The organism is uncultured Roseibium sp., from assembly GCF_947494555.1.
GTDB lineage: Bacteria > Pseudomonadota > Alphaproteobacteria > Rhizobiales > Stappiaceae > Roseibium.
In genome coordinates, this window is the sequence record NZ_CANLVF010000002.1 from 861,069 (window position 1) to 1,322,441 (window position 461,373).

Here is a 461,373-nt window from a genome sequence, read left to right on the forward strand (position 1 = left end):
GTCAGCTTCTTTCTCAAAACGACGGTCAGAACACGTTTGCGCTCGATGTGGCGCCGGTATGGTCCGGCAAGAACGTCGCTGAGGATTGCTCTTTCCATGCGGGAGAAGAATTCCTCGGAAAGCAGCCGAAGTTCTTCCGGCGACTGCGCGCACCGGCGAAAGACGTTTTCCTCGAGCGTGGTCTGAAGAATAGGACGATCGGATAGCATTTTCTTTCGCGCATAGACCTCCGGCTGATCCAGGAAGCGGGCGTATGGATCGCTTTCTTCGCGTGAGCGCGATCTCACCTGAACAAGTTCTATGTCGCAGCTCGCAGCCAGTTCCTCGTTCTGCAGGATCGCTTGTCTGGCGTCTTCCTTGGTGAGGTACCAGACCGGAAAGAGAAAGTTGTTCAGGAAAACCTGATCCAGTATCCCGTCGGCCACCATGTCCTGGAGAACTTCCCTGGTAAAGGGAACCACCACGTTGTTTGAGGGAACGATCCCGTTTGGTGCCGTTTCCGCTGAGGACGACCCCAAGGTCGAAACGAGCAAGCTGCCTCCAGGAACGAGTTCATTGACGCGTTTCTTGACGAAGAGGGCAAAGTCGGCCATCGCGACCTGCCTCAAGCGCTGATATTGATGCGCTTGCAGATCGGAAAACCAAAAAGCGTTCTGAGACTGCAGATAGACCGGATTGCGAAGCCAGTGCGTGGCAAAAAAGGAGATTGCCAACGAGACGGATTCGCCGGACAGCATCTGGTTGTAAAAGTCACCGGCCAGCATTTCGATCTGCGGCACATTGTGACCGGAAACCAGTCCCTGTTGCCCGAACACCGTTTCGCGCAGCACGCCCCAGTCGTTGCCTGGAAGGTCTGCGAAACACGCCGATAGCTGTTTCCTCGGAGCCTCGCCGGCCCAGGTCTCCAATACCGGACGAACAGCCTTCAAGCTGCACAGTCCCGGACCACAGCCGAAATCAGCCACTTTTGGCGTTTCGGCAATATTGAATGTGCGAAGCGCGAGCTCGCGAAGCAACTCGCCGTGCTCGTCGATGTCTTTCAGGCGATGTGCTGAATTTTCGTTATAATCTTCAAGCGCACTTGTCGCGGCAGCATAGGTTACCATCCCGACTATTCTCCATATGTCTCATGACAATCTGTCCCTGCGGAGAATTTGGGTATGGTTTGCCAACGTACAAATTAAGGCTTTGTAATCTTTACGTTAAGCTACGGAACCTGCTGCAAAGGCCGGGCTCAGCAGTCCGCATTTGCCACACCGGATGACGGGGGGCTTTGGTCCGGGAATGGTTGGACTCAGGCTTCAGCAAGCTCTTCGCGGCTGTGAAATGCGAGGGTTGTCACGCGTCCGTCCCGGACTTCGATCATGTGGCCCTGCGGCACTTCAACCCAGCGATCGGAGGCCTCGTCCAAGGGTTCTGAGACAACCATGACGCCGTCCGGAAATTCACGAAAATAAAGCGTCGGGGCAAAGTTGTCGGACGCGTAGCGCGCAGCATAGAGCGTCTTTCCGTCCGACCAGGCCGACGCAAAGCGCATGTTCGGCGTGACCCCTGCGTACCGAGACAGCGCCTCTGCTTCGTGAACCGCACGCGCCATTGCCGCTCGCGGATGCAATTTCAGACCATAGGCAAGCGCTATCAGAAACAGGCACTCGCTGTCTGTCCCGCCCATGCGATGCCTGTAGAGGTCATCGGGGATCATATTGTCGAGGCGCCGGCGGACCTTGTCATATCCCCCGACCTGGCCGTTGTGCATGAATGCCCAGCGCTCATGCGTGAAAGGATGGCAATTGTCCCGCGTCGTCGCAGTTCCGGTTGAGGCGCGCACATGCGCCAGAAAGTGTCCGGACCGGATGTGCCGCGCGATTTGAAGGAGGTTCGGATCTGACCAGGCAGGACGGACATCCTTGTAAAGGCAGGGTGTCTCCCGGTCACCGTACCAGGCAACCCCGAAGCCGTCGGCGTTGACCGCGGTTTTGCAGGATAGCGCATTCCGGCTTTGATCAATCAGGGAGTGCGCCGGATCGCAGATCACCTCTTCCAGATATCTTGGAGCTCCGCTCCAGGCTGCCCAGCGGCACATATTGAAATACCTTCCTATGCAGCCGCCTGAGCGACACTGAAGCGTGCTGTTTCCTCATCGCAGGCGTATCCGTCAGCGAGCGGATAAGGATTTCGAGCCAGTTCTTCGACCGCTGCGATGATCCTGTCTGCCTTTTCCTCTGTCAGCAGAACCGAAAAATTCAACCGTGTCCATCCGGGTTTTTTGAGTTCTTCGCCGGACAGAATTCCTTCGCGAAGCGCTTGAGATTCCTCCCGTCCGATACCGAGCAGACGATGCGCATAGGGCCCGGCACAGGCGCAACCGCCGCGCGCTTGAACCCCATAGGCATCCGACAGCATTCTTGTAACAAGTTGCTGATGAATATAGCCGCCGCGTTCGAGATCGCGGACCCTGAAGGAGAAAACCGGCAGGATATGGCGGGCGTCCTGATTGCCCATGATTTCGATCGCCGGGTTTTTACACCACACAGTAAGCGCCTTGTCTCGCAGCGCTCTGTTTCGAATGTCCATGAAACGCTGACCGATTGCCTCCTTGACGAGAAAGGCCAAGGCCGCACGAATGTCGCCAATTACATTCGGCGTGCCCGCTTCTTCGCGCACTGAAATGTTCTCCGCAAAATCATGCCCCCACGGGGACACGAAACGCACGGTACCGCCGCCCGGAAAGACCGGAGCCGTTCTGCGCACGGCTTCTTTTCGAACGATCATGACGCCTGAAGACGCCGGACCGCCGATAAACTTGTGCGGTGAGGCAACAACGGCATCCTTTTGCGCGTTTTCGGCCGGCTGCATATTTATCGGCAGATAAGGGCCGGACCCGGCACAATCCCACACGCTCAAAGCGCCATACTTTTTCAGAAGGCGGGTGACATTAAGGTCATCAGTTACGATGCCGGTGACATTCGACATCATCGAAAAGGCCCCGACAATCAGACGGTCGCCACCTGCCGTGACAAGCACGCTCTCCAGCTCGTGCAAGTCTGGACCGCCTGTTTCGTCCTCGCCGACCTCGATGACCTGCGCACCGCTTTCGCGCCACGGCAATATATCGGAGTGGTGCTCGTAAGGACCCAGGATCACCAGCGGATTTTCGCCTCGTTCCACCGCATCGGACACGCCGAGAAGATGAACCAGACGATTAAGACCCGCAGTCGCGCCTGAGCCACAAAACACGGTGGCAAAGCGGTCGTCTGCATTGCAAATGCGTGCAATTTCGGAGCGTGCAGCCTCGCGCATCCGGGTCATGACGCTGCCGCAATACGACGCCTCGGTGTGGCTGTTGGCATAAACCGGCAGGATTTCTTCAAGGACAAATTCCTCGACCTGACGAAGGGCTCTGCCGGACGCCACATAGTCTGCATAGATCAGCTCGCATTCGCCCATCGGCCCCGCAATGCTCGCACCCTCACCGATCAGACCAGCGCGCAGTCTGTCAGCCAGATGCGGTCCCTTCAGCGCCGCCTTGAAATGATCGATTGCCGTTCCCGTAATACGCGTCATATGTGTCTCCGAATTTCTTCGAATCAATCATATGACCAACCAAGCTTGGTAAACTTCACCTATTTCCTTTGCGAATGGACCGTTTCTGTGTCATTTGATTGCCAATGGAGAAAGTTTTCGATCAGATTGACAGGTCCTTGCTGCGTGCCCTGCAGCGGGACGCGCGACTGTCGCAACGCGAACTCGCCGATATCGTGGGTCTGTCGCAAAACGCCTGCTGGCGCCGGCTCAAGACGCTTTATGAAAGCGGTCTTATCGAAGGACACACGGTCAGGCTCGATCCGGCGCGTCTCGGTCTCAACCTTACGGTCTTTGTGATGATCCGTACGCGTCACCATTCCAAGGACTGGCTGCAAACCTTCAGGCAGGAAGTTTCCGCCATTCCCAACGTTATCGACTTCTACCGAATAGCGGGTGACTACGACTACATGTTGAAGGTCGTTGCGGAGGACATGAACGCCTTCGACCGCGTCTATCAACGTCTTATCGAAAAAATCGATCTGGATACGGTAACGTCCTACATGACGATGGAGGCGATCGCGGATTCCCGCGACCTGCCGATCTGACCCGCCGGGCACGGCTTAAGATCTGATGCCCTCAGCATTCCGATTGTGGCAAGCAGGCTCAGCGCCTGCGGTGCCCGCCGCCCCGGCGCTTCACGTTGCCGCCGCCACCGCGGTTCGGGCGGGCCTGCTGCGGCCTGCTTTGCTTTGGCCGGGTCTGCTGCGGCCTGGTCCGTTGAACGTTGCGTTGCCGGTTGACCTGACGGTTGCCAGCATTCCGGGCCTTCCCATCCCGGTTCAGGTGGGCTGGCGCGGGCCGTGTCTGCGGAGCCGGGCGTGTTGCCGGCCGCTGCGCGGGGCGTTGCACATTCGGTCTCTGGACATTGGGCTGCTGTGCAGGCCGCTGGACATTCGGCCTTTGTCCAGCCGGAGGGTTCGCCGGACGGTTCACGTTAGGGCGTTGGCCAGCGGGACGGTTCTGAGGCCGCTGGAGATTGCCCTGCCCGGCATTCGGCCGGTTCTGCAATCGGTCTCCCGCCGGACGGTTGGCAATCGCAGCCCCTGCCCCGGCCCCGATAGCAGCACCGGCACCGATGTCACCCAAACGGTTCTGCAGGTTTTCACGCGACGGAGCAGCAACGTCTCCCCAGCGGCCACCTTCGAACTTCTGCCAGTTTTCGCCATCGCGCCTGTAGACGGAGCCATCACGACCGGCAAAGACGTCGTTGCGCCGGTCAAGGCTGGCAACACGCCCGAGATTCCCGTCCTGTTTCCACCTGTTCACCGCATCCGCCTGGATATCCCGCGTGCGCGACCATTGCGGCCCGGACACAGCGGCACCGCCCCAGGATCCGTAAATGCCGCGGGCACCGCCGGCAACAATCCGGTTGCCGGTGCGCGGATTGTAGGCGGTTATGAAGCCGGCGCTGCCGCGGGGCCCGCTGATCGCGGCACCTCGAATGTATCCGCCGGTGCGTGGATTGTAGATACCACCTCCGGCAATGCCGCGCCGTGGGCCATACGCATAGCCGTAGCGCCCGTAAACGCCCCGAACAGGGTTATAGAAGGCACCAATGCCATAGGTTACGGGTCTTGGAAAATAGATCGGCCGGATGCCCGGCCGGTACCACGGGCGATAATACCACCCGGTTCCATAGACAAAGACGCCCCACGCAAGGAAGCCGGTCACATACCCCATCGTATAGCCGTACCAGACCGCATTGGGTTCGGTTTCGTAAACGCGAACATATGTGGTGTTGTAGACGGGAGACGACGGCGGAATCGTGTAAATCTCGTCAGGCACAGACGTTGCCACGACGAAAGGCCCTTCCGGACTGTCACCGACGAACCAGACACCGTTTTGTAGAACGTAATATTTCGCGCCAACCTGAATGACCTGGTCGTTGGTGTTGACCGCATAAGACATCGAAGTGCCTTCGATCGGCTCGAATTCCGGATCGCCGGCATAGGCAATGTCTGCACTGACAGACCCGACTTCCACGCGGGCGGTTGTCGGAATACTTGCCTTGAGACGTGCCTGCGAGGCTTCTGAGGTCCCCGGAATGGTCGACCTCACGGAGTAGTAAGGCGCATCTTCGGGGATATTCAGAAAATCGGACGGCATGTCGGGGGTTGTGAATTCCCACGGTCCGTCGAGCGAGGCCGACTTGAACCAGCGTCCGGACACCAGAATGTACCAGGTTGACGTGGTTTTCAGGAAAAAGACGTCGCTGTCTGTGTTGGATGCCCATTCAAGATTGGTGCCCTCAACGGGTTCAAGCTTCGGCTCGCCTTCGAAAACGATCATTTCAGCGGGCTTGTCGGAATAAATGACCTTCGGCGCCGTGTTGTCCGCGAAAGGTTGCGGCGGGATCGCTTCGCGTGTTTCCGACCAGTTGTCGTCTTCGGGCAGGTTGGAAATAAGGTCCGGTAGCTCCGAAACCGTTTCCCAACCGGTAGAAACGTCCTTGGTCATCAGCCAGGATTTCTCGTCGCGAAGATAGAATTCTTCCGTATCGTCTATCCTCAGGATGTCCCAGTTGGTGTTGACCACGAAGCTCAGACCCTGGTCCCCCTTTACAGGCGCCAGGATGGGCGCGCCTTCGGTCTGAACCAGGATCGCGGGCTCTGTCGATACGAAAATCGGAGGCGCTTCAGCGTTAAGCCCCTTCACGTCTTCCATGCGCTGATATTCAGCAAGGCCCGCGGTGATCCTGTCCTCTTTCACCGTAATGGTTCCGGTGGGCATGATCTTGCCGACCTGCAACGTGAGGTCTGTCAGCGAGGCCCTGTCCAAAGCCGAAAAATCCAGCTCCGTGACGCGAATGTTGCTGACGGCAACCTCACCATTCGCCGGATCGGCAACCGTTTCGCCGCTGGCGCCGATTACCCCGAAAACCGGCTGTGCATCCTTGTCTTTGATGTATTCGGCAGCCACCAGCGCGTTGAGCGTCTTGAAATCGTCCCAGGCCGTGAACTGCGGCTGATAGAGGATGAGCGTCGCACCGCCATCGGTTTCAAATGATCGCGGCCAACCGGTCGTCTGTTCAGGTTCGGTCAATTGCAGATACTGGCCGCTGATAAAGCCATTCTGCCCGTTATAGCTGACCGTGCACCAGGCTCCGGTGTCGTCACAGTTCTCAAGCTCGACCTGCGCTCCGTTCGGCACCGTACCCAGGGATCCAAAACCGGTCCCCGGGCCCTGCCGGAAATTCACTTTGGCCGTCGTGACTGCCGGAGCGGCAAATGCTCCGTGCACAAAAACGGTCTGAACAATCAATGCCGAAGACAGAATTACCGAAATTGTCTTGCGCATATGGCCCTCCCAAAGGCGGAAAATGCTTGTTTGCCAATGACGCTCACAGCCTCCGGTTACTTTTCCGAAATCTGCAATCCGAATTATCAAACCGATCTTTCGCAGCATTCTTTCCCTGTGTCCAGCGTCACAGGTCATGAAACGAACGCGGCATTAAGTTCGTTCTCACAGCAGCATGACACAGATTTCAAAGGCCTGTAAGGCTAGGAGGTTTTGACAATGATGCCCGGAAAATTCGCTTTGAGAGCCTTGTTGAGCGGTGCGGGTCTTGCCCTGCTCGCAGCGACCTTCGCACCTTCAGAGGCAGCAGCCGAAACATTTTTCTGCGAGAGCACACAGACGCCCAACGGCAACGCCAAATACTGTAATTTTCTTCTGTTCGATGCCGATTTCCACCGCCATCGCCAGATTGTTGTCGCCCAGGGAGCTCGGCGCAACGTCGTGATCAACGGCCGATACGACGTCTTCTGTGTTCTGGTTCAGAACCACAAGGGGGTGCCGAATAACGTCGCCCTTCGCAAACAGCAATGCAAAAACACCCATAGTGGACGTGAATACAAAGTCGCAATCCGCGAATACAATTTGCGCCGCGGACGAAACGGTTTCAGCACGAATACAGCCCCCATCGTGCGTCCCGTCGATCGTTGGTAGCAAATGCGGACCGGCGCGTCCGCATTCGCGCCGGTCCGTTTAATCTTTCAAAGCAAGTAGCGTCTGCCGCACTCCCTGACTGGCACTCATGCCCTAGCGGGTCTTTCAGCAGGCAACCGAAGAAACACCTGGCGTAGAGAGCGTGACCACCTGACCGGAGCGCGCAGACTGCTGAGCCGCCAGTCCCATTTCCACAGCGCGCCAACCATCTTCGAGGGTCACTTCCGGCAAGTCGATTTCACCGCGCACGACAGCCACGAAGCGTTCATGCTGATAGAACGTGGACCCGTTGTGATCCCCAGCGTCCAGGAGCGCAGGATCCACTGGGATATCGATGCTGTGCGGTCTCTTCGGGTTACGCGGAGAAACGACAAGTTGCGCAACGGGCGGCTCGCCGAGATCTTCCGGCCAGAACCGGCCGGGACCGGGAACAAATGCTTCGATTTTTCCGTCGGGACCGATGGCCACGACCTCTTCCTGATACTTCGAGCCTTCTGCGAACATGCAAAGATCCAGCAAAGCGCGCGAGCCGTTTTCGAAGTCGACGATCACGTAACCATTGTCGAGGACATCCGGCTGTTCGCCGTCATACACCTCATCCTTATGGTTGGCGTCCTGTCCGGCGGAGGCCATCACGCGAACCGGTTCGGACTTCGTCATCAGACGCATCAAATCGAAAAAGTGGCAGCACTTTTCAACAAATGTGCCACCCGAATAGCGGTTGAAACGGTTCCAGGCACCGACTTTTTGCAGGAACGGGAACCTGTGCTCGCGGATCGTCAGCATCTTGATACCACCGGTCGCATCTTCGACGCGATCGATCAGTGCCGCAATTGCGGGCATATACCGATATTCCATCGCGACCCAGATCGGTGCCGGATAGGCAGCCTTGAACGCTTCAAGTTCCGCCTGCTCCTTCGGATCCGTGAACAGAGGCTTTTCGACAAGCAACGGCAAGGGGCGCTTCTGGCGGATCTCCTGCATTTGTGGGACATGACAGTGGTTGGGGCTCGCGATCAGGATGCAGTCCAGCTCATCCACCTCAAGAAGATCGCTGACGGAGGAAACGAATTTCGCCGCCGGGGTGATCTCGGCGGCTCTCGCCGACATCTCTGCGTCGGGTTCAAATATCACCGAGACCTCAGTGTCAGGCAGCAACGCGATATTCCGCAGATGCTCCTGACCCATCATTCCGCAACCGATAACACCGTATCTTACCTTCGCAGGCATCCAAGTCTCCTACACGGCAGGCTTCTCGCGGCCCGCCTATTTCAACCGCTGTACGTAGTGCGCCCTGTTCGTATCGAACCAGGTGCGTGAATATTCGACCGGCTCGGATCTGTCCGACCAACTGAACCTTTCGATGAAACCTGTGAGTGTCCCCGGCTTCATCGTGAAGTCTTCCGGGGCCCAATCGGGCACCTCGCCTATCGTCACACGATCTTCCGCGCGCGTGATCCAGAACCCGAGATGCTTCTGATAGAACCTGTAGAGGGAGTCCGAAAGCAGGTCTCGTTTCACAAAACCCGCATCTCCGTCAAGCCAGATTTCCTCGACTGCAATTATGACATCGTTGAGATATCTCAGCCTGCGAATCCGCGTGCCTTCCGGACTTTTGCCGAAATCAGGAAACTCATCCGGCTTCCGCAGGCGCTCCAAGCTCAGGATGTCGGCCCGGGGCAATCCGCCTCCGCTCAGGAGTTCCAGCCGGAACATCGCGTAGATGCTTTCCTGGGTACGGCCCTGGCGTATGTAGTTTCCCGAACCCTGAACCCGCTCGAGTAGGCCTTTCTCCGTAAGGTCGGCAAGCGCCTTTCGAAGTGTTCCGATGGAAATCCCCAATTCGTCCGCCATGTCGCGTTCGGGTGGCAAACGCTCTCCGTCGATCAGTCGCCCTGCGGCAATATCCCTGATCAAAAGCTCGCTGATCTGCAAATAGAGCGGCAGCGCATTTGAGGTCTGCGACGATGATTGCATGGGGTCAAGCGGCCTGGCTTTTTAAATTGATACACTATTGATTTACATCAATGCGGATGATAAGCAAGAATAAATCGACGGTAAAGTGAACCCGTTCGAAATCAAATGAAACCTCGATCTGAAATCGCCTAAGCCGCACGCGGTCCTGTCGCTGAAAACGGATCGATTTGAATGAGTTAGAGCCAAAGGTGTGCGTTCGAACCAGTGCGGACGGCTCCAGGGAGAAATTTTATGACAGTTGTCCCAGTGACATCTCCAGACCTCGACGCCGCGGAAGTTTCCTGGTTCTCCGCGCTGTGCTCAGACGATTATCAGTTTCTGGGATTTCCGGAAGGCGACCTGCGGTCATCGTGGAAACATTGTTCCGAAATCGTGACAACTGCGGAAGAACAGGGATTTCGCAATATCCTGTGCCCGTCTTCCTATCAGGTCGGTCAGGACACGCTGTCATTCGTCGCCGGATGCGCTCCGATCACCGATAAAATCAATCTGCTCGCAGCTGTGCGCTGCGGAGAAATGCAGCCGATCATGCTCGCCCGCACGATCGCAACTCTCGACCACATGCTGGAAGGCCGGCTGACGGTCAACATCATCTCTTCAGATTTTCCGGGCGAACAGGCAGACAGCGGATACCGTTACCAGCGTTCGCGCGAAGTTGTTGAAATCCTGAAACAGGCGTGGACCCGGGATGAAATCAACTACGAAGGCGAAATTTACAATTTCAAGGGTTTGACGACAGATCCGGCGAAACCCTACCAAACAGGTGGCCCGCTCCTTTATTTCGGCGGTTACTCGCCGGCGGCGCTGGACCTGTGCGGACAGCACTGCGACGTTTACCTGATGTGGCCTGAAAAGATCGAGGAACTCGAAGGCCGCATGAAGGCGGTCAACGAGGTTGCCGAGAAATACGAGCGCACCCTGGACTATGGCCTGCGCGTTCACATGATTGTCCGCGATACGGAAAAGGAAGCGCAGGAATACGCCGACTACATCGTCTCGAAGCTGGACGACGTGCAGGGTACGGCCATTCGCGAACGTGCTCTGGACGCAAAGTCGCTCGGCGTCAGCCACCAGGCCAAGAACCGGGAAGTCGCAGACGAATTCGGATACATTGAGCCGAACCTCTGGACCGGCGTTGGCCGGGCCCGGTCCGGATGCGGCGCTGCTCTTGTCGGCTCCACCGACCAGGTCATGTCGAAAATCGAGGCCTACCAGAAGATGGGCATCCGTGCGTTCATCTTCTCAGGCTATCCGCACATCGAAGAAGCAAAGCATTTCGGCGCGCGCGTGTTGCCGAACCTGAAGACCTGCTCGCTTCCGCATGCATACGGCCGTGTTCCGGCCGAAACACCTGCAACCCCGCTTGGCAATGGAGTCCGCCGCTAATGGAACGTGTCAAACTTTCCGACACCCTGCAATTTTCCCGTCTCATCTATGGCATGTGGCGGCTTGGTGACGATGCGGACACGTCGCCCGCGTATGTGGAAAAGAAAATCCAATTGTGCCTGGATCAGGGCATCTCCACGTTCGACCAGGCTGACATTTATGGCGGCTATGCAGCGGAAGCCGTCCTTGGCGGTGCGTTGAAGGCCAATCCCTCCCTGCGCGACAGCATGGAAATCGTCACGAAATGCGACATTGTCGCGCCGGTTGGCCGCTACGCTGACGCGAAGGTGAAACACTACGACACCTCGCGTGCCCATATCGACAGATCGGTCGAGAACTCGCTGAGTGACATGGGTATCGAAACAATTGACCTTTTGCTGATTCATCGTCCCGACCCGCTGATGGACCATCATGAAACGGGCGCTGCGCTCGACAATCTGGTCAAAAGCGGCAAGGTGAAAAACATCGGCGTTTCCAACTTCCGTCCGTGGGACTGGGAGTTGCTGCAATCCGCCATGTCCAACACCCTTGTGACGAACCAGATTGAGATTTCGCTGTCGGAAATTTCTCCGTTTACAAACGGCGATCTCGCATTTCACCAGCGTCTTGGCAACAGGCTCATGGCGTGGTCACCACTCGGTGGCGGAGCCCTGATCTCCGAGAGTGGGGAACTCGGCGGCATCCTGGATGAGCTTGCGGCTCAATTTGGCGTCGACAGGTCTGCCGTTGCGGTCGCGTTCCTTCTTCACCACCCGGCCAAACTGCTGCCGGTGATGGGAACCAATAACCCGGAGCGCATCGCGAAAATCTCCGATGCTCTCAAAGTCACCCTGGATCGTGAAACCTGGTACCGGCTCTACGAGGCCGCCCTTGGAAATGAGGTACCCTGATGACCATGCAAAATGCCAATCATCCCGTTACCTTTGCGCCGCATACCGAAAACACCCGGCTCCTGCGTGATGCGTTCGGCCGTTTTGCCACCGGAGTGACCGTTGTCACCACGGGTTCGCAAGACGGACCTGTCGGCATTACAGCCAACAGCTTTTCGTCCGTCTCGCTGGATCCTCCGCTCGTTCTCTGGATGCCGGACAAAGGCTCGCGCAGGTTCCAGTATTTCGAGACTGCGGAAAACTACGCCATTCATGTTCTCAGCCATCATCAGGCTGAAGTGTGCAACGGTTTCGTGCGCAACGCGCACGCGTTCGACCAGTTGCCGCACACAATCGACGAAAACGGTGTGCCTTTGATCGAGCATTGTCTTGCCCGTTTCGAATGCAAACGTTTTGCCGCTTATGAAGGCGGCGATCACCTGATAGTCTTGGGTCAGGTTATGCAGGCAGAAATGCGCCATGGGGAGGCGCTGACATTTTTTGCAGGCAAACTCGGACAAATCGCTCCAGAGTGAGAGCACACGGCCGGACGGAAGCGCCCGGCCGGATAAGAAGTACAAGGGAGGAGCCCGGATGGGGGCATTGCTGGCGGTTCTTGCACCGCTCGCTTACGTCAATTCGCAGCTGTTGCGGATTGGCCGGGCGATAGGCATCGTAGCGGTAGCCTTGATGGTCGTTGCGATACTGATACAGGTCGTTTTCCGATACGTGTTCAACAACGCGCTGCCCTGGCCTGACGAGGCGGCGCGTTTTTGCATGTTGTGGATGACCGGGCTCATGGCGCCGACGGCTTTCCGGCGCGGCGGTTTCGTGGCGATCGACATGCTCGGTCACGCGCTGCCCCAGTCCATCGGACGGCTGCTCTCGCTCTTCCTCCTGCTCATATCGTTTCTTGTTCTCGTGATCGCCGTACAGATCGGCTATGCCGAGGTGACGGGTTTCGGCGGCAAGTTTGCGACCGCGTCCCTCTATGTCCCAGGCAGTTTCACCTTGACGGAATGGATCCGCGTGCCGCGAAGCTGGATGATGATGTCGCTTCTTGTCGGGGTCGTTCTGCTGACGCTGGTGAACATCGAGCTTATCCTTCGAAACGTGATTTCGATTGTCGGCGGCGATGACCGCCTGCCGGCCATTCCGGATGCTGACATGGCGGGGGCTGACTGATGCTGATCTGGTTCCTCCCTGTCTTCCTGTTCTTCCTGATGATCGGTCTGCCGGTCTTCTTCGGCCTGCTCGCAGCGCCGGGCATCCTGTTGTGGATGAGTGGACAAGAACGCGACATCACGCTGCTGTACCGCAACGTTTACAACGGTATGGACAGTTTTCCTCTGATGGCGATTCCGTTTTTCATGCTCGCCGGCGAGCTCATGAACAAGGGCGGCATCACGACCCGTCTGGTTGAATTCAGCCAGGCGCTCATGGGGCACCTGCGTGGCGGCCTTGCGCATGTGAACATTCTGTCTTCCATGCTCTTTGCAGGCCTTTCCGGGTCCGCCGTTGCCGACACTTCGGCGCTTGGCTCCATGCTTATTCCGGCCATGGAAAAGCAGGGATACACCCGCCGGTTTGCAGCCGCCGTTACGGCAGCCTCCTCCGTCATCGGGCCGATCATTCCGCCGTCCGGCATCATGATCATTTACGCCTATGTCATGGGTGAGAGCGTGGCCGCGCTCTTCCTCGCAGGGATTGTGCCCGGCGTGATGGTCGGTGTCGGCCTCATGATTGTCGTCCGTCTGATGGCGGACAAATACGATCTGCCCAAGGCGCAGCGGATCGTAAACCCGGGCCAGAAAATGGCCACGGTGGAATACTGGGTTTCGTTCGCGCTTTTGCGGATCAACCTGGCATCCGTGCTGCTTGCCATCGCCTTTGCCATTGCCGGCCAGATGTCACTTGAATTGACGGGCGGCACGACGGCAATCCTCTTCGTGGCGCTTCTGGGCATGTCGCATTTCATTCTGATGGGTCTGCGCGGAGCTGTTTCGGACGATTTCAGAATGGTATGCAAGAAGGCTGTTGCCCCGCTGCAGACGCCGATCATCATTCTTGGCGGCATTCTGATCGGTGTTTTCACACCGACGGAAGCAGCGGCGGTCGCCGTGGCCTACGCGCTGATCATCGGGTTCTTCGTGCTGCACTCCCTCAAGATGAAAGAAATCCCTGGCATCCTGAACCGAGCCGGCATCACGTCGGCCGTGGTATTACTGCTGGTGGGTGCCGCAATGGCGTTCAAGACTGTCGTCAGCCTCAGCTACGCACCGCAGATCATGGCGGATTTCGTGCTGTCGCTGTCTGAAAACCCACTGATCCTGCTGTTCCTGATCAATCTGCTGCTTTTCATCGTCGGCATGTTTTTGGACGCAGGCCCGGCCATCATCATTCTCGGACCGATCCTTGGGCCCATCTTCGTGGAATTGGGCGTTGATCCCATTCACTTCGCGATCATCATGAGCGTGAACCTGACCATTGGTCTGGCCACACCGCCCATGGGACTGGTCCTATTTGTTGCAGCGTCGGTTTCAAAGGAAAGGGTTGAAACCATCGCCAAGGCTATTCTGCCGTTCCTGGCGGTAGAAATCGCGGTGATCTTCCTGATCACCTACATACCGGCACTTTCGATGACGATCCCTCGATTGACCGGATTTGCCAACTGATCTTGAGCTTAATATGGGAGGTACCTGATGCTCAAATCTGCCCTTAAAACACTCACTGTCGCGGCAATGCTTGCCGGATCGTCATTGAGTGCCGTTGCCGCGGATTACACGCTGCGCGCAACTGCAAACTCCAACGAGAACGACGAGGATTATGACGGTCTTGTCGTTTTCAAGAACTTCGTGGAAGCCGCATCCAACGGCGCGATCGAAGTTGAACTCTTCATCGGCACGCAGCTCTGCTCGAACGGTGCTGAGTGTCTTCAGGGTGTTGCAGGCGGTGCCATCGACATCTACATCTCCACGTCGGGCGGTGCCTCCGGTATCTTCCCGTATGTGCAGGTTCTCGACCTGCCCTACATGATGTCCGACGACCGCATCGCAGAGCACGTTCTTTCCGGTGACTTCGTCCGGACCATGCGCGGCATGGCTCTTGAAGATTCCGACAACACGATCCGCCTCATGACGGTTGGCAACACCGGCGGCTGGCGGAACTTCGCCAACACCAAGCGCCGTGTCGCAGCCCCTGCGGACATGGAAGGCCTGAAGATCCGGACCGTTGTGGCTGACCTGCCGCAGGAACTGGTCAAGGCACTGGGTGCTTCTCCGACCCCGATTCCGTGGCCGGAGCTGTTCACGTCGTTCCAGACGGGCGTTGTTGAAGGATCCAAGAACGGCATCACAGACATCATGGGCATGAAGTTCCCGGATGCCGGCCTGCAATACGTCACGCTTGATGGCCACGCCTACATGGGCGCCCTGTGGTGGATGAGCAACGAGAAGTTCCTCTCCATGCCTGAAGACATGCGCCGTGTTGTTGTGGACGGCTTCTATGCCCTTCAGCAGGCAACCTTCGCTTCGCCGAAGCGCAAGTCCATCCAGGCTTACGAAGACTTTGTCGCCGGTGGCGGGGACCTCTACGTTCCGACCCCGGATGAAAAGGCCGCTTTCAAGGAAGCTGCTTCTCCGGTCTATGACTGGTTCAAGTCGAATGTTACGCGCGGCGGAGAGATCTTCGGCGCTCTGGAAGAAGCCGTCCAGGCAGCTGAAACCGACATCAACGGCGCACGTGACGCCGACCTGAACTAAGGTTTGTTGAACAGGCGCGTCCGGCCACAGCCGGGCGCGCTACCGCGCTGCTTTTCCGTCGTCATCCCGGACGAGGCTCAAGCCGAGATCCGGGATCGGAGTGCCCGAGACAACAGACCGCCGGCGCGTTACACTTTCCCGAAGCTCCCCGATCCCGGCTCGCGCTCCGCTTGGCCGGGATGACGAATTCCCAGTGAATGCTTCACCGGAACGGATACATCCACACCTTGTAGTCATCGACCAGAATATGCGCCTTTTCGATCTCTTCCTTGGTCATTTTCTTTACAACCTCCTCCAGCGAGATCGCGGCGTCGGGGTCGCCGCCGATGGCCGACAGCGTGTACCACATGTAGGCGCGCACGAGATCCGGCGCGGGCATTCCCCGGCCAACCTCGTAGTACCAGCCGATCCCGGACTGAGCGCCCGGGTGCCCTTTCATGGCGCTTCTGAGATACCACTCGAAAGCCCGCTGATCGTCCCGTTCAACGCCGAGGCCCATGGCGTACATGACGCCAATAAGCTCCTCGGCATCCGCATTCCCGGAACGCGCCGCCGGCCAAAGTTCCGCTCGGGCCCGCTCGAATTGTCCGGCCTCCATCAAATCGCGGGCGGCTTCAATTTCGGCCCGGGCAGGAACCGACATCAGGGCACATCCGATCAAGGCGGCTGTCAGCGTTTTCTTCATCTGCTTCGTTCAATCCCACTTGTTGTTTTTCTGTCCGCGCCAGCACTTGCAGCGGACCTGCCCCCTCCTCTGAGCGAAGACGATTTCATCGCGTTCGACAGGAAGCAGGCCGCACTCGGCCAGCTCCTCTTTTACGACAAGATCCTCTCGGGAAACAGGAATATTGCCTGCGCCACCTGTCATCATCCGACCCTGGGGACCGGCGACGGGCTTTCTCTGGGGATCGGTGAAGGCGGCGAAGGTCTCGGACGGAACCGGACCGCCCTTGTCTCTGAAAACAGGATTAAGAAACGGATTCCGAGAAATGCGCCAGGCCTCTGGAATTTAGGCGCAAAAGAGCTTCACACCCTGTTTCACGACGGCCGTCTTTCGATTTCCGATGACTATGAAAACGGATTCAATTCTCCCGCAGAAGAATGGTTGCCGGAGGGGCTTGAAACCCTGTTGGGAGCCCAGGCCATCTTCCCGCTGGTCGCCCAGTTCGAGATGGCCGGCAATCCGAAAGAAAACGAAATCGCAGGTGCTGTTCATGACCGGATTGACGCTTCCTGGCCGATCCTTGCCAAGCGCGTCCGCGTGATCCCCGAATACGGCAGGATGTTCGTTGAGGCCTTTGACCACATCGAAGAGCCTGAACAGGTCACGATCGCTGAAGTCGCCAATGCGCTGGCAGCTTTCCAGGCAATCGAATGGACAAGCTTCGACAGCCCGTTCGATCAGTATCTTTCCGGCGACGTCAACGCACTATCGGCTGAGCAGAAACGCGGACAGGACCTCTTTTACGGCAAGGCCAACTGCGCGAGCTGCCATTCGGGCCAGCTGTTCAGCGATCAGAAGTTCCATGCCCTCGGCCTGCCGCCCTTTGGTCCGGGCCGCACCCGACGCTTCGACCCGATGGTGCGCGATGTCGGGCGCATGGGCGAAAGCGACCTGCTCGAGGACGCCTACCGGTTCCGAACGCCCATGCTGCGCAACGTCGAACTGACCGCTCCTTACGGCCACAACGGCGCTTACCCGACGCTGGAGGGAATTGTCCGTCATCATCTGGACTCATACGCAATGCTTGAAAGCTGGCAACCGGATATGGCAAACCTCCCTGAGGCACCGTGGCTGGAACCTATTGATTTCGTGGTCTTAAACGACAAACGCGAAATGGCAAGACATGCTCGCTTCAGGGATATCGAGCCAATATCCCTCACCGACCGTGAAATCGCAGACCTCGTCGCCTTTCTTCAAGCATTGACGGGAACAAGGTCCGTTTCCGAACCGCCCTTTGGCATTCCAGAGAGCGTACCAAGTGGTCTTCCGGTCGACCGACCGTAAACAGGACTCTCATGATCGAAGCTTTCAAGGACCGGGCAAATCAGCTTTTTCCCGGCATTGCAATTGCAGGCCTTGTCGCCATCTCCGCCCAATTTCTTAACGAACACTACGGTGCGCCTGCCATGCTGATGGCGATCCTGCTCGGCATGCCCCTCAATTTCCTGTCGGAGGAACCGCGCACGTCAGACGGAATCGCGTTCGCAGCCCGGACGCTCTTGCGCATCGGAGTTGCTTTGTTGGGCGTTCGGATCAGTGTTGAAATGGTCCAGGCGCTGGGTCTGCCGTTTCTGCTGCTGGTCATCCTTGGCGTCCTTGCAACCATCGGCTTTTCCCTGCTGATCGGACGGTTTTTCGGAAAAGACAGGCTGTTTTCGTTTCTGTCCGGCGGTGCCGTCGCGATCTGCGGCGCGTCTGCTGCCATGGCGATCGGCTCCATACTTCCAAAACGGGAAAACGCCGAACGCGACCTTGCCTTCACGGTTATTACCGTGACCGTTCTGTCGACACTCGCCATGATTTTTTATCCAATTCTCACCGGCAGCCTCGGTCTTTCGGTCGACGCAACCAGCGTCTTTTTGGGCGGAACCATTCACGATGTCGCTCAGGTTGTCGGTGCCGGCTTCTCGATCTCGGACGAAACAGGCGATCTGTCCACACTCGTCAAACTGATCCGGGTAACGCTTCTGGCTCCTCTCGTTCTCATCGCTGCCCTGATCTTGCGCAGTGCGAGTAAAGTCGGATCTGCCCGGCCACCGCTCATGCCGCTTTTCGTGCTCGCATTCCTGATCCTGGCGGCCATCAATTCCTTCGGCCTCATCCCTGAAACCGCCAAGGACCTGGCGGGTCAGGTGTCCCGTTGGGCCTTGCTGGCGGCGATTGCGGCAGTTGGCATGAAAACATCGATCCCTAAGCTTCTTGAAGTCGGTGGCCCGGCGATCTGGATGCTGGTGACGCAAACCGTGTTTTTGGCTCTCTTCGTTCTCGCGGGCATATGGGTGATCGGGTAGCGGCGTTTGGTCCGCTCACTCGCGGCCTGATCGTTGGGGCGCTACTTTGGCCCTGCGGACTAAGATGGGTGACTTTCGGGTTGTCGTCCCGGCTTGGCGCGTAAGCGGCAAAACCGGGACCCAGTACTCCGTTTGGGCGGCAATTGAACAAGACGGTCAGACAGGAGAATACTGGATCCCTGCCTACGCAGGGATGACAAGGGAGGAGACGATCGTCCCCTCTTTTGAGAATTCCGAATTCGTACCCTTTTGTCATCCCGGCCGGAGTTTTACCCCGTGAAAACAGGTGCAGGTATGACAGTCAAAGCAGACCTGACCGGAACATTGCCTTTCGGCCTGGAACCCCCACATTGATGTCAGAAACCCGACCCGGGGCTTTCCTTGATCCCTTGAGTGTGAAATATAGCTGCGGTCCCATTCACGGGCACGCCGCAGCATGCGGAAAACGTTTGAGTGCGTTTTCCGGCAAGGCCCCGAAACTTCGAAAGCGTTTGGATGAAAAGCTACATCACGACCCCGATCTATTACGTCAACGGTTCTCCGCATATCGGTCACGCTTTCACGTCCATCATGGCCGACATCCTGAAGCGCAACCGGCTTGCGCTCGGATACGAGCTCAAGCTCTCCACCGGCGTTGACGAACATGGCCAGAAAAACCAGGAAGCCGCGCAGGAACTCGACATGCCGGTCGAGGAATATCTCGACATGCGCTGTGCGGAGTTCCGGGATGTGTTCGAGAAGCTAGGCGTTGAATTCGATTATTTCGTGCGTACCAGCCGCGAAGGCCACAAAAAGGCTGTCGCCGAGATGGAACAGCGGATCTTCGACAAGGGCCTGATCGTCAAAAAGCAATACACCGGGACCTACTGCAAGGGCTGCGAGGAGTTCAAGAAAGAGAGCGACCTCACCGAGGACGGACAATGCCCGCTGCACCCGACGATGAAGGTCGAGCAGACGGACGAGACCAACTACTTCCTGAAGATGGAGCCGTTCCGCGAAAAGCTCTTGAAGCATATCGACGACAATCCGGAATTCGTGCAGCCCGAGCCGTTCAAGAACGAGCTCAAGAAAATGCTTGCCGAACCGCTCGACGATCTGTGCATCTCAAGGCCGAAATCACGCGTGACCCTCGGCGTGGAACTGCCGTTCGACACTGACTTCGTCACCTATGTCTGGTTCGATGCACTCGCCAACTACCTGACCAACATCAACTGGCCGGATGATGGCTACCAGGACTGGTGGGCCGTTTGCGAACACATGATCGGCAAGGACATCCTGAAGCCGCACGGTGTCTATTGGCCGCTGATGCTGATGGCCGCCGATCTGCCATTGCCGAAAAAGCTCTCCGTGCACAGCCACTGGGTCGGTGCCGGCGGGGTCAAGATGTCGAAATCCATCGGCAACGTGGTCGATCCGATCGAGGTGATGGACAAGCTCGGCGTTGATGCGCTGCGCTGGTATCTTGCCCGACATATGCGCGCGGACAGCGACAGCCAGATCTCGGTTGAGCTGATCGCACAGACCTACGAGAGCGAGTTGAACAACAAGCTCGGCAACCTGCTTTCACGCGCTGCCAAGTTCGCCAAGTCCAAGTTCGACGGCAAGCTGCCGGTCGAGGGTACGCTCGCGCCGGAAGACGAGGCCTTGCGTCAGTCGGTGCTGGAGGCGACAGCGGGCATGGGGGAATGGATCGATCTGGCCGACATTCCGGCGCGGATGCAGTCCATCATCGATGCCGCGGCTGAGATGAACAACTACTTCGACAAGCAGGCCCCCTGGACGCTCTTCAAGTCCGAAGACACCCAGGACCGCGCCCGCACCGTTGTTTATGTCGGTCTCGACTGCCTGCGCATCGTCATGGAGGCGCTGCAACAGGTGATCCCGGTGTCCGCCGGCAAGGCACTCGCTATGCTGAACGTCACCGATGTCGCGCGTCCGTGGAAGCCGGAGCTGGACAGATTGCCCGGCGGCACCGAACTCGGCGACATCCAGCCGCTGTTCCCGCGGGTTCAGTAAACAACAAAACCTACGAATACAAAAAGCGCCCTTTTCGGGCGCTTTTTTCGTTCTGACATGGTTCAAAGCCTCGATGCTTTCAGAGGACTACGCCGCCAGAAACTGCAGGCGCTCGTCCAGGCGTGCGGGGGTGATTTCGAGGATTTCTGCCTTCACGACCTGTTCGGCCACGAAAGGATCCTCCGCGACGAAGGCTTCCAGGTCTTCGCGTGTCGTATTGTGGGCGATGATACCGCCGCCCGCGTTTGGCTGAAGGCTGCCGACCATCAGAAAGAGGCCTTGATCAAAGCCTTTTTTGATCCAGTCCTTGTGCCCTTCCATGAGCTCACCCGCCCTCGCCTTGTTGTCTGCAAAAGTCAGCGTAACGACAAACATCTCTTTCTCCTTGATACCGATCTGCAAAGTGTTTCAGCGACCTGTCGCACTTTTCGGCGCATGGCCAGTCTGATTCTTGACCGCCTCGGCCCAGTCGAGGATCTGTTCCACCTCGCGGCGTACGAAGGCCTCGTCCTTGAAGGCTTGCGCCAGCGTGGCAACGCCCTGGCTCCAGCTGAGCACATGAAGGGCGTGCGCAGACGCTTCGCCGCCGCAGCCAAGTTCAAGAAACTGCCTTGTCAGCCAGTCCCGGAACAGGGCCAGGATCTCGTTGGCCTTTGCTCCCGATCCATGATCGATCTTGGCGAGTTCGGCCGTCAGCGTGCCGACCGGACAGCCATAGGCCATGATTTTGGTCTGGTTCACCACGACGATCTTGATGAAGCATTCGATGCGTTTCAGCGGATCGTCAGATGTCTCGCCCCAGTTTGCGAGAAGCCGTTCCCGGTCCACCAACCGTTTTTCGATAACGGCGTCCAGGATCTCATCCTTGGATTTGAAGTGGTAGTAGAAATTGCCGCGCGAAATGCCGACCGCTCCGGCGATATCGGCAAAGGATGTCTCGCCAAATCCCTTTGCATAGATCAGCTCATCCGCCCTTTCGACGATTTTTTGCCGTGTGGCTTCGGCTTTCATTGGCGCTCCTGCAACATCACAAAACCAAGTGGTCAACTGTCGGCTTGTGAATTTAGGCCAGTTGACCTAGAAGAGGATTAGGACATTTGACCTAATATGTCAACGTACCTCTTGTGTGTCTGGGATTGAACCTCGCCTCGTGGATCGCAGAAGGGTGCCGGGAGAAAACTCAGGCGCGAAATTTGCGCGCCTCACACGTTTGTGAAGTGAAGACCTAAGCAATCCTGACAGGCAGCTGTCAGGAACACTTTTCTAAATTCAGGCTCAGATGAGGCGCGTAAGTCCCTCATCGAAAAGCAAGAAAACCCGCCGAATATCAAGGATTTGCTGAATTAATGCTAATCAGGAGCGAATTTCGATGATTTCTGAAATCATGGTGATTTTCATAAACACCAAGCGCATTGCCACTTTATTTGCGCATTTTTGCACCGGTGTGGTGCGTTTCCCAACGTTGGAATGCCAACTTTGCTTCCTACGTTCAGGTCGCTTGGTGGCAGTCACAGGGCCGGTGGAAGGCAATCTTGCCGATGCCCTCGTGGAGGGAAATACATGACTTACCTGGATGAACGGAGCGACCCATCCTCCGCTTCTGATGTATTGGATTTTTTCTACGCAACAAGGACACAGACGGAAAAACTTACCGCCCCGCTCAGCGACGAAGATATGGGGCTTCAATCGATGGAAGACGCCAGCCCGCCCAAATGGCATCTGGCGCACACGACGTGGTTTTTTGAAGAATTTATCCTGAAACCACATCTGCCCGGCTACCATCCGAAAGACGACAGGTTCGCCGTTCTCTTCAATTCCTATTATGTGCAGGCCGGTCCTCGGCACACGCGATCGAAACGCGGTCTTTTGTCCAGACCCAGCGTGACCGAAGTCACTTCCTATCGCGCCCATGTCGAGGACGCCCTGCGCGAAGCGATGATCTACGACAGGTTCGCGCTGGAACAGGATCAGCTGAATGCACTGATTACTTTGGGGTGTCATCACGAGATGCAGCATCAGGAGCTGCTCGTGACCGACCTCCTGCATGCCCTTTCATACAACCCGCTCCTGCCGAATTACATTACGCCCCAGCCTGCCGCCGTTGAGACCCCATCGGAGACCAGCTGGACCTCCTATGACGGCGGCCTTCTTGAGATCGGACATGAGGGGACCGATTTTGCCTATGATTGCGAAGGTCCCAGACACAGGGTCTGGCTTGATCCCTACAAGCTTGCAAATCGACCGGTGACCAACGGGGACTGGATCGCCTTCATGAAAGACGGCGGCTACGACACCCAGACACTCTGGCTGATGGAAGGCTGGGCGGTGCGTGAGCAAAACGGCTGGGATTCACCACTTTACTGGTGGAAACAGGATGACCAGTGGTGGACTTATACCTTGCAGGGCCCGCGTCCTGTCGACCTGACCGCTCCTGTTGTTCATGTCAGCTACTACGAGGCGGACGCCTTTGCCCGTTGGAGCGGGCACCGGTTGCCGACGGAAGCCGAGTGGGAATCGGCGGCGGCGCATACTGAGATCGACGGAAACTTCCTCGAAAGCGGCAGCTATATGCCGGTTGGCCGGCGCGATGGCCTTTGGGGAGATGTCTGGCAATGGACCAGCAGCGCCTTTTCGCCCTATCCGGGATTCCGGCCGCCCGAGGGTGCGATCGGTGAATACAACGGCAAGTTCATGGTGAACCAGATGGTGCTGCGCGGTGGCTCCTGCGCAACCCCGAAGCTTCAGATGCGTTCTTCTTATCGAACCTTCTTCTACCCACATCAGCGCTGGCAAATGCTGGGGCTCAGACTGGCGGCAGACCAATGACCAAACATGTTCCCCCTGTAGATCAGGTGACTGAATTCAGGTCCGATATCCTGGCGGGTCTTCAAGCGCCTCGGAAAACCATCAGCAGCAAGTGGCTCTATGACGATGTCGGTTCGCATCTGTTTGAAGCCATTACGGAGCTGGATTCCTATTATCCAACACGTACCGAACTTGGCCTTCTGGAAAAGGAAGCACGCAATTTCGGGCGCCTTCCAGGGGCACGCGGCGCCATGGTGGAACTCGGCAGCGGATCAAGCCGCAAGACGAATCTGCTGCTCGATGCTTTTCCGGATCTGTCGGTCTATATGCCTGTCGACATCTCGGCCAATCATCTGAAAGACGCTGCCGAACGTGTTCGGCGCGCCTACCCTTCCCTCGCCGTGATACCCGTTGCGGCCGATTTCACCCAACCTCTTGGCAAGCTTCCCTTGCTGCCCGAGTTGCCGGTTCTGGTCTTCTTTCCCGGTTCCACGATCGGAAATTTCGAAAAGGCGGACGCAATCGTTTTGTTGCGTTCCGTACAAGAGGCAATGCCGGGTGCCACGATGATCGTCGGTGTCGATCGCCCGAAAGAAGAACACATTCTTCTTGAGGCCTACGATGACCCTGCCGGCGTGACCGCTGCCTTCAATCTCAATTTGTTGCAACGGATCAACCGCGATCTTGCAGGCACCTTCGATTTGGAACGTTTTGCCCATAGAGCCGTGTGGAACGCCCCGGAAAGCCGCATTGAAATGCATCTTGAAAGCCTTGCGGACCAATCCGTGCAGATCGGTGAAGCCGTGGTTTCCTTTCAGGAAGGCGAAACCATCCATACGGAGAACTCGCACAAATATGACGAGACCGCGTTTTCCGAGATAGCCAACAGGAGCGGCTGGCGGATCCTCGATGAACACCGTGATGCGAAGTCCTGGTTTTCTGTCTACGTCCTTCAGGCGGTCTGAGCCGCGCTAGCCAAGATTGCCCGGAATCGGCTGTCGTTCCGCTTCCGGGCAGATCCAATGCGTGATCAGCGCTCTGCGATGGCAAGGCGGGCGGCCAGCACGACAAAGACGGTGCCCGCCAGGCGATTGAGCCAGACCTGAGCCTTTGCCGAGCGCCGGAGATAGCTTCCAAGCAAACCGCCTCCCAAAGCCACGCCTCCAAAAACGAGAAGTGTTGCAACGATGAACAGAGCGCCCAGCACGAGGATCTGGAGCGGGACGGATCCTCGTGCCGGATCCGCGAATTGCGGCAGGAAAGCCAAAAAGAATATCGCGACCTTCGGATTGGTGACGTTCATCACGATGCCGCGCCGGTAAAGCGCCAGTCCCGTCAGGGCCGGTCCGTCGCCTTTCGGCAAATCCGCACTGCCTGCCCTGAATGCCTGAAAAGCCAGATATAGGAGGTAACCGGCACCCACGATCTTCAGGACCGTGAACGCCAAGGCTGACGTTTCGAAGATCGCGGCAACACCGAACGCAACCGCAATCGTATGGACGACAAGCCCCGTGCAAAGGCCAAGTGAGACAAGCAGGCCGGCAAACCGGCCATGAAGCGCCGACTGTGTCAGAACAAAGATGTTGTCCGGCCCCGGCGAGAGGCCAAGCGCGACAGCGGCAACAAAGAATACACTCAGCACTTCAAGCGGTATCACGGTACGCCTCCCCAAAGTCTTGGGGAGGTTTGACGATTGCGCTGAAAAAGATCAAGCCCACGACGGCGTTCAAAGGATCGACTCCAATGGATGCACACGAAGGACGCAATGCTGCTCATCAGGATATCCGGTCATGCCGGGGAGAAGCCGGGTTCGTTTTGGGAAACAGACAATGGCAGCACAATCCTGGCAACATGAAACCACAAATTCACCCGGTGACAACGTCTCAAACAACAAGGCCCAGGGCTCGTTTGAGAGGAGACTGTTTGAACTTCCGCGAGCGGCTGCGGCGGCCTTGAAAGCTGCGTCACCGAAACATTTGTTTCAGGGTTTGACAAGAGAAAAAACAAATGAAACAGTAAACAAATGGAAGCAAGTCCACAGCCAAAAATCCGCACGGCGATTTCAGGCAGCTATGCAGAGCTGAGTGAAACGCTGCGTGTTGCTGCGGACTATATAGCTGAAAATCAAGTGGAAATCGCAACAAGAAGTCTAAGATCCGTGGCGAGCGCGAGCGGCGTATCGCCTGCAAGCTACACAAGGCTTGCCAGAGCGCTCGGCTATTCAGATTACGAGGCGCTTCGGGAACAGGCGCGATATGAGCTCAGCGAACGCGAGCAGGACAGTTTTCAGGACAAAGCCCGCCGCCTTCGCAGTGACGCGGATCAACCGTTGCTCCCGCGCCAGGTTGCGGCTTGCATCGACAACATCCAGGGCCTCGTCGCAGACATCGATCCGGCGACGCTTGAAACCGTGGTTGACCGGCTTGCCGCCTCTCGCAAGATCGTGCTCATAGGCGCGCTGGCTTCAGCTGGCTTCACGGATTACTTCGCCTACCTTGCCAAGTGGTTTGATGACCGCTGGCTGGTCGCCGGGCGGAACGGTACCACTCTTGGAAGTACGCTTGCCGCTCTTGGGGCGGATGACACCGTGCTGATCATCTCAAAGCATCCATATGCGCACCGGTCCGTCAGAGCGGCCAAACTTGCATCCGGTTGTGGTGCCAAGGTGGTCGTTCTGACCGATAGCCGGGCCTTTCCCGGTCTGCAATATGCCGACTTTCACTTTATACAACGCACTGAAAGTCCACACTTTTTTTCGTCTTACGCAGCCACGCTTGTGCTCATAGAAACCATAACAGGCATGCTGGTTGCGCGAGCCGGGTCCGAAGCAGACGCAAGGATCCAGGAGGTCGACAAGTATAATCGCTTGCTCGATGAGTTTGAAAATGTCTAGGGTGTTGAACCACGCTTGACTTGAGAATTTTAACAAGAGGGAAGCCTAGTCAAATGATGATGAAATTGAATCTTGCAGGTGCCGTCCTGGCATCCAGCATTGCACTTACCGGTGCAGCATCGGCTGAAGAATTCATCACGATTGGTACCGGTGGTGTCACAGGCGTCTACTACCCGACAGGCGGCGCGATCTGCCGTCTGGTCAACAAGGGCCGGAAAGACCATGGCATCCGCTGCTCCGTCGAATCCACCGGTGGCTCGGTCTACAACATCAACACCGTGCGCGAAGGCGAACTGGAATTCGGTGTTGCACAGTCCGACTGGCAGTATCACGCCTATAACGGCACTTCGAAATTCGAAGACAAGGGTGCGTTCGAAAACCTTCGCGCAGTCTTCTCTGTGCATCCGGAGCCGTTCACCGTCGTGGCACGCGCTGATTCCGGCATCGCGAACTTCGAGGATCTCAAAGGCAAAAGGGTCAATATCGGCAACCCAGGCTCCGGTCAGCGCGGAACGATGGAAGTCCTGATGGACGCCATGGGCTGGACCACCGGCGATTTCGCACAGGCCACCGAGCTCAAGGCAGCCGAACAGTCTGCAGCTCTTTGCGACAACCAGATCGACGCCATGGTCTACACCGTTGGCCATCCGTCCGGTTCGATCCAGGAAGCGACCACCGCTTGCGATTCCGTTCTGGTGAATGTCGGTGGTGACGCCGTCTCCAAGCTCGTCGGCGACAACAGCTACTACCGCACGGCGACCATTCCGGGCGGCATGTACAGAGGCAACGATGGCGACACCAACACGTTCGGTGTGGGAGCGACCTTCATTACATCTGCAGACGTTGCTGACGACACGGTCTACACGCTGGTCAAGTCGGTCTTCGAGAACTTCGACGCGTTCAAGAAGCTGCATCCTGCATTTGCCAACCTGAAGCCGGAAGAAATGGTTGCTGACGGCCTGTCCGCACCGCTGCATCCGGGCGCAGCCAAGTATTACAAAGAACAAGGCTGGATCAACTAAGCCACGATTTTTCAGGGTCCGGAGACATTTCTCCGGACCCATCCTTTTGCGCCGGAAGAAGCCGTTTCAAAGGCTCAGGTGCACTCCAATTGCACGACATGTGATTTCAAGGGCCCCGAGGCCCTGAAGACCCGAAACCAGTGGGCAGCGGCTCGAGACAAGAGCCGAAAGATGGGGAACTTTCATGGCGGACCAAAACCAAGCGAACAATCAGGACACGAAACGAGGTCTTTCCGAAGAAGAACTACAGGAACTGGTCGCCGCTTCTGATTCCGGATCCCGCAATCCGGCCGGCAGTGTGGGCTTGATGCTCGCGGCAGTCGCCTTTGCCTGGTCGGTCTTTCAGGTTCTGCTGGCCTCCCCCGTCGCCTATTACATCCTCCCGGGAGACCTGATCAACAACAGCCGCCAGTTTCACCTAGCGTTCGCAATGTTCCTGGCGTTCATGGCTTATCCGGCACTGCGAAGCAGTCCTCGCCACTACATTCCGATCCAGGACTGGATCCTCGCCCTCTTCGGTGCGTTCATCGCCCTATATGGCTTCTTCTTTTACGACAAGATCGTCAACAACGGTGGTCTTGCCGATGACATGGACAAATGGTTTGCGCTAGCTGGCATCATTGTGCTTTTCGAGGCCGCGCGGCGAGCGCTTGGCCCGGCCATGGCCGCTGTCGCCACCGTTTTTCTTCTTTACGTATTCTTCGGCTCTTCGGAATGGGTTCCCGAGGTCATCCGCTGGAAGGGCGCTTCGCTGAAGAAAGCAATGAGCCACATGTGGATCACCTCTGAAGGTGTCTTCGGCATTGCGCTCGGTGTTTCAACCAAGTTCGTGTTTCTCTTCGTTCTCTTCGGTGCACTGCTCGACAAGGCGGGTGCGGGAAACTACTTCATCCAGATGGCGTTCGGTGCGCTCGGTCACCTGAAGGGCGGCCCTGCGAAAGCCGCCGTCGTCGGTTCTGCCGCGACCGGCCTGATTTCCGGCTCCTCGATCGCCAACGTTGTCACCACCGGTACGTTCACCATTCCCTTGATGAAACGCGTCGGCTTTTCATCCGAACAAGCCGGGTCGGTTGAAGTCGCGTCATCCGTCAACGGACAAATCATGCCGCCCGTCATGGGCGCCGCGGCCTTTCTGATGGTCGAATATGTTGGCATTTCCTATGTCGACGTGATTACGCACGCCTTCCTGCCGGCCGTGATTTCGTACATCGCGCTGGTCTATATCGTGCACCTTGAAGCTGTGAAGCGGAACATGCCCACTATCGGGCACAAAACCGTTTCAACGCTGCGCACCGTGCTTGGCATGTTCTTCTTCTTTGCCGGTTTCGCCGCGCTTTGTTACGGCGTGAAGTTCCCGGTCGGCTGGATCGTTGCAGCCGTTCCTGAAGGCGCGAGCTGGATCCTGGCCGTCCTCGTCTTCGTCGCTTACCTGGCTCTCTTGAAGCTTGCGGCAACCGTCGACGACCTGCATCCCGACGATCCGAATGAAACTGAAATCACTCTTCCTGAGATTTCGGAAATCTACAAAGCGGGCCTCTACTATCTGCTGCCGATTGTCGTGCTCGTCTATTTCCTCATGATCGAACAGAAGTCTCCGGGTCTTTCCGCTTTCTGGGCGACCGCGCTTCTTTTCGTCATTCTTCTGACCCAACGGCCGATCAAAGCGATCTTCCGCGGCGAAAGCGAAACCTTCAATGAGCTGAAGGAAGGCGTCAACGACCTTGTCCACGGCATGATCGACGGCGCGCGCAACATGATCGGTATTGGCCTGGCGACCGCAACCGCCGGCATCATCGTCGGCACCGTCACGCTGACAGGTATCGGGCAGGTGATGGCCGACCTGGTTGAATTCGTGTCGGGCGGCAACCTTGTCCTGATGCTGATGTTCGTCGGCCTGCTGTCGCTAGTGCTTGGCATGGGGCTGCCGACAACGGCGAACTACATCGTGGTGTCATCGCTGATGGCAGGTGTCGTGGTTGAGTTGGGCGCCCAGTCCGGCCTGATCGTGCCCCTCATCGCGGTTCACCTATTTGTCTTCTATTTCGGGATAATGGCGGATGTCACACCACCGGTCGGATTGGCGTCCTTTGCCGCCGCGGCCGTGTCCGGCGGCGATGCGATACGAACCGGGTTCACGGCCTTCTTCTATTCGCTGCGAACGATCGCCCTCCCCTTCATGTTCATCTTCAACACGGACCTGCTTCTCATCGATGTCGGCTGGCTTCAGGGGACGCTTGTCTTCTTCGTGGCGACGATAGCGATCCTCGTCTTTACCGCGGGCACGATGGGCTATTTCGTCACGAAAAGCCGGATCTATGAAAGCGTCGCGCTGGTGCTGATTGCATTCATCCTGTTCCGGCCAGATTTCTTCATGAACCGGATCCAGCCTCCGTTCGAGCAGATTGAGCCGTCACAGTTCGTACAGGCCGTCGGAAACGCGCCTGCGGGTCAGGAGATCCGGGTCACGGTAAGCGGGCCCGATTTCGACACAGGAAACACCACCGAAAAGACAATCGTGGTGAAACCCGGTTCAGAAACCGGCGGTGAAGCCAGGCTCGAGGCTCTCGGCCTAACTGTATTCGATGAGGATGGCGTTCTGAAAATCGACGAACCGTTCCCCGGTACTGCATATTTCGAGGAACTCGGAGATTTCGATTTTTATGCCGACAACCCTGTTGTTGCAAAGACAGCTCAAATCGAGGTCGAGCAACTTCCCAAGGAGCTTATCTATATCCCCGGCCTTCTGCTTCTTGTGGTGGTCTATCTGATCCAGCGCGCACGCGCTGGTCGCGAGAAAGGAGTGACGGCATGACGGTCAAATCTGTGTTGTGTGCGGTCGACGTTTCCCACGAGGACGATATCCGGGTTCTCGAGACCGGCGACAAGATCGCGCGCCTCGACGGCGCGCAGCTCGATGTCATAACCGTGGTTCCAAACTATGGCGTGACGCTTGTGAACTCGTATTTCGACGAGAATTTTCAGGGCGAAATGGTGTCGAAAACCAAGGAAGCCTTGACAGATCTTGTCAGCAAAGTGCTCGGTGAAGAGCGCAACAAGGACGTCCGCCACGTCGTCGCGGCGGGCTCGATCTACGAGGAAATTCTGCAGGCCGCCAAACAGGCCGGATCTGACCTGATCGTCATAGGTGCGCACAAGCCCGATCTCAAAGAGTTTCTGCTCGGCCCAAACGCTGCCCGTGTCGCGAGACACTCGGAATGTTCTGTATACATCGTCCGCGACTGACACCGGTCATCAGACGACGGGGCTCAAATGGCAGAAAAACTTTCCTGAACCGGCGGACTCCCGTGTATCACGGCAGTCCGTCGGCAAACGCCCCGGTGCATCCAGATGACCGCGCTCAAGTAACTGACAATAAAGGGAATACCCGGTCGCTGCGATGTAAGCAGAACATGCCCGCATGACAGCATTCGATGCACTTCCCAGCAATTCTTAAAATGTAAATTGAATTGAATTTAGCGAATCAGGCTATGTTTTTTTCAGCTGATCGCTGAATAACCATAACATTTGCAGCGACAAAACAGACAATACGCAACACTTCTCAACCACAAGAGAAGCAATTTGTTTACCGCAACCGGGGTATTCTTACTCCATGCTGAGACTGATTAGGACATCAACGCAGCGGAAGTTTCTCGCAATCATGTTTGCGGCCCTGATCGCCGTGAACGGACCCTTGCTCATCACCTTTTTCATTGTCACGAAAGACACGCTGGAGGGTGAGATGCTCGCCAAGAAGCGTGTTTTTCTGGATGCAAACAGCAAGGCCCTCAGCAAGGTGCTCTGGGATTTCGACTACGAAAACCTGAGAAAGTGGGCCGGCGCGATCGCAAACGACCGCGACATCTTCAGCATCGAAATCCTGGATGACAATGGCATTAGCCTCACGCGCGTTACCAATAGCGAGAGTGAACATACGGTCCCAGGAAACGATGAAGCGTTTTTTTCCAAGGAAATCACGCATTCGGTCGATGGTGCCGAGCACATAGTCGGCACGCTGCGCATCAGGTTCATGTCCGATCACATCAGCAACGCGGCGATACGGGAGGTCGGCAAATCGGCAATCCTGTTCATCGTGTCAACGATCTCGGTTCTCGTCGCAGCGCTGATCGCCAACCGTTTCATGATCTCCCGGCCTCTGACGCGCCTGAATGCCGCCATTGAAGCCACTCACCGTTCGGGAACGCGAAAGAAGGTCGACTGGACGTCTTCAGATGAACTGGGCCGGGTAACGAACGCGTTCAACGAGATGCAGGAAAGTCTGGACCAGGACGAAGCGCAGCTCATCAAGGCAAACAAGCGGCTGGCATTTCTCTATAACAACACGCCGGTCATGCTCTATTCGATCGACAGCAAAGACCGGATCATCAAGGTTTCGGACTATTGGCTTCATGCGACCGGTTACAGCCGCAAACAGGTCATCGGACGGAAGTTCTGCGAGTTCATCCACGAGGAGTTCAAGGATGACTATCTGACGAACCGCGGAATGCTCTCGGTGGGAAAAAACGAGACGCTCGAGGTCACATCCGTGTTTCAAAAGGCGGACGGATCACGCCTCGATGTCTTGATAACCGAAACCAAGGACTTCGACGACAGTTCGGGCGGCCGGCGCTCGCTTTCGGTCATGACGGACATCAGCAAGCTGAAGGCAGCGGAGGCCAAGATCCTGCGGCAGGCTCGTACGGACTTCCTGACAGGCCTTTTGAATCGGGAAGGCTTTGCAGACCGCTTGAACGCAGCAATCGAAAACACCGACGGCGAAGCCGATATTGCAGTGCTGTTTTTCGATCTCGATCGTTTCAAGTGGGTCAACGACAACCTGGGACACTTTGCAGGTGACCGCGTCTTGCAATCCGTGACCCGGGAAGTGGCGCAACTGCTCGACGAAGGCGACAGTTTTGGCCGGTTCGGCGGCGATGAATTCGCAATCATGCTGTCGTGCGAATCCACCAAAAAACGCGCTGTCGAACTCGCAACGAAGATCAACCGGACCCTCAACCGGCCGATCGACCTCGGCGGCCGAACCCTGCAGATCTCCGCCAGCGTCGGTATCTCTTTCTACCCGGAGAACGCAAAAAGTGCCGAAGAGCTGCTGAAGGCATCCGATGTCGCGATGTACCGGCAGAAGAACAGCGGGCGCAACGGGTTTTGCGTTTTCAACGAACAGTTCGGCAAGGAAGCAGCGCAGCAGCTTGAAGTGAAAGAGATCATTTCCGAAGCGCTGAAGAATGACTGGTTCGAGTTGCACTTCCAGCCCATCGTCAATCTGAAGAGCGGAGCACCCGTCGGCTTTGAAGGATTGTTGCGGCTCGTTCATCCCGAAAGGGGTGTCCTTCCCCCGCTTGAGTATATTCGCGCGGCGGAACAAACCGGCGGTATCCTGGAAATCGGGGACCTCGTCCTCGAACTGGGGCTTCAAGCTCTGGAACGCCTGCAATCAGACAGCCGGTGGCGGTCGAACTACGTTGCGCTCAATTTTTCTGCCGCACAGTTTCTTCCCGACTTGCCAGCGAAGCTCGACGGTAAACTCTCGGCACATTCCATTCGCCCTGGTCAACTGGTGCTTGAGATCACGGAAACGACGCTCATGCAAAACAGCATGGGATTGGACGGTCTCATCGAAGATATCCGGCAACTGGGCTGCGCATTTGCCCTTGACGATTTTGGCACCGGCTTCTCGTCCTTGAGCTACATGAACCGTTTCCCGGTCGACATCGTGAAGATCGACAGATCGTTTATCAACGGGCTTGACGCAGGCAACGGCAGCGAACGCTCCCTGAAGAATTCCGCGCTGATTGAGGCGATTGTCGGGCTGGCGCGAAAGCTGAACCTGAGTGTCATCGCTGAAGGTATTGAAAGCCAGCGGCAGCTCGAGTGTCTTATCGATCTGGGCGTTGAGACGGGCCAAGGCTTCCTGTTCGGGAAAGCGGCTCCCCTGGACGTTCTGCTTTCGAGTGAGAGCGGCGCACAAGTCGAGACATCGACGTTGCCGGACGTTGAATACAAAAACACCGGATTTGGTTAGGACAACCAGAAGAACGAGGGTCAACCGATGCGAGACTTGACGAGGAGATCCGTTGTCGCCGGCCTGGCTGCCTTCTCTGCCCTGCCATCGGCGCGTACGTCTTTCGCCCGCTCGGAACTGAATGCGCTCAAGGTCATGACCGAGGAATATCCGCCGTTCAACTATCAGGACGGATCGGGCTTGAACGGGATCAGTGTCGAGATCATGGCTGAAATCTTTCGGCGGACGAACTCCGGGCACGGTCGCGGCGATATTGAACTGCTTCCCTGGGCACGCGGCTATAACCTCACGCTGCAACGCCCCGGACACGCGCTTTTTTCCACAACACGCACACAGGACCGCGAGGAACTGTTCAAGTGGGTCGGGCCATTTGTGCCAACCGTCGTGGGTCTAACGGCAAAGAAGAGCCGTGAGCTGGATATCAAAACCGTGCACGACCTAGCCAATATCCGGATCGGTGTCGTAAAGGACGATGTCGGACAGCTGCTCCTGCGGGCACAAGGCGTTCCGGACGACAGGATCGAAGCGGTCCTGTCGAACGAGCAGAACTTCAGGAAACTGATGGCCGGCAGGGTCGATGCAATTTCCTACGAAACCAAGGTCACGCGCTGGGGATTGCAACAATTCGGCGCCAATCTGGACGACTATGAAACTGTCTACGAACTGGACCGCGGGCAATTGTATCTGGCGCTGCATCACCAAACGTCTGATGACGTTGTCGAGAGTTTGCAAAGTGCCTTCAACTCGCTCGTCAAAGACGGAACGCACAACATGATCCTGAAGAGCTACGGGATCACGTCATAAGGCGGCGTTTCGCGCAGTTTTTCCGTGAACGATCTCTTGAAGCGGTTCAACTTTCCCTCACAAGCGCTTCTTTCAACCTCTGCGCTTCGACGCTAAGCGGTCGGGTTTGGGGCCAGGCAATGAAGTATCCCTTGCCTGTCGTGTGCTTTCTTTCAGTCATGGCAACGAGAGACCCTGACGATATCTCGTCGCGCAGCAGCGGCAAAGCGCCCAGGGCAAGGCCTTCCCCCTTGAGAGCCCTGCCGATCGTCTGGTTGTAACTTGCACATTCCAGAACAGGCCACTGGGCGAACTCCGACCATCCCGTTCTCTGGATCCAGACCGGCCAGTCCGTCCAATTGGGTGCCATTCGTGCGAAATTCAAAAGCGTTGGAGCCTCACCCGGAGAAACCTTTTCCGCCAGCTTCACAATGCGCGACGTACCGACCGGAACAATGTCTTCGGGAAACAGCAGCTCGGCATTCCATCCGGGCAGTCGATCCTCACCGTGCAGAACAACAAGGTCATGCTCGGGCCGCAAGAGGTCGCCAAGTTCGTCGGCAGTGACAAGATTGAACGGGCATGCATCATCCGACAACGCAAACTCTCTCAGTTTCGGCTGCAGCCAGAACGTTGCCAGTGCCGTTACGGATGCGATGCGCACGACCGGCCTTGCGGGTACTTTTACGGTTCGCAGCGCCCAATCGAGATAATCGAGCGTCATTCCCGTTTTCTCCGCCAGATACGCGCCCGCCTCCGTTGGAACGAGTTTGCGGCCCGTTCGCTCAAACAGATCAACGCCCAGCCAGCTTTCCAACTGACGGATTCGCTTGCTCACCGCGGCCTGCGTCACGTACAGCTCATCCGCAGCTTCCGTAAAATTCAAATGTCTCATGGCGGCTTCAAAGAAGACGAGCGTATCAAGCGGCGGCAAGGATTTACGGTAGCTTTGCATAACCAGAGGTTATCCAATTGGCAGAGTTTTTCCAGACTTTTCGTGTGCCTTCCGGATGTGGTTATTCCGTATTGTGTGTAAACGGAGCTATTCACCATGGCGGAAATCGACTGGCACGCAGAACGCAGCGATCTGGATGGTCTTGCCCAACTGGACCTTGTCGGGACAAGCGAGGGCATCGACCTTCCCGCCGTTCGTGGCTACAGGCAGTCCCGCGTGCGCCGGAAAATGGCAGAATACGGTGTCGATGCCGTCATTCTTTCCGATCCGGTCAACATTCGCTATGCCACCGGTGCACGCAACATGCAGGTCTTTTCCATGCGGAATACGCCTTCGCGTTATCTGCTCATGACCGCAGACAAAAGCATTCTCTTTGAGTTCACCGGGTGCCGGCATCTTGCAGAAGGTCTGGAAACGATCGACGAAGTCAGAACCGCCTCGACGGCCAGCTACGTCGCTACCGGTCCCCATATCGTGGAACGGGAACGCACGTGGGCGGCGGAAATGGCAGATCTCATCCGCGAGCTTGTTGGCGGCGAAACGGCGGTTGTCGGGCTTGAACGGCTGAATGCCGGCACCAGCATCGCGCTTCAGGAAACCGGCCTCAAGATTGTCGACGCACAGCAACCCGTTGAGATGGCGCGGGCGATCAAGTCGCCTGAAGAAATGAAATGCGTGATCGCCTCCTTGCGTGCAACCGAGATCGGGGTCGGGAAACTGCGCGATGCGATCCGCCCCGGATTGACGGAGGCGGAGTTGTGGTCGGCGCTCCACAAGTCCATCATCGAGCAGAACGGCGACTACGTCGAAACGCGTCTTCTAAACGCCGGCGCACGGACAAATCCCTGGTTTCAGGAAACCTCGTCCAGCGTCATTGCCCCCAACGATCTGATCGCGCTCGACACGGATGTCGTCGGTTGCCACGGATACTACGCGGATTTTTCCCGCACCTTTCATGCCGGTCCTGACAAGCCCAGCCCCACGCAAAAGGATCTCTACAAGGTCGCCTTTGAGCAGGTGCATCATAATATGGATATCCTTTTTCCAGGCATGACCTTCCGGGAATACGCAGACAGGGCGTGGGATATTCCAGAGCGGTACTACACCAACCGCTACTATCTTTCCGCCCACGGCGTCGGCATGACCGGTGAATATCCATATCTTTATCACCACGGTGATTTTCCTGACGCCGGCTATGACGGCGTGCTGGAGCCGGGCATGACGATCTGCGTGGAAAGCTTTATCGGCGAAGACAACGGTCGCGAAGGCGTCAAGCTTGAGCAACAGGTGCTGATCACGCAGACGGGGATCGAGCTCTTGTCCGAGTTTCCCTTTGAAGACGAGTTGTTGTCTTAAGGTGCGTGTTCACCCGTGGGCGAAGAAAAGCGCGAAGGCCCCTACGAGAACGAGACTGACTGCCCACACCCGGTCGAGATTGAACCAGGCCTTTTGCAGAAACGAAAGGCCCAGCCAGTGGTAGACACCAACGGCGAGTAGCCCACCGGCAGTCGCCATCGCGAGCGTATGCACGACAGCGACCAGCAGTGCCATTTGAACGTCTGCCGCCATCAACATCCCGGCAGCCTGATGCCCCTGACTGTCCTGGATTGAACAAATACCCAGATAGATCGGGACAAGCATCAGGCCTGCTCCGTGGGCGATTGCAACCAGGAAGGACCAGATGCCGAGCTTGGCAGGCGAAACTCTTGCGAGAAACCTCGGATGGCGATTGGTGATGAGCAGGTAAAGCCCCAGACCGATCACAAGACACGCTGCAACGATCTGAATTTCACGCTCAAGACTGACAAGCACGATCATTGCCGAAAAAGGCAACAGGATCGCGAGCATTGCCAGAAAATGCCCGGCTGCCAGCGACACCAGCGCCCGTGGAAGCGCTTGCGTCTGCCGCTCCATGAGAGCGGCTGACACCGCCAGCGGCCACCCCATTCCCGGGTTGAGGCCGTGATAAAGGCCGGATCCGATGACGGCCAGCCAGAGGGCCGTCACGCTCATCCCGTCCAAGTTCAGACCGAGGGATAGCAGAAACTGTCAGTCGAACAGTCTCCGCCTTCCAGCCGGATCTGGTGCGAACGGTAGCCTTCGGGAAACTCGACCCAGAACTTGTTGTCGAGCGTCAGCCCGCCGTCCGGTCCCGCATTCGCCATGACCATGGCAGCGCCACGCTCGCCCGGATAGAACTGATCGTCCCAGATGGAATAGAGGGAATTGGTCCAGTAGACCCGCTTGCCGTCCCGGCTGATCTCGACCATCTGCGGCCCGTAACCGAAGTCTTTTCCGTTCGAATGCTTCGTCTTTTTCACGATCCCGCCGATTTCCACCTTGCCGGCGAGCGTGGGGTTCATCGGATCGGAGACGTCATATTGATGCATTTCACCCGTGCCCCAGCACGCGACATAGAGGAACTTGTCGTCAAGGCTGAGATCAATATCGGTTACGAGCGGCGGCACCGCCGAAAACCCTTTCAAAAGCTCCGGCAAGTCGTTCGGGTCGGCAGGCTGCGGATCTATGGTGACAGTTTTCTTCGCCTCGAATGTCCCGTCATCATTGCGCCACCAGGTAAATATTGCTCCCTGCAAGTTGGTCGTATCAACCACGACGCCGCAGAAGCCATATTGTTTCGCCGGATCATGCGCCGGGCGTATTTCGAGGGCCATCTGATGGTTCTCACCAAGATCGATCGTCTGCACATTCTTGCGCGCGCGCAGGTCCCAGAAATGGATCCGATGGCCGTATTTGTTGGACAAGAGATCTTCAGCGACAATTCCGTTCTCAAATTGCGGCGGCAGGCCCCACTCGGAAGAGACCATGTAGTCACGCGGCAAGTTCCACCAGAAATCGTAGTGCTTGTCCTGAATGCCCCGATCCATCTCGTAGCGGCCGAGGATCTCGAAGGTCTCGCAATCCATTATGAAAATGCCCGGAGGACCATCGGTGCCGTCTGCTCCACCACCGCCGAGCGTTGACACATAAATTCCCTCAGGTCCGCAATGGATCGTGTGCGGGCGCGAATATCCCGTTTTCGCAAACACTTCTTCAGGCTCGATGATCTTGTGGATCTTTGCCTGCAAAGGCTCCTTCACATCGATCACGTAAATCCGCGAGGATCTGATGCCCGGAATGATAAGGTAGCGCCGCTCGAGAAAGGCGTGACCGGTCAGCGGAGAGAGAGCCGACGAGCAGGCATTCCAGCCGAAATGGTGAAATTCATCTCCCTTGTTCGGCATCATCACCGTGTGCACGATCTGCCCGTATTCCGCGCTCTCCGGATCGACATTCACGATGGCCAAGCCATCCGGCCTGCTGAAATCCGGACTTAGCATCAATGTGAAGGCCAGCTTTTCAACCGGTGCCTCCATCGCCATTTGCGCTGTCGGATAAAAACTCGGATCTGGCCTCAAGTTCATGTCGTCCTCCCTGAATTGCGACAATTATCAAGACGGGTTTTCTTTTTGTTTTTTGGTCCCGCAAAGTTCTCCTGATCTCGATTTCAAAGATCTTTCCTCAATAAGGACCAGTGTCAGTTTTGATCTTTCTTTCCAGTCCTCATACATAGAGAATGCCCTAACGTTAACCGCCGGTCGAGAGCAAAAGCGACAATAAATCTTAGTCTTAGCGGCAATGAACGAGACCGTTCATGGTTCCGTGAGAACCCGCCGGAAGTTTGAAATCGGCTTTTTGTAAAAAAACCGTCCCCGACGCAAACTTGCCCTAGGCAAACATCACTCAGCGTCCTATCTAATCGTAACATTGCGATGGGTTTCGATGCCTACACCGGAACTCACGCAGACCCGTCCAACGTGATCCGAGCCGGAGAGCCTTCCCGATGAGTGAGACCTCAACCTACACGCCGCCCAAAGTATGGACCTGGGAGCAGCCGAACGGCGGCGAGTTTGCCAGCATCAACCGTCCCGTGTCCGGATCTACCCACGAAAAGGACCTGCCGGTCGGTGAGCACCCCCTGCAGCTTTACTCCCTCGCCACTCCTAACGGCGTCAAGGTCACGATCATGCTGGAGGAGCTTCTCGCCCTCGGACATGAAAGTGCCGAATACAATGCATGGCTGATCCGCATCAACGAAGGCGACCAGTTTTCCAGCGGCTTTGTCGGCGCAAACCCCAACTCGAAAATCCCGGCCCTGGTCGACCACAGCACCACACCCCCGACCCGGGTCTTTGAATCCGGTTCGATACTGCTTTACCTGGCTGAAAAGTTTGGCGCGTTCCTGCCCAAAGATCCCGCTGCTCGAACCGAAACGCTGAACTGGCTGTTCTGGCAAATGGGGTCCGCGCCTTATCTCGGCGGCGGCTTCGGACATTTCTACAAATACGCACCGGAAAAGTTCGAATATCCGATCGATCGTTTCACCATGGAGACCAAGCGCCAACTGGACGTGCTTGAAAAGGCGCTCGCCGACCAGCCTTATGTCGCAGGTGAAGAGTACACCATCGCCGACATGGCAATCTTCCCCTGGTACGGCGCACTTGTACTCGGACGCCTTTACGATGCCGCCGAATTCCTAGCCGTCGACGACTATAAGAACGTGAAGGCCTGGGCCGAAAAGATCGACAACCGGCCGGCCGTTGTTCGCGGGCGAAAAGTGAACAAGGCCTGGGGTGAAGAGCACGAACAGGTACACGAGCGCCACAGCGCCGATGATCTGGAACCGAAGCCTGCTGTTGAAAGCGCAGCGGAGTAAGCGAAGTAGCTAGCGGCCTGCGTCCACAGGTCGCTACCTAGTCTTTCGTGAGATACATTGTTCGTGCAACTCGACAACAAACCAAACTGCTGAGAAAAAAATACTAAAGTAGTTGGAATTGCGAGTATTCCAGCTGTATTTCCGTATTTTCGACAAGCATCCGATCCTAATGAAACCCGTTTTCGCAAACTTTCTCATTGCTCGCTTGCACAGGATCAGTTCCGAAATACCCTTCAGATCACCCGCAAACACATCTTGTCATAAGTAAATTTTTCGTCTCTATATGCCAGCCGGCACACAAGATCCGGGGGGCAGCGGTGATTTCCTATGCCGTAACCTCCGGATTCTCTCTCGTCAGGCCACGTCCCGGTCACCATCTCGGAGCGACAAATGTCAGAAGCCCTTAAGATTGGCACACCAAAGGAAGTCTTTCCCGGGGAGGCCCGTGTGGCCATGACCCCGGAGTCGGCGAAACAGCTGCAGAAACTCGGTTACACCTGTCTTGTGCAGAGTGGGGCCGGGAAGGCAGCTGGTTTTTCGGACGAGGCTTACCAGGAAGCCGGCGTTGAAATCGTGAAAACGGCGCCCAGTCTTTGGAAGAAATCGGATATCGTCGCGAAGGTCCGCCAGCCGGACGACAAGGAAATGGGTTACCTGACAAAAGGCAAGACCCTGATTTCCTTCTTCAATCCCGGCGGCAACGAAAAGGGGCTTGAGGGCGCGAAGGAAACGGGCGCCAACGTCATTGCCATGGAGATGGTTCCGCGGATTTCGCGCGCGCAGAAGATGGATGCGCTTTCCTCCATGGCCAATATTGCCGGCTATCGTGCGGTCATCGAGGCGGGAAACAATTTCGGGCGTTTTTTCACCGGCCAGATCACGGCTGCGGGCAAAGTTCCGCCAGCCAAGGTACTGGTTGTTGGAGCAGGCGTTGCCGGCCTCGCCGCCATTGGCACCTCGACGTCTCTCGGGGCGATCACTTACGCGTTCGACGTGCGCCCGGAAGTCGCCGAGCAGGTCGAATCCATGGGCGCAGAATTTGTCTACCTCGACTTTGAAGAAGAACAGCAGGATGGTGCTTCGAGTGGTGGCTATGCCAGCGTCTCCTCGCCGGAGTTTCGCGAAGCGCAGTTGGCAAAGTTCCGTGAGCTTGCGCCCGAGATAGACATTGTCATCACCACGGCGCTGATCCCCAACCGCCCTGCCCCGAAACTCTGGCTGGAAGACATGGTCAAGGCCATGAAGCCGGGGTCGGTCATCATCGATCTGGCTGCCGAGCGCGGCGGCAACGCGGAAGGAACTGTCGCGGACGAGAAGGTCGTGACGGACAATGGCGTGACCATCATCGGCTACACCGACTTTCCGTCCCGCATGGCGGCGCAGTCCTCCAGTCTTTATGCAACAAACATTCGTCACATGATGACAGACCTGACCCCAGAAAAAGACGGGCAACTGGTTCACAACATGGAAGACGACGTCATTCGCGGCTCAACGGTGACGCATGAAGGGGAAATCACTTTCCCACCACCGCCACCAAAGGTTCAGGCGATTGCGGCAAAATCCAAGGAAAAGCCCAAAGAGCTGACGCCCGAAGAAAAGCGCGCACAGGAAGTTGCCGCGTTCAAGGCGCAGACGAAGCAACAGGTCACGCTCCTGGCCGTCGGGGGTCTCTTCATGCTTCTGGTCGGTCTGGTCGCACCTGCCAGCTTCCTGCAGCACTTCATCGTGTTCGTGCTCGCGGTCTTTGTCGGCTTCCAGGTCATCTGGAACGTCAGCCATTCGCTGCACACACCTTTGATGGCGGTGACCAACGCCATCTCGTCGATCATCATTGTCGGCGCGTTGCTACAAGTGGGGTCGGGTTCGTTCCTGATCATCCTGCTCGCAGGTCTTTCCATATTCATGGCCGGAATAAACATTTTCGGCGGTTTCCTCGTCACACGGCGCATGCTCGCCATGTTCCAGAAGTCCTAAGGAGGCCGAACCATGGAATTTGGTTTCACCACTGCCGTTTATGTGGTTGCGGCTATCTTGTTCATTCTCTCGCTTGGCGGCCTGTCCGGTGAAGAAAGCGCAAAACGTGCCGTCTGGTACGGCATTGTCGGCATGGCGCTCGCTGTTGTCGCGACGCTTATCGGGCCTGGCTCCGGCCTTTGGCTGCTGTCGCTGATTCTCATCGCCGGCGGCGGTTTGATCGGTTATTTCGTCGCCCAGCGCGTCCAGATGACTGAAATGCCGCAGCTGGTCGCTGCCATGCACTCTCTGGTCGGTCTGGCTGCTGTCTTCGTCGGCTTCAACGCCTATATCGAACTTGGGCGCGTGCTGGCCATGAGCGACGAAGAGCGCAAGGCACTGGAAGGCTTCGCCGCCATTCTGGCCAAGAAGACGGCCGCCGAGCAGGCCATCCTGAAGGTCGAGGTTTTCCTTGGCGTCTTCATCGGTGCCGTAACATTCACCGGGTCGGTCGTGGCGTTCGGCAAGCTGGCCGGAAAGATCACCTCCAAAGCGGAAAAGCTGCCCGGTGGCCACGCCCTCAATGCAAGCGCCGCGATCCTGTCGTTCATTCTGCTGATCCTGTTCCTCAATGGAGCCGGCATCTGGACGCTCATTCTCATGACGTTGCTGGCCTTCTTTATCGGCTATCACCTGATCATGGGCATCGGCGGGGCGGATATGCCGGTCGTCGTCTCGATGCTGAACAGTTATTCGGGCTGGGCAGCGGCGGCCATCGGCTTCTCGCTCGGTAACGACCTCCTGATCGTCGTCGGCGCGCTTGTGGGCTCGTCCGGTGCGATCCTGTCCTACATCATGTGCAAGGCAATGAACCGGTCGTTCATTTCCGTCATCCTTGGCGGCTTCGGCAATACCGCGGGACCGGCGATGGAAGTTGAAGGCGAACAGATCGCCATCGATGCCGATGGTGTGGCCGCGGCTCTCGACGACGCGGACAACGTCATCATCGTTCCCGGCTACGGCATGGCGGTGGCCCAGGCGCAGCAGTCGGTCAGCGAACTGACCAAGCGCCTCAGGGCCAAAGGCAAGAATGTCCGGTTTGCCATCCACCCGGTTGCCGGCCGTCTTCCCGGCCACATGAACGTGCTACTGGCGGAAGCCAAAGTTCCGTACGATATCGTTCTTGAGATGGACGAGATCAACGAGGACTTTCCGGAAACGGACGTCGCCATCGTTATCGGCTCCAACGACATCGTCAATCCGGCCGCCCAGGAAGATCCAAACTCTCCGATTGCCGGCATGCCGGTCCTGGAAGTCTGGAAGGCCAAGCAGGTGTTTGTTTCCAAGCGCGGTCAGGGTACGGGCTATTCGGGCATCGAGAACCCGCTGTTCTACAAGGAAAACACGCGGATGTACTATGGCGACGCCAAGGCCAGCCTCGACAAGCTGCTGACCATGATCGAGTGATCGCCTGACCCTTTCAAAATGACGGCCGCCCGGGGAGACTTGGGCGGCTTTTTTGTTAGGCAGCACCAGGCTGAATAGATTTCTGAGATTTTTTTGAACCTTTTCCGGCCAGCCGGGAACACACAGGTACTCGCACCTCGCGAGCGCACCGGCACACTTTCCCAATCACAGTTTTGAACAGACCCGCCGCACCCGGCGGGCCGATGCAGGTGCTTTTTTCAAGACGACTGGAGATCTGAAATGAGCTTCCTTTATTCCTTCCTGAATTTCTTCCGCCCTCAATTCATCAACGGATCCAATCAAGGAGATCTTCTCTTTGGCGGCTTTGGCAATGACCTGATATTCGGTAACGGCGGCAACGACAAAATCTTCGGCGGGTTCGGCAACGACCTCATCTTTGGCGGCAAGGGTAACGACCACATCTTCGGTGGTTTCGGAAATGATCTGATTTTCGGCGGCTATGGCAACGACAAGATCTACGGCGGCTTCGGCAACGACCTGATGTTCGGCGGCATGGGTAACGACAAGATCTTCGGTGGATATGGCAACGACCTCGCCTTTGGCGGCGCAGGAAATGACAAGATTTCAGGAGGTCGCGGCAACGACAATCTGAACGGCGGCGACGGCGAGGACACCCTTCGCGGGGGCAAAGGCGATGACCGTCTGGTCGGCAACAAGGGCAACGACCGGATGTTCGGCGGTGCCGGCGACGACATTCTGGTCTGGAACAACGGTGATGGGTCGGATCTTATGAACGGCGGTCGCGGATACGACCGCGTTCAGGTCAATTTCAACACTGACCTCGTCAATAACGACCTTCAAAACAAGGATGTCGCCGAATTTTCCGTCACGCCCAAGGGTGTCCAGTTTGCAAGGGTTGAACTGAACGACCAGAACATCAACGGTCTGTTCCAACTCGACATTCGCAAAACGGAAGTGCTCGAGACCAATTTCGGCGGCGGTGACGATACGGCACAGATCCTCGATACGGTTCTTGATGAGATCAAACTGGATCTGGATGGCGGTGATGGCATCGACACTCTGGATCTCGCCAGAGCTGCCGAAGGCGTCGAGGTCGACTTGAGCGCGGGCACGGTAGAGAATTCCAAGGCCGTCAATTTCGAGAACGTTATCGGCACGGAGTTCGACGACAAGATTACCGGAGACGATCAGGACAATGTCATTTCCGGGCTTGGCGGCGTCGACACGATCTATGGTCGTGCCGGCAACGACACGCTGGTCGCCAACAAGGGCAACGATTTTGTCTTCGGTGAAGACGGTGATGATTTGCTTGTATGGAACAACGGCGACGGTTCGGACCTGATGGATGGCGGCGCCGACTACGACCGGGTCCAGGTCAACTTCAATACAGATCTCGTCAACAACGATCTTCAGAACAAGGATGTTGCTGAATTTTCCGTCACACCAGACGGCGTGAATTTCGCGCGAGTTGAAGTCAATGACCAGACCGTCAACGGGCTCTTCCAGCTCGACATCCGCGATACGGAAGTGCTTGAAACCAATTTCGGCGGCGGAGACGATACGGCACAGATCGTCGACGACGTTCTGGACGAGATCAAACTGGATCTGGATGGCGGCGACGGCATTGACACATTGGACCTGTCGCGGGCTGCTGGCGGTGTTGATGTCGACCTTGCCGCTGGCACCCTGGAAAACTCCAGGGCCGTCAATTTCGAGAACGTCATAGGCACTGAGTTCGACGACAAGATTGCCGGAGACGATCAGGACAATGTCATTTCCGGGCTTGGCGGCGTCGACACGATCTATGGTCGTGCCGGCAACGACACTCTGGTCGCCAACAAGGGAAATGATTTCGTCTTCGGCGAAGACGGTGATGATTTGCTTGTGTGGAACAATGGTGACGGTTCGGACCTGATGGATGGCGGCGCCGACTACGACCGGGTCCAGGTCAACTTCAATACAGATCTCGTCAACAACGATCTTCAGAACAAGGATGTTGCTGAATTTTCCGTGACACCGGACGGCGTGCAGTTCGCGCGAGTTGAAGTCAATGACCAGACCGTCAACGGGCTCTTCCAGCTCGACATCCGCGATACGGAAGTGCTTGAAACCAATTTCGGCGGCGGAGACGACACGGCACAGATCGTCGACAACGTTCTGGACGAAATCAAGCTGGATCTGGATGGCGGCGACGGCATTGACACATTGGACCTGTCGCGGGCTGCTGGCGGTGTTGAGGTCGATCTTGCGGCCGGTACGCTGGACGGTTCGACGGCAGTGAACTTTGAAAATGTTACCGGCACAGACTTCGATGACGTCATCACGGGCGACGCTCAGGACAATGTCATCCGCAGCGGATCTGGCTTTGATATTCTGGCGGGCGGCGAAGGCGCGGATACGTTCGTGTTTACTGCCGAAGACACGGGAGTGAAGATTATCACCGACTTCGACCTCAACGAGGACCGGCTCCTTTTCATCACGGATGAAAACCTGACGGCGTCTGATCTTGTGAACCAGCTTGTGCAGGATGGCGATGACGTACAGCTCGACGTCAACGGCAAGCTGATCACCTTTGAAAACGCAAGCGTCGACGATTTCAGCACGGACGACTTCCTCTTCGCATAACTCACTCGACAAAACTCTGTTGGAAGCCTCGCCGGTCTGCCACCGGCGGGGCTTTTTCTTTGCCGCTTCCCTTCAATCTCCTTTTTAAAGCCCTGCAGCCGACGAACTCAACGCGTTGCGATGATTCTGGTGCATCTCGTGACAGCACAGTTCTTTGGTTGTGACGCGCGTCATAAGTGCTGAGGCGGAAGATCGCCATCCTAGGCTCAGGTTCTGCAGAGAACTGCGAACTTCAGATTGGAATTGGACAGGACTGCGAGAGCGCCGGCTTATCCCCCGAGCCTGCGAACGCAACTCCTTTGCTTAAGGATTGGCGCTGAAGATGGGACATATTCACCCGGTCAATAACGCGAGAGAACACACACCTTGGTGCGACGATGATCAGCTGCTGCACGCCGTTACAAAGGGCGATCAGATCGCATTCGAGACAATCCATCGAAGGCATTCGTCGAGATTGCTGCATTTCGCGCGCCGGGTCACGGGAGACCATCAATCTGCCGAGGAAGTCACGAACGACACCTTCCTGGTGGTCTGGCGGACGTCCGAAAGGTTTCAGGGCCGCTCAAAGGCAACCACATGGATGTTCGGGATCGCCTACCGGCTCGCGATCAAGCAGCGGCAAAAACGAAACCGGCGGACACAAGAACTCGATATCGATTCATGTGAGATCCCTGCCGGTGATGATACAGCCGATACCATCATCCAACGACGCGATCTGAGAGATGCTCTTCAAAAGCTGAAGCCGGACCTCAGAACGATCGTCGAACTCACCTTCTTTGAAGGCTACCTTTATTCCGAGATTGCCGACATTCTCGAATGCCCGGTCGGTACCGTAAAGTCGCGGATGGTGACGGCGAAAAACCAGTTGCGCTGGCTGCTAAGCGAAACACCCGCCAACGCCAGTTTCGCTGTTGCCGCGTAAGCGCGATCACGCATTCAAACGATCACCTGCTGCATCAAAATAAAAAGACTTGCCATCTGAAATAGAGAGATCCAGTTCCCTCCCCGGCTCAATCGCATGCTGCCCGAAAAGCCTTGCGGTGACCTGGTGTCCCCTCAATCTGGCAATGACATTGGTGTCGCCGCCCAAATGCTCGACATGTTCCACGGTCGCCTTCAACGCTCCGCTGTCAGACAGAACGAGATCTTCCGGACGCACGCCGAGGGTCCGCTCGTCGCCCTCCTTCAGCAAGCCGGCCGGCAGGAAGTTCATAGCCGGGGACCCAAGGAATCCGGCAACAAACTTGTTGACCGGATTGTTGTAGAGTTCCATCGGACTGCCGATCTGTTCCACATACCCGTCACGCAAGACAACGATCTTGTCGGCAAGCGTCATCGCCTCGGACTGATCATGGGTAACATAGATCATCGACGCTTCCAGCTGGCGGTGCAGGTTGGCAATCTCCAGCCGCGTGTTCATTCTGAGCGCGGCATCCAAATTTGATAGAGGTTCATCGAACAGGAAAAGCTTCGGATGGCGCACGATGGCCCGGCCGATTGCGACACGCTGGCGCTGGCCGCCGGAGAGTTCGGACGGAAACCGCTCAAGATATTCCTGCAAGTTCAGCATCCGCGAGGCTTCGGCGATCCGCTGTTCGATGACGTCCTTGCTTTGCCTTTCCTGCTTCAAGGCCAGCGACATGTTGCCTCTGACGTTCAAGTGCGGGTAAAGCGCGTAGCTCTGGAACACCATGGCGATGCCGCGTTTCGAAGGCGGTGTGAAATTCACCTGTTCACCGCCGATGTGGATGTCGCCGGAGGTGACATCCTCAAGTCCGGCAATGACGCGAAGAAGGGTGGATTTGCCGCAGCCTGACGGGCCGACGAAAACAACGAATTCACCCTCATCGACCTCAAGATTTACATCCTTGAGGACATGAACCGAACCAAACGACTTGTTGACGTTTTTCAGCGTGAGCGCCGTCATGGCGTTGGCTCCTTCAGTGATACAGGCTTTCCTGTGCGCACGCTCTGGTCTGCGGCCAGACAAATGGCGAGCGAGCGGACGGCATCCTGCATGTGCCGCGTCAAATCGATGTTTTCTGATATTGCGCGCAGCATATAGACCTGCTCGGCATCGCAGAGCTCCTGGTGACCGGGCTCATCCGGCAGATCGATATTCGTGTCTGCGCCTGGGCGATGAACAAGCAAGCCGCCGACTTTGGTGTGGCCGTCGACGTCAGCAGAATCACCCTTGTTGCCCTCTACGATGGACACAGACCCGGCAGGTGAAACGACGTCTTTCACGAAGAACGCCGTCTCAGACATCATCGGGCCCCAGCCCGCTTCGTACCAACCGACGGATCCGTCGTCGAAAGTCACCTGAAACTGCCCGTAATTGTACATGTCCGGTGCGATCTCGTCGGAAAGCCGCAATCCCATGCCGTTGACCGTGACGGGAACTGCGTCCGTGATCTGGCACCAGACATCGACATAGTGCACACCGCAGTCGACAATCGGCGCTGTTGTCTGCATCAGAGCCTTGTGCGTTTCCCATTCGGCACCAGTGCTCTGCTGGTTGAGGTTCATGCGGAATACGTATGGGCCGCCGAGGGCCCGGGCTTCCTCAATCAGCCTCACCCAGGACGGGTGATGACGCAGGATATAGCCAACAACCAGCTTCTTGTTTGTCTCCTGGGCACATGCCACGACCCGCCTGGCGTCTTCAACCGTCGTCGCCAGCGGCTTTTCGACAAAGACATGTGCCCCGGCATGCATGGCCGCGACTGCATAATCGGCATGACTGTCTGAATAAGTGGCGATCACCACCAGGTCCGGCGACGTCTTTTCAAGGGCGACTTCGTAGCTGTTGAAGACCGGATATCCGCCCAGCTCCGCATGATCGACCTCTCCAGAACGGTTCACAAGAGCGACAATCTCGGAGGCGTCATTCCGATGGTGCGCGAGCGCATGAGAAAGGCCCATATTGCCGAGCCCGGCAATCAGTACACGGCTCATTTGACAGCTCCTGAAGTGATGCCGCGGATCAGCTGCCGGGAAAAGATCACATAAAGGATCAGCACCGGCAGGATGGCCATGCTGAGCGCTGACAACACCGCGTTCCAGTTGGTGACGAACTGGCCGATGAAAACCTGGCTTCCGAGCGTCAGGGTCTTTGTCTCTTCCGCCGGCGCCAGAATCAGCGGGAACCAGAGGTCGTTCCAGATCGGGATCATGTTGAAGACCGCAACGGTCGCCATCGCCGGACGCACCAGCGGCAGAACGAGGCGGTAGAAAATCGTGTATTCGGAAAGGCCATCGATCCGGCCCGCATTCTTGAGGTCGTCGGAGACCTGGCGCATGAACTCGCTCAAGATAAAGACCGCAAGCGGCAGGCCTTGAGCCGTATAGACCAGGATCAGGGCGAACAGTGTATTCACCAGCCCTGTCGCAACCATCATTTCGAGGATGGCGACGGTTCCGATCCGGATCGGGATCATGATCCCGAGAGCCAGATAAAGCCCCATCAGCAGATTGCCGCGAAACCTGTATTCGCTGAGCGCGAAAGCTGCCATGGCTCCGAATAGCAGGATGAAGAACAGCGAGACGACAGTGACGATCATTGAGTTCTGGAAATAGAGGAAGAAGTCCCCCTGTTTCATCACTGTCTGGTAGCCGATCATGGAAAACGTGTCGGCGTTCGGCAAGCTCAACGGTTCACGGAAGATCGCCTTCCGGTTCTTGAAACTGTTGATCAGGATCACGAAGACCGGAAACAGGGCGATCAGCGTGTAAAGGATCAGCGCGCCATGCATCGCGGCTGTGTTGAAAGGGTTCGTGCGGGCTTTGTTCATCTTTCCCTCCCCTTACAGCTGATATCTGCGCATCCGCGTCTGGATGCCGAAAAGGTAAATACAGACACCGACCAGAATGATCGCGAACATGGCGCTGGCGATTGCTGAGCCCATATACGGATCGCCCAGCTGAAGCTGAAAGCCGAAGAAGGTGCGATAAAGGAACGTGCCAAGAATATCGGTCGAAAAATCCGGCCCCGCGAGGGCACCCTGAGCAGCATAGATCAGATCGAAGGCGTTGAAGTTGCCGACGAATGTCAGGATCGAGATGATACCGATCGAGGGCAGGATGAGCGGCAGCTTGATTTTCCAGAAGGCGGACATTCCGGTGATGCCGTCGATCTCTCCTGCTTCAAGAATTTCTTCGGGAATGGAAAGCAGCGCCGCATAGATCAGCATCATGGGAATGCCGATGAATTGCCAGACCGAGATCAATGACAGGGCCGTCAGCGCGTATTCTTCTTTGCCAAGCCAAGGTGCGTAGAGCCATTTCAAGCCAACCGCATCGAGCATCGAGGGCGCGATGCCCCAGATCGGCGACAGAATCAGTTTCCAGGCAAATCCGACAATCACGAACGAGAGAATCGTCGGAATGAAAATCGCCGAGCGATAGAACGCGGCGAAACGCAACCGCGGATGAGAAAGTATAGCGGCAAGCGCAATCCCAATCGGGTTCTGGACGAGCATGTGAACCAGGAAGAACCAGAAATTGTTACCCAGGGCATTCCAGAACTGATCCGCCCAGATCGCGTCCCCAAACAACGTCGTGAAGTTCTGAAGTCCGACGAAAACACGCTCTTGATCAATCTTGCTGTAAAGAGCAAGCCGCAACGTGTTGAAAAGCGGGAAGATCATGACCGCCGTGTAGACGAGAACCGCAGGGGCCAGGAACACGACAATATGCCAGCGAAAACGAGGCTTGCTCATCCGAAGCTCCGGTCGAAGGGGTCCGGACGAGCTGAACTCGTCCGGATATGATCGCAAGATGTGAAGTTTTACTGGTGCGGCGCGTACCAGTTCGCGAGACCGTCCTGCAGCTTCTTGCCGAGCGCTTCAGGCGAATCCGTACCCTTGATTGCCGCTACAGAGGCGCCCCAGGTATCGTTTTCAAGGTTTGGTGTTCCACGGGAAAGGATCTGGTACGTCGAACGGATCGTGCTTTCGCACTCTTCACGCCAACCGACAAACTCCTTTGCGAGCGGATCCTCGAGTTCGACCGGCGTCTTCGAAAGTGGGAAAAATCCGGGAAGTGCATTCCCGAAAATGGAAGCGAAATCCGGAGACGCAACCCAGGCCAGGAATGTTTTGGCCGCATCAGGGTTCTCTGTGGCCGCGTTCATTCCGATGCCGATATCCGTGTGATCGGAGATGTAGCAGGTGTCACCGGCATTCCGGACAGGCGGCTTGAATGCGCCCATTTCAAAATCTGCCTGTGTGTTGAAGCCTGCAATTTCCCAGCTTCCCGCCGGATAGATCGCCGCACGCCCCAGCGTGAACAGGTTCTGGCTGTCCGGGTAGGTCTGCGCCTCGTAGCCGTCGCCAAGGTAAGCCCCCCACTTTGCGAGCGTCGCATAAGGCGCGACCCACTGCTCATCGGTGAGTTTCTGCTCGCCTTTGATAAGAGCGTTTCGGCCTTCCTCGCCTTTCCAGTAGTTCGGACCGATGTTGTTGTAGCCCATCGTAGCGGCTTCCCACTGATCATTGGTGCCCATCGCCATCGGGATATAACTGCCGTCTTCCTTGAACTTGTCCAAAACGGCGAAGAACTCTTCTTCCGTCGCGGGAACGGAAACGCCAAGTTCGTTAAACGCGTCCTTGTTGTAGATGAACCCGTGAATCACCGATGCCATCGGCACACAAAAGCTTGCTGACCCGTCGTCCGACTGCCAGGCGGCTTTGGCAACGTCGGAAAAGTTGCTCATCGCCTCCATGTCATCGAGATCGACCAAATGACCGGCATCGAAAAGTGCCAGCGACGCGTCGAACGGACGACAGGTAATGAGATCGCCGGCAGAACCGGCATCCAATTTGGAATTCAGCGCCGCATTGTACTCTGTGGGTGCGGACGGCGTGAACTTGACCTTGATGCCGGGATGCGAAGCCTCAAATGCAGGAATGATCTTTTCCTGCCAGAGCGCGAGATCGTCATTGCGCCAGCTCTCGATTGTCAATGTGACGTCATCCGCATAGGCACTGCTTGTCACAAGAGCCGTGCTGACCATTACCAAGGATAAAAACTTACGTGTCATTGCGCTGTTCCCTGTTTTCAAGCGATTGTGTCTTTATTCTCTTGTTTCAGTCTGACGGTGCGATGCCGTTCTCGCAAAACCATGACATTCGCAGCTTTGTTGCCACGCCCGCGCTTCCTTGCACCCAAGCAAACGACGATATTGCGGCTGAGCGAGCCCCGTCAGTCCCGCAAATATAATACCTATTTAATACCATTTGTCGACCGTTAAGTTTCATTTTGAGAAATTTGCGTAATTTGAGGAGCATTAAGCGCCCTACAGTGACATTTTAGCGATGTAGAGGCGTTTGCTTCGCAGCAAAGGCATTGTAAAGGTATTACGCGAAAATTGACTGAACTGCAGATCTGCACCCGCTTTTCGCAGCCTGGTTGCGCACGCTCATCGGGCCTCATCAATTTCCAAAGACATCTTTTCGCGAGGCGAAGCGTTATGAATTTCCTGGTATTTCTTGGCACGGAACGCGCGAGCACACCGCCGCGACCGCAACGGCTTGGAGAGCGTGTCGCCGCAGCTTGCCGCCGCAGGCTTGATGCCAATGGCGCGACCCATAGTCTGATAGATCCTCTGGAGATCGATCTTCCCCGACCCTTCAAGCCCCACTTTTCATTTGCGCGCGGCAAAGCACCGGCTCAGCTTGAGCAGCTCGAAGCCAAAATTGCTTCTGCTGACGGCTATGTGATGGTTAGCCCGGAATACAATCATTCCATGTCGCCCACCCTTGCGCATTTGCTCAATCATTTCGGCAGCTCGCTGTTCTCTTATAAACCGAGCGCGATCGTGACTTACTCGGCAGGACAATGGGGTGGCGCAAGGGCGGCCGTGAACATGCGCACCTTTCTTTCCGAACTCGGATGCCTGCCGGTTTCGGCAATGGTGCATGTGCCAAGGGCGCAAGACGTTTACGACGACAACGGTATCTGTCTCGAAGGCATCGACCAGGAAAGTTGGGATAGTTATCTCGACCGCACGGTCAAGCAGCTGTTTTGGTGGGCAGAAGCCGCGAGCCGCCAACGCCACTCAGGTGAAACCCACGCACCCGACGCTTTCAGGACGGCGCCATCTCAAAGAAACGCGCCGAAATGAGAACGGACCGTTTCGACTGAGAGATTATGCCTTGTGGCCTCAAGACTGGCGACCAGCAGGTCCAAAAGCAACCGTTCCAGAGACACCACCAATCGGGCCATTTACCCCTGCCCGGTTTCTCAAAAGCACGTGATTGACCATTTCCCCTTCCTATTTCTTGTTCATCGTTATATTCTATTAACCAATTTCGCCGCACCAGATGGCAGGTTCATTCGGAAAGCTGGCCCACAGGATTTTAAGATGTTGCTTCTTATAGGTTTCGGGATTTTTGTTTACCTGGCCGTAGCTTTGGCGTTCTTCACACTGAGTGCCATGGAATTGGCAGAAACCGGACGCGCCGCGCCGGCCTCACTCTCGGTCGCCCTGATTACGGCCGTCTTCTGGCCCCTAACGGTGTCGCTGATGTCGGCCTTCGTATTCTTTCAAAATGCGCGTCACTCGGGCCGGACTCAGTCCTGAAGAGTTCTAACCCCAAGCGATAGACCCAGCCCAGACAACGCTGATACCCAAAAAGGCTGCAATTGTGATTAGGTTTTGTGCGCAAAGAAGACGTTGCGAGGCGCACAACCATTCCCGGACGGTGATTTGCGCTGGCATATGAGAGAACGCTTCTTTCGCCGGCAGCCCGCTTGAGCAACGCAATTCTGATAGTGAACCGAGCCGGTTTTCTGCAGTGCGAGGTATGCTGCAACGCAAACCGGCGACGTGTATCCCGGTTGCATCAACTGATTGAAAGGCTGCCTGCAGCATGAGGGTGTGGAGAAACCCGGACAATTTTGACAGGGGTGGTTATTTGTTTAATACAAACAAGGCCGTGGCAATCGCCGCCTGAAAATTAAGCATTTCACCACGCAAATTGTTCAGTTTTCTGAAAAAATCCGTTTGACTTTACCTCCTTTTTTTGGTTTACATCGGGTTAATGCGGTATATGAGGTTTGCTGCCCTGCAGCGGGAACACACTTTATTGTAGTGAAAGGGTTGTATAGAATGAACGTATTTCGAACTCTGAAAATGGCGGCAATTGCAGCTGTTGCAGGCGTTGCGATGCTCGGTGCTACTGTCACCGCAAATGCGATGCCGATTGTCGGCACGATTTCGATCTTTGGCTTCGTCAATGATCCGTCTGACACGACCGGTATCGACTTCATCGGTGACGGCACGGTGCTTGGCGCTACGGGATCCTTCTCTGGTCTCGTTGGTGCAACTGCCACCCTGACCGACGTTGACTTCTCTTCCTTGCCGGGAACGGTTTGGACAGCTGGTGCATTCAGCTTCACGCTCGAATCAATCATCGGTGCGATCGAGAGTGCTTCTGATGGTATCTCCTTCGATGCGATGGGCACACTTAGTGCAGCTGGCTTCGACGACACCTCAGGCATCTTCTCGTTCTCAAGTAACGAGATCGGTTCCACGGGTCAGGGTACCTTCTCTGCAGCAACTGCTGTTCCGCTTCCGGCTTCCGTGCTTCTGCTCGGTGGTGCGCTCATCGGCGCTGGCGCGATCTCGCGTCGTCGCAAGAACGCTGCCTAAGCTGGGGCATCTACCTCGGTCCTAGGCTAGTCCGGATCGGGAGCTAGAACTAAAAATTGAATGGGGGATCGTTCGAGTATTGAATGATCCCCCATTTTCTGTTTGTCTAAGGGTCAGTCAGGGAACGGGATTTTAGTCCCCTCATCACTTTAACCCTGACTCAAATTTTACAAATTGGTTACTCGAACTTTAATGCTTGTCCCCCTATTTTGGGGATAGAAGATTTTTGAAATTTGCAGGAGTTTGTGCGATGCCCCTGTCGCCGCGGTTTAAGCAGGTTGGCGCTTACGTTGTGCTTTCGCTAAGTGTTTTGGTTCTGGCGGGTTGCAGCTCATCAGAGGAACGGGCTGAAGAGCACTACAAACGGGGGCTGGAACTCGTCGAGGAAGGCGAGCTCACCAAAGCCAGCCTGGAGTTTCGTAATGCTCTCAAACTCGATTCCGAACACATTGATGCACTTTTTGCGTTCGGCGAGTTGCAGGAACGTCAAGGTGAATTCCAGTCAGCATATGGCGTCTACAACGGCGTTGCGGAGCAGGATGCCACGCACCTGCCCTCGCGACTGAAGCTTATGTATATGTTGCTGACCGCTAACCAGGTCGAGCAGGCCCAGAAATACCTGGACCAGGCGATCGAACTCTCCCCCAACGATCCGAAGGTGCTCGTTGCCAAGGCAACGCTGCAGCTCAGAAACGGCGAGCGCGAAGAAGCTGAGAAATCGGCGCAGGATGCTTTCAAGGCCGACCCTGAACTGACAGACGCACTCGTCGTGCTTGCCTCGGCTCGCATGGCTGCTGCCGACCCGGTTGGCGCACTCGGGTATCTCAACCAGGCTCCCGACAGCGCTGCAAAAGACGTCGGACTTCAGGTACTCAAACTGTCTGTCCTGGAAGCACTTAATGATGAGGAAGGGATCGAGAAGCTCTTTGGCGAACTTGTCGAGCTGTTCCCTGAAACACCTCAGTTCAGCCAGGCATGGGTGCGCTGGTATCTGGCGAACGGACGCAAGGACGACGCCGAACGCGTCATAAGACAATTCGCCGCCGACAGGCCGGCAGAAGACGACGCGCAACTGGCGCTTGTTTCCTTTGTCATTGCACAAAAAGGCCAACAGGAAGCACGCCAGGAACTTGAGAACATCATCAAGACACGTAACGAGCAAGGTGGCGACGCCTTCCCGCTGCGTATTGCACTGGGTGAATTGCTGTTCAGATCCAACCAGCACTCCGACGCCATTGATTCGCTGCAAGCGGTCGTCTCTGAAACGAGCGACGAGGGTCAGAAAAATCAGGCCAGGATCATGCTGGCAACAATCCTCGGCCAGACGGGGGATATGGCTCAGGCGGAAACTCTGGTCAATCAAGTCCTTGAAGACGATGCCAAAAACGTCGATGCCCTGCGTCTTCGCTCGAATATCAAGATCTCGCGAAACGACAATGCGGGCGCGGTCGATGATATCCTCGTTGCGCTAAACGAAGCACCAGAAAATGCGCGGCTGAGGACACTGCTCGCAAGCGCATACGAGCGTGACGGTTCTTCCGTTCTTGCCGAAGAACAATTCGCTCGTGCCCTCGCGCTGGATAACAATTCACCCGAAGTCGGTCTGCCGATGGTTCGGTTCCTGCTCCGCCACGGCAAAGGAGAGCAGGCAGAGCGCGTGCTGGACTCGGTCAGGGAACGCAATCCGTCGAATCGCGAGGTTCTGACCCTGCTTGCCCAGCAACGGCTGGCGCGGCGCGACTGGGTCGGCGCTCAGGAAATATCGGATACACTTCGGAAAATCGACGCCGGAGATACTGAGACAGCTGACAAGATCGCAGCGGCGGCGCTCGGTGGCCTGGACAGGCACGAAGAAAGCATCGCCTTGTTGCAAAGCTCTGCGACCGTTGCCGGCGACGAGCAGGCGCTGCTTCCAGACCTTATTCGTGCCTATGTGCAGGCAGGACGCCAGGATACCGCCATTTCGCATCTGTTGACGGTACTTGACGAAACGCCGGACAACACTCTGGCGCGGATCCTCCTTGGCTCGGTCTATTTGTCGCAAAACAAGGTGGCCGAGGCTGAAGAAACCTTCAAAACGGCCACCGAAAATCCTGACAGTGTTTTGGGAGACACTTCGCTTGCGCAGTTCTATTCCGCGACGAACAGGCTGGAGGAAGCCGAGGCCGCAATCCGTGCAGGGCTGTCAAAGGCCGAGGACAACGCGGCACTGCGCCTGATGCTGACAACCGTCCTTCAGCAGACACAACGGTTCGACGAGGCAATCGAACAGTACGAAATCCTGTTTGCATCCGATCCTGAATCCACGATCGTCGCGAACGACCTTGCCAGCCTTCTTTCCGAGCGTCGCGGCGATCCCGCTTCACTGGAACGTGCCTTCGAAATCGCACAGCGGTTCCGCACGTCCGAAGTGCCTCAGTATCTCGACACCCTGGGATGGATCTACTATCTCAGGGGCGAGCACTCGTCCGCGCTTCCACTGCTGCGAAATGCATCTCAGAGCTTGCCAAATCTCGGGCTTGCCCAGTTTCACTACGGAATGGCGCTGGCAGCGCTCGACCAGAAGGAGCAAGCCATTACATCTCTGGAAAAGGCACTCAGTCTTAAGTCCTATATGACAGAAGAAGACATGGAGTTGGCCCGCGCTACAGTGGAAAGACTTGAAAATCTGGCAACGCAGACGCAGTCAAACTGAGATAGGGAAGCCCCCCTCCCCGTCTCTCACTCAGTCGCAAACGGTTTGAATTGATGGAACAGAGTTTTGACCTTGGAATGATATGGGCGATCGTCAAGCGGCGGTATTTATACTTCGTCCTGCCGTTTGTCGTGATTTTCGCTGCCGCAGTTTTTGTTGCCTACTCACTGCCCCGAAGCTATGAGGCAAAGGCAACAATCCTGATCGAATCTCAACGTATTCCGCGGGAGTTGGCTTCAGCGACGGTCACAGCAAGCCCAAGCGAACGCATCAAGGTCATCGAGCAGCGCCTGCTTGCGCGCGACAACCTTCTGGAAATTGCGGGTAAATTCACCCTATATCAGGGTCAAAAGGACGGTGCCCTTTCACCGACCGAAATTGTCGAAGAAATGCGGAGCTCCATCCGCATCAAACAAATCGGCGTCGCCACCTCCGCGCGGAATACCCAGGTCATCGGCTTCGACGTGGCCTTCCAGTATTCTAATGCCACTATGGCGGCGCGCGTGGCCAACGAACTGGTCACTTCAATCCTGTCTCAGAACCTGGAAACGCGTCTCAGCAGAGCCGCAGAGACAAGCGAGTTCTTCCAGCAGCAGCTTCGAACCCTGGATGGCGAATTGCTCGCGCTGGAAAACAAAATCGCCGGTTTCAAGCGAGACAATGAAGAATCTCTGCCGGAAACTCTTCCGATCCGGCGCGAAAAACTCACGGAATTGAACGCAAACGTTGACGTGATAACCCAACGGCTCAAACTCGCCAGACAGGCAGACCTCGGCACCGGGGCAAACGAAGATGCAGGGGCTCAACAACTTGCTTTTCGTCTTCAATCCCAGGAACTGAACTACGAAGCCTTCGTGGAACGGCGGGAACTGCTGACACCTCTTCTGGAGAAAGGCTTCGTTTCTCAGAGAACGATGGACGATCTGGACAGGCAGATTGCGCAAGCGGAAATCGATATTGCGGCAACCAAATCCCAGATGGCCCAGGAAGGCTTCACAGCTGATCCCGACACCAGGATCAAGCTGCTTGAAGCACAGAAGCTGGAGTTTGAACGCAGAGCTGATGAGCTCAAATCAAGCATCTCCAAAACCCCGAGCATCGAAGTCGAACTGGCTGCCATGATGCGCGATTATCAAAATCTGCGCGACGAGTACAGCCAGACCAAAGCGAAACTCACGGATGCGGAAATTGGTGAAAGACTTGAGCAGGACCGGCAGGCAGAACGCTTTGAGGTTCTTGAACAGGCAACCATACCGGAAGCACCCACTGCACCCAATCGCATCCAGATTGTTGCAGCCGGAGGCGGTGGCGCCATGGCCGTCGGACTGGGCCTTGCCATATTGCTTGAATTTCTGGACAACAGTATCCGCACAGCGCGCGATCTGGAGCGGCGTTTGAAGGTCCGTCCGATCGCCGTCATTCCCTATGTCACGACAAGACGGGAAAGAGTGGGGCGGATTACTCGGCGCTTGTTAATTTTTTGCGCTGGTATTCTTGGTATTCTCGCCGTGCTCGCGGTTGCGCATCTCTACGTTTTGCCGCTGGACCTGCTTGGCGAACGGGTGTGGCAAAAGCTAGAACCCATGCTTGCAATCTTTGTTTCGCTTTAAGCGCATTTAACATCAAATCGGAGAAACTGCGTGGAACACATTAAGAGCGCGCTCAAAAAGGCGGGTGTATTGGATGAAACCAATGCGCCTGCAGCGCCTGTTTCCAATGCGGAAATCAAGCCACCCATCAAGAAAGTCGAAATAGCAGCCAAATCCAGTGACCTGGAGGTTCCTGAACTTCGGAAAATCGAAATAGACCCGAAGCATCTGGAACGCCGACGCATTGTGTCCAAATCGATGGACGATCCGAATTACATTGCTTTCAATCTGCTGCGCACACGCATCCGCCAGGCAATGTCCGACAATAACTGGAAGTCTCTGGCGATCACATCGCCGACACCTGGATGCGGCAAGACGATGGTGACGCTGAACCTCGCTTTCAGCCTGTCCAGGAACCCGGGTTTGCGTACAGTGGTTGTTGACCTCGACCTCAGGCGGCCTTCGGTAGCGCCAACACTCAATATCGAGCCCGACCGGTCAATTGCACAATTCCTGTTGGGAAAAGCGGAAGCCAAGGACTGCTTCGTTCAAGTGGACCCCAACCTGGTTCTGGGTCTGAACAGCGGACACACGCCGGCATCCTCGGAATTGCTCCAGGCGCCGAAGATGCTGGAGCTGTTTGAGTTCATTGAAACGACCCTCTCACCCGAAATCATCCTCTTCGATCTGCCGCCAATGCGTAGCAGCGACGACGCCCTTGGATTTCTTCCGCGCATTGACACGTCATTGCTCGTGGTTGCTTCCGGTACCTCTACCACTGCCGAGGTGGACGAGTGCGAACTCCATATTAGCGAACTCGACAAGCTGCTCGGAATTGTTCTGAACAAGTGCGAAGACACCCAGAGTGAGGATTACTATTATTAGACAAGCGGGCGCTTGACAGCCGTCGTCGACTTCACAAGCAGCCGCGCAGATCCGAAAAATATTGCTTTTGCAGGCTCAACTCCGTCGCACACCAAATTCGATAACTCTGAAGGCCGTATTTCGCTGACTTCAGTTCATTTTGAAATCAATGTTGGAGGCCTTGTATTTTTAAACCTTCGCAACAAAAATGGAAGTAAAGACACTTAGTTTTGCAGCTATGCATATTTTTTAGACTATTACCGAAATCAAAACTGCGTTATAGTGCGTTGAATTCAAATTTTTTCTAAGTTTAGACCAACGTAGTGCTCAACAGTTTTCAGATACAAAGAAATCGCTGCTATTTTGCCGCAATCTAAACTTATATACGTTAACAGTTGAATATTTCAGGCATTGCCTGCCCTGCGTTGCAGGCATGTTTGATTTGTCGTTCAACGATGTGCACGCGGCACGTGGTTACGGATTTACCTTTTTTGGAGTAAACTCTTGAAAACGTACCGCAAACTTGCTTAGTGAAAAACAAAATGAAACGGTAGAAGTAGTTTCAACTCGTTTGTTCGATTTGTCGCGATTTTACCGGTTGTAGACAATGCAACAAGAACCGAAATTTAGACAATCACGCACCTCGGGGTCGATGATGTACGAGCCGTATTACGGTCTCTTGACGAAGCCATTTGCGCTGGTTCCGGATCCGCGTTTCATTTATTGGGCGGGTCCGCACAGCATGGCGTTTGCCATGCTGGAATACGGCATCGTCAACCATGCCGGTTTCACGGTGATTACGGGCGAAGTCGGTGCCGGCAAAACGACGCTTATTCAACACCTCTTGAGCAAATTACCGGGTGATATCCGCGTTGGCCTGCTGGCGAATACAGGCGGTGCCGGAGAACTTCTGCAATGGGTCCTGATGGCTTTTGACCAGGACTTTGAAAGCGACTCCCACGTCAAGCTCTACAAACAGTTCAGAGACTTTCTGATCGAGCAATACGAACAGGGCCGCCGCACAGTTCTCATTGTCGACGAGGCGCAGAACCTCGGGTCGGAAGCTCTTGAAGAGCTTCGAATGCTCTCCAACATCAACACCCATGACCGCGAGCTTCTTCAAATCGTTCTGAGCGGGCAACCGGAACTCAAGACACTTCTTGCAGCTCCGAGCCTGAGGCAATTCGTGCAACGTGTAACCTCCGACTTCCATCTCTCCTTTTTGGAGCAGCAAGAGGTAGCCGGTTACATTGCGCACCGATTGAAGATCGCCGGTGCGAAACGCTCACTGTTCACACCCGGTGCCTGTGACCTTATTTATTACGCGACCCAGGGGACACCGCGCCTGATCAACACCTTGTGCGACACCGCCCTGCTCTACGGATTTGCCACCGAGGCCGACGAAATCACACCGGACATCGTCAAGCGTGTTCTCGACGACAAGCGCCGCTTTGGCGTGTTTGCGGTTCAACCCGACCTCGCGCTGCCGCAATAGCGCGGAGTCTCTTGCCTGTGGTCAAAAGGTCTGGCTCTTGCCCGTCCTGAGTATCAACAGGTACCGGTTGGCCGATGTATCCGACAGATACTGGATCGGGTCGGCCTCACGCAATGCCTCTGCGCATTGATTGCACTGCCCAATTCCTGCGAAACGCGAACAATCCGTTTGAATTCTGCGCAGCGTTCTTCGGCACAAAACAGTCAATCGCAGACTTGATGAGACAAGAGCTCACCCAAGGCAACAGAGCTGATTGTCTGCCGGGACACCAAACAAACCATTCTTCCAATTCCCGTTTCACGGTCGCATGTGCATATAAATGCCGACGGACCCGCTATGGCGATGCAACGGGTACCAAGCCGGTTCGGACGAGACAGTCGGCACGCTGCACGGCGCGTTTGAGCGGCGACGCTCCTCCAGGGAGCGACCCTGCATGTTAACGCCCGTATTGGAAGAATTATGCCTTTTGGTGTTTCTTCTCGCGTTTCAAAAGCGACCGCAGGAACTTGCGCGCAGGCACTTCGACCGCGTGATAGAGCAAGACCGAACAGACATAGATAATTATCAGAGACAATATATTGGTGAGCGAAGCGGGCAAAATCGCTCTTGCCGACATCAGTACGAGGATGTGCACCATGTAAGTCGCGTAAGAGATTTCACCCAGGTAGACAAGTGCAGGATGGCGCAGGAAATTGGAACGTTCTTCGCGGCTTAAAAGTGCGACACAGAAAATAAGTGCAGCCAGCATCAAGACAATGATGCTCTCATTGACCTGAAAATAAACGCCGAGAAGGATCCCCAGGAGAACGACCAACAAGCCTGGCCTTGCAAACTTTACTGGAATTTTGTTTTCCAGGAACAATTGGCACAAGGCGATCCCAACAAGGAACTCGCCTGAGATCCTGAGAATGCCGAAGTCGTACATCATCTTGGTCAGGGCCTTGCCCTGAGAGGCCGCCAGCGCATGTGTTGCCGCAAAGATGAGGAGCGCAACAACCAACGACACATTGGCAGGCATCCGCAGCATCAAGAGGATGGCAAGCGGAAAGAGAAGATAGGCGAAAAACTCCGCGCTGATTGACCAGGATGGAAAATTCCAGGCGTGCGCATCCGTGAAGCCCCACGCATGAAGCCCCAGGATGTGGAAGGGTAAGGCCTGATAGTCCGCGCCTTCAAATCCGGATCTTCCAAGGATTGCAGCCGCCTGATAAGCGGCCAGGAAGAGCAAAATCACGAAAAGATGCAACGGATAGACACGCGCAATCCGGTTCGTGAGAAAGTCACGATAGCTGAATGAACCGTTGGACCATGCGCTATGATAGACATACGTCAAAATGAAACCGCTCAGGATGAAAAACAAATCCACGCCCAGATGGCCGTTGGAGATCATCCGATGCAGAAAACCCTCTGAGCCTTCTTTGAAATACATATGAAACAGCACGACAATCAGTGCCGCAAATGCTCTCAATGACGTCAATTCTTTTATATGAGCCAATATTAACCCTTTCAAAGATTTTGTCCCGACGCTAACGCATCTATTACTGCTTAAAAAATTCAAACGGCTATCGAATATGTATCTCTTAGCCGTGATTGGACTACAAGACCAGACCTTATCTACAAGTTTGCTGCTTACAGGGTGAACACAGCTGGAGCCATAATCCCCTTCCCCAATAAACCGTCATTCGGTTTCAGGCCTTGGTCACCAGCTCGCCCTTCAGGCCACGGGAAGCAATTGCATTGCGGGTATCGACGATGGGTAAGCCGAGATCAACAAGACCTTCGTAGTCAATCGCGTCGTGATCTGTCGAAATCAGAACCGCGTCGTAATCCGCTGCGGTGACGTCCTTTAATTCGATGTTTTTGCGGCCATACAAGTGCGGAAACTCGCGCATGCGTGGAATGGTTTCGATGTGAGGGTCCAGAAAATCGACGGCTGCGCCGTTCTTCAGCATCATGTCCATGAGGACAACGGAAGGGCTTTCACGCATGTCCGGCACATTTTTCTTGTAGCTTATGCCAACCAGAAGAATCCGAGATGTCGATAGTCCCTTGCCGCATTGACGATCCAGAACTTCGCGCAATTTGGAAATCACATATTTGGGCATGTTCACATTGATTTCACCCGCCAGCTCCACAAACCGTGTTGCATGACCAAATTCACGTGCCTTCCAGGTCAGGTAGAATGGGTCGATGGGGATGCAATGCCCGCCCAACCCCGGCCCCGGATAAAAAGGCATGAAGCCGAATGGCTTGCTCGACGCCCCGTCGATAACCTCCCAGACATCAATGCCCATCGCGTCGTAAATGACCTTGAGTTCGTTCACGAGCGCAATGTTGACGGCGCGAAAGATGTTCTCGGTAATCTTGACGGCCTCGGCCGTTCCGGTCGAAGAAACCGGCACGACTTCGTCAACGACCTTGCTGTAGAAGGCTACGACCAGACTTCGAGCCAGATCGGTATCACCGCCGACGATCTTCGGGATGGAATGCGTGCGAAAAGTCGCGTTCCCCGGATCTTCACGCTCCGGACTGAAGGCGACCCAAAAGTCATCTTCCACCGAAAGCCCACTCGACGCCAGTATCGGCGCCAATACTTCTTGGGTTGTTCCGGGGAAAGTCGTTGATTCCAACACGACAAGCGTACCCGCCGTCATGTTCGCCGCTATGTCTTCAGCAGTGCCTTTGATAAAAGAAAGATCCGGTTCCCGGTGACGTGTCAGCGGCGTCGGGACGCAGATGACAATGACATCACACTCTGCAAGCCCGGAAAACTCGGTTGTCCAGCTCGCTGAAGCGGCGCGTGTCGTTTCTTCGAGCATGCCGTTGTCGACGGCCGCAATGTAGCTCTGCCCCTTTTTCAGCGCCTCCGGCTTGGCTTCGTCAATGTCAAAACCGGTGACCTTGAACCCGCGCAGCGCGGCTGTCACTGCAAGCGGCAAGCCAACGTAACCCAGTCCGATAACCCCAATTCTCGCCGTCTTGTTTTCCAGATTCTCAAGGAGATTTGCGTGTTTCGTGTTTTGTGCGTGCATTTCAATTTCCATGGGCTCTCAGCTGAGCCTGTTTTCTACATCACCGGAATGAAATCCTTAGACAGTTTTTTCTGTGATGCAGGAAAAAATGCACGACACGAAAGAGCTTTCCGGGCGAGCGTGAACACAATCAAATAAGGGCATTTGACAAAACAAACCGGCAGCGGTCCCAAGCTGCAGCAATCTATTCTACCAAGGTAGCTTTGCTGCGGTTACGCGTGTGGATTGGGACCACGACAGAGGGCGACCTGATGGACCTGACAAAAAAACGGCCCGCGTCAGCGGGCCGCGCTTTTAATTCGCCGATGAAATATCAGGCTTCGATCGCCGGGAAATAGGTCGGCAATTGCGGCACGACACCACCGAGGAACGACTGAAGGCGCTCATCGGCAATCTCAACGTCTTCGCCCGGTTTCATCGGTGTGACAACACGAATAAGACCACCATCGGACCGACCGGCGTTGAAAGTATCCCACATGGAAACGAACTTCGCTTCAAAGTCGTTCGTGATCTGGCGGCCACGCTGCTCAAACCAGAAGTAAACCAACTGGCGCTCGAGCCCGCGCTGGATGATCGCGCGGTTCACGTTGATCGTCTTGGCCTGATCACCAGCGCCAACAGTAACCGCCTTCTGCTCCCATTTGGAAACTTCCCAGCCACCACCCGGAAGGCAGATCTCAGGCGAGTGAATGCCCGACCCTTGCGTCTGCGACTTGTAGAATGTCATCAGCAGATTGACATTCTCGTTGCCGGACTTGAAGTCCGCCAGCAGGTACTCGTCGGCGCCCAGAACATACTCGATTTCACGATCAAGGATCGTTGCGCGTCCCTCCCAGTTGTCGACCTGCATAGGGAAAATGCCCAAGGGCAAGCGGTCAATGGAGGCCGGTGCCGGCGTCGGGGTCATTTGCCAGGCGATACCGGCGACCAGAGCGATGATGGATGCTGCAACGAACGACTTTCCAGCCTTGAGTGATGGCAGTTTGCGCAGCGGCCCAAGAACGCCTTCATAGTCCATTCCAATGATGTATTTTGGACGTTCCTTACCGAAAGAGCAAAAACGCGACAGGATCCATGCGATGAGATACAGGATCACCGTGCAGGATATGAAAATGACCCAGCCTTCAAAATAGTGAATGAAGCCCTCTGCGTGGCCGATCCCGAAATAGTTGACCAGAACGCCGATCATACCGACCCGGAAGCTGTTCATCAGGATGGTGACCGGTATCGTTGCTAGGAAAATCACCACTCTGTGCCAGTTGGGACCGTTGTAGAGGACGGCCATGAGCCAACCGAAACTGAACAGCGGGAAGAGGTAGCGCAGGCCACTGCAGGCTTCGGCGACAAGCAGCTTGTATTCGCCAAGATCGATCACGGTACCATCAAGCAACACGGGAATACCCATGAACTGGATGACGGCGACACCGATTTCTGCTGAGACCGCCTGTAGGTGCGTGGACACGCTGAGATAGATGAACTGTGGCAGCGGAAGCATGAAAATCAGGTGCAACCAGCCCGGCCAGAAACGGAAACCCTCGCGCGTGCCCGCGAGAATAAGGATCAAGGCTCCGACATAAAGTATGAAGCCATAGGTGATGATATCCGGGATCTCCACGAGATTCCCGAGCAGTCCGACCAGCAGCGCGAGGCCCAGAACCACAAACCCTACGATCCGACTGCCATGATCCGGCTTGACCGGATGACGATTGATCTCAAGAAGTGTCATATATGCGGTGATGAGCGGAACGAGAGGACCGTAACTGTATTCTGGCCGCGACCAGGCAGCGCCAAGTGAAATCAAACCATCCCAGTAAAATGCTGCAGCACCCAGGGAAGCAACCAAGATCCAGGGAATTGCGCGCATGAAAAGAGACCCATAGTCTCCCGGCAGCGCTGCGCCGTTTTCACGAATATCGACAGTCATGAAATGTTCCGTCCAAATATTTTAACAATTGGTCGTTCAAAACAACCACACTGAACTATGGCCTTTTATTTCTCACATTCAGCACCCATTTGTAACTAAATTATTGGTGAAAATGCGAGGATCATGCAAATTTGACTAAAAGGTTTGATGAATTAATCTTAATTTCGTTTCGAATTTGAATTCAGGCAGACTCCGTTTGACCTAGCAAACACGTTGGCCGTATATCAAGCATGTTTGAATATTATATTTTCCCGTTGAGGAGTTGATCGTTGCCTGATGCGCACAAAATACCGCTGCCAGTGGCCGGTAAAGTCCTGATTATTGTTGAGAACCTGCCCGTTCCATTCGATCGCCGGGTCTGGCAGGAAGCCACCGCGCTTCGCGAGGCGGGCTACGAAGTTTCCGTTATTTGCCCGACCGGGAAGAAACATACTCTCCTAGAGGAAACCTTGGACGGTATTCATATTTACCGTCACAATCTGCCTTTGGAAGCTTCAGGTGTACTTGGTTATCTTGCCGAGTATTCAGCTGCTCTCTTCCATGAGATGCGGCTGTCCATCAAAGTGCTTCGCAAACACGGCTTTGACGTCATTCATGCGTGCAATCCACCGGACCTGATTTTTCTGGTTGCCGCCTTCCACAAATTATTTTTCGGCAAGAAGTTTCTTTTCGATCAACACGATATCAATCCTGAACTCTACGAAGTCAAGTTCGGGAAAAAAGGGTTTTTCCATAAACTTTTGACTATATTCGAGCGGTGCACATTCAAGCTCGCTGACGGCAGCCTGGCCACGAACGAAACGCTCAAAGACAGGGCTATCGACACCGGGAAAATGCCACCTGAAAAGGTCTGGGTTGTCAGAAGTTTTCCGGATATCGGGCGCTTTAAAAGAACGGAGCCGGACAAAACGGCAAAACGCGGACGCCGCTATCTGGCAGGATATGTCGGCATCATGGCCGAACAGGATGGCGTGGAGTATCTGGTCAGGGCCATGGATCACATCGTCAACGTTGAGGGACGGGACGATATCGGCTGTATCATCATCGGCGACGGCCCGGACTACGACCGCCTGCGCGCCCTGTCAGCAGAACTGAACCTGACAGAACATGTCGAATTCGCCGGCTATGTGTCAGGTCAGCCCCTATTGGAAAAGCTCTCCGCATGTGACATCGGTGTGATCCCGGATCCCTCGAATGTCTGCAATGACAAGCTTTCGATGAACAAGGTGTTCGAGTATATGGCGCTTGGAATGCCATTCGTGCAGTTCAACCTCGAACAGGCAAAGATAGATGCCGGCGACGCTGCACATGTCGTTGAAGAAAGCACTCCCGAGAGCCTTGCACAGGGAATGATGGATCTTCTGGCCGACCCGGAACGGCGCGAGCAGATGGCGGCATATGCCAGGGACCGCGCACAGCGCGAATTCCACTGGGAAATCGAGAAACACTCTATGCTCGACGCCTACCGCACGCTGTTGCAGTCGAAGGAGCCTGCAAAAATAACGGGGTCTGTGAGCGTATCGCAATAATCACCGACGCCGGAATACGATAGCGTACCGGAACCTGCCACACCCCTCGGTGTGGCGGCAGCGCAGCGCACATGAGTTACCTGTGTACCGCTCTTCGAGCATGGCTACTCTGTTCCGGCGAACGCGCCCATCATCGAAGTCTTATATGTGGACACGACGCTTTCGCGCTGGAAGTGGCTTAGTTTTCCGGTTTGCTGCCACTGCGACAACTCGGTTTTCAAGCGTGACTGGTCGACAACCAGTCTTTCCATAGCAGCTTCAATGGCGGGAAAGTCCTTCGCCGACACCCCGAGCGCGAAAGAAGCATCATCGAAAAAGCCGTCGATCGCCCAGTCCCTGGGAAATACGACCGGGCATCCGCCAAGAAGCGCTTCCAGGAAGACCATCCCGAACGTCTCGCGTTTGGAGACCATTGCAAAGCCGCACACACCATTCAGCATTGCCTGCACGTCCTTGTGCGGGATCGGCCCTTTGCGAACGAACGAAGTCGCCTGATGTTCGGCGATCAGGCTGTCGATTTTTTCTTCCTGTTCTTTCGTACCTCCACCGTAAAGGTGGAACGCATACCCCTCATGCCGCTTCTGGAGACCGCTGCTTGCCTTCACCAGCGCTGCCGCGTTTTTATTCTGGAGATCGCGCAGGTGGAACACGGAGGCCAGGACCGGCTCGACAATCTGCGGCGCAATGATCCTGTCTTCCGGCGAGGTACACGGCAAAAGAACCGTCGGCTTCTGACGCGGGCCAAGCGTCTCATCGCAGACGCGTTGCCCCGTGACCGAAAAGGGAAAGACAACAGATGCGCCATGATAAATGCGTCGATAGTGTCGCAGAAGATCAGGACGGTACTTCATGATCTTCCGATCCGTGTTCACCTGGATCGAAAGCGCGTAAGGGCACTCAAGGCGCCGGCTCAGCTTTTCGGCAATCAACCCCTCGAGAGTCAGCTTGTGCGCGTGGATGATGTCCGGCTTTATGTCGCGCCGGATCATGTCGTCCGCGATCCTGTCGGCCAGATGCGAAAGCGAGCCTTTCATGTAAAGCCCCGCCGGCAATCCTTCGTAGCGGATCGCTGTTACGCCGTCCTCGTCCTGGCTAAACTGAAGATCGAAGCCTGGTTTCAAAGGATTCCTGAGCAGTCCGGCAACGAGCGAGGCTGATGACGGTTTCCCGCGATTGATCGAATAGATGTGCTGATCGAACGTATCGCGGACAGCGTCGACAAGACTGCTGACCGCTTTGGTTTTTCCCGGAACAATACTGTCGGGATAGTCGCCTGAAATGTGGACAATCACTTTCCTCATCTTCAGACGTCACCTCTTGCCGGCTTTTCTGGTCTGGCTTTTGCGCGGCCCGGGTTTGAAACGCTTCAGGCCTTTCCTTGCTGTTTCCAGAGCGTCGGAGAATGGTGTCGAGATCTCGTTGCGCGCGTTGAAAATGCCGCGACCCATCAGCATCGGTTGAAGCCTTTGCTCCCGGATCGCTGCGACAAGTTCCTGCTCCAGATCCGCTCCCGCTACCTCGGTGCGATGTGTCAGGGGCCAGTAGTGGCGCAGACGGTGAAAATCGACACCGACCGTTGCGGGCAGGCCTGAGCTGGCAATCAGTGACTTCGCCTCTTTCCCGGGCGCGACGCCATCCGATTTCCGGTTCCAGACTTCAATACCGTCCAGGTAAGGAACAAAGGCCGCGTCGAATTTCTGGTACGCCTGTCGCCTGATCGGGTGGGCGAATATTGCCACACCGCCCGCCTTCTTGACCTTTTCAAGCGTTTCAAGGACGGGGCGATGCTCAGTTAGGAAGCGGGAAAGACCCCATGTCAGAATGTGAATGTCATTGTCGGGTGATGAATACTCAATACCAGGAATGAGCGTGCATTTCTCAGTCGAAGCGCTCGCGCATTCAGCCCGGTAGTCATCGAAATGCGCCGGATCGAATCCCGTGTCATGTTCGCTCATCATGACAGCGTCCACACCGCGGGCACCGAAGAAGTCCGCAATTTGCGCCAGGGTCCAATGACCGTCATAGGACCAGAGCGAGTGGGCGTGCAGCACCACGTTAAGCGTTCGCTTCATCTCTTGCGCTTCCTAATGCCATTCATAACAGTGGTCATCGCTTCGCGCAGGAAAAACGAGGGGAACCTTCGGTCGTAGTTATAGAACCGCGCCGGAGAATGAAGAGAAAACACGCCTAAGGCAGAGCGGAGGATATTCGGCCACTTTTGCGCATGGAACTTGCTTTTCGGTCCTTTGACAACAAACAACAGGTGCAAGATTTCACGCCCAAGGTGGCGGACACCTTGGCCGCCGGTGACGTCTGCCAACTCCGCAGGACGGAACTCAGGATCAAAGGCCTGCTCCACGGCCCAGAGTGGATATTCAAATCCGTGACGACGCGACAGTGCTGTGGATCCCCAAAGGCGTCCATTCAATTCGATGAACCAGCTGGTGCCCTTCTCATCCGTCAGTAGTTCGACCATGAAAGGCCCTTGCCAACCAACAGAACCGATAAAGGCCTTTACGGCCTGGACAAGCTCACTGTCAGGCTCAATCGACCGGCATGCGCTCGCGCCCGATCCGTGCGGGTTCATCATGCGAATTCGGCGGTGTCCGAATATGTGGGTGACACCGTCCTTTGAAGCAAATCCAAACACGCCCTCCCCGGTGCCGTGTATGAGCGGTTGCGCAAGTACCGGAAATGAAAACGCGTTGTCGTCCGGTAGTGTTTCCAAATCGCTCTCATCGAAAAGGTAGAAGGCGTCGCCCTTTCTGATCCGACCATTTTCGTCCAGCGAAATTGCCTTTGCCGGTTTGATAATTGCCGGAAACAAAGATGTTTCGAGAATCTCTTCGCGGGAATTGGCGACAAGTGTGGGTGGAACCGTCAGGCCTGCAGCTTGTGCTGCTTCGATCTGTACAGCCTTGTTAAGTGCAGTTTCCTTTTGCGCGCCGGTGGCATTTGCCAAAACCGGTATTCGGTCAAAGTCCTTGAGGGAACCGAAAGCCTCATTTGCCAGCCACAGGCTCGTGTCGTCGAGCGCCAGCAAAGCATCAATGTCCAGATTTTCACGAAGCAATTCCACGAGATCGTTTTTCGCCTGCTCGGCGTTTTGCTCAGGTGCGGTAATCAGATAAGGATCACCGACCGGCAAGTGTTTTGCGAGCGGTGCCGCAACGCCTCTTCTTTGAAAAACGCGCACCTTGTAGCCATTGCCATGCAAACTGAAAAACACTTCAGGCGCAGCCAGGGCATCTGCGAAGCCAATGAGAACGGTCTTTGCGTTTGGCTCGGTGTTCATTTTACAGCATCTGCTTCTTGGCTTTGGCAAGCGAGCGTCTCATGCGCCGAGCAACACTTTCATGACCGGCCAGAAAATTCTCCACGTCCTGTTGCGACGTGTCGGCCCGCACAGACCAGCGCGGGGTTGGAAAAGGTTTGCCGCGATAGCTTCCGCCGTCGCTTGAATAGGCGCGCTCATACCCGGCGGCCTTGAGCCGCTCCAGCGTGTTCTTGCCATATTGCCCGAATGGGATTGCGGCTTCCGTGATCTTTTCGCCGATACTGTCTTCCAACTGCGATCTTGCGTCCACCAGCTCCTTTTGCGCGCCGGCATCGTCAAGATTTTTCCAGCTCACATGATCATAGCCATGATTGCCAATCCGGTGCCCGAGGTGCAACAGCTCAAGCAAGTGCGAACGTCCAAGCGAGCCTTCGCTCTCCAGCCGCCCGGCCAGCGGGAAGAATGTTGCCGTCAGTTGCCGTTCACCCAGTTCCTTTGCTCCGATCTCGAGATCCGAGAGATTGCCGTCATCGAAGGTGATGATGGTCTTGTCTTTCACCGGTACGATAAGATCAAGAAACTGCCTGTATTGCTGCTCGCTGATCCAATAAGGCGCTTCCCCCTCCTCCAGAACCCGTTTCGGAGACCCAATTCCGTGAAAGTTTATGATCGACAATCTGCTGTTCTGCATGACGTCTAACACCCGCATTCATTGGCAAGACGATCAGCGCACAAGGTCAGATCAGGCGTTGCGCGTTCAGCAAGGCGTCCGACAGCGCTACGAAGGCCGGCAACTATTTGGAAAGTGACTTCCGGATCAAACACGTTCACATTCATCGGGTGTCTCAGCCTTCCTGCACAGTCTCACCAGACCCAAGGGTTTTCCTGTAGATCTTGATCAACCGGTCCGCCTTTTGCTCCCAGAGAGCTTCCTGCAAAACTTTTTGCCTTGCTGCGGTGCCAAGTCTTTGGCCAAGCTCGGGATCGAACGCGATCTTGCGTATGGCTGCGGCGAGATCTTCAGCAAGCTGTGACGGTGTCTTGACGTCCACCTGAAGTCCGCAGGTTTCGTCGACGATACTTCCCGGCCCTCCAAGACGCGTCGTGATCACCGGCAAGCTCCACCGCATGGCTTCATACAGGACGGCTCCCATGCTTTCGCGAAAACTCGGGAAAATGAGCAAATCCGACTGCCTGTAATGCGCTTCCACCTGGTCGCGCGGCAGACGACCCAGAAAAGTCACCCGATCCTGAACGCCCAGCTTTTCGGCCTCTGCGCGGCATTCCGGCAAATCATCACCATCACCTACGCAAACAAGCCGGACATGCGGCAGATCCTTGAGCAAGGCCAGGGCACGAACGCTATCTCTAAGCCCTTTCGTTCGTGTGACCCTTCCCACACTGAGCATTGTGAGTTCGCCGGGTTTGCGCGTTCTTGTGATCGGGTCGGGAACTTCATCGAGACCTATCGTCAAAAAGGGCTCGAACTTTCGAATTGGGGCCGCAGACATGACGTCTTCCATGTAGGGCGCTACTCCCATCACGAGATCCGCCTTGCCATAACTTGCGCGCAGCCAGGGGTCATAGCGGAAGCGAAATGGGTCCAGAAATCTAAGCTTTGTTGAGAGTTTCTCCGTGGTCGCCTCGTTCTGAAAGGCCGCAGGTGTCGGCAAGGATCCGCCGAGAGAGCCGATAACATAGGGGATTGGGAAAAACCGCAAAGCTGTCGGATAACGTGGTGCGGCCGGCAGCATCTGGTGGGCAATATCAAACTGCCTGCCCTTGGCCAGTTCCGCCGAAAGCCATTTTTTGACCTGGCGAGACAAATAAAAGACGTGCGGCTTGATCATTGTGCGGACAAACCTGTTTTTTGCCAGCCAACTCGGTTCCTGCCAGGTCACCACTTCCGCCTCGGGCAATTGACTGGCCAGTGGGGGGCCATTCGCAGCCTCTAGCGCCAAGATGGTCACGTCAGCATGCTTACACATCGCCTTTACAAGATGATGTGCCAGCGGTCCTTCACCGACATCGTGAATGCTCAAGTGCGGAGCGATGACAAGAACCTTAAGTCTCAAGTCGTTTCCCATTCAGCGGCTCAATCAATCGAAAACAGCGGGATTTGCTTCAAATAGACTTTGGCATTTCCGCGACGACTTTGCGGAAATGCTCCGCGCGGTCCCGCGCAGATGCCTTTCGTGTGAGTAACCCGTACGTCTTCCAGAACACAAACCGGCTTCCGTTAAAAAACATCAAAACAATCCAGGCACATGTTGCACTGATGTGGCCGTGATGCTTTCGATGCAACCGTATTGTGGCATCTGTCAGCATCACGTCGCGCTTGAAATTCAACTTTCGAGCGGAGCCCCCGCCCAGATGCGTGATCTCACCGACCGGAGCGCAGTGAACGCGCCACCCTGCCTCACGGAAGCGAACACACCAATCCGTCTCTTCGCCGAAGAAATAGAAATCCTCGTCCAGGACGCCGACTTCATCCATGGCGCTTTTGCGGACGGCCATGTAACAGCCCGCGACGACATCCACGTCCCGGGCATCGAGGCGATCCCAGTTCAGCATGCGGTATCGATCAAAGAACGGGATCGACTTGATGCGCCATAAACCTGTCGACAGGATCAAAAGGTTCAACAGGGAAGGAAACTGGCTCGTGTTCGGCTGCATGGTGCCGTCGGGGTTCAAGACGCGGCAGCCAAGAACCCCAATGTCGGGATGTTCGTCGAGATAATTGACCGTTTTCTTCAGCACATCGCCATGGACGATCGTGTCGGAATTCAACAACAGTACATGCTGGCCTTTCGCCAGCGCGAAACCTTGATTGTTTGCGGCGGCAAAGCCTCTGTTTTCCGTATTTTTAATGAGAATCGCACTGGGAAACTCGTTCTCCACCATCTCCGGGGAGCCGTCGGTGGATGCATTGTCGATGACAATGATTTCGGCGTCGATGCCGTCAAGATTTGGGTAGCAACTGCCCAGGCAATCCCGCAGCATGTCAATTGTATTCCAATTGACAATGACGATTGTAAGGTCCATTCGGCAATCCTGCTTAAGAAATCAAATCTATGTATGCAATAGTGACCCTTCCTCTAGATGACTTTTCAATGATTTTCCAGAGGTTTCAGCACCGGGTGGAAAAAACTCAATTCCATGGTAAAGGTTCGTCAGACACACAAATAATTCCAGCAAGTTTGACGGTTTCGATCCAATGCTGAGCATTGGAAGCAGTTTGATAGAAAACTACCTTTAAGATCTCTTCGTGTTCAAAAAAGAACTTTGCAAATTCAAGGAACTGAACCCGACAAGCTGCGGCAGCGCAGCCCCAGTCGATGACCCGGGCGCTGCCTCGCCGGACGGTTTCCCAGGTTGGACAAAATAAACCGAAAATGTAATTACTCCTGCCGGAAAAAACCCATGGCTGAATTGTCGCCTACCTGCTCAACGCACGAGAAAGCAAACATTCATGAATAGCTTAAAGGCGCGCGCGCGCGAGGCGATGCCCCCCCAATTGCGCGAAGTCCTCAGATATTTCCGCCGGGCGCTGGACCCGATCCCGATTGAAACGCGCGTTATTAGACCCAACACATTCAAGGCCGATCCTGACGAAAAACCCAGGCTGACGCTAATCCTGCCATCCCTTTCCAAAAAGAAGGCATTCGGTGGGGTCACGACGACAAGAGACTTCTTTTTCGAGCTGACGGCCGCAGTCAACCGGGATCTTCCACTTGATGTCCGGATTATCGTCGAGGATCCTTACGATCCCGAAGACTCAATCCTCGCGGACACGACGGGGATTACGATTGAGAGCCTTCAGTCGACGAACCGCTCGATCTCGACGCGCAAGCGGGACCTTTTTCTGGTCTATAACTGGTGGATTGCTCTTAATCTCGACCCTGTTCTTGAGGCGCAGGCGGCTCACTTTTCACAGCCGATCCTGACAAAATTCTATATCTTCCAGGAATATGAACCAAATTTTTATCCATTTTCCTCGGCCAATATTATGGCAACCGCCGCAATCAACGCCAAAAATCCGCAGAATATTATCTTCAACACAAAAGAGCTTCTTGATTACTATCACGCACTGAACAACCGCTGTGACAGACACTACGTTCTGGAACCTGTTCTCTCGCCCGCGATCCGGCCGTTTCTGGACCGCCTTTCGTCGACGGAGAAGGAACGGATCATACTCGTCTACGGGCGGCGCAATATCGACCGCAACTGCTTCAGCATCCTGGAAGAAGGGCTGAAGGCTTTTGCGAAGCAAATGCCCGAAAACAAATCGGTTGAAGACGGCGGTTGGACGGTCTGCTCCGCCGGCCTGAAACACCGCGACATTCCCCTCGGCAACGGCTTTACACTCAAGTCTCTCGGCAAACTCAGCCTCGACGATTACGGCGCTTTGCTGTGCCGGTCGGCGGTCGGCGTGTCACTCATGGCATCCCCTCACCCCAGCTATCCGCCATTGGAAATGGCCCATTTCGGGATGCGCACAATCACGAACAATTATGCCAACAAGGACATGACGAAGCGCCACGAAAACCTGCTACCGCTTGAACAGGCCCTGCCTGCCGATCTCGGAAACACGCTGGCTGAAACGTGCCGAACCTTCGAGGAAACGCCTGAACTCGGCCTTAAGGCGCAAACGCATATGCCAAGTTTTATTGAAGGTGGAAACTTCTCCTGCCTGGAAGACGTAGCACAGGATTTCAGAAACATTTTGGCGCAGTAAGGCTTCCTGCCCCAAACGTTTGCCTGGGGCCAAAACCGATACATCATCATGCGTCGAGCAAAGGACTCGCAGCAAAAAAGCATGTTCGGCACCGATCGGGATATTGAGATTAACCCTGTTGACGGAACGATTTTGGAGGTCTTTTCAAATGGGCGTCCCTCAACTACGGTAGGGTAATAGTAAGCATACAGCAGTGTCTTGACGTGCACTTTCATTCCGGCAGACACTTATTGGTGTGCCTCGCCGGGCAGTTTGCACCACGTGCTATTGATTAGATTTATGAAGCAGCCGCGCTTAAGGATCGAATTCGACCGGCTAAACCTATTGGTTTTCGTTTATGATACTTGAAGACGTTTCAAAGGGACGCGACAACAACCTCAACCTGTTGCGCATGCTGGCTGCAACAGGTGTGCTTGTGTCCCATGCATGGCCTATTGCCCTGGGTCCTGACACGCTGGAACCACTTTATGGTGCCACAGGTCATTCGCTCGGCTCGATCTGCGTTCACATCTTCTTCGCGATCTCGGGCTTCTTGATCGCGGCGAGTTTTCTGCGCTCTTCAACGCTCACCCGGTTTACACTAGCACGCGTCTTGAGACTGTTTCCGGCTCTGGCTGTTTCCTTGCTGTTTGTCGCACTTGTCATGGGACCAGCGGTCACCAGTCTGCCGGTTATGGAGTACCTGTTCGCCTACGAAACTTGGTCCTTCATCATACGCAACCTTGGTCTCGTTCAGCTGCAGTTCGAACTGCCGGGCGTGTTCACGGACAACCCCTACCCCAAAGTTGAAGGCTCCATTTGGACACTGGTGCATGAAGTCGCCTGCTATCTTTGCGTCTTTTTGGCAGGCATTTTCGGTGTCTTGAAAAACAGGCGCCTTGCGAGTCTTTTTCTTTTGGCCGGGCTTGGCGGATGGCTGCTGATTTTTTACGCCTCGCTGCCGCTACCGGTTAAAGTCGACTCATTCCTGAAACTCGCTCTACCGTTCGCGATTGGCACTGCGGCCTGGCTCTGGCGCGACCGGATAAGGCTCTCGCTTCCTGCGGCCGCCGGCCTCTTTCTTCTATGGTATTTGTTGTTCTGGCTTATCGGAAAATCACCGATAACGGATGTCGCGTTTTCTGTTGCCCTCACCTACGCCGTGTTTTGGTTCGGCTACGCACCTTCAGGTCTCCTGCGAGTTTATAACAACGTCGGTGACTATTCTTATGGAATGTATGTTTATGCCTTTCCGCTTCAGGGATTTGTCATATGGTATTGGGGTCAGCAGTCACCGGCCATGAACATCGCCTTGTCTTTCCCGCTCACCCTGGCTTGCGCAGTTGTGTCTTGGCACCTGGTGGAAAAACCGGCGCTCGATAGCCTGAAGCCGCTCATGAAGCGGCTTGAGCCGGCATCAACATGATAGGCAATCGAAATCGGTGCAGGTAACACGCGCCTTTTTCATCACTCCTTGAAATTCGCACCAGGTCACCCCTGACCGTCGAAAACGCACGCTGGTGCGTGCTCGTCGGAACATGTTCGTCAATGCCCTGACACTGATTGTGTCCTCGTTTGTTGTGATAAGCGTGCTGCTCCAGCGAGACGTGTGTGATCAATCTCTTCCTGGTTTTCTTTAGCGGCCACCCGATGTTGCCGGCTGAGAACTTGTTGCCTGCCAGCCAAACACAAGAAAGAAGATAATCCAGCGCATGTTGCTGTTACATTTCAGCTTCTTTACGCAGCGCAATTTCTCGTCTAACCTCCATTTGATTTAAAAAATTATAGTATAAATGGAGTTATTGGCATGCGTTTATACAGTTTGTCCAAGCACCGATTTAAAGGGCTTATTCGGAAGTTCATCCCGTCAACGGTCAGAGACAAAATACAGAACTCCGTCCCAATCAAATTTGAAGTTCATCATGCAAGTCCCGACACATGGACTGCCAATCACTTACCAAAGTTCTTTGTCGATGCTCCTGAGTTTTCTGAGACGTTCGCGCACATTGACGAGCAAACACGAAAAACAGCAAAGATGGGTGCTCACCCGCTTTGGGAGGGTTATGAAGGCCTGAAGGACTACCCGGCAGCAACAACTGCATCGTCCAGAGACGCACAGCAAGTCAGCACCAAACAGAAAACAGGTCGCTTTTTCTCCTGGCTGGTGAACTCACTCAAGCCGAAAGAGATCGTCGAGATCGGAGGGGCTTACGGTGTATCAGGCATGTATTGGTGCGCGGGTTTGAAAGCCAATGGAACCGGCAATTTTACAAGCTTTGAGCCCAATGAGGTCTGGGGCAAAATCGCTGAGGCGAACATACAAAGCGTTCTTGAAAGAGGCCGCCTGGTAACCGGTCCCTTTGAGGAAAATCAGGACAAAGCGCCGAGTGAAATCGATCTGGCCTTCATTGACGCGATACACACGCCCGAATTTGTTGAACCGCAATTGAACCTCGTCCTTGAAAGAGCCAACCCGGGCGCATTGATCGTGTTGGACGACATCGAGTTTTCAAAGCCGATGCTCGATTACTGGAAGGACCTGAGGAAAGATCCACGGTTTGCCGCAGCATTTGAGCTGACATCGCGCGTCGGCGTCCTTGAGTTGGCCAAGCATCACTAGCTTACGACCTGCAGCCGCATTTCGGGGCCAACAGGCGCCCGTGTTGCATGTTGTTCGATCTTTGTGGCGTTCCCTTTGGATCACAATTGCCAAGCGGTGCTTTGTGCAGAGACCCTCATTCGAGATGCCTGAGTGCCGCTTGTGAAGCGGCCTCAGCCGGCTTCGACGAAACAAAAAAGGCACGGAATACTCCGCGCCTTTTTGCAGTTCGTCGATGCTATTGACCCAACCTAACCCGCCTGGGGCATCAGGTCCGAACCTGTTGTCTAGAACAAGTTGATATCATCAAAACCTTGCAGAAGATGGTTGTTTTCGATCGTCAGATTTGAGTCGATCAGGACCTGCTGACCACTCTCCTGAGACACGGCTACGCGAAAGAAATCCCTGCCATCAACCGTCTCGGTCGCGAGGTAGTGCAGTTCCTCATGGATTACCAGGGTGTCCAGATCATCGCCGCGCACCATCGCGTCGCCATCATTGTTGTCGACCAGTCTGAAGGTCCACATATCCATGGTATTGGCGACACCATTCTCCATATCGAAACGTTCTACTGACCAGTGTCCGCTCGTCGGCCTGATGTCTCCGGCCTGATCGAAATAGATCGTATCGATGCCGGCACCACCCCAGTAGGTATCATCCTCATCGTAAAGGAAGGTATCTGCTTCGTTTGTACCCGCCAGCTTTTCACGTGCAACCGAACCGCGCAGCAAGTCGGAGGCATCGATCCCTCGCTCTTCAAGCTTGTCAGCGGCATGTTGCTCAATTTCGTGAAGAGCAGAACCGTTGAAGGTCACATTCATCGCCGCATCGACGTAGACCTCCCGCGCACTGTCATATGGGTTTTGATAGCTCACGACGTGGAAATCATTGCCATTTATTTGGGTAACGCCCTTGTAGTACGCGTGCCCGCTAATGTCGGCTGTGTCGATGCTTTCACCGAAGACAAAGAAGCCACTTTCCCATCCTTTGCTGTAGAAAGTGTCATTCACCTCGATCAGGTTTTCCTTGCCGTTGACGAGACTGAAGCCCTCAATGCTCTGCTTCCTGATGCCGTTGTTGACCTCGCCGGCCTCGTTGAACTGAATGACGTCAAAGCCCTCACCACCCCGATAGAAATCGACGATGCTGTTATGGACGAACAGGTCGCTGTCATCGGTGCCCCAAAGGTTGTTGACCGAATTGTAGGTGCCGATGTTGGTCTCGTTTCCTTCGAATGTGTTCTCAAAGCCGGCCGCTATCATTTGCTCCAGCTTCGTTTGATAGTCGACCGGATCTACTGAAACCTGATCATCGTCGTCTGAAGACACATCGTCGTCATCCGAATCCGATCCAGGATCATCCTTCGGGGCTGTACCCGGATCGCCATCGTCGGTCTTTGAACCGCCATCATCGGAAACCCCGTCATCGACATCGCCTTCTGATGTCAGCAGCGCGTTCGCAATTTTTTCCTGCGAAACTTCACCGTTTCCATCATTTTTGTCAGCCAGGAACAGACTGGAAGCGACTTTTGCAGCATCCGCGTCCGCGGCGACTGAAAGCATGGTCAGGGAATCGACGTTGGCGTTTGCCGTGTCGAGGTACCCAAGCATCAGGTTCCAGCTTTGCAGCGGCTTCACTTTGCCGCTCATCTCACCGGATGCGACCTCAGCACCGTCAATATACATCGTGACCGTGTTGTTGGTGCTGTCCATTGAAACGGTAAAGTGGTGCCAATCAGTGTCCGTTATCGCGACATCTGAAACAAGGTCGGTCCGGCCCCCGTCATCGGTAAAGACCGTGAACTTGACAGTCCCATCGTCCTGAATGCTTGCCTGATATGAGGTGTAAAGGTTCAGGAAGTCACCGCCACCGCCATCTGTTTCATTACGCTGAAGGCCAATGGAAATCGTCATTTCTTCGTGGTCGAAGATCTGCAGATTCTTACTGCGGCTGAAGACGACGAGTTCTTCACCATCGGAGATGTTGATGCCATCATCGGTAACCGAATTTGCATCGTAGGTGTAACCGGATGAAAAGTAATCGGCGAAATCGACAAGCTTCCCGTCATTGACCGCAACGCTTACGAGCAACGGGCTTTTCGCCTCAACAGAGCCAACGCTGGAATCGCTGACACCATTTTCCGTTTCCACCGTCAGTTCGACTTTCTGGATACCGGCATCGCCGAAATCATGTTCGATGACTTTGCCGGTTTTTACCGTTCCGTCCTCGAAAACCCATTTGTATGTCGCATCACCGTCGCCCAGATAACCATCAGGTCCCGAAGAGAGGCCCGCGTCGAACGTGAACGTGGTTTCCGATCCCGCCACGGCGCTGACTTCAAAACGGGCAACTAAGGCGTCGGACGCAGCATCGATGGTCGACATGTCGGCACCGATGTCGACACCACCCAGGGGGCCGTCAGGATCGATAGCGAGCTGGTCGTAGCTTGTTTTTCCGCCGGCACCCAGGTTTACAAGAACCTTGTCAGCGTAATTGTCCGCTTTCTCGTTCGTATAGTTGACATCGTAGTTGTTGCTGAGATTGCTGCCTTCGGGGGCTGAAACCGTCGTCGCGATGTTGTTCGTGATGCTCACGTCCGAATTCGTCGCGTCGATATTGATCGACGGCGGGTACAATATGTGCTCAACCGACGTTTGCGGATTGTAGATTACGGTGTTGTTGTTCACCTCAACGCCGTTTGCCTTGCCGACGGTAATTCCATGGACCGAGTTGGTGTAAACGAAGTTGTTCTCGATCGTGATGTCGCTGAAATAAAGGTCGGCTGTGTCAACATCATCGCCTGCCAGAAACCCATCGGCCGCTTCGTTTCGCAGGAAGATGCCCTGCGCGGCAGCACCGCTTCCAGAATCGAGTATGTTGTTTGAGATCGTAATGTTTTCAGACACTTGCTCCGGGCGAATAGCCCAAAGCTGTATAAAGTCCGTGTGGTTGATATCGGCAGCAGCTCCGAAGAAGTCGTGGATGTAGTTGCTGTCGATGACAACGTTCTGCACCGACCCCATGCGGATGCCGTCACCTTGCAACTCCGTTATCTCATTGTCGGAGATGCTGATATTGTCGGACTCTGAAACGGAAAGACCGTGGAAGTAGTGTTCGACCAGGTTGTTTTCGAACACAAAACCATCAACGTATTTGACGTTTGCCATGGTTTCTGCGGGCGACTGGGTGTCGAGATCCGTCAGTGCTTCCGTCGCATCACCGTGGAGATAGGAATTTGTGATCGAGACGTCTTTTGAAAACTCAATTCTTACGTCCGGCTTCCACTCGGCGCGCTCGTCCTGCATGGCGTCAGAATTGACTTCGATGCCATCGAAATGCACACCGGCTGAGTCCCTCACCACGATATTTCCGATCACCGATTTGCTGTCGGGATTCTCAGATGTAATAGTGATACCAGTCGCACCAAAATCCGAGTTCAATATTATGATGTCATATGGATCGTCAGCGCTGTTTTCAGCAAGTATGATGGTGTCCCCATCAGATACTTTACTGACGATCGCATTGAACTCATCTGTATTCGATACGTAATACTGGTTAGCCATTATTTAGCCGCCCTTGTTCTCACACTAAAGCTGATCACGTTTTCCAACAGATTCATTGAGATTGGTTTTGAGCAGATACTAAAATTTGAATCGATATTGAGGACGGACGGATTGCCACGACAGGCGGTGCTCCCAAGCCAGTTTCTTGCCATGGCGCGGTTATAAATTTCCGCTGTTGAGGATGAATTTAATTTTGGCTGTCCGCGGGAGTTTCAATGCGTTTATCCCGGCTTAATTTCCGGGACCTGTTGACGACCCTTCTTTGGAGATTTCGGCGTGAGGAAATTTTGGAATAAGTTGCGACGTCCGCAGATCTTTACGCGGTCGCCGGTCTGCTCTCAGACGGGCGAAATCACAAGAAAAACCCTAAACTGCAGATGCAATAAAACTATTTTAGATCAATATTCTATATTGTTTTTTGAAACTATCCGTTGTCGTGAGGCTCGTCCGGACACCGTGGAGAATGAACGACTATCCGATGTTAGAATCTCATCATGCAACGGCGTTTTGAATCCCGGAACAAGTTGCCATTCACCGCCTTCATCCAGGCCATATTCCAAGCAGCTGATCAGGTGTGTCAAGGCGTCAAGGAACGGTCTATAAAACGCTACCCGGCAAGATGAGAAACACGATTCTTACCGCAGCGCGGAATCCAAGTTAACCTTCTTGACGAAAAGGGAATGAAAAATCCGATTTTCAACTTGCGCGGTGTCGGTGGCGGGTGCTCGAGAGTCAAAGAGTGAATTGATTTCTTAACTTATGAGGATCAGTCGCTCGATATCCTGTACGCCCGACCTGCGAAAGACTTCGATGAGAGCTTCCTTGTGACCTTGTTGGGATTCAGGGAAAAGGCTTTGACTGCCCGGCTCCAATGCTGCCCCCTGTTTCTTTTCTTCTGCCGACAACCGCAGACCTGCCTTTTACTGCCGGAAAAACGCAGAAAAATGCCCCTATTTCTTGCTGTTATGTTTCTTTAAATCATGTATTAAGTGCACCGTGTCATTACTCATCCGTTGGATATGAAGCGCGTATCACCTGCGCCCAACAGGAACCCTAACTAATAGAACCATTTCATCAGTCTAATGAATGATGCATTTTTCTCGGTTGCTCTTCTGCGATTGCAGACGGCATCACCGCGGCAAATTGAAGAGCGGTGCGAAAACATGTTTAGATTAGGACATTCTTCCTCTTCGCATTCCATGTGCGGAATCGTAACTCCATGAGTGACGGTCCGACACAAGATCTGACGGCGGCGTCGCGCTCAACCGGCCACGGGCAAAAAGTGCTCGGCAGCGCCTCTTGGCTCGTAGCCGGTTCAATTTTGATCAGGCTTTTCAGTGTTCTCAATATCTTTGTCCTGTCGCGCATCCTTTCACCGGATGACTTCGGAACAATGGCGCTGGCACTTATCGCCGTCGGCTTGTCGACCGCCTTCATAAACCGGCAGTTCGACTTGATCCTCATCCGCACCCACGATCTTGAGCGGGAGCATTTCGACAACGCATTCACAATGTCGATTTTGATGGGAGTATTCCTGGCCGGTGCTATCTGCTGCGCGGCGGCGGTTTTCTCCTGGTTCGGAAACGACAAGTTTTCCCTGATCTATCTTTCCGTTGCCGCCCTGCCGCTCATCGACAGCCTGAAAAGCACCCGGTTTCTCAAGTTCGAGCAGGCCAATAACATGCGGCCCAACGTCATTGTGGGTCTCGTCGGCAAGATTGTTCAGATTGCTGTCGGAATCGGATTGGCCCTGTGGCTGCAGAATTATTGGGCTCTAATTATTGCGGCCTATGGGTTCAGTATTACCCGGGCGGTGCTGACATATGTCTTTGCGCCTTATCGCCCACGCATCTGTTTTACCCAGTGGAAAATGTTTTTAGGTGTAGGTGGCTGGCTGAGTGGTGTCGGTTTTATCGGCTACGGCATGACAGCCGGAGACACCGTTATCGTTGGCATTTTCATGACCACGACCGCTGTCGGTTATTTGAGTATCAGTCTGGAACTCATCCGTCTCACGTCCGACTTCGTGGCGAACAGCCTCAGCCGCGCAATCTATCCGGCATTTGCAAGAATGCGGGACGACAAACAGCGTGTGATGAACGCATATGCCAAGTCTCAGGCGCTGGTGATGTTTTTGATGTTTCCGATCGGGTGCGGCCTCGGCCTGACCGCATCGGAGTTTATCCCGCTCTTTCTTGGCACCAGCTGGCTGGCCGCCGTCCCTGTCATTCAGATAATAGCTCCGTTTAATGCGCTTGGAATGCTGGTCTACATGATCCAGCCGATCCTGATTGCTCAAAATGACGTCAGAAGCCTTTTCCTGCGCAATCTTGCGGTTTTCGTGGTTTTTGTTCTTGGACTATTTCTTCTCGTTCCCACGCTCGGTCTCCTTGGAGCGGCCTTGTCCCGGATACCAACGGCATTCGTGCATGTGATACTGTCGATCAAGCGCGCCGAGACTGCCACGCAATTGAATGTTGCCGGGCATCTCCGGCTCTTGTGGCGAAGTCTGGTCGCGACTTTCACAATGACAGCTGTGTTGCTCGCCCTATGGCCTATTTCGAACGAGGGCGATAGTGGTGGGACAACCCTCGCTTTTATCCTGGCAGCCAAGATATTCATGGGCGGGACAACATATTGCCTCACTCACGGTCTCCTCTGGCTCGTGTCAGGAAGGCCGAAGGGTGTCGAGACTCATATGTTCGAGATCGCCTCGGGCGTCGTCAGCAAGGTTCGGAGCAAATTGTGAACGATACTAGCGGTGTCAATTTCCGCTGCCAAATTGTTGTTTTTAAGATTTTGTTTTTGAGCACATGAGAAACGATAATGTGTGGTTCAAAATGCACGTGACGGCAAAGCGATAGATAGCCATGAAGCAGATGACAAGTGAGAACACGAGCTGGCTACCGGTTTTACTGGTGCTTTCGCTTCTGGTCCCTGTCTTCTTCTTCCTCGGTCCCGTTCGGCTTACGCCTTACCGGCTCATCCTTGTCGTGATGATTATCCCGCTTATGCTGAGACTCTTTTCCAGCGGGAAACCTGTATTCGCCTTTGATTTTCTGTTTATTTTCTCATTCTTTTGGAGCGCAATCAGTCTTTCGGTCGTGCATGGGTTTGGCCAAACCATAGAAACAAGTGCGATCTACATTATCGAAGGGCTCGGGGCCTATCTCGTCACAAGGATTCTTATCGATAACAAGCAGTCCTTCTATATTTTCGTCAAGATCTTTTACTTCAGCGTGCTTTTTCTGTTGCCCTTCGCCGTCTTCGAAGCAGCGACAGGCCAACCGATTATTCTCGATGTGCTGCGCAAGGTCCTGCCCGTTCCCGGTTCTGTTTCGATGAACAAACGCTTTGGTCTGGAACGCGCGCAAGTCGTTTTTGAACACTCGATCTTGTTCGGGGTTTACTGCTCGTCGGTCTTCGGGCTGGTATTTTACGTTTTGAATAAGCCCGGCAGCAGCCCGGTGACGGGATTGATGAAGCTTCTTCTGGTTACCTTCACATCGTTCCTGTCCGTGTCGACCGGAGCTGTTCTGGCGATCAATTTTCAGCTGTTCCTGATCGCCTGGGACAAGATCACCGCCATGATGAAATTACCGAGGCGCTGGTTGATTTTGGGCGGGGGCTTTGCAGTTCTCTATGTTTTGATTGATATTCTTTCAACACGGTCACCGTTCCACGTTTTCGTCAACTATCTCGCCTTTTCAAGCAGGAGTGCCTACAACAGGATTCTGATCTGGCAATTCGGCACGGAAACAGTTTGGAGCGCGCCCGTATTCGGCATTGGCTTCGGTAGCTGGCTCGGTCCTGCCTGGATGGGCGACAGTGTCGATAACTTCTGGCTACTGCTCGTGATGCGCTATGGACTACCGGGCGGCATCGCGTTCATAGTCGCGATCTACCTGATCATGAAAAGGCTCGGCAGCTGCGACTTCAAGGATCCCGATCTCGACAACTACCGAAAGGGCTATCTGGTGAGCCTTGGCGGGATGTTACTTGCAGGTGCCACCGTCCACTATTGGAACGCAACATATGTTCTGTTCATGGCGATGATCGGTTCAGGCGTCTGGATGCTCAGTGCGAAAGATCAGGATCAGGCAACAACGGATCAGGAGGTCGTTCCTAAAAGAATCGGATTTACACGTGCAGCGAGGCCAGCGGCCGCTTACCGGGAAAAGGTTGAACCTGTGCTGGAAAGCAGCATGGAAGACATACCGAAGCCTGACAATCGCAATGCAATGCCAGAGCTGAGCACAACACCGCGGGATCGGTCGAGCGAGCGTCAACGGCCCAACTTACCTTATACGCGCCGAGGCTGAGGTTTCCTGTGCCGCAGCACGCCCGGCTCCACGACCAGAGTTCGCATTTCGACAATAAACTGTAATCTGCTGGACTGCAGGACATCGCTGCTCAAATTAACAGCAGTCCAAGCTGACATGGTACGTGGATTTTCTGTTGATCTGGCCGAACTTCGGGCGAAGCGCCGGACGTTTCATCCTACCCGGAATAGTTCTGGCGCATTGTCTCCAAGGCAGCGTTCAGTCTTTCTATTTTCTCTGACTTTACGGCATCGGTGCTCAGGAAAGACGGTCCTGACTTGAGATTTTGAAAGTACTGACTGACCGCGTCACTGCGCTTTTCATTGAAGCTGTTCATCAACCTGGTCGTACGCATGAACTTAAGGCTCTCAAGGACACTCGATCTCATCGAACGCAGGGCTGGCTTGACCTTGTTCTTCAACTGTCCGAGAGCGCTCGGGTTATGAACCTGAAGCGTGCCGTGAAACCCCGTCATGTTGTCCGGCACGGGTATGCTCTCTGGGTTCGCGGAGCCTATGGCCGTCGGTTGTTTTCGAAGAACCGCATCCCAATAGTCAGAGGCAGGCAACACATAGGGTTTGTATTCCAGTTCCAGAGAGCTGCACCAATCAACCCACTTCCATTGCGAAATGGTATTTTGCGAGGCCACCGGGATCCAGGGTGTGCCGTAATAGTCGGCAAAGATCGCACCGTGCAGAGATTCAACGATTGCAAGTTCTGCACCGGCCAATGCAGGAAAAATATCATCACATGAGTCGAGTGGATTTATGAGGGTCACATCGGCCTTGGCGCAAATGGTTTCCCAGTTTCCATACAACATGCTTTCCCAGTGGGGTACGAAGACGGTCCCGCTTCTGTCTCTTGAAAGATCAGCATATTTGGGGACGTTGTTTACAAGCCAGGCTCCATCGGTAATCGCCAGTTTGGGATCGAGACCCAGCGCTCGGGCCGTGAGTGGTCCACGAACGGCATAGATATCCCACTCACTCACCTCTTCCGGCGAAGGCAAACTCCGATATCCGGATCCAGTGCCGAAAATAATCTTCTTGCCAGGCATGATGTTCAGGCTGTGCGAAATAATAGAGCCAACACCGATTAATACAATATCGTCTTCTTTTTCCAATAATTCCGGTATTAACGCGGGCCAGAGCCAACTATTCAAGTGATCACCAAAATTAGTATTTGCATCATAATGAAATACTATCATGATTTATTTTCCATTTTTTTGATAACTACTCAAAATGACCTATGACGCCCATTAATCAAAGTTCATCATCCGATGCAAGCGCAAAACCATGGCGGTGAATGAATCGACCGGTTGTCTGGTAGCAAGTGAAAAGGGATGAACAAATTCCGACTTTGGAGCCTATCTCACGCGTTCGCCTGGTTCGTTGAGAACCTGTTTCTGAGCTGCCTCCCGGAACCCTCCAGGATCGCGCAGATATGGTCCAATCGAACCATTTGTTGGCGGATCATGGCCAGTCCAGATTGATTTCAGGCTTCTCCAGAAAACTGACCGCCTGACGAAGCTTTTCAATTCGCTCGCGCAACTCGGCCATATTCACTTCGTGGGTCTCAACAAACATGGCGTCCACAGCGGTCAGCAAAGGTGACTTCAGAAAGTGTTCCAGGACGTCGACCTCAGCGCCCTCAATATCCATTTTCACGATGTCGATCCGGCGATTGAGACCCTTTAAGAATCCCGAGAAGCCAACCATTTTCACCGGGACAGTGCTCCAGGTATCGTCAGCACCTGCGACGATGGAACATCCGACGGACGCTGTCTTTGGATCATTCTCGAATTCGGGCGGGCGACGCAACTCGATCGTGCCATCCTCCACGCCGATCGCGGCCTGGTAAAGGGTCACGTTCGGCAGATGGCCCACGCGTTCCTTGAGCTGTTCGAAGGTCCAGGGATCCGGTTCAAAGGCGTGGACATGTCCTGCCTTGGCGGCGAGTTTCTCGGTGAATTCACCGACATTCGCCCCAAGATCAAGGCACAGCGAATCTTCTGAAAGTGCGCCGAGCAAAACGTCAAACCGATGAACGGCGTCGACCCCGGCGGCTGAGCGTCTGCGCCTCAGGAACCGGGTCGTGGCTTCTTCGCCAACAGAACCGGGTATCGACGAAGCGGCTCGTAACAAACCGAGCTTTAGATTGTGCATCAAAGAGTTGTCCAACGCGAACCACGCTCCCCTTTTGATCATTAATCGAAAATCAGCCAACCCTTCAAACGAGTTGGCTTTGTGCTTTCCAAACCCTATGCCAACGCCGCCAGGTACTTCCCGTAGTCCGTCTTTCCAAACAAATCCGCGTGCTCAAGAAGCCTGTCGCGGTCGATCCAGCCGTTCGCATATGCAATTTCTTCCGGGCAGCCGGACTGCATGCCTTGCCGAATGGATAGCGTCCTGACAAAGTTCCCGGCGTCCAGCAGCGACTGGTGGGTTCCCGTGTCAAGCCAGGCAAAACCGCGTCCCATGCGCTCCACACTCAAAGCGCCTTCGCGCAGGTACATTTCCAACAATGTAACGATTTCAAGTTCACCACGCGCAGACGGTTTGACTTCCCGCGCCCTGCGGGGCGCGTCACCGTCGAGGAAATAGAGCCCGGTGACGGCATAATTTGAGGGCGGCACGGCTGGTTTTTCAATGATTTCCTGGGCGAGACCATCCTCGTTGAATTTCACCACGCCGTAGCGCTCAGGATCGGCGACATGATAACCGAATACGGTGCCGCCCGCCTCTCGCTGATCGGCGGCGAGCAGAACTTCCGGCAGGCCGTGACCGAAGAAGATATTGTCGCCAAGGACCATTGTAGAAGAGGCGCCACCGAGGAAATCTTCGGCGAGAATGTAGGCCTGCGCCAATCCGTCCGGTGAAGGCTGCTCAATATATTCAAAGCGCATGCCCCACTGACTGCCATCCCCCAACTGGCGCTTGAACTGGGGCTGGTCTGCCGGCGTCGTGATGATCGCAACTTCACGAATGCCCGTCAGCATCAGGACGGATAGCGGATAGTAGATCATCGGCTTGTCGTAAATCGGCATCAGCTGCTTCGACACGGCCATTGTCAGGGGATAAAGCCTTGTTCCGGACCCGCCCGCGAGAATGATGCCTTTGCGCTTTGTCATGAAGTCACACCCAATTTGGTCAAAGTATCTGCAACACCAGTTTTCCAGTCGGGACGATCCACGCCAAATGCGGCCAAGGACCGGCAATCCAGCCGGGAGTTTAGCGGACGTTTTGCCGGGGTTGGATAGGCCGAGGTCGGAATGTCTTCCACCTCGACAGGCCGTCCGGCCTGACGGAAAATTTCACGCGCAAAGTCGGCCCAGCTGACATCCGGTGCCCCGGAAAAGTGGTAGATCCCGGATTTTGACCGGTCATCTTTCAATACACGCGCAATTGTGACGCACGCCTCAGCAATCGCAGCCGCCGGTGTCGGTCCACCGACCTGATCAGCAACGATCGTCAGATGCTCGCGTGATTCCGAAAGACGCAGCATGGTTTTCAGGAAATTGGCGCCTTGCGCGGAAAAGACCCAGCTTGTGCGCAGGATTGCATGGTTGGCCGTCTCGCCAGTGATAGCCCGTTCGCCCGCGAGCTTCGATCGTCCGTAGGCTCCGAGCGGAGCGGTAACGGCGTCTGGTGCAAACGGCGCTTCTCCGCTTCCATCGAACACATAGTCGGTCGAAATATGAACCAGCGGGATGTCCAGGCTTGCTGCAGCGCGGGCCATCTGGCCCGGCGCATGACCGTTGACCTTCAGAGCCAACGCTTCTTCTTCTTCGGCCTTGTCGACGGCGGTATAAGCAGCTGCGTTGATAATGGCTTCGGGCCGCACTTCCTCTATCAGCTGCGAGATATCCGTATCCGCACCGAGATCTGCCTGCGCCCGTCCAAGGAATACCGCATCCGGCAGCAGCGAACGAAGTTCGGTCGCCACCTGTCCGGATGAGCCAAAAACCAGCATCATGCCTTCGCGCCTGCTGTCACACCAAGCCTTTGACCGACGCCCTTGCGGTCCTGCAACGCGCGCCACCAGCTCTCATTGTCCAGGTACCACTGGACGGTTTTCTCCAGACCTTCCTCGACATTCACGCTTGGTTTCCAGCCGAGTTCCTCACGGATTCGCGTCGGATCGATCGCGTAACGCATGTCGTGGCCGGGTCTGTCCGTCACAAACGTGATCTGTTCGGCGTAGGAACCGTCCGCCTTGGGCCGCTTCTGATCGAGCAAGGCACAGATGGTTCTGACAAGGTCAATATTCCTGCGCTCGTTTTCGCCCCCGACATTGTAACTGCGACCCGGCGTACCCTTCTGCAACACGAGCAGCAGCGCATCGGCATGGTCTTCGACATAAAGCCAGTCGCGAACATTCTCACCCTTTCCGTAAACCGGGATGGGCTTTCCGGCGAGCGCATTCAAGATGACGACCGGGATGAGTTTTTCTGGAAAATGATAGGGCCCATAGTTGTTGGAGCAATTGGTGACGACAGCCGGAAGGCCGTAGGTCTCGTGCCATGCCCGCACAAGATGGTCAGATGACGCTTTCGAAGCCGAATACGGGCTGCGCGGATCGTAGGCGGTCTCCTCCGTGAACAGGCCCGTCTCGCCGAGTGAACCGAAAACCTCATCCGTGGAGATATGGTGAAAGCGGAACGCCTCCGGCTTTCCTGCTTCTTCCCAGTATGTGCGGGCGGCTTCAAGCATATTGAAGGTTCCGCCAATATTGGTCTCGATGAAATCGGACGGACCGTCGATCGAACGGTCGACATGGCTTTCCGCGGCGAGATGCATAACGGCATCTGGCCGATGTTCGGCAAAGATACGCTTCAGTGCGCCCCGGTCGCGAATGTCCGCCTGCTCGAAAGCATATTGCGGGCTGTCGGCGACAGGCGCGACATTGTCGAGGCATGCAGCGTATGTCAGCGCATCGACGTTTACGACGCTCAGACCACGCTGAACAGCGAGGCGGATGACAGCAGAACCGATAAAGCCCGCTCCGCCAGTGACAAGAATTTTCATGGAAACCCTCAATATTCGAAAGGTGTTTCAAACTCGGCGAGTGGCGGTGCCACGGCATCCTTGTCTGACAAGACCGGTTCGATGTCCGCAAGCGGCCAATCAATGCCGCAACTGTCCCAACGAACGGCTCCGTCGCATTCGGGAGCATAGAAGTCGGAACACTTATAAATGATTTCACTGCCCTGTTCGAGTGTCATGAAACCGTGCAGGAACCCTTCCGGGATGAAAAGCTGCTTGCCGTTCTCAAAACTCAGTTCCGCTCCGAACCAATTCCCGAATGTCGGCGATCCACGCCGGATATCGACAGAAACATCGAAAATTCGACCGCGACCGCATCTGACAAGCTTTGCCTGCGCATGTGGCGGGGCTTGAAAGTGGAGCCCCCTTACGGTTCCCTTCGTCGTGCTAAGCGAATGGTTGTCTTGAACAAACTCAGTGGCGACACCGATCTTTTCAAAGGATCGTTTGTTCCAGCTTTCTGAAAAAAAGCCCCGGTCATCGCCGAAGCGTTTCGGGGTCAGCACGAAAACACCGTGCAAGTTGGTTTCTTCAACAATCATCTAAACACCAAATCAGTCCGCAATTAAAAGTTCTTTGCCGGCAACGGGTCTGACCAAACGCATCTGCTGAGAAGCGGTGCGCGAGGTTTCGACCATCATTTAAAGTGTTGCGCACTGCAGATTTTCGCAAACTGCACCGCACCCGGTTCAATTTCCGCAATTGGCTACACCGAAAACAGAGTTAGGAGCAAGTCCGCCAAGCGCCGGCGACTATAGCGACTAAGATACAAGATGACGAAAACTAATTGACCAAATTAGGATTTTGGTAAATTTAACGAAATGTGAATACACGCGAGTCCAAAAAGCTGTTGCTTCGTTTTGAAAGGGCCCAAGGACCGGCAGTTGCTGGAAATTTGCTCTTTTGTCAATTTCAAATCACCAACATGCCCTGTGGCCTCCAATCCAATTTAACCACTCAGGATAGTTTCAAGGAAGGACGGACAGCAGACATGATCGAAAGTCGGCACAAATTTCGAAATGTCCCGTTCGGGCACGTCCTCTCGCATGCTGACAAACTTGCCAGACCGCTCAGGCAGCATTTGCGCAACAGTACGAAGACCGGAAATGCAGGGCAAAAAAGGCCCTGTTTGGCTTTGAAACACCAAATGATTGCATGGCTAACCAAGTGCCATTTTTCGGGCTTAATGGGCTGCTCTAAGAAAAATTCGGATCGTTTGTTTTATTTATGTGACTGAATGCATACGTTAATTTTAGTTCCCTACTCAACCAGCGGAAAATTTGAAGTTGCATCGCTGCGCGCAATCGATTAACGTCCGATTAACCAAATTTATGGGGACCACAGTTTTTTTTAGTGGTCGGCAGATTGATGACAATACTTGCATCCGGCGTTTTGCCAGGAGTTTTGCGGTAAAAGTGTAAGAGTTTTGAGAATGACTGACGACGTTTATGGATTTCATAATACTGATTTGGGTCGCGCGATTGAACAAGCCGATCCCTCCTACAGCTCCAGGATATTCAAGCGTGGCTTGGACCTGACCGGGTCTTTCCTCGGTCTTTTGGCGCTCATTCCTCTTTTCACGTTCCTGGCAATCGCGATCAAATCGACCAGCAAAGGTCCGGTTCTGTTCAAGCAGAAACGCCACGGACTGAACGGCAAAGTTTTTACCACCTACAAATTCAGGTCGATGTATGTCGATCACTGCGATGCGTCGGGTGTGCGACAGACCGTTAAGGACGATCCGCGGATAACGCCGATCGGCCGGTTCTTGCGTCGGAGCAACTTCGACGAATTGCCGCAGCTGATTAATGTCTTCAAAGGCGAAATGTCTCTCGTTGGACCGCGCCCCCACGTTCCGGGGATGCTGGCAAACGGTATGCCCTATGAAGAATTTGATCCCCGCTACCAGTTGCGCCACCGCATCAAGCCGGGCATTACCGGACTTGCGCAGGTCAACGGCTTCCGCGGTGAAACACGCGATGCCTACGCTGCCTCCATGCGCCTCTACTATGACCTCAAATACATTGAGGTTCGCTCTACGCTCCTGGACCTGAAAATCATTATTAACACCGTGATTCAGGAGTTCTTCAAAGGCAAGGGCTACTGAGCTTTCCGAAAGCTTGAATATAAGATTCTGAAAACGGCTTTGACACTTTCGTCAAAGCCGTTTTTGATTCCGACCAGCGCAGATGCCGGCAACAACAGAGTGCAAAAAATCTTTCGACCTGAGCCTTGGACGCTGGAACGCAATCAGAAGATTGCAGCGATGTTTTTGCCGAATCCCGATAGCGCCCATGCGCGGTCGGCACTACGGTAAAACCCCAACCAAAACACTCTACAAGCGCGGAAAGGCAATGCGACGCCCGGCAAACCTCCCAAGGCGGTATTTCGCTCACTCTGGCAAGGCATTTTTTGCTGCTGCATTGATGACGCTCGCAGCGGCAAGCGGATATGCTCAATCCATGAATGCGTCAACGGACTGGATCGACCTATCCATTGCACGTGTTTGCGGCCGGCCGGACATGACGGGTTTGGAGGTTCAAAGCGCCCTCCCCGGAAGCTGGCTTATGGAAGAGCGCCGCCTGCCACGGAACGGCACGCCCGGGCGCATATTGATCCGCCTCATTCTGCCTGGCGGAGATGAGCTCGCGCTTGAGTCCCGATTGAACGATGGTGTGCTGCGTCAGTTTCGCGCAAGCCTTGCCGCTGCCAACGGACAGGAGATCAATCCGGTTTTCCTTGCAATTGCCGATGGCAGTTGCACCGTGCGCTCCGCGCGAGCCATCCGAAAAGGAGACCCGCCCTGGATCTTTCTCGATCAGTTGGACGGAGACTTGACCACCTTGCGCTGGACGGAAGTCCTGCAGGCTCCCTGGCCACCGGGCGAAGATCCAGGTGGCGTTCGGGTGGCGATGGTCGATTCCGGCCTTGCGTACGACCTTCCCGAGTTTCGCGACCGTCTCGCGCGGGACGAGACCGGCACTCCTGTCGGGTTCGATTTCTGGGACCTGGATCCCTGGCCCTATGATGGTGACACGTCCCGGGGGGCTTTTCTGCCGATCCGGCACGGAACGGCCGTCGCTTCGATCCTGGTGCGGGAGGCACCCCAAGCGGCCCTTATTCCCTACAAGTATCCGCGCCCGGACATGACACGGATGGGGGATCTGGTTGAGCGCGCGCTGGCAAGTGATGTGAAAATCCTTGCCATGCCGCTTGGAAGCCGGAATGCTGAGGATTGGGAAACCTTTGCAGCCGCCATCAAGGGTCAAGAAATACTTGCTATCGTTTCCGCCGGAAATGACGGCAGGGACATTGACACAGAACCCGTTTATCCTGCGGCACTGGATCTCGACAATATCCTGACGGTGACATCGGCAGATGCTTTTGGGCGGCTCGCACGCGGGTCAAACTGGGGCGCTCAGCATGTCGATATCATGCTCCCTGCGGAAAACCTCAGCGTCGTGGACTTTCGCGGAGCCACGGTAGTCGCTTCGGGATCGAGCTATGCCGTTCCGCGCCTTGCCGCACTTGCCGCGCGGTTGCTGGCGGAAGATCCAAATCAATCGGTTGCCGATCTCAAGGAACGTATCCTGTCGCGCGCAGTACCTTCCCCGTTCGAGCGCGAAGGCATTGTCTCCGCGGGATGGATCGCTGACCCGGAAACGGATTGACATTCAGCGCCGCTGAGGTGCAGGCGGGGCATTGTCAATGAAGCGGCGTGCTGCTTGTGCCTGCCTTGGGTCTGCTTGCAACAGGGCCTGATATCCTCTTTCGGCGAGCGGCAGGTCTCCGCCCCAGACACCCGACTGGATAGAGAAACGCAGCGCCTGGGGGTCGTTGGGCGCTGCTTCCAACAGCCAGCGGGCGTGTTCGGTCATGTCTTCAAACCGAGCGCCAAGCTGAAGGGACACCAGCAGCGACATCCTGGAATTGATCGAATTCGGGACCTGCTCGGACGCAAGCCGGTGGAGGCCGACAGCCGCGTCGAATTCGCCCGCCTGGGCCAAGAGGCGTCCAGCTTCCAGAAGCTGGCCGTGGTTTGACGACGCAGTACACGTCTTTTCAAGCATTTCCAGGTTTTCCGGTTGCCGATCACCCGCTGCGACAGCATCGACCGACGCAGCACAGGCAGCAAAGTTGATGCCGAGCCGCCGCGTATTCCTAGCTGCGGCCGGGTCGTCACGACGTTGAAGAAGTGAATTGACGGCAGATAGTGGGATAGCTTCAAAACGACCATCTCCACCGCCAACCGCAACTCCCGCCAGTCGGCCGTCCCGGTCCACAAGAGCGCCACCGCTTACGCCGGGCTGCATCCGGGCTCCGACATGGAGACGACCGAGTTCCGCCCCGTCCGCAGGAGGCAAGATGAGGTCGCCCGGATCAAAGACCCGCACTTCCCGACGGGCGATGTCGGCGCCGATTGTGTAAAAAAGCTCTGACGGTTCCGATGCGGTTGCGAGATCGAACACCTGACCGTTGTCCGGCAATCCCTCTGCTTCCAGAAGGACAAGGTCACCGCGAAAGGCCGAGGGAACAACCTTTGCTGATTTCGGTCCGTCCGGCGTGTGGACAGTTGCCTCCAGACGATCGCCAATTACATGCCTGTTGGTGACAAGGAGCGTCTCGCCGATCCGTGTCGCGCTTGCAATCGGATCGAAGCTCGATATCGGAAACACGGCCTGACGCTGCCGACAGACGGCAATCGGATGCGGACAACCGGGGTCTTCCACATCCGCTCCTGCCACCTGCGGCTTTGCGTCAGGGGCCGCAAATTGCAGGCTGACCCTCCTCTTTTCGCCGTTTCTGCTCAGGACGACGTCGACTTTTTCCGTGTTGTCCGGAAACAGCGCCAACGCGGCAGTGGCGTCCCTCGGGTCTTGTGTCCTCCGGCCGCCGATTTCCAGAACAAGGTCGCCGGCGAGAATGCCGGCGATTTCCGCTGTGCCCCCTGGACGCACGGACCTAACGACCGGGGCGGCGACCTCCGCAAGCTGCGACCGGTCCGCAAAGCCAAGCTGCCAACCGGGTGAGAGATAGGATACTCCGCCCTCAGTCCTCAGCGCGTCGGCGACACGCAGAAGCAGCTTGGTGGAAACTGCAAAGTTCACACCGATATTGGTGTCCGCGCCTGAGGCGAAAATCGCTGAAACCATGCCGATCAGCCGGCCATCCCAATCAACCAGCGCGCCGCCCGAGCTTCCCGGGTTGGCGGCGGCGTCTGTTTGGATGAAGTCCTCGACGGCGTTGAAACCCGCATTGGTCACGCCGGTTGCCGACACGACACCGCATGTGACTGACAAACCAAGCCCGAATGCGTTTCCAATTGCGCAGGCCGGTTGCGCGAGATCGGGTTCGGGGCCCACCTCGATCGGTGTCAGCTCCGAATCGACCGCCAGAAGCGCGATATCGCTCGCCTCATCACCGGCCACGAGACGTGCCGGCAGCACTCTGCCGTCTGACAACCGAACATCTATGCGTTCGGCCGGTTCCACGACGTGAAAAGCAGTCACAACCAGACCCGGACGCACGACAACACCGCTTCCCTCCGGCACTGACCCCGGTTCACCACCTTGACCGCCCTGCCCATGACCCGGCCAGACCGGCAGAACCGACACGACATGCTGCAAGGCTTTGTCCGGCGTTGCTTCTGCTGACCGCGGTGCAAACAACAAGAGCGCAAGCGTCGCGAGAAAGACGGCGGTCAGATGATATTGCGGCATCAAGTTCTCCGTTGCGTCGCAAATTGCCAATCCGCAACCACCTGGCGACTGCAGAATTTCATTTTTCAGGTCTCATAAATCAAGGTCAATTTTTTGCCTCTGCCGCGAGAAACCTGGCAATTCGCGCCAGAGCCTCAAGTTTGGCGTCTAGCCTCTCCATATTCAACGCCATCAACAATGCCAAAGTCGTGTCCCGACCGGTTTGAGCATTGATACTCGTGTGATTTGCGTGCTGACGGCTTCGTGCGTCCGGAAGCGCGGAGATCAATTTGCCAACCGCGTCGGGATTGCGCGACAGGGACTCGGCAACAGCAACTGCCACGATAGCATCGTTTAGCATGCATCGCTCACGCTCCGTCCTTTCACCGGCATTCCGGATCAGGTCGTCCAACAATGCCTGCGCTTCCGCAAGACAGGTGTTGGTGCCGGTTTCTCCGCGCGCTGCAAATCCACTTGCGCAATAGCCGTAGACCGATGCCAGCGTATCCTGGGCATTAGCTTCTTCTGCCAGATCTTTTGCAAGCGTCCAGTGGCCTGACCGAGCGGCGGTGTGCACCAGTCCACCCAGGATATGCTTGCGCTCTTCGTCTGATGCGGTGGTGCGGGCAAGCTCCAGCGCCCGTTCGGTCTCACCTTGCCTGATCCTGAACTCCGCGGCGCAGGACAGCGGAAGATACCGTTTTTCCGGTGGCAGTTCTTCTCTCAACACAGCGGCTTCGGCCAACAAGGCGTGTGCTTCATTCTTGTGTCCGCCCTGCGCCCGGCGCGTCGCCAATTCAATTAAAGTGATCGCACGGTTTGACGGATCTGCTATCGCGCGCGCAGCTGTCTTGGCAGCTTCGTGGTCGCCAGCCAGATCGAGCGCGCTGGCAAGCCTGTAATGACCATGCGGCGCTTTTGTTCCGGCCTCGATATCAGTGGCAGCCTCACGAGCCAGATCCAGGAAAACAAGCGCTTCGTCGGCCTTGTACCGCCGAAAAGCCGCCTCCGACATCATGGCATATTCAACAACACGCCTTTCGGGCCCTATGCTCTTATCCAGGAGAGTATTCTTGGACTGCCCGTCGCCCTTGCCCGGTTGTTGTGCGGCCAGAGTCGTCAAAACTTGATTGCGGCTCCACTCACTGGTAATGCGCTCTAAAATCACAGCTGCTTCGTCTTCGCGCCCGGTCAAGGCGAGCGCACGAGCATAATCGGCCAGAACGGTATCGGCGCGGTATCCGCGGCCAAGGTTATTGATCCCCGATCGCACCGCCGGCCCCCAAAATGCCGATTGCGCACGTTGATCTGACAGCACCTCATCAACAAACAGCGAACTTGATGCACATCGGGGTGCCCAGTTCGATCAGGGCCGGACCCGGCGTAAGCCGACCGTTTTGTTCATCGCGGGCAAAGACTGCGATGTGATCTGAATCCTGATTTGCTGACAACAGCCAATTTCCACAAGGGGTCAGCGCTAATGCACGCGGCGTTTCACCGCCACAGGAAATTGTCTGGACGGCGGTCAGGCGTCCATCCGTTTCAACGGCGAAAACGGTAATAACATTTGCACCTCGGTTCCCCACGTAGAGAAAACGATCATCCGGTGAGATCTGGATATCGGAGCAGTGGTTGTCCTCGGCAGCTTCCTGATCGATCGCCAGGACGATGTCCACCAGCTCGAGCGGCTGGCCCGGGCTGACGGAGAGGCTGGCAAGCGTGCTGTCAAGCTCACCGACGACAAACATTTTCCTGCCGTCTCCTGTCCAGGCCAAGTGGCGTGGACCCATGCCGTTCGGCATATCGAAAGAGCAGTCCCATTCGAGCGCTCCGTTGGGGCTCAGGTGATAGAGAATTATTTTGTCGATCCCCAGATCAGCGACCGCGAGCCTGCCGTCGGGCATCTGCCGTATGTAATGTGCGTGTGATCTTTCCTGCCGCTCCGGATGCACGCCCGTTCCCTCATGTTCGGCGCTGGAGCAGGCGGGATGGATGCCGTCCGTCTCGGTAATCGGAAAGATGGCGACCGACTTGTTGGGGCCTTCCGACCCAAGCGCATAGTTGGTGACCAGCAGGTGCCGGCCATCATTGCTCAGGGAGTTATGCGACGTGATGCTGCCACGGCTTGAGACCATGTCCAGATGAGCGATTTCTCCGCTCACCGGATCAAATTCAAGCGCCGTAACATGGCCCTGCGCTTTGCCGAAGAGTTCCGAGTTTGCAAAGATCCGCCTGCCTTCGGGCGTTGTTGACAGATAGGTTGGATTGTCAATGCCGTTGTAGCTTGTCACCAGCGTTGCGTTTCCAGTGCTCGCGTCAAACCGAAAGACGGAGACACCATCGCCGTTCGCGCCGCCGAAATAAGGCGTCGGAACGTTGCAGCTTCCAACAAACATATGCAAAGCCATCTGCTATCCCTCTTTTGAGTTCAGATCGCGGTGCGAAGATGCGGTTGTCGCCCATAGATCGCCACGACGCAAACGATCAAAACACCCAAAAGCGCCTGGACAATCGACTGATCGAACCCGAGCCCAATGAGAACGGTGTTGAGCTGAGTCAGCACCAAAGCGCCCGCCACGGTCCCCGTGATACCACCCTGCCCGCCTGAAAGCGCGGTTCCGCCGATCACTGCAGCCGCGATGGTTTGAAACAGATAATGCCGGCCAACATCGGCAAAAGCAGCACCTGAAAATCCGAGCAGCAGAACCCCGGTCACTGACGCCAGCAATGCCGATGCGCCAAAGCAGAACACCCAGACTTTCAAAGAGCTGATACGTACCAGCGGTGCGGCCGTTGGATTGGAGCCATAAGCAAAGATCTGCCGCCCGAGGAGCGTGCGCCGCTCCAAAAGGAAAAGCAGTAGGGCTAGCAAGAGCGTTGCCGGAACGAGCATTGGCACCGGGATCGGACCGATCGACTGTCCGATAGACACAAAATCGCTGATGTAGGCCGGCGCACTTCCTGTCGGATAACCCCTGGTCCACAAAAGCACGGCTCCCAGCAGAGCAGTTCCCGTTCCAAGGGTGATGATGAGAGGATGAACCCTCAATACCGAAGACAGTGCACCGTTGAACATGCCGACCGCAAGACTAAGCGCGAAGGTGATGATCATTGCCACGCCGAACGGTATCCCCTGGGAAGACAATTGCGCCACGGCGACATTCGCGAACCCGACAACAAAGGGAATTGACAGGTCTATGCCGCCGATCAGCATGACAAGCGTCTGCCCGGCTGCCGCTATGATCAGGAAGGACGCTATGACAAGTATTGCCCTGATGGAAAATACGGATGTGTATCCCTCGACAGTGATCGCTCCCATCGCGAAGATCACCGCGACCATGCCATAGGCGAGAACTGCCTTGTTGACGTTCTGTTGCATGATCAAAGTGCCCGCCTCTTCTTGAATTTTCCAGCGATCACCTGCGAGTTCAATGACACGGCAACCACGAGCACGAGGCCGTAGGTGATCTGCAGAAAAAACGGTGACACATTCAGATAGGTGATCAGGTTCTGAATGAGGAAAATATCCAGCGCACCAAGAGCTGCTCCTGCGATGCCCCCTTTTCCACCGGCAAGGCTGACACCGCCGAGCGCGGCAGCAGCGATCGCCAACAGGGTATAATTCGGCCCGACCTGGGCATCTGCGGATCCGAGAAGCGCGGTCAGTGAAATTGCCGCCAGCCCGGCAAACAGACCACCGAGAACATAGGCCAGAAACCTCACGAGACCGACATTCAGCCCTGCCGCGTAGGCCGCCCTGTCCTCGCCGCCGATGGTCAGGATGTGCCCGTGCAGCGGGGAGACCTTGACGGCGAGCCACAAGGCGGCAGCAGCGATCAAGGGCAGGATGGACCATTCCTCGGAAAGGGACACCAGCCATCCAGGCGCAGGACCAATCGGCGACGGCAGATACCAAGTCGCGAGGCCCGCCAGAACGAGGTAGGTGCCGAGTGTCGCCACAATGGGCTGGACACGCAGGAAAATGGCGAGAAAACCGTTCACAGCACCGCCAATTGCGCCGAAGGCAAGTGCTGCCGGCACAATGATAAGTGGCGAAGCGATCCCGAGGTCCAGAACCAGGCCTTTGACAATGAGAACCGAAATCATCCCCATCAGCGGACCGATCGAAATGTCGATCCCTTCCCGTCCCGCCAGGATCACCGGTGTGGCCGCCGCCGCGGCCAGCATAAGCGGCGCGACCAACCCCAAAGTGGTGCCCAGGTTTTCGACCGCAAACCGGTTCGGGGTCACAAGGATGGTCACGAAAAGAAGGATCACGAAAAGACCCAGGGCAAACTTGGCCTCTACAAGACTGCCGGGATTGAACTTCATGAGCCTGCCCCCTCACCGAACATGGCTTGCATCAGGCCATCAAGGGAAAGCTCCGCGCGGTTCAGCCTGGCAAATACCCCGTTGTCCCGAAAGACAAGTACCTCATCGCAAAGCTCTGTCAGTTCTTCAAGCTCGGTCGAAAACACGACAATTGTTGTGCCCAAATCGCTTATCGCGCGCCGAAAGTAGCGGTAAAGCGCATGACGTGTCTGAATATCGACACCGCGTGTGGGATCGTTCAGCAACAGCACGTGCGGATTTGAAGCCATGACGCGTGCCAACAGAACCTTTTGCTGATTACCTCCCGACAGGTTGCGAATGGGTGTCTTGGAAGATGCAAAGGAAATGGCGAGTTCCTGTCGAAACTTTTCAAGTTTGTCGCGGACACGTGCGCTGCGGATCCATCCATTTGGTGCAAACTCCCTGGCCGCGCCCAGCAGAAAATTGTCGGCAACGCTCAGCATCGGGAAAATGCCGTTCTTCTTCCGGTCCGATGGCAAATAGGCAAGCCCGGCACGCTCGGCATCCGTATATGAGCCAATTGTTTGACTCCCGGTTTCGAAATGAACCTGTATCGAGCCGGTGTGGGATGCGTGCAGTCCTGCGAGCGCTTGCAAGAAAAGATCCTGACCGTGACCGTCCAGCCCGGCCAATCCGACAATATGGCCGCCTCCGATGTCGACATTTATTGGGGCGTCGCCAGGCAAAAGGCAAAGGCCGGAAACGGTTAGGACGGCCGGACGGCTAAGCATTGGCTGCTTCCTGCGTCAGCTTTTCCAGAAGTGTCGCAGGATTGATGTCTTCTCCCCGCAACTCAGCAATTACCGCCCCGTTTTGCAAAACATGGACTTTGTCGGAAAGTTCCACAATCTCGGGCATTCTGTGCGACACGAACACGACAGACTTTCCCGCGTCGCATATCGCGCGAAGCGTCTTAAAGAGCTTTTGCCGATCCGCCAGGTCCAACGACGCCGTCGCTTCGTCAAGAATGAGTACGTCGGGTTTGCGTGCCAATCCGCGCGCGATAACGACGATCTGCTGCTCGTGAAGCGGCAATTCACCAACTGGACGATGCAAAGCAATCTCCCGATCGGTCAACGCACCCAGTATGTGCAACGCAAGATCGGTTTTCTCGTTTTTGGTCATCGTGCGGCGGAAGATCCCGTCTTGCCCAAGCACAATGTTGTCGAGCACTGAGCGGTTCGGAACGACGAGAACTTCCTGGAGAACGATCGCCACCCCCCTTGCAAGCATCCTGCGCGGGCTTGTGCCCCCCCGCACGGCTTGCCCGCCGACACGCAATTCACCCTCGTCGGCGGGTATGATGCCGGCAAGGACTTTTGCCAGCGTGCTCTTTCCCGATCCGTTTTCTCCCAGAATTGTATGGATCTGGCCTGCGTGGACATCCACAGACACGCTGCGGAGCGCCTGCGTTTCTCCGAAACGCTTCGATACGCTACCGCAGCTGAGTCGCACCTTACTCATGCCAAGCGCTCATGCTCATCCTTGGCGTCTGGTTAGTTACAGGCGCCGGGAACGTCGGCATAGTTCCAGCCCGGAGCAAGGTCGGAACTGCCGAAATACGCATTCATGACTTGCGACGGAACGGGATCCTCGGGATTGACGGGGAATATCTCGGCGGAATCGGGTTTCATACAATCCGCGTACCATGCATCAAATGACGACATGGGAACTTTCGGTATCGGGATCATCAAGGTGCTGAGCTTGGGTTCCTGACCGGCAAGAATGCGCGAGGAGACCCGGAACAGGTTCTGTCCCATCCATTGCGGCAACACCGCATGACCTTCGAATTTGAACGCATCGGGATTGGCTTTCCAGTACCCGAGAGCATCGCCGGTAACCGAACCTGTAACAAAGGGAACCGGACGGCCTGCCTGGGCAAAAGCCTCCGCAATGACCCGTGTTTCAGATCCTGTCGTCCACACGCCGTCGATCGGGGACGGGTTGGTTGCCAGCGTCTGCAGGATAACGGACTTGGTGACGCTGGGGGTCCAGTTGCCGTTCACCATCCGCACGACCTTCACGTCCGGATATTCTGCAAACGCAGCCTGCGCTCCCTGTCTCTGCTGATCGACAATCGAGACACCCGCAATACCTTCGACCATAACGACATTGCCCTTGCCTCCGATCGCCTCGGCAAGGCTGCGCGCCATGTCGTATCCCCATTTGTAGTAGTTGGAGTCCACGTTTACGGCGTTTGGAGAACTGACGGTCGATGCTGCCGTTACAAAGGGAATGCCTGCCTCGGCCGCCGCATCAACCACCGCATTCAGGCCGGTAGGCGAGCCGGGAACAGAAGTAATGATATCGCAATCCGCATCGATCAGGCTTCGGATGTTTGAGATCTCCAAACCGACGTCACCGTTTGAATCCGTCATCTTGAACTCAGAAACCTTGCCCTCATCGACAAGGCCCTGAACGAGCCTCTTCAACTCGTTGGTCAGAGCCACGCGCCAGGGATTTCCCTGATAGCTCTCCGAATGGCACCAGAGCAGCGCCCCGTCTCCGGCAACTTTCGGGACTTGAGGCAATCCAACGGGCGTAGATGAGTTTTCGTATTCAGCCTGCAGTTCGGGCGGTAGAGCTCCGATGACGTCGCCGACTTCCATTGCGCTTGCCGAACCCGTCGCGGCAACCATTGCGGCACCCAAGACAGCATACCGGATCAAATTCATGACGATCTCCTCCAGTTTTGGCGCGTCTGCGGGGTTTCATCTTGCGCGAAACTCGCCGAATTCGATCTCTTACTCCCCAAAGATCGACGGACGCCCTCCAGTATGGATTACCATCAAAGAATTCACTTGTAAAACTTAATTTTAAATATGCGTCAGAAACATCATGCATTCGATTGGCCGCTTCACGCGGTTTGATGCTCAGGATTGCGTTGCGAGCATCGCCTCTGCCTTGGGAGCTGACAGGTGTCCCAAAAGCAAAACGCTCCCGCCACACGCCTTGGGTGGCAGGAGCGCTGACAACGGTATCTTGTGCAAATAGAGGGAGTTATCTCCCCATCCAGCCACCATCGACTGTCATCACGGTTCCATGCATATAGTCCGAGGCAGAAGAGGCCAGGAAAACGGCTGGTCCGGCAAAATCCGTCGCATTTCCCCAGCGACCAGCGGGGATGCGTTCCAGGATGGATTTTGACCTGACCGGGTCGTTGCGGAGCGCTTCAGTATTGTCTGTCGCAATATATCCTGGTGCGATTGCATTCACGTTGACGCCGCTAGAGGCCCACTCGTTTGCAAAGGCCTTGGTCAGCTGGCCGATCCCGCCTTTGGAAGCGGCATAGCCGGGAACGGTAATCCCACCCTGGAAGGTCAAAAGCGAAGCTGTGAAGATAATCTTGCCGCTGCCACGCTGAACCATCCCGACACCGATTTCCCGTGTCAAAATGAACTGAGACGACAAGTTGACTTCGATGACCTCATCCCAGATGTCGTCATCATGCTGGTCCAAGGGCGCGCGTTTGATTGTCCCGGCGTTGTTGATCAGAATGTCGACGACCGGATGCTCTCGCTTTACCGTCTCGGCAAACGACCTCAACGCCTCTCGGTCGGCAAAATCGCACTGGTAGCCATGAAACTTCCGTCCGATACCGGCGACCTCCCTTTCGACATCGCTGCCTGACGGCTCGAGTGTTGCGCTCACGGCGATGATATCCGCGCCTGCCTCGGCCAACGCAACCGCCATCGCCTTGCCAATGCCACGCTTTGCCCCCGTTACCAGAGCCGTTTTTCCTGAAAGGTCAAAACTCTGCAGAACACTCATGCGTCACTTTCCTTGCTTATTCGGATCATGGACTTGATGGCTTCGGGATTTGTCGTGAGCGCTTCAAAGGCGCTCTGAATTTGCTCCAGCGGCCTGATATCCGTGATGAATGATGCGCAATCGACGACGCCTTCCGTTAAAAGCCTGATGGCTTCGTCATAGTCTTCGGGCTGGTATACCCGCGCGCCCAGAAGTTCCAGCTCGCGCCAGAAAAACTGAAACATGTCGACTTCCGGTTTCTTTGCGTGGATCGCGACCATAACGATCCTTGCCCGGGCAGCCGCCGCTGCCGTCATGAGATCGACACCGGGCTGACTGCCTGATACCTCGAAAACAACGTCTGCTCCCTTGCCGTTGGTCATTTCGTTGACGACGTGAACCGGATCCTGCGATTTCGGGTCGATGGTGTTGAATCCAAGCTTACCGGCGTAGGCAAGACGAATGTCGTTGATCTCGCTGATGACCACATTTCCCCCGGCTTCCCTGGCAACCAGTGCCACGAGCAAACCGATGGGGCCGCCCCCGATGACGAGGACATTTTCTCCGGCCGCGACTTCTGCCCTTTGAACGTCGTGGCAGGCGACCGCCAACGGCTCTATCAAAGCCGCGTGGTCGAGCTGCAGCTCATCCGGCAAAGGATGAAGCGTATGAGCCGGGACGTTCCAGACCTCCTGCATGGCGCCATCGGTATCCAGGCCCAGAAATTTCAGATTGTGGCATATGTGCTTGTGGCCGGCCTTGCAGGCCGGGCATTCACCGCAATGGTCCAATGGACGCACAACAACCTTCTGTCCGATCGTGAAGCCACGAACCTGTTCGCCCAACGCCTCTACGGTGCCGGACATTTCATGACCGATGATCCGGCTGAAGCCGACGCGGGCATCCATATTGCCGTGATAGACATGCAAATCCGTGCCGCAGATACCGCAATAGCCAATTCGGACGGCAACTTCATCCAATCCGGGTGCCTCTGCCGGTCTAAGCTCCACAGAGAAGGTTTTGTCTCCTCGATAATAGGCAGCCCGCTGTGTGTTCTCAGACATGGAAACTCCCCAGGTTCTTGAAAGGGTGCAAAAATTCAGCGTGAGGAAACTTGAACCAAGGCGCACGCCGATGTATTGGTATATAAAAATCTGTTTTATATACGATTGATACGGAGTCAAGACCGTTGCTGCCCCTAGAAGGATTGAGAGTACTTGATTTCGCGCAGTTTCTGGCGGGGCCGATGGCGGCCCTCCGGCTGGCGGATCTTGGCGCTGAAGTGATCAAGATCGAGAGGCCGGGCGTCGGCGATTTGTGCAGAACACTGGTCATATCCGATCAGAAAGTCGGTTCCGACAGCCTCTTGTTTCACACAATCAACCGGAACAAGGCGAGTGTCGCAGCTGACCTGAAAGACGCTTTTGACCTTGAGAAGGTCAAGCATCTCCTGAAGACCTCGGATGTGATGATCCACAACTTCCGGCCCGGCGTCATGGAACGAATAGGGCTCGGCTGGGAAGACGTCCGGGAGATCAATTCCAGATTGGTATACGGTGCCGTGACCGGCTACGGCACGACAGGTCCTTGGGTTAAAAAGCCGGGCCAGGACCTCCTGGTGCAGTCGTTGACCGGCATGCCATGGCTCTCGGGAGACCAGGATCATCCCCCTATCCCGGCGGGTTTTGCAGTTCTTGACATCACCTGCGGAAACCATCTGGTTCAGGGCATCATGGCGGCCCTGCTTCGGCGCGAAAAAACCGGCGTCGGAGCGCAGGTTGAAGTCGACCTGATGTCGTCCGCGATTGACATGCAATTCGAGCTGTTTACAGCATTTTTGAATGGCGACGGGTCGATGTCGAAACGCAGTGCGATCAGCAATGCAAATGCGTCTGTTGGAGCTCCTTATGGGATTTACGCCTGCAAGGATGGCTATCTCGCGATTGCTATGGCACCGATTGCTGCCCTGGCAGATTTGTTAGATTGCGATGCACTTACGCCTTTTTCCGATCCGGAAGTGGCCTTTGTCCGACGGGACGAGATCAAGTCCATCCTGCGGGATCATCTGTTGACGCAGACTGTTGCCCATTGGCTGGAAAGACTGGAGCCGGCGGATATCTGGTGTTCGAAGGTACTTGATTGGCCGGAACTGATAGCCACCGAAGGTTTCGCCGCGCTCGATGTGTTGCAGACGATAACGGCGCCCGATGGTTCACTGATCAGAACAACCCGGTGCCCGATCCGGATTGATGGCGAAACCGGAAAATCGGAAAGAGGTGGCCCGGCGCTCGGCGCTGATAGCAGCGCCTATCTGGACTAACCGAACGCGAGGAGCGGACCACCTTTAATCGGTCATGCCTCCGGCGTGAAATTTTCCGGATGACGGTATTTCACCGTTTGGAGATGCTCGGCATACAAAGCCAGCTCCCCCTTGTTCTTGTAAACCTGATAAGACACTTTCACGAGGCCCATTTCTTCGTATTTCGGGCGCTTTTCCAGGTTGGTGCGTACAGTGTAGATGGTGTCGCCTATGAATACCGGCTTGATGAAACGAAGCTTGTCGTAGCCATAGGAAAACGTGTTGATGTTGTTGTTGGCCATCAATCCGAGCCCGTAGCTGAACACCATTGCACCAGCCACAAGCCGTTTGCCGAAAATACCTTCTTCAGAGGTGAAGATGTCATCGGCGACATAGGGATGATTGTCCAGCACAAGACTGTTGAACAACATGGCCTCACCTTCGGAAATTGTCCGCCGGATGGAGCGCCTTTTTTCACCTATCTCAAAGTCTTCATAGAGCCAGGTTTCAACATTGTACAATTTGGCATCGCCATGTTCTTCGTAATAACTTTGCTCACTCATCAAAACACCTCCCGCCACTTATCCTCTTCACGCATTTCGGACACATATCTCCGGAAATATTCAGTCTTTTGAACCGGTTAACTCCGTGTCCTGGCCCTTCATCTGAACGAGATAGATGTGTTCGGTGAAAAGGACGACCTCGTCTCTCTGGTTCAGGACTTCGCATTTCTCGATGACTTGTCCCATCCCTTCCCGCTTCGGGTCGGGCGACTTGCGGTCGATGGTCAAACGGGTCCGTATCGTGTCATTGATGTGCACGGGACGTATGAACCGCAGCCGGTCGTATCCGTAGGAAAACGCGACAGGATTGATGACACTTGCACTCAGGCCAATGCCGATCGAGAACACCATAGTTCCGTGTGCGATGCGTTGCCCGAAGTCCTGCGTTCCGCACCACTCGGCATCCATGTGATGCGGAAAAAAATCACCCGTGTGGCCGGCATGAACGACGAAGTCGGTTTCGGTAATGGTCCGCCCGAACGTTTCCCGAACATCACCGATCCTGTAATCCTCGTAGTAGATTGTCTGGATGTTCATTGCGGTATCCTTGCAATCGGAGTGGCGGGTGCGGCACTGCTTTCATAGGCGGCTTCGACCAGTGCCATCGTCTTCCAGGCGTCTTCGACACTGCTGATGAGCGCATCTTCTTCGCCGGTGGCGAAGCGTTGAAGCTGGTGCATCCGGCTGGCGAAAGCATCAGGAAACCAGGTGCCGTCGAGGCCTACTTTGCGCCAGCCGTCGCCCGTGTTGATTTCCAGAATGTCCGGCTCGCCCTTGGGATAATCGAGATTAACCCCCAGTTGCAGGTAAGCGGCACCTTTCGTGCCGCAGATGCGGAACTCGCATGCCTGATGTTTACGGCCGAATGCGTGATTGTGATTTATCGAGAGCGCGCAGCGGACACGATCGCCGTAGTCCAGGATTGCGGCCGTTCGGGTCTGAGAAATCTTCGAAGTGGGATGCCCGATCGACTTCGCGTGAACGCCCAGAGGGTCTCCAAGCAGGCCACGAATGAAGTCCAGATAGTGGATAGAGTGAAGACTTATTTCCACGCGCGGAAGCGGTTCGAGAAACTTCCAGAGGCCCCAGGGCGTGTTCAGCGCAAGCCACGCATCAAAATCCAGAATTTCGCCCAAAACGCCCCGGCTTACCGCATCCTGCAGGGCGAGCATCATGGGTGCGAACCGAAGCTGAAAGTTTACGGCCGCCGAAAGGCTGCGTGTGCGGCAGATCCGTAAAATCTCAGTTGCGCCGGACAGGTCGCTGCCCATCGGCTTTTGGATCAATGCCGCAGAGCCTTCAGGCAGTTTTGAGAGTATGCCCGCGTGCGCGTCAGGGGGCGTGGCAAGATCAAATATCACGTCCTTCCTGGAAGCCGCCTCTTCGGCTGAAGTGAGCAGCGGTATTTTATGCAGCTCAGCCACAGCCCTGGCCTTGTCGAGGTCAGGGTCATAGAGGCCCGCGACCTGATAACCCGATTTGGCATAAGCCGGCAGGTGGGCGTCGGTCACGATGGAACCGGCACCAAAGATGACGATCGGTTTCGGATTGGCGGGCCTCGGCCAGTGCTGTCGGAGAGTGTCGAACATCTGTGTTGCTCAGTCTTTGAAGCCTGCGGCTAGTCGAGGTGAAATACTTCTTCCATCATCGCCCACCATTCCCCGTCCTTTCGGGTGTCCAGCGGGACCTGGCAGGGCATGCAGACATCCCACCAACGCTGCGTTTCAGGGTCGGCCGCCATTTTCGCTGCATCGGCCGCAAAATCGTCGCCGTGATACTCCCAATACCCGAAGAGGAGGTTCTCCGGCTCCTTCAGATAGATGGAATAGTTCCGGATATTGCAGTCGGAGATCATTTTCAGGACACCAGGCCATACATCGGCATGAAGCTTTTTGTACTCGGCGACCTTCTTTGCCTCCAGGCCGATCATCATGCCCATCCGTTGCATGACCTTCCTCCTACGCTGAGATTTCGCTGTTGAACGTTGTGATAGAGGCCGCGGCCAACTTGTCATCGTCCCAGTCAATGCCCAGCCCGGGAACATTTGACGGAATCGCGCGGCCGTTTTCCATGTGCATCGCCGAGGCGGTCAAACTGTCGAGTTGCGGAATGTATTCAAGCCAGGGCGCGTTCGGTATCGCACAGACAAGGCTGACGTGAAGTTCCATCAGAAAGTGCGGGCAAACCGGCACATTGTGAGCTTCTGCAAGGTGCGCGACTTTCATCCACGGCGTGATGCCGCCAATGCGCGCGACATCTACCTGGACAATGCTGGCGCCACCTGCCACGAGATAGTCCTTGAACTGACTGAGCGAATACATGCTTTCGCCAACCGCGATGGGTACCGATGTACTCGCAGCCAGGCGGGCATGTTCCATCACATCGTCGGCCGGCATCGGTTCCTCGAACCAGCCGATGTTCAATTCCTCCAGGACCTTGGCCCGCCGGGTCGCTTCTGCACGGGAGAAGCACTGGTTGGCATCGACCATGATTTCATAGCTGTCGCCGACCGCCTCACGGACCGCTTTCAGACGAGCACGGTCTTCGCTCAGATGCGGTCTGCCGATCTTGATCTTGGAGCCCGCAAAGCCCTTTGACTGCGCTGCGAGTGCATCTTCGACAAGATCTTCCGTGGGGATATGAAGCCAGCCACCTTCGGTGGTGTACATCGGGACAGAGTCCTTGGCCCCGCCAAGCATCCGCCACAGGGGAAGCCCAGCCCGTTTGCAGCGCAAATCCCACAAAGCCGTGTCAACGGCCGCCAGGGCCAGGGAGGTGATGGCACCGACGGCTGTTGCATGCGTTGAGAACAACAGGTCCCGCCATATGCGCCCGATCTCCTCGGCTTCCCGCCCGATCAGCTGTGGTGCGAGCGTTTTTTGCAGGAGCGACATGACGGCCGGACCGCCCTGCCCGATCGTATAGCTGTAGCCCAGACCGGAGACACCGTCCGAATCCGAGATCCTGACAAAGGGCGTTTCCTGACTGACAAAGCTCTGAATGGCATCGACACGCTTCACCTTCGGCTGAAGGTCGGCCATGAACATCTCGACACGGGTGATCCTGGCCATCGCGTTACCTCAGTGCTTGCTGGCTGTCGGCGTCAAACAGATGGCAGCGCGCGAGGTCGAGGCGGAACTGCAATCGCTCTCCATCAGCTACTGGACGCGGGTTCAACATTTTCGCCTGGACTTCTTTGCCGGCGAGCGATCCGAAAAGGAGCGTTTCTGTGCCGAGGGGTTCGGAGAGATTTACTGTCATGTCAAATTCGGCGCAGCCGCTTTCCATCGGCATTGCGTGCCCGTACGGCATGAGATTATCTGCACGGAAACCCAGAATAACCTTCTGACCTTCCTGTACTTTTCCGGTGAAAGGTTCTGGAACGCCAATCGCCGGTCCGCCGTCGATGGCGATCTCATTGCCGGTCACGCGGCCATGCAGAAGGTTCATGGGCGGAGAACCAATGAAGGTCGCAACAAAGGTGTTCGCAGGGGTCTCGAAAACATCGAGGGGTGTCCCGACCTGCTCGATGTAACCATCCCGCATGATCACAATGCGATCTGCAAGGGTCATGGCTTCGACCTGATCGTGCGTGACATAGACAATCGTTGATTTGACCTTCTGGTGCAATTTCTTGATCTCCGTCCTCATCTGCGTGCGCAGTTTGGCATCGAGGTTCGACAGCGGCTCATCAAACAAGAATACTTCTGGGTGCCGGACGATGGCCCGGCCCATGGCGACCCTCTGACGCTGGCCGCCGGACAGCGCGCCTGGCTTTCGGTCCATGTATTCCGTCAAGCTGAGTATTTGCGCGGCTTCGTCGACAGCCTTGTCGATCTCTTGCTGCGGCCGCTTTGCGATCTTGAGCGAGAACCCGAGATTTTCGCGCACCGTCATATGCGGGTAGAGCGCATAGTTCTGGAAAACCATCGAAATGTTTCTGTGGCGCGGTGGCAAGTCGTTGACCAGGCGCTCTCCGATCTTGATTTCACCGCCGGAGATCGCTTCGAGCCCGGCAATCATTCTGAGCGTCGTGGATTTTCCGCATCCGGACGGGCCGACCAGCACAACGAATTCGTTGTCGGCGATCTCCAGATCAATCCCGTGAACGACCTGCAACGAGCCGTATTTCTTGACAACCTTCTGCAGGTGGACTTGAGCCATCGTGTCTTATCCTTTGACGCCGCCGAAGGTGAGGCCGGCAATGAGATGTTTCTGGACGAGGAAGGTGAGGATAAGCGCAGGAATGATCATCAGAACCGCCAGAGCGCACATACCGCCCCAGTTGATCGTGAACTCGCTTGTGAAATCGCGAAGCCCCACCGGCATCGTCTTGGAAAAGGTCGAGCGCGTCAGCTGGCTGGCAAGCGCGTATTCGTTCCAGCTGGTCAAAAAGGCAAAGATGCCAGCAGAAGCGACACCGGCGCGGGCGACCGGAAATTCGACTTTCCAAAAGGCCTGCCAACGCGTGCATCCGTCGATTTCGGCCGCTTCCGCCAATTCGACCGGCACCTGGCGAAAGAAGCCGTCGATCAGCCAGATCGTGAAGGGTACGTTCAGGGCCACATAAACCAGGATCAGTCCGATATGCGTATCGATCAGTCCGGTCTTGGCCATGACGATGAAGAGCGGCAGCGATAGCGAAACGCCCGGAACAGCGCGCGTCAGCATCAGCCCGATAAAGATCGACGCCTTGCCTTTGAACCTGTAGCGGGCAAAGGCATATCCGCCCGCCATTCCGACCAGGATCGCGATCAGAGTGGACGTCACGGAGATGATCAGCGAATTGGTGAAATACTGGAGCACGGGCACCCCGCCCTCCCCGACCGCGCCGAACATGGCGCGATAATTGTCGAGATTAAGCTCTCCCGGGACCCACACGGGCGGCTTGGCCATGATCTCGACCGTTGGGCGGAAGGAATTGAGAACCACCCAAAGCCCGGGCACGCAAATGATGGCCATCGCGATGAACAGCGTCACGAAGTGCAACGCCTTCAAGAGGCGCCCGCGAATTCGGTGAAGAAGATTTTCGTTCATGTCTCAGCCCGCCATACCAAGTTCGCTTCGCGCAGCGTTCAGCTTGCGGAAGAAGTAGATGGTGAAGAAGATTGCGAGGAAAATGGAGATGTAACCCATGGCATTGGCGTAGCCCATTTTTGCATCAACGTAGCCGGTCCGTCCGATCAGGGTCCAAAGCAGCTCTGTTCTTCGTGCAGGCCCGCCGTTTGTCATGATCTGCACGATGTCATAGGCCCGGGCGACGTCGAGCGAACGGATCGCCAGTGCGATATAGATGAACGGCATGATGTAGGGCAGCGTGATGTGCCGGAAGCTCTGCCAGGGCGTGCAGCCATCGACCTTTGCCGCCTCGATCGGATCCCGGGGCACTGCAAAAAGGCCGGCCAGGATCAGGATCGCGAAGACGGACGTGGACGACCACATCTCGGCCACAAGGATTGCGGTGAATGCGAGCTGACCATCGACCAGCCATGGGATCGCCACGTTGGAGAGACCGAGAGACTGCAAGGCATTGTTCACCAGGCCGACATTGTCGTTGAAGATGAACTTGAACTGGAACCCGACAAGGATCGGTGAGAACATCATTGGGAACATCATGACGGTTCGCAGGGCCCGTTGACCGTATGTCACCTTGTTGACCAGAAGCGCCAGCCCCAGACCCATCAACATTTCAAGATTGAGCGCAATCGTCAGCAACAGGATCGTTCTGCCGAACGCCGCCCAGAAATGCGCGCTTTTCATCGCCTTTTCGTAGTTGAAGGTTCCGATCCACTTGTACAGCGTTTCCGGCCGGGTCAAGCGGTAAGGCGTGAAACTCGAATAGAGCGAAAGCAGAAGCGGAATCATGACCACCGCCGTCAGAATGATTATGGCTGGCAGCAGCAGAACAAGCCACGGAGGCGGCCGGAAGCGGGACATTGCTTGCGTCCTTGAAGGCTGAAACGGTCGTTGTTACGAAGATTACGCTTTAAAGCAGGCATCTGCCCGGAAAGACCGACGTCTTTCCGGGCAGGCTTTGTCTTAATAGACGCCGTTTTCCTGCATCATCTCGTCAACGGCTTCCTGGGCATCGCCCAGAGCTTCGTCGATCGACTTGTCGCCCAGGATCGCTGCCTGAAGTTCCGGATAAATGAGGTTTGTCGCCTCGATCCAGTATGGCGTTTGAGGAGCCGGGAACGCATGGGAAGCGGCAGCCTGAAAGGCTTTCAGCACTTCAGTTCTGTATGCGTCGCCCTCAGCCGAACTCACCACATGATCCCATACCGCGGTACGTGTCGGGAGCGGTCCCGCCGAACTCTCAAGTTTCTGACTGTCCTCGTTGGTCAGCCAGGCAACCAGCGATGCTGCGGCTTCCTTGTTCTCGCACGCTTCGGTGACGGAAAAGCCATGGTGCCCGGACCAGCCCGTGCGCACACCGGCGCTACCGGCAGGCTGTACCTTCACGCCGACATTTCCGGCCGCTTTCGATGAGTCCTCGCCATTGAAGAAACCGGCCCAGCCCGGCCAGTCCAGGTTGAGTGCAATCGTCCCGGACGCAAAGCCCTGACCGAGGTCGTCCCAGAGGTAGGAGGTTGTGCCGGGAGGAACGGCTCCAGCCTCATAGAGGTCGACAAACCATCCCAAGGCGCGCTTACCTGCGTCCGAGTTGAATGCCGGCGACCAGTCGTCGTTAAAGAGCTGACCACCTTCGGAGATCACCAGCTCATAAAAACGTCCGACAATTGCCTCGTCTTTACCGGCGTATTGCGTGCCGTAGAAGTTTGGCGCGTCGGTGAAGAAGATCGCCTGCTCCTTGTACTCGTCCCAGGTGTCGGGAGGAGCCAATTCGCGCCCGGTCTTGGCCTTGTAGGCGGCTTTGTTGTCTTCATCCTCGTAGATTGATTTCAGATAGTAGAGCGCGGAGACATCGAACTGAGCACGCGGCAGCATGACCAGCGCGTCCCCGATCTTCGAGGCAGCAATGTTGGACGGCACATATTCGCCGATGAACTCGGCTGTGAGGTAAGGCGTCAGATCCGTGTAGAGACTTGGATATTGGGACGCAAATGAGGAGTGGTTGGAACCAACGCACCAGCCCAGCGTACCTGCCGCAAGATCCGACTTGAATTCCTTGTCCAGTTCGAAGTGGTTTTTCTTCGAAATTACATCAACCTTGGCCCCTGTCTTGGCTTCCCACTCACCAATGCGGGCATAAAGCGCCTCGTATTGCTGACCACCAATCAGCTTGGCCTGGAGCGTCACGCCGTCAAATTCACCGGCACCGGCATGTCCGGAGACGGCTACCAAAGCAGTGGCGCACAGTAATGATTTCAGTTTGCGAATTCTCATCAGTTCCTCCCGTCAAACAAGCAAGGTGCAGACCCACTCCTCGCTTCATTTATTTCATATATAAACTTGACTTTTATATGTAGTCAACGATTATCTGGCCGAAGGGAGGATGCTCAAAATGCTGTTCGATACCCACCTGCACCTGATCTACAAAGACCGGCTGGAGTATCCGTGGCTGAACGATTTCGAGGTGCTGAACAGGGATAGCCACTTCGATACCTACTGCCGCGATGCCGCGCGTTTGGGGATCGGGGGATGCCTGCATATGGAAGTGGATGTTGCGGAGCATCACATCGAGAAAGAGGCCACGCTGATTAACGATCTGATTGACGCGCCAGGCAGCCTGATGCGCGGAATGATCTCGTCCTGCCGGCCTGAAAACGACGATTTCGACGCGTTTTTGGAGCGCGCCAGGCTCAATCCCAACATCAAGGGTTTCCGGCGGGTTCTCCATGTTGTGCCGGATGAAGTGAGTACGACTGTCACCTTCCGGGACAACATCAAACGGCTTTCGGGAACGGGCCTGACATTTGATTTATGCGTACTGCCCCGCCAATTGCACCTGGCGCTTGACCTCGTATCGCATTGCCCGGATGTCACCTTTATTCTTGACCACTGCGGCGTGCCGGACGTTGCAGCTGGAGCGCCCGAGCCCTGGCGCGCAGGCGTTAGCGCCCTGGCAGACCGGCCAAACGTCTTCGCCAAGATCTCCGGAGTGGTTGCCTATGGCAATCCGGACACCTGGACGCTGGATGACATCAGGCCCTTTGTCGAAGAGACCGTGGATGCCTTTGGTACAGACCGAATACTCTGGGGCTCGGACAGCCCGGTGTGCAACCTTGGCGGTGGATTGCCCACTTGGGTAGCTGCAACGCACGCACTGACGGAGCGATGGTCCGTCAGCGATCGTGAGGCGCTTTACCACATCAACGCTTGCAGACTGTGGCGGCTATGAGGCACACCATCTGAGTTTGTCTTGATAGCACCGAGGAAATGGAGGCGCACAGTGGCGGGAAAACTGGCAGAGACCAAGGATACGAGCGACGTTGAAACGAATCTCAAATACAGCGCTCCAGCCCTGTCCAAGGGGCTCGACATCCTTGAGCTTCTTGCTGAGCAGTCTCAAGGTCTCAAAAAGACAGAAATCGCCCAGGCTCTGAATCGTTCAGTGAGCGAAATCTACCGGATGCTGGCAGTGCTCCAGAGCCGTGGCTACGTGATACTCGATACCGCAAGCGAGCGTTACTCGCTCACAATGCGCATGTTCGAACTTTCTCATCGTTTTCCGCCGACGAAGCGTTTGACGGCAGTTGCCGGAGAAATCATGGCGGAGACTGCGATCAGGCTCAATCAGTCTGTGCACATGGCCATTTTGAACGGCAACGAAATTCTCGTGATTGCGCAGGTCGATCCCCCGGGAAACAACATCACGTCCGTGCGCCTCGGCGCACGCGTCCCGATGGTTTTCACTTCATCGGGAGCATGTTTGAGCTTTCAGATCCCGCCTGAGAAGCGGGCCGCGATGTGTGAAAAAAATCCGAACTTTTCGCCCAAGGCATTCGAGATGTTCGAAAACGCTGTCCAGCAGGTGGAAAAGACCGGGGTCTGTGAAAGTCCTTCGGCGATCGTTCAGGGCGTACACAATGTTGCCGTTCCCATCATTGGCTACGGCGGAGAAGTGGCTGCCTCGCTAACGGTTCCCTTCGTCAAGCGCCTGATCAAGACCAGCGACCCTAACATCAAGGAATGCAAAGAAATCCTGCTGGAGGCGGGCCAGCAAATTTCAAAGAAAATCGGTGCAGGTGCAGCCGTCTGACGCCTGCGCGAAAAAACTGGGAAGTCGAAACACATGACGCACGCCATCAATCTGAAGGGAATGACCTGGTCGGACCCGCGCGGATATGATCCTCTGATTGCAGCAACTGCCGTATTTGAAGAGCAGAACGCCGGCGTGTCGATCACATGGGACAAACGCTCGCTTCAAGAGTTTGAAAGTACTCCGATCGAGGAACTGGCTGCGAAATACGACCTCATGATCATCGACCACCCTCATGTCGGTGAGGCGGCGCGGCAAGGGTGCCTCCTGGCTCTTGATCACTGGGTGCCGGAACAGTCGATGACGGCGATTGCAAACGAAACGGTTGGAAAGAGCTTTATCAGCTACACAATAAACGGACACCAATGGGCTTTGCCTGTCGACGCAGCAACGCAGGTGCAGGCCCACAGGCCCGACCGAGGAGCGCGTGCAGAAACCTGGGCCGATGTGAAACAAGCCGCACGCGAGGGCGCGGTCATCTTGCCCATGCGCCCGCCGCACTCGCTCATGTGCATCTATACACTGGCGGCCAACATCGGCTGTCCGTGCGGGTCTGAACGCACACGGCTTCTTCCCGAAGAAGTGGCGAGAACCGTCTTTTCGGAATTGAAAGCTGTCACCGATCATATCGACCCTGCCTGCTTTGGCATGGACCCGATTGCTGCGATGGACCGGTTGAGCGAAGCAAAGACCCTTCGCATAGCTCCCTTTGTATATCTTTACAAAGGCTATTCGAACGCAGGTTACCGGAGCCACCGTTTGGCCTTCACCGACATCCCTGTCCTCGGCAAGTCCGGTCCGATAGGTTCCGCGCTTGGCGGCACCGGCCTTGCAGTCTCCAGCAAAACCTCAGAGCCTGAGGTTTGCAGTGAATTTGCTGCTTGGGTGGCGGGTTCAGATTGCCAGTCGGGTATCTACGCAAATGCAAACGGCCAGCCTGGCAATGCCGTTGCGTGGGCCAATCCACGCGTAAACGAACCGGTTCTTGACGCCTATCACAATACCAGGGCGACCCACGAGGCCGCTTGGCTGAGGCCACGCCACGACGGCTACATGGCCTTTCAGCAGACAGCATCTGAGATCGTAAACGCCGCTCTTACGGAAGAGATGGGCATCCAAGAAGCAATCTCTGAGCTGAATGACGCGTTTGCTGCCAGCTTTAACGAAGGTCGCTGAAGATGAGTATTTCTGCCCCTTTGGACGGATTGAAGGTTGTCGATTTCAGCCAGTTTCTCGCCGGCCCCTACGCCACGCTCCGCCTTGCTGACCTCGGCGCGGATGTCATCAAGATCGAGAAAAGTGGGAAGGGTGATCTCTCCCGGTATCTTTACGTATCGGATGTGCTGATTGATGGAGAAAGCACGATCTTTCATGCCATAAACCGCGGCAAACGCTCCATTGCAGTCGATCTGAAATTGGAGTCCGATCGCGAGAAGGTCTGGAAGCTGATCGAAGATGCCGACGTGGTTGTCCAGAATTTTCGACCCGGTGTCATCGAGCGTCTCGGGTTTGGAGCGGACGCCGTTCGTGCCAGGAACCCGCGGATTGTCTACGGCTCGGTCTCCGGATATGGCGGTGACAATGACTGGGCAGCGCTGCCGGGTCAGGATCTCTTGGCCCAGGCCCGGAGCGGGATCATGTGGTTGTCAGGTGCGGAACAACACGGGCCCGTCGCAATCGGCTTGCCGGTGGCTGACGTTCTTGCCGGAGCAGCGCTGGCACAGGGCATTTTGGCGCTGCTGGTCAGGCGCGGAATAACGGGTGAAGGAGGTGTCGTCGAGACCAGTCTGATTGAGGCGATTACCGATCTTCAGTTCGAGTTGCTGTCGACGTTTCTCAACGATGGGCGGCAGACGCCCAGACGACCACGCAACAATCCTGCTCATTCTTATCTTTCAGCGCCCTACGGCGTTTATGCGACTGCAGACGGACACATTGCGGTTGCCATGAATGACCTGCAAGACCTGTTCGCCTGTCTTGGTATAAACCAGTCCCTGGAGGGCCTCGATCCGTTTGACGACCGGGACAAGATAGCGGCGCTTCTGAACGATCACCTCGCGACGCAACCGACATCGACGTGGATAGAGAAAATGGTGGAAGCGGACCTTTGGGCAGCACCGGTCATGGACTGGCATGGTCTGATCAACTCCGGAATTCTTCAGAAACTGGGCATGATTGGTGACGTTCAACGCGGCGAACAGTCGTTCCATTCGCTGCTTTCGCCTCTCAGGGTCGATGGAACCCGTCCGGCCGCATTAGGGGCAGCACCTTACCTGACTGCCGATGCCGTGAACTGGCTCGACACAGACCGATAACCGGACCCGACAACGGACTTTGCGCGCTGAGCTCGCCAGCACAACTAAGACAGACACCCAGATGTTACGCGAAACACACGTTTCTCAGCTTCGCTTTTTAAGGATTTCTTCGCGGAGCGCGCCTTTGATGTCTCTGAGGGCATAAAGCGTAATTGTGCTGCTCACTCCTTTGTTCCGCAGATCCACGACATAGGGCAGCACATCGTCTCCATGCCAGCGCATCAGATCCCGCAGGCACCACCCTACCCCGGTTTGTACCAGGCGTTCCGGGTCCTCGATCAAGGCATCACAATTGGCCAGCGCGACGTCTTTGTATCGACCCGACTTTGCGGCTTTGCGTGTGAAGGCGACGACACTTGCCCTGCGCAGCCATAGATCGTCGTCGTCAACCCAGGAACGGAGCAAGTCAATGAATTCGGCCTCATGGGCTTCAAGAACAAGCCTCAGGAACGATCCGGTATAGGCATCGATCTTGCTCCATCCGTGGAGACCTCTCACCAGTTGCTCCAAGGCGTCAAATCTCGCTGGCGAAAAATAGTCTGAAATCCGCTCCAGCAAGGCAAGTGCAACGGTTTTTTGTTCGCCATAACCTGAAGAGATCAGCCGCCTGGCCAAATCGACCTTTTGCTCCACGCTCAGCTCGCGAAAGTCGGCCTTGTAGCTTGAAACAAATTGCTTCATCTGCGGCGCTCGAACACCATATGCGCGGTAACGCGGGTCAGGCTCATCGGCATCCGACGCATAAGGCGAGACCTTGCCTAAAGCACAAAGCCTCTCGGCTATGGTCTCGTGGAGGGTGCCGACGACGGGATCATTTTCGCGCTTTTCCATCGAAGCAATCTAGGTCGGGGATTGGCGGGCGGCAATCACACCAAGCACAACACGGCTTCATAGATATCTGACATTCCCGGGACGCGTCACGAAAAGGAAGAACCCGTCTCAATGCCGCGGTATTAATGTAATCAGTATGTTGGCCTGTCCTGACTGACGACTTCCGACGCAGGTGCGCCCATTTTTTCTGCAGGGAGACTTATTCCGGGCAAAATTTCGAAGTCTTCGTCAGACGCAAATTGAAATCCCAAAGACGTGTAGAACCTGCGTGCGGAAACGCTGCTTTTCAAAACTGTAAGTTCGACCGAATTTTTCGAACCATGGGCCCTCACCGCTCTTTCCACGAGTTCGCGCCCGATCCCTTTTCTTTGAAACTCTTGCAAAACATAGAGCCCCCAAAGGTAGGTTATGCCATGTCTTGCAGCGGAGGTCACACAGCCCCTAAGGCCATTTCTGCCTCGCGCGAGAAAGACTGTTTCATCTGCGCCCGGCAATAGTCCGGTCATGTCGTCCCGGTCAAGCTGATCCAACAATCGGGCGGCAATATCTGGACCCAGTTCACTTACATATGTTTCAATCCAGCTTTTCGCGACCAGGCGCGCGACGGCTACCCGATCCATCGGCTGCATCTCGACAATGGAAAACGGTGAGTTTGTCATGAAAGGCAGTCTGTCAAATTCAGAGCATGCGTGACAGAGGTTCTACAAGTCGAAGGTGACCGACTGAACTCAGGCTGGCCAGGCCTGACCGGCGTTCGAAAAACAAGTCAATCCGAAACGGAAATGTGAATTCGGGCGGCACCGCTGTTGTAATAGGCGCGGTAGTACTCGAGAGGAGAACCGTCTTTTTCGAAACCGATCGACTCGATCCAGATCAGGGGATCCTGACTTTCCAGTTCCATGCGCTGGGTCACTTCAGGTGGTGGCATGACGGCGGAAAGCCAGCGTTCAGCTCTTACTATTCTGCGTCCATAAAATTCGCGGATAGTCCCCTGGATAGACTTGCCTTCAATCGGCACCCGCTCGAAGCCAGGAACCTTTTCAGCCGGAAATGACATGATCGAGTGCGTTATCGGTTGACCGTATGCCCAGAACACCCTGCCGGCCCGGACAACACACGCCTCTGCCTTCAGCTGAAGGGCTTCTCGCTCCTCGTCATCGGCAAGCACTTTGACGAATTCGAATGTCTGTGTCCTGAGCTTGGCCCCGCGGGCCAACATGTCATCAAACAAACTGACATTCGATGTGACGAACCCGCTCTCTCGAGGGCGATCGCCGACAAACATTCCTTTTCTCGGAATTTTGACCACGAGCCCGCGCGCAGCCAGCGAGGTAATCGCGTGACGCACGACTGCCTTTGAAACTCCGAAAAGGTCACACAGCGCCGGCTCCGACGGAATACGGCTGCCGACTGCCAGTTTGCCGCTTAAGATCAAGTTTTCAAGTTGAACGCTGAGTTGCTCCCACAAGGGGACGGAAGCGCCGCGTGAGAGGACAATTCGGCGGCATTCGAAAAGAAAGATCTCGACCGCAAGACTGTCCTGTTCGGCAAATCCGGGACGGCCGACTGCCTTGCGGGTATTCTGCATTCCTTTCAAACAGCCGCTCCTCTTTGGGCTGGATTCAACACCATGGTCTAGTGTTCAAGCATTCCCCACAGCTTACGCTTGATGTCCAGAAACTCTGATTCAAGGCGCATAGCATCTTCACGGGGACGCGGCAAGCTGACTTCCTCGATGTGCCGGATACGGCCTGGCCGTGCTGACATCACGATAATCCGGTCAGAAAGAAAGATTGCTTCTTCCAGGTCATGCGTGACGAAAATGACGGTTTTCTTTGTCTGGTTCCAGGTCTTCAGGAGATCGGACTGCATGCGTTCCTTGGTCTGCGCGTCAAGCGCTCCGAAAGGCTCGTCCATCAGGAGCACGTCCGGATTATTGGCATAGACCCGGCCGATATCGACACGTTTGCGCATGCCTCCCGAAAGCTCTCTCGGCCAACGATCCTCAAAACCTTTCAAGCCGACCATCTCCACCCACTTGGCTTCGATTTCGGCCTGCTCGGCGCGGCTTGCACCCCGTAGACGCGGTCCGTAGGAAACGTTCTTGGCAACTGTCATCCAGGGAAAGACAGCATCCTGCTGGAACACCATCCCGCGCCTGTTGTCCGTCCCGTTGATTACGTCACCGTCGAGCGTCATTTCGCCGTCGGAGGGGACAAACAGGCCCGCCATCATCTTTAGCAGTGTCGACTTTCCGCAACCTGACGTTCCCACGATGGAGGTGAAGCTGCCGGAAGGAAACGTGAGGTTTATGTCGTCCAGGACGGTCAGGGCTGCCGGTGTGTTCTTGCCGAAGGTGTGGCTGAGATGATTGACTTTAATTTCAGGCATTATTCACGTGCCTCCGACCAAACCATCAAGCGCTTCTGGATCGCACGAAACGCCCGATCCATCGAGAACGCACAGACACCTATGATGACGATGATCATCATGACCTGATCCGTAAGGAAATAGCGTCGGCCTTCCTGCAGCAGATATCCGAGACCGTTAGGCGCTGCGATCAGCTCGGCCGCGACCAGTGTCGTCCAGGCGGCTGCCAGCGCTATCCGGTATCCCGTGATGATGAACGGAGTGGCCGCTGGAATGGCAACGGTACGGAAAATCTGGATCCGCGAGGCTCCAAGCGTTGCGGCTGCGTCAACGTAGACCTTCGGAACGTTTTTCATGCCCGCGATCACATTGACGACGCACACCATGAAGCACGCTATTGAGATGAGCAGAACGCGGCTGAACTCTTCAATACCGAACCAGATGATCACGATTGGGATATACGCGAGCGGCGGAATGGGACGCACGGCCTCGATCAGGGGGTCGACGAGATATTCTACCGTTTCGTACCATCCAACCAGACACCCGATCACCAAAGCTGCGGTCGTTCCACACAGGAACCCGAGAAAGATCCGAAACAGGCTGGCCGACAAAGCGTCCAGCAACGTTCCTGCTTCCAGGTTGGTGAAGAAAGACCCGATAATAAGCGAAATGGGCGGCAAAAGGCTCGGATTGTTGTCAGGCTGGTTTGTCACAACCACGTAGATTACCAACACGGTTGTGATCGACAGGGCGCCCAGGAACAGGCGCCCTCGCAGAAGGTTTTTCATAACAAGCCTATTCGTTCGGACCGGCTTTTAGATCTGCCGGACAATCTGATCGGATACCAGAGCCGGAAGATCCGGAACACCGCCGATCCGCTCATTTGCGACCAGGAACTCAGACTGTACTTTCAGAGAATTCTCAAGAATACCCTTTGAGTAAACGTCCTTGATCTCAGGCTTGTCAAAGTAGAAGTAACCGTTGAGCAAAGGCTCGACGTCAGCCGGTGTCACCCCTGCCCGGCCGACCTGCTCCTGCCATGCGACCATGCGGTCAACGACAGCGGCATTGTCCTCGCGCAGCATCTTCACCGCTTTCTCGTGAAAGGCCCGGACCAGCTCAACATAGGCTGCTTCGTTTGCATCCATGTTGTCTTGCGTGGTCATGAAGACATCCATGATGGACGGCCGGATATCGATCGGCAGCTTGGACCCGTCAACAAGCAGATTGGCGTCCGGCATCGCGTCGTAAATCAGCTTGCGGGATGTTGCCAGCGGCACGGTTGCGTCGACAGCGCCAGCGATGAAGGCGGACTGTCCGTCGATCGGCTCCATGTTCACCCGGGTTAACGGCATGTCTGACAGACCGTTTACGCGAAGCGCTGTGTCGAGGAAAAAATCAAAGTTGGAGCCCGACGTAACGGCGATTTTCTTGCCTTCCAGATCGGCAAGTTTCTTCACATCCGGCGCGCCGACAATCTGGAAAAGGCCGGACGCATCACCGCAGACCGAAATTTCCCGGAAGTCCGCGACCTTCCTGTACATGGCTGCGAGAGGCGGTACGGAACCGACTGTGATCGCGTCCACCGAACCGCCAACCATCGCCTCAATTGCGGGCGGACCCGACGGGAAGACAGCAAACACCTGCTCAACATCAGGAGCAAACCCCTGATCCTCGATCAACCAGTAGAGACCGAATGAATACGCAGGAATAATGCCGATCCTCAGCCTTGCGCTCTTTCCGAGTGCACCGCTTGAGATTACCGCAGGCGCAGCCAATGCAGCAAAACCCGCCGCACCACCTTTCAACACTGTGCGGCGACTAAAATTTCCAGTTCTAATTTTGCCCATCACGCATCTCCTCCCTATGACCATGTAGCGTCGAAATGCCACATGTAATGCGACCAGGATTATTATTGATTATAATCAGAATTAACGAATGTCAAGCTTGCAAAAAATAGATTTTTTCATTTGACATAATTCTGATTATAATCAAAAAGAAATGAGGCGACTTCGAATTGAACGCCTCTCCAAACTGCAAATCTGCCTACAGCTGCTGGGAGGGCGCTGTGAACATTATTCTTATTCTGGTGGACAGCCTGAACAAGGAAGCACTGCGGATCTACAACCCGTCCACAGTATGCGAAACGCCCAATATTCAGGCGTTCGCCGGAAGGTCGCACGTATTTGACGGTCATTTCATTGCCAGCCTGCCGTGCATGCCTGCACGAAGGGAGATCTTTGCCGGCCGCAAGGAGTTCATGTGGCGCCCCTGGGGCTCCCTCGAGGTTTTCGATCCGCGGCTGCCGCGAGAAGTGCAAAAACAGGGCTACAACACCGGCCTGGTGACCGACCACTACCACTACTGGGAAGAAACCGCGAACGGCTACATGCAGGGCTTCATGTCACTTGAAATGATCCGAGGACATGAAACCGACTACCACACGCTCCCGGACAGCGGACCTGCCCCCAAGTGGGTGGAGAAGATGAGTGAATTCCGCTCGCCCTATCACATGCGCCAGTACTGGGAAAACGTGAAGAATTTCAAAGGTGAGGAAGACTATTTTCCCGCCAAGACATTTACGGCGGCGGGAGACTGGCTCGAAAAATATGCAAAGCGCGCGCCTTTCTTCCTGCAGGTCGAAAGCTTCGACGTCCACGAACCGTTCCACATCCCCGAGCCATATGCGTCAATGTACACGCAAGGGATCGAAGGCAATGCGGACGACTTCAACATCTGGCCGCCCTATCAGGTCTACAAGGATCTGGACGCCTTCATGGACCAGACAACACCTCAGGAACTCGCGTATCTGAGATCCCAGTACTACGGCAAGACCACGATGGTCGACAAATGGCTGGGCAAGTTCTTCGACAAGATCGGCGAGCTCGGCTTGTGGGGCGACACGCTGGTCATATTCACGACCGATCATGGGCATGATCTGGGTCAGCGCGGTGTCTTCGGCAAACAATACCCCCACTACGACAGTCACGCGAATATTCCGATGATCGTTTGGAACCCTCATCATCATGGCGAGGGACAGCGCGTCCCCCATCTTACCCAGACCGTCGACATCTTTTCGACCGTCATTGAAGCCGCCGGCGGAAAACCACCGGAAGAAACGCGGCATTCCAGAAGCATACTGCCGTTGATGGAAGGCAAGGATGCCGTCCGGTCGGAGATTACCTACGGAACTTTTGGGCAAGGCGTGTGCATTACCGACGGCGAATGGACGCTCTTCAAGTCGCCGATCAAGGACAAGCCGCTCTTCAGCTATTCCACCATGATCGCCCGCCCACTTCTGGTGGACAATCCCGTGGATGGGCGCGTTGGAGCAATGCCTCCCCAACCGGTTGACCAGAACAGGTTCGATCCGAGCATCCCCTTCCCGCTCTGGAAACTGCCAATCAAGATTGATCCGAGAACGCACGATGATTTTCTGTTTCATCGCTCGGTCGATCCGGATCAGACCCAGAACCTTTGGGACCAAGAGCCTGAACAACGCAAACGCATGCTGAAACTGCTTCGGACCACTCTGGATCACGAGGGATATCCGCCGGAGCAACTCGCGCGGCTCGGTCTTGAGGAATTTGAACCCGTCGCAGCACAGTGAAAGCAAGACGATGACGGATGCAGTTCTTTGGCAGCCTCAACCGGAAGCCTTGTCGGAGAGTTCTCTTGCAAGGTTTGCGATGGCGGCCGGATTTCAACCAGAAGACTACGTCAGCCTTCATCGCTGGTCAGTAAGCGACCTTGGCGCATTCTGGGGGGCTGTCTGGGAGTTCACAAAAGTAATTGGCGACAAGGGAACCATCCGTTTCGCGCCCGATGACGCTGCCTGGATGACAGGCGCGCGGTTCTTCCCCGAAGCCCGTCTTAACCTCGCTGAAAACCTGCTTTTGCGCGGAGCCCCGTCTGATATCGCGGTTTGTGCGATGGATGAAACCGGCACTTACCGGGAGTATACGCGTGAAGACCTCTCCGTGCAGGTCGCGCGCGTCGCAACGGGCCTGAAAGAGTGTGGTATCGGCCCCGGTGATCGTGTTGCAGGCGTTCAGACAAACGGCATTGACGCGCTCGTGGCAACACTTGCCACATTGAGCATCGGCGCCGTGTGGACGTCCTGCAGTCCCGATTTCGGCAAATCCGCAATCATTGACCGGATCGGACAAGTTGAACCGAAAGTCTTGTTCGCGACGTGCCGCTACACCTATGCCGGCAAGGACCACGATATCAGCGATCGCTTATCCGATGTGGTTGCGTCGGTGCCCTCCATTCAGACCGTGATCGTCAGCGGCAATTCTGCGCTTGATGCAATCGATCAGGAGACGTTCGGACACGGAAAGACATTGGAATTCGAACAGGTCGCATTCGATCATCCGGCCTATATTCTTTATACATCCGGCACGACTGGCGTTCCCAAGGCGATCGTTCATCGCACCGGCGGTGTCCTGCTCCAGCATTTCAAGGAACATATCCTTCACGGAGATGTCCGCGGCGGTGACAGGGTAATCTGGTACACCAACACGGCTTGGATGATGTACCACTGGATGATCTCGGCGCTCGGGACGGGCTCAGCGATCGTCCTTTTCGATGGCGCGCCTATCCTGAAAACGGACCGAGGTCTCGACTGTTCTCCCCTTTGGAGACTGGCTGAGAATGCTGGCGTGACCCATCTGGGCATCAGCCCGAAATATCTTGCCACGCTGGCTGCCGAAACCTACCGCCCCGGCGAAAGACAGAACCTTTCTTCATTGAGAGCCCTCCTGGTTTGCGGAGCGCCCTGCCTGCCGCACCAGTTCGACTGGGTCTATTCAGCGATCAAGACGAACATGATGTTTGCCTCCATTTCGGGAGGCACTGAGATATTGGGGTCGTTCCTGATCGGATCACCGACACACCCCGTCCGGCGCGGTCAGCTAACGGTTCCGGCACTCGGTCACGCCGTCGGCGTGATGGATGAAAGAGGGGCTCCGGTCATCGGCAAGCGCGGCGAGCTTGTATGTACAGAACCGTTTCCCTCCATGCCGCTTACCTTTTGGGGTGACAAGGGTGAGCAGAGATACCGTGACACCTATTTTGCCGACCGCACCGAGATCTGGACCCATGGCGATGTCGCCGAACTGACCCATACCGGCGGCGGATATGTTCATGGACGTTCCGACAATACGCTCAAGCCGGGCGGCGTCCGCATCGGAATTTCTGAAATCTATTCTGTGTGCGAAACTTATCCCGAGTTCAGCGATTTCCTGGCCTTCGGGGCAGATCATGCCGGCGACGAAGAAGTCGTGCTCGCGTTGAAACTCGCGGATGGTGCGACAGGATCAAAGGACACCTTGAAAAGACTGCGGGCGGATATCCGCATGTCCGCGTCTCCGCGTCATGTCCCGGCACGAATTCATTTCGTCAGTGACGTTCCTTACACGATCAATGGCAAACGGGTGGAAGGTGCTGCCCGCACGACCGTGAATGGCGGAAAGGTCAAAAATCTCGGGTCGATAGCAAATCCCGGCTGTCTTGCCGAATTCGCGGCCCTGAAACGGGAGGATGCCCTATGAGGCACCTTTCTCCCCGCACGGCCATTTCCGGGATTGGCGAACTGAAACCGGTCCGGCGCACGGAAGGCGTAACAACGCTGGAACTTCTGATGCAGGTTTCGGCGCTTGCGCTACAGGATGCGGGAATTGGTAGCGACCAGGTCGATGGACTGCTGGTAGGACCGCAAGTCGGAGAAACGCCCCAGCACGTGCCCGCAATGGTGTCTGAATATTTCGGGCTTCAACCCACCATGTCGAACATGGTCGACCTTGGCGGGGCCTCCGGTCCTGGCATGATCTGGCGCGCCGCCGCAGCCATAGCCGCCGGACAATGCGAGACCGTTCTATGTGTCCTGGGAAACCATCGCAATACACCGGCCCCGCGATCCCCCAACAGGAACCCTGCCAGAGAATTTGACCCTCCATTCGGAGCATCCGGCGCAAACACGTCCTATGCCCTGCTCATGCAGGCGCATATGGACGCGTTCGGCTGCACGGCTGAAGACTACGCGATCATAGCGGCTGGTGCGCGAAGCAATGCACAGCTCAATCCCGATGCAATCTTTTACGGGCAGCCTGCGGATGTCGAAGAGGTATTGGCCTCGCCGATGGTCGCTTCACCGCTCCATCTTTTCGAGATCGTCATGCCGGTTGCCGGCGGAGACGCGGTCGTCGTTACCACCGCGGAAAATGCAAAAGAAGGCCCCCATCGTCCTGTCCACCTTTTGGGTGCGGGCGAAAAAATCACACACCGCGTTGTCAGCCAGGCCCCGAACCTGACATCAGGCCCTCTTAAGCCAGCGATGGCACGGGCACTTTCCCAGTCGGGCCTCGGCATCGAGCAGATCAAATTCCTGAGCCTCTATGATTGCTACACGATCATGGTCGCGACAACGATTGAGGACGCCGGTCTTTGCGGACCGGGGCAATTCGCAAACTGGCTTCGTGACAATGGCGGCATGGGTCCTGAGGCCAACCAGCCGATCAACACACACGGCGGACAACTCGGATTCGGGCAGCCAGACCTCGCAGGCGGAATGACCCATGTTGTTGAGGCCGTCAGGCAAATCCGGGGCAATGCGGGCGAGCGGCAGATCGCCGGATGCGAAACCGCTCTCGTCACCGGAAATGGAGCCACGATGAGCGAAGCCGTTGCACTTGTGCTGGGAGGCGCCCAATGAAGGACCTGTCGCAACTGGACGTGCCTGGACCGACGAAAACACCGCTGACCGCGCCTTTCTGGGAAAATGCGGCCGAAGGCAAACTGACGATCCAAAAGTGTGGCAGCTGCGGAGAGCACTTTTTCTACCCTCGTCCGCTTTGCCCAAATTGCTGGAGCAGCGACGTTGCCTGGACCGAGGTCAGGGGCTTCGGTCGGCTTAAATCCTATTCGCAGATCTGGAAGCCGGGTCATCCCGGCTGGTTACCCGCCACCCCTTATCTGGTGGGGCTCGTTGAGCTCGATGAAGGCCCGACCCTGCTCAGTCACATTCTCGTGGAGGGGCATGAGGCCAAAATCGGTGACCGGCTCGAATTCATTCCGCAGAACATCGGTGGCCAAATGCTGCCCTGCTTCAAGAACCCGGACAACAAGGAGGAACCGGCATGAGTGAACTCAAAGACGGCTGGAAAGGTGTCATCAAGGGGAAGCCCGCCAACGGCCAGATCGCAACGAGAAGCCGGACGACGAAGATTGAGGACATCCATTCGTTCACGGCTATGACAGGCGATCGCAATCCCGTTCACTACAATGAAGAACTGGCGAAGAAATCGCCCTTCGGCAAGCTGATCGTGCAAGGTGGCGTAACAACCGGGCTCCTGAATGCGTGCGTTGCCGAGGACCTGCCCGGTCCGGGAACCGTGTTTTTGAACACCAACTTGAATTTCAAGAAAGCGGTTGGCGTCGGAGAAACGATCACAGGCAAGGTTGAACTCACCTCCGTGCGGGATGACAAACCGATTTGTCAGATGGCAGTCGAGATTAGAGACAGCGCCGGCGACATCTGTGTCGAAGGCACTGCGACGACCTACACGATGCCGCTGGATGGCCTTTGAGTTGCCCGGACCTGTCTTTGGACTGCGGGCCATGTGGCGCCTTTGCCTGATGCCCGAAGCGGCGGTGATTGCCGCCGGGCGCCACTAAATCGAACCGAAATATAGACCATGAGTATCGATTTCACAGAACTGGAAAAACGGCAGTTGATCATCGAGCACTGCCTGAAATTGAATTCAAGCGGCCTCAACCAGGGCACGTCCGGCAACGTCAGCATCCGCCACAATGACGGATTGCTGATCACGCCCTCAAGCATGCCCTACGACCAGATGGGCGTCGACGATATCGTCTACCTGGATACCGACGGTTCAGCCTTTGGCCAGAACAGGCCCTCAAGCGAATGGCGGTTTCACAGAGACATCCTGAAGGCAAGACCAGATGCTGAAGCCATCGTTCATGCTCACCCCGCCTATTGTACGATCCTGGCCATCCACAAGATGGAGATTCCGGCAATTCACTACATGATCGCAGTGTTCGGTGGTCCGTCAGTCAGGGTCGCACCCTACGCGATTTATGGCAGCCAGGAGCTTTCCGATTTCGCGGTCGAAGCGCTGGCGGACCGCAAGGCCTGCCTTCTTGCCCACCACGGCATGATTGCCACCGGTTCGTCCATACAACAGGCCTTCTGGCTTGCAGAAGAACTTGAAACACTCGCGCGACAGTATTTTGGCGCATTGCAGCTCGGCAAACCGCCTCTTTTGACCGACCGGCAAATCCAGGACGTCAGCGATAAGATCGCAGGCTACGGCCTCACTGATGAGGGAAACAGCAAATGACCCACTCCGATCTATCTGCGGTCGGCTTTCTTGTTCTCGACACGCTTTGCGCCCACGCCGATGAAATGCCGCCGCGTGGAGGCGCCACCTTTGTTGATCAGATGACAATGACCGTAGCGGGCACAGCCGGCGCGACAGCTCTCGACTGTGCAATGCTGGGCCTTAAGGTGAAGGTGGTGGCAGAAGTCGGCTGCGACCCGATGGGCGATTGGTTGCTGTCGGCCATGCAGTCCGCCGGGATCGACACCAGCCTTGTGAGGCGCAGCCCGTCCCTACAGACGGCAATGTCCATGTTGCCGATCGCAAGGGACGGTGCCCGATCCGCATTCTTTGTGCCGGGGACTTCCAACAGTTTCACTTTGGACGACGCCGGCATTGAGGCGGCCTGCGACGCTTCGATTGTCCACCTGGGCGGCACGGGACTGCTCGCAAGTTTCGATGGCGCTCCGTCTCTCAAGCTTTTGAAACGCGCAAAGGAACTCGGCAGAACAACTGTGTTCGACCTGATCTTGGCGAATGAGGAAACGGTCAGGCTGGTCGAGCCGCTTTTGCCCTATATCGACCATTTCGTTCCCTCGATCGAGGAGAGCCGGGCCATGGCTGGAGGTGGCACGCCTGCTGAAGTCGCCGGCTGGTTCAAGGCGCGAGGCGTCAAAAATGCGGTCATTACCCTGGAAGGGGACGGTGTCTGGGTGGATCCTGAAAATGCTGCTGCATTTCAGCTCCCTGCCCACCAGATCGACGTTGTTGACACGACCGGCTGCGGGGACAGCTTCACCGCCGGGATCATCACCGGTCTGTTGAAGGGCTGGGACCTGAACCAATGCGCCCGGTTTGCAAACACCGTAGCCGCGCACGTAGCCCAGGGTCTCGGCAGCCAAGGCATCCTGAAAGATTTTGAATCGGTAATGGCCGCAATGGAAAGCTGGCCACTGAAGGAACTGGAGGCAGCACAATGATCCTTGAAGGAAAGACCGCTCTTATCACAGGGGCGTCCCGCGGTATCGGTGCAGCCCTTGCTGTCGGGCTGGCAAAACATGGAGCGAACACCGTAATCACCGACCTGGATCGTCAATCGGACGAGCTTGCGAAGGTTGCCGCTCAAGTCGGCGAGACGGAACAGAAATGCCTCGCACTGCCGTTGGATGTAACAAACAAGAGCGTCGTTGAGAGCGTCGTCGGTGAGGCGACGGATGCCTTCGGGCAAATCGACATATTGGTCAATAATGCAGGCATATTACTGCCGAAACCGCTCGAAGAGCTGGATGAAAAAACATGGGACGCCCATTTCGACGTCAACGCCAAAGGCGTCCTGTTGTGCACCAATGCGGTTCTCCCCCAGATGCGGCAACGCAAGTCGGGAAGAATTATCAACATTGCTTCGATTGCCGGGCGTCAGGGTGTTCCGACACAGGGGCATTATGCGGCCACCAAGGCAACAGCGATCACGCTGACGCGCGTCTACTCACAGGAAGTCGGCATGGATGGCATTACCGTCAATGCGATCTGCCCGGGGATCATCTTGACCGAAATGGGCAAAAACAACCTCGGCAGCCAGGAAAACATCGACCACTGGACCAACGTGGCCGCGTTGAAGCGTCTGGGAGACCCTGACGACATCGTCGGGCCTGCCGTCTTCTTCGCCTCCGATCTGTCGAACTTTGTCACCGGACAGGCGCTGAATGTGTGCGGCGGGATCTATTTCCACTAAAACAGTCGACGGTTGGTCATGACAGATATCGCGATCATTGGTGCAGGACCGGGCGGGATTGCCGCCGCCAGATGGCTCAAGGAACAAGGCTTCTCGCCGACAGTCTTCGAAGCCCACACGGAAGTCGGGGGACAATGGTCCGTCAGCAATCCGATGAGCGGCGTCTGGCCGCAAATGGTGACGAATACATTTCTGGAAGCAACCCGGTTCTCTGACTTGCCCTACCCAAAGGGCACACCGCTTTTCCCCCACAACGGAGCGGTTCGCTCCTATTTCGAGAACTATGCACACGAATACGGCATTCTGGATCTGGTTCAATTCCGCACGCGTTTGACCAAACTTGCACGAAAAGACGGGACCTGGTCCTTGCTGCTGGAAAGAGACGGCGAGCAGTTCGAAAGACGTTTCGACCGTGTCGTTATCGCGACGGGCCGTTTCAACAAACCGGTCATACCTGAAATTCCAGGTCACGAGACCTTTTCCGGCGATCTGGGGATCATTCACTCCTTCAACTACAAGGATCCCTTCGCCTATCAGAACCGAAATGTCGTCGTTCTGGGCGGCGCCATATCATCGCTCGAAATTGCCTCCGATCTTTCCATGCTCGGGGCGGCCAGCGTTCATCTTGCTCAGCGGCGGCAACGGTACGTGAACCCCAAGATGGTCCGGGGACTGCCGATTGAATATCTCCTGTTCACCTATGAGCGCGGTGCGCTTGCCCTGGATGACCCGGAGGCGCTGATGCGAGACAGCGAAGAGAAAATCCTGCGCTATTCAGGTGATCCCAGCCGCTATGGCACGCCGAAACCGCATCCTGAATTCACGAAAGCCGGAGCGACCGGGTCACAGCACTATCTCAATCTCGTTGCGGAGGGGCGCGTCACGCCGGTCGAATGGCCGGAACTGATCAGCGGACGGACACTCCGGTTTCCGGGTGGGTCCCACCTGGAAGTTGACGGCATCATCTCGGGCACCGGTTTCGCGCTCAACCTGCCGTTTCTCGATGAAGCGACCCGGGACACACTTCGATTGACCGACACCTATATCGAGCTTGACGAATTCACCTTGCATCCGGACCTGGCCGGGCTTGCCTTCCTGGGGCTCTGGAGCCAGGCCGGCTCCTACCCGACGCCTTTGGAGCAACAGGCACGATATCTTGCCTACAGCTGGGGCGGCGCGATCAAGGCACGAAGCGAAGAGACCATGCGCAACGGCCTGCGGGAATGCGCACAAAACGGCCACCACACAGGCTATCGGACCCAGTCCGAGATGGCGCTCAGATTCGCACGCCTTTGCGGCACTGACCCGAAAGACCGGCTTTCAGAAGACCTCGCTGAGACCATACGAAAAAGCGCAACGTCAGGACTTCTCTACCGTTTGGTTGGTCCCGACGCGTTTGACGACGGGCCGCAACAACTGACCGCACAGTTTGCCGCTTTTTGCCCTGGGGAATAAGCAGAAGTTGATGGCCTCGACGTAAGCAAAACCCGTTGGTTTTCCTGGCCTTGAGAGCTCCAGCTTCATCTTGTTCAGACAGACACACTTATCAAGCAGCCGCCCGGCAAACTCTGGCCCGTTGTCAAAGCTTACTAGGAGTCCAGGCGAAGGCTCCGAAGGGATTTGGAGAGTATCCGGCACAAGGCATTTTCGATCGGCGTCTGATGGCTGCGAGAGGGGATGAGCAGTCCGATTTTCAGATCCTTCAGGAAGCTTGACTTGAGCGGGAGATATCGCAGTTCTCCAGCTTCGATTTCGCTTAAGAAACCAATCTTCGAATATAGGCCAATTCCATGACCCTTCAGGATCATCGAGCGAGCCAAAGGCAGCGAGTTGGTGAAACATGCCGTCTTGAGCGGAACCTTGTCGTCCTCGATCGCAAGATTTACAAGCGAGCGCTCCGTTAAAGCATCGTACGACCGGATCAAGGGAAACGGGATCAGATCCTCGATATCCAGCGAGTCGCGCTCAGCCAGCGGATGATCATTGTTCAGTATGGCGCCGATCGGAGCCGATTTTTCGGTGCGTGTACGAACGCCCGGGTGCAGATCGTTGCAGAAGGAAATACCAATTCCAGCGTCGCTTTCCGCGACCGCGCGCACAATTTCGTCCGGCTGGGCAGTTCTGATTGTGTAGGTAATGTTCGGATATTGCCGTGCGAATTGGTCGACCGCGGTCGGCAGCAGACTGAGCGCGACCGAATCCAGCGATGCGATATCAATATGGCCCGCGCGCATCTCGCGAATGTCTGCCACAAGATGCAAAATCTTGTCGTAGTCGAAAATCGTTCTGCGGCAATGTTCCAGGACAACGGCTCCGGCCGCAGTCAATTCCACGCCTTCCGCATGCCTGTCGAACAGTTTGACACCCAACCGTTCCTCGATGTCGAGAATCTTGCGATTCACGGACGACGAAGACACATGCAGAACGGCCGCTGCGCGACGGATGGAACCTTGCCGGGCGACCTCGTCAAAATAGTTCAAAAACTTGCTGTGCATGCGGCTTGACTCCCTAGCGATGCAAAAAAGGCATCGCTATGTGCAGAACTTAATTCTATCTGCAACGCAAAACCCGCGTCTAGGCTGAAAAGAAAAATGGGAGATACCAAAATATCACCATCCAGGAGACGGGTAATATGAAGAACAGGGGACTTAACCGCCGGCACATTCTTCAGGGAATTGGCGCGGCCGCGGGACTGGCGACAACAGGAACATTCATTTCAATCGAACCTGCTACGGCTGCCGATTTCAAGATCAGGATGCAGCTCGGCTGGTTGGCATCAAACGGCATCATGGGCGAAGTCCTGGCGGACAAGATGGGCTACTTTGCCGAAGAAGGCCTGGAGCTGGAAATCGTTCCGGGTGGACCGAACATCGACGGTGTTGCTTCGGTCGCCTCGGGTGCGAACAATTTCGGCTCAATCTCCTCCTCACCTTCGCTCATGCTTGCGCGGGCTGCGGGCCTGCCGATCAAGTGCGTCGCAGCGGGGTATCAGCAGCATCCCTTCACGTATTTCTCCATGGAAAGCAATCCGGTTCGCACGCCTGAGGACCTGATCGGCAAAAAGGTCGCGACCCAGGGCACCGCGCGCATATTGCTGCGTGCGCTACTTGCCAAGAACGGCATTGAAGAAGACCAGGTGGAAGTGTCGGTCATGGGCGGCGATATGGCGCCGCTAAAGGTTGGACAAGTCGATGTCGCGACCGGCTGGCAGACCAATGTCGGCGCTTTGTCCGTCCTTGGCGATGAGCGGGTCGACATGAAACTGTGGGATGCAGGCATCCAGCTTTATGCCAACCCCTATTACACGACCGATGACGTTCTCCAGGAACACGGCGACAAGATCACGGCTGCCATTCGCGCCATTTCAAAAGGCTGGGGCGCTGCCTATGAGGATCCGACCGCTGGTGTCAACGCGCTGGTGGAACGCTATCCGAACCTGGACAAGGACAGCGAAATGAAAGCTGTCGATCTGGTCCTTGGATTCTCCTTCAACGACAAGACCAAGGCCGGCGGCTGGGGCATCATGACTGCGGAAAACTGGCAGGAACAGATTGATACCTATGACAGTCTCGGGCAGTTCACCGAAGGTGCGCCAAAACTGTCTGACATCATGACGCTGGACATTCTTGAAGCCACTAAAGATGTCCGTCCAACATTTGGTTGATGTTGCGGACACACACCCGCATCAGGATTTGGCAAGCCGCAACGTTGCGGCCTGCCTGTCCGGAGCCTCGGTGAAGTTCGGCAGCTTCACTGCCCTTGAAGACATCAGCCTTGAAATCGGTGAAGGCGAATTCTGGACAATTCTCGGACCGTCGGGGTGCGGTAAGTCGACGATGCTGCGGCTTGTGTCGGATCTCGTGCCGGCGGCCAAGGGCAATGTCGAGATCCTCGGCAAGACAACGGAAGCCGCGCGGCTTGCACGTGAGTTCGCATTTGTCTTTCAGGACGCCACCCTCCTCCCCTGGCGCAGCGCTCTTCAGAACGTGGAACTGCCGCTGGAGATCGGACGGAAGAGAGGCGTGCGGATACCGCACTCCGACAAGAGCCCGCGCGAACTTCTGGCCCTTGTTGGCCTGAATGGGCGCGAGGATGCCTTGCCGCATGAATTGTCCGGCGGCATGCGGCAGCGGGTTGCCATTGCGCGCGCACTGGTCTGCAAGCCGAAGCTTTTGCTGATGGACGAGCCGTTCGGCGCACTCGATGAAATGACGCGTGACCACCTGAACCTGCAATTGCGGGACATCTGGCGGGAGACCGGGGTCACAATCTTGTTTGTCACCCACTCCATTCCCGAAGCGGTCTTCCTCGGTCAAAAAGTGCTGATGCTTCGGGCCAACCCGGGACGCGTCAAGGAGGTGATCAATGTCGATCTGCCGGCAAAACGCGAAATCGCTTTGCGCGAAACACCGGAATTCAACCGGTACTGTGGTCGGCTTCGCCAACTTCTGGAGGAGTGCTGATGTCTCTTGCGCAAATCTCTCCGGACATTGAAGAAAACAAGGTGGATCGTCTCGCGGAAATGCGCAAACGGGCCGGCAACGTGGCGATCCCGCTCGGGACGGCGATATCCTTGCTTCTCATTTGGCAATTGGGGGTCAGGCTCTTTGAGGTCCCGACCTATATTGCACCGGCGCCCACGGACGTTCTGGCAGTGTTCAAAAACGAGTTTCCGCTCTTGCTGCGGAACTTCTGGCCGACCCTGGTTGAAAGCCTTTCCGGCTTCGTTGTCGGCAATTTGGCTGCAATCCTGATCGCGGTCGCCTTTGTTCACAGCCGGACGATCGAGAAAGCATTCTTTCCGATTGCCGTCTTCATCAACACTATTCCGATACTTGCGATCGCGCCGATCCTGGTCTTGATTTTTGGCGCGGGCATGACGGCGAAAGTCGTGATCGCCGCTCTGATCTGTTTTTTCCCGACGCTTGTGAACATGGTCCGGGGCTTGCAGTCGGTGTCGCCACAAACCCTGGAGCTGGCGCGGATCCTTTCTGCATCAAAGTCGGAAGTGTTCTGGAAGATCAGGCTGCCGTCATCGCTGCCGTTTTTGTTTTCTGCGCTGAAGATTGCGGCAACGACCTGTGTCATCGGAGCGATAGTCGGTGAATGGATTGGGGCCGATGTCGGCCTCGGTGCCCTGATTATCGACAGCACGTTCAATTTCCGCTCACCGCTTCTCTACGCAACTGTCTTCGTGTCCTCCGGACTGTCGGTGCTGCTTTTCACCGCTGTTACGGTCGCGGAGAAGCTCGTCATTCGCTGGTAGCTGCCCGCAAGGGCCGGATTAAAACAAGGAACAAGGATTATGGCAGAGCGTCATGGAATGACTGTTCAAGTGGAAGGGGGTCAGGTCCCCGTTGTTGCCGATTGTGACGTCGTCGTCATCGGCGCAGGACCAGCTGGCCATGCCGCCGCCGTATCTGCCGCCCGTAACGGTGCTTCGGTAACGCTGCTCGAGCGCTACCATCACCTTGGCGGCATGGCGTCGGGTGGCATGGTGCTCGTTCTGGACGACATGGTGAACGAAGGCAACGAAATCGTCACAACGGGTATTGTCAGCGAATTCGTCGAGCGATTGGAACGTCAGGACGGTGCGGTCTATCCGCCATCTGAAGACTGCCAAACCAATTGGGAGATGTGGCAAAAGTGGTCCCGCTGGGGCTGCATCGATTTTCACAAGGCCATGATGCCGCAACCGATCATCCACGCAGTCGCGTTCGATCCGGATGCCTGGAAACGGGTCAGCCTCGACATCGTGGTCGAAGCAAAGATCAATCTGCGCACGCACAGTTGGTTCTCTGACGTTCTGATGGAAAGCGGCCGCATCACAGGCGTGATTGCCCAGACGAAAATGGGTCGGCAGGCGATCAAGGCAAAGTACGTGGTGGATGCGACCGGCGACCTCGATGTCGGTGTAGCTGCCGGCGCTGAGTACATCGACGGGCAGTACATTGTGACAACGGTGTTCCGAATGGCCAATGTCGACACCGACAAGGCCGTCGCCTTCGAATTTGCAAACCCTGACGAATACAAGAAGCTCGACCGCGAAGCCCGCCGCCGGATCGGCGGGGCTTGGGGCATGTGGTGGCTGAAAACGCCTATCCCGGGCGTAGTCTGGTGTAATTGCCCGCACATGCCGGGCTATGACGGACTGTCGGTGGAACACATGGTCGCCTCGGAGGTCGAGGGCCGGGAGCGGATGATGAAGCTCTACCACTTCGCCAGGGAAAACATTCCGGGCTTTGAGAATGCCACCATGTTGGGGGCCGCCGAGCAGATGGGCATACGTCAGACAAGGCTGCTGCAGGGCGAATATGTCGTCAACAAGGATGACGTGAAATCACGCCGCTACTTTGAAGATACGGTCTGCCGGGGACGAGATTACTACACGCCGTACCGCGCGCTCTTGCCTAGGGGCATCGACAACCTGATCGTTGCAGGCCGTCACTATTCGGTGGAGAGCGATGCCCAAAAGCTCTCTCGCGAAATTCCGCCCTGCATGGCGCAGGGTGAAGCGGCCGGCGTCGCCGTCTCACTGGCGCTCAACGCAGATGTGCCTCTTCGCATGGTGGATCACAAGGCGATCCAGAAACAGATGCGCGCTCAAGGTGCGGACCCAGGGGACAGGCCGTCGCCAAATGCCTTGATCGAAGATCACGTCGCGGCGGAATAACAGAGGCTTACATGTCAGAGAAAATCATGCCACTCGATGGCATTCGCATCATCGACTTCACACAAGTCATGCTCGGACCATGTGCGACTCAGACGCTGGGGGACTTCGGTGCGGACGTCATCAAGATCGAACGGCCCGGGGCCGGCGACCTGAGCCGCGGCTTCTATGGCCTGCGGAGCGAAGAAGCAATGAACAATGCGGTCTTCGCATCGCTGAACAGGAACAAGCGATCGGTCGAAATCGACACCAAGTCCGAAGAGGGCCGGCAGCAGGTTCTTGACCTGGTCAAAACCGCAGACGTGGTCGTTGACAATTTCCGGGCCGGTGTGATGGACCGGTTGGGATTTGGATATGACGCCCTGTCCAAAATCAATCCGAGGATCATCTGCGCATCGGGAACCGGATTTGGCTCGAGCGGACCGTATGCCCACAAGGGTGGACAGGACGTTCTGGCGCAGGCCATGACCGGCGTCATGGAGAAGACCCAGGATCCGTCGATCCCGAAATCGATCTATCCGACAACCCTGTGCGACTATTCTGCCGGCATGCATCTTGTGCAGGGTGTCCTCGCGGCACTTTTGATGCGCGACAAAACCGGTCGTGGCCAGAAAGTCGAAGTCTCGCTTTACGACAGCATGATTGCCATGCAGATGCAGGAAGCAGCGCAATGGTCGAAACACAAAGAGGTGCTGAACTGGGCAGCCATGCCGCTGACCGGCGTCTTCGATGCGCGTGATGGTGCCCTCGTGATTGTCGGAGCCTTCAAGGCCAACCCGCTGCAGGATATTTGCACGGCACTTGAAATCGAAGATCTGTCCCCCGACTATCCGACCCTCGATATTCAGCGCCGCAACAAACCCTATTTGCAGAAAAGGTTCCGCGACGCCATCGCCGCCAACACGTGTGAGTACTGGCTGAACCGGCTTGAGGCACAAGATCTCCTGTGCGCCCCCGTTCGTTCTCTGGGTGAAGCACTTGCCGATCCGCAGACCAAGATCAACGGCATGCTCCATTCGATCGAGCACCCGGTGATTGGCGACATCACACTCGCAGGATCGCCGGTTCATCTGAGCGAAGCGCCGGTTTCGATACGCCGGCATCCTCCGCGTCTCGGCGAACACACGCAAGAGGTTCTGCAGGAGCTTGCTGTTCTCCTGTCCAACGAGGCGGCGGAATGACCGTCGAATTCGAAGTTGCGGGCAATGTTGCGCGGGTGACGCTAAATCGGCCCGACAGCATGAATGCGGTCGATTTGGCCGGCCATAGGCGACTTGGTGAAATCTGGGCCGAAGTCGAAAGCAATCCGAATATTCGTTGCGCCGTTTTGACGGGCGCGGGAACCAGGGCCTTTTGCGCAGGCGCGGACCTCAAGGAAGACACGGGGCTGACGGGTGTGGAATACTGGAAAAGCATCGCCGAGACGGGATTTTCGGGGATCGCGCTTCGACAGATGTCGACACCGGTGATTGCCAGGGTCAACGGATTGGCACTTGGCGGCGGACTGGAGATGGTGTTGGGATGTGACATTGTCATCGCCTCCAGAACAGCCCGGTTTGGACTGCCGGAGGCCAAGGTAGGCCGCGTTCCGCTTGATGGGGGCATGGTTCTGTTGCCTCGCCTTTTGCCGCGAAACATCGCCATGGGCATGATGTTGACAGGACGGTTGATTGAGGCGTCTGAACTGGAACCCCACGGCCTGCTCAATGCGGTAGTCCCGCCCGAACAGCTTGACGACGAAGTCGAGCGCTGGCTCGCCGATGTTCTGAGTTGCGCGCCGCTGAGCTTGAAGGCGATCAAGGCCGTGGCGCGGAAAACGGCTCACATGCCGCTGCACGAGGCCTTCCAACATCCGGTGGAGGAGCTGGAAACAGCGCTCTTGTCCGAAGATGGCGACGAGGGTGTTGCCGCGTTCCGCGAGAAACGGGCACCCGTCTGGAAAGGATGCTGACCGGATGACCCTTGTGATCACCAGCACCTGCATTGATGTAAAAGACGGTATCTGCACCACGGTGTGCCCTGTCGACTGCATCTATGAGGGCGAGCGTATGTTCTATATCCATCCAACCGAATGTATCGAGTGCGGAATGTGCGAGAGTATCTGTCCGGTGGACGCGATCCGCTACGCAGACGAGGTCGAAGAGGAGCAACGACCGTTTCTTGCGTTGAACGAAGATGCGTTTCGCGGCGCGTCCGGTGCAATTGAAGAGCCCGGCGGCTGGAAAAAGGGTGATCAACCGTTCAAGGACCCAGCCGAGCTTGCAAACCTCGCCAGGCATTTTTCGATCAATGAGCCGGTTTGATGGAGGGTGTGATTGCTGCGGTACCGACACCAATCGACGACGCTCTTATGCCGCTTAGAGAACCGTTTCTGAAGCATTGCCGTTGGCTACTCCGGAACGGTTGCGACGGACTGAATATTCTCGGCTCGACAGGTGAGGCCAATTCGCTTGACACGTCCTGCAGGAAGGACGTGATGGCGTGGGCAGGCGAGGCGTTCGGAAGGGAAAGGCTGATGGTCGGGACCGGAACGCCATCGCTCAAGGAAACGATTTCCCTGACCAGCCATGCTGACGTGCTGGGGTATCCGGTCGCACTTGTGCTTCCCCCCTACTACTACAAGCCCGCCGATCCGGCAGGGCTGAAAGCCTGGTACTTGGCGCTTCACGAAGCTCTGGGCGATCGCAAGATCCAAATCTATTTCTATAACTTCCCGCAAATGACCGGACTTGCCCTTCCAGTCGACTTGATTGCAGATTTGGCAACTCACGCTCCAGAGCGATTTACAGGCATCAAGGATTCCAGCGGAGATCTCGACTACTGCAGGCAAATCGTGGCCGCGGCTCCCTCAATCAAGGTCTACCCAAGTTCGGAAACAGCATTGCGTGTCGCCGATCGTGACGGTTTTGCAGGCTGTATTTCCGCAAGCGTCAATGTAACGGCGCCGCTTGCCGCGCAGGTCTGGTTGGAGCGGTCTGCGCCTCCCGAAAAGCTGTGTCAGGAGATGGATCGGCAACGTGCCCTGCTTGCAGGTCCACAGCTGATACCCGGTATCAAACATCTTGTCGCCGTCCGATCCGGGGATGAAAACTGGAGGCGGGTCCTGCCCCCATTCATGCCTCTTTCCGACGACGCGGGACAAGTGCTGCAGGACGGCCTTAACCGGGATGTCAATTGACCATGGCAGATGAACAGATATGGACACGTCGCTTCATGGGTCTGTGTGACCACATTGCCTCCTGGTCGGAAGACCCCGACTTTCAGGTTGGCTGTGTCATTGCCTCGCCAAGCGGCCATGAAGTTCGCGCCACCGGATACAACGGGTTTCCGCGGGGTGTTCAATCCTACGATCCAGCCCGGTTTGTCCGGGAAAACGGGGAGAAATTTTTCTGGTTCGAGCATGCTGAACGGAACGCAATATTCAATGCGGCCAGGGCTGGCATCTGCCTTTCGGGCTGCACGCTCTACGTGAACAGGTTTCCCTGCGCGGATTGTGGACGCGCGATCATCCAGGCAGGCATTCCGCAGATTGTAGCGCCGCCAATCCCTGACGCGGACGGCGCGCTTGACTACAGCTTCCAGGTGTCACGGCAAATGCTGCGTGAAGCCGGTGTCCAGGTAACGGAATTCAAGTGAAATTTGGAACGATGAGAGCTCGGTGGTGAGTTGCACAAGCGTGGCTCACAACGGGAGAATTGTTTTCAAACGAACCGGTCGGCGGCGCGGTGGACTTGTTCCCTGCCCGTGCGTTGAAGATGATCAATAACGAATGAGGAAGGCGCATATTGAGGCTTATCTAACGCCTTACGGGCTGAGCGCGTTGCCTTACTGCGCGAGGTTACGGCTCGATTTGACGCAATTAGCGCTGAAACCGCGTCCCGAGTCAAACAAAGGTGTGATGCAGTGATGACCTGGTGCGCAGCTCATTGCTAAGTGCTGGCAAGCCCGGTCGGCGTCGTCAGCCAGTTGCTTCCCAAACAGCCAGGCAAGCGCGAACGCGTTACCAATCAGCTTGCTGTGCCCTGGCGCTATATCCCGGCCTTCGTGCGGGATGTCCTACACCGGGGGCTCAGAACCCCCTCAAAACTCATGCTGGAGGTGTTGATCCTGACGGCGGCGCGCTCTGGTAAATCCGGCAGATGGAGTGGCCGGAGCTTGATTTGAAGAAAGGCATCTGGACCTTACCGGCCCAGCGCATGAAGGCGAATGTCGCTCACCAAGTGCCTGCGCGATCAAAAAGTTCAAAGCGATACACCAGGGCGGCTCGCAACAGTGCATGGTTTCCGCTCCAGTTTTCGCGATTGGGCATCAGAGAATGGATACGCCAGAGAACTTGCAGAGCGCGCGCTCGCCCACATGATCAAGGATGCCACCGAGGCAGCGTACCATCGCACGGACCTGTTAGAGCAAAGGAGGCAGATGGTGTCGGAATGGGAAGCATTCGTGCTGATGCTTTAGGGCTCGAAACCCAGCAGAAGAAGCAAGTCATAAAAACTTACTGCAACACTTGTTTGTATGTCGTTGAGCTTCGGCGTCACAATCCGCGTGTCGGGGGCTCAAGTCCCTCCTCCGCTGCCAATTCAGTCATCACGATCCATCCCCATCAAATGCCTTTCAGGATAAACCGCAGGCGTTCATAGGTTTCAGTTTGGCGATTGAGCGAATACTTAGATGGTTGCTTGCTCTTGTGTCGTTTCGGCACCGAATAGGCATAGCCTCGAAAATCCACCAGGTCTTTTTTGAATAATTTTGAATCGAACACTTAACTTAGAAATGGATCATTTTAGGTCAGTAAATTTGGATAGGTGAGTTTCAATTTCTGTACTTAGTATGACTAATTGCACTTCTTACAATTTGTGAACCAGAGTCCCAACTCTTCGCTGCGGAAAAAACTGTTTTTCCGGCAACGCAACTCTAGGCGGAGGGAATACATGCCAGTTTTTAGTGAATTCGACGAAGGCTCCAGCATCGGAGATATCCTGTTTTCCAACATTGAACGCTTCGGACCGCTTCTGAAACTTGCCGAAAACATCATGCGAAGCGATGGCCCAATCCCTGTCCCAGACAGGGAGTTGATTGCCGCCTATGTTTCCGGTCTGAACGCCTGCAAATTCTGCCAAGGGGTTCACAAGGTGACCGCTCAGCAGTTTGGCGTGCCAATTGACCTGCTCGGTGACGTTCTTGCCGAGCGTGACAATGCCGACATCGATCGGAAGCAACGCGCATTATTGAATTTTGCGAGGAAACTGACACTGGAACCGAGCAAGGTCACGGAGCAGGACAGAGCGTTAGTTGTGGATGCAGGCAATGACCCGGATGCATTGAAGGATCTTATAGCCATTGTCTCTCTCTTCAGCTTCTTTAACCGGCTGGTAGACGGGCACGGGATCGAAGGCGGCCCGATCGTTTTTGATCGGGACGCCGGAATGCTCCGGACTTACGGATACATGGCGCCCGCGCAGTAATTGTATTGGCAATAGGCCTGGTGCGCACCTGTTGCATGATTGGTGCGCATCGGGCGTTGCTCATAATTTTCCATTAGTACTATTTTGCTGCCTATATACAAAAATACTGCCTACTTGTGAATTCTTCCTTGATAGCTAATTTCTCCTGAAGTTGACGAATTTCTGGCCAGGACGCTTTGCGAAACCTGGAACCGACACTTCGAGAGTCAACAAATTGAATCACAAAATCTGAAGGTACGAACATGCTACTCAAAGGAAAAAACGCCGTCGTTTTCGGGGCCGGCGGACATCTTGGTCGACACATTTCTGACCACTTCGAAGCTGAAGGCGCCCGGGTTTTTCGGGCAAGCAACAGCCCGGTAGAAGGCAACTCGCTTGAGAGGGCACAAGTGGACGCAACCGATGAAGGCGCCGTGGATGCCTATCTCGACAAAGTTGCCGACGCACAGGGGTCGATTAATGTCGTGGTCAACATGGCAGGCGTTGCGCCAGCGAATTACAATCACGGTAAACCCGCCGCCGAAGTTACGCATGAGCAATTCATGATGCCCATGGCCGTGGATACAGCTTCTCAATTTATCACCGCGAAATCTGCGTATCGGCATATGTCCAAGAAAGGCAGTGGTGTCATCATTTTGAACACATCGACTCTTGCGAAAGTCGGGTCGCCATGGTCGCCGGCTCTGACGGCATCACACGCCGCAACCGAAGGGCTGATGCGATCTTTGGCTCACGAATACGGGCCCGCCGGTGTGCGCGTTCTGGGCGTACGGTCGGAGGCAATGCCGGATTCACCGACCATCGAATACACGTTTGCTACCATGGGAGCGAACATGGGCATGGGCTTTGATGAGATGCGAGCTTTCATTGAACAGCACAAGACAGCGCTGAAAAAGCTGCCAGAAGCAAGCGATACCGCAGCCGTCTTTGCCTTTGCCGCGTCCGACATGGCCCGGTTCCTGGCAGGGACAATGATCAACAACTCTGCCGGTCATATTGTCGACTAACCAGCTTCGGGTCGATGTGAACGCCGCATCGACCCAAATTCCAAGGAGTGCAGCTTTCTGCGAGTGCTATTGCAGGAGCGTTTTAGCTAAGGACCTTCGGAGGACTTCGGATATTTTCTCTGCGCTCCAGGACCGGTCGTTGTGCAGAACATCCCAAATCTGGATCGATGTGCTGGCCCAAAGATAATCCGTCGCATCTTCGGCACTCCAATCACCGGAGAGAGCACCGTCGTCGATTAAAGACTGCACGAGCTGCCGTTCCCAGGCCCGAAGATCAGCCATTCGATCAGACCATGCAGCGTTTGCGTCATCGTCTGTCTTTCTAAGCCGAATAAGATCACTTGCAACGGGGTGGATTTTGACTGCGAAGTCAAACCAGATTTTCATGCAGGCATCCAGTCGGCTCCCAGGCTCATCAATCGCCATTGCTGCAAAGAAACCCTCTTTCACCTCAAATCGCTCGTCAGCCCTTTGAACCAGCGCGAGCAGCAGCCCGCCACGGGTCTTGAAATGCAGATAAACCGACTGTCGGCTGACATCAGATTCCGCTGCGATTCGGCTCATGGAGATGTCAGCGCCCTGCTCCGAGATTAAATCCCAAGCCCGGTCCAGAATTTCATTTCGGGTAACGCCTCTCGCTTTTTTTCTTGACACGTGTAAAGCAGCCTTATTATTTACGTATGTAAAGAATAATCGATTTATGAAGGAATTCCAACACTATGGATGAACAACTTACGCAACTCACAACATGGTACAGCGACGCTCCGGACGACAGTCGCCCGTCAGCGGAGCAATGGCAAAGCATCTTGCGGAGGCCATCGGACGCACCAATCACGCTCATCAACTTCTTCAAGCTCCGAGAGTTGGCGGACTACAAGAATGCAGGCGCAACAGGTCAGGAGGCCTTCAATGCTTACGCTGAGGTTAGCATTCCAACAATGGAACGAGTTGGCGGAAAATTCCTGTTCGTGGGCGCATTTGGCGGCATGTTCCTCGGCGCTGCGGAAGACTGGGACGTGATTGCAATAGGTTCGTATCCGAACCTTCAAGCGTTGATCGATCTGTATTCTGATGCCGACTATCGCAAAGCCTTCGGGCACCGGACCGCTGCATGTGAGCGCCAAAAGGTGATTGTCGGCAACGCAATGGGTTAAGCTGGATGCAGGATCTCACAAATTGAGCGAGCAGAAACCATAGTGGGCATAGACAGCAGTCAGCAGAACAAGACGGTCATGGTAATAGGCACCGGCGGTACGATTTCGTGCATCGGCGCCGATCCGTTTGACTTGCATGACTATCCCGTCTCGGGCAAGCGGCTTTCCACCGGTGAAATGCTGGATAGGTTCAAGTTGTCATTTGACGATATTCATGTCGTTACCTCCGGATTTGAGCCGGTTTCGAGCACCGAGCTTGGGCCCGAATTTTGGTTCGCACTGCAATTTGAGATACTGGACGCGGCTCAGCGTTTCGAAAACCTCGCGGGTGTGGTGGTCACTCATGGTACCGCCACGCTGGAAGAAAGCGCATTCGCACTCGATCTTTTGTATAAATCCGAGATGCCGGTTGTGTTCACCGGAGCTCAAAGACCCGCAAACGCGATTTCTACAGATGCTCCGCATAATCTCTGGAGCGCGATACTGGTGGCGGCCGACCCGAAGGCACGGGGTCGTGGTGTGCTCGTCGTGATGAATGGGTCAGTTTTCGAGGCGTCCGAAGTGACCAAGACAGACAACTTCACCCTGGATGCATTCAACGCGCCAAACTCAGGACCGGTCGGACAGGTCATTGGGCAGTCGGTCAAGTTTAGAACGGAACCACACCGTTGTTCGCAGCCGCTGGACGTCAGGCAAAACACAGCTTTGCCCAGAGTTGATATCATTGCAGCTTATGCTGGATCCGATGGAATGCTTGTCGAAGCTGCTGTCGCGTCCGGGGCACGGGGTTTGGTTGTGGCCGGGCTGCCTCCTGGCTACGCGACACCTGACCAGCGGCGTGCCCTGCGGGAAGCGCGGCAAAAAGGTATCGTCGTCGCCATGGCCTCGCGCGCCCTGTCAGGAGCAACCGTGTCTTTGAGGCAAAACGATGTTCCCGACCTCATCGGTTCCCGGCGCCTGAGCCCTCAAAAAGCCAGGATACTCCTGGCGCTGTCGTTGATGCATACCAATGAAACCAAAGAGATCGAAAAGCTCTTTGCGCAGTTTGACTAACCGCTCAATTCACTATCTGGCATCCATGATTGCCGTATGGACGATCAACCAGGTTCCTGCCTGTCTTTCCAGCACAAGGTGGATATGTGTTCGGCGCAAATCTTCGGTGTCTTTCCTTGACACACCCCGGTCTCCATCGGTGTACATGTGAATAACGGCTCCACCGTCACCGACATACCTCCTCGATATGGTTTTCATGTTGTCGATCTCACGCACTGATACGTTGGGATCGAACTGAGGAAACAGCCTGTCATCAAGAAACTCACCAAGAAGCTCCCTTCCGCGGAATATCCTCGCGTAGGCGTTAATCCATTCGGTGTCCGGAGAATGGAGCGACATTAGTACCGCTGTGTTTTGAGCGCTCCAAGCGGTCTTATAAGCGAAAATCAATTGATCTATGGCATTCGGATCGTTTTCACTAGCCGGCACGCCGAGTGTCATCTGAGGCAGGATGTCTCTGCGTTCTTGGGAGATTGCAGGCTCCGGCCAAAGGGCCGCAACAAGTGATACGAGTAGGAGTGACGGCAGGTTGTTCATGAGGTCTTGTCTTTGCGGCAGGGCAGAACCACCACTCAGATCCTGTGTTGGTTCAACCGTTTATGAGAGATTTGGAAGACCTTGCTAACGGAGGAGGTGCCTGTCTTGAAAGTTGCATGTCGCCAGATGTCCGGATTGTTCGTGAGTAGTCCGGAAGCGGACAGAATATCGTCAATAGGAACCGCATTGCTCCCGTATTTGGTCGCAACCGTTGCTCTTTCGCTAACGTTTACATTCAGTGGCGCTTACGACACCGACAACCTGACCCTCTTACACCGCCTGTCTCTTTGGATAATTGTATGCGGCCTGATTGTATTTCAGACACTCATTGCGGCTTCATGGTTAGAACAACTGGTGAAAATCGGCAGGCTCTCCGGTTTGGTGAGTGTGCTCGTCACTGTCTTGGCAACAAACCTTTTGGTCAGCGCCGAGCTCTACGCGCTCAAATACACACCGTTGCTACCTAAGGCCCACGACCCGTTCTTGGAGTTGTTTTTGTTTGTGCTGCTGCCGGTTTCGACAATTGCCATTTCGGTCATCATGTATAGAAGCACATCGGTGCAGCCCTTTCATAAATCTGTGCTTCAGCGAGAGATTGACGCCTTTTCAGGACCCGTGTCTGACACGAAACGCGAGCGGTCCAGCCGACCGGCCGGTTGGCCGTTAGCGCCCATACTTCTGGTCCACGCCTGCGATCACTATCTCGAAATCCGTACAAGCGAAGGCAAGGTCTTTTTGAAAGGTCGGATGAAGGACGCTGTTACCTATTTAGCGCTATTCGACGGTGCGCAGGTCCACCGGTCCTGGTGGGTGGCAAAGTCTTTTGTCACGACCATCGAAAGACAAGGGCGGGATTGGGTCATCTTCTCTGAATTTGGAGATCGAATTCCAATTGGCCGCGGACGCACAAAGCTGCTGCGGGAGTTGGATTGGCCATTTGAGTAACTTCGGAGTCGTTAGCTCTACTTCCCCATTCTGCTCACGAACTCGCGTCAAAAACCGGCCTCCGGTTACACCATCTTGCTGCCATGCTCAGGGCCCCAGTCACAGTCACACAAAACCGTGACGCAGACTTCTTCGCAATTGCCATGGTCCCGTCATTGGATGTCACTGGACCCCGGACTGCAATGATATTGAATTACTTCAGATATCCAATAGTATGATTTTTGATACTATATACAAAAATTCTGCCTACTTGCCCTAATGTACCGGACATCTATTCTCCCGTTCAGGAAAACCACTCATTGGACACAGGCTGGAATTTTAATGACGAGATTGGATGGAAAATTAGCGCTGGTAACCGGCGGATCGACTGGAATTGGCTATTCGACCGCCAAGATGTTTATGGATGAAGGTGCGTCAGTCTGCATCACCGGGCAAAATCAAGAACGGCTAGACGCCGCAATTGCATCACTCGGTAAAGACGCTATCGGCCGAAAAACCGACCAGACGGATTTGGCTGAAATAGATCGGCTTGTTGAATATTTGGACACTGAGTTTGGCAGGGTCGATACGGTGTTCCTCAATGCCGGCATTACCCTTCCCTGCCCCATCGGATCTGTCACCGAAGAACAGTTCGACCACCTTTTTCGCACCAATGTCAAAGGCCCGTTTTTCACGCTGCAAAAACTGATCCCTCTGCTTTCCGGCGGCGCAACCGTTGTGATCAACGCCTCAAATCTCGCTGATTTGGGAGTTCCCAACACGAGCGCCTATTCCGCCACGAAGGCATCGCTCGTCTCCATGACAAAGACATTCGGTGTGGAGCTGCTGCCGAAAGGGATCCGGGTCAATGCAGTCGCACCCGGTCCGATCGCTACGCCGAGTATGAGCAAGCTTGGAATGAGCGAAGAAGAGCTTCAGGGTCTGATGCAGATGCTTGAAGGCACGATCCCAATGGGCCGCATTGGTGCGGCGGAAGAAATTGCCAAAGCCGTCCTGTTCCTGGCAACGGCCGATTCATCCTATATGGCCGGCGAAACAATTACACTTGACGGCGGCTGGTCCAGCTTCTGAGCCATCGGAGTTCTTTGTAATACAGCGCCTTTAACATGCTCGAAGGCGTTCTTTTTTCGGTGTGAATATGAATACTAGTTTATGGAAACTGGGAGCTGTATTAGGTCTTCTGTCGAGCGTAGGTCCCTTCGCGATCGACATGTACCTGCCGGCATTACCGACGATTGCAATTGATCTCGGGACTTCGGTTTCAGCCAGCCAAGCTTCGATCATGGTCTTCCTGATTGCTCTCGGTCTAGGTCAGTTGGTTTATGGCCCCCTTTCTGACCAGTACGGACGCAAGACACCTCTCTTTGCTGGGCTCATCATCTTTCTGGCTGGCTCGCTAGGATGTCTCTTTGCACCCACTGTGGAATGGTTGATCGGAGCACGGTTCGTCCAAGGCGCGGGTGCCGCCGCAATGAGCGTCATTCCTCGGGCGATTGTGAGAGATAGACACACCGGGCATACCGCAACCAGGCTGATGTCGACCATCATGATTGTGGTTAGCGTATCGCCTTTGTTTGCACCACTCATCGGGAGCGGCTTGCTTCAGCTCGGAAGCTGGCGAATCGTTTTTGGCCTGCTTTGCCTGTTGGGGATCCTCGGTCTTTTCCTGACAAGCTCGGTGCTTTCTGAAACGCTACCGGCCGAAAATAGGCGCCCTGTCAATGTCGGAACCATGACCTCAGGGATGGCAACCCTGTTATCACACCGTCAATTCCTTTGCATGTCACTGGTGAACAGCTGCGGACTTGCCAGCTTCTTTGTGTTCATTGCGTCAGCACCATTCATATATACTGAAGTTTTCGGCTTAACGCCGACACAGTTCAGCTTAGCCTTCGCAATTAATGCGGTTGGATTCTTTGGAGCCAGTCAGTTTGCAGCGCCGCTGAGCAAACGTTTTGGCCCTCAGCCGCTCGTGTTCGGCGCTATCCTCGGATTTGCGTCGCTGACGGTATTGCTCATGACCTTGAGCATTATGAGCCAAACAGGACTTGTCACTATTTCCGTTGTGCTGGTTATTGCCAACGCTTGCCTTGGTCTGGTCATCCCAACCGCGTCAGTTCTTGCGATCCACGACCATCCTAAGATTGCGGGCCTCGCGTCATCGGTAGGCGGTGCAATGCAATGGATGTCAGGTGCCGCGGTGGTGCTCATAATGGGCCCATTTCTTGATGAAACGATCGTCACATTGACGGTATCGATCGCCCTTTGTGGATGCGCTGCGCTAACCTGCGCACTCCTTGCGACCCGAACGTCAAACGTCGTACACCTTTGACCGGCAGGGCTTACTTTCTGAATCCCGTCAAGGAGGGGCGTCACTCGACAGGCCCTTGTTCGAACTACCGTCTATAGGCATCATCTGAACTAGCGAACCAGTCGATGGACACCTTTTTCCTGTTATTGTTGGTGGCTGGCCTGCAAATCGCAGCAGCAGCGAGTCCTGGCCCAAATTTCATCTTAGTAAGCAGTTTCTCGACGCGTGAATCATTGCGTTCCGCGCTTATCGCGACAGGTGGAATAACCTTGGGAATCGCGATCTGGTCAAGCCTCGCCGTGCTTGGTTTGGGTACCCTGATCACATCTTCGCCAACGATGTTTCATATCGTGCAATACTTGGGTGCATTTTATCTCGCTTGGCTCGGCGCGAACATGCTCATTTCCAGCTTTAGGAACACAAAGCCGGACGCCGAGAGCGAAAACGTTTCCGGTACATCTTCGCCATTCCTCAAGGGCTTTCTTGTCAATATCGGCAATCCGAAGACGATTGCCTACTATACAAGCCTGTTCGCGGTCCTGATTCCGCCGGATGCACCGCTCTGGCTGCTTGCGGTGGTTGTTTTCGTTGACACCTTCGCTTGCGGTGCTTGGTGGGTCTTTGTCGCACTGCTGTTTGGTACCGCACCGGTCAAACGGGCCTTTTCAAAGTCACGCAAACTCATCGACAAGCTTTTTGGAAGTGTGCTGATTGCGCTCGGATTGAAACTCGCACTGGACAAACATTGATTTCAGCTTAGAGGGCTCCAGCCTGTTAGAAAGAAAATCGATATCGATCAGAAGGCTTCCAACCAGTGTCCGAGTCGTTGCTGAATTTTGGACCGGCAATCTGGGTAAGCTTAAGGACAAGTTTGAACCAGATGTCTGAGATTTATACGCAATCTATAGACATCAACACCTTTCCGGAATCGGTTTACGATCACTTTGTGAATCCCAAACAACTTGTGTCCTGGGGCGACGAACCTCAAAATTGAACTCTCCAAAACGGAAAATGGTTCAAAGCTGACTTTGGTTCATTCAGGACTTTCTCCAGAGGAATCATCCGGGCATGGAACTGGATGGAAGCATTTTCTGGCGCGTCTTGCGCTCGCAGCGTCTAGGGCATCGCCCGGAGAGGAACCCTGGAAAACGACGCCTCCGGTCCACGAATGATGATGGCCCTTCCCGGCTCATTGGCCGCTGTGATTTAGCCACCAACTGTGCATCGCTTCGAACATCTCCTCGAGGTCTAAAGCCCTCTGTGTTGCCGTGTATTCAACCCGTGGCGGCACTTCAGCATAAACCTTGCGCTCGACCAGGCCATCTCTTTCCAATGCGCGAAGCTGGTTGGTCAGCATCGTTTGAGTGACGCCATCACATAGCCGCCGTAGCTCATTAAATCTCTTGGTACCCTGAAATATCAGTATCTGAAGAATGATGAGCTTCCATTTCCCTCCGATAAGCTTGGCGATGTCCGGCATCGGGCAAAGCTCAGGCTCTGACGCATTCGCAGCGCCAGATTTCTGATCCGACGGTTTTGAGGTTTTTTCGAGCATTCGTTACCGCTCCATTCCATTAGTATCTTTTTTCGTACTATATACAAAAATTCTGCCTTCTTGTCGATGAAGACTAGGATGCAATATGGTTTCCGTCAAACGTTATAGCCCCGCAGATCTTCAATCTCCGGGCTAATCCGGAAAGGAAACCAGCATGCAACCGCTCAAAACAGGATCTCGGGAAGAATGGCTCGCAGCGCGCAAAGCACTCCTTGAGAAAGAGAAAGCACATACGAGACAGAAGGATGCGCTATCGGAAGAGCGCCGCTCCCTCCCTTGGGTGAAGATTGACAAAAACTACCTGTTTGAGACCGAAACTGGCGAAGTATCTCTTGCAGAGTTGTTTGGCGAAAAGCGCCAACTGATTGTCTACCATTTCATGTTCGGTCCTGAATGGACTGAGGGCTGCAAAAGCTGCTCCTTCTGGGCTGACAGCTTCAATGGCCTCGAACCTCATTTGAACGGCCGCGACATTGCATTCGTGGCGATTTCACGGGCTCCAATTAGCCTTCTCATGCCGTTCAAAAAACGGATGGGATGGAACTTCAACTGGGTGTCTTCGCATTCGAACAGCTTCAATGCGGACTTCGATGTCAGCTTTGGCTCTGACCACAAGCCGGAATACCCGGTGACCTACAACTTCAAGGAAAAGACATTCTATCCAATGGACGAAGCACACGGCACGAGTGTCTTTGCCAAGGACGACGCAGGCAACATCTATCACACATATTCAACATATGGCCGTGGGCTAGATGTGACCAACGCGGCCTACAGCTATATCGACATGGTACCCATGGGGCGGAATGAGCCCGCAGAGGGCAACCCTATGGAATGGGTCAGGCATCATGACGCCTATTGACCTGGGCGTCAGACAGATGCTTCGCAACGTACCCATGGCTGGGTCAGGCCTCATCATCATCACCCTGGCTTGCTGGATATTTTTCTTCTCTGGTGCAGGAACCGGTATGGACGTTTGGCGAATGTCCGTACCAGGGTTCCCTGATGTCACCAATCATGATGCAATGACGGGATCCCCTGCCAGCATCAGCGTGTTGTCAATGACATTCATGTGGTGGACCATGATGCTCGCGATGATGATGCCTGGGGCCTTTAGGCATCTACCGTCGCAAGGCACGGGGGACCTGTCTGCGACTGCAAATCTGCTCCGGTTTTGGATCAGCTACGCTGGCGTCTGGCTTGGGTTTTCCATCTTGGCAACCGCAATGCAGTATCTGCTTGTGGGTGCCGGCCTACTACATGGCATGAAAATGTGGAGCACCAACAGCTGGTTCAGCAGTGCGCTCCTCGCAGTAGCCGGGATTTATCAATTTACGGAGCTTAAGGCTCACAGTCTGGCAACGTGCCACGCCGCCCCATCTGATCGGACTCCCGTTCCGAATGGCGCCGTTTACGGCCTGAACTGCCTTATTTCCTCATTTCCTCTCATGCTGCTGCTCTTCATTGGCGGCGTCATGAACATCTATTGGGTCGCTCTACTGACTACTGTCGTGACACTGGAGAAGACCCTCCCAAACCCGAAGCCCCTCAGTATCGCCATCGGTGTCGCCTGTCTCTGCGCAGCCGTTGCGATGCTCACTTAATAAAACAAAACAAAGGCGAAACCCATGAAACCTAATTATGAACGCGCGCTTGTCATCGGCGGCAGCCGTGGCGCTGGCAAAGAGCTTGCGCTCTCACTCTCGCGTGAAGGAACAAATACCACTGTAGTGGCCAGGGGAGAGGTCTCTCTTGCAAAGCTGAAGGCTGACTCGCCAGACCTCAACACAATGGCGATGGACGCAACCTCTGACGGGGTGGCGGACAAGTTGATGAAGGAGATTGATCCCGATCTTCTGATCCTGACGGTTGGCTACGAGCCTAAAATGATCCCATTTTACAAGCAGTCGTGGGATGAGTTCAGTGGTGCATGGAATACTGATACCCGAATTGCTCATGCTTTCTCATCTGCCGCCCTTACCCAGCCTATGAAAAAAGGCGGCATTGTCGTGAGCTTTTCGAGCGGTGCCGGCCTCTCCGGTTCGCGGCTATCGGGAGGGTATGCCGGCGCAAAACGGATGCAGCACTTCCTGACTGACTATGCGCAAAAGGAATCCGAGCTTCTGGATCTGGGACTCACGTTCTATTCAATCATACCGAAGCAACTGATTCAGGGGACGGTCCTAGGCCTTGCGGCAGCTGAAGCATATTCAGCCGCAGTTGGCAAACCAGTCGCCCAGTTTCTCAATCAATGGGATGAGCCGCTAACTGCAAACAAGATTGCCAATCACGTTGCGTCGCTGTTGAGACACACTGAACCAACAGAAAACAAAGCCTATGTCATCACCGGCACAGGGATGGCGGCCGCATGAACTCCCGGTTTCTGATTACGTGGATCGGAGCGTTTGTCCTGACTGCGGTGACCAGCATCGTCTGGCATGTGGCCCTGTTTGAGCAGCGTTATGTCGAGCTTGGCGTTTTTACTCGCATGGCCGATCCGATCTACGCATTCGGTTTTCTTGCATGGATCATGGAAGCAACCGCAATTACCACTCTTTACATCCACTCCAAATGGGCAAACGACGGCCTTTGGGGAGCGCTTAAACTCAGCTGGTGCGTCAGCTTGTATGCAGCTGCGTCGGCTTTGGTGGGAACCGCTGCGAAGGTCGATATAACCGATCTGACGGGATGGTTCCTGATTGCGGGAGGTTTCATATTCCTGCACGGGACGATACTGGGTACCTGGTTGTCATTTGCCCCTAAAACCAAGGCGTCGCCAACCGGCTAAAGTGGATTCGATGATCCCAGCCGCCCATGTTGTGCAAGTTTCAGAAGGATCGGCCGTGTGACCGATCCTTCGTTTTTCTTGAACTGACCCAATACAAGTGGCCGATTGAACACATCTGCTCCGACTTGACCCGAAGCTCCACCTGATGACCCGATACTTTTGCCGTCCTTACCAGCATAAAGACTATCCACGTATTTGCGACATCCACGATGCCGCTCGTTTGGATGAGCTGCGACTGTCAAATCTGCAGGAAGCGTTCATTCCGCTTCGCATCGCTGCGGCGCGGGAAGGTCTTTTCGAATACCAGTTGCTTGTTGCTGAAATGAATGGCCGTGTTGATGGGTTTGTCGCATTTTCAGCATCTGAACTCACCTGGCTTTATGTTAATCCAGACTGCTATCGAACCGGTATCGGCTCACTTTTGGCGCAAGCCGCGGTTGACCGAAGTGGGCCCGAGATTTTTCTGGAGGTGATTTCAGGCAATGAGCCTGCGCTTGCCTTCTACAGATCAGTCGGCTTTGAGCATGTTCATACCGCTTCAGGAGCGATGCCGGGCAATGAGGCCTTTCGTATCACAGCTCATGTCATGAGCTACGACAAGACAAAGAACAGTGCTTGAGATTGTGCCTTGCTGACGATTTGCAGTTATTTTGAATGTCAGGGCACCTTTGCGCGCCATCCTCGGCCTCTTTCACTATCGCAATGCAGGAAACGAGGGCACTGAAGGTGAGCGTTCTCGCGCGCTTTTCACCTTCTTTTCTCGGTTATTCAGATAATGCAACAGGTTTTCCAGCGTTGGTGTCCAACCGTCTTCATGGAATATCCGGCTGGCTTCATCCATCAGCCCATCGTGTTTAAGCACCAGCTCCGTCTTGTCACCCCTGGAGGCAAGTGTGATCGTCACTTGACTGGTTTCGTTCCGCCCTTCCCACGCCCAGGAAAAGACCAACTCTTTCTGAGGTTCAATATGCTGATAGGTGCCATAGGCTGTCAGGAAGTTCCCCATTTCCGGTGGCGGCCGCATCGGGGCATCACTCGCATCCATGACAATACGAAAAGAGCCACCAATTTCCAGATTGGCCTCAACTTCGACAGCCTTCATACCCAGCGGGCAAAACCATTGCTTCATAAGCTCTGGCTGTGTCCAGGCATCCCAAACCTCTTCGGGCGCAGCATTCAAAATACGCGTTTGCAAAACGCTGTGGCTGGAGCTCATTTGCCTGTATTCTTTCCTGTGTCCTTGGCGCTGATTTGACCAAGAAACGTATCCAGCCTGTCCAGGTTGTCTGACCAGAAGTGCCGGTAGAAAGACAGCCAATCGAAGGCTGCACGCAATGGCTCCACATTCAGGCTGCAAATGTGTTTGCGGCCATCAAGCTGCTTCTCAACCAATCCCGCAGACTGAAGAACTGACAGGTGCTTGGAAAACCCTGCTGCCGAGAGTGCAAACGGTTCTGCCAGTTCTCCCACAGTGGCTGGTCCTTCGGCCAGCCTGGCGAGCGTTGCCATCCGCACAGGATCGCTGAGCGCAGAAAAGGTGCGCACAAGTTCTGGGGTTATCTCTTGCATCTATGCCCTCGTTGACCGCGGAATGGGAAGAATGCCCGTAGGCTAGGCGGCTTGCTCGTCGGGGAATTGTTTTGAGTCTGTATAGAGTTCTTGCCTCGCGATTTTATCGCCGACAAAGGTGAAAATATCGCACATTTCCAACTCCTTCTCACCGTCAGGCATCGTTGCCACCAACGTGAAGACATGCACGACATGATTGCCTTGGGCGATATGGCGTGAATCCTTCACATAGCCACAAAACCCGACCAGATGCGCAACATAGGCATCTGGTTCATCGAAGTTCATCATCGGAGCTTTGAACGTAAAGTCATCGGTCAACAGCGGGCGGATCATAGAAGCATCTTGCGCGGTGGCACCCGCGTAAAATTGATCAAGTGCTGCCTTTTGGGTCGGGGTCATGGGATTGTCCTGATATTTCTTTTCGCTACCTGGCTAATATTTCGCTAAACAGCTTAGTTGTCAAGCCCTACCTCTGTTGACCGTCATTGTGAATCCGAATGCCATGACGGCACTCCTCACAAACTCTGGTTTTTACAACATACTCATGAGGAGACCTTTGTGGCGGTTCGTTGCCATCGAACGCAGCTGCTTTTGGCTCAAACACAAACGCCTGTTACCGTCGCAGGGCATCGCCTACGGGAACAGAGATCGTCGCATATGTTTCAGCAATGGCGGGCTCAAAGCGTGTTTCGTGACAGCACGCCACCATTCAGGCAGCCGCAGGAACCGGGAGCACATCGGCGATTACCAGCGGATGAGCCGGCATGTCTAGAACGTGAGCGCGTCGTCCGCCATTTGAGTTCCAGGATGCACGAACCCGGTCAAGGGTTTCAGGAAAACGGCTTCCCAATGCCGGTATCAAGATACGCTTTCAGGCTGTCGACAAAGAACATGTCCCAGCCCGCCTCGCAAATCTCATAGCAATGCAAGTCCGGCGTCAGGCCCTCATGTTCAAGCTGGATGTCGGTAACGCCGTCTTTCTCTTCGATCGACCAGACTGCCCGGGTGCCGAGCCATTCCGTCTCTATCTCATCCGGCAAGCCATCATGAATATGCAGGGCCTCAACGCATTCCCACTCAACAAGATCTGGATCCAGCTTCGTCGCCTTGAACGACCAATAACCCTTGCGGCCGGCAAAACCGAACTTGGCAACATCGCCCTCGTTCTCGAATTTACCTGCTTCACTCGTCCACCACCTGTCGATACCAGTTGTAAGAGCGTCGAACGCAACCTCTTTAGTCGCAATCACGCGGATGGATTTCTTGTAGTTCCGGCCGTTCATTTCTTCCCTCTTTCGTTCAGTGTCTTTAGCGCGGGCTCTTTACCTGCCTGGTACACCCACAAAATTTTAACTTGCAAACCTGCACTTTGTTTTCGAGTCGAGCGGATGCGTGCCTATTCAGCTTTCTGGTAAATATTGAGATTTCTGCATTTTAGTAGACTCATTTTTCAGAGAGATCAATATTTAACTTGCATTAAGAAAGTGATTTGGATATTTGAATCTCATGATATCCATTCCCCAGAAGACAGGCTCGATTGCCCACGGCGCTTCGCAGCTTTCATCTTGGGCGTAAGCTGGAGCCTCATCATTTTGCGCGACCAGCTGTTCAAAGAACCATTGCATTTTGTTGGGCTCGCAAAGTCTGCCGAAGACATCTCGACAAACCATCCCATCACTCGGCTGAACAAGATTCTACAAGGAGGGTTGATGAAGAAGCTGGAAGGAGAAAGCGGCTCGCTGCACCTCGAATTTGCCCTGACTGAAACGGGCGACGCGCGCCTGCCAGTCTTCGCTGACAGAATCGCCTGGGCGGAAGCCGGGACAAAGACTCCACCGTTCCGGGTGGAGATCCAAACCGCATCAAGACAGATAGAGCCCCTGTCCAGGTTCCAGGTCGCCACGAAATGCACAACTCCACGGAAGGTAATTGAGTATGGAACCCACCATCTACACAATCAGCGGCTCTCCGCGTGGCTGGCGAGTACTCCTTGGCATGGTCATCAAGGACCTAGATTTGAATGTGAAATATCTCAGCTTGTCGGACGGCGAGCACAAGTCAGACGACTACCTTGAAATTAATCCGCGCGGCCGCGTCCCTTCTCTCGTTGCCGGCGATGTTGTTATCACCGATTCACTGGCGATCCTGTCTTGGTTTGATCAGCAATATCCTGACCGTCCACTGTTCGGCGGTAGTCCGCAGGAACACGCGAAAATCTGGTCCACCACCCGAGATACAACAGACAAGCTGCGGGATGGCATGAACGCCCTGCTTCTCCCGATCTTCTTCAAAGGTGCAGACGAGGTGACGTCAGAGCTGCAGGATGCCGCCGATACGGTCATGTATGAACTTCAGTGGCTCGAAAACCGGCTGGACGGTCAGAACTTCATGGCCGGTGACACCCCAACTGCGGCCGATGCAGTTACATATCCGGAAGTCCGCATTCTGGCTCGAGCGCTCGAAACACATTCAGATCTCATGACACAGCTGGGCTTCGTCGATCTCGATCAGAAATTCCCCAAAGGACATGCATGGGCGCGGCGCCTTGAAGCCCTCGACGGCTTTGAGAAATGCCTGCCGGTCCATTGGAACAGCTAAACAATCAGCGCTGCTGCAAACGTCGATGACACACGGAGGCAATGAATGAGCATACTTGTGCACAATATCAGTGGCTCTCCCATGGGTTGGAGAGTCTTGCTGGGGTTCGCGTTCAAAGGCGTCGACTATGAGGTGAACTACCTCAACGGGTCAGAAAGGGAGCACAAACAGCCCCGCTATTTGGCCATCAATCCGCACGGCAAGGTTCCTGCTGTCGAGTACAATGGTGAGATCTTCCTGGAGTCACTTAGCATTCTGGGATTGCTCGACAATTGGTTTCCGGAACGCCCGCTCTTCGGGAGCAGTCCCGACAGCATGAAACGAATATGGCGAACAACCACACGGCACAGCGACTATCTGCTCAACGCAACGAACGCGGTTGTGTTTCCGGTCTTTAATGGTTCCGAGGGCGAGCCCAAACTGGACCCTGCCGACCCCAACCAGATTGCCCGCGCTTCCAAGCTTCTCAAAACCGAACTCGCCGTTCTTGAGCAACTTCTGCAGAATGGCGCATTTCTATGTGGCGAAGAACCGTCGGCGGCCGATGCAGTGGCTTTTCCGGACGTTGCGCGGGTGATGCGGGCTTGGGAGACGAAACCCGCTTCAATGAAGCTGTTTGGAATTGAGAATTTCCATGAAATGTTCCCGCTTCTGTCGGCCTGGCAAGGAAGAATATCGGTTCTTGAGGGTGTCGCCTCTACCCGACCACCACATTGGAAATAAACATGAAACTTTATGATGCTCAGGCAGCAAACGCGAAACGCGTAAGGATTTTCATAGCTGAAAAGGGGATTGAAGTCCCAAAGGTGGAGCTGGTGTTGGGCGACGACACGCGGACCACCGAATTTAGAAAGCTCAACTCGCTCGGCGAGGTCCCTGTTTTGGAGCTCGACGACGGGAACGTCATAACCGATAGCATCGCCATTTGCCGGTATTTGGATGCTCTCTTTCCCGACGCTCCCCTCATGGGGCGCAGTCCTGTTGAGATCGGGCTAATTGAGATGTGGAGCCAGAGGATCTATCAGGAGCTGTTCCTTCCCATAGGCCTGATGGTGCGTCACCAGTTGCCGCTCTTTGCAAGTGTTATCGAACAAGTCCCGGACTTTGCCGCCGCCCAACGGCGTGTGATGCCAAAAAAATGGCAATGGTTGGATCAAGAGCTCTCAGATGGGAGGCCGTTTATTGCTGGCGATACTTTCACGTTCGCAGATGTGCAGGGCATGACCGCGTTGATGCTTGCCGACATTTTTGACCTCGCTGCGCCAGAAGATTGCCACCATGCCATCAGATGGTCTGCTGGCGTTCGCAACCGTGAAAGTTGGAAAGCGTAGCGGGTTTTTGGCTCTTATTGACAAAGGACATAACTTGACGCCTGAGAAAACCGGCGCTGCTAGTACACCTACTTCGCCTTTGTATTTCGATCATATCGCGGTAGGTGCCACTACTCTTGATGTGGGGGCGGCTTATATCCAAGAAACCTTAGGCATAGTCATGCCACCTGGCGGGAAACATCCCCGTATGGGGACACACAACTTGCTCACGTCGTTGGGACCGACCTCGTTTCTAGAGGTAATCGCCATCGATCCAGACGCCCCCAGTCCAATGACTCCCCGTTGGTACAATCTTGATAGATTTCAGGGTCCGCCACGGATTCTTACCTGGGTCGTGGGAACAGACTCGATCCATCGAGAGATTGATAGGCTAAATGGTCTCGCCGGAGAAGTTACGCAGGTTTCACGCGGCAACCTTACCTGGGACATCTCGGTGCCAAGCGATGGCTCGATGCCGCTTGATGGTGCGTTCCCAACTTTGTTGCAATGGCCGCGCGGCGCGCACGTGGCTGCCAGTATGGGCAGTCGCGGATGCAGCATAAAATCCCTCAATGTGCGCCATCCGGAAGCTCAGTTCATTACAAACTGGCTTGGTAACAGGTACAAAGGAACCAGCATCGAAGTCACAAGCGGCTCTTTCAAGCTGGAAGCAGAAATCGAAACCCCACAAGGATCCAGGATACTTGATTGAACGTCCCAACGACTTCATTTTTACAACTTAGTTTGGCTGTGTTACGTAGGACTCATGGCTAAAATATCCAAAGAACAATGGGTTGGTTGCCCCTTCCGATACGCTGCGGCTGCATTTGGTGACAAATGGAGCTTGCTAATCCTTCGCGACATTATGTTCGGGACGGCAATGCGCTATTCGGATTTCGTGAGCTCGGAAGAGGGTATCGCCACGAACGTGTTGGCAAACCGGCTGGAGCACCTGGTAAACAAAGAGATCCTCGAAAAGACGCCCGATCCGGACGATGCCCGAAAATCGATCTACCTGCTGACGAGCAAAGGAAAAGATCTGGCTCCCGTGTTTCTGGCTATGGTCCAATGGTCGCAGAAGTGGGACGACAAGACATTGGTTCCGCAGGATTACCTCGCCAACTTGGTTGCGGGGAGCGCTCCGAATCCTCAAGGTGAAGCATGAGCACGAATATTACTTTTGATTTGCAATCCAAACGCATTACCATTTTCAACAAATTGTCGTGCCTCCGCGGCTCGCTTCAAAGCACACAAGCACCAGAATGAAATCCGAACGAGAGAAAATGGCGGCAGGAGATTGGTATTCCTGCCTGGATCCCGAGCTGGACGCACTCAGAAAAGTCGCGCAGTCTGCGGTCCACGAGCACAACCTTATGCATCCAGCCGATCGCGATGGTATGGGCCCATCATTGCGAAAGTTGCTTAACGCTCCAAGGGCCATTATCGAAGCCCCCTTTTATTGCCCATACGGTTTCAACATAGCGCTTGGCGATGATACGTTCCTGAATGCAGGTTGCACAATTTTGGATAGTGCCTCCGTTACGATTGGCAACCAGTGTCAGCTTGGACCGAATGTCCAAATCTATTGCGCTGAACATCATCAGGACCCAGACAAGCGGGCTGCCGGTCTCGAAATCGCCCTGCCAGTGACGATCGGCAATCAGGTCTGGATTGGTGGCGCTGCTGTGATCCTTCCAGGTGTCACGATTGGTGACCGTGCTATTGTTGGCGCTGGCAGCGTCGTGACGAAGAACGTCGCTGCAAACACAATAGTAGTAGGAAATCCGGCCAAGCCTATAAGCCGCTCCCGAACGGCAGGCCCATGACATCACTTACCAGATTTCACCTGACGCCCAAAGACCTCGTGGGGCAAAGGTTTGCTCCCAACACGTTTGGCGGTATCCGAATAGCTCTGATGGGATTTTGCCCTCCACCTCGAAGTTTGGACGCGTATCAACCCCAGTCAGAAACCGATCAACACTTCATCCACGTTTCCCCACGCAGCGTGAGGACCATCAAGCATGGATCACTGAAGCTCCTCTCTCTTGAGCATGTCTATGGAGGGCCTGTAGCATCTTCAACTGTGGAAGAGCTGGCTTTTTACGGATTTGACTACATTCTTGCCTATGGTCTTGCAGGTGGGCTGGGAACGAAGGGCCTGGCCATGGGGGACTTCTATGTCGTTAATTCGGCAACCGCCTTCGATGGTACTTCTCGTCATTATTCACCCGATAGGAAATTCAAACCAGACTTCCCCCTGGCAGACGAGGTCGCAGACCTGTGGGACCAAACGCAAGAGGTGAAAATGCATCCTGTAAACGCGGCTACTGGCGATGCTATCTATCGCGAAGATGACCGAATGCTGGATGAATTTCGCTCAAATGGATGCGATATCGTCAATTTGGATTCCTCTCATCTGTACGCAGTTTCAAAAAACAACAGCGAAGGCAAAATCCTCAAGACTATCCAGTGCGGGGTTATCTCAGACGTGATTTCCGCGCAGGTCGAAGAGGTGGCAGAGAGCACCTTATCAGTCATGCTCTCAAATGAGCCCACAGGTGAACTTAATCCGCTGGAAAGAACCGGCGATGTCGTTTCCTTCTATATTGAAAAATTAGCTCCTACGCTCGCAATCACGTGAGCTGAATGTACTTGCCATGAAAATCCCTAAACTTGACAGCGAGCGGCTACCGTCGGTCCCACCAGGCAAACGCGGGCTCGATGCCTATCAAAGGTTCTACACTGACAAGGATGCCTCAAGGACATATGTCGGGCCATTATCACCCGGCCAGACGCGACCGCGCCTCAAATCGGATTTGGGATCATAGCGCCTGTCGGATTTCGGCGTTTGGATGATGGAACTCAATCAAACAAGCGAGATTCTCGGCACATGTGGATACTCGCATGGATTGGGGGGAAAAAATTCGGCGAGCGGACTTTCCTGACGGTCTGCAGCGTGATTTTTTCTCTGCTCTGCCCCGGACCTAAACCGTAGCGTGAGCAGGCTCAACGCTTACGGACGTTGCAACAAGGTTCTCTGGTTTCAAGGAGGGTCTACATTGAACCGCGAAAGCCACACTGTATGCTGGCCGCATTCAGGGTCTTCAATGACATGGGATATCACGTCGAAGCCATTCAGATTTAGCAAATTTGCATACTGTTCTGTGCTTAAACTGGAGTGGTAAAGAGGATCCCCTTCAAGTTCTCCCTTAACCTCTCCACGAGCCGGACCGCTTGTAAACATCAACGCAGTGCCTGGCAACGCGTGCTGTTTAAAGGTTGAAAACATATGGCTCTGTTCGTCCGGTGAGAGATGAAACAGACTATTCCAAGCCAAAATTCCGTGAAATTTTAAATCCAGCCGAAAGGCGCGCATGTCTGCGAGGAGCCAGTTGGCCTCTGGAACCCTTTTTTTTGCAATTTCAATCAATTCCGGTGCAGCATCAATGCCTGTCACCTTGCAGCTCAGGTCTACAAGGTGCCGACCGATAGGTTCTCCCGAACCACAGCCCAGGTCGAGTACGGAGGGAGCCTCGGGCATAACCGATACGAACCGGTTGATCCATTTGCGCTCCGGCATATCCGTTCCGCGCAAATTGGTCCACGTATTGGCATGGCGGCGATACACATCGATTACCTGGTTGCCCTTACTCGCCATAGGTTATTCCTAACTATACAGTTGAGGGCAGAAACCGGCCGATGATTTGCCTCGGCCCGCTGAACTTACAGATTCGTATTTCGTTCAAATGCCATTCTTGAACGACTGCTGCTAACCTTGAATTGAAGGTGCAGACTTCTGCTTTTCCGGATCGCTGTCAAAGTACATTTGCAATCTCCTGAAGGAAGCTCTCCAAAGACGTTCAGCCTCCTTAAGATCCACATCTATTGTCGATGTATTAGAGGTGCTTTTGTCGCTTTTGCGACCTGATTCTGAATTGTGATCTGTCAAAGCTAACTCCTGTGTGCAATCCAGTTCGGCGGATAGGTTCTTTCGACCGATGGAAGAGTGCGAAGTCGTTCCTCCCACTCAGACAGCCTGGGAAACTTGCTGCGCCAATTCGACAGGCCGATTTCGTTCATGTCCTCGGGGTTCATCACCACCGATAGATCCAGCATCGCCAACTCCGGAAACACGACCGCATCAACAGCAGTCGGGTTCGGACCTGTGAGATGAGAGTAGTCCTTGAGGAGCGTATCGAGATGTGTAAGTTCCTGAAACAAATCGTCCAATGCGATGCGATACGTCAGGGCATCCGGACTGCTCCACAGCATTTCGTGCGCCGTGGTGGACTGCTTCAGGAAAGGGTGAACGGTTTTCGCGCAGGCTTCGCCCAGGTTCTTGGCGAAGCCGATGGTTAAATCCCAGATGAGAGCGGCCCCGTCAGCGGTCGCTCCAAACAACGGTATCTCCGGATACTTTCGATCGAGCCAGGCCAGGATAGGAATCGCACCCCGGATGACGTGGCCATCCGCCTGAAGCACCGGCATCGTGCCCCGTGGGCTCAGATCAAGCACTTCGACAGGGAGATCGTCTCCCAGGAGATTCCCGACAAACGCCCCTTCCCAGGACAGTCGCTTAAAGGCAAAGCCCAAGAGAACCTGCCAGCTCTGCGGTGCGCCGCTGTCCAGATGAAGGACATGATCGTTATGCATCAAACTGGTTCCGTTCGACCGAATTTGGTGACGGCCTGGCGAATAGGGTCGCCCGTCTGAGGAGGCTAGAAACAACGTTTGAGGATCACGGATATGAACCCGTCATTCTCTAACGGCTTAAGGTCGCTGTTTGCGCCATGAGGGACGAAGAACTGGGCATCGGCATCCAGGGCGAACGCTTCGCCAATTCCGGTTTCAAATTCGACGCGGATAGCCGCCGAGCCATTGTCGAGATTGATCGTATCGCCCAAAAGAGCAGAGGTGTTACGCTGGTCGTTCGCAGCATGTCCCAGGCCAAGAAACACGTCGTAGTCATAGGACGTAAACGGATGAAGATCTTTCCGTCTGTCATAGACGTATTCACCGGCCAGCCGCAGATCACCATCCGAACAGGCAATCTGCGAGAGAGTGAATTCTGCGCCAGTTACCAGAGCACCGAATGTGTCCCCTGACCATACATCTGAAGCGGACGATACAAACAGCAACCCGATCAACAATAGAAAGTGTCAATCGCTCCTCCATCTTCATAAATATAGACTCTATAGCTTGCTTTTTACAAGTTATATATATTAAATTTGCTATTTGCAAGTGAATTTTCCACCTGACACAGATCCATCCTAAGAGGATAATTATTTGAAATTTTTCAATTAATCCGGTCATTTCCCATCAATTACTCAAAACCGACCAACGATGGTGTTGATTATTTTACTTTTAAAAAACAATTTTAATAAAGTAACCTTCTCTGCCTCGGCACTCCTACCCAGGTATCCAGAATAAACATTCGAGAGATAGGGCTAATTTTGAAGGGGAAGAACAAAACGCTAGAAATTCCCACTCGCCGCTCCACACGTGGCCATTGGCTTCCCACTTAGTTTCAAACATTTGCCTTCAATGAGAACTGTTGCCCTTCGAAAAATTGGAACAGAAAGTTACGGTTTCGTATAGACACCAAAATTTGTGCAAACCATGCCCAAACTACTCGAAATGAGGTACTTCGCCGCTGCCGCTGCAAAGGGGAGCTTACCAATGACCTTCGAAGAGCTTGATGTCGAAAACCCTGTGTATCTCGTGCGGTATTTGACTAATGAGTAATCTGAGAGTTTTGCGACAGAAGCTCAGCAACACCGAGTTGTGCCTTGTGAACGTGAAACACTGTTATTCCCGCGAGCGAAAATTTCTCCCGCAACCAATCAGGCACTGACGAAGCGCAGCTTCACTCGTTTCTAACAGACGGTAAAGATTGCATGAAGCCACAACCCAGAAGAAACGCAACTTTTTCGAGTTAGCTTTAAAGCGGTAGCGGTTCTCCGCTACCAATTTTATCTAACGTAATCCAACTGTATCGAAAACGAGTGACCGACCGAGTTCTCGTTTGGCGGCGAAACGGCTGCTGCAAACGAGATCACTCGCAACTACAACAAGTTTCTGGAACAGACCGTGTATGCAATCTAAGGCAACTCATGCTCTTGCGAGTGCCTAAGTGCAAATACCGCTTTCCAGACACACAAGCACAATTGATCGCGACCAAGCCTTTCACCCCTTATGACGACGCTCCGCATCGCGGTGCGTAAGAGCGGCGAAAAACGCAATGGGCGTTCGGCGATTCTTGCGTTGACCACCGGCTGTTTCATTGCCGCTAACTCCCTGATCGATGATACCGGGGAACGTGTTGTAGGATCGACCGTTGGCTTTAATGGCGAGTTGGTGCTTAGGACGACATGTGTTTTTGCGTCCCTAATGGATTAATGGAAACGGTCTGTTGTGCGGGAAGAAATCGTGGTGCGAATGATGATTGGTCTTATTGGACAGCAGCGCTCTGTTCATCGCTTTTGCCCAGGATGCATAGGCTTTTCGCCAAGGCGCCCATTGCTCTGGTCACCGAGCGCCGGGAAAAAAGCCTTGTCTTGGCGCCGCTGATGCGGGTCTTCGTTTTCAAGGAACGCCTCGATCTCGCCAAATTGGCAGCGACCATGATGACTCTATTAGGCGCTGCTGCAGTGAGATTTTCGTAGTCTTGCAATGAGATGCCATTCGCCTTCGGTTCAATTGGCGTCGGATCTAAGATACGCAGATTCAGTTTGCTTGCCATCCTGTTACTTTGATTGAAGAACAAGTGTCGGAAGGACTGAAACAGTCACCGACCCTTGTTGATTGCTTTCAAAAACCAGGTTGTCGCTTTTTCAGTCTGTAAGATCGGTTTTGCTCAGTTTTCCAAGCTCGCTCAAAAGGGCAGAACCCGTTTTGATGCCATCGACAAACCGCACCACTTCAAGGTTTTCATTCGGGGCATGATTGGCTTCGTCGGCATTGGCGTAAGGGATCACAAAGGCAGGAAGACGCAGGATCTTTGTGAATACATAGTCAGGCAAGGACCCACCGACGGTTGGGTATAACAAGGGGTCAACGCCGCGCGCAGCCTTTACGGCCGCGATCAACGGTGTGGCGAACGGGCTGGTCAGCGGCGTCTTGGAAGGCAGCATTCCATTGTGGCGGATCACCTCGACCTCCGGGGCAAAACGCGCCACATGCGCCTCCACCCGTTCAAACACATAGTCGGGCGTAAGTGGCTCAACGAGCCGGATATCGCATTTGGCGATCGCCTGGTTCGGGAGAACCGTTTTGCTGCCAGGGCCGTTATACCCGCCGCTTATCCCGTTGATCGTTAGTGTGGGGTGGAACATCAACCTATCCCAGTAAGGCCGGTCCCTCGGCCCGTCCAGCTCGTCGATGGCAAGGTCCGCCTTCACGGCGGTTTCATCGTCGGGAAGCCGGGAAATAACCTCCCGTTCCAGATTGGTCGCCGGAATAACCGGTTCGGTTATTCCTTCAACGGAGATGTTTCCGTCCGCGTCTTTCATGGTTGCAAGAAGCTGCACCAGCGTCCAGATCGGGTTGGGCACCACTCCGCCGAAGTTGCCAGAATGCACGTCCCGCGAAGCGCCTTTTGCCAACAGATCGAAGGACGCAACTCCACGCACTCCGAACGTAATAACCGGCTGACCGCTTTCATGCAGCGGGCCATCGGACGTGACCACGAGATCTGCTTGAAGCCGGTCCACGTTTTGCTTCACGAAGTCCGCGATTTGCGGCGAACCGATTTCCTCTTCTCCCTCGAGCAGAAAAATCACGTTGCATGGCAATGTACCGTGGACCTTCAAATGCGTTTCGATCGCCAGCAATTGGGCGAAGTGCTGCCCCTTGTTATCACCGATGCCGCGCGCCCAGATCCGCCCATCCCGCAATGCCGGCTCGAACGGAGGACTTATCCAGGCCTCCAGAGGGTCAGGCGGTTGCACGTCGTAGTGTCCATAGAGCAATACCGTCGGCTTCGCAGGATCCACATCGAAACGGCCCAGAACGAATGGATGCCCGGGTGTCTCCACAAGACCGGCCTCGAAACCCAGCTCTTCCAGATGCGCCACCAGCATCCCGGCGACTTTACGGATGCCGATGTCATGGGCAGAGATGGAAGGATGACGGACATAGTCCATCACGCGCGCCACGAACTCGTCCGCATTTGTGTCGATGTGATCGAAGAGCGCCTCGTTCATGCGGCATTCCTTTTCAGCAGAAGCGCACCGGAAGCGTGGACTTGTGCGGTCCAGCCTGGCGAGATGACAGACGTTGTATCCAATTGTGTAAGGATCGCAGGACCGGAAATTTCAACTTCAGCGCCAAGGGCAGCCCGGTCATAGATCGGCGTTTCCAGCGTCCCGTCAGGCCAATGGACCATTTGAGTTTGAAGCGGGTCAGGTTTGGTTGCCGGGTCAAGCGCCGGCACTCTGATGGGTTCGGTGCGGCCCAGCGCTTCCACGCGGAGCGTCACCAGCTCAATCGGAGCGTCGAGCACAAAGCCATAAAGCGCTTCATGTGCAGCTCTGAAGTTCTCTTCCGTTTCTGGCGCGGAAAGGCCCCAGTCGACGGCAATTTCACCGCCCTGTCCGTGAAATCGCAAAAGCGCCCGGGCCTTCAACACCCTTTGCTCAGCTGGAACACCCTCGGTATCCAGCCACTCCTCAGCCTTGGATGTCAGCTCGCTCACAATCGCATCGCCGACACCCTGATCCACCGGTCCGGGCATGGGCAGAGCCCGTGTAAACTCCGCTTTCATATCCGCCGCCAGCAACCCGGCTGCACAAAGCAGACCGGGCGCGGGAGGAACCATCACATTCGAAATACCCAACAGCTCGGCAAGAGCGCAGCCATGCAAAGGCCCGGCACCGCCAAAGGGAACCAACGTAAATTCGCGCGGATCATGACCGCGTTCAACCGACACGGTCCGCACCGCGCCGATCATGTTGTTGTTCATGATCGCAAGAATGCCTTGTGCGGCGTCTTCTTCGCCAAGTCCCAAGGGCTTGGCGACACTTTCGCTGACAACACGCCGGGCCGCCTCCACATCGAGCGACATCGAGCCGCCAAGCAGAGCATGGGGCAGATTCCCGAGCGTGACATGTGCGTCGGTGACAGTTGCTTGCCCACCGCCATGTCCATAGGCGGCCGGACCTGGGCGCGCACCAGCGGAATGCGGCCCGACGGCAAGCGTATCGTTGTTGACTTCGGCAATGGAGCCGCCGCCAGCACCGATCGTGACCATATCCACCATGGGCAATGACAATGGCCATTCGCCAACCTTACCCTGCTGGGTCAATGCAACGGTGCCGTTGCGTATGAGGCAGATATCCGCGGACGTACCGCCGATATCGACGGTGATTATGTCGCGGATACCGCAGACGGCGGCCGCATCGATAGCGCCGACAACACCGGCGGCAGGACCGGACAAGGCGGTCAACGCCGGTGCAACCCGGATGGCTTCGGTTCCCGCCACACCACCGTTCGATTGCATCAACAACAAAGGAGAAGCTGCTTCGGCATCATCCAAACGCTCCTGCAAGCGAGAGATGTAACTGGAGACACCAGGCATGACGCTGGCATTCAAAACGGTCGCCAGGGACCGTTCAAACTCGCGGACAACCGGCAGCACGTCCGTGGAACAGGTCACGGCAACGCCCGGAAGCGCATTTCTAAGTATTTCAGCCACGCGGATTTCGTGGTCCGGGTTGGCGTAGGCATGAAGCAGACAGACGGCAACTGCTTCCACAGCCTGGGTTTTTAGGGCGTTAACGACCTGCCTCACGCTATCTTCGTCGAGCGGTTCAAGAACAATTCCGCCGGTACCGATCCGCTCCACAATCTCATGAATTCTATCTGCCGGAACAGGGCGTGCAGGTTTGACCCAGGTGAAGAGATTTGCATGGCGCGGGATATCCTGGCGCCCGATCTCAAGCACATGCCGGAAACCGCGTGTCGTCACAAGCGCGGTTCTGGCTCCCTTGTCTTCAAGGATCATATTGGTGGCAACGGTCGTGCCATGGAGTACGCGGGACAGGTCCTTCGCGCTGATGCCGGCATCCTCCATCACGCTCCGGACTCCGGTCATGAAGGCCTGGGAAGGATCGGAAGGGACCGACGGCGTTTTCGCCCGCCACATCGAGCCAGAATTGCGGTCCAGCAACGAAATATCGGTAAAGGTGCCGCCGATATCGACGGCAACGGCGTAGGATGGGTACTGTTTCACATCAAACGAAGGCATCGACATACTCCTGACGGTGAAAACGCCGGACTTCCGGGCGGTCATTGCGCAGCGCCTGGGTGGCAAATACGTCGATTTCACCACGCTCAATCACAACGCCATATTCGCTTCTTGCTGCTTCCCGGGTGACGAAACCTCCGAGGACGTCGCGCAGCACCTCTTCAGCCGGGCGGTCATACGGGTGGCCGTAACCGCCACCTCCCCCGGTCTCTATGCGCAAGATATCTCCCCTTTTCAGCATGTTGCCGTCGGAGAGCGGATCGAGCCGGATTTCCGCATCGGCTCCCGGATTGACAACCGCGACACCGTGCCGACCCGATTTGCCGCCATGGATGCCCCAAGGCGGATTTTTGACGCTGTCGATACGGATCGCCACCATGGTTTCCTCTGCAAGGATTTCATATTCCCGAACAATGCCGCAGCCACCTCGATAACGACCTGCACCGCCGGAATCCGTTGCGATCCCGTATGCCCGCATCGTGACCGGGTAACCGGCTTCTAGAAATTCGACCGGATAATTCTCCTGGGCGACAAAGTAGACGGCATCGATCCCATCGGCTGTCGAGCGCGCGCCATAGCCAACGCCGATCCCGTCCGCCAGAAGATAGGGTTCGAGCCTGCCTTCCACTGTCCGGTACTTGCCGCGCATGATGTTGACCACGTAGGCGGAGTTCGCAGCCGGAGCCTCGCCTTCCCCAGCATTCAATAGCCCGCACATGGCCGAGATCATCCGCATGGCTGTCAACCCGCGCAGCCCAAGCGGGGCCGGGTACTCCGGCCGCAAAAAGCTCCCCTTGCGAAACAGCACCTCGTCCAGCGCGTTAGGCCCGCCCGCATTGCAAACCTGACTGGGATCACCGCCAAGGTAGAAAAGCCCAAGCGCCATGCCTGGAACGCCCTTGTTCATCAGGTAGTTGATCGGTCCCGGTGCCTGATCGTCGCTCTCGCGGGCATCGAAGCTGTAAACGTCATCTCCATTCTCGCCTTTGGAGCGGGTGAGCGAAAACCGCATATGAAACGGCCCGTTTCCGTGCCCGTCTGTATCAATCGCATCGGTAAAGCTATGCGTGCCGTAGTCAAAGCTTTCAGCCAACTTTCCGCGCACCAGTTTCCGGGTACGCTGCAAAAGCTGCGCAAGCGCATCTTCCATGATGTCCGGTCCGAACCGGTCCAGAATTTCACCCACCCTGCGCACACCTAGCTCGACGGAAGCCATCAGGGCACGCATGTCGCCAATGCTTTGATCGGGATATCTGGAATTGCGGTGAAAGATATCGAGAACGGCCTGATTGACCTGGCCCGCTTCGATCATCTTGGTCACGGGGATCATGATCCCTTCCTGAAAAATATCCGTCGCATCGGGGCTGATGGATCCCGGGCGCAGCCCGCCAATATCGGCGAAATGTGCCCAGCTCATCACAAAGGCCCGCACCTTGCCGTCGCGAAAAACGGGAGCGAGCAAAACCTGATCGTTGGAATGGGAAATCGCGCCGTAGGAACCGTAGCAATCGTTGTACCAGTAGACATCGCCTTCCCGCATGGTTTCCATAGGAAACTTTTCGAGGACGGGACGTGTCATGTCCCCGAAAATGGGAACCATCGACCCCACCGCCATGGTGCCGTTGCCGTCGAATAACGCAGTGTAGAAGTCCTTCTTTTCCCGGATAAACGCCGAGATAGCGGTCCGCTCGATAAGCGCTTCCATTTCAGATTGGGCGGCGGCGATCGCGCCACGAATGATCTCAAGCGAGACAGGATCGCAGAGCGCCTGTTCAATCACACGCGTTTGCTTATTCATGATCAACTCCAGTCAAAGCGGGAAGTGTGAGCACCGTTTGCCCCAGTCCGCCTGCTTCAACACGGGCGTGCGCGGCAGCAATTTCAGACAGTGGGTGAATTGCACCGATGCTGGGCGACAAAGTGCCCTCTCGCAGCATTCTTGTGATTGTGGCTTGGGCTTCGGTCCGCTGACCGGCTGTGAGCCGGAAACCCTGAATGAAACGGATCTGCGCACCAAGCTCGGCAAAGACATAATAAGGTAGCACCGGCGCCGAGTTTGAACTGCAAGAGTAACTGGCAATGGTTCCATGGGGCGCCAGACAGGTGGCATCGATTTCCAGATTGGCAGCCAGATCCACTTCCACAATGAGATCGGCGCCTGCGCCGGTCGTCTCACGGGCCACCTCTGCCGGAACCTCCTGACGATGCCGGTCGATCACCGCGACATCTCCGAATTCGGCCACCGCCGCCGCCCCCTCTTCGGAACTGACCGTCGCAATAACCTTCGCACCATGCGCCACCGCAATTTGGACACAGAGCTGGCCAACGGCTCCGGCCGCGCCCTGTATCAGTACCGTTTTGCCTGAGACGCTTCCGGCACCCAGAAGCGCCAGCCAAGCCGTCAATGCCGGGACCCCGAGGCAAGCACCAGTTTCAAATCCCGTGTCATCGGGCAACCGGATCGCCTGCGGTGAAGGCAGGACCACATATTCGGCGGCCGTCCCGAAAGCACGCCCGGCCTCTCCGTAACCGCCCTGCGCATTCCAGAGCCAGACCCGCTCTCCGATCCTCTCGGACGAGACCCCTTCCCCGACAGCTTCAATCACGCCCGCACCGTCCGAATGCGGAATGATCAAGGGATGAGCCATGGAAGAGGCATTCCATCCGGCGCGCCGCTTGGTGTCTGCAGGATTTATTCCCGATGCCACGACGTGCACACGCACCTCCCCCTCACCGGGCGAGGGCACCGCAAGGTTTCCAAGCTGAAGAACCTCAGCCGCATCGCCTGTCTGGGTGTAATAAGCTGCTTGCATCATGAGCTCACAAAGTGACAGGCGACCAGCCGTGTATCGATGCGCCGAGGCTCAGGAATTTCGCTGGCGCACCGGGATTGGGCTTTGGGACAACGGTCTCGGAAGACACAGCCGGAAGGCGGATTGCGCGGATCGGGTGCTCCGCTGCCGATGGGCAGGGGATCGTGGCTTTGGTTCACATGCGGGGTCGGCACAGCTGCCACCAAAGCCTGAGTGTAGGGATGCAAAGGATTGTGGACGATGTCCTCCGTCGGACCATCCTCCATGATCTTTCCCAGATACATGACAATGGTGCGCTCACACACATAGCGCACCAGAGCGAGGTCGTGGCTGATATAGATGGCCGTCAGACCCAAACGGTCACGCACATCGCGAAAGACATTCAAAACACCCGCGCGGACCGAAACATCGAGCATGGAAACCGGTTCGTCAGCGACGACAAAATCGGGCTCAAGGATCAGAGCCCGCGCCATGACAACCCGCTGAAGCTGACCTCCCGAGAGCTGATGGGGAAACCGCTCCAGGAATTGCTCGGGATCGCCAAGGCCGACAAGAGCCAGAGCTTCGACGACACGCCTGTGCCAGGTGCCCCGTTCGATCCTGGCATTGGCAAGAGGCTCTTCAAGCGTTTTGCGTATCGAATAACGCGGGTTAACCGCGTCAAAGGGATTTTGAAAGATCATTTGCGAACGGCTGCGGAACCGTTGCAGGTCGATACCTTTCAGGTCTCTAATTTCATCTCCTTCAAATCGCGCGGACCCACCGGTTATTTCTTCAAGCCGCACCAGGATCCGTCCCATGGAGGTCTTGCCGCATCCCGATTCACCCAACAGGCCGACACTTTCTCCCTTCTTGAGGGAAAAGGTCACACCGTCGACCGCCTTGACCGTCGTCGACAGGCCCATCATGGCGGAAACCGCATTGCCGATCTTGTAGTGTAGTTGGGCGTTGTTCAGTTCGATGATGGTTTCGCTCATGCCGCCGTTCCCCAGGTAGCAGGCACCTTGGCGTCTTCCCGCAAAGCCGGAGCATCGGAGACGCGGTGACAGGCAACGAAGTGGCCTGGAGCACCCTCGATCAGCGGCGGCTCGTCCGTCCGGCACTGATCGAGGGCAAAGGGGCACCTGGCTGCAAATCGACACCCCGATGGCGGGTTGGCAAGGTCGGGCGGGCTGCCAGCAATGGGGGTCAGCACGCCGGTTCCCGCCGATTGAAGATCGGGAAAGGCGTTTTTAAGGCCCATCGTGTAGGGATGAAGCGGTTCGCTCAAAAGGGTCGCAGTATCACAGTCCTCGACCACCTTTCCGGCATACATTACAACCGTGCGGTCACATGTGTACGCTACGACAGATATGTCGTGCGTTACCATGATGACGGAGAGACCAAGCTCCCGCTGCAGATTGCGCAACTGATCCAGGATCTGGCGCTGGATGATGACATCGAGCGCGGTAACGGGCTCATCGGCAACCACCAGTTTGGGCTGCAGAGCCAAAGCAAGCGCGATTGCGGCACGCTGGCGCATACCGCCGGAAAACTGGTGGGGAAAGTCGCGCAAGCGCCCCGGATCGATTCCGACCATTTCGAAGAGTTCGACCGCGCGCTTACGCGCTGCGGATTTGCTCATGCCGCCGCGGTCCCGCAGAACCTCCATGATCTGATATTCGACCCGGTAAACAGGATCGAGCGAGTTCATCGCCGATTGGGGGATAAACGCAATATCGCGCCAGCGGAGCGCATTCATTTTGCGCTCCGACAGGGAGACGATGTCTTGACCATCGAAGTGCATCTGACCGTCCGCGATTCGCGCGTTATCCGCAATCACCCGGGTCAATGCCCGTGCCATCGTGGTTTTGCCGCAGCCGGACTCACCAACCAGCCCGACAATGGATCCCTGAGGCACATCGAAGCGGGCCTTGTTGACGGCAACGATGTCGAGCGTTCCGACTTCATAGGCAATGGTCACATCTCTGACCGACAAGAGTGGTCCCATCATCTCAGCGCCCCAGCTTTGGAAAGAGCAGATTTTCATATCCGCGCGAAATGAAGAAACCGGCGCTCACCACCAGAATGATGGCAAGGCCCGGAGGAATGAACCAGTAGTAGGCCTGACGGGCGAGCGCCTGGCTCGCAAAGGCGTCCTGCAGCATGAAGCCCCAACTGATAGCGTCCGGATCACCGAAGCCCAGAAAACTGATGGATGCCTCCGTCAGGATCGCCCAGCCGATCGCAATTGAGCCGTAAAGGAAGGAAAGAGGCAGGATGTTGGGCGTGATATGACGCAGAATGATTTTCATATCGGACGATCCGACCACCCGCGCCGCCTCCACATACCCACGCGAACGGAGCGACAGAACCTGCGAGCGGATCACCCTGCCCGTGTCGCGCCAGAGCACAAGCCCCATGGCGATGACAGTGTTCCAGATGGATGGTTCAGAGAACGCGGAAATCACGATGACGAATGGGAGAAACGGAATGCCGAATGCCACATCCGCAAGGCGCATCAGAACGGCATCGACCCATCCACCAAAGTAACCGGCAAGCAAACCGACAATGGAACCGATAAAGGCCACCATGAACGCAGCGGTAAAACCGACCAGCAGAGCAGAGCGTGCGCCCCACACAATCTGGGAAAAGATGTCACGGCCAAGCGACGTCGTTCCCAGAATATGGCCCTGGGTACCGGGAAGCAGATCGGATGCGAGATCGTAATCGGCGGTGTAGAGGATTTCGGCGGGATCATAGGGCGCGATATAGGGTGCGCATAATGCTGTCACCACGAAGACTGCATAGATAACAAGTCCGGCCAAAGCAAACGGATCGCCGACCGGCAAACGGATTGCAGCAAAGACACGGGCGATGCCGCTTTCGCGTTTTTGTATCGCGGCCTCAGGCATGAGAAATCCTTGGATCGAGGAATGTGTAAAGCAGATCCGCAATCAGGTTCATGGCTATGACGACGATGGCGATCATCAGGAAAGCCCCCTGCGCCAGCGGGTAGTCGGATGCCAGAACAGCAGCAACCAGCTCGCGGCCCAAACCCGGCCAGGAAAACACGCTTTCCACGACCACATTGCCTTGGAGCTGGTATCCCACGGCGATGGCAAAGGAGGTGATCACGGGCAGCAGTGCATTGCGGGCACCGTGACGTATGACCACGGCGGAGGGTGACAGCCCCTTGACCTTGGCCATGGTAACGAAATCCTCCTTCATCACATCCAGCATATTGGAACGCATCAGAAGCAGCGGCAGCCCTTGGGAATAAATTGCAAGGGTCAGCATGGGCAAAACCAGGTGAGACAGAAAATCCGCCGATGTGTAAAGCGCCCAGAGGCTGCTGTAGTCGGCACCGGCCGACCTTGTTCCGCCCGCCGGAAACCACCCAAGCGAGAACGAGAAAATCGCCAGCAGAACCATGCCGAGCCAGAATTCGGGCATGGCCCGGGTTGCCAGCACGACCGGCAGGGCGGCAACCTCCACACGGGACCCCCTCCGCCAGGCGAGCCAGGCCCCTGCCAGTATACCGAACGCATAAGCCACGATCAGTGAAGAGAAGGTCAGCACAAGCGTGTTGGGAAGTAACAACCAAATTCGCTCCGCGACAGGAGCGCGATACCGGAAGGAATACCCGAGCTCACCCTGAAGAAGGTTTCCCAGATAGGTAAAATATTGCTGCCATAAAGGCTTATCGAGGCCAAACTGACGGATGAGCGCCTGCTGCTGCTCCTCCGTGAATGTTGGGTCGATATAGGCAGCCAAAGGACTGCCCGGCATCAGCCGGAACATCAGGAACAAGATGGTCACCACAGCCCAAAGGACCAGCGCCAATTGCAGCGTTCTGATGAGCAGGGGCTTAAGTGAATTCATCGCACGTTCCGAGAGGCCGCCGGCAGTAGCGGCAAGAAATTGCCCAAGACTTTGGGGGTGGACGCGCGGCGCCTCAGGCAACCGCGCGTTGTTTAGTTTACGGCGTTATTTTGCAAGTGTTTCCGAGACGCCTTCCGGATAGGTCAGACGGTCCCCGACGCCGCCATACCCGGCTTCTTCAAGAATGCTCTTGGCAACATCCGCACCGGCTTTGAAGCCATCGACGACATCGGCCGCATGCCAATATTCAAGCGCGGGTGAAACCACCGAATTGGACGGCACCGCGAACTTCTTGAATGCAGCGTTGACGATCAGGCGGCGGTCGACAGCGCTGGATAACGCCCGACGGAACGCAGGATCGTCAAAAGGCGGACGGCGTAGATTGAAGGCCACATACCGGAAGCCGATATCGACGGTCGAAACCACCTCCAGATCGCCGTCTTCCTCAGCGGCCGTGATGAGCACCTGCGGGTCTCCCTGAAAATCGGAGAGGAAGTTCAGTTCGCCGGAGCGAAGCATGCCGAGCGCCGCTTCCGCATTCGGAACGATCCGCAAGATAAAGCGTTCGGCCTTGGGTCCGTTGAAGTGATCGGTATTGGCCTCAAGCACGATCTCTTCGTTGGGCAGCCAGCGCACGAACTTAAAGGCGCCTGACCCGATCGGTGTGTCTTCCTGATGGGATTCGGCGTTTTCTTCCTTGGAAGACAGGTCGGTGAGGATTGGCTCCCAGACATGCTTCGGAATGATATTGATCTTGGCAAGGCTGGAAGTCAGGAAAGAGGCTGATGGCGTCGCCAGGGTGAAAACAACAACGTTGTCACCCTCGACCTCAATGTTGGTCACGTTCTGGCCGAACGGAGCGTACATTGGCGCTTCGCCGCCCGTGGTCGCCTGATAGGAGAACACCACATCTTCAGCCGTGACCGGTTGCCCGTCATGGAATTTCAAACCATCGCGTAGCGTGACTGCAATCGTGGTGTCGTCGCGCCATTCATGACTTTCCGCTGCCCAAGGCGTCGGCAATCCATCCGGTCCGACGCGGAACAGCCGGTCATATATGAGTTCGGTCAGCCAATTGTCGGTGACGCCCGAGATGTAAAGCGGGTTCACGGCAATCACGTTGTCCGAACTGTTGACGATGATATCTTTCTGCTCGCCCGTCGGCGCCAATGACAACCAGGTCCAGTAGCTGCGGATGCCAATTCCGGATTGGTCGACGACGGACGCCGGGTCGAACACGGTCTTGTCAAAGGCGAAAGCCTGCTGCGGATGCACAAGCATCATATTCGGTTGATCGGCGTCGAGCATCTTCTGTGCCTCGACAACAAGCGCCTTGCGCTTCTCCGGATCGACCGTGATGCGCTGCTCTTCTACCAGCTTGTCGTATTCGGGGTTGTTGTAGCCGATGAAGTTGTACCCCTTCTCGGCAGTCGACGAATGAAAGAGGTTGTAGATGATCTCATCCGGGTCGGAACGCTCGGGCCGCCCCGTCATCTGCCAGGCCGTCACATCCCAGTCATTCCGGTTATACCAGACCGTGTCGGCCATCTGCGACCAGGGCATCACGTCGACTTCCACATCAAGACCCAGCTTGCGCCATTCCTGTGCGATGAGCTGGATCGCCTGGAACTCTGCCGGTTGCGCAGCCTGGGGCCGTGACAGCAGGTGAATTGTGCGGATTGGATCTTGCGCAGCGACGGACGTTGCATAGAGCGACGCTCCCAGCACACTCCCGACAGCAATTTTGAGAAATGTCTTCAAGTCACTCTCCTCTTACTGGGCCCGCACGCAAGCGTGTTGAGGCCATTTCATTCAGGGCGAAACCACTGCCAGCTCTCCCGGTGCACGTGACTGACTGCCTGCCCATACCGTCCATCTGCATAAAAAATGATCACCACTGGTCTTTTTGCATGCATATTTTGTTTTATTGAGTGAAACATTTTTGATATACTTCAATGAGTAGAACACATCGAAAATTAAAATCAATAGAGTGCAGAGAAGAAAATGGCAGGACCGACAGCAACAGATGCAGCCGGACGCAAGTCCTACCGGATCGATGCGGTGGCCCGCGCGCTTCGAGTTCTGGAGGCTTTGGGAGACACGCCCGGCATTGGCACGACCGCTCTTGCAGAAAAGCTTGGCGTGACAAAATCCATCGCCTTCCGGCTACTGCAGACGCTGGAAGAGGACGGTTACGTGCAGCGGGATGAAGAGCGGGCAATTTATTCGCTTGGCTACCGTGTCGCGCTGCTCGGCGAGCGCGTTGGACGCAAGGGCGCCTTGTTGCAGGTGGCACGCCCAGTCATGGACACCCTAAGGGACGAGACGGGCGAAAATGTGAATCTGGTCGCACGAGAAGGCACATCATCTGTTGCAATCGCGACCCGCGAAGGTCTTCATAGCATTCGTCTTTTTGCGCAAACTGGAAGACGAGGTCCGCTGCATGCCGGAGGCGCATCCATGGTACTTTTGGCTTATGCCGAGCCCAGCATCCGCGATCGCGTACTCGAGGGGCCGCTCGAGCGTTTCAGCCCTCATACGATTACAGATCCCGAACGGTTGCGCGAAGCGCTCCTACTTATTCGCTCAAACCGTTACAATGTCGCAATCAACGATCTCGACGACGGCGCCTTTTCCGTCGCCGCGCCGATCCAGAACACTGCTGGGGAAATTATCGCTGGCATCTCGGTCGCCGGCGCATCGGCCCGCTTGGATGAAGTGCGGCGGGCAAGTTACATCGAAAAAGTTGTCGAGGCCGCAGACGAGATCTCGAAACGCCTGACCCTTAGCTGACACTTTTTACTCTCCTCGCAACTGTGGTCCTGGTTCAAGCCAGCCCCACTTCTTTGAACGCATGGGTTGCGGCTCATGACGAATTACTGCTAATGTTTTATTCTGCATCACATTGTTTCATTCAGTAAAACATTGGAACTTACCCATGAATGCCACAGAGTCCAATCTTCTTGATCAAGTCACCATCGATGAACCCTGGGCACTGGTTGAAAGTTTTTCGACTTTCAAACGTGAACATCCAGATGATGTTAATCGTGGCATGGACGAAGTGGTCACCCGCCTGAAGGCGCATGGAGTTGAGGTTAAGGTTCACGAACCGGAGCTCTTTTTAAGCTTGCCAGGACAGGCTCGGGTCGAAGCAGACGGCCAGACGTTCCGCGCGAAGCCGCCTGCCTTTAGCGCCGACGCCCGGGCAGGCTTCACGGGAGCACTCGTCTATATTCCCGGCACCACAAACATGGACGAGGAAGACGCCTTCGAGAGCCAGCTTGAAGCAGGCCCTGAAATGGAAGCGAAAGTGCGCGACAAAATTGTCCTCACTGAAGGTTTCGCAAGTCCAGCCATAATTTCCCTGATGGAAGCCTGTGGCGCCGTTGGTGTGATCGCCATCAACCCGGGCGTCGATATCCACTGGGGGATCTGCACCACCATCTGGGGAATTCCCGGCGCGGCCGATCTGCACCGGAAGCCGCGCATTCCGGCAGCTGCTGTCAATCTGGAGAGCGGCAAAGCACTGATCGAAATGGCGCGTGCCGGCAAGAACGCGACAATCTATACCGAAATGGAGGAAGGCTGGTTCTGCTCCAAACTCCCCGAAATCACCATCCGAGGCAGTGAAGAGCCCGAAAAATATGTCCTGCTGCATGGTCATCTCGACAGCTGGGATGTCGGCGTTGGAGACAATGCGACGGGCGATGCAACCATGCTCGAGGTTGCCCGCGTCCTTTGGGCAAACCGGGACAAGTTGCGGCGTTCGGTGAAAATCTGCTGGTGGCCCGGCCATTCAACAGGAAGATACGCGGGATCGACCTGGTATTCAGATACATTCGCGCTCGACCTGGATGAAAACTGCGTCGCGCAGGTGAACTGCGACAGCCCCGGCTGCCGGTGGGCGACGGAATTCATCCATGTGTCCGTCATGTCCGAAGCGCATGATTTTCTGGCTGATGTCATCAGGGAAGTCGCCGGAAAAGAGCTCCAATCCGAACGTCCGCACCGGGCAGGCGATTATTCGTTCAACGACATCGGCCTTTCAAGTTACCTCATGTTGTCGTCCGCAATGACCGATGCCCATCGCGAAGAGCTTGGATACTATGCTGTCGGCGGCTGCGGCATGAATATCGCCTGGCATACGGAAAACGATACGCTGGAAATTGCCGATAAGGATATTCTCTTGCGGGACATCAAAGTGTATCTCCTCGCGGTCTTCCGGAATGCAAACGCTTCCATACTGCCCATGGACTGGCGGGCAACGGCCCGTGAGTTCCAGACGACTATTGCAGACTATCAACAACAGGCTGGGGACGCTTTTGATCTTTCAGCTTGCAGCGTTACTGCTGCCGCCCTTGCTGGGGATCTGGACAGCTTTTACAAAGACATAGATCAGGGCGGAGTGTCCGAAGATACGGCAAACACCGTAATCCAGGAGCTGGCACGTATTCTGGTGCCGCTCAACTTCAACAGAAGCGCACGCTTCCGCCACGATCCGGCCCTCACAATCCCGCCCCTGCCCGCCCTGGAAGAAGCAACGAAGATCGCAAAACGGCCCGCTGACCTGCAAGGGTTTTCACGCACAGAACTCGTGCGCGGCCAGAACCACGTGATTGCCGGCATGCGCGCGGCCCAAAAACTGATCGCCAGTGCAGCCGGAAGCTAATGGTTTACTCCTTGAATACTGCCAAATTCAGGCTTGAAACGAAGTCCGCAAATTGTTGCAGAGCGACTTTAGCGAACCTGACCCAGCACCCTGAATTCCGGCCATGTAGGTGTTAGCGATTCATCTGAGGAAACGATGGACCATGAAGCGCAGATTCAGCGACGAGCAGATCATCGGAATTATCAAGGAATACGAAGCCGGGATGAAGGCTTCTGACATTTGCCAGAAGTATGGCATCAGCGATGCGACCTTCTACAAGTACAAAGCCAAATTTGTCGGCATGAACGTGTCAGATGCTAAGAAGCTGCGATCTCTGGAAGACGAGAATGCCCGGCTCAAGCGAATGCTGGCGGAGGCGATGCTCGACAATGCCGCACTCAAAGATCTTGCGACAAAAAACTACTGACGCCTGACGTAAAGCGCCGTGCTGTGCGGGACGTTATGGACCGGCATGGCCAGAGCGATGCCATTGGCCGGCAGGCGATTGCCTGCAATCGCTGAGAGGCGTCGAGCATGCCGTCTTGCGGGCCTGGACCGCTCAACGTTCCAGTACCGGAAACAGGATCAGGGTGACGCGGCCTTGCGCACGAGGCTGCGGAAGTTGGCGACCGAACGCCGCTGGTTTGGGTTCGAAGGCTGTTGTCATCATTGTAAATCGTCAAAGTGGAATTGGTTGACCCGTCCGAGGCAACCGTGATCGCATGCTCTTCGCGTATGTCATCATCGCCGTCGCCATCAAGATCACGCAGGATCGTCTTGGTCCGTCCATCCGCGCTGACATCTTCCTGAACGCCGGCACGCAACGAGCCGTCGCGGTTGGTCGTCGCAACGGTTTCCGTGCGGCTGTCATCTGCATGCACCGTCACCGTGTGGGTCACGATGGTCTCGTCCAGACTGTCGCCGTCGGCGTCAGTACCGTCGGTGCGGACAGAACCGTCGCTCGTAACGGTTTCGGAGCGGCTGGTGATCACAGAGCCGTCCTGCGCCAGATCACTGACAACAATCGTCCAACTGCCACCGAGGTGTTCGGTGCGCACCTCGCGCTGGTCGTACCAGCCGCCGCCCATCAGATCGCGCTCGATGGTCTCAATCTTGTCGCCGGTTCCAGCGTCCACGCTCGTCGTGGTCACGATGCGTGTCTCAAGCACCGCCGTCGCCGCGTTGCTGCCGGAAAGGTTCGTTTCCGTTTCCGTTCGGCTCTGGTCCGGATTGACCACTGTCACGATCGTCTGGATCCGGTCGACAACCCCATCGCCATTGTCGTCATAGCGGTTGGTGATATTCAGCCCGTCCGTGCTGGTGACCGAGTGGATCTCATAGGCCTTGCTGCCGTCCGCCGCATAGGCGGTTGAGGTCAGCACGCGGTTGCCGCTGCCATCCGTCGTTTCCACCTGCTCAACCCGATGCCCCTGGGCCTCCGAGGCCAGCAACATGTCACCGACAGTACCGGTGGTCCCATCAGAACGGGTGAACGTCGTCTTGCCGGTGATCACCGAGCCGTCGGAAAGCTCGATGTTGGTCGCATCCGCCGTCAGGTCCAGTGCGGTAATGCCTAGCTCGGCCAGGGTCTTCGATACGATCGACCCGTCCGCATTGGTCACCATCAGCTTGAACTTGGAAAAATCCGCATCGCCGGCATCCAGAACGCCGTCGCTGTTCGTGTCGAACACGGAAGCAATGGCTTCAAGATCGCTCGTTGCCGTTGGGTCCCACTCGGTGAAGATAAACTGCCGCTTTTCCGTGATCTCGTTGCGGCCATCCGGGTCGAAATACAGGACCCCGTCGCCCTCGCCCGCCCAGGCCGTGCGGCGCAGGAAGCCGTCACCTTCTGAATCAAGGAAGACGGTCGACCGGTCCAGCGCCGTGACCTCAAGACCGTCACCATCAAGATCAAGAAGAACAGGCTTGCCCTGACCACCACCATTGCCGCCAGACTCGCCGTCGCTTTTGTTGTTTCCGTACTTGCCTTCGTGTTCCGCGCGGTTGTGCTCGCGTGCGCTGACTTCACCATCATTGTCGTAATCACCAAGACCACCACTGCCGATGCCCGTCTCACGCGAACGCGTCGTGTCAACCGTCGAACTTTCGGAGTCGCGACCGGAATTCTGGTTGGAGCCGGGAGCAGCGCGCTCACCTTCTCTAATGCTTTTTGCAAACCTTGCTTCTTGCTTCGAAAATGCTCTTGGATCAGAGATCGCTTCTGGGAGAATACCATTAACACTTCTATGAAGCGTGTGTTCACGCCAAGAAGCATAATAGATATCAGAGTTGCTAAACCCGCCGTCCCTTGCCATGCCAAAAGCAAGTGACTCCCCATGAGCGCTTGGCGTGTCTCGATAACTGCTAGGTAGGCCAAGTCGATAGCCAAGGACGTCTTCTCCATTGAGCGATTGATGCCTTCCGTCGATCAGTTCGACAGTCGCATTCCCGTCCCGAGTCAGCCAGTTGGCATACTCAAAACCACTACCATCACTCCAGGAATCGTTGTGCACGCGCACACCGCCAGCGACATAGGTATGGAAATCCTCAACCTCAAAATTGTAGGTTTTCCAGCCCTTCTTGTAGACCGGCTTCAGTGCAAGGTTGCCGTTTTCCGGATAAACATACCCTTCGGCCTGCTCAAACATATCAGCGGTTTCGGAAGAATAGACGATACGCTCAGAAGTAACTTCTGCTTCGGAGCCGTCAGCAAGCACAACCGTGCCGCGCCCACCCGAAACAAGGCTCTCAATTTCCTTAAAACCACCTTGCGCCGCAAGAAACTGATGACCGGGTGTAGTCACAAGCTCCTTTTTCTCACCACCTTCAATCCAGGTCAGGCGCAACCATTCTTCTGTAACATTTGTGAATGTGCGGACGACTTTATTTAAGACAAGCTCACCACGCCCCCCTCCCACGAAAGGATCGAATGCAAGTATAGTATCGCCAGTTTTTATGTGCTCAATTGCCTTCTCTGCGCCTCCAAACAGAGAAATCGGCGTCCCACTGACAAAGCACTTCCTTGTAGTAAAAACTTCAATATTCTTAATAATGTCGTCCACTAATAGATTGTCAGTCAGAAATGATCTTGACATTTCGACTGCCATTGGGCCTGAAATAATCCAAGTATATTCGAACTCAAAAGCTCCATTACGAAGCACTTTCTTATCCATGCTTCGTACAAGATACACTTTGGTTCCTGGGTCGCCGGGAAGTGAACCGAATGGCACTGCCATTCCACCGCCAACAAACTTTCCTTTCTTTATTAATTGACCTTCAACAGCAATACTTAACTTACCCAGATGTTCGTAGTGACCGACACTAATCCCTCCCTCAAAATCTAGTCCGCCAAAGTTGCCAATACCAATTCCAGCACCGAATGTAATAGCAGCATACGGTTCAAACTTTGGGACTATTGCGACACCAGGCGCTACCCCAACCATTAGCCGCTCAAAAAAATTCATACTCGAATAGTCTGGGTGACTGACTTCCAAACGCGCTGAGGTTCCAGCAGAGAATGTGACTTCAATAAAGTCTGGCGAACCTAGTACTTCAGCGACTGGAAAGGGCGTATTTTCTGACAAGGCACGAAGCAATTTTTGTGCGCCTGGTGTATTTATTGGTATTTGCCTAGCAATGCCGACACCTAAGGAAATATCTCCCGTAGTTTCCGAAACCCTGCTCGTATAACCTGTCATTCTGCCCACCGTATTGGATTGGATTTAAATGAATTACACTTCGCTCAAAATCGAATAATCCAAATTCTCGAAAATATTAAATAGTATTTACCGCCTATTTTTTAAGAATTCTCGCTAGAAAATCAAAAAACAACAAAGAGAGGAAAGAAATAATTGTAATTACACTCACAATCAAGGAAGCATTGTATGATAGTTCAGAAACTTCAATGTATTCCTCCCCGTTCTTTAAGTAAAAACCACCTCCATCGGAGTATCCGTTCAGCGCCACACCACCAAGTAAAAAATACAAAACAACGAAAACAAAGAAGCAAAATATGGAAATAAATAACAAGTAGGCACTCATGTTACTGAATAATTTTTGCAAAAAAACAACCATGTGAACTCGCATTCAGAAGAAGAAATACTTTCAATCCAGCTTCTTTATCTTCATCCCATCCAAAGTGTAATGGAAGCTACAGAATACAGTCCAAACCAACCCCATTGAACACAATTTTTGCAAGAGTCTAAGTTACCTCAACATAATTCCCCCCAACCGTCTTCAGACCACACCGCCTAAAGAACTGGTCACTCTCCGCCGCGCTGATGCCATTGGTAACGTGCACCAGGATATGGCTGCAATTCCGCTCCTTTGCCCATTGCCGGATAGCCTGCATCAGCCGGAGGGCGACCTTGCCTGCCAGCATCGTTCCAGAGAGAGAACTGTCGTAATAGAGCCCGGTTACGGAGCAGACGAGCGCGCCTTCACCCAGGAAGTACTCACCGGCATTGAGCGAGGCAAAGCCGACCGGCTTTTCTTCCTCATTGAGCGTCGCGAGCAGCAACCCGTGCTGATCCGGCTGCCGGACGACCTTGTCGAATAGGGCGCGCGCCTTGCGCTCGGAAAACGGAATGTCGCGGAAGATGGTTCTATTGTGGGCGTCCCTGACGAGGTCAAAGGCGGCATTGAAATCCGCCTCGCTATCCCGCGCGAGCCGAACCAAGATGCGGCCTGAATTGCGCGTGGCGTCCGGCTGTTTGGACCCGGACATATCGCTTCCTCGCACAACGTTTGTCGGCACAGTTTCGCCCGCTCCGCCGGACGCAATCTGCTCGCGCCCGGAGAGATCAGAATTGCTTCTGTCCACCTTGCCCCATTCCCCAATTTGACCGGCAAAAGCACGCTGCCTCATGCGCACTTAAAACGGTCAGGGCTGCCTGGCGGCAACCCAAGATAAGTTAACAAAACCTTAGCAATAGTACTAAGTGACGTGCAACCGAATTTATTCGATTTCCGGTTGAATTTTGAACTTCCGCAGCGTTCTCAATCGGGTATCCGAACAAATCGCGCCTCACGCCGTGTCACTGGTTGCAAGGCCTCTGATGATTTCGCGTTGCCGCTCACGCGGCACCGGCATGTAAGCGGTAACTGTTGTTGCCAGATGCTCATGGCCCATGTTCTGGGACCAGGCCTTGCGCTGTTCGATTGTGGCGCAGATCTTGTCCATCATCATAGCATGGGTTTTACGCAGCCAAAGTAGTGAGCAATTGAAAAGCCTTTTCGCACTGAACCTATTTTTTGGAAATTCCCCGAATAGAACCAACAGGACCACAAAAAAATATTGGTAGGAAAGTTAAGACTTGGAGTGATTTTAGCGCCTTCAATTTTAATCGTTGGAGCTTGACCATTGAAAAGGTCAAATCTCCCGATTACCAGATCCTTTCTCTTTATCAATCTTCAACTTTACCGATCCGATTTCGAGATTTTACGGCTGCAAATATGCCCCGTAATAAGCGTTATCAAAATTACTGAGATCTCAGTAAATAACGGTATAGACATAAAAATAATCATCCTAACAATTAATAAGTAAATTATCAATACCGCAATGCAAATGAATAATACTTTAAGGAAATTTAACACAGGTAATCTCATTTTTCTACTTTGGAAATCCAGCCTCCTCAAGGCACAACGCTTAATTGAGACTGCCATGTAATGGATTTCAAAAAAAGTATCCGATTTTTTCTAGGGTTCGCAGAATTCCTCAATCCCCGCTTCGAACCAAACAACGTTACACACACTGGACCAAGTCAGTCGCGGACGTCCACACCGAGGTCACGTTGGGTCGCACTCCACACGTTCACAGATAAAGATACAGGTAAATTTTGCAGCTATAATGCCAGCAAAGTTTGGAGCAAACCCGCGAAAAGAGACGAGAGTTCCAAACATTCATCTAGACGTGAGGATGTAGTGTTAGAGATTAAGTCAATAGATATGACCTGCTCAACAGAAAGAGGTCAATTGTATTTTAACGCCGCGGACCTTCCTGAATTAGATAAGGGAATTATCACAGTAACACTAGATATTGGAGATGAACACGAAGAGGCATCTTCTCTCTTTTCGTTTTATATCGTAATCGGTGAAGATCAAGAAGCAAAACAAATGTACGAGAGTTATGTTTCTGACAATTATCCGGCAGTGTACTTTTGTAATTTTAGTAAATCATCAATCACTGATACAATAAGCGAAAGATTTAAAGATGCGAACAAAGGTAACTTTGAAGACAGCTTACCATTTTTGAGGAAATTATTTTTATGGGAATTCGAGGGTGAGAAAATTCTGGACTAGATTTTGAATAAGCATTTGCCCGTATGTGCACTATTGAAAGTTGAATTTGTCGCACGTGAAGAAACCGCAGGCTACTGATTTGCATTGATTTGAAGCCTTTTCGGGTACTAGTTGTTGCAAGTTTTCTGCTTCAGACGAGCATTTCCTTGCAACTTTACCCAGCGACCTGGCTCGAGTCCGTCTTTAGTGAGACGCACCATTTTTTCTATTGAGTGTTTCTTGTAGGTCGGTAGGGACAGCGTGCTGATAATAATAGCGCGCTCCGATCTTGTTTAGACGCTTCAAACCTATTCCCCTTGGGCGAAATCCAAACTGTATTCCACCAGGTTCCATCAGGAAATCGACCAAAACTCCAGGGTTTCCGGCAATTGTTTGATATAGGAAGGAAAATTAGGTAGATGGCGGAGAGGAAGGGATTCGAACCCTCGAGACGGTTGCCCGCCTACTCCCTTAGCAGGGGAGCGCCTTCGACCACTCGGCCACCTCTCCGGCTCGACCCGTGTACGAACAAAAGCCATCAAGTTCAAGGCGTAATTTTTGCCGCGATAACTTTTTCCACGTCGTGCGATCAGGTTGCCGATCGTCAACGCGCAGGGCGCGCGGTTCCACAAACGCGGTTTTCAGTGAGTGCGTGGATATTTCCATGCGGGCCCAAAGCGGCTTAGGGTATCCATGTTGCAGCCCTGCCAACGCCGCTAAAGCACACGGGCGGTGGGCTCGGTCAGCTCCCGCCGTCGCGGGGCAGGTTCCGCGCGCGGCAGCCGGCTTCACGCTGCCGCGTCAGAACAAATGCAAGGGTTCAGGTGCCGTCGGGCCGGCGGCCCTTGACCCCATCAATGCATCGACAGCCATTCACGCGCGGAGCGCTGTGCTTCGGCGATCTCGGACGGGCTCATTTCGCCGGAAATTTCCTTGCGGTACTGGGCGGCGTCCTTGTTGCCTTTCAAGGCGGCGATGTTGAACCATTTATGAGCTGTCACCAGGTCGGTCGCGCCATTGCGGCCACAGGCGCTGTCCAGACCCATCTGGAACAGGATGTCAGCAGTAACGGGCTTTTCGCCCATGGCGGCCATATCAGCCGAATGAATTTCAAAACGAGCCATAACGCTCCCCTTTCGTCCTCTGTTAGACTTCCCCAGAAACGCAAGTATTTGCGAATTTTTCCCCGGCGTTTCTTGAGGTCTACTTCAACAGGAGCAGTTAAACGGCTCGTAAAAAAACAGGTTTAACGCAAAGCGAACAAAACTTTAAACAAGTCTGAAATTTACACTGTGGTAAGCATGAGAGGGCGATTTCCTCAAATATTTCAAGCAAATTACCCCGGAAATTCACTGACCGCATAAACGCTCTGTTCACCAAGCCGAGAGTTTGGTTTTCTGGTTGAGCGCAGCAGAGGCCATTCCAACCCCATTCAAGAGACGGAGCCGGAAAGTGTCAGAAAATGTCATCGTCTTTCTTCACGGAACCAATGCCGCTTCCTGGACGCTGGACCCGATCCGCCACTTTTTCGAGGCTGAAGGCTATGCGTGTCACAGCCCTGTCTATCGTTTCCACGACCTTGCGGAGGGAGACCAGCGGACACGGGCGCTGAAAGGCACAAGCATTGCCGATTATGTCGAGGACATTGCCGCCTTCATCACGAAGCTCGACCGCAAGCCCATCGTAATCGGGCATTCCCTTGGAGGCCTGATTGCGCAGCTGCTGTCCGCGCGCGGGCTGATAGAGGCAGGCGTTCTCATCAACAGCAGCATCATCAATGGAACGGTCCCGACCACGGAGATGGAACGTGCTCTTGGGAAGATGTTCATGTCAGCCGGTCCCTTCTGGGAAGATGTCCCCGGACAGGATTTCGACTTGCTGGCGGCATACGGGCTCAACACGATGCCGGTGGAACAGCAGCACGAGATCTGCAACCGGCTCGGCACAGAAAGCGGACAGGTGCTCTTTGAACTTTTCTTCTGGATGTACGACGTCAATCAGACGACCAGGGTAGACTTTACCCGTGCAACTGCGCCCCTGCTGTTTCTCTCTGGGAGCGAAGACAAGGTTGTGCCGCCGACAACAGCCAAGACGATGGCGGATCGCTACGGTGCACAGGCGACCTTCGTCGAGGTTCCTGGAAGATGTCACTATATGAAGCTGGAAGAAGGGCGCGAAAAGCTCGCACAACACTGCCTGGAGTGGATCCGCGCGCTTTGACGTAAGCCGAAATTCTCCTCCCGCAGACGATCCGGGCCAGTGACCTCACGAAAAAAGCCGATCACGCGACCTTAGGTGACGGGTTTTCAAGTCCAGATCCCCCCGCGATTTGGCCCTACCCCGTCGCATCGTAAAGGCCGAAAGTGTGGCGTAATCGGTCCTGCAGATGCGGCGGGGTTTTGTTTTGAGATGGCGCGCGTGTGCTCGCGGCGAGCTCAATATTCCTAAATCAGAGCAGCATTTTCTTGTAGCCGAGATGGCTTTGGTCATAGCCGAGCCGCCGATAGAAGGGGTGCGAGCCTTCGCGTTCGCGGTTCGATGTCAGCTGCAGCATGCAGGCATTGGCTTGGCGCGCGAGGTCTTCAGCGTGCGCCATCATCTTGCGGCCAACACCCTTGCCGCGCTGATCAGCGCGCACATGAACGCTTTCAAGTTCGACGCGCGGCCGGCCCATGAAGGCCATCCCCTTCAAAAAGTGGATCTGATATGTGCCGACAACCTCGTCTGCCTCGTTGAGCGCAACATAAATATCAACCTCCGGAGCTGCGATGAGGGCATCGAGAGCAAACCGGTAATCCTGCCAGTCGTCGAATTCCCTGTCCTTGCGCACGCTCGTCGCACCGGCGTTGATGATTGCCACGATTTCGCGGAGATGGCTGACCGCCGCTTTTTCGATTCGGATCTCAGGTTCCACTGTGCGCACCAATTTCCCTTGAAGAACAATGGACTGCACCGCGAAGCAGACCGCATTGCGGAGCCCGGGCGCCCGATTGCTAAAACTTGATTCAAATGCGTTTCACCTGATGTACCAAGATTTAAACCGGCGTCCATACCCTTAGGTTGAATTTCGATCAGCTTGTGGAGCTTAGGCGTGACTGACTTGGGCGGTTTGGCAATGGCGGCCGGATGCGGTGCAATCGGAGCAGCTTCCGTTTGGGGGCTGTCCGCGTCTGCACATCCCAACGCCATCAGAAGGGGGCATATCTGCTTCCTGAGCTACAGCTGGCCTGTGAAGTGCCTGGCCGCGTCGCTCGTGCCGATGGCGATTTTGTTTGTCTATGCGATGGCGCATGCACCGGCGAAACAGATCGCATTTGCCTTTGTCATCACAGCCGGCTTTCTCGCGATGACGATCTTCGTCAACTACCAGGTGTTCTTTGTCCGCCTCGGTTACGACCGCAACAACATTCACTTCAACAGTCCGTTCTTGAAGAACAAGTCGGTGTCGTGGGACAATCTGGAATATGTCGGACGTTCCGCCCTCGTCCAGGCAGATTATATCGAAGTCGCCGGGATCGGCCGGATCTGGTGCTCCAGCTTTTCGAACGGTTATGACGAGCTCGGGCAGTTCCTGGAGCGCAAGACGGATACATTGCTGACGTCTCAAAGCTAGTGCGTTCTGCTTTATCGGCAGAGTGCTTCGTTCGAACCCAGTTCCGCAACGCCCCACCATGTGGTTCGCCACCCATCCTCTTTCCAAAGATGCGGCCATGACCCGGTCAGATATTCCACAGAAACAGGCTCACCGGTTTTTCCGAAGACAACTTCCTTGTAGCGCTGATCGGCCGGTTCATCAGGCCGCTTGTCGCCCTCCTCCCAGATGAAGAAGCATTTTTCACGCGGAGGCACCCGCGCCGGAATGGCGTCTGTAACCACGCGTGCGCCCGGGAAAAGCACCCGCAGATTTCCGCCGGTATAGCCGTCATCGGCGACCAGGGTCGCCTCGCCCGCACCAAGTGCCTCAAGCGGTGACTTGAGGTCTGCGTAAGGCTTCATGTGCCGGCACTTGCCGCCGCACCAGAACTTGTCGGGTGCCGCAAGGCCCGGGACACGCGCAAGGAAGACGACCGCAACTGTCGCGATGACAATTGTCGCAAGCCAGCGCCATTGCCGGTCAAAGCCGAACCGTTCAAGATCGGCGAACAGGTAGATCGGCAAAAGCAGCATCAAGGGGTGCATGTGGCGCTCCTTGACGTAGGTTGCGCCGGTAATCGCAATCATGACCGCCGTCAGCAGAACCATCGCCAGCACCGTGCGCCCGCACAGGCGGGCAACATCATTGACCGCGAGCGTTGCCGGTTCCTTCCTGCCCAGGTAGCGCGGCCAGAAGATCAGCAGCAGCACAGGCACCAGGATGACAGAAAAACCCAGGAGGCCGAAGGCAAGTTTGCCAAGCCCCTCTCCTACCCGGGCGATGTGGGAGGTCTCCGATGCGACACCCATGGTTTTCGAGACGGAGGCAAAGAGTTGCAACCCCTCGGTCAAAATCCACACCGCGTATGGGCTGTAGACGATTGCGGCGGCGACTGGCACGAGAACCAGACCCGACAGCCTGATTTTGGCGCGCCACGCACCGTCGCTGAGCGCGGCCAGAACGAGCGCCACAACAAAGATCGGATAGGAGTGCTTGCCAAGCAGACCAGCGCCGGCGACGGCGCCAAACAAAAGATAAAAACCCAACCGCCCGGTATCGAGCGCCTTGATGAAGAAAAACGCGCTTGCCGCACACGCCGTGGTCAGGACGACGGTATGGGTTACACCTTCGTGAAGGTTCCAGCCGAACTGGTAATAGAGGGAATAGGAAAAGGCGCAAAGCGCTGCAAGCCGTGGATTTTCAAGCGCCTTGCGCGCTATCAGAAACAGAAACAGCGCGGCAACTGAAATCAGGCAGTATTTGACGAAAAGAGCCGACCAGATTGTCGGACCGAAGACCTGCTGCGCGGACCAGAGCAGCCACTCATAAAGCGGCGGCTGGCGAAGCATGTAACCCGGCTCCAGTGTCTGAACGAGCACGTTTTCGAACATGTCGTCGGTGCCGAGAACCGGTGTCGACATGGCGCGCAGAAAAAGGTGTGCCAGGCCCCACAAGGCAACGATGCCCCAGACGGCCAAGGGTGTGGCATAGAACGGAGTATCAGCGCCGCGGATTGGTGCTTCTGGCAAAGACTTCATAGCAAGCGGGATACATGATTTCCGATCCCATGTAACCCATCAAACAAATGCGGCACCGGGAGAGCGCCTGTGCAAGAGACGCCCTCCGCCGGTTTGGTTCGTGTCAGAGCGCCGGAAGCGGCGGCAGCGGTGTTTTCAACCACTTCTGCGACAGTTCATCGAGCTTGCCGTTGAGCTTCTTGTGCAGGACGAACACATTGACCCATTGCAGCAGATCAATGTTGCCGGTCTTCACGCCAATATAGGACGGTGAGTTGGCGATGATGAACTTGGTTTCCAGGTTGAAGTCCGGATTGTCATTCGAAATTCCGAGCGCAACCATGTTGCCGGTGACGATTACGTCGGCCTGTCCCGAGACGTAGGCTGCGATCGTGGCTGCATTGTCGCCAAATCGAATGATCTCTGAGCCTTCCGGCGCGTCATCGGTAATCGCAAGATCCTCCAGGGTCCCGCCAGTGACTGCAATTTTCTTTCCGGCAAAGTCGGCAATCGTTGCCACCGAAACGTCCGGTTTGGCAAATGCGCCGGAAAAGAAAGGCGCATAGGCATGCGAGAACCAGATCGACTTTGCCCGTTCAGGATTGGCACCGAGCGTTGAAATGACCAGATCCACCCTGTCGGTTTCAAGGAACGGAATTCTCTGCTTCGACGTCACCGGGACCAGTTCGAGTTCGACACCGAGATCTTCGGCAATCATCTTGGCAACGTCGATGTCATAGCCTTCGTATTCGCCGTCCGCGCCAAGGGACCCGAAAGGCGGGAAATTCTCGGGCGTTGCGATCTTGATCGTTCCGGCCTGCAGGATGTCCTTGAGCTCGGCAGTTGCCGGACTGGCGAAAACAAGCGCAGCCGACAGTAAAACTCCTCCAAGACCAGTTAGTTTCTTCCACATTTCGCGACCCTCCTTTTTGGTTGAACAAGAGCGATGTTTCAGGCGGCAGCCTTGCGCCCGCCCGCCGATGATGCCGATCCGAGCCGCTTTTCCAGGCGGCGCGACCAGACGGACAATGGAAAACAGAGACTGAAATAGATGATTGCCATCAGCGGATAGATGACGAACGGCTGGGTGCCGGGCACCGGCGAATTCGCCCAGCGCTTCCCGATCGTCATCAGATCATGGAACCCGATGATATAGGCAAGCGAAGTTCCCTTGATGATCTGCACCATGAAGCCGATTGTCGGCGCGATCGCCAAACGCACGGCCTGCGGCAGTATGAGCAGGATCATGATCTGCAGCAGCGTGAGACCGAGGGCCTTGCCGCCCTCGTGCTGGCTGCCGGGTACTGCAAAAATAGCACCGCACCAGACCTCGGCGAGATAAGCGCTGGTGTAAAGTGTCAGGGCAAGACCGGCAGCATGCCAGGGATCGACGCGCAGGGAAAAAAGATGCGGCACCCCCAGTCCCAACAGGAACAAAAGCATCAAGAGCGGAACGGACTGGAACAGCCACGTGTAGACGGTCGAGAGACCGGACAGATAGCGGCCAGGGGTCACGCGCGCCGCAGTGACAATCATGGCGATCAGGCCGCCCCCGACAAAGGCGATCAGCGACAGATAGATCGTGTACTGGGTCGCCTCCAGCAGCTGAAACAGGACAATGCCGAAAGGCTTGCCCAAAACATCGGCGAACAGGTCTTTCAACGGACAACCTTCCACCTGAAGAGCCTGTCGTGCAGAAGACGCAGCGCGCTTTTGAACATCAGCGACATGAGGACGTAGATCACGGTCAGGGTGAAAAAGACCTCAAAGGAGCGAAAGCTCCGGCTGTCGATATAGACGCCTGCCCAGGTCAGGTCGGTCACACCGATTTCTGAAATCACACCGGTCGTCAAAAACAGGAATATGAACTGGCTGTTGAGCGAGGGGTACATGGCCGCGACGGCCTGCGGCAGGCTTACCTTTACGAAACTCAGCCATCTCGGGATCCCAAGCGCATCCGCCGCTTCGCCTTGCCCTGTTTCAATAGAGGCAAGGCCCGCGCGCAGGATTTCTGCGAAATAGGCAGAAAAATTCACCGAAAGCGCCAGCAGAGCATGTCCCCAGAACGGCCACTGGTAGCCGAACAGGAGCGGCAAGCCGAACGCGATGAAGAACATCTGGACGATCAGCGGTGTGTTGCGGATGAATTCGACCCATGCCGTCGCAAGGTGCATCAGAACCGGCACCCGGTAGTGCCGGAAGGCCGCGAGAAACAGCGCAGCGATAAAGCCGAATATACCGCCGCCGATCGTGAGAAGGCCGCTGACCAGCGCTCCCTGAAAGAGAAGCCAGAGATACTCAGGATTACGATAAATTTCGAAAAATCTCAGATCAGCCACTTCGACTGATCCGCCAAATTGTATTGTACAAGGACGCCCCCAAGCCCGCTTGAAACCCAGGGATCTTCTGCAACGTGCGTGCCAAGAGGAAATTGACTTAACGGCCAACGCTTCGCCCTGCTTAAGGGCGCATTCCAGCGCGCAAACGCTCAGAAAAAAGGCAGCCAGCTAAACAATTGACCAGTTATTGCCGCAGGTGCACGGGCAGTTTACCGGTTCGCGAAGCCGGTCGTATTCCGGTTCTTTCGCTGATGGCAGCGCTGCCGATTGTTGAAATCAGGTGCCGCTCGGTCTTCGGCTTCAGCTGCGGTAGGTCGCCAGTTTGAAGGCCGCAAACGAGAAAAAGACACCCAGTCCGGTTTCGATCCAACGCCGCTTGCGACGATAAAAATCAACGACAGGCCGCGTTGAAAAGGTCAGGGCATAGGCAAGGTGGCCGAAGACAGACATCAACGTGCAGCTGACGATGAGCGCAAATCCGACCCATATCGGTGCGTCCGGACCCAAGCCGATGCCAACAATCGCAATCCAGTGAAGGGCTGCCTTCGGGTTGGTCATCTGAATGACGAGACCCTGAAGCAAGAGCCGCTGCCCGGTCGCCGGCTTTGCAGCAAGATTTGCGCCCGGCGATGCCGCGGAACGCAACGCCTTATAGGCAAGCCAAAGAAGGTATAGTGCACCCAGCACTTTCAGGATCGTGATCGCATGCGCGTAAGCTGCAATGAGCGCTGTCAGGCCGGCAACGGTCAGTGTTGCCCAGATGCCGGATCCGAGCCCTACGCCAAGCGCGAGCTTTGCGCCGGAGGCGCGCCCGCGTTCCATGGACGTCCCGATGATTGCGAGTATGTTCGGGCCAATGCTGACAAAGCCGACCGCGAAGATACCAAGCGCCAGCAAAAGACTTGTAAGATCCGCGTTCATGTTAGGTCCCGGCACATCCTGGTGTCATGCAGCGTAGTGGGAAATCCTGTTGCCCTAGATGCAGCGTAACAAATCTTTCCGCCGGACCTCAATCGAGGAATGTCCAGGTGTCCGCGCCATCAAAATGGCGCAGGCCAATCGCTTCGATCGTCCCAGGTTCTGCGAGACGCAGATTTACTGCCATGCGTCCAATGCCCTGCTCTGCGATCCCCTCCCAGTGGGTCGTCGTACCGCAAGTCCGGCACGTGTGGAAAGCAATCTCCTTGTCACCGTGCGCGTAACGGATCGTTGCTTCGGGTACGGCTTTTACCGTGATGTCGCACGCTTCCCCGTGTCCCCAGACAGCGCCGAGGCGGCGGCAGATGGAACAGTTACATGCAACAGCATGCCTCGGCAGCGCCCTCAACTCGAAAGAGACGGCGCCGCAGTGACAGGTTCCAGTGATGGGCAACTTTAGTTCTGACTGGCCGCCGTCACTGGACATGGGTCACTCCAAGCCGATTTTCTGCTTCAACAGGTCGTTGACCGCCTGCGGGTTGGCTTTGCCCCTGGATGCCTTCATCACCTGCCCGACAAACCAGCCGACGAGGTTGGGCTTTTCTTTCGCCTGTTCGACCTTGTCTGGATTAGCGGCGAGGATCTCATCGACGATCGCCTCGATCGCGCCGAGATCGGTAACTTGCTTCATTCCGCGATCTTCGACGATCTGAGCCGGATCACCACCTTCGGTCCAGACAATCTCGAACAGATCCTTGGCGATCTTCCCGGAAATCGTCCCTGCCTTGATCAGGTCGATGATAGACCCGAGTTGATCAGCAGATACAGGGCTTTCGGAGAGGTCATTACCTTCCTTGTTGAGGCGGCCGAAGAGTTCGTTGATCACCCAGTTGGCCGAAAGCTTCGCATCGCGGCCCTTGGCAACCTCTTCAAAAAAATCAGCGGATGCTTTCTCAACCACCAGGATATCCGCGTCATAGGCGGTCAGTCCGTAGTCGCTCACGAACCGGGCCTTCTTGTCGTCCGGAAGTTCCGGAAGGTGACCGGCAAGCTCAGTGACAAAGTCCTGGGTGAACTCGAGCGGCAGCAGGTCCGGATCCGGGAAGTAGCGGTAGTCGTGCGCCTCTTCCTTGGACCGCATGGACCGTGTTTCGCCTTTCGCGGCATCGAAAAGTCTGGTTTCCTGATCGATTTCTCCGCCGTCTTCCAGGATCGCCACCTGGCGGCGGGCTTCATATTCGATTGCCTGGCCGACGAAGCGGATGGAGTTGACGTTCTTGATCTCGCAACGCGTGCCGAATTCGCCACCCGGGCGGCGAACCGAGACGTTGACGTCCGCGCGCATGGAGCCCTGGTCCATGTTGCCGTCGCATGTGCCGAGATAGCGCAGGATCGTGCGCAGTTTCGTAAGGTAGGCCTTTGCTTCATCGGAGGAGCGCAAGTCCGGCTTGGAGACGATCTCCATGAGCGCGACACCTGATCTGTTCAGGTCGACAAAGGACATGGTCGGATGCTGGTCGTGCAGCGACTTGCCGGCATCCTGCTCCAGATGCAGACGCTCGACACCGATCTCAACCTGCTCGTCAGGCATGTCGAGCAGGATCTTGCCCTCACCGACAATCGGCTGTTTGAACTGGGAGATCTGGTAGCCCTGTGGCAGATCCGGGTAGAAATAGTTCTTGCGGTCGAACACGGACTTCAGGTTGATCTCCGCTTTCAGACCCAGACCGGTGCGGATCGCCTGCCGCACGCACTCTTCGTTGATCACAGGCAGCATGCCGGGCATGGCCGCATCGACGAGGCTGACATTGCCATTCGGATCCTTGCCGAATTCGGTCGAGGCGCCGGAAAAAAGCTTGGCTTCGGAAGTCACCTGGGCGTGGACTTCCATGCCGATCACGATTTCCCAATCGCCGGTCGCGCCCTTGATGAATTTCTTCGGATCGGGTGTGCGTACGTCGACAATCGTCATCTTCGTCAAAAATCCTGTTCTGTTCGATTTCGCGCCAGGCCAAACAGCTCAGCAGTCATGTTGCGGCGCGATTTTTGTCCGCCTGTTGACCTATTCGGGAATTGCCCCGGCTGCAAGGATTTCCTTATGCGTGGTACCAGCTTTCGCACAAACAGCGCGCGAGGCGTGCCGGCTTGCGAAAACGAACCGACGTCTAACTGTCTTTGAGGGATTCCTGCTGCGCGGTAAGTTCTGAAAGCAACTTCTTTGCTTTTTTCCACTCTCCCGCCCGGATCAATAGTTGCTCGGCGCGTGCGAGGTCCTGTTCGATCCCATCGCCATTGATCAACAATCGCGCCAATTCGTAGGCGGCGTTTTCCTGATGCCCAAACGGCTTGCTGTACCAGCGTGGCATGGTTCCAAGCCGGATCGCGTGATCGGCGTCCAGCGTGATCACAGGCGGTGTGAATAAGAGCGGCGGTCTAAGTGCAATCTCGTACCATTTAATCGCTTCGGTGACGTCGCGTTCCCGGCAAAAGTAGAACTTGTGATTATGACAATTGCCGAGCCTGTTTGCGGCCTGTGTTTCGCCGGCTTCTGCCGCCTTGACCAGCCACTTTTCAGCCTCCTGATATTCGGACTCAGAATTCAGAATCAATGACCAGCCAAGCTCTCTCATTGCCTGAAGGTGACCTGCATTCGCAGCTATCCGAAGTGCGTTGTGCTTTTCGGTCAGGCTCAGGCCGGAATCCCTTTTCCAGGTAAGCGCTGCACCGGGATCACCGTCATTCATCAAGACCCTGACGCGATCCAAATCTCGATTGCCGGCGTTCAGAAGACGGTCGGCATCACCAATCCCTGCCTTTGCCGCGCGCTCAAGCCAGAACGTGTTCTTGTCGCGTTCCTTGCGATTGTCCTGACCGTAATTGACGCTGAACATGGCAATGTTCCAGTACGAAGCACCGACACCCGCAGCGCCAGTCTTCTTCCAGGCGCCAATGGCGGATTTCGTTGCCTCCTTGCGAATGTCGCGGCCAGCATTGATGGATGCGCGGTATCTGAGCGCATGATAGTTGCTGTTGCCTATCGGGTCTCTTTGCAGGCGCAAGACCCAATAGACCCATTGGGCCTGCTCAAGACTTCCAGCACGCACCAATTCGGCAGCTTTCGCACGTTCCCAGACCCGAACGAATTCCGGCGGAAACACAAAGACGGCCAAAAGCGCGATCGCAACAAGGGCGGCAGAGATCCTTCCAATCATCTTGCCGGAATATCACGCGCATCTAAACAACCGTTTCAGATTGATGAGAAAATCGTCTGCAATCTGGAAATCAACCCGGGTGTCATCCGTTTTCCGGCTGGTTCTGCGCCTGTCCGGTACGCATGATGAAGCCGATCAGAACGGCGACTGCCTGATAGAGCTCGACCGGAATTTCCTGGTCGATTTCGATCTGGGACAAGGCCTCCGCCATCATCGGGTTCTGCTCGATGGGAACACCGGCTTCTTGTGCGAGCCTTTCGATCTGTTCCGCGATCGATCCGGTTCCCTTTGCCGTTACGACGGGCGCGCCTTCGTTTTCATAACTAAGGGCGACGGCGAGCTTCTTTTCGGGTTCGTCTTTTGGTTCCATGCCAGCCCCCTATGACTGCCTGTCGATCAAACCGCCGGACTGGGCGGCAGACCTTGGTGGCAACCCGCGGACCAGCCGCAGCTCCTGCAGATCCAACCCGGCGTCCGAGAATGATGCCTCAATCGTTTCGCGAACGGCGTCGAGATTGTTGAAGGTCTCCTTCCGTTCGACCCAAAGGCTGACAAAGGTGCCGCCGCCCCGAAGGCTGACAGCTGCTTCAAGCGGACCTGTCGCGGTCAGATCCAGTGCGAAGCGCAATCGCCATGCAGGCTCAGCATCTTCGTTCTCATTTTGACCGGTGCCATCCCTGCCGACCTGCATTTGCAAAACTGCCGTTTCGTGCCCCAGCGCCAGCGGCAATTCCAGAACGATATCCATCGGACGGGATGCGGCTTGTGGCCGGTCATCTCCCGTGAGGCCGGAATTGACAAGTTGCGTCATTCGCACCCGGGCGAGTGCCGCGTTTGTTTCCTTCATCAGGGACTGCAGGTTTCGAGGTGCAGCGCCCGCCCAGAACCCGGACCCCGCCTGCTGGGACTGAGCTTGGGGCGGGTCCTGCCTGGACGGAGGAGCGGGTTGACCGGCGGGTCGTGTCAACTGTTCACCCGTCCCCAATTGCTTCAAGAGCGATTTGAAAGACAAGAGCGCCGATTTGAGGTCCAACGGGGTGCCGCTTGCAGGCATTTGAGGTGTTGCAAGGGACGCCTCTCTGAACTGCCCTGACATGCGCACTGCATGTTGCAGGTCCCGGCCAGAAATGTTCTGCGCCGTGTTCAGCCGCAGGCCCAGGATCTGCTGCATGGCCTTGGTAACGGCGTCAGGCAGGGACACCTGGCCGGATGACTGTGCGGACATCAGGCTGCCTATCTGCGCATAAAGACTTCCGAGACCCGATTGCTGTTCACCCAGCGGCTGCATGACCTCACGGGCAATCTGGGCTGCAGGCGAAGGATTCACGGCGTTACCTGCGGCCGGTTGCGCAGACGCCTGCTGTGTTCGAACCGACGCTGCAGGCTGATAGGACTGGGTTGACGCAGATCTCAGCCCGTCGCTTGCCTTCATACTGTGCAGCAGGAGCGTTTCTTTAAATGGGCCCGAAGACTGAACCGGCTGGTTTCCCTGTTGTACCGGCAAAGGTGCACGTGGAGGGGATGCCGCCGTCGTACTCGCCGTCGTCGTGCTTGCCGTCGTCGTGCTTGCCGCCACCATTGCCCTGTCGGTATGCGGACCAACGGGTGTCTTTCCAGCCGGAAGAAACGGGCCCTGCTCCGTTTGCACGACTGGTCTTTCAAGTGCCGACGGTCCTGGTGTGCCTGGTGATATTGCCGGAGCACCGGGTTTTACTGTTGATGCCACTTCCGGAGTTTTCGCCTGCGTTACAGCACCGGTTACCGGAGGTGTATGGCCAGTTGATCCTGCGGACGCGGGTGTGGCTGATGACGTTATGGATGGCTGCGATCCGGTTTGTGCCGGTGTTTGCCCGGAAACTCGCCCCGCCGACGCTTCTCCCGACACGGGCACAGAGAGCGCGGCACCCGCGTGCGCCGCCACGTGAGTCCCGGCGGCAGAGGCCGACACTGATGGAAGGATAGGAGGCGCGCCGGGCGAACCGGAAGCTGCCGGCGCAGTTGCGACCGGCGCGGCGGATGTACGAGCAGGAGCGGCTTGTGGTCCAGTCGAAGGAGTGGACCGGGCTGACGGTGCAGGCAGTGCGCCGCTGCCATGGCCGGCATTTGGCCTGATGGCCGGGTTTGCCGGCTGCGCGCCGGGGACAGGTGCTGCCTGGCGCACCGGCGATGCAGGACTTTGCAGCACAGCTTCAGCCGTTGACGGTGGCACAAAAGTGGCGCGCTGCAAAGGTGACCCGCCAGGCTGAGTCCCGGTTGCTTGACCGGCTTGCGGTGTCGTCCTGGCAGTAGCTGGATTGGCCAGCCCCTGAAGCACCTGACTCGTTGCTGGCGGTCCTGCCCCGGCCCCGCCGCCGGGAGCGGCTGATATCTGAGTCCCTGTTGGTCCTTGCGCAGGCGCATGCCCGGAGCCGGCTGGCGAAGGTGTCGCTTTTATCGCATTTGAAGGGACAGCGTTTGCCTGAGACAATCCGGTCCTTGCCGCCGTCGCCGGTGGGTTTTCCTTGGCTGCAGCTGTGCCGACTTGATTACCAACCTGTGCCTGAGGCGGCAGGGCGGTGTCCTGTCCCACCGTCCCGGAGGGTTGGGAAACCGCGATTTGCACCGCTACGTTCTGGCGGCTCCCCGTGACGGTTACGGTCACCTCGGCGCCGGGCGGCAGCGGCGTTTGCACGCGCAGCTCGACTTTCGCGTCTGCGGTTGCGAGGCGCACAATGCCACCCGGCAGATTGGCTTCCACTTTTGCGCGGAACTGCGTACCAGGCTCAAGACGAAGCGAAGTGGAAGCAGCCGCGGAGCTTTTTGGGAGCGGTTGAGCGCTAACAGTTTCGACCATTGCCTCGTCTCGCACATGTGCGCAATTGCAGATTCGCAAGCTGGAAGTATGGCCGGATTCTCAATCCGTGCACAGCCTTGACACTGATCAATGCTGCCGAAGCGTTAACCTCTCACAGTACTTACGTTATGTCCTGAAGGAGACGAATCCCGTTCAGAACAATCGAAACACTTGCACAGCCTGTTTGAACAACAAGGCCGCAAAGGAGAAACAGCGTGAACTGGATGGACCGCCTAAATGAGCGCGCTGAACTGATGGGCAGAATGCTTGACACAATCGGCGCGATGAAGAACATGCCGGCCGGAATTCACTCCGATGCCGCGATACGCTCCGCTGCGATCCGATGTATCAATTGCGGTAACACCGAGGCCTGCAAGAGATGGCTTCAGGAACATCCTGACGGTGCAGCAAGCCCAATGAAGGGCTGCCCAAACGAAGAGCTGTTCAAAAGCTGGCTGGAAGACTGAGCGCGCCGGAGTTTTAACTCACGTTCGATTTCTTCTGCGCTGCATCCAGAACGCCAGGCTTCCAGCGGCCGCGCCACCTACAAAGCGGAACGGGAACATGGCCAGCGCACCCGCGTCCTGCGAGATCGGTTGCGGCAGCTGCAGCATGCCGACCGCCGCTTCAAGGATCAGCGAAAGCGCAGCAGCGGCAAAACCCGCGATCCAAAGTTTCTGCGGAGAATCTGCCCGCCATCCGAGATACGCGCCGATGAGCAGAGCGAACGGATTCAGCAGCCCGGACAGGCCGAATAAATCGATCCAAGTATCTGACAAGATTTCCATTGCGTTTTCATAACTGTGCTCTTCTTGAAAAGCGAGACCTAATCCTTTCTGTTTTTGTGCAATGTTTTTCTATTTTTTTCTAAACGGTCAAATAAATTTCCAGTTTATTTCCGAATTTTTCTAATCAACAAATGATTTCAGACGAATTCATTGCGACATGAATACTCACTCACCTGTATTTTCTGTATTTTACTTTTTTAAAACTTGTGTTATCCTAAATTTCAACCTCGGTTTTGCATCCGACCTCATTCGGACGCACTTTCTATTTGCACGAATTTTCATCATGTCTTTGACCTCAACTGTTCAAGCCGACGATCCCACTATTGAAGCCCTGGGCAAGTCCGATCGCAGACTTGGCATACTCTGCGCCCATTGTGGCCGCTTCCGCTATATGAATGGTTCGCGCTTCTCGCAGGATCAGAAAGTTTCCACATTGAGCGGATTGCTGTCGTGCAATTCCTGCGGTTCAAAAGACGTCGCGGCGATCGCGGTTTCAAGAAACCCCGAGAACGGCTACTGGCCGGCGGAACACAGCTGACGACCGCAGCAGAACCGCAACACTTCTTCGCGAAATTGCATTAAGACAAGTTGGCTGAGCTCAAGGTGTTGCGCGGGGCATTTTGCCGTGCTACCCGGCCCTCATCGACTAACGAGGTTTTATGTCCGGACAACAAGAGTCCTGAAGGCACCCGGCTAAGCACGGCCGGGTTATGCATGACGTCGCTGCTTGCGAATAGCGGCAGCGAACGGAGAATTGCATTCAAAATCAGGTTCTTCCGACAAATGGACATATCGAAAGCCGAACAGCGGGTGCTACACCTGCTGGCGCAAGGTGGCTGCATACGCGTAGAAAAAGACGAAGCCGGCCGCATCACCAATCAGGAAACAATAACGCGGGATGGATGGTACTGGGGTGGTTGCTCCCTGCGTCTGTTCCGTAAACTCAAATACAAGAGACTGATCGCCTCCAGAAACAGCGGTCCCTACAGGATTACGCAGCTGGGGCTGAAACGGGTTAGATCGCAACTGGACAACCGTTGACAGTTTCAACTTCTAAAAGACAAGCAAGCGCACCGGTCGCCTGCGCGCTTGCGGTCCACGGTTTCCAACCACAAACCGCAATCATCGGCTTCACGTTTCAATCACATCGGGACTGTCACCAAGCAGATAGCGTGGTCCCCTGCCGTGGCGCGCGGCGGCGTCGCCGGCGTTATAAAGCTGGCACGATTTCATTGAAAGACAGCCGCAACCGATGCAGGCATCCAATTTGTCTCTCAAAGTCTCCATGCGTTCGATCCGCAGATCGAGGTGTTTTCGAAATTCTCTGCTAATGCGGGTCCAGTCGGCCTTGGTCGGCGCACGCCCCTCCGGCAAGCGGCCAAGTTGAGCAGCAATCTCCGAAATCGTGAAACCAAACTCCTGAGCCACAAGCACAAACGATAGCCGCCTTATGTCAGCGCGCAGAAATCGTCGCTGCCCACCCTTGTTGCGGATAGGATGGACGAGTCCTTTTTCTTCGTAAAAACGGATCGCCGAAACGGCCAAGCCGGTTCGTTCGGCAAGCTCGCCGATGGAGAGAAGATCACTCGCTTTCATAACCTTTTTCAAAATATTCTCTTTTTCGCCCTTGACCTCAAGTTTACTTGAGGAATTATCTCAAGTGTCCACGAGGAGTCAAACCTTGAAAGGACGCAATCATGAGCACTGCATTTCTGGAACATGTGAACGTGACGGTGACAGATCCGGAGGCGACGGCCAAACGTCTTGAAGCCTGGTTCGGCTGGAAAGTGCGCTGGAAAGGCGCAGCGTTAAATGGCGGTACCACCTATCACATCGGCAATGAGACGAGTTACATTGCAGCTTATACTCCCTCAAACGACACAACACCGGTCAGGGGTGAAAGCTACAGCCACCATGGCGGGCTCAATCATATTGCCGTGGTCGTTGACGATCTCGACGCGACCGAAGCGCGTATCAAGGCCGGCGGATACGAAACGCACAATCACCAGGATTACGAACCGGGGCGCCGTTTCTATTTCGATGACGATGACGGGATTGAATTCGAGATCGTCAGTTACAAATAACGGGTTGCCATTCGTTTTCGCACTGAAGCAAAAAGGGACTGACCGAGATAGTTCCATGGCGTTGATGGCTGCAAACTGCTGAGGTTTTTTTGTGCAACTCGGCAGTTGCAGCGGCCATATTTTGGCACTTTCTTCTGAAACACTCACCCCTTCAAGGACGAAACCCAACGTGGACTACGGCCAATCAATCGCCGCAGTCCTCAAAGGGTTCGCAAGGGAGGGATGGATGAAGCTTGTGCGCAACGAAGAGGTCGCCTGGACGAATGGTTCAGGATACAGAAAGAAGATCCTGTTGCAGGATCGGGACGTCAATCAAGACGGGGCTGTGGTGCAACTGGTCGAGATAGCGCCCCATACACAGGTCAAAGAGCACTATCACGAGTCCTGTACAGAAGTTTTCCACGTCCTCTCGGGAAAGGGCGTGTTCCGGATCGGCGGCAAACAATTCGATATGGAAGCCGGACAAACCCTGACATGCGAACCTTTCGAGGTTCACGGGACCGAAAATCCTTTCGACTTTCCATTTACCTACATTGTTTTCAAAACGAACGTCGTTGAGAACGACCTGCACTGGTGCAATTGACGGCTGATGCGCACCAGCACCAAAGCATACGTTGAGAGCGAGTGAAGGCCAATTTCGTGCCGCGAGTGGAAGTCCCACTCGCAGCTGTATTGCGTAGCTTAGTGCCCTGTCAGAACCAGAGCCGAAATCGGGTACCTCAGGGCCTGGCCGCGGATCATGATTGCGTGGACGAGGCCGACTGTGTCGACGACATGCAAAAAGACGAATTCGCCTGTGCCGAGGTTTTCGTCTGTCGTCAGACGCTCGTGATTGCTTGTATAGGCATTCACTGAACAGCTTGCTCCGGGAGGCAGCTTCTCCAACCCGTTTTCATAAAGCGGCTCGAGGATCACGGTCACGGTGCCCTGTTTACGGGGTGTTTGCGACGTGTCGAACAACTGGCTGCCCGTCGTTATCTGGCCAGACGCGATCACATTTTGAACGTCTGTGACGATCAGTGGGATGATCGTGAATGGCACGGATGGGCAAAACGCTTCCGCGACCATGCCCGGTTTCATGACCTGAGCCTCGATCTGACTGAAACCGGCAACGATGCGTTCCTGCTGTGAATCCCTCGGGATCAGCACACCAGCCGGCCGCATGAGCGGGTTGACGATGTCTCCCGGGCGAAGAACAAACTGGCTCACCGTTCCGTCGACGCCCGCATAAACGGTCATTTTTGAAAGTTCAACTTCCGCTTCCTGTTCCCTTGCCCGCGCGCTTTCAAGACTTGCCGGCAAAGCAATATTGATCTTCGTTTCCACCAGTTCCTTATTTGCTTCTGCTGCCGCCAGAGCACCTTCGGCCGCGTCGACGGTCGTTTGAAGCGTCTCTATTTCGCGCTCGCTGACCACGTTGGAGTTCCGGTCGAACAGTTCCTGCTTGGTGTCGAGTTCATCCTGCGCCTGCTTCACAGACGCTTGCGCCTGCTCGACCTGGGCGGTCGCAACCGCAAGCTCTCCCTTCGCCAGGGCGATTTCACCCTCAATTTCGGCAATCTGCTGCTTCGCCGTATTGACGTCGGCTTCCTGCCGGCTGCTGTCCAGCTTGAAAAGCGCGTCGCCGGCCTTGACCTCCGTATCCAGCGACAGCGGAACAAAGACTTCCGCGACACGTCCCGACCCTTCCGGAAGGATAGGCAGGACACGGAAAGTGGACACCGCACTTGTTGAGGAGGGATGGAAGTAAAAAATCAGAGTTATCAGCGAAATCGTGAGCATCAGGCAGGACACGATCCCATAGCGCAATTCGTACCAGACCGAATAAAGCGTGATCTCGTGACCGATGCGTTTTCCCTGGACATAGCGGCGGAACAGGTAATCGGGAAGGATCGTGACCATGGAACAGAATAGGGTTTCAAACACTTATCCTGCCTCCTTACGCTTTTTCTTTGATTTCTTGAATTGGAGCCGGCTCGCTCGCGGGCTCCTTGACGGCTCCGGCTGCAGGCGTGGGGGCTTCGAATTCCACCTCCTCCAGTGTCTCATCCGGCTCTGTATATGGTGCTGCGTCTGCTTCGCCTTTGCCTGCGTATTTTCGTGCGGCTTTGCTTGCAGAACTTGCGATTGTCTCAAGCGGCGTCATGAAATCCGGCAATTGAACGAATGCGAGCACCAACGCCGCCACCCAGAAAATCTGATTGTGGGTAAAGAGTGCCAAGAGACCCAGGACCGCAACAAGCTCAAACTGAATTCGGCCGTGCTTGTGGGCAAGGCGTTCAGGCAAAGAGTGCAGATAGAGATAGAAGGTGCCAAGCAGCAGGATGATCACTATCAGCGCGATCAGGACCGTGACCATCATCTGATCGCTTCCATCTGCCTTTGGAATGAAAAAGGGCAAATGATGAGGCGCAAGCTCGTGCATTTTCTCAGTCATTTTCAAATCCGTAAATAAACGCGACGAGACAACGTGTTCCAGTATCCACCCGGCGTCAAACAAAAAGGAATTTGAGTTTACCGGTGCACAGGAAAGTGCGCGCGCAATGGCGCGGCCCCGCTCATGAGTCGCCCAGCAGGCTCTCAGCTGGCGAAAAGTTCAGTGTGCCGAAAGGAGCGCCTGCCCTAACGAGGCGCCATACGGATTGCGCCATCGAGGCGAATGGTCTCGCCGTTCAGCATGTCGTTTTCGCAAATCGCTTTCACAAGCTGGGCATATTCGTTTGCCTTGCCGAGCCTGGACGGAAACGGCACCTGCTGACCGAGCGAATCCTGAACTTCCTGCGACAATCCGAGCAGCATAGGCGTCTCGAAAATGCCCGGTGCGATTGTCATGACACGAATGCCGGACTTCGACAGATCCCGCGCAACCGGCAACGTCATTCCCGCAACGCCGGCTTTCGAGGCGGCGTAGGCCACTTGACCGATTTGTCCGTCAAAGGCTGCGACGGATGCTGTCGACACAATGACACCTCGACCGCCGTCCGCGGTAATCGGGTCCAGTGCTGCCATGCCGGTCGCAGAGATCGAAAGACAACGGAACGAGCCGATAAGGTTGACCGCAACAACCTTTTCAAACATATCCATCGCGTGGGGCTCGCCGCGTGAGGTGGTTTTCGCGACCGGTGCTATGCCCGCGCAATTGACCAGAATTCGTTCCTGGCCGTGAGACTTGCGCGCCTCCTCGAAACCGGCTTCGACACTGGGCTGATTTGTGACATCAACTTCGACAAAGACACCGCCGATTTCAAACGCAGTCTCCTGTCCCTGTTCGGAATTGCGGTCAAAGACAGCCACCTTGACGCCCTGCCCTGCGAGCATCCTTGCCGTTGCCGCGCCGAGACCCGACGCACCGCCGGTTACGACCGCTGACAATGTTGAATCCAACTTCACGAAACTCTCCTAAGTCGGTCAATCAATTGATTTTATTTTTCTTTTTTATACCAATTGACTATTACGTCAAAATCAACCGACAAATTGACCCAGAAACAATCGCGGGTCAAGTGCATTCCGGTGACCATGTGAACCAGCCTTGGGCGACACAGGCGAGGGTCAGCAACAAATCAAACTACTGCTCTGCAACAACAACCAAATCGATCGGCTGGCGTATCCCTGCGACATTCACACAAGGCCGGACTTCCAAAAGCGTCGCGTGATATCCCTGGCGCAGCGCAAGCTCCCATGTCGGCTGGTCTGTCAGCGAGGCGGAATTCTGGTCCTTGTTGGCGTCTTCCAACTTGGCGGCACGGTTTACCGCGTCGCCGATCACGGTGAATTCGAGCCGGTTCTTGGACCCGATGACTCCAACGGTTACGGTTCCGGCAGCCGCAGCGGTCCCGATCCGGAGCTGACCCGGCCACCCCGCCGATGTAAATCGCTCTTGCTCGGCGGCCACACAGGCAACCAGTCTTTCTGCCGCTCTCAATGCGTCTGCGGCATAGGTTTCAGAAGGGTAGACCGCGCCGAATGTTGCCAGGATGCCGTCGCCGAGAAACTTATCCACTCGGCCACCTTCCTGATTGATCACCTCGACCGCGAGGTTCTGATATTCGGCGAGAACGGCCAGCACTGTCTCAGGTTCCAGTGTCGCGGAGGTCGATGTGAAAGAGCGGATGTCGGCGTAAAGGATCGCCGCATCGCGCAAACTCCCCTCACCCGCCTCCAGAGCGGTGTGGGCATCGGTGATCGATGCCGCTACTTCCGGCGCAAAAAAACGGCGCAGATCCTGCGCTGCCGCCTGATCCCGCGTCGCCTCGAAAAGCATCGACCGGCCACGGTACAAAGCGACCGACAAAATGATCGTCACCGCGAAGATGACCATGGTTTTGTCGAGTTCCGCGCCGATCAGGATCGAGTTCCCGGTCAGGTACTCCACGTAATTGCGCGTGACGCGCATGGAATCCATGTCGGCAAAGGCTGCGTAGAAGACAAGCCCAAGCCATCCCGCAACGGCGACAAGTCCCGTTGTCAGAACAAAGCGCGGATCGAACCTGAGCGCCCTGAGGCCGATGAAGATGAACACATACATCAGTGTCGGGGTTTTCAGGTAAAACGAAGGATGCTGGTCGTACTGAATGTGAAACGAAAAAATGAGACCGACGAGAAGCGCCATGTCCACACCGATTGAAATCAGCAGGTACCACTGCGGCAACTCGAACCGGTAGGAAAGAACCAGGCGCAAAACGGTAAAAAGGAAGTATGCACCAAGCGCTATCGGCACGAAGTTGAAGCCGGCAGTGCCCTCTGCGCGCGGCGCTATGGCATAGAGTACCGAGAAAAACAGGACGAGACCCAACTGAACCCAGCTGATCAGGCGTTCCGACGACGCCTCACGCGCGCGGATTTCCGCACGCACCCGGTTCGGAATGCCTGTCTCAGGCGGACCGCCCTGAAAAATGTAGCGAAGTGATTGCGAAATAGAGCTCATGTCGATCCACTATCAAAAACAGACCGGAGTTTCTCCCTTCGGCGGAAATTTCGCAACAAGCTGCGCGTGAAAGTGACCGTTCGTGAAGGTTCAGACCTACCAGCCGCCGGTTAACCTCAATTGTTCCACCTTTTGCAGCAGTTCACCTTGTCTTCTGCAACCGGATTTGGATAGCGCCGATTTGATCTGATTTCGCACGGTGTGAATACTGACGCTCCGCGCTGCGGCAACCTCCGCCGGAGACAGTCCGTTGGAGAGCATCAAAACGGTTTTTGCTTCCGCGTTGCTCAAGGAAAGATCCCGTTGCAGTCGCTCCGCCGAAGACGACGTGTTGTCGACCGCTTTGAGAGCCAGCAACACCGCGTTCCCGCTACCATTCAAAAACGCACCAAATGGCGACCGATCCAGATCGCCCAAACTCATTGCCAGGGTCCGGCAGATCCACTCGCAGCCGTTCGAGTCGATCAATCTTGCATTGCTGAATACGTCCGAGTTGCCGTTGGCCGATCCGCGCAACAAGGAGGCGAACTGTGCCTGCATCTGATCAGCGCCGAATTTCACACGGCGGAACATGTCGCAGCCGATCAGCGAGCCTTCAGCGAGCAACTGCTGCCCCCCCGGACAGGCATACTGAACCGTCATGGCCGAATCCACGACCAAAACCGATGTGCCTGCGCCAAGCATATGTCTTTCAGTCGCCCACTTTTCGAACTTCAGCCCCATGATCATTCGATTGACCTCCAGGGATTGTCTGATAACGGGGGCCAGCCTAACGCACAGCTTCAGCCAGTCGTCCTCATGCTTATCCTTGTCTTTCGCGCGCATGTTGCCGCCTATCAGAAACATACGGCTGGCATCGAAGGCGAGCATGGATCCACCGCCGGCGTAGAGGTCTTCGAGCGGCTGCAGAATATCGGCGTAAAACTGCGTGCGTTTCAGTTTGTCCGGCGCGCACAGCTCATGTGTTGTGATCGATTCTCCGATGCCGCACCGGCCGAAATTCTCGGCAAACGGATTCCGGTCCGCGAAATGAGTCTCGTAAAGATGGAGAATTTCCGGGTCATAACCGGAGGCGTATGCCAGTGGAGCCGCCTTCGTAAGCTGGTCGTAGCCGATCAGCTGCGTGCAAACCTGCGTGCCCAACGCGCGGCCCATCGCATCCAGGAACACCTGCCATTGAGCCGGGTCAATGGATGCGGCGGCAGCGAGGTTGGAAAGTTCGACAAGTTTTTCGGCCGTTACGACCACGTGCTCCCCCAAATGTGGTCCTGGTTGCCTTTCGGGCACACCGCCGCACTACAACCTTCGTGCAACCCGTAATTTATAGTCCGATATAGTCCATTTGGACCATGCAATTAATGCATACATCTAGTAAACAACTCTTGATCGTGTTGTTCAGTCTGAGGCAGCGTTCTTTTTGCTGCTCGGTCTGTAATCCGAGTGCATCATGGGAATTCCCGCATTCCCGCACAAGGCGAGCGATCAATTTTTTAGCTGTGTTGTTTTTTGGGCGGCCATTTGGGCCGCCATTTTTTCTTCTGGTCTTCTGGTCTTCTGGTCTTCTGGCCTTACTCAGCGCAGCTTGATCGGACTTGCATCGCCGATATCACTCAAGACCGCACGCCCTTCTCCAGAAACAGGAAGGCAAACGAAAAGGGCGGCCCAAGTGTGGACCGCCCAATCAAATTCTGATGATGTTGCTTATCAGGCTTTCTGGCGCTTGCGCGCGAAGGCAAAAACGCCAAGACCGCTCAGAAGCAGCAAGCCACCGGCAGGAAGCGGCACGGTCGTCGGCGGCTCGAAGTGAACCGTAACGGCATGAAGCTTCCAGTAGTCTTTTTCTTTTCTGCCTTTGTCAAACGCACCGAACATGAACAATGAGCTTTCTACACCACCGAATTCCGAAAACGGATTGTCGTCTTCTCTGTGGCTCAGAAAGTCGCCATCGCCGTAGGATCCGTCACCGCTCAGGTCGTAACCCCAACGGAAATCGTCCCGGCTGTCAAAAAAGCTGAACGAAACCGAGGACATCGCCACATCGACGTCTTCGCCGTTGTAACTGAAGCTCGCCGTGATGAAGTCGTTCCAACCGCTGCTGTCCACCTGGTGACTGTTGTCGCCGGGACTGTTGGTAACACTCGCGCCACCATAGTAGCGGCCAATCCGCGCATCATCCGTAGCGTTCAAAGTGTTGCTCGGTCCACCGATGGTGAAACCGTTCGAACCGTTGGAGGTGATGTTGCGGTTGCCACCGGTGCTGTCGAGATTGTTTGTAAAGGCACCAGCCGTGAACGTCGCCGTCAGCCCATCCACCGTCAGCGTGAACGAATTCGACAGATTGAAGTAATTCGTTGAATCGCCAGGGTGTTTGGACAAATTGAATGTCACAGGTGAAGCCTGGACGATACCGACGCTTGCAAGCAGCAAAGCTCCACTTAAAATTATCTTCTTCACGTTATATTTCCCGGTGTCAAAATTGCCTAGAAAACACTACAACCATTCATTAACACATTGGTTGCAATACCGCAATATCCCCAGGACTGCAAGTGCCTTAATAGACCGCAAACAATCGGCAAGGCTCCCGCAACTCAGGCGGCCACTTGCCGGATAAGAAATTCAAATCGCCGTATTCAATTGCCCGGCGGTAAAAGGAATGCGACGAGATCGAAAGGCCACCTGCGAAGCAGCGTCTTGAAACACGTCCTGTGGCTGGCTGGCCGACGATACCCGATCGACCTTTTTGAGGTGCGCGTGCGGCAGGCTTTACAGCCCGAACGTTAATGCGAGCTACGGAAGTCGCACCTTAGGTCAAGGCCTTAGGATCATGCCTTCGCTGGCGACAAGTGTTCCCGGGTAGGCGCTTTGCGCAGCCAGGCCGATCTCATCAAGTTCATCGTCGGAACGCCGGGGGTCATGGTGGAACAGCACAGGCGTCTTGACCTTCCCGACACGCGCAAGCTGGACGGCTTTTTGCCAGGTGGAATGCCCCCATCCCTTGAAATTTTCGTATTCCTCGTCCGTGAACATGGCATCATAGATCATGATGTCGGCCCCTTGAACGAATTCGGGCAGCGCAGCATCCACTTCTGAATCGCCGTGTTCGTGGTCCGTAATGATGCAAATCGACTTGCCGCGATAATCGAAGCGATACCCGCATGCCCCGCCGGGATGATTAAGCTTTGTTGTGCGGATCTCCAGATCATCCGACCGCGGAATGTTGTCGCCGGCCCGAAAAGACTTGAACTCGACCGCCTTCAAAGTCTTTGCGGCAACCGGGAATATTGGCGGCGACATGATGCGGCTGACAATATCGACAAGCTTCGTACCGTCCTGAAAATGGCCGGCCCAGGCCGTAACGGCGAAATTCGGGTCGTAGGCGGGTTTGAAGAAAGGCAACCCGCAGATGTGATCAAGATGCGTATGCGTGAAAAGAAGATCGAACTTACGCGCCTTTGCCTTGCAGAGTTCCATGCCAAAGTTACGTGCGCCTGAACCGCAGTCCACGAGCACCAGTGCGTCTCCGGCCCGAATTTCAAAGCAGGAGGTTTCTCCCCCGTAACGCAGCGTGCTTGAACCCGGTGTCGGTGTTGATCCTCTCACACCCCAGCAGCGAAGTAAGAATTCCTCTGCCACGTTTTACTCCCTAAGCACCGGAAGCTCCCCGGCGGGCGTCAGCCAAGTCGCGGGTTGTCCGCTCAAGGCGCAATGCCAATGTTCGCATGACTTCCAGTGAAATATCCGGAAATTCTTTCAATAGTTTCAAGAAATCGTCTTTGGACACCGTTAATACGTCCATATCGTTTGCAGCAACAAGCGTCGCGGTTCGCGGTACATCGCACAAAATGGCGATCTCACCGACGATGGAGTTCTCTGCAACCTGGGCGACTTTTTTCTCGCCTTCCGGAGTATCGACGAGCACGTCTGCTGAGCCGGCAAGAATGATGAAGGCGCAGTCTCCCTCCTCACCTTGCGAACAGAGGCGCTCACCGGTGGTGTATTCCGTTCGTTCACTAATGAAGGCCAGCAGACGCAACTTGGTTTCATCAATACCGTGAAACAACGGCACCTTTCGAAGGGCTTCGACTTCAGTTTCAAGCGTCATGCTTTGCTCCCGACTTCATTGTTCTTCTGACATATTTTTATCTGGGCATGCAATCGGTGTTGCAGGTCTTCTGCTTTCCCACACACACCGGCAATCATCTACCCTTTATCTGTAATCCGTCCCTGATCCAAAACGAAGCGTTGATCAAATTCGGCGGCGATCTCCGCGTTCGATGTTCCGTACAAGAAGGTTTTTTCGGACAGGACCTGCCGCAAGGCACTGCGCAGGGTCTTGTCATCTTCGGTCAGGCCAGTCGCAATATCATCCAATATGGTGATTTTTGCGTTCTTCAAAAGACCGCGCACCAGCGCGATGCGCCGACGCTGACCGGCAGAAAGCCGCGACCCGGACACACCGACGTGATATCCGAAACCTGCGTAGATAATGGGATGACGCAATCCGGTCTCCTCGACGATCGTTCGAATGACGTTGTCAATGCGGCGGCGCGCGTCCCGGCGGTCGACGCGTGCGCGGCCGAAGAGCAGATTGTCTTCGATCGTGAGCGGCGGCAGATAGACATCCGGATCAAAGGCGACAAAGCTGTCTCCCCTTTTGACGACACTTTCCAGGAATCGTTTCCGCGCCTCAATAACTTCATCGCGCAGATCGTCGGTCATGACCCCCAGACGATGGCGGGCGGGAACAAGCTTGAAGGCAAGGCCGGTAAGGCGCGAGCGGTCCGCATCGGTCAATCCGGGACGCTGCTGCCCCGACTTCGCGATCCTGACTATTCTCTCGAATTCCGGCAACTCGTCCTGATTGATAAACGAATATGCGCCAAGCAGACCGCTGTCACCGGACACGTTTGCGAAAAGTTCCAGCATGGTTTCGGCAATTTTCAGGCCGATCTGCTGGAGCTTCTGATCGAAGCCGGTTTCCGACAGGAAGGTCTTGACCTCTTTCAAATCCGGCACTTGATCCATCGTGATCTCGGGGTCGGACGGCACGGCGAAAAAGAGGTTTTCCGCCAGACTGGCGCTGGCGTTGAAGCTGTCCCGGTTCCAAAGTTCCACGAGACCGCTCAGCTTAGGCTCGTTGGCGATCCTGCCGGCCAGGCTCTTGCGGACATTGAGAATTTTTTCCGCAAAAGCGTCGTTCATCGATGGGTCGAACCTGGATTGCAGCCCGAGCCGGTAGATATCGTTGTCGAGGCGCACCGTCTCCAACAGCTCAAGTGCTTTTTCGTCCAGCTCCGCATCGTTATTAACGCCTGCGGCGGCAAAGTCGTTCCATTCGGCAGCAAGGTCGTAGACGGGATTCCTGGTCTGGTTGGCTTCGTTGACGCGCCGCTTGTATTTCTTGTTTTCTTCAGCGCTGCGTTCGGGGGGGACCAGCGGTCTGTGACGCAGACCATAATAGAGATTGTCTCGAATTGTTCCTGTCCACACGTGAACGGCTCCGCCCACGTAGGCGATTTCGCGGCCGAGTGTTGAATCGGTAAGCTTGTCCAGATCGTGATCGCCGATCAAAACCTTTCCCGAAGACGCCGAAACAAGTCCTGCGGCGAGCTGCAGCACTTCGGACCGGCCCGACCCGTCCGGGCCAACGATGGCGCTGGAGGATCCCGCCGGTACAGTCAGCGAAATATCCATGACCTCCTGGCCGGCTGCACCTCCCGAAAAGCTGACGCGATCGAATTTGACATCGCCATCGAGTTTGACCTCGCCATCGGCGGTCAGGCGCTCCGTGTCGTATATGTCCGGCGGATCAAAATTCTCGACGACCGTCTGATACTTGACGCTGACATCCGCGGTCATTTGATAAAAGGACAAAAGAAGTTTCCAGGGTCCGGCAAGGTCCTTGTAGGCGGCGATCACGGCCAGAAGTGCGCCGATACTGAGATTGCCCTGAATGACCAGATAGCCGCCGATCAGGTAGAAAAAGAACGGCGTCAACTGGTTCATGAAGTTGTTCAGGAACTTGATGAGGAACTTTCGATTGAAGATCTCGTAGCGGATCTTGAAGTTCTCATAGAGGCGATCGGATATGTCAGCAGAGTGCCAGGCTGCGGCATCATTGGCGTGAATTTCGGCGACCCCCGTGATGCTCTCGCCAACCTTGTCAGCTATCACGCGCACATTCTTGACCCGCTTGCGCGACAGCAGAATGACCTTCTTCTGCAGCATCGGGATCACGTAGCCCTGGATCGGATAGGAACTGACCGCCGCAAGTCCAAGCAGCGGGTCCTGCATGAAGATGAAGCCAAGCTGCACGATGAGCATGCCGCCCTGGTAGGCCGGCAGCGCGAATGCCTCGCCGATGTAACCACCGACATCTTCAACTTCCGATGTGATCATGGGAATGATTTCACCGGAGCTTACTTTACGGAAATGCGGAAGTCTAAATCTCAGGACACGCTGGAACAGCTCGAACCGCAAGCGCCGCAACATCCGTTCGCCGAGGCGTCCTTTGTAGATGTTCAGATAGAATTTCAGCCCGTTCGAGACGACAACGAGACCGAGAAAAGTGAAGCAAAGCAGCACAAGATAGGGAATCTGATCGAAATCGAACCCGAAAACATTGCGCGGAAAATTGTCGCCCTGAACGGCATCGTTAACGATCAGCTTCGGTAGTTCGAGCAGAAAATAGACCACCGGATAGGTAAGAACGGTGACCATGAGTATAAAAATCTGCTGGCGAGCACTATACTTCCAAATAAATCCAAAAAGGCCTTTTTCCATTCGTTCGTCCAAACACTTATGGATCAATTATGTTCAAGCAGATCATTTTTGGTATATTAGCCATCCAAATACGATGCGCCAGCCAGGATTAGCATTTGCCACAAACAGTTTATATCTGCTCGAAGCCGAAAATTGCACCTTCGCAGATATCCGGACGTGACAACCATTGGCCAGTTGAGACATAAGCTTCCTAGGGCAGCATTACAAATCAGGGGCAGTATGAGTTCCAAAACGCCGAAAATTCTGATCTATAGCCACGATTCCTTCGGGCTGGGTCACCTGAGACGATGCCGTGCGATTGCGCATTCACTTGTCGGAGACTTCGACACGCTCTCCGTGCTGATTCTTTCCGGGTCTCCGATCATCGGCAGTTTCGAGTTCCGGTCACGCGTCGACTTCGTGCGCATTCCAGGCGTCATAAAGCTGCGCAATGGCGAGTACACTCCCCTGTCTCTCCATATCAATATCGACCATACGCTGGCGATCCGCTCATCGATTATCGAACATACGGCAAAGGTTTTCGAACCCGACATCTTCATCGTCGACAAGGAGCCTCTCGGGCTGCGCGGCGAGGTTCTTGGGACATTGGAAGCCTTGAAACAGACAGACACACGCCTGGTCCTGGGCTTGCGCGATGTCATGGACGATCCGCAGGTTCTCAAAGAGGAATGGGAGCGGAAGAACGTTTATCCCGCGCTGAAGGATCTCTACGACGAAATCTGGGTCTATGGGCCGCAGGACATCTGTGATCCGCTAGAGGGAATATCGGTGCCGGACGGCGTTCTGGAGAAGCTGCGCTACACGGGATACCTGCGCCGCGACCTGCCGACCTCCGCTCTGGAACAACATGCCCCATCCCCTTTCGGCGAAGAGCCCTACATTCTGGTAACGCCCGGTGGCGGCGGCGACGGTGTGGAAATGGTCGACTGGGTCATGCGCGCCTATGAGACCCGGCAGCGACCGCTCTTTCCGGCACTGATCGTGCTCGGCCCCTTCATGCCGGCAGCCGCTGCAGCGCAGTTCAGCGAACGCGCCGAACATCTGCGCGACGTCGAAATCATACGCTTCACACCGCAAATCGAACCCTATCTGGCGAACGCGACGGCGATTGTCGGCATGGGCGGATACAACACGTTCTGCGAAATCCTCTCATTCGACAAACCGACCCTCATGGTGCCGCGCGTGATACCACGCAGGGAACAGGCGATCCGTGCGGAACGGGCGGAACAGAGCGGCCTGTTGAAGGTTCTGCCGATCGACCGTTATCCGGATTCCGACCTGATGGCCGCGGCCCTGTCCGACCTGCCGACGCTGAAACCGCCGTCTTCTGCAGGCGTCGACAATCTTCTTGACGGACTGGATGTTATCTCTGGGCGTGTCGGCGAGATTTTCGGTACATACCAGTCGGAGGATGCCGCCCGAAAACTGGTCAATTTCAAGTCGGCGCAAGCTTAATCCCAAACGTCTGGAACCGTCCCGCATATGTCCCGTATCGCCGTCGTGGTCAAAGGCTACCCGCGTCTGTCCGAAACCTTTATTGCCCAGGAGATGCTCGGCCTTGAGCGACGGGGCATCGAGATTCTGATTGTCGCGCTTCGCAGACCCTATGATCCGTACATTCATGACCTTCACAGGCAGATCTCGGCCGAAGTCATGTATTTGCCGGAATATGTGAAAGATGATCCCGCGCGCGTTGCAAAAGCAAAGAAATGGGCGAAGAACCAGCCGACATACAGCGCGGCGAAAGCGCTGTTCGACGCAGACTTTGCGCGTCAACCGACCGCCGATCGCAGGCGGCGATGGGCACAAGGGTGCGTATTCGCACATGAACTGCCGAATGACGTTAGCTGGATTTACACCCACTATCTGCATACGCCGTGTTCTGCAGCGCGTTATGCCGCGCATCTTTCGGGCCGCAAATGGTCGTTTTCCGCACACGCCAAGGACATCTGGACAAGTCCGGTGTGGGATCTGGAAACAAAGATCAACGATGCCGCCTGGGGCGTGACCTGCACCCGGGTCAACGCGGACTATCTCAGCGGATTGTCCGCCATTCCCGACAAGGTCGAGCTTCTTTATCACGGCCTCGATTTTTCCGGATTTCCGGAGCCTGCAGCAACTGCTTCAACACGTGACGGCAGTAGCGAACCGGTCAGATTGGTGTCCGTCGGCCGCGCGGTGGAAAAAAAGGGGTATGACGATCTGCTTGTCGCGCTTTCAAGATTGCCGAAGTCGCTCAACTGGCGGTTCACGCATATTGGCGGCGGCGAACTTTCCGACATTTTGAAGGCCAAGGCTGAAGATCTCGGGCTGTCCGACAAGATCGTCTGGCGCGGCGCGCAACCGCGTGAAGAGGTCATTGCGGCCTGTCAGAACTCAGATCTTTTCGTTCTTCCATCCAAACTCGCCAAAACCGGCGATCGCGACGGCTTGCCCAATGTTCTGATGGAAGCCCAGTCCATGGGAGTTTGTTGTCTCTCGACTGAGGTATCCGCAATCCCGGAGCTGATATTGCACGACGAAACCGGCGTCCTTGTTCAACCCGGCGCGCCGGAAGAACTCGCCGAGGGTCTGCAAGGGCTGATAAAAGACCCCAAACGCAGGCGCGCATTGGGCGTTGCAGCTGCCAAGAGAGTGCGCACGCATTTCTCGACCGATCCGGGCCTCGACCGGCTTGCTGCAAAATTTCGGCCGGTGCTCTGAGCAGTCTGAACGGAAGGGCTTCATGAAAATCGCCTTCACAGCCCCCATGAAACCCCTGGACCATCCGGTTCCCTCCGGCGACCGGACCATGGGGCGGCTGATCGTCAAGGCCTTGGAAGTGGCAGGCCATGACATGAGCATCGCAAGCACCTTTCGGTCCTGGCGCAAGGAAGGCAGCCGCGAAATCCAGCAAGAGGTTGAGCGAGACGCATTGAAAGAAGCGGACCGCATTGCGGATGACTGGTCTCGGCAATGCTATAGACCGGATGTCTTTTTGACCTATCATCTTTATCACAAGGCACCGGACTGGATTGGCCCCGCACTGTGCGAGCGGCTTGATCTGCCCTATGCCGTTGTCGAAGCCAGCCGGGCACCCAAACGTCAGACCGGAAACTGGGCTTACGGATTTGCGGCTGCCGATAATGCTCTCAAGCGCGCCGACGCCGTCGCTGCGATCCACAATGCGGATGCTGAGTGTCTTAGAGCCGTCGTTCCCGAATCCCACCTGGAAGTCCTTCTCCCCTTCCTTGATGCTGCCCCCTTTCAAAAGGCCGCGGCAGTGACACGAAAGGCTCCGGCGTCAACGCCCCTGAAACTGCTGACGGTTGCCATGATGCGCGAAGGCGACAAAATGCGGTCCTATGAAGTGCTGGCCGCAGCACTGGACCGCCTGGCCGATTTGCCATGGCACCTGACGATTGTCGGCGACGGTCCGGCGAGAGAGCATGTGCTCAAACTCTTCCCGGCGCGCAAAATGACATGGGCCGGTGCCGCCGAGCCAGAACAGTTGCCAGATTTCTACGCTCAGTCTGATCTTTTGGTCTGGCCGGCCATTCGCGAAGCCTTCGGCCTTGTTTTCCTGGAAGCCCAGGCCAGCGGAACTGGCGTGATTGCAGGCAACACGTTCGGGGTACCTGATATCGTTCGAGACAGTGAGACAGGTCTGCTCTCAGCGGAAGGAGATGCGGAGGCCTTTGCCGCCAGTCTTGCCAGAGTGATCGAGGATCCTGCCCTCGCAGACAGGATGGGACACGCAGCAGGCGCCCATATTCAAAAACATCATACACTGGCAGCTGGAGGTACTCGGCTCGAGGGCCTGCTACAGACGGCGATCCGGAATCATGCTCACGGACAAAAAGGCCCGGCACATTGACGTTCAAGGCCTTCATTCATGTGCAGCACCTTCTTGGCACAGGCCATGTGGTCAGGGCTGCAAAGATCGGCAAGGCCCTTGCGGCGCGCGGAGCCCACGTCACCCTGGCAAGCGGAAACAGGATCCCGCCGACTTTGGATGTCACTGGTCTCACGGTCATCGAACTGCCTGCATGCAAAAGCCCGGACGCGACCTTCAAGCGGCTTGTGACTCTGGAGGGGCAAGATATTGACGACACGTGGAAATCGGCTCGTGTTAAAGCATCGATTCAAGCGTTCGAGTCAGACGATTTCGATATTTTGCTGACCGAAACCTATCCTTTCGGCCGCCGCCAGCTCGACTTTGAACTGACACCGCTTTTAACCCGCGCAAAAGAAAGAGACCGGGCACCTGTGATTGCAACATCTATCCGGGACATTCTCGTGCGCAAGAAGGAGCTCTGGAAAGAAAAGTGGATGGCTGACCAGGCGCTCAAATATTACGATCGCGTTCTCATTCATGCAGATCCAGATTTCATAACGCTCGCCGACAGCTTTCCGTTTGCTGCAGAAGTGGAGCATCTGGTTCGCTACACCGGGTATGTCGGCGGCGACGAACGCACCGCGCCGGAAACTGCGGACGGAAACGACGAGGTCATCGTTTCATGCGGTGGAGGCGCGGTCGCGGAAGCCCTGCTTTCAGCGGCGCTCGAGGCAAGACCCCTCAGCCGGCGTGCGGAAGACACCGCCTGGCGCGTTCTGATAGGCCACGATGTTTCGCAAGACGCCTTTGCGATCTACGAGAAAAGTGCGCCCGAAGGCGTGATTGTCCAGCGGGCACGAAAGGACTTTCCTGACCTTTTGAAACGGGCTCGACTTTCAATCAGCCAGGCTGGCTACAATACCGTCCTCGACGTTCTCGTTGCCGGTGTTCCGGCTGTATTCGCGCCGTTTGCGCAGGAAAACGAAACAGAACAGACTCAGCGCGCACAAGCGCTCGCGCGGCATGGCCGTGCCATCGTCGCACCCGAAGCCGGCCTGACACCCGAGCGCCTCGCGGCGGCGGTCGACGACGCACTTGCCCTCCCCCGCAGCCATCACCATGTGCAGCTCGGCGGCGCTACAAATAGCGCCGATATCCTGATGCGCGATATGGAAGCCAGAAGCTCATGACGCCCGAGCGGAAACGATTCAAGGACGAACTTGTCCGGCATCTCGACTGGTTCGCCGCGCGCGGCCGGAAGGTGAGCTTCTGGTGGCGAGACGATGATGCAATCGAACCGACGCCGGCACTCGATCGCATGCTGAAGATCGCCAACGAACACGAGATCGACCTTGCCCTGGCAGTTATCCCGAAGGATGCAACGGATGCGCTCGCCGAGCGTCTTTTGAACGAGCCGCACGCCTTTGTTTTGCAACATGGCTGGCAGCACAAAAATTTTCAGTTGAAGGAAAAGCGTGAAAAGGCGGCCGAGCTCGGATCAAGACGCGACCCGGACGAACTGATGGCGCAGCTCTCAGAGGGAAAAGCGCGGCTTCAAACCCTTTTCGGCGAGAGGTTCATTCCTGCAATCGTGCCCCCCTGGAACAGGATTGATCCGGATATCTCACGGCGTTTGCCAGGCATCGGTCTGCCGGGACTGTCGACATTCACCTTTCACAATTTCCCTCATGATCATCAGGTTCAGTCGCATATCGACATTTTGAAATGGAAAAAGCAGGTGCGCTTCATCGGCTGGGAAAGTGCACGCCTTCGTTTCGATCTGCAGCTATGCCGTCGCAGGAACACCGGCAATGAACCGGTCGGTCTGCTGACGCATCATCTGGCGCATGACGAAGCCAGTTTTGAATTTCTGGACGAGTTCCTTTCAATCGCTACAGATCATGAAGGTGCCGCATGGCCGGCGGTGAAAGGGTTGTTCGCTTAAGGAAATCCCGGCTGCGCACCGTTTCGAGTCACTTCATCTTTGATGATGACCTTGCCGTATCTTCCCGCGTTTGACTTTCCGGCAAGACATTTCCCCGCAAAGAGACGTCCCCGGCTCGACCGGGAATGACGGAGCGACGGCCGGCGCTGGTTTTGGCCAAAGCATGCGCTCGCACCTCAGGTACAGAGAAACTGGCAGGACGTCTTACCTTGGGAGCGTTCGACACAACGAAGGGGTTGTGGTTACTGGGTTCCTGCCTTCGCAGGAATGACAAGTGAGAACACAACGTCCGCAGATTAGAAGCCGTCTTACACCGATTGTCATCCACGGCTTGACCGGCGATGACGAGGCAACAATCGGCGCTGGTTTTGGCCAAAGCAAGCGATCGCACCTCAGGTACAGAAAAACCGGCGGGAAGCCTTACCTCAGGGGTCTTCGAAACTTCGAAGGGTCTGTGGTTACTGGGTTCCTGCTTTCGCAGGAATGACAACTGAGAATACAACGGCCGCAGATTAGAAGCAGTTTGACACCGATTGTCATCCCGGCCAAGCGCAGCGCGAGCCGGGACCCAGTATGGCGCCGACTGCCGGTTCCAGGCACCGGGTCGAAGCACGGCGAATTCCAGACTGTCATCCTGATCCAGAAGGCGGCTGGTGGAAACATGTGAGCAACCGGCGCTGGTTTTGGCCAACGCAAGCGCTCGCACCTCAAGTACAGAGAAACCGGCAGGAAGCCTTACCTTGGGGCCTTCGACACATCGAAGGGGCTGTGTTTACTGGGTTCCTGCCTTCGCAGGAATGACAAGTGAGAACACAGCGGCCTCAGATTAGAAGCCGTTTTACACCGATTATCATCCTGGCCAAGCGCAGCGCGAGCCGGGACCCAGTATGCCGCGGGCTGCCGGTTCCCGGCACAGGGTCGAAGCTTGGCGACTTCCAGACAGTTGTCCGGATCCAGAAGGCGGCTGGCGGAAACACATCAGCAACAGGCGCTTGTTTTGGCCGAAGCAAGCGTTCGTACCTCGGCTAAGGAAACACCAGCAGGAAGCCCTACCTTGGGAGCGTTCGACACAACGAAGGGGTTGTGGTTACTGGGTTCCTGCCTTCGCAGGAATGACAAGCGAGAACACTACGGCCGCAGATTAGAAGCGGTTTTACACCGGTTGTCATCCCGGCCAAGCGCAGCGCGAGCCGGGACCCGGTATGCCGCCGACTGCCGGTTCCAGGCACGGGGTCGAAGCACGGCGACTTCCAGACAGTCGTCAGGATCCAGAAAGCGGCTGGCGGAAACTCATCAGCAACAGGCGAAAGGTTACTCCGCCGCCGAGACATTCTCCCGCAACGCACTGGCATATTGCTTTCGCAATAGCGCCAGTTTCGGATCGATGTAGGTCTTGCAGAACGGCCGGTCGGGACCGGAGGCGTAGTAGTTGCGGAAACGTTTGTCCGAAGATTTGAAGTCAGCGAGCGTTAGCACCTTGGTAACAAGCGGATCATCGAATTCCCGCTGCAACGTGCGCAAAATCCGGCCGGCCTTAACCCCTGTTCCCGCATCGTAGACATAGACGGCGGACCGGTACTTGCCGCGCATCTTGTGATGAGATGTGCTGGAATGGGTGCGCAGATGGATCTCGATCAGGCCTTCGAGCGGTATGGCAACCGGATCGAATGTCACAAGCACGGCTTCCGACCATCCGTTGTCGGGCGGGTCGGACCGAATGAAGCCCTGCTCCACTCTCGAAACGCCGGCAATTGCCTGAAAAACGGCTTCCGTACACCAGTGGCATCCGCCGCCCAGCCCGATCTTCACCTCTGCCTCCAAAGTCATTCGTTCTTTTCCACTCTGCCAAAGATTGCCGTTGTGGCAAAATGCCGTCTCGAAGATTCCCCCAGAGCAGATTCACTCAAATTTCAGTACCTTGTCTCTTGGCGTAAAAACGTCTGCGCACTAGGATCGTTCCCACCCGCCTCCAATGGAGCCCCCATGTCCCACGACCATGATCACGATCATTCAGAGTTGTCAGACGTCGAATTGCGCGTACGGGCACTCGAAACACTGTTGACCGACAAAGGATATATAGATCCTCCCGCGCTGGACGCACTGATTGAGACCTACGAAACAAAGGTCGGACCCAAAAACGGTGCCATGGTGGTGGCAAAGGCCTGGACCGATCCCGAATACCATGCGCGGCTGATGAGCGATGCAACGGCTGCGATCGCCGAACTCGGTTTCGTCGGGCGGCAGGGCGAGCATATGGTTGCGGTGGAAAATACACCCGGCACCCATAACATGGTCGTTTGCACACTTTGCTCTTGCTATCCATGGACCGTTCTCGGCCTGCCGCCTGTCTGGTACAAATCCGCACCCTACCGCTCGCGCGCGGTGCGCGACCCACGCGGTGTCCTTTCAGAATTCGGGGTGACGCTGTCTGACGAGACCGAAATCAAGGTCTGGGACTCCACTGCTGAAGTCCGCTACCTGGTCGTGCCACAAAGACCCGCAGGAACCGAGGGGTGGGATGAAGCTCAGCTGGCAGCGCTTGTCTCACGCGACAGCATGATCGGGACCGGGCTTGCGCTCGCGCCATCGGAACGGGAGAGCGCGGCATGAACGGAGCGCAGGATCTTGGCGGCCAAATGGGATTCGGGCCGATCGAACTTGAAGAAAACGAACCGAACTTTCATGCCAAATGGGAAGAGCGTGCCTTCGCGCTGACACTTGCCATGGGCGCGACCGGAACGTGGAATATCGACACATCCCGTTTCGCGCGTGAGTCGCTGCCACCTCCAGTCTACCTCTCCTCCAGCTATTACAAGATCTGGACGCTCGGACTTGAAAACCTGCTTGTTAATCATGGTCTTGTAAGTGAGGAGGAGCTGCGGACCGGTGTATCTGTTACGCCTGCAAAACCACTGAACCGGGTCGTGAAAGCGGATGAAGTCGCCGGTATTCTCGCAAAGGGCGGCCCAGTCGACCGACCGCAGCAGCAGCCTGCCCGCTTCAAGGTGGGCGACAGGATCCGCACAAAACGCATGAACCCTGAACATCATACGCGTCTTCCCCGCTATGCCCGCGACACGCCGGGCACAATTGAAACCGTTCACGGTGTTCATGTCTTTCCGGACACGAATTCACGAAAGCTGGGCGAGCAACCGACCTGGCTCTATGGGGTCGTCTTCAAGGGAACAGATATTTGGGGCGATGACAGCGATCCCAAATTGACCGTTCGTCTCGATCTTTGGGAGCCGTATCTTGACCTTGCCTGACGCCGTCACGTCAATGCCCAGACTGCCGCTTGACCAGGACGGCGAGCCGGTATTCTCAGCCCCATGGGAAGCACGCGTTTTCGCCATGACAGTTCAGGCACACGAAGCCGGTGTTTTCGAATGGCGGGAATGGGCAGACCAGCTGGGAGCGGAACTTGCGAAAGACGGGGATGGCCGAAATGTCTCGCTCAGCTATTACGACCACTGGCTCAGCGCATTTGAGAAGATCCTGAAGGAAAAGGGCGTTGCCGGTGCCGACCAGCTGGCAGGCCTGAAAGAGGCGTGGGACGAGGCAGCGCGTGCGACGCCCCACGGACAGCCCATCGAGTTGAAAAGATGAGCGCCTTCAGATGAAGCTCAAGGTCCCCCCGCCCCTTATCCTGGTTGTTGCCGTGGTGTTCACATTCGCTGCAGCATCCTGGTTTCCGGGGCTGACTTTCGAGTTTCCCGGACAATTCGTACTGGCGGCGATCCTGTTCTTCCTCGGCCTCGTGCCCGATATCCTGGCGCTTTTGACGTTTGTCCGCCGGAAAACCACGGTCAATCCGATGGCGCCGGAGGAAACGAGTGCTCTCGTCACCGATGGAATTTACAGGATCAGCCGTAACCCCATGTATCTGGGGCTCCTCTTTCTTCTGATCGCAGCCTCGCTTTATTTCAGCAGCTTCGTGTCAATCCTGATCATTCCCGCCTTTATAGCCTACCTCACGGAATTCCAGATCAAACCGGAAGAAGAGATCCTTAGGGAGAAATTCGGCGAGCCTTACGAAAACTACCTCAGAAAAGTGCGCCGCTGGGTATGACGTTCAGTGCCTCACGCACCGAGATAGAGGCCGCTCCGTGCCTTAAAAGCGTCAGCTGTAAAACGCAGGAAAGCGCGAATGCGGGCGACATTTTTAAGGTCGGGATGAGTCAGAACCCAGATGTCGAGATATCTTGAGGGCTCCATGCCCGGGATCCGGACCAGATCAGGATCCGGATCGCCGAGGAAACAGGGCAAACGCCCGACACCCATCCCGGCTTTCACCGCGGCCAGAAGCGCAATCATGTCGTCCGCAACCAGGCTAATGAACGCCGATGGATAGCGTGAGCGGATGTCCTTGGGAACACCCTGCCCCCACCATTTGAAGGTCACGCAGGGCAGCGGTGCACTGGCGTGGCTGGTCTCCAGAATGTCGCGGTGTTTGCGGGCAAAATCTCGGGACATGTAGTAACAACGGTTCTGGCCGGTTGCCAGACGGCCGAACAGCGTTTCACCGGGATTGTCCGTCACCCTGACCGCGATATCCGCCTCGCGGCGGTGCAGACTGAGCTTCTCGTTGGCCGCGATCATCTGCAATTCTATCCGGGGATGGCGCTCGGCGAATTGCTGCATGATCTCGGCAAGTTGTACCTGGAACAGCAGCTGAGCTGCCGTTATCCGCAGCGGGCCCTCCAGTTCGGCATCCTGAGCGGTGATGCGCGTGTCGAGGGCCAACACTTCGGCCTCCATGCGCTTTGCGGCAGCAACGGCTTCTGCACCGGCGGCAGTCGGCACAAAGCCTTCCGGCAGGCGTTCGAAAAGCCGCGTCGCCATCCGCTCTTCGAGTGCGGCGAGACGGCGCGACACGGTAGAGTGCGTGACACCAAGCCCTTTTGCTGCCTTCGTGACGTTACCGGCATTCGCGATAGCCAGCACGAATTTCAGATCGTCCCAGTTCTCCATTCAGATATCAATCGCAGCTAAACCAAAAGAATCCAATATCTTTTTCCGTTGGTGCATTTTTGCACACCCATGTTCTAAAATTGAACATTTTTTCGCAGCCACCTCTCGGGTTAGCGTGCGAACATCTCAAACGCAAGGAGACGACCCATGCCCGTACAAGCACTTGCCATGATAACAGTCACTGACAAAGAGACGCTTGGCGCTTATCGAGAAAAAGCCGCGGAGGCTCTTGCCAAGCATGGCGGCAGCGTCGTGGCGGCCGACCCGGAAGTCACAGTTCTCGAAGCAGCAGGCGATACGCCGAACATTGCCGCCCTTCTGTCGTTTCCGAGTGTCGATGCTGCAAAGGCCTGGCGCGAAGACCCGGATCTTGCAGACATTCATGCACTCAGAAACAAGGGAGGTAAATCGACGATTGTCGTGTTGCCGGGCTAACCTCCGGCCAATCGAAACTCCTGACCAAAAATCCTCAAATGATGGCGTACCAGGCTCAAGGAGCCTTGTGCGCCTCATTCATTTTCAAGTTTCTTATTGTTATTTTTAACAATAACGTACAGGAGGCATCGGTTGAAAAGGTTGATAAATAAGTATTCCTAATTGAGCCAATAAGAATTACTGATTGTACGATTTTGAAACGCTCAACTTAAACTTACACCGTGCTTCACGGAATATTTTTGAATGAAGCATGCATTTTGATAGCTGATTTTTTTGGAGAATTGATATGGACAGACGCCAGTGGTCCCATAACATGCGTGTAGCTGCCGCCGAACGGGCAAGAGCACACGAACATCCCTCCCACAAAGCCAACGGTGATGAACAGAAGTTTGCCACCGCCAACTACGCCATGTCCTTCACTAAAGGTCTGGAACACGACTGCAACACCGGCCTTGTAGAACAGCCCGAACATTTCGAAGCCTTCAGAACCGCGATTGACAAGGGCGAAATCGCCGCGTTTCAGGATGGGTCCGTGCCACCGGCAAAGCAGAAAGAGCGGCAGTGGGAAGCACCGACGGCCGGTGTCGTCGGCGATCTGGAAGGACCGGACGCCCAGGCCGTAACGATGCCGCCGGCCCCACCGCTCGGTTCGGACGAACTCGCTTACGAGATGGCCGAAGTATATGAGCTGGCGCTTCTGCGCGACCAAGCCTTGACGGACTTTGAAGGCAAGCGCAAAACCGGAGCGAATGCAACGGACGTTGATAAAAGCCTGGATCGACTGAACGCACTTCAATATACGGCCGACGGTTTTTCGGGACGCCCGAGGAAACATGGCGGCAAGCACATCACACCGCAGCAGGCATTTCGCGGTTCTTCACCAGGCGTGGAAAATGGCCCCTACCTTTCGCAATTCATGCTGATCGGCAATCATTCCCCGGGCAAACCAGCCGAAGTCAAGAACGGTGAGATCACGTACGGTCCGCAAAAGATCAGCCAGAAGGTTCCAGCTGCCCAAACAGGACCAACCGGCGATTTCATGACGGAGTGGAATGACTGGCTCACGGTCCAGAACGGTGCCGACACGCGTAACAACAGCGTGTTGTTCCCCGCGGGCAAAGGTTGGAAATTTATCGCTACGCCGCGCGACCTTGCCACTTATGTGCACGACGATGCGCTTTATCAAGCTTACCTCAATGCCTGTCTGATCCTGCTCGGAATGCGTGCTTCCTTCGACCCGGCTTTCGACGCTCTTTCAGGACACGGCCAGCAGGCAAAAGGCGCGAATTGGGAAGCCGGTGGCTTTGCACTTTACGGCGGCCCACACATTCTAACGCTGGTCACTGAAGTTGCGACCCGGGCTCTGAAGGCGGTCCGGTTCCAGAAATTCAACAACCATATTCGCCTGCGCCCTGAAGCCCTGGCTGCGCGGATCGAAAAAGCCGCCGACATAGACAATGGTTATTTCTACGGTGAAAAGGTATTCCGGGGCCTGGAGCACAGCATTATCGATACCGTGAAAGCGATCAGAAGCGGAAATGCGAGTGGAAGCGCATTGCTGCCTATGGCCTTTCAGGAAGGCTCGCCAATGCACCCGGCCTATGGTGCTGGCCATGCGACTGTTGCCGGAGCCTGCGTGACCGTTCTCAAAGCGTATTTCGATACCTCTGCCGTTCTGGTCCATCGCAAGCAGAAAAACGGTGACGGCAAGGCAGACAATGAAATCGCGTTTCGCCGCCCCCTGAAGAAAGACGCCAAGACGGGCAAGCATACCTTGTCAGCCGATGACATGCCTGTTGCCTTTGTACCCAAGGACGCAAGCGGCAATCAGCTGGTCGAATCCAAAAACCAGAAGAGTTTCCTCACCCTCGAGGGCGAACTCAACAAACTCGCCGCCAACATCTCGATCGGGCGCAATATGGGCGGTGTGCACTACTTCTCCGACTATTACGACAGCCTGCGCATGGGCGAGGAAATCGCCATCCGGATGCTTGAGGAGCAAGCCCTTTGCTACTCCACCGACCCGTTCGTCATGAGCGTTCCAACGTTCGACGGCGACGTGGTGCGGATCGGAGCCCGCTAGGCATAACCAGCGGAGCGGCACAGCTTCCTGCCGCTTCGCGTCGTCTGGTTTGCCGGCGGCGCGAACGCGGTGGGCGTTGCAAAAAAGTGTGTAAGCTGCCCCTTTATATTGTGAACGCTTCGCTTAAGGTGGCGCGACCGCAGCGATTGGCGGCGACTGGATTGTTGGTGTTATCAAGGACGTTTAAAGCATGAGGGTGTTCACTGACGAACAAGAGGCAATGCGACCCTCGAAAACAACAAATCAAAGACAAAGAAAGAAACTTGACTATCAGTGAAGAAAAGGGGTGCAAACATCCCGAAAAAGAAATCAGAGCCGTCCACGACGAGAAGACGATACGCGTTTATCAGGCCTATTCGGACGAAATTGCAAACTCTGCCGTTAAGCATCACACATTCGTTTCTCCGCCCTTTAAGTTAACACGAATGACCTGGATAAAGCCGTCCTTTCTATGGATGATGTATAGAGCTGGGTGGAGCTACAAAGACAAGAATCAGAAAAGAATTCTGGCCATTGATATCACCAGAGAAGGCTTCCAATGGGCCTTGCAGAATAGCTGCTTAAGCAGCCATCATGGCGGCACGCAAGCAGCTGAAGACTGGCAGACCGTGAAGGAACACTCCCCAGTCAGGATTCAGTGGGACCCTGAACGTGATATTTATTTGAACAGACTGGACTATCGATCCATTCAGATCGGGCTTAGTGGCGAGGCTGTTGAACGCTATTGCCGAGACTGGATCGATAGCATTACCGACATCACCGAACTGGCAAGGCAGATCAAAGCGGACGTCGACGCAAAAAATCTCGATGCTGCGCGTGCACTGCTGCCACGCGAAGAAAGTTTTCAAATTCCAAGTGGTCTAGCCTTGAGAATTGGGCTTACCAAGGCCTGATTTTTAGGTACTAAAACAAAAAACACACCAGGAATGAGCTGTTGAATAAACAGTTCCTCGCATTTGTCATCCCTACGAAGGCAGGGATCCAGTGCCCCGCGATCCCGGCTGAAGGAAAAAAAATCAACGCACGGAATACTGGTTCCCGGCTCGCGCTGCGCTTGGCCGGGATGACAAATCGTTTGCTTTGGCTAGTTAGATGTCAAAGATACCTAATTATGAGGCTTCACAAGCCGCATGCGCCAGGTGACGCCTTTCTTGTCCGAAACGAGACGGTAATCGTCCAGGACTTCCCATTTCGTTTCGTCGTCGGTTGCCGCCCAGAGGCTGTTGATCAGCTTGTTGGCGCCGCTTGTGGTTCATTATCTAAAAATATCTTTCGAACCAACTAGTTGCCTTCGGCGTTCACCGAGAGTTCCCGAAACAGTTTCAATCGTTGATAGGCATTGTCTTCATGGAGGAGAAGCTGAGTATCAAGGGTCACAAATCCTGCCATCTTGTCCAGGTTTGCAAATTGAAACTCCACCAATAAATCAGTCTCTTGAATTGCATTGGCGACAATCAAATACTCAAAACCGGGAATAATCATCACACCGCAAGTTGCCATACCGGGAAAGTAAGCCAACGGCTTATTCGCGAACTGTTTTCCCTTCAACACTTCTATTGGTCGAAAGAAAACTCTGGAAATTCCTTCCGGTTCGGCAGCTTTCTGTGTCTCTGGCAAAGTTGCAATCTGATCCTGCTTCAGATCGTCTTTTGTCCCAAGGTAGTCCGCCCGCTCAACCCGCGCTCGAGCAATAAAAGTCGCGTCAGCGAATATTTGCTTCGGCCCTGGAGGGTCTATTCTGTCGCATGCCAGCGCTGGGAGCGACATCAAGGCGCACAAGCTTCCCAGAAGCAAACGTATCATTCAACCTGCCCATGTTTTTCGATGGTGAAGTCTCTTCCTCGAATGGAGCGGATTTTGGACACTGTACGAAAAGAGGGCAGGTCAGAGCGGCTTCACAAGCCGCATGCGCCAGGTGACGCCTTTCTTGTCCGAAACGAGACGGTAATCGTCCAGGACTTCCCATTTCACTTCGTCGTCGGTTGCCGCCCAGAGGCTGTTGATCAGCTTGTTGGCGCCGGACTCAGGCCGCTTCGGGGAGTACATGGACAATGCGATAACCCCATCCTTCTTCAGGAAGGGCACGTAGCGGCTGACGACGGCGGACGGATCGTCGGCGAAGTGCAGCACTTCGTTGAACACGATGGCAGAGAATGTTTCGCCGTTCTGCGGCTCGAACGTGTGCATATCGCCGGCGCGCAGTGAAGCGATGGCCGGGTCGACATTGGCAATTTCAAGCGAAGCGGGTGACAGATCCATGCCGACATAGCGCTTGATGCCCATCGGTTTAAGCCGCTCATAGAGCAACCCTTCGCCGCAGCCGATATCGAGGACCTCATCCATGGAGCCGGTCAGCGACAGCCACATACCGATGATGCCGTAGCGGCCACTTTCGGGAAGTGAGCGCAGAAAGGCCCAGCGCCCGGCTTCGTATTCCTCATCCCAGCCTTCGGCAGTGGTGGCGTTCTTTGACATGACGGCTTCCTGACAGCAAAGGCGGGCCGAAGCGGCCCGCCGGATCAAATCGAATTTCAAGAGCTTCACTTATAGGGATCTGCCGCGTCGCGCAAACCGTCGCCAAGGAAATTGAACGCCAGTACCACGATTATGATCGGGATCACCGGCGCCATCAGCCAGGGGTAAACGGTGACGACGGAAATGTTCTGGGCTTCATTCAGAAGAACGCCCCAGGACACCGCCGGTCGTCGCAGACCAAGGTTCAGGAAGGAGAGCGCCGTTTCCCCCAGGATCATGGCCGGAATCGACAGGGTTGCCGAGGCAATGATGTGACTGGTGAAACCTGGCAGCAGGTGCCTGGTGATGACGCGTTTCGGCTTGGCACCCATTAAGACGGCCGCCTTGGCATATTCTTCTTCGCGCAGGGACAGGAGTTTTGATCGGACCGCGCGTGCCAGCCCCGGCCAGTCCAGCAAGCCGAGAATGATGGTCAGTCCGAAATAAATCCAAATCGGACTCCAGGTGACCGGCAAGGCCGCAGAAAGCGCCATCCAGAGCGGGAGTTCGGGCATTGAGCGAATGATTTCAATCATGCGCTGGATAATGCTGTCCAGGATGCCGCCAAAATAACCCGCAACACCGCCGAAGAAGAGGCCGAGAACGATCGAGATCGTGACACCGACGAGACCGACGGTGAGCGACAGACGCGCCCCGTAGACCAGACCGGAGAACTGGTCACGGCCAAGCCGGTCCGTTCCGATCAGGAACAGCGTACCACCTTCGGCCGCGCAGAACAGGTGGAAGTCGGCATCAAACAGACCCCAGAACTCGTAGGAGTCTCCGCGGCAGAAAAAGCGGATCGGCTGGACGTCATCGGTATTTTCCGTGAACACCCATTGCAGGGTCTCCATGTCGATCTCCGACGTCATGCCATAGACGAAGGGTCCGACAAACGAGCCTTCGTGAAAGAGATGCACCGACTGAGGCGGCGCAAACAGATGCAGGCTGTCGCGCGAATTGGGGCCGTAGGGTGCTATCACCTCGGCAAAGGGGACGCACAGGTAAAACAGGATCAACACGACACCGGACCAAACAGCAATCTTGTGGCGCTTGAACTTCCACCACATGATCTGCCACTGGGATGCCTGGTAAAACCGCTCCTGTTCTTCCGTCATTTCCTCCGTGACAGCAGGATTGAAAGGCGTCGGGTCGACGTAGTGTTCAACTTCACGAGCGGGCGTGCCGTCTTTCATGTCCATGCTCATGACGATGCCCTCCCACCGAGACGTATGCGTGGATCGAGAACAGCCAGCAGCAGGTCCGAAATCAGCATGCCGATCAGCGTCAGCACCGCAACAAACAGCAGGATAAAGCCTGAAAGAAACTGATCCTGCGACTGCAGCGCCGAGAGCAGGATCGGTCCGACAGTCGGCAGGCTCATGACCACCGAAACAATGACCGAGCCCGACACCATTGACGGGATCAGGTTACCGATGTCGGCGATGAATGGGTTGATTGCCATGCGCAGCGGATACTTGATCAGCAGTTGGTTTTCCTTCAAACCCTTCGCGCGGCCTGTGGTGACGTATTGCTTGTGCAGTTCATCCAGCAAATTGGCTCGAAGCCGGCGGATCATCGCTGCTGTGCCGGAAGTCCCGATAACGATCGTTGGAACGATCAGATGGGCAAGAACCGACATCGCCTTGTCAAAGCTCCAAGGCTGATCGATGTATTCAGGTGCCATCAGACCGCCGACTGACAGGCCAAACCATTGATTGAAAAAGTAAAGCAGGATCAGTGCAAGAAGGAAGTTCGGGGTCGCCAACCCGATATATCCAAGAAACGTGAATCCGTAGTCGCCCCAGGAATACTGTCGTGTCGCCGAATAGATCCCGATCGGAAACGAGACAACATACACGAAGAGAATGGTCGCGAAATTGAGTACGATCGTCAGCGGGAGGGTCGGGCCGACCACCTGTTCGACCGGTTTGTCGAACTCGAAGGACCAGCCCCAGTTTCCCTGAATGAGGCCATCAAACCCGTGCGGACCCTGCCATAGGCCTATCCAGATCAGGTAGCGTTCGAAAAAGGGACGGTCGAGCGAGAACTCCTTGCGCAGGAATTCAAGCTTGGCGACCGAGGACTGCTCTCCGGAAGATTTGAGAGCAGCGATCTGATTGGAAATATAGTCTCCGGCCGGAAGCTCAATGATGAAAAAGGTCAAAAGGCTGATCACCAACAAGGTTGGGACCATCATGAAAATCCGGCGAATAATATAATAGAGCACCTATACTCCCCTCACCCCGACGCGACCGCCGCAACACTCAAAAGCGCATCGCACGCGCACCTTCAAATGCCAACCTATTGGAGCTCCGCGACTTATCCGGCACATTCACCCGGTCGCCCGTCCCCATTAAACCCCATTCCGGTTGCGCCCGCGACGCAATCCAATCGAATAACACGACCCCGATTTTCCGCAAGCTCACCACGTCATGCCGTGTTCTGGCAAATCAACAAGTCCCGGTAAACGTTCGTGCGGCAAACCGATATGTGCCCGGACAAGACACTATTCGATTTGCCGCACGTCTTTGCGAAATTCTGCAAGCCGGTCTACTCGCTCAAATAGAACTCATCCATTCGATGAATGCCAAAATGAGCACCCGGATCCCAGCCATAAATGCCCTCAAGCGGAACATTCTTGACGTCCTTGATGACGACGGGCTGGCGGACACCTGAAACCAGACCGATATGGATGGTTTCCTCGGCGTGGATCTGAAGAATCTCCTCCCAGATCTTGGTGCGCTCTTCCGGTGTCTTTGACACAAGCCAGGACCGGTAGAGTTCCATCAGCCGCTCAGCGGGCGGCCAATCGGGTTTTTCACCGCCTTCGCCCTGGGTTTCGTAATAGTCACCCCATGAATGCCAGGACAGTTCATCTCCGCGAACCGGAACGTAGTCGGATGGTGGCATTTCCGAAGTGGGAATGCCGTTTTCAAAGCCCCACCAGACCGACATAAGAAGATCGCCCGCAATAGCGCGTTCGCGCATGTTGTCCCGCTGGCTTGGCTTTGCGAACAATTTGATGCCGATCTCGCCCCACATCTCACTGACCAGTTCGAGAGCATCTTCCTGAACCTGTGCCTCACCGGCGGTCTCGACGATGATCTCGAGCGGACGTCCGTCGGGCAGCAATCTGATACCGTCTTCGTCACGCTCAGTCAGACCGATCTCATCCAGAAGCGCATTCGCTTTTTCCGGATCGTAGTCTGCCCACTTGCTGGTGAATTCTGGCTTGTAAAGAGGACTTGCAGCCAGAACGGTATCGTTGCCGGGCGTGCCGAGACCGAAGAACAGCACACGATTGAGCAGAACGCGGTCAATACCGAGCGACAGCGCGTGCCGGAAACGCGAGTCGCGCAGGAGCTCGCGCCAGACCGGATCCTTCACTGTCAGGTTCGGCTTGATCGCGATCTCCGAGCCCTTCGCATTGGACCAAAGCGCCGTCACGTAGTCGTTCTGCTTCTCGCCTTTCTTCAGAACAGTAATGTCCGAGAAACTCAGGTTGCGCGCCTGAAGATTGCTTTCACCGGCTTGCGATTTCGCCGGAATAAGCTTGCCGTCGGCGACCGTCATGATGACTTGGTCAATGTAGGGCAGCTGCTGGCCCGTGCTGTCGACACGGTGATAGAAGGGATTTCGCTCCAGAACGAAGCGCAGGTCGCTGTCGTCCCTCTTGCGGACCCAGGGCTGCAATGTCGGCAATTCAACATTGCGGGCGTTGTACATGTCGTCTTTCTTGTTGTGCAGCGGTGCCCAGCTGCGCGCCTTTACCTTCTCAGCTTCCTTGGAAATGAAATCCGGATCACCGTAATTCTCATGAAACTGCCTCAGGTAATGCGAGGGCCGGTAGATGAACGGTGGCCTGGACTTTGCCAGCTCCGGCAGGAAAAGCGGGTTCGGGTCATCCCACGTGAAACGGACAGTCGTGTCGTCGATAACTTCGAATTTCGGCCCTTTACCATTTACGACAAGAAAGGGTGGCAAGCCGGACGGCGTCAGGTTTTCATTGCTGACAATGTCTTCGAAGTAGTAGCGGATATCTTCGGCGTCGAATGGATCTCCGTCGGACCATTTGTGGCCTTCACGCGTGTGCAGTGTGAATATCCGGCCATCTTCAACCTCGACATTGGCCAGAATATCGGGAACCAATTCGAGTTTATCGTTGTATCCCACCAGACGGGCATAGCCCCATACGTTGATCAGGCGAACATCTTTTGCGCGGCCGATCAGCGTGTCAAGCGAACCACCTTGCGTGCCGACCGTGCGTCCCTTTGCTTCCATGTCGACGACAAGCGGTTCGGCAGGCACGCGCTCGGCGACAGGTGGAAGCGACGCATCCAGTCCGGGCGTCTCCTTCAGTTCCAGTGCCGCCAGCGGCGACACGATCAAGGCCGCTGTAACAAACAGCCCCGTCCTCTTCCAGTCCATTAACTTCATGCTGCAGTCCCCTCTTGTGCCCCGGAATTCTTTAGTCCGGGTGCGCAAACAAAATGATCTGGTTCCATTTCTACCATCAGCGGTTCAACGCCGTCGGTTATTCGAAACGGCTCCGGCCAGATGTCCGGTTCGCTGGCTCTGTTGGCATCCAGCACTGCAAAGTCCAAAGGCGCTGACAGGTCCGGTTCCGGAACGGCGGACAACAACGCCTTGGTATACGGATGGAGCGGATTGCCAACGACTGTTCGTGTCTCTCCCAGTTCAACCATGCGTCCGCGGCACATCACTGCGATACGGTCCGCTACATAGTCTACCACTGCCAGGTTGTGGCTCACGAACAGATAGGTGAGATTCAAGTCACGCTTCAGATCCTGAAGCAGATTGAGGATCTGCGCCTGCACCGAAACATCGAGCGCCGACGTCGGTTCATCGCACAATATGAATTCGGGATTGAGCGCAAGCGCCCGCGCAATGCCGATACGCTGCCGCTGACCGCCGGAGAAAGAATGCGGGTAACGGCGCAGGAACCTCGGGTCCAATCCGACGAGATCCATGAGATTTCGCACACGTTCAGACCGCTCCTGCTGGGTTCCGATCCCATGAACGTCGAAGGGTTCAAGGAGCGTATCGTTGATTGTCATGCGAGGATTGAGCGAAGAAAACGGGTCCTGGAAAATGAGCTGCACCCGCCGCCGGTAGTCCATCAGGTCAGCGCCCTTCAGATCGGCGATATTTTCCAGACCCTTGCCGCGGTTATAGAGAACCTCGCCACCTTCCAGATCGAGTGCACGGAGGATGGCCTTTGCAGCGGTTGTCTTGCCGGACCCGGATTCGCCAACAAGACCAAGGCATTCGCCGCGCCTGATCGTCAGGCTAATGTTGTCCAGCGCGGTCATGGTCTTTGTCCGCGAACTGAGCAACGATCCCTTGCGCAGCGAAAACCTTTTGGTGACATTGCGCATTTCGACCAAGGGCTCGCCCGGGGCAACGTCGCAATGGGGCCGGTTCTTTGTCAGGTCTTCCGACTTCAGCTCAATCGGCCGAATTGGAACGAGGCGGTCATCCTTGTCCATGTGAAAACTCGGAACGGCGTTCAGCAGTGCTTTCAGATAGTCATGCTGGGGATTGGAAAAGAGTTGCTTGGCCGTGCCCTTTTCCATGATCCGGCCATGATAAATCACGGCGATCTCGTCCGCCATATTGGCCACGACGCCAAAATCATGCGTAATCATCAACACCGACATGCGAAGCTCGGACTGAACCTCGCGAATGAGTTTCAGGATTTCCGCCTGGATCGTGACGTCGAGCGCCGTTGTCGGCTCGTCGGCAATCAGGAGCGCCGGATGGCAGATCATCGCCATGGCAATCATTGCGCGCTGGCGAAGTCCGCCGGACAGTTCAAAAGGATAGGTATCGAGTGCGCGCTGGGGATCGGGAAACTGTACCAGACGCAGCATTTCCTGCGTCAACTCCCGCGCTTCAGCGCCTGAAACATCGCGGTGAAGCAGCGCTGCTTCGCCGATCTGGTCGCCGATCGTGTGCAGCGGCGAAAGCGATGTCATGGGCTCTTGAAAAATAATCGCAACGCGGTTGCCGCGCAGGTGCCGCATCTGCGGCCCTTTCCGCTCCAGCGCCGCAATATCCACCGGCGGTTCGGCGCCCGTCGGGTCAGCCAGGATCACTTTTCCTGACGAGATGCTAGCGGCCTGGGGCAAAAGTCCCATGATCGTTTGGGAAATAACGGTCTTTCCGGAACCGGATTCGCCGACCAGCGCAACCGTCCGATTCTCAGGAACGACAAAGGAAACGTCGTCAACGGCGCGCACACGGCCTTCCGCCGTATTAAAATCAACCGTCAGTCCCTCGATCGAGAGAACATTCACCGCGTATTTCCTCCCCGGCAAGGATTGTCTGCGTGAGACTTACTAAGCCTTTTTTGCAGCACCAAGACAACCAAATTCGCCGATGGATAGCAATGCAGAAATCTGCAGATATTTGCTGTGACCTGTATCACAACGATCAGAATCTGGTCTTTTTTTCAGAATCTTGTGTCAATCCGGCAAAAGCGAGGCCGTTATACCTTCGCTACTCTGCAGCTGATACAGGAAGCTCTTGCGGCGAAGTCTCGCCGGTCGGTGCAAGGGGGTGAGGATCTATCCAGTAGACCTCCATCAAACCGCTGCGCCCACGCAGATGATGCGCACCAACGGGGCGCTTGTGCTCCTCGCCCGGCAGCCTGGAGACCGTATCGGCACTTGCAAGGATGGTGACTTCCGGCTCGCCTTCCACTTCCTTGCCAAGTGTCTGAAGCCTTTCCGCTGCGTTCACGGTATCGCCGACGACCGTATAGTTCCAACGGTCAAGCGCCCCGACATTGCCGACGACGGCAGGTCCAGAGTGTATCCCGATGCGCGTAAACATGACCGGCCGCCCATCGGCTCTGGCGTTGACATTGGACTCGTGCAGCGCGGCCGCGATCCGCCTGGCTGTTCTCACAGCCGCTTCGGCATGATCGGGCCGCTCATCGGGAGCTCCCCAGAATGCAAGCATGCCGTCGCCGAGGAATTTGTCGACCGTGCCCCCTTCCGCCTCGACGGCTTCCACGAGAATGGCGAAGTGGTCATTCAACAGTCCCGCGGTTTCTTCCGCGCTCATGTGCTCTGAAAGGGCCGTGAAGCCGACAATGTCGGTGAAAAGGATCGTCAGGTCGGCTTCGCGCGCCTCGGCCGCCTGCCCGCCCCCTAGCCGCATCAGCTTAATGAACAAGGAACGGGGTACATAGGTGTTCATGGCCTTCAGGCCTTCAACCATGGAATTGAAGGCAAGAGCGACCTGATCGATTTCGGCAACACGGCTGCGCGGCATCGGCTCGACATCGTTCAACGACAGGCTGCCGACCCGCTCGGATTGTACAGCGAGATTGCGAAGCGGCCGCGCAACCCGGCGCCCCAGCCAGAACGCGATCAGGACCGAAATTACCAGCGCACCGAAACCGACGAACATCGACCCTGCAAGCCTGCGCACTTCCCTCGACACGGTCGCGCTCTGGTAATATTGCCCGATTGTCCATGGCTGATCGCTGAACCCGTCCAGCGCGGCTTTCATGATGATGTATTCATCATCATTCGCTTCGACAAAGGACACTTCGATACCGAGATCCGCGGCTTTCTGAAACTCGTCGATAGGCTGTTCGTCGACCATGGCGGCAAGTACCGGATCTCCGATGTTGTGCCAGGCGTCCGGTAAGTTCTCCTTGATGGAGCCTCCGGTCTGCAGTTCGCTCGCGTCCGAGTGCATTATGACGCGACCGCTGCCGTCGATAATGAAGATTGTGTTGGTGAAGCCTTCGTCCTGGGCTCTGACAATATGAGTCAGGTCCTTCATCGAAGTTGCCGCAGTCAGCGTACCAATCAGCTTATCATCTCTCACCAGCGGCACAGAAACATTCGCAAACAACCCCACTTCGTGCTCGACCAGCGGACCCCAGGTCGGCGCACTCGTGGGATTGAGCGAGGGAAGCTTCGTCGTGTTCATTCCAGGCGGTGGAACGTCCGCTTCGATGCGCCACAGCTTGCCATTGGGCGCCCGGTAAATACCGATGCGCCGTCCGTCGCTTGACGTCATCACGAGCGTCGTCACGTCACTGTTTGACTTGAGCGCTATCGACAGGTCTTCGAAAGTGCGTTCTCTGTCGTCCAGGCCGAGCGTTCCGTCGTCAAAATAAGGCTTCAGCCCGATTACAGCGTTCTGCACCGAAGCAAAATGGGTTCGGAGCTGTGCCTCCAGCGCGTTCGTGCTCAGGATCGTTTTGTCGTTGAGCAGTGAAAACGTGTTGCTGAAGTTCGCGCTCACGGACAGTCCAAGCACCAGGCCAATGGCGAGTGCAACAAACGCGCCGAACCCCAGGCCGACAATGGATGTCAGCGGGAGCTTGATCCGTCGATCGCCGCGCTTTCGTTCTGCCATCAGAGACAGGTCCCTTCATTGATCACAACAGCTTACCTGCCAGACCGTTTGCGTCAAATTAAGGCGAACGGCACGATCCGCAATCTTTTGAAGAAAGGCTCGACGAGCTCTTATGGCGTGAATTCACGCAAGGCCCGCTCCTGCAATAGCATGATGGTCTTTGCGTCACAGATAGCTCCTGAGCGGATCATCTTGAGCGCTTCCTTCAGTGGAACATGCATGACCTCGATGTCCTCGCCTTCGGTGACTTCACCTCCACCATCGCCGACCCTGTCCTTAAGATGGTAAGTTCCGGCGTAAAACGAAAGAAATTCCGTCACCGAGCCCGGGCTCATGTGGACGTCGAACAGATGCTCCAATGCGGAGACTTCGTAGCCGGTTTCCTCGATCAACTCAGAACGCATGCGGTCCTCAGGATTGGCCCCTTCGAGCAAACCAGCCGGTGTCTCAATCAGAAACGGGTCTTTGCCATTAAGGAGAACCGGCAACCGGAACTGACGCGTTAAAAGAACGCAGCCGGTCTCCGGGTTATAGAGAAGGCAGGTTACGCCGTTGCCCCGGTCGTAGGCTTCCCGGATCTGTTCCTGCCACGAACCGTCCTTGCGCAGGTATTCAAACCGGTATCGTGTCAGTTTGCCCCAATTGTCAGACAGGAGTGTCTGATCGATAAAGCGCAAATAATCGGTGTTCTGCATAATTATTGATATCCCAAATAAGACCACTCACGAATTCGTAGTCTTGGTGTCCGGCGGTGCAAGGCCAAGCTCTGCAAGAACCTCCTGCGTATGTGCCCCCAAAGACGGTGCGGCGCGATCAAGTGCCAAATCAGCGTTTCGAAAGGTTATCGGCGTGCGCACCGAAGAGACCGATCCGCCAGCAACTCCGTCTGCGGGCAGGTCAACCCTCATGCCCCTATGGGCGACCTGCGTGTCGTTGAAGACATCTTCGACGGAATTGATCGGTCCTGCAGGCACACCTTCCATCTCGAGTGCGGTCAAAAGATCGTCCCTTGCGCGCGCTACCGTTTCTTCACACAACACGGGAACAAGCTCGGACCGTGCGGCAACGCGCGCCGCATTGGTTGCGTATTTCGGTTGTTCTGCGAGTTCGGGACGCCCGAGAACCCCGCACAGCCTTTTGAACTGGCCATCATTGCCAACAGCGATGATCAGGTGACCGTCCTTTGCGGGGAAGACCTGATACGGCACGATATTGGGGTGTGCGTTGCCCAGCCGTTTCGGCGCGTTTCCGGATACGAAAAAATTGAGTGCCTGATTTGCCAGAACGGCCACCTGGGCGTCCAGGAGGGCCATATCGACCCATTCCCCGTCACCGGTTTCATCGCGCCGCCGCAACGCCGCCAGAATTCCGATGACACCGTACAGGCCGGTAAAGATATCCGCGAACGCAACGCCGATCTTCTGCGGTGCGCCGTCGGGGTTGCCGGTCAGGTCCATGATGCCGCCCATGCCCTGGATCATGAAGTCGTATCCGGCGCGATGCGCATAGGGACCCGTTTGACCAAACCCTGTAACCGAACAATAGATCAACTTTGGATTGACCTGCTTCAGGCTGTCGTAGTCCAGCCCATATTTCTCCAGGCCGCCGACCTTGAAGTTTTCAATCAGTACATCTGCGTCGGCAACCAGCCGGCGCACGATTTCCTGCCCCTCTTCTGTCCGGAAGTCGGCGACGACCGACCGTTTGCCGCGATTGCAGGAATGAAAATAGGCCGCATCACCTTCCTCGCCCGTCTCATCCTTGACGAAGGGAGGTCCCCATCCCCGCGTGTCGTCACCCTGGGGGCTTTCAACCTTGATCACGTCCGCACCCAGGTCAGCCAGAGTCTGTCCCGTCCAGGGGCCGGCGAGAATGCGTGCAAGCTCAACAACTTTTATGCCTTCAAGGGGCGCGGACATGGCTTTTCTTCCAAGATTTTGTTAGAGGCCGTCAGGCGTCGGACGTCTTGCAGTAGATGTGATAGCGGCCAGGATGAATTCCGTCCGGCTTTTCCATGATCTCGAAATTCGGCATTTCGAGCCTCAATGCGGTCAGCACGTAGCCGCCGACAGCCATGCGTTCGTTGATCAGCGGCTCCAGCCAATTGACGATCGCCAGATCGTTTGTGGGGTCTGCAGAGCCGATGTCGATATGCGCAAAAGACGCCTGAGCGCCAACCCGGGGGCCGCAAAACGCAAGCGTATCGCGAATGTCGCCAAGGATCATGTGATCAGCATCCGGCGCACAGCTCGGGTGGCAGTTCATGGCAAAGTCGAAAACGAAGATTTCCTTGTCCGGATAGATTTCGCGCAAATGATCGTAGGTGCGGCCGTTCCCCAATCCCAATTCCAAAACTGGACCCTCAACGGCGTTGACCTTGTCGACGAGATATTCCAGCAGAATTTTCTGCGAAGTCATGCGGCGGATAAAACTGTCCAGACGGCTCATTCAACATTTCCCTGTGACTCAAGACGCCCTTCACATAGTCAAAGGCTGGCACAAGGTCAAAACCTGCCTTGAGACCCCAGGGGCTGCCTAATTCGAGAATGGCGAGACGGAATAAGAAACAGTACTTTGCCACAATCAATGATCATGGTAACGCGTTAGCCAGGGATGCCGACCAGACCCGAGAAATGCGGCATTCAGTTTGACACATCTTCAGGAGACCTCGATGCGATCCGAAACGGCGCCGGCCATTCGGCTGGAAGACTATCAACCGCCCGCCTACCGTATCGAAAAGGTTCACCTGACAGTTCAACTCGATCCGGTTGAGACCATTGTTACTGCAGTGCTTTCCGTAACGCGGCAGCCGGACACCACGGATGGCACACCACTCGTTCTGGACGGTGACGAACTGATCCTGACCGGTGCAGGCCTTAATGGCGAAGACCTCAGCACTTCACAATACGACGCCGCTCCCGACAGGTTCGAACTCCTGGAACCGCCTTCCGGTCCGTTTGAGTTGTCACTGACGACAAAGATCAATCCGCAGTCAAATACCAAGCTGATGGGTCTTTATCGTTCTTCCGGAACGTTCTGCACGCAGTGCGAAGCGGAAGGATTCCGCCGTATCACGTATTTTCTCGACCGGCCCGACGTCCTCGCCGTCTATACGACACGCATCGAGGCTTCCAAAGCCGATTGCCCGGTTCTCTTGGCAAACGGCAACCTTGCCGAAACAGGAGACATCGAAAATACCGGCCGCCATTTCGCGCTATGGCACGACCCGCATCCAAAACCCGCCTATCTCTTTGCGCTTGTTGCCGGACATCTGGCGCAGGTGCCCGACAGTTTCACTACTGCCTCGGGCAAGGCGGTTCAGCTGAACATCTATGTCGAACACGGCAACGAAAACCTTTGCGGTTGGGCCATGGATTCGCTCAAACGGTCCATGCGTTGGGACGAAGAGGTATATGGCCGCGAATACGACCTGGACGTCTTCAATATTGTCGCGGTATCCGACTTCAATATGGGTGCGATGGAAAACAAGGGCCTGAATATCTTCAACGATAAATATGTTCTGGCCGATCCGGAAACGGCGACCGACCAGGATTACGCCAACATCGAAGCCGTCATTGCCCACGAATATTTCCACAACTGGACGGGAAACCGGATCACCTGCCGGGACTGGTTCCAGCTTTGCCTCAAAGAAGGGCTGACGGTTTTCAGGGATCAGGAATTCACGTCGGACATGCGCTCAAGACCGGTAAAGCGGATCACGGATGTCAGACTGCTGAAGTCTCACCAGTTTCCCGAAGACGCCGGACCGCTGGCCCACCCTGTCCGGCCGCGTCTCTATCACGAGATCAACAACTTCTATACGGCAACCGTCTATGAGAAGGGCGCCGAGGTCGTGCGCATGCTCAAGACGGTATTGGGCGAAACCGGCTTTCGCGAAGGGCTCGATCTCTACTTCGAACGGCATGATGGCGATGCGACCACGATCGAAGCCTTTCTGGCATGTTTTGAAGATGCAACGAAGGCCGATCTGCGGCAGTTTTCGCTCTGGTACGAACAGGCAGGGACGCCCGTCATTTCGGTGAAAACACGCCACGATCCCAAAAGCCGGACGTTTTCGGTGTCTCTTTCACAAGAGATCCCACCGGTCCCCGGTCAAAAGTCCAGCAAGCCGGCTTTGATCCCGCTCAGGTTCGGTCTTCTCGGTGCAGACGGCGCGGATATCATTGCGCGTTCCGACAACGGCATTGAGATTGCCGGAGATGTCATGCTGCTGGACAAGGCACGTCAGGAAGTCATCTTTTCCGACCTTGCGTCTCCACCAACCCTGTCTCTGCTCAGAGACTTCTCAGCGCCGGTTCGCCTTGATCAGCAACAGCATGAAGACGACCTGCGCTTTCTTGCCGCCCATGACAATGACCCGTTCAATCGCTGGCAGGCTGTGCAGACCCTTTGCATGCAAGAACTCCTGCGGCTGACCGACCGTGTCCAGAAACAGGAGACCGCCGAGGTGTCCGACGCAGTCGTTGAGGTTTTCGGATCCGTTCTGGAGGACCAGAGCCTCGACCCGGCCCTTAAGTCGCTTGCGCTCACGCTGCCGAGCGAAGCGGACATTGCCCAGGAAATCGGCAAGAATGTCGACCCGGACGCGATTCATTCCGCGCGGCTCCTGTTGCGAAAGGCGATCGCTTTCCAGCACAAGGCCGAACTCTTGAAGGCGATGGATGCCGCGGCTCCGTCTGGTACTTATTCACCTGATGCTGCCGCCGCCGGCAAACGGTCCCTCTCCAACAGGGCTCTCCACTATTACGCCGTATCGGATGCGGATGATGCCGCACAGATCGTGTGGCAGCGATTTACGGCAGCCAACAACATGACGGACCGACTCGCCTGCCTGACACTCCTCGTTCATGATCACCTTGCGCCCGAAAACGAAGCCTTGAGCGCCTTCCAATCACGCCACCAGAAAAGTTCGCTGGCGATGGACAAATGGCTGATGGTCCAGGCAACGGCACCCGGTGCGGACACACTCGAGAAGGTCAAGCAGCTGAAATCGGATGCACACCTTTATGACGTCACCAACCCCAACAGAGTACGGGCCCTTCTGCAATCTTTCGCAACCGGCAACCCGACGCAGTTTGCTCGCGCGGATGGTGCCGGTTTCGAACTTATTGCCGAATCAGTTCTTGAAATAGACAAACGTAATCCACAGGTAGCTTCGCGACTTTTGACCAGCTTCCGTTCCTGGAGGGCGCTTGATTCACACCGTTCTACGTTGGCTGAATCTGCGCTCTTGAAGATTTCGTCATGCGAAGAACTGTCTAGGGACAGTCGCGATATCATCGATAGAACGTTGCAATAGTCGCCTTTACTGTAAAAGGTTAACAAAAGCCACGGGAGTCAGCGGGAGCGTTAACCATTTTCTTCTTTACGGGGTCTGGACAAAAACCTTCGTTTTGATTCAAATGGAGGTGATTCGGGGCACGCTCCGATGCGGCGGACTTTGAGGCAATTTTTCGATGACGCGAGCACTGGCTGGCGACGCTTCCACGCGTCGCGGCGATAAGGATTCGAAGACGGAAAAAAGTGCAGGCAACGCGAGCCTGCATCTGACGGCGACCCTCGTCGCCCTCCGTGACACGATCCTCAGCTCCGATACCGTGATGCGCCGTGTCATTCCCGGGCTTGCCATTGTCTTTATAATTGTACTGGCCCTCTTTCGCGCAGGAGAACTGGCCACCAGCCATTCCGATACCGAGGCCGCTGCCCAGACAACCTTGAGCCTGATGGCAACGGTCACTGCCAACAGATTGAATGCAATCGAGAATACGCTTCCGGCGAACGGTTTCCGAACCAATTTGAAACGTGCGCTTGCCGACAGCTTGCCAGCAGGTGCCACGGCACGTTCCAGGGTTTTTCTCGTTGCAGACAAGAGCGGTACAATTGCCGCAACGGCACCAGCGCTCCCGGCGCTGGAAGGCAAACCGATCACGGCGCTTCTCAGCCCGTCTCAGCCGTTGACTGTATTCGGAGCCCGCGCGGGTGTCCTTTCCATTCCGGTGGATCTTGGCCGCGACGACACGAGCCAACAATATCTGGCGACCGTGCATCACCTGGACGGCAAGCTGGGCATGGTCGCCGTCCTGCAATCCGAAAACGCCGTATACGCGAATTGGCGGGACGATCTGTCCGCTAACGTCACCTTGTTCGTTGGCACCTCACTGGTTCTTCTTGCGGTGATCTACGGCTTTTTCAGCCAGGCAACCCGTGCTGAATCCGCTGACGAAATGTACGCCTCGACGCGCGCGCGCATCGACACGGCCCTTACCCACGGCCGCTGCGGGCTTTTTGACTGGGACCTGTCCCGTGGGCGAATGTTCTGGTCGTCATCGCTCTATGAGCTGCTAGGGCGCGAGCCCAAAGACGATATTCTCAGCTTTGCCGATGTCGCCGACATTACGCACCCCGACGATATCGATCTTCTGGGACTTGCAGAACATCTGCTAGAGACCGGCGAGACCCTGGTCGATGAAACCTTCAGAATGCGGCATGCGGACGGAAGCTGGATCTGGCTGCGCGCTCGCGGTGAGATCCAGTCGGAGCCAGGGCGCGCGGAACCGCATCTCATCGGCATCTGCATCGACATCACCGAGCAACATCAGCTCGCCGAGCAGAGCCGGATGGCGGATCTGCGGCTACGCGACGCGATTGAAACGATTTCAGAGGCATTTGTTCTTTGGAACGCGAAAAACGAGCTGGTGATCTGCAACTCGAACTACCAGTCGCTTCACAGTCTCCCAAATTCGGCAGTCAAGGCAGGAACGCCTTATTCGGACGTCATTGCCGCGGCGTCCAATGCAGAGATTGCACCTCAGCCAGTGACTGTCACCCAACGCGGCGGAGCACCGGAAGGTTCTTACGAGGCCCAGCTTGAAGACAGCCGCTGGCTACAAATTTCCGAACGGCGCACAAAGGACGGTGGCTTCGTGTCCGTCGGCACCGACATCACGGCGCTGAAAAAGCACGAAGAAAAGCTGATGGAATCGGAGAAGCGCCTAAAGGCGACCGTTTCCGATTTGCAAAAGTCCCGCCAGACACTCGAATTCCAGGCGCGCCAACTGGTCGAAATGGCGGACAAGTACCAGGAAGAAAAGACTCGCGCCGAGGCTGCCAACAAGGCCAAGTCCGAATTTCTTGCCAATATTTCCCACGAGCTCAGAACGCCGCTCAACGCTATTATCGGCTTTTCCGACATCATGACCCAGGAGATGTTCGGCCCGATCGGGACAGAGCGCTATAGCGATTATTGCAAAGACATCTATTCGTCGGGAACCTATCTGCTCAACGTGATCAACGACATTCTCGACATGTCGAAGATCGAGGCCGGACGCATGTCCATCGACACCGAAATCGTCAACGCTGCTTCTGCAGCCGAGGACGCGAGTCGTATCGTGACGGGCGCAGCCACGGAAAAGAATATCTCGGTCACCACCAACGTTGCGGACGACCTTTCGGTTCATGCCGACAAACGTGCGCTGAAACAGATCCTGTTGAACCTGCTCGCCAATGCGGTGAAATTCACATCCGACAGTGGTGTGGTCGCGCTCAAGGCCCAGCCGCGCGGCGACAGGCTGCGCTTTGAAGTCACCGACACCGGGATCGGAATTTCCGAGCGGGACATCGAACGCCTCGCCCAGCCGTTTGTCCAGGTGGAAAACCAGTTCACCAAGACGCACCAAGGCTCCGGATTGGGTCTTGCCATCGCCCGTTCACTGGTTGAACTGCACGGTGGCAGCCTGAAAATCCATTCGGAAGTCAAAAAGGGCACCACAGTGAGCTTTACGCTGCCGCTGGCGGAAAACGAGAACTGATATTTCGCTTCCGGTACGGATGGCGCTGTCTCCAACTAACTTGGCTCATCAAAGGCAAGAAGCGACGGTGCGCGAAAACCACCTCGCGCGGCAAAGCTCACTTATCGCGTAGCCGCGCAAAACCGGCTCTCTTGAAGTTCTCCTGTATCGCAAAATTCCTCGATTGGGATCGGACCATTTGGCCCCGCGCAATTTCGAGCGGCTTTGCCGTATCACTCGCAGAAAAGTGCTGCGGATTTGTTCGAGGTCAATGCTTTTCCTGTTCCAGTGTTTCCCAATCAAACGGCGTGCACCGCACAAACCGATACATCTGAAAGCGCGGAACCTCGGCCGCCAGGTGTGCCTTTGAATGCCGAAAAGGGGGACCCATGAAATCGAAATCGAAAGAAGAACGTGCCGCAGCCAACGAATTGACACAGGAAACCTCGGCAACGCCCGCCGCTCCTGCTGACGAGCCAACTTCGAAACCGCAGAAGAGCGCGTCCAGACCCAAGTCGGTTCCTGCTTCAAAAGGTTCCGGAACCAAGGCCTCGCACCGCCGGACAATACACAAAAGTCCGGCGCTGGTGTTGCATGAACGCTCACTCTCGAAAAGCAACAATGCGCAACTTCCGGCCAACTACCCGTACAAGCGGCGCATGCGCCGGGATCAGTACGAAGCTCGCAAGCAAGAGCTGCAAATTGAGCTCCTGAAAGTCCAGAACTGGGTGAAGGACAGCGGCCAAAGAATAGTCGTTATTTTCGAGGGGCGTGACGCAGCCGGCAAGGGTGGTACGATCAAGCGTTTCATGGAACACCTGAACCCTCGTGGCGCCCGGGTGGTTGCTCTTGAAAAGCCTTCGGAAGCGGAAAAAGGGCAGTGGTATTTTCAGCGGTATGTGCGCCATTTGCCGACCAAGGGTGAAATCGTTCTCTTCGACCGGTCCTGGTACAATCGCGCCGGCGTCGAAAAGGTGATGGGCTTCTGTTCACCAGCCGAATACATGGAGTTCATGCGCCAGGTTCCGGAATTCGAGCGCATGCTTGTTCGAAGCGGCATACGTCTATTCAAGTTCTGGTTCTCCGTAAGCAGGGAAGAACAGCTGCGGAGGTTTCAGGCACGCAATACCGATCCATTGAAGCACTGGAAGCTGAGCCCGATAGATGTTCAGTCTCTCGACATGTGGGACGATTATTCCGAAGCCAAAGAAAACATGTTTTTCTACACGCACACAGCCGATGCGCCATGGACCGTCGTGAGGTCTGACGACAAGAAGCGGGCGCGCCTCAACTGTATGCGTAACTTCATCCGCTCCCTTCCCTACCCTGGAGCCGATGTACAGATCGATCTGGATCCGGATCCCAAGATCGTCGGACCTGCCGATGTTTTTTACCAGACGTTGGAAGACTATGACGCAGGGCGGCAAGTGAAAGTCGAATAGTCCGGTGCAATACAGACGAGGAAGGCGCAAAGGAGATGCTGCATCCTCCTTTGCGCGCTTGAACTGCTGCGGTTTCAGAGACTTACATGCAGATCCCGCTGAACATTAGGCGGCGGCCCTGGCGGTGGTGGTGGCGGTCCTGCAGGTGGCGGCATTACCACTTCTACTTCTGTGTCGAATTTCACCTTCTTCTGTTTATGTGGATATTTGACGGAGAGGCCACCACGCTCAAAAAGTGTCTGAACTCTCTGTTCAAACTCTTTTTTCTGGTTTCTGACGATGCGCTCGAAGTTAAGCCCCTGTTTCGGATCAAATTGGACTTCTTTTGGAAACACCGTTCGCTCCAGCGCAATGAAAATCAGTGATGCGCGATACATGCCGAAACTCTGTGAGGCATCGACAGCGGAGAACGTCTGGCTGTCCGGACGCATTGGTTGCTTGCTCGGTGGCTCTGCGCCATATCCGACTCCAGGGACACCGGCAGAGGCCACAAGCTTGGGAAGTTCGCCGTTGAAATGACGTGGCTTCGCCCGTTGGTATTTCTTGAGTTTACTGATGACTTTTTTGCGCGCAGAACTGGTGGCGCAATAGACGACGGCAGAGTCAGCCCCGACGGAGCCAGGCGCTGCAACTTTGACTGACAATACACCACTGATGCCCCAGATCTTGAGCATTATGCCACCGAAAGATGTGCCACGGTTTTCTTCTTTCAGGTTGATGTAGACCCGTTCCAGGCAAATCCCGTCTTTCTTGTTAAAGTGAATATAGCTTCCGATTATGTCTGTTCTGTTCATAAGGCGATTGAACGCACCCAGCTCAACCCACGCCCCGCCGGTCTGCAGGATCACATGGGGTTCAGGTTTGAGCTGATTGTTCAGGCGGCGGTTCAGCTCGCGCAGGAAATTCTCGATGACAATTGCAGTCGGCTGCTCCTGCCCTCTATTACCGGCGGCGCTGTAATGACGATAGATCATGTCTATGCCAAGGTTGATAGTACGCCCGGGTGCATTGGGTTCCGCTGGCGACATCATCCGGTGCGTGTGCCCCTTCTCCTGCATCGCATTGTTCAAAGCGGCGGTCATGATTTCGTTTCTGTTCGTCCACGTCCAGTCCACCATTTCCCTCAGTTCTCGATGAAAGGCCATTTTATTTCCCTCTAGCGTTATTGTTGCTAGGAAAATGGGGAAATGCTGGAGTGTTTCGGAGTGCCGGGTGTCACACCCAATTTCGCGCCGGAATTGATGGCGCCGAACCTTGAGTTCCAATTTGCGATCGCCTGCCGGGCATCGGCTTTCGACCACTGCAACTTCGCTGATCAGCTGCACAAGCGCTGGCGCACTCTTGCCCGTAGATAGCCAAGTTGCATCTCAAGTCGCGCAAACGTGGGGCTTCTGGGCGCCTGTACGAGAAGATCAAGAACGCCGCGGTTTGCTTCGGCGGGTGAAAAGTTCCCGACATTGTCAGTCGCAGCAACAGAAATCGTCTACGCCGCGTCGGCCGTGGAAGATGCCAGTCGCATCGTGACGGGTTCAGCGACGAAAAAGAACATCTCGCCTATAACGGAGGTTTCAGATATCGGCGTCGGAATTTCCGCGCCTGATACCGAGCGCCTCGCTCTGCCGTTTGTCCAGATGGAAAACCAGATTACGAAGACGCAACGAGGCTCCGAACTGTGTCTGGCCATCGCCCATTCGCTTGTCGAACTCCACAGTGGCAGCCTGAAAGTTCATTCAAGTGTCAAACAAGGCACCACCGTCAGCTTCACGCTTCCGATTGCGGAACGCGATACCAACTGAGCGGTGGCACCCCTTGCATTCTTGCTTACTTCAATCTGCAGGCAGCGGAGGAGCACCTGGAGCCTAGGGTACGGACCCACAAATGAAGTTGATTTGGTTTGAATCGTTTTGACCAGATGAAAGGAGCGAAAGTGTAGGAAATGTGGTTCATTTTCAAGCCTTTCGCGACGTGCCAGGTGGCCAAAACGGCCAAATCCGAAGGACGGCAAAATGGCTTCACCTCGCAGCGTCAACGTGCTTGACCGGGCACAAAGCCCGCTCTTCGCACGTTTCCTCGCGAGAATTTGCCATTTCTGTCGCCAAATCAGCTTCATTTCTGGGTCCATACCCTAGCTCGCGATAACGGCTCCCTGTGTTTCCGGGTGCTCTGCGCTCAGTCCGGCGAGCCGGAAAACCTCTTCGACCCGACGTTCGAAATCCATTTTCTGCGCCATGTTTCTGACGGCATTTACCTGTTTTCTCTGCTCGCCGTCGACGTCCACCCGCATTCCGTGTCTCGGGTTGGCGTTCTGAATTTTGCTCAGATTGATACCTGCTCTTCTGAAGTCCTGGTTCATACTCTCCGGAAACTGCGTACGCTCAAGCGCGATGAAGATGAGGGTTGCGCGATAATATCCGAAACTCTGTCCGTCAGTATCACCTTCTGCGAACGTCTGGCTGTTCGGGCGCTCCGGATGCATATCCGGCGGTTCAGCGCCATGTCCGATGCCCTTTCCATCAGACGCTACCAATTTTGGCAGTTGTGAATCGAAGTAGCTCATGTGTCTTCGCTGATACTTTTTGACGATCCTAACGACCTCTTCCCGTGTTTCCCGGGTGTCACAGTAAATCACGACCGTGTCGGTCTTTCTCGAACCAGGCGCGGCGACCTTCGCGCTGTACAAACCGGGCAGATGCCAGATCTTCTTCAGGATCGCACTGAATGCATTGGCGCGCGTCTCTTCCTTCAGATTGAGATAGACACGTTCCCGGCACACGATGTTGTTCGGGGCCATGACGTGGATGAATGCACCGACCCAGTCACTCCACTCCGGAAAGTCGTTCAGGCTCCTCATACGGTTCATGTCGTAGGTCTGACAAATGTATTCGGCATCGCGGAGATAGTTTTGAAGCTTTCTGCTCAGCGTTTCAGAGAACTTCTCCATTGTCCTCCTGGATGGCTGATTGCGGGCGGTCGCGCCGCAGATGTAGCCATAGATTTCATCGACCGCGCGGTTACCCCGATCCAGGTGCGTCAGCCCTTTCGGCTGACCGGTGGCCAGAGCCTTGCGCATCAGATCCGCACGTCTCAGCCAGGCCCAATCAACCACGGTTTGCAAATCACGATGGAGTGCCATTGTATTTCCCTCTAGCGTTATCGTTGCTAGAAAAATGGGGGAATACTGGAGTGTATCGGAGTGCCGCGGATCACACTCAAATTCGGGTAGTGAGCGCTGGAGCACGTTCCAAAAGATCAAGGTCGGCTCGGGGGGCAGCGAATAGCTGCAATCTTATTCGAACGCTTTGCGGGGCTCCAGCGATGCCGGGTCGCGCCACCTATCTGGTCGCAAAGTGCTTCGTTCGCTTCGATATTTTGCAAGATTTTGCGCGGAAGTGACCTGGACTGATGTGCCGTGCAATTCAATTGCTGTTTCGACAGCCAACGGAGAGTGCCGATAAAACCGCGTATCACCCCAAAAGTCCGTCGCTAGACCGACCCTCGATTCTCGCACGAGAATTATCTCGCACATGACATCCCGGCAGAGGAAGGCTCTCTTGTGTTTGAACCTCTTGCCCGGAATTTCCTGAAAGGCAGTCGTGGCGTCGGCAGTCACCGTGTCGAGACTATCAAAATTCTCTGCCACAAGGAGCAGGTCGATATCGCTATGGCACCACGCTTCTTGCAGTCCAAGAAGCTCTTCCGCCCACCCGCCGAACACGACACAATCAAAGCCCTTGTCATGCAGGCTGGAGAGCAACCAGCCCAACAGCGATCTTGTGTTTGCCATGGTCCGTCACTCGACTTCAGCTTTCGACCAACTCAACTTCGCCGATCAGCTCCACAAACACCTGCCGCACCCTTGCCTGTAGGTCGGCAAGTTCCATCTCAAGGCGCGTAAATGTGGGGCTGCCGGACGCCTGAACGAGAAGATCAAGAACGCCGCGGGGCGCTTCGGCAGGCTTAAAACTTCCCGATAACGTAAGCCGCAACACCTGCGTCAGGCGCTGATACATGCGAAGCGCTTCCAGCAGCACGCCTGCGTCGCCGGGGTCGATGCAGTCATTGTCGCGCAAACGCTCCAGGGCATCTTCGGTTCCCTGTGCGAGGACGTTGGGAGTGTCCTGGGCATTTACGAGTTGCAGGTACTGGGCGATGAACTCGATATCGACAAGCCCCCCGGCAACCTGCTTCATGTCCCAAATGTCCTTCGTGCCCTTTTCCTTCTCGATCCGCGCCCGCATGGAGCGCACATCGTTGGCGAGCTTTGCACTGTCGCGCGGCTGGATAAGCGTTTCCGATATGTTGTCAGAGATTTTCTGCGCGAACTCCGGTGTCGTTGAGGCGATAACCCTTGCCCGCGTCAGGGCCATGTGCTCCCAGGTCCAGGCATCCTTTTTCTGATAGGAGATAAATCCACCCAGGTTGGTCGCAAGCGGACCAGCGTTGCCGGAGGGGCGCAGGCGGAAATCAACTTCGTAAAGCGATCCTTCCGCCGTCGGCGCGGACAATGCGGTCACCAGGCGCTGCGTCAGGCGAATGTAATATTGCGAGATGGCAAGCGGTCTCTTGCCGTCCGACTGTTTGGCGTCCTCCGGTGCTTCGTAAAGAAGTATCAGATCCAGATCGGACGACGCGGTCATTTCGCGTCCGCCCAGTTTACCCATCGCTATAACCGCGACATCGCCGCCGGGGACCAAACCATGGGTTTCACCAACGTGTTTGATCACCTGCGTCAGAAGCCGTCCGACGACAACTTCGGCAAGCCTGGCAAACGCGAATCCGACCCGGTCAGCCGACAGCGTGTCAGATATCAGCCGCAGCCCGATCAGAAACTGCTGTTCCTGCGCAAAGATACGTGCCCGGTCGAGCGCTTCTTCGTAAAACCGCGCCTGCGCCAACGTCCGGTCCAGCCCGACCCGAAACTCTTCCACACTCGGCATCGCGCCGAAAAAGGCCGGATCCAGAACCGCGTCCAGAACATGTACGCGTTTGGAAACGGTTTCGGCCATGCGCGGCGCGGCACCCATCGTGGTTGCCAGCAAAGTCAGCAACTGCGGGTTGGACCTCAGAAGCGAAAAAAGCTGCACGCCGGCCGGCAGTTTTGACAGGAAGCTGTCGAAAGCGACAAGGGCGGCATCGGCATTGTCGGTTGCCGCAAGCGCCCCGATCAGCGTGGGATGCATTTCGGTAAGCCGCTCACGCGACTTTGTCGACCGCGTGCAAGGATATCGGCCGAAATGCCAGGATTTTACGATGCTGGCGGCCTCGCCGGGATTTTTGAAGCCAAGTCTAGCAAGCGTTTCCAGCGTGCCCGGATCGTGATCGTCACCGGTGAAGACAAGATTGCCGAGTTCAGACGACAGTCCGGGCTCATCTTCAAACAGTTCGGAATAGTGTTTCTGAACCTTTTGCATATGCCCCAGGAATTCCTGTTCAAATCCCTCCAGCTTGTCGAAGCCCATCAGCGCTGCGACGCGCATCAGGCCCTCATTGTCTTTCGGCAGAAGCTGTGTCTGCTCATCGTTCAGCATTTGAATGCGATGCTCGACATTCCTGAGAAAAATGTAGGCGTCGCGCATTTCGTCACGTGTCTTCAGCCGGATCCAGTCGGCGTTGCTCAGCGCGTTCAGCATGTCGAGCGTGCGCCTTCCACGCAGTGCGGGATTGCGCCCGCCCGCGATCAGCTGTTGCGTCTGGACAAAGAACTCAACCTCCCGGATGCCGCCACGACCCAGTTTGACGTTATGTCCTGCAACTGCGAGCGCACCGTGTCCCTTGTGCATGTGGATCTGCCGCTTGATCGACTGCACATCTGCAATCGCTGCAAAATCAAGGTACTTGCGCCAGATGAAGGGAACGATTTCATGCAGGAACGCCTCGCCGGCGGGTATGTCGCCCGCACAAGCCCGCGCCTTGATCAAGGCCGCGCGCTCCCAGTTCTGGCCGAGCGATTCATAGTAGACCAGGGCCGCAGGAACAGACATCGCCAGGGGTGTCGCACCCGGATCGGGACGAAGGCGAAGATCCGTTCTGAAAACATACCCGTCGGCTGTGCGATCCTGTAGAATTTTGACCAGACGCCGGGTCAGTCGCACGAATTCCACCGGGGCTTCCGCGTTCGCCGTCATGGGGGCCTTGTCGGGGTCATAAAGAACGATGAGATCGATGTCTGAGGAATAATTGAGTTCGTTCGCTCCGTGCTTTCCCATGGCCAGGACAATCAGGCCGCTGTCCAGATCCGGGTTTTCGGGATCCTTCGGCTCAAACTTGTTCCGCCGCACAAGATCGCTCAGGCAAAAGCGGATCGCTGCCGTGAGCGCGGCATCTGCAAAGCCCGCCAGCGCGTATGTGACCTGGTCGAGATCGATCGCATCGCCGATATCCGCAAGCCCGAGTGTCAGCGCAAGATCGTGTTTTTGACGTCGCAGCACGCGCATGATGCCGTCCTCGTCATCTGCACGTGCCGCCTTTGCCGAGGACAAGAGCCGTTTTATGCGACCTTCCGGCGCCTCGTTCAGGATGCTGAGCAGCCTTGGCGGATCAGCGAGGATCAGGTCCCGCAGATAAGACGAATTTCCAAGAACCCCTTCTACGAACCGATTGATGTCCGGCTGGGTCTGAAAAAGCTCATCGAGCGCAGTTCCCGCGGTTTCATCGTCCAGAAGATCTTTTCGAAAAAGAGCGGCCCTTTCCGGGTCAGGCGCTTGCGGGATCGTCCGAATTCGATCCGCGAGGCGCTTCCTCGGTTCATCGGTCTCCGTCGGCCTCCCCTGCCTTGCCGGAATAATCTTCTCCATACCCGCTCCTGCTGCTTTCCGGCGACACAGACGCCAGATCAATCTGGACCGAAAGTCCCGGATCTTCATTTTTGAAGCGCAAGTCTCCGCCATGCAAGCGGGCAACAGCCTTGACAAGGCTCAATCCCAATCCGGTTCCCGGCTCGGATCTGCTTTCCTCGAGCCGAACGAAACGGTCGACAATGCGCTCGTGATCCTCTTCCGGGATACCGGGGCCATTGTCAGATACGGTCAGAACCACACGTCCGTTTTCTTCCGCAGCGGACAGACGCAGCCGCATTTCCCCTTCTTCCGGCCGTCCATATTTCAGGGTATTTTCGACAAGATTGACGAGCACCTGGCTGATTAGGTCCCTGTTGCAGACTGCCTTCAGATCTGCGGGCACAGATGTCTCTATCTGTCCGCCCTCGTCCTCTATCAAAGGTTCGTAGAGTTCCGCGACCTCCGCAACGATCCTGTTCAGATCCACCGGTTCCATCACCGAACCGGGTGCCATGGATTCCACACGCGCGATCCTCAGCAGCGCGTTGAAGATCCTGAGAAGATGATCCGTTTCACTGAGCGTGCTTTCCAATGCGCCGCGATACCCCTCCTCCCCCCGCGCGTCGCGCAGGGCTGTCTCAATGCGTGTTTGCAGCCTGGTCAGCGGCGTTTTCAGGTCATGCGCGATATTGTCGGTGACATCCTTCATCGACTGCATAAGAAGTTCGATCCGGTCCAGCATATCGTTCAGGTTCACGGCCAGACGGTCGAACTCGTCATTTGTCCCCGTGAGAGAAAGGCGTTCGGAAAGATCCCCGTTCATGATCATGCGGCTTGACGCGGAAATATCATCGATACGCTTCATGACCCTCCGGCTGACAAAGAGCCACGTGATCGCGGCCATGACTACGACGACGACGAGCCAGAGGCGCAACGCATTCGCAAGGAGATTAGAGAATCTGAGCTGGTCGCCAAGATCCCGGCCTACCAGCAACCGGAAACCACCACGCAATTCGAACGTCCGGACCATCGCCTGACGCTCGACATCCTCCGTTCCCTGCCCCAAAAGCGTGTAACGGACACGTCTCAGCCCACCATCGGCTTCTTCCAACACGACGGTCGGCAGCCGGGCGATGTTTCCGACCAATGCATTTCCGGAAAAGTCGACCAGCAAATAGAGGCTCGCGTCAGGATGACGCGTGCGATCGTCAATTGCTTCGACAAGGTTGCGGATGCCACCGCGCACATAGACGTCAGCAAGACCCTTGAGTTCGGCATCCACCGCCTGAACCACCTGTTCAGACATGAGATTGTCCGTGCTCTCCGATACGTAGACGACGAGCACCCCCGACATGACTGTGAAAACAGCTATGTAGAGCAGCGACAGCTTGAAGGCTGTTGTACGGACAAATCTAGTGAGCCGCGTCACGGATCGTGTACCCGGCACCCCGGATGGTATGCAGGAGAGGCGTTTCGAACCCTTTGTCGATCTTGCCACGCAGACGCGAGATGTGGACGTCGATCACGTTGGTCTGCGGATCGAAATGATATTCCCAGACATTTTCCAGCAGCATTGTGCGCGTGACGACCTGACCGGCATGCTGCATCAGGTATTCAAGCAGGCGGAACTCGCGTGGCTGCAGGGGAATTTCCGTTTCGCCGCGACGACAGGAATGCGCCATGCGGTCGAGAATCAGATCACCAACGGTGTAGGTTGTTTCAACCTGGCTGGCTGATTTTGGCCGCCGCGCCAGGGCTTCGACGCGTGCCTGCAATTCGGTGAAGGCGTATGGCTTTGGAAGATAGTCGTCGCCGCCGGCCTTGAGGCCCTTGACGCGATCATCGACCTGCCCGAGCGCGGACAGGATCAAGACGGGCGTGTGGTTCTTCTCGCTCCGCAATTCCTGAATGATCGAAAGACCGTCCATTTTCGGCAGCATCCGGTCGACAATTAATATGTCGTAGGTGCTGTTCAAAGACATCTCCAGACCGGTTTGACCGTCTGCAGCATGGTCTGCCGTGTGACCGAGTTCACTCAATCCCTTGACGAGATAGCTCGCCGCTTCAGGATCGTCTTCGATAACAAGAATCCGCAACATTCCATCCTTTTACATTGAGTTGCCCCGAAATGGAATGGCTGGCGGCGGCGATGGATGTGAGGCGCCGCCGCCAGTCTGGCTGGGTTTACGGGCGAAACCCATGGCGAAGACCGGCCCGTCGGGGGTTGGGGGCAGAGGGCAAGCCGGTCCCGCCAGTCAGGTCCCGGTTCAAAATCGAACCGGGTCCTGATCAGGCCAGGTTCATGGGCAGAGCCACGAACCGGGTTGTGTTGTCGGTCTCGATCCGGAAGAGAACCGCCTTGCGGCCGTCGTTTTCCGCCTTTTCGAGCGCCTTGAGGACATCGTCGGCGGTCTCGATCTTCATGCCGGCGACTTCGAGGATGACATCACCTGTCGCGAGCCGCTTTTCAGCTGCCGGCCCGTCAGGATCGATTTCCGCGATAACGATGCCGTCGCCTTCAAGGCCGGCTTCAGCCTTGGTGGTGACAATCAGTCCGAGATCATCGAGGCTGGTCTTTGTGTCATCGACCTGTGGTTCTGCCACCGCTTCTGAAACCTGCTGCTGATCCTGCAGGCGTCCAAGCGTAACGGAGATGTCCTGCTGCTTTCCGTCGCGCCAGATCGTGACATCGACCTTGGTGTCAGGTTCGAATGCTGCAACGATCTTGGAGAGGTCACGCGGACCTTCCACGTTGGTGCCGTTGACAGCGAGAATGGTGTCGCCTGAGCGCAGGCCAGCCTTCTCAGCCGGGCTGTTTTCCTGCGCTTCCGCGACAATCGCGCCGCGGGCCTCATTGAGACCAAGGCTTTCCGCGATATCATCGGTAACGTTCTGGATCTGAACGCCGAGCCAACCACGGACGACTTTTCCGTCATCCTTTAGCTCCATGATGACATCTTGCGCGGTCGAAGCCGGGATTGCGAAAGCAATGCCGACATTGCCACCGGACGGCGAGAATATCGCCGCATTCACACCAATCACCTCACCATTCATGTTGAAGGCGGGTCCACCGGAGTTGCCCCGGTTTACAGGTGCGTCAATCTGGATGAAATCGTCGTAAGGACCCGCGCCGATGTCGCGTCCGCGGGCAGACACGATACCTGCGGTCACCGAACCGCCAAGGCCAAACGGGTTTCCGATCGCAACGGTCCATTCTCCGACCTGCGGAGCTTCATCCGCGAAGTCGACATAGGTGAAGTCCTCGCCGCCTTCGACTTTCAAAAGGGCCAGGTCAGTCCGCTTGTCCGCGCCGATCAGGGTCGCATTGTACTCATCGCCCTTTTGATCGATCACGGTGAATTCGGTGCCACGGTCAATCACGTGATGGTTCGTAACGACAAATCCGTCCTTGGAGATGAAGAAGCCGGAACCCTGGGACATGCCATACTGGCGCGGTGAACGGCGCTGGTTCTGTCCCTCTTCACCGCCACGTCCGCCAAAGTCGCGGAAGAAGCGCTCGAACGGATGACCGTCCGGCGTGCCTTTGAAAAATTCTTCGAAGCCATTGCCACCGTTGAAATTCATCATACGCGGCGCGGCGTCCTGCTTCACACGCACACTGACCACCGCCGGGCTCACCGTACGCACGACGTCAGAAAAGTCTGTCGGCGCCGCAGCATCAACACGCACCGGTTCGGCTTGCGCGAGCTGGCTCGGAACAAGGGTCTGAGCGGTTAGGGCACCGGCAGCGCCAAGTGCGACAACTCCAGCCAGCAATTTGGCGCGGCGGGACCGCAAAGGAGAGACTGACCCACGATTTTTCATATTTTCTTCCTCTGTCGACATAACTATTGGAGGCCATGAATGAAGCACGCAGGGACCTGCGCTTCTGGCTCAGGGAAGAAGGTAGGTAAGTCAGCCTTACCGTTGCCTGTCGGGGGAATTACAATTTCGTAACGTTCACTTCCGACGATGCCGCCACGGGCAATGGACGGTGACGAACACTGTGCTTCGTTCTTGTTTTTATTGAATAATTTAGAAAACTATTTGAGAAGCTTTTTTCATAACATCAGGTTCAGTTTCAGCGTGGAAAAAAGGTTGCCTGGTCCCCTGCCCGCCAGGGCACCCACTTCGGCATCACGCTTTGAAACCTGTTCGACGCCTCGAACGACTCGAGCCAGTTTTTCAGGGATTGCCAATCCTGGGCATCGAACCAGGCACGATCCGTATTTGCAAATTGGCGGACGAAAGGAAGGATCGCGAAATCCGCGATTGTTGCCCGGGTGCCAAAGAGCCAGCCACCGTGCTCAAGACGTTCGTCCAACTCGACAAGAAAGCGAGATGCGGCCGAACGTTCCTCTTCTCGCAGAGCGTCCGGGTACCGTGTACTGTATTTGTAGCGATCAAGGTGCGTCTTGAACGAGCCGTCGCACTTTCCGATCAGCGCCAACATCTGCGCTGGCCCGCCCTGTTCAGACTGCAACCACCTGTCCGGGTCCGAGATCTCCAACGCCCATTGCATAATTTCAAGACTTTCGTCCAGAACCTCGTTGTCCAATTTCAAACACGGCACTGTCGCGGTGGGCGAGGTCTTGAGGAAGTCGGGGGCCTTGTCCCGAAGGACGATTTCGCGAAGCTCCACAACCTGTCCGCTTGCCGCAATCGCAAGACGGGCCCTGATCGCATAGGGGCAGCGGCGGAAGGAATACAGGATGGGTCGCGCACTCATGCCCGTCCCATGACGCAAGTCTCCGCAAAGGTCAACTGTACGCTTTGGTTGTATTTTATATACCTGAAGCTCTAATTTTCACGAGATGTAAAGGATATGCCCTGATACTGAACGCATAGGGTATCGACATGTCACAATCACTGCTTCAACTTGCCAAGGACAGTTCTTCAGAAAAGAAACATCAGCTCGCAGAGCATGTAACGGGACTACTTACGTCGCGTTCTGAAGAAGATAGCTCTCGAGAAACCGATCTTCTGAACAATATGCTTGAAGGGGTTTACGACTCCCTCGCCCCGGAAGCCAGGCAGAAAATGTCGGAACAGCTGGCAGAAGTGAAAGTGACGTCCTCAAAACTGGCGGCAACTATGGCCAGTGACGAGCTGTCAATTGCGCATGCGATCCTAGAGCGCTCCAGATCCATCTCGGAAGACACACTGATCGAAATTGCCCAGACCAAGGACCAGGGCCACTTGCTGGCCATGGCAAAGCGCGATCACATCAGCAAGAAGCTCTCAAAGCGGCTGATCGAGCGTGGTGGCAAAGAAGTCAAACAGACGCTTGCTACAAATCTTGGTGCCGAACTCGAGATGCCGGTCTTTGAGGACCTGGTCAAAGAAATGCCGAAACAGCTCGGCGACCGGATGCGTCACCTGCGCAAGTCCAACGAAGAGCTCATTGAGGACCTGTTCCGGGAAGACGGAGAAATCGCGTCGGGCGCGAAACTCGAGAAAAAGCCTTCAAAAATCAGCCCGAAGGCCTGGCTCGCCGGTATCCGGCTTGGCAAGACCAATTTGAACAAGGCCGTCTACCAGCTCTGCATTGAACACAACCTTCTGGACATCGTCGGTCTTCTGTCGGTGTTTTCAGACCTTGAGATGAAATACGTTCACAACCTGATGGTCCGCTTCGACGCAACAGGGATCGCGAGCGTGTGCCGGGCCAGCGGTATAGGCGCGCGCGAGTTCCAGGCAATCTGCAAGGAGCGCTGCAAGCACCTGAAATTCCCTGAAAGCACCGGCAGCAAGTGGCTCACCAACTACCACATGCTGGACGACACCGACGCACGGCGGCTGATCGCCGTCATGAAAGTCAAACTGGAAAGCCGGCCTGCGCCAAAGGCAGCTTGAGATCACCACCGGACCAGCAATAATCCGCCCCGCCCGGCACCAGCACGATCGGCCGGTTTGGCTATCGCGCTCTTAACCGCGGCATACCGAATGCAAATCGACCGGTGTGGCCGACAACCGAAAAAAGCACGGCCACAGTGGAACATGTGACCGTGCAATAAAAAAATACCTTGCACGCTTTGAGGCTCGGGCGAACCAAAGCACAAAAATTTCTTCAAGTAACTTCTAGTTTTGTCCAAACATGCTCGCGCCCGCATTACGCTTTTGTTTTTCGGTCCGCTGTAAAACCGATACCGGATCTTTCCTGGATACGCATTCCCCAATTGGGTAATGACCATAAAATTTGCCCTCGATAAATTTTGTACATATTTAGTATTCAGAGCTTCGGTTGCAGACTTGTTGTGTGAGTTGTCACGTCGAAATGCAGACCAGAACGAAGAAGAGCTTGGCGCGCGTTTTCTCGATTTTACCGGAGGATCGGATCGAGCAAGCGGTCAATGTAACCCTTCAGCGCTTGAAGACAGTTGAAACACGGGCGAAATCGAGCCTGAAATGGGCCGATTTCGACGAAAACGGCCGCTTTGTTCGCGGCGGCATTACGGAACTTTCGGACTACAAGGTCCAGATGGTCTCAAAACCTGAAGACGACCCGGACCTTCAAGACATGGCGGATCATGTTGCCGACGGGTTTGCAGAACCGGGTCGGGTGATTTGCAATGAAGACTGCAGTCAATTCACGCTTTTCCTGCCTGACCGTGTCTCGACACCGCATTCTGCACCGGTGCCGAGGTTGCGCGGTTTCATCATTGATTTTTCGGTCTTCAAGAAAATCCATCTCACCTTCCACAGTGAAAACCGATTGACCGACGCCGAAACGCTGGTGGCCTTCCAATTGCTCGCCGGGATCTCGCTGCATCACGCGGCTTCCCTTGACAGTGTGAAGGTGGAGACCAAGCGCGCACAGATTAAGACCGCTGCAGCAAAAATGCAGTGCACAGGTCAGCTCGATCTTGTCAGGTTGCTTATGGGCCAACTTTCCATCATCAGCGTCATCGCAGACGACGAAACGCGCCACGCCTCCTTTGCCGAGGCGTTCATCGCCGAAAAAATGGGGAACGACGCACGCCTGGTTGTTGAACGGCTTTCGAACGGTCAGATCTTGCGCTGCATCGAAGTCGGCCCGGCAGATGGGCAACCTGTCGTCGTTTTGCACGGCATGATGTTCGGAATGTTGCTTTCGGGCGCCTCACCCTATCTGAAAGCGGGAGGACTGCGGTTACTCATGCCGTTGCGGCGCGGCTATCTCGACGCCCGGCCCATGCTTGACCTCACGGCTGGAGACAATCTGGTCGAGGAAAGTTTCAGCGACCTTTCCCTGTTCCTGGAGCGGCGCAACCTGAAGGACGCAACCCTTCTTGGACATTCGCTTGGCGCTGTGCTTGCGATGCACTATGCCGCCCGGTTTCCCGGACATGTCGGCAAGTTGGTATTGCTTTGCGCAAACACTGCCGGGACCGACGACGAACGCGACAGCTATACCGACATGCTTTATGGGGGATACAAGTCCCTGGGGGAGGCAAATTCGCTCTCCAGAGCGATCACGCTGGAGTTCAGCCGGCACTATCCGGATGAGCAGACGGCGAAAACCATTCTGGATCGCATGTTCAATGCATCAAAAGCCGACCTGTCAGCAATGGCCGGCCATGGGACTGCCGCAGCCGTCCATTCCTGGTTCCCCAGTCTTTATCGAAGTTCCGTTGCAGGTATTTCGGACGATTATGATTTCGTCATGAAGGAACTGCTTCCGGCCTCCCCTCTGGAGACCGATTGCCTGTTCGTCCACGGCAGCGATGATCCCCTCACGCCCGTCAGCACAATCGAAAGTCTCGTCAAACCTTGGCAAAACGCCCGTCTAACGACAATTCAAGGAGCTGGGCACTTTGCGACGGCCAGCCATTCACACGAAGTGTGGAGAGAAGTTGCCAGCTATCTGCACTGCGCTTCCGGTTGAATATCCACTGTACTTTGCGCTGGAAACCAAACACGCAGTCTGGTTGACGCAGGAAGTGAATAGGCGCGACCGTTCCCTTAAGACATTTGCATAACTTCAAGAATTTGTTCCGATTTCCAAGTTAGTCTTGGCGTGGGAAGGTGCAATATCACAAAGGTTGCTACCGATTGCTTCGCGCATATTGATGAAACCGCGTCGTGTGAATTTTCCTATTGCGCTTTATCCTCTTGTAAACTGTCTACGGTGTATAGTCAGAGCCAAATGAATGGATGGATCCGACATGCTCAATGATCTTCTCAACCAAGCTCAGGACAGCTCACCTGAAAAACGTCACAAGCTGGTTGAACATGTCACCGACCTTTTTGTGACCGGTGCGGAAAGCTACCAGACGGAAGAGATTTCGCTTTTCAACGCTGTTCTTGAGCGCATGCTTCCAACGATGGAACATGATCAGAAGAAAGATGTCTCGGAGCGATTGGCGCCAATCGACTCAACGTCTCAAAAGATCGCTTATGAGCTGGCCAGCGACGAGATCGACGTCGCGCGGCCGATGCTGACATCCTCCAACGCTCTGAAATCAGATGATATCCTGCGCCTTGCCAAAACGATGGGCCAAGGCCACCTGCTTGCGATTTCGCAGCGCGATCATCTCGAAGCCAAGGTCACCGACGTTCTGCTTGAACGCGGCGAAAGCCCGGTCAAACGGTCCGTTGCCGCAAACTCCGGAGCCGAGCTTTCCGATTGGGGCGGACGTCTGCTGGTGAAACTGGCTGAGCGGGACGACAAGATCCGTGATGCAATGATCGAGCGTTCAGACGTTTCGGAAGACGACTACGAGAAACTGATCTCGCAGATGCCTGAAGTTCAGCAGGCAAAGATCCGGAAAATGCGTGAAGAGAACGAGCAGTTGGTTCTGTCCCTCTTCCACGAGGCCAGCAAGGTTGTTGCAAGCACGAAACTTGAGCGCAAGAACAGCAGGATCAACGTCAAGGTTGCCCTGAAGGACATTCGCGAGGGACGCGGCTCGATCAACCAGGCGATGACCCAGCTTTCCCTGTCCAACAACCTGTTCGATATCTGCTTCCTGCTCGCGCAAATGGCAGGGCTGGACCAGAAATACGTGACGAATGTCATGGTGCGTTACGACGCGACGGGTGTGGCCGTCCTGTGTAAGGCCATGGGCGTCGACAAAAACGGTTATACGGCCCTTTGTCGCGCACGGGCGACCAACAACAAACAGCCGCAGACGACTGTCCAGAACTGGATTAACGACTATCAGGAACTCACGGAAAAGGACGCGCGCAGACTGCTCTCGTTCATGAAGATCCGTTTGAGCACGCTCGAAGAGCAGGCCGCCTGACCGGCTGCCTGCGCTTTCAACCCGCTATTCAGCTCCGATTTCCCGCGTCACAACAGCAGCACCTGCTTCAAGGGTGCGATGCACCGGACACTTGTCCGCAATTTCGAGCATTCTCTGGCGCGTCGCACTGTCCAGATTTCCTTCCAGCGTGATGAGCCTTTCGAACCTGTCGATTTTGCCACCACGCTCCTTCTGATCATCCGTACATTCTTGGCAGTCCGACGCGTGGACCTTGTCATGCAGGACTCGCGTGCCGATCCGGTCGACGTTGAGCCCCTTCCGGTCCGCGTACATGCGTAAGGTCATGACCGTACATGCGCCCAAAGCTGTGGAAAGGAATTCATAAGGCGACGGTCCGCTGTCAAATCCGCCAAAGTCAACCGGTTCGTCCGCAATCATCCGGTGGTGCCCGACGGCGACCATTGACTGGAACTTCCCCTGCCCGGTTTCCATCACTTCTACGCCTTCCTTGACCACCTGGGATGCGGCCTTTGCTTCCGTATCCAGATAGCCGCTCACCCAGCCTGCAATCACCCTGGACGCATAAATCGCGTCTTCGCTGCGTGTGAGCAGGTGATCGGCCTTGTCGAGCGAAACGAAGCTTTTGGGATGTTTCGCTGCAACAAAGATGTTGGTCGCATTATCGATGCCGACCGTGTCATCAAGCGGTGCATGCATCACCAGCAGGGCCTTGCCCAGATTTGCGGCCTTACTGCGCACGGTCTGGGCTTCAAGGTCATCCAGAAATTCCTTGCGGATCGTGAATGTTCGCCCGGCAAGGTCGACATCACCGGCGCCTTTCTCGCGGATCTCGTCAACTGACCCTCCAAAATTATGGACAACGTGGTCTGCGTCGGACGGCGCACCTATCGTCACGACAGCACGCGCCTCCGGAATGTCTGCGGCAACCGATAAAATGGCCGCGCCACCGAGTGAATGTCCGATCAGAAGCTGTGGCGCTTCATAATTCCTTCTGAGAAAATCTGCCGCAAGCTTGAGATCTTCCACATTGGAGGAAAACCCCGTAGAGGAAAAGTCACCACCGCTGCCGCCCAGGCCGGTAAAATCAAAGCGCAGAACGGCAATGCCCTCGGCACTGAGCGCACCGGCGATGTGCCGGGCTGCCGGAATGTCCTTGGAACAGGTAAAACAATGCGCAAAGAGCGCAAAAGCGCGGATCTTGCCGGCCGGCAGATCAAGGCGTGCAGCCAGTTTGGCGCCGTGAGCCCCGTCAAATTCCAGTTTCAAAGGTCGATTTGCCATGGTTCAGCCCTCCAGCTCTTCATCGCGCCTGAGATAAGCACGAACGCGTGTCTTGCAAATCACGGCAAGGTGTGAGCGCTGTGATGAGACGAACGCCGCAGAGACAATGCTGCGCAAGCGAGCGAGCCGCCCGCAGATCGCCTCTTTCGGATCCATGCCGCTCGGTTCGGTATCGGACTTTGCGTTCCAGGTGCCATTGGGCCTGAAGGCGTCAGACAAATTCCTTGAATGTCGCGAGAGCTTCCCGGTCATACCCCTGGGATGCTGTCCAGAGTTGTCTGGTGTACTCGTGCTTGACGTTTCCGGTTCGCATCTGTTCTTCGCTCATCTCTTCAACGATTTCTCCGCGATTCATAACAGCTATCCTGCTGCACAAATGGCCGACAACCGCGAGATCGTGACTGACCATGATATAGGTCAGTCCGTGCGTCTTCCGCAGAGCGGAGAGAAGATTGAGAATTTCCGCCTGCACGGAGACATCAAGGGCGCTTGTGGGCTCATCCAGTAAAATGACCCTGGGCTCAAGAATGAGCGCACGCGCAATCGCCACGCGTTGCCGCTGGCCGCCGGACAGCTGATGCGGATACCGGAAACGGAACTCCGGACCAAGCCCGACCTCCGTCAGGATTTTCAAGACGCGGTCCTCACGGTTTTTCAAGCCGTGAATAATAAGTGGTTCGCTCAGCGTGTCGTCCACCGTTCGGCGTGGATGCAACGAGCCGTAAGGATCCTGGAAGACCATTTGCATGTGTTTTCTGGAAGCGACCGAGCGTTTTCCTTGCAGTGGTTTACCGGCGATACGTATCGTGCCCGTCCAGTGCGAATAGATCCCCACCATGGCCCTCAGCACCGTCGATTTACCGGATCCCGATTCACCAACGATGCCGTAGCTCTCTCCTTCGGCAACAGTCAGATTGGCGTTTTTCACCGCTGCAATCTGCGACTTTCCCGAGCCGAATGTAATGCCCAGATGCTCGATTTCGATCATCGGGAAGCGCCTCCGGAAAGACCGTCTTCATGCAGCCAGGCTGGATCCCGCTTCAGGACAGGCAGATCGTCGTGCCGGCCATCGAGTTTCGGGAGGCAATTCAGCAGTCCCTTGGTGTAGGGATGCTGGGCCTTGTCGAGATGCTTTGCGTCCAGGGTCTCCATGATCCTGCCGCCATACATGACCAGAACGCGATCGCAGAAACTCGATACCAGATTGAGGTCGTGGCTGATCAGCACAAGACCCATGCCGCGCTCGCGCACCATGTCGTCAAGAAGCGACAGGACCTGCATCTGAACGGTTACATCGAGCGCGGAAGTCGGCTCATCAGCGATCATGACTTGAGGATTGGTAATCAGCATCATGGCGATCATGATGCGCTGTCCCATGCCACCGGACACCTGATGGGGATAGAGCGAATAGACTTTCTCCGGCTCGCGGATGCGAACGGTCTCCAGCATCGAAAGCGCACGTTTTTTCGCTTCGGCGCGCGAGACGTGTTCGTGCCGCCGGCAGGATTCAGCGATTTGGCCGCCAACGGTGAGAACCGGATTGAGCGAGTATTTCGGATCCTGCATGATCATCGAAATACGGGAGCCCCTGATGGAGCGCATGGTCTTTGCATTGGCCTTCATCAGGTCCATGCCGTCGAACATCATCCTGCTGGCGTCGATCCTGCCGTTTCCGGCTGTCAGGCGCAAAAGTGCCCTGCCCGTCTGCGATTTGCCGGATCCTGACTCGCCGACAATTCCCAGACGCTCACGGCCGAGGTCAAAACTGACGCCACGCACAGCATGAACGGGACCCTTTGGCGTTGAGAACGTGACGTGCAGATCGCGCACAGAAATGAGGGGGGCTTCGGCCTCAAACCCTGTCGTTTCCAACTTGTTCATCCTCAGTGCCCCCCGGAGCTGCGCGGATCAAGCACGTCCCGCAGGCCGTCGCCAAGAAGGTTGAACCCAAGCGAAACGACGAGAATGGCTATCCCGGGAATGGTCGGAACCCACCACTGGTCAAGTAGGTAGTCGCGGCCGGAAGCAATCATGGCGCCCCATTCGGCAAGCGGCGGCTGCGCGCCAAGCCCAAGGAAGCCCAGCCCAGCCGCTGTCAGGATAATGCCCGCCATGTCGAGCGTCAGCCGGACAATCGTGGAAGACAGGCACATGGGCATGATGTGCGCGAACAGGATCCTGATCCGAGACGCCCCCATGATTTGTGCGGCCATGATGTATTCGCTGTTTCGCAGTGTCAGCGTTTCGGCGCGGGCAAGGCGCGCATAGGGCGACCATGTGGTCAGTGCGATGGCAAGCACCGCGTTTTCCAGTCCGGGTCCGAGAACGGCCACAAAGGCCAGCGCGAGAATGAGACGCGGAAAGGCGAGGAAAATGTCGGTAATGCGCATCAGCGTCGCATCAACAACCCCGCCAAGAAGACCCGCCGTCGTTCCGATGATCAAGCCGATCGGCATGACAATGATGGACACAAGGAAGATGATGTAGAGCGTGACCCTCGAGCCCCAGACTATGCGCGCAAAAATGTCCCTGCCGAGCTCATCCGTTCCGAACCAGTGTTCGGCACTTGGCGGCGCAAGGCGGTTGGCGAGATCCTGTGTCGTACCGTCCCCACCTGCGATCCACGGCGCGAACAGAGCCACGAAACACAGAAAGAGAACGATTGCCAGACCGAACATGGCAATCGGATTGCCCTTGAAGGCGAGCCAGCCGATGTAAATCCTCTGGCATTTTGCCTGGAATGCGTTGCGGGGCGTGTCTGCAAGCAACCAGGAGGATTCGTGACCGAGACTGCTTTGCGACATCACTTGGCCCTCGGATCAACGATCCGATAAAGCATATCGGACAACATGTTGATGAACACAAAGGAGATACCGACGACAAGCGTCCCGCCGATCACCGCGTTCATATCCGCATTGAACAGCGAGTTCGTGATGTATTGGCCGATACCCGGCCAGGCAAAGACGGTTTCAGTCAGGACCGATCCCTCCAGCAGGCTTGCGTAGGTCAGGCCGATGATCGTGATCAACTGAACAAGCACGTTCCGGAATGCGTGATACCAGATCACTGTCCCTTCCCGCAGTCCTTTGACGCGCGCGGTCAGGACATATTCCTGATTGAGCTGGTCGAGCATGAACGAGCGTGTCATGCGGGCGATGTAGGCCAGTGAATAGATTGCAAGCATGGAGGCAGGCAGGATTACGTGGGACAGCGCGTTATGAAAAACGTCCCATTCCCCGGCGATCGCAGCATCGATCATGATGACCCCGGTCACCGGATCGACGATCCCGTCATAAAAGAAATCGATGCGGCCCGGCCCGGCGACCCAGTCAAGCTTTGCGTAAAACACGAGAAGTGCCACCATACCGAGCCAGAAAATCGGTATGGAATGGCCCAGCAGCCCGACGACTCGCACCACGTGATCGATCAGTGTCCCTTGCCGCACTGCGGCCAGCACGCCGGCGGGAATGCCGATAATCATACCAACGACAGTCGCGATCGTCGCCAACTCGAGAGTTGCCGGGAAAAAGCGCTTTATGTCCTCCAGAACAGGCTGCCCGGTCATGACCGAACTGCCAAAGTCCCCGCGCAAGATATCGCCCAGAAAAATGAGATACTGCTGCCAGATCGGCTTGTCGAGGCCGAGCTGGAGATACATTGCGTCATAGACTTCCTTGGACGCCCGGTCACCAACGATCGCAACAACTGGATCGTTGGGCATGATGCGCCCGATGATAAACGTGATCGCGGTCAGGCCGATAAAGGTGAGGATCAGCATGAAGATGCCCCCACCGATTTTCCTCGCCACATCCAGATATGGCCTGAAATCCACCGAGCTTTGCGCTGTGGAACTGTCGGTCATTCCGGATGCCCCCGGTTTCAAAACCTGTTTACGTAAAGTCGCGCTTCCCCATCCTGACGATGAGGAAACGCGTTGCAAGTCTCAGACGGCCACGCGCGCCGCAGTGGTTTGGCGCGCGAAGCCGTGCCTGGCTTATTTGGAGACCGTCTTGTAGAAGGCCTGGTCGGAGGTTACGCCGTTCACGAAGCCTTCGACATTCGCCCGCTGGCCGAATGTGCCGATAGCCTGGAACATGATCGTGAAGGGCGAATCTTCCTGAACCATCTTCTGCAGCTTGGCGTAGATTTCCTCACGGACCTCCGGATCGGACTCGGCCGCGGCCTGATCCGTCAACTCGGTCAGACCCTCTGCCGGCCACGCATTGCGCCAGGTGAGCTTGCCGGTGAGCTTAGCCTCGAAGTTGTTATCCGGATTATGCGCGAAAGCATCAGCGTTGGAATGTGGATCGGAATAATCCGGGCCCCAGCGGGCAACGATCAGCTCGTGCTTGCGCGCACGATATTTCGGCCACAGTGTCGCGCCATCAGACAGAATGATTTCAGAATCGATCCCGAGTTCCTTCAAACTCGCCTGGACGCTCTGGGCCACTTCGGTAAACGGTGACTTGTTCAGCGTGTCGATCGTGATTTTTGTTCCGGCGTCGAGTCCGGCATCTGCTATCAGCGCCTTTGCCTTGTCCATGTTGTAGCTGTAAGGCGTATCGGTTGCAGCTGCCCACATGCCAGAGGGCCAGAAGTTCTGATGGATCTTGTACTGACCATCCAGGAACGACCCGACCATACCGTCATAGTCGACCATGTATTTCAACGCTTCGCGGACTTCCGGCTTCGAAAGGACCGGATGATCCATATTGCTCGCCAGGTACATCAGATAGCCCTTGGGATAGCTTTCCGCAGAAACATCCGAATTGCCGGCCAGACCCTTGAGCTGGTCCGCGGTCAGTTCCATCGCCGCGTCGACATCGCCTTTTTCCAGCAGAAGTCGTTGTGCGGAGGGTTCCGCCACGTGACGGATAACGACGCGGTTCATGGCCGGTTTGCCCTGGCGATAGTCGTCAAAGGCTTCCAGCATGACAACTTCGTTGGCCTTCCAGGTCTTAAGCTTGTAAGGACCCGATCCTGCGGAGTTGTCCTTCAGCCAGGCATAACCCATATCGCCGTCGACTTCGTGCGCTTGAACTTCCTTCATGTCGACGATGGACGCCACGCTTGAAGACAAGAGGTTGAGAACGAGCGCAGGCGAGAGGTCTGCGAGAATGTTGATTTCGACCGTACCGTCGTCGACGGCAACCACAGCCTCATCGACATTGTCGGCCGTCCAGCCAATCTGCTTGATGATGAATGCCGGTGTCTTGTCCAGTTTTACTGCGCGGCTCAAAGAGTACGCAACATCTGCTGCCGTTACCGGATTGCCGGAATGGAACGTCAGGCCTGGACGCAGCTTGACCGTAATTTTCTTGCCGTCAGGAGAGAATTCGTAGGATTCGGCAATACCGCCGACTAGCTTGGTCAGGTCGTCCGGTTCGAAAAGAAACAGCCTTTCATAAATATTGGCGACAATCCTGCTGCCCGTGAACTCAAAACACTCGGCGGGGTCCAGCGTAATGGCGTCCGCAGTATTTCGGGCAATCACAAACGTGTCGGCAGGTGTAGCAGCAAGTGCCGGAAAGGCCACGGATGCCGCCAGCACCGTGGCAAGTGAAAGGCTTTTCAGTGGTGTTGTAAATCTCACGATCATTCCCCCTCTGGAACAAAACGGATGGGATGGTGCCGGGTGGACCCGGCGGGATCGTATGCGGTTTCGCTTCGTTTTCTGAGCAAGGTTTCCGCACCTGAAAGAAAAGCTTATATCGATTGCTTGAATTCGACCAACAGCCTTGTTATGCAAATTTTGCATAGTATTTCGCATTGCTCACAATTTTAGCACGCACCGTGAAGGGAAGACGGTGGAAACAAACTGGCTGACGGACTTTCTGGTGCTGAGCAAGCTGGGAAATTTTTCCCAGGCAGCGGACGAGCGCAACATCACGCAGTCGGCGTTCAGCAGGCGCATAAAAGCCCTTGAGACCTGGCTCGGAACTGAATTGTTCGATCGCAGCAGCTATCCGGTCTCACTGACCCAGGAAGGTCAGGTCTTCCGCGCGACCGCACAGAATGTTTTGCGAGAACTTGAACTCAACCGCGTGGAATTTCAGCGGCGGAAGTCCGGAACGACACCTGACATCAGGCTCGCGGCGTCAACGTCCCTGGCTCTCAGCTTCGTTCCTGAATGGCTGCAACAAATCAAGGCGCATTGCGGGCCGTTTTCCGTGTCCATCGACACCTATGACTTTTATGAAATGATCGAATTGCTGGGCGACCGCAAGATGGATCTTGTAGTGCTCTATTATAAGCCAGAAGTTCCGGCATTTTTTGAGCATCAGGAGTTTGACGCAATCAAATTGGGCTCAGATACTATGCATCTTTGTACTGCGCTGGACGCGAATGGACGACCGGCCTTCGATGTCAATCATCCTCCCAAAAACGGACTTGAATATATAGGCTACGGTCAAACAGGGTATTTTTCGAAAGTCGAGGATCTTCTTTTTTCGTCGATGACACCACAGGATCCGACATTCGTCCGTACGTCTCAAAGCGGGACCTGCGAATTCATGAAGCGACTGGCGCTATTGGACCAGAAGATGCTTTGGCTGCCCGCCTGCAGCGCCTATGACAGCGTCATGGCCGGTGATTTTGCTTTGGCAGGCAACGGCAAATACGACACGGAACTGGAGATCTGGGCCTACAAAAAACGCGAGACCAGGTCGTCGCTGATTGAAACCATCTGGACGCTTTTGAAATCAGACCCGTGCACAAGCCACCTCAAGAAGTTTCGACTCTTGTGACTTCGCGACGGAGACGATCCGGCTCGGAAGTCCACTCCCGGGAATTCAACGCAAAACGAACCCCAAAAACCCAGCCGGAGTCCTTGAGCCTCTTGGCGCGTCTTCACCCGGTCTCGTCGCGATCGGATTTTTTCAAAAGAGCGTTGAGACGCTCCTCTTCCTCGTCCGATAATTTCGACGGACTGGATGTCGCCAACTGCTGCATGAGCTGCGATCTCTTTCGGAGCGCGAGGCCAATCGCGATGAGACCGGCGATCAGGGCGATGGGTCCCGCAGCCCACAAAAAGAAGGTGTGCCAAGCGAATTTCGGTTTGAGTAGAACGAACTCACCATAACGCGACACAAGATAGTCAATCACCTGACCATCACTGTCCCCGGCAACGAGGCGTTCGCGCACGAGCACGCGAAGATCCTTCGCAAGCGGGGCGTCGCTGTCATCGATCGACTGGTTCTGGCAGACCATGCAGCGCAGTTCAGCCGAAAGCGCGCGCGCCCGAGCCTCAAGAGCCGGGTCGTCGAGAACCTCGTCCGGCGCCACCGCTTGAGCAGGTGCGATCAACACGGACAAAAACAGAAACAGAGCCGTCAGGCACTTGAGAAACATGTGACTACTCCGCCGCCGCCGGCTGTGCTGTCTTGCGCCGCGAGGCCGGTTTCGGGGCGCCAATCCGGAGCCGGCGATCGGCCATTGAGAAAACCGCACCCAGTGACATGATGACACAACCGATCCAGATCAGCGTGATCAGCGGCTTGAAATAGACGCGAACGTCGATCGCCCCATCGCCTCGGCTTTCTCCCATGGACAGGTAGATCTGGGAAAATCCGATTGTATGGATCCCCGCTTCCGTCGTCGGCATTTGCCGTGCCGTATAGACGCGCTTGGACGGGTCAAGTTCCGTCACCAGAACACCACCCTGACGAATGGTGAAGTGACCGACTTCTTCAACATAGTTCGGTCCTCGTCGCGGAGCGGCGCCGTCGAAGGTGACCTGATACCCGGACACCTCGACCGTGTCGCCCGGTCGCATGGTTTCAATGCGTTCTTCCTGGAAGGCAGACGCCGTCACAATCCCGAGGACCGTTACGCCGACACCGAAATGCGCGACGACTGTCCCCCAGGCAGAGCCTGGAAGCCCCACAAGGCGGGCGAAACCACGTTTCGGCCCGATCTCGAAGAACTTCACACGCGTGACGATTTCCGAAACAGCGCCGGCCATCACCCACACAGCCAGTCCGACACCAAGGGGCGCAAGAACCTTTTCCATGCCCCACAGCCAGAAGGTGAACAGCGTGAAGACCAATGCGAGGCCGAACGCCACATAAAGTCTTTGGCTCGCCGCCAGAAGGTCACCGCGTTTCCAGGCCAGGATCGGGCCGAACGGAACAGCCAGCAAAAGCGGGATCATCAGCGGGCCGAAGGTCAAGTTGAAGAACGGCGCTCCTACGGAAATCTTCTCTCCGGTGACTGCATCGAGAGCAAGCGGATAGAGCGTTCCGACAAAGACTGCCGCGCAGGCTGCCGTCAGGAACAGATTGTTCAAAACCAGACCGCCTTCCCGGCTGATCGGTGCAAACAGGCCGCCCTGCTTCAGCATCGGTGCCCGCCATGCGTAAAGCGCCAGGGAACCGCCGATGAAGAAGACGAGCAATCCAAGGATGAACACTCCGCGCGCCGGGTCCGTTGCAAAGGCGTGAACCGATGTCAGCACGCCGGAGCGGACCAGGAATGTACCAAGGAGCGACAGCGAGAACGTGAATATGGCAAGCAGCACCGTCCAGATCTTGAGGGCTTCGCGCTTTTCCATGACGATCGCGGAGTGAAGCAGCGCCGTGCCCGCAAGCCAGGGCATGAAGCTGGCATTTTCGACCGGATCCCAGAACCACCAGCCACCCCAGCCGAGTTCGTAGTAGGCCCAGTAGGAGCCCATGGCGATCCCGAGCGTCAGGAAGCACCATGCAAGCAGGGTCCACGGGCGCACCCACCGGGCCCATGCGGCGTCCGTACGCCCCAAAATCAGCGCGGCAACGGCAAAAGAGAACGTGATGGAAAAACCCACATAGCCGACATAAAGGAGCGGTGGATGTATGGCGAGGCCGATATCCTGCAGGATGGGGTTAAGATCGGCCCCCTCCAATGGCGGGTTGGCAACGCGTGCAAAGGGATTGGACGTCGCCAACAGAAACAGGATGAAACCTCCAGTGACCCAGGCCTGGACAGCCAGCGTCGCCGCCTTGAGATCCTTCGGCAAATTGCCGCCAAAGACGCCAACAAGCGCGCCGAAAAAAACCAGGATGAGCACCCACAGGAGCATGGACCCCTCGTGATTGCCCCATACGCCGGTGAACTTGTAAATGAAGGGTTTCGCCGAATGGGAGTTCTGGACGACGTTCAGAACCGAGAAGTCGGACGTCAGATACGCAATCGTCAGCGCGACGAACGATATCATGATCAGCATGAAAAGAGTGACTGAAACCGGAGGTGCTACCGCCATCAGTCTGTCGTCGCCCGTGAGTGCGCCCCACAGTGGCAAAAAGCATTGCACAAGCGTCAGGGCAAAGGCCAGCACCAGCGCATAATGTCCCAACTCAACAATCATGTCCGCGTCCTGTCTCTCCCGGAAAGCCGTTAGTTGGCTTCCCCCTCGCCGCCTTGCCAATGGCCCTGATCCTTGAGGGCTTCGGCCACTTCCTTGGGCATATAGTTCTCATCGTGCTTTGCGAGAACGCTGTCGGCAACAAATGTTCCGTCGGCGTTTACGATCCCTTCGGTGACAACACCCTGCCCCTCGCGGAACAGGTCGGGCAATATTCCCTTGTAGGTTACCGCCACAGCATTCGCCGTATCGGTGACCCTGAAGCTCACCTGTGCATTGTCTGCCCTGACGACGGAACCTTCCTCGACCAGCCCGCCAAGCCGAATACGCTGTCCAGCCGGTATCGACTTTTGCGTGATGTCAGTTGGGCTCTGGAAAAACACGATCTGATCGTTCAAGGCAAACAGGATCAAACCAAGAGCAACGGCAAGGACTGCGCCTGCCGATCCGATCAGTGTCAACCTTCTTTGTTTGCGCGTCATTTGTCTCGTCCGGTTTGCGCCTTCGCGAACCGCTGCCCGCCAGGCTTTTTTGTCTTGTCAGGACCCGCTTAGTCCAAGTGCGCTTGCGGTGTCCTTGATCAGGGACAAATCCGCCGGATTTTCCGCGTAGGCGGCCTGGGCCGCTGCGAGTGTTTCTTCAGCCTTTTGCCGTTCTCCCAAAACGACATAGGCCTGCATCAACCGGTTCCATTCAGCGGCGCTTCCGCCTTCTTGCGACAGCCGTTCCGCAAGACCGGAAACCATGCCTCTGATCATTTCCTGGCGGTCTTCGGCAGACATTTCCTGTGTGGCCTCAATGTCCTGCTGCGATGGTCCGCGCAACGCATTCTCGCCCTGCTGCAGTCCTGCAAGCTGCTGCTTTGCCGCTGCCACCCAGGGAGCTGTTTCATCTGCACCTTCCAGCAAACTTTCCCAGGCCTGAACGGCGGCTTGCGTATTGCCTTCCTGGCCGAGCGCGATTGCCAGGAAGAAACGCGGCTTCACAGCGGTCGGCTCCATGGAAGCCGCCCGTTCAAAAGCCTGTCTTGCGTTTGCGGTGACGAGACCCTGATTGGCCATAGTCAAGGCTTCCCCCATATCCGTGAGCCAGTCCGGCCGCGGTCCAAGGATACGAATGGCGTTCGCGTAGGCCCTCGCGGATGCCTCCGGCTGGCCGCGAGACAGATAGACAGGTGCAATAACCTCCCATCCCTGGCCGTCCTCGGGGTTTTCTGCAAGGTGACGTTCGACGCGTGCTATCAGAACATCGACCGACTGTCCCTCTGCGGGCGCGATCAGCCGCGCGATCAAGGGCTGATCCGGCTCGTCAGGCGAGCCGAGGGTAAAGTAGGTTGCCAGGGCGACGAGCGGCAATGCAGCCAGCGCGAAAGCCTGAGCCGTTTTCATCCGAAGACCGGACGTCCGCATCCGAAACCGTTGTTCGCTCTTGTCGTGCGCAGCAAGCAGTCTGCGGGCAATTTCCGTTCTGGCTGCCTCCGCCGCATCCGGCTCGATCAGCCCGCGTTCCAGTTCCGTATCGATTGCAGTCAGCTGTTCCTTGTAGACAGCCTCGTCGGCACCGCCTGTCGAACCAGACGCCGGTTGCCCTGCCCTTGCCAGCGGCACAAGAACCGACAGGGCGGCAACACCCGTCATAAGTGCCAGTAGGATCCAGAATATCATGAGCGCACAATAGACAGATCAAAGCAGGCAAATGCAAGATGATTAGCCTGTGACCGGCGGTCGCGGCGCTCACATTCGCGTTGGCAGCGCCTGTGAAAAAGCCACCTAACGGAACTGCTTGAAATACCTCAGGAAGTTCTATCTTCTGCCAAAGACGCTCGAAACCAGTTTGCGTTCAGGCGACGTCGCTTGATCCGGTTGAGTACCGGTTGCCTTTGCGAAAGCGGCCTGCCGGCTCCGCCGGAGCTGGGAGGCATAGTCGGCACCGAAGTAAATGTCGGACAGCATGATTGCGACGTCCACGGCAGCTGCCTGCGCTTCAACCTGCAGACCGCTCGTCTTGCCAAGATCGGTGATCAGAGACCGCGTGACGATCTCAAGCGTCTGCTCGACTGTCTGCCGGGTCTGCTTGCCGATCTCGTTTACCGCGAATGTCTCAGACGCGCTCCGCGCCATCGTCACGACACGAAGGGTTCTGACCGCCTCATCGATGGCAACCTGGTTCGTCTTGAGGTTTCCGTCCGCGTCAAACTTGGGCACCTGCAACGCACGTCGAATGGCACCGTGTGCATTCTTGAGCTCCCGCGTGACCTCGCCCGAGATGTTCTTCTTGGTCTCGGAAAGTCTTTGATGCCAGCGACCGGCGAGTGACAAGTCCATATCGCGTTCAACACCCCGGACGAGCGTGTGATATTCGGAAAGTGCCTGCGAGAATGCAACGGGATCCGGATTGTTGTTTCTGTGTTCCAGCGCAAGGATCTGAAGTCGTTCAGCTTCGCTCATCACCACATCGACCAGCGGCGCGAATTGCGACCCGGCGATGACTTTGGGGTCCTGGTCGCCGGCAAGACGTCCAGCGAACGTGCAAAGCGCCGACGGCGCATCAGCACGCTCGACCAGCGCTGCAGCGATCAACGGAAGGTGGTCCGGAAAACGGGTGGTGCATTTGTCGACCAACCGCAGAACATCGGTATCCTGTTTCAGCCGGTGTTCGTTGATGTTGTCGGGAATGCTCTGCAGGAACGGAACAAGCCAGCGCTCCGCCGCAAAGATTTTTTCGATGTCCCTGAGTTCGGCAATCCCGCGCTCACCACCGAGTTCGACCCCGATGATACGGCGTTCCTTTTCAGAGATTTCGCTTCGGCTCAACGCTTCTCCGATCGCTTCGGTCGCGCGGCTTCTGAGTGCCTGTATCAGGGCGTCGACACGTTCACCTTTCACGGTGGCGTCGCCTGCCTGATCGAGCACCGTCTTGACTTCGTTCGGAATGACGTCCCTGGCGAGCCAGTTCCAGACCCTGTCAAGCATATTGCGATTGATGCGGCCTTCCTGCCGATTGGGAAGGGTTTCCGCGATCAGAAAGTCGTTGAGCGGTGAAAAGAAAAGACGTTGTACCTGCGCCCGTCGGAACGTGCCGCCCGGCACATCCGTTGCCAGCGGTTGCGGCTTGCGCACCAGGGCAACGGCAGCTGTGAGAATCAGGTTGAGATGCGGATCTGCACTCTTTTGCCCCTGAGCCTTTTCCAAATTCTTGACCAAAGCCTCAACCGCGTTCGGACTGAGACTGCTCAGGTAGGTCTTTATTTTGCTCTCTAGCTCGTTCGAATATGTCATTCAGCGGGTCAGAATCGCGATGCAGAATCGACGGATGATACCCGCATAAGCATTAAGCAATTGTTGAGAATAAATGCAGTCCCTTCAAGGACTTTGGAAACGCTGAGCCTAGCCGATTACAAGCCAGTCGCCGCGGCCGGATTCGCATGCCGTTCCGCGCGCCTGAAGCGTTTGCCCACGCAAGACCATTTCGTGCGTAAACTCGCGGCACTTCGTTTCATTGACCGTATAAACCGGACCCGGCCGGACCTGTCCGCTGCGCCCGGTCCGGTCATTCTGCCAGCCGACAGACACTCCAACACCGCGTGCGCGCAAGGCGCGGCTTTGCGCGTCTTCGGCAGCGCGGCGATCCGTCGCATCGAGCGCATTTCCGAATTCATTGTTCACAAGAACGGAAATCGCGGTATTTGCCTCCGTGCCCGCAACATTTGCGCTCGGATCACCGAAAAAGGATCCAAGGCCAGTGGAGCTTGTGTTACCGGATGTCAGCGAACATCCCGCCAGAAAAGTGGCAAGGGCAACACATGTGGCATCCCGCAAGCGCATGCTTGGAAGCTCCCCGTAGGCATTAAAACCGGTTGAAACCCGAAGACGAAGCAGTGATATTTTCAATTTGTGGCCGAACTTGGCCGAGGGAGAGTCTTTTCCTTGCCCTCTGGTCTTCAGCCTAACACACCGCGCTGATTCGGGTCGCGCCTAATGTACCGATAATCCCCTATTCAGGTGTCAGAGCCGGAAGCACCAGCGTTGCTTTCAAACCACCAAGGGCAGAGCTGTCCAGTTGCAGCGTTCCGCCATATAGCGCTGCCAAATCGGCCACAATCGACAAACCAAGGCCGGTACCAGGTACCGTTTCATCGAGGCGCCGGCCGCGCTTGACCGCTTCGGCGCGCTGTTCCGGCGACAGGCCCGGGCCATCGTCTTCAACAGTAAGTGCAAACATTTCGCGATTGGTCGCCTGATCACTTTTTCGAACGACGCCGACGTCTACTCGCGATGCTGCCCATTTGCAGGCATTGTCGATCAGGTTGCCGCTCATCTCCTCCAGATCCTGGCTTTCGCCGCGAAAGCGAAGATCGCCCGCCTGATCAAACGCCACCTTGATGCCCTTGTCCTGATAGATTTTTCCCATGGCCCGAATCAGGCGGGCAAGGACCGGTTCGGTTTCGCAGGACACGCCGATCACCCTGCGTTGTGCAGCCATCCGCGCACGCTCAAGATGATGCTGGATCTGAGTAGACATGATTGCCGACTGTTCGGCCACCTTCTCCGCAAGCGGGCCTTCGGACGCGCGGGCCTCATTCGAAATGACCGACAGAGGCGTCTTCAGTCCGTGCGCAAGATTGCCGACATGTGTTCGGGCCCGCTCGACAATTTCCTTGTTGGAGACGATCAACGCATTCAGCTCAACTGCGAGCGGCGCAATCTCACCGGGCAGCGCTTCATCGATCCGCTCAGCCTCGCCAAGGCGGACCGCTGAAAGGGAGGCACGCAACCTTGTGAGTGGTTTGAGGCCAAACCTGACTTGAAGGAAAATCGCAAGTATCAACCCCAGACCGACGATGCAGAGCGTCAAAGTGACCATTCGAGAGAATTCGGCAATGTCCGCCCAAAAACCGGCCGTCGCGGCACCAACTGCAATCACATAAGCCTCGTCGCCAATGGAAATCCGCTGCTGCAGGACACGCACTTCGTCCCCCGTAGGCCCGGTGATGAAACTGGCACTGCTCTCCCGGTCAGCGATTGGAGGTGTGTTCAGCGGATCGCCGACCAGCGATTCCGAGGCATACAAAATACTCGGACTGCTTGCCCGGCGCACTGTCCAGTACCAGCCAGAAAGCGGAAGCGAAAAACGCGGGTCTCCCCTGTAGGCGGGCGCTTTAACTGCCTGGTTGGCGACATCGGAGTCGGCATTCGAGCCCGTTTCGATCATCTCGGAAATCAGCGCCTTGATGTGGATTTTCAGCTGTGCGTCGAATGCGCGTTCGCTTGCGCTCTGATAGAGGCTGACAAGGAACACGCCTGCCAAGGCCAGCGCTATCGTCGACCAGAGCGCCGCGACAAACACCAGCCGCGTCGCAAGCGATCTCTGGGGCTTGCCTGATGACTTTTCTCCGGCAGGTGCGTCCGGTTCAGTCGTCACTGGCCGCTCCGAGGCGGTAGCCGAGACCTCTGATCGTTTCGATCATGTCGGAGCCGATTTTCTTGCGCAATCTGCCAACGAAGACTTCAACCGTGTTGGAATCCCGGTCAAAATCCTGATCGTAGAGATGCTCGGTCAATTCGGTGCGCGAAATTACCTTGCCCTGATGATGCAACAGGTACGACAGAAGGCGGTATTCGTGCGATGTGAGTTTGATCGGACTGCCGTCAACCGTTACGCGTCCTGCCCTGAGATCAAGCCGGACAGAACCGGAGGTCAACTCGTTTGAGGCATGCCCTGCAGCGCGGCGAACGAGCGCACGCACGCGTGCGAGGACCTCCTCCATGTGAAAGGGTTTGGCGACGTAATCGTCGGCTCCGGCGTCGATGCCCGCGACCTTGTCGGACCAGCGGTCCCGCGCGGTCAGAATCAGGACAGGCATTGTCCGACCATCCCTGCGCCAGTTCTCCAGAACCGAAAGACCGTCGAGTGTGGGCAATCCAAGGTCGAGCACCACCGCGTCATACGGCTCCGTATCGCCCAGAAAGTGCCCCTCTTCGCCATCACTCGCGCTGTCCACGACATAACCGGCTTCTTCCAGAGCGGAGACGAGCTGGCGGTTCAGGTCTGAATCATCTTCTACGACGAGTATTCGCATGAGAACCAACTTCTTGATTGATCGGACATAACGCAGGTTTTAGGCAGAACGGCCAAAGATGGTGGTGTTGATAGCAGCTACCGGCTGGCATTGACTGTGACCTTCGTCACCTTGCCGCCCTTGAGCACCGAGAGGACATAAACATAACCGCCGCCTTGCTGGCAGAGTTGCGCCTTGACGATTTCCCCGCCGGCGCGGCCCGCAACCGAGCCGAGCGGTGCGGCCTTTCCGCTGGCCACAACCTGCCGCGCCTGGGACTGGGACAGGCATGCTGCTTCGGCGGGCAGAACCGCCACGAAGGTCAAGAGCAAAAAGGCGAGGATCTTTTTCACGTTGCCTGTTCCGATTGTTTTTCAACTTGCCAGAAGTGCTTTGATCTTGTGTTGCGAAATACCGGACAGTATTGCGCGTTTCAAACCCTGGCGACTGGTGCAAGGTGTAATCAATTTTTCCTGAACGCAAGCTGAACCGGGCATTTAGATTCAGTTTCACAAGCTTACTGACATCAAGGTGTCTTTGCCCCCATTGAGCAAACTGGTAAGCTCTCTCGATGTTCGGGCCGTTCTTTCAAGACCTCAAGGAAACCGCATCTCGTCTTGCACCTTGCATGAACAAACTGGTCTGTCGCACCTGCGGCCTGATGCTGATGCTTTCAGCTTTTTCCACGTTGCCTGCCACCGCATGTTCGCTGTCGCTCGTATTGGCCATGGACGGATCATCGAGCGTCGATCATCTCGAACACGATCTTCAACTCAACGGGCTGGCAAATGCGCTCAGCGATCCGGAGGTCGTTCAGGCGATCGAGGCAGTTGGCGGAATCTGGGTCATGAGTTTTGAATGGAGCGGACAAAGACAACATTTTCTGCAGTTCGGCTGGCAATTTCTTGAAGACACCGCAAGCGCCGAAAAGGCTGCGAGCACCTTGAGGGAAGCGCGCCGTGGTTTCATCGGCTTTCCAACGGCAATAGGCTACGCCCTCGGCTATGCCGCCGTTCAGATGAGCCGGGCGCCGGAACCCTGCGCCCGCAAGGTTATCGACGTGGCGGGAGATGGCATCAACAACGACGGATTTCCACCTTCAAGCGCTTACAAGGCCTTTGATTTTGAAGGTGTTACAGTCAACGGGCTGGTCATTGCCGGAGAAGACACGTCTCCAATCCAGTATTACCGGCAGCATGTCATCAGCGGTCCCGGTGCCTTTATCGAGATCGCTGAGGACTATAATGACTATGCACGTGCAATGAAACGCAAGCTCATCCGTGAAATCATGGGCAACGGCTACGCATCGACCCGTTAATACCAATCTCAAGAAATAAGGACCTATCTGATGGCGCTGTTCCGGTTTTCCGGCAAGGCGCTTTGTGCGGGACGGCCTGGTTGGCAGTTCAAACAACGCAACGCTGTCCGGAGAGCCGGAACAAGCCACTGAAGGCCACGTTTGAAGACTGTTCTGCCGCGTCGCAGGTTTTGGACGATAAACCACATCGCCCTGCAACCTGCTTCTTGCCGAACAGCCTTCAAACACGGTCAGATCGGTTCTTATTTCTTGAGCTTGGTATAAGGCGTCAGGCCGATCGGCGCCGCGCCTGCGCTTCCAGAGCCTCTGCAAACGCCTCCCTGGAGCGCCCCTCTTCCAGAGATTTCAGAAACAATTGCTTCTGCGTTTCTGGCGCCAGTCCACCGATCGGTGGATCCGTATCCAGATTTGTCGGGAACGAATACCCCTCGGCACATGCGGATACCGCAGCTTCAAAGCGGGCCCATGGCCAAGTGCCGGCACGACTCTTTTCCAGCAGCACCGGATAAAGCGCATTGCACATGGCTTGCCTGTCCAAGGTTTCCATTGCACGACAGAACGCGGACGACACCTGAAGCAGATTGGCAAGACGCTGGATGTTGTTGCTTTTGTTCTCGCCTGCCGCGTGAAACAACGCCGGATTGAAGAAAAGCGCATCGCCCTTGCGCAAAGGTAGCTGCACACAAGCAGTCTCAAAGAAGTCACTGAACTCTTCTTGCCTGTAGGCCATATAGCCAGGCCGGTACAATTGCGAAAACGGCAAGAGCTTCGTCGGTCCGCTTTCCACCGGCATATCAGTGTGGGCGATGGCACCCTGAAGTGTCATGACCGGAGACAGGTCGTGGACATGGGCCGGATAACCGGCGCACGTTTCGGCGGTTTGGAAGCCAAGATGATAGTCCCGGTGTGCCTGCTGCGCGGCACCGCCCGGCCTGACGAGATTGACCTGCGACGTCATCTGATAATTCGGCCCGAGCCAGGCTTCACAAACGGCATCGATCGCAACGTTGGAAAAGCAAGACGCAAAGACATCAGGTTCTCTGAGACAGAGCTTTTGCAGCGAATTCCAGACGCGATCGTTCGCGCCAGCGGCGGCGAAGTGATCCGCCCCGCCTCCCGTGGAAGCTTTTTCTTCCAAGATGATTTGCTGGAAGACAGCCGCTGCCTTGTCGAGAGGCGAGGTATCTGAATAGGCACCTGAAAGCACCAGGGCGCCTGATCCATCCTTGAGCACGCGGGCCCACTCGGTCATGAGCCTGCGTCGCCCCTCGTCAGCGGACAAGAGGTGTTCTATCGCGGCAATTTCGTAGATGGGAATATCGGCGTCAACACGATCCGCGTGAGGCACATCGCTTGGTGACAGACGCCGGCTGACAATTTCTTTGAAATCCCGCAGGCTGCAGCTTTGCGCTTCAAAGTAGCCGTCCGAATTCACATGCTGGTCCATTGATATTTCTCCTCCACACAGACCCTTAATACAGAGTACTGAAATGGCCCGGCGGCAGGACGCGAAAATCAATCAGGAATCCATCAAAATCGACCCTCCTTTCACATTGCGTATCCCGCAAAAAATGCCGGAGGATTATCTGCGCTTCGTTAAAGGTGCGGAGTCATTCTTGCAGCCATTTCCTGAGCCAGCATAGGCATGACCAGCGACCAGTGATCAGACCGAGGTGCGCGGATAACATCGATGCTCGGATACCAAATGCTCTTTCCGTCTTCCGCATGCCAATACCAGGGCACGATGTTTTCGACCAGGGCGAGCCCCGGCGTTCCGGCGGCCCCGGCGGCATGCAGGACAAGACCGTCGGGTCCGACGACCAGGTCGAGCACCTGCAACAATGCCGCGAGATCTTCCAGGTTCTGAAAGTGCTTTCCCGCATCTATGATGCCGGAATGCCCCTGGAGCTGTGACCTGCCTTGGTCCCAAATCGTGCTGACCAGTGTCCCGGACGACGATGGGAGCGCCTTCAACAGAGGATCCAATGCAAGACCGGTTGGTGTTTCGTTCCACGCAATCCCGATCCACGGCCGTGGAAACTCCTGAAGCGCATGCCGCCATTTGTGAAGGTCCTGTTCGCGAGCGGGCAAATAAGCGCCCGAGTGCAGACCACCGCGGATCTCAGCCGGCAAGCCCAGGAGACGTGATACGGGCACGGCATGCGAAAACGCCTGCTTCGCGCCGTGTTCTTCGCTCGTGTCGTTTGCCAGATAGTTCCGATACCCCAGGAGACCGGCCAACTGCGCCATACCGGACGGCCCAATGACCGGCGTTTCAAAGCCGCGTGCCGCCTTGCCGATAAACCGGGCCATGACCATGAATTCAAGGCTGTTGAGGCCCGGGTCGATTACCATCGCGGTTTTGTCAAGACGATCCTCAAAGGTCTCAAGGTCGGCGCTGTCTTCATTGGAAATTCCAAGGCAAGCGCAAACGGTCTCACTCAGGATCGGTGGCACCTTTTCAATTTCGCCTGCTGACAGATACGCGTCATGCAAGAGGTTGACGAGGCGCGCCCTGACCGCAGGTTCGAGCGGATCCCCGCCTTTGAGCAGCGGGTCCAGCAACTGCACCGTTTTTTCCGGTTGGCCGGCAAGCCGGTAGGCGGCCGCCAGTGTCAGCATCGCGTCCATGCGGTTCTCAGCTGCCTTTGCAACAGGCGCAAAATCCTTGAGAGCGGCGGCGGCCTCGCCGAGTTTCGCCCTGATGCTGATATGGCAAAGCCATGCGGGCATTGCGGCCGGGTAGAGTGCGATGGCCCGGTTTGCGATGCGCCTGGCCTCAGAAAGCAAGCCTGTAGACGCACTGTTGTCGGCCAGGTCAATCAAGTGCTCCAGATTGGACGGGTCCTGCAAATGCGCGGTTTCCAGAAAGAGTGTCGCTTTTCCGTGGTCGCCCAAAGCCCTCAAAATGCGGCCGACGAGTGCGTTGGAAGACGCATCCAGAGGTGACAGGTCATGCGCTTCCTGCGCGAGCAGCAAAGCAGGTCCAAACAGGCCGTGCTTGAAGTAAAGGCTGGCGATACCTTCCAGTATCCGAGGATCGTTTGTGCGCGCGCGCACCTTGTTGAGCAAATCCTCAACTTCGGACACCCTGCCCTCGTCGGCAAGAACCTCCGACTTGAGCAGAACTGCCTGAATGTGAAACGGATCCAGCGCCAGAGCGCGATCAACCAGACGTTCCGCCTCTTTCTCGTCCCCTGTTAGTAAGCCGACCTTTGCCGCAAGGGTCAGAAGGCCGACGTCCTGCCCACTCAACGAAGCCCCCTTCAAAAGGAGCGCTTGCGCCGCCTCCAGGTCACCGCCAGCCAGACGTGCTTCTATCAACCCGGCAAGAGCTTCCACGTTTCCTGGAGAGACGTCCAGCACGCTTTCGAACAGAAGCACCGCATTGTCGTGCCTGCCTGCCGCAGCGTGATCGCGTGCGGCTTTCAATCTGTCATCGACCAACAGCATGATACTTCAAGTCACCCCACGCTGACGCGTTTTGCATCGAGCCGCACATCTTCTTCTGCGGTGATCATCGAAATATCGCTGTTTTGGGTCGCGACACCGTCGATATTCTGTACCAGGATTCCCGCTTTCAGCGTTTCCGTTTCCTTGATCGCGCTGCTGCGGCTTTGAGCTGTCGTGGTCACGGTCCGCGCATTCAGTATCTTGTCAACACAGGTTTCAAAAGCGCGGCTGAAGTTGTTGACCAGCTGTTTGCCCGTTTGCGTGATGGTGTCTGCGATGACATGCATCCGACGCGTGCTGACATTGATGTCGGGGGCGGAAAGCGCGAGTTTGCCCTTCGCTTTGAGGGCGATGTCCTTGGCACCCGGAACGCTCACTTCGGCAACCACGGATGCCTTGCGAGCCAGGACCGAAAGAAGAAATGCCTGCTCAGGTCCGCGGTAGACGAGAACCGCGTCGCCGATAACGGGTGCAAGCAGGCAGCTCGTCGCCTGTATTGCGTGGATTTGCTCTCCGGTCGCAAGCGTCACCATCGCTTCCTGCGCTGTCGCGAGCGCCACGACTTCACCTGTTTCAAGTCCGGCAACATCGGGTTGCACCGCACCGTCGTGTTTTACTGGCTTTTCCGTTTGCGGATGTTTCTTGTTTGTCATGAGCGTTTCTTTTTCATTGTTCTTTTGCGTCGTTGACGGGCGTAAGCCGATTTGTCGGTTCAGGTGGCGGCGGTCTCGCTCCCGGTCCTCAGCTCAAACACATCAATTTGACCTGCGACGGTGAAATGGTCGTGCCAACCGAATTTGGTGACAGGCCATTTTGGGCCGTCGGGTCCGTGAGCGCGCGCGTCGCCGGCATGCACTGGAAAAACACCTTCACCGAACCGATAATGTTCCGGCTGTTCGAACAGACCATCCCGGATGCAACGCCAGGGCCCGGTCCACTGACGGTAACCGGCGCAACGTTCGTCATGTTGTGAACCGGCATGCACGTGACGAGCATTCGGAAACAGGTAGGGATTTCGGTCGCACGATAGCCCATGGAAACCATGGGAACCGGAACAGGACCCGCCGGTGTCGTCTGCAGGTAGACATCCGGAGCGGCAAAATCCATGCCGGGAAGCGGCCCCTGTGTGTTCGCAAATGGCATTAGACTGTTCCTCTGCTTGCGGTGGTTTCGCCATCGAGGGCAACTTTTTCTGTTCGGTAGAGTTCCGCGACCAGGCGGTCCGTATCGGTTTCTATCCGCCTGCCGGATGTACCGGCGAAAGCAGTTTGTTCTGTTTTGGCAGCATGAAATTTTGCGTTTGTCAGACTGCTGGACGCAAAAGACGCGGTCGAAACGTCTGCGTGTGAAAACTCGGCCTGGTTCAAATCGCTCCGCTCGAAAAGTGCAGCTCGGCAGTCGGTTTCCAGAAAAACAGCCGAGAACAGGGCGGAATTGTTCAAGGATGCACCTTTAAGGCTTGCACCGGCAAAATTCGCCATGCAAAGACGGCTGCCGGACAGATCAACGCCATCGAGACGGCTTTTCGTGAAACCGGTGGTGTTCGCCGTGACTTCCTTCAGACTTGCGCCTTCGAAATCGCACTCGGCAAACACCGAAGCGCTGAGGTCTGCGCCATTGAAATTTGTGCCTTTGAATGTCGCCTGATGGAACGTGCAATGCTGCCAGGACTGGCCGGATAAATCGTGGCCTGACAGATCCGCTTCCGCAAACACCGCGATGTCTACGAAAACACCAGACAGGTCGACCGGCCGCAAGTCAGCGTCGGTCAGCATGAAGTTCGACAAGACCGCATCTTTGAAACGTGTGCCGTCTATCGCTGATCCGAGAACGACTGCCCGGTAGAACGCGGTGTTTGAAAAATCGGCATATTCGAGTTTCGTCTGTGCAATCGACACTTCTTCGAACGTGCTGCCCTCAAAGACGGCATTGGCGGCATCACAGGCAACAAGCTGAAAGCGCCCGGCATGCGTTTCCCTCATCGTGGCGCCCTTCATTTCGCAGCTCACGAACTGCGCGTTCGTCAGATTGCAGCCCTCGAATTTCGCCTCCGTCAGGACGCAGGACACAATCTGAGTGTCACTGAGATTCGCGCCGGTAAAATCACAGTTGGCGAGATTGCACTCAATGAAGCGCAACCCCGAAAGATCCATGCCGTGAAAAGACAATCCCTGCGCATCCCGCAGCATCACGGGTTGTTCGTGCTGGTGAAACGCCTGCACGTCTTCGCGCGTAATCGGTTTCCTGTTGGGCGATTTAGGCATGTGCGGTCCCTCCCAGCATCGTCATGCCCAGATTGGCACCGGACAGATCACATCCCTCCAACTTGGCGTCCATCAGATCCGCCGCAAAGAGATTGGCTCCGCGCATCGAGCAGCCTCGCAAATCAGCAGCCGTCAGTGCAGCCATGAACAGATTGGCTCCGAAGAAATCACTACCGGCGAAGGTCGAGCGTCCGAAAAGCGTGTTGTGAAACGAGGCCAGGCGAAAGTCGTTGGCTTCCAGGTCACAAGCATTGAAGAAACAGGCGTTGCCGTTCGCTCTCAAGAAACAGCATGCCTGCATCTTGGCTGAATTGAACGAACTTTCGGCGGCTTCCAGCGCATCGAACCTGGACCCAGTCAAATCACAAGCACCCATGAACCCGACGGATTTCCACTTTCCGTTCCTGAAATTCGATTTCCGGGCAGGAACTTCCATGAAACCGATCCGTTCCAAATCGCAACCAGATAGATCCATGGCGTTCATCTGAAGTATGATGAACATCGACCGCAGTAGCCGGGACGCCGGCGCGGCAAATCTTTTGGCGCTGCCGGACAAGAACTGGCAATCAGTCAGCCGGCTTGCTCCAAGCGTGACATCATCCAGCTTTGCCTCGATGAAACGAACCTTCTCCAGGGTCACATCATCGCCGGCGCTCTGGGAAAAATCGGATTGAAAAATGACAAGATCATGCAGTTTGGCGCCATCGAGGCACGCACCTATTGCACTCACCTTGCTGAGATTGGCGTTGCTGAGGTCGGTCCGAGAAAGATCGGCTCCATCAAGGGTGGCACCTGTAAAGACCGCTCCTGACAAGTCGCATCCCGAAAAGCGTGCTCCGGTCAAATCAGCCTGTTCAAAGAACGTGCCGCGCAAATCCATGCCGCTGAAGTCGGCGTTGCGAAGATCCGCCCCTGCCAGGTCGGCTCCCTTGAATTCGTGCTTTTCGGCCATCTTTTCAGCAATCACGGCGCCTAAGCGACCAGCGACAGGCTCCGGCAAGGCATCCAGCGGGAAAAGCGGGGTCGGAGAATTCTGCCGCGCGACCGCCATGTTCTCGTCCAGCAGTTCGTCGGCCTCGTTCAACCGCTCCATTGTGGTTGCCATCAGCGAATGCGTCGAAGCATCTGCCGACTGGTTTTCAGCAGATGGAAAGCCGTCAGCTTCCAGGGACTTACCATGACGCATCAAAGCTTCGACCATCTCGCCCCGCTTACGATTTGCCTGACTGAGCCCCGAAGCGTCTTTTAATGCGCTGCCACCGTCTTGTTCCGGTGCAGCCAGCAATAGATTTGCGTCGGAGTGTGCCTCCGCCGATGGGTCGCCGGCTGGTGCCGTCAGCTCGGCCAGGAGGACGCTGAACTGATCCCCGTCGTCGGTCGGCGGCTCGTGATCACCAGTTTCCAGCGTGTCCAGCGCGGAGAAATCCGTTTCCTGCAAAGCGGTTCTGAAGTCTGCAAGAATATTGCCCTCAGGCTGCTTCAAGGCCCTCGCAACTGCCTTTTCAAATGTGCTTTCAAGCTCATCTGCGGTCGGTTCCCCGCTTGGACCGAACAGCATCTCGAGTGTCCGGGCAGCACTATCGCCGACGTCGCTCTCGTGTTTGCTCCCCGATACGGCACCTGTTTCGTTTCGGTCGTTCAAGGAAGACAGTCCGGCTGCAACTTGCTTCAAACTATCGACGATTTCAGGGTCCAGTTGCACGTCCGGATACTTTTCGACCAATGCCTCTTCGGCAATCGGCTTGAGCATGTTCGGCGTTACTCGCTCCGACGGGATTGCCTCAATCAGCATTCTGCGCTGCAATTCCGCCCGCACCATCTCGTGGTCACGCTTTTCCAACAGTGCATCTTCCACCTCTTTGACCTCGTCAAGGAGGGCAGCAATATCCACGTCGCCGTTTTCCATTTCCTCCCGTGTCGGCTGTGCGACAAGGGGAATGTCGTCCATGATCTGCGTATCGCGCGGCGGGAACAGGTCTCCCGGAAGCCCCTCGTCTTCCAGCATCTTCGCCGTAGCCCAGTTCTGGTTGGCCACAAATTTCTCACGATCGGCGGCAGCTTTCTCGAGCTTGCGCCTGCGCCTTTCGCTGAGTATCCGCGGATCGGCTTGCGGCATCAGCTGATAATCCGCGAGCGCATATTTGTGTGCCTCGGTCTTTGATCTACGTTTCCGGAAGACATCAACGTAATAGGCCGGATCCCGGCGTGCGGCGTCGGTTTCCTCGAGCGCCAGCATGATCGCGGATATATCCTGGGCAAACCTGTCCTGCGCCCGGATGAGACCCCGGAATGTCAGCGTCGCTTTTCGAACATTCGGGAAAAGAGTTACGGTGTCACACCGCATCACTGTCTCTGCGAGATCTTCGCTCCGTTCCAACTGAAAAAAGCAACGCGCGGTAAGTCGTGGAAGTTGTCCTCCAACGCTCGGTTCACCCCTTGACATACCGGAGATCGCAAAGGTCTCGCCACCTTCGAAAAAGCTGTCGAAACGCTGGTCCACCGGCGCGTCGCAGTTGTAGAGAGGATTGAAATCATCCGGCTTTAAAGGCGAGACATTGTCGACCCAGTGCTGATCATATGTTCCAAGCAGTTGCAGACGCGCGGCATCGTCCGGAGCGATCGGACCCAAAAAGGCCGGACGCGGCTGGTCTTCATGAGATTTGATCAGGCGGTTTGCATCTTCCACATTCGGGAGCGGCGCCTGCAACCCCGCTTCAAGCATCTGCCGGGCTGCAAAACCCTTGCCTCGCTGATTAGGCAGGTATCCGGGACCACCGAATGCCTGCTGATCGCCAATAGGCATCTCCAGAAACGGAACGGGGCGGCTTATACGTACCCCTTCATCGGTACGCTGCCAGAAACGGTCACCAAAAACGGCCAGCTGTTTTTCAAAGGCACCGAATTGCGCCGTAACTCTGACGGCATCTACCGGCTCATCCGCCGGCGAAAGCGCGCGGCCCGCGATGATAAGCTCACCATTCGGCTTCGGTTGCCCTCTGTCAAATATGGCCTGGTTCGGCATCTGGTCCGCCACCATCGGCCAAAGCGCCTGTTCCGTCAGGAGCCGGCCAGGTTCGTCGAAATCGAAAAGGACATATGCGGAGACTGTAGTCAGAGCGCCGTCTCGCGTTGGCTCGGTCTGGTGTGCGACCGCAACTCTGGACGGCTTAATGATAGCGGGCAAAAATCTTTTTCCTCATCAGGATCGTACTCTTTGGCGCAACACGGTTGGCATCAATTCTTACCGACAGGATAACCGGCGAGACAGGGCAAGCGTGCTACACGATACATTCGATACCGACGAGCCTTGCGCCGACGCGGTTGTTTTGCATATCGATTTCGCCGCTCTTGATGGCCAGTTCCTTGCGTTTCGCTTCCAGGCGGGTCGCCTCGGCCTTCATTCCCTGTAGTCCGACCATGATCTCATCCCACTCGGCCTTGCAGTCGGTGGAACCGAATTTTGCGGTCACCTTTTTCATCACGATGCCGCGCAGGTCGATCTGCGTCCCTTTCCAGTTCAGCGAGACCCATTCGGACATGAAGTTGAATTTGTCGAACTGCATGCGAACGCCGTAAACAGATTCCATGATGCCACCGTAATAGGTGGTCATATTCATGCCGAAAATGCTCTGGAAGTCCCATCCGTACTTCTCGCTGAAGTAGGAGCCCTTGTATTTGATGGTGTGGGACTTGTCGTAGGTATGGTCAGACGTCCCCTTGACCTTGACTTCCTGATCGTTGCACTCGAGCTTCATCTTGCTCGCGCTCTTCAGCGTCATGTTTCCTTTTTCGGTGCTCATGTCGATGTTGTCTTCGACCACCGAGGACATGTTGCCGTCAATATCAAGGACGTGGTCGCCGTTTGTTTTCTGGTGGTAGTCGGCCGATTCAATGTACATGCGCTCGGCGGACTTGAGCAGAATGCGGCCGTCGCACGACATCATGATGCCCTGCGACCCGCCGGCAGCGTTTGTGTAGACCGACGTGTCATCTTCCTCGTCGGAAATGTGCTTGGCGGGATACAGTTCATCGTGATGCTGGTTCTCGAACGAGCGCCGCTCAACCTCCGAATACTCGCCTAAACGCAGAAATGTTCCAATGTTGTCCGTCGAATCGCTGTTGCTGTTCGAAGGAACAAGATAAAACATCGTCCGTCTTGCATTTCGTGAATTGTGACCGGCGCGAGGGGGCATGGTTGTTTCTCCAAACGTCTTGTTTTGGTTATCGTGGGAGACACGACGGGCGGCAGGTTCTGTTACTCGTCTACTAAGCACTTTTGACACGTTGTGACGTGATATAGGTCACAAAATCGTAGTATGCACTTATTGAAGACGTGCAAGAAACTCAAGAACACGCAAAGAAACAAATGTGAAGAACAAACGAAAGTTTATACGTGGGTCTTGTTGGACTCAGCTGCATAACCAATCGTTTGCAACATGACCCGTTGTCTTTGGCAGCGACGCGCGCTTCTTTGAAGAAACTTGCAAGACGTTCTGATCAAAACCACACTTCTCCGCATGACCCATCGCTTCCCCGTCAAGGAAATCGCGCTTCAGTCGGGCCTGAGCACCGCGACCATCGACCGCGTCCTGAACAATCGAGCAAACGTCAGTCCTCAGACGCGCCGGCGCGTGGCCGATGCCATTGAAGAACTCGCACGTCAGGAGGCTCAACTCGCCGCCCGGGGCCGTCGATTTTTCATAGATATTGTGGTGGAAGCCCCGACCCGCTTTACCCGGGAAATCCGAAAGGCGACGGAGGCGGTGTTACCTGATTTCAGGCCGGCGGCACTCAGGCCGCGTTTTGTATTTTCCGAAACGATGACAACGGCTGAAACCGTCTCCTGCCTGGAGCGTATTCGCAGCCGCGGCAGTCAGGGCGTTTGCCTCAAAGCCAGGGATAGTGAAGAAATTCGCAAGAACATTGACCTGCTCAGCCAAAAGGGTATTCCGGTTCTCACGCTCTTCACCGATATACCCGGCTCGGAGAGACTGGCCTATGCCGGGCTTGACAATTCCCGAGCGGGACAGACAGCGGCTTATCTCATGCACCTGCTCTTGCATGACACCCGGGGAAGCGTCCTGACAACACTCAGTCAGCACGCTTTCCAGGGCGAAGAGGAGCGCTTCACGGCATTTCGCTCAGAACTTCGCAAGCACCGACCGGACATTGAGCTCATTGATGCCAGCGGTGGCGGCGGTCTCAGTCCGGCGACAGCCCAGGAAGTGGGCCAAAGGATATATGGAAAGCGGGAGATCGCCGGTGTCTATTCCATGGGCGGCGGAAACATTGCGGTTCTTGCAGCACTCGAAGCTGCCGGCAAATCACCATCCGTGTTCATTGCCCATGATCTTGACGAGGACAATCTGGAGCTTCTGCGTTCTGAAAAGCTATCGCTTGTACTTCACCATGACCTGCGCGACGACATGCGGGTGGCCATGCGGCATCTTCTTGCCTTTCATGGCGTCGGTGCTCCGCCAGATCAACCGGAAAGCGACATTCAGGTCGTCACGCCCAAGAATATTCCGAAGCGTTTCTGACCCTATTGCACGCCATGCTATGCGTCCGGACGTCCGTATCCCTGCTGCTCCATGGCCCGGTAGAAATCCTTCAGTGTCTTTCCAGTTTCAGGCCGGAAGTCGTCGCCTGTTTCAGCAACGTCGGACATGCGGTCCAGGCGAAACATTCGAAAATCGTGGCGCAGTTCGCACCAGGCGACCAAAGTCCAGACCTTGCCCCAGAACCAGAGCCCGAGCGGCCGGATCACCCGGCTGGAGGCATCGCCTTTGCCGTCCAAGTAAGAGATCGACAATCGCTTGCGTGCGTCGGCCGACGCTTCGAGAAAATCGATAAGCGTGCGCACTTGCGGTGTCATCTCGGCTGCAAAGGCGTGGATTTCTATCTCGTTTTGACGAACACGCGCTTTTTCCGGAATGACGGCATCAATCTTGATCATGGCCTCTTCGGCCGCGCGCGCCATGGCCGCACCGCCCCAGGCGCGTATCAGGCGGGCTCCAGCAAGAAGGGCAACGATTTCGTCTCGTGTGAACATGAGAGGCGGCAGATCATAGCCGTCGCGCATGAGGTAGCCGACACCCGCTGCACCCTCGATGGGGACGCCGGATGCCTGAAGGTCTGCGACATCGCGATAGATGGTCCGCTCCGACACTTCGAGCCATTCGGACAACTGACGTGCCCGGACCAGCCGCCCGCCGCGCAGATATTGCACTATCTGGAACAGGCGGTCGGCTCGTCTCATGCGGCAGGCTCCTTACGAGGCAAACATTCCAATCGAATTGCCGTCCGGATCGGTTCCGTAGGCGAATCGGCCGGCAGGGATTGCGATCGGGTCGGATACTACCTCGCCGCCCGCTTTTGCAAAGCGCTCCATCGTGGCTTCAAGACTGTCAGGACAGGCAATATGGATGGTCGGTCCTGTTCCCTTGGCGGCCGGCTTACCAGGATACAGGTGCCCGGCTACACCCATCTGGTCCTTGGTAGGAAACATTGCAACATGGTTGGGGCCCATATCCGTCACGCGATTGAGTTCTGTCTGAAAGACTTCGTTGTAAAAGCTGATCGCCTTGTCCAGGTCGGAAACGGGGATCTCCATCCAGACGGTGAAATTATCGGGGGCAAATGACATGCTCGGTCTCCTTGCGTGGTGTGATGAAAGCACCTTAGCAAGGTCCTCCTGACAGCCTTCTGTCAGGAGAAAATATGTTTCAATAAGGTCACAACACCTGCTTTTCTGCCGTTTTTCCGAAGGATCGGAAAACGCGCAAAACACGCTTGTGACAGTTAATTGTCTTTGTGACAGGACGTGCAGCACCTCTGCAACAAAACTTTAACGCGACGGACAACCTATCGTCATTAAAGCCCACCAGAGTGAGGCGCGGCTGACCCAACAGCCCTATCCCCTGGAGGCTCTCATGAAAAGATTGACCTTGGCTCTGCTGCTGGCAGGCACAAGCGCAATTGCGCCCGGCGCATTCGCGAAAGATACAAGTTATGTTGGTTCTGTTGACGTTGTTCGCGGCGACCAGGCTGTGGACAAGGCGACCGGCAAAGTATTTGTCGATGCGAACCGCAATTCAAAGCTGGATGAAGGCGAAGCAGGTGTTGCTGGCGTTCTTGTGTCCAACGGACGCGAAGTCGTCGCCACCGGCGATGATGGCAGCTACGAATTGCCAGCCTACGACGACATGAACCTCTTTGTCACCAAGCCGGCGGGATACACGACCCCCGTCAGCGAAGACATGGTTCCGCAGTTCAACTATGTTCATAAGGTTGCCGGTTCTCCGGACTTGCGCTTCGGCGGCATCCAGCCGACTGGTCCTTTGCCGCAGGCAGTGAATTTTCCACTGATCGAGGACAAGGTGGGCGACACTTTCCAGTGCCTGGTTTTCGGTGACACGCAGCCCTACTCAAACCAGGAAATCAGCTATGTTCGCCAGACCGTCGGCAACATGCTGGCCAATCGCGACAATTCCCAAACGCAGTGCCTCCTGTTTGAAGGCGACGTGATGGGTGATGACCTCTCACTTTATCCCCGTTTCAAAAAGATCATCGCTGCAGGTGGTGTTCCGCAATATTACGTTGCCGGCAATCACGATCTTGATTTCGATGCCAAGAACGATGCTGACAGCTTCGATACCTTTCGCCGCGAATTCGGCCCGGAATACTATTCCTTCGACATCGGTCAGGTGCATTTCGTCGTGCTCGATGACGTTCGCTATCCGTGCAACGGTGTCGATGCCCACTCGTTCTGCGATCTGTCGGCCAAGCCGTCCTATAACGGCGTCATCTCCGAGCGCCAACTGGAATGGCTGAAAAACGATCTGGCGAACGTACCGCAGGACAAGCTGATCGTCGTGAATGCCCACATTCCCTTCGTGACCTATACGGATGCCGAGGCGCAAAAGCACCAGGTGGACAATCTCGACAAACTCTATGAACTCATCGGTGACCGCCCTGCCCTTGGCCTGTCAGGTCACACCCACACGACCGAACAGATCCTGCCTGGCGAATACTTCGAAGGATGGGAAGCGGCGACGAACACCGGCCCCGCAAAATTCCACCAGATCGTCACCGGGGCCGTATCCGGTTCCTGGTGGGCGGGTGATCTGAACAACAGTGGCGTTCCGCACGGAACGCAGCGCCTCGGCTCACCGCGCGGCTACTACGTCCTGGACTTCTCCGGGCCGGACTATGTCGACACCTACATGACATTCGAGGGCACTGAGACCGATCAGCTGCACGTTTCCTTCAACACCCCCCGCTTCCGCGAATGGGCGGAAAAACTGGTCAGCTATACCGATCTCTATGATGTACCGAGCGACATCATCCCGCCGGTAACCGTGAACGACCTCGGTGACATGGACTTGCTGACCCGCAAAGACCTCAACGAGACAACCTATGTTGCCATCAACGTGTGGAACGGATCGAAAGAGAGCGAAGTGTCCTTCACCATCAACGGCGGCCCGGCGACCGAGGCTGTGCGTACCCAGAAAGGTGAAGGCGAAGCAGTTCTGGACGGCCCGACCTATGCCGACCCGCTAGCGCTAGCCAAGCAATCCACCAACGGCCGCATCGCTGTTAAAAGCGCAGAAGGTGGTGAGGAAACTGCAGGGTTCTACACCTGGCAGGGAACGCATTGGACGGGTGCAGCCGGGCCATTCCAGAACTGGATGCTGTCGACCAAATCCAGCCATCTGTGGCGGGCTGAATTGCCGGCAGACCTGCCCGTCGGTCTTCATACGCTCGAGGTGACCACGACGGACCGCTACGGACGCACATTCACACAGGCCAAGACCTTTGAGGTCGTCGAAGACCTGCCGCAAATGACGTGGCAGGAAGAGTTCTGGCAATAACGGCTCGGCGTCGGAGCAAAGTTGTTGCAAACTCTTTCCCGGGCGCACAGCGCCCGGGCCCCTTATCGGAACAAGACCATGAAATTTCTACCTGCAGCCTTTTTCAGAGTTTTCCAAATTATTGCCCTTTGCCTTGCGCTTGCAGGCCTTTTGGCGCTTCCGGCCAGCGCGCATTTTTCGGAAGGAACGCAGGTGCGGACCCTCCTCGTTGCGGAGGATAACGGCACTCTCACGCTCTATGTCCGGGCACCGGCTCCACTCGTCTTTTCCGATCTGGTGGGCCGGGCCCAAGTGGACCAGGTACCCCTCACTTCGCCTTTCCTGCGTCTGGAAGATACCGGAAACGGTGTGCGCTACAGGTTGGACATGACCGCCGTCGCGCGCGATCGCAAGGCCTTCGAGGGTCGCCTTCAAAGGACTCTGATTGTCTCTCAGGCCGGTCTCGACCTTGAGACCGAGCTGACCGGATTTACGGTCCGGGCCCGCCGGCCCGCGCAAACACTCGACACCGCAGCCTCGGCGCGCGCAGCCATTCAATTGGACAACACGTCGCTCGATCCGGTTTTTGGAGAGGCCATCATCGACTACGCCTTGCAGATAACGAGCACCGATCCGGCCGGTGTCCTCGAAGTCCGGTCCGGATATCCGCCGTTGCTGCCCGGCCCCGGGGTTGCCATCGAGAATCATCTTGTTGATGCGAGAGTAGATCCACCGGTGTCGTCGACCGCACCTGGCCAACTCGAAACACCGGCCGTCATTGACGGATCGCGCCTGTCGACTTTCCTTCATTTCGTCTATCAGGGCACGCTTCACATTCTGCAAGGCCTAGATCATGTGCTTCTTGTCATCGCGCTGGCGCTTGGTGTGGGGGCGACGCGCAGGCTGATCTATCTCGTCACCGCCTTCACGGTTGGTCACTCCATTACCCTGATTGCAACTTTTCTGGGTGCGACACCTTCGTGGCCGTGGTTCATTCCGCTGGTTGAAGCGGCGATTGCTGCCTCGGTTTTATATGCAGCGGTCGCTGCAATGATCCAAAGATCCGGGTCAATTCTTGTCTTTTCGGCTATCGGGCTGCTGCATGGCCTAGGCTTTTCGTTCGTTCTCGGTGACATCCTGGGCCGGGATGCACCGGATCTCGTTCTTGCCCTGCTCGCCTTCAATTTCGGGATCGAAGTCGGTCAGCTTCTGATCCTGGCTGTCACACTCACCATGGTTTTTGTGCTTGAACAATTGGCCACACCCGCCCTAAGGCCGGCGAGACTGGGTACCTTGACCGCGATCGCGATCCTGTCAGCGTGGTGGGTCGCGGAGAGGCTTGGCGGGGTTGTTTCTGCTGTGTGATCATCATGCGGATGGCTTCCTGAACGGGATTTTTGCGTGGTGACCCAGCCGCAATTGGGAGTTGATCTCACTCGCGGCATCGAAACGCGCCCTTCTACCGCTTTGATCTTGCTTCCAATTGCTGATCGATTGATCTGTCTCAAGGTAGCGGCCACGACTTGACGGCACCTTGTGGGTCTTAAATGGAGGCCTGCATGAGTCACGTTCCGCACGAACTGCACGAAGAATTCCCGGAAGCTGAAGAAACACTGCGCACGCTCAAAGCCAATGACGCTCACTTTGCGCGGCTGGCGGACGAGTATCACACCATCAACCGGGAAGTGCATCGCATTGAAACCAATGTGGAACCGGCCGCCGATGAGGTTCTGGAAGACCTCAAGAAAAAACGCCTTCACCTGAAAGACCAGATTGCCGCCATGCTCGCGGCAGCGGCAAACACCGTGACCTGAGCCCCTCCTTTTCAGGCCGGTGTGAGTGCCCGCGTCGTCCCCGTCCGACGGCGCGGGCCGCCCCTCCGGAGCTTTGGTCAAAGAAAAAATGGCGCCAGGACTTGTCAAAAAGCCCGGCGCCAGTCTGGGGAGGAACGACCCTCATCGTTCGAGTAAAATGTGGGATTTTTCCTCGGGACTTACAAGGAAATAAAGTGTGAGATAAGTGTGAGTAATTCGGCACGAGATTCGAGAAAACTATTTAATTACATAATTTTACAACAGACCTTGACGAACTGTAAGCAGTGATATTTGCTCTTTAATATCTTCAATTTCGGAGCAATTCATGGCTAAACTTCTGACTTCAATTTGCTCCCTTATGGTGTTGATTCCAAACCTTGTTCAGGCAGCCGATTACTGCGTGGACGTCAATTCCAAAAAAGGCTGGCAAGGGGTGACGATTCCAGACGGACAGGTTCGCAAAGTGAGCTTTTCCGGCAGTTGGAGCGTCATAGCAGGTCTCTACAAGCCGGTAGGTCCCCGCGGATACTCCGGCAATGACGCTAAAAAGCTCGGACCGCTCTATGGTTATAAGTTCGATCAGTCCTATGCTTTCGGTGAAATGCTCGTTCGCGATCAGACCGGACGAATCGTCCCTTTCGCTGAATTCACGGCTCTTGCGGCCACGTCGCGCAACCCTGCAGGAAATTATGCGTTCCGGATAAACGACGTTGATGGGGCGCTTTGGGACAATGCCGGAACAATAAGTGTTTGTATTTCAATGAGATGAAGTCCCGACCACTCTCCGTGAGAATGTTGCAAAGCCATCGTGTCAGTGAGGAAAAATGTCCCGAAAAACAGCCCTTGTGACAGGTGCAGCGCGAGGCATCGGCCTTGCGACAGCACACCTGATGCTCAAGCGCGGCTGGCAGGTCGCCATGCTCGACCGCGATGCAGAAGAACTCACCGTTGCTGCGCAGGACCTTGAAGACGCAAAGCCGTTTGTTTGCGATGTCTCGGATCAAAATCAGGTCGAGGCGGCAATTTCTGCCATTCTGGAAAGCTTTGGGCGGCTGGATGCGGTCGTCAACAATGCAGGCGTTGCCATGTTCGGTCCCATGGAGGAAACCGATTTCGACAGCTGGCGTACGGTCATGGCAACCAATCTGGACGGCATCTTCCTTGTTTCGCAGGCGGCGTTTCCGGCCCTCAAGGAGACCCGTGGCGCTCTGGTCAATATTGCCTCGATTTCAGGACTTCGCGCCTCGACACTGAGGGTTGCCTACGGCACATCGAAGGCCGCTGTGATCCACCTCACCAAGCAGCAGGCGGCGGAACTTGGAGAGTTCGGCGTACGCGCCAATTGCGTCTGCCCCGGACCGGTTCGAACCAAACTCGCCATGGCCGTGCACAGCCAGGACATCATTGATGCCTATCACGATGCCATTCCACTCAACCGGTATGGAAGCGAACAGGAAATTGCGGAAGTAGTTGAATTCCTATGCTCGGATCGGGCCAGCTACGTGACCGGGCAGATCATCGCATCCGACGGCGGCTTTGAGAGCACAGGTATCGGCCTTCCTGCGCTTCGAACCTGAAGCCTCAGGAAGGCGTCACCAGAAAATGTGCGGCAATCTGGCGCCGATGCGCACGTGTACGGTGTTCAAACAGATAAATTCCCTGCCAGGTGCCAAGCACCATGCGTCCCTGAGCGACCGGTATCGACAGCGAAACCGGCATCATCGCCGCCTTGATATGCGCCGGCATGTCGTCCGGTCCTTCATACGTGTGAATCAGGTAGCTCATGCTCGGGTGATTGGACGGGGGCACGAGCCTTTCGAAAAACGCTTTCAGGTCCACCTGGACGTCCGGGTCAGCATTTTCCTGGATCAACAGCGAACAGGATGTGTGGCGCACGAAGAGGGTCAGAAGACCGTCTTCTGCGGCCACCTCATTCAGCCAGGAGCTTACGGAATGCGTGAATTCATATAGGCCCTGCCCCTCGGTTCTAAGCGAAAAAACAGTCTGCATTCCTGTCCCCGGTTCTACTGCAATGTCACACAGCCAAGAGGTAAGCGAATGACGCGGTAGTTGCAATTTCCGCAGCCCGTCGCCATCTGTCATCGTGGAATACCTCCCATCCGTCTCGACAGGTTCCCGCCTTCAGAGTCCATCATGCAAAATGCCCGTCCGAAAATCATGATCGCCACGCTGGGCACCCGGGGTGATGTTCAGCCCTATGTGGCCCTTGCAGGCGCGCTGACCCGACTTGGTGCAGATGTCGTTGTCAGCACCGGCGAAGGCTTTGACGACATGATTGGGAATGCCGGTGCCCGCGCCCGCCCGGCGCCAGTAAACTTTCAAACCCTGCTGCAGCAGGCCGACGTGAAGGCGGCGCTGCATTCAGCGAAAGGAATGATCAAGGCAGCCCGGCAAAATATCGTGCTTCAACAGGACATTGCTGTCGCCCTGTGGCAGACAGGACTTGAGGAAAAACCCGACCTCATCCTTTTCAATCTCAAGGCAACGGTCATGACCCTTGTCGGGCGCAGACTGGGCGTTCCAGCGCTGCCGGTGTCGCTTCAACCGGTGACTGCGCCGACCGGAAGCTTTCCGTTGCCCCTGTTCGGATGGCCGGACCTCGGGGCGTTTCTCAATCGCAAGAGTTACGGATTTGCACGCTTACTCATGACGGCTGGACTGCGCCCCCTCTACAAACCTTTGAAAACCGAGGCCGCGCCTGAGCTTTCGATGACCGGCTCGACGATTGACGGTTTCATGCCGGACGGCTCAAATGCCTTGTCGCTACAAGCATTTTCAACTGCGCTTGCGCCGACCCCGGGCGATTGGTCCGGGCAATTCTGGCAAAGCGGATACTGGTTCACCGAGCCTGATCCTGACTATTCACCCTCGGAGGACCTGGCGCGGTTTCTCGCTGAAGGCCCGCCGCCGGTCTATCTGGGCTTCGGTTCCATGCCGAGCAATGATCCGAGCGAACTTGCCACGATTGTGCTTGGGGCACTTGAGACGACAGGTCAGCGAGCGGTCCTTGCCACGGGATGGGGCGGGCTCAGCATGGAAAAACTGCCGCCAGGCCTTTCCGGGCGCGTCTTCCTGATCGACAAGGCACCACACAGCTGGCTGTTTCCGAAATGCGCGGGTGTCGTACATCATGGCGGCGCCGGCACAACGCACGAGGCACTTCGATGGGGCAAGCCATCGCTTGTGTGTCCGGTATTCGGCGACCAGCCCTTCTGGGGCCAGCGGGTTCATCGGATCGGTGCGGGGCCGGCGCCGATAAAGCAGAAAAAGCTCACAGTCGAGAAACTCGCGGTCGCGCTAAAGGCGCTTGAAACACCTTCCTATCGGAAGGGTGCCGAGGCGGCACGGGATACAATGACCGGTGAACCAGGGGCTGCAGGAGCAGCCGAACGCCTCATGGCGCTTCTTGGCGCATAAGTGGAACACGGCCTCAGTTTGTGATTCAGCACATCAGCAGAGGGTCTTGAGAACCTTCACTCTTCCCTTTTGCCCTTCGGCCTGACACAACTAATGCAGCAAGCTTTCTTAGAGGGATTCCCGGCCGTGTTTCCAGCCCGCTACACAGTATTTGCCCTTTGTCTTCTCGCAGCCTTTGTAACCTTCATCTTGATGTTCGCCGTCAGCATTCATTTCGTCTGGCCGTTTCTTGTCGCCGGTTTTCTGTCCTTGCTCGGCATTCACGACCTGCAGCAGACACGTCACGCGGTCTTGCGCAACTATCCAGTCATCGGACATTTCCGGTTCCTGTTCGAGGCAATCCGGCCCGAACTCAGGCAATATTTTTTCGAAAGCAATCAGGATGGGCGTCCCTTCTCCCGCGAACGCCGCTCCATGGTCTATGACCGGGCGAAGAACATCGAGGACGTGCTGCCCTTCGGGACGGAACTGGACGTCTATAACGACAATTATGGCTGGGTAAACCATTCCATCACGCCGCAGCCGGAAAACCATGAGGAACTGAGGGTTACCATCGGCGGTCCGGACTGCAAGCAGCCCTACTCCGCGTCGCTTTACAACATCTCGGCGATGAGTTTCGGCTCGCTCTCCGGCAATGCCATCCTGGCGCTCAACAAGGGAGCGAAGGCGGGCCACTTTTATCACGACACCGGCGAAGGCAGCGTTTCACGCTATCACCGTGAAGGCGGCGGCGATCTCGTCTGGGAGCTCGGAAGCGGTTACTTCGGCTGCCGTGCCGCCGACGGCACCTTCGATCCGGAGAAGTTCAAGGCGCAGGCCAGCAATCCGCAGATCAAGATGATCGAAATCAAGATGAGCCAAGGCGCGAAGCCGGGCCATGGCGGAGTGCTGCCCGGCCCGAAAGTGTCGGAGGAGATTGCCGAAGCTCGCGGTGTTCCGGTTGGCGAGGATTGCATTTCTCCAGCGTCCCATTCGGCGTTTTCGACACCGATCGAACTTCTGGAGTTCATCAAGACGTTGCGGGAACTCTCCGGCGGGAAACCGGTTGGCATCAAGCTTTGTATCGGTCACCGCTGGGAGTTCATGGCCATCGTCAAGGCCATGCTGAAAACCGGCATCAAGCCGGATTTCATTGTCGTTGACGGTGCTGAAGGCGGCACCGGGGCGGCACCGATCGAATTCGCCAACAGGCTCGGGACGCCGCTCCTGCAGGGGCTGCTCTTCGTTCACAACAGCCTGGTCGCCACCGGTATCCGCGACGACATCAAGCTGGGCGCCAGCGGCAAGCTGATCAGCGCCTTCGACATTTCAGGCACCATGTGTCTCGGGGCAGACTGGGTAAACTCCGCACGCGGTTTCATGTTCGCCGTCGGCTGCATCCAGTCCCAGAGCTGCCACACCAACCGCTGCCCCACGGGTGTCGCCACCCAGGACCCGAAACGACAGCAGGCGCTTGTGGTCCACGACAAGGCAGAGCGTGTCACCAATTTCCATCGCAACACGCTGAAATCACTTATGGCCTTTACGGCCGCGGCCGGGCTCAAACACCCTAGCGAATTCAAGCCGGAACATTTCTTCCTGCGCGGCGGAGCGCGCGAGATCATGTCAGCGAACACCGCCTTCACGTGGCTGAGGAAAGGCGCTCTCCTCGACGAGGCGCATGACCTGCCCGGCTACTCAGCCTTCTGGGCGATGGCCGATCCGGAGAGCTTCCAGCCAACAAAATCTCTCGACGCAGCCAAGATGCTAAACCACCACCGGTCGCATCATTGAGGTCGAGCGGAGCCACTCTTTCCAACGGCTCCGTTTGCCACAGCTACTAAACTTCGACGTAAAAGACTGTTGCTGTGCTCCACGAGAGTTATTCGTCGCAACCTTGAACAAGCGCCCGAAGGTCCTCTCACGGCAAGTGATAGATCCAAACCTGGTCTGGTTCCTGCTCAAAGAAGCAAAGGATCATGTTGTCGGAAGTTCTCCGGACACATGGTGAACTGTCGATAAAGGCATACTCGGCCGAAGTGTTGTTCCAACTCACGGGTCCCCCTTCATTATACTGAACCTGTATGCGCTCCGTGGACCAGCTGTAGTTTATCGAGCAACGCGACGATTGGGGTTCACACGAACGCTCGAAACGGCACTCGACATGCTGAATGGTCTCAAGATCATCCGATAGTTGACACCATCCCTGCATCACCTTGTCCGGACTTCCCGCGACAGGCGTTTGCACACCCACAGGCTCAGTCAGATCGGGGAATTGCTTATTTCCATAACCGATCCGTTGCTCGATTGCCCGACCTCTTTCCCGATAGAGTTGGGAAGTAAGGTGTGCCCTTTTGTTAACTGCATTTTTCAGTTCATCGCATGTCTCAAAAGTTCTCATTCGGGTGTAGAGCCGTTCTATTTCCCGTGCAGCCTTCAAACCGCTAGACGAGGACTGGCGTAAATACAATTCAATTGCAGCAGTTGTTCGTCGCAGCCGGGCGCGCAGTTCAGGTGTTGCATCCGTCTTGTTCAACCATCGAGGGATCCTGTTTTCAACGATAACTGATGCTTCAACGCGAGCTAGGCTGCATCCTGTCTCGCTTTCCCGCCACCAGAATTGCCACTCTGTCGTCCATTCGCTATTAGCCCAGAAAAACCCTCCCCAGTTTGTTCTCATTTCGCTGTAGCTTTGTAGGTTTTTTTTGATTTCCTGCGCCGTCTTTCCAAACACGCCAAAGTAGTTGTTTTTCGTCTCGTCCAGCATTGCGGCTGATGCAGATTGATTGAAAACCAATAAGCATATTGCCGCCCAAGCGGAAACCATGGAATTTGAGAGAATTGCCTTGTTCATTTTCTCTTTCCGTAACGGCAATCACGCATCAGTTTTCTCACTCTCAATCTGAGCTGCAATATGCAATCTAAAGTGCCTCAACTACTCGATCGAAATCGATTCGAACGCCACTTCAGACCCATCGATGTTAAACTGCACGACGGCGTATGTGGGTGTGTTGAAAGTTGGCTCGAAAAAACGAAAACGTAGACTTACTGGGCGAGCCTTACTGACGAATACGCTGGCTTTGTAGCGAATTTCTTCTTCGGAATCCGTCCCGAGTGTAAAAGCCGAAACACTGTAGGTGTTGCCGGCCAAGTCCGCCAAATGCGTGCTGGCATTCGATATTTCTATCTTTCGTCCTCTGGTTCCGAGATTTTTCAAGCTGACATCACAGTAAAGGTACAGCATCTTCTCGCTACAGGAGCGAAGCGAAATCTGGATGTCATTTACCAGTTTGGTGCGAGCGTCTTTTTCGACAACGACAGGTTCTCGGGGCAAACTTTTGGTCGATTCGGCTCTTGGGCGTTTTTCAAGTTCTGAAACTCGTTTCTGAATATTCTCAAGTTCGTGCCCCAAGTCGGTCGTTGTAAGAGCCTCGACCTGCTTTGCGAGACCCGACACTTGCTCTCGAAGATCTTGCTGCTCCTTAAACAACCGTGAAATATCGCTGTCATTTCGGTCGTCTCCCAAACGGTTCTCTAGCGACGAGATGCGAGCCAGCAGCTCCTGCTTATCATCATAAAGGCTTTCTACTTCCGTGTAGAAATGGAACACCACTCCGGCAAAGAGGATCAGGAGCACAAATATGAAAATGGCTGATATCTCGAGAAACAGATTTCCCCGAGGCTTGAAGTGATTTTCCTTGTTTTCGTAATCCATCGGGTTCCACCAGGCTGGGGACTTCAGGCCACCACCGCTCATACGCGCAGCGCTTCGGCCGCTTGAACTGCCGCATCATTTAGACGCCGATATCCCGGCGCCGTTTGGCACCGGGATATGCTTCGATCCAGCTGATTAAGTTGTGGGCTCAGCGGTACCTGGAGCAGGCTTAGAAGGCGCTGCATCTTCCGATGTCCTTGCAGCTGTCTCTGCCACAACAATATCAGCTGGCGCATTTGCTGCTTCTTCCACCGCGGTGGTTTCAACAGCGGTCGCGTCCTTGCCAGGCGCTTGTGAAAGCCCATTTGTCAGCCCCGAAAGTCCCGATCCGTCCAGGCCGACTTCCTTCATCATCGCGTCCAGAAGCGGTGCCTGGGAGCGGTACTTCAGGGCCGAGGAAACCATCTGGTCAGCGAGGTTTCCGCCGCCGGAGCCGTTCGGCCCGGTACCACCTGTGGCCCCGCCGGCACCACCGGTCATGCCATCCACCTGGATGATCTTGATACCGTCGATCTGCTCCATCGGCTTGACGCTTTCGGCAATGATCTCAGGCAGTTGCTCCAGAAGCTTGACACGGATCTGCATCGCGATCTGGTCCGGAGACAAGAGGTTGGCAGCCTCGTTGATCGCACGCTGACCGTCGGCCTCCACTTCATAAAGCGCTTTTTCAGCTTCCGCGCGAAGCTTGTCAGCCTCTGCGGAGCCCTGCGCTTCAATGCGAAGTTTCGCAGCCTCGGCTTCCGCGGCGATCCGGACCGCTTCCGCCTGGTCGGCGGCAGCCTGTTTTTGCGCCTCGGCACCGACGGTGATCGCGACAGCATCCATTTCGGCCGCCTTGCGGGCTTCAATCAGTTCGATCTGCTTGTCTCGCTCGGCAACTTCGGTCTCGCGGGCCGTCGAAACCTGTTCGGCAGCACGTGCGGCGATTGCCCTTGCCTCATCGGCCTCGGCTTCCGCCTCGGACTTTTCGCGGGATTTGGCGGCCACCGCGATATCGCGATCCTGCTCTGCAAGTTCAATCAGTTTCTGTTTTTCGACATTGGCCGCCTCGACCGAGCGTTCCTTCGAGATTTCCCGTTCACGCACCTGCTGATCCATCGCGATCTGACGTTCAGTGACAGCCTGGTTGGACTCGATGTCCTTCTCCTTGACCTTCTGGCTCGCCAGGATCTTGGCTTCTTCGGCTTCACGCTCGCGCTCCGCCTGCTGCTTGGCAATCAGAGAGGATTGCTCTGCCTGGCGGATCTGGATCTCGCGCTGCTGTTCAAGCTTGGCGAATTCCTCTTCGCGATTGATCTGCAGACGCTCCTGTTCGGCCTCCAGGTTCTTGCGCTTGATCTGGATTTCGGTTTCCTGCTCGATGTCGTTCCGCTTCTTCCGGCGTTCCTCGATCTCCTGGGTAAGTTTCGTGAGACCTTCGGCATCGAAGGCATTTTCAGGATTGAAATATTCGCGGTTGGTCTGGTCCAAACCGGTGAGTGAAACCGATTCCAGCTCAAGACCGTTTTTCAGAATGTCTTCCGAAACAGCAGCCTGCACTTTCTGCACAAAGTTCACGCGCTGCTCGTGCAGCTCTTCCATTGCCATTTCCGCGGCAACCGCGCGCAAGGCATCAACGAACTTGCCCTCGACAAGTTCACGCAGAGCCTCCGGCTTCATGGTCCGCTGACCCAGCGTCTGCGCTGCATTGGCAATGGATTCGATGGTCGGCTGAACCCGCACATAAAATTCTGCCAGGACGTCGACACGCATGCGGTCCCTGGTGATCAGCGCCTGATCGTTGGACCGGCGGACTTCCAGACGCAACGTATTCATGTTGACCGGAATGACATCGTGCAGAACGGGCAGCACCAGTGTACCGCCATTCATGATGACGCGCTGACCGCCGAAACCGGTCCGTACGAAAGAAACCTCTTTAGAAGATCGGCGGTAAAGACGGGAAATGATCAAACCGATGGCAAGCAGTGCAACGAAGGCAATGCCAACCAGAATCAAAATGCTTATGAGTTGGTCCATAACTAACAACTCCCTTTTTCTTTGATGAAATTTGTGAGCCCGGCACCAGGCTCAGTCGCTGGCGCCGGTCAATGTCGCATTGGTATTACGGATCGCGGTAAAATGCGGCCCCTTTTGCCGGACGATGATGATGTCCGTGCCCTGTTCCAGTTCCTCGCCATCAACATCCGGCTCAACGAGCAGGTAATGGCTCTGGCCGGACGCATCCTTCAGGCGCGCTTGTGCAGGCAGGCCTGCTTTCGCATTTCCCTGGACAATCACCGCGGGCTTGCCGACGAATGTCTGCCGCGACACGGCATCACTTTCGTCCTTTGGCATCACCTTGGAAAGTCCCAACGCTGTGACCCTGGTAAAGGGCAGAGCCCCCGCGAACGCACCGGCGGAAGCCAGAATGCCCGGCAAAAGAAAACCGGTAACGGATTGCACAAGGCTTTGCAGGACATATCCGGCCAGTCCAAATCCGGTGAGAAAGATCACCAGAATGATCAGCGCCGGCACTCGCCCGAAGCACAACCAGCCAAGGATCTGACTGAAAATGCCCTGCCCTGCGGGCCCGGTCACTTCCGTGCCGGCGGCAACGGTCTCAAGGTCCCCTGGAAGTGCGCCCCCGGTTATCTCCGCATCGAAGTCCGGTGCATCCATGTCCGGCAGGTCCACATCCGGCAGATCCACCTCGGGAAGCAGGCTGTCGATCATGCTCGACAGACCAAGCCCCATCAGCGTGCCGACGCCTTCCGCGAGCGCAATTGCGATCATCAGTCCAAGAGCGACCGCGAACGGCGTGTTCGGCCCAGCTAGGATAAAATCGACCATGATCAGCCGTCTTTCGCCGAAGCCTTCAATGCTGCGAGGCGTTCGGACACCCTGTTTTTGCGCGCCAGATCATCCAGCTCAGCCAGTTTGGTTGCGTCGGCCTTGTCTGTTGCCAGACCGCCCGGCAGACCGGTGGCCCCTTTCATGACACGATCGAACGCTTCTTCCGCCTTGCGGGTTTTGCCCTCTACGCTGTCCTTCGGCGCGGCATGCCCGGAAGCGGCACTGTCGGTGGCGCTTTGCTGCTGGGAGCGGCGAAAGTTTTCGAGTTCCGCTTCCATCTCGCGCTTACGCGCCTGGAGGGCACTGATGTAGCCCTCAAGCTCCTTTTCTTCGCGGCTCGCATCGGCAACAGCAGCTTCGAGCACGGGGATCTGCACTTCCAGATCCAGCTGGCGCGCGATGGCAGCTTCCGCAAGATCGTCGCGGCCTTCTTTCACCGCAAGGGCAATCTGGCCCTGCAGCTCTTCGTGGCGAGATGTTGTTTCCCCCAGCCGTGTATTGGCCAGGTGCTTGTTTGCCAGGATGCCTGCCAATTCGTCGCGCACCTGATCAACGGCCCGGTCCACTTCCCGGGTCGCCTCCGCCATGACCGTTTCCGGGGAAGTGTTTTCAATGGAGTCCACCAACTGGTTCACACCGCCGGAAACCAGACGCTTAACGCGTGCAACGAGACCTTCTGCCATCTTTCCTTCCTTTCCGTTCTACTTTTTGAAACTCAATAAATTTGTCTTGGCCAGGCGGACAGCGGCACGGGCAAACAAGATTATGCCACTGCCCCCAGCATCTACCTCGTCAACCGGCCAACTCGGCCTTGCTTCAATCGGCCCTGCTCTGGCGTTTCTGATCGAGCAGCCGCGCGACCTCCAGGATGGGTTCCAGTCTTTTGTTCATCAGCTCCGGATCGTAGGTCCGACTTGGTGTGGTCAGCCCGAGATCGAAAATTTCTTCAATCAGCGAAAACAGTTCGGCAGACAATGCCGCTTCAAACCGAACCAGGTCTTCCCGGCCATTTTCCGGCCCAGGGGCCGACGCAATCAGCTCGGACAACATCTCCGGCAAACGTTCATACAGCTTCATGACAAAATCGGACCTGTGCCCGATTTCCCGCTGCAATTGCCGCAACCCCTTCTCCGCAGGACGCGCCATGGAGCGTAGCAGGTCTTCACATGCTGCAACATCCTGAACGCCTTCTTCGCGCTCTCTTGCAGCCTTCAGGATCTCCCGCATTTTGTCGCTCGGCGTCCGTGCGCCCTGAACCTCGTAGCCAGCCAGGAACGCCACGTCATCGTCACTTAACCTGACACTGATCGGAATACTCTTCGGCATGCGCCTCACCAATCGTCTTCGTTTGTATCGATACGTCAACATATGTATACAAAAGTTTTCACTTGTCAAGAAAAATCGACCAATAGATGCGCATGACGGAAATGCACCTGCGCATTCGTAAGGTGGTATTCAAGATCTTGCATTGTCGAAAATCACACTATGACCGTCAGAGCGAACGGTGCGCTTGTGCTGCATTCGCACAATCAGCTTCGCCCATCGCGCAACCGAAAATTCCGGCGCACCGGTCTGCCGTCAAATGAGAAACAGGCCCGGTTCAGATACTTTCGGCAAGTCCGGCGACAAACTCTCCAGCCTCGTGCGAGCGGACCACCGCATGGCGGACGAGGTCGTCGAAATGGCCTGCAAAAAGCTGGACGTGGCGCGTATTCGAGAAGGCCAGGTACCTTTGCCCGAGGTAAAGAGCGGCCCATTTCTGGCCGAATACCGTAAACGGGGACGAATAGCGATCGGTTGCGCCAAAGAGATGCAATCTGAGTGACGGATAAAGGTCGGTAAGGCTTTGGCCCATGACCTGAAGTTGCTCATGCCGCACTTCGGCGGAAAGACCAGACCAGAGCCCCTCGCCGCGCGCGAAGGCCTCCAAAGCTTCGCGGGACAGCGCAATTTCCATATCGGTTTCAGCACGGTGCAGCAGCGCTTGTTGGTCCCTGGTTCCGGTGATCGCTTGATCCGCTGTTCGCAGGGTTTCACCCGCATATTCGTAGGACAGAATAGCGTCTGTCTTCAGGACATCCGGCAGATTGGCGGGAACATGGCGGATTTTCGCGCCGACGGCATCGCGAAACCATGCCAGGAGATGTTCATCGACGGGATGGCGATCGGTTTCGGCGATCTGAACGGCCTGGTCCAGGATCTCTGCAGCGGCACCGCGGTGCGTGGAAAGGCCAAGCAGCCAGTCGGCAGATACGCCCAGCGCCGTCGAAATCGAGGCCAGCGCCTGACCGTTTGGCAGACGCGGTGCGTCTTCCGACAAAAGCTGTGAAACGGTCGACCGGTCAAGATTGGCGCCGCGCGCCAGATCGCTGCGGTTCATATCCCGGCTTCGGATCGCGTCGGAAAGGCGTTCACGAAAAAGTACTGCGCGTTCTCGCTTGTCCATGCGTGAGTATTGTCAGCCGCGTTTCGGAAAATCAACGGGCTGCTGAACTTAATCAACCAACGAGGCGGTTACACAGCTTGTCACCACGATCGCAATGCGCGCAGGGTCGGCGTTTTCTTGGTCAGATGACCTTCCATACGCGATGCGAGCCTATCGAGCAGTTCGACAGCCTCATCGACGGCAGGTCCCTTGTTCAGCATGACACATTCGGCCCGCGCCGCCATTGCCGCATCGGTCATATCACCTCGAGACGGGTTGCCGAACTTCACAAGACTTTCCAGAACCTGGGTGGCCCAGATCACTGGAGTGCTCGCCGCTTCGCAAATCCAGAGAATTTCTTCCTGCATTTCTGCAAGCCGTTCAAATCCGATCTCGGAAGCAAGATCACCTCTCGCGATCATGACTGCCAGCGGCCTGCGACCGCTCGCCCGGGCGATCAGAGCCGGAAGATTTTCGACTGCCTCGGGCCGCTCGATCTTGGCGACGATACCGAGCGGCCTGTCGCTCAGTTTCATGGACTGCAACGTGTCTTCCAGGACGTCGATATCATCTGGCCCGCTGACAAAGGAGTATCCAATCATGTCGGCCAGGGCGACGACCGTCTTTAGGTCGCCCTTGTCCTTGTTCGTCAACGGCGAAATGCCAAGTGAGGTGTCGGGAAGATTGACCCCCTTGTTGGGTTTGATTTTTGCACCGCCAGCCTTTGACCTTTTCACCTGAACAATGGCTTCGCCATCGGACACGCTTTCCACCGTGCCTTCCAGTTTGCTGTCGTCGTAAAGCACCCTGTCGCCGACGGTCAGCCGTTCGACCATTTGCGGCAATGAAACGCTTGCGCTGACCGAAATCGAGGGGTGCGCTCCCAGCTTTGAGGACAAGACCAGACGAAAACGGTCGCCCGAGACCAGCTTGGGAACCTTGTTGGCGCTGAACACGGATTCAACGCGGATCTTCGGACCGGCGATATCCATCAGGATCCGAACGTCGCGCTCTTCCTTCCTGGCGGCGGCATTGATCTGTTCTGCCATCTTGCGCCAGACAAAGGGATTGTCATGCGCACAGTTTATCCGGGCAACGTTCATCCCCTTGCGCACCAATCTGCGCAGCAGCCTGCCGTCTTCGGCAGCTTCACTGGGCAGCGTCACCATGATCCGGCTTCTCCGGTTCAGAGGCTTCGGACCGAACATTTGGGCAGTGACCTGTTCAAGATGTTCTTCACCGTTGAAGAAGTCCGAATCGGACTCAAAACAGGCATCCTGCGCCTGCCCTGTCATGGCGGAAAGTGCCGCGAGCACCGCATCGAATGTCGGCATCACACGGCTCTCCAATCGGCCCATGGAAGACAGGCCGTGACACATCAATCGGCGTTGAAGAGATCTGATATCGTGACGGCGCAGGCTGATATAGTGAGCCAGATTGACGATTTCGCGCTGGTGTTCGCCCGGACCAAACCCGGCGAGCAATTTCGCGGCATCCCGGGCAACACGCGTTCGCAAGGTCACTACGTCCCTGAAAATCGTTTCAAGCTCACTGGCCACGCTGCCAGACTGCCTTGCGCTCAGCGAACCGCTGTTTTCGGCCGCGGATCCATTGTGCTGTAAATCCATCGAAGGTTTCCCACTTACACCGGAAGCGCGCCTTAAACGCTTACGTACCCTGCCCCTTGTCACATGAGTATATAGTGTCCGGCGGCGCACAATTATGACGCGTATCAATTTGCCCCTTCACCGCGTGGTCAAATAGCGCCATCCTGATGAAATACGTGATCGCCGAAACTGGTACTAATCGAGGAAAACATGCCTGAAAACGACTCGGCGGATCGCTCGACGGAAGGCATGGTCGATTACAATGCAAATTCGCTCGTGCAGAAGCAGCATGCGATGGGAAACCATGAACGCATAGAGGATCTTGCCGGACGCGTCATGCACTTGCCGGGCCCCCTCAATCTCACCGACTACGGATGCGGTCCTGGACAGAGCACCATCGAAACGGCCCGGCCTGCACTGACGACGTGGCTGGCAGCAAACGCCTCAAGACCGATTTCTATCTGTTTTGCAGATCAACCCGGTAATGACTGGGATGCCCTAATGGCTCTGGTCACCGGTGAAACCGGTCTGGCGCAGGGAGGCACACTGCCCCGGATAGAGACTCCCGTCGGATCGTTTTACGATCGCATGGTCGCCGACAGTTCCGTCTCGCTCGCCACCTGTTTCTTCGCCAGTCACTGGCTGAGCGCATCAAGGCCCTATGAAGCGCCAAACACCGTCTGGTTCGCGGATCTGACAGGCGAGGCACGACGCAAAATGTGGCAGGCGGCCGAATCGGACTGGACAAGGTTTCTTCTAATGCGGGCACAGGAGCTGCAATCGGGTGGATATCTTTTTGTGTCGACGCTCGGGGCAATTCCAGAGACAGGTGAAATCAACGATACGGCAGCTTCAGGGCGCGGCGTTTACCGCGCACTCCAGATCGTCACCGCGTCTATGGTCGATGATGGCTTGCTGGACAGGAAACGAGCGAAATGCTTCGTTTTCGGACTATGGTTCATGACCGAGACGGAAGCGCGCCGACCGTTTGAGACCAACGCGGACCTTCAAGACGCCTACGAGATCGACACCATTGCCGTTTTGCCCGTCGATGGCGGCGGAGATCTCTTTGCTGCACATCTCGACAACCCGGTGGAATATGCCCGTCAATATACCGGGTACACGAAAGCCTTCGCGGCGAGTTCCCTGCGCAAGCAGCTTTTCGAACCCACATTGGGCGCCGGCAAGGATACAAAATGGCTGGAGGATGAGTTCTTCCGGCGGTTTGAAGTGCTCTACCGCGAAAACACGGCGGCCTACGCTCTGGAACAGTGGCATCTGAGTGTTGTTTTGAAACGGAAATGAAGACTGCTCGTCTTCTCGATCCTGACTGAATGAACGCTATTCAGCCGCGCTGAGCGCGAGAAATCCTCCGGACTGCCGCTCCCAAAGCGCGGCATAAAGCCCGCCGCGTGCCAAAAGGTCACGATGGGTGCCCTCCTCCACGATCATCCCCTTGTCCATGACAACCAGACGGTCCATTGCCGCGATGGTCGACAGGCGGTGGGCGACCGCGAGCGTGGTGCGCCCGTCCATGATTTTGGCAAGGTTCTGCTGGATGGCGATTTCAGCTTCGCTGTCGAGCGCGGACGTCGCCTCATCGAGGATCAGAATGGGGGCATTTTTCAGGAGAACCCGGGCGATGGTGATGCGTTGCCGTTGACCTCCGGACAGTTTGACACCCCGGTCGCCGACATGTGCATCGAGTCCTTCGCGGCCCTTGCTGTCTTTTTGTTCATCGATAAATTCAAGTGCCTCGGCGGCATGCGCAGCAATGCGAATTTCCTCATCATTTGCGCCGGGCTTGCCGTAACGGATGTTATCGCGAATGGATCGGTTCAAGAGGGAGATATCCTGCGTGACAACACCAATTTGGCCGCGCAGCGATGTTTGCGTGACGTCCCTGACGTCCTGTCCGTCGATCCTGATGCTGCCATCTGAAACATCACGCAGGCGCATCAGAAGGGAAATGACCGTGGATTTGCCTGCCCCTGAAAGTCCAACGAGACCGACCCTTTCGCCTGGCTCGATAGACAAATTGAAGGCATTCAGAACAGCCTTGCGGTCCTTGCGATAAGCGAATGAGACGTTGTCAAATCCGATCCTGCCGTCTTCGACTTTCAGTGCGGATGCTTCGGGCCTGTCCTTGATTTCGGGTTGACTGGTCATGATCGGCATCGCGTCCTTGATCGTTCCCAGCGTACTCGTGATCGACTGCCCCACACCGATAAAGCTTGAGGATGCAGCCGAAAGAGCTCGCGTGACGGTCAAGCCCGCAACAAAATCCCCGATCGAAACCCATCCTCCGGTCATACCCCAAAACCCGACTACAACGATGGATAGGATCATCAACACGTTGAGGAAATAGACGCTGCCGTCGGTCAGTATGTAGGCCCTGTTTTCGCTGTGCCTTGTGTCGATCGTTTCCCCGATAACCTTGCGGATGGCGCCCGCCTCTGAATCTTCTGCCGCAAACAGCTTGACCATGGCGATATTCGAATAAACGTCGGTCATCGCGCCCGTGGCCCGGGAGTTCGCCGCCGCAACCTTTGCGGACCGTTGCATATAAGCCGGAACGGCTAACCAGGCGACCAGCGTATTGGCGACAATCCAGACAAACACCGGCAGTGCCAGCGGCCACGACAGTGCAACGAGCAACAAAAGCGACCCGCCGAACTGAATTGCAAGATAAGGGATCCGCTCGATTGCGAGCATCATCTGGCGATGGACCGACATCGTCACTTGCGCGATGCGCGAAGCAACCTGGCCAGCAAACGTGTCTTCGAAAAAGGCCAGATCCTGTGCTTCAACCGCCTTGTGGGCCTGCCAGCGCATTGCCGCCGGCAGAAGAATGCGCACTGTTTGAAAGGCGAATGTCTGGCGCAGCAGGAAAACCAGCGGATCCAGAATAACGAACAGGCCAAAGAACCCAAGCAACGCCCAGCCGTGGTCCGTCAAAAACTGTGGTGCGCCTTGGTCTGTAACGCCGTCGACGACATAGGCAATTGCCCAGATGCCCGCCAGTCCCAGCGCCGATGAAATCATTGCCAAGGCGCTTACGATCAGAAGCTGGCGGCGAAACATCTTGGCAAAATGCCAAACAAGCCTGAGCGGCCCCTGGTCCGGTAGAGGCGTCACTGGCAGATCAAGCGGCTTCAGGTGTGTTTCAAACGGGCGAAAGTATCTGTCGATCAAGCCCGCAAACAATGGCCTGGCGAATGCCACACTTCAAACTCCCGGCGTTGGGGTTGGAGTCAACTCATTCAGAGCCTTCAACGCTATCCTGAGGTCTGATTCTGTACATACAGCGGCGGTCCCCAGATAAAAGATGTTCGATACGCTCAACAACGACTTCTGGCCCGAGCACCTTTTTGAACAAGCTGAGCTCTGACCGGCAAAATCCCTGGCAGGCCGTCGCAGCCGCGCAGATCGAGCAATGATTTTCAACGAGAAGAAAGCCGTCCCGGTCACTGATCGCTTCGGCCATGTAGCCTTCGTGACTTCTCAGATCTGCCAGGATCTCGACTTTATCCTTCAAATCCGAAACATCACTCATGGCCGCGCTGTAGGATTGGCTGGCCTTTGCTTCCCTATGCGCAATGAGGTTTTCCAGTCCGTCTTCACCGTATAGGTCGGTCACGCCGCCAAGCAGGCCCAGTATCAGGTTGGCATGACTGTCTGGAAACTGCTGATGACCTTTCGATGTGAGTTGCCAAACCCGCTTCGGGCGCCCGACGGAGCCCTTTACATCTTCGAAGCCGACCAGATCTTCCTGGTTCAAGCCGTCAAGATGCTGCCTTACGGCGACAGCGGTAACACTCAGATCCTCCGCCAGTTCTCCCGCTGTCTGCGGTCCAGCGGATTTCAGAGCATTCAACAGTCGGGTTCGTGTGCGATCGGCCATGGCGACTATATAGGCGCGTTTCTTTATAAAAAAATAGTTCTCTTTTCTTATTGATGAAGTGGGACCTGAAAAAAAGAAACCGAATTATCAACGCACTGACACCGGCACTGCTTCAGCGAATTGCTGGCGCCACAAACCCCAGCCTGCGTGTGAGACCTGTCCCCACAGGGTCCATTTGCGGCGTTTTCCGCCTTTGCGCCAAGATCACCGGCGCCGAAAACACCTTCAGTGCAGAATTCAACTCGTATTTTCTATTTTCCCGAAATACAATCGGGCTAACAAATTGAGTTGCTTCAGAGACTAAAAGTCGGCGTTCTAACTCTTCTTTTAGCTTCTTCCCTTTAGAAACAAATAAATTTGGAGGGAGTGATGGAAAAGATCAGGGCTTTCCTAAGGTGGATGATGATCGATCCGCGTCATCCCGAAATTGCCCAGGCCCAGTACAACGAGCTGAGAACTCAGATTCCGTCGCTTTACGCGCTGTTGATGGTGAACGCCGTTGCGGTGGCCTATACGCATTACGACGTCGCTCCGGTCTACCTTACCGTCGGCGTTCTCGTCCCGATGCTCATCCTGACGACGGTGCGCATGATTGCCTGGCTCCGCGCCAGCAAGATCACGCTCGGTCCGGACGAGGCGATCCGGAAGATGCGCCAGACCGTTCTGCTCGGCAGTGTGGTTGCGGTCATCTACATTTCGTGGTCGCTGAGCCTTGATGGTTATGGTGGCCCCGAAGAACGCGGGCACATCGCGCTTTTCATTGCAATCACCGTCATCGGCTGCATTTTCTGCCTCATGAACCTGCCTCAGGCTGCGCTCATGGTGATGTTCATCGTGACCGTGCCTTATCTGATTCACTACGTAAGGCAGGATCAGGATGTCTATTTTGCCATTGCGATGAATATCTTTCTGGTTTGTCTGGTGGTTCTGCAGGTGCTGATCAGCGGCTATACCGGCTTTTGCAAACTGGTCAAATCGCAAGCGGACCTTGCAGCCAAGCAGCGTGAGACGGAGCTGTTGAATGCCGAAAACGCACGGCTGGCGCAGACCGATGCGCTCACCGAGCTGCCAAACCGGCGTTACTTTTTCAACCGCGTGGCGACCCTCATAACAAACCGCGAAAAGCAGCAAGGCAAGTTTGCTGTCGGCGTTATCGACCTTGACCGGTTCAAGCCGGTCAATGACACCTATGGTCATAAGGTTGGCGACCAGCTTCTGATGGCAGTCGGTCAAAGATTCAAGGAGCTTGACCTTGATGATATCGAGATTTGCCGGCTCGGCGGGGACGAATTCGGCTTTCTTTATCTCGGCGATCTGGAGAATGCTGAAAAGACCGGCCAGTCGATCTGCGACCTGATCAGCGAACCCTACCGTATTGGCGAAATGACACTCACCGTGGGCGCGTCCTGCGGCATCGCCTTCTACCCTGAGGCCGGCACCACGGCGCACGCGCTTTTCGACCGCTCCGACTACGCGCTTTACAATTCCAAGACAACGTCACGCGGACAAACAACGGTCTATTCGGAAGAACACGAAGCGCGGATCCGTTCGGAACGCGCCATCGAAAATGCCCTGCAGAGTGCGGATCTCGACACGGAATTTCAGGTGTATTTCCAGCCCGTCGTTTCGCTGCCGGACCAGATTGTCGTCGGGTTCGAGGCCCTGGCGAGATGGCACAGCCCGGTGCTGGGCAAAGTCGCGCCGGACAAGTTCATAGCCGTCGCGGAACGCACTGGCCAGATAAACCGTCTGACGTTGTCGCTCTTCGGCAAAGCCATCAAACAGATAAAGGAATTGCCGGGCGACCTGAGTCTTTCCTTCAATCTCTCCGCGCAAGACATTACGTCCGCGCAGACCGTGGATACGCTGCTTGAAGCGATCGAGCAACACAAGGTCAATCCAAGGCTGATCACGTTCGAAATTACGGAAACATCCGTCATCGGCAGCTACGAGGCCGCGGAAGCCTGCCTCAAGACGCTGCGCGGTGCCGGTGTGAAACTGGCTCTGGACGATTTCGGCACCGGCTATTCCAGCCTCGGGTATCTCCACCGCCTGCCAATTGATTGCGTCAAGGTGGATCGAAGCTTCGTTGCCAGCATTCACGAACCTGTCGCAATCGGGGTTATTACCTCTATTGTCAATCTGTGCCGCTCGATGGAAATGCTTTGTGTTGTCGAAGGCGTGGAGGACAGGACCCAGCTTGATCTCTTGAAGGCGCTTCGCTGCAACCTTGTGCAGGGGTATCACTTTGCGCCGCCCATGGCGTTCAGCGAAATTGCCGAAAGTGCAGCGTCAAGCGGTACCATTGCCGGCCTGCCCTTGTCATGCACGGACGGCATGGAACAGTTGCGGCTTTCAAGCGCCTGACGCAACCGGTTTCCAGCACGTTTTGTCCGCTTTTCCGGAGTTCACGCATGGCCGCAGGAACGAAACGGCAAAAGGAGATGCGCAAAGCCCTGCGCATTCTTTTGCCGCGAGTGCCGATGCGCGACGCGGAAGCCATTCTTGCTGGTGCGCTCGCCGGTCACTTGCGTCATCTACCGCCCTCGATTGCCCTCTGGCAGGCTACCACCAGCTACATACGGCATGAGCTGACAGAGTACGACACCCTGCTGGAAGACGGCTATGACCGGGATTCAGCGCGTTTCTTCGTTGTGGACGCCATGAACGACGTCCTTAGCAATTGGGGTTGCAACAAAATCATCGCGGACGCTGACGAAGCGCCCTAATTCATTCTCTCACGGTCGTCTGGCAACCAGATCTATCTCAACGAGCGCATCAACAGCCAGTCCCGTTACGCCTACGCATGTGCGCCCCGGGAGTTTGTCAGCCGGGAAATACGACCGATATGCCTCGTTCATCTCGTGGTAGTCACGCTTGAACTCAGTCAGGTAAACCCTCGCAAAAACGACGTTCTCGAGGCTCAGATCAACTCCGGCCAGAACGAGCTTCAGGTTTTCCATGACACGGCGCGTCTGCGCTGCAACACCTTCCGGCAAAGGGGCTTCCGGATTATCCGGATCAGTCGGCATCTGACCGGTGATGAAGATCCAGCCATCCGTCTCAACGGCATGGGAAAAAGGAGCAACCGGCTGAGGCGCACTGCCGATCATGTGATGGATTGGAAGCATTAAGGTCTCCGGAAAGGTTTGAGCACATTACAGCCAGACTAACTCTTCGTCCGCGGATAAATCCATTGCTCTGGAACATGGGCCGTTACGGTTTCGCCCGGCCTGATCACACCGGGCTTTTCTATATAACCCACCACCCCGCGCAGGCCTCTGGCTACCTTTGGAAACAGAAGGTCCAAGCCCTCGCGTTCCGGATTGTGGCTGCCAATCGCTTCGCCGGAGAACCTGCAAGGTATGTTCTCACCGTCGATGCGGATGACGGCCCCGCCATCGAAAACGAGACGGGTGCGCGCTGGCAACCGCGTCAGGTTCGGGACAGCCGACAGCAAGATGTTGCCGCCTATCCACTCCGGCATCAATTTCGCAATGCCCATCCTTTCGGCAACCAGGACCAGCTCCTCGACGGAAAGTATGGAGACCTGCCTTTCGTTGCACATTTCTGTTCCGCGAGGATACCAGGGTTCCCGTCCCCCCGATCTGCGCGTAAAGCCCGCATGCCGGTCGCCAGGTATTCCTTCAAAGGTCAGCTCAAGGCTTTCAACGGCTGTTGTCTGGAAATCGTCCGTCGAAACAGTTCGCAAGACGCCCTCGACGTTTCCGGACACCTTGAACCGCGCTGTCGTTTGAATCGCGTCAGGCAACAAGGTGAGCTGCTCGGTCATTTGATACTCCTGTCCATCCTGAACAGCGTCTCTAACCGGAAGCTCTCTTCAACGCCAGCAAATCAATTTGATTTACGCATCAAACACCTTGATGGCTCCGCCCGTTTTTCGACGGACGCATGGGCCGGAGTGTGAAACGGACTGGCGAAACGATCGCCAGCCCGGTTGCAACTTTATCGGTTACTGAAGTTTGACTGAACACACCATCCGGGTGTGCTGGGAATTGATCCAGCAGTTGGGCGGCAAGGGTCCGGTCGGGATCGGGTAATAGTAGTAGGTCGGCTGATTGGCGGCATTGGCAATCGCAGCGCCCGTGGCGACGCCTGCAGCATAAGCGCCCGGATGATAGTACGGTCCGTAGGGTCCGTATGGCGGATAATAGGGATGATACGGCGGGTAGTACGGATGATAGGGATGGTGCCACGCCCGGCAACGCGGATCCTGGGGCGAATGATAGCAATAAGGTCCGTAAGGCTCAAAGCCGACCGATCCCGGTGCAGTGGCTGTTGTTCTGCCATGATGATGGTGTGGTTGCCGCGCGCTCCTGTCGATGAACAGAGCCACACCGTTGGCACTCTCGGGAAGTTCGCCACGTAAAACCGTGACCCCGTAAACCATTGATGAGCCTTCCGTCTTCGCGGACGTCAGCTCGACCAGCGCGGGAGCCTTGCCGGTCTCGCTCAAGATAGACACGACCGCGTTGGGTGGATTGCCTTTGAAGCCGTCATCTGTGTTCCAGTAATCGGCAAAGTCTTCATTCGAAATCTGGCCGCCGATCCGGTAAGGCCTGTCGCTGAAATAGAGGACACCGGAATTGGTGCCGGAAAGCGTCAACGACGTGCCGTCAAACGCCATTTCACCGGCTTGTTGAACGAAGTCGTAGGTGGGCGGCGGGGTCGGATCGGCATTGACAGGCTGCGCGGTTTGCGCGCTTGCCGATCCGCCCACCATCGCGGCCATGAGGCCTGCGCCGATGGCGAATCCGCGCGAAAATCTTGCGTAGTTCATTTTTGTGTTCCTCCTACGGGCCAAGCGGGGTGCCCGTTTGCTGACATGCAAACCTTGCACATAGCGCCCGTTCAGATTGTGACATAAAACACAATCTGTGTTGGCAAATGCAGCCGCATAAAGGCCGGGGAATTAAATATCGGCAATGCTCAGCCGTGAGCGGTTTCGCCTGCAAGATCCGACGGTGCGCTCCAGATATGTTCCTGCTGCAAGCCTTCCAGGCACCGGACAACCTTCCGGGCATAGTAGAGTGTCGCCACCCAATCGGTCATCACGCCGATATCGGTTGTGTCGGGAGACGGCATGGCGGCCAGCCACTCCTCCGCCAGGCCTGGAGCAGGTGCGTGCGCCTTGTGTTCCAGCGCAGCGTCGAATTCGTCGAGAACACGTCTATCCATCCGGACGAGCAACTCTTCAACAGCCGCCTGTCCGGGACGTCCTGCGACTTCCCTGCGGACAGCCGAACGCGCCTGCCGGTAGAGGATCACATAATCAGCGAGCACGACGACCAAGACATCCAGATCCCCCCCTGTCCGGGCGCTGGATGCCCATGGAACCTGTTCCGCACGATAGTTTTGCGCCGCATTTATCAGGTTTCGGGCGTCCTTCTTCAGGTCAGAATAGGTTCTTTGATCTGCGTCAGCCTCGTATCTGTCATCTGCCAGATGGTTTCTGCAGGACGTCAGGTAGGCACCCGCCAGCCCCCTTGCGCCAGCTCCGCTGCGTTTTGGAAAGAGCAGCCAGGCGGCTGCGAGACCGGCACCGGCACCGATCATCGTGTCATAGAGGCGCGCCCAGAATTCGGAAACAGGCAACCCGGTCAGCGCTTCCAGTCCGATGAGCACAAGAAAGCTGATAAACCCCACCGCAATGCCATAGTTCCTTTCAAAGAGGATAATGACCGGCGGTAGCAGGGCAACGATCAAAATGAGCCTGAACTCCGGCAGCTGCGAAAGCACGGGCTCCAGCAGCAGGGCGACGACAAAACCGACGACAGTCCCGAGCGTCCGTTGCAGTGTCTTCTGGATAGTTGCGCCGAGGCTGCTGCACAGCACCACAATGACAGTCAACGTAATCCAGTAGGCGTGACTGAGATGCAGATAATGACCTATTCCGTATCCTGCAGACGCTGCGACGCTTGCCTGCAGGGCTAGTCTCCACGAAACCCGGTGCCAGGCACCAGACCGGCCTTCCGATGGTGATGACGGGTGTTTGGCGAGCTCGATTGGGGCGTCGCCATCCGCTAATTGCCTCATTCGGTTGAAAGCCTGTGCAATTCTGAGCACCTGAAACACGTCCTGCTTGCGCAGCTGTCCTTCCTTGCGCGCCCAGGTCAGGTCCGGCGGCTTCACTGCTCCTTCCGCCTCGCCGGTCCTAACAAGGCCAACAAGGTTTTCAAGTGCGTCCAGATAATTCCTGTCTGCGATCAAAGTGTTGCGAGCGACTTCAGGAAGGGCTTCAACCGCGTTGCGGACGACCTCAAGGGCAAGTCGGATCATCGCGGCGGCCTCCGGAGACAGGGCCCTGACGTTGCTCTCCTCGCCGGCAAGCGCGACCGCGAGCTCAAGTTCTGCACGAAGACCAGCCAGGTCGTGCAGAGCAGCCCTGCTTTCCTTTTCACTGCGCATGCACCCTCTTGCCGAAAGGTCGAGATATTCCGCTAGGGCCTTGCGGTTTGCTGCTTCCACCCGTTGAATCGTGCGGCTTGCGGAGGGCCGCCACAGACCAATCCGCACGCATACGGCAATAGAGACGCCCAAAAATGTCATCACCGGCAACCAGATGCCAAGTGAATGGGGCGTACTCGACATGATGACGAAGAGCCAGAAAATCGAGATCATGCGGCCGGTCCGCAGCCAGAAAGGCCCCAGTCCGTCCAACCCGAACCCGAGCGCGATCACAGCAATCCAGATGGTCTGGAGTACAATCGGCGCCGATGCACCGGCCTGCGTGCCAATAAACGCTCCGATACCGGTCAGGAGCGTCAACACGGCTCCAAAACGCACAAGTTCGCCGAGTTCGCGTTTTCTGGTGGAAATGGGTGTGAACAAGAGCACATGGGCCGCCGCGGCGGCACAAACGACGGCCAGCGCAAAGCCTGGCACGCTGTGCAAAAAGGCTGCCAGGTGATCTGCAAGAACGGCGGCCAGAAGAACTGCGACCGTCAGGTGGATGCCGCGCACAAGGCGCAATGCGCCAGGGTCGTAACGTTGGATACGGGAAATCACACGCGGGAACTGCTGAAGCATAGGCTGAACGTCAATCGCACCGAATAAGGTTCTGATTTCGTTATTTCACGCAATTTCCCGCGTTTCCAGAGCTGTCAGTGAGCTTCTGGTTGAAAGGACGCAAGGCAAGCTCAGTGAAGATATTTGCTGCGACTGAAGCGTTGAAAGGCCGCCATCCCATCGAAAGCTGTAATCAGCAGCCAGGCGGCGGCCGGTACTGGTATCACTGTCGCTTCCCAAGTCGCATATACAACACGATCATCACCGCTTGTCGAAAGAGCGCTCAGCCACTCGGTACGGGCGATACCATCTGTTATCGAGATGCTGGTGTCATCGCGATTTCTGACCAGACTTACGAATGAAATACCCGGCCCGCCAGGTGCGATTTCAAAAGGTGTAATTACAAAGCAAAACAAAGCGAGCGAACACCCGGAAGTCAGTTCAGGCGAGGAATCGAAATTGCCTTGCGGGCCGTCAACAAAGACCTGATCGTGCAAAGCTTGCGATGCTTGAGGAACCGTTGCCGGATCCGCGAATGGAAAATCAGAATTTGAATCGCAGCCGCCAATGAGTTCGTTGCAGCCACCTTCCCTGAAACTGACATCATACAACACGCCCCCGACATCAACTCCAGAGGCGCCTGTCAGCTGGCCGGAAAGATCTACATTCAGAACAACGGAGTGAGCAGCATTTTCCCCGAACAAAAATAGTAAAACAGCAAATAAAGAGCTTTTTATTTTCAGCCACTTAAGTTAACAGACTGAAAAACAACTACGTTAAGCAAAAAAGAAGAGTAACTTTCCTAAGTATACATCAAACACCTTTTCTTCTCAACAAAACCAGTACCGCTTTGCTCTCCTTCCAGGGCGTCGGGTTCAGATGCTTTTCTCTTTTGTGCCACCTATTCCTTCAGGTGGACTTGAGAGGCATACAGCTAGGGGCATCCCTCCAGTGTCTCCAAAGGACAGGCGGACGCTCTTGAAAACCCTTAATCTCACTGCAGCGACGATTGGCACGATCGTGCCCGGACTTTTTTGATGGCTTCTTTTCAGATGCGGGCATAGACCGCGCGTGATGCACGGGAAACCGTCATTCGCGGCCGGTGGCTGACAATCCCGGCCACCCGGATCATTGGCCTTTCACCCGCTTTGCCGCTCTACAAGTGGTTCAAAGAAAGCACACATGAGTTCCGCGCAGCAACGGGACCGTCTGGCCCTGTTGCTGCGCGACATCGGAATCGGGTCTGATGGACGGTCACACCGTCTCATCGCAGGCAAACACTCAGATAACGCCATCGAAATTCGTGTTATTGTTCTGCCCCAAGGCCGTCCTGTTCGCACGCACAAGCGTCGCCAACTCGTTCAAGGTCAGCGTCTGGATGGCTCTTGTGCCGAGCAATTGCCTGGCGACTTCGTCGGCCTTCAAAAAGATCGGGTTCAAACCCAGGGTCGGGTCGGATGTCAAAGGATCCACCTGAGGTCCACCTGTCAGAATGTGATGAAATGTGCCCTGCGCGACGTGCGCGATGGTTTCCGACTTGTCCCGCGAGAAGGGTGCGCCGGCCGGATCGCTGCCGAATGCGCGAATGTCGCAAAACGCATGCGTCGCTTCGTGAACCACCACGGCCCTGTCGCTGTCTGTATTTATGCGCGAAGATGACATGACAAATGTATTTGCTCCGACCAGCACCTCACCTGTCACTCTATTCAGTGCGTCGCGCGCGAAATAGACTGCAGATACATTGGCCGGCAAAGCGTGCTGTTCGGCGGTAACCTCGCCCCTTTTCATGGCGTCACGCACTTCATCAAAACTGGTTTTGTTGATGTGCGTTCCCTGCACGATGAAATTCACCTCAGCCAGGCGCGGGTGTTCCAGAACATTGATGATGGCCTGGGCGAGGTTCGAGTCTGAATCCGTGAGATCGCCTGATGTTGGAATTCGCGCCAGTGTCACAGGCGTGCGCAGCAGCCTGTCGAACACACCCATTGTCTGCTCGCCGACAATGCCGTCGACATCGAAGTCGGGGTCGGTTGCGCGCTGCTTACGCTGAAATTCGATCACCGCGTTTTTGGTCTCATTTCCAAAATCGCCATCAGGTGAACCATGTTTGGCCGTGGATTTTGGCAACGGATGGCTCAGGTCGATCAAGGCCTGCTGCACGTGACGGACATAAAGTCCGTTGTCGCCATGTTTCATCGGCGGATTATTGTCTGCAGTCTGCTGCAACCGCATGTTCCAGTTGAAGCGGGGAGACGTCAATCGCATTGCTCTGTCCCTTCTTGCTACCGGTTGCGGAAGACGGCGGAAGTCCGAAGCGCAAAAACTCAGCACCCCTCCACGCGAGTATGGAGGGCATCCTTTCTATGCTCCGCAGGACCAGACCCAAGTTCAGTTCCGGCAGTAAAAATCAATATATGTCCAAGTACCCAGCCAGCTACCAAGCCGGAATTACTGTCGCTTCCAGAAAAATTCTAACGAGCGATTAGCTCTGATGTGGTGTTTCTCAATCGGTTTTTCCAAATGCTTTTGGTATCAAGTGTATCATCCCAGTAACCGGCCCGTAACTGGCTGCAACAGCGTGTCATCTTCGACTGCCGTTAGTGACACGAAAACAAACTGGTCTTTGACTTCTTCGGCCAACTCTCCAGAAGACTTTGTCCGCTCCCGGAATATTCGTGTTTATCCAGAACTTCGCTTCGGTACCGTGCCTGTGGGCCAAAACATCTGCCCCGAAAGAGATCCAGAGAAGCGCTGAGAGGAAATCCCGAGCAATTCCTGAACAAATTCCGAGGTCGACCAAGTGGCCGGATATGAGAGGAAGGATGTCCGTCTTTGTCCGCAAATTTCGAGAGAGCAACTGTCCACTCTTCACCTGTTCCAGAAGGTTGTCGCTAAGGGATAGTTGTCACTTGAGCAAGCCGCCCATCCTTCCAGGCGGCGCTTTACGCTTCCACAGGATGAGGTTCTCCAAGGCGCGGCTGAATGCCCACCTTCGTCATTCCGGCCAAGCACAGCGAAAACCGGAACCGGAGAGCCCCGGCTCCTCAAGGAGAAAGAAGCGCTTCCGGCTCTCCGATCCCGGATCTTCCTCTGGACGTCCGGGATGACGGCATGAAAAAGGCGGCCTCTGGGACCGCCTCTCCAACTCTGGTTCCTTGCGACACTCAGCGCGTCAGCGGCTTGTACTTGATCCGGCGCGGGTCGGCGGCGTGGGCGCCGAGGCGGCGGACCTTGTCTTTTTCATAGTCTTCGAAGTTGCCTTCGAACCATTCCACGTGGCTGTCGCCTTCAAAAGCAAGCATGTGCGTTGCCAGACGGTCGAGGAACATACGGTCGTGCGAGATGACCACGGCGCAGCCGGCATAGTTTTCCAATGCATCTTCCAGAGCTGCCAGCGTCTCGGTATCGAGGTCGTTGGTCGGCTCGTCGAGCAGGAGAACGTTGGCGCCTTTTTTCAGGACCTTCGCCAGATGCACGCGGTTGCGCTGACCACCGGAGAGGTCACCGACCTTGGCCTGCTGAGCCGGGCCCTTGAAGTTGAAGGACGAGCAATAGGCGCGGGAGTTGATTTCCTTGTCATCGAGATAGATCACCTCGGCGCCGCCGGAGATTTCTTCCCAGACGGTCTTGTCCGGGTCGAGCGCATCGCGCGACTGGTCGACATAACCGAGCTGGACGCTGTCGCCGATGGTGACATTGCCGCCATCCGGCTTTTCCTGCCCCGTCAGCATCTTGAAGAGGGTCGACTTTCCGGCACCGTTCGGACCGATCACTCCGACAATGCCACCGCGCGGCAGCTTGAAGGACAGATCCTCGATCAGAAGACGGTCGCCGAAGCCTTTGGAAACACCTTCCAGGTCGATGACGTTGGCACCGAGGCGCTCGCCAACCGGAATGAGGATCTGCTCGATGGTCGGCTGACGCTCTTCCTGCATGGCGACAAGGTCCTGGTAGGCGCGGATACGCGCCTTGGACTTTGTCTGGCGGCCCTTCGGCGACATGCCCATCCATTCGCGCTCGCGGGAAATCGCCCTCGAGCGGGCCATGTTCTCGCGGCCTTCCTGCTCCATGCGCTTGGTCTTCTTTTCCAGATAGACCGAGTAGTTGCCTTCGTAGGGAATGCCGCGTCCGCGATCGAGCTCCAGGATCCAGCCGGTGACATTGTCGAGGAAGTAGCGATCGTGGGTGATGATCAGAACGGAGCCTTTGAACTCGCGCAGGTGCCGTTCCAGCCAGTGAACGGTTTCAGCATCCAGGTGGTTGGTCGGCTCGTCGAGCAGCAGAAGATCCGGTTCGGACAGGAGCAGCTTGCAGAGCGCGACACGGCGGCGCTCACCACCGGAGAGGCTTTCGACACCGCTGTCGGACGGCGGGCAGCGCAGCGCTTCCATCGCCATTTCGACCTGGCTTTCCAGGTTCCACAGATCCTGGGCGTCAATCTCGTCCTGAAGCGACGCGGCTTCATCGGCGGTTTCGTCCGAATAATCCATCATCAGCTCGTTGTAGCGGTCGAGCTTGGCCTGCTTGTGGGCGACGCCTTCCATGATGTTTTCCATGACCGTCTTGGAATTGTCGAGCTGCGGCTCCTGAGGCAGGTAGCCGACTTTCGCGCCTTCCGCGGCCCAGGCTTCGCCGGAATATTCCTTGTCGATGCCTGCCATGATCTTCAAAAGCGTCGACTTACCGGCACCGTTCGGGCCCAGGATACCGATCTTGGCGTCCGGGTAGAAGGAGAGGTGAATGTTGTCGAGGACTTTCTTGTCGTTATAGGCCTTGGAGAGGCCGTGCATATGATAGATGAACTGGCGCGCCATGGGGCTCCGCTTCTCCACTTTCGAAAACTGACGGGATTCTTAGGAATTCTGCCGCGTCTTTTATGCGAAATGTAGGCCGGGGGCAATGGGGGTGTTTCATGATAGGCACCATTGAAAAAAGCATGGTCGCCGGGTCGCCGAATGGGAGAACGGACCGGCCCATTCTTGGCGGGCTTCAATGCGAGCTGTGGGGGACCCAACTGCGCGCTGCCGAACGCGCTCCGTTCTGCACTTTTCTACCCTGACGTGTTGACAGTTGCGTCTTCCCAACGTTCATTTCAGGTCAACCAAAACAACGTTTTGTATGAGGAGCAGATCCATGCATGGCGCGAAGCTGATCAGATGTCTTCTGGCTGTTTCAACATTCTTGTTTCTGACCGGGAACGCGCACGCAGTCGAGATCGAAAGGGCGGAATTCGTGGTGGGTATTGCCGAAGGTGACTTCGAACCAGTCTATTACCGCGCAGACAAGGTCCCTCTTCTTCCTGATCGAGCGTGTTTTGGCTGGCGCATCAAGATTGCTGGCGACGAAACGCTCATCCATACGAAGGAAATCCTCACCTTGCCGGAGCAACCGGTCTATTGGTCTGGCGAGGACGATGCGTATGACACCTCCCGGATTTCCGAAGACCGTACAACGGCAATCACCGAAGAATATCGCGCGGTCAAGGATGGATGGGTCGAAAACTACTGGTGCGTTTCGGAAGGCGACCCAACCGGCGAATGTTCGATAGAAGTCTTTTTCGGAGACTTGCAGGCCGGCAGGTTCGATTTTCAGATTATCTCTGTGAACTGAAGTCTTCGCAGCCACCACATACCCTTCCCGCTATTCGGCCGTGAGCGATCGCAGCCAGCCCGTTTTCAGCATCGGTTCTGCGCGGTGCTTTTCATTCACGCTCAAACCCGGCCTTGCGTCGAGCGTTTCCGGCGTCTCGACGTCCCAGGCCAGGCTGATACTCTCCAGTCCCCTCACCAGCCACCAGCCGAGGTCTGTCTGGCCGGGCAGAAACCCGAGCTTTGCGGATTTCGGGAAGGCGTGGTGGTTTTCGTGAAAGGCTTCGCCGAAGGTAACCAGGCCGAGGCGTGGAAGATTATAGCCCTGAACGCAGGCGCCCTTGACAAAAAGCAGATGATCCTTCGGCTGATGCGCATAGTAGCCAAAGAGCCAGTGACCGATCAGCGACACGGAGACCCTGCAGCAAATACCCCAGACAACAAACGGCAGACCGCCGAGCAGATAAAGTGGCACGGCGATCACAAGCTGCTGCGCCATCCACGTCTTTTCAACGCGCCGATAGAATGGATCTTCGGCAATTTCCGGCTCAATCTCAAAACGCGGCTCCTGCCTCAGATCAATGCCACAGCACAGCTGCCAATAGGCGTCTTTCCAGAAGCCTGCACGGTGCGCGAAGAAGTCATGGCAGTCGGCCTGGCGCTGACCCCAGTCACGGAAGTCATGCAGGCGGATCATTCCGAAGGGGCCGGCCATGCCGACCAGAACACCGAGATAGACCAGCAGTCTCTCAACCCATGGGACGGCTTTGAAGGACCGGTGGATCAACAGCCGGTGCATGCCAACCGAATGGCCGCCGCAGATGGTAGCAGCGGTCAGCACGACAAAGACACCAAATGCAGCCCAGGAGAAGGTTAGAGGCCCGCCGATCAGCGCAACTGCCGTCATGCCAACGATCCAGGCCGTCTTGGCCGGACGCAGGACAACGCGGCCTTCAACGGGATTAGCGCCGCCTTCAGAAAAAACGCGTTCGGTGGATATCGGTTGCGGAGCCGCAGTGCAGATCTCAGGCATGCTTGTTCCTTCCCTGCCCATCGGGGCACAGATCATCTCGTCATCCGCACCTGCGCACGGAAGCGAAAAAAGTTGTAAATCCGCCCGCTGAAACCAGCGGGCTCTTGCCTTTGGAAAGGACGTCCACTATTTAGGCAGTAAGCTAATTACCATCAATTATATAATTAGGCAACTACCTAATTATTCGATGATTAACGCGCGTGGCAGGAGAACAGTCAGACATGAGTGATTATTCGGATCTGCAAAACACCGCAGAAACAGGTGGCATTCAGAAAATCTTCGAAGCCCTGGCCTCTGCCCCCCGGCGCAAAATCCTGGCCTATCTTTCCCATAGCTCGCTGACTGCCGGAGAGATCGCGGAGCGGTTCGAGATGTCAAAACCCTCGATCTCGCAGCACCTGAGCGTTCTGGAAGGAGCGGGCCTGGTGCAAAAGGAAAAGCGTGGTCAGTATGTGCACTACTCGATTGTGCAGGAAAGCCTGACCAACACGCTCAACAGCTATGTGCAGGAAGTCTGTCCCGTCTCGCGTCCGCTCAAGAAGGAGAGCGCGTCGATCGGAAAAGGGAAAATTTCAGAGTAGAACTGACAAGTTCAGAACACGGCTTCCGGAATTTCTTCCTACTGTCGAAGTACTTAGAGATTGGTCTAAGTGATTTGGTTTTTTAATCTTTAGTCGCTTCGAGAATTTTCCGAAGTGTGGCCGCAGTAACATTTAGCTGCTTAGCAATCTTGCGTTTACTTAATCCACTCTGTAGTAGTTTTCTTGCTTCGTCTGCCCGCTCGGGTGTAACTTTCGTATGTCCACCGATCTTCTTTTTTGTAGACTTTGCAAATTCTACTAGTGCTTTCGCGTCAGGATTCGCCTCAGTATCGATGAGATAATCTTCCAACCAAAGTGACCATCTTCTTAGCGCGTTACCTCGACGTTTTCTTGTCCCTGCATTTGTCCAATTTCTGCCAAGCTTTAAAGAAACTGCATCTGCGATCTCGGAGACTGATGCTTTAGAGTTTGCGAGCAATACAGCCCTTGTAACCTTCATACTAGGTGCATTACTCGCTGTGTGCCGAACAACTCTCACAACATCTTTGTATTGATCAGAGGTGGAAATTGTATTTCCTTTGTACCTTTGAACTAATTTAAGTGCTGATAGATCACGAATGGTATTGTCGCCAAATCGTTCAGACAAAAGGTCTTTACTAACTGGTTCGGAGTTTACAAGTAACTTAAGGGCGTTAACTGCATCAATTGGCGACCCCCTTGGTAGAAACTCGCTGTTACCTCGAATACTTGCTGAGCTTACATTAAAGCCAGGTTCTGGCGGAATTAAATGTTTCGGAACACCTAGCGCAACCAATGCTGCTTCTTCCTGACCATCCTCGGCATCCAAGAATGAATAAATTGACTTTGACGGAAGCTGAAGGCTGACGCGGCCTTCCGAAGGTACAGAGAGTGCTTCGTCACTTTCTGGCTTCACAATTATTGCAGTCGTAGCGAGTGTAGCTTGCAGTTTGTCATCGGATTTCTGCAACCCTAGGAGCGATAAGTGTTTGATTAAGATATCGAAAAGAACTTTCTTTCTGTGATTTTCAGAGGTCAGTAGCTTTCCAACAGCTGAAGCGATGGGGCTCTTGCCTTTTTCATAACGTGTGCCCTCAAATGTTATCCAATCTTCGCGAACCCTAACGCAAACAGCAACCCCGGTCGCCCTGTCGGTATGCTTGGGAACTGCCCGCCATAGCGCAACCTCAGGAAGCTCTACTCCATCTAAAGTCTGTCCACCCTGATACACGCGTACAGTTCTATCGGAAATCAGATCCCAACCACTTCTTATTTTTTTCGCTTCGATAATTTGTTTCGAAACACTTTGCTGTCCTAATTCTCTTTTGAATGCCCCCGAGAGCGACAAACCTGCCTTTTCTTCGCTTAGACTGACTTTTCCGCTTGTATTTCCACCTGTATTTTTATGCTCTGATACTTCCTCGATGCTCTTGTGCGTAATTTCTGAAAGCTGAGTACTCGGTATACTTAGCACAACAAGATCACTTGAAAATCCTTCAACAACAACCTCTGCCTTTTGTATAGAAATCTTTGTGCTGAGTTCTAAGTCTTCAACTGAGATTAAAACTCTCTCAGTTCCAAAAAATGCTGATACGCGCAGATCATAGCCGTCATTGTAATAATTGCTTGTGGTCCACAACCTGACAGATGCGACATGCTCATCCAAACACCTTGGGACAAAAAAATCGTCGTCGCGAACTAAGATTACCTGATCTTGGATGCCATTTGCATTTTCTTCGCTCATTTGCCCACTGTAATCTATGGTTGCGTCACGAGCCAATATCCTATTTTGGTCCAACAACCTCAATTGAAAACCCAACCTTGCGGGCGATTGAAAATACTCTTTTCACTGTTCGTTCCAACATATATCGTCTGCCCAGCCTCACCACTCCCCTTCCCGGACACCCACATGCCAAAACCAGATATTCTCATGACCAAGCCGATGCTGCCCATCGTCCAGGAGCAGCTCGATGCCGAGTTCACTGTCCACCGGCTTTACGAGGCTGCGGACCCGGAAGCGATGCTTCGGGAGGTCGGAGACACAATCCGCGGTGTTGCCATGTCCTGGGTGGAAGTCGATGAGGCCTTTCTCGCTAAGATGCCTAACCTGGAGATCGTCTCAAGTTTCGGCGTCGGCTACGACCACATCGATACGGATGCGTGCCTTGCTGCCAAGGTGATGGTTACGCACACGCCCGACGTTCTGACCGAAGAAGTCGCCGACACGGCCATCGGCCTGATGATCATGACCGTGCGCGAGCTTGGGCAGGCCGAAACATGGCTGCGCGACGGCAGCTGGACCGGCAAAGGCGGATATCCTCTTACACAAGCAACCGTGCAGGGACGTACACTCGGCATCTTCGGGCTCGGGCGCATCGGCAAGGCGATTGCCAAACGGGCCGAGAGCTTCGGTCTCAAGGTTCATTATCACGGCCGCTCCCGGCAGGACGGAGTGGACTACCCCTATCATGCGAGCCTGACTGCGCTCGCGGAGGCCTGCGACACATTGATGGTGGTGGCGCCGGGCGGCGCAGAAACCCAACACGCGGTGAACGCGGAGGTGCTCTCCGCGCTCGGACCCGATGGCATTGTCATCAATATCGGCCGCGGCTCCGTGATCGACGAGGCTGCGCTCGCCGAAGCTCTGGAGACAGGCAGGATCTATGGAGCCGGACTGGACGTTTTCGAAGAAGAGCCCTGCACGCCGGAGCGCCTGATGAAGCTGCCTCGCGTCACCCTGCTCCCGCATGTCGGATCGGCATCCCAGGCCACCCGCAACGCCATGGGCCAGCTTGTCGTCGACAATCTGAAGAGCTGGTTTGCAACGGGAAAACCTGTGACGCCGGTTCCGGAAATGAGCTGAAATTTCAGCTGCTAACGAAGACTTTCAACCAGAGCTGACCCGATCGTTTCAATGGCCTTGTTTCGGGTCTGGAAAGCGGCCGTCGTCTGGGTGATGTAGACTGCGATCACCACCGGCTTGCGCCCTTCCGGCCAGATAACCGCTATGTTGTTGCGCGATCCGTTCGCGCCGGCGCCGGTTTTGTCGGCAATGCGCCAGTCCTTTGGCAGTCCGGCCCGCAGGGTCTTGTTCCCGACCTTGTTGCCTTCAAGCCAGCCGGTAAGCGTGTCCCTCGCCTGAGGGTCCAGAGCATTGCCTAACACCAGTTTGCGGAGCGTTTCGGCTGCCGCCCACGGCGTGGTCGTGTCCCTTGGATCACCCGGAATGCCCGTGTTCGACTCCGGTTCCCAGCGGTCGATGCGGGTCTTATCATCGCCGATCTGCCGCAGGTAGGCAGTTACACTGTCCGGCCCGCCGAGTTCCGCCATGACAAGGTTCGCGGCGGCATTATCGCTTATCGTGACCGTGACTTCGCACAGTTCCGCGATTGTGAAACTCTCACCGCCGACGCGCTTTTCTGTAACCGGTGAGTAGGAAACAATATCACTCTCCTTCACCACCACCTCGCGCTTCGGATCGGCCGTTCCTTTCGCGGCGGCGTCCAGCAGCGCCGCGCACAGGAGAGCCTTGAAAGTGCTGTTCAGGGGAAAGCGCTCATCGCCTTTATTCGACCAGGTCTTGCCTGTTTGCGTGTCGATGATCGCGACACCGACCCTGGCCGACAATCGGGCTTCTATGTCCTGGACAGTGCTCGCGACCGGACCGGGGTCAAAGTCTGCTGCTCCAGCGGGAACAACAGACAGGAACGGGATCAACAAACCCAGGAGGGCAAACCTGCGACTGCTCAAAATCATCATCGTCTCCAGACAGTGTGAAAAATCGCCTGCTGCGTTCTGCCCCCCTTATGGACCGCTTCAGACGCGACAGACATTGCGCTTGCCTTTCACATAAGACAAATGATGATTGATAACGTCAGGCATGAGAAAAACTTGGCCATGTTCAATTGCCGTCCTGTTTCGATGCAAGGTGAGGTACGGAGTGATCTGCTGTTTCAAGGCTTGTCATGCCGAATGCTGCACTGCAGAGAGCTGCAACCTTCAGTGTCTGGAGTGTGCCTAACTGGGCTAGGCAAGAAGCCACCGGAACCTGGGCTGAGGCGACGAAGTGCCGTCCTCATCCTGAGGAAGCGCGTAGCGTTGTCTCGAAGGATGCGCCGCAGTCTCCGGGTGCGCGGCCCGACCTTCGAGGCTTCGCTTTGCTGCGCACTTCAAGATGAGAAGAAATTGTGACAATCGCACTTGTCTCAAGACCTGGTCCTGGCTTGTGTTTTGAAGGCGGGTGGCGAATAGAGCAAAGGCACACCCTGCAAACCGGAGAGTAGCGAGTACGCCATGGACCTTTCCAGAATACCCCTCAACGCGCTACGTGCGTTTGAAGCGTCGGCACGGTTGCAGAGTTTCACACGCGCCGGACTGGAACTCCGCGTTTCGCAGACAGCCGTCAGCCATCAGGTGAAGTCGCTTGAGGAAACGCTTCGGGTGCCGCTCTTCAAACGTGGGGCGCGGGGTGTCACGTTGACGGATGAGGGTCAAGCTCTGCTCCCTGTCCTCAGCGACGCGTTCCGCCGCATGAGCGATGCACTCAACCGGCTTGAGGACGGCAACTTTCGCGAGATTCTGACAATCGGTGTCGTTTCAAGCTTTGCCACGGGATGGCTTTTGAGCCGCCTGCGCGACTTTTCCTCGCTCCATCCGCACATCGATATTCGCCTGAAGACTAACAACAATCGCGCCGATCTGCTCACAGACGGGCTGGACTGCTTTATCCGCTTCGGAGACGGAAGCTGGCATGGCACGGAAGCTGTTGCCCTCTTCGGTGCAAAGCTGTTTCCGGTCTGCGCTCCGGAGTTTGCGCGGCTCCTTCGCGCACCGGCAGACCTGTTGGAAAAGCCCCTGCTCCGGTCCTACCGGCTGAACGAATGGGCGCTCTGGTTCCAGTCAGCTGACCTGCCGCCGCCACACAGCCGGGGCTGGATGTTCGACACGTCGCTTGCGATCGTCGACGCCGCCGCCCAAGGCGCCGGCATCGGCCTTGTGCCGGTAAGACTGTTCGAGCGCGACCTTGAAAGCGGACGGATCGTGCAACCCTTCGACATTGGAATTGAAACCGGCGGCTACTGGCTCACCTGGCTCAAGTCTCGCGAGGAGACCGCCGCCATGCAAACGTTTCGAAGCTGGCTGAAGGACCAGGCCGCTGCCGAGACCTGAAGCGTGTCACGCCTTGAGGCCAACAACCATCTCGCGCTTGCCGGCGAAACCCGGCTTCTTTTCAATCTGAAATCCGGCGGCCTGGAGGTTACGGCGCACCCAGCCGGCTGCGGTATAGGTTGCAATTGTTCCACCGATCACCGTCAGGTCCGCCGCCGCTTTCAAAAGCCCCTCATCCCACAGTTCCGGGTTCCTGGCCGGACTGAACCCGTCGAGATACCAGGCATCAACGGCTATGGGATCTTGAGGCGCGCAGGCCTTTTCCCCTTGAGTGCTGGAAAGGTCCGAAATCAGTTCTCTTGCATCACCGACCCCGAGTACCAGCTTGGCGCTGCCAACCGCTATCTCGTTCCAGCCCGGCTCCGGCTGCCACACGCTTAGCAGTTCTTCAGAGTAAGCATTCAGTTCCGGGAAAGCGTTCAATGCTCGCTTCAGCTGAGATAAAGCGAGTGGAAAAAGTTCGAAGGAGACGAAGCTGAGTTCCGGTGGGCTCTTGATTTCGCCAAGCGCTGCCAGCGTCGTCAGGAAGTTGAGCCCTGTCCCAAAGCCGAATTCCGCCACCGTAAAGTTTTCGCGGCCCTGAAGCCGTTCCGGCAATCCATTTCCAGCCAAAAACACATGCCGGGTCTCTTCCAGTCCACCTGCCTTTGAGAAATAGGTGTCCTGGAACCCTGTGGCTTTCGGCACATCGCCTTCCAGCCATTCCAGTTGAGGTGCCCTTGTGACCATTGCTGTTGCGTCCTTACGCCATCGGTAGCAAACCTGACGCTCATTCTGCGTTCCAATTTCTTTGCCAAAACCGCCGTGTTCTCTTATGAGAGCCGATCATTGCAATCAAGACCGGAGACCGAGCGAAACATGCCGCCTGCCACTGCCGCGCCATTTGACATTGCCATTGCAGGTGCCGGGATCTTCGGTCTTTCAATCGCCCGCCGCGCCATTCAACAAGGCCTTCGTACGGTCGTACTGGAGGCAGAACATATCGGCGCGGGCGCCAGCGGCGGTCTGCTCGGCGCCCTGATGCCGCATATGCCCGCACGCTGGAATCCGAAAAAAGAGTTCCAGTTTCAGGCGCTCCTTTCACTGGAAGACCATGTGCGCCAACTTGAGGCGGACACTGGCTTAAGCTGCGGTTACACCCGCTGCGGACGCATCCTGCCGCTGACAACGCAGGACAAGCTCGATCATCATCTGGAGCGCGCGGAAGAGAGCAAAACACGCTGGCGTCCGGAAGAGACAGGATTTTCCTACGTGGTTGAACCTGCAGGCCGCCGGTCGGACTGGCTGGACGCGGCTGCAGCTCCTTATGGCATCGTTTATGAGACCCTGGCAGCACGGGCCTCGCCTCGCCTCTACCTTTCTGCGCTGGCCGCCTTCGTTCGCCGCGAGGGAACATTGCTGGAAGGGGCCAAAGTCGTAGGATACGAAGAATCGTCCGGCCGGGTCTCACTTGACGGGCAGACAGATCTGTTCGCCCGAAATCTCGTCCTTTCCGGCGGATTTGCAGCCTTTGACCTGATCGACCTGTTTGTTGGAGAGCGGATTGGCCGCGGTGAGAAAGGTCAGGCTCTTCTACTTGACGGCAAGGGTTTGGAAAACAAACCTGCGATCTATTGCGACGGGCTCTATGTGGTCCCGCACGGTAATGGCACTGTGGCGGTCGGCAGCACTGCGGACCGGGAATTTAATGACGCGTTGCCCTCACCCGCCAGAACCGCTGAACTCATTGCCCGCGCACAGTCCTTTTGCCCTTCGCTGGACGGACGTGACATTCTGACCGAATGGGCCGGTATCCGGCCAAGGTGCAATCGCCGCGATCCCGTGGCCGGCAAGCTGCCGGGCTCCGAAAGGGTGTATGCGGCGACAGGCGGCTACAAGATCTCATTCGGCATTGCACATTTGATTGCCGATTGCCTGATCTGCGAAATGACAGACCAAAAACCGCGGCATCCCTTGCCGCAAACCTTTCAGCCGGATCATCACTTCGGTGAGAACCTGCTGAAAAGAGATCGATGATCGGCGAAACATAACGCACCGTTTCCTTGCAGCGATCCACAAGGCCGCACAGGGGTATGGGCGATATCTTAGAGTGAAGAACGTGAAGGCGTTTGGTCTAAAGAGCCGATACGATCGTGTAGAGACCGAAAAAGCTGATGGAGATTGAACCCCAGAAAAGCAGGTTCTTCGCGACAAGAACCGGAAGGCTTGCAACTTCGACGCGCCGTTTCGGCAGGACAGCCGGTTCGGTTCTTCCCAACTCCGGGTTACGAACTTCCCTCATTGCTGTCATGGCTCTGGCCATAGTGGCGATCCTCGAAACTTGGCGCGCTTAAGACGCTAAAACGTAATTCTCCGTCGCATTAGTAATAAGCATTAGGGAGCAAGTGTTTAACTCCCGTTTAAATTCAGTATGAATGCTTTCTTAATTTCTGACATGTGGAAATTAATCCTATACACAATTTGTTTTCGTCCCTTTTGATTGCGGCAGGACTCGGCCAATGTCAGATTTTACAATACCGAGTATAGAAACAGGGAGTATTCGAGGTATGAGCCTTTCCAGTGTGCGCGAGCATCTTTCTGCTGCTGCGCCGGACCTCGTCATCATTGAGACGGAGGACAGCAGCGCAACCGTGGAGCTGGCGGCACAGGCCCACGGAGTACTACCCGGACAAATTGCAAAAACGCTTTCGCTTCAGGTGCGCGACAAGATCTTTCTGCTTGTTGCCCGCGGAGATGTCCGCCTGGACAACAAAAAAACAAAAGCCGCGTTTGGTGCGAAGGCCAAGATGCTCGGCCGCGAGGAAGCCGAAAGCCTGACAGGTCACCCCGTCGGAGGCGTCTGCCCGTTCGGCCTGGCACACCCCCTGCCCGTTTACTGCGACGTATCGCTGAAGGATTTTGATGTTGTGATCCCGGCAGCGGGCGCCACAAACGCAGCTGTCAGAATCGCGCCGGACCGAATGGCCGATATCACTGGCGCAGAATGGGTTGATGTGTGTCAGTCGCCGAGTGGGAGCACGCCGTAGAAGTCACTCTTCAGGTGGCAGAGACAAGACCTAGACCCGGTAGTAATCCCTGTACCACTCCACGAACTTGGCGATCCCTTCGCGCACACTTGTTTTCGGCGTATATCCCGTGAGCGATTTGAGTAGATCGGCATTGGCCCAGGTCGCGACGACGTCACCGGGCTGCATCGGCATCAGGTTTCGTTCAGCCTTCTTTCCGGTTGCCTCTTCAATGGCATCGATGAATTCCGTGAGCTGAACGCTTGTCGAATTGCCGATATTGACGATCCGCCAGGGTGCAACCGGCGAAAGGCTGTCGCCTTCCGGTACCTCTTCGCCGTCACCGGGACGCACAGGCACCGCGTCCATCAACAGACGGATACCTTCAACGAGATCCTCCACATAAGTGAAATCCCGCTTCATGTCGCCGTAGTTGTAGACGTCGATCGGCCGCCCTTCGAGAATTGCCTTGGCAAACTTGTGATGCGCCATGTCCGGCCGGGCCCAGGGCCCGTAGACGGTAAAAAAGCGGAACATGGTGATGGGAAGATCATAGAGATGGGCATAGGAATGCGCCATCGATTCCGTTGCCTTCTTGGTCGCCGCATAGAACGAGACCTGATGATCGGCCTTGTCGGTTTCCGTGTAGGGCATCACCTCATTCGCACCATATGCTGACGACGTCGATGCCAAAAGCATGTGCTCCGGAGGATGGGCACGGGCGGCCTCCAGAAGCTCGAAAGTGCCGCAGATATTGCTTTCCAGATAGGACCGGGGGTTTTCGATTGAATAACGAACGCCTGCCTGGGCTGCCAGATGAATGACGAAATCGGGCTTTTCCGTCCGAAACAGCGACATGAGGAGGTCCGATGCCTCGACCCTGTCGTTGATCGCCTGGAAATGCTCGTGCTGCAGGAGCATCTGCTGCCTGCGCTCCTTGAGCCGGACATCGTAGTAGTCCGTCATGGCGTCCAGCCCGATGACCCTGAAGCCGTCCTTTAACAGACGCGTGCACAAAAAGTATCCGATAAAGCCCGCTGCACCAGTTACCAAAACGGTTTTCATCTGCGCCTTTAGCCCTTTAGAGCCCTTCGAGGAGTGTTGGAAGGCGTCTTAAAGGGCTTCGCGGCCCCGGGCAACGGCAAAGTCCGGTCCCGGCTCGGAAATAAATTTTACAGTCGCGCCGAGTGCCAACGAACGAACCAAAAGAATGGAGCAGCGTCCTGATGGAACGCTGCACCGCCTTCGTTCACCTGAGCTGATGCGCTGCCTTACGAGTTCAAGAACCCGCGTTCGCGAAGATACGCAATCACTTCCTCGGCAATGTCCTCCGGATCGCGATTGACGTTGCGAATATGGACTTCCGGGTTTTCAGGCGCTTCATAAGGACTGTCGATGCCGGTGAAATTCTTGATCTCGCCCCGGTCAGCCTTCGCATAAAGACCTTTCGGATCGCGTTGGCGGCAAACCTCAATGGGTGTGTCGACAAAAACCTCGACGAATTCTCCCTCGCCCAACAGGTCCCGTGCCATCTGCCGCTCGGCCTTGAACGGTGAAATGAAGGAGACCAGGGTGATAAGACCGGCATCGGTGAAGAGCCGTGCGACCTCGCCGACGCGGCGGATGTTCTCGACACGGTCCACGTCCGTGAAGCCGAGATCCTTGTTCAGGCCATGGCGGACGTTGTCGCCGTCAAGCGTATAGGTGTGCCGCCCGTCGATATGGAGTTTCTTTTCCACTATCGAGGCAATTGTCGACTTGCCGGATCCGGAAAGGCCGGTGAACCAGAGAACCGCGGGTTTCTGGCCCAGCTTTTCGGAGCGTGCCGTGCGGTCGACATCAAGCGCCTGCCAATGAATATTGCTCGCGCGCCGAAGTGCGAACCACACCATGCCCGCACCAACGGTGGCATTGGACATCCTGTCGATCAGGATGAACGATCCCGTCGATCTGTTTGCTTCATAGGGGTCGAACGGAACGGAAGACGACAGTGCAAAATTGCAGAACGCGATCTCGTTGAGTTCCAGCGTCTTTCCGGCGACATGCTCGAATGTGTTGACGTTGATCTTGTGTTTGATTTCCGAAACCGTCGCCGTCACGGTCCGCGTGCCGATCTTCAGGAGATAGGGGCGTCCCGGTAGCAGCGGCTCGTCGCTCATCCAGATCACATGAGCGGCAAACTGATCGGCGACATCGGGGCGATGCGCGGTCGATGACAGAAGGTCCCCGCGCGAGATGTCGATTTCGTCTTCCAGCGTAATCGTGACCGCCTCACCGGCTCGCGCTTCGGGCACCTCCCCCGCCGCGCCGACAATGGTCTTCACCTTCGATATCTTGGCCGGTCCGGCCACAACAAGTTCGTCGCCGGTTGCCACGCGGCCGCTTGCGATCGTTCCTGAATATCCGCGAAAATCGAGATTGGGCCGATTGACCCACTGAACCGGAAAGCGGAATGGCGCCTCCAGAGCGTCTTCGCCGACCTCAACCGTCTCCAGATGCTCGAGCAGCGTCGGGCCCTGGTACCAATCCATGTTCTGGCCTTTGGCCGTGACATTGTCACCGAAACGGGCCGACATCGGAATCGCCTGGAGTGTCTCGAAATCAAAGCCGTTGGCAAAGACCTCGAAATCCTTGCGGATCTCGTTGAAACGGTCTTCCGAGTAGCCGGCGAGGTCGATCTTGTTGACCGCCAGCACGACGTGACGAATGCCGAGGAGCGAGGCGATGAAGGCATGGCGGCGTGTCTGGACCATGAGACCGTTGCGTGCATCCACCAAAAGAACCGCGAGATCTGCCGTCGACGCGCCGGTTGCCATGTTGCGGGTGTATTGCTCGTGGCCGGGCGTATCGGCAACGATGAACTTGCGTTTGTCCGTGGCAAAGAAGCGGTAGGCAACGTCGATCGTTATGCCCTGTTCACGTTCCGCCTCCAGGCCGTCAACGAGAAGGGCGAGATCGATATCTTCCCCGACCGTTCCGTGTTTCTTGGAATCGCGTTCAAGCGCGGCCAGCTGATCCTCGAAGATCAGTTTGGTGTCGTAGAGCAACCGGCCGATCAGGGTCGATTTGCCGTCATCCACGGAACCGCAGGTGAGAAAGCGCAGCTGATCCTTGGTTTCCTGTGCAAGGATATAGTCTGTGACCGCGGTTTCGGCGGCTTCTTTAACGTCTGCAGTCATCTTAGAAATACCCTTCCCGCTTTTTCTTTTCCATGGACGCGCTTTCGTCCTTGTCGATCAGGCGCCCCTGGCGCTCGGACGTGCGGGCAATCAGCATTTCACGAACGATGGCGGGTAGCGTATCTGCGTCCGACTCAATGGCGCCGGTGAGCGGATAGCAGCCGAGTGTCCGGAACCGGACCTTCTTTTCCTGGATGATTTCGCCCGGCAGAAGCTTCATTCGGTCGTCATCGACCATGATGAGCATGCCGTCCCGTTCCACGACCGGTCGCGTGGCCGCCAGATAGAGCGGCACCATCGGAATGTTTTCCGTCAGGATGTACTGCCAGATATCGAGTTCAGTCCAATTGGACAGCGGAAACGCCCTGATGCTCTCCCCCTTGGCAACGCGGGCGTTGTAGAGGTTCCACAGTTCGGGACGCTGGTTCTTCGGGTCCCAGCCATGATTGGCGTTGCGGAAGGAAAAGACGCGTTCCTTGGCGCGGGACTTCTCTTCGTCCCTGCGTGCCCCGCCGAAGGCAGCGTCGAAGCCGTATTTGTCGAGCGCCTGCTTGAGGGCTTCGGTCTTCATGATGTGCGTGTGAACGGACGATCCGTTGTCGAACGGATTGATGTTCTTTTCCAGCCCTTCGGGGTTTGTGTGGACCAGTAGATCCAGTCCCAGGCGCTTGGCCGTGTCATCGCGAAACCGGATCATGTCCCGGAATTTCCAGGTGGTATCGACATGAAGCAACGGGAACGGCGGCCTGGAAGGATAAAAGGCCTTCATGGCAAGGTGCAGCATGACGCCGGAATCCTTGCCGATGGAATAGAGCATCACCGGATTGGAGAACTCTGCCGCCACTTCCCTGATGATATGGATGCTTTCCGCTTCCAGACGCTTCAAATTGCTGAGGCGCTCGGGCGTGATCCCGTGAGATTGCATATTCATGTTCGCTTTTTCCGTTATGTCCGGCGAGCCGGCTTTATCTGGATCTGTCCTGTCTTTTTTGTGGCAGGGACTTAAAAGGCCTGTGCAGGTTCCGGCAGGAGCGCCGTGGAGCTAAGGGCAATGAAATGCGGATTGCGCAGATCGTCCTTCGTTGCCTTGGGGGGAACCCGATAGACAAAGTCCGACCCGCTCTCGGCATAAACAACCGAACCGCCCGCGGCACGGACAACGGCGTCACCGGCAGCGATATCCCATTGCATGGTCGGTGCGAGCCGTGGATAGAGGTCGGCCTTTCCGGCTGCCACCCAGCACAATTTCAGTGAAGAGCCCACCGAAAGTCGTTCTGCCACATTGAGCCTGTCGATGAGGGCGGATGTTTCTTTCGAAAGATGAGACCGGCTCGCCAGCACGCTGAGACCTTCGCTCGGCGGTGTCCGTACGGTGATGTGTTCGGCATCCAGGATGCTGCCCTGCACAACATTTGCCTTGTAGGCGCTTGCTGATCCGGAGGTGGCAGCGCTCGCGAGAGTGCCCCAGTAAATCTCACCAAGGGCAGGCGCATAGACGACGCCAAAAACGGGAACCCCATCATCTACAAGGGCAATATTGACAGTAAACTCGCCGTTCTTCTTCAAGAACTCCTTAGTGCCGTCAAGCGGGTCCACAAGGAAATAGCGCGTTCCGACCGCTGGCAGGTCACCTGCCTCAACGGCCTCCTCGGCGACCACGGGAATATCGGGGAAGGCCTCCGTCAAACCGTCAAGAATGATTTTTTCAGCGGCTGCGTCAGCCTTGGTGACCGGAGAGCCGTCGAGCTTGTTTTCGACTTCGAACGGCTCGGCATAGATCTTCAAGATCTCCTCACCGGCTCGGACAGCAAGCTGGCTCAGTAAGGATATCTGCTCTTCAGTCATGAACGCCTCGTATTCCCCAAAACCACTTGATTCCGGGATATAATTTCACTCTTTTCAGTCCGTAGGTAACTGGAACGCGCGTCTCAATACAAGAAACGCTGTTCCACAGATGCCTCAGAATGGAAAACCCGCGAACACTCCCATCCTTGCATGAAGGTGTTTTTTCCTCTTGGCCTTCCTCAGTGCGAACAGGCGCGCAATCTGAGCTGCGCTCTCCCGAAACCGTACGCGCATTCTTGCGTGCCGGTGCGGAGCCTCGCTCTCCTGTTCTGCTGCAATGCAATATTACCTGGCCGGCACTCTAAAATCTGAAAGCGCGATCCGCAACAAAACTCTTCAATAAATTGCAATTAAACATCTGACTTCAACCATAAATTACTTTTAATTTTATTTCATTTTTATCTTTTTACGTTGTTTAACGAATATATTCAGAAAATTACCCTTCGGAAATTCTAGCGAAACGGCTTTCGTGGCTAAAAGCGGAATATTCAGAACTTTCTAAACGTTTTCGAGGTCAGATTCACTTCTTGGAAACGGCTTTGCACTAAGCTCAATTGACAATAGGGGCTGACCGATTTCCGAGCCGATGCGAGATGATCATGTCTAACGCCGATCCTGCACCGCAGCAAAACGCGGAAAATGAAGACGCAGACGAGTTCACGCCACGTGAGCGCCGAGCCCGTGTTTACAAGAAAGGCAAGATGGTCTTTCAGAACGGATTGAGATCTATTCCGTGCGTCGTCCGGAACATATCCGACGGCGGCGCGATGCTGGAATTCGATCAGGCCTACATCCTGCCGAAGGATTTCGAACTTTACATCGATCTGGAAGACTACGAGGTCTCATGCGAACGCCGCTGGGAAGCGGGTCTGAATTGCGGTGTCATGTTCACGAGTGAAAGGCGTCACGTTGCACAGCAGCGCCGCCAGGCGCTCAACCCGTCCGATCCGGTTCCGCAAAACGGCCTTGAGCCGCTTTTCGGCGGCCGGAGCAAGAGTGCCGAACCAGAAGAAGAAGCAGATCCAGCGGCAGACGAGACCAGCAGTGAAGATAACCGCCCTCATCCGCCGGCAGGTGGCAAACCTTCTTTCGGCAGACGGCGTTGACCGCGAATTTCTCATGCAGGTTCGAGCCCCGATTCACGGAATGACAAGGACTTACTGGTAAAAAGGACAGGTTCCTGGGTGCCATGCGTCCCCGAATGACCGTGAGAAGTAAACGAACATGCCCGACCTAGAAGAAACAAACGCGCAGCCCAACGGCACACAAGAAGACGGCCCAGGCGAGCGCGCCCGCAGGACACGCGCCCTGAAGAAAGGCAAACTGATCTTCAATCGCGGTCTGCGCTCCGTTCCCTGTATTGTCCGCAACCTCTCGGAAACCGGTGCAAAGCTCGAATTCGAGCAGGCCTACCTTCTGCCTCAGGAATTTGTGCTCCAGATCGATCTGGAGGACTTCGAGGTCACCTGCGAACGGCGCTGGGAAGACGGCCTGCGCTGCGGTGTCGAATTCACCAGTGAAAAGCGCCCGGTCGGCAAACTGCGCGCGCAGATCCTGAAATCGTCGGACGAGGCACTCAAGGAAGAGATCGACGAGCTGCGGGATTCACCCGACAACTATTTCTCGCGCAAGCGTGTTCTGGACGCACAGAAACAGTCCGCTTCCGAACAACCGACCCGAACCGCCCGCCCCTCCGCCAGCAGCAAACCCGGCTTCGGCCGCCGGCGGTAAAGCGCGGAAAAACAATCCTAGATTGTCCTGCTTTAGTTATCACCTGACAGTTCGGTCATTTTGAAGGACGCGCGACCGCAAGCGTCGAGCCCGTCCTTTTGAAGGTATGGCCATGCCGCTCCGTTGTCGGGTTAGATGAAGTCAACGCAGTTTCCAAATCAACTTGATTTACGATCTTTATTCAGCTTTTTTGTTCCTTGAATCTCCAACATATTCAATGTTGCGTACACACCTTCGTGGTGAAATATGGAAATTTCCTTTTTGGAAAAACTAACTATTAGAACATCAATATTGAAAAAGCACTCACCAAATAAATCTAAGTGCTCTGCAACCAAATCTTTCAGATTTTGACTTTCTATCTTGAAAGGCCCGCATTCTTCCTCGTACGAAATCTCAGTAATCACATAAAGTTCACCGGAAGATTTATCTGCGAAACCACATTCATCAAGTATTTCAGTGTCTTCCATTGACTCCCAACCCACCAATTGGTGAAATTCAACTTCAGCTTTCATTTTTTCAATATATATTTCAATATCCTTCATTTCCGCACAATGAAAACCGAAATTTTCTTGAAATTTTTGTTCAAATTCCTTCCAGGTTATAAGTATATTTGGAACAACAATCATCTCTGCCACTTCCTCTTCTTATTGTCTCTCTGCCTTTAATGAAGACTTTTCTGATGACGGGATAACGTCGCTGACCTGAACCAGGCAGGATATCGGCTCTTTGGCAATTGCAATATAGGGCATGGCTGGCAGCTCGATACTGACGCGATTTTTACCGACTTCGGAGCCACCTATGTGTTCATTATAGATCGGCGGATTGCTCAATCGCGGACCTGCCCACGTAGGGGGCGTCCCTTCTCCCAGCTCACCGTCCAACCAAGCCGAGCTGCCAAGTGGAATTAGATCTCTCTTGCCACCGCGCTGCAGGACCATCTCAGTCACAAACTAGGAGCGAAGTGAAGTTGCGCGCTACATAAGGAGAGTTTGCATGGCGTTTTTGGAGAGCAATGTCGTCCCAATTTGCACGTACGACATTAATGAACTTGGAAAAGCCAATATTCACGGTCTCGTCGGCACGGCCTTCTTTATTAACAACGAGGGCCATTTTCTGACGGCGAAGCATGTTATCGACGAGGCGATTGCCGAAGCAGAAGCGCGTTCTATTAAATTTGGTCTCGTCACCAAGGGCGTAGACGGCACCGTTCCAGAAAACATGATGGCCCCAATACAGGATTTTGATTTCGCACCAGACCCGTTTGATATTGCGGCTGGAAGGGCAGATTACCACCCCAAGACAACTCTTAAGGTCAAGCGCGAGAGGGTTTCCATGTGGCAAGAGATTGCATCTTTTGGATATCCTGAAACTGCTTCATATCGAGAAGGCAATGCCCTTTGGATGGATTTGCGAGGTTATCGCGGATATGTGCACCGACATACGCAGCCTGCTGACCGAGTGGGTGGAAAGCACCCTTCTGGATATGAGCTGAGTTTCCTTTTGGGCCCATGCTCGAGCGGGTGCCCGATCTTCTCTATTCCTGACGAGAACCTGATCGGCATCGGCGTGGGAAACTTTCGAAGCGAAAGAATCGTAGATCAATACACCGAAGTGGATGACAACGGAGATGAATACCGCGAGGTCCGGGTCGGTGTTGAACAATTCGGATTTGCCCATGATATCTTTGAGCTTCTTGAATGGAAGCCAAGCCCGCTAGAAGGGAAAACCCTTGAGGAAGCGATTTGTCCTTCGTAGCGGTGATGACGGCAATCTTTTTGGTGGAGCTTAAATTCTTGTTACGATCTGGCCGCCATCCGATGTTGTGCGCCACATCAGGGCTAATCTCAGTCACAAACTGGTGGCCAAATGAAGTTGCGCGCTACACAACAAGGAAACCACCACCTGACGAAGGGCGACGCATTGGTCAGAGCCTTAAATCTGCATTGTGTCTGAGAAAATTGGCTGGGGTGGCTGGATTCGAACCAGCGCATGCCGGTACCAAAAACCGGTGCCTTACCGCTTGGCTACACCCCAAGGCCGTGGAGACGCTGTATAGCGAGGTCGTTTCAGAAGCGCAAGCCTTTGCAGAGGCAATCTTCCCAGCAGGCACAGAAGTTTTCCCCAGGTCAAATTAAGGAGCCAAATCTGCGCGCAAGCAGGTTTTTGCTTCAAAAATTTCCTGCGATGAGGCAACCTGTAGCTGTATTATTGTTGCGGATTGGATTCATCATGTGCAATTCAGACAAGAAATTTGACAAGACAATCAATTTTCCAGACGGAGAAAGCGCAGAGCGAGCACTCAAGCACTACAATCCTCAAAGACAATGGGTATGCATCGAACAAGAGGGGAAAGATGAGTGCTTCGTGCCAAAAAAGGCAACAGACACAGGTAAACCCATAGCCTCCAATGCGTATCGCAAATTCCGACAGTTTGACGATCACGCCGTTGATGCCATGCTGAAAACGGCGGGTATTGTGGAAGCGCGTATGGCTACGCTTTCTCAACAACGCATTCAGGTCACTTTGGTGAACTCTGCGATCTGCGCCGGTATTTTCACGCTGTGTTCCAGTGACGTGATTTCACCAATAGCACTGAAAAACGCATATACTCACTTCGTTTCACTATCACTTACATTTGCATTTTTGTTCGGACTTGCGTTTTGGATAATTGTAAAATCAATCGGAGCAACCGAACTATATTATTTCAAACTTATTTCCACCTCGTTTTATTGCGCGGCGAAGCACTACCGAATCAAAACGCCATTAACGACTGCAAATGCGGCCTACAGAAATGAGATGGGCATTCTAAAGCCACTGCTGAAAAACCATACTTTTCGAGTGTTTGCCGCGATAAATTTCCTTCTACCGCTATTCACCTGGACAATTATCCTATTACTTTTTACGCAACAATAATTACCACTCACCCGTTGAAATTTTTCATCACTACTTCGTTTCAAAAATCCCTTGCGGGATCAAATGAGCTTTGCTAAATGACCCTCCACGCAGCCGGGCCTTGCCTCGCTGTTCCCGATGGATTTATGCTAAATCCAATTCAAGTGTCGGAGTGTAGCGCAGCCTGGTAGCGCACCTCGTTCGGGACGAGGGGGTCGGAGGTTCGAATCCTCTCACTCCGACCATTTTTCTGTTTTTCGCAATTCTGATTTGCAGCGTTTTTCACGAATGTGCGGTGTGCTCTGAGTTGTCCGGTTTCCCGGCCGATGGATGGTCCGGCATTTGGTGTCGGCGTCCGGCTGCTTCGCGCGAATAGAGCTTGTGCCTGCGACTGATTTCATACATATTCATATATTAGAATTTAACATGAGAGTTCTGCGATGTCCCTGTCCCGCCGTGCCTTTCTGTCCGGATGTGCCGCCTTGCCTCTTTCCGCGCAGTTCAGCGGGTTTGCGATGGCTGAGATTTCCATCGGCTCGGGGACGCTCACGACAGTCAGCGACGGAAACCTGACGCTCCCGGGAAGTTTCATTTTCGATCCGATGCCGCAGGACCAGCTTCTTCCGTTGTTGGAAAAGGCTGGGGTTTCGCAGGAAACGCTGTTTCCGGATTGCAATGTCTCGCTCTACCGCGATGGTAACAACACCATCCTGTTTGATGTCGGATCCGGACCCGATTTCCAGCCCTCGGCCGGTAAACTGGTGGAAGGGCTGGAACTGGCAGGCGTTGCCCCCGAAGACGTTACGCATGTCGTTTTCACACACGCCCACCCGGATCACATCTGGGGGCTGCTCGATGAGTTCGATGACCCTCTCTTTTCTGAGGCAAGTTACATGATCGGCCGGGCCGAGTGGGACTACTGGTGGAACCCGGAGACCGTCGACACGATCGGCGAAGCGCGCGCTGCCATGGCGGTCGGTGCCAAGCGCCGGCTCGAGGCCATCGAAGACACGGTCGAATTCTTTTCCGGCGGTGAGGAAATCCTCCCCGGGATACGCGCTGTCTCGACACCCGGGCATACGCCCGGTCACACGAGCTTCGAGATCAGACGCGGCTCCGAGGCTGCTCTGATAATCGGAGACGCCATCGGCAACCATCATATTGCCTTCATGCGGCCAGAGTGGCCGAGCGGGTCGGATCAGGATGTGGAGGTCGCCGCCTCGACACGCATTGCGCTTCTGGACCGGATTGTCGCCGATGATCTCAAGGTCGCCGGCTTTCATCTGCCCGGTGGCGGGATCGGCCGGGTTGAGCGCACGGGCGATGCGTTCCGTTTTCTACCGGAGGGTTCATAATGCGAGTTGTCGGGTTGATCCTTTCCGCTTGCCTTAGCGTTTCTGCTCACGCCAGCGAAGACATTGCGGACCAGTATCCGGGCTCCGCGCTTTATTCAAAACCGGTGGAGGTCATCCCACACGTCTGGTCGGCCATCGGCGCGACCGCTCCACCAACGTATGAAAACGCCGGCCACAACAACAACCTCAGTTTCATCGTGACCGGGGACGGCGTCGTCGTGATCAACGGTGGGGCGGCCTACATCCTCGCCGAAGCCTTGCATACGGAAATCAGAGCGGTCACCGACCAGCCCGTCAAGCTTGTCATCGACGAGAATGGTCAGGGGCACGCAATGCTGGGCAATTCCTACTGGTCCGAACAAGGCGTGCCGATTCTGGCCCATGTCGACGCAGCGCATGAAATAGAAGAACGCGGCAACCAGATTCTGGAGGCCATGAAGCGGTACAATCGGGACAAGGCCGAGGGCACCTTCGTCGCGCCGCCAACGCAAACATTTGAAGACAAACATGTCATCGAGATGGGTGATTTCCGCATCGAGGTCCTTCACCTCGGGCCTGCACACGGGCCCGGCGACACGCAGGTCTGGCTGCCTGACGAGAGCCTGGTGATTGCAGGCGACATGGCGTTTCACGAACGTATGCTGCCGATTTTCGAAGACACGATTGTTGCCGACTGGCTGGAGACCTGGGAAACAGGGTTTGAGGCGCTGGATGCGACCTATGTCATACCGGGCCACGGGCACCCGACAAACATGCCGCAAGTCCGCCGCTATACGCGCGACTACCTGCTTTACCTGCGCGAAAAGATCGGGGCACATCTTGAAGACGGTGGCGATCTGGCCGACGCCTACTATATCGACCAGTCACCATATGCTCATCTCGACACGTTCGAGGAACTTGCCACCAGGAATGCCGGCAGGGTCTACGAGCAGATGGAATTCGAATAACAAGGTCGCTCAGACAGCAAACGCTTTCGGCCGTTGAAGCGCCTCAGTTGCCGACTGCTTCGGCAACGATCTGCTGCATCAGGTTTTCGACCGCCTGCATCGATCCGTCAGGATAATCCTTATGCCCGATCGTGACGCCGTCGTCCGTCTCCGTGACGAAAATACCGTAAGGACAATGCGTGATGTTCATCGGGTCCTTTTCCATCACCTGACGCGAGATCACGGCGGAGCAGAACAGAAAGATGTCGGCGTTTTTGAAAATCTGAGCGTCGCTGCCCACATCGGCCCCGGTCCGATTGAGCATTTCGCCGACATGGCTGACAAAGTCTATGACCAGTCCCTGCCCCACAATCGCGCTTTCAACGGCAAAGGTCGCATCCTCGAAGGATCCGTCAAACGAATATGTGAAAGGCTTTTCGGCAATCGCAGGGGAGCTGAGTGCAAGTCCGAGTGCTGCCGCGAGTAGAACGGGTTTCATAGCCTTATCCTCCATTGTGACGAGCAAGCTTTGCATGCGGCCGCGCCCCGCGCATTGAGCTATGTCCATGCCGGGACGCGGAAATCAGGATCAGCCGAGCATGTCCGTGGTGATGCCGGTGTACCAACCCTCGGATTCCTCGTAGGTCGTCTTGCGCAGATCCGCGCTTTCACCGGTCTTTGAAATGAAACCGTCGACCTTGGCGATTTTCTCCGGCGTAGCCTCGTAGGTTGCACCCACCTTGACACCGTCATTCGGCGCGATCAGCGACCAGCAGGTGTTGGAGAATTTCGCCGGGAAAACCTTGGACCCGGTCAGCGCCCCGCGCACCGCATTGGCACAGACCTTGGCCTGCGAGTTGGCGGAGAAGCCCGATTTCGGCATATCGCCCTGGCTGGAAGCATCACCGAGGACGTAGATGTCGGCATTGGCTTTTGTCGACATGTCCGCTGCGTTCACCGGTGCCCAATTGCCATCCGTGACACCGGCAAGATCGGCGATGCGCCCGGCCTTCATGGCCGGGATGACGTTACACACGTCCACCTTTGTCTCTTCGCCATCAATTGTGACCGTCATGGCGCCCGGATCGACCGACACATTGCCGCCGCCGAAGTCTTCGCCGATCCAGTCGACCATGCCTTCGTAGTGGTTCGCCCAGCCTTCCTGGAAGAGAGACATCTTGGAGAATTTCGGCTTAGGATCGGCCACGATGATTTTCGCGGTCGGATTGTTCTGCTTCAGGAAATGCGCCACCATCGACACCCTTTCATAGGGTCCCGGAGGACAGCGAAAGGGGTTCGGTGGCGCAACCATTGCAAAAACACCACCTTCCGGCATCGCCATGAGCTGTGCCTTCAAAAGTTCCGATTGGGAACCGGCCTTATAGGCATGCGGCATCGCGTTTTGCGCGCTCAAGCCCCAGCCCTCGACGGCCCCTTCGACAAAGTCGATACCCGGGCTCAGGATGAGCTTGTCATAAGGCACCGATCCGCCGCCCGCCAATGCGACCGTTTTGGCATCCCGGTCAACGCCAACAGCCCAGTCATGGACAACGTTCACACCACCTGCGGCGAGGCCGCCATAGGTGTGCCCGATATCCTCGATTTCCTTGAAACCTCCGAGATAGAGGTTGGAGAAAAAGCAGGTGTAGTATTTGCGCGTTGGCTCGATCAGGACGACGTCGATCGCTCCTTTGCTGTCCTTGGCGATATAGCGTGCCGCAGTCGCACCGCCGGCACCACCGCCCACCACGACGACACGCGGTTTGCCCTGCGCCTTGACCATGGGGGCGGACAGGACCGCTGCCATTGCAGCCGTCGTACCGATAAACTGCCTTCTGTTCAGTGTCATTTCTTCCTCCCTAAATGCACTGTCATTGTTCAAGCGCGGCAAAATAGGCCGCCAGCGCTGCGATCTCTTCCGCGTTCAGCCGCCCGGCCATCATCTGCATGACCGGGTGGGCCCGTTTCTTGTTCTTGTAGGCATGCATTGCGACCACGAAGTCTTCCTCCGGCCAGAGCACAATTGACGGAATGCCGTCATCTGCGCCGTCGGCCTGGTGGCAAGTCGTGCATTCGCTGCTGAGATATTCTCCATATTCCGGGTCACCCTTGAGTGCGAGAATGTCGGGATCAAGATCGTGGTCCGTCGGCGTCGCAGTCGGATCCGCTTCCGGGATGTTGGCCGGATCATCGGAGAACGTGCGCAGGTAAGCGACAAGATTGAGCCGATCAGCGGACTTTTTCAGGCCTGAGAAACTCATGCGCGTTCCGCTTGCAAGCGCTCGCGGTTTTTCCAGAAACGCGTCCAGCGTGTCGGCATGCCACTCAAGTCCGCCGGTCCCGGCACGTACAAGCGCCTTGGAATACCGGAAGTCCTCGTGCGTCCCCGCCTGCCGGCCGAAGATACCGTTCAGGTGCGGACCGATACGATGCTTGGCGCCATCGCCCACCATGTGGCAGCTCTTGCATTTTTTGAAAACCGTCTCGCCGGCGACGGGGTCTCCGAACTCATCGGCGGCGGCCGCCGTGCACAGCAGCGTGAACGCAAGGAGCTGGAAAAGATGAGTGAGACGCATTCCCCCTCACTCTCCGACCGACTTGAGATATGCCGCGATGGCATCAAGGTCGTTCTGTTTCTTCAATCCCGAGAAAGCCATCTTCGTGCCTTTCATGTAGGATCTGGGCTTTGCCAGAAACTCCGCCAACGCCACCTCATCCCAAACCCGGCCTTCCTCGTTGGCAGCAACGAAGCCCTTGGAATACTTGTACCCTTCAACAGAGCCCATCTGGCGGCCGATCAGGTCATTCAGATGCGGGCCAGACTTGTTCTTTGCACCCACGCCAACCGCATGGCATGCGCCGCATTTCTTGAAGACCTTTTCACCCGCAGCCACCAGTGCGGGATCAACCGAGGGAGATGCGGCAGCAGACGGTGCTTCCTCAGTGGCAGTGGCATCTGTTCCGGTGGAAGGCGCAGCAGCGACGAATGTCGGCGTATCGTCTGCCGTCGCATGGTTCATGACAGACTCGCCACCATCTTCCGGTGTCACGTCGAGGAACGTCGCGCGCATGGTGATTTCGACGCTCGGCTTGCAGTTTTCCATGCAGGGCTCGCCGCGCCACTTGGCATATTCCAGCTCGGGACGATCATCGATCACGAACCCGTCCCTGTTATACATCTCGAACTCGGCGAAATTCTCGTGGCTCAATTCAAAATCGTCATCAACGAGATCGTTCGAATAAAGGATATAGGCGACGATCGCATAGGTCTCGTCGGCGGTGAGCGTCTGCGCTTCGCCGAACGGCATGGAGCGATGCACATAGTCCCAGACCGTAGAAAGATACGGCCAGTAGGATCCAACGGTCTTTACAGGATCTTTGTCGCCAAGCGTATCGAACCCGCCGGCAAGAACCGGCCAGTTGTCAACGCCCTCAGCGAAGTCACCGTGACACGACGCGCATTTTTCCGCGAAGACTTCCTCTCCCCAGTAGGCATCACCCTTGCCTTCGGGCAGACCGCGCCCGTCGGGAAGCACGTCAACATCCCATGCAGCAACCTCCGCAGGCTGCGCCTCCCGGCCAAGACCGAGCTTGCCGTCGTTACCCGGGGCAACTTCCGTCAGATCGGCAGCGTTTGCCTGACGCGCCGCAGCTGCTTCCTGGATCTCCGCGATCTTGTCTCTCAATTCTGATACGACAGCCGCCTCTTCGTCGGCGCGTTTGTTCGCCGTTTCAGCTTGCAGGGAAACCTGCTCGACGCGCTTTTCAAGCGACCCGATTTTCTTCTGTCCGTAGTCCATATTGGCGAACAACAGCGCGGCCGAAAGCGCGAGAGCCGTCCCACCGATGACCGGAAGAAAAACCTGGTTAAGAGACTTCGACATTCTCGGCGACCCCGTTTTCATCCACGAACCAGGTCTGGATGCAATTGTTGTGATAGACAGCGTTTTCGCCGCGCATTTCCCGCAGTTGCTGCTTCGTCGGCTGGACGTAGCCGGTCTCGTCCATCGCCCGCGACTGCAGAAGCATCGGGTTGCCGTCCCAGTCTATGTCCAGATAGAACCGGGTCAGGGCCTTGGTGTCGCCCTGCCTGCCGAGACGGGCCGTCTGCCAGGTGATACCGCCGTCCCTTGAGACATCGACCCGCGTGATCTTTCCGTGGCCGGACCATGCGAGCCCTGAAATGACCAAAGGGCCTTTTCCATGCGGGATTGGCATTTGCGGGCTTGGAGAGGTGATGACAGATTTTGCGTCCATCACCCAAGTCCACTTCCTGGCTGTGCCATTCTCGTAGACATCCGTGTATTTCGAGGTTTCCTCGCGGCTTTCCACCGCCATGTCGCTGACTTCGATGCGGCGCAGCCACTTCACCCACATGTTGCCTTCCCACCCCGGAACCACGAGGCGAACCGGGTAGCCGTGCTCCATGCGCAGGGCTTCGCCGTTGGCCTTGAATGCGACAAGCACATCATCCAGGGCCTTTTCCATCGGGATCGAGCGGCCATTCGACGAAGCATCGGCTCCTTCGACGTAGACCCACTTGTCCTTGAGGTCTCCGGCGGCGCCAAGGCCTGCCTCATTCAACAGCGTACGGAGGGGGACACCGGTATATTCCATGTTGTGGATCATGCCATGCGTGAACTGCGCGCCATTCAGCTGGGCTCCCGCCCACTCCATGCCGGTGTTTGCGGCACATTCGCAGAAATAGACGTGGTTCTCCCGCGGGAAGCGCTCCAGATCCGTGTATTGGAACACAAGGGGCTTGTCGACCAGCCCGTTGATCATGAGCCGGTAGTCTTCCTTGCGCAGCTCGATCGCACCGGAATGGTGGCGTTCAAACGCGCATCCCTGGGGAGTGATCGTCCCGTCGAGCGCGTGGATCGGCGTGAAGTTGATCGAGGAAATCGGTGACGCCGTCAACCATTCTACATTGCGGCGGACCACATCTTTTTCGAAACTGATCGGCATGCCGTAGGGCGTTTCATCCACGCCAGCGCCGGTAATCGATGCCCAGTCCTGAATTTCGGTGATCAGCGGATCCGTCTCTGTTGCACTTGCAGCCCCGGCAACCGACGCGCCTGCAATCGCGACACTGCCTTTCAGAAAGGACCTTCGGGATGTTCTGGTTTTCGCGTCCATCAAGAGGACTCCCTGCCTAAACTATGCACCAATGACTTCAACGCTGTTGCTCGGCTGTGTCGTCACCGTGCCAAGCTTGCGAATGTGATCTTCAACGACGTCCCAGATCTGCGGTCCTTCCGTGCCCTCGTTCACGCTGGCCCATCCCGCCACCACGTATGAGCGCGACGGGTCGATCGCCTCGCCGGTCTTCAGAAGGGTCATGTTGGAAATGCGGCTGCCCTGCGGCTGAGCGATATCGATCCGGTATCCAAGCCCGCCGGTGCGCACCATGTCGCCGCCCTGCTGGTAATAGGGATCCGGATTGAAGATGTTGTCCGCAACATCCTCCAGGACGACTTTCAGGAATTCGCCCGTCATTTCGGTCCGGTAGGCCTTGCCATAGGTCATCGAGGTCACGTTGAAGATGTCTTCGCGCGTGATCTCCTGACCCGGGATCAGCGACGGCCCCCAGCGCACACCGGGGCTGAGCGCGATTTCGGCATCGCGTTCAGACAATAGCGCATCGCAAATAAGGTCGTCCCAGGTGCCGTTGAAATTGCCCCTCCGGTATAGCAAGCTGTCGGTCTTGCCGATGACCTCCGACAACTCGTCAAGAAACGGCGCGCGTTGTTCATCAATGAGAGCCGCAATCTCTGCATCCGCTTCGATGACGTCGGAAAAGACAGGAATGAGCTTGTGGCGATAGCCCATGAGCTGACCATTGCGGATGTCAAGATCGACCCGGCTGACGAACTTTCCGTTCGACCCGGAGGGAACGATAATCGTCTTGCCCGACAGCACCGGTTCCGGCAGTGCATCGTGGGTGTGACCCGACAAGATGACATCGATCCCGCTGACCACGGTCGCCATCTTCTTGTCGACATCGAACCCGTTGTGGCTCAGGACAACGACGCACTCCGCGCCTTCCGCGCGCACTTCGTCGACCATCGCCTGCATGTTTTCATCACGGATGCCAAACGCAAATTCGGGGAACATCCAGCCCGGATTGGCGATCGGCATATAGGGGAAGGCCTGCCCGATGACCGCGACCTTGGTGCCGCCGCGCTCGAACATCTTGTAAGGCGGGAAGAGTTCCGTCGGCTCGTCCCATTCGACATCGAATACGTTCTGGCCAAGCGCCGCGAAGGGAAGGCCCTCGACGATTTCGGTAACGCGGTCGCTGCCGAGCGTGAACTCCCAGTGGAAGGTCATGGCGTCCGGATCAAGCGCGTTCATCACATTGACCATGTCTTGACCTGCCGTCTTGTAGCAGGTGTAAGAGCCGTGCCAGGTATCGCCGCCATCCAGCAGGATCGCGTCCGGTCGGTCCGCACGTATGGCCTTGATGACGGTTGCGACGCGGTCCAGTCCACCGAGACGTCCGTAGCCTTTCGCAAGTGACGAGAAGTCGCCGGAGCTCAGTGCATAATGGCTCGGACTGCCATCCGCGATCCCGTAGAGTTTGCGGAACTGCGCGCCGGTCACATGCGGCACCGCGCCACGGTTATTTCCGACGCCGATATTCTCCGACGGCTCCCGGAAATAAATCGGTTTCAGTTGAGCGTGGATATCCGTGACGTGAATGAGCGAGACATTTCCGAAAGTGTCGAATTCCAGAAGCTGGTCCTGAGTCAGCGCCTGCTGAGCCGCAAGCCGCGCCCAATTGCCGAAGCCCGAAGCGCCGACGACTGCCGATGCAGCCATTCCAACTTGAAGAAAATCGCGACGCGAGATCATATTCCTGAACGCTCCTTGAAACATATGCGCATAAGTGAATATTTCACATTGCAAAAAGGGCCTCGGCGATCAGCAGAGGCCCTCAGGCGGCATCAGTTGCGGACGGACGGACCTTCGACGCTCAGACCGTTTCCGCGGGAGGCAACATAAAGCTCAAGAGCGATGAACTCCGGCGACCCGGGTTTAAAGGTCTGCGCGCGCGTATCACGGACACAGCCCTTGAACCTGGCATGCACAGAATTCAGCTTGGTGTTCTTGAGCCTGTAGGTCGGGAAGCCGTTGATCTGCCCCTGGCTCAGGTGATCCGCCCGGATCATCAGGCCATAGCTGTCTTCGTGGCAGTTCGCGCAGGAGAGTTCCAACTGGCCGGTACGTGTATAGTAGAGCTCCTTGCCCTGCTCCCACGTCTCCTTTGCCGGGCCGTCAATGGCAACATTGACCGGCATGCCACGGGAAACTGAGGAAATAAGAGCCACCATGTCGGTCATATCACCACCGGTGTATTTCCACTTTTCAGCTCCCATGCGGTTCTCACGGCAATTGTTGACCTCCACTTCCAGGGTGGTCACCTCGCCTTTTTCCTCGTTCCACTTCGGGTAAACCGCACGCACTCCGGCCATGTCTTCAGGTGCACCATGACAGCCCGCACAGGATTCACCTGCAGATCCGTCGACCGTTTCCCAGTTCACCATTGCGTTTTCGACACCGATCATCCCCGGATTTTCGAAATCGTCCATCTGGAATGCCTGGGTTTCGTCGGAGCGAAACCGCCAACCGGAATAGATTGTCGAGAGGTTCTCCGCGTGCGCCGGGGCCTCGGTCTCCGTGACGATCGAAATCTCGCCATTGATCGTCAGGCTGTCATCGTCGGGGCCAGACATGGCAAGTCCGGGAACCAAGATCAGCACCGCCACCAAGCCAATTGCTATTGTCGTTTTTTTCACGCCTTCCTCCCTCTACGAGACGCTTGATTGTCCTGGCGATCAGCTCACTGTGATCTTTTTCGCCGTGTCGTAGACGGAGCCGTCGTCGTCGTACCAGGTGAATTTGAATTCGCCGGATTCAGGAACGACAGCCTCGAACTGGAAGTAAGGATTGGTTGATACCGCGGGCTCAAGCACAACGTCGATCACGTTCTCGCCGTTGAAGTCAGCGGTGAACCGGTTGATGATCGAACGCGGGATGACATTGCCGTCATCATCCTTGCGCTGACCGCTCTCCATCTTGTGGCTGATCAGGGTCTTGATGGTGATCGTTTCACCCGCTGCAGCCTTCTTGGGTACCTTTACCCGTGGTTTCACACCAGATGCCATGAGTTCTCTCCTAATGCCTACAGATCAGCCGCCGCAGCCGCCGATGGTCACTTTCACGTTGGCCTTGGCCATCTGGAATGAGCCATCTTCCATCTTCGCGATTGCGACAACGTTCTGTGTCGTTGCAAGGCGGATGCGCGTCGAGGCGCTGCGAGATGCGCTTAGCGGACCGAACTTGAATGTCGCGACATTCGGAACAGGGTTTCCGTCGGCAAACAGTGTCACTTCCGCTGCACCGGGTGCATCGAAGGCAATTGGTACGGTGTTGCCGTTTTCCGCAATTTCCGGCGCGGTCAGGGTAATTGCCCCCTCGCCCATGTCCGCCCCGCCGGTCAGCGCTGCAATCGCGTCGTCAGTCAGCGTGGCAAATGCGGGCAGGCTCGACAGCGTCGCCAGCACGAATGTGCCGGAGCCGAGTGCGAGCAGTTTTCGCCGTGTCATTTCCATCTTGGTCTCCATGTCAGGAAGGTCACTCTTCCTTGAGCGTTACGAGAAAGGCGACAACGTCCTCGATCTGCTGAGCCGTGAGCAGCGGCAGAACATCACCGTCGCCGTGAGCATCACCGGTATAGGCATCCCCCAGCCGGACAAACCCTTCGGTCTTGTAAAAGGATGGCATCATGCTGTCTTCGAACATCACCTTGGCATTGGCGACGATGCCACGCAGTTCCGGGACGGACCAGCGATCGGCGACGCCGTCAAGCGGCGGGCCAATCTCGCCGTGAAAAGCCAGGTGACTGAGCGCCGATATCTGATGACAGGCAATGCAGTTGCCTGCGCCCTTGTTCATGATTTCGGCTCCTGCGGCCGGATCGCCGGCCAAGCCGGATAGCGATACGTCGACGGCACCATCGGTAAAGATGACGTCTGTCGGCTTGACTGTCTCGGCGAATGCCGTCGATGCGGCAAGCATTGCAGATAAGCCGAATAGTGCGTGTTTCATACATCCTCCCTCAGTCGATTCCCGGCGACCGTTGGTGCGACCATACATCACATATTCGCTTTTACGCAATAACAAATTCATTTAAATGAATTTATCTATCTGTTCGCATGCGCAGCAAAAACGAAATAAAATGTCGCATCGCGGCATCGGCTGCTATTTGCCTTGGCTCTCGAACTTGCGTGCGTGGTATTTCTGGAAGGGTTCGTCGCTTTTGTAACCCTCTTCAACCACCCAGGTCAGCATATTCAACGTCGTCCACCGCCCGAAGGCACCTGGCATGTTGGCAACAGCTGCTTGCGTCGCTGTCTGATCCTCAGCAACCTCGGCCGGGAAGAAAAAAATGTTCGGCGTAAACAGCGCACCCCACCGTTTGACCATGTCCTTTTCCGGCAGCGTCGTACCATCGAAATCAGTGACTTCAACATCGCCGAACATGTTGATCTGGACGACAAAATAATTGTCCTCGATATACCGGGAGATTTCCGGGATCACGAAAACCTGTTCGTGCATCTGCTTGCAATAGATGCAGCCGCGCTGCTCGACGATCACCATCAGGCGCTTGCCCTCGGCGTTTGCTTCTTCAAGGTCTTCTGAAAGATCCTTGAAGGTGTCCCGCATCCAGAGCGCCTTGTGGAGGCCGTCGTCGCCTATTTCGGCCGCTAACACATTCGTTGACAAAAAGATCGCACAAAGCGTCAAAAACAGACGTTTCATTGTCATTCCTCCTCCACTAGCCAATGGCGCTGAACCATGGAACGTATTCCAGCATCCACTGAGCGATGACGTTGATGGAATTCGTGGCGATCAGGACCCCGAACAGGATCAGAAATGCGCCCATGAGTTTTTCGATGACGCCGAGATGTTTCCGAAATCCGGCCATCCAGGACATGAACGGTCCGATGAAAAGAGCGGCAAAGACAAACGGCAGCGTCATGCCGAGGCCGTAGACGAACAACAGCATGGCCCCCTGCCCCGCGGTCTCCTGACCAGCCGCCGTGAACAGGATTGCGGCCAGAACCGGCCCGACACACGGCGTCCAACCGAAAGCAAATGCAAGTCCGACTGCGAAGGCGCCAAGCAGGCTTACACTCGACTTACCTCCGGTCTCGACCCGCAGCTGCCGGTAAAGAATGCCGATCCGAACCACGCCCAGGAAGTGAAGGCCCATTGCAATGATCAGCGCCGCCGCTCCCCAGCGCAGCACATCAAAATACTCTCGTACCAGCTGACCGAATGTACTTGCCGTAGCGCCGAGCCCCATGAACACGGTGATCACCCCAAGGGCGAAACAACAGGCCGAAAGGAAAGCGCGCACCTTTACGGTGCCGGATACGCCCGTCTCCGCTTCCATCTGGTTCAGCCCGACACCTGCCAGGTAACTCAGATAGAACGGTACGATCGGCAGAATGCAGGGCGACAGGAACGACAGAAGTCCTGCCGCCAACGCACCAACGAAGGTTATCTCGAACATGGAGTGAGCTGCTTCTCAGCTTGATATATTCATAAATTAGATTATGATTAAGTGTGTGCACTCGTCAATCGGGGTTTCGAATTGGCTTTGTTGAAGACGCTGATCGTTCTGTTGCTGGCGTTCGCGCCCGCCGGAGCGCGTGCGGAGACGCTCTTGCTCATGGCGGAGGAAGACGGCTGTCACTGGTGCGCGAAGTGGAACAAAGAGATAGCGCACATCTATCCGAAAACGGTTGAAGGCAAGACGGCGCCGCTGAAACGCTATGATTTGCATGGCGAAACGCCGGATGTGACATTCGAAAAGAAGGTCCGCTTCACACCAACCTTCATTCTCGTGCACAATGGCGCGGAAGTCGGTCGAATCGAAGGATATCCCGGTGAGGATTTTTTCTGGAGCTTGCTCAACATGATGTTCAGCCAGGCAAACATTCCACTGGATCAGACGGGTTGAACAATATGACTGCTGACACGCAAGGCACCCCAGAAGGCTCGAGCGAAGGAACGTCCCGCCTGCCAGTGTTCGACGCCAACATGTGCGCCGAGGACATGGACAGGATGATGAAGAACGCACAGCGTGCCTCCAATTTCCTGAAGGCGATCAGCCACGAAGGCCGCCTGATGATCCTGTGTCACCTTGCGTCCGGTGAAAAATCGGTGGCCGAACTGGAGAACCTTCTTTCTGCAAGGCAGGCGGCCGTGTCACAGCAATTGACACGTCTGAGGCTTGAGGGTCTGGTAACACCACGGCGTGACGGCAAGGCGATCTATTACAGCCTGGCAGATGACAGGCCGAAGCAAATCATGGAAGTTGTCTATGAACTGTTCTGTCGAGACGACTAACCGAACGCTTTGACAGCGTCCGCTTTTGGGAGGAGCCGGACATGCTGGAAATGCTCGGAGAAGCCAATTCAGTTGCACTGATCGGTCTTGTGGGCGGTATCGCCCTTGGACTTGCCGCACGGATTGGCCGCTTCTGCACCCTTGGTGCCATCGAAGATTATCTTTATGGCGCGGACGATCGCCGCCTGCGCATGTGGTTTCTTGCAATCGGTGTCGCGATTATCGGATCGCACGTGGCCATGTCCTCCGGGCTGCTGGAAGGCTCCGGCACAGCGTATCTCGACAGGGTCTGGAACCCGCTCGGTTCGATCGTCGGCGGACTGATGTTCGGTTACGGCATGGCTCTTTGCGGCAATTGCGGCTATGGCGCCCTCGCCCGTCTTGGTGGCGGCGATTTGCGGGCGTTTGTCATGGTCACCGTGATGGGGCTGTCCGCCTATTTCGTCATGTCGGGGCCCCTCGCCCATGCGCGTGTCTGGCTGTTCCCGGTCGAGACAGGTGCCGCAACGCCGCAAGGCGTGAGCCAGTTCTTCGATACCAGGTTCGGTGTTGCGCCCGTAGTGACCGGCCTTGTTGTCGGCGGCCTCATCATCGCGTTTACGCTCACCAGCTCAGCCTTCCGGCAGTCTCCACGCCATATTTTCTGGGGCAGCATCGTTGGACTGGCCATTGTGTCGGGATGGGTCGGCACCTACTGGGTCGCCATGACCGGATTTGAATCAGAACCGGTTGAGACGCACACATTCGCCGCGCCGATCGGCGATACAATTTATTACGCCATGACCGCATCCGGAAACACGCTCTCGTTCAGCGTCGGATCGGTTGTGGGCGTCATCATCGGCGCCTTTCTGGGATCGTTTTCGAAAGGTCATTTCAGATGGGAGGCCTGTGAAGACCCGCGCGAGCTGCGCCGGCAGATCACCGGTGCGGCAATCATGGGTCCCGGCGCGATCCTGGCCGTCGGGTGCAGTGTCGGCCAGGGTATTTCCGCGTTTTCAGTTCTTGCCTATAGCGCGCCGGTGACCTTGCTCGCCATTTTCGCCGGAGCTGCACTTGGCCTGAAGCAGCTCATCACGGGCTTTGCACCAGCCGAATAGCGACGCAAATTTACACTTGCGACGTTTAGTCAGAAGTACGTCGCTATATCATATTCATATTATCGAATTTTTTTATGTATCCTTGAGATCGGTCAATGCAAGCCGATCCGCTGCCTTCAGAATTGACAGTATCTTCAACTGCTGACGGCGCTGATCCCGCTGGACTGGATCGCACATGGACCTGACCGCCATTCTTGAAAGACTATCGGAGCCCACGGTGCTCGTCATTGGCGGGCTGGTTGTCGGTGTCACGTTCGGAGCACTCGCCCAGCAGAGCCGGTTCTGCCTTCGGGCCGCAGCACTTGAGTTCTCCCGCCGCAAACCGTCTGACCGGCTGCCCATCTGGCTGCTTGCCTTCTCAAGTGCCATGATCGCAACGCAGCTACTGAACACATTTGACGAAGTCGCCGCGGACGAAACCCGGCAACTGGCATCTCCGCAAAGCCTCTCCGGGGCACTGATCGGCGGCCTGTTGTTCGGAACGGGCATGGTCATGGCCCGCGGTTGCGCTAGCCGGCTCCTGGTGCTTTCGGCAACCGGCAACCTGAGAGCCCTGCTCTCCGGACTGGTTTTTGCGGTTGTCGCCCAGGCAAGCCTTTATGGCGCTCTTAAACCGATGCGTGACTGGTTGTCCGGATTGTGGACCACGGTCGACACCGGGGGTAACGACCTCACGTCATTCCTTGGGTTGAGCAAGGCATCCGTTTTTCTGTTCGGCAGTCTCTGGCTGCTCGCAGGTCTTGGATTTGCGTGGCGCAACCGGAGCTCTTTATGGCAGACGATTGCAGCAGTCGGTGTGGGCCTGACGGTCCCGCTGGCGCTTTGGTTCACGACCGCCATGTCACGGCAGGCCTTCGATCATGTTCAGGTCGAGGGCGTGACTTTCACCGGACCGTCCGCCGACATGCTGATGCTGTTCATTTCGGCGCCGTTTGAAAACCTCGGCTTCAATTCCGGACTGGTTCCCGGCGTTTTCCTCGGCTCGTTCCTCGCTGCCCTCCTCACCCGGCAACTGATGCTGCAAGGCTTTGAGAGCGGACCTTCCATGGCCCGATATCTTACCGGCGCCGGGCTGATGGGATTTGGAGGGATGCTGGCTGGCGGTTGCGCCGTCGGTGCCGGGATTACGGGTGCTTCGCTCTTCGCCGTGACCGCCTGGCTGACGCTCATCGGCATCTGGCTGTCCGCGATCGTGACAGATCATATGCTCGGCGTATTGCGGGGGATTCCGAAATCACTGTCGCATTCCTATTGAAGCGGGAAAGCCTAGACGCAATTCGATGTGCTAGGCGATTTTGTGCTGCATGAGCTATCAGTTCCCGGCGCGCTGATCCGCACGGCAGGTCTTCAAGGCTTCGATCGCGTAGAGCAAATACGATTCATTTTCGAAAGACGGTGCGCAGAGTTCGAATTTCGCAGAGAAATCCTTTTCGACAACGACCCAGTCGATCTTTCCCTGATCAGCAAAACGCGCAAAGGACGCCGGCGTGTGGCTCCGGTAAAAGCTCTCCTGCCTGGCCCATATCATCTGCCCCGGATAGGTCGCGAGCGTCGATGTTGTTCCGTAGACGGAAGCGAACCTGTCCATCCACTCCAGGAAATAGTCTTCGGAAAAGGGGAACGCCTTGCCAACGAAGATGGCCCGATCGGCCGACAGGCGGAACTCGATGCCAAGGCTGCCGGCGGGAAGGACAAAAACATCGTCCTCGCCGGTCTCGGTTTTGGCGAAGGCGATCACCTCATCAAACCCGTCAATATCGCTGTCGAAGTGACTGGATACGGACACATTATAGGCTGCGGCGATAGCGAGCAGCACGAAGGGAACCGAAACAACCGCCCAGGAAAGCGGACCGGCGCGCCGGAAAAGCTGATCGGCAATCCCGAAAGCCTTATCTTCGATTTTTTTCCGGTGCAGTTCACGCATTGCGGTCTCGATCAGCGCTACCGCACCGAAAATCATCAAAAACCAGAGCCCGAACATCGAATAGCGAGCGGGCCCGAGCGCAACGACAGTCTTGATCGGATAAAGTTCGACAAGCGCATATTGCGCTGCGATGGCGCCTGCGTAGGAGAGAATCGCAAGTACCGTGTTCCGCCACGCGTGGTTTTTCATTCTGACAAGCAAAACGGCGACGATGACAAGCGCGGCGATCAGAAGCGCAAAAGACACTGCCCAATCGGCGTTGCCGGATGCGCCGTATTGAGACGGCAGATAGTGATGGGGATGACGTTCCCTGACGTAGATATCAACGAAAGTTTGCGTGTCAATCGGTGCCGATACGGCAAAGGTCATTTTCACGAACACAGCTGCTGCGAGCGCAGCAAGAAGCCCCGCGCAATAGCGCACATCCTGAGCGATTTTCCATCGGCTGAGCACAATGGTCGAAAAGACCACCGTGTAGAGCGCCATCACCGGATGGAAAATGCCGGCGACAAAAATGAGGACCGGCCCTGCAATCACCCTGCGCTTCCATATCAGAAGAACGCCCGCCAAACACAGCATCAGGGAAAAATCCTGCGCCGTTGCGATCAGTCTGACCGGGTGCCAGCCCGCGATCAAGAACGCGTCCCCGACCCCACCAGCCAGCGCGACAAACAAAAGCGGCGCCAACACAACAGCCAGGGTTTCCCTTAACCGATCTGCACGGGTGTTCGTGCCGCTCGACAGATGCGTTTTGATTGCCGCCCAGATGAAAACGGTCGAGACAATGGGAAGAAGCACGAGAATAAGCGTGTTCATAACGGCAAGCCCGCCCAGAGCGCCGCTGTTCGACGCTTTCGACATTGCCGTCAACACATAGGCAATCGGGTTTCGTGGGTTAATGCTCGCGCTGGCATCAGTGAAAAAGTCACCCAGAAGACAGGCGGGATCGAGCAACCTGCAAGCCGCCGGCAGATTGTCTGTCGCCGGCCAAATGGCGGCTGTTTCTCCAAAACGGGAAAACAGGACGAAGGCGGCGACAACGGCCAAAGCCAGTGACAAAAGCTTCAAGCGGGCATCTCTGGCACCACTCATGGTTTGCTCGCAGCTTGTCGTCGCTATCATCGGCTCACGTTGCGCATGGGTTGGGGTGCACATGATTTCCGGATTCCGTTTCACTGGAACGCGGATGCGTGTTCGGAGAACTATAAAAACGAATTGGTTAGGCTTTCGTGCACGCGCCGCCGGCACGGCCAGCGAAATACGTTCTAGCCTTGCCGATTTCGCATCGAGCCTTTTGGATCATTGAGGTTTCGATCTGTGAACGCCTGAAGCTTAGGCAAGACCATTCATTCAGCGCTCAAACCATAGAGGCTTTGAACGGCTGCGTGGTCGGATCCAAGCCCCCATTTGTCGCAAAGATCAAATACACTGTCATAGTCCGTTTCGCATTCGTGCTGCGTGTGCGGCCAATCGCTGCCCCAAACAATGTTTGTCCCCGAAAGATGATGCAACAACGCTTGAGCATGGCACTTCAGATCGAACGGCGTCCGATAATGTGCCGAAAACTTAAAATAGAGACGAGAGCGATCCACCAGTTCACCAACGGCACGCACCAAGGGGTCCTGATGCGGATCCTCATGAGACGGCAATCCAAAATGGTCGACTACAATGCTAACGCCTGTATCAGTAAGTGGAGCCAATAACGGGGCAAGCCTGTCGCCTTCCAGATGGATCTCGAGATGCAGATTTCTTTCACGAAGCATGCCCAAAAAACGTTGGACTGATTGCTCTCTCAGGTTCGGCAAACGGCCTCCACCAACGAAATTCCATCGAAGTCCACGCACTCCGGCCGCGACCAGCCGGTCCATTTCATCGCCGTCTGCCTCCAGCTCCACGACACCGACACCTGCGTATCGGTTCATATCAAGTTTGGAGAGCGCCGCGCAAAGCTCGGTGTTGTTGGTACCAAGAAAACTCACCTGGACGATGACGCCTCCGCGAAGCTTATTGCGTTTCTGGTGGGTCAACCATTGCGCCAAGCTCGCAGGGGCTTCTGGAACGTAACGCGCGTTGGGGATCGCAGCGACCTGCTCGTAAACATGCGCATGGCAATCAAACTGGATCATCTAAACGCTCCTTCCAATTCATATATATGACTGGTTGACTATATGGGTCAATATGTATTATGGAATATTCCCGGAGGCAAAAATGAGCGCACAATTCACCACCAGTGATGACAGGCTGCCGGCTTACGTGCGGCTTCGCGATACGCTTGCATCGCGGATTGCCAAGGGTGAATGGACTGCAGAGCAGCCAATTCCCTCCGAAGCGCGTTTGGCCGAGGCTTACCAGGTCTCGGTCGGAACAGTTCGCAAGGCCGTGGATGGTCTGGTGAATGAACGATTGCTGGAACGGCGGCAGGGGTCAGGTACCTTTGTCAAGGCCCCCTCCTTCGATGCAACGCTCTTCAGGTTCTTCCAGTTGCGCGAAGCGGACGGATCGCAACTTTCGATCCCGTCCAGCAAGCTGATCCTGCGCAGCCGAAGCAAAGCGCCGGAAATCGCGGCCGCGGCACTCGGCACGACGGACACGATCAAGATCGTACGCCTTAGAAGCCTTTCAGAAGTTCCTGTCCTGTTTGAGGAAATCTATATTCCGGCCGAGGAATTTTCAGGTTTCGAGACACTCGACGACGCAGACTTCGGGCCGCTTCTTTATCCGCTCTATTTCGAAAAGTTCGGCGTGCTCGTCAAACGCGCTACTGACGACCTTTCGTTCGGACGTGCATCCGGTCAAGTCGCGCAGCAACTCAGGTTGGAGAATGACGCGCCGCTTGCGGTCATACAGCGCACGGCATTCGACATTGAAAACAAGCCCGTTGAATGGCGCATCGCCCGAGGCAGCGCCGCAAAATTCCGCTACAGAACGGAAATTACCTAAACAAACCAGATAATTAACAGGGAGAATTCAAATGAAAATGAAAACGGCTTTTGTCGGGCTAACGACAGTAATCGCACTTTCTCTTCCTGCCCAGGCTGAGTATCCGGAACGCCCAATTGAACTCACGATACCGGCCGGAGCGGGAGGCGGAACCGATACAAGTGCGCGCAAACTTGCAATTCTGCTGGAAGAAGCGCTCGGTACGTCGATTGCCATACTTAATGTCGGAGGCGGCGGCGGCTCTGTCGGGGCATCGCAATTCATGCAGTCAAAAAACGATGGATATTCGCTTTTCGCAACATGGAACAGCCCGCTCACGACCGTTCCTCAGGTTCAAAACGTCGCCTACTCCCTGGATAGCTTCACACCGATCGCTTCCACCTCCGAAACCGCTTATACGCTTTGCGTCAAATCCGTTTTTCCCGCAGAAAACGGTCAGGGTTTCCTTGACGAGCTCGCGTCCAACCCGGGAAAATACACCTACGGAAACGACGGTATCGGCGGCACGATGCAACTGGCTGCCGAACGGATTTTCCAGGCGAACAAGATTGACGCCATACCCATACCGTTCGGTGGCGCCGGGGAAACTCTGCAGAATTTTCTCGGCGGACACGTCGACATTTACGGCGGCTCTATTTCGACCGTGCTGCCCTACGTCGAAAACGGTGAAGCGAAGTGTCTTCTGGTTACATCCGCAGCGGACGTGCCCGCGCTGCCGCAAGCATCCGGGCTGGAAGCACTGGGTATGGCCGATAAGGAAACATTGCTTTGGCGGGCAATTCTCGGACCGAAAGACCTTGATCCGGCAATCGTGAAAAAACTATCTGACGTCATTGAAACGGCAGTCAACGATCCGGGCTATGTCGAGTTTCTGAAAACCAAAGGTGAAGTGCCGAACGTTGTAAAGGGGCCCGATTTGGGTGCACGCCTGCAGGCGGAATTCGACGCCCTCGCCGAAGTTTCCAAGGGCCTCGGATTGTCGCAGTAATGGAACGGCGTCAGGACATATTCCTCGGCCTGATCTTCATGGGTGTAGGTGCTGCAGCTGCCTGGATGGCGAGATCCTACAGCGGCGAAGGCGGCACCTACCCGATGGTACTGGGAATCCTCCTGGCGCTTCTTGGATCAGCTGTTGCGGGCAAGGCGCTCAGATCCGGCGCATATGTGGACAGGCAACTGATCGAAGCGCCTACAAAAATGGTCACGGCCGCCGCTGCTTGCACCGTATACATCGCGTTGGTGGCACCGCTCGGTTTCTACACATCTTCGTTTCTCCTGATGCTGATGCTGCCGGCCGCACTCGGTTTCAGACAATGGCTGTATGCGGTGATCGTGGCCTTGGTGTTTACCTTGGTGGTCTTCCTGGTTTTTTCGGTTCTTTTGGAAAAACCACTGCCTAGAGAGACGCTTTTGTCCCTGTTGAGCACGGGAGGCTGATATGGAGTTTTACACTAACGCTCTACAAAATGTCCTCACGCTCTGGCCCATTGCCGCAATGGTCGGTGCGACGCTGCTTGGAGTGTTCATCGGCGCACTGCCGGGACTCAATCCGGTTATGGCAATCGCCCTTCTCTTACCGCTGACCTACTCGATGGATCCGCTTGTCGCACTTGCCATGGTGGCCGGCATCTATAACGGCTCAATGTATGGCGGCGCGATCCCGGCCATTTTGTTGCGCATTCCCGGCACACCTGCGTCGATCGCAACCACTTTTGACGGCTATCCGATGGCCGACAAAGGCGAAGCGGGCAAAGCCTTGAAAATAGCATGCTGGTCTTCGGCCATGGGAGGAATTGCCAGCGCTATTGCGCTGATGACGGTTGGACCTCTGCTGGCGCGGGTCACATTGTATTTCGGCCCCGCCGAGTATTTCTGGATCGCGATTTTTGGTATGGCGTCGGTGGGCGTAATGGTCGGCTCCGATCCGATCAAGGGCATCATGGCAGCGGTTCTGGGATTGTTGATCGGCACGATCGGGATCGATTCACTGTCCGGTCAGGCCCGGTTCACATTTGGCCAGACCTGGCTGTTGGGCGGTCTTGATCTTATTGTCGTGCTGGTAGGTCTATACGCATTGCCGCCCGTTCTGCAGCTCGCTGAAAAATGCGATCTCAAAGGTCTCTCTGCGGCACAACTGAAGCTTACGAACGTTCCCTTCAAACCGGGCGAACTCAAGGGGCTGCTACCTACCTGGTTACGCGCCTCGAGTATCGGTATCGCCGTCGGCATTCTGCCCGGCGCCGGCGGAAATATTGCTGCGTTTCTAAGTTACAATGCGGCGAAGAAAGCATCCGAGGATCCCGGAAGTTTCGGCAAAGGAAATCCGCAAGGCGTCGCCGCGGCTGAGTGCGGAAACAATGCAGACAACGCCGCATCGATGATCCCGGCCTTATCGCTCGGTATACCTGGCAACGTGGTTGCCGCCCTGGTCCTCAGTGCTCTTACGATCCATGGCCTGCAACCAGGTCCGCAGCTCTTCCATCAAAACCCGGTTCTTGTGGGCGGCTTCATGATGGAAATGCTGATCACCTCCCTTTTGATTTTCCTGCTTGGCGGCACGGTCGCAACTCGCGTATTCGCGCAATTCCAGCGTTTGCCGGGCGTGTTGCTGGTTCCTTCAATCCTGATACTGATGTGTGTCGGTGTCTATGTGATCAACGGACGGCCGGTTGATCTTTGGGTCATGCTACTGGCCGGCATCGCGGGCTATTTCCTGGAAAAAGTGAATGTGCCTCTTGCGCCCGTCATTCTGGGGATGATCCTCGGCCCTATGGCAGAACAGAGCGTTCGTCGCGCACTTCTGATCAGTAGAGGCGACGCAACAGAGCTGCTGACACGCCCGCTTTCCGCGACACTCGCGATGGCAACCGTGTTGGTTATCGCGTGGCCGCTCATCAAGGTTATTCGAGACCGTAACCGAAAGAAAAGGGAAGCTGGGCACCGATAGCAGCAAAATGCGCATCGGCCAGCAGGACAAGCGTGAACAACGGTCGAAGCTTTGCATATTAATGCGTGCTTCGTTTCTCGTCCCTCCTCACTCGCGTTGACCAGGCCCTCAGATCGGTAACGACTTTCAAGAACGCGGCGATGACCAGAACACAGAGTGCGACTTTCGTTGCCGTTTCCATGGTTCCCTCGATTAAAAGGGCATGGGCAACGCTGCCGCCGACAATCACCAGGGCAAGAAGCGTGTGTGCAAGGCGCCAGATGCGCGGGCGAAGACGCAGGCGGCGGCGCAGGGAGGCGAGCAGCGCGGCGGCAAAGACCGCCCACATCGCAATCACGCCCCAGAGCGAAAACGGCGTCGGCGACCTGAACAATAGAGCGTCGATCACGTCCGGAGGACTGGTGATCCAAAGGCCGCCGACATGGATCACAACCGCGGCAACGAGCGCTACGCCGACCCAACGGTGCACTTTGCGTCCGCGAAGGGATGCGAGACCCGGCAGGTATCCTCCAACAAGAAGAGGCTGAACCAGCAAGAGCGCCATCGCCGCGATGCCGGCAAAACCGGCCGCAATATAGACGGGCTGCCGCCATTGCAGCAGCGGGCTGGCCGCGGCGGCTGCTAACGGTACCAGAATGGCGACTGCCAAGGCACTCCAGATCAGGATCGCGCGAAACCGGCGCATGCCCGATTTATCCAACCCTGTCAGGCTGGCTGCAGAACGAAATGGGCTTCCAGACTTGTGTCCTTCGAGCTTGACATGATGGGCCGGAGGAACACCGTTTCAAAGTCTTCGCTGTCATAAGCCAGGTGTGCGTGCGGCTGTCCGAATGCCGGGACGATCTGCGGCATTTCCAGCCTGAACACGCCATTTGCATCGGTCAGTGTTGCGCCGTGACTGCGTGCGTCACGTTCGTGGCCTTCGGTTGTGTGCGCCCAGATCTGGATGCGCTGACCGGCCAGTGGAGCCCCATCACCTGAACGGCGCACCGTTCCGGACATCCAGAAGCCGCCGCCGCCGATGCGATCGACGATGGGTGCACCTGGACGGTAATTGTTTGAGCCGCCACGCATCGAACGCGTCGGGGCAAGGCCTTGCGCGCTGGCCGGGACAAGAAGCCCGGACACCCCGGTGACTGCAGCGGCGCCACTTGCGGCCAGAAGCGTACGGCGGGTGATCAGGTCAATTGTCATCAAGATCTCTCCTATCGGGACGTTCGACCCTTGGCCTATGACACAGGCCAAGCATTTCCGACGATGAAGTATAGTGCGATTATGTCCTTTTCCGAGACCATGCGGAAAGAGCATGCCGGAAAGATGCTCACGGTTTCGTGAGAAAAGAAGCTTTCCGGCCTGAAACAACGTCACCGAGATGCTGCAAGAGCGGTTTCAGGACTTTAGATCCAGATCCGAAATGACAGACTTGACCGCCAGAAGAAAAATCTGCACTTCCGCGCTTTGCCGGGTGCCGGGCCGTGTCATCAGCCCGACCGGGCCTTTGGTGATGTCACTGTCGAAGGGCAACCTAACCAGCAAGCCGTCTTCGGTCTCGGTCTGCACAACGCCGGATGAAATGATCCAGACCGCATCCGTCTGGCGCGTGTAAAGCCGCCCGAAGGCGCCCGAAACGCTTTCAATCCGGTGCGGTATCTCGCCGACACCGTTGGCGATCATGAAACGCTCGACCAGCGGCCGGATCGCCGCCCCTTCCGGAGGGTAAATGACTGGCCACTCCACGATGCGCTTGACGTCGGGAGCCGCCAGCAGCGGGTGCCCCTTGCGAACCACAAGGTCGACCCGTTCGGAATAAAGCTGTGTGAAGGATACGCCTTCCATGGCCTCCGGACGGCCGAGACGCCCGATCACGAGGTCGAGTTCGCCCAGTTTCAGCCGCTCTATGAGAAACCCGTGGGGACCATCGAGTATCTTGACCATCACATTGGGGGCAAGCTCGGTGAATTCCCGGATCACGGGTGGGATGAAGCTTGCCGCAACACTCGGCAGGGCGCCGACTTTCAGGGTCGCGCGCGCGTGCTCGCCTTCTTTTTCAACACCATCCAGTCCCTGCTGAAGACTGGCAAGCGAGATCTGCGCAAAATGCAGGAAGACCTTTCCCTGTTTTGTCATCGCTATCCCGGCCCTGTTGCGCGTCATCAGGGTCGCACCGATGATGTCCTCCAGCTCCTTCAGCGTTTTTGAAATCGCGGGCTGGGTCAGAGACAACTTGTCGGCTGCGAGCTTCAGGCTGCGTTCATGCGCGATCTCCACGAAACACTGAATATGCCGGAATTTGATGCGTCGATCGATCATTTAGTTTCCCGTTTCAGAAACAAAAAGGCTCAATATCTCATTTTACTTCTCATTTTTGGACATTCAATATAGAGGCAACAGAGGAGAAAGCCATGCGCACTCAGGTTGTCATCGTCGGCGGAGGCCCTTCAGGCCTGCTGCTCGGGCAGCTGTTGCACAAACAGGGAATTGAGACCGTCCTTTTAGAGCGCAAGACGCGGGAGTATGTTCTGGCGCGTATCCGGGCCGGAATACTGGAGACTGGGCTTGTCAACATGATGCGCGAGGCCGGTGTCGCCGAGCGCATGGACCGCGAGTGCTTCGTCCATCACGGCACCTGCATCTCTTATGAAAACGAGATGTTCGCGATCGATTTTCACAAGCTGATAGGTCAGAACGTCGTCGTCTACGGCCAGACCGAGCTGACGCATGATCTTTACGACGCGAGGGAAGCAATTGATGCAACAACCGTTTTTGAAGTCGAAAACGTCCAGATAATCGATGCGGACCGGGACGCTCCTTATGTAACCTATGTCTCGGGCGGCGCAGAACACAGGATAGATTGCGACTTCATCGCCGGCTGCGACGGCTTTCACGGCGTCAGCCGCAAGACCATTCCGGAGACTGTGCGCAAGGAATACGAAAAGATATTTCCCTTCGGCTGGCTCGGCATCCTCTCCGAAACACCGCCTGTGCACGATGAGCTGATCTACGCGAACTCGACCAGGGGATTTGCGCTTTGTTCCATGCGCAATGAGAACCTGTCGCGCTACTACGTTCAGTGCGATCAAACCGACAAGGTTGAGAATTGGAGCGACGATGCCTTCTGGGACGAGTTGAAGCGCCGACTACCGGAGGCTATCGCGGAGAAACTGGTAACCGGTCCTTCAATCGAAAAATCCATTGCTCCGCTGCGATCCTTCGTTACCGAACCCATGCGATGGGGACGTCTCTTCCTGTGTGGCGACGCGGCACATATCGTTCCACCGACGGGTGCGAAGGGGCTGAATACGGCGGCCTCCGATGTTCACTATCTCCATGAAGCCCTTGTGCGGTTTTACCGGGATAAAGACATGGGCGGGATCGAACACTATTCCGAGAAGGCACTGGCACGGGTCTGGAAAGCGGAGCGCTTCAGCTGGTCGACGACCAATCTCCTGCATAGGTTCCCGGATCAGTCGGATTTCGATCTCAAGATGCAGCGGGCTGAAATAGAGTCCCTGCACTATAATGAAATCGCGCAAAGATGGTTTGCGCAAAACTATGTGGGGCTGCCTTACTGATGAAGATCGCAAGACTCAGTTCAGTCGACCTTCACTGGAGGGAAGACGGCGACCCGGACGGGTATCCGATCGTATTCGCCAACTCGCTCGGCACCGATCTCAGGCTCTGGGACAAGATCATACCGCTCCTGCCGAAAGAGGGGTTTCGCTTCATTCGTTTCGACAAGCGCGGCCACGGCCTCTCCTCCTGTCCAAAGCCGCCCTACGCCATGGACGCGCTGGTTACGGATACCGAGGAGCTTCTCGACAAGATCAACGTCGGTGCCTGCATCTTCGTCGGACTGTCGATTGGCGGCATCATTGGACAATCGCTGGCGAGCCGGCGGCCCGAAGCGATCAAGGCGCTTGTGCTTTCAAACACTGCCGCCAAGCTCGGCACTGCCGAGATGTGGCAGGACAGGATTGACCGCATACGCGAAGGCGGTATCGAGGCGATGGCCGATGCCATTCTTCAGCGCTGGTTCGGCGAAGTCTTCCGTCAATCAGCGGAAGCGACCCTGTGGCGCAACATGATGACCCGCACGCCTGCTGACGGCTACATCGGATGCAGCGCGGCGATTGCCGCGACAGACCTGACCACCTCCACTGCACAGCTCAAACTGCCAGCCCTTGGCATCGGCGGTGAGCTTGATATGGCAAGCCCGCCGGAACTCGTCCGCGGCACGACAGAGCTTATAGCCGGAAGCCGCTATGTTGAGATCCGCAACGCGGGCCACCTGCCCTGTGTGGAATATCCGGATATTTATGCCGGCCATTTGATGACGTTTCTCAAGGAGACATCGCATGTCAGAACGGTATGAACGTGGCATGGACGTGCGCCGCTCGGTCCTCGGCGACGATCATGTCAACCGGGCGGAAAACGGCAAGACCGAGTTAGACGGTCCGTTCCAGACCCTGATTACCGAGGGGGCCTGGGGAACGGTCTGGTCGTCCGACGGCATCAGCGCGCGCGAGCGTTCCATGCTCACGCTGGCGCTGCTCGCCGCACTTGGAAATTTTGAGGAAATCGCGATGCATATCCGGGCGACCGCCCGCACGGGCGCCAGCAAACAGGACGTGCTCGAGGCGTTTCAGCACGTCGCGATTTATGCTGGTGTGCCACGCGCCAACCAGGCCCTGAAGATTGCCAAGGAAACATATGCGGAGATGGAGCAGAGCACACGACACGCGGTGCGCTGAGCTCACGCTCACAGGGAGAGAAACCATGAACCAGGGTCCGTTTTATCAACGCGACCGGCGTTGGCAGCCACCGGCGCTGACGCCTGACTACAAGACAAGCGTCGCCCGTTCGCCTCAATATTCCATGATCAGCCTGGGAACGACCGTCAGCGAGATCACCGGACCTGTCTTCGGTCACAACGATGTTGATCCACGCGACAGCGACCTGTTGACCAACTATGCCAAGCCGGGTGAAAGCCCGATCGGAGAACGGATACTGCTCCACGGGCGCGTGCTTGATGAAAATGCCAAACCGGTGCCGAACACGCTTGTGGAGATCTGGCAAGCCAACTCGGGTGGACGCTACAGGCACAGGAAAGACACCTACCTTGCGCCGATCGATCCCAATTTCGGCGGCTGCGGCCGTACCCTTACCGACGAAGCCGGGTATTACTGTTTCCGGACCGTAAAACCGGGCGCTTATCCCTGGCGCAACTGGGTCAACAGCTGGCGTCCGGCACATGTTCACGTATCGGCCTTCGGCACGGCCTTCGCGCAAAGACTGATTACGCAGTGCTATTTCGAGGGCGACCCGCTCATTCCCATCTGTCCGATCGTCAAAACGATCCCGGATGACGAGGCGATCGAACAGCTGATCGCAAAACTCGACCTTAATGCGACCATTCCGCTGGATACGATCGCCTACAAGTTCGACATCGTCTTGCGTGGGCGCAGGTCGACCTATTTCGAGAACCGTCCGGAGGGCAACTGATCATGCGCCAGACACTGGACTATCTGAAGGAAACGCCATCGCAGACCGCCGGCCCCTACGTGCATATCGGTCTTGCACCCGGAGCGGCGGGATTTGAAATCTACAAGAATGAACTCGGCTGGGATATTGCCGGGCCGCATGCCGCCGGCGAACGTATCCGCATCGAGGGCAGCGTGATCGACGGCATGGGATCGCCGATCAAGGATGTGCTTCTGGAAGCCTGGCAGGCCAACGCGGCCGGCACGTATGCCCACCCGGAAGCCGGTGGCACGGTGGAAGACGGCTTTCGCGGCTGGGGCCGCGTCATCACCGATTTTGAAACCGGTGAATGGGGCTTTGACACGATAAAACCGGGGTCCGTGACCGATGGCACGGTGGGTGTCATGGCACCTCATATCAGCCTCTGGTTTGTCGCGCGCGGCGTCAATATCGGTCTACACACGCGGCTTTACTTCGACGACGAGCAGGACGCCAACGCGGGTGACCCCATTTTGAACCTGATCGAGTGGGAAAAGCGGCGCAAGACACTGATTGCCCAGCGGACCGAAAGGGATGGCAAGACAGTCTACCGCTTTGACATTAAGCTCCAGGGAGAAGACGAGACCGTCTTCTTCGATATCTGAGACCTCAACATGACCAAACCCTGCATCATCTGCGTTGCCATCACCGGATCGGTCGCGACCAAGGAAAACAATCCGGCCGTCCCGATCACGGTTTCAGAACAGCTTGAAAGCACGCACGAAGCTTTCGAGGCGGGTGCATCGATTGTCCACGCCCATGTGCGAAATGACGACCAGTCACCAACCTCCGACCCGGAGAAGTTCGCCAGGCTGAAGGAAGGCCTGGAAAAGCACTGTCCGGGTATGATCATTCAATTCTCGACCGGCGGGCGCTCGGGCGCGGGGCAGGCCCGTGGCGGCATGCTGCCGTTAAAGCCGGATATGGCATCGCTGTCGGTCGGGTCAAACAATTTTCCGACGCGGGTCTATGAGAACCCGCCGGATCTCGTCGACTGGTTGGCGGGCGAGATGCGCACCCATGTCGTCAAGCCGGAGATCGAAGCGTTCGACCTCAGCCATATTCACCAGGCTGCCGCCATGAACAGGGATGGCCGCATCCCGGGGAAGCTTTACGTGCAGTTTGTCATGGGCGTCAAAAACGCCATGCCGGTCGACCGCGACGTGTTCGACTATTACATCAAGACGGTTGAAAGGCTCGTACCGGATGCCGAATGGTGTGCGGCCGGAATTGGCCGGCACCAGCTGACGGTGAACGAGTGGTGCATCGCAGAGGGTGGACACACGCGCACGGGCCTGGAAGACAATGTTCGGCTGGACAGGGAAACCCTTGCCCCTTCCAATGCGGCGCTCGTCAGGCGGGCGGCCGCGCTTTGCGAAAAGCATGACCGTCCTGTTGCAACCTGGCAGCAAGCCCGGGAAATACTCGACCTGCCGCTCAAGGCCGCTTGACGTTCCGTGCCGCCTGGCTCTCAATTGAGGGCAACCTTTTGACAGTTGAGAACCATGCCCCTTTCCCTGCTCGCAAGCCCAGTCCATTCCGGACTTTTTTCCGATGACAGTCTTCTGCCTTTGCTCGATGATGCGGCCGACATTGCGCACATGGTCCGCTTCGAGCGTGCGCTCGCCATTGTCCAGGGAAAGCTCGGGATCATTCCTAAAGAGGCCGCCGAGGTAATCGCTACGCGTTTGACGAATGCCTCATGTGCGCGGGAGGCCCTTCAGGAGGGGACCGCGTCGGCGGGCGTTCCGGTTCCCGCCCTTGTCGCCGAATTGCGCAAGATCGCTGGTGAAGATGCCGGAAAGTGGCTGCACTGGGGTGCGACCAGCCAGGACGTCATGGACACGGCACAGATGCTTCAAATCAAAGCCTGCCTTCAGATACTTGAGGCGCGTCTTAAGCGATTGATAAGCGCTCTCGAAGCGCAAAGCCGGGAAAATGCAGACCGGTTGCTGGCCGGGCGTACCCGCAGCCAGGTGTCGACACCCGTGACGCTCGGGTACCGGATCGCCCAATGGGCGCACCCCCTGATCGATGCAGAAAACGGGCTGAGTGGGCTGAAGAAATCTGTTCTCAGGCTTCAGTTCGGCGGAGCATCGGGCATCAATGGTGCGATCGCGCCGGACGGGCCGCAGGTGGCTCAGGCCCTTGCCCTGGAACTCGGACTGGAAGACGGACCGTCCTGGCATGTGAACCGTTCGCCTCTTCAGGAGCTTGCGGCCTGGCTGCAGCGTATCAGCGCTGCGCTTTCCAAAATGGCCGGAGATCTCATTCTTCTCGGCCGCTCGGACATTGGTGAAGTTGCAAGCGGCAGCGGGGGCGGGTCATCCACCATGCCGCAAAAGGCGAACCCCGTGCAGGCGGAAGCCATTCTGGTTCTCGCCCAGATTGTCAATCAATCCCAAAGCACACTGGCTGTGGCCTCCGATCTCGTCGAAGAACGGGACGGCACAAAGTGGCCGCTTGAGTGGATGATGGTCCCGCAAATGCTGATGGCAACCGGCACCGCCCTACGGCACGCACAAGCACTTGCCGATAGCTTGAGACCAAACAGCGCTCGGCTGGATGCTACCCTGTCCGAAAATCCTGAAATCATGGCTGAAACCGCGAGCTTCGCTCTTGCAAAGGCTGGTGTTCCGAGGGCTGAAGCCAAGAACCTCGTCGCCAACGCAGCCGCCGATACCACGCCCTTCGCGGATGCTCTTGCAAAACTGAGCCCCGTTGAAATCGATTGGCACAATGTGCTCGATCCCCGCTCCGCGATTCAGCCGAGCCGGGACATGTCGGACAGGATCTTCGCCAAGCGCGTCTGCACGTAGCCGGGCCTACCGCAGGACGGTCGGCAGCCAAAGCGTAATTGCCGGGAAACTCACCAACAGGATGACACGGATGACCTCGGCGCCGAAGAACGGCGCAACGCCTTTGAAGGTCTCGATCATCGGCGTGTCGCGCGCGAGCGAGGAAATCACGAAGACATTCATGCCGACGGGCGGTGTGATCAGGCCTAGCTCGACCACAATCAATGCCAGGATCCCGAACCAGATCTTCAGGTCTTCGGTGCTCATGCCAAAGCCTGCCCCGTCCGCGCCCTGATAAATGCCGCCATTGATCTCAACCAGCACCGGCCAGAAAAACGGAATGACAAGCAGGATCATGGAGAGGCTGTCCATCAGGCAGCCCAGAAAGATGAGCGCAATCAGCAAGATGATCAGCACCGTCATCGGTTCCAGGCCGGAATTTGAAATCCAGGCGGCAGTTTCCTGGGGCAGTCCGACGCGGGACATGAAAATCTTCAGGAGTTCGGCACCGAGGATAATCAGATAGATCATTCCGGACGTGGCGGCCGTTTCCTTGAGCGCGGAGACAAAGTCGGTGCGTGTGAGCTTTCTCTGGACGATGCCGAAAAACAGCACCAGGAACACACCGACAGCGGCAGCCGGTGTCGGATTGAAAAATCCAAAATAGATACCGCCGATCACCATGCCGAATATGACGAGCACGGGGATCATCCCGACAGTCGCTTCGACGAATTCGTTCCCGTCCGCAACGCCGCCTTTTGGACCGGCAGCCGGTCTGATAGCGACGTAGACGGCGATGGTCAGGAGGAAGAGAACCACGGCCAGCAGGCCCGGCAGGAACGCTGCCATGAACATGGTGACAATATTCGCTTCAACGATCACGGCGTAGATAATCAGAACCACCGACGGCGGAATGAGAATGCCCAGAACACCACCGGCTGCCAGCGTTCCGGTGGCAAGCGCTCCCGAGTAGTTGTAGCGGCGGAGCTCCGGCAGAGCGACCTTGCCCATCGTGGAAGCAGTGGCAAGAGACGACCCGCAAACAGCGCCAAAACCGGCGCACCCGGCAATTGCCGCCATGGCCGTGCCGCCACGCATCCAGCCGAGCCAGGCGTTCGCCCCCCGGAACAGAGCCTGGCTCAGACCGGTTTTCGACGCGATCGCCCCCATCAGGACAAACATGGGTACGACCGAGAGGTCGTAGATGGAGAATTGTCCGTAGGCCAGGGTCTTGAGCTGGCTGAGAACGAGCGCCGGACCGTTCAGCATCATCGTGCCGACACCGCCGACCAGGATCATTGCGTAGGCAATCGGTATTCGAATGGCGATCAGGAAGATCAGCACGGCAAGTGCGCCGAGGCCGAGCACGAGTGCGTCAGTCATCTGCTGATTATCCTTTCGACAGAACGTCTGCGTCGCGCAGCAAGGTGACGGCAGCCGCCACGGCGAGAAGAGCCAGCGAGATCAAGATCGGAATGAATGCCAGCCAATGCGGGATTTGCAGGATTGTCGTGGTGTAGTCGTATTCGCGCTGATCAAGCATGCCGAAATACATGCGCCATATCAGCAGCATGGCAAAACCGAGCGCGATCAGAGACCCAAGCAGTGTGAAAAACGCGATCATTCGTTTGGAAGCGCCCGAGGTAAAGATATCTGCCGACACGTTGGCGCCGACAAGCTGGCAGTAGGGCAAGAATGCAAAGACGGCGACTGCGACACCCATTTCAGTCAGTTCGAAATCACCCGGAAAAGGCTTTCCGAACATCGATCCGATGATCGACACCATGTTCACCGCCACGACCAGGAGGAGCACGATGCCGCCCAGGAGCGCCCAACCGGTGATCAGGCGGCTTGCAGCTCCGATAAGTCCGGAGCTGCTTTCCTGTTGGTCCGCCGTCATCAATTGGACGCGTTACCGGCAACCGCGGCCTTGGCTTTTTCAACCAAGGCGTTGCCATCAATGCCTTTTTCGGCAACTTCATTCACCCAGCGGTCGACCACCGGCGCCAGAACCTCGTTAAAGGCCGCAGTCTCTTCCGGCGTCAGCGTGATGTGTGTGTTGCCAGCTTTTGTTGCCAGACCGATCCCGAAATCATCCGCACCGGCCCAGATGTTGCCGACCTCTTCCGCCCATGCCGTGTCGGACGCATCGAGAAATGCCTGCTTGATGTCTTCCGGCAGCGCGTCCCAGCGCGCCTTGTTCATGGACACCTGGAAGACCGTTGTTCCGAAGCGTTCCTTGTCTGCACCTTCGATCTGGAATTCGGTCTGCTCCTGGATCTTCAACGGCGGAATGATCTCCCAGGGGATCATCGCACCATCGATAACGCCTTTCTGAAGGGCTGTCGGAAGCTCCGGAACCGGCATTGCGACGGGAGACGCCCCAAGTGCTTCAATGACCCAGGCGCCTGTGCGCGTCGGAATTCGGATCTTCTTGCCTTCAAGATCGGCCGGAGCCCTTACCTCGGTGTCCGTCATATGGATGCCCTGCCCCGCATGGACATGCAGAAACATGACTTCCACACCCTTGTAGTCGTCCTTCAGGTCGCTCTCGAACAGCTCTTTCAGCGCCAGATTTGTCGCCGCGGTATCGTTCTTGTGTACGCCTGGCAATTCGAACACTTCCGACCGCGGGAAGAGACCGGGCGTATACCCATTCACAGTCCACACCAGATCAACGACACCGTCGCGGACCTGATTGATGAGTTCAGGCGGACGGCCTCCCAGCGTCATCGCGGGATAGATTTCGATCGAGACCTTGCCGCCGGAGTTTTCTTCCACTCGCTTCGCCCAGGGCACCAGCATCTGGGCATGCGCGGGCGCTTTTTCGCCAATGAAATGGTGCAGCTTGAATTCGTGGTCAGCCGCCAGCGCGGGCGTTCCGGCGAACGCCAACAGAGCGGCCCCCAGGATCAAATTTTTAAAGTTGCTCATGATTCCTCCTCCAAGTGAGACACGCTCACAGTCTTTTATCCACTTACCGCCAGACGACCCATGGACCTGTTGACGCAGTTTTTCGGCAGCGCCAGAAAACGTCAGGCAGCAGAACAGGTGACAGCGAACAAGCAACCGGCGCCTTCCCCTGGAAGACACTATCACCACGCACGCATGCTGCGACAAACGAGTGGCCGTTTTATCGTTATCGGCTCATAGTCACTAATTCGTTTGGGAATGTAAATTGAGATATGGCGCCAGATACTTTCCGTTTTTGGCAAGAAAAGTCTCGGCTCATGCGCGAACAACACGTGTGCGATACAGCGCATCCTTCGCAAGTAAAACACGGATAAGGAAAGACAAATCAGAAATCGGACCGGGACCCCTGATGTGGGGTCCCGGCATACGTCACTCGATGAAGGTGCGTGACAGTCTCTCGCTGAGCGGTTGGGCGAGGTAGCTGAGTGCAATCCGCTCTCCCGTTCTGATAAAAAGATCCGCCGGCATTCCAGGAACAAGTTCCAGCTTGTCGACATCGGCAGACTGTTTCGCGTCCAGCCTGACCCGCGCCACATAGAAGGCGTCTCCTGTCCGCTCATCCGTGACTGCATCAGCGGAGATATCGAAAATGCGCCCCTTTGCTTCGGGGATCTCTTCCTGGTCGAACGCACTAAGGCGTATGCGGGATGCCTGACCGACCGACAGCTTTTCGATATCGGCGGTGTTGATGCGCGCTTCGACTACCAGTTCTTCGCTGAGCGGCACCAATTCGAGAATATCCTCTCCCGGCCTGACGACACCGCCTAGCGTATGCAGCGCCATGTTGACGACGGTGCCGCTGACGGGCGCGCTCACGACGACACGTTTCTGACGTTCCACCGCACCCTTGAATTGCGGTTCCACGGCAGCGAGTTGTCCCTCGACCGCAGCGAGATCCTCCGTCGCCGCTTCCAGTCTCTGCTGCTGCGCGCTGACATCATTGAGCTCCAACTCACCGATTTCGTTGCGCGCTCGCGCCTGGTCTGTTCTCAGCGCGGCCTCAAGCCCGACCAGACGTTCGATTTCCAAGCGGATGGAATTGATCCTGGGTGCCGTCACAAGCCCCTTCTCAAACAAGGTCTGCAGGGATTCCAGTTCACTGGTGGAAATCGCATGCTGGCGCTCGTTGGACCGGCGCTGTTCTTCAAGACCTGCTATTTCGTCCTGCAATGCGTTTATGCGCCGTTTCAGGACGTCCTGTTCGCTGGCACGAGCGCGTGCCTCCGTGTCGAACACTCTTTTCTGGGTGAGGTAGGCACTTTCCAAGAGAACGTCGGGAACATCGTCTACAATGAGCGCTTCGACATCGCTTCTGCGAAATGTTCCCGCCTGACTGATCTGCGCAAGAAGACGGGCGCGACGCGCGGTGAGCTCTCCGATCTGACTGCTAAGGACGGTAAGATCAACATCTGCCTCGGTGCTGTCGAATACCACAAGCGGCTGACCCGCATCCACGATATCGCCATCTGTGACGAACAACTCGCGCACGATACCGCCGTCGAGATGCTGAACTGTCTTGCGATTTCCGTCGACAACAAACGATGCCTGGGCAACGACCGCACCGTCGAGTTTTGTCTGGAGAGACCAGTAGGCAGCGCCTCCGACGAACAGGGCCAGAACGACAAGCCCGAGGAAGACAAGGAACCCGATCCGGGGTTCGGTCGTTGCTTTCACATCATCTGTTTTCTGCGAAAGATGAGAGACGTGACGGTTTTGATGAGAAAGTGTCAGTTCTTTCATTGGACTGCCCTTTCCTGAACAGGTTTATCGATATTGCCGCCGTGTTGGCGGCTCGCCGGGAGAACGTTGCGTTTCGTGTCACGCAATACGTCGTCGCGGTTTCCGAAAGCTGTCTGAACGCCGTGATTGAGAACCAGCACCTTGTCGACGACCTGCAACGTACTTGGACGGTGGGTCATCATGACAACGATGCTGCCGCGTTCCTGCATGGACCGGATCGCTTTGTGAAGCGCGGCCTCACCGGTGGAATCCAAGTCCGAATTCGGCTCGTCCAGGACCAGAAGAAACGGGTTGCCATAAAGCGCGCGGGCAAGCGCGATCCGCTGCCGCTGTCCGCCAGACAAGAAGAATCCGTTGCCTATCCTGGTTTCATAACCATCGGGCAGATTGGAGATCAGATCGTGGACGTCGGCAGCAAGAGCCGCTTCCAGAACGAGTCCGTCGTCGACTTCAGCTGCAAACCGCGCAATGTTCTCCCGGACTGTGCCGTCAAAGAGAGCGATTTCCTGTGGCAGATACCCGATATGGCTTCCGAGTTCTTCCGGATCCCACTTCGCTGTGGGGTTACCGTCGAGGCGCACGGTTCCCCGCTGAGGAGCCCAGACACCGGCCAGCATTTTGGCAAGAGTTGATTTTCCCGAAGCGCTCGGTCCGATCACCGCAACAGCGTCTCCGGCCTGAAGGTTCATGCGGATATCGGAAAGCGTCGCGTTTTGCGCTGTGGGTGGCCCTGCCTTCTGGATCGCGACACTGACGGAAACCTGTGGTCGTGGAAGGTGAAGACGTTTCGGCTCGACAGGGTAGTCGTGGACGAGTTTTCTCAGCTTGCCGTAGGATCCGGATGCCGCAAGAAAGCCCCGCCACTGTCCGATGAGCTGATCGATGGGGGCAAGTGCGCGGCCGAGAACAATGGTTGCGGCAATCATGATGCCCGCGGAGCTTTCACCGGTGATCGCAAGCGCCGCACCAAGACCGAGGATGGCAGACTGCAGTCCAGTGCGCAGGGTTCTGGAGGTGACCGAAAACGTCGAGATGCGGTCATTGACCCGCGTCTTCAGCCGATGTGCCTCGAACTGAAGATCTTGCCAGCGGTGCGCCAGATCACTGCGCATACCCATCGCATGGACGATTTCCGCATTTGCCTCGCCTGCCCGGTAGAGCGTGTCGCTGCGCCGGCGGGCTTCGGCCGCTTCCATCATCGTGTTGTGGCTGCGCGCGTTGTTGATGAGAGCAAGAACCGTCAGGACAATTGCACCCGCCAATCCCAGGTGACCGAGATAGGGATGAAGAATGTAAAGAACGCCGATATAGACCGGAATCCAGGGTGCATCGAAAAATGCAAGCAGCGTGCTTCCGGACAGGAAATCCCTGAAACCGTTGACATCTTCAATCGAGTTGTCGCTCGAAGCTAGGTTTCCTTCGACTTTCCGGCGCATGGCCGCATTGAGCACGGGCACGCCGACTTTCAGTTCGAACTTGGCACCCAACCTGTTCAGCATGCGCTGACGGATCCAGTCTAGCAGTCCGGTGACCACAAAGACGCCGCCAAGCAGCAGCGTGAGGGCGATGAGCGTGTCCATGTTCTGGCTGGTGAGAACGCGGTCATAGACCTGAAGCATGTAAAGCGGCGCAGCGAGTGCCAGAATGTTCAGCGCCATGCTGAAGAGCGCGATTGCGAGGAAACCGGCACTGAGTGAAGACCAGGCGTGCCGGACAGGAGAGATCTTGCGGAACATGTGCTTGCTCCAATTCACGGGGTTCGGGTCAAAAATTTGGGAAAGCCACAGGGTGGCGACAGCGGCCACCGCCACCCTGAGCAACTGGCTTAGACGAGGAAGTCGTCTTCGCTCAGTTGCGACGCGTCGACGTTGACCAGGCGCAGTGTGCTGTCCGACCCGAAGGACAGGACTGCATCCGAGCCATCTTGGACCGCGCCGGACAGAACTGCGGCCACGTCGAAGTCAGGCGCGAAATCGCCACCTGAAATCAGATCCGAGCCGAGTTCGAAGTCGCTAACGGTGTCTGCACCGAGGCTGGCAACGAAGATGTCGGAGCCATCGCCACCTTCGAGCAGGTCGTCACCACCGGCACCGTTCAGGACATTGTCAAAACCGCTGCCGGTGATGACATCTCCATCGTTGGAGCCGATGACGTTTTCGATCGAGCTGAGGACATCCGTCTCAACGCGGTTTTCGATAACGTCTTCTCCGACAACGCCGGTGTTGGTGATCGGCTCCACGGCATCGAGGGTTGCGCCGGCATCCACAAGCGTGTCTTGGACAACCGGGCCGTTTTGGCCGGCTGGCGCGTTGTGCAGATGGATGGCTGAAACAACACCCGGGATCGGCGTCGATAGGTCGGCTTCGTTGAGGCCTGACACATCGAGAACGCTCGAATAGGTGACTTCACCTGTTGTCAGGTTCTGGACGATTGTCACAGTCGCCTCACCCGTTGCCTCGCTGTCGGAAAGCGGTTCCGGCTCCTGCGCGGCATCCAGCCCGCCGGAGAGCTCGATCGTGCGAATGCCATGTTCGGTGACATCACTGTCAACGAGCAGCTGGCCTCTGATCTCACCACCGGGAAAGTCCGACGTGTGGATGTTGTAGTAGAGGTTTCCGGCAACAGCCTGGTCGACGAATGCAGCACCGTCGGCAATGGCAGATCCGAACTGGGCGGGCGCTGCAACCACGGCATTGTCGACACGGACGGTGAAGCCGGTGTCCCGGGTTGCCGTACCGTTGCCGTTTGCACCGAGGTTGACGTTTACCGCGACATCCAGATCCGAGAAGTCAGCCGTGTCGGTGCCCTCTCCGCCGTCCAGGAAGTCGTTGCCAAGACCGCCGACGAGAACGTTGTCGCCATCACCTGCGATCAGCGTATCGTCACCGGCACCGCCGTCTATGACACCGTCCACGAGGCCAAGATCGACGAAGATGTCTTCGCCACCTCCGAGCAGGACGTTACCGTCAATGATGCCGCCGTCGTTGACGATTGTGACGTCACCAGCGTCGCGCGCATCAATTGCGTTGACCTTGCCGGAGATCTCGCCCTCGTTGATGATGGCGCCCAGGATATCAAGACCACCGTCAATCCGGATACCAGCTGCCGCATCAGACTCGTCCGAACCGGCAATGACACCCTCGTTCTCGACAAGACCGGCAAACCCGGCATCTTCAACGCTGGAGAACAGACGCAAGCCGTCGCCGACCGTGTTTCCTTCGGTTGCGTCGCCGCCGCCGAAAATAGCGCCCTGGTTGAGGATCGAAGCAGAGACGACGTCGCCGTCGACATCACCGGTCTGGAGCGAGACGCCGGAGGCATTGTTGCCGTTTGCGTCGACCGTTCCCTGGTTGGTGAAGGTGTAGTTGTCGGCGGTGCCGTCGGCATAGACGGTTCCGTTACGCTGTGTGCCGGTCGCCAGGATCGCGCCCTGGTTGACCACATCCAGGCCTTCACCATCGATGTTCAGTGCCCGGCTGTCGGACGAAACAATACCCTGGTTGATGAAGGAACCACCGGAATGATCACCGGTTCCGAAGTAGACGCCGTTTTGCGCGCCGGCAAAAACACCGCCTTCTTCGTTCACCAGGGAACCCTGGAAGTCCACACCGTTGACCGCCCGGAATGCGCCGACGGTACCTTGCTGGCTTTCCGCCGTGACAGCCCCGGAGTTGGTGATTGAACCGGTGAAGAGTGCCGCAGCAAAGCCACCCTCGCTCAGCCGAACGCCTTCCAAACGGATGCCGTCGCCTGCAGTGCCCGCGCCGGCGGAAGCCTGACCACGGCCGTTGATCGTGCCGGCGTTATCAACTTCAACGTCGCCATTGCCGTCTGCTGCCAGCGACAGGGAGATACCGGCGCCGTCATTGTGTTCACCGGCATCAATGACACCGGTCGGCAGGTTGGTGATCGAAAAATCGCGCGCCGTGTCATCGGCATAAATCGTGCCGTTGCGCTGGTCGCCTGTGCCGAGAATGTCACCGCCATTGAGCAGGTCGACACCGGACCCGTCAATGTTCACCGCCCGGCTACCGGACTGGATCGTGCCGAAGTTCTGAACGCTGAGATCATGCTCGGCATCGCCGATGTAAAGGCCGTTGCGCGGACCTTCGATCGTGCCTGTGCTGGAGTTGAAGATCCGGCCCTCGGCCGCAACGCCATCGGCAATGCGGATGCCGGCCGTCGTGCCCTGATTGCTTTCGGTGCTGATGAGGCCGCTGTTGAAGATATCGGTCTCAAGAACAGCGCCTTCAGCACCGTCATCAATCCGGATACCGTCACCGGCAAGCGGTGTGTTGGAGGCGGCTTCGTCACCGCGACCCTGAATAACGGCACCGAAGCCGTTGAAGATGGTCCCCTCTACGACATCGTTCAACTCGTCGCCGACCTGGAGCGAGATACCAGCGCCCTGGTTGCCTTCGCCGGCGTCGATCGTTCCGCCTGTGAAGTTGCTGATCGAAAAGTCTTCTGCTGTGCTGTTGGTGTAGATCGTGCCGTTGCGCTGATCGCCCGTGCCGACAATGTCGCCAAAGTTACGAACGCTGACGCCCTCGCCCTGGATGTCGACCGCGCGGCTGTCAGAAGAGATCACGCCGCCGCTGAAGTTATCCAGCCTTCCGGAAGACTGAGCACCGGCGAATTGAACACCGTTGAACTCACCGTCGACGATGCCGAAGTTGCGGATGTCCGCACTGCCGCTAACCTGAATACCGGTCGCAAGCGCGTCAGGACCGCTGTTGGCCTCGATGCGGGCGTTGCGGAAGTTGAAGACTTGTGCATCTTCACCACCGACGGAAACGGCGGCAGCAGCATTGTTGGTCGTCACCTGACCGAAGTTCAGAAAACGTGCGAAGTCGTTGTCGAGAACGAAGGCCGGTGTGTTGTCGACGACCACGTTGTTGAATACGCCGTTCGTCAGCGACTGGCCGTCACGAACTGTTTCTTGTGCCAGTGTGGACGTCGTGAGCAATCGCGCCCGAATACCGGCAAGCATCCCAGATACCATTTGGAAATCTCCATGAGTTTTGTGGCCCGGGTACACCCTCTGCACGATGGCGCCCGGCACTCATGGATCTGTTGTGAGGCCCCCTATTCTTGAAATTCATATTGCCAATACGCGCTATAACCTTTCGAAATAATCACGGGTGATGTGACCGCCACTTTATTTTTCCGCGTTGTTTTACAACGCGTTGAACGCGTCTGATGAAAATCAGATTCTATTTGTTCAACTGAGATGGAAAAAACGTGAAGTGATTTCGCACTTGCAGATCCAAACGAGCATTCCTGCCAAAGCGAGGCAAACCGAAAAGACACCCGGCGGCGGCCGGACTGAGCTCAAGAAACCACGCCGGACGCAGCCCGATATTGGACGGAATGAGTTTTTGGGAGCCGGTTTCGCGAACCGGTTGGACGGTGCCAGTTACGCGCCGTCTTTACAAAACAGCACCACCGTTTTCGACAGGAATGGCTGCATTGCCAGCATCCGCGCCGATCGTTCCTGTTGGCGGCGATTGAGAAATGAAATCGCTGATCGACGAAATGACACCGAAACGCGGGTATTGCCGACGTGTGATCGCGCCGAGTTCGCGCAGCCTGCCTGCACCATCGAACGGAACAAAGGTCAGGCCCAGATTGTCGCGTTTGAATTGTTCCGCCGCGATGGCATTCACGATCGTGCAGGCATCGGTGTGCGCGAGGTGTCGGCAAAGCGTTTCAAAGCGCGCGGACCTTACATCGATGCCAAGGCGCTCGGCGGCATCGGACGAAGAGGCCGGCAGGTCCTTTTCAAGGTCGTATCCGAACGGCACATCGAAGCGTATCAGGAATTCCGCCGGAACATCGGTTGCCCGAATGCCGTTTTTCTTTGCCAGAACATGATCTTTGCGCATGCCGAGATAGAGCGGTTCCTGCCAGAGCGGGGTGAACTGAGGCGCGTCCTCACCGGCGTCGCCATAGATCATGGTGTGGCTGTTCCGCGAAATCAGCGCTGTATCCAATTGCATCTGCTCGACCATGCGGGACAATTCGAGCGGCTTTTCCTCGACGATCACCAGCTTCAGGTCCGGAAAGAGTTCCGCAGTCATGTCGAGAAAATAGCCGGATAGATAGGCGGCCAGCGTCGGCGTCATGCCCAGGCGGAAAGGTGTTGCATCCAGCTTTCGATGCTCCTGCGCAGTCTCGGAAATCCGGTCAACCAGACCATTGATCTCAAGCGCCATCTCGACGATCTGCGTGCCGAATTTCGTCAAAAGAACTTCGTTCCGGGTCCGTTCGAAAATCTGAACCCCGAGCTCGGCCTCAAGCTTCTTGATCTGGTTTGAAAGTGCCGGCTGGCTGACGTGAACGGCGCGGGACGCACGGGTAAAATTCTTGTGGTGCGCCACGGCGGCGACGTATTGCAGGTCCCGAAGGTTCATATGTGGTCAGCGATGTCCAGTTTACCGTTGCGCGCAAACGTGTGGTGCGTGAGCCCTTTCGTAAAGTGACAATGATTTGACCGAATTTGTGACGAAGCGGTGGTGAACCCAGATCATTCGATTTCAAATTGCCAATACAGCGGCAAATACAAATGCAACGCTGAGGTCGTCTAGGTTATTACCCGAGTAATCTTTGAGCCGTTGGAGTAGTTTCATCCTTTCGGAGTGAATACCTGTCACTTGTTATTCGAAGTGGCAGATCGCCGTAGAATTCAGCACTCCAGATATTTTATTACTCATCGGTATTTAAATGGACTCCCGACAAAACAGCAGCTTCGGCAGTCTTTTGCGAGATGTATCCGGTTCACTTTGATTTGAGACGCAGTTGCAGCGCGGCCAAATTTTTTGCGCATAAACAAAAGGGGCGGCTGAAGTGCCGCTCCTTTTTTTAAAGACTTGCCGGTTTCAGACTGCGGCGACCCGGTCGAGGAAGGTCTCGATGCCTTTTTTCAAGGCAGTGCTTCGGTCGCTCAGGTCGCTGGAGGCCGACTGAACGCTGCCCGAAACATCCTTGGTTTCGTCCACGGCTTCCGTGAGCTGGGAAATATTCGCTCGAACAGACATTGTGCTCTCGGCCGCCCTTTGGACATTGCCGGAGATTTCATTGGTGGCAGCTCCCTGTTGCGACACCGCAGACGATATTCCCTGTGTATACCCGTTGACTTCCTCCATCGTGTCGGAAATCGAGCCGATCGCTTTCACTGCATCGGTCGTGGATTCCTGGATGGTCTGGATCTGGGACGAGATTTCCTCGGTCGCCTTTGAGGTCTGGGTCGCGAGTTCCTTTACTTCCGCGGCAACGACCGCAAAGCCCTTGCCCGCCTCGCCTGCACGGGCTGCCTCGATCGTTGCATTCAGCGCAAGCAGATTTGTCTGTTCCGCAATCGCCTGAATGAGACTGACGACTTCACCGATTTTCGATGCCGCCTCAGCCAGATCCTGAACCTTGGTGTTCGTATTGTGCACGGCACCCGTCGCACTTGTTACGATATCCGAAGAGCGCCGTACCTGCTCGCCGATTTCGGCAATGGAAGCCGACAGTTCTTCTGCTGCGCTGGCGACGTTTTCAACGCTGCTTGATGCATCCTCGCTTACGCGTGAGGTGTCGCCCGCCTGTTCGGCGCTGTTCTCGGCAATCTGGCCCAGGGTCGATGCTGTACCGGCCATGCCAGCCGCCGTCTCATCAAGCGCTCCGAGCAGTACGTGGACTTCCTGCCGGAACCCGTCGATCAGACCATCTACCTCGGCCTGGCGGTCATTCTGCTGTTGCTGGTTTTCACTTGCCTCGCTTTCCAGACGGACCCGCTCGCGCGCGTTTTCCTGGAAGACCTGTACGGTTCGGCTCATGTCGCCAATTTCATCGCGCTGGTCTGTTGTCGGCACTTCGACATCTGTGTCGCCTTCGGCAAGGCGCCCCATGGCTTCGGTGAGCGCGCGTGTCGGTCTTGTAATGAGCAAAGACAGTACGAACGCAAGCAAGCCACCCACCGCAACTGCAGCAATGAGGGCTACCGCAATAAGTCCGAGCGCCGTATTTGCGCTTGCGGATGCACTGGCTGACTGTTCCTCGGCAAGGTTTGTAATGACCCGGCGCACATCGCCCGATATTGCCACAAGCGCTTTGTGCTTGGCGTCGAAGGTCTCCTTGGCAGCAACCATGCCGGCAAACTCGGCATCGTAAGTATCAACTTCTTGATCGATCGAAGCTACGGAGTCCGCGATTTCCGGGAAGGCCGCGCTGTCCGCCTTGAGCGTGTTGGCAAGGTTTCTGATGATACCGATGCGCGTTTGAACTGCGTCCGCGCCCATCGATTCAAATCCGGCAAAAAACTCCATCGTTGCCGACCTGATTTCAAGCGAGGCACGAAGAAACTTGGACGCGTTGACGTCTACAAGACTGACAATACCCAGCTTTGACTGCGCACCGCCGGCCACTTTCTTGGCCGCGTCCGAGGCCACGTATACGGCCTTGCGCAGCGTAGAAGCTTCCAGATTCAGCGCCTTCAGTTCACTGCCGACCTGTTTGGCGATCGCACGCGGCATGGTGCCGGCGGTTTCACCCTCCGGTTTTGGGATGATTTCGGACATTGCGGCGGTCCGTCCGGCAAGGTCTTTCAATTTGGCGGGATCGACCCCATCGACCTTGAGTTTGGCGGCCTTCTTGGACGTCTTGACGAGCGTTGCGACCTCATCAATGACCATCTGACTTTCGGCAGCCGGCAGGTCACCAAACAAGGCAGCCTTTTTGATTGCTGCGCCCAACTCGGACGACTTGTCCTCAATCTGCGACAGCATACGGCCGAGCTTGTCGGCTCTGTTGCGTGTGCTCGTTGCCTTCTTGGCGGCTGCACCGGCTTCGCGCTGAATTTTCGTCATCTGATCGGTGATTTCAACCGCAAGCGTTTCCAACCCAAGCGCGGAATGCAGCAACTTGTCGACCTGTGTCTTGCGGCTTTCGACCGCCGAAACGACTTGCTGGAACTCGCCTCCGAGACGACCAACCAGCGCTATCGCTTCCTCAGTGTTGTTTTGTCCAGATGATGCGCCGGACACTTGATCCAGCGAGTGAAGCGCTTCCTCAAGCCGATTGATCTGCACCGCCGCGGCTTCCGCCAATTCGGCGCTGCCTTCCGACATGTAGGTTTCCTGTGCCTGCGCAACCTGCTGAAGGCTCGCGATGGCCGTGGTCGCCTTTGCACTGACGTCGGACTGAGCCCTAAGGCCAAGAATTGCGATCGTCCCGACCGCACCCACCGCGGCCGAAACAAGTATCATTGTGACAAAACCGCCGCCAACCTTGGTAGAAAGGCGCGCGTTCTTAAAAGGCTTAAGTATCCTGGACATCGTTCCCCCAACACTTTGCTTAAGTAAACCGGGGGTTGGATAAATAATTCATGAAGAGTTTTGGCTGCGGCGTGGGCACAAGATGCGCGAATTAAATATAGCTGAAAAACGTCATTTTGATCATGGAGATAGGCCAACAAACACGCGGCTCTTTTTTTGCCCGAATTAATTATAGATCGCGCTCAAGTGATTGAGCTGTGTGTCAATTACTACCTTTAATAGAACTTCTGTTCGATATCGAATCTGTAACTCTACTTACGCGACACAAACAAATGCGATTTTTCTTCTACTATTTTCTCTTAGATTCGTTCTGCCCGGGCTTCATCAAGGAGCCTTTTCAGTGATTGCAGATCGCCAATATGATTGGCCATCAGTAAAATGAGCCGGGCGTTATACGCATCGCTTTCCTCTTTGCTCAAACCTTCATGTGCCGCCAGAAGTTCTGCATAAAAGGCATCAGGAGCCTCCAGGTTCGGCCGTAAAACTTCGTTGGTCATTGCAAGCCTCTTCCTATTGCCCTATCGAGCGCCTGTTCGATCATATCCTGGTCGTAGTGTTGCCAGCGCGCAGCAACGTGCTGGTCAGGGCGGATCAGATAGACCGCAGCAGCGGCGTTTCCAAGATATCTTTGCACCAGTTCCGGACTGATTTCATCGCTCGCGACCGTCAGTCCCTTGACCGGAACCCCGTTGAGTTCAATTCCCGCCGGCACCTCAACCCCGCATCCCAGAAGAAAGAATTCGCTCCCCAACTGGTCGAGCAGCCAGCCATCGGATAACGGTGCGTCTGCAACAGGACTTCCCGGACGGGTCCGATCCGGCAGTTTCTTGTCATCCGCCCCGTTGAGCGGTGAGCCGTCATAGGTGCAGGGGACTGACAGACGTCCGGAATTTACAAGCGGACGTGCGAAGGCATGATGCTCGGAAAGATCAAGAACAGCATCCCGGAAGATCCGGCTCATTTCCGATTTCGGTGTAATGAAGTCCGTCGAGCGGGAGCTTTGCAGTATGTTTTCATCCGCCCCCAGTTCTCTTTCAAAGGAATAGCTGTCAAGCAATGCCTCCGGTGCCTTGCCGTCAAGAACCAGTTTCAGTTTCCAGCCCAGATTGTCAGCGTCCTGAAAACCGGAATTGGCCCCGCGCGCACCAAAGGGAGATACCTGGTGCGCGCTGTCGCCGGCAAAAATCACCCTGCCGTGTCGAAACTCTTCCATGCGGCGGCACTGAAAGGTGTAGATCGACACCCATTCCAGATCGAAGTCGACATCCTCGCCCAGCATCTGCTTAAGCCGCGGGATGACGTTTTCCGGCTTCTTTTCCTCTTCCTTGTCGATGTCCCAACCGAGTTGAAGGTCGATGCGCCAGACGCCGTCAGGTTGCTTGTGCAGCAGCGCCGACTGATCCTTGTTGAACGGCGGATCGAACCAGAACCAGCGCTCGGTTGGAAAATCCGCTTTCATGATGACATCGGCGATCAGGAAATTGTCCTCAAACACACGCCCAACAAAATCGAGGTCGAGCATGCGGCGGGTTGGCGAGCCGGCACCATCGCACGCAATCAGCCAATCGGCTTCCAGGTTATAGGCGCCGTCCTGCGTTTCGACTGTCACGAGCGTATGATCGTCGTAGCGATGAAGGTTCTCCACCCTGTTGCCGCCGCGTATTTCCACCGGCTTGCCTTCAGCCTGCAGGGCGCGGATACGTTCGACGAGATACAGCTCACAGTAATATTGTTGGAGATTGATGAAGGCAGGACGCTTGTGGCCGTCTTCGGGCAGCAGGTTGAAATTATAGACCTGCCTGTCGCCGAAATAGACCTTGCCGAGGTTCCAGACGACGCCCTTCTCGACCATCTCGTTGCCGCATCCAAGCCGATCGAAGATTTCCAGCGAGCGCTTTGAAAAACAGATCGCCCTTGAGCCGACGCTGACCTTGTCGTTGTCGTCGAGCACGACAACCGGAACATCTGCCTGGGCAAGGTCGATCGCCATGGCAAGGCCGACGGGGCCGGCACCGATGATAACAACCGGATGGCGCACAGGTGCTGGCGCGTCCTGATCGGCGGCACGCCTGTAGGGATACAAGGGCGCTTCAAAAAGTTTGGTCAAAGGTTCACCTCCCAGATCCCTCGCTACATGTATTTTTTGGCCACCGGGTGGCGGCCGAATTCAAGAAAGAAATCATCCAATTGAGGCGGCACGACACTGGTTCCGGCCAGCATTGCGTGTGCCTGTCCCCGGTGGTGGATCTGATGCTGAAAGAGATGCAACAGCGTGTTGCCGATGGTCTCCTGCATGACGCCTTTCCTGCCCCGGTCCTGCGCAATTGCTCTGTCCAGATCCGTCTCGCTGAGGTCATCGCAGAACAGGATGAGTTGCCGGTCCTGCCAGGTCTGGGCTGAACGCAGCTTGTCCGCGGTTTCCAGATGAGGCGTTTCGTAGACAGACAGGCCTTTCCCTTCCTCGCAAAGCGCATCCAGATAATAGCGGTCGACTTCCCAGTTGTGATTGAGGGTTTCGCGAATGGACGGGAAAAACCCTGCCCGCTCTGCATCGAACTCCGCCTGGCTGAGGCGGCAACAGGCCTCATAGAGCATCTCATTTGCGTAGGCGTTGTTGCGTGCCATCAGTTGGAGAAAGACAAGGCTTTTGCTCATTCTATTGCGTCCGCGCCATTCTGTTTTTCATCACGAGGTTTCCCTTTAGAAAAGACTACCTCTATTCCAACCTTGAATTCGGCCAGGCGTTTCCGACGCATTTCTTCAGGCATTGCACCGATGTTTACCTGATGAGAAAACCAACATGACGTAATCGCTGGCCGATATTCAGACTGGGACAAAATCGTCGGCACCAAACTTCCTGGCTTCTTCTGCTTGGTGAAAAGAGCAGCGACGAGAGCACCCGGATAATTTCCAACTGCGAAATTATACTCCGACATTTCTACAGTCTGGTCTGCTATTCCGCTATCATCTTGATATTCTTGCGAGTTTACGTAGCAGACTTCTGACACGAGCAAGCCATCCAGATCGCCAAAGAGCAGTTTCTCAATTGAATAGGTCGCCTTCTCGCAAATCGCTTCTCGAGTGATTTGGTGATCGTAAGAAACGACAGTCGCAATCACCCCCAATGCCTCATTCCTGCTTGGTTCATCATATTCACCGGGCTTCGGCGCGGCACACGCCCAAGCAGAGCTAAGCGTGCTCAATAGAGCGAACAGCAAAATTGTAAAACGCATTCTCTTGCCTAGCCTTGTTGGAAGAACTGATCTCAAAACCGCGCAATCATTCCTGCATCCAAGGGCGCTCGCTCTATGGCAGCTACCCGGCTCATCCCTGCAGATCCGCCCACATCTTGGCATCGCGTTCTGCCGTCCAGATGCGCGGTGTGTCGATGCCGAGTGCCTCGTCATAGGCCCGGGCGACATTGAACGGCAGGCAATGCTCGTAGATCGCATAGTCCTTGAACTTCGGATCGCATTCGGCGCGGCAGGCGTCCCAGGCCTCTTTCAGCGATCCGCCACCCTGGGCGATCCGGGCGACCGGCCGGTAGGTCGAGGACACGAAGTCGGCCGTGTTGGTCAGCGCCTTGCCCACCATCTCCTTGCCGACAAGCGCGTCGCCGCGGCCCGGTGCGATGGCTTCCACATCGAAGGAACGGATTGCTTCAAGCGTTGTCGGCCAGTCGTTGAAATGGCCGTCGCCGCAGTAGCACGCGGAGTGGTACTCGACGATGTCGCCGGTGAACATGACGTTCTGGTCCGGCACATGGATGACGATGTCACCCGCCGTATGGGCGCGGCCAAGGAAGCGCAGATCGACCCGGCGCTTGCCCAGATAAACGGTCATGCGGTCGTTGAAGGTGGTGGTCGGCCAGGTCAGGGGCGGAATATCGTTGACGTTGTCATAGCCCATGAACAGACGCGGGAAACGCATGAATTCAGATTCCCGGTCTTCAGCGCCACGCTCCACAACCATGGAGCGGGCTTTCTGGCTCATGATCACGGTCGGTGCCCGATAGGCGGCGGCGCCCAGAACGCGCACGGCGTGATAATGGGTCAGCACAAGATGGCTGATCGGCTTGTCGGTGACGGAGCGCACTTTTTCGATCACCTTGCTGGCAAGTTCAGGTGTCGCCTGCGCCTCGATGATCATGACGCTGTCATCGCCGATGATGACACCGGTATTCGGATCGCCTTCTGCGGTGAAGGCCCAGAGGTCCTTGCCTATCTCGGTGAAGGAAATCTTCTTTTCCGCCATGTCTCCGGCAGATGCGAATTGCTTGCTCATGTTGCCTCCCAGGGCACATTTTCCGATTGATGCTGCCGCCGGTGCTGAGCCGGCGCGTCGTTGAAAATTCTCAAAGGCTGCGGGTTCAACCCTGCTAGACTTTCTCCACCGTCTGTTCGATCGCCCCGAAAATCGAATGACCGTCGCCGTCCACCATCTCGATGCGCACCGTGTCACCAAATTTCATGAACGGGGTCTTGGCCTGACCGTCCTTGATGGTCTCGATCATGCGGATCTCGGCAATACAGGAATAGCCGACACCTCCCTCTGCGACCGGCTTGCCGGGACCGCCGTCAAGCTTGTTGGAAACTGTACCGGAGCCGATGATCGCGCCGGCGCCCAGGTCCCGAGACTTTGCGGCATGGGCGATGAGCTGACCGAAATCAAAGGTCATGTCGACGCCTGCCTCGGCACGGCCGAACGGAGCGCCGTTCAGGTCCACCTGGAGCGGCAGGTGCAGTTTGCCGTCTTTCCAGGCATCGCCCAGTTCGTCCGGTGTCACGGCGACGGGAGAAAACGTGGAGGACGGTTTTGACTGGAAAAAACCGAAGCCCTTGCCGAGCTCTGCCGGGATAAGTCCGCGCAGGGACACGTCATTGACCAGCATCACAAGACGGATCGTGCCAAGAGCGTCCGCAGGGCTGATGCCCATCGGGACGTCACCGGTAATGACAGCAATCTCGCCCTCCATATCAATGCCCCAGGCCTCGTCGCGCATTCTGATCGGATCGCGCGGGGCAAGGAATGTGTCGGAGCCGCCCTGGTACATCAGCGGATCCGTCCAGAAACTGTCCGGCATCTGGGCCCCTCTGGCCTTGCGCACCAGCTCCACGTGATTGACATAGGCCGAGCCGTCCGCCCACTGAAACGCGCGCGGCAGCGGCGACAGGGCGTCATGCTCGTGAAACCGGATTGTCGGCACGGCCTCATGCGACAGGCTTTCCGCCAGAAGTGCGAGCTTTGGAGCAATTGTGTCCCAGTCGTCCAGCGCGGCCTGCAGCGTCGGTGCGATGTGGCTGGCATCGGTGCAAAAGGTCAACCTTTCGTTGACCACGACCAGCTTGCCGTCCCGGCTGCCATCCTTGAGCGTTGCCAGTTTCATGAATTTCAGCTCCTTGTGATTGTCAGGCCATCATGGGCGACAATGGTTTTGCCGGAAAAGGCCTTTGTGGCTTCAAGCCATTCTTTCGTTTCAAAGCCCGGCAGGTCGGCCGGGATCAAATGATTGAGCACCAGGGTCCTGACCCCGGCAGCTTCTGCGATTTCCGCAACATCAGGGGCGAGCGTGTGACTTGCCAGGAGATGTTCCCTGAGCCGCGCGCCGTTGCCGGTAATTTCCACGATCTTGTCGACTCCCCGTTCCAGCATCGCCTCATGAACCAGAATATCGCAATGCTCCGCGAACTCGGCCAATGGCGGGAAATAGGCCGTGTCCGCGGAAAAGACGACGGACCAGCCCGGAGCCTCGAATCTCAGGGCGAAACAGTCGATCACCGGCGGATGATCGACCCGAAGCGCTGAAACCGAAAGCTTGTCGTCGCCAAGGGGGACGACCCCTTCCTGAATCAGATGGATTTCAACAAGATCGCGCAGGTCAGGACGTCCCTCGTCTTCGATCCTCAGGTCGATATCGTAACGCATGGAATTCAGGAACCCATCCCAATATTCCATCAGATCCGTAGGACCGTAGATTTTCACCGGATGCGCCAGACCTGTCGTCCAGGCAGTGTGCAAAAGCGGCCCGAGTTCCAGCACATGATCGGAATGCAAGTGGGTCACGAAGACAATGTCGAGATCCTTGAGAAAGATACCGGCCTCGACGAGGGCGCGCGTTATGCCCAACCCGCAATCAACGACACACCTGCGGCCGCCGATCTCGATCAGTGCACTCGTCGGCGACGGTCCGCCCGGTCTGATCGCCGGACCGCCTTTCGACCCGAGAATAACAAGACGGTCGTCGAGATCCTTTAGAGCCATTTGACTGCTCAACCCTTGTTCCAGGTTCCCTCAGGGGTGCCATCGAACTTTTTCTCAAGAGAGTCCCAGCAGTCAATATAGTCGTCCTGAAGTGGCGCTTCCTTGGCGGCAAATTCCGTGAGGTGTTGCGGAAAACGGGTCTCGAACATGAAAGACATTGTGTTGTCGAGCTTTTCCGCCTTCAGATCCGCGTTGGACGCGCCCTCGAAGGCATTTTTGTCCGGGCCATGCGGCAGCATCATATTGTGGAGGCTCATACCACCCGGCACAAAACCCTTGGGCTTGGCGTCATACTGGCCATAAATGTTGCCCATCAGTTCGGACATGATGTTCTTGTGATACCATGGCGGGCGGAACGTATCTTCCATGACCATCCAGCGTTCGCGGAACAGCACGAAGTCGATATTGGCGGTTCCCGGAACACCGGACGCGGCGGTCAGTACGGTGAAGATAGAGGGGTCGGGATGATCAAACAGGATCGCGCCGATCGGGCAGTAGTTCCTCAGATCGTATTTGCACGGCGCATAATTGCCGTGCCAGGCGACAACATCGAGAGGCGAATGGCCGATCTTTGTCTCGTGGAACTGGCCGCACCATTTCACCGTCAGCGTTGACGGCGTTTCACGGTCCTCGAAACAGGCGACCGGGGATTTGAAATCGCGTCGGTTTGCCATGCAGTTGGCGCCGATAGGTCCCCTTCCCGGCAGCTCGAATTTCTGTCCGTAGTTCTCGCAGACAAATCCTCGTGCGGGACCTTTGACAACTTCGACCCGGTAGACCAGCCCGCGCGGGATGATGGCAATTTCCTTCGGCTCCAGCTCGATCACGCCGAGTTCTGTGCAGAACCTCAGAATTCCTTCCTGCGGCACTACCAGAAGCTCGCTGTCGGCGGAAAAGAAGTATTCGTCCTCCATCGATCTGGTCACCAGATAGATATGGCTTGCCATGCCGACTTGGGTATTGACATCTCCGGCGGTCGTCATGGTGCGCATACCGGTCAGCCAGGAAAGCTCTTCGCTGGAATGCGGCACCGGATCCCAGCGATACTGCCCGAGCGAAATGACGTCGTCGGCAATATTCGGAGCGCTTTTCCAATAAGGCAGATCTATCTTTTCAAAACGGCTGGTGTGCTTCACCGATGGGCGGATGCGATAACACCAGGTCCGCTCGTTCTGATGGCTTGGCGCCGTAAACGCTGTTCCAGAAAGCTGTTCACCGTAAAGACCATATGCGCATTTCTGAGGGCTGTTCATGCCCTGTGGCAAGGACCCGGGCAGCGCCTCCGTCTCAAAGTCATTGCCGAAGCCCGGCATATAGTCGAAGGCCACTGAATTGCGCCCGTTGCCGGACAATTTTTGCGTGCTGTCGGTTCTCTGATCCATGACGTCCTCCCGGTTCGGGGATAAATTAGTTACATGTGTAACCAATTTTACAAAGGGGTTCAAGGAAGAACCGAGACGATTTTTCAAGCTCTTGATTTGTCGGAGCCTTTTCGAACTCTCCAGGCAAATTCGGTTCAGGCGTTCCGGAAATTACAAGACCCTGTCTTGATCACGTGTCCAGAATACGGTAAAAAGAACAAAATAGGAACATCCGAGGTTAGCAATGCAGTTTGTCAGCCCTTTGCAAGGCCATTCTTCCGTTGTCCTGTCGTCAGAGGCAGCCGGCTCCGAAGTGCCGCAGGCAACCGATGTGACACCTGAAGATGTGCACCAGATGATCATCTATCTGCGCAAGGCAAAGGACCGGGCAATCGCCATTCGAGAGCAAAGTCCTGCAGGCAGTTACATGGAAAGCGTTCTGGTCAGAACGATCGACGGAATAACACTCGAACTGTCGCAGCTTGACTATCTGCTCGCCCGGAGCCCTGTCAAAGTTGTTGATCCCAATCTGTCTGCCCGTCGGATGCGGCCAGCGATCTGATCATCGGGATAGCCGGCGAAAAGTGTGCTGCGTTCAATCCGTCAGCGGTACTTGGCAGCCGTGATGAATTCCCCAAAGGCCTCACACCAGACCAGCACGGTGTTGTAGTCGTCGATGCTTACCGTCTCGGGCACATCAACGATAAAGCCGTCGAATGTCTTGATGTCACCAAGCTGGACAGCGCTTTCCTTGACGGCCTCGAACCCGGCCTCGTCCTCTACGAATTCCTTGACGAGATAGAGCTTGTAGTCGGGACCGGGAGACAACTCTCCCTTATGCACGATCCGCTGGGGAGAAATGCTAAACGTGCCCTCGCCCCAGTGCAGGAAATCGCTGCCTGCAAGGTCTCTTGTCAGGCTGGCCTCATACTGTGCGCCCGCGGCCGCCTCGGCCAGAACAGCTTCGTCCGGCCCCTGCGGTTCGGTCAGGATTGGCAGGAAATACACCCCGAGGGCGAACCCGACGGCTAGTACGGCTCCATGGGATACCAAAAGCAGAATCAGACGCAACATGTCGGGTCCTCAATATCACATTGACGTGTGCCACACCTAAGCAGCACTGGCGGGCGTTCAACCCAATCTACCATGACGTTTCCGTGCGCTGCAGTTTATGCGTTCCGCGAGCCCATCTTGAACTCAGGAGGCTACTTCGTCACCCGGCGCTGTCTGCCAGACTGGATTGCCTCGGCTTTAGATACACAATGAGGCTATTCAAATCAGGTGGAACGTTGGGTTGATGCACCAACAATCCATTGGCACTGATAAAGCTTATACAATCGCTTCATTCGCTGGTCCGAGAAGGACGTCCGCAAAGGGATCCTCATCACATTCTTGCAAGCCAGAGACCGTTCTGGACGCCTCGCAGCCAACAAGGAACAGCTGTTCTGATTGAGGTTAGTAAGCGATCCGAACCAGTTGTACTTTGAGATGACATATCGGGGCCGGGAACTGACATTTCACAACACCTACTACTGGTAAAAGTATCGAGCTTTTTCGAGGCGTCGGCTTGCGGATTGCCGCAAACATGCTTAACCCTCTATTGAAATCGGAGGGGCATCAATGTCAGGCATCTTTGCAGCGGAACTGATCTTTCCGGGGCATACAGCCAAGCGCAATACTCAATTTGGCGATACATTATTGGCTGGATTGGACGCTTCAATACCGCTTCGCAATCTTCTTCTTGCGACAGCGGCAGGCGCAGGTGTTCTCATCGGCCATTCGCAACCTTTGACTGCGCAAACAGTCATCCCTCCAAGTTCTGGTTCATGTATCGTTTCGGGCACCAGTGCGACGTGTACCGGGGACGTGTCATCGGGCGTCGCTGCCAGCGCACCTCTCACAACGCTCAACGTGAACAATCTGACGCAGGATATTGCTCCCGCCTCCGGAGTGGATGGCATCGACCTTACCAGCACGACGGCGCAGGATATTACTATCGATGTCGATTTGGGGTCATCTTCGATCACTTCGACTGGCGCATCCAATGGTATCGACGCCCGGCTTGGTGCCTTCCTTGCTAACGTGGACGGAAACGTAACAGTTACTTCCGAAGGGACCGTAACCGGAGGTCGTGATGGCATAAACGCCGATCACTTTGGCAACGGCAACATGACGATCACCTCCACTGGTGCGATTACGGCTGGAACAGCGATAGGTATTGACGCGAGCAAGGAAGGAGGCGACGGTGCAATCACGATAACCAATACGGGCGATATCGACGCTAACAGTGATGGCATCAATGCATTTTTGCGCCTAGAAGGCAGTGTCACTGTAACGTCCACCGGCAATATTACCTCCCAAAACGGCATTGGAATTGATGCTTCTGGAGGAGGTGCCGCGAGCACCGTCGTTACGTCCGTGGGCAACATCACCGCGCAGAACGAAGGCATTGAGGCATCTTCCGAAAATAGTGTCACGGTGAGTTCTACTGGTAACGTTTATTCAGCAACGAGAACTGGCATTGAGGCCGAGGTCGATACCGGATCTGCGACCGTCACTTCCTCAGGTGACGTAACTTCTGCTGTGGGCGACGCCTTACGGATAGACGTCAACACTTCCGGCACCAGCACCGTTAATCTGATGAGTGGAGCAATTGACGGCGGAACCGGGACAGGCGCCGGTGTTTCGTTCGAAGGTGCTGCCGGGGTCTCCAATACGCTCAACAACTATGCATCCATAACAGCTCAATCGGGTCTTGCGCTGAGCGGGGAGAATGGTGACGAATTAATCAACAACTCCGGCACGATTACCGGTAATGTGACCCTTGGTGCAGGGACCAACACGTTCAACAACCTGTCAACTGGTATCTTCAATTCCGGAACAACCGTTACGCTTGGAGCGGGAAACAGTTTGACCAATGCCGGTAACCTCTCTCCGGGTGGGGCATCGGCAGTCAGCAACACCGCGTTGACCGGGAATCTTACGCAAACCAGCAGCGGAACGACGACAATCACAGTGGATACGACAGCCGGAACGGCGGACCGTATCGATGTGAGCGGATCAGCCTCTTTCAACGGTACGATCACGCCGCAATTGATTAATCTCACGGCAGGCCAACAATCGTCCACCATCATTTCGGCTTCCGGTGGCGCGGTGAATGCCGGCCTTGCCGTCGCGACCAGTCCCGCCTTGCAGGCAAGTCTTTCGTATCCGAATGCAAACGACATTGTTCTCAGTACGTCGATTGATTTGGCTGTTAGCGGCCTGAATTCCAATCAAGCCAGTGTTGCTAACAGTCTGAATACCGCACTCAGTGCGGGGCCGGGAGACATGGAGCCCATTTTGAGCGCTCTTGTGAATGGTGTTTTCAGTTTGGGAGCATATCAGGAGGCGCTTGACCAACTGTCGGCAGAGGTTTTTCTAAACACTGAAACCGCGTCTCTCTTTGCGGCAAACGACTTTTCCAACCTGTTGTTTTCCTGCGACCTTGCCGGGGACGGTTTATCCGCGATCAGTGAAGGTCAGTGCGTTTGGGTACGCCCGCACGGTCGGTTTACCAGTCGGAACGACAGCAGCAGTGCCGTCGGGTTTCAAGAAAATACAGGTGGCCTTGCTGCCGGTGTTCAGCTGGAGCTTGCTCCGAGTTGGTATGCTGGCCTTGGGCTCGGATATGAGCGCTTCTCACTGAGCACAAATGCAAATGCCGACAGCGACGGGAACCGCTTCACTGCCGGTGCAACACTTAAATATCAAAATGGTGCTTTCCTGTTTGCTACCGCGCTCAGCGGAGGCATCGACACCTACAACACTGACCGGACCATCAACTTCGGGGGATTAGATCTTGTTTCCGGTTCTGATCACAATGTATCTCATGTGACCGCACAGGCTCGTGCCGCATATCTGCTAACGCACGAAACGTGGTTCTTTAAGCCCCAGCTCGATGTGAATGTCACACACCTCAATCGTGGTGGCGTTACTGAGAGTGGCGGCGGCGGCGCAAATTTGAGCGTTTCAAGCAGTTCAGATACCTACGTATCTATTTCACCCGCATTGGAAATCGGCAATGAGATCGAGCTGTTTGAGAACAGTCTTCTGCGGCCGTATGTCAGGGCCGGTTTGAGCTATTATGCTGACAGTGACCATGGTGTCACAGCAAGTTTTGCAAATGCTTCGGCTGGTACCAGCGCGTTCACCAACTCTTCGGATTTTGGAGATGTGTTTGCTGATGTTGCCGTTGGTGCCACGGCGTTTTTAAACGAAGGCACAACGATGAAGCTTTCATACGACGGTTTGTTTTCATCAGACACCCAGCAACACGGATTTTCACTCAAGGGAAGCGTGAGGTTCTAATCCGTCCTTGGAAGCATCATTGCGATGCGCGCGCCCTTGGCGGTCGCGGGTCAACCTCACGGTCTAAACGCGGCGAGGCAAGCGCGGAAATTGACCAGGAGGTTCATCATTTCATTGCGCGAGAAAAGCCATTGTGTGGATTAGCGCAAAAGGCTGATGCTTTAGAGCATCCCTTCAACAATGGTTGTCGTACTGCAATTTCTTGCAGGCCCATCTGACGAGAGTGTCAAACAACACAATCAACCCTGCCCGGGTCACTAACCGCTATGCCAGGCTTGAACGGCAATCTCATACGAGCGGCGCTGCGCAGCAAAAAAGGTCGTAGTATTCAGACCTAGGCGGCCGCCTCGTCACCCGGTGCCGTTTGCCAGCCGAGATCCGTCAGGGTGACGATCCGGTTGCCGCGCAGATCCGTCGCGCAGACCAGGAAGCCGCGTTCTTCCATGTGGCTCAACAGCCAGCGGGCCCGTCCCGGGGAACGTGTTCCGTATGCAGTCGCGATTTCAAGATTGCCCGGGCAAGGCGCTTTCGCCAGCGCGGCTTTCGCAAGAAGCAGGTAGACGCCGCGCATATCATCGGGCAGTTCGGCGGCAATCAATTCGGCCTGGGCCCAGGCACTGTCGTCCATCTCGCCCTTTTCGACACCTGCCCGGGCAACCGACAGTTTTTCGCGGAACGACTGCAGGTCAGGCGTGCCACCAGCCAGCTTTGCGATCCGGCACCGGACCTGGAAGTCCTGGTAGAGCGTCGCAATCGGCTGGAAAGCTGCTTCCTCGTCTTCAAGAATGCCCGCGATGATCTCTGCGATCCTGTCCTCGCGCTCGCTGAAGTCCAATAGGTTTTCCGGCTGCGGTGCTGTTTCACCGCTCGCCTGTTCCGCACTGGAGAGCTGATCGAGAACTTCGCCCGTCGATACGACGGGTTCGACATGGCGTTGACGGACAGGTACGGCTTCGCCCTCCGACCGCGTAAAAATGAGGTCCTTTGCCTCTTCCTTCGGCTGCTCAGGCAAGGGCATCAGCTTCGGGCTGCCGCCACGCCCCATGGTCTCGACCGGGCCGATCTTGATCGGTACCGGACGGCGTGACATTGCAGGCCCGAGCGCTATGAAATTGCCCCGGTCAAGGTTGCGGAAGCTCTCGGCCTGACGCCGCTCCATGCCGAGCAGGTCCGCCGCGCGCGCCATATCGATGTCCAGAAAGGTGCGTCCCATAAGAAAGTTCGAGGCTTCTGCGGCAACATTCTTGGCAAGTTTCGCCAGTCTCTGGGTCGCGATGATGCCTGCAAGACCGCGCTTTCGTCCGCGGCACATCAGGTTGGTCATCGCGCCGAGCGAGCGCCTGCGCGCCTCCTCGGTCACTTCGCCAGCGGCGGCTGGTGCAAACAACTGCGCCTCGTCGACAACCACAACCATCGGATACCAGAGGTCGCGGTCCGCGTCGAACAAGCCATCCAGAAATGTCGCGGCCGCCTTCATCTGACGGTCCGCATCGAGGCCTTCCAGATTGAGAACGACGGAGACCCGGTGTTGACGCACCCTGCCCGCGATCATCTGCAGGTCTTTTTCGGTGCCGACGGCATCGACAACAACGTGGCCGAACTTCTCGGCCAGCGACACGAAGTCGCCTTCCGGGTCGATGATCGCCTGCTGCACCCAGCTTGCCGACTGTTCCAGCAATCGTCTCAGAAGATGTGATTTTCCGGAGCCTGAATTGCCCTGAACGAGAAGACGCGTTGCCAGCAGCTCTTCCAGATCGAGCCCTGCGCGCGCGCCGCTCGTCATTTCCCCGATATCGATCTCAACTGTCATGCAACACTGTCCGGCGTTGACACGCCGCAAATTCTCCGCTTTCCCGCACGTTCAGGGTCGGAGTCAGCACGATTCCTGTGTCGTTGCAAAGTCCACCAGGTCGGAATCCGTCGTTTTCCCAGAAATCCTCAGCACACCGATTTGCATTATGAATACCCTTTCGCTCTTCACAAGGCGGTCTGGAACTCCATCTTAAATTAAGGTGAACCGCGTGTGGGAGAGAGTCTATGCAAATCCACTCTGACTTGAGTAAACGCGCTGTTGTGGAAAGTGCAAAGCTGGACTGGATCGCCTCGCCCATGAGAGGTGTTGAACGACGCATGCTGGAACGGGACGGCGGAGAAGTCGCGCGGGCCACAAGCCTTGTCAAATATGCCCCGGGTTCGGCGTTTTCCGCGCATACGCATGACCTTGGTGAAGAGTTTCTGGTTCTGGACGGCGTCTTTTCGGACGAAAGCGGTGATTTTCCGGCAGGCATGTATGTGCGCAATCCACCGGGCTCGCGCCATATTCCTTCAAGTGAACCGGGCGCTGTAATCCTGGTCAAACTGCGTCAGATGCAGCCAGATGACACCGCGTATATTCGTGTCGATACGCACGACCCGGCCGGCTGGCAGGCAGGCCGTGCGGGCGAGGCAATCCTGCCGCTTTTCATTCGTCCGGACGAAGAAGTCGTGATGCTGACCTGGGAGCGCGGCTCCCGATTTTCTGCGCAGTCATTTCCCAGCGGTGTGGAATACTATGTTCTTGAAGGCAGCTTTGAAGACCAGAACGGGCGATACGACGCAGGAACCTGGCTTCGCCTGCCTCCAGATAGCGTCCAGGACATCAGGACACAACAGGGCACGCGCCTTTGGCGCAAGACGGGCCATCTTGCTGTTTGAATGTCAGTTGCTAGGCGGCGCTGGACATTTTCTGGGCGACCGCCTTGTCCAGAACGGCGGATGCGATCTTCTTGTGAAACGGCAGGATCAGCGCGAGATAGGCGTGTCCGAACAGGTTATGGCGCTTGCAGCAGGTTGACGCGTAGACACGAGGCCGCGTTCCCTGCCGGCGAAAGACCGACAGTCTGAAATCCTGATGCCAGTCGTCTTCTCCCAGAACGATCTCGTTCTCGTTAACCCGGAAGATCCTGAAAAAACCGATCCGGTCACCCGGCTGGCGTTCGGCTACGGGTGTGTCCGACTGCTCGAGAGCCAGGTCGTCGGTGGTTTTCAACCCGAGCGGTTTCACGACCTTGTCGCGTAGGCTCAGGAGAGCGTTCATCCAGCCGATATCCGCCATCAACATGTGGTCGGCAAGAACGCGCATGTCCGCTTCCTGAAGATCCGGGCGCCCCTCAAGCGAAACTGAAAAGACGTCCAGATAATCGCGCGGCGAATAGTAGGTATTCAGGACGCTTTCTTTCGGCAACGTGTCGGATACGCTCATGATCGTGACCTCCTTGATGCACCGGCGGCAAAGATAGCCCATCGTCCGGTCAACCGCGCTGCGCGCTTTGACACACCTTGGCCGGGTCACGCAAATCGATGATTTAGGCAAACGCCGCTAATGCGCAGCGCACTCACAGATTGAAATTTCCGGAAAAATAGATCCTAAATTGCTCTGATTTCAATCGCGTCGCCGAACATTCCGGTTATGATGCCAAATGGTTGATTTAGATATGTTTCCGCTGGAGGGGTCATGAAAGCTGCAACGGTGTTCCTGGGATTGATTGCAGCGCTTGCTTCCGCGGTTGCCGCCTACGCACAGGACAGCGGCTCGACTGCGCAGAAAGTCGGCATCGCCAAAGTCCAGATGATCGCGCCCGACAACAGTGCCAGATATGTCGGTCGGGTCGAGGCGACAAAATCGGTCGAGATTGTCGCCCGCGTTGAAGGATATCTCACAGAGCGCAAGTTCACCGAAGGCGGCTTCGTCAAGAAAGGCGACCTGCTTTACGTGGTTGAAAAAGACCTCTACCAGGCCAGCGTCGACCAATCCAAGGCAACGCTCGAAGGCGCCAAGGCAACGCTTTCAAATTCCCAGATCGAGCTTGAGCGTCAAAGACAGCTTCTCGCCAAAGGAGACATTTCCCAGGCAACCTACGACGGCGCCAAGGCAACAACTGATGTCGATCAGGCCAATGTGGACGAGGCACAAGCGAACCTTGAAACGGCGGGGATCAATCTGGGTTACACGGATATTTTCAGTCCGATTGACGGCCGCATCAGCAAGACCAATGTCAATGTCGGCAACCTTGTCGATTCGAACACCGGGACGCTGACGACAATCACAAGCGTCGATCCGATCTATGTCAGTTTCTATATGGGTGAAAGAGACCTGATCGAGGACCGGGAAGCCGGTCTCATCGGCAACGAAAACGTCACTCTTCAGGTTGGCCTCACTCTTGCGGACGGATCGACTTATCCGACAGAGGGCAAGATCACTTATGTCGGCACGTCCGTGGAAGAAGGCAGCGACACGGTCGAACTGCGCGCTACATTCGACAATCCGAAAAACCTCCTGATCCCCGGGCAATTCGTCAACGTTCTGGTCAAGGACGAAAACCAGCAGACGGTGGCTGCCATTCCGCAGCCGGCGATCCAGCTCGACACGAAAGGTCACTTTGTCTTTGTCGTCGATGCAAACAACAAGGTGGAACGCCGCGACGTGGTGCTTGGCCGGCAAACAGGCACACTTTGGGAAGTGAAGTCCGGTCTCAAGCAAGGCGAACGGGTGGTCGTGCAAGGTCTGCAGCGCGTCAGCCCCGGTTCGACCGTCGACCCAGTGGAAGCGAAGAGTTAAAAGAGACCTCCGGCCATGCTATCCAAGTTTTTTATCGACCGTCCGAATTTTGCGCTCGTCCTCTCGCTTATCGCATCGCTCGTCGGGGTCATTGCAATCATTTTTATCCCGATTTCGGAATATCCCGACGTCACGCCGCCTCAGATTGTCGTGACGGCACAGTATCCGGGCGCTGATTCCGGTTTGATCGAGAAATCGGTTGCGATCCCCATTGAGGAACAGGTGAATGGCGTCGACAACATGCTGTACATGTCGTCGACGAGTTCAAACTCGGGTTCCTATCAGCTGACGATCACATTCGAGGTCGGGACCGACCCCGACATCGCTGCAGTGAATGTCCAGAACCGGGTCGCCCTTGCGGAACCGACCCTGCCGGACCCGGTCAAGACGCTTGGCGTTGCAACGCAAAAGCAATCCGCGAACATGCTCCAGGTGATCAACCTGGTGTCTCCGGACGAGAGCCGGGACGCGATCTTCCTGAGCAATTACGCCACGATCCATATGCAGGACCGCCTGTCGCGCCTGCCCGGCGTTGGTAGTGTGTCGCAATTCGGCCCGCTTGATTACAGCATGCGGGTCTGGATGAACCCGGAACAGATGTCGGCCCTGAACCTGACCGCCACCGACCTTTCAAACGCAATTCAGGCGCAAAATGCCCGCGCAACTGCCGGACAAATCGGCGGTGCCCCGTTTGCGGGCCCAACCGACCTGCAATTCACCCTGAAATCCCAGGGTCTTCTGGAAACGACCGATCAGTTCGGCGACATCGTCGTTTCCGGCGATACGTCAGGCCAGCTCGTTCGCCTGCGGGACGTGGCGCGTGTCGAACTCGGTTCCAGCTCTTATGCGGCCTACTCGGCCCTGAACAACAAGCCTGCGACCTCCATCGCCGTCTACCAGAGCCCAGGTGCAAACGCGCTCGATGTCGCAAGCCTTGTGACCGCCGAGCTTGAAAAGATGAAGGCCAACTTTCCCGAAGGTGTCGAATACGAACTTCTCTACGATATTACCAAGGCCGTGCGCGCCTCGATCGAGGAGATCCTGACAACCCTTGCCATCACCACTACCCTGGTTGTCTTCGTCGTTTTCATGTTCCTGATGAACTGGCGCGCCGTCATCATTCCAGCAGTCGCCATTCCCGTTTCGCTTCTCGGCACGCTCGCGGTGCTTTACCTGATCGGATTTTCCGCGAACCTGATCACGCTGTTCGGCATTGTCCTGGCGATTACGCTCGTGGTCGACGATGCGATCGTGATTATCGAAAACACCGAGCGGATCATGAGCGAGGAAGGGCTTGCGCCGCGCGAGGCCACGCTAAAGGCGATGGACCAGGTGACAAGTCCCATCGTGGCGACAACGTTTGTCTTGCTGGCCGTGTTCGTGCCTGTCTGTTTCTTTCCAGGCATCACCGGTCAGATCTATCTGCAATTCGCACTGACGATCACGGTTGCCTTCTGTCTGTCCGCCGTCAACGCCCTGACGCTGTCACCCGTGCTTTGTTCCATACTGCTTCGAAAATCGGACGCGAAGCCGCCGCGTTTTCTCGGTTTCTTCGCAAGGTTCTTAGATAAACTGCGCGATGGCTATGTGTGGCTGGTGCGGATCATGATCCGCAACGTCGCGCTGTCGCTGCTGATACTCGTTGCCGCCGGAGCGGCCACCGTGTTCATGTTCCGTGAAACGGCGACGGGATTCGTTCCGTTGGAAGACAAGGGCGTGCTCTTCGCCAATGTCCAGCTGCCGGACGGCGCATCGCTGCAGCGTTCGGACGCGCTCGCAAAGGAAATGACCAAGGTGATGCGGGAGGTCGACGGTGTCACCGATGTCATTTCCGTCACCGGTTTCAGCATCATCGCCGGGGAAGGTTCGAACTATGTCACCCTCATTCCGATCCTGGCGCCATGGGATGAGCGAAAGACAACGGCGACGCAATGGTACAGCATCCTTGGAGAACTGAACGCAAAGCTTGCGACCTTTGAAGAGGCGATCGCCTTCGTCTTTCCCCTGCCCCCGATCGACGGCCTTGGAATTTCGGGCGGTATCGCCGCACAAATCCAAGATGATGCCGGCGCAAGCGTTGTCGACCTCGGAGCTGTTACGAATGCCGTCCTTGCCGCGGCCAACAATGACCCGATTTTCATGCAGGTTTTCAGTTCTCTGTCGGCGAACACACCGCAATATCAGGTTGATCTGAACCGCGACAAGGCGGAGGCGCTTGGTGTCGATGTCAGCGATATCTTTACGGCCCTGCAGGCCAATCTCGGCTCCTACTACGTCAACAACTTCATTCTCGACGGCAAGATCTTCTGGGTAATCCTCGCCTCGGATGCGGAATACCGGCAAACGCTTGAGGATGTAGGCAACATTTATGTCCGCGGATCCTCGGGCGACATGATACCGCTCGGCACGCTCGTCAGTCTCACCCCCGTCATCGGCCCCCAGAGCGTGACGAGATACGACATGGTGCGCTCGGCTGCTGTCCAGGGCCTGACCAATACAGGCTTCAGCACCGGCGACGGAATCGAGGCGTTCCAGAAAGTTACCGAAGATGTTCTGCCAAAGGGATATTCGGTCGAGTGGACCGGCATGTCGCTTCAGGAAATCGAGGCCGGTTCCTATGTCATCTACATCTTCCTGCTGGCGTTCCTCTTTGCCTATCTCTGCCTTGTTGCACAATATGAGAGCTGGCTGCTGCCTATTGCCGTGATGCTCTCGGCGGTCTTCGCGGTTTGCGGCGCCATGATCCCGCTCTACCTGATCGACGTGCTCAACAACAACATCTACGCGCAGATCGGCATGGTCCTTCTGATCGGCCTGGCCGCCAAGAAAGCGATTATGCTTGTTGAGTTTTCGCGCAATTGCCGTGACGAAGGCATGAGCATCACGGAGGCTGCGATCAGCGCGGCCCACACACGTTTCCGTCCGGTCACGATGACAGGACTTTGCTTCATCATCGGCGTTCTGCCGCTGGTCTTTGCAAGCGGAGCGGGCTCAGCGAGCCGGGTGTCGATCGGCCTTCCCGTCTTTGCCGGAATGATCCTCGACAGCACCATCGGTCTCTTGATGATTCCGGTCCTTTATGTTGCCGTTCAGGGTCTCAGGGAAAAGCTGTTCGGCAAGACCGGACATACCTCAGAGAAGACGCAGGTAAGTGCGGGTGGATAGTTGAGAATTGTGAACTGACTCATTGCAGGCATCCGACAACCATCCGTCTGGCTCCTGCTTGAGATTACGGCGACCTGCTTATACCAAGCTCAAGAAATAAGAACCGATCTGACCGGGTTTGAAGGCTGTTCGGCAAGAAGCAGGTTGCAGCGCGATATGGTTTATCGTCCAAAACCTGCGACGCGGCAGAACAGCCTTCAAACGTGGCCTTCGGTGGCCTGTTCCGGCTCTCCGGACGGCGTTGCCTTGTTTGAACGGCCAACCAGGCCGTCCTGCACAAAGCGCCTTGCCGGCAAACCGGAACAACGCCATCAGATAGGTCCTTATTTCTTGAGCTTGGTATTACTGCCACGTTCCGGCGAAGGCGATTTCGCTTAAAGGCATGCGCTGACTTGGTGTCTCACGCTCCTGCAGGCTTTCGGAAAGGTTGCCGGGGTCCCCGCGTTTGCCAATTGCGATCGCGACTTCCGGTTTGAATCGCTGCGGCACCCCAAGCCGGTCATGGATCTCATCCCTCAGGATCCCAGCCATTGCATGCGTGTGATAGCCGAGTGTTGTCGCCTGAAGCGCGACATGGGCCCATGCTGTCCCGGCATCGAAGGAATGGGTTCCACTCGGCCGGTTCGGCTTGCCATTCTTGCCGTCCACTTCGCTATCCGAAAAAAGATACAAAAGAGCCGATGCGTGCTGCGCCCAGTCGAGATTGAACGGGTTGAGCAGATCGACAAGCTTCTGCCAATCGGCATCCTGCCGGCGTGCATAAACAAAGCGCCAGGGCTGTATGTTGAAGGCAGACGGTGCCCATCGCGCTGCCTCGAGAATAATTTTCAGGTCGGCTTCGGGCATTTCGGAAGCGTCGAAAGCGCGCGGCGACCACCGCGCGATGAACAGGTCCTTGACGGGATGATCGGGATTTCGGCCAGACATGGATGGTATCTCCAAAACGATCCGGGCTTCTAACCTGTCCGGACGCTTCGGAGATAGCTGTATTTCATATTGAGATACAGAAACGCGACACAAAGATCGGTCAGTTGACTGGGACCGCTTGCGCTGCCCTCTCCGGGCGCGCCCCGGGCGCCGGAGCAACCAAAATAGCCGACAGGACAAGAAGGGCACAAACCATTTCGAGCACGCCGAATTTTTCACCAAAAACAAACCAGCCGACCAGAAACATCGTTGGCAACTCGAAACTGCCGGCCGCCGCTGTTCGCATCGGACCAATTTTCTGGCATGCAACTGTGTACATGAGCTGCGGGATCAGCGCGGTAATCAGTCCCATGAGTACCACCAGCCACCAACCGTCAAGGGTGGACGGCAGGAGCGCACCTCCGCTTTCCTGAAGGGCAAGAGGCAGGAGCCCCAGGATCGAACCGATCAATGTGCTGACGGCGCGTTCCAGCGAACTGAGATCGCGGGCAAGTCCACTCAGGACGACGATCAGAAAACCAAAGGCGACCGGTGTCGGAATAGCCCAGACCAGAACCGCAAAGACTTCCGGGGACAGAGACGCCGGGTCGAGCAGAAGCGCAGCCGCACCGATCACAAGACCAGCTGCCGCAAAGGTTCTCCAGGACAGCGCCTGCTTGAGCAATACCCATGCAAAGAATGCTGCGAATGCGGGGTAGGACATATAGACCACGCCAGCAGCTGCCAGTGGCGCAACGCTGATTGCTTCCACGTATCCGATCATGCTGAGTGCGAAAACAGCTCCAGCGGCGCCCAGCAGCAGCGCGGGACCTCGCTTGTGCCTGGCTCTTGGAACGAATGGCAGCAAGACAAGGACCGAGATTCCGTAACGGTAGAGCGCGATCGTCGCCGGACCCGTTCCCATGTCCTGCAATTCACGGACAAAAACCGGCACGAGGCCGAAACAAAGCGAGGCCGCGATGATCGTGAGTGTGGCCACTGCCGGACTGAAGCTGACTCGGGGAAGCGAAAGGTTTGACATGCATTTTTGTTACCTCGCATTTCATCATAAATGAAATTCTTAGTTTTCATTCTTTTCATGAAATGATTTCATACACTCATGATTCCAAAGCTTGCCATTCACCATTTGACACTGCTCTCCGCCATTCAGGAAACGGGGAGCATGACACTTTCTGCCGCGCGTCTTGGGATTACCCAGTCCGCGGCCTCCCACAGGCTGCGTGAAGCGGAACGCCGGGTCGGGCTCACGCTCGTCCAACGCGGCGAGTCAGGTCTGCATCTGACGTCTGGAGGCGAACGATTGCGCCGCCTGGGAGAGACTTTTCTTGCGGAACTTTTTCGGCTCGAGCAGGAACTCGAGGCCTCCGAGCAGGAAAAACGTATCCTTGTGCGGTTGGGTCAGGCGACTTATAGCCGATTCCACTGGTTTCCGGCCTTTCTGGAATACCTGGAGAAGGAGGACCGTGGACTGACGGTCGATTTGTCGGCTAGTGCGACGTCGCACCCGTTGGCATCGCTGGTCAACGGGTCGGTTGACGTTTCGCTGTTTTTTGGACGGGAACCCGCCCATGCCCAGTTCACGTCCGTCAAGCTTGGATCCGACCCGATCGTGGCAGTCATGTCGAGACACCACGCGCTTGCGGCGGAACCGGTGGTCAACAGTCTCAATATGGGGGACGAACGCTTTTTCGTTTACCCGCTTGCCGCCGAACCCGGCTTTGACTGGACAACGCTCCTCGGCCCACCCGTTGAACCCTTCAGGCGTCTGACATCAATGCCGACCCCTGAGGCGGTCATAGACCTCGTGCGCGCCAATTTCGGGGTTGCGCTGTTCAGTCAGTGGGCCATCGAACCGGAGTTGGCAGACGGCACACTTGTTGCCAGACCCATTGCCGACGAGGGCATGTTTCTCGACTGGTGGTGCGTCAGGCGGGCATCCGATCCAGACGACAGTCCGGCAGCCCTTCTTGCGGATGCCCTTTTGACATGGAGCAGATTGTCCGACCGGGCGCTGTCCACGCTCGGGTTCGGCGCGGAGGAACCAACCGCTGAAAACATGTCGTAAATTCAGTTATGTTAATCTCGCGAAGCTGCCTTAAGGTGATAACCGTTTTGGGGGCATGTCGGCCCGGGTCCCGCTAGGCATGAGGAACGTCGCAGAATGGCATTATCCGAAAAAGAGCGCAAACGAGGCCTTGTTCTTGCCGTCGGGTGCCTCGGCGGCCTCGTTATGCTCGATGAGACTGTCCTGGGCGTTTCCCTGCCGGCCATTCGCGAACACTTTCAGCTTTCCGCGACAACTTCACACTGGATCATCAACGCGTATATGCTCGCGTTCACCTGCTTTGCCGCTGTCGGCGGCAAAGCCATCGACCTGTTCGGCTTCCGGCCCGCGCTCATAGCCTGCAGCATCGTCTTAGCCGTCTCAAGCCTCGTTGCGGGCTTCGCAGACAGCATTTCCATCCTGATTTCGATGCGCGTTGTTCAGGGCTTTTGTGCCGCCATCATGTTTCCCATGACGCTTGCCGCTGCAACACTGACTTTCGATGAGAACGAGCGCGGCAGGGCGATTGGGACTCTCGCCTCCATGGCGACGATATTTCTGGCAGCAGGCCCGTTGCTCGGCGGCATTCTGACGGACTTTCTGTCTTGGCGCTGGGTTTTCTGGATCAACATTCCTGTTGTTGTCACAGGATGCGTTCTTGCCTGCATCCTCTGGCGCAATCCGGAAAAGCCGCGACCACGCCCGGTCGTCGACCCGATTGGCCTGGTTCTTCTTCTGATAGGGCTTACGGCATTCATCTTCGGCCTGATGGAAGGTCCGGACTTTGGCTGGATTTCACCCGTTATCGCAGGAACGATTGTCGGTGGAATTGTTGGACTTGCGGTTTTTGTCGTTTACGAAGCCCGAAAAGCCAAACCGCTGATCGACGTTCGCCTTTTCAAACTGCCCCCGTTTCATGCAAGCACAATGATTATCCTGCTTACGCAGATGAGCAAGATCGTGGTTGCCATCTACGTTCCGCACTTTCTCCAGCTTGAGTTATCCTATTCCGCGTTCTGGGCTGGACTTGGCACCGTGATCGCTGTTTTGCCCATGCCGATCCTGGCAGCTCCTGCGGGCAATTTCTCTGACAAATACGGGTCACGAAAACCGGTACTCGTTTCAATGGCGTTGCTTGCCGTCTCGTGCATCCTGGTCGGCGTCGTGATGCTCCTCGACAATTATTGGGTGCTGGCACCGGCCTTGCTGCTGTGGGGTGTTTTCCTGCCCTTCGCCATGATCCCGACAGGGCGTATCACGGCAAATGCGGTCCCGAGGGACAAACAGGGCGAAGTCAGTGGCCTCATTATCAGCGCACGGCTCGTCGGCGGTACGCTCGGCGTGACGCTCGGAAGCGTGCTTTTGGCGATGGGAGCCGATTTCACCTCGATATTCGTGACCATGGGCGTCCTGCTCGCGCTCGCGTGCGCCTACAGCTCCATCGCACTGGAACATGATTCAACGCCATAGCCAGGAAACAACTGCATGACGGAATTCAGGGCGCAGACCCTTGCAGAAATGATTGCCGACGGTGCAATACACGCACTCGGCATCTTCCTCGGTCTCACTGCTTCCGTCGTCCTTGCAGTAACCCTGTGGAACAATGATGACCCCACACGGCAAATCACCGTGATGATCTACGCTGCCTGCCTGATGACCATGCTCATCTGTTCTGCGCTCTACAACATGCTGGCCAAGGATCACAAGTCAGGTCTCTTGAGGCGGCTCGATCACGCGGCAATTTTCCTGATGATCGCAGGCACATACACGCCGCTTGCCGCCGTCATCATCGGCGGCTGGACCGGCGGTGTTCTGCTGGCCATCGTGTGGACCGGCGCCTTGACCGGCGCGCTGCTGAAGCTGGTGCATCTGACGCGTACCGAACGCCTGACCCTGCCGATTTATCTCGGCCTTGGATGGGTGGTCGTCTTTGCGGCCAATCCACTTATCGAGAAAGCGTCGGCATTCGGTTTTTACATGATCCTCGCGGGCGGATTGCTCTATACGATCGGCACGATCTTCTATGCGTGGAAGCGTCTACCCTTCCAGAATGCCATCTGGCATGCGTTCGTGCTCGCCGCCGCCGTTTGCCACTTCGGCGCGGTTCTCCACGATGTGGCGCTTACATAGGTTTGCCTGGGCATTCAGTATTATGCTTCGGCGTTGGGGTCCTTGCCCAGAACCACCACCTTCGTGCGCAGCGGAACGCGATTGAACAGGTCGATCACATCCTGCTGCCACATCCGGATACAGCCGGAAGAAACGCTCTTGCCGATCGACGACGGCTGGTTTGTTCCATGGATCCGGTAGAGCGTGTCCGTTGATCCCTGCCAGAGATCCATGGCGCGCGCGCCAAGCGGATTTCTGAGACCGGGCGGAAAGCCTTTTTCCCAATACCGTTCCAGAGACGGCTTGCGTGCAATCATTTCACGTGGAGGGCGCCAGATCGGGTGTTCCCGCTTGACGCGGATCAGCGCATCGCCGTTCCAGGCAAACCCGGCACGGCCGACGCCAATGCCATATCGAAGCGCTTTCTTGTTGCCGAGCGTCCAATAAAGGTAGTTGTTGTAGGGATCGACGATGATCGTGCCAGGCATTTCGCGGGTTCGGTACTCCACGACCTGACGCAGGTAGCTCTCGTCGAAACTCTGGTAGTTCACCGCAGGCCAGGTGTAATCGCCGTCGGGCAGCTCCGCGTAAGCGGTGGCATAGTCGAAACTCTCGTCCGGCAATTCCGCCTGATCCGGCAGGCCGACCACCGTCTGGCACCCGGTCAGGGCAGCACCTGTGAGCAACAGGCTGCCGGTCATCAATGTGCGGCGTGAGAGCAGTCCAGTCTCGGTCACTGACAAATTCTCCTTCGGCGGCATGCCTTGCATCATGACGCCCAAAAAATCCGGCCCTTTTCTTGGGCCAGCTTTTCAACAGTTGCAAGTCACATTCTAACAAGTGCCTTACATTCTGTGCATGAATGCCTAAATTGGGTTCACAACCCTGTCATCCCGTTTCGGGCGCCCAGCTGTATTCAAGGACATTTCGTGCCAAACGACGTTTCAAAGAACCTGTTTCCTGTTTTCGATGGTCACAACGACACACTGCTCAAACTTGAGATTGACGCGATCAAGGGTCAGGAGCGCAGTTTTTTCGATCGTTCGGAGAAGGGCCATGTCGATTTTGAACGTGCGCGGGAGGCAAACTTCGCTGGCGGTCTCTTTGCCATGTTTGTCCCGTCCAACCCGGATCAGGATTTCTCCAAGGCTTTTGACCCGAACAACCCGGTGAATTTCCAGGAAGTGCCGCAGGACCAGGCACTCGCGTTCACAAATCGGCTGTTTGAACGCGCCGAAAGCATTGCGGCCGCATCATCGGGTACCGTTGTCATCTGCAAGTCGCCGGGCGAAAACCTGGAAGCTGTTCATGCAGGCAAAATAGCGGTGAGCCTCCATATCGAAGGCGCCGAAGCCATCGACACGGATTTCCGCGTCCTCGAGGACTTCTACCGGCGGGGCTTGCGCTCCATTGGACTGGTGTGGAGCCGCGCAAACGCGTTTGGATACGGTGTTCCGATGTCTCACCCGGCGTCTCCGGATATCGGCCCTGGCCTGACAGATGCCGGGCGCGAACTCGTCCGGACATGCAACAAGCTTGGCGTTCTTTTGGATGTTTCACATCTCAACGAAAAGGGGTTCTGGGATCTTGCGAAGATCACGGACAGGCCGATTGTCGCCAGTCATTCAAATGCGCATGCCATTTGCGCAAGCAGCAGAAACCTCACGGACGCACAGCTAGCTGCCATCAGGGAAAGCGGCGGTCTTGCCGGCGTCAATTTCCATGTCGGCTTTCTCCGGCCCGACGGCGGCTACAAAAAAGACACGCCGTTGGATGTTGTTGCGGACCATATCGCTTATCTGACAGATCACCTGGGCGAGGACCATGTCGGATTGGGTTCCGATTTCGACGGCTGCATGCCGCCGAAAGATCTTCATGACGTAACCGGTCTGCCATTGCTCTTCGAACTGTTGCAAGCGCGCGGCTTCAATTCGCAATCGCTTGAAAAGCTTGCATACCGGAACTGGATATCAATGCTGGAGCAGGCTGCGGCCTAGACTGGCCGGCGCCAACAGGAATTCGAAGCTGCCGCCTGACTGCTCGCATTTTTGTTACTGGAGATCCCATTTTCTGGGTTGCCATCGTTCAACTCAAGCTGGAAGTTATCGATATCAGCAAATCTGACAGTCGTTTAAGTATCAATTCTGCCGCTGCGTTTTTTTTGAGAAAATACTGATTTTAGTGCGGCAAGACTCCAAGAAGCGTGGACAGATCATACGAGACGGAGAGAAGGCTGAAAATCATAGGCTGACGCCATTGACCGACTGACTGCTGCTGGCGGAAAATCGGAAGATAGCGGGTGTCCAGGCTGGCTTTTGCCGGTTGGGGCACTTCTGGTGCAGCGAAATCTGATGCCAGTGGCGGGGGCAACAAAGTGACCATTGACGTTGCTGCGGAAAAGACGTCGCAAGCAAGAGATGTTTCGGGTGACAAGCGTACCCGCAAGTCAGAGTCTGTGTTTCAGGACCTGAAAGGCCGAATTCTGACTGGGCAGCTGACACCCGACAGTCCAATGACCGAGCAAATGCTCGCGAAAGATTATGCCTGCTCGCAGAGCACCATACGCGAAGCCCTCATGCTATTGCAGGAATGCGGGCTTGTGGTTCGACGAGGCTACCAGGGAACCTTCGTGACAGACCCTTCGGTATCCGAAGCCATGCTTTTGCTGCGCCTGAGGGTGAGCATCGAAACCACCGGTCTGATTGAAGCTGCCGAGGCGATTTCTTCAGATGACCTTGCCGAACTGCGCAAGCTCGACCAGCAGTTCGTGGAATCGCGCCGTCAGCGAAACACATTCGCCTGTGCTGAAATCGACAGGGATTTTCACCTTCAGATTTTCAAACGCGCCGGCATGACGGCGTTGGAACCGATGCTGGTGAGAACCGCCATGATGCTGCAGCGGATCATGCTGCCCAATCCGAGACCGGACGATTCCTGGACACACCCCAACGTTGTACAGCACGATAACGTTCTGGACGCCCTGGAAGCAAAAGACGTCGACGCGGCTACGAAGTCGTTAAAGTCCCACATTTTTGCCAGCGCAACCCTGCTGGCGCCGCGCTACTATGGTAACGATCCGGAACGACTGCAGGCGCTGTGTGAAAAGGAACCGGACCAGATTTTTCTAGAAATGCGCTGAGTTTCAGATCATGTCGCCGGCATCACGCCGTCTCCATCATCTGCTGCTGTGTAAGCATTGCTGCACCTATGAGTTCCCGCGTGTAATCTTGCTTGGGAGCTTCGAAAATGGCATCCGCCGTTCCGGCTTCAACGACCTTCCCATGTTGCATTACCATGACCGTGTCTGACAGCGCGCGAACCACGGCAAGATCATGGGAAATAAACAGATAGGTCAGGTCATTTGCCGTCTGCAGATTGCGCAAAAGCTCCACGACCTGTTTCTGGATTGTGCGGTCCAGAGCCGATGTCGGCTCGTCCAGCACGACCAGCTCCGGCTTCAGGACCATCGTCCGCGCAATCGCGATGCGTTGCCGCTGACCGCCTGAAAACTCATGCGGGTACCGGTTCCGCATGACAGGATCAAGCGACACTTCTTCCAGCGCCTGGCACGCGCGCAGATCCCGATCCTTTGCCGAGAGAGAAGGTTCATGCACCAGCAGGCCTTCGGAAATGATCTGTCCAACGGTCATTCTCGGACTGAGCGAGCCGAAAGGATCCTGAAAAATCAGCTGCATGTCCTTTCGGATGGCCCGCATGGCCGTGCGGTCCAGACCGGAAATCTGCTGGCCGTGAAACACGACCCGCCCACCGGCAGGCAGCAAGTTGAGAACTGCGCGCCCCAGCGTGGACTTTCCGGAGCCGCTCTCGCCGACGATACCGAGCGTTTGACCCTTGCGCAGGGAGAAGCTGATACTGTCAACGGCGCGGAGCACATGTTTGGGCTGCAGAAATCCGGAGTCCAGCTCAAACTCGACTTCCACCTTCTGCGCCTCCAGGAGGACAGGAGCACTTTCCGGCACCGGCAGCTTATGTCCAGTCGGTTCCGCATCAAGAAGCATCTTGGTGTAGGGGTGTTCGGGCTGCGTGAAGATCCTGGCGGTCTCACCGCTTTCCACCACCTCCCCGGTTTTCATCACATAGACCCGATCCGAGATCCGGCGCACGATCCCAAGATCGTGGGTGATGAAGATAACCGCCATACCCAGGCGTTTCTGGAGATCGCGCAGGAGGTCCAGGATCTGCGCCTGTGTCGTGACGTCCAGAGCTGTGGTCGGCTCGTCGGCAATCAGTACATCGGGATCGTTGGCAAGCGCCATGGCGATCATCACGCGCTGACGCTGCCCACCGGACATTTCATAAGGGTACGCCTTGATCTTGCGTTCCGGTTCGGGAATGTTCACCAGCTTCAGAAGATCCAGTGCCTTGGCCTTGGCCTTCCTCCAGCTCAGCCCTCCATGGACGACCATGGGTTCAGCAAGCTGGCGGCCGATCGTATATAGCGGATCCAGCGACGTCATCGGCTCCTGGAAGATCATCGTGATCTTCTTGCCTCGGATGTCATTCAGCTTGCTGATGGGCAGACCCAGGATGTTGCGGTCTTCATAGACCACCTCGCCTTGCGTTCGACCATTGGACGCAAGAAGCCCCATCGCCGCCATCATGGTCTGGCTCTTGCCGGATCCACTCTCGCCCACGATCGCGACCGTTTCACCCGCTTCGACGTGAATGTCGACGCCGCGCACGGCATTCACCGTGCCGGTGGCCGTTGTAAATTCGACCTTGAGATCCCGGATGGAAAGGACCGTTTTGTTATTTTCGTTTGTCATGGTCTTCTCCTCACCGGTCCTTCGGATCCAGCGCGTCGCGCAGGCCGTCGCCGATAAAGTTCAGCGCGAACAGGGTCGATGTCAGAAAGATTGACGGGAAGATGAGCATCCAGGCAGCACCCTGCAGGTTCCGCGCTCCTTCGGAAATCAACACTCCCCAGCTTGTCATCGGTTCTTGTATGCCAAGTCCCAGGAAGGACAGGAAGCTCTCAAGCAGGATAACCTTCGGCACGAGCAAGGTCATGTAAACCACGACCGGTCCAAGCGTGTTGGGAATGATGTGCCGGCGCAGAATGCCGCCGTCTGCCACGCCCATTGCTTCAGCGGCCTGCACGTATTCCTGACGTTTGATGCTGAGTGTCTGACCCCGCACGATGCGCGCCATATCCAGCCATTCGACAGCGCCGACCGCGATGAACATCAAGATGAAATTCCGTCCGAAGAAGACCACCAGCATGATGACGAAGAAGATGAACGGCAGCGAATAGAGTATGTCGACCACTCGCATCATCATCTGGTCGACGCGGCCGCCAAGATAGCCTGACGTTGCGCCATAAATCACACCGATCGAGATGGCAACGACTGTTGCCAGCAGTCCGATCGTCAGGGACACCCGCCCGGCAATGAAGGTCCGGGTCATCATGTCCCTGCCATTGGCGTCGGTGCCGAAATAGAAATGCATGAAATTGATTTCGGCGCGGATGGTGGCTGATTTGCCGTCGGAGGAAAGATCGGTCAGCTCCGTATTCTTGAAGAGATTGCTGCGGTCAAAATAGCGGGTGGAACGCGGATCGATTTCGCGTTTGGAGGTCACGTTGGCAACCACGGTATCCCCGTCCCGCTCGTAGCCGTCCACCGTCATGCGTGCCCGTTTGGCAACCGACATGAACGCAGGTTCGACCTGTTCCGCCCGCGGATATGCCTCAAGGCTTGCAGGCACTTTGACGTAGTCCCGATAGACGGTATCGAACTGGTGCGGCGACAGGGCCGGACCGAGAATGGACACGAGCGCAATTGTCACGAGCACGAACATGCTCGCGACCGCTGCACGATTGGCCAGCAGGCGATCTCTTGCGTCATCCCAAAGAGACCGGCCCCGTGCAGGCGCTTCGTTGTTTGAAACGGTGAGTGTCATTGTCCGGCCCTCCTCAATCGTAGCGCACGCGCGGATCGAGAAGCGCATAAAGCAGATCCACGATGAGGTTGAACAGAATGACGAAACAGGCGACCACGACCACGGTTCCCATGACGAGCGTATAGTCACGGTTGAGTGCGCCCTGGACAAAATATCGGCCAATACCGGGAATGCCGAAAATGGTCTCGATCACCACCGAGCCGGTCAATAGGGCCGCCGCTGCGGGCCCAAGATAGGAGACAACCGGCAGGATCGCGCCCCTGAGCGCATGCACAACAATGACCATATAACCGGTGAGACCGTAGGCTCTTGCGGTACGGACATGATTTGACCGGAGTGCTTCGATCATGGATCCGCGCGTTAGGCGGGCGACCACAGCGATTTGCGGCAGCGCAAGCGTGACAACCGGCAAAATGACATTGACGAAGGCGCCGCCGTTCCAACCGCCCACGGGCAGCCAGCCGAGCCAGACGCCGAGTATCAGGGTCAAAATAGGAGCGACGACGAAATTCGGGATTGTGACACCGAGCGTTGCCGCCGCCATGACGGTGTAGTCCGTCGCCTGGTTCTGTCTCAATGCCGCGATGACGCCGAGCGTTCCGCCGACCACGAGCGCGAGACACAACGCCGTCAGTCCGAGCTGGATGGAAATGGGCAGGCTCTGGGCGAACAGCTCATTGATCGAAAAATCGCGGAAATAGAAGCTTGGTCCGAAATCCAGCTGAACAATGCTCTTCAGATAGAGCAGGTACTGGTTCCACAGCGGCTCGTCGAGATGGTAGATCTTGTTCAGATTTTCCATCACCTTGGCTTCCAGCGGGCGCTCCAAATCGAACGGACCACCGGGCGCGATCCGGATCAGGAAGAACGAGATTGTAACGATCAGGAAGAGGGTCGGGATTGCACTTAGCAATCGACCGAGCACATAGCGGTGCATAGGTTCTGCCCCTGTTGTTGTGCCGGCGGTCTTTTTTATGCCGCCTTGCAAAAACCGGCAGGGAATGCCCTGCCGGTTTTGTAGTTCAGGTTACTCGGAAATGCTCATAAAGCGGGTCGGATGAACATTGAGAAGATTGTCCTCAAATCCGGCCACCTTGTCGGAGACCATGTTCATCGAGCCGTAGTACATGAGCGGAATGAACGGCAGGTCGCGCATGAACATTTCTTCAGCCTGCTTCAGGAGCCCGGCCCGCACTTCCAGATCGACGGTCGCAGCCGCCTCATCCATCAACGCGTCGTATTCCGGGTTCTCGTAGCGTGCATAGTTGAAACCGGTATTGTCGCTTTCAACCATGAAAAGGAAGTTTTGCGGGTCGGAATAGTCACCGATCCAACCAGCACGAGCCACATCGAAGTCCTGACGATCACGCAGCATTGCGTAGTGGGTCTTGGTGTCGGTGTTGACCATGGAGACTTCAACGCCGAGCGGCTTCCACATATCGGCGATCGCAACGGCCGTGTTCTTGTGGTTTTCGGAGGTGTTGTAGTTGATGGTCAGCTTGACGGGATTGTCCGGACCGAAACCTGCCTTTTCCAGGAGCTCAATCGCCTTTTCTTCGCGATCAATCTGGGACATGTCCATGTATTCGGCGAATGCCGGTTCACCGTAGTTGCCAATGCCCGGCGGCACGAAGGAATATCCGGCAACCATCGTGGAGCCCCAGATCTCATCTGCCAGAAACTCTCTGTCGATCGCCATGGAAAGCGCCTGGCGAACCTCGGGGCTGCTCAGCGTTTCGTCTTCATGGTTCAGCGCGTAGTAGTAGGTGCCCAGATACGGCGCGACCCGGAACTGATCGCCCAGGTTTTCCTGCATGAAGGCAACCTGTTCGGTCGGGGCATCGTTGTTTGTATGCAACTCACCGGCCTGGAAACGGCGAAGCGCGGCGCCGCGATCTTCGGTCGGATAGAAGTAGACGGTGTCGATCTGGACGTTGTCTGCGTCATGGAAATTTGCATTCTTGACCGTCTTGACGTGCGCGTTCGGAATGAACTCTGCGAGCGTGTAAGCCCCGTTTGTAACGATGTTCTCGGGCTTGACGAAGTCTGTGCCATGCGCCTCGACGGTCGCCGGGTGCACCGGCAAGCCAGTCTGGTGTGTCAGCTGTTCGATGAAGTAAGGGGTCGGCGATTCTAGCGTGATTTCAAGCGTGAGGTCGTCCAGCGCCTTCACACCGATTTCCTCGGGTGCGAGCTCGCCCTTGTTGACCTTCTCAGCATTCTTGATCGGGTAGAGAATGTTGGCGTATTTGGCACCGGTTTCCGGCGTCATGATGCGCTGCAGGGAATAGACGAAGTCGCCGGCAACAACCGGATCGCCATTCGACCACTTGGCATCGTCGCGCAGATTGAATGTGTAGACCATGCCGTCTTCCGCGACGTTCCAGTCTTTGGCAACGCCCGGGATGACCTGACCTGCAGCATCGTAGGCGACAAGACCTTCGTAAAGGTCGCGCAGGATGTGCGCTTCATAGGTCGTGGAGGTCTTGTGCTGGTCCAGGGTCTCCGGATCGGCTGTGTTGCCGCGGTGATAGACCACTTCTGCAAAGGCAGTCAGTGAAGTCGCTGCCATCAGTGCTGCCGCAAGCGCTGTCACGCGCATGGATTTGATCATATCGCTCTCCCCTCTTGGGTTATAGTTGAAGCTTTGGAAACGATAGTGGACAAGATTCCACGCTCTTTGCGCGCAATCAAGCATCCCCTAACGGCATATTTCATCCACTGCCGCAAAAAGGCGATATTTTTGCACTTTTTGCGATTAGGCAGGAAAAAATTTCTCCGATTTTACAAACCGTCGTTTAATTCGTTAAACGGGCACGAAATATAATTACAATCCTAGCGGCAAAAACGATACTTTCCGCTATAGGCCAGATACGTGCCTGTGTTCGGATTGAACGATTTGAACTTCCTCGAGCAATAGGCGACCCACTGAGGCGTGAACGGCGCAATACCGGTTTTAGTGTAGGGCACGCGCTGCGGTTGACCGACATAGCCTCCCCTCGGTGCAACATAACGCCCTCTCGGCGCGATATAGAGCGGCGGCCTGACATAACGGCGCGGGGCAACATAAACGCGCGAGCGGTACGGATAGGCCCGTCTGTCATAGGGATGGTAATAGTATGGAGGACCGTAGGGACGGAACGGCGGACCGGCATAGCCGCCACGATAGCCGCCGTAGAAGACGCCACCCCGATAGCCACGTGTCCCGAATGCGAAACCGACGCCGCCCGTGCCAACGTAAAACGAGTCCGCCTTGGCAGCGCTCGGCAATGCGATCCCGGTCAGCCCGGCGCTGGTGACGCCAAGGGCAAGCGCAAGTCCGATGGACCGCAGTCTCCTGACGATTTTCCCGGAAAAATCGGGACCTTTGATCAGATCAAACATCTAAAGTCTCCTTCCGGCTTTTCAGCCGGTGAAATGACGACAGGCCCCTGACCACGAGACAAGCATAGCGCATTTCCCGGCAAAAATCCGGCCTCTTGCGATCAAAAATCCAGAGCACCTTGTTCCCGCCCGTTTTCAAAGCCGGTTTGCGGCTTGCGCGGACCCGGCTGGATGAGTAAACCAAGCGCCGATCTTTCGACCATCAGACAGGCTGTCATGGCTCCGCCGCTTCTTACGCTCAAAGACGTCAACCTGACCTTCGGAGGCACACCGCTGCTGACCGGTGCTGAACTGTCCGTTTCCGAAGGCGACCGGATCTGTCTGGTCGGCAGAAACGGCTCGGGTAAGTCGACCCTTTTGAAGATTGCTGCCGGTCAGGTCGAAATGGACACGGGCGAGCGTTTCTTTCAGCCCGGACGAACCGTTCGGTATCTCCCACAGGATCCGGACCTGTCGACGTATGGATCGACGATCGACTACGTGAACGAGGGCCTGACCGAGGGCGACGATCCCTATCGCGGAGCATATCTCCTTGAGGTGCTCGGGCTCACCGGCAAGGAAGATCCAAAAGCACTCTCCGGCGGCGAAGCGCGGCGTGCAGCACTTGCGCGGACACTCGCACCCGAACCGGACATCCTGCTTTTGGACGAACCGACCAACCACCTGGATCTGCCGGCGATCGAGTGGCTGGAAACAGAGCTGAAAAGCCTGAAATCCGCGCTGGTGCTGATCTCGCATGACCGCCGCTTTCTGGAAAATCTCTCGCGCGCCACGGTTTGGATTGACCGAGGTGTCTCCCGTCGCATGAACAAGGGCTTCGCGCATTTCGAAGCCTGGCGGGACGAGGTGTTCGAACAGGAGGAGATCGACCAGCAGAAGCTGGCTCAGAAGATCAAGCGGGAAGAGCACTGGATGACCTATGGCGTGACCGCACGGCGCAAGCGCAACATGCGCCGGGTACGTGAGCTCGCCGAGCTCAGAAAGCAGAAGCGCGAGCATCGCGGCCCGCAGGGCACGGCAAAACTGAACGCAAGCGACGGGGATTTTTCTGGAAAGCTCGTCATCGAGGCCAAGGGGATTTCAAAAACCTTTGGCGACCGCGTCATCGTGAAGGACTTCTCCTCGCGTATCCAGCGCGGTGACCGTGTCGGCTTTGTCGGACCGAACGGTGCAGGAAAAACGACACTCTTGAAGATGCTGACAGGTGAGCTCGCCCCCGACACGGGCACAAACCGGCTTGGCACGAACCTTGAGATGGTCACGCTCGACCAGAAACGCGAAAAACTCGACCTTACCGAGACGTTGTCTTCGGTGCTCACCGGCGGGCGCGGCGACACCGTCGTGCTGGGTGACGAGACCAAGCATGTGATGTCCTACATGAAGGATTTTCTGTTTTCGCCAGAACAGGCCCGTACACCTGTTGGCGTCCTGTCGGGTGGTGAGCGTGCCCGCGCCATGCTGGCACGCGCGCTTGCCAACAAATCCAACATGATGGTGCTTGACGAGCCGACCAACGATCTTGATCTCGAAACGCTCGATCTTCTGCAGGAGCTGCTTGCCGACTACAAGGGCACTGCCATGATCGTTTCGCACGACCGGGACTTCCTCGACCGTGTGGCAACCTCGGTGATCGTTTCAGAAGGGGATGGTCTCTGGCGTGAATATGCCGGAGGTTACACCGATATGCTTGCTCAGCGCGGGGAAGGCGTCACCGCGCGCAAGGTCGAAAAAGCTACGCCGGCAAAACGGGAAAAACAGAGTCCTTCAAACGGCTCGGCGGAGACTTCTAAAGCAAAATCGAAACTGACATTTACCCAGCAGCATCTTCTGAAGACCCTGCCCGACACCATCGAGCAACTTGAAGCAAAGCTGGAAAGGCTTCAGAGCGAGATGAACGACCCGCAGCTCTACGCAAAGAACCCGGACCGTTTTTCCAAGCTCTCGCAACAGATCACTGACCTGACAGCGGAAAAGGAAGCTGCGGAGGAGCAGTGGCTGGAACTGGAGATGCTCGCGGAAGAAGGCTGAAAAACGCCTGCAGCGATTGAATCTTAGCCAGCTCTCGCCTCAATTTTCGCGCACAATCATAGGTTTTGCTGTAATAGGCATGCTTGATCGAACTTAGAATCAATGCATGTAACCGGTTGGGCGAAATGAGAAAATTTCCGTATTTCACGAAGTCTGTTTTGGTTGTGCTGTTCAGTGCCTTTTTGATTGGCTGCCAGACGAGTAGTCAGAGCGGAAGCTCGCCGGAGAGCGGAAATTCGTCGGCGAACACTAGCTCAAAAATTTCGTTTTCAAATGAGGCTTGCGAAAAAGCCAAGAAGTCGTGGGATTACAACACCGCGAGCGGTCGTTCGATAGCCAGCATAACGTGTTCCGGCAAAACCTACCCGAACTATAAATCCTACAGTGAGGCTGCTTGGCGCGAACACACACGTCAAAGACAGTGCAAACTGGATACCGGAAAGTTCTGTGAGGACTGAGGTTCTCGAGTTTGAGCAAATGGATCCCCGATCAAGTCGGGGATGACAATTTATGGTAAGCCGTGACAGTCTGTCCCGAAGGACAGGCAGCGACCAGCGCCCTCACCTCAGGTCCTTGTAAAATACCGTCGTGGCGTCGAGTGTGCCGTGGCTGCCATAGGCATAGTCCGGGATGGTGCCGACTTTCCGGTAGCCGCAAGTCGGATAAAGCTGTTCGGCGCGGTCGCCGGTAACTGTATCGAGCACCAGCAACCATCGGTCTTGTGACTTGGCAAGATGGTCGATTGCGCGCATCAGCTTACGGGCAAGTCCCTTACGGCGATGGTTCGGATGCACCATCAGCTTTGCGACGTCGGCCCGGTGCCCACCGTTATCCTGCGGCGCAAGGACAAGCATGACCACCCCGGCGATTTCGTCTTCCTGCCGAGCGATCATGACAAAGGAAGACCCTGCTTCGACCGCGGGCAATTGCGCTGCCCAGAAGTCTTCCGCTCTTTCTAGCGACAGGGGCAGAATGAATCCGATCCCGGCGCCTTCTTCGACGCATGCCTTGAGAAGACCGCCAAGAGCGGTCAGCGATGCGCGGACCTCAACCGGCGACAGGAGGTTGAGAGGTGGTTCGGGCCGAAACTCCGTCATGGCGTAATCACCGTCAGAAGATAGCGCGCGGGACCCGGCCCTGGTGCATGGTAGGCATTGGCCGCGTTCAGCCTGAAGCGCAGGCAATCGCCGGGTTGCAGCTGATAGCGAGCGTCACCGATCGTCATCTCCAGCTTCCCTTCCAGCAGCACAAGATGATGTTCCAGATCCGGCAGCGGTGTCACGGCATAGGAAATCGTCTCGCCGGCCGGCAGTTCGCCTTCTATGACACTGCCCCGGAAGCCGTTCGTTGCGGGCGATACACTGCGGCGGCGAAAGCCGGTTGCCGGGTCCTGCCAGACGGGCTGATCCTCGCGCGCCATCCTTGCGTCAAGTGCGGGGGCGTTGAAACCGAAAAGGTCGGCCATCGAGATTTCAAACGCCCGCGCCAACTGGCCCAGCACGACAGCAGTCGGGCTGGTATCGCCCCGTTCGATACGGGAGAGGGTTGCCCGGCTTACGCCGGATTTATCGGCGAGTAACTCCAGCGGCCAATCCCGTGTCTTGCGCAAAGCCGCAATTCGCCGGCCAATGTCCTGGTTCGTGTCATTCATGGCAAATTCCCAAAATTGAGATTTTTCTCATATATGGGAATCACAAAAATTCCAAGCCCAATAAACACACCTTTCGGCAAACTTCGCCCTGACCGAATTCAGGATCTCCTTGGCTGAAAAGAGAAGCCAGCAGCTTAAGACCAGCGTCGCATCGGGTTCTACGCGGTTTCTCCATCGTCATCCCGGACGCAGCGCGAGCGGAGATCCGGGACCGGTGAACCACCGTGTCAGTTGTCCGGTGATAATTTAAGAACGCTTCTAGCTCACCGATCCCGGCTCGCGCTGCGCTTGGCCGGGATGACGATGGTTAGATTTCACCAGGATGGCGCCAGAGAACACCCGAAGGAATTCCTCGGGAGAAAAAGGATCCCGGGAAAGCCGAAGACTGCGCGCCAAGTTTCGACACCGCTTGACCATGGCCGAAGCAATGCACGCGAAACGCAACTGCCGAGATCCCATGAGCAAGCCATGGGATCGACAGATGCAAATGTTCAATCAGAGACAGCGAGAGCTCTAAACGCGTGAAAAGACGGCGCTGGCATTCACGCCGCCAAATCCGAAGCCGTTTGTCAGGACGTGATCGACCTGCCGGTCGATTGCCTTGCCGGGAACCATCTCGAACCTTGTCATGGCCTCATCGGGCGCTTCGAGATTGCGGGAGGGTGGCAGCTGCCCGGTTGTAAGCGCCATAACACAGGCGACCGCTTCGACAGCCCCTGCCGCCCCCAGGAGATGTCCGAACATCGATTTGGATGACGACACCGCCAGATCCTTGCCCCTCCCGTCGAAGAGTGTGGTCAGTGCGGCAATTTCAGCTGCATCTCCCACCGGCGTCGATGTGGAATGCGCATTGACGTAGCCGATATCAGCCGGCGTCAGGCCGGCAGATGATAAGGCATTGCGCATGGCCCGCAAGCCACCCTCGCCATCAGGTGAGGAGGCAGTCACATGGAACGCGTCGGCTGTGGTTCCATAGCCCTTCAGTTCCACAATAATGTTCGCTCCGCGTGCCTTCGCGTGCTCCATTTCCTCCAGAACGAGAATGCCGGAGCCTTCGCCCATGATGAAGCCGTCGCGATCCTGATCGAACGGGCGCGACGCATGTGCAGGGTCGTCGTTGCGTTTCGACGACATGGCTTTTGCCGCGCAAAAGCCGGCATAGGAAACCTTGTCGATACAGGCCTCGGTGCCACCGGCCACCATGACGTCGGCTTCTCCGGCACGGATCAGCCGGGTGGCATCACCCAGAGCCTGAAGGCTGGCGGCACAGGCCGTGACCGGTGCGCCGATGGGACCCTTCAGTCCGAAACGGATCGAAACCTGACCCGCAGCAAGATTTGCGAGAAACGATGGCACCAGAAAAGGTGATGCCCGGCGCGGTCCCTTTTCGTCCACGAGACGGGTTCCGGCGGTCATCGCCGGGAATCCACCGACACCGGTTGCGATGATGGTCCCGGTGCGTTCCTTTTGTGCATCTGTCTCCGGTACCCAGCCGGACTGTGCAAGCGCTTCCTGTGCCGCGCCCATCGCGAAATGGATGAACCGGTCAGACCGTCTTTGTTCGCGCGGTTCCATGACGGCGTCGACATCAAAGCCGTGCTCGTCTTCCTCTTTCGAAGGCACTTCGCCAGCGATCTGGCAGGCAAGGTCGCTCGGATCGAAATGGCTTATCCGGCGAATACCGTTTGCGCCCGCTGTCACTCGGCTCCAAAATGCACCAAGCCCGGTTCCGACCGGGGAGACAATCCCCATTCCTGTTACGACTACCCGACGCATGTTTACCTCGTTCTGCTTTTGCCAGTGATGCCCTGTCACGTATTTCGTGCTCAGGCGATGTTCAAGGTTCTTGAGAAAGTGATTCAAGGAACCTGATTCAAAGTTTTGAAAGTCTCTGTAACGCGTTGATTGTTTTCAAAAACTCTTCACTACCCAGATGTGTCTCAACGTCGTTTTGCGCCTTGCGCCAGAGCGGCAACGCTTTCGCCAGAAGAGCTGCGCCCTCTCCGGTCAAAGCGTATCGTTTGCTTCTTGCCTCTCGCGCCTGTGTTGACACGACAAAGCCTTTGCGTTCCAGCAGTGCGATGTTACGGACCAATGTTGTCCGGTCCATGGACAGCCGGCCGGCAAGTTCGCCCGTGCTCGCGTTTCGAGCCTGGCGAATCGCGACAAGCACAGAAAACTGCCCGGCGGTCATTCCTATCGGGCGGGCAAGGCGATCGTAATGGCGGCTCACGGCGCGTGCGGCCTTTCGTGCGTTATTGAGCACGCACAATGAAAAGTCATCTTCTTCCATGAAACCCTTTGTGTGCATATACACATCACTTGTCAAGGTGGCAGCCATTTGCAGCTAACCTTGCGTAATGTCATCAATATTTTGCGATTTCATGCGAAGCGGTTACGGTGCGATAGCAACCGGAACGTGAGGAGGTCAAAATGGCAGATGCGCTTCAGGCTGTAGAAGACATGAAGGCGAAAATCCAGGAGAACTGGGGCTGGTTTCTGGCCCTCGGCGTCGCGTTGGTGATTGGAGGCATCATCCTCATCGCCGCACCTCTTGCAACATCCATCGCCGTGACGATTCTGATCGCGGCCGTTCTGTTCATCGGCGGTCTCGTCCAGATTTACAATGCCTTCAAGACGAAGGGGACCTCCAGTTTCCTGTGGAACCTGATCACCGGGATCGTTGCCGTGATCGGTGGCATTCTGATTTATGTGAACCCCATCGTGGGCGCTTTCACACTGACCTTGCTCCTGGCGGCCATTTTCGCTGCTCAGGGCATCAGCCAGATCCTGCTCGCCTTCAAGCTAAAGCCGCACGAAGGCTGGGTGTGGGTACTCATCGCCGGAGTGGTTTCGCTCGGTGCCGGGATCATGATCTGGTTGGATCTTCCCGGATCGGCGTCCTGGGCGCTTGGTCTGATTGCCGGTGTTTCGGTTCTCGTCAACGGCTGGAGCTATATCGCGATCGCCCTTGCGGCGCGCGCGTCCAAAGGCTGACTGGCGAGCGGTCACGATTTCACTAAAACGCGCTGGTGCCCGGCAACAATTTCTGCCGGGCGTTTTTGTTCATTCCGGCTTCATTGAAAGATCAGCGACTTTTCAGCTTCAGAAAGAACTTTCCATTCACCCTCGCCGACACCGTCAAGCCCCAATGCACCAACCTGACTTCGCTTGAGTTCCGTTACATGATTGCCGGTGGCCGCGAACATCCGTCTGACCTGATGATAGCGGCCTTCATGAAGGGTCAGGCGCGCGCTCTTTTCGTCAATGACCTCAAGTCCTGCCGGTTTGAGCGGCTTTTCCTCGCTCTCCAGCATCATCTCGCCGGAGGCAAAGAGGGTTGCCTCACTTCCGTTCAAGGGCCGGTCCAACGCGACCTCATAGACCTTGGGAACATCCGATTTTGGCGAGATCACGCGGTGCAGAAACGTACCGTCATCGGTGAAGAGCAGCAGTCCGGACGTTTCCTTGTCCAGGCGGCCGATTGTCGAAAGGGCTGGTTTACGAACGCGAAAGCGATCAGGCAGGAGGTCATAGACGAGCCGCCCCTGATCCTTGGCAGAACACGTATAGCCAAGCGGTTTGTTCATCAGGAGAACAACGCCCTGCGCCGGGTCGAGCGGTTGATCGTCGAACAGGATGTCCGCACGTACGGTCTTGCTGTCTGCTTTCAACCGGTTGCCGTCCGTGTCCGTGACCCAGCCGTTGCGGATCGCGAGCTGCATTTCCTTGCGGCTGCCGTAGCCGAGATTGGCGAGAAGCTTAACGAGGCGCATCGCGTTGGCCTCCCTTGCGTTTGGTCGCACGAATGACCTTGTAGCCGCCCTCGTCCGCCAGCTGCGTCACGCTGGCAAAGACTTCCGCCAATGTCTTCTCGTAAGGCAGATGCCGATTGGCAACCATGTAAAACTCTCCCCCCGGACGCAAACCAGCAGCAGCTGCCCGGATGAAGCCCTGACCGACATCCGCACGGTCCGCCTTTCCGGCCTGATGAAAGGGAGGATTTGAAATGATGAAGTCGTAGGGTCCTTCAATGCCCCTTGTGACGTCGCACCAGATCCCGTGCATCGACCTTTTGCCCTTGAAGCCGGCAAGGTTTTCCTGTGCAAGATCCAGCGCCCGCTTTTCTGCTTCGTAGAGATCCATACCCGATACTTTGGGTGCTTTTTCCAGGACAGTTCTGGCGAGATAACCGAACCCGGCGCCCAAATCAGCTCCCTTCCCTTTCAACGTATCCGGCAACAGGTCACCCAAAATCTTCGATGCCGGATCAATGCGGTCCCAGGCAAAAACGCCAGGCCGGCTGACATAGGCCCCGTCCAGAACCTTTCTGGGTGCGTCAAGACGGCGCCATTCTTCCAGTAGTGCCGTATCAACCGCGCCAGGGCGGATGGTTTCCCAGACGACGCGGCACTTGTTCTTGGTCAGCTTCTGAACGCTACCCAGGAGATCGATTAGATCCTTTTCGAGGGTTTTGGCACCTTCCGTGTTCGGCGCACAAGCAACAACGACACCGCCTTCTCGCGCTTTGATGACAGCACTTGCGAGCTGGGCACGCGCCTCCTGCCTCTGACGTCCCGGCAGGACGAACACGGCGTCGAAATTTTCTTCCGGCGTTTCTGCAACAATGTTGACGCGGGATTTTTCAAGCGCGTCCCTGTCAGGTGCAAAGCTCTGCACACAAACGAGCGCGTGATCATTGAATGCAGTCAGTGCGCGGCCGGCACGGGCCCGCAAAAACAATACTCTTGCAGCTGGCTCAAGATCGATTGCACCCGTTTCCAAAGGCAGCAAAAGCGTCTCAAGCGCAGGATCAGACATCAGTTGACTTGAACTCAAAATCGGCTCCGTTATCCCCGTAAAGGGCGAGATTGATCGGCGCGTCTCCCGACCGATACCGCGCTCATAACCTCAGTGGCCTCTAACGTCAAAATGTCCCGTCAGACCTGAATGTCTTACCGTCGACCAAAAGCGTCAGTGGCAGAGAGCGGCCGTCGTCTGTAATCGCGACTTCAAGGAGCATGCGGTCGGTGTCCAGGGTTTCAATAATTTTGCCCTCGCCCTCCGGAACGAAAAAGGCGTCAATCCCGTAATCGATCCGGATGTCACGGTCGGTCACGGAGAGAACAAAGCCCTTTATCGCCATGGCACCAGCCTCTTCAGGCTGCTTCGAAATTCTTGTGGGCAGCGCAGCAGGTGTTTCGCTTCGAAGACTTACAAACACCGTGTCTCCCGGCTGTACCGTGTCTGCGCCCGGCAGATCTTTCGCAAGGCGTGAAATGGCAAGATTGATTATGACGTAGTCGCCGCGCAGCAGATCTCTCGGATCCACAGGATCAAGCGCAAGCCGCTCTGTTTCGCCTGAAAATTGGACTTGCAGACGATCAACCAGCGGCAGGGAAATCAGAGCCAGCTGTATGAGCGCAAGAAGCCCCCAACGCACCATGGTGAGCTGGAATAGGGGTCTTCCAACCTCGCCTGGAACCACCGTTTCCGCACTCATTGGGCAGCCTCCCGCGCCTTTGGCTCGGGGCCTGCGGACCGGTCCGATTTCGCGACAAGACGCGCCAACCAGATTGCAACGGCCAGCAGCAGCACTCCCGCAACCAGGAAAAAGACGGACTGTCCAAGAAGGGACCCGATCGTTACCTGCAGCAGCCACAGGGAAACAGCAGTCAGCCCGAGATAGGCACATAGCATCCAGAACCGGTTGTTGTACCAGGTGGCCAGCGCGCAAAGACCGACGAGCGACGCCATGCTCATGGCCGCCAAGACGATCACGTTTAGCGTTGCGATGGGCACTGCGATGGCTGCAAGCGCAAATCCGACTGAGGCAAAGAAGCTTTGAGATTTTGCGGTCTTGTAGGAAAGAAGCGCACCGCAAATCACCAGCAGCACCGCAAGTGAAAAGGGGATCAGCGCCGGCAGCGCCAGCATTCCTGCGGCTTCAACACCCGATGAGATTTCCGGAACGAGCACGAGTGCCGCAACGACGAGCGTGCAGAGCACCAAATACCCGGCGTCCTGGAGTGATCTTCCCATCAGCCAGTGTCCATGACTGCGCTTGGGCAGATTGCTGGACCACTTTACGAAAAGATCGGCGATCGGGTCGAGCACAAGCATGAGCACCGCAAGGCCGCTCGCGCCGGCGAGCGCCATTGCGATTGCAAAATCATCACCGCCGGCGGCAATTTCAGCCGTCTCCGCGAACCATCTGCCATATGTCACCCACAAAAGACTGATCGCCAGCCAGCGCGACAGACGGGCCGGGTAGATAACCGCATGAACAAAAACAGCTGCCAGGATCACCAGACCCAAAAGATCCTCAAAAAGCGGCGCCTGTCCAAGGCCTTCGCGTGTGAACTGCCAGACGACGGCTGCGATCGCGGCGACGGTCAACGAAGCTTTTGAGCCTGTCAGCCAGGCCGCTGCCAATCCCCCCAGGCAAACGAGGAATGCGCCACCCGCCCAGTCTTCCGGCAAGTGGAAGATCTGCCCGACCAGCGCCATGCCACCCAGAAACACGAGGGTCGCGAATCCGGTCAGGAGATCTGCAGCGCCCTTCTTTCCCTTTGAAGCCACGTGAGCGGCAGCTGCGTGGCTCGCCATGAGCAGCAGCGCGATACCGACGAGCTTGGCCGTTTTGGGTATCGCTGCCCAATTGGCGGCAACGAACGCAAAGAGCGCGAGCGCGACGCAGACCATGCCGATCCCTGCCAGCGCCATCGGCAATCTGGAACGGCCGTCTTCCTGTTCCTGCTCCTGCAAGATGGATGCGGCGCCGGAAGAGCTGACCCAACCCTTGGCAACCCAGGCTTCCAGATCGTCTTTCAGTCTCTTCCTGTAGGCCCAGTCGAACATCAATGTGAGCCAATCCCTTCACGTTTGCCCCGATAAGGCCGCCAAATCCGGACCACCAGCTTCTTCGCCAACCGCTCGATGCCTGTCGTTTTCAGACAGTCCAAATGCAATCTGACTGCTGTCCGGTTTCTTGTCCACGGCGATATTTTACGCAGTCACATTCAGGTTTGAAATGAAAACTGCGACCATTTCCGGGCGAAAAGTTGCAATCTGGCGCTCAAATTCCCTGGTTGATCCATCAACAGACTGCCCGCCACAGTTGCCCGCAACAGGACCAATCAATTGATTGCATTCTAGGCACTGCAATATCTTGCTTGATTTTTGTGCAAGCACATTTCAAACTTTCGCCGAAGAACCAAAACCATAGGGGATTACAATGCGTCTTTTGAGAGGCTTAGCGCTCGCAGTGATGTTTGCGGCAGGCAGTGCCCATGCCGAGACCGATATCAAATTCACACTGGACTGGAAGTTTGAAGGCCCGTCCGCGCCCTTTTTCATTGCTCTCGACAAAGGTTATTTCAAAGACGAAGGTCTGAACGTGACCATCGACAGCGGCGCCGGATCCCGCGAATCGCTGCCGCGGGTGGCGACCGGGACCTACGACATGGGTTTCGGCGACATCAACGCCCTGATCAAGCTGATGGACGACCAGCCGGATCTCAAGGTCAAAGCCGTCATGATGGCGTATGAAACGCCGCCGTTCGCCGTGATCGGCCGCAAAAGCCAGGGTGTGACGGAGGATCCGAAATCCCTGGAAGGCAAGACGCTGGGTGCACCACCGCCAGACGCTGCCTTCGGCCAATGGCCTGCCTTCGTCGATGTGGCCGGGCTCGACACCAGCGGCATCACCATCGAAAATGTCGGCTTCCCCGTGCGTGAACCGATGTTGGCACAGGGCCAGGTAGATGCGATCTTCGGATTTTCTTTTTCGTCGGTCTTGAACCTGAAGGCACAGGGCGTTCCGGAAGACGATATTTCACTCATCCTCATGGGTGAAAACGGTCTGGACCTTTACGGCAATGTCGTCATCGCCAATACAGACTTCGCTGCCGAAAACCCGGATGCGGTCAAGGGCTTCGTGAAAGCCCTCACCAAAGGCTATCTGGATGCGATCGCTGATCCCGCCGCTGCCATTCCCTATGTCATGAAGCGGAACGAAGTTCTCGATGAAGCCGTTGAAATCGACCGGCTGACAATGGCTGTCGCAGGATCCATTGCCACACCGGCCGTCAAGGAAAACGGTTTTGGCGGTGTCGACATGGAGAAGCTGGCAAAGTCAATGGAATACCTGCAGACATCCATGGGCGTGAGCGATACGCCGCCGAGCCCGGAGAAAGTCTTCGACAGCAGCTACCTTCCCCCGAAGGAAGAACGGATGGTCAAGTAATCCTTCCGCTTCGCCCTTGATCAATTGCTCCTGCGGCCGCCAAATTGGCTGCGGGAGCCCTGTTTCGGACCAGACCTTGACCGGATTTGTAGACATTAGAAACGTACGCCTGTCTTACGGACAGGCAGGCGATGAGACCCTTGCCCTCGACGGATTGGACATGAGCATCCAGGAAGGCGAGTTCGCAGCGGTCGTCGGCCCATCGGGCTGCGGAAAATCAACACTCATGAAACTTGCGACAGGGTTGATTACCCCGCAAGAAGGCAGCGTTGAGGTTGCCCAGAAGGAAGTGTCAGGGCCGGTGTCCATTGCAGGCATGGCTTTTCAGAACCCGTCGATGCTGCCATGGCGCAGCACGCTATCCAACGTGATGCTACCACTGGAGATCGTCCAGCCTCATCGCGCCAACCTCAGGCGGGAAAAAGCTGCTTACACGGCAAAGGCAGAGGAGTTGCTCAAACTTGTTGGCCTTGGCGGTTTTGGCGAAAAATTTCCCTGGCAGCTCTCGGGCGGAATGCAGCAACGCGCCAATCTGTGCCGTGCCCTGATCCATGATCCGGCGCTTCTGATGCTCGACGAGCCTTTCGGCGCGCTTGACGCCTTCACGCGCGAGGAATTGTGGCAGGTCATGCGTGACCTGCACGCGGAAAAAAGCTTCACGGTCATTCTCGTGACCCACGACCTTCGAGAGGCCGTCTATCTTGCAGATACCGTTTTTGTCATGAGCGCACGTCCCGGCAAAATCATCGAACGGCGGGAAGTTTCCTTCCCCCGGCCCCGATCAATCGACCTGATCTACGAAGCGGCATTTAACGACATTGTTCATGACCTCAGGGCCCTGATTGCAGAAGCGAGGGTCGCGGCATGACATCTTCCCGCTGGATCGCCTTGGCACCCTGGCTCTGGACAATCGGACTGTTTCTCGTCTGGGAACTCGCAGTCAAGATTTTCAATCTACCGGTTTTCATCCTCCCGGCTCCGACCGACATCTGGGAGGCGATCGTCAAATACTGGTCGCCGATCTGGAAGAACTCGGTCCAGACGCTTTTCACAACCGTCGCCGGTTTCCTGCTTGCCGTCGTCGGCGGTCTGGCCTTGGGTCTTGCCATCGGCTGGAGCCGGGCCATCTACGCCGGTCTTTACCCGCTTATGATCGGCTTCAACTCAATTCCGAAAGTCGCCGTGGTGCCGATCCTCGTGATCTGGTTCGGCATCGGAACCATTCCCGCCGTTCTGACAGCGTTTCTGATCGCGTTCTTCCCGATAGTCGTCAACGTCGCGACCGGTCTTGCAACGATCGAACCGGAAATGGAGGACGTTCTGCGTGCGCTCGGGGCGAAGAAGCTCGACATAATGCTCAAGGTCGGCATTCCAAGATCGATGCCCTATTTCTTCGGTTCCCTGAAGGTCGCGATCACACTTGCCTTTGTAGGTTCGGTCATTTCGGAGACTGTGGCTGCGAACTCGGGTATCGGGCACATGATGCTTGCCGCACAGTCGCAATTTAATGTCCCGCTGGTATGGGCAGGACTTGTAGCGCTCGCGGTTCTTGGTATTGTTATGTACGCAATAATGGCGTGGCTGGAAATACGGATGACCGGATGGGCTCACCGTGGGAACCGGTCTTAGCCGGAAAAGCGAAAAATCGCTTTCAGTTCAGAGCCTAACTCCAACATAAACCAGGGGGGCTCTGTAGGGCGTCCGAGAGGCCCGGACGCCCTTTCACTTTATTCAGCAGGTTCTTCAGATTTTTTGCGTGTCTGGCGCGGCTTTCGGCGTGCCGTAGGCTTCGATGCACCGGCGCTCGTCTTTCGCGCCGCCTGTTTTGTGGTAGCAGGCTTGCCCGTGGCCGCTTTGCGTGCCGCCGGCTTGCGGGGCGATGCCTTTTGCGGCGCTTTGGCTGAAGAGGCAGCCACTTCGCTAGCCCTTTCCGTTTTCTCAGAAACAGCTTGATCAGCACCGTTCTTTGCTTCCGGCGCGGTCTTCCTGCCTGCAAGTGGATCATCAGTGACATCACCGGATACCGGCGGCAAGTCGAGCACCTGATGAAATTTCTGCAAGGTTTCCAGCGTATGCGGCGTCATTTCCTCGATCGCGCCTGGAATGTAACGCACGACCTTGGACGCAAGTTCGCGCTCCTCTTTGGTCTTCAGAAGTTTCGGCAATGTGGCGATCGCCTGTTCAGGCGCAAATTCCACAATAAGTGTCTGCTCCTGCAACAAGAAACTGCGTTCGTCGGGCATGAGGGATTTGAACGGCTCATCCTGTGTCAAGACACGCGAGGAGCGCTCCAGCCGGTCCCGGCGCACATTGCCGCGGCTGTCCGCAAGCAGGATCAGCATGCGAACCACCGCTTCGCGAAAACCACCTTCCTCAATATGCATCAAGGCGGCCTGGACAGGCGGCAGACTGCGCAATTCATCCGTGCGCTTCAGCGTGCGGCCCGGCTGTTTCGTCCGGCCGAACCAACGCATATAAGGCGATCCCCAAACCGCGTAGAAAAGGTTCTCGTACATCGTGTCGCGCAAATCACGAAACAGATCCATAGACTGCTCGATCAGGGCGGCATTGACGCGTTCCAGCTCGACAAACGGATTGTCCGGCTGAACGGGCTTCCGGTCGTTCTTCACACGCTCCGCCCAACCGGGCAAGGCGCTCAGGAACGGGTTCATGCTGGAAAACAGTTCACGCTGTATCCGGAGCGGATGTGTTTTGCGCCGCAGATCAGCGGTTTGTTCTGTGACGCCGGCCTGCACGAATGGACGCACACAGACATCGTAAAACTCCGCCTGCTGCTCTGAAGCTCTTGCGACGGCAGCAAAGGGTATTTCATCGTCACGGCCGTCATCGAGCGTCTTCAGATCGTCCATCTTGCGTTCGTGAAAGCTGACGGTGAACTGGCGGTCGAGAAGCTCACCCTGATAGTCGTCGATGGTCATCTCATAAAGACCCGGAGGCAGAGCTTCGATGGTCTTCAATGTAGATGTGACTTCCGTGTGTTCCTTTTTCGCGATCTTGGAAGACACAAAAATCCCAAGATGACCGACCTGGTCGTGCACCATGTAGATGATCCGCTGTCCGCGGATGGCTATTTCCCGTTCGTCGGAATAGGTGTCGATGATCCAGTTAAGCGCCTGTTGCGGCGGGGTGATGTTGTCTCCAAAGCTGGCAAAGACGATAATCGGGGCGCGGATCTGCTTGATGTCGACATTGCGGCCTGGTTCAAGCTGCGCTTCGTTTTTGGACAGGCGATTGCCGACGAAGAGCTGCTCGACGATCCACCTCATTTCCGCTTCATTCAGGAGGAAGTAGCCGCCCCACCAGCGTTCGAATTCCAGGAAGCGATGCGGCTCGGTATCGACCTTCGAGTAGAGGTCGTAATACTTGCCGAAATAGTTTCTCGCAGGATTGAGGAGCTCGAAATTCTGGACGATGTCCGCACCGTCAAACACGCCGTGACCGAGGTCCGAATAGAACATGGCGTTATAGGTGCCCCCCAGAATCCCGCCGTTGTAGCGCATCGGGTTTTCACCAACACGACCGGCCCAGGTCGACACCGGCGCTCCGTTCAAGATGATCGGTCCCGTCAGGTCCGGATTGGTGGCTGCCAGCAAAAGCGTTGCCCATCCGCCCTGGCAATTGCCCGTCACCACCGGGTTGGGAGCTTCCGGATGCAACTCCTTAACCTTGCGCACAAACGCTGCTTCAGCGTGCGTCACATCGGCAATGGTCTGTCCCTTTTCCGGCATGCGCTTGAAGGCGACAAAATAGACCGGGTGTCCATCGCGCAGCGCAACGCCCACCTGGCTATCCGGTTTGAACCCGCCGATACCGGCACCATGCCCTGCTCTTGGATCGATGATGATATACGGACGCTTCCAGGACTTTGGTTCGCGGTGGGAGCCCTCTTTCGGCTGGATGATCTTGAGTAGCATGTAGCAGCACGGATGCGGCAGATCCGCACCATCCACAACCAACTCGTAGTCATAGATCAGAACCGGCGGACACCCTGCTTCTTCATGCTCGATGAAGATGTCGCCGCGCTGGCGGAGCGTGTCCATCGTCAGAACGACGCGTTGAGCTGCGTCCTGCCAATAGCTTTCAAAGGCGTTGTAAAGCGATCCTTCGCTCTGTTGTTTCGTGAGGTCCTCGAACGCCTTGCCGTAGTCCGCCAGACTTTTTTGCCAGCGGGTCTTATGGCCGTCGGCGATGCTGTTGAGATGCTTGCTTAGCCCACGGCCCATCAGCTCGACCATGTTGGAGATTTCCGTCGCCTGTGCCTGCCAAGCGGTGAACCGCTGCGAAGGCGACCACGCTGTGGCGTCTTCAAGAGAGTGCAGAAACTCGTTGTGGCCTTTTTCCAGAGCGTCAAATATGTCCTTCATCAGGACCTCCTATCCAACAATGCTGTAGCCGCCATCGATGAAATGAATGCCGCCGGTGACATTGTATGCCTCCCGGCTCGCAAGGAAGGCGGCATAGGCACCGACATCATCGATTGTGGCAAGGTGGTGTGTGGGCGCGCGTTCGGCGGCGTCGTTCAGAAGTTCGTCGAATTCGGCAATGCCCGACGCCGCGCGGGTCTTCAAGGGCCCGGGCGAAAGCGCGTGAACGGAAATGCCTTTCGGCCCCATTTCCGCTGCAGCATAGCGGGTTGCGGCTTCAAGCGCCGCCTTGACCGGACCCATGACACCGTAATTCTCGACCACCTTCTGAGCGCCCATGAAAGACACCGTCATGCAGGTTCCGCCATGCGGCATCAACGGTTCGGCCTTGCGGATCAGCCGCAGGAACGAATGAACCGAAATGTCCATGGCCAATCCGAACCCGGCGGCTGAGCAATCGACGACCCTTCCGTGAAGATCATCCTTTTTCGAGAACGCGATCGAATGAAGCAGCGTGTCGAGCTTGCCCCATTTTTGCGTAATGTCTGCAAAGAGCGCGTCCATCTGATCCTCGTCGCGAACGTCGAGCGGCGCGATGATGTCCGCTTCAAGATCCTCTGCGAGCGGGCGCACATAGGATTCTGCTTTTTCATTGAGATACGTGATTGCCAGATCAGCACCTTGCTTCCGGAAAGCCTTTGCGCACCCGTAAGCGATGGACTGATCGTTGGCGACACCCACCACCAGGGCTTTGAAACCCGTCAAATCGAACATGAGCTGTCAGCTCCCCGACGTTGAAACAGACTGGAACCGGCATAAAGCCGCACAAATCCTCCCGCCGCTTCAGACGCAGTCTGAAACTCTTCGCAGTGCAACATAATCAATGTGACGAGACAATGACTTTCCGCAACAATAGGTGGTTGTGCGGATATAACCTCCCGCGTGATATAGCGACACAAAAAGGGCGCCCCGATGAGATCGGGACGCCGTAATCTGTTTGTCGTCGGTTCTGGTTTCGGCTTACGCCAGCTCGAAACGGTCCGCGTTCATGACCTTGGTCCAGGCCGCGACGAAGTCCTTGACGAATTTCGCCTGGTTGTCGTCCTGGGCATAGACCTCGGCATAGGCACGCAGGATCGAGTTCGAACCGAACACGAGATCAGCGCTTGTTGCCGTCCACTTCAGCGTATCCAGCTTACGGTCGCGGATTTCATAGGTGCCATCCGAAACCGGCTTCCAGCTGTTGGCCATATCCGTCAGGTTGACGAAGAAGTCCGTCGTCAGAGCCCCTTCACGGTCTGTGAAGACACCGTGCCTGGACCCGCCATGATTGGTGCCAATAACGCGCAGTCCGCCGACCAGAACGGTCATTTCCTGTGCGGTCAGGCCGAGAAGCTGAGCTTTGTCGAGCATCATTTCCTCGGGGCTGACGGCGTAGTTTTCCTTCTCCCAGTTGCGGAAGCCGTCCGCGAGAGGCTCTAGCACATCAAAGGAACCCGCATCCGTCTGCGCGTCCGTTGCATCACCGCGGCCTGGTGCGAAGGGCACCGACACATCGGATCCAGCCGCCTTGATGGCCTGTTCGACACCGACATTGCCGGCAAGGACGATCACGTCCGCAAGAGACGCACCGGTTTCAGAGGCAATCGGCTCAAGCGCAGCCAGAACCTTTGCCAGACGATCAGGCTCATTGCCTTCCCAGTCCTTTTGCGGCGCAAGACGGATACGGGCGCCATTGGCACCGCCGCGCTTGTCAGAACCGCGGAAGGTACGTGCGCTGTCCCAGGCCGTTGCGATCATCTCGGAGGCCGACAGACCGCTTGCGGCAATCTTGGCCTTGACCGCATCGACATTGTAGGAGGTTGAACCAGCCGGGATCGGATCCTGCCAGATCAGGTCTTCAGCCGGTACGTCCGGGCCGAGATAGTTGACCCGCGGACCCATGTCACGGTGGGTCAGCTTGAACCATGCCCGCGCAAACGTGTCACGGAAATACGCCTCGTCTTCCATGAACTTGCGGCAGATCTCGTTGTAGACAGGGTCCATTTTCATGGCCATGTCCGCATCGGTCATCATCGGGTCATGACGGATCGAAGGATCGGTCGGGTCGACCGGCTTCTCTGCTTCCGGCATATCCACCGGCTTCCACTGCCAGGCGCCTGCCGGGGACTTCGTCAGTTCCCATTCGTAGTTGAAGAGATAGTCAAAAAAGCCCATGTCGAATTTGGTTGGCTCTTTCGTCCAGGCCCCTTCAATGCCTGACGTGAAGGCATTGGTCGCTTTGCCGTCCTGGCCCGGGTTGGACCAGCCGAGGCCTTGTGCCTCAACGCCGGTCGCTTCCGGCTCGACACCGATGTCGTTGACCGCGCCGCGGCCGTGTGCCTTGCCGACCGTATGTCCGCCGCATGTGAGTGCTGCGGTTTCTTCGTCGTTCATCGCCATACGGGCAAAGGTTTCCCGGATATGAGCGCCCGTCTTGACCGGGTCCGGGTTGCCGTTGACGCCTTCCGGGTTGACGTAAATAAGGCCCATGTGAACAGCGGCCAGCGGGTTCTCAAGAGTGGACGCATCTTCGAGGTTTTCGTAGCGGTTCTCGGACGGTGCCAGCCACTCCTTCTCGGAGCCCCAGTAGACATCTGTCTCCGGACCCCAGATGTCCTCACGGCCAAAGCCGAAGCCGAAGGTTTTGAAACCCATGGTCTCGTAAGCCATGTTGCCGGCGAGAATGATCAGATCCGCCCAGGAAAGAGCGTTGCCGTATTTCTTTTTCACCGGCCAGAGAAGACGTCGCGCCTTGTCGAGGCTTGCATTGTCCGGCCAGGAATTCAGCGGAGCAAAGCGGATGTTGCCCGAGCCCGCACCGCCACGGCCATCCTGCATGCGGTAGGAACCGGCGGAGTGCCATGCCAGACGGATCATGAGACCGCCATAATGGCCCCAGTCGGCCGGCCACCAGTCCTGGCTGTCGGTCATCAGGGCACGGACGTCGGCCTTGACGGCCTCATGGTCCAGCCCCTTCGCGGCATCACGGAAGTTGAAATCCGGGTCCATCGGGTTGGTCCGGGCGCCGTGCTGATGGAGAATGTCCAGGTTGAGTGCATTCGGCCACCATTTCGTGACCGGCTTGTCCATCGACGTGTTACCGCCGTGCATGACCGGGCAACCGCCCGCTTTATCGACCTTAGCGTCCATTTTACTCTCCAATTCGAGTGTCGGTGACACACACCGCGCCCAATCAACTCCGGCACCGTGACAGCAATTTGACAGGCCATCTGCAGCGCTTGCAGATACTGTTTTCATTGCGGATTGAAGGCCGGAGTACTCCGAAATTCGTCAAAGTGAAACCGGAGGGCGTGGCTTCCAGATTTATGTAGTCCACACGCTTCCAGTCTCAACTGATTCTAAACTAGCAGACCAAACTCATCAGAAGAAGTTGAATTTCCTGATCGCTTTGATAGGATTTTCTTATGATCAATATCACCCTGAAACAGCTTCGCTATTTCGAGGCACTGGCACGCTACGGTCACTTCGGCAAAGCCGCCGAGGCTTGCGCAATTTCCCAGCCTGCGCTTTCAATGCAGATCAAGGAGATGGAGGATGCGCTCGGTTCACCCCTGATCGAGCGCGGTCCCCGCCAGGTTCGGCTGACCCATTTCGGCGAAGTCGCCGTCGAGCGGGCCAGGGACATCTTGAGGGCGACTGAAGAACTTGGAGATCTTGCGCGCGCGTCACAGGATCGTCTCGTGGGTCGCCTGCGCATCGGTGTTATTCCAACCATCGCGCCCTATCTCCTGCCAAGTGTTATCAGCACCTTGTCGATCCGGTATCCCGAACTGGATATTCATGTGCGCGAAACCGTGACGCCGAAACTCATTCAGGAACTCCACGAAGGTAAGCTCGACACTGCGATCGTCGCTCTGCCCGTCTCGGAAAGCGCGCTTGCCGAAACCCCTATTTTCCAGGAGACATTCGTGCTTGTGCGCTCCGCCGGCGAGGCCGATGCGCCGATGCCCAATGCGGACGCGCTCCGGCAAATGCGCCTTCTCCTGCTGGAGGAAGGTCATTGTTTCAGGGACCAGGCTCTTTCCTTTTGCAACATGCCGTCAGGCCCTCCCCGTGAGGTTCTCGATGCAAGCTCGCTTTCAACGCTTGTGCAGATGGTAAGCGCAGGCATAGGCGTGACCCTTATTCCGGAAATGGCGGTTCCGGTCGAAACGCGTTCCGCCTCCGTCTCCATATCCCGCTTCCACGCTCCGGAGCCGTCGCGCACGGTCGGCATGGTCTGGCGCAAATCGAGCCCGCTTGCCGGACAGCTCGGTGAAATTGCGGCGATTGTCAAAAGTTCCGCACAGAATTCTGCCGGGCTGGAAGAAGCTTGAACCGGCCACTTTCGCGAAACGAATTGTTTGTCTTAATACGCGATTTGGCGCTTGGCCGATTTACAAGCCAAGGGAGACTCGCCTAAGTTCCCTCGCGTCTGCATTGCAGTCCCGTTCCAGTTTCAGCGATCGACACTTCGAAGAGTGATTGATCGCACAAATTTGTCTCGCCTTTGGCCACGCGCCGGTTTCATCAGAGCTCCGTTTTTGATCCATGCCGCTAGACCACGACGCCATCACCGCTCTTGCTCCAGACCAGGCATCGCTGAAGGCCGCGAACGGTCTCACAAAGGCGAAGAAATGGCCGCTGCGCGCGCAATCTGAAGCAGATCACCTCGTATGGGGCGAGTGTCAGGGATCGGGCGCCAATCCGTATCGAACGGTATTCGACACGGCCAACCACAGTTACAAATGCACCTGTCCGTCCCGCAAATTTCCCTGCAAGCACGTGCTCGCCCTGATGTGGATGTTTGCTGACGATCCGTCGCCCTTCCAGCCGGATGCTGTGCCCGACTGGGTAAGCGATTGGCTGGGGAGACGGCGCACGACCGGTTCAAAACCGGCTGATTCTGCAGACAAAAGTGCGGTGGGCAAATCGCTTGATGAGGCTCGCGTTGAAACGCCGGACAAGCTGACCGACCCAAAGGTGGAAGCACGCCGCCAGGCGGCTGCCGAGAAGCGCGCGAAAGACACGGAAGCCGCGCTCTTTGCCGCAACCGAAGATCTTCAGCAATGGATCTCCGACCAGCTGAGAACCGGCCTCGCGGGGTTCCTCCACGACATGACGGACCGCTGCCGCTCGATCGCCGCGCGCCTTGTCGACGGCAAGGCACAAGCGCTTGCAGGCAGGCTTGACGAGCTGCCGGCCAAACTGATGCCGCTCAACGCCGAAGAACGCCTGGAAACAGCGCTTCTCGAGCTGGGCAAGATCGTCATTTTGACAAAGGCCTGGCGTAAGAACCCCTCAGATCCTGAGCTGAGGCGCTCTGTTGCGACGTCGGAAACACGCGAAAGCCTCTTTGAAAATCCGGCAGTGCTCCGCGTTTCGTCCCATTGGGAGGTGATCGGCGAGGAAATCGTGACACGCCGGGACGGTATGGTCAGCCAGGCCACCTGGCTCCTCAACCTCGGCGAAGGGCCCGACTTTGCCGTTTTGCTCGACTTTTTCCAAGCCTCCCTCGGCAGACGCAGCAGTGCCTTCGTCATGGGCGAGCAATTCGAAGCGGAATTGCACTTTTATCCGGCCCGAATGCCGCTCAGGGCAATTTTGGGTGAACGCAAACCGGGCGGCTCTGAAAAAATCGTCTGGCCATCGGCAAACGGCTCAGATCCGCTTACACCGTTTCTCGATGCCCAGGATGCAGCGCCCTGGTTGACGCGTGGTCCAATCCTGCTGCCAGCGGGACGGTTCTGCCGCGCCGGAACCGACATCTGGTGGCAATCTGCGGATGGTCAACACGCCTTGCGCATCGTCAATACGCCGCCTGCGCATGTCGCCGGAATGCAGCTCTCGTCTTCCGTGGGCCTTTGGGACGGCAAGCGGCTTTCCCTGCTTGGCGCTCAGTCGAACTGGGGAAGGATCCAGCTCCATGACTGAGCTCTCCCAATCTCTTGAAAAGATCAAGAGCCGTTGGATGGTCGGTGGAAGCGCAGCTGAACAGGCGCCGCCGGAGCTGCGCGTATGTCTTGGTGGTGCCGACGACCCCGAGCTTGCCTTGCTCGCGATCACCGCGCAGGCAGGCATTGTCGCATTCCGGTCCGCGCCTTCTGCCGAACTCACCCCTTATGCCGCTCTTCCTGAATTGCCGCTGCCGACGCTGCCGGAACAGCACAGATCGATCTTCCGGCGCATCTTTGCACTGCAAAAGATCTCAAACGAGCAAAGCAACCTCCTGCTTCATTTCCTGGCGTCCCGGGGCTACGTGACGCATCCTGCGGATTTCATGCCGTCACGATTCGATGATTTGCCAGCGTGCTATGGGCCCTGGAACGGCTGGGACGAGCGTGAAGCGGTGGTGTCGAACCTTGAGCTTTCAGAAGAGGCCTGGGATCATTTCCTACCTGGTGAACGGGTGAATGCGCTCTTCGACATGCGCCGCCAGGATGCCGGAAAAGCGCGATCTCTGATTGAGGCCAAGGCGGAACAGTTGCCCGCCGAACAGCGTCTGCGCGTCATCCAGTGCCTTGGCCAAAACCTTTCTCAAGGTGACATTCCGTTTCTGGAAAAGCTTGTTGGGTCCGACCGTTCGCAAAAGGTACAGGCACTCGCCACAGCATTTCTTGCAAGGCTCGGCCGCAATCTCGACGAGGCAGAAAACGCGCAGGAACTGGCGGACTTTCACCAAGCCGGCAAAAAGGGCCTCATCAACCGGAAAACGATCGTCAGTGCCCGCAAACTCAAGACAGCTGCGCAGCGCGCGCGAAGATCCGAGCTTTACGAGATTGTCAGCCTGCCCGGTCTCGCTGCGGCGCTGCAAATGGATCCTGACGCGCTGATCGCCAGCTGGCAGTTTGGCGAAGACGTCATGGATGCCAGTTTCTGCGGCCTTGTTGCAAGGACGGGATCAGACGGGCAGCTTAGCGCCTGTGTCGACCGGGTCCTGTCAGAAAAGTCGGCGGCGGCAGACACCCTGCCCCCGCTTCTTGAGCGGCTGAGTGCTGAAGACCGAAAGAGACATTTGCCCAAGATCCTGGCCAAGGAAGAGCATGGTTTCGACACGGCGCTTTCCTGCATGCACGGATATCTGGGAACTATCGGCACCGCCGACCTCGAAAAGGCACCGTTTCTGACCGAACTGCTTGCCGCCATTCGTGCACAGGCAGATGACGAAAAGAAAACGGGCCAGACAGCGCTCATTCAAGAAGCGCTGTTTCAACTTGGACTGATGGCAGACCCCGTCGCAGCCCAGGCCTCGATCAACACATTTCTAACGGCGGGCATGAGCCGCGCCGATGCGGCGCTGCTGATATTACAGCTCAACGCCGCCCTGACACCGGGAGATCCTTCATGAGTGACACGTTGCGCCAGCCCGCCGAGATCACCTATGCAGATGAAATTGAGGCTCTGAAGGCAACAGACGACCAGCCGAAACCGGAGGGCTGGGAGCTCTCGCCGCAAGCGGTCATCACCTACCTGATGGGCGGGAAAGCCGGCGGCACGGAGATCAGCGCGAAATATGTGGGCAACCGCCGGCTGATCGAAACGGCGGTGGCAACGCTTGCCACAGACCGCGCCCTGCTTCTGCTTGGTGTCCCGGGGACGGCCAAATCCTGGGTGTCGGAGCATCTGGCTGCGGCGATATCAGGCAAATCCACGCGTGTTATCCAGTGCACGGCCGGCACAGACGAAAACCAGGTCCGGTACAGCTGGAACTACGCCCAGCTGCTCGCGCACGGACCAAGCCGCGAAGCTCTGGTTCCGACCCCTTTGTTCCGGGCAATGGAAGACGGTAAGCTCTGCCGTCTGGAAGAGCTCACCCGGATGGGATCGGATGTTCAGGACACTCTCATAACGGTGCTATCGGAAAAGATGTTGCCGATCCCGGAGCTAAACGACGCGGTGTTTGCCACACGCGGGTTCAATGTCATTGCCACTGCCAACGACCGCGACAAAGGGGTCAACGAGCTGTCCGCCGCTCTCAAGCGGCGCTTCAACGTCGTAGTGCTTCCGCTTCCCGACGATATGGACGAGGAAATCGCCATTGTGTCCAAGCGCGTCGGCGAGATGGCCCGCTCTCTGGATCTCCCAGCTCCGAAGAACGTCGCGGAGGAAGTCACGCGGCTCCTCGCCATTTTCCGCGAACTCAGATCAGGCGAAACGGTGGATGGGAAGACAACGCTCAAAAAGCCGTCTGGCAATCTTTCAACTGCCGAGGCGATTGCCGTCACCATCGGTGGTCTCAGCCACGCGGCCTTTTTCAACAATGGCAAACTGACGGCCGACAGCCTCGCCCCGAACGTCCTTGGCGCAATCGTGAAGGATCCGGTTCAGGACAAGATCGTGCTTGAGGAATACCTTGAGACCGTTCTTAAAAAACGGCGTGATTACGCGGATTATTACCATAGCTTGACCGAACTGGTCTGAAGCAGAGCGGGTATTCGAACGTGAGCGCAGCCGTCTCCTATTTCGGTATAAGGCACCACGGCCCCGGCAGTGCGCGCAGGCTGCTGGAAGCGCTGGAGGACCTGCGGCCCTCCGAGGTGCTTGTTGAAGGTCCGGCTGATCTCAGTGACCTTCTGCCGCTTCTGGCGAGCCCGTCGATGCAGCCGCCCGTCGCGCTGCTGGCCTACCCGAAAGACACGCCGGAACGGGCCGTGTTCTGGCCTTTTGCGGAGTTTTCGCCCGAGTATCAGGCAGTATGCTGGGCAGTGCGCAACGGCGTTCCCGTCCGCTTTATCGATCTGCCCGTTTCCTGGAGCGTCTCGGGTGGCGAGACCGAGGATCCGGTCGCAGCACCGGAAGGTGAGAGCTCTGCAGACGGAGTGACTTCAGAAGACGAGCCGGAAGACCAGCAGGCAGAGGACGATGATCAGACCCTCCGCCGCGACCCGATCGGAGCGCTCGCCGAGACCGCGGGCTATGAAGACGGTGAGAGCTGGTGGCAGGACGTGATTGAAGAAAACCCTGCGCCCGGTCCCGTCTTCGAGGCCGTCTCCGATGCCATGTCGGCTCTCAGGGAACGCGAGACGGATCTGCCGAAACGCGAGGCCGCACGTGAAGCCCATATGCGCCTGGAGATCAGCAAATCCGCCAAGACAGTTGAAGGGGCGATCGCCGTGGTCTGTGGTGCATGGCACGTACCGGCCCTGAAAGCGAAACATACAGCCAAAGACGACCGGGCCCTTTTGAAGGGGGCTCCCAAGACCAGAATTTCCGCGACCTGGGCGCCCTGGACCGCGCCCCGCCTCGCCTTTGGCAGCGGCTATGGCGCCGGTGTAGCGGCCCCCGGCTGGTGTCTTCATCTGTGGCAGACCCGTGACGATGAAAAGACGACACGATGGGTTGCCAGGATCGCTAGAGCCCTTCGCGCGCAGGGCCAGGTCGTTTCCACCGCATCGCTTATCGAGACGGAGCGGCTCGCGGTCACGCTGGCATCGGTGCGGCAACGGCCACAACCTGGCTACGAGGAACTGCGTGATGCCGCCATTTCCTGCCTATGTTTCGGCAATGCGCTGATCTGGGCAACGATTTCCAGTGAGCTTCTCATCGGGTCTGAGACCGGGCTGATCCCCGACGACGTGCCCATGGCTCCATTGCTTGAGGACCTCCAGCGGCAGCAGAAAAAGGCAAGGCTCAAGCCAGAAGCCCTTGAAAAGGAGCTCTCGCTTGACCTCCGCTCCGAGAGCGGGCTGTTCCGTTCGACGCTGCTCCACCGGCTGTCTGTTCTTAAAGTGCCCTGGGGCACGCCTCTGGATCCAGGGCGCAGCCGGGGAACCTTTCGAGAGCGCTGGATGCTGCGCTGGGAACCGGAATACGCGGTAGAGCTCGTTGAGAACCTGGTGTTCGGTGCGACAATCGAACAGGCGGCAAGCGGCAGGATCCGGTCCGAGCTCCAGAGCTGTCATGCGCTCGGTCCGCTCGCTGATCTCGTTTATGGCGCCATGACGGCACAGCTCAACGATGCCGCGGCAGAAGGCGTCAATCTGCTGGGAGAACGTGCTGGACAGACTTCGGATTGCAGCGAACTGCTGACGTCTCTGCCGGCACTTGCTGACATTCTGCGCTATGGCGCAGCCCGCGAAATCGACACGGTGCAGCTTGGAAGCCTCTTTGAACGCATCGCGACACAGGCTTCGCTTGCCCTGCCCTACGCCGTGCGCGGCCTCGACAAGGATGCGTCCGAGGCCATGCGCTCCCAGATCCAGAGCGCGGACGGTGCCGTCAAACTATTGGAAGATCGCCCGGATCTCCTAAAGACCTGGCAAGATGCCTTGCAGTCCATCGTTTCGGAACCGCAGGCAAACCGGCTTCTGTCGGGTCTTGCCGCGCGATTGCTCTATGAAGCCGACGTGATGAGCCCCGACGAAGCGGTTGAGCTGCTCACACGCATGTTGTCTCCGGGAACGGAAGTCTCCGACGCTGCCGCGTTTTTTGCCGGTTTTCTGGAAGGCGCCGGACAAAGACTGCTTTACGACGAAGGCCTTCGCGGCTGCGTCGACGGCTGGCTGGTCAGTCTGGAGGAAGAGGCCTTCACCGAATATCTGCCGCTCTTCCGGCGTGTCTTCTCCCAGATGGACAAGGCAGAACGCAAACGCCTGATGGACGCACTCTTCGATACCGTGCGCAGCGGCGGGACACATTTGATCGCAGCCCCGGATTCAGAAACGCGCTGGCCGCGACATCTGGAAATCCTGACCGGCATACTGGCGGGGGAAAATCATGGATGAACGTGGACGCCGCTGGCGCTTGGCCCTTGGCGGTGACGATGAAACCCTGGAAGGCCGCGACCAGCGGCTCTCTGCCGCGCTCAGCGCGCTCTACAATCCTGAAGACGGGTCGACGGGAACTGGCAAAGGCGGCAGAGGCAAGCGCGGAGGTCTCGGAGGATCCGCGCCCAATGTCGCCCGATGGCTTGGCGATATCCGCGAATTCTTCCCTTCGTCCGTCGTTCAGGTGGTTCAGAAAGACGCATTCGATCGCCTCGGCTTGCGACAGATGCTCATGGAGCCGGAGTTTCTGGCGGTCATGGAAGCCGACGTGAACCTTGTTGCCGATCTGGTTTCGATGCGCGGTGTGATGCCGGAAAAAACCAAGGAAACCGCGCGTGAAGTGATCGCCAAGGTGGTGGCAGAACTGATGGAACGCCTGGAGCGCAGAACGGCGGAAGCCCTGCGCGGCGCGGTCGACAAATCCAAGCGCACCTTCCGTCCACGCTTTGCCGATATCGACTGGCCGAGAACGATCCGGGCAAACCTTCACAATTACCAGGCTGATCACAACACGATCGTTCCTGAAAAACTGATAGGTTTCATGCGACGGCAACGGCGGATCGTGGATCTGGACGAGGTCGTTCTGTGCGTCGACCAGTCGGGCTCGATGGCCTCCTCTGTCGTCTACGCCTCCATTTTCGCCGCCGTCATGGCGTCCCTGCCCGTGGTCGCGACAAAACTCGTCTGTTTCGATACTGCCATCCTCGACCTGACGGAGGATCTCGCGGATCCGGTCGACGTGCTTTTCGGCGTTCAGCTTGGCGGGGGAACCGACATCAACCAGGCCGTTGCCTACTGCGAAGACAAGATCGAACGGCCGTCGAAATCGCACCTGGTTCTGATCACCGATCTCTATGAGGGCGGCAATGCAAAGGAACTGGTCGCGCGCGTCGGCAGGCTGATCGGCCAGGGCGTGAACGTGATCGTTTTGCTTGCCCTCACGGACACCGGCAATCCCTCTTATGATGCCCGATTGGCCGCGACGATGGCCACGCTCGGCGTTCCTGTGTTCGCGGCGACCCCGGACCAGTTTCCGGACCTTATGGCTTGCGCCCTCCGGCGGGAAGACATTCACCGGTGGGCGGCAACGCAGGACATCAAGACCATACGCCCGGACGAAGACGAACCCACTGTCTGAGGATCAGCGTATCCTGAAGGTCAGCACGCCGAGAAGAGCCATTGCGGCGGCAAGCGCCAGCAGGACCGCGCGCGCATCATCGCCGGACGCGAAGAGCGCAACCATCAGACCTGCAAGCGGTTGCGACAGATTGTTGAGGCAAATGATCACGCCGGTCGTCTTGCCGAAATCCTGCGCCGGAATGATCTCCTTGCGAAGCGTGCGCACATAGATGTTGAACATCTTGTCGAAGCCGGCAATCAGAAGAAATCCGGCGGTATAAATCAGGGGATGGGCTCCGAGCCCGGTGAGCACAGCACCCAGGCAGATGAAGGCGTAGGCTGTCCGGCCGAGGATCTTTAGCCCTAAATGGATGTGAGCGGTCAGGCTCAGCACGGCAAGTGTTGCCAGGGCACCGCCCACCTGCAGCCATGCATAGGTCTGCACGCTCTGGGCGAAAAACCCGGTCATCATTGCAGCGGCCGTTGCCAAGGTCGCCCCGATGATGAGATTGACACCGGCAGCTTGCAGAATTGCCCGCATCAGGCCGGGGAGGCTCCAGGCAAGATGCAGAGCTTTCCTGAACTCCGAAACGGGATGCCTGGTGGGAGCTTCCGGCACGGGTTCCATGCGGGACTGCCCCCGCCAAAGCAGGAACAGCCCGTCTGAGAGAAAAAACAGCGCCGTTGCGACGAACACGACCGTTTCCCACGGCCAAATCGCCATCAGGTACGCTGCAATGAGTGGTCCGAGGACGACCCCCATCTGCGCGGCAAGCTGGCTGTAGCTGGCCACCTTCTCAAATCGCTGATCGTTGAAGGCCCGGACAAGCACCATTTCCAGCGCGAGCAATCCCTGCGTCGTCAGAACACCCACGAGCGCCGACAGGCCAATCAACCACCACACGCCGCCAAATGCGATCTGACCCGCGATACAGACCAGGCAGACGACGGCGCGCAGAATGCGGCTGATCCTGAGGAGAAGGATCGGATTGATCCTGTCGCACAGAATGCCGGCAACCGGAAAGGTGAGATAACGGGGCAGCGTTTCAAAGAAAAACGCAAGGCCCGACCACGCAACATTGCCTGTAATCTGGAAGATCACCAGAGGAACCAGAAACAAAAGGATCTGGTCGGCCAGCACGGTCAGGAACATGGACGCGAAAAAAGCGCGATCGCGAACGAGCATCTGGATCTTTCAAGAGTGCACCGCAGGGAGGGTTCTTTTGGCTAGCACTCGCATGTTGGCGCTGCAAGCCGTATCCGTCAGGTGGATCACGTTCCAATTGGCTTTTGGTACGGTAGAATGCTTTTGGAGGTTTCGACCCTCTCCCAGTTAATTGATCCGGTTCTGAGTTAGTGACTTTCTCGATTTCAAGGAGACCACTGATCAAGAGACGATTTTGCGAAGAACAAATAACCGAGATTTTGAAGGAGCACGAAGCGGGTGTTTCGGCCAAGGAAATTCATACAAGAACAGCGCTTTGCACTTGCCGCTGTTGCTAGCACAGCGATTGTTCGTATTGCGGTGGAAAATCTTTTGTTTCGACGTAGCGTGCTTCGCCAATCTGGCTGGTCGAGGACTTCGGTATGCCCGACCGCGGCAATCTAATGATCCAACACTATCGGACGAAACGGTTATTGGCGTAGGGCATGGCATTACCAATGTTCTTTTTCGCGAGTTCATCGAGATCGCGAAAAAAAGGATTGGACTTCCAAGCATTTAAGTTCGCTTTTTTTGGTTCGTTGTAGAGCCCATGCATTTGCGTGCCGGCTTCGATGGCACTTTCGTCAATTGCGATGCCCAGGATTTCGCTGGGTGGACATCCAAATTTCCGTCGGAAGCTTCGATTGAAATTCGGCAAGTCCAGAAATCCGAACTGAGCTGCGACAGCTGTAACGATTCCACGGGCCGGTCTGCTGTTCGCCAAAACTTTATAGGCGCAGTCGAGACGAACGTTTGTCAAATAGG

At 56.1% G+C, this 461,373-nt stretch carries 413 protein-coding genes, 3 tRNA genes and 3 pseudogenes (2 of these 419 running past the window's edge); 181 read left to right on the forward strand and 238 right to left on the reverse strand.

Features of this window, described 5'->3' with window-relative positions:
- The 3 genes from Q0915_RS12460 to Q0915_RS12470 all read right to left on the reverse strand — a co-directional run.
- Positions 1-1,106, reverse strand: the 5' portion of a protein-coding gene (locus Q0915_RS12460; RefSeq protein ID WP_299471847.1) for a hypothetical protein. 10 nt of this gene lie to the left of the window's left edge; 1,106 of the gene's 1,116 nt are visible here — the first part of the coding sequence; its start codon is at positions 1,104-1,106; its stop codon lies off the left edge, out of view.
- 188 nt (positions 1,107-1,294) lie between these two features.
- Positions 1,295-2,083, reverse strand: coding sequence for a class II glutamine amidotransferase (locus tag Q0915_RS12465; protein ID WP_299471848.1), 789 nt, complete (start codon positions 2,081-2,083; stop codon positions 1,295-1,297).
- 14 nt (positions 2,084-2,097) lie between these two features.
- Positions 2,098-3,564, reverse strand: coding sequence for an aminotransferase class V-fold PLP-dependent enzyme (locus tag Q0915_RS12470; RefSeq protein ID WP_299471849.1), 1,467 nt, complete (start codon positions 3,562-3,564; stop codon positions 2,098-2,100).
- Between the two features lie 104 nt (positions 3,565-3,668).
- On the opposite strand from Q0915_RS12470, the gene Q0915_RS12475 reads away from it, so the two are divergent.
- Positions 3,669-4,130 carry an Lrp/AsnC family transcriptional regulator gene (locus tag Q0915_RS12475; protein WP_299471850.1) on the forward strand — a complete coding sequence of 154 codons (462 nt, stop codon included), beginning with the start codon at positions 3,669-3,671 and terminating at the stop codon, positions 4,128-4,130.
- 58 nt (positions 4,131-4,188) lie between these two features.
- Here Q0915_RS12475 and Q0915_RS12480 read toward each other — a convergent pair whose 3' ends face one another.
- Positions 4,189-6,882 (reverse strand): SH3 domain-containing protein, encoded by a 2,694-nt coding sequence (locus tag Q0915_RS12480; RefSeq protein ID WP_299471851.1) that lies wholly within the window; start codon positions 6,880-6,882, stop codon positions 4,189-4,191.
- A gap of 219 nt (positions 6,883-7,101) precedes the next feature.
- Here Q0915_RS12480 and Q0915_RS12485 point away from each other — a divergent pair, with 219 nt between their 5' ends.
- Positions 7,102-7,533 (forward strand): hypothetical protein, encoded by a 432-nt coding sequence (locus tag Q0915_RS12485; protein ID WP_299471852.1) that lies wholly within the window; start codon positions 7,102-7,104, stop codon positions 7,531-7,533.
- Positions 7,534-7,638: 105 nt separating this feature from the next.
- On the opposite strand, the gene Q0915_RS12490 is transcribed toward Q0915_RS12485, so the two are convergent.
- Both Q0915_RS12490 and Q0915_RS12495 read right to left on the reverse strand, forming a co-directional pair.
- On the reverse strand, positions 7,639-8,763 hold the full coding sequence (locus tag Q0915_RS12490) for a Gfo/Idh/MocA family oxidoreductase (RefSeq protein WP_299471853.1): 1,125 nt from the start codon (positions 8,761-8,763) through the stop codon (positions 7,639-7,641).
- Between the two features lie 36 nt (positions 8,764-8,799).
- A complete protein-coding gene (locus Q0915_RS12495) occupies positions 8,800-9,510 on the reverse strand; it encodes a GntR family transcriptional regulator (RefSeq protein ID WP_299471854.1) in 711 nt (236 codons plus the stop codon).
- 231 nt (positions 9,511-9,741) lie between these two features.
- On the opposite strand from Q0915_RS12495, the gene Q0915_RS12500 reads away from it, so the two are divergent.
- The 6 genes from Q0915_RS12500 to dctP are packed head-to-tail and all read left to right on the forward strand — an operon-like array spanning position 9,742 to position 15,526.
- Complete coding sequence (locus Q0915_RS12500; protein ID WP_299471855.1) at positions 9,742-10,896, forward strand: LLM class flavin-dependent oxidoreductase; 1,155 nt, start codon at positions 9,742-9,744, stop codon at positions 10,894-10,896.
- On the forward strand, positions 10,896-11,786 hold the full coding sequence (locus Q0915_RS12505) for an aldo/keto reductase (RefSeq protein WP_299471856.1): 891 nt from the start codon (positions 10,896-10,898) through the stop codon (positions 11,784-11,786). Before Q0915_RS12500 ends, Q0915_RS12505 begins: the two co-directional genes overlap by 1 nt.
- Positions 11,786-12,301 (forward strand): flavin reductase family protein, encoded by a 516-nt coding sequence (locus tag Q0915_RS12510; RefSeq protein WP_299471857.1) that lies wholly within the window; start codon positions 11,786-11,788, stop codon positions 12,299-12,301. The genes Q0915_RS12505 and Q0915_RS12510 overlap by 1 nt, the downstream gene beginning before the upstream one ends.
- 58 nt (positions 12,302-12,359) lie before the next feature.
- Positions 12,360-12,950 (forward strand): TRAP transporter small permease subunit, encoded by a 591-nt coding sequence (locus tag Q0915_RS12515; RefSeq protein ID WP_299471858.1) that lies wholly within the window; start codon positions 12,360-12,362, stop codon positions 12,948-12,950.
- Positions 12,950-14,440 (forward strand): TRAP transporter large permease, encoded by a 1,491-nt coding sequence (locus Q0915_RS12520; RefSeq protein WP_299471859.1) that lies wholly within the window; start codon positions 12,950-12,952, stop codon positions 14,438-14,440. Before Q0915_RS12515 ends, Q0915_RS12520 begins: the two co-directional genes overlap by 1 nt.
- Before the next feature lie 27 nt (positions 14,441-14,467).
- Positions 14,468-15,526: a TRAP transporter substrate-binding protein DctP gene (gene dctP / locus Q0915_RS12525; RefSeq protein WP_299471860.1), complete on the forward strand. Its 1,059-nt coding sequence runs from the start codon at positions 14,468-14,470 to the stop codon at positions 15,524-15,526.
- A gap of 202 nt (positions 15,527-15,728) precedes the next feature.
- Here dctP and Q0915_RS12530 read toward each other — a convergent pair whose 3' ends face one another.
- Positions 15,729-16,124, reverse strand: coding sequence for a tetratricopeptide repeat protein (locus Q0915_RS12530; RefSeq protein WP_299471861.1), 396 nt, complete (start codon positions 16,122-16,124; stop codon positions 15,729-15,731).
- On the opposite strand from Q0915_RS12530, the gene Q0915_RS12535 reads away from it, so the two are divergent.
- The 3 genes from Q0915_RS12535 (at position 16,110) to metG (ending at position 20,557) form a co-directional block, all read left to right on the forward strand.
- On the forward strand, positions 16,110-17,534 hold the full coding sequence (locus Q0915_RS12535; RefSeq protein WP_299471862.1) for a cytochrome c peroxidase: 1,425 nt from the start codon (positions 16,110-16,112) through the stop codon (positions 17,532-17,534). The two genes, Q0915_RS12530 and Q0915_RS12535, sit on opposite strands and share 15 nt — an antisense overlap.
- 11 nt (positions 17,535-17,545) lie before the next feature.
- The gene (locus tag Q0915_RS12540; protein ID WP_299471863.1) at positions 17,546-18,541 is read left to right on the forward strand and encodes a putative sulfate exporter family transporter; all 996 of its coding nucleotides are present in this window, start codon (positions 17,546-17,548) and stop codon (positions 18,539-18,541) included.
- Between the two features lie 495 nt (positions 18,542-19,036).
- Complete coding sequence (metG, locus tag Q0915_RS12545; RefSeq protein ID WP_299471864.1) at positions 19,037-20,557, forward strand: methionine--tRNA ligase; 1,521 nt, start codon at positions 19,037-19,039, stop codon at positions 20,555-20,557.
- 87 nt (positions 20,558-20,644) lie between these two features.
- On the opposite strand, the gene Q0915_RS12550 is transcribed toward metG, so the two are convergent.
- Positions 20,645-20,932, reverse strand: coding sequence for a YciI family protein (locus Q0915_RS12550; RefSeq protein WP_299471865.1), 288 nt, complete (start codon positions 20,930-20,932; stop codon positions 20,645-20,647).
- Positions 20,933-20,965: 33 nt separating this feature from the next.
- On the reverse strand, positions 20,966-21,568 hold the full coding sequence (locus tag Q0915_RS12555; protein WP_299471866.1) for a TetR/AcrR family transcriptional regulator: 603 nt from the start codon (positions 21,566-21,568) through the stop codon (positions 20,966-20,968).
- Between the two features lie 358 nt (positions 21,569-21,926).
- On the opposite strand from Q0915_RS12555, the gene Q0915_RS12560 reads away from it, so the two are divergent.
- Genes Q0915_RS12560 through egtD form a run of 3 tightly spaced genes read left to right on the forward strand, consistent with a single transcriptional unit; the run spans position 21,927 to position 24,327 of the window.
- Positions 21,927-22,121: a hypothetical protein gene (locus Q0915_RS12560; protein WP_299471867.1), complete on the forward strand. Its 195-nt coding sequence runs from the start codon at positions 21,927-21,929 to the stop codon at positions 22,119-22,121.
- Positions 22,118-23,383 carry an ergothioneine biosynthesis protein EgtB gene (egtB, locus tag Q0915_RS12565; RefSeq protein ID WP_299471868.1) on the forward strand — a complete coding sequence of 422 codons (1,266 nt, stop codon included), beginning with the start codon at positions 22,118-22,120 and terminating at the stop codon, positions 23,381-23,383. Before Q0915_RS12560 ends, egtB begins: the two co-directional genes overlap by 4 nt.
- Positions 23,380-24,327 (forward strand): L-histidine N(alpha)-methyltransferase, encoded by a 948-nt coding sequence (gene egtD / locus Q0915_RS12570; protein WP_299471869.1) that lies wholly within the window; start codon positions 23,380-23,382, stop codon positions 24,325-24,327. The genes egtB and egtD overlap by 4 nt, the downstream gene beginning before the upstream one ends.
- A 65-nt stretch (positions 24,328-24,392) precedes the next feature.
- Here the strand turns inward: egtD and Q0915_RS12575 are convergent, their stop codons facing one another.
- Positions 24,393-25,019 carry a LysE family translocator gene (locus Q0915_RS12575; protein ID WP_299471870.1) on the reverse strand — a complete coding sequence of 209 codons (627 nt, stop codon included), beginning with the start codon at positions 25,017-25,019 and terminating at the stop codon, positions 24,393-24,395.
- Positions 25,020-25,385: 366 nt separating this feature from the next.
- Between Q0915_RS12575 and Q0915_RS12580 the strand changes: the two genes are divergently transcribed.
- The 6 genes from Q0915_RS12580 (at position 25,386) to Q0915_RS12605 (ending at position 34,121) form a co-directional block, all read left to right on the forward strand.
- On the forward strand, positions 25,386-26,255 hold the full coding sequence (locus Q0915_RS12580) for a MurR/RpiR family transcriptional regulator (protein ID WP_299471871.1): 870 nt from the start codon (positions 25,386-25,388) through the stop codon (positions 26,253-26,255).
- Positions 26,256-26,314: 59 nt separating this feature from the next.
- Positions 26,315-27,277, forward strand: coding sequence for a TAXI family TRAP transporter solute-binding subunit (locus tag Q0915_RS12585; RefSeq protein ID WP_299472324.1), 963 nt, complete (start codon positions 26,315-26,317; stop codon positions 27,275-27,277).
- A gap of 184 nt (positions 27,278-27,461) precedes the next feature.
- Positions 27,462-30,089: a TRAP transporter permease gene (locus Q0915_RS12590; protein WP_299471872.1), complete on the forward strand. Its 2,628-nt coding sequence runs from the start codon at positions 27,462-27,464 to the stop codon at positions 30,087-30,089.
- Positions 30,086-30,520: a universal stress protein gene (locus tag Q0915_RS12595; protein WP_299471873.1), complete on the forward strand. Its 435-nt coding sequence runs from the start codon at positions 30,086-30,088 to the stop codon at positions 30,518-30,520. Before Q0915_RS12590 ends, Q0915_RS12595 begins: the two co-directional genes overlap by 4 nt.
- A 367-nt stretch (positions 30,521-30,887) precedes the next feature.
- Positions 30,888-33,317 carry an EAL domain-containing protein gene (locus Q0915_RS12600; RefSeq protein ID WP_299471874.1) on the forward strand — a complete coding sequence of 810 codons (2,430 nt, stop codon included), beginning with the start codon at positions 30,888-30,890 and terminating at the stop codon, positions 33,315-33,317.
- A 27-nt stretch (positions 33,318-33,344) separates the two neighbouring features.
- Positions 33,345-34,121: an ABC transporter substrate-binding protein gene (locus tag Q0915_RS12605; RefSeq protein WP_299471875.1), complete on the forward strand. Its 777-nt coding sequence runs from the start codon at positions 33,345-33,347 to the stop codon at positions 34,119-34,121.
- A 46-nt stretch (positions 34,122-34,167) separates the two neighbouring features.
- On the opposite strand, the gene Q0915_RS12610 is transcribed toward Q0915_RS12605, so the two are convergent.
- Positions 34,168-35,055, reverse strand: coding sequence for a LysR family transcriptional regulator (locus tag Q0915_RS12610; RefSeq protein WP_299471876.1), 888 nt, complete (start codon positions 35,053-35,055; stop codon positions 34,168-34,170).
- 96 nt (positions 35,056-35,151) lie between these two features.
- Here Q0915_RS12610 and Q0915_RS12615 point away from each other — a divergent pair, with 96 nt between their 5' ends.
- Entirely contained in the window at positions 35,152-36,411 is a 1,260-nt protein-coding gene (locus Q0915_RS12615) for a Xaa-Pro peptidase family protein (protein ID WP_299471877.1), read from the forward strand.
- A 9-nt stretch (positions 36,412-36,420) separates the two neighbouring features.
- Here Q0915_RS12615 and Q0915_RS12620 read toward each other — a convergent pair whose 3' ends face one another.
- Entirely contained in the window at positions 36,421-37,068 is a 648-nt protein-coding gene (locus tag Q0915_RS12620) for a hypothetical protein (protein WP_299471878.1), read from the reverse strand.
- Between the two features lie 11 nt (positions 37,069-37,079).
- Positions 37,080-38,480, reverse strand: coding sequence for a selenium-binding protein SBP56-related protein (locus Q0915_RS12625; RefSeq protein ID WP_299471879.1), 1,401 nt, complete (start codon positions 38,478-38,480; stop codon positions 37,080-37,082).
- Positions 38,481-38,899: 419 nt separating this feature from the next.
- Here Q0915_RS12625 and yghU point away from each other — a divergent pair, with 419 nt between their 5' ends.
- The 5 genes from yghU to Q0915_RS12650 all read left to right on the forward strand — a co-directional run bounded on the left by yghU (position 38,900) and on the right by Q0915_RS12650 (position 46,721).
- Positions 38,900-39,772: a glutathione-dependent disulfide-bond oxidoreductase gene (gene yghU / locus Q0915_RS12630; protein ID WP_299471880.1), complete on the forward strand. Its 873-nt coding sequence runs from the start codon at positions 38,900-38,902 to the stop codon at positions 39,770-39,772.
- 390 nt (positions 39,773-40,162) lie between these two features.
- A complete protein-coding gene (locus tag Q0915_RS12635) occupies positions 40,163-41,746 on the forward strand; it encodes a Re/Si-specific NAD(P)(+) transhydrogenase subunit alpha (RefSeq protein WP_299471881.1) in 1,584 nt (527 codons plus the stop codon).
- Positions 41,747-41,758: 12 nt separating this feature from the next.
- On the forward strand, positions 41,759-43,192 hold the full coding sequence (locus Q0915_RS12640) for an NAD(P)(+) transhydrogenase (Re/Si-specific) subunit beta (RefSeq protein WP_299471882.1): 1,434 nt from the start codon (positions 41,759-41,761) through the stop codon (positions 43,190-43,192).
- Positions 43,193-43,432: 240 nt separating this feature from the next.
- Positions 43,433-45,799: a calcium-binding protein gene (locus tag Q0915_RS12645; RefSeq protein WP_299471883.1), complete on the forward strand. Its 2,367-nt coding sequence runs from the start codon at positions 43,433-43,435 to the stop codon at positions 45,797-45,799.
- A gap of 322 nt (positions 45,800-46,121) precedes the next feature.
- On the forward strand, positions 46,122-46,721 hold the full coding sequence (locus Q0915_RS12650) for a sigma-70 family RNA polymerase sigma factor (RefSeq protein WP_299471884.1): 600 nt from the start codon (positions 46,122-46,124) through the stop codon (positions 46,719-46,721).
- Between the two features lie 6 nt (positions 46,722-46,727).
- Here the strand turns inward: Q0915_RS12650 and Q0915_RS12655 are convergent, their stop codons facing one another.
- The 5 genes from Q0915_RS12655 to Q0915_RS12675 all read right to left on the reverse strand — a co-directional run bounded on the left by Q0915_RS12655 (position 46,728) and on the right by Q0915_RS12675 (position 51,842).
- Complete coding sequence (locus Q0915_RS12655) at positions 46,728-47,726, reverse strand: ABC transporter ATP-binding protein (RefSeq protein WP_299471885.1); 999 nt, start codon at positions 47,724-47,726, stop codon at positions 46,728-46,730.
- Positions 47,723-48,757 carry a Gfo/Idh/MocA family oxidoreductase gene (locus Q0915_RS12660; RefSeq protein ID WP_299471886.1) on the reverse strand — a complete coding sequence of 345 codons (1,035 nt, stop codon included), beginning with the start codon at positions 48,755-48,757 and terminating at the stop codon, positions 47,723-47,725. The genes Q0915_RS12655 and Q0915_RS12660 overlap by 4 nt, the downstream gene beginning before the upstream one ends.
- Positions 48,754-49,593 carry a carbohydrate ABC transporter permease gene (locus Q0915_RS12665; RefSeq protein WP_299471887.1) on the reverse strand — a complete coding sequence of 280 codons (840 nt, stop codon included), beginning with the start codon at positions 49,591-49,593 and terminating at the stop codon, positions 48,754-48,756. The genes Q0915_RS12660 and Q0915_RS12665 overlap by 4 nt, the downstream gene beginning before the upstream one ends.
- A gap of 12 nt (positions 49,594-49,605) precedes the next feature.
- The gene (locus tag Q0915_RS12670) at positions 49,606-50,520 is read right to left on the reverse strand and encodes a sugar ABC transporter permease (RefSeq protein WP_299471888.1); all 915 of its coding nucleotides are present in this window, start codon (positions 50,518-50,520) and stop codon (positions 49,606-49,608) included.
- A 68-nt stretch (positions 50,521-50,588) separates the two neighbouring features.
- On the reverse strand, positions 50,589-51,842 hold the full coding sequence (locus Q0915_RS12675) for an ABC transporter substrate-binding protein (RefSeq protein ID WP_299471889.1): 1,254 nt from the start codon (positions 51,840-51,842) through the stop codon (positions 50,589-50,591).
- Positions 51,843-52,271: 429 nt separating this feature from the next.
- Between Q0915_RS12675 and Q0915_RS12680 the strand changes: the two genes are divergently transcribed.
- The 7 genes from Q0915_RS12680 (at position 52,272) to Q0915_RS12710 (ending at position 61,098) form a co-directional block, all read left to right on the forward strand.
- Positions 52,272-52,925: an NAD(P)H-dependent oxidoreductase gene (locus Q0915_RS12680; protein WP_299471890.1), complete on the forward strand. Its 654-nt coding sequence runs from the start codon at positions 52,272-52,274 to the stop codon at positions 52,923-52,925.
- Positions 52,926-53,165: 240 nt separating this feature from the next.
- Positions 53,166-53,384 (forward strand): hypothetical protein, encoded by a 219-nt coding sequence (locus Q0915_RS12685; RefSeq protein ID WP_299471891.1) that lies wholly within the window; start codon positions 53,166-53,168, stop codon positions 53,382-53,384.
- 528 nt (positions 53,385-53,912) lie between these two features.
- Positions 53,913-54,455 (forward strand): VPLPA-CTERM sorting domain-containing protein, encoded by a 543-nt coding sequence (locus Q0915_RS12690; protein WP_299471892.1) that lies wholly within the window; start codon positions 53,913-53,915, stop codon positions 54,453-54,455.
- A 250-nt stretch (positions 54,456-54,705) separates the two neighbouring features.
- Positions 54,706-57,150, forward strand: a complete 2,445-nt coding sequence (locus Q0915_RS12695) for a tetratricopeptide repeat protein (RefSeq protein ID WP_299471893.1) — start codon at positions 54,706-54,708, stop codon at positions 57,148-57,150.
- Positions 57,151-57,203: 53 nt separating this feature from the next.
- On the forward strand, positions 57,204-58,760 hold the full coding sequence (locus Q0915_RS12700; RefSeq protein ID WP_299471894.1) for a hypothetical protein: 1,557 nt from the start codon (positions 57,204-57,206) through the stop codon (positions 58,758-58,760).
- Between the two features lie 30 nt (positions 58,761-58,790).
- Entirely contained in the window at positions 58,791-59,624 is an 834-nt protein-coding gene (locus Q0915_RS12705) for a CpsD/CapB family tyrosine-protein kinase (RefSeq protein WP_299471895.1), read from the forward strand.
- Between the two features lie 634 nt (positions 59,625-60,258).
- Complete coding sequence (locus Q0915_RS12710) at positions 60,259-61,098, forward strand: AAA family ATPase (RefSeq protein WP_299471896.1); 840 nt, start codon at positions 60,259-60,261, stop codon at positions 61,096-61,098.
- 457 nt (positions 61,099-61,555) lie between these two features.
- On the opposite strand, the gene Q0915_RS12715 is transcribed toward Q0915_RS12710, so the two are convergent.
- The 3 genes from Q0915_RS12715 to xrtD all read right to left on the reverse strand — a co-directional run bounded on the left by Q0915_RS12715 (position 61,556) and on the right by xrtD (position 66,054).
- Positions 61,556-62,593 carry an acyltransferase gene (locus Q0915_RS12715; protein ID WP_299471897.1) on the reverse strand — a complete coding sequence of 346 codons (1,038 nt, stop codon included), beginning with the start codon at positions 62,591-62,593 and terminating at the stop codon, positions 61,556-61,558.
- A gap of 193 nt (positions 62,594-62,786) precedes the next feature.
- Positions 62,787-64,130: a nucleotide sugar dehydrogenase gene (locus Q0915_RS12720; protein ID WP_299471898.1), complete on the reverse strand. Its 1,344-nt coding sequence runs from the start codon at positions 64,128-64,130 to the stop codon at positions 62,787-62,789.
- Between the two features lie 313 nt (positions 64,131-64,443).
- Positions 64,444-66,054 (reverse strand): VPLPA-CTERM-specific exosortase XrtD, encoded by a 1,611-nt coding sequence (gene xrtD / locus Q0915_RS12725; protein WP_299471899.1) that lies wholly within the window; start codon positions 66,052-66,054, stop codon positions 64,444-64,446.
- 269 nt (positions 66,055-66,323) lie between these two features.
- On the opposite strand from xrtD, the gene Q0915_RS12730 reads away from it, so the two are divergent.
- Positions 66,324-67,583, forward strand: a complete 1,260-nt coding sequence (locus Q0915_RS12730; RefSeq protein WP_299471900.1) for a glycosyltransferase family 4 protein — start codon at positions 66,324-66,326, stop codon at positions 67,581-67,583.
- Positions 67,584-67,687: 104 nt separating this feature from the next.
- Here Q0915_RS12730 and Q0915_RS12735 read toward each other — a convergent pair whose 3' ends face one another.
- From Q0915_RS12735 to Q0915_RS12760, 6 genes are all read right to left on the reverse strand, one after another.
- Positions 67,688-68,884: a glycosyltransferase gene (locus Q0915_RS12735; RefSeq protein ID WP_299471901.1), complete on the reverse strand. Its 1,197-nt coding sequence runs from the start codon at positions 68,882-68,884 to the stop codon at positions 67,688-67,690.
- Between the two features lie 9 nt (positions 68,885-68,893).
- Positions 68,894-69,655 carry a hypothetical protein gene (locus Q0915_RS12740; RefSeq protein ID WP_299471902.1) on the reverse strand — a complete coding sequence of 254 codons (762 nt, stop codon included), beginning with the start codon at positions 69,653-69,655 and terminating at the stop codon, positions 68,894-68,896.
- Positions 69,652-70,878, reverse strand: a complete 1,227-nt coding sequence (locus Q0915_RS12745) for a hypothetical protein (protein WP_299471903.1) — start codon at positions 70,876-70,878, stop codon at positions 69,652-69,654. Before Q0915_RS12745 ends, Q0915_RS12740 begins: the two co-directional genes overlap by 4 nt.
- A 1-nt stretch (position 70,879) precedes the next feature.
- Positions 70,880-71,551 (reverse strand): polysaccharide deacetylase family protein, encoded by a 672-nt coding sequence (locus tag Q0915_RS12750; protein WP_299471904.1) that lies wholly within the window; start codon positions 71,549-71,551, stop codon positions 70,880-70,882.
- Positions 71,552-71,705: 154 nt separating this feature from the next.
- Positions 71,706-72,947 (reverse strand): glycosyltransferase family 4 protein, encoded by a 1,242-nt coding sequence (locus Q0915_RS12755; RefSeq protein ID WP_299471905.1) that lies wholly within the window; start codon positions 72,945-72,947, stop codon positions 71,706-71,708.
- A gap of 37 nt (positions 72,948-72,984) precedes the next feature.
- Positions 72,985-73,905 carry a glycosyltransferase family 2 protein gene (locus Q0915_RS12760; RefSeq protein WP_299471906.1) on the reverse strand — a complete coding sequence of 307 codons (921 nt, stop codon included), beginning with the start codon at positions 73,903-73,905 and terminating at the stop codon, positions 72,985-72,987.
- A gap of 427 nt (positions 73,906-74,332) precedes the next feature.
- Here Q0915_RS12760 and Q0915_RS12765 point away from each other — a divergent pair, with 427 nt between their 5' ends.
- From Q0915_RS12765 to Q0915_RS12775, 3 genes are all read left to right on the forward strand, one after another.
- On the forward strand, positions 74,333-75,598 hold the full coding sequence (locus Q0915_RS12765; RefSeq protein WP_299471907.1) for a hypothetical protein: 1,266 nt from the start codon (positions 74,333-74,335) through the stop codon (positions 75,596-75,598).
- 337 nt (positions 75,599-75,935) lie between these two features.
- Positions 75,936-77,003 (forward strand): acyltransferase, encoded by a 1,068-nt coding sequence (locus Q0915_RS12770; RefSeq protein ID WP_299471908.1) that lies wholly within the window; start codon positions 75,936-75,938, stop codon positions 77,001-77,003.
- Between the two features lie 609 nt (positions 77,004-77,612).
- On the forward strand, positions 77,613-78,197 hold the full coding sequence (locus Q0915_RS12775; protein WP_299471909.1) for a class I SAM-dependent methyltransferase: 585 nt from the start codon (positions 77,613-77,615) through the stop codon (positions 78,195-78,197).
- Between the two features lie 266 nt (positions 78,198-78,463).
- Here Q0915_RS12775 and Q0915_RS12780 read toward each other — a convergent pair whose 3' ends face one another.
- The gene (locus Q0915_RS12780) at positions 78,464-81,739 is read right to left on the reverse strand and encodes a LamG-like jellyroll fold domain-containing protein (protein WP_299471910.1); all 3,276 of its coding nucleotides are present in this window, start codon (positions 81,737-81,739) and stop codon (positions 78,464-78,466) included.
- Between the two features lie 1,219 nt (positions 81,740-82,958).
- On the opposite strand from Q0915_RS12780, the gene Q0915_RS12785 reads away from it, so the two are divergent.
- A complete protein-coding gene (locus tag Q0915_RS12785; RefSeq protein ID WP_299471911.1) occupies positions 82,959-84,488 on the forward strand; it encodes an oligosaccharide flippase family protein in 1,530 nt (509 codons plus the stop codon).
- A gap of 121 nt (positions 84,489-84,609) precedes the next feature.
- Complete coding sequence (locus tag Q0915_RS12790) at positions 84,610-86,061, forward strand: O-antigen ligase family protein (RefSeq protein ID WP_299471912.1); 1,452 nt, start codon at positions 84,610-84,612, stop codon at positions 86,059-86,061.
- A gap of 178 nt (positions 86,062-86,239) precedes the next feature.
- Here Q0915_RS12790 and Q0915_RS12795 read toward each other — a convergent pair whose 3' ends face one another.
- From Q0915_RS12795 to rfbC, 6 genes are all read right to left on the reverse strand, one after another.
- Positions 86,240-87,268 carry a hypothetical protein gene (locus Q0915_RS12795; protein ID WP_299471913.1) on the reverse strand — a complete coding sequence of 343 codons (1,029 nt, stop codon included), beginning with the start codon at positions 87,266-87,268 and terminating at the stop codon, positions 86,240-86,242.
- Positions 87,269-87,533: 265 nt separating this feature from the next.
- Positions 87,534-88,226, reverse strand: coding sequence for an FkbM family methyltransferase (locus Q0915_RS12800; RefSeq protein ID WP_299471914.1), 693 nt, complete (start codon positions 88,224-88,226; stop codon positions 87,534-87,536).
- 95 nt (positions 88,227-88,321) lie between these two features.
- Positions 88,322-89,191: a glucose-1-phosphate thymidylyltransferase RfbA gene (rfbA, locus tag Q0915_RS12805; protein WP_299471915.1), complete on the reverse strand. Its 870-nt coding sequence runs from the start codon at positions 89,189-89,191 to the stop codon at positions 88,322-88,324.
- Complete coding sequence (gene rfbD / locus Q0915_RS12810; protein ID WP_299471916.1) at positions 89,188-90,036, reverse strand: dTDP-4-dehydrorhamnose reductase; 849 nt, start codon at positions 90,034-90,036, stop codon at positions 89,188-89,190. Before rfbD ends, rfbA begins: the two co-directional genes overlap by 4 nt.
- Positions 90,033-91,088 carry a dTDP-glucose 4,6-dehydratase gene (gene rfbB, locus Q0915_RS12815; RefSeq protein WP_299471917.1) on the reverse strand — a complete coding sequence of 352 codons (1,056 nt, stop codon included), beginning with the start codon at positions 91,086-91,088 and terminating at the stop codon, positions 90,033-90,035. The genes rfbD and rfbB overlap by 4 nt, the downstream gene beginning before the upstream one ends.
- An 8-nt stretch (positions 91,089-91,096) precedes the next feature.
- A complete protein-coding gene (gene rfbC / locus Q0915_RS12820) occupies positions 91,097-91,648 on the reverse strand; it encodes a dTDP-4-dehydrorhamnose 3,5-epimerase (RefSeq protein ID WP_299471918.1) in 552 nt (183 codons plus the stop codon).
- A gap of 890 nt (positions 91,649-92,538) precedes the next feature.
- Here rfbC and Q0915_RS12825 point away from each other — a divergent pair.
- Complete coding sequence (locus Q0915_RS12825; protein WP_299471919.1) at positions 92,539-93,213, forward strand: sugar transferase; 675 nt, start codon at positions 92,539-92,541, stop codon at positions 93,211-93,213.
- Positions 93,214-93,460: 247 nt separating this feature from the next.
- The gene (locus Q0915_RS12830) at positions 93,461-94,777 is read left to right on the forward strand and encodes a S8 family serine peptidase (RefSeq protein ID WP_299471920.1); all 1,317 of its coding nucleotides are present in this window, start codon (positions 93,461-93,463) and stop codon (positions 94,775-94,777) included.
- Between the two features lie 3 nt (positions 94,778-94,780).
- Here the strand turns inward: Q0915_RS12830 and Q0915_RS12835 are convergent, their stop codons facing one another.
- The 10 genes from Q0915_RS12835 to Q0915_RS12880 all read right to left on the reverse strand — a co-directional run bounded on the left by Q0915_RS12835 (position 94,781) and on the right by Q0915_RS12880 (position 105,972).
- Positions 94,781-96,826 (reverse strand): trypsin-like peptidase domain-containing protein, encoded by a 2,046-nt coding sequence (locus Q0915_RS12835; protein WP_299471921.1) that lies wholly within the window; start codon positions 96,824-96,826, stop codon positions 94,781-94,783.
- Between the two features lie 85 nt (positions 96,827-96,911).
- On the reverse strand, positions 96,912-98,078 hold the full coding sequence (locus Q0915_RS12840; protein ID WP_299471922.1) for a hypothetical protein: 1,167 nt from the start codon (positions 98,076-98,078) through the stop codon (positions 96,912-96,914).
- A gap of 49 nt (positions 98,079-98,127) precedes the next feature.
- Positions 98,128-99,213: a lactonase family protein gene (locus Q0915_RS12845; protein WP_299471923.1), complete on the reverse strand. Its 1,086-nt coding sequence runs from the start codon at positions 99,211-99,213 to the stop codon at positions 98,128-98,130.
- 20 nt (positions 99,214-99,233) lie between these two features.
- Positions 99,234-100,184 carry an ABC transporter permease gene (locus Q0915_RS12850; protein ID WP_299471924.1) on the reverse strand — a complete coding sequence of 317 codons (951 nt, stop codon included), beginning with the start codon at positions 100,182-100,184 and terminating at the stop codon, positions 99,234-99,236.
- A gap of 2 nt (positions 100,185-100,186) precedes the next feature.
- Positions 100,187-101,137, reverse strand: coding sequence for an ABC transporter permease (locus Q0915_RS12855; RefSeq protein ID WP_299471925.1), 951 nt, complete (start codon positions 101,135-101,137; stop codon positions 100,187-100,189).
- Complete coding sequence (locus tag Q0915_RS12860; RefSeq protein WP_299471926.1) at positions 101,134-101,889, reverse strand: ATP-binding cassette domain-containing protein; 756 nt, start codon at positions 101,887-101,889, stop codon at positions 101,134-101,136. The genes Q0915_RS12855 and Q0915_RS12860 overlap by 4 nt, the downstream gene beginning before the upstream one ends.
- Positions 101,882-102,622 carry an ATP-binding cassette domain-containing protein gene (locus Q0915_RS12865; protein ID WP_299471927.1) on the reverse strand — a complete coding sequence of 247 codons (741 nt, stop codon included), beginning with the start codon at positions 102,620-102,622 and terminating at the stop codon, positions 101,882-101,884. Before Q0915_RS12865 ends, Q0915_RS12860 begins: the two co-directional genes overlap by 8 nt.
- A gap of 32 nt (positions 102,623-102,654) precedes the next feature.
- The gene (locus tag Q0915_RS12870; protein WP_299471928.1) at positions 102,655-103,833 is read right to left on the reverse strand and encodes a substrate-binding domain-containing protein; all 1,179 of its coding nucleotides are present in this window, start codon (positions 103,831-103,833) and stop codon (positions 102,655-102,657) included.
- Positions 103,834-104,158: 325 nt separating this feature from the next.
- On the reverse strand, positions 104,159-104,929 hold the full coding sequence (locus Q0915_RS12875) for an SDR family NAD(P)-dependent oxidoreductase (protein ID WP_299471929.1): 771 nt from the start codon (positions 104,927-104,929) through the stop codon (positions 104,159-104,161).
- Positions 104,926-105,972, reverse strand: coding sequence for an alcohol dehydrogenase catalytic domain-containing protein (locus tag Q0915_RS12880; RefSeq protein ID WP_299471930.1), 1,047 nt, complete (start codon positions 105,970-105,972; stop codon positions 104,926-104,928). Before Q0915_RS12880 ends, Q0915_RS12875 begins: the two co-directional genes overlap by 4 nt.
- Positions 105,973-106,097: 125 nt before the next feature.
- On the opposite strand from Q0915_RS12880, the gene Q0915_RS12885 reads away from it, so the two are divergent.
- Complete coding sequence (locus Q0915_RS12885) at positions 106,098-107,228, forward strand: CaiB/BaiF CoA-transferase family protein (protein WP_299471931.1); 1,131 nt, start codon at positions 106,098-106,100, stop codon at positions 107,226-107,228.
- Positions 107,229-107,260: 32 nt separating this feature from the next.
- Here Q0915_RS12885 and Q0915_RS12890 read toward each other — a convergent pair whose 3' ends face one another.
- From Q0915_RS12890 to Q0915_RS12930, 9 genes are all read right to left on the reverse strand, one after another.
- Complete coding sequence (locus tag Q0915_RS12890) at positions 107,261-107,770, reverse strand: MaoC family dehydratase (protein WP_299471932.1); 510 nt, start codon at positions 107,768-107,770, stop codon at positions 107,261-107,263.
- 60 nt (positions 107,771-107,830) lie between these two features.
- Entirely contained in the window at positions 107,831-108,307 is a 477-nt protein-coding gene (locus Q0915_RS12895) for a MaoC/PaaZ C-terminal domain-containing protein (protein ID WP_299471933.1), read from the reverse strand.
- Complete coding sequence (locus Q0915_RS12900; protein ID WP_299471934.1) at positions 108,304-109,359, reverse strand: Gfo/Idh/MocA family oxidoreductase; 1,056 nt, start codon at positions 109,357-109,359, stop codon at positions 108,304-108,306. The genes Q0915_RS12895 and Q0915_RS12900 overlap by 4 nt, the downstream gene beginning before the upstream one ends.
- A 29-nt stretch (positions 109,360-109,388) precedes the next feature.
- On the reverse strand, positions 109,389-109,718 hold the full coding sequence (locus tag Q0915_RS12905; RefSeq protein ID WP_299471935.1) for an L-rhamnose mutarotase: 330 nt from the start codon (positions 109,716-109,718) through the stop codon (positions 109,389-109,391).
- 10 nt (positions 109,719-109,728) lie between these two features.
- Complete coding sequence (locus tag Q0915_RS12910; protein WP_299471936.1) at positions 109,729-110,841, reverse strand: mandelate racemase/muconate lactonizing enzyme family protein; 1,113 nt, start codon at positions 110,839-110,841, stop codon at positions 109,729-109,731.
- Positions 110,842-110,845: 4 nt separating this feature from the next.
- On the reverse strand, positions 110,846-111,934 hold the full coding sequence (gene ugpC, locus Q0915_RS12915) for a sn-glycerol-3-phosphate ABC transporter ATP-binding protein UgpC (protein ID WP_299471937.1): 1,089 nt from the start codon (positions 111,932-111,934) through the stop codon (positions 110,846-110,848).
- Between the two features lie 6 nt (positions 111,935-111,940).
- On the reverse strand, positions 111,941-112,807 hold the full coding sequence (locus Q0915_RS12920) for a carbohydrate ABC transporter permease (protein ID WP_299471938.1): 867 nt from the start codon (positions 112,805-112,807) through the stop codon (positions 111,941-111,943).
- 3 nt (positions 112,808-112,810) lie between these two features.
- Positions 112,811-113,707 carry a sugar ABC transporter permease gene (locus tag Q0915_RS12925; protein WP_299471939.1) on the reverse strand — a complete coding sequence of 299 codons (897 nt, stop codon included), beginning with the start codon at positions 113,705-113,707 and terminating at the stop codon, positions 112,811-112,813.
- Positions 113,708-113,809: 102 nt separating this feature from the next.
- A complete protein-coding gene (locus Q0915_RS12930) occupies positions 113,810-115,111 on the reverse strand; it encodes an extracellular solute-binding protein (RefSeq protein WP_299472325.1) in 1,302 nt (433 codons plus the stop codon).
- A 124-nt stretch (positions 115,112-115,235) separates the two neighbouring features.
- On the opposite strand from Q0915_RS12930, the gene Q0915_RS12935 reads away from it, so the two are divergent.
- Genes Q0915_RS12935 through Q0915_RS12950 form a run of 4 tightly spaced genes read left to right on the forward strand, consistent with a single transcriptional unit; the run spans position 115,236 to position 119,248 of the window.
- Positions 115,236-116,072: an amidohydrolase gene (locus tag Q0915_RS12935; RefSeq protein WP_299471940.1), complete on the forward strand. Its 837-nt coding sequence runs from the start codon at positions 115,236-115,238 to the stop codon at positions 116,070-116,072.
- 51 nt (positions 116,073-116,123) lie between these two features.
- Entirely contained in the window at positions 116,124-116,933 is an 810-nt protein-coding gene (locus Q0915_RS12940) for an IclR family transcriptional regulator (RefSeq protein ID WP_299471941.1), read from the forward strand.
- 33 nt (positions 116,934-116,966) lie between these two features.
- Entirely contained in the window at positions 116,967-118,109 is a 1,143-nt protein-coding gene (locus tag Q0915_RS12945; RefSeq protein WP_299471942.1) for an ABC transporter substrate-binding protein, read from the forward strand.
- 2 nt (positions 118,110-118,111) lie between these two features.
- Positions 118,112-119,248: a CoA transferase gene (locus Q0915_RS12950; protein ID WP_299471943.1), complete on the forward strand. Its 1,137-nt coding sequence runs from the start codon at positions 118,112-118,114 to the stop codon at positions 119,246-119,248.
- Between the two features lie 84 nt (positions 119,249-119,332).
- Here Q0915_RS12950 and Q0915_RS12955 read toward each other — a convergent pair whose 3' ends face one another.
- The 6 genes from Q0915_RS12955 to Q0915_RS12980 form a co-directional block, all read right to left on the reverse strand.
- Complete coding sequence (locus tag Q0915_RS12955) at positions 119,333-120,079, reverse strand: DNA alkylation repair protein (protein ID WP_299471944.1); 747 nt, start codon at positions 120,077-120,079, stop codon at positions 119,333-119,335.
- A gap of 131 nt (positions 120,080-120,210) precedes the next feature.
- Positions 120,211-120,738, reverse strand: coding sequence for a GNAT family N-acetyltransferase (locus tag Q0915_RS12960; protein WP_299471945.1), 528 nt, complete (start codon positions 120,736-120,738; stop codon positions 120,211-120,213).
- 107 nt (positions 120,739-120,845) lie between these two features.
- A complete protein-coding gene (locus Q0915_RS12965) occupies positions 120,846-121,667 on the reverse strand; it encodes a GntR family transcriptional regulator (protein WP_299472326.1) in 822 nt (273 codons plus the stop codon).
- A gap of 47 nt (positions 121,668-121,714) precedes the next feature.
- Positions 121,715-122,470 carry an ABC transporter ATP-binding protein gene (locus tag Q0915_RS12970; RefSeq protein ID WP_299471946.1) on the reverse strand — a complete coding sequence of 252 codons (756 nt, stop codon included), beginning with the start codon at positions 122,468-122,470 and terminating at the stop codon, positions 121,715-121,717.
- Positions 122,470-123,237 carry an ABC transporter permease gene (locus tag Q0915_RS12975; RefSeq protein WP_299471947.1) on the reverse strand — a complete coding sequence of 256 codons (768 nt, stop codon included), beginning with the start codon at positions 123,235-123,237 and terminating at the stop codon, positions 122,470-122,472. The genes Q0915_RS12970 and Q0915_RS12975 overlap by 1 nt, the downstream gene beginning before the upstream one ends.
- 27 nt (positions 123,238-123,264) lie before the next feature.
- A complete protein-coding gene (locus Q0915_RS12980) occupies positions 123,265-124,299 on the reverse strand; it encodes an ABC transporter substrate-binding protein (protein WP_299471948.1) in 1,035 nt (344 codons plus the stop codon).
- Between the two features lie 218 nt (positions 124,300-124,517).
- Here Q0915_RS12980 and Q0915_RS12985 point away from each other — a divergent pair, with 218 nt between their 5' ends.
- The 9 genes from Q0915_RS12985 to Q0915_RS13025 all read left to right on the forward strand — a co-directional run bounded on the left by Q0915_RS12985 (position 124,518) and on the right by Q0915_RS13025 (position 133,978).
- Positions 124,518-126,059, forward strand: a complete 1,542-nt coding sequence (locus Q0915_RS12985) for a sulfatase (protein ID WP_299471949.1) — start codon at positions 124,518-124,520, stop codon at positions 126,057-126,059.
- Positions 126,060-126,069: 10 nt separating this feature from the next.
- Positions 126,070-128,004, forward strand: coding sequence for an acetoacetate--CoA ligase (locus Q0915_RS12990; protein ID WP_299471950.1), 1,935 nt, complete (start codon positions 126,070-126,072; stop codon positions 128,002-128,004).
- Positions 128,001-129,164 carry a thiolase family protein gene (locus Q0915_RS12995; protein WP_299471951.1) on the forward strand — a complete coding sequence of 388 codons (1,164 nt, stop codon included), beginning with the start codon at positions 128,001-128,003 and terminating at the stop codon, positions 129,162-129,164. Before Q0915_RS12990 ends, Q0915_RS12995 begins: the two co-directional genes overlap by 4 nt.
- The gene (locus Q0915_RS13000) at positions 129,161-129,592 is read left to right on the forward strand and encodes a zinc ribbon domain-containing protein (RefSeq protein ID WP_299471952.1); all 432 of its coding nucleotides are present in this window, start codon (positions 129,161-129,163) and stop codon (positions 129,590-129,592) included. Before Q0915_RS12995 ends, Q0915_RS13000 begins: the two co-directional genes overlap by 4 nt.
- On the forward strand, positions 129,589-130,038 hold the full coding sequence (locus Q0915_RS13005; protein ID WP_299471953.1) for a MaoC family dehydratase: 450 nt from the start codon (positions 129,589-129,591) through the stop codon (positions 130,036-130,038). The genes Q0915_RS13000 and Q0915_RS13005 overlap by 4 nt, the downstream gene beginning before the upstream one ends.
- 108 nt (positions 130,039-130,146) lie before the next feature.
- Positions 130,147-130,812, forward strand: coding sequence for a class II aldolase/adducin family protein (locus tag Q0915_RS13010; RefSeq protein WP_299471954.1), 666 nt, complete (start codon positions 130,147-130,149; stop codon positions 130,810-130,812).
- Positions 130,809-131,771 (forward strand): carbohydrate kinase family protein, encoded by a 963-nt coding sequence (locus tag Q0915_RS13015; protein ID WP_299471955.1) that lies wholly within the window; start codon positions 130,809-130,811, stop codon positions 131,769-131,771. The genes Q0915_RS13010 and Q0915_RS13015 overlap by 4 nt, the downstream gene beginning before the upstream one ends.
- Positions 131,768-132,523 (forward strand): 3-oxoacyl-ACP reductase family protein, encoded by a 756-nt coding sequence (locus Q0915_RS13020; RefSeq protein WP_299471956.1) that lies wholly within the window; start codon positions 131,768-131,770, stop codon positions 132,521-132,523. Before Q0915_RS13015 ends, Q0915_RS13020 begins: the two co-directional genes overlap by 4 nt.
- 18 nt (positions 132,524-132,541) lie before the next feature.
- Positions 132,542-133,978: an FAD-dependent oxidoreductase gene (locus tag Q0915_RS13025; RefSeq protein WP_299471957.1), complete on the forward strand. Its 1,437-nt coding sequence runs from the start codon at positions 132,542-132,544 to the stop codon at positions 133,976-133,978.
- Positions 133,979-133,984: 6 nt separating this feature from the next.
- Here the strand turns inward: Q0915_RS13025 and Q0915_RS13030 are convergent.
- Both Q0915_RS13030 and Q0915_RS13035 read right to left on the reverse strand, forming a co-directional pair.
- Positions 133,985-134,104: pseudogene (locus tag Q0915_RS13030) on the reverse strand (IS3 family transposase); the annotation flags it as partial.
- An 8-nt stretch (positions 134,105-134,112) separates the two neighbouring features.
- On the reverse strand, positions 134,113-135,018 hold the full coding sequence (locus tag Q0915_RS13035) for a LysR family transcriptional regulator (RefSeq protein ID WP_299471958.1): 906 nt from the start codon (positions 135,016-135,018) through the stop codon (positions 134,113-134,115).
- 137 nt (positions 135,019-135,155) lie between these two features.
- On the opposite strand from Q0915_RS13035, the gene Q0915_RS13040 reads away from it, so the two are divergent.
- The 13 genes from Q0915_RS13040 (at position 135,156) to Q0915_RS13100 (ending at position 145,665) form a co-directional block, all read left to right on the forward strand.
- The gene (locus Q0915_RS13040; protein WP_299471959.1) at positions 135,156-136,187 is read left to right on the forward strand and encodes an ABC transporter substrate-binding protein; all 1,032 of its coding nucleotides are present in this window, start codon (positions 135,156-135,158) and stop codon (positions 136,185-136,187) included.
- Positions 136,165-136,986: an ABC transporter ATP-binding protein gene (locus tag Q0915_RS13045; RefSeq protein WP_299471960.1), complete on the forward strand. Its 822-nt coding sequence runs from the start codon at positions 136,165-136,167 to the stop codon at positions 136,984-136,986. The genes Q0915_RS13040 and Q0915_RS13045 overlap by 23 nt, the downstream gene beginning before the upstream one ends.
- A gap of 59 nt (positions 136,987-137,045) precedes the next feature.
- Positions 137,046-137,789: an ABC transporter permease gene (locus Q0915_RS13050; RefSeq protein WP_299472327.1), complete on the forward strand. Its 744-nt coding sequence runs from the start codon at positions 137,046-137,048 to the stop codon at positions 137,787-137,789.
- A 39-nt stretch (positions 137,790-137,828) separates the two neighbouring features.
- Positions 137,829-139,196: an FAD-dependent oxidoreductase gene (locus tag Q0915_RS13055; protein WP_299471961.1), complete on the forward strand. Its 1,368-nt coding sequence runs from the start codon at positions 137,829-137,831 to the stop codon at positions 139,194-139,196.
- A gap of 11 nt (positions 139,197-139,207) precedes the next feature.
- A complete protein-coding gene (locus Q0915_RS13060; RefSeq protein ID WP_299471962.1) occupies positions 139,208-140,374 on the forward strand; it encodes a CoA transferase in 1,167 nt (388 codons plus the stop codon).
- Positions 140,371-141,144 (forward strand): enoyl-CoA hydratase-related protein, encoded by a 774-nt coding sequence (locus Q0915_RS13065; RefSeq protein ID WP_299471963.1) that lies wholly within the window; start codon positions 140,371-140,373, stop codon positions 141,142-141,144. The genes Q0915_RS13060 and Q0915_RS13065 overlap by 4 nt, the downstream gene beginning before the upstream one ends.
- Positions 141,145-141,148: 4 nt before the next feature.
- The gene (locus Q0915_RS13070; protein ID WP_299471964.1) at positions 141,149-141,496 is read left to right on the forward strand and encodes a ferredoxin family protein; all 348 of its coding nucleotides are present in this window, start codon (positions 141,149-141,151) and stop codon (positions 141,494-141,496) included.
- Positions 141,496-142,371, forward strand: coding sequence for a dihydrodipicolinate synthase family protein (locus Q0915_RS13075; protein WP_299471965.1), 876 nt, complete (start codon positions 141,496-141,498; stop codon positions 142,369-142,371). The genes Q0915_RS13070 and Q0915_RS13075 overlap by 1 nt, the downstream gene beginning before the upstream one ends.
- A gap of 2 nt (positions 142,372-142,373) precedes the next feature.
- Positions 142,374-142,829, forward strand: a complete 456-nt coding sequence (locus Q0915_RS13080) for a deaminase (protein WP_299471966.1) — start codon at positions 142,374-142,376, stop codon at positions 142,827-142,829.
- A gap of 297 nt (positions 142,830-143,126) precedes the next feature.
- On the forward strand, positions 143,127-143,357 hold the full coding sequence (locus Q0915_RS13085; RefSeq protein ID WP_299471967.1) for a hypothetical protein: 231 nt from the start codon (positions 143,127-143,129) through the stop codon (positions 143,355-143,357).
- 42 nt (positions 143,358-143,399) lie between these two features.
- Complete coding sequence (locus Q0915_RS13090; protein WP_299471968.1) at positions 143,400-143,651, forward strand: hypothetical protein; 252 nt, start codon at positions 143,400-143,402, stop codon at positions 143,649-143,651.
- Between the two features lie 473 nt (positions 143,652-144,124).
- Entirely contained in the window at positions 144,125-144,658 is a 534-nt protein-coding gene (locus tag Q0915_RS13095; RefSeq protein ID WP_299471969.1) for a carboxymuconolactone decarboxylase family protein, read from the forward strand.
- Between the two features lie 242 nt (positions 144,659-144,900).
- Positions 144,901-145,665 carry an SDR family oxidoreductase gene (locus tag Q0915_RS13100; RefSeq protein ID WP_299471970.1) on the forward strand — a complete coding sequence of 255 codons (765 nt, stop codon included), beginning with the start codon at positions 144,901-144,903 and terminating at the stop codon, positions 145,663-145,665.
- A 66-nt stretch (positions 145,666-145,731) separates the two neighbouring features.
- On the opposite strand, the gene Q0915_RS13105 is transcribed toward Q0915_RS13100, so the two are convergent.
- Entirely contained in the window at positions 145,732-146,319 is a 588-nt protein-coding gene (locus Q0915_RS13105; protein WP_299471971.1) for a TetR/AcrR family transcriptional regulator, read from the reverse strand.
- A gap of 65 nt (positions 146,320-146,384) precedes the next feature.
- On the opposite strand from Q0915_RS13105, the gene Q0915_RS13110 reads away from it, so the two are divergent.
- Both Q0915_RS13110 and Q0915_RS13115 read left to right on the forward strand, forming a co-directional pair.
- Positions 146,385-146,819 (forward strand): DUF1330 domain-containing protein, encoded by a 435-nt coding sequence (locus tag Q0915_RS13110; protein ID WP_299471972.1) that lies wholly within the window; start codon positions 146,385-146,387, stop codon positions 146,817-146,819.
- 42 nt (positions 146,820-146,861) lie between these two features.
- Positions 146,862-147,872, forward strand: coding sequence for an asparaginase (locus Q0915_RS13115; RefSeq protein WP_299471973.1), 1,011 nt, complete (start codon positions 146,862-146,864; stop codon positions 147,870-147,872).
- A 12-nt stretch (positions 147,873-147,884) separates the two neighbouring features.
- Here Q0915_RS13115 and Q0915_RS13120 read toward each other — a convergent pair whose 3' ends face one another.
- Positions 147,885-148,409 carry a nuclear transport factor 2 family protein gene (locus tag Q0915_RS13120; RefSeq protein WP_299471974.1) on the reverse strand — a complete coding sequence of 175 codons (525 nt, stop codon included), beginning with the start codon at positions 148,407-148,409 and terminating at the stop codon, positions 147,885-147,887.
- A 354-nt stretch (positions 148,410-148,763) separates the two neighbouring features.
- Between Q0915_RS13120 and Q0915_RS13125 the strand changes: the two genes are divergently transcribed.
- The 5 genes from Q0915_RS13125 to Q0915_RS32090 all read left to right on the forward strand — a co-directional run bounded on the left by Q0915_RS13125 (position 148,764) and on the right by Q0915_RS32090 (position 152,837).
- Positions 148,764-149,354, forward strand: a complete 591-nt coding sequence (locus tag Q0915_RS13125; RefSeq protein ID WP_299471975.1) for a LytTR family DNA-binding domain-containing protein — start codon at positions 148,764-148,766, stop codon at positions 149,352-149,354.
- 321 nt (positions 149,355-149,675) lie between these two features.
- Positions 149,676-150,425: an SDR family oxidoreductase gene (locus Q0915_RS13130; protein ID WP_299471976.1), complete on the forward strand. Its 750-nt coding sequence runs from the start codon at positions 149,676-149,678 to the stop codon at positions 150,423-150,425.
- Positions 150,426-150,492: 67 nt separating this feature from the next.
- On the forward strand, positions 150,493-151,686 hold the full coding sequence (locus tag Q0915_RS13135; RefSeq protein WP_299471977.1) for a multidrug effflux MFS transporter: 1,194 nt from the start codon (positions 150,493-150,495) through the stop codon (positions 151,684-151,686).
- A 104-nt stretch (positions 151,687-151,790) separates the two neighbouring features.
- Positions 151,791-152,414, forward strand: coding sequence for a LysE family translocator (locus tag Q0915_RS13140; protein WP_299471978.1), 624 nt, complete (start codon positions 151,791-151,793; stop codon positions 152,412-152,414).
- A gap of 213 nt (positions 152,415-152,627) precedes the next feature.
- Positions 152,628-152,837, forward strand: a complete 210-nt coding sequence (locus Q0915_RS32090) for an SRPBCC domain-containing protein (RefSeq protein WP_366525284.1) — start codon at positions 152,628-152,630, stop codon at positions 152,835-152,837.
- Positions 152,838-152,854: 17 nt separating this feature from the next.
- Here the strand turns inward: Q0915_RS32090 and Q0915_RS13145 are convergent, their stop codons facing one another.
- A complete protein-coding gene (locus Q0915_RS13145; RefSeq protein ID WP_366525285.1) occupies positions 152,855-153,220 on the reverse strand; it encodes a helix-turn-helix domain-containing protein in 366 nt (121 codons plus the stop codon).
- A 154-nt stretch (positions 153,221-153,374) separates the two neighbouring features.
- Between Q0915_RS13145 and Q0915_RS13150 the strand changes: the two genes are divergently transcribed.
- The 5 genes from Q0915_RS13150 to Q0915_RS13170 all read left to right on the forward strand — a co-directional run bounded on the left by Q0915_RS13150 (position 153,375) and on the right by Q0915_RS13170 (position 156,624).
- On the forward strand, positions 153,375-154,079 hold the full coding sequence (locus Q0915_RS13150; protein ID WP_299471979.1) for a DUF899 domain-containing protein: 705 nt from the start codon (positions 153,375-153,377) through the stop codon (positions 154,077-154,079).
- On the forward strand, positions 154,066-154,821 hold the full coding sequence (locus Q0915_RS13155; RefSeq protein WP_299471980.1) for a DUF2182 domain-containing protein: 756 nt from the start codon (positions 154,066-154,068) through the stop codon (positions 154,819-154,821). Before Q0915_RS13150 ends, Q0915_RS13155 begins: the two co-directional genes overlap by 14 nt.
- A gap of 24 nt (positions 154,822-154,845) precedes the next feature.
- Complete coding sequence (locus tag Q0915_RS13160; protein WP_299471981.1) at positions 154,846-155,589, forward strand: SDR family oxidoreductase; 744 nt, start codon at positions 154,846-154,848, stop codon at positions 155,587-155,589.
- On the forward strand, positions 155,586-156,005 hold the full coding sequence (locus Q0915_RS13165) for a hypothetical protein (protein WP_299471982.1): 420 nt from the start codon (positions 155,586-155,588) through the stop codon (positions 156,003-156,005). The genes Q0915_RS13160 and Q0915_RS13165 overlap by 4 nt, the downstream gene beginning before the upstream one ends.
- Positions 156,006-156,150: 145 nt before the next feature.
- Positions 156,151-156,624, forward strand: a complete 474-nt coding sequence (locus tag Q0915_RS13170) for a GNAT family N-acetyltransferase (RefSeq protein WP_299471983.1) — start codon at positions 156,151-156,153, stop codon at positions 156,622-156,624.
- Positions 156,625-156,699: 75 nt separating this feature from the next.
- Here Q0915_RS13170 and Q0915_RS13175 read toward each other — a convergent pair whose 3' ends face one another.
- The 4 genes from Q0915_RS13175 to Q0915_RS13190 all read right to left on the reverse strand — a co-directional run bounded on the left by Q0915_RS13175 (position 156,700) and on the right by Q0915_RS13190 (position 158,857).
- Positions 156,700-157,221 (reverse strand): SRPBCC domain-containing protein, encoded by a 522-nt coding sequence (locus Q0915_RS13175; protein WP_299471984.1) that lies wholly within the window; start codon positions 157,219-157,221, stop codon positions 156,700-156,702.
- Positions 157,218-157,574, reverse strand: coding sequence for a metalloregulator ArsR/SmtB family transcription factor (locus Q0915_RS13180; RefSeq protein WP_299471985.1), 357 nt, complete (start codon positions 157,572-157,574; stop codon positions 157,218-157,220). Before Q0915_RS13180 ends, Q0915_RS13175 begins: the two co-directional genes overlap by 4 nt.
- Before the next feature lie 42 nt (positions 157,575-157,616).
- Complete coding sequence (locus tag Q0915_RS13185) at positions 157,617-157,973, reverse strand: nuclear transport factor 2 family protein (protein ID WP_108872929.1); 357 nt, start codon at positions 157,971-157,973, stop codon at positions 157,617-157,619.
- Positions 157,974-158,404: 431 nt separating this feature from the next.
- Complete coding sequence (locus Q0915_RS13190) at positions 158,405-158,857, reverse strand: SRPBCC domain-containing protein (RefSeq protein WP_299471986.1); 453 nt, start codon at positions 158,855-158,857, stop codon at positions 158,405-158,407.
- A gap of 201 nt (positions 158,858-159,058) precedes the next feature.
- Here Q0915_RS13190 and Q0915_RS32095 point away from each other — a divergent pair.
- The 8 genes and pseudogenes from Q0915_RS32095 to Q0915_RS13225 form a co-directional block, all read left to right on the forward strand.
- Positions 159,059-159,382, forward strand: a pseudogene (locus Q0915_RS32095) (winged helix-turn-helix transcriptional regulator); the annotation flags it as partial.
- Positions 159,383-159,509: 127 nt separating this feature from the next.
- On the forward strand, positions 159,510-160,172 hold the full coding sequence (locus Q0915_RS13195; RefSeq protein ID WP_299471987.1) for a glutathione S-transferase family protein: 663 nt from the start codon (positions 159,510-159,512) through the stop codon (positions 160,170-160,172).
- Positions 160,173-160,217: 45 nt separating this feature from the next.
- The gene (locus tag Q0915_RS13200) at positions 160,218-160,895 is read left to right on the forward strand and encodes a glutathione S-transferase family protein (RefSeq protein ID WP_299471988.1); all 678 of its coding nucleotides are present in this window, start codon (positions 160,218-160,220) and stop codon (positions 160,893-160,895) included.
- Between the two features lie 2 nt (positions 160,896-160,897).
- Positions 160,898-161,503 (forward strand): glutathione S-transferase family protein, encoded by a 606-nt coding sequence (locus tag Q0915_RS13205; protein WP_299471989.1) that lies wholly within the window; start codon positions 160,898-160,900, stop codon positions 161,501-161,503.
- Entirely contained in the window at positions 161,451-162,194 is a 744-nt protein-coding gene (locus Q0915_RS13210; protein WP_299471990.1) for a VOC family protein, read from the forward strand. The genes Q0915_RS13205 and Q0915_RS13210 overlap by 53 nt, the downstream gene beginning before the upstream one ends.
- Positions 162,195-162,248: 54 nt before the next feature.
- Positions 162,249-162,647 (forward strand): helix-turn-helix domain-containing protein, encoded by a 399-nt coding sequence (locus Q0915_RS13215; RefSeq protein ID WP_299471991.1) that lies wholly within the window; start codon positions 162,249-162,251, stop codon positions 162,645-162,647.
- Positions 162,648-162,744: 97 nt separating this feature from the next.
- Entirely contained in the window at positions 162,745-163,308 is a 564-nt protein-coding gene (locus tag Q0915_RS13220; RefSeq protein WP_299471992.1) for a sugar O-acetyltransferase, read from the forward strand.
- A complete protein-coding gene (locus tag Q0915_RS13225) occupies positions 163,305-164,123 on the forward strand; it encodes a hypothetical protein (protein ID WP_299471993.1) in 819 nt (272 codons plus the stop codon). The genes Q0915_RS13220 and Q0915_RS13225 overlap by 4 nt, the downstream gene beginning before the upstream one ends.
- A gap of 402 nt (positions 164,124-164,525) precedes the next feature.
- On the opposite strand, the gene Q0915_RS13230 is transcribed toward Q0915_RS13225, so the two are convergent.
- The 12 genes from Q0915_RS13230 to Q0915_RS13285 all read right to left on the reverse strand — a co-directional run bounded on the left by Q0915_RS13230 (position 164,526) and on the right by Q0915_RS13285 (position 180,166).
- Positions 164,526-165,140, reverse strand: a complete 615-nt coding sequence (locus Q0915_RS13230) for a class I SAM-dependent methyltransferase (protein ID WP_299471994.1) — start codon at positions 165,138-165,140, stop codon at positions 164,526-164,528.
- 293 nt (positions 165,141-165,433) lie between these two features.
- The gene (locus tag Q0915_RS13235) at positions 165,434-166,135 is read right to left on the reverse strand and encodes a glutathione S-transferase family protein (protein ID WP_299471995.1); all 702 of its coding nucleotides are present in this window, start codon (positions 166,133-166,135) and stop codon (positions 165,434-165,436) included.
- A gap of 65 nt (positions 166,136-166,200) precedes the next feature.
- Positions 166,201-166,632 carry a hypothetical protein gene (locus Q0915_RS13240; RefSeq protein ID WP_299471996.1) on the reverse strand — a complete coding sequence of 144 codons (432 nt, stop codon included), beginning with the start codon at positions 166,630-166,632 and terminating at the stop codon, positions 166,201-166,203.
- 1,683 nt (positions 166,633-168,315) lie between these two features.
- Positions 168,316-169,686 carry a M20/M25/M40 family metallo-hydrolase gene (locus Q0915_RS13245; protein WP_299471997.1) on the reverse strand — a complete coding sequence of 457 codons (1,371 nt, stop codon included), beginning with the start codon at positions 169,684-169,686 and terminating at the stop codon, positions 168,316-168,318.
- On the reverse strand, positions 169,683-171,728 hold the full coding sequence (locus tag Q0915_RS13250; RefSeq protein WP_299471998.1) for a hydantoinase/oxoprolinase family protein: 2,046 nt from the start codon (positions 171,726-171,728) through the stop codon (positions 169,683-169,685). Before Q0915_RS13250 ends, Q0915_RS13245 begins: the two co-directional genes overlap by 4 nt.
- Positions 171,715-173,526: a hydantoinase B/oxoprolinase family protein gene (locus tag Q0915_RS13255; RefSeq protein WP_299471999.1), complete on the reverse strand. Its 1,812-nt coding sequence runs from the start codon at positions 173,524-173,526 to the stop codon at positions 171,715-171,717. Before Q0915_RS13255 ends, Q0915_RS13250 begins: the two co-directional genes overlap by 14 nt.
- Positions 173,519-174,541 carry an NADPH:quinone reductase gene (locus Q0915_RS13260; protein WP_299472000.1) on the reverse strand — a complete coding sequence of 341 codons (1,023 nt, stop codon included), beginning with the start codon at positions 174,539-174,541 and terminating at the stop codon, positions 173,519-173,521. Before Q0915_RS13260 ends, Q0915_RS13255 begins: the two co-directional genes overlap by 8 nt.
- On the reverse strand, positions 174,541-175,518 hold the full coding sequence (locus Q0915_RS13265) for an ABC transporter ATP-binding protein (protein ID WP_299472001.1): 978 nt from the start codon (positions 175,516-175,518) through the stop codon (positions 174,541-174,543). Before Q0915_RS13265 ends, Q0915_RS13260 begins: the two co-directional genes overlap by 1 nt.
- Positions 175,515-176,534, reverse strand: a complete 1,020-nt coding sequence (locus tag Q0915_RS13270; RefSeq protein ID WP_299472002.1) for an ABC transporter ATP-binding protein — start codon at positions 176,532-176,534, stop codon at positions 175,515-175,517. The genes Q0915_RS13265 and Q0915_RS13270 overlap by 4 nt, the downstream gene beginning before the upstream one ends.
- Position 176,535: 1 nt before the next feature.
- Positions 176,536-177,435: an ABC transporter permease gene (locus Q0915_RS13275; RefSeq protein ID WP_299472003.1), complete on the reverse strand. Its 900-nt coding sequence runs from the start codon at positions 177,433-177,435 to the stop codon at positions 176,536-176,538.
- Positions 177,428-178,405 carry an ABC transporter permease gene (locus Q0915_RS13280; RefSeq protein WP_299472004.1) on the reverse strand — a complete coding sequence of 326 codons (978 nt, stop codon included), beginning with the start codon at positions 178,403-178,405 and terminating at the stop codon, positions 177,428-177,430. The genes Q0915_RS13275 and Q0915_RS13280 overlap by 8 nt, the downstream gene beginning before the upstream one ends.
- 105 nt (positions 178,406-178,510) lie before the next feature.
- The gene (locus tag Q0915_RS13285; protein ID WP_299472005.1) at positions 178,511-180,166 is read right to left on the reverse strand and encodes an ABC transporter substrate-binding protein; all 1,656 of its coding nucleotides are present in this window, start codon (positions 180,164-180,166) and stop codon (positions 178,511-178,513) included.
- Between the two features lie 243 nt (positions 180,167-180,409).
- On the opposite strand from Q0915_RS13285, the gene Q0915_RS13290 reads away from it, so the two are divergent.
- The 3 genes from Q0915_RS13290 to Q0915_RS13300 all read left to right on the forward strand — a co-directional run bounded on the left by Q0915_RS13290 (position 180,410) and on the right by Q0915_RS13300 (position 183,480).
- Positions 180,410-181,198, forward strand: coding sequence for an IclR family transcriptional regulator (locus Q0915_RS13290; RefSeq protein ID WP_299472006.1), 789 nt, complete (start codon positions 180,410-180,412; stop codon positions 181,196-181,198).
- Positions 181,199-181,343: 145 nt separating this feature from the next.
- A complete protein-coding gene (locus Q0915_RS13295) occupies positions 181,344-183,074 on the forward strand; it encodes a M28 family peptidase (RefSeq protein WP_299472007.1) in 1,731 nt (576 codons plus the stop codon).
- 142 nt (positions 183,075-183,216) lie between these two features.
- The gene (locus Q0915_RS13300; protein ID WP_299472008.1) at positions 183,217-183,480 is read left to right on the forward strand and encodes a transposase; all 264 of its coding nucleotides are present in this window, start codon (positions 183,217-183,219) and stop codon (positions 183,478-183,480) included.
- Here Q0915_RS13300 and Q0915_RS13305 read toward each other — a convergent pair.
- The 3 genes from Q0915_RS13305 to Q0915_RS13315 form a co-directional block, all read right to left on the reverse strand.
- Entirely contained in the window at positions 183,452-186,751 is a 3,300-nt protein-coding gene (locus Q0915_RS13305) for a hypothetical protein (protein WP_299472009.1), read from the reverse strand. The two genes, Q0915_RS13300 and Q0915_RS13305, sit on opposite strands and share 29 nt — an antisense overlap.
- 503 nt (positions 186,752-187,254) lie before the next feature.
- Entirely contained in the window at positions 187,255-187,875 is a 621-nt protein-coding gene (locus Q0915_RS13310; RefSeq protein ID WP_299472010.1) for a GNAT family N-acetyltransferase, read from the reverse strand.
- Between the two features lie 204 nt (positions 187,876-188,079).
- Entirely contained in the window at positions 188,080-188,235 is a 156-nt protein-coding gene (locus Q0915_RS13315; RefSeq protein ID WP_299472011.1) for a hypothetical protein, read from the reverse strand.
- 740 nt (positions 188,236-188,975) lie between these two features.
- Here Q0915_RS13315 and Q0915_RS13320 point away from each other — a divergent pair.
- Positions 188,976-189,353, forward strand: coding sequence for a hypothetical protein (locus tag Q0915_RS13320; protein ID WP_299472012.1), 378 nt, complete (start codon positions 188,976-188,978; stop codon positions 189,351-189,353).
- Positions 189,354-189,752: 399 nt separating this feature from the next.
- On the opposite strand, the gene Q0915_RS13325 is transcribed toward Q0915_RS13320, so the two are convergent.
- Together Q0915_RS13325 and Q0915_RS13330 are read right to left on the reverse strand one after the other, a co-directional pair.
- A tRNA-Ser gene (locus Q0915_RS13325) sits at positions 189,753-189,842 on the reverse strand.
- A gap of 344 nt (positions 189,843-190,186) precedes the next feature.
- The gene (locus tag Q0915_RS13330; RefSeq protein WP_299472013.1) at positions 190,187-190,456 is read right to left on the reverse strand and encodes a hypothetical protein; all 270 of its coding nucleotides are present in this window, start codon (positions 190,454-190,456) and stop codon (positions 190,187-190,189) included.
- Between the two features lie 328 nt (positions 190,457-190,784).
- Here Q0915_RS13330 and Q0915_RS13335 point away from each other — a divergent pair, with 328 nt between their 5' ends.
- A complete protein-coding gene (locus Q0915_RS13335; protein ID WP_299472014.1) occupies positions 190,785-191,552 on the forward strand; it encodes an alpha/beta hydrolase in 768 nt (255 codons plus the stop codon).
- A 229-nt stretch (positions 191,553-191,781) separates the two neighbouring features.
- Here Q0915_RS13335 and Q0915_RS13340 read toward each other — a convergent pair whose 3' ends face one another.
- Positions 191,782-192,246, reverse strand: coding sequence for a GNAT family N-acetyltransferase (locus Q0915_RS13340; RefSeq protein ID WP_299472015.1), 465 nt, complete (start codon positions 192,244-192,246; stop codon positions 191,782-191,784).
- 177 nt (positions 192,247-192,423) lie between these two features.
- Here Q0915_RS13340 and Q0915_RS13345 point away from each other — a divergent pair, with 177 nt between their 5' ends.
- A complete protein-coding gene (locus tag Q0915_RS13345) occupies positions 192,424-192,945 on the forward strand; it encodes a hypothetical protein (protein WP_299472016.1) in 522 nt (173 codons plus the stop codon).
- An 11-nt stretch (positions 192,946-192,956) separates the two neighbouring features.
- Here Q0915_RS13345 and Q0915_RS13350 read toward each other — a convergent pair whose 3' ends face one another.
- The 10 genes from Q0915_RS13350 to Q0915_RS13395 form a co-directional block, all read right to left on the reverse strand.
- Positions 192,957-194,504, reverse strand: coding sequence for a glycosyltransferase family 39 protein (locus tag Q0915_RS13350; protein ID WP_299472017.1), 1,548 nt, complete (start codon positions 194,502-194,504; stop codon positions 192,957-192,959).
- Positions 194,505-194,607: 103 nt separating this feature from the next.
- A complete protein-coding gene (locus Q0915_RS13355; protein ID WP_299472018.1) occupies positions 194,608-195,396 on the reverse strand; it encodes a transporter substrate-binding domain-containing protein in 789 nt (262 codons plus the stop codon).
- Positions 195,397-195,434: 38 nt separating this feature from the next.
- A complete protein-coding gene (locus Q0915_RS13360; protein ID WP_299472019.1) occupies positions 195,435-196,145 on the reverse strand; it encodes an amino acid ABC transporter permease in 711 nt (236 codons plus the stop codon).
- Positions 196,142-196,822 (reverse strand): amino acid ABC transporter permease, encoded by a 681-nt coding sequence (locus Q0915_RS13365; RefSeq protein ID WP_299472020.1) that lies wholly within the window; start codon positions 196,820-196,822, stop codon positions 196,142-196,144. Before Q0915_RS13365 ends, Q0915_RS13360 begins: the two co-directional genes overlap by 4 nt.
- Positions 196,823-197,122: 300 nt before the next feature.
- On the reverse strand, positions 197,123-197,743 hold the full coding sequence (locus Q0915_RS13370) for a LysE family translocator (protein WP_299472021.1): 621 nt from the start codon (positions 197,741-197,743) through the stop codon (positions 197,123-197,125).
- Positions 197,744-197,831: 88 nt separating this feature from the next.
- Entirely contained in the window at positions 197,832-198,227 is a 396-nt protein-coding gene (locus Q0915_RS13375; RefSeq protein ID WP_299472022.1) for a GFA family protein, read from the reverse strand.
- A gap of 3 nt (positions 198,228-198,230) precedes the next feature.
- Positions 198,231-199,712 (reverse strand): Asp-tRNA(Asn)/Glu-tRNA(Gln) amidotransferase subunit GatB, encoded by a 1,482-nt coding sequence (gatB, locus tag Q0915_RS13380; RefSeq protein WP_299472023.1) that lies wholly within the window; start codon positions 199,710-199,712, stop codon positions 198,231-198,233.
- Positions 199,713-199,905: 193 nt separating this feature from the next.
- Positions 199,906-200,952 carry a hypothetical protein gene (locus Q0915_RS13385; RefSeq protein ID WP_299472024.1) on the reverse strand — a complete coding sequence of 349 codons (1,047 nt, stop codon included), beginning with the start codon at positions 200,950-200,952 and terminating at the stop codon, positions 199,906-199,908.
- Positions 200,953-201,034: 82 nt separating this feature from the next.
- Positions 201,035-201,322: an EscU/YscU/HrcU family type III secretion system export apparatus switch protein gene (locus Q0915_RS13390; protein WP_299472025.1), complete on the reverse strand. Its 288-nt coding sequence runs from the start codon at positions 201,320-201,322 to the stop codon at positions 201,035-201,037.
- Between the two features lie 9 nt (positions 201,323-201,331).
- Entirely contained in the window at positions 201,332-203,785 is a 2,454-nt protein-coding gene (locus Q0915_RS13395; protein WP_299472026.1) for a flagellar hook-length control protein FliK, read from the reverse strand.
- 224 nt (positions 203,786-204,009) lie between these two features.
- Between Q0915_RS13395 and Q0915_RS13400 the strand changes: the two genes are divergently transcribed.
- Positions 204,010-204,252, forward strand: a complete 243-nt coding sequence (locus Q0915_RS13400; protein WP_299472329.1) for a DUF6455 family protein — start codon at positions 204,010-204,012, stop codon at positions 204,250-204,252.
- An 18-nt stretch (positions 204,253-204,270) separates the two neighbouring features.
- On the opposite strand, the gene Q0915_RS13405 is transcribed toward Q0915_RS13400, so the two are convergent.
- Positions 204,271-204,573 (reverse strand): phosphatidylglycerophosphatase, encoded by a 303-nt coding sequence (locus tag Q0915_RS13405; protein WP_299472027.1) that lies wholly within the window; start codon positions 204,571-204,573, stop codon positions 204,271-204,273.
- 283 nt (positions 204,574-204,856) lie between these two features.
- Here Q0915_RS13405 and Q0915_RS13410 point away from each other — a divergent pair, with 283 nt between their 5' ends.
- Together Q0915_RS13410 and Q0915_RS13415 are read left to right on the forward strand one after the other, a co-directional pair.
- Entirely contained in the window at positions 204,857-205,111 is a 255-nt protein-coding gene (locus tag Q0915_RS13410) for a hypothetical protein (RefSeq protein ID WP_299472028.1), read from the forward strand.
- Positions 205,112-205,356: 245 nt separating this feature from the next.
- Entirely contained in the window at positions 205,357-205,614 is a 258-nt protein-coding gene (locus tag Q0915_RS13415) for a YjhX family toxin (RefSeq protein WP_299472029.1), read from the forward strand.
- A 90-nt stretch (positions 205,615-205,704) separates the two neighbouring features.
- Here the strand turns inward: Q0915_RS13415 and soxR are convergent, their stop codons facing one another.
- Complete coding sequence (gene soxR, locus Q0915_RS13420; RefSeq protein ID WP_299472030.1) at positions 205,705-206,169, reverse strand: redox-sensitive transcriptional activator SoxR; 465 nt, start codon at positions 206,167-206,169, stop codon at positions 205,705-205,707.
- Between the two features lie 101 nt (positions 206,170-206,270).
- On the opposite strand from soxR, the gene Q0915_RS13425 reads away from it, so the two are divergent.
- Both Q0915_RS13425 and Q0915_RS13430 read left to right on the forward strand, forming a co-directional pair.
- Positions 206,271-206,657 (forward strand): VOC family protein, encoded by a 387-nt coding sequence (locus Q0915_RS13425; protein ID WP_299472031.1) that lies wholly within the window; start codon positions 206,271-206,273, stop codon positions 206,655-206,657.
- 226 nt (positions 206,658-206,883) lie between these two features.
- On the forward strand, positions 206,884-207,240 hold the full coding sequence (locus Q0915_RS13430; protein WP_299472032.1) for a cupin domain-containing protein: 357 nt from the start codon (positions 206,884-206,886) through the stop codon (positions 207,238-207,240).
- A 98-nt stretch (positions 207,241-207,338) separates the two neighbouring features.
- Here the strand turns inward: Q0915_RS13430 and Q0915_RS13435 are convergent, their stop codons facing one another.
- The 9 genes from Q0915_RS13435 to Q0915_RS13475 form a co-directional block, all read right to left on the reverse strand.
- Positions 207,339-208,583 carry a biotin/lipoyl-binding protein gene (locus Q0915_RS13435; protein WP_299472033.1) on the reverse strand — a complete coding sequence of 415 codons (1,245 nt, stop codon included), beginning with the start codon at positions 208,581-208,583 and terminating at the stop codon, positions 207,339-207,341.
- Positions 208,584-208,596: 13 nt separating this feature from the next.
- Entirely contained in the window at positions 208,597-209,094 is a 498-nt protein-coding gene (locus tag Q0915_RS13440; RefSeq protein WP_299472034.1) for a hypothetical protein, read from the reverse strand.
- 185 nt (positions 209,095-209,279) lie between these two features.
- Positions 209,280-210,047, reverse strand: coding sequence for an SDR family NAD(P)-dependent oxidoreductase (locus Q0915_RS13445; RefSeq protein WP_299472035.1), 768 nt, complete (start codon positions 210,045-210,047; stop codon positions 209,280-209,282).
- Positions 210,048-210,222: 175 nt separating this feature from the next.
- Positions 210,223-211,581, reverse strand: a complete 1,359-nt coding sequence (locus tag Q0915_RS13450) for an adenylate/guanylate cyclase domain-containing protein (protein ID WP_299472036.1) — start codon at positions 211,579-211,581, stop codon at positions 210,223-210,225.
- Between the two features lie 96 nt (positions 211,582-211,677).
- On the reverse strand, positions 211,678-212,829 hold the full coding sequence (locus Q0915_RS13455) for a helix-turn-helix transcriptional regulator (protein WP_299472037.1): 1,152 nt from the start codon (positions 212,827-212,829) through the stop codon (positions 211,678-211,680).
- A gap of 456 nt (positions 212,830-213,285) precedes the next feature.
- Positions 213,286-214,035, reverse strand: a complete 750-nt coding sequence (locus tag Q0915_RS13460; RefSeq protein ID WP_299472038.1) for a VPLPA-CTERM sorting domain-containing protein — start codon at positions 214,033-214,035, stop codon at positions 213,286-213,288.
- A 354-nt stretch (positions 214,036-214,389) separates the two neighbouring features.
- On the reverse strand, positions 214,390-215,214 hold the full coding sequence (locus Q0915_RS13465; protein WP_299472039.1) for an MBL fold metallo-hydrolase: 825 nt from the start codon (positions 215,212-215,214) through the stop codon (positions 214,390-214,392).
- A 10-nt stretch (positions 215,215-215,224) separates the two neighbouring features.
- Positions 215,225-215,683 (reverse strand): Crp/Fnr family transcriptional regulator, encoded by a 459-nt coding sequence (locus Q0915_RS13470; protein ID WP_299472040.1) that lies wholly within the window; start codon positions 215,681-215,683, stop codon positions 215,225-215,227.
- A 98-nt stretch (positions 215,684-215,781) separates the two neighbouring features.
- Positions 215,782-218,301 carry an ATP-binding cassette domain-containing protein gene (locus tag Q0915_RS13475; protein WP_366525286.1) on the reverse strand — a complete coding sequence of 840 codons (2,520 nt, stop codon included), beginning with the start codon at positions 218,299-218,301 and terminating at the stop codon, positions 215,782-215,784.
- 282 nt (positions 218,302-218,583) lie between these two features.
- Here Q0915_RS13475 and Q0915_RS13480 point away from each other — a divergent pair, with 282 nt between their 5' ends.
- From Q0915_RS13480 to Q0915_RS13500, 5 genes are read left to right on the forward strand one after another with little or no spacing between them, the layout of a single operon-like run.
- A complete protein-coding gene (locus tag Q0915_RS13480; protein WP_299472042.1) occupies positions 218,584-219,819 on the forward strand; it encodes a glycosyltransferase in 1,236 nt (411 codons plus the stop codon).
- A gap of 27 nt (positions 219,820-219,846) precedes the next feature.
- The gene (locus Q0915_RS13485; protein ID WP_299472043.1) at positions 219,847-221,067 is read left to right on the forward strand and encodes a glycosyltransferase family 4 protein; all 1,221 of its coding nucleotides are present in this window, start codon (positions 219,847-219,849) and stop codon (positions 221,065-221,067) included.
- 22 nt (positions 221,068-221,089) lie between these two features.
- Positions 221,090-222,220: a glycosyltransferase family 4 protein gene (locus Q0915_RS13490; protein ID WP_299472044.1), complete on the forward strand. Its 1,131-nt coding sequence runs from the start codon at positions 221,090-221,092 to the stop codon at positions 222,218-222,220.
- Positions 222,217-223,371 carry a glycosyltransferase gene (locus tag Q0915_RS13495; RefSeq protein WP_299472045.1) on the forward strand — a complete coding sequence of 385 codons (1,155 nt, stop codon included), beginning with the start codon at positions 222,217-222,219 and terminating at the stop codon, positions 223,369-223,371. Before Q0915_RS13490 ends, Q0915_RS13495 begins: the two co-directional genes overlap by 4 nt.
- On the forward strand, positions 223,368-224,126 hold the full coding sequence (locus tag Q0915_RS13500) for a polysaccharide deacetylase family protein (RefSeq protein ID WP_299472046.1): 759 nt from the start codon (positions 223,368-223,370) through the stop codon (positions 224,124-224,126). Before Q0915_RS13495 ends, Q0915_RS13500 begins: the two co-directional genes overlap by 4 nt.
- A 1,311-nt stretch (positions 224,127-225,437) precedes the next feature.
- Here the strand turns inward: Q0915_RS13500 and Q0915_RS13505 are convergent.
- Entirely contained in the window at positions 225,438-225,953 is a 516-nt protein-coding gene (locus tag Q0915_RS13505) for a peptide-methionine (S)-S-oxide reductase (protein ID WP_299472047.1), read from the reverse strand.
- Between the two features lie 156 nt (positions 225,954-226,109).
- Between Q0915_RS13505 and nthA the strand changes: the two genes are divergently transcribed.
- Genes nthA through Q0915_RS13525 form a run of 4 tightly spaced genes read left to right on the forward strand, consistent with a single transcriptional unit; the run spans position 226,110 to position 228,195 of the window.
- A complete protein-coding gene (gene nthA, locus Q0915_RS13510; protein ID WP_299472048.1) occupies positions 226,110-226,736 on the forward strand; it encodes a nitrile hydratase subunit alpha in 627 nt (208 codons plus the stop codon).
- Positions 226,733-227,392: a nitrile hydratase subunit beta gene (gene nthB, locus Q0915_RS13515; RefSeq protein ID WP_299472049.1), complete on the forward strand. Its 660-nt coding sequence runs from the start codon at positions 226,733-226,735 to the stop codon at positions 227,390-227,392. The genes nthA and nthB overlap by 4 nt, the downstream gene beginning before the upstream one ends.
- Positions 227,379-227,732 (forward strand): nitrile hydratase accessory protein, encoded by a 354-nt coding sequence (locus Q0915_RS13520; protein ID WP_299472050.1) that lies wholly within the window; start codon positions 227,379-227,381, stop codon positions 227,730-227,732. The genes nthB and Q0915_RS13520 overlap by 14 nt, the downstream gene beginning before the upstream one ends.
- A 10-nt stretch (positions 227,733-227,742) precedes the next feature.
- A complete protein-coding gene (locus Q0915_RS13525) occupies positions 227,743-228,195 on the forward strand; it encodes an isoprenylcysteine carboxylmethyltransferase family protein (protein WP_299472051.1) in 453 nt (150 codons plus the stop codon).
- 11 nt (positions 228,196-228,206) lie between these two features.
- On the opposite strand, the gene Q0915_RS13530 is transcribed toward Q0915_RS13525, so the two are convergent.
- Entirely contained in the window at positions 228,207-229,097 is an 891-nt protein-coding gene (locus Q0915_RS13530; RefSeq protein WP_299472052.1) for a LysR family transcriptional regulator, read from the reverse strand.
- A 147-nt stretch (positions 229,098-229,244) separates the two neighbouring features.
- On the opposite strand from Q0915_RS13530, the gene Q0915_RS13535 reads away from it, so the two are divergent.
- The 3 genes from Q0915_RS13535 (at position 229,245) to Q0915_RS13545 (ending at position 232,508) form a co-directional block, all read left to right on the forward strand.
- Positions 229,245-229,532, forward strand: a complete 288-nt coding sequence (locus tag Q0915_RS13535) for a DUF1330 domain-containing protein (protein ID WP_299472053.1) — start codon at positions 229,245-229,247, stop codon at positions 229,530-229,532.
- Positions 229,533-229,818: 286 nt separating this feature from the next.
- Complete coding sequence (locus Q0915_RS13540) at positions 229,819-231,615, forward strand: vanadium-dependent haloperoxidase (protein WP_299472054.1); 1,797 nt, start codon at positions 229,819-229,821, stop codon at positions 231,613-231,615.
- Between the two features lie 263 nt (positions 231,616-231,878).
- Positions 231,879-232,508 (forward strand): DUF4291 domain-containing protein, encoded by a 630-nt coding sequence (locus Q0915_RS13545; RefSeq protein ID WP_299472055.1) that lies wholly within the window; start codon positions 231,879-231,881, stop codon positions 232,506-232,508.
- Positions 232,509-232,896: 388 nt separating this feature from the next.
- On the opposite strand, the gene Q0915_RS13550 is transcribed toward Q0915_RS13545, so the two are convergent.
- The 10 genes from Q0915_RS13550 to Q0915_RS13595 all read right to left on the reverse strand — a co-directional run bounded on the left by Q0915_RS13550 (position 232,897) and on the right by Q0915_RS13595 (position 244,983).
- Positions 232,897-233,418 carry a hypothetical protein gene (locus tag Q0915_RS13550; protein ID WP_299472056.1) on the reverse strand — a complete coding sequence of 174 codons (522 nt, stop codon included), beginning with the start codon at positions 233,416-233,418 and terminating at the stop codon, positions 232,897-232,899.
- Positions 233,419-233,499: 81 nt separating this feature from the next.
- A complete protein-coding gene (locus Q0915_RS13555; protein WP_299472057.1) occupies positions 233,500-234,090 on the reverse strand; it encodes a class I SAM-dependent methyltransferase in 591 nt (196 codons plus the stop codon).
- A 65-nt stretch (positions 234,091-234,155) separates the two neighbouring features.
- Positions 234,156-235,337: an ABC transporter permease gene (locus Q0915_RS13560; RefSeq protein WP_299472058.1), complete on the reverse strand. Its 1,182-nt coding sequence runs from the start codon at positions 235,335-235,337 to the stop codon at positions 234,156-234,158.
- A complete protein-coding gene (locus Q0915_RS13565; RefSeq protein WP_299472059.1) occupies positions 235,334-236,359 on the reverse strand; it encodes an ABC transporter permease in 1,026 nt (341 codons plus the stop codon). The genes Q0915_RS13560 and Q0915_RS13565 overlap by 4 nt, the downstream gene beginning before the upstream one ends.
- A gap of 323 nt (positions 236,360-236,682) precedes the next feature.
- A complete protein-coding gene (locus Q0915_RS13570; protein ID WP_299472330.1) occupies positions 236,683-238,560 on the reverse strand; it encodes an ABC transporter substrate-binding protein in 1,878 nt (625 codons plus the stop codon).
- A 5-nt stretch (positions 238,561-238,565) separates the two neighbouring features.
- A complete protein-coding gene (locus Q0915_RS13575) occupies positions 238,566-240,452 on the reverse strand; it encodes an ABC transporter ATP-binding protein (protein ID WP_299472060.1) in 1,887 nt (628 codons plus the stop codon).
- A 202-nt stretch (positions 240,453-240,654) separates the two neighbouring features.
- Positions 240,655-242,535 carry an adenylate/guanylate cyclase domain-containing protein gene (locus Q0915_RS13580; protein WP_299472061.1) on the reverse strand — a complete coding sequence of 627 codons (1,881 nt, stop codon included), beginning with the start codon at positions 242,533-242,535 and terminating at the stop codon, positions 240,655-240,657.
- Between the two features lie 110 nt (positions 242,536-242,645).
- Entirely contained in the window at positions 242,646-243,230 is a 585-nt protein-coding gene (locus Q0915_RS13585) for an NUDIX domain-containing protein (protein ID WP_299472062.1), read from the reverse strand.
- A 27-nt stretch (positions 243,231-243,257) separates the two neighbouring features.
- Positions 243,258-244,454 carry a CaiB/BaiF CoA-transferase family protein gene (locus Q0915_RS13590; protein WP_299472063.1) on the reverse strand — a complete coding sequence of 399 codons (1,197 nt, stop codon included), beginning with the start codon at positions 244,452-244,454 and terminating at the stop codon, positions 243,258-243,260.
- A gap of 31 nt (positions 244,455-244,485) precedes the next feature.
- The gene (locus tag Q0915_RS13595) at positions 244,486-244,983 is read right to left on the reverse strand and encodes a class I SAM-dependent methyltransferase (RefSeq protein WP_299472064.1); all 498 of its coding nucleotides are present in this window, start codon (positions 244,981-244,983) and stop codon (positions 244,486-244,488) included.
- A 223-nt stretch (positions 244,984-245,206) separates the two neighbouring features.
- On the opposite strand from Q0915_RS13595, the gene pepN reads away from it, so the two are divergent.
- The 3 genes from pepN to ppk2 all read left to right on the forward strand — a co-directional run bounded on the left by pepN (position 245,207) and on the right by ppk2 (position 251,785).
- Positions 245,207-247,855 (forward strand): aminopeptidase N, encoded by a 2,649-nt coding sequence (gene pepN / locus Q0915_RS13600; RefSeq protein ID WP_299472065.1) that lies wholly within the window; start codon positions 245,207-245,209, stop codon positions 247,853-247,855.
- 157 nt (positions 247,856-248,012) lie between these two features.
- On the forward strand, positions 248,013-250,364 hold the full coding sequence (locus tag Q0915_RS13605; RefSeq protein ID WP_299472066.1) for a PAS domain-containing sensor histidine kinase: 2,352 nt from the start codon (positions 248,013-248,015) through the stop codon (positions 250,362-250,364).
- A gap of 368 nt (positions 250,365-250,732) precedes the next feature.
- Positions 250,733-251,785: a polyphosphate kinase 2 gene (ppk2, locus tag Q0915_RS13610; RefSeq protein ID WP_299472067.1), complete on the forward strand. Its 1,053-nt coding sequence runs from the start codon at positions 250,733-250,735 to the stop codon at positions 251,783-251,785.
- 74 nt (positions 251,786-251,859) lie between these two features.
- Here ppk2 and Q0915_RS13615 read toward each other — a convergent pair whose 3' ends face one another.
- Positions 251,860-252,930, reverse strand: a complete 1,071-nt coding sequence (locus Q0915_RS13615; protein ID WP_299472068.1) for a hypothetical protein — start codon at positions 252,928-252,930, stop codon at positions 251,860-251,862.
- Positions 252,931-253,242: 312 nt separating this feature from the next.
- On the opposite strand from Q0915_RS13615, the gene Q0915_RS13620 reads away from it, so the two are divergent.
- On the forward strand, positions 253,243-253,581 hold the full coding sequence (locus Q0915_RS13620) for an ATP-binding protein (protein WP_299472069.1): 339 nt from the start codon (positions 253,243-253,245) through the stop codon (positions 253,579-253,581).
- Between the two features lie 329 nt (positions 253,582-253,910).
- Here Q0915_RS13620 and Q0915_RS13625 read toward each other — a convergent pair whose 3' ends face one another.
- From Q0915_RS13625 to Q0915_RS13655, 7 genes are all read right to left on the reverse strand, one after another.
- On the reverse strand, positions 253,911-254,918 hold the full coding sequence (locus Q0915_RS13625) for a T3SS effector HopA1 family protein (RefSeq protein ID WP_299472070.1): 1,008 nt from the start codon (positions 254,916-254,918) through the stop codon (positions 253,911-253,913).
- Between the two features lie 153 nt (positions 254,919-255,071).
- Positions 255,072-255,569 carry a hypothetical protein gene (locus Q0915_RS13630; protein ID WP_299472071.1) on the reverse strand — a complete coding sequence of 166 codons (498 nt, stop codon included), beginning with the start codon at positions 255,567-255,569 and terminating at the stop codon, positions 255,072-255,074.
- A gap of 16 nt (positions 255,570-255,585) precedes the next feature.
- Entirely contained in the window at positions 255,586-258,579 is a 2,994-nt protein-coding gene (locus Q0915_RS13635) for a bifunctional [glutamine synthetase] adenylyltransferase/[glutamine synthetase]-adenylyl-L-tyrosine phosphorylase (RefSeq protein WP_299472072.1), read from the reverse strand.
- Positions 258,530-259,990, reverse strand: coding sequence for a HAMP domain-containing sensor histidine kinase (locus tag Q0915_RS13640; protein WP_299472073.1), 1,461 nt, complete (start codon positions 259,988-259,990; stop codon positions 258,530-258,532). The genes Q0915_RS13635 and Q0915_RS13640 overlap by 50 nt, the downstream gene beginning before the upstream one ends.
- Positions 259,974-260,660, reverse strand: coding sequence for a response regulator transcription factor (locus Q0915_RS13645; protein WP_299472074.1), 687 nt, complete (start codon positions 260,658-260,660; stop codon positions 259,974-259,976). Before Q0915_RS13645 ends, Q0915_RS13640 begins: the two co-directional genes overlap by 17 nt.
- A gap of 190 nt (positions 260,661-260,850) precedes the next feature.
- Complete coding sequence (locus Q0915_RS13650) at positions 260,851-262,386, reverse strand: Do family serine endopeptidase (RefSeq protein WP_299472075.1); 1,536 nt, start codon at positions 262,384-262,386, stop codon at positions 260,851-260,853.
- 256 nt (positions 262,387-262,642) lie between these two features.
- Entirely contained in the window at positions 262,643-263,290 is a 648-nt protein-coding gene (locus tag Q0915_RS13655; protein WP_299472076.1) for a glutathione S-transferase, read from the reverse strand.
- A 128-nt stretch (positions 263,291-263,418) separates the two neighbouring features.
- On the opposite strand from Q0915_RS13655, the gene Q0915_RS13660 reads away from it, so the two are divergent.
- From Q0915_RS13660 to Q0915_RS13670, 3 genes are all read left to right on the forward strand, one after another.
- Complete coding sequence (locus Q0915_RS13660) at positions 263,419-264,417, forward strand: DUF2336 domain-containing protein (RefSeq protein ID WP_299472077.1); 999 nt, start codon at positions 263,419-263,421, stop codon at positions 264,415-264,417.
- Positions 264,418-264,862: 445 nt separating this feature from the next.
- Entirely contained in the window at positions 264,863-266,428 is a 1,566-nt protein-coding gene (locus Q0915_RS13665) for an alpha/beta hydrolase (RefSeq protein ID WP_299472078.1), read from the forward strand.
- A gap of 265 nt (positions 266,429-266,693) precedes the next feature.
- Positions 266,694-267,788 carry a DUF2336 domain-containing protein gene (locus Q0915_RS13670; protein WP_299472079.1) on the forward strand — a complete coding sequence of 365 codons (1,095 nt, stop codon included), beginning with the start codon at positions 266,694-266,696 and terminating at the stop codon, positions 267,786-267,788.
- Between the two features lie 24 nt (positions 267,789-267,812).
- Here the strand turns inward: Q0915_RS13670 and Q0915_RS13675 are convergent, their stop codons facing one another.
- From Q0915_RS13675 to Q0915_RS13705, 7 genes are all read right to left on the reverse strand, one after another.
- Positions 267,813-269,051 carry a bifunctional alpha/beta hydrolase/OsmC family protein gene (locus tag Q0915_RS13675; protein ID WP_299472080.1) on the reverse strand — a complete coding sequence of 413 codons (1,239 nt, stop codon included), beginning with the start codon at positions 269,049-269,051 and terminating at the stop codon, positions 267,813-267,815.
- A 3-nt stretch (positions 269,052-269,054) separates the two neighbouring features.
- A complete protein-coding gene (locus Q0915_RS13680; protein WP_299472081.1) occupies positions 269,055-269,270 on the reverse strand; it encodes a hypothetical protein in 216 nt (71 codons plus the stop codon).
- Positions 269,263-270,039: an ABC transporter ATP-binding protein gene (locus tag Q0915_RS13685; RefSeq protein WP_299472082.1), complete on the reverse strand. Its 777-nt coding sequence runs from the start codon at positions 270,037-270,039 to the stop codon at positions 269,263-269,265. The genes Q0915_RS13680 and Q0915_RS13685 overlap by 8 nt, the downstream gene beginning before the upstream one ends.
- The gene (locus Q0915_RS13690; RefSeq protein WP_299472083.1) at positions 270,036-270,932 is read right to left on the reverse strand and encodes an ABC transporter ATP-binding protein; all 897 of its coding nucleotides are present in this window, start codon (positions 270,930-270,932) and stop codon (positions 270,036-270,038) included. The genes Q0915_RS13685 and Q0915_RS13690 overlap by 4 nt, the downstream gene beginning before the upstream one ends.
- 2 nt (positions 270,933-270,934) lie before the next feature.
- Positions 270,935-271,855, reverse strand: coding sequence for an ABC transporter permease (locus Q0915_RS13695; protein WP_299472084.1), 921 nt, complete (start codon positions 271,853-271,855; stop codon positions 270,935-270,937).
- A complete protein-coding gene (locus tag Q0915_RS13700) occupies positions 271,855-272,829 on the reverse strand; it encodes an ABC transporter permease (RefSeq protein WP_299472331.1) in 975 nt (324 codons plus the stop codon). The genes Q0915_RS13695 and Q0915_RS13700 overlap by 1 nt, the downstream gene beginning before the upstream one ends.
- Before the next feature lie 216 nt (positions 272,830-273,045).
- Complete coding sequence (locus Q0915_RS13705; protein WP_299472085.1) at positions 273,046-274,644, reverse strand: ABC transporter substrate-binding protein; 1,599 nt, start codon at positions 274,642-274,644, stop codon at positions 273,046-273,048.
- A 214-nt stretch (positions 274,645-274,858) separates the two neighbouring features.
- Here Q0915_RS13705 and Q0915_RS13710 point away from each other — a divergent pair, with 214 nt between their 5' ends.
- Positions 274,859-275,797, forward strand: coding sequence for a LysR family transcriptional regulator (locus tag Q0915_RS13710; RefSeq protein ID WP_299472086.1), 939 nt, complete (start codon positions 274,859-274,861; stop codon positions 275,795-275,797).
- 103 nt (positions 275,798-275,900) lie between these two features.
- Here Q0915_RS13710 and Q0915_RS13715 read toward each other — a convergent pair whose 3' ends face one another.
- The 9 genes from Q0915_RS13715 to Q0915_RS13755 form a co-directional block, all read right to left on the reverse strand.
- A complete protein-coding gene (locus tag Q0915_RS13715) occupies positions 275,901-276,401 on the reverse strand; it encodes a cytochrome c-type biogenesis protein (RefSeq protein WP_299472087.1) in 501 nt (166 codons plus the stop codon).
- A gap of 4 nt (positions 276,402-276,405) precedes the next feature.
- Entirely contained in the window at positions 276,406-278,394 is a 1,989-nt protein-coding gene (locus Q0915_RS13720) for a heme lyase CcmF/NrfE family subunit (protein ID WP_299472088.1), read from the reverse strand.
- Positions 278,395-278,423: 29 nt separating this feature from the next.
- Positions 278,424-278,873, reverse strand: a complete 450-nt coding sequence (gene ccmE / locus Q0915_RS13725; protein WP_299472089.1) for a cytochrome c maturation protein CcmE — start codon at positions 278,871-278,873, stop codon at positions 278,424-278,426.
- Between the two features lie 57 nt (positions 278,874-278,930).
- Positions 278,931-280,055: a c-type cytochrome biogenesis protein CcmI gene (ccmI, locus tag Q0915_RS13730; protein WP_299472090.1), complete on the reverse strand. Its 1,125-nt coding sequence runs from the start codon at positions 280,053-280,055 to the stop codon at positions 278,931-278,933.
- Positions 280,056-280,193: 138 nt separating this feature from the next.
- Positions 280,194-281,669: a hypothetical protein gene (locus Q0915_RS13735; protein WP_299472091.1), complete on the reverse strand. Its 1,476-nt coding sequence runs from the start codon at positions 281,667-281,669 to the stop codon at positions 280,194-280,196.
- A 108-nt stretch (positions 281,670-281,777) separates the two neighbouring features.
- Positions 281,778-282,215 (reverse strand): RT0821/Lpp0805 family surface protein, encoded by a 438-nt coding sequence (locus tag Q0915_RS13740; protein WP_299472092.1) that lies wholly within the window; start codon positions 282,213-282,215, stop codon positions 281,778-281,780.
- Positions 282,216-282,384: 169 nt separating this feature from the next.
- Complete coding sequence (locus Q0915_RS13745; RefSeq protein WP_299472093.1) at positions 282,385-283,812, reverse strand: ATP-binding protein; 1,428 nt, start codon at positions 283,810-283,812, stop codon at positions 282,385-282,387.
- Positions 283,802-284,470 (reverse strand): response regulator transcription factor, encoded by a 669-nt coding sequence (locus Q0915_RS13750; RefSeq protein WP_299472094.1) that lies wholly within the window; start codon positions 284,468-284,470, stop codon positions 283,802-283,804. The genes Q0915_RS13745 and Q0915_RS13750 overlap by 11 nt, the downstream gene beginning before the upstream one ends.
- A 77-nt stretch (positions 284,471-284,547) precedes the next feature.
- Complete coding sequence (locus Q0915_RS13755) at positions 284,548-284,802, reverse strand: hypothetical protein (protein WP_299472095.1); 255 nt, start codon at positions 284,800-284,802, stop codon at positions 284,548-284,550.
- 275 nt (positions 284,803-285,077) lie between these two features.
- Here Q0915_RS13755 and Q0915_RS13760 point away from each other — a divergent pair, with 275 nt between their 5' ends.
- Positions 285,078-285,767 (forward strand): DUF1194 domain-containing protein, encoded by a 690-nt coding sequence (locus tag Q0915_RS13760; RefSeq protein WP_299472096.1) that lies wholly within the window; start codon positions 285,078-285,080, stop codon positions 285,765-285,767.
- A gap of 268 nt (positions 285,768-286,035) precedes the next feature.
- Here Q0915_RS13760 and Q0915_RS13765 read toward each other — a convergent pair whose 3' ends face one another.
- The 7 genes from Q0915_RS13765 to Q0915_RS13795 form a co-directional block, all read right to left on the reverse strand.
- Entirely contained in the window at positions 286,036-287,214 is a 1,179-nt protein-coding gene (locus Q0915_RS13765) for a phytanoyl-CoA dioxygenase family protein (RefSeq protein WP_299472097.1), read from the reverse strand.
- Positions 287,215-287,363: 149 nt separating this feature from the next.
- The gene (locus Q0915_RS13770; RefSeq protein WP_299472098.1) at positions 287,364-289,220 is read right to left on the reverse strand and encodes a tetratricopeptide repeat protein; all 1,857 of its coding nucleotides are present in this window, start codon (positions 289,218-289,220) and stop codon (positions 287,364-287,366) included.
- A gap of 11 nt (positions 289,221-289,231) precedes the next feature.
- Positions 289,232-289,873 carry a DUF3540 domain-containing protein gene (locus Q0915_RS13775; RefSeq protein ID WP_299472099.1) on the reverse strand — a complete coding sequence of 214 codons (642 nt, stop codon included), beginning with the start codon at positions 289,871-289,873 and terminating at the stop codon, positions 289,232-289,234.
- Positions 289,874-289,961: 88 nt separating this feature from the next.
- Positions 289,962-290,363 carry a PAAR-like domain-containing protein gene (locus Q0915_RS13780; RefSeq protein ID WP_299472100.1) on the reverse strand — a complete coding sequence of 134 codons (402 nt, stop codon included), beginning with the start codon at positions 290,361-290,363 and terminating at the stop codon, positions 289,962-289,964.
- Complete coding sequence (locus Q0915_RS13785) at positions 290,363-291,484, reverse strand: pentapeptide repeat-containing protein (RefSeq protein WP_299472101.1); 1,122 nt, start codon at positions 291,482-291,484, stop codon at positions 290,363-290,365. Before Q0915_RS13785 ends, Q0915_RS13780 begins: the two co-directional genes overlap by 1 nt.
- The gene (locus tag Q0915_RS13790; protein ID WP_299472102.1) at positions 291,477-294,668 is read right to left on the reverse strand and encodes a DUF2169 domain-containing protein; all 3,192 of its coding nucleotides are present in this window, start codon (positions 294,666-294,668) and stop codon (positions 291,477-291,479) included. Before Q0915_RS13790 ends, Q0915_RS13785 begins: the two co-directional genes overlap by 8 nt.
- Before the next feature lie 94 nt (positions 294,669-294,762).
- Positions 294,763-295,677 carry a hypothetical protein gene (locus Q0915_RS13795; protein ID WP_299472103.1) on the reverse strand — a complete coding sequence of 305 codons (915 nt, stop codon included), beginning with the start codon at positions 295,675-295,677 and terminating at the stop codon, positions 294,763-294,765.
- Positions 295,678-296,001: 324 nt separating this feature from the next.
- Between Q0915_RS13795 and Q0915_RS13800 the strand changes: the two genes are divergently transcribed.
- A complete protein-coding gene (locus Q0915_RS13800; protein ID WP_299472104.1) occupies positions 296,002-297,024 on the forward strand; it encodes a LacI family DNA-binding transcriptional regulator in 1,023 nt (340 codons plus the stop codon).
- Between the two features lie 17 nt (positions 297,025-297,041).
- On the opposite strand, the gene Q0915_RS13805 is transcribed toward Q0915_RS13800, so the two are convergent.
- A complete protein-coding gene (locus tag Q0915_RS13805; protein ID WP_299472105.1) occupies positions 297,042-297,743 on the reverse strand; it encodes a YafY family protein in 702 nt (233 codons plus the stop codon).
- A 12-nt stretch (positions 297,744-297,755) separates the two neighbouring features.
- On the reverse strand, positions 297,756-298,130 hold the full coding sequence (locus tag Q0915_RS13810) for a VOC family protein (RefSeq protein ID WP_299472106.1): 375 nt from the start codon (positions 298,128-298,130) through the stop codon (positions 297,756-297,758).
- A gap of 286 nt (positions 298,131-298,416) precedes the next feature.
- Between Q0915_RS13810 and Q0915_RS13815 the strand changes: the two genes are divergently transcribed.
- The 5 genes from Q0915_RS13815 to Q0915_RS13835 all read left to right on the forward strand — a co-directional run bounded on the left by Q0915_RS13815 (position 298,417) and on the right by Q0915_RS13835 (position 303,727).
- A complete protein-coding gene (locus tag Q0915_RS13815; RefSeq protein WP_299472107.1) occupies positions 298,417-300,357 on the forward strand; it encodes a calcineurin-like phosphoesterase family protein in 1,941 nt (646 codons plus the stop codon).
- A 78-nt stretch (positions 300,358-300,435) separates the two neighbouring features.
- Positions 300,436-301,701 (forward strand): HupE/UreJ family protein, encoded by a 1,266-nt coding sequence (locus Q0915_RS13820; RefSeq protein WP_299472108.1) that lies wholly within the window; start codon positions 300,436-300,438, stop codon positions 301,699-301,701.
- Between the two features lie 194 nt (positions 301,702-301,895).
- Complete coding sequence (locus Q0915_RS13825) at positions 301,896-302,150, forward strand: DUF465 domain-containing protein (protein ID WP_299472109.1); 255 nt, start codon at positions 301,896-301,898, stop codon at positions 302,148-302,150.
- Between the two features lie 325 nt (positions 302,151-302,475).
- Positions 302,476-302,919 carry a hypothetical protein gene (locus Q0915_RS13830; RefSeq protein ID WP_299472110.1) on the forward strand — a complete coding sequence of 148 codons (444 nt, stop codon included), beginning with the start codon at positions 302,476-302,478 and terminating at the stop codon, positions 302,917-302,919.
- Between the two features lie 55 nt (positions 302,920-302,974).
- The gene (locus tag Q0915_RS13835; RefSeq protein ID WP_299472111.1) at positions 302,975-303,727 is read left to right on the forward strand and encodes an SDR family NAD(P)-dependent oxidoreductase; all 753 of its coding nucleotides are present in this window, start codon (positions 302,975-302,977) and stop codon (positions 303,725-303,727) included.
- Positions 303,728-303,731: 4 nt separating this feature from the next.
- Here the strand turns inward: Q0915_RS13835 and Q0915_RS13840 are convergent, their stop codons facing one another.
- Complete coding sequence (locus Q0915_RS13840) at positions 303,732-304,160, reverse strand: secondary thiamine-phosphate synthase enzyme YjbQ (RefSeq protein WP_299472112.1); 429 nt, start codon at positions 304,158-304,160, stop codon at positions 303,732-303,734.
- 144 nt (positions 304,161-304,304) lie between these two features.
- Here Q0915_RS13840 and Q0915_RS13845 point away from each other — a divergent pair, with 144 nt between their 5' ends.
- Positions 304,305-305,588 (forward strand): glycosyltransferase, encoded by a 1,284-nt coding sequence (locus Q0915_RS13845; protein ID WP_299472113.1) that lies wholly within the window; start codon positions 304,305-304,307, stop codon positions 305,586-305,588.
- Positions 305,589-305,780: 192 nt separating this feature from the next.
- Positions 305,781-307,361 carry an FMN-binding glutamate synthase family protein gene (locus Q0915_RS13850; protein WP_299472332.1) on the forward strand — a complete coding sequence of 527 codons (1,581 nt, stop codon included), beginning with the start codon at positions 305,781-305,783 and terminating at the stop codon, positions 307,359-307,361.
- A gap of 127 nt (positions 307,362-307,488) precedes the next feature.
- Here the strand turns inward: Q0915_RS13850 and Q0915_RS13855 are convergent, their stop codons facing one another.
- The 8 genes from Q0915_RS13855 to Q0915_RS13890 form a co-directional block, all read right to left on the reverse strand.
- A complete protein-coding gene (locus tag Q0915_RS13855) occupies positions 307,489-308,421 on the reverse strand; it encodes a DUF922 domain-containing protein (protein ID WP_299472114.1) in 933 nt (310 codons plus the stop codon).
- Between the two features lie 81 nt (positions 308,422-308,502).
- The gene (locus Q0915_RS13860) at positions 308,503-309,282 is read right to left on the reverse strand and encodes a hypothetical protein (protein ID WP_299472115.1); all 780 of its coding nucleotides are present in this window, start codon (positions 309,280-309,282) and stop codon (positions 308,503-308,505) included.
- 135 nt (positions 309,283-309,417) lie between these two features.
- Positions 309,418-311,298 (reverse strand): flotillin domain-containing protein, encoded by a 1,881-nt coding sequence (locus tag Q0915_RS13865; RefSeq protein ID WP_299472116.1) that lies wholly within the window; start codon positions 311,296-311,298, stop codon positions 309,418-309,420.
- A gap of 51 nt (positions 311,299-311,349) precedes the next feature.
- The gene (locus tag Q0915_RS13870) at positions 311,350-312,111 is read right to left on the reverse strand and encodes a YqiJ family protein (protein ID WP_299472117.1); all 762 of its coding nucleotides are present in this window, start codon (positions 312,109-312,111) and stop codon (positions 311,350-311,352) included.
- Between the two features lie 2 nt (positions 312,112-312,113).
- Positions 312,114-312,797, reverse strand: a complete 684-nt coding sequence (locus Q0915_RS13875) for a PspA/IM30 family protein (protein ID WP_299472118.1) — start codon at positions 312,795-312,797, stop codon at positions 312,114-312,116.
- A 133-nt stretch (positions 312,798-312,930) separates the two neighbouring features.
- Positions 312,931-313,440 carry a hypothetical protein gene (locus Q0915_RS13880; RefSeq protein WP_299472119.1) on the reverse strand — a complete coding sequence of 170 codons (510 nt, stop codon included), beginning with the start codon at positions 313,438-313,440 and terminating at the stop codon, positions 312,931-312,933.
- A gap of 274 nt (positions 313,441-313,714) precedes the next feature.
- A complete protein-coding gene (locus Q0915_RS13885) occupies positions 313,715-314,560 on the reverse strand; it encodes a helix-turn-helix domain-containing protein (RefSeq protein ID WP_299472120.1) in 846 nt (281 codons plus the stop codon).
- Between the two features lie 80 nt (positions 314,561-314,640).
- Entirely contained in the window at positions 314,641-316,167 is a 1,527-nt protein-coding gene (locus Q0915_RS13890) for a pyruvate kinase (RefSeq protein ID WP_299472121.1), read from the reverse strand.
- A gap of 189 nt (positions 316,168-316,356) precedes the next feature.
- Here Q0915_RS13890 and Q0915_RS13895 point away from each other — a divergent pair, with 189 nt between their 5' ends.
- Positions 316,357-317,451, forward strand: coding sequence for a hypothetical protein (locus tag Q0915_RS13895; RefSeq protein WP_299472122.1), 1,095 nt, complete (start codon positions 316,357-316,359; stop codon positions 317,449-317,451).
- Between the two features lie 36 nt (positions 317,452-317,487).
- Here Q0915_RS13895 and Q0915_RS13900 read toward each other — a convergent pair whose 3' ends face one another.
- Together Q0915_RS13900 and Q0915_RS13905 are read right to left on the reverse strand one after the other, a co-directional pair.
- Positions 317,488-319,371: an ABC transporter ATP-binding protein gene (locus tag Q0915_RS13900; RefSeq protein ID WP_299472123.1), complete on the reverse strand. Its 1,884-nt coding sequence runs from the start codon at positions 319,369-319,371 to the stop codon at positions 317,488-317,490.
- A 34-nt stretch (positions 319,372-319,405) separates the two neighbouring features.
- Positions 319,406-320,050, reverse strand: a complete 645-nt coding sequence (locus tag Q0915_RS13905) for a metalloregulator ArsR/SmtB family transcription factor (RefSeq protein WP_299472124.1) — start codon at positions 320,048-320,050, stop codon at positions 319,406-319,408.
- Positions 320,051-320,419: 369 nt separating this feature from the next.
- On the opposite strand from Q0915_RS13905, the gene Q0915_RS13910 reads away from it, so the two are divergent.
- Positions 320,420-322,417, forward strand: coding sequence for an EAL domain-containing protein (locus Q0915_RS13910; RefSeq protein ID WP_299472125.1), 1,998 nt, complete (start codon positions 320,420-320,422; stop codon positions 322,415-322,417).
- A 47-nt stretch (positions 322,418-322,464) separates the two neighbouring features.
- Positions 322,465-322,779, forward strand: a complete 315-nt coding sequence (locus tag Q0915_RS13915) for a DUF2293 domain-containing protein (RefSeq protein ID WP_299472126.1) — start codon at positions 322,465-322,467, stop codon at positions 322,777-322,779.
- Between the two features lie 9 nt (positions 322,780-322,788).
- Here the strand turns inward: Q0915_RS13915 and Q0915_RS13920 are convergent, their stop codons facing one another.
- From Q0915_RS13920 to Q0915_RS13940, 5 genes are all read right to left on the reverse strand, one after another.
- Positions 322,789-323,181 carry a RidA family protein gene (locus tag Q0915_RS13920; RefSeq protein WP_299472127.1) on the reverse strand — a complete coding sequence of 131 codons (393 nt, stop codon included), beginning with the start codon at positions 323,179-323,181 and terminating at the stop codon, positions 322,789-322,791.
- Positions 323,182-323,219: 38 nt separating this feature from the next.
- Positions 323,220-323,843 carry a molybdenum cofactor sulfurase gene (locus tag Q0915_RS13925; protein ID WP_299472128.1) on the reverse strand — a complete coding sequence of 208 codons (624 nt, stop codon included), beginning with the start codon at positions 323,841-323,843 and terminating at the stop codon, positions 323,220-323,222.
- A gap of 180 nt (positions 323,844-324,023) precedes the next feature.
- A complete protein-coding gene (locus Q0915_RS13930; protein WP_299472129.1) occupies positions 324,024-324,851 on the reverse strand; it encodes a hypothetical protein in 828 nt (275 codons plus the stop codon).
- Positions 324,852-325,000: 149 nt separating this feature from the next.
- Complete coding sequence (locus Q0915_RS13935) at positions 325,001-327,100, reverse strand: FUSC family protein (protein ID WP_299472130.1); 2,100 nt, start codon at positions 327,098-327,100, stop codon at positions 325,001-325,003.
- Positions 327,101-327,210: 110 nt separating this feature from the next.
- On the reverse strand, positions 327,211-327,576 hold the full coding sequence (locus Q0915_RS13940; RefSeq protein ID WP_299472131.1) for a VPLPA-CTERM sorting domain-containing protein: 366 nt from the start codon (positions 327,574-327,576) through the stop codon (positions 327,211-327,213).
- Positions 327,577-328,161: 585 nt separating this feature from the next.
- Between Q0915_RS13940 and Q0915_RS32100 the strand changes: the two are divergent.
- A pseudogene (locus Q0915_RS32100) lies at positions 328,162-328,326 on the forward strand (hypothetical protein); the annotation flags it as partial.
- 34 nt (positions 328,327-328,360) lie between these two features.
- Here the strand turns inward: Q0915_RS32100 and Q0915_RS13945 are convergent.
- Entirely contained in the window at positions 328,361-329,344 is a 984-nt protein-coding gene (locus Q0915_RS13945) for a peptidoglycan-binding domain-containing protein (protein WP_299472132.1), read from the reverse strand.
- An 899-nt stretch (positions 329,345-330,243) separates the two neighbouring features.
- Positions 330,244-331,893 (reverse strand): energy-dependent translational throttle protein EttA, encoded by a 1,650-nt coding sequence (ettA, locus tag Q0915_RS13950; protein ID WP_299472133.1) that lies wholly within the window; start codon positions 331,891-331,893, stop codon positions 330,244-330,246.
- Between the two features lie 319 nt (positions 331,894-332,212).
- Between ettA and Q0915_RS13955 the strand changes: the two genes are divergently transcribed.
- The gene (locus Q0915_RS13955; RefSeq protein WP_299472134.1) at positions 332,213-332,689 is read left to right on the forward strand and encodes a hypothetical protein; all 477 of its coding nucleotides are present in this window, start codon (positions 332,213-332,215) and stop codon (positions 332,687-332,689) included.
- Positions 332,690-332,719: 30 nt separating this feature from the next.
- On the opposite strand, the gene Q0915_RS13960 is transcribed toward Q0915_RS13955, so the two are convergent.
- Positions 332,720-333,700: an acyl-CoA desaturase gene (locus Q0915_RS13960; protein WP_299472135.1), complete on the reverse strand. Its 981-nt coding sequence runs from the start codon at positions 333,698-333,700 to the stop codon at positions 332,720-332,722.
- A gap of 221 nt (positions 333,701-333,921) precedes the next feature.
- Between Q0915_RS13960 and Q0915_RS13965 the strand changes: the two genes are divergently transcribed.
- Positions 333,922-334,281: a metalloregulator ArsR/SmtB family transcription factor gene (locus Q0915_RS13965; protein WP_299472136.1), complete on the forward strand. Its 360-nt coding sequence runs from the start codon at positions 333,922-333,924 to the stop codon at positions 334,279-334,281.
- A gap of 82 nt (positions 334,282-334,363) precedes the next feature.
- Here Q0915_RS13965 and Q0915_RS13970 read toward each other — a convergent pair whose 3' ends face one another.
- Positions 334,364-336,004 (reverse strand): helix-turn-helix domain-containing protein, encoded by a 1,641-nt coding sequence (locus Q0915_RS13970; protein WP_299472137.1) that lies wholly within the window; start codon positions 336,002-336,004, stop codon positions 334,364-334,366.
- Positions 336,005-336,169: 165 nt separating this feature from the next.
- On the opposite strand from Q0915_RS13970, the gene Q0915_RS13975 reads away from it, so the two are divergent.
- On the forward strand, positions 336,170-337,123 hold the full coding sequence (locus tag Q0915_RS13975; RefSeq protein WP_299472138.1) for a 2-hydroxyacid dehydrogenase: 954 nt from the start codon (positions 336,170-336,172) through the stop codon (positions 337,121-337,123).
- 11 nt (positions 337,124-337,134) lie between these two features.
- Here the strand turns inward: Q0915_RS13975 and bla are convergent, their stop codons facing one another.
- Positions 337,135-338,016: a class A beta-lactamase gene (gene bla, locus Q0915_RS13980; RefSeq protein WP_299472139.1), complete on the reverse strand. Its 882-nt coding sequence runs from the start codon at positions 338,014-338,016 to the stop codon at positions 337,135-337,137.
- Between the two features lie 537 nt (positions 338,017-338,553).
- Between bla and Q0915_RS13985 the strand changes: the two genes are divergently transcribed.
- A complete protein-coding gene (locus Q0915_RS13985) occupies positions 338,554-339,429 on the forward strand; it encodes a LysR family transcriptional regulator (protein ID WP_299472140.1) in 876 nt (291 codons plus the stop codon).
- A gap of 6 nt (positions 339,430-339,435) precedes the next feature.
- Here Q0915_RS13985 and mnmD read toward each other — a convergent pair whose 3' ends face one another.
- Positions 339,436-340,158, reverse strand: a complete 723-nt coding sequence (gene mnmD / locus Q0915_RS13990) for a tRNA (5-methylaminomethyl-2-thiouridine)(34)-methyltransferase MnmD (protein ID WP_299472141.1) — start codon at positions 340,156-340,158, stop codon at positions 339,436-339,438.
- A gap of 129 nt (positions 340,159-340,287) precedes the next feature.
- On the opposite strand from mnmD, the gene Q0915_RS13995 reads away from it, so the two are divergent.
- Positions 340,288-341,445 (forward strand): FAD-dependent oxidoreductase, encoded by a 1,158-nt coding sequence (locus Q0915_RS13995; protein WP_299472142.1) that lies wholly within the window; start codon positions 340,288-340,290, stop codon positions 341,443-341,445.
- Positions 341,446-341,542: 97 nt separating this feature from the next.
- On the opposite strand, the gene Q0915_RS14000 is transcribed toward Q0915_RS13995, so the two are convergent.
- On the reverse strand, positions 341,543-341,719 hold the full coding sequence (locus tag Q0915_RS14000; protein WP_299472143.1) for a hypothetical protein: 177 nt from the start codon (positions 341,717-341,719) through the stop codon (positions 341,543-341,545).
- Positions 341,720-341,975: 256 nt separating this feature from the next.
- On the opposite strand from Q0915_RS14000, the gene Q0915_RS14005 reads away from it, so the two are divergent.
- Positions 341,976-342,455 (forward strand): YbaK/EbsC family protein, encoded by a 480-nt coding sequence (locus tag Q0915_RS14005; protein WP_299472144.1) that lies wholly within the window; start codon positions 341,976-341,978, stop codon positions 342,453-342,455.
- Between the two features lie 30 nt (positions 342,456-342,485).
- Here the strand turns inward: Q0915_RS14005 and Q0915_RS14010 are convergent, their stop codons facing one another.
- The 4 genes from Q0915_RS14010 to cysQ all read right to left on the reverse strand — a co-directional run bounded on the left by Q0915_RS14010 (position 342,486) and on the right by cysQ (position 347,458).
- Positions 342,486-343,499 carry a GDP-mannose 4,6-dehydratase gene (locus Q0915_RS14010; protein WP_299472145.1) on the reverse strand — a complete coding sequence of 338 codons (1,014 nt, stop codon included), beginning with the start codon at positions 343,497-343,499 and terminating at the stop codon, positions 342,486-342,488.
- 206 nt (positions 343,500-343,705) lie between these two features.
- The gene (cysN, locus tag Q0915_RS14015) at positions 343,706-345,613 is read right to left on the reverse strand and encodes a sulfate adenylyltransferase subunit CysN (protein WP_299472146.1); all 1,908 of its coding nucleotides are present in this window, start codon (positions 345,611-345,613) and stop codon (positions 343,706-343,708) included.
- Between the two features lies 1 nt (position 345,614).
- On the reverse strand, positions 345,615-346,544 hold the full coding sequence (gene cysD / locus Q0915_RS14020; protein ID WP_299472147.1) for a sulfate adenylyltransferase subunit CysD: 930 nt from the start codon (positions 346,542-346,544) through the stop codon (positions 345,615-345,617).
- Positions 346,545-346,615: 71 nt separating this feature from the next.
- Entirely contained in the window at positions 346,616-347,458 is an 843-nt protein-coding gene (gene cysQ / locus Q0915_RS14025; protein ID WP_299472148.1) for a 3'(2'),5'-bisphosphate nucleotidase CysQ, read from the reverse strand.
- A gap of 599 nt (positions 347,459-348,057) precedes the next feature.
- Between cysQ and Q0915_RS14030 the strand changes: the two genes are divergently transcribed.
- Positions 348,058-348,564: a PilZ domain-containing protein gene (locus tag Q0915_RS14030; protein ID WP_299472149.1), complete on the forward strand. Its 507-nt coding sequence runs from the start codon at positions 348,058-348,060 to the stop codon at positions 348,562-348,564.
- A gap of 118 nt (positions 348,565-348,682) precedes the next feature.
- Complete coding sequence (locus Q0915_RS14035) at positions 348,683-349,189, forward strand: PilZ domain-containing protein (protein WP_299472150.1); 507 nt, start codon at positions 348,683-348,685, stop codon at positions 349,187-349,189.
- 158 nt (positions 349,190-349,347) lie between these two features.
- Here the strand turns inward: Q0915_RS14035 and Q0915_RS14040 are convergent, their stop codons facing one another.
- Positions 349,348-349,824 (reverse strand): hypothetical protein, encoded by a 477-nt coding sequence (locus Q0915_RS14040; RefSeq protein ID WP_299472151.1) that lies wholly within the window; start codon positions 349,822-349,824, stop codon positions 349,348-349,350.
- 358 nt (positions 349,825-350,182) lie between these two features.
- Here Q0915_RS14040 and Q0915_RS14045 point away from each other — a divergent pair, with 358 nt between their 5' ends.
- Positions 350,183-350,944 (forward strand): trypsin-like peptidase domain-containing protein, encoded by a 762-nt coding sequence (locus Q0915_RS14045; protein ID WP_299472152.1) that lies wholly within the window; start codon positions 350,183-350,185, stop codon positions 350,942-350,944.
- 204 nt (positions 350,945-351,148) lie between these two features.
- Here Q0915_RS14045 and Q0915_RS14050 read toward each other — a convergent pair.
- Positions 351,149-351,223, reverse strand: a tRNA-Gln gene (locus tag Q0915_RS14050).
- A 48-nt stretch (positions 351,224-351,271) separates the two neighbouring features.
- On the opposite strand from Q0915_RS14050, the gene Q0915_RS14055 reads away from it, so the two are divergent.
- From Q0915_RS14055 to Q0915_RS14070, 4 genes are all read left to right on the forward strand, one after another.
- Positions 351,272-352,102 carry a hypothetical protein gene (locus Q0915_RS14055; protein WP_299472153.1) on the forward strand — a complete coding sequence of 277 codons (831 nt, stop codon included), beginning with the start codon at positions 351,272-351,274 and terminating at the stop codon, positions 352,100-352,102.
- A 147-nt stretch (positions 352,103-352,249) separates the two neighbouring features.
- Positions 352,250-352,326 (forward strand) — tRNA-Pro (locus Q0915_RS14060).
- 195 nt (positions 352,327-352,521) lie between these two features.
- Positions 352,522-353,436, forward strand: a complete 915-nt coding sequence (locus tag Q0915_RS14065; RefSeq protein WP_299472154.1) for an MBL fold metallo-hydrolase — start codon at positions 352,522-352,524, stop codon at positions 353,434-353,436.
- The gene (locus Q0915_RS14070) at positions 353,436-354,383 is read left to right on the forward strand and encodes an MBL fold metallo-hydrolase (RefSeq protein WP_299472155.1); all 948 of its coding nucleotides are present in this window, start codon (positions 353,436-353,438) and stop codon (positions 354,381-354,383) included. Before Q0915_RS14065 ends, Q0915_RS14070 begins: the two co-directional genes overlap by 1 nt.
- Positions 354,384-354,426: 43 nt before the next feature.
- Here the strand turns inward: Q0915_RS14070 and Q0915_RS14075 are convergent, their stop codons facing one another.
- The 12 genes from Q0915_RS14075 to Q0915_RS14130 all read right to left on the reverse strand — a co-directional run bounded on the left by Q0915_RS14075 (position 354,427) and on the right by Q0915_RS14130 (position 364,947).
- Entirely contained in the window at positions 354,427-354,861 is a 435-nt protein-coding gene (locus Q0915_RS14075) for a DUF302 domain-containing protein (RefSeq protein WP_299472156.1), read from the reverse strand.
- Positions 354,862-354,951: 90 nt separating this feature from the next.
- On the reverse strand, positions 354,952-356,211 hold the full coding sequence (locus Q0915_RS14080) for an NAD(P)/FAD-dependent oxidoreductase (RefSeq protein WP_299472157.1): 1,260 nt from the start codon (positions 356,209-356,211) through the stop codon (positions 354,952-354,954).
- 22 nt (positions 356,212-356,233) lie between these two features.
- The gene (locus tag Q0915_RS14085) at positions 356,234-356,938 is read right to left on the reverse strand and encodes a c-type cytochrome (RefSeq protein WP_299472158.1); all 705 of its coding nucleotides are present in this window, start codon (positions 356,936-356,938) and stop codon (positions 356,234-356,236) included.
- Positions 356,939-356,944: 6 nt separating this feature from the next.
- Complete coding sequence (locus Q0915_RS14090) at positions 356,945-358,246, reverse strand: c-type cytochrome (protein WP_299472159.1); 1,302 nt, start codon at positions 358,244-358,246, stop codon at positions 356,945-356,947.
- Positions 358,230-359,501, reverse strand: coding sequence for a sulfite dehydrogenase (soxC, locus tag Q0915_RS14095; RefSeq protein WP_299472160.1), 1,272 nt, complete (start codon positions 359,499-359,501; stop codon positions 358,230-358,232). Before soxC ends, Q0915_RS14090 begins: the two co-directional genes overlap by 17 nt.
- A gap of 21 nt (positions 359,502-359,522) precedes the next feature.
- Positions 359,523-361,220, reverse strand: a complete 1,698-nt coding sequence (gene soxB, locus Q0915_RS14100; protein WP_299472161.1) for a thiosulfohydrolase SoxB — start codon at positions 361,218-361,220, stop codon at positions 359,523-359,525.
- 92 nt (positions 361,221-361,312) lie between these two features.
- Positions 361,313-362,164 carry a sulfur oxidation c-type cytochrome SoxA gene (gene soxA, locus Q0915_RS14105; RefSeq protein ID WP_299472162.1) on the reverse strand — a complete coding sequence of 284 codons (852 nt, stop codon included), beginning with the start codon at positions 362,162-362,164 and terminating at the stop codon, positions 361,313-361,315.
- A 39-nt stretch (positions 362,165-362,203) separates the two neighbouring features.
- Positions 362,204-362,533: a thiosulfate oxidation carrier complex protein SoxZ gene (gene soxZ, locus Q0915_RS14110; RefSeq protein ID WP_299472163.1), complete on the reverse strand. Its 330-nt coding sequence runs from the start codon at positions 362,531-362,533 to the stop codon at positions 362,204-362,206.
- Positions 362,534-362,557: 24 nt separating this feature from the next.
- Entirely contained in the window at positions 362,558-362,980 is a 423-nt protein-coding gene (gene soxY, locus Q0915_RS14115) for a thiosulfate oxidation carrier protein SoxY (protein WP_299472164.1), read from the reverse strand.
- A gap of 22 nt (positions 362,981-363,002) precedes the next feature.
- Entirely contained in the window at positions 363,003-363,476 is a 474-nt protein-coding gene (gene soxX, locus Q0915_RS14120) for a sulfur oxidation c-type cytochrome SoxX (RefSeq protein WP_299472165.1), read from the reverse strand.
- A 153-nt stretch (positions 363,477-363,629) separates the two neighbouring features.
- Entirely contained in the window at positions 363,630-364,190 is a 561-nt protein-coding gene (locus tag Q0915_RS14125; RefSeq protein WP_299472166.1) for a thioredoxin family protein, read from the reverse strand.
- A 16-nt stretch (positions 364,191-364,206) separates the two neighbouring features.
- Positions 364,207-364,947, reverse strand: coding sequence for a cytochrome c biogenesis CcdA family protein (locus tag Q0915_RS14130; protein WP_299472167.1), 741 nt, complete (start codon positions 364,945-364,947; stop codon positions 364,207-364,209).
- A gap of 81 nt (positions 364,948-365,028) precedes the next feature.
- Between Q0915_RS14130 and Q0915_RS14135 the strand changes: the two genes are divergently transcribed.
- The 4 genes from Q0915_RS14135 (at position 365,029) to Q0915_RS14150 (ending at position 368,138) form a co-directional block, all read left to right on the forward strand.
- Complete coding sequence (locus tag Q0915_RS14135; protein ID WP_299472168.1) at positions 365,029-365,397, forward strand: thioredoxin family protein; 369 nt, start codon at positions 365,029-365,031, stop codon at positions 365,395-365,397.
- A gap of 80 nt (positions 365,398-365,477) precedes the next feature.
- Positions 365,478-365,786 (forward strand): metalloregulator ArsR/SmtB family transcription factor, encoded by a 309-nt coding sequence (locus Q0915_RS14140; protein WP_299472333.1) that lies wholly within the window; start codon positions 365,478-365,480, stop codon positions 365,784-365,786.
- Positions 365,787-365,827: 41 nt separating this feature from the next.
- Positions 365,828-366,883, forward strand: coding sequence for a YeeE/YedE family protein (locus Q0915_RS14145; protein ID WP_299472169.1), 1,056 nt, complete (start codon positions 365,828-365,830; stop codon positions 366,881-366,883).
- A 175-nt stretch (positions 366,884-367,058) separates the two neighbouring features.
- Positions 367,059-368,138 (forward strand): YeeE/YedE family protein, encoded by a 1,080-nt coding sequence (locus Q0915_RS14150; protein WP_299472170.1) that lies wholly within the window; start codon positions 367,059-367,061, stop codon positions 368,136-368,138.
- A 57-nt stretch (positions 368,139-368,195) separates the two neighbouring features.
- Here Q0915_RS14150 and Q0915_RS14155 read toward each other — a convergent pair whose 3' ends face one another.
- Both Q0915_RS14155 and Q0915_RS14160 read right to left on the reverse strand, forming a co-directional pair.
- Complete coding sequence (locus Q0915_RS14155) at positions 368,196-369,899, reverse strand: DUF6798 domain-containing protein (RefSeq protein WP_299472171.1); 1,704 nt, start codon at positions 369,897-369,899, stop codon at positions 368,196-368,198.
- 254 nt (positions 369,900-370,153) lie between these two features.
- The gene (locus tag Q0915_RS14160; protein WP_299472172.1) at positions 370,154-370,933 is read right to left on the reverse strand and encodes an amidohydrolase family protein; all 780 of its coding nucleotides are present in this window, start codon (positions 370,931-370,933) and stop codon (positions 370,154-370,156) included.
- 82 nt (positions 370,934-371,015) lie between these two features.
- Here Q0915_RS14160 and Q0915_RS14165 point away from each other — a divergent pair, with 82 nt between their 5' ends.
- The 4 genes from Q0915_RS14165 to Q0915_RS14180 are packed head-to-tail and all read left to right on the forward strand — an operon-like array spanning position 371,016 to position 374,694.
- Positions 371,016-371,747 carry a GntR family transcriptional regulator gene (locus tag Q0915_RS14165; RefSeq protein WP_299472173.1) on the forward strand — a complete coding sequence of 244 codons (732 nt, stop codon included), beginning with the start codon at positions 371,016-371,018 and terminating at the stop codon, positions 371,745-371,747.
- A gap of 31 nt (positions 371,748-371,778) precedes the next feature.
- Positions 371,779-372,735, forward strand: coding sequence for a tripartite tricarboxylate transporter substrate binding protein (locus Q0915_RS14170; protein ID WP_299472174.1), 957 nt, complete (start codon positions 371,779-371,781; stop codon positions 372,733-372,735).
- Entirely contained in the window at positions 372,735-373,184 is a 450-nt protein-coding gene (locus Q0915_RS14175) for a tripartite tricarboxylate transporter TctB family protein (protein WP_299472175.1), read from the forward strand. The genes Q0915_RS14170 and Q0915_RS14175 overlap by 1 nt, the downstream gene beginning before the upstream one ends.
- 1 nt (position 373,185) lies before the next feature.
- Positions 373,186-374,694, forward strand: a complete 1,509-nt coding sequence (locus tag Q0915_RS14180; RefSeq protein WP_299472176.1) for a tripartite tricarboxylate transporter permease — start codon at positions 373,186-373,188, stop codon at positions 374,692-374,694.
- Positions 374,695-374,752: 58 nt separating this feature from the next.
- On the opposite strand, the gene Q0915_RS14185 is transcribed toward Q0915_RS14180, so the two are convergent.
- From Q0915_RS14185 to pcaQ, 3 genes are all read right to left on the reverse strand, one after another.
- Positions 374,753-375,379, reverse strand: coding sequence for a ferric reductase-like transmembrane domain-containing protein (locus tag Q0915_RS14185; RefSeq protein ID WP_299472177.1), 627 nt, complete (start codon positions 375,377-375,379; stop codon positions 374,753-374,755).
- 20 nt (positions 375,380-375,399) lie between these two features.
- Complete coding sequence (locus tag Q0915_RS14190; RefSeq protein ID WP_299472178.1) at positions 375,400-375,888, reverse strand: twin-arginine translocation pathway signal; 489 nt, start codon at positions 375,886-375,888, stop codon at positions 375,400-375,402.
- A 195-nt stretch (positions 375,889-376,083) separates the two neighbouring features.
- The gene (gene pcaQ / locus Q0915_RS14195; RefSeq protein WP_299472179.1) at positions 376,084-377,004 is read right to left on the reverse strand and encodes a pca operon transcription factor PcaQ; all 921 of its coding nucleotides are present in this window, start codon (positions 377,002-377,004) and stop codon (positions 376,084-376,086) included.
- 92 nt (positions 377,005-377,096) lie between these two features.
- Between pcaQ and pobA the strand changes: the two genes are divergently transcribed.
- From pobA to Q0915_RS14230, 7 genes are read left to right on the forward strand one after another with little or no spacing between them, the layout of a single operon-like run.
- Positions 377,097-378,266 (forward strand): 4-hydroxybenzoate 3-monooxygenase, encoded by a 1,170-nt coding sequence (pobA, locus tag Q0915_RS14200; RefSeq protein ID WP_299472180.1) that lies wholly within the window; start codon positions 377,097-377,099, stop codon positions 378,264-378,266.
- Positions 378,266-379,066: a 3-oxoadipate enol-lactonase gene (gene pcaD, locus Q0915_RS14205; RefSeq protein WP_299472181.1), complete on the forward strand. Its 801-nt coding sequence runs from the start codon at positions 378,266-378,268 to the stop codon at positions 379,064-379,066. The genes pobA and pcaD overlap by 1 nt, the downstream gene beginning before the upstream one ends.
- Positions 379,050-379,445 (forward strand): 4-carboxymuconolactone decarboxylase, encoded by a 396-nt coding sequence (pcaC, locus tag Q0915_RS14210; RefSeq protein WP_299472182.1) that lies wholly within the window; start codon positions 379,050-379,052, stop codon positions 379,443-379,445. Before pcaD ends, pcaC begins: the two co-directional genes overlap by 17 nt.
- Positions 379,446-379,470: 25 nt before the next feature.
- Positions 379,471-380,196, forward strand: coding sequence for a protocatechuate 3,4-dioxygenase subunit beta (gene pcaH / locus Q0915_RS14215; RefSeq protein WP_299472183.1), 726 nt, complete (start codon positions 379,471-379,473; stop codon positions 380,194-380,196).
- Positions 380,197-380,198: 2 nt separating this feature from the next.
- A complete protein-coding gene (gene pcaG / locus Q0915_RS14220) occupies positions 380,199-380,819 on the forward strand; it encodes a protocatechuate 3,4-dioxygenase subunit alpha (protein WP_299472184.1) in 621 nt (206 codons plus the stop codon).
- A gap of 9 nt (positions 380,820-380,828) precedes the next feature.
- Positions 380,829-381,665 (forward strand): 3-keto-5-aminohexanoate cleavage protein, encoded by an 837-nt coding sequence (locus Q0915_RS14225; RefSeq protein WP_299472185.1) that lies wholly within the window; start codon positions 380,829-380,831, stop codon positions 381,663-381,665.
- Positions 381,666-381,719: 54 nt separating this feature from the next.
- Positions 381,720-383,033 carry a lyase family protein gene (locus tag Q0915_RS14230; RefSeq protein ID WP_299472186.1) on the forward strand — a complete coding sequence of 438 codons (1,314 nt, stop codon included), beginning with the start codon at positions 381,720-381,722 and terminating at the stop codon, positions 383,031-383,033.
- Between the two features lie 6 nt (positions 383,034-383,039).
- On the opposite strand, the gene Q0915_RS14235 is transcribed toward Q0915_RS14230, so the two are convergent.
- The 16 genes from Q0915_RS14235 to hmgA form a co-directional block, all read right to left on the reverse strand.
- Positions 383,040-384,395, reverse strand: coding sequence for a TRAP transporter large permease (locus Q0915_RS14235; protein ID WP_299472187.1), 1,356 nt, complete (start codon positions 384,393-384,395; stop codon positions 383,040-383,042).
- Positions 384,396-384,402: 7 nt separating this feature from the next.
- Positions 384,403-384,912 (reverse strand): TRAP transporter small permease, encoded by a 510-nt coding sequence (locus tag Q0915_RS14240; protein ID WP_299472188.1) that lies wholly within the window; start codon positions 384,910-384,912, stop codon positions 384,403-384,405.
- On the reverse strand, positions 384,912-385,946 hold the full coding sequence (locus Q0915_RS14245; RefSeq protein ID WP_299472189.1) for a TRAP transporter substrate-binding protein: 1,035 nt from the start codon (positions 385,944-385,946) through the stop codon (positions 384,912-384,914). Before Q0915_RS14245 ends, Q0915_RS14240 begins: the two co-directional genes overlap by 1 nt.
- Before the next feature lie 408 nt (positions 385,947-386,354).
- Positions 386,355-387,725 carry an HlyD family type I secretion periplasmic adaptor subunit gene (locus tag Q0915_RS14250; protein ID WP_299472190.1) on the reverse strand — a complete coding sequence of 457 codons (1,371 nt, stop codon included), beginning with the start codon at positions 387,723-387,725 and terminating at the stop codon, positions 386,355-386,357.
- A complete protein-coding gene (locus Q0915_RS14255; RefSeq protein ID WP_299472191.1) occupies positions 387,722-389,461 on the reverse strand; it encodes a type I secretion system permease/ATPase in 1,740 nt (579 codons plus the stop codon). Before Q0915_RS14255 ends, Q0915_RS14250 begins: the two co-directional genes overlap by 4 nt.
- Positions 389,462-389,550: 89 nt before the next feature.
- Positions 389,551-392,730 carry a CHRD domain-containing protein gene (locus tag Q0915_RS14260; protein WP_299472192.1) on the reverse strand — a complete coding sequence of 1,060 codons (3,180 nt, stop codon included), beginning with the start codon at positions 392,728-392,730 and terminating at the stop codon, positions 389,551-389,553.
- Positions 392,731-393,157: 427 nt separating this feature from the next.
- A complete protein-coding gene (locus tag Q0915_RS14265) occupies positions 393,158-394,141 on the reverse strand; it encodes a LysR family transcriptional regulator (protein ID WP_299472193.1) in 984 nt (327 codons plus the stop codon).
- 465 nt (positions 394,142-394,606) lie between these two features.
- Positions 394,607-396,976, reverse strand: a complete 2,370-nt coding sequence (locus Q0915_RS14270) for a HAMP domain-containing methyl-accepting chemotaxis protein (RefSeq protein ID WP_299472194.1) — start codon at positions 396,974-396,976, stop codon at positions 394,607-394,609.
- A 368-nt stretch (positions 396,977-397,344) separates the two neighbouring features.
- Positions 397,345-397,542, reverse strand: a complete 198-nt coding sequence (locus Q0915_RS14275) for a DUF2783 domain-containing protein (RefSeq protein WP_299472195.1) — start codon at positions 397,540-397,542, stop codon at positions 397,345-397,347.
- Positions 397,539-399,152 (reverse strand): FAD-dependent oxidoreductase, encoded by a 1,614-nt coding sequence (locus tag Q0915_RS14280; protein WP_299472196.1) that lies wholly within the window; start codon positions 399,150-399,152, stop codon positions 397,539-397,541. The genes Q0915_RS14275 and Q0915_RS14280 overlap by 4 nt, the downstream gene beginning before the upstream one ends.
- 23 nt (positions 399,153-399,175) lie before the next feature.
- On the reverse strand, positions 399,176-399,700 hold the full coding sequence (locus Q0915_RS14285; RefSeq protein WP_299472197.1) for a DinB family protein: 525 nt from the start codon (positions 399,698-399,700) through the stop codon (positions 399,176-399,178).
- Complete coding sequence (locus tag Q0915_RS14290) at positions 399,697-400,278, reverse strand: hypothetical protein (protein WP_299472198.1); 582 nt, start codon at positions 400,276-400,278, stop codon at positions 399,697-399,699. Before Q0915_RS14290 ends, Q0915_RS14285 begins: the two co-directional genes overlap by 4 nt.
- 91 nt (positions 400,279-400,369) lie before the next feature.
- Positions 400,370-401,329: an MBL fold metallo-hydrolase gene (locus Q0915_RS14295; protein WP_299472199.1), complete on the reverse strand. Its 960-nt coding sequence runs from the start codon at positions 401,327-401,329 to the stop codon at positions 400,370-400,372.
- 94 nt (positions 401,330-401,423) lie between these two features.
- A complete protein-coding gene (locus tag Q0915_RS14300) occupies positions 401,424-402,431 on the reverse strand; it encodes a fumarylacetoacetate hydrolase family protein (RefSeq protein ID WP_299472200.1) in 1,008 nt (335 codons plus the stop codon).
- Between the two features lie 5 nt (positions 402,432-402,436).
- Positions 402,437-403,306 carry an MBL fold metallo-hydrolase gene (locus tag Q0915_RS14305; RefSeq protein WP_299472201.1) on the reverse strand — a complete coding sequence of 290 codons (870 nt, stop codon included), beginning with the start codon at positions 403,304-403,306 and terminating at the stop codon, positions 402,437-402,439.
- An 8-nt stretch (positions 403,307-403,314) separates the two neighbouring features.
- A complete protein-coding gene (hmgA, locus tag Q0915_RS14310) occupies positions 403,315-404,619 on the reverse strand; it encodes a homogentisate 1,2-dioxygenase (protein ID WP_299472334.1) in 1,305 nt (434 codons plus the stop codon).
- 292 nt (positions 404,620-404,911) lie between these two features.
- Between hmgA and Q0915_RS14315 the strand changes: the two genes are divergently transcribed.
- Complete coding sequence (locus Q0915_RS14315; RefSeq protein ID WP_299472202.1) at positions 404,912-405,229, forward strand: hypothetical protein; 318 nt, start codon at positions 404,912-404,914, stop codon at positions 405,227-405,229.
- Positions 405,230-405,270: 41 nt separating this feature from the next.
- Here the strand turns inward: Q0915_RS14315 and Q0915_RS14320 are convergent, their stop codons facing one another.
- A complete protein-coding gene (locus Q0915_RS14320) occupies positions 405,271-405,741 on the reverse strand; it encodes a DM13 domain-containing protein (RefSeq protein ID WP_299472203.1) in 471 nt (156 codons plus the stop codon).
- 546 nt (positions 405,742-406,287) lie between these two features.
- Here Q0915_RS14320 and Q0915_RS14325 point away from each other — a divergent pair.
- A complete protein-coding gene (locus Q0915_RS14325; protein WP_299472204.1) occupies positions 406,288-409,017 on the forward strand; it encodes an autotransporter outer membrane beta-barrel domain-containing protein in 2,730 nt (909 codons plus the stop codon).
- Between the two features lie 334 nt (positions 409,018-409,351).
- Here the strand turns inward: Q0915_RS14325 and Q0915_RS14330 are convergent, their stop codons facing one another.
- Positions 409,352-410,827 carry an ATP-binding protein gene (locus tag Q0915_RS14330; protein ID WP_299472205.1) on the reverse strand — a complete coding sequence of 492 codons (1,476 nt, stop codon included), beginning with the start codon at positions 410,825-410,827 and terminating at the stop codon, positions 409,352-409,354.
- Between the two features lie 227 nt (positions 410,828-411,054).
- Here Q0915_RS14330 and Q0915_RS14335 point away from each other — a divergent pair, with 227 nt between their 5' ends.
- On the forward strand, positions 411,055-411,711 hold the full coding sequence (locus Q0915_RS14335) for a cupin domain-containing protein (RefSeq protein WP_299472206.1): 657 nt from the start codon (positions 411,055-411,057) through the stop codon (positions 411,709-411,711).
- Positions 411,712-411,721: 10 nt separating this feature from the next.
- Here Q0915_RS14335 and Q0915_RS14340 read toward each other — a convergent pair whose 3' ends face one another.
- Positions 411,722-412,258, reverse strand: a complete 537-nt coding sequence (locus Q0915_RS14340; RefSeq protein ID WP_299472207.1) for a DUF2867 domain-containing protein — start codon at positions 412,256-412,258, stop codon at positions 411,722-411,724.
- 252 nt (positions 412,259-412,510) lie between these two features.
- On the opposite strand from Q0915_RS14340, the gene Q0915_RS14345 reads away from it, so the two are divergent.
- Positions 412,511-413,614, forward strand: a complete 1,104-nt coding sequence (locus Q0915_RS14345) for an efflux RND transporter periplasmic adaptor subunit (RefSeq protein WP_299472208.1) — start codon at positions 412,511-412,513, stop codon at positions 413,612-413,614.
- Positions 413,615-413,629: 15 nt separating this feature from the next.
- Positions 413,630-416,779: an efflux RND transporter permease subunit gene (locus tag Q0915_RS14350; RefSeq protein WP_299472209.1), complete on the forward strand. Its 3,150-nt coding sequence runs from the start codon at positions 413,630-413,632 to the stop codon at positions 416,777-416,779.
- Between the two features lie 342 nt (positions 416,780-417,121).
- On the opposite strand, the gene Q0915_RS14355 is transcribed toward Q0915_RS14350, so the two are convergent.
- On the reverse strand, positions 417,122-417,706 hold the full coding sequence (locus Q0915_RS14355; protein ID WP_299472210.1) for a nitroreductase family protein: 585 nt from the start codon (positions 417,704-417,706) through the stop codon (positions 417,122-417,124).
- 100 nt (positions 417,707-417,806) lie between these two features.
- Entirely contained in the window at positions 417,807-418,727 is a 921-nt protein-coding gene (locus tag Q0915_RS14360) for a DMT family transporter (RefSeq protein WP_299472211.1), read from the reverse strand.
- A 78-nt stretch (positions 418,728-418,805) separates the two neighbouring features.
- On the opposite strand from Q0915_RS14360, the gene Q0915_RS14365 reads away from it, so the two are divergent.
- From Q0915_RS14365 to Q0915_RS14375, 3 genes are all read left to right on the forward strand, one after another.
- Positions 418,806-419,771 (forward strand): LysR family transcriptional regulator, encoded by a 966-nt coding sequence (locus Q0915_RS14365; protein WP_299472212.1) that lies wholly within the window; start codon positions 418,806-418,808, stop codon positions 419,769-419,771.
- Positions 419,772-419,867: 96 nt separating this feature from the next.
- Positions 419,868-421,220 (forward strand): MFS transporter, encoded by a 1,353-nt coding sequence (locus Q0915_RS14370; RefSeq protein WP_299472213.1) that lies wholly within the window; start codon positions 419,868-419,870, stop codon positions 421,218-421,220.
- A 15-nt stretch (positions 421,221-421,235) separates the two neighbouring features.
- Complete coding sequence (locus tag Q0915_RS14375; RefSeq protein WP_299472214.1) at positions 421,236-421,880, forward strand: hemolysin III family protein; 645 nt, start codon at positions 421,236-421,238, stop codon at positions 421,878-421,880.
- A gap of 20 nt (positions 421,881-421,900) precedes the next feature.
- Here the strand turns inward: Q0915_RS14375 and Q0915_RS14380 are convergent, their stop codons facing one another.
- Complete coding sequence (locus Q0915_RS14380; RefSeq protein WP_299472215.1) at positions 421,901-422,620, reverse strand: L,D-transpeptidase; 720 nt, start codon at positions 422,618-422,620, stop codon at positions 421,901-421,903.
- A 168-nt stretch (positions 422,621-422,788) separates the two neighbouring features.
- On the opposite strand from Q0915_RS14380, the gene Q0915_RS14385 reads away from it, so the two are divergent.
- Entirely contained in the window at positions 422,789-423,856 is a 1,068-nt protein-coding gene (locus tag Q0915_RS14385) for a dipeptidase (RefSeq protein WP_299472216.1), read from the forward strand.
- Positions 423,857-424,233: 377 nt separating this feature from the next.
- Positions 424,234-424,998: a GntR family transcriptional regulator gene (locus tag Q0915_RS14390; RefSeq protein WP_299472217.1), complete on the forward strand. Its 765-nt coding sequence runs from the start codon at positions 424,234-424,236 to the stop codon at positions 424,996-424,998.
- A 22-nt stretch (positions 424,999-425,020) separates the two neighbouring features.
- On the opposite strand, the gene Q0915_RS14395 is transcribed toward Q0915_RS14390, so the two are convergent.
- From Q0915_RS14395 to Q0915_RS14415, 5 genes are all read right to left on the reverse strand, one after another.
- Positions 425,021-426,646 (reverse strand): ABC transporter ATP-binding protein, encoded by a 1,626-nt coding sequence (locus Q0915_RS14395; RefSeq protein ID WP_299472218.1) that lies wholly within the window; start codon positions 426,644-426,646, stop codon positions 425,021-425,023.
- A 10-nt stretch (positions 426,647-426,656) separates the two neighbouring features.
- Positions 426,657-427,781 carry an ABC transporter permease subunit gene (locus tag Q0915_RS14400; RefSeq protein WP_299472219.1) on the reverse strand — a complete coding sequence of 375 codons (1,125 nt, stop codon included), beginning with the start codon at positions 427,779-427,781 and terminating at the stop codon, positions 426,657-426,659.
- Between the two features lie 13 nt (positions 427,782-427,794).
- Complete coding sequence (gene oppB, locus Q0915_RS14405; protein ID WP_299472220.1) at positions 427,795-428,718, reverse strand: oligopeptide ABC transporter permease OppB; 924 nt, start codon at positions 428,716-428,718, stop codon at positions 427,795-427,797.
- A gap of 90 nt (positions 428,719-428,808) precedes the next feature.
- Entirely contained in the window at positions 428,809-430,395 is a 1,587-nt protein-coding gene (locus tag Q0915_RS14410; protein WP_299472221.1) for a peptide ABC transporter substrate-binding protein, read from the reverse strand.
- Between the two features lie 221 nt (positions 430,396-430,616).
- Positions 430,617-431,165, reverse strand: coding sequence for a BA14K family protein (locus Q0915_RS14415; RefSeq protein WP_299472222.1), 549 nt, complete (start codon positions 431,163-431,165; stop codon positions 430,617-430,619).
- Between the two features lie 216 nt (positions 431,166-431,381).
- Between Q0915_RS14415 and Q0915_RS14420 the strand changes: the two genes are divergently transcribed.
- A complete protein-coding gene (locus Q0915_RS14420; RefSeq protein ID WP_299472335.1) occupies positions 431,382-433,193 on the forward strand; it encodes an ATP-binding cassette domain-containing protein in 1,812 nt (603 codons plus the stop codon).
- Between the two features lie 560 nt (positions 433,194-433,753).
- On the opposite strand, the gene Q0915_RS14425 is transcribed toward Q0915_RS14420, so the two are convergent.
- From Q0915_RS14425 to Q0915_RS14440, 4 genes are all read right to left on the reverse strand, one after another.
- Positions 433,754-434,290 (reverse strand): GNAT family N-acetyltransferase, encoded by a 537-nt coding sequence (locus Q0915_RS14425; RefSeq protein ID WP_299472223.1) that lies wholly within the window; start codon positions 434,288-434,290, stop codon positions 433,754-433,756.
- Positions 434,287-434,844 (reverse strand): helix-turn-helix domain-containing protein, encoded by a 558-nt coding sequence (locus Q0915_RS14430; protein ID WP_299472224.1) that lies wholly within the window; start codon positions 434,842-434,844, stop codon positions 434,287-434,289. The genes Q0915_RS14425 and Q0915_RS14430 overlap by 4 nt, the downstream gene beginning before the upstream one ends.
- A 513-nt stretch (positions 434,845-435,357) precedes the next feature.
- A complete protein-coding gene (gene fabF, locus Q0915_RS14435) occupies positions 435,358-436,620 on the reverse strand; it encodes a beta-ketoacyl-ACP synthase II (RefSeq protein WP_299472225.1) in 1,263 nt (420 codons plus the stop codon).
- Between the two features lie 97 nt (positions 436,621-436,717).
- Positions 436,718-437,185 (reverse strand): MarR family winged helix-turn-helix transcriptional regulator, encoded by a 468-nt coding sequence (locus Q0915_RS14440; protein WP_299472226.1) that lies wholly within the window; start codon positions 437,183-437,185, stop codon positions 436,718-436,720.
- Between the two features lie 92 nt (positions 437,186-437,277).
- On the opposite strand from Q0915_RS14440, the gene Q0915_RS14445 reads away from it, so the two are divergent.
- A complete protein-coding gene (locus Q0915_RS14445; RefSeq protein ID WP_299472227.1) occupies positions 437,278-437,841 on the forward strand; it encodes an HdeD family acid-resistance protein in 564 nt (187 codons plus the stop codon).
- A gap of 80 nt (positions 437,842-437,921) precedes the next feature.
- On the opposite strand, the gene Q0915_RS14450 is transcribed toward Q0915_RS14445, so the two are convergent.
- The 4 genes from Q0915_RS14450 to Q0915_RS14465 all read right to left on the reverse strand — a co-directional run bounded on the left by Q0915_RS14450 (position 437,922) and on the right by Q0915_RS14465 (position 441,705).
- A complete protein-coding gene (locus Q0915_RS14450; protein ID WP_299472228.1) occupies positions 437,922-438,620 on the reverse strand; it encodes a 16S rRNA pseudouridine(516) synthase in 699 nt (232 codons plus the stop codon).
- A complete protein-coding gene (locus Q0915_RS14455) occupies positions 438,607-439,683 on the reverse strand; it encodes a class I SAM-dependent methyltransferase (protein WP_299472229.1) in 1,077 nt (358 codons plus the stop codon). Before Q0915_RS14455 ends, Q0915_RS14450 begins: the two co-directional genes overlap by 14 nt.
- An 88-nt stretch (positions 439,684-439,771) precedes the next feature.
- A complete protein-coding gene (locus tag Q0915_RS14460; protein WP_299472230.1) occupies positions 439,772-440,347 on the reverse strand; it encodes a GDYXXLXY domain-containing protein in 576 nt (191 codons plus the stop codon).
- The gene (locus Q0915_RS14465; protein ID WP_299472231.1) at positions 440,344-441,705 is read right to left on the reverse strand and encodes a DUF2157 domain-containing protein; all 1,362 of its coding nucleotides are present in this window, start codon (positions 441,703-441,705) and stop codon (positions 440,344-440,346) included. Before Q0915_RS14465 ends, Q0915_RS14460 begins: the two co-directional genes overlap by 4 nt.
- 376 nt (positions 441,706-442,081) lie before the next feature.
- Here Q0915_RS14465 and Q0915_RS14470 point away from each other — a divergent pair, with 376 nt between their 5' ends.
- The 3 genes from Q0915_RS14470 to Q0915_RS14480 all read left to right on the forward strand — a co-directional run bounded on the left by Q0915_RS14470 (position 442,082) and on the right by Q0915_RS14480 (position 444,721).
- Complete coding sequence (locus Q0915_RS14470; RefSeq protein ID WP_299472232.1) at positions 442,082-443,092, forward strand: ABC transporter substrate-binding protein; 1,011 nt, start codon at positions 442,082-442,084, stop codon at positions 443,090-443,092.
- 76 nt (positions 443,093-443,168) lie between these two features.
- Positions 443,169-443,960 (forward strand): ABC transporter ATP-binding protein, encoded by a 792-nt coding sequence (locus Q0915_RS14475; RefSeq protein WP_299472233.1) that lies wholly within the window; start codon positions 443,169-443,171, stop codon positions 443,958-443,960.
- Positions 443,957-444,721 carry an ABC transporter permease gene (locus tag Q0915_RS14480; protein WP_299472234.1) on the forward strand — a complete coding sequence of 255 codons (765 nt, stop codon included), beginning with the start codon at positions 443,957-443,959 and terminating at the stop codon, positions 444,719-444,721. Before Q0915_RS14475 ends, Q0915_RS14480 begins: the two co-directional genes overlap by 4 nt.
- Before the next feature lie 98 nt (positions 444,722-444,819).
- Here the strand turns inward: Q0915_RS14480 and Q0915_RS14485 are convergent, their stop codons facing one another.
- The 3 genes from Q0915_RS14485 to katG all read right to left on the reverse strand — a co-directional run bounded on the left by Q0915_RS14485 (position 444,820) and on the right by katG (position 450,669).
- Positions 444,820-447,477 carry a DUF3141 domain-containing protein gene (locus Q0915_RS14485; RefSeq protein ID WP_299472235.1) on the reverse strand — a complete coding sequence of 886 codons (2,658 nt, stop codon included), beginning with the start codon at positions 447,475-447,477 and terminating at the stop codon, positions 444,820-444,822.
- 9 nt (positions 447,478-447,486) lie between these two features.
- On the reverse strand, positions 447,487-448,251 hold the full coding sequence (gene fabI, locus Q0915_RS14490; protein ID WP_299472236.1) for an enoyl-ACP reductase FabI: 765 nt from the start codon (positions 448,249-448,251) through the stop codon (positions 447,487-447,489).
- Between the two features lie 246 nt (positions 448,252-448,497).
- Positions 448,498-450,669 (reverse strand): catalase/peroxidase HPI, encoded by a 2,172-nt coding sequence (katG, locus tag Q0915_RS14495; protein WP_299472237.1) that lies wholly within the window; start codon positions 450,667-450,669, stop codon positions 448,498-448,500.
- Positions 450,670-450,944: 275 nt separating this feature from the next.
- Between katG and Q0915_RS14500 the strand changes: the two genes are divergently transcribed.
- The 6 genes from Q0915_RS14500 (at position 450,945) to Q0915_RS14525 (ending at position 459,423) form a co-directional block, all read left to right on the forward strand.
- The gene (locus Q0915_RS14500) at positions 450,945-451,856 is read left to right on the forward strand and encodes a hydrogen peroxide-inducible genes activator (protein ID WP_299472238.1); all 912 of its coding nucleotides are present in this window, start codon (positions 450,945-450,947) and stop codon (positions 451,854-451,856) included.
- A 214-nt stretch (positions 451,857-452,070) separates the two neighbouring features.
- A complete protein-coding gene (locus Q0915_RS14505) occupies positions 452,071-453,453 on the forward strand; it encodes an SWIM zinc finger family protein (protein ID WP_299472239.1) in 1,383 nt (460 codons plus the stop codon).
- Positions 453,446-454,867: a DUF5691 domain-containing protein gene (locus Q0915_RS14510; RefSeq protein WP_299472240.1), complete on the forward strand. Its 1,422-nt coding sequence runs from the start codon at positions 453,446-453,448 to the stop codon at positions 454,865-454,867. The genes Q0915_RS14505 and Q0915_RS14510 overlap by 8 nt, the downstream gene beginning before the upstream one ends.
- On the forward strand, positions 454,864-455,940 hold the full coding sequence (locus Q0915_RS14515) for an AAA family ATPase (RefSeq protein WP_299472241.1): 1,077 nt from the start codon (positions 454,864-454,866) through the stop codon (positions 455,938-455,940). Before Q0915_RS14510 ends, Q0915_RS14515 begins: the two co-directional genes overlap by 4 nt.
- Positions 455,941-455,960: 20 nt before the next feature.
- Positions 455,961-458,243 carry a DUF5682 family protein gene (locus Q0915_RS14520; RefSeq protein ID WP_299472242.1) on the forward strand — a complete coding sequence of 761 codons (2,283 nt, stop codon included), beginning with the start codon at positions 455,961-455,963 and terminating at the stop codon, positions 458,241-458,243.
- Complete coding sequence (locus tag Q0915_RS14525; RefSeq protein WP_299472243.1) at positions 458,236-459,423, forward strand: VWA domain-containing protein; 1,188 nt, start codon at positions 458,236-458,238, stop codon at positions 459,421-459,423. Before Q0915_RS14520 ends, Q0915_RS14525 begins: the two co-directional genes overlap by 8 nt.
- Positions 459,424-459,426: 3 nt before the next feature.
- Here the strand turns inward: Q0915_RS14525 and Q0915_RS14530 are convergent, their stop codons facing one another.
- Both Q0915_RS14530 and Q0915_RS14535 read right to left on the reverse strand, forming a co-directional pair.
- Positions 459,427-460,590, reverse strand: coding sequence for an MFS transporter (locus tag Q0915_RS14530; RefSeq protein ID WP_299472244.1), 1,164 nt, complete (start codon positions 460,588-460,590; stop codon positions 459,427-459,429).
- A 433-nt stretch (positions 460,591-461,023) separates the two neighbouring features.
- Positions 461,024-461,373, reverse strand: partial view of an AraC family transcriptional regulator gene (locus Q0915_RS14535; protein ID WP_299472245.1) — the 3' end only. It continues 775 nt past the right edge of the window; 350 of the gene's 1,125 nt are visible here — the last part of the coding sequence; the start codon falls outside the window, past its right edge — the gene reads right to left on this strand; its stop codon occupies positions 461,024-461,026.

Coding starts and splice junctions, on each gene's coding strand:
- Q0915_RS12465 (WP_299471848.1), bottom strand. CDS start 2,083: ATGTGCCGCTGGGCAGCCTGGAGCGGAGCTCCAAGATATCTGGAAGAG.
- Q0915_RS12470 (WP_299471849.1), bottom strand. CDS start 3,564: ATGACGCGTATTACGGGAACGGCAATCGATCATTTCAAGGCGGCGCTG.
- Q0915_RS12475 (WP_299471850.1), top strand. CDS start 3,669: ATGGAGAAAGTTTTCGATCAGATTGACAGGTCCTTGCTGCGTGCCCTG.
- Q0915_RS12480 (WP_299471851.1), bottom strand. CDS start 6,882: ATGCGCAAGACAATTTCGGTAATTCTGTCTTCGGCATTGATTGTTCAG.
- Q0915_RS12485 (WP_299471852.1), top strand. CDS start 7,102: ATGATGCCCGGAAAATTCGCTTTGAGAGCCTTGTTGAGCGGTGCGGGT.
- Q0915_RS12490 (WP_299471853.1), bottom strand. CDS start 8,763: ATGCCTGCGAAGGTAAGATACGGTGTTATCGGTTGCGGAATGATGGGT.
- Q0915_RS12495 (WP_299471854.1), bottom strand. CDS start 9,510: ATGCAATCATCGTCGCAGACCTCAAATGCGCTGCCGCTCTATTTGCAG.
- Q0915_RS12500 (WP_299471855.1), top strand. CDS start 9,742: ATGACAGTTGTCCCAGTGACATCTCCAGACCTCGACGCCGCGGAAGTT.
- Q0915_RS12505 (WP_299471856.1), top strand. CDS start 10,896: ATGGAACGTGTCAAACTTTCCGACACCCTGCAATTTTCCCGTCTCATC.
- Q0915_RS12510 (WP_299471857.1), top strand. CDS start 11,786: ATGACCATGCAAAATGCCAATCATCCCGTTACCTTTGCGCCGCATACC.
- Q0915_RS12515 (WP_299471858.1), top strand. CDS start 12,360: ATGGGGGCATTGCTGGCGGTTCTTGCACCGCTCGCTTACGTCAATTCG.
- Q0915_RS12520 (WP_299471859.1), top strand. CDS start 12,950: ATGCTGATCTGGTTCCTCCCTGTCTTCCTGTTCTTCCTGATGATCGGT.
- dctP (WP_299471860.1), top strand. CDS start 14,468: ATGCTCAAATCTGCCCTTAAAACACTCACTGTCGCGGCAATGCTTGCC.
- Q0915_RS12530 (WP_299471861.1), bottom strand. CDS start 16,124: ATGGAGGCCGGACAATTCGAGCGGGCCCGAGCGGAACTTTGGCCGGCG.
- Q0915_RS12540 (WP_299471863.1), top strand. CDS start 17,546: ATGATCGAAGCTTTCAAGGACCGGGCAAATCAGCTTTTTCCCGGCATT.
- metG (WP_299471864.1), top strand. CDS start 19,037: ATGAAAAGCTACATCACGACCCCGATCTATTACGTCAACGGTTCTCCG.
- Q0915_RS12550 (WP_299471865.1), bottom strand. CDS start 20,932: ATGTTTGTCGTTACGCTGACTTTTGCAGACAACAAGGCGAGGGCGGGT.
- Q0915_RS12555 (WP_299471866.1), bottom strand. CDS start 21,568: ATGAAAGCCGAAGCCACACGGCAAAAAATCGTCGAAAGGGCGGATGAG.
- Q0915_RS12560 (WP_299471867.1), top strand. CDS start 21,927: ATGATTTCTGAAATCATGGTGATTTTCATAAACACCAAGCGCATTGCC.
- egtB (WP_299471868.1), top strand. CDS start 22,118: ATGACTTACCTGGATGAACGGAGCGACCCATCCTCCGCTTCTGATGTA.
- egtD (WP_299471869.1), top strand. CDS start 23,380: ATGACCAAACATGTTCCCCCTGTAGATCAGGTGACTGAATTCAGGTCC.
- Q0915_RS12580 (WP_299471871.1), top strand. CDS start 25,386: ATGGAAGCAAGTCCACAGCCAAAAATCCGCACGGCGATTTCAGGCAGC.
- Q0915_RS12585 (WP_299472324.1), top strand. CDS start 26,315: ATGAAATTGAATCTTGCAGGTGCCGTCCTGGCATCCAGCATTGCACTT.
- Q0915_RS12590 (WP_299471872.1), top strand. CDS start 27,462: ATGGCGGACCAAAACCAAGCGAACAATCAGGACACGAAACGAGGTCTT.
- Q0915_RS12595 (WP_299471873.1), top strand. CDS start 30,086: ATGACGGTCAAATCTGTGTTGTGTGCGGTCGACGTTTCCCACGAGGAC.
- Q0915_RS12600 (WP_299471874.1), top strand. CDS start 30,888: ATGCTGAGACTGATTAGGACATCAACGCAGCGGAAGTTTCTCGCAATC.
- Q0915_RS12605 (WP_299471875.1), top strand. CDS start 33,345: ATGCGAGACTTGACGAGGAGATCCGTTGTCGCCGGCCTGGCTGCCTTC.
- Q0915_RS12610 (WP_299471876.1), bottom strand. CDS start 35,055: ATGCAAAGCTACCGTAAATCCTTGCCGCCGCTTGATACGCTCGTCTTC.
- Q0915_RS12615 (WP_299471877.1), top strand. CDS start 35,152: ATGGCGGAAATCGACTGGCACGCAGAACGCAGCGATCTGGATGGTCTT.
- Q0915_RS12620 (WP_299471878.1), bottom strand. CDS start 37,068: ATGAGCGTGACGGCCCTCTGGCTGGCCGTCATCGGATCCGGCCTTTAT.
- Q0915_RS12625 (WP_299471879.1), bottom strand. CDS start 38,480: ATGAACTTGAGGCCAGATCCGAGTTTTTATCCGACAGCGCAAATGGCG.
- yghU (WP_299471880.1), top strand. CDS start 38,900: ATGAGTGAGACCTCAACCTACACGCCGCCCAAAGTATGGACCTGGGAG.
- Q0915_RS12635 (WP_299471881.1), top strand. CDS start 40,163: ATGTCAGAAGCCCTTAAGATTGGCACACCAAAGGAAGTCTTTCCCGGG.
- Q0915_RS12640 (WP_299471882.1), top strand. CDS start 41,759: ATGGAATTTGGTTTCACCACTGCCGTTTATGTGGTTGCGGCTATCTTG.
- Q0915_RS12645 (WP_299471883.1), top strand. CDS start 43,433: ATGAGCTTCCTTTATTCCTTCCTGAATTTCTTCCGCCCTCAATTCATC.
- Q0915_RS12650 (WP_299471884.1), top strand. CDS start 46,122: ATGGGACATATTCACCCGGTCAATAACGCGAGAGAACACACACCTTGG.
- Q0915_RS12655 (WP_299471885.1), bottom strand. CDS start 47,726: ATGACGGCGCTCACGCTGAAAAACGTCAACAAGTCGTTTGGTTCGGTT.
- Q0915_RS12660 (WP_299471886.1), bottom strand. CDS start 48,757: ATGAGCCGTGTACTGATTGCCGGGCTCGGCAATATGGGCCTTTCTCAT.
- Q0915_RS12665 (WP_299471887.1), bottom strand. CDS start 49,593: ATGAACAAAGCCCGCACGAACCCTTTCAACACAGCCGCGATGCATGGC.
- Q0915_RS12670 (WP_299471888.1), bottom strand. CDS start 50,520: ATGAGCAAGCCTCGTTTTCGCTGGCATATTGTCGTGTTCCTGGCCCCT.
- Q0915_RS12675 (WP_299471889.1), bottom strand. CDS start 51,842: ATGACACGTAAGTTTTTATCCTTGGTAATGGTCAGCACGGCTCTTGTG.
- Q0915_RS12680 (WP_299471890.1), top strand. CDS start 52,272: ATGAATTTCCTGGTATTTCTTGGCACGGAACGCGCGAGCACACCGCCG.
- Q0915_RS12685 (WP_299471891.1), top strand. CDS start 53,166: ATGTTGCTTCTTATAGGTTTCGGGATTTTTGTTTACCTGGCCGTAGCT.
- Q0915_RS12690 (WP_299471892.1), top strand. CDS start 53,913: ATGAACGTATTTCGAACTCTGAAAATGGCGGCAATTGCAGCTGTTGCA.
- Q0915_RS12695 (WP_299471893.1), top strand. CDS start 54,706: ATGCCCCTGTCGCCGCGGTTTAAGCAGGTTGGCGCTTACGTTGTGCTT.
- Q0915_RS12700 (WP_299471894.1), top strand. CDS start 57,204: ATGGAACAGAGTTTTGACCTTGGAATGATATGGGCGATCGTCAAGCGG.
- Q0915_RS12710 (WP_299471896.1), top strand. CDS start 60,259: ATGTACGAGCCGTATTACGGTCTCTTGACGAAGCCATTTGCGCTGGTT.
- Q0915_RS12720 (WP_299471898.1), bottom strand. CDS start 64,130: ATGCACGCACAAAACACGAAACACGCAAATCTCCTTGAGAATCTGGAA.
- xrtD (WP_299471899.1), bottom strand. CDS start 66,054: ATGACTGTCGATATTCGTGAAAACGGCGCAGCGCTGCCGGGAGACTAT.
- Q0915_RS12735 (WP_299471901.1), bottom strand. CDS start 68,884: ATGAGGAAAGTGATTGTCCACATTTCAGGCGACTATCCCGACAGTATT.
- Q0915_RS12740 (WP_299471902.1), bottom strand. CDS start 69,655: ATGAAGCGAACGCTTAACGTGGTGCTGCACGCCCACTCGCTCTGGTCC.
- Q0915_RS12745 (WP_299471903.1), bottom strand. CDS start 70,878: ATGAACACCGAGCCAAACGCAAAGACCGTTCTCATTGGCTTCGCAGAT.
- Q0915_RS12750 (WP_299471904.1), bottom strand. CDS start 71,551: ATGCAGAACAGCAGATTGTCGATCATAAACTTTCACGGAATTGGGTCT.
- Q0915_RS12755 (WP_299471905.1), bottom strand. CDS start 72,947: ATGGGAAACGACTTGAGACTTAAGGTTCTTGTCATCGCTCCGCACTTG.
- Q0915_RS12760 (WP_299471906.1), bottom strand. CDS start 73,905: ATGGACCTTACAATCGTCATTGTCAATTGGAATACAATTGACATGCTG.
- Q0915_RS12765 (WP_299471907.1), top strand. CDS start 74,333: ATGAATAGCTTAAAGGCGCGCGCGCGCGAGGCGATGCCCCCCCAATTG.
- Q0915_RS12770 (WP_299471908.1), top strand. CDS start 75,936: ATGATACTTGAAGACGTTTCAAAGGGACGCGACAACAACCTCAACCTG.
- Q0915_RS12775 (WP_299471909.1), top strand. CDS start 77,613: ATGGGTGCTCACCCGCTTTGGGAGGGTTATGAAGGCCTGAAGGACTAC.
- Q0915_RS12780 (WP_299471910.1), bottom strand. CDS start 81,739: ATGGCTAACCAGTATTACGTATCGAATACAGATGAGTTCAATGCGATC.
- Q0915_RS12785 (WP_299471911.1), top strand. CDS start 82,959: ATGAGTGACGGTCCGACACAAGATCTGACGGCGGCGTCGCGCTCAACC.
- Q0915_RS12790 (WP_299471912.1), top strand. CDS start 84,610: ATGAAGCAGATGACAAGTGAGAACACGAGCTGGCTACCGGTTTTACTG.
- Q0915_RS12795 (WP_299471913.1), bottom strand. CDS start 87,268: ATGATAGTATTTCATTATGATGCAAATACTAATTTTGGTGATCACTTG.
- Q0915_RS12800 (WP_299471914.1), bottom strand. CDS start 88,226: ATGCACAATCTAAAGCTCGGTTTGTTACGAGCCGCTTCGTCGATACCC.
- rfbA (WP_299471915.1), bottom strand. CDS start 89,191: ATGACAAAGCGCAAAGGCATCATTCTCGCGGGCGGGTCCGGAACAAGG.
- rfbD (WP_299471916.1), bottom strand. CDS start 90,036: ATGATGCTGGTTTTTGGCTCATCCGGACAGGTGGCGACCGAACTTCGT.
- rfbB (WP_299471917.1), bottom strand. CDS start 91,088: ATGAAAATTCTTGTCACTGGCGGAGCGGGCTTTATCGGTTCTGCTGTC.
- rfbC (WP_299471918.1), bottom strand. CDS start 91,648: ATGATTGTTGAAGAAACCAACTTGCACGGTGTTTTCGTGCTGACCCCG.
- Q0915_RS12825 (WP_299471919.1), top strand. CDS start 92,539: ATGACTGACGACGTTTATGGATTTCATAATACTGATTTGGGTCGCGCG.
- Q0915_RS12830 (WP_299471920.1), top strand. CDS start 93,461: ATGCGACGCCCGGCAAACCTCCCAAGGCGGTATTTCGCTCACTCTGGC.
- Q0915_RS12835 (WP_299471921.1), bottom strand. CDS start 96,826: ATGCCGCAATATCATCTGACCGCCGTCTTTCTCGCGACGCTTGCGCTC.
- Q0915_RS12845 (WP_299471923.1), bottom strand. CDS start 99,213: ATGGCTTTGCATATGTTTGTTGGAAGCTGCAACGTTCCGACGCCTTAT.
- Q0915_RS12850 (WP_299471924.1), bottom strand. CDS start 100,184: ATGCAACAGAACGTCAACAAGGCAGTTCTCGCCTATGGCATGGTCGCG.
- Q0915_RS12855 (WP_299471925.1), bottom strand. CDS start 101,137: ATGAAGTTCAATCCCGGCAGTCTTGTAGAGGCCAAGTTTGCCCTGGGT.
- Q0915_RS12860 (WP_299471926.1), bottom strand. CDS start 101,889: ATGCTTAGCCGTCCGGCCGTCCTAACCGTTTCCGGCCTTTGCCTTTTG.
- Q0915_RS12865 (WP_299471927.1), bottom strand. CDS start 102,622: ATGAGTAAGGTGCGACTCAGCTGCGGTAGCGTATCGAAGCGTTTCGGA.
- Q0915_RS12870 (WP_299471928.1), bottom strand. CDS start 103,833: ATGAATTTGATCCGGTATGCTGTCTTGGGTGCCGCAATGGTTGCCGCG.
- Q0915_RS12875 (WP_299471929.1), bottom strand. CDS start 104,929: ATGAGTGTTCTGCAGAGTTTTGACCTTTCAGGAAAAACGGCTCTGGTA.
- Q0915_RS12880 (WP_299471930.1), bottom strand. CDS start 105,972: ATGTCTGAGAACACACAGCGGGCTGCCTATTATCGAGGAGACAAAACC.
- Q0915_RS12890 (WP_299471932.1), bottom strand. CDS start 107,770: ATGAGTGAGCAAAGTTATTACGAAGAACATGGCGATGCCAAATTGTAC.
- Q0915_RS12895 (WP_299471933.1), bottom strand. CDS start 108,307: ATGAACATCCAGACAATCTACTACGAGGATTACAGGATCGGTGATGTT.
- Q0915_RS12900 (WP_299471934.1), bottom strand. CDS start 109,359: ATGTTCGACACTCTCCGACAGCACTGGCCGAGGCCCGCCAATCCGAAA.
- Q0915_RS12905 (WP_299471935.1), bottom strand. CDS start 109,718: ATGCAACGGATGGGCATGATGATCGGCCTGGAGGCAAAGAAGGTCGCC.
- Q0915_RS12910 (WP_299471936.1), bottom strand. CDS start 110,841: ATGGCCAGGATCACCCGTGTCGAGATGTTCATGGCCGACCTTCAGCCG.
- ugpC (WP_299471937.1), bottom strand. CDS start 111,934: ATGGCTCAAGTCCACCTGCAGAAGGTTGTCAAGAAATACGGCTCGTTG.
- Q0915_RS12920 (WP_299471938.1), bottom strand. CDS start 112,807: ATGAACGAAAATCTTCTTCACCGAATTCGCGGGCGCCTCTTGAAGGCG.
- Q0915_RS12925 (WP_299471939.1), bottom strand. CDS start 113,707: ATGTCCCGCTTCCGGCCGCCTCCGTGGCTTGTTCTGCTGCTGCCAGCC.
- Q0915_RS12935 (WP_299471940.1), top strand. CDS start 115,236: ATGCTGTTCGATACCCACCTGCACCTGATCTACAAAGACCGGCTGGAG.
- Q0915_RS12945 (WP_299471942.1), top strand. CDS start 116,967: ATGACGCACGCCATCAATCTGAAGGGAATGACCTGGTCGGACCCGCGC.
- Q0915_RS12950 (WP_299471943.1), top strand. CDS start 118,112: ATGAGTATTTCTGCCCCTTTGGACGGATTGAAGGTTGTCGATTTCAGC.
- Q0915_RS12955 (WP_299471944.1), bottom strand. CDS start 120,079: ATGGAAAAGCGCGAAAATGATCCCGTCGTCGGCACCCTCCACGAGACC.
- Q0915_RS12960 (WP_299471945.1), bottom strand. CDS start 120,738: ATGACAAACTCACCGTTTTCCATTGTCGAGATGCAGCCGATGGATCGG.
- Q0915_RS12965 (WP_299472326.1), bottom strand. CDS start 121,667: ATGCAGAATACCCGCAAGGCAGTCGGCCGTCCCGGATTTGCCGAACAG.
- Q0915_RS12970 (WP_299471946.1), bottom strand. CDS start 122,470: ATGCCTGAAATTAAAGTCAATCATCTCAGCCACACCTTCGGCAAGAAC.
- Q0915_RS12975 (WP_299471947.1), bottom strand. CDS start 123,237: ATGAAAAACCTTCTGCGAGGGCGCCTGTTCCTGGGCGCCCTGTCGATC.
- Q0915_RS12980 (WP_299471948.1), bottom strand. CDS start 124,299: ATGGGCAAAATTAGAACTGGAAATTTTAGTCGCCGCACAGTGTTGAAA.
- Q0915_RS12990 (WP_299471950.1), top strand. CDS start 126,070: ATGACGGATGCAGTTCTTTGGCAGCCTCAACCGGAAGCCTTGTCGGAG.
- Q0915_RS12995 (WP_299471951.1), top strand. CDS start 128,001: ATGAGGCACCTTTCTCCCCGCACGGCCATTTCCGGGATTGGCGAACTG.
- Q0915_RS13000 (WP_299471952.1), top strand. CDS start 129,161: ATGAAGGACCTGTCGCAACTGGACGTGCCTGGACCGACGAAAACACCG.
- Q0915_RS13005 (WP_299471953.1), top strand. CDS start 129,589: ATGAGTGAACTCAAAGACGGCTGGAAAGGTGTCATCAAGGGGAAGCCC.
- Q0915_RS13010 (WP_299471954.1), top strand. CDS start 130,147: ATGAGTATCGATTTCACAGAACTGGAAAAACGGCAGTTGATCATCGAG.
- Q0915_RS13015 (WP_299471955.1), top strand. CDS start 130,809: ATGACCCACTCCGATCTATCTGCGGTCGGCTTTCTTGTTCTCGACACG.
- Q0915_RS13020 (WP_299471956.1), top strand. CDS start 131,768: ATGATCCTTGAAGGAAAGACCGCTCTTATCACAGGGGCGTCCCGCGGT.
- Q0915_RS13025 (WP_299471957.1), top strand. CDS start 132,542: ATGACAGATATCGCGATCATTGGTGCAGGACCGGGCGGGATTGCCGCC.
- Q0915_RS13035 (WP_299471958.1), bottom strand. CDS start 135,018: ATGCACAGCAAGTTTTTGAACTATTTTGACGAGGTCGCCCGGCAAGGT.
- Q0915_RS13040 (WP_299471959.1), top strand. CDS start 135,156: ATGAAGAACAGGGGACTTAACCGCCGGCACATTCTTCAGGGAATTGGC.
- Q0915_RS13045 (WP_299471960.1), top strand. CDS start 136,165: ATGTCCGTCCAACATTTGGTTGATGTTGCGGACACACACCCGCATCAG.
- Q0915_RS13050 (WP_299472327.1), top strand. CDS start 137,046: ATGCGCAAACGGGCCGGCAACGTGGCGATCCCGCTCGGGACGGCGATA.
- Q0915_RS13055 (WP_299471961.1), top strand. CDS start 137,829: ATGGCAGAGCGTCATGGAATGACTGTTCAAGTGGAAGGGGGTCAGGTC.
- Q0915_RS13060 (WP_299471962.1), top strand. CDS start 139,208: ATGTCAGAGAAAATCATGCCACTCGATGGCATTCGCATCATCGACTTC.
- Q0915_RS13065 (WP_299471963.1), top strand. CDS start 140,371: ATGACCGTCGAATTCGAAGTTGCGGGCAATGTTGCGCGGGTGACGCTA.
- Q0915_RS13070 (WP_299471964.1), top strand. CDS start 141,149: ATGACCCTTGTGATCACCAGCACCTGCATTGATGTAAAAGACGGTATC.
- Q0915_RS13075 (WP_299471965.1), top strand. CDS start 141,496: ATGGAGGGTGTGATTGCTGCGGTACCGACACCAATCGACGACGCTCTT.
- Q0915_RS13080 (WP_299471966.1), top strand. CDS start 142,374: ATGGCAGATGAACAGATATGGACACGTCGCTTCATGGGTCTGTGTGAC.
- Q0915_RS13090 (WP_299471968.1), top strand. CDS start 143,400: ATGTCGCTCACCAAGTGCCTGCGCGATCAAAAAGTTCAAAGCGATACA.
- Q0915_RS13095 (WP_299471969.1), top strand. CDS start 144,125: ATGCCAGTTTTTAGTGAATTCGACGAAGGCTCCAGCATCGGAGATATC.
- Q0915_RS13100 (WP_299471970.1), top strand. CDS start 144,901: ATGCTACTCAAAGGAAAAAACGCCGTCGTTTTCGGGGCCGGCGGACAT.
- Q0915_RS13110 (WP_299471972.1), top strand. CDS start 146,385: ATGGATGAACAACTTACGCAACTCACAACATGGTACAGCGACGCTCCG.
- Q0915_RS13120 (WP_299471974.1), bottom strand. CDS start 148,409: ATGAACAACCTGCCGTCACTCCTACTCGTATCACTTGTTGCGGCCCTT.
- Q0915_RS13130 (WP_299471976.1), top strand. CDS start 149,676: ATGACGAGATTGGATGGAAAATTAGCGCTGGTAACCGGCGGATCGACT.
- Q0915_RS13135 (WP_299471977.1), top strand. CDS start 150,493: ATGAATACTAGTTTATGGAAACTGGGAGCTGTATTAGGTCTTCTGTCG.
- Q0915_RS13140 (WP_299471978.1), top strand. CDS start 151,791: ATGGACACCTTTTTCCTGTTATTGTTGGTGGCTGGCCTGCAAATCGCA.
- Q0915_RS13145 (WP_366525285.1), bottom strand. CDS start 153,220: ATGCTCGAAAAAACCTCAAAACCGTCGGATCAGAAATCTGGCGCTGCG.
- Q0915_RS13150 (WP_299471979.1), top strand. CDS start 153,375: ATGCAACCGCTCAAAACAGGATCTCGGGAAGAATGGCTCGCAGCGCGC.
- Q0915_RS13155 (WP_299471980.1), top strand. CDS start 154,066: ATGACGCCTATTGACCTGGGCGTCAGACAGATGCTTCGCAACGTACCC.
- Q0915_RS13160 (WP_299471981.1), top strand. CDS start 154,846: ATGAAACCTAATTATGAACGCGCGCTTGTCATCGGCGGCAGCCGTGGC.
- Q0915_RS13165 (WP_299471982.1), top strand. CDS start 155,586: ATGAACTCCCGGTTTCTGATTACGTGGATCGGAGCGTTTGTCCTGACT.
- Q0915_RS13170 (WP_299471983.1), top strand. CDS start 156,151: ATGACCCGATACTTTTGCCGTCCTTACCAGCATAAAGACTATCCACGT.
- Q0915_RS13175 (WP_299471984.1), bottom strand. CDS start 157,221: ATGAGCTCCAGCCACAGCGTTTTGCAAACGCGTATTTTGAATGCTGCG.
- Q0915_RS13180 (WP_299471985.1), bottom strand. CDS start 157,574: ATGCAAGAGATAACCCCAGAACTTGTGCGCACCTTTTCTGCGCTCAGC.
- Q0915_RS13185 (WP_108872929.1), bottom strand. CDS start 157,973: ATGACCCCGACCCAAAAGGCAGCACTTGATCAATTTTACGCGGGTGCC.
- Q0915_RS13190 (WP_299471986.1), bottom strand. CDS start 158,857: ATGAACGGCCGGAACTACAAGAAATCCATCCGCGTGATTGCGACTAAA.
- Q0915_RS13195 (WP_299471987.1), top strand. CDS start 159,510: ATGGAACCCACCATCTACACAATCAGCGGCTCTCCGCGTGGCTGGCGA.
- Q0915_RS13200 (WP_299471988.1), top strand. CDS start 160,218: ATGAGCATACTTGTGCACAATATCAGTGGCTCTCCCATGGGTTGGAGA.
- Q0915_RS13205 (WP_299471989.1), top strand. CDS start 160,898: ATGAAACTTTATGATGCTCAGGCAGCAAACGCGAAACGCGTAAGGATT.
- Q0915_RS13210 (WP_299471990.1), top strand. CDS start 161,451: ATGCCATCAGATGGTCTGCTGGCGTTCGCAACCGTGAAAGTTGGAAAG.
- Q0915_RS13215 (WP_299471991.1), top strand. CDS start 162,249: ATGGCTAAAATATCCAAAGAACAATGGGTTGGTTGCCCCTTCCGATAC.
- Q0915_RS13220 (WP_299471992.1), top strand. CDS start 162,745: ATGAAATCCGAACGAGAGAAAATGGCGGCAGGAGATTGGTATTCCTGC.
- Q0915_RS13225 (WP_299471993.1), top strand. CDS start 163,305: ATGACATCACTTACCAGATTTCACCTGACGCCCAAAGACCTCGTGGGG.
- Q0915_RS13230 (WP_299471994.1), bottom strand. CDS start 165,140: ATGGCGAGTAAGGGCAACCAGGTAATCGATGTGTATCGCCGCCATGCC.
- Q0915_RS13235 (WP_299471995.1), bottom strand. CDS start 166,135: ATGCATAACGATCATGTCCTTCATCTGGACAGCGGCGCACCGCAGAGC.
- Q0915_RS13245 (WP_299471997.1), bottom strand. CDS start 169,686: ATGAACGAGGCGCTCTTCGATCACATCGACACAAATGCGGACGAGTTC.
- Q0915_RS13250 (WP_299471998.1), bottom strand. CDS start 171,728: ATGCCTTCGTTTGATGTGAAACAGTACCCATCCTACGCCGTTGCCGTC.
- Q0915_RS13255 (WP_299471999.1), bottom strand. CDS start 173,526: ATGAATAAGCAAACGCGTGTGATTGAACAGGCGCTCTGCGATCCTGTC.
- Q0915_RS13260 (WP_299472000.1), bottom strand. CDS start 174,541: ATGCAAGCAGCTTATTACACCCAGACAGGCGATGCGGCTGAGGTTCTT.
- Q0915_RS13265 (WP_299472001.1), bottom strand. CDS start 175,518: ATGAGCGAAACCATCATCGAACTGAACAACGCCCAACTACACTACAAG.
- Q0915_RS13270 (WP_299472002.1), bottom strand. CDS start 176,534: ATGATGGGACCACTCTTGTCGGTCAGAGATGTGACCATTGCCTATGAA.
- Q0915_RS13275 (WP_299472003.1), bottom strand. CDS start 177,435: ATGCCTGAGGCCGCGATACAAAAACGCGAAAGCGGCATCGCCCGTGTC.
- Q0915_RS13280 (WP_299472004.1), bottom strand. CDS start 178,405: ATGAATTCACTTAAGCCCCTGCTCATCAGAACGCTGCAATTGGCGCTG.
- Q0915_RS13290 (WP_299472006.1), top strand. CDS start 180,410: ATGGCAGGACCGACAGCAACAGATGCAGCCGGACGCAAGTCCTACCGG.
- Q0915_RS13295 (WP_299472007.1), top strand. CDS start 181,344: ATGAATGCCACAGAGTCCAATCTTCTTGATCAAGTCACCATCGATGAA.
- Q0915_RS13300 (WP_299472008.1), top strand. CDS start 183,217: ATGAAGCGCAGATTCAGCGACGAGCAGATCATCGGAATTATCAAGGAA.
- Q0915_RS13305 (WP_299472009.1), bottom strand. CDS start 186,751: ATGACAGGTTATACGAGCAGGGTTTCGGAAACTACGGGAGATATTTCC.
- Q0915_RS13315 (WP_299472011.1), bottom strand. CDS start 188,235: ATGGACAAGATCTGCGCCACAATCGAACAGCGCAAGGCCTGGTCCCAG.
- Q0915_RS13330 (WP_299472013.1), bottom strand. CDS start 190,456: ATGGCTCGTTTTGAAATTCATTCGGCTGATATGGCCGCCATGGGCGAA.
- Q0915_RS13350 (WP_299472017.1), bottom strand. CDS start 194,504: ATGAAGTCTTTGCCAGAAGCACCAATCCGCGGCGCTGATACTCCGTTC.
- Q0915_RS13355 (WP_299472018.1), bottom strand. CDS start 195,396: ATGTGGAAGAAACTAACTGGTCTTGGAGGAGTTTTACTGTCGGCTGCG.
- Q0915_RS13370 (WP_299472021.1), bottom strand. CDS start 197,743: ATGAACGCGGATCTTACAAGTCTTTTGCTGGCGCTTGGTATCTTCGCG.
- Q0915_RS13375 (WP_299472022.1), bottom strand. CDS start 198,227: ATGTCCAGTGACGGCGGCCAGTCAGAACTAAAGTTGCCCATCACTGGA.
- gatB (WP_299472023.1), bottom strand. CDS start 199,712: ATGACGATTGTCGACGTACGCACACCCGATCCGAAGAAATTCATCAAG.
- Q0915_RS13385 (WP_299472024.1), bottom strand. CDS start 200,952: ATGATTGGAAGGATCTCTGCCGCCCTTGTTGCGATCGCGCTTTTGGCC.
- Q0915_RS13390 (WP_299472025.1), bottom strand. CDS start 201,322: ATGGAACCAAAAGACGAACCCGAAAAGAAGCTCGCCGTCGCCCTTAGT.
- Q0915_RS13395 (WP_299472026.1), bottom strand. CDS start 203,785: ATGGTCGAAACTGTTAGCGCTCAACCGCTCCCAAAAAGCTCCGCGGCT.
- Q0915_RS13400 (WP_299472329.1), top strand. CDS start 204,010: ATGGACCGCCTAAATGAGCGCGCTGAACTGATGGGCAGAATGCTTGAC.
- Q0915_RS13405 (WP_299472027.1), bottom strand. CDS start 204,573: ATGGAAATCTTGTCAGATACTTGGATCGATTTATTCGGCCTGTCCGGG.
- Q0915_RS13410 (WP_299472028.1), top strand. CDS start 204,857: ATGTCTTTGACCTCAACTGTTCAAGCCGACGATCCCACTATTGAAGCC.
- Q0915_RS13415 (WP_299472029.1), top strand. CDS start 205,357: ATGGACATATCGAAAGCCGAACAGCGGGTGCTACACCTGCTGGCGCAA.
- soxR (WP_299472030.1), bottom strand. CDS start 206,169: ATGAAAGCGAGTGATCTTCTCTCCATCGGCGAGCTTGCCGAACGAACC.
- Q0915_RS13425 (WP_299472031.1), top strand. CDS start 206,271: ATGAGCACTGCATTTCTGGAACATGTGAACGTGACGGTGACAGATCCG.
- Q0915_RS13430 (WP_299472032.1), top strand. CDS start 206,884: ATGAAGCTTGTGCGCAACGAAGAGGTCGCCTGGACGAATGGTTCAGGA.
- Q0915_RS13440 (WP_299472034.1), bottom strand. CDS start 209,094: ATGACTGAGAAAATGCACGAGCTTGCGCCTCATCATTTGCCCTTTTTC.
- Q0915_RS13450 (WP_299472036.1), bottom strand. CDS start 211,581: ATGAGCTCTATTTCGCAATCACTTCGCTACATTTTTCAGGGCGGTCCG.
- Q0915_RS13470 (WP_299472040.1), bottom strand. CDS start 215,683: ATGACGCTTGAAACTGAAGTCGAAGCCCTTCGAAAGGTGCCGTTGTTT.
- Q0915_RS13475 (WP_366525286.1), bottom strand. CDS start 218,301: ATGGTCACCGTTCTTACCTATCCGGTGGTCTATTTTCTGCTCGAACTA.
- Q0915_RS13480 (WP_299472042.1), top strand. CDS start 218,584: ATGAGTTCCAAAACGCCGAAAATTCTGATCTATAGCCACGATTCCTTC.
- Q0915_RS13485 (WP_299472043.1), top strand. CDS start 219,847: ATGTCCCGTATCGCCGTCGTGGTCAAAGGCTACCCGCGTCTGTCCGAA.
- Q0915_RS13490 (WP_299472044.1), top strand. CDS start 221,090: ATGAAAATCGCCTTCACAGCCCCCATGAAACCCCTGGACCATCCGGTT.
- Q0915_RS13500 (WP_299472046.1), top strand. CDS start 223,368: ATGACGCCCGAGCGGAAACGATTCAAGGACGAACTTGTCCGGCATCTC.
- Q0915_RS13505 (WP_299472047.1), bottom strand. CDS start 225,953: ATGACTTTGGAGGCAGAGGTGAAGATCGGGCTGGGCGGCGGATGCCAC.
- nthA (WP_299472048.1), top strand. CDS start 226,110: ATGTCCCACGACCATGATCACGATCATTCAGAGTTGTCAGACGTCGAA.
- nthB (WP_299472049.1), top strand. CDS start 226,733: ATGAACGGAGCGCAGGATCTTGGCGGCCAAATGGGATTCGGGCCGATC.
- Q0915_RS13525 (WP_299472051.1), top strand. CDS start 227,743: ATGAAGCTCAAGGTCCCCCCGCCCCTTATCCTGGTTGTTGCCGTGGTG.
- Q0915_RS13530 (WP_299472052.1), bottom strand. CDS start 229,097: ATGGAGAACTGGGACGATCTGAAATTCGTGCTGGCTATCGCGAATGCC.
- Q0915_RS13535 (WP_299472053.1), top strand. CDS start 229,245: ATGCCCGTACAAGCACTTGCCATGATAACAGTCACTGACAAAGAGACG.
- Q0915_RS13540 (WP_299472054.1), top strand. CDS start 229,819: ATGGACAGACGCCAGTGGTCCCATAACATGCGTGTAGCTGCCGCCGAA.
- Q0915_RS13550 (WP_299472056.1), bottom strand. CDS start 233,418: ATGATACGTTTGCTTCTGGGAAGCTTGTGCGCCTTGATGTCGCTCCCA.
- Q0915_RS13555 (WP_299472057.1), bottom strand. CDS start 234,090: ATGTCAAAGAACGCCACCACTGCCGAAGGCTGGGATGAGGAATACGAA.
- Q0915_RS13560 (WP_299472058.1), bottom strand. CDS start 235,337: ATGAGCATGGACATGAAAGACGGCACGCCCGCTCGTGAAGTTGAACAC.
- Q0915_RS13570 (WP_299472330.1), bottom strand. CDS start 238,560: ATGGACTGGAAGAGGACGGGGCTGTTTGTTACAGCGGCCTTGATCGTG.
- Q0915_RS13580 (WP_299472061.1), bottom strand. CDS start 242,535: ATGGCAGAACGAAAGCGCGGCGATCGACGGATCAAGCTCCCGCTGACA.
- Q0915_RS13585 (WP_299472062.1), bottom strand. CDS start 243,230: ATGCAGAACACCGATTATTTGCGCTTTATCGATCAGACACTCCTGTCT.
- Q0915_RS13590 (WP_299472063.1), bottom strand. CDS start 244,454: ATGTCCGCGCCCCTTGAAGGCATAAAAGTTGTTGAGCTTGCACGCATT.
- Q0915_RS13595 (WP_299472064.1), bottom strand. CDS start 244,983: ATGAGCCGTCTGGACAGTTTTATCCGCCGCATGACTTCGCAGAAAATT.
- pepN (WP_299472065.1), top strand. CDS start 245,207: ATGCGATCCGAAACGGCGCCGGCCATTCGGCTGGAAGACTATCAACCG.
- Q0915_RS13605 (WP_299472066.1), top strand. CDS start 248,013: ATGACGCGAGCACTGGCTGGCGACGCTTCCACGCGTCGCGGCGATAAG.
- ppk2 (WP_299472067.1), top strand. CDS start 250,733: ATGAAATCGAAATCGAAAGAAGAACGTGCCGCAGCCAACGAATTGACA.
- Q0915_RS13615 (WP_299472068.1), bottom strand. CDS start 252,930: ATGGCCTTTCATCGAGAACTGAGGGAAATGGTGGACTGGACGTGGACG.
- Q0915_RS13625 (WP_299472070.1), bottom strand. CDS start 254,918: ATGGCACTCCATCGTGATTTGCAAACCGTGGTTGATTGGGCCTGGCTG.
- Q0915_RS13630 (WP_299472071.1), bottom strand. CDS start 255,569: ATGGCAAACACAAGATCGCTGTTGGGCTGGTTGCTCTCCAGCCTGCAT.
- Q0915_RS13635 (WP_299472072.1), bottom strand. CDS start 258,579: ATGGAGAAGATTATTCCGGCAAGGCAGGGGAGGCCGACGGAGACCGAT.
- Q0915_RS13645 (WP_299472074.1), bottom strand. CDS start 260,660: ATGTTGCGGATTCTTGTTATCGAAGACGATCCTGAAGCGGCGAGCTAT.
- Q0915_RS13650 (WP_299472075.1), bottom strand. CDS start 262,386: ATGAAAAATCGTGGGTCAGTCTCTCCTTTGCGGTCCCGCCGCGCCAAA.
- Q0915_RS13655 (WP_299472076.1), bottom strand. CDS start 263,290: ATGAGTGCGCGACCCATCCTGTATTCCTTCCGCCGCTGCCCCTATGCG.
- Q0915_RS13660 (WP_299472077.1), top strand. CDS start 263,419: ATGTCACAATCACTGCTTCAACTTGCCAAGGACAGTTCTTCAGAAAAG.
- Q0915_RS13670 (WP_299472079.1), top strand. CDS start 266,694: ATGGATGGATCCGACATGCTCAATGATCTTCTCAACCAAGCTCAGGAC.
- Q0915_RS13675 (WP_299472080.1), bottom strand. CDS start 269,051: ATGGCAAATCGACCTTTGAAACTGGAATTTGACGGGGCTCACGGCGCC.
- Q0915_RS13685 (WP_299472082.1), bottom strand. CDS start 270,039: ATGATCGAAATCGAGCATCTGGGCATTACATTCGGCTCGGGAAAGTCG.
- Q0915_RS13690 (WP_299472083.1), bottom strand. CDS start 270,932: ATGAACAAGTTGGAAACGACAGGGTTTGAGGCCGAAGCCCCCCTCATT.
- Q0915_RS13695 (WP_299472084.1), bottom strand. CDS start 271,855: ATGTCGCAAAGCAGTCTCGGTCACGAATCCTCCTGGTTGCTTGCAGAC.
- Q0915_RS13700 (WP_299472331.1), bottom strand. CDS start 272,829: ATGCTGATCCTCACCTTTATCGGCCTGACCGCGATCACGTTTATCATC.
- Q0915_RS13715 (WP_299472087.1), bottom strand. CDS start 276,401: ATGTTTCTCAAGTGCCTGACGGCTCTGTTTCTGTTTTTGTCCGTGTTG.
- Q0915_RS13720 (WP_299472088.1), bottom strand. CDS start 278,394: ATGATTGTTGAGTTGGGACATTATGCGCTGGTGCTGGCCTTTGCCCTG.
- ccmE (WP_299472089.1), bottom strand. CDS start 278,873: ATGACGCGCAAACAAAGAAGGTTGACACTGATCGGATCGGCAGGCGCA.
- ccmI (WP_299472090.1), bottom strand. CDS start 280,055: ATGATATTCTGGATCCTACTGGCACTTATGACGGGTGTTGCCGCCCTG.
- Q0915_RS13735 (WP_299472091.1), bottom strand. CDS start 281,669: ATGACATATTCGAACGAGCTAGAGAGCAAAATAAAGACCTACCTGAGC.
- Q0915_RS13740 (WP_299472092.1), bottom strand. CDS start 282,215: ATGCGCTTGCGGGATGCCACATGTGTTGCCCTTGCCACTTTTCTGGCG.
- Q0915_RS13750 (WP_299472094.1), bottom strand. CDS start 284,470: ATGCGAATACTCGTCGTAGAAGATGATTCAGACCTGAACCGCCAGCTC.
- Q0915_RS13760 (WP_299472096.1), top strand. CDS start 285,078: ATGAACAAACTGGTCTGTCGCACCTGCGGCCTGATGCTGATGCTTTCA.
- Q0915_RS13765 (WP_299472097.1), bottom strand. CDS start 287,214: ATGGACCAGCATGTGAATTCGGACGGCTACTTTGAAGCGCAAAGCTGC.
- Q0915_RS13770 (WP_299472098.1), bottom strand. CDS start 289,220: ATGCTGTTGGTCGATGACAGATTGAAAGCCGCACGCGATCACGCTGCG.
- Q0915_RS13775 (WP_299472099.1), bottom strand. CDS start 289,873: ATGACAAACAAGAAACATCCGCAAACGGAAAAGCCAGTAAAACACGAC.
- Q0915_RS13780 (WP_299472100.1), bottom strand. CDS start 290,363: ATGCCATTTGCGAACACACAGGGGCCGCTTCCCGGCATGGATTTTGCC.
- Q0915_RS13785 (WP_299472101.1), bottom strand. CDS start 291,484: ATGCCTAAATCGCCCAACAGGAAACCGATTACGCGCGAAGACGTGCAG.
- Q0915_RS13795 (WP_299472103.1), bottom strand. CDS start 295,677: ATGCCCCCTCGCGCCGGTCACAATTCACGAAATGCAAGACGGACGATG.
- Q0915_RS13800 (WP_299472104.1), top strand. CDS start 296,002: ATGACCCATCGCTTCCCCGTCAAGGAAATCGCGCTTCAGTCGGGCCTG.
- Q0915_RS13805 (WP_299472105.1), bottom strand. CDS start 297,743: ATGAGACGAGCCGACCGCCTGTTCCAGATAGTGCAATATCTGCGCGGC.
- Q0915_RS13810 (WP_299472106.1), bottom strand. CDS start 298,130: ATGTCATTTGCCCCCGATAATTTCACCGTCTGGATGGAGATCCCCGTT.
- Q0915_RS13815 (WP_299472107.1), top strand. CDS start 298,417: ATGAAAAGATTGACCTTGGCTCTGCTGCTGGCAGGCACAAGCGCAATT.
- Q0915_RS13820 (WP_299472108.1), top strand. CDS start 300,436: ATGAAATTTCTACCTGCAGCCTTTTTCAGAGTTTTCCAAATTATTGCC.
- Q0915_RS13825 (WP_299472109.1), top strand. CDS start 301,896: ATGAGTCACGTTCCGCACGAACTGCACGAAGAATTCCCGGAAGCTGAA.
- Q0915_RS13830 (WP_299472110.1), top strand. CDS start 302,476: ATGGCTAAACTTCTGACTTCAATTTGCTCCCTTATGGTGTTGATTCCA.
- Q0915_RS13835 (WP_299472111.1), top strand. CDS start 302,975: ATGTCCCGAAAAACAGCCCTTGTGACAGGTGCAGCGCGAGGCATCGGC.
- Q0915_RS13840 (WP_299472112.1), bottom strand. CDS start 304,160: ATGCAGACTGTTTTTTCGCTTAGAACCGAGGGGCAGGGCCTATATGAA.
- Q0915_RS13845 (WP_299472113.1), top strand. CDS start 304,305: ATGCAAAATGCCCGTCCGAAAATCATGATCGCCACGCTGGGCACCCGG.
- Q0915_RS13850 (WP_299472332.1), top strand. CDS start 305,781: ATGTTCGCCGTCAGCATTCATTTCGTCTGGCCGTTTCTTGTCGCCGGT.
- Q0915_RS13855 (WP_299472114.1), bottom strand. CDS start 308,421: ATGAACAAGGCAATTCTCTCAAATTCCATGGTTTCCGCTTGGGCGGCA.
- Q0915_RS13860 (WP_299472115.1), bottom strand. CDS start 309,282: ATGGATTACGAAAACAAGGAAAATCACTTCAAGCCTCGGGGAAATCTG.
- Q0915_RS13865 (WP_299472116.1), bottom strand. CDS start 311,298: ATGGACCAACTCATAAGCATTTTGATTCTGGTTGGCATTGCCTTCGTT.
- Q0915_RS13870 (WP_299472117.1), bottom strand. CDS start 312,111: ATGGTCGATTTTATCCTAGCTGGGCCGAACACGCCGTTCGCGGTCGCT.
- Q0915_RS13875 (WP_299472118.1), bottom strand. CDS start 312,797: ATGGCAGAAGGTCTCGTTGCACGCGTTAAGCGTCTGGTTTCCGGCGGT.
- Q0915_RS13880 (WP_299472119.1), bottom strand. CDS start 313,440: ATGCCGAAGAGTATTCCGATCAGTGTCAGGTTAAGTGACGATGACGTG.
- Q0915_RS13885 (WP_299472120.1), bottom strand. CDS start 314,560: ATGGACAAGCGAGAACGCGCAGTACTTTTTCGTGAACGCCTTTCCGAC.
- Q0915_RS13890 (WP_299472121.1), bottom strand. CDS start 316,167: ATGGATTTACAGCACAATGGATCCGCGGCCGAAAACAGCGGTTCGCTG.
- Q0915_RS13895 (WP_299472122.1), top strand. CDS start 316,357: ATGCCTGAAAACGACTCGGCGGATCGCTCGACGGAAGGCATGGTCGAT.
- Q0915_RS13905 (WP_299472124.1), bottom strand. CDS start 320,050: ATGGCCGATCGCACACGAACCCGACTGTTGAATGCTCTGAAATCCGCT.
- Q0915_RS13910 (WP_299472125.1), top strand. CDS start 320,420: ATGGAAAAGATCAGGGCTTTCCTAAGGTGGATGATGATCGATCCGCGT.
- Q0915_RS13915 (WP_299472126.1), top strand. CDS start 322,465: ATGGCCGCAGGAACGAAACGGCAAAAGGAGATGCGCAAAGCCCTGCGC.
- Q0915_RS13920 (WP_299472127.1), bottom strand. CDS start 323,181: ATGCTTCCAATCCATCACATGATCGGCAGTGCGCCTCAGCCGGTTGCT.
- Q0915_RS13925 (WP_299472128.1), bottom strand. CDS start 323,843: ATGACCGAGCAGCTCACCTTGTTGCCTGACGCGATTCAAACGACAGCG.
- Q0915_RS13930 (WP_299472129.1), bottom strand. CDS start 324,851: ATGAACTACGCAAGATTTTCGCGCGGATTCGCCATCGGCGCAGGCCTC.
- Q0915_RS13935 (WP_299472130.1), bottom strand. CDS start 327,100: ATGCTTCAGCAGTTCCCGCGTGTGATTTCCCGTATCCAACGTTACGAC.
- Q0915_RS13945 (WP_299472132.1), bottom strand. CDS start 329,344: ATGCGATTGACGTCTCCCCGCTTCAACTGGAACATGCGGTTGCAGCAG.
- ettA (WP_299472133.1), bottom strand. CDS start 331,893: ATGGCGCGCCAGTTCATCTATCATATGCACGGCCTCTCCAAGGCCTAT.
- Q0915_RS13955 (WP_299472134.1), top strand. CDS start 332,213: ATGCATGGCGCGAAGCTGATCAGATGTCTTCTGGCTGTTTCAACATTC.
- Q0915_RS13960 (WP_299472135.1), bottom strand. CDS start 333,700: ATGCCTGAGATCTGCACTGCGGCTCCGCAACCGATATCCACCGAACGC.
- Q0915_RS13965 (WP_299472136.1), top strand. CDS start 333,922: ATGAGTGATTATTCGGATCTGCAAAACACCGCAGAAACAGGTGGCATT.
- Q0915_RS13970 (WP_299472137.1), bottom strand. CDS start 336,004: ATGAGCGAAGAAAATGCAAATGGCATCCAAGATCAGGTAATCTTAGTT.
- Q0915_RS13975 (WP_299472138.1), top strand. CDS start 336,170: ATGCCAAAACCAGATATTCTCATGACCAAGCCGATGCTGCCCATCGTC.
- bla (WP_299472139.1), bottom strand. CDS start 338,016: ATGATTTTGAGCAGTCGCAGGTTTGCCCTCCTGGGTTTGTTGATCCCG.
- Q0915_RS13985 (WP_299472140.1), top strand. CDS start 338,554: ATGGACCTTTCCAGAATACCCCTCAACGCGCTACGTGCGTTTGAAGCG.
- mnmD (WP_299472141.1), bottom strand. CDS start 340,158: ATGGTCACAAGGGCACCTCAACTGGAATGGCTGGAAGGCGATGTGCCG.
- Q0915_RS13995 (WP_299472142.1), top strand. CDS start 340,288: ATGCCGCCTGCCACTGCCGCGCCATTTGACATTGCCATTGCAGGTGCC.
- Q0915_RS14000 (WP_299472143.1), bottom strand. CDS start 341,719: ATGACAGCAATGAGGGAAGTTCGTAACCCGGAGTTGGGAAGAACCGAA.
- Q0915_RS14005 (WP_299472144.1), top strand. CDS start 341,976: ATGAGCCTTTCCAGTGTGCGCGAGCATCTTTCTGCTGCTGCGCCGGAC.
- Q0915_RS14010 (WP_299472145.1), bottom strand. CDS start 343,499: ATGAAAACCGTTTTGGTAACTGGTGCAGCGGGCTTTATCGGATACTTT.
- cysN (WP_299472146.1), bottom strand. CDS start 345,613: ATGACTGCAGACGTTAAAGAAGCCGCCGAAACCGCGGTCACAGACTAT.
- cysD (WP_299472147.1), bottom strand. CDS start 346,544: ATGAATATGCAATCTCACGGGATCACGCCCGAGCGCCTCAGCAATTTG.
- cysQ (WP_299472148.1), bottom strand. CDS start 347,458: ATGACTGAAGAGCAGATATCCTTACTGAGCCAGCTTGCTGTCCGAGCC.
- Q0915_RS14030 (WP_299472149.1), top strand. CDS start 348,058: ATGTCTAACGCCGATCCTGCACCGCAGCAAAACGCGGAAAATGAAGAC.
- Q0915_RS14035 (WP_299472150.1), top strand. CDS start 348,683: ATGCCCGACCTAGAAGAAACAAACGCGCAGCCCAACGGCACACAAGAA.
- Q0915_RS14045 (WP_299472152.1), top strand. CDS start 350,183: ATGGCGTTTTTGGAGAGCAATGTCGTCCCAATTTGCACGTACGACATT.
- Q0915_RS14065 (WP_299472154.1), top strand. CDS start 352,522: ATGTCCCTGTCCCGCCGTGCCTTTCTGTCCGGATGTGCCGCCTTGCCT.
- Q0915_RS14070 (WP_299472155.1), top strand. CDS start 353,436: ATGCGAGTTGTCGGGTTGATCCTTTCCGCTTGCCTTAGCGTTTCTGCT.
- Q0915_RS14075 (WP_299472156.1), bottom strand. CDS start 354,861: ATGAAACCCGTTCTACTCGCGGCAGCACTCGGACTTGCACTCAGCTCC.
- Q0915_RS14080 (WP_299472157.1), bottom strand. CDS start 356,211: ATGACACTGAACAGAAGGCAGTTTATCGGTACGACGGCTGCAATGGCA.
- Q0915_RS14085 (WP_299472158.1), bottom strand. CDS start 356,938: ATGCGTCTCACTCATCTTTTCCAGCTCCTTGCGTTCACGCTGCTGTGC.
- Q0915_RS14090 (WP_299472159.1), bottom strand. CDS start 358,246: ATGTCGAAGTCTCTTAACCAGGTTTTTCTTCCGGTCATCGGTGGGACG.
- soxC (WP_299472160.1), bottom strand. CDS start 359,501: ATGGACGCGAAAACCAGAACATCCCGAAGGTCCTTTCTGAAAGGCAGT.
- soxB (WP_299472161.1), bottom strand. CDS start 361,220: ATGATCTCGCGTCGCGATTTTCTTCAAGTTGGAATGGCTGCATCGGCA.
- soxZ (WP_299472163.1), bottom strand. CDS start 362,533: ATGGCATCTGGTGTGAAACCACGGGTAAAGGTACCCAAGAAGGCTGCA.
- soxY (WP_299472164.1), bottom strand. CDS start 362,980: ATGGAAATGACACGGCGAAAACTGCTCGCACTCGGCTCCGGCACATTC.
- soxX (WP_299472165.1), bottom strand. CDS start 363,476: ATGAAACACGCACTATTCGGCTTATCTGCAATGCTTGCCGCATCGACG.
- Q0915_RS14125 (WP_299472166.1), bottom strand. CDS start 364,190: ATGAAACGTCTGTTTTTGACGCTTTGTGCGATCTTTTTGTCAACGAAT.
- Q0915_RS14130 (WP_299472167.1), bottom strand. CDS start 364,947: ATGTTCGAGATAACCTTCGTTGGTGCGTTGGCGGCAGGACTTCTGTCG.
- Q0915_RS14140 (WP_299472333.1), top strand. CDS start 365,478: ATGTGCGCCGAGGACATGGACAGGATGATGAAGAACGCACAGCGTGCC.
- Q0915_RS14145 (WP_299472169.1), top strand. CDS start 365,828: ATGCTGGAAATGCTCGGAGAAGCCAATTCAGTTGCACTGATCGGTCTT.
- Q0915_RS14150 (WP_299472170.1), top strand. CDS start 367,059: ATGGACCTGACCGCCATTCTTGAAAGACTATCGGAGCCCACGGTGCTC.
- Q0915_RS14155 (WP_299472171.1), bottom strand. CDS start 369,899: ATGAGTGGTGCCAGAGATGCCCGCTTGAAGCTTTTGTCACTGGCTTTG.
- Q0915_RS14160 (WP_299472172.1), bottom strand. CDS start 370,933: ATGATCCAGTTTGATTGCCATGCGCATGTTTACGAGCAGGTCGCTGCG.
- Q0915_RS14165 (WP_299472173.1), top strand. CDS start 371,016: ATGAGCGCACAATTCACCACCAGTGATGACAGGCTGCCGGCTTACGTG.
- Q0915_RS14170 (WP_299472174.1), top strand. CDS start 371,779: ATGAAAATGAAAACGGCTTTTGTCGGGCTAACGACAGTAATCGCACTT.
- Q0915_RS14175 (WP_299472175.1), top strand. CDS start 372,735: ATGGAACGGCGTCAGGACATATTCCTCGGCCTGATCTTCATGGGTGTA.
- Q0915_RS14180 (WP_299472176.1), top strand. CDS start 373,186: ATGGAGTTTTACACTAACGCTCTACAAAATGTCCTCACGCTCTGGCCC.
- Q0915_RS14185 (WP_299472177.1), bottom strand. CDS start 375,379: ATGCGCCGGTTTCGCGCGATCCTGATCTGGAGTGCCTTGGCAGTCGCC.
- Q0915_RS14190 (WP_299472178.1), bottom strand. CDS start 375,888: ATGACAATTGACCTGATCACCCGCCGTACGCTTCTGGCCGCAAGTGGC.
- pcaQ (WP_299472179.1), bottom strand. CDS start 377,004: ATGATCGATCGACGCATCAAATTCCGGCATATTCAGTGTTTCGTGGAG.
- pobA (WP_299472180.1), top strand. CDS start 377,097: ATGCGCACTCAGGTTGTCATCGTCGGCGGAGGCCCTTCAGGCCTGCTG.
- pcaD (WP_299472181.1), top strand. CDS start 378,266: ATGAAGATCGCAAGACTCAGTTCAGTCGACCTTCACTGGAGGGAAGAC.
- pcaC (WP_299472182.1), top strand. CDS start 379,050: ATGTCAGAACGGTATGAACGTGGCATGGACGTGCGCCGCTCGGTCCTC.
- pcaH (WP_299472183.1), top strand. CDS start 379,471: ATGAACCAGGGTCCGTTTTATCAACGCGACCGGCGTTGGCAGCCACCG.
- pcaG (WP_299472184.1), top strand. CDS start 380,199: ATGCGCCAGACACTGGACTATCTGAAGGAAACGCCATCGCAGACCGCC.
- Q0915_RS14225 (WP_299472185.1), top strand. CDS start 380,829: ATGACCAAACCCTGCATCATCTGCGTTGCCATCACCGGATCGGTCGCG.
- Q0915_RS14230 (WP_299472186.1), top strand. CDS start 381,720: ATGCCCCTTTCCCTGCTCGCAAGCCCAGTCCATTCCGGACTTTTTTCC.
- Q0915_RS14235 (WP_299472187.1), bottom strand. CDS start 384,395: ATGACTGACGCACTCGTGCTCGGCCTCGGCGCACTTGCCGTGCTGATC.
- Q0915_RS14240 (WP_299472188.1), bottom strand. CDS start 384,912: ATGACGGCGGACCAACAGGAAAGCAGCTCCGGACTTATCGGAGCTGCA.
- Q0915_RS14245 (WP_299472189.1), bottom strand. CDS start 385,946: ATGAGCAACTTTAAAAATTTGATCCTGGGGGCCGCTCTGTTGGCGTTC.
- Q0915_RS14250 (WP_299472190.1), bottom strand. CDS start 387,725: ATGAAAGAACTGACACTTTCTCATCAAAACCGTCACGTCTCTCATCTT.
- Q0915_RS14255 (WP_299472191.1), bottom strand. CDS start 389,461: ATGTTCCGCAAGATCTCTCCTGTCCGGCACGCCTGGTCTTCACTCAGT.
- Q0915_RS14260 (WP_299472192.1), bottom strand. CDS start 392,730: ATGGTATCTGGGATGCTTGCCGGTATTCGGGCGCGATTGCTCACGACG.
- Q0915_RS14265 (WP_299472193.1), bottom strand. CDS start 394,141: ATGAACCTTCGGGACCTGCAATACGTCGCCGCCGTGGCGCACCACAAG.
- Q0915_RS14270 (WP_299472194.1), bottom strand. CDS start 396,976: ATGATACTTGTTTCGGCCGCGGTGGGTGCGGTCGGGACGATCGCAATT.
- Q0915_RS14275 (WP_299472195.1), bottom strand. CDS start 397,542: ATGACCAACGAAGTTTTACGGCCGAACCTGGAGGCTCCTGATGCCTTT.
- Q0915_RS14285 (WP_299472197.1), bottom strand. CDS start 399,700: ATGAGCAAAAGCCTTGTCTTTCTCCAACTGATGGCACGCAACAACGCC.
- Q0915_RS14290 (WP_299472198.1), bottom strand. CDS start 400,278: ATGCGTTTTACAATTTTGCTGTTCGCTCTATTGAGCACGCTTAGCTCT.
- Q0915_RS14295 (WP_299472199.1), bottom strand. CDS start 401,329: ATGAGCAAGCAATTCGCATCTGCCGGAGACATGGCGGAAAAGAAGATT.
- Q0915_RS14300 (WP_299472200.1), bottom strand. CDS start 402,431: ATGAAACTGGCAACGCTCAAGGATGGCAGCCGGGACGGCAAGCTGGTC.
- Q0915_RS14305 (WP_299472201.1), bottom strand. CDS start 403,306: ATGGCTCTAAAGGATCTCGACGACCGTCTTGTTATTCTCGGGTCGAAA.
- hmgA (WP_299472334.1), bottom strand. CDS start 404,619: ATGCCGGGCTTCGGCAATGACTTTGAGACGGAGGCGCTGCCCGGGTCC.
- Q0915_RS14315 (WP_299472202.1), top strand. CDS start 404,912: ATGCAGTTTGTCAGCCCTTTGCAAGGCCATTCTTCCGTTGTCCTGTCG.
- Q0915_RS14320 (WP_299472203.1), bottom strand. CDS start 405,741: ATGTTGCGTCTGATTCTGCTTTTGGTATCCCATGGAGCCGTACTAGCC.
- Q0915_RS14325 (WP_299472204.1), top strand. CDS start 406,288: ATGTCAGGCATCTTTGCAGCGGAACTGATCTTTCCGGGGCATACAGCC.
- Q0915_RS14330 (WP_299472205.1), bottom strand. CDS start 410,827: ATGACAGTTGAGATCGATATCGGGGAAATGACGAGCGGCGCGCGCGCA.
- Q0915_RS14335 (WP_299472206.1), top strand. CDS start 411,055: ATGCAAATCCACTCTGACTTGAGTAAACGCGCTGTTGTGGAAAGTGCA.
- Q0915_RS14340 (WP_299472207.1), bottom strand. CDS start 412,258: ATGAGCGTATCCGACACGTTGCCGAAAGAAAGCGTCCTGAATACCTAC.
- Q0915_RS14345 (WP_299472208.1), top strand. CDS start 412,511: ATGAAAGCTGCAACGGTGTTCCTGGGATTGATTGCAGCGCTTGCTTCC.
- Q0915_RS14350 (WP_299472209.1), top strand. CDS start 413,630: ATGCTATCCAAGTTTTTTATCGACCGTCCGAATTTTGCGCTCGTCCTC.
- Q0915_RS14355 (WP_299472210.1), bottom strand. CDS start 417,706: ATGTCTGGCCGAAATCCCGATCATCCCGTCAAGGACCTGTTCATCGCG.
- Q0915_RS14360 (WP_299472211.1), bottom strand. CDS start 418,727: ATGTCAAACCTTTCGCTTCCCCGAGTCAGCTTCAGTCCGGCAGTGGCC.
- Q0915_RS14365 (WP_299472212.1), top strand. CDS start 418,806: ATGATTCCAAAGCTTGCCATTCACCATTTGACACTGCTCTCCGCCATT.
- Q0915_RS14370 (WP_299472213.1), top strand. CDS start 419,868: ATGGCATTATCCGAAAAAGAGCGCAAACGAGGCCTTGTTCTTGCCGTC.
- Q0915_RS14375 (WP_299472214.1), top strand. CDS start 421,236: ATGACGGAATTCAGGGCGCAGACCCTTGCAGAAATGATTGCCGACGGT.
- Q0915_RS14380 (WP_299472215.1), bottom strand. CDS start 422,620: ATGCCGCCGAAGGAGAATTTGTCAGTGACCGAGACTGGACTGCTCTCA.
- Q0915_RS14395 (WP_299472218.1), bottom strand. CDS start 426,646: ATGACAAACGAAAATAACAAAACGGTCCTTTCCATCCGGGATCTCAAG.
- Q0915_RS14400 (WP_299472219.1), bottom strand. CDS start 427,781: ATGACACTCACCGTTTCAAACAACGAAGCGCCTGCACGGGGCCGGTCT.
- oppB (WP_299472220.1), bottom strand. CDS start 428,718: ATGCACCGCTATGTGCTCGGTCGATTGCTAAGTGCAATCCCGACCCTC.
- Q0915_RS14410 (WP_299472221.1), bottom strand. CDS start 430,395: ATGATCAAATCCATGCGCGTGACAGCGCTTGCGGCAGCACTGATGGCA.
- Q0915_RS14415 (WP_299472222.1), bottom strand. CDS start 431,165: ATGTTTGATCTGATCAAAGGTCCCGATTTTTCCGGGAAAATCGTCAGG.
- Q0915_RS14420 (WP_299472335.1), top strand. CDS start 431,382: ATGGCTCCGCCGCTTCTTACGCTCAAAGACGTCAACCTGACCTTCGGA.
- Q0915_RS14425 (WP_299472223.1), bottom strand. CDS start 434,290: ATGACGGAGTTTCGGCCCGAACCACCTCTCAACCTCCTGTCGCCGGTT.
- Q0915_RS14430 (WP_299472224.1), bottom strand. CDS start 434,844: ATGAATGACACGAACCAGGACATTGGCCGGCGAATTGCGGCTTTGCGC.
- fabF (WP_299472225.1), bottom strand. CDS start 436,620: ATGCGTCGGGTAGTCGTAACAGGAATGGGGATTGTCTCCCCGGTCGGA.
- Q0915_RS14440 (WP_299472226.1), bottom strand. CDS start 437,185: ATGGCTGCCACCTTGACAAGTGATGTGTATATGCACACAAAGGGTTTC.
- Q0915_RS14445 (WP_299472227.1), top strand. CDS start 437,278: ATGGCAGATGCGCTTCAGGCTGTAGAAGACATGAAGGCGAAAATCCAG.
- Q0915_RS14450 (WP_299472228.1), bottom strand. CDS start 438,620: ATGCGCCTCGTTAAGCTTCTCGCCAATCTCGGCTACGGCAGCCGCAAG.
- Q0915_RS14460 (WP_299472230.1), bottom strand. CDS start 440,347: ATGAGTGCGGAAACGGTGGTTCCAGGCGAGGTTGGAAGACCCCTATTC.
- Q0915_RS14465 (WP_299472231.1), bottom strand. CDS start 441,705: ATGTTCGACTGGGCCTACAGGAAGAGACTGAAAGACGATCTGGAAGCC.
- Q0915_RS14470 (WP_299472232.1), top strand. CDS start 442,082: ATGCGTCTTTTGAGAGGCTTAGCGCTCGCAGTGATGTTTGCGGCAGGC.
- Q0915_RS14480 (WP_299472234.1), top strand. CDS start 443,957: ATGACATCTTCCCGCTGGATCGCCTTGGCACCCTGGCTCTGGACAATC.
- Q0915_RS14485 (WP_299472235.1), bottom strand. CDS start 447,477: ATGAAGGACATATTTGACGCTCTGGAAAAAGGCCACAACGAGTTTCTG.
- fabI (WP_299472236.1), bottom strand. CDS start 448,251: ATGTTCGATTTGACGGGTTTCAAAGCCCTGGTGGTGGGTGTCGCCAAC.
- katG (WP_299472237.1), bottom strand. CDS start 450,669: ATGGACGCTAAGGTCGATAAAGCGGGCGGTTGCCCGGTCATGCACGGC.
- Q0915_RS14500 (WP_299472238.1), top strand. CDS start 450,945: ATGATCAATATCACCCTGAAACAGCTTCGCTATTTCGAGGCACTGGCA.
- Q0915_RS14505 (WP_299472239.1), top strand. CDS start 452,071: ATGCCGCTAGACCACGACGCCATCACCGCTCTTGCTCCAGACCAGGCA.
- Q0915_RS14510 (WP_299472240.1), top strand. CDS start 453,446: ATGACTGAGCTCTCCCAATCTCTTGAAAAGATCAAGAGCCGTTGGATG.
- Q0915_RS14515 (WP_299472241.1), top strand. CDS start 454,864: ATGAGTGACACGTTGCGCCAGCCCGCCGAGATCACCTATGCAGATGAA.
- Q0915_RS14525 (WP_299472243.1), top strand. CDS start 458,236: ATGGATGAACGTGGACGCCGCTGGCGCTTGGCCCTTGGCGGTGACGAT.
- Q0915_RS14530 (WP_299472244.1), bottom strand. CDS start 460,590: ATGCTCGTTCGCGATCGCGCTTTTTTCGCGTCCATGTTCCTGACCGTG.